Genomic DNA, 378,595 nt, shown 5'->3' with positions numbered 1-378,595 from the left:
TAAATAACCGCCTGCGCGCGCTTTACGCCCAATAATTCCGGACAACGCTTGCCCCCTACGTATTACCGCGGCTGCTGGCACGTAGTTAGCCGGGGCTTTCTTCTCAGGTACCGTCACTCCGGCAGCAGTTACTCTACCGGACGTTCTTCCCTGGCAACAGAGCTTTACGATCCGAAAACCTTCATCACTCACGCGGCATTGCTCCGTCAGGCTTGCGCCCATTGCGGAAGATTCCCTACTGCTGCCTCCCGTAGGAGTCTGGGCCGTGTCTCAGTCCCAGTGTGGCCGTTCACCCTCTCAGGTCGGCTACGCATCGTCGCCTTGGTGAGCCGTTACCCCACCAACTAGCTAATGCGCCGCAGGCCCATCCCCAAGTGGCAGATTGCTCCGCCTTTCATTCTCTCTTCAGGAGAGGAAAGAAATTATCCGGTATTAGCTACCGTTTCCGGTAGTTATCCCAGTCTTGAGGGCAGGTTGCCTACGTGTTACTCACCCGTCCGCCGCTAAGTTAATCCGGAGCAAGCTCCTTCATAACTCCGCTCGACTTGCATGTATTAGGCATGCCGCCAGCGTTCGTCCTGAGCCAGGATCAAACTCTCCAAATTGGTATTTAGAAAGAGCGATTGCTCATTTTGAAACATCTGACGAGAATTTACATTCTCTATTTTGGAATTCACTTTCGTGATTTCCGATACTCACTCGTTGTTCAGTTTTCAAAGATCAAGCTCGTTGTTGGTGTCGATTAGCTCGTCATCAGCAACTTTTATAATATATCATGTTTCTCATCCGAATGCAACACTTATTTCAATGAGACAAGGTAGTTATTCTTCAGAGCAGCATGTCCAATCTGATTCAAGGCGTCTGCCTCGCGACTGGATTTATAATATACCATGTTTTATACGTGATAAACAATCCTTAATATTTACCATTTTTGTATTTAGTTCTATAGACCTCCTTTCCACATCAAAAACGCAGCAGATCCCCTTACCATGCAGGACCTGCATACGCTCTTTACTCCTTCCCCGGTTCTATTAATTAGGAACCCAAGGACCACTATTCTTTTTGACTGTGCTTGTGTTTGAACGCCCACTAGAATTCGGACGCGGCTTGGCGGGGGCTTTTTCCTTGGTGGCAGTGGTCTGGCCTGAAGCCTTTAGTTTCGTTGCCGCTTTGGACGTTCCTGTCTTCGTATCCTTTATAGGAGCGGCATCGCCATGTGCCTTATCCGTAACTTCTTCCGGCTCCTCCACCGCAGGCTCGGGAATCTGAATCTCAGGTACGCGGTTATGGGCAAAATTCTCCATTCCCGGGTATGCCGGATAAGGCGGAATATTCGATACCATGGGCTGCTCATACATTGGCGATACCGCATTAGGCATGGAATTCATTCCCGCCGAATAAGGAGAAGCCATCCCCATCTGCGGCATGCCGTACACCGGATATCCGTTATACATCGGCTGCTCGTACGGATATGGCTGGATCGACATTCCGCCGCACCCGCAGGAAGGCCACGGAAGATTAACCTGCTGATTGTGATATTGCGGAGCAAAGGAGGCATTATCACTTACAGGGCTGACGGCAGACATATTCACATTATTGTAGTCCTGATTATAGTCCGGTGCTGCATTGGGATACCATGCGCCGGGATACTGGGCAGCTGGATAAGCATTGGCCGGATCAGCATAATTCGGAGGGCATTCCGGCATGAACGCAGCAGGCTGAGCATAGCTGGGAGCGTTATTCATATTCATCATTCCCATTGGCTCATACATGGGATAGACCGGTGCATGATTCATGAAATACGGGTTCTCATTCAAGCCGGGATATCCGCCTGTCTTTTCCATTGAGTCTGCTTTGCCTTCCCCCCATGAGGCAGGCTGAACCTCTGTTTTATGAGCTTCTTTGGACTTCTTCTCGTAAGCCGGAGCTTCCTGGGCCGGAACTGAGATTTGCACATACAAGCTTTGTTTCTCAGGCACGGCTTCCTGGACCGGCATAACCTCTGGCGCTTTATTAGGTGCAGGGTTAGGCGCAGGAACAGCGAGCGGGATGGGAACCGCTTCCGCCACAGGAGCCGGGGCTGGAGCAGGAGCTGTTTTTTCAATAACACCTGTGTAGGTTTTTCCGCCAATCGCCGTTTTGTCTACTACTGCCGGAGCGGCGGACTGGGCCTGAATGGGGGCCGTATTCGCTTTTGCAGGAGCGGTGGACTGAGCCTGGATGGGTGAAACACTGACTTTCTTAGGGATATTCACAACTTCACCAGTCATCAGAGCATTAGGGTTCTTAAGCTGCGGATTGGCGTCAATCATGTCCTTGAGCGTAACCCCCCAAGCCTTGGAGAGCTTCCATAAGGTATCGCCTTGCTTCACCGTATGCTTATAGTAAATATCATTGTTGTCCGGCACAGGGATAGGTACCGGCGCCGCCGGTATTTTGACCTTATCTCCTACGGCAAGCACATCTGGATTGGTGATTTGCGGATTGGCCTCAATTATCTTTTGCAGCGGCACTCCATACTTCTGCGATAACGCAAACAACGAATCGCCTTGCTTGACAATGTGTATTTTCACGTAGCATTTACCTCCTAAAAGTATCTATTGATCGACGTTGCACCCCGGTTCAGGGATGAGAGCATTCCAGTATCGGTATATGCGGTACAGCCGCCTCCTTCGTTACTACATCTTATGCAGCCCATGGGCGAATGACATCCCTATAAGCAAAAAAAATCCTTCCATGCTTGGCATGAAAGGATAATTGGCTCTATTACACGGTGTCAGGGCACCGTTCTACTATTACTATTCCCAAACCTTATAACCGTCTTTGTCGACCACATTGCGGAATTCTTCAAGCAGCTGCAGGGTGATCGGCCCGGCATGGCCAGAACCAATGATCCGGCCGTCGATCTCACGGGCTGCAATCACTTCCGCCGCTGTGCCGGTGAAGAAGACTTCATCGGCAATATATACGTCATGCATAGTGAACGGCTCTTCCTTAAGCGGTAAGCCCAGTTTCTCACATAGCTCAATAATCGCCAGACGGGTAATTCCTTCAAGCGCCCCCAGGTAGCAAGGCGGAGTGTAGACTACCCCTCTTTTGATAATGAAGATATTATCGCCCGAACCTTCGGTTACATAGCCTTGAGCGTTCATCATGATCGCTTCATCCGCTTCAGCCAGATTAGACTGGATCTTCACCAGAATGTTGTTGAGATAATTCAGCGATTTGATCTTCGGATTCAGCGCATCCGGGATATTGCGGCGCTGCGACACCGAAACGGCACGAAGTCCGTTCAGATAAGCCTGTTCCGGGTAGATGGCCAGCTGCTCAACAATGATGATCACACTGGCTTTGGGGCAGCGGCGCGGATCGAGCCCCAGATTACCGGGACCGCGCGAAACGATCAGCCTGATGTATCCGTTACGCATGTCGTTAAGACGGATAGTCTCAGCCATAGCTTCCAGCATCTCATCATAGGTCAGAGGAATGTCCAGCATAATCGACTTCGCCGAATCATACAGCCTGTCCAGATGCTCCTTACATTTGAAGATGTTGCCGTTATAAATACGGATACCTTCAAATATTCCGTCTCCATATAAAAAGCCGTGATCGAATACGGATACCTTTGCATTCTCTTTCGTTACATGTTGTCCATCCAGATAGATCCATTGCTCAGCCATGAACTTACTGCACCTCCGCTTTCTCTTCCTCATAGGTGTATGTGGGATAGGACCCCAGAATCCGTACCTGACAGCCCAAGGCTTTGATCTCTTCAATCGCCCCTGGAAGCAGTACCGATTCTATCGGCTCCAGCACATCAATGTAGAAATAATAAGTACCCAGTTTCTTCTTCGTGGGTCGTGATTCAATACGGGACAAGTTCAACTTGCGCCAGGAAAAAGCAGCCAGTACCTGATGCAGCGCACCAGGAAAATCCTCGGGCAGTGTGACAAGAATGCTCGTCTTATCTCCGCTGCTCTTCTGCGGAAGCTCCAGCTTCTGCGGGCCAACCAGCACAAACCGCGTGTAATTGTTGTTATGGTCTGTAATCTGGCGTTCCACAACCTCCAGCCCGTGCGTTGCGGCCCCAAGCGAGGTCCCTATGGCGGCCCAGCCCTTGCCGGGATTACTCTTCACAATCTCCACTGCTTCGGAGGTGCTGCCTACAGATTCCAGTTCAGCCCAAGGTGCAGCCTTACGGATAAACTGCGTGCACTGTGCCATCGCCACCGGATGGGACAGGATTCTGACCATCTTCGTGTAATCCTTATCCCCGTTCTCGTTCGTGAATTCCTGCGGATTGCCGATGAGGTTCTGCACCGAAGGGAAAATCCACTCCGCCTGCATCGGCAGGTTCACTTCATTAATGAGCCAGTCAATATGCAGGCTAACCGAGCCTTCAATCGTATTCTCAATCGGAATGACACTGTAATCGGTAACTCCCCCGGAAGTAGACAGAAAGACATCGGATATAAGCTTATGATGCTCAATATGAACAGGGTTACCGCCAAATAAATGCAGCAGCGCTTCATGCGAGACCGAGCCCTGAGGCAATACCGCTATTGATTTCATGACTGTAATTCTCCTTTTATCATATCCAAAAATGATCCGTTTTGCATCCCGTTTCTTTCAAGCAGCTCTGCAGTGACCCCTGTGGTGCAGGGAGACAGCCACAGGGTGCGGGAAGAGATCCCGTTCTCCCGCATTGTCTCTGTCAGAAACAGCTCCAGCTCCTGCTTCCGCAGCTCTCTGCGGTCCACCATACATAACAGAGTCGGACCTGCACCGCTAAGCGCGATGCCCAGTGCCCCATGGCCTGGAGCTTCTGCCAGCAGCTTCTCCATACCGGGCACCAGCGGAGCGCGGTATGGCTGATGCAGCCGGTCCTGCATCGCTGCACCAATGAGGTCGAGCCGCCCGGCGGCTAACGCAGCGGTTAGCAGCGAGGTGCGGCTGATGTTATGAACAGCATCGCTGACACTGACCTCGGCAGGCAGTACGCCTCTAGCTTTGACAGTCTCCAGCTCGAATTCCGGAATAACCACAAGCACTTCCAGCTCCTGCGGAGGCTCAATCCGGATATACTCCGCGTGCTCTCCATCCCACACGGCCGTAATAATCCCCCCGAACAGGGAAGCTCCGACGTTATCGGGGTGCTTCTCAATCGCTGTAGCCATATCAAACAGCTTCGCAGATTCAAGCGGTGAACCAATCATAGCATTTGCCGCAGCCAATGCGCCAATAATGGCCGACGCACTGCTCCCCAGCCCCCGGGTAAGCGGGATTTCAGAGTACATAGAGATGGACAGCTCAGGAACCGTGACCCCGGCTTCAGCAAATACCATTTGGGCAACCTTGTAGAGCAGATTGCTTTTGTCCCGGGGAACCCCAGTCATCTCATCTCCATACAGATGAAACACCGTTTCAGCCGCTTCCTCCATTTCAATCCAGGCATACAGCGACAGAGCCATACCCAGCGTATCGAAGCCCGGACCAAGATTGGCGGTACTGGCAGGGACTTTCACTCTAGACCTTCCGTAAATACTCATGGCGGGTAAATCTCCTTCATTATATTTGCGCGCAGCCGCCATATTTCAAGGGAGGCCTGCGATACTCAGCCTTCTACACGATAATGGCTTTTGATACGGTGAATGACATTCAGTTGCTCCAAATGCCGCATGACCTTGTTCATACTGGCTTTGCTGGCATTATGCGTAACAATTATAATCTCAGCATCCGGGTTATTCGCGTTGGCTTGCTGCACAACAGAGTCCAGGCTGACGTCATATTCGGCAAACACCTGGGTGATCTTCGCCAGCACACCGGCCTTGTCATCCACATGGAGCAGCAGGAAGTTCTTGTAATAAATATCTTCATCACTCTTCAGCTTCTTTTGCTTGTACGGAATGATCTGCTTGAGCCCATTGACGCCCAGCTTCAGATTCTTGATCACAGCCACAAGGTCAGCCACAATCGAGGTTGCCGTAGGCATTGCCCCTGCTCCCGCACCGTAGAACATAGTCTCCCCCACCGCTTCGCCATATACATATACCGCATTAAACACCCCGTTCACCGAGGCAATCGGGTGGCTCGTGCGGATCATTGTGGGCTGCACACTGATGCTGAATTCCTCATCCTGACGTTCGGCAATACCCAGCAGCTTCATCTCATACCCCAGGCGTTTGGCAAAAGCAATATCCTCCTTGCTGACGCCGGAGATGCCGCTCACACTGACATCGCTCAGCTCCACGTTGGTCCGGAAACCGAGGGTGCCCAGTATAGCCATCTTGCGGGCAGCATCCAGCCCCTCCACATCGGAGGTAGGATCAGACTCGGCGTACCCCAGCTCCTGTGCTTCCCGCAGTACATCGGAATAAGACGCGCCTTCCTGACTCATTTTGCTGAGTATGTAGTTGGTGGTCCCGTTGACGATTCCCATAATCTTCATGATCTTATCCGAGGAAAAGCCTTCGATCAGTGTGCGGATAATAGGAATGCCCCCAGCCACACTTGCCTCATAGAATACATCACACTGCTTCTCCTGCGCTTTGGCCAGAATCTCTGAGCCGTGCAGGGCCATGAGATCCTTATTGGCGGTTACGATATGCTTGCCGCGCTCCAGCGCTTCAAGAATGTACTCCTTCGTTCCCGCAATACCGCCCATCACTTCGACAATGACATCAATCTCCGGGTCACGGATAACTGCCCATGGATCATCGGTAATCTTCGACGGGTCCACCTCGATATCACGCGGCTTCTCCGTATTCTTCACGGCAATACGCTCAATAAGGATCGGCGAACCCACCTGGCTGCTCAAATCCTCCTGATTCCCTTCAACAATACGGACAACGCCCGTACCCACTGTACCCAGACCCAGCAAACCTACTTTGACCGGCTTCATTCGTATTCTCACCCCTGACCAATAATTAACGCTCGCTTCACACCCGGGATTGCCTTGAGACTGTCCAGCAAATCGCCCAATTCTTCATTCAGACGGGAAATCTCGACAGAGATCACTACATTGGCCCGCCCCTGAAGCGGAATGCTCTGATGGATCGTCAGCACGTTAGCCCCGTGAACAGCTACGGAACCCAGCACCTTGGAGAGCATGCCTGACTCGTGCTCCAGATCTATCGAGATCGTAACGATACGTTCGCGCTCCAGCTGATGAATCAAGTGTATCCCATCTTTGTATTTATAAAAAGCACTGCGGCTAAGACCGACCTGTTCCACGCCCTCGTGTACTGTTTTGGCATCTCCTGCTTCCAGGAGCTGCTTAACCTGCATGGTCTTCAGCACCGCGTCGGGCAATATGTCCTCCCGGACCAAATAATAGCGTTCTTTCACGAACGTCCTCACCCCAAAGACTTTTGTATGTACATAGTGGACATTATACGGGATCAAGGGCTTTTATTGCAACAACTTTTCTTGTGGCTCATAAGAGAAAAGACTGCCCTTCTATAGTTAGGAGGAACAGCCTTCATCTGTAAAATCAAACTCTCAATGCCCGAATCAGCTGTACGCAAGGGTGGTACCGCAGTAGTCACAGCTCTTGGACTGATCTGGAGCGACTGTATTCTGTGCGCCGCAGCCCGGACAACGGACAGATTTGGGAAGCTGCTGCGGCCTCGGCTGCTGATATAGCGGCTGTCCCCCAGGCGGTGAAAAGGGCGACGAAGCAGCTTGTCCCGCCGGGGCTTGAGGCTCCGGATCTGCTCCCTCATGGAAGAGGAGCCCGGAGTCCAGCACTCCATACTTTTGGAGGTACAGCAGGTCTCTGTTCACATCTCCTTCGCTCTGCCCGGTACGGCCAGCCAAATTGCCGATATAACGGACTCTGCCCGCAGTGATCAAGGCTACATATTGATTGGCGAGCTGCGAGCAACGGAATCTGGCCTTGGCTGCACTCCTAGCAAATGCTGATGCGGGCAGAAGCAGAACCAGACTAAAGAGAATTAATAATGTAATCAGGAGTGTGATGTCAATTCCCTCCTCGCTAAAGATGGAAATGACGATGAAACCCATCATTTGCAGGAAGCCTCCCACAAAAACATGAAACAACAGACTGTAATTGACGGGCTTGCGGTAATTTTTGTAATGGGTTCCGAGCATCCGCACCAGGGCAAGCACAAGTCCCAAGGGCATAAAAAGATATCCGATACCGATAATCACATAATCAAAGGTGGTCCGTTCATACTTAGGGAGACCATCAGACGGCTGTCCTTCCCTGCCCGGCAACAGTCCCCCCAGCTCATTCACTATCCCCATTGCTGTATATTCTCCTCCTATTTAAGCGCTGACAGCTCCAGATTACGCCGCTGGAGCGTGCCTGCGATACTCTCCGTCAATTCTTGTGTCTCAGTATCCCAGCGGACCGGCAGCTCCTTCAGCACAAGCAGCAGAGCCACATGGTCATGAAGCAGGGATATCTGCTGCTTGATGATATCTTCGGTTGCAAACAGTCCCGGTCTTGACACCGGATCGCTATACCGGAACTTCTCCTCCAGTCCCTCTACCAGCTCAACCAGCCTGCCTGCCTCCGGATGCTTCCAGGTCCCGGCTAGTACTCTGATCTCGTGCAGCTCCTGCCGGTGAGTGCGCAGGCTCCGCGAGGCTTCAGCCGCCTTCCGCTCCCCGGATGCGGCATTCCAGCCATATACCCCTGTTGCTGCAAGCAAGAGCGCAGCGGCAATCAGGACAAGCAGCTGCTCTCCCGCATACCAGAGCGGCTGCAGTTCCAGCAGCCAGTCAAGCACGATAGCTGAGGCAAGCACCGCAGCCACATACAGAGCCATGATCAAGGCTCCGCTTAAGAACAGCGGTGAAGTCCGGCTGGCCTCGGGAGCGCGGCGCAGCCATACCAGGCTGTACCCGTAAACTGCCGTCTCAGCAATACATACAGCAAGCAGGGTCACGACGAAGCGCATCAGCGATTCCGAGAATCCGAACATGAAGAACGAACCCAGGGTAACGGTCAGGGCAGCAATATAGATAACGGTAATAAGACCTGTATAAGACCTCTGCTTCTGCATCCCGCTCACCCGTTAGCCGCTCTGGTGCCGCACTCCGCACAGAATTTCTGTCCGGGCTTCAGTTCATGCCCGCAGCCGGCGCATTTGAGAATCAGGCTCTCCCCGCAATGCGGGCAGAATCTGGCACCCGGGATGACCGATTTACCACAGCTATGGCATTCCTTATCCTCCGCTGCGGGGGCCGGTTGCAGGTTGTGTCCGCAATCGGTACAGAAGCGCGCGTCTGCCGGATTAATCGTCCCGCAGCCCGGGCAGGACTTAGCGGGTGTACCGGACGCCGCACTGCTGCCAGCGCTGCTTCCAGTGCTGCCGTCCAGCGACACACTCCGGGTCATCCGGGACACAACTTCAGAGGCAGGTCCGGCCAGACCGAGGCCCATGCCTAGACCCAGCCCCGTGTTCATCATTGCTGCACCTATATTCCCCGGATTGCCTGCAGCCTCCTCCAGCGTATCGAAGCTGCGTTCCTGCTGGTAAGTGAAGCCGATAATGTCCATTTCCGCCTTTTTGGCCAGTGCTTCCTTCAAGCGCTGGGTCGCCGGATCCTCATCCGGAATATTGATGGAGTCAATATAGAAATTATTCAGTTCAATTCCGCTGTCCAGGAACGAGGAGGACAGGCGTCCCTGAATATGCTTTGAGATTTCAACTACGTAGGCATTGATCTCCAGAATGCTGATTTTTTTGTGCACCAGATAAGAAGAAATCAGTTCATTGATATTGGACATCAGCAGGCCGCGGAAATAACTCACCATAGTATCCTGATCAAAGACCGGCAGCGTCCCAACCAGCTTCAGCAAGAATTTGCGGGGATCTACAATCCTGACTCCGAACTGCCCGAAGGCCCGGACTGCAACCATAAGCTTGTATTTGGGGTCCTGCAGCTGCAGCGGGGCGCTTGTTCCCCACTTGACGTTCATAGAGTTCAGCTTGTTCACAAACCATATTTCTGCAGTGAAAGGAGACTTACCGCCGAACGGCAGATTCACCACATTCGACAAAATCGGTATATTGGCTGTGCTTAAGGTATGGCGTCCGGCGGTAAAGGAGTCCAGCGCCTCTCCGCCCTTGAACAGAATCGCTTCCTGGGATTCATTGACGATCAGTTGCGTCCAGGTCCCCAGCTCCTGATTGGGGTACTTCCAGGCGAAGACGCCTGCAGGCCCATCATATTTGACTACTTCAATAATTGCCATCTGTCCATTCCCTCTTTCTTGGCAGGTATGTATGATATACGCAGATTTCACCCTTTTAGATTCGCCCGGGGAGAATTTCGTCTGCGGCAGACGCTCCCTTAACCAGACCCTCCTATGATTGTAGTAAATTAATCCAAATAGATAAAGAAAACTTTATATTAATCTTCAAAAAAAACGGCCGCATCCTCCTCACGGAAGATACAGCCGGCATCATGGATCTGTTAATAGTAACTGCTGTTTTCAACAAATTCGAATTCAAAATCAGCAATCCGCACGATCGTTCCTTCTACTGCCCCGCGCTTGCGAAGCTCGGCATCCACACCCATATGACGCAGGGTACGGGCCAGCCTAAGAATGGCATCATGTGTGCTTAGCTGCATCCTCTTAATCATCCGCTCAATCCGGGGACTGTTGACTACAAAGGCCTCGTTGTCACGGGTAATCGTGAATGAGTTATCCTCTTCCTCTTCCAGCTTATACACCTTGCGCTCTTTGCCAGCCACTTCTTCAACCACCGGAGCCACAGGAATACTGTCAAGAATATCCGTAGCACGGTAGAGCAGCTCCTGAACTCCCTGACGGGTCAGCGAAGAGATCGGCATAATCTCAAGGTCCGGACGGAGCTCTGCCACACGCTCACGAAAGGCAGCCAGGTTCTCCTCGGAATCAGGCATATCCATCTTGTTCGCCGCCACGATCTGCGGACGGTCAATGAGCGCTGCATTGTACTGCTTCAGCTCATCGTTAATCAGTACCCAGTCTTCAAAAGGATCGCGGCCTTCCGAGCCGGACATATCCACGACATGAATGATGATACGCGTGCGTTCAACATGGCGCAGGAACTCATGTCCCAGGCCCACACCTTCACTCGCGCCTTCAATCAGTCCGGGTAAATCCGCCATCACAAAGCTGCGGCCGTCTCCGACATCAACTACACCCAGATTCGGGGTAATAGTTGTGAAGTGGTACGCTCCGATCTTCGGCTGGGCAGCAGATACTACCGACAGCAAGGTAGATTTACCCACACTCGGGAATCCTACCAGACCTACATCTGCCATGACCTTCAGTTCCATTACGATATAACGCTCCTGGCCTTCTTCGCCGTTCTCGGCAAGCTCCGGCGCCGTATTATTCGCCGTCGCAAACCGCGTATTCCCCCGGCCGCCACGGCCGCCACGGGCCACCACCACTTGTTGTCCATGACGGGTCATGTCGGCAAGAATTTCCTGGGTATCATCATCAATCAACACGGTTCCAGGCGGAATCCGCACGATCATATGCTCGGCGTTTGCCCCGTGCTGGCTCTTGTTGCGTCCCTTGATTCCCTTATCGGCCTTGAAGTGGCGCTGATACCGGAAATCCATCAGGGTGCGCAGGCCTTCATCGACGCGGAAGATCACATCTCCCCCGCGGCCGCCATCCCCGCCGGCAGGACCGCCATCCGGTACATACTTCTCACGGCGAAACGCTACGAGACCATCTCCGCCGTCTCCGCCTTTTACATAAATCTTAGCTTTATCTACGAACATTAAGATTCACCTTCCTTACATCTCCAGCGGTAACCGCAGTTCTATATAGCCCTTAGCCGGCTGAATCTGCTCCGCCTTCATGATTTTTCCTTGTACTATATTATAAATTTGCCCCTGAAGCAGCTCGGGATTGCCTTGCTCTCCCTCACCTTTGAAAGAGATAAGAATGTCCCTACCCTCCTGTGAAAAGCTGAGCTCAAGCTTCCGTGTGTCTCCTTGCGGTGTTACTCCGCTGTACTGGTACGCCCTTACCGTCTGCATAATTACTGAAGTCAGCTCAGCACCGGACTCGGCACTCAGCTTGTCCTCCAGCTGCAGCCCTTCTTCCACCTGTATGTCCAGCTCCAGATTACTTCTGAACGTACGGAAGGATTGCAGGTAGAATACCAGTGAAGGCACTCCCAATTTGGCAATACGGCTGTCCAGCGCGATACGCTCCTTTATTCTTTCCACACATTGTACGGATTTATCAGGCTTGCCCAGCTGGATATATCCGTAAAGCACCTGCAGATCATTCATCCAATCATGACGATGATGATTCAGTGTCCGGTTTGCCGCCTGCTGCAGAGTCTTCTCCTGTATGCGCAGTTCCTCTTCATATTGACGCCGGTTGTAAAAAAAGCTGAATGCAAGCACTGCCGCTACCCAGATTCCGAGCAGCAAACATGTGAAAAGGGAGGGTTGCCAATACACGAGACCTAAAGGAAACACTGCGGATAACATGACTGCCCAGACCATACTTTTCCAGGATTTCATTCTTTCTCCCCGTCCCTTGGTTCGCAAAATTGATTCCAATGTAACCGTTGCTTAAACTAGCTTGATATTTACCATTTCCCAGTATAACACAGGCTTTCCCTGCAATCACCAGAATCCCCCCACAAAGTGAGGGCTTAAGCTTCGACGCTTACTCAGGTACTTTGCGGGGACCCCGAAACAATTCCAAAAAAAGCCCCCGGCACTCATGCCGGAGGCTTCTCATCTAAATAGGTTCCGAAAGCTTACGCTTCCAGTGCCGCTGCTACCGGAGCGACATCAACCGGATACACGCTCACTTTTTTGCGGTCGCGTCCCCAACGTTCGAACTTCACTACGCCGTCCACGAGTGCGAACAATGTATCATCTTTACCGATGCCCACGTTAGTGCCCGGATGGATTTTTGTTCCGCGTTGACGAACCAAGATGTTGCCGCCGGTTACTGCCTGACCGTCAGCACGTTTCACGCCAAGACGTTTAGAGTGGGAATCACGTCCGTTCTTTGTGGAACCTACACCTTTTTTCGATGCGAATAATTGAAGATCCAATTTCAACATGTTGTCAACCTCCTTCTTCAAATGATGACTTCCTGTATCTGAATATATTTCCTGTAGGATTTAGCAATATCCTTGAGCATTAGCACCATGGATTCCAGCAGAAGCTGTACCTTGGCGGAGACTTCAGGATCATTCACGGGAACCAGGGTTCCGCTTAAGAATCCATCCTTCATCGAAGTATCCAGAATCACACCGGTCAGAGTTTCAATCGCATTCACGGTTCCAACCGTAACAGTCGAAACACCCGCACAGACGATATCCCTGCCATTCCTGGCGTATTCCGCATGCCCCTTGACGGCAAAACCGACAATGACACCTTGAGCAGAAGCCCGTGTAATCCGCACGTTAATCATTAACGCACCTTCTTACGCCTGAATCTTCTCGATAGTTACTTTGGTGTACGGTTGACGATGGCCTTGTTTCTTGTGGTAGTTCTTCTTAGGTTTGTATTTGTAAACTACAACCTTATGACCCTTACCATGCTTCTCGACTTTGGCTGTTACAGACGCGCCGCTTACCAGCGGAGTTCCTGCAGTCAAACCACCTTCGTTAGAAACAGCCAAGACACGGTCAAACGTTACGCTTGCGCCGTCTTCAGCTTCCAGCTTCTCAATGAACAAAACATCGCCCTCTTGGACTTTGTATTGTTTACCGCCAGTTTCGATAATTGCATACATTGTACTTGCACCTCCTCATGTCTCAGACTCGCCTAGTCAAGGTGGCAACCCCCGGAGGAATTACACTTCATCTACCCGATCGGAGCGGTTACAGCATGTGCAGGCAGAACAACCAAACACATACTTGAAGATATTATCATACTTATACGGCTAAGTCAATCCCTCCCCACAAAGTGGAGGTTTATCTTCGATGTATCGTCTCTAACCTATTCCAGCCATGCCCCCACCTTACCTGTACCGCCGCAGCACTGGCAGATCACCGGGGCAAACCCGGCAGAATCATGCCTTGCCTTTTTGCGGGTCATCTCCAGCAGACCGAGATGGGTCCAGCCGAGAATATGTGTCTTGGTCCGGTCACGGCTGATGATGCCCTCCAGCTTGTCCGTCACCAGCTTGCGGTGTTCGCCCCGTTCCATGTCAATGAAATCCACGATAATGATCCCGCCCGTATCCCGAAGCCGGATCAGCCGCCCGATCTCCTCCGCAGCCAGCAGGTTGGTTCGCGTTACTGTGTCCTCAAGATTTGTTCCGCCTGTGTACTGCGCTGTGTTGACGTCGATGACCGTAAGCGCTTCGGTCTCATCCCAGATCAGCGTAGCCCCGCCTTCCAGAATGACCTTGCGGCCAAAGCTCTTGTGAAGCTGCTCCGTCACTCCGTAAGCGGAGAAGATAGACTCCTGCCCCCTGTAGAATCCTACCGGCTTGTACCCTTCAGGCGCCATGTCCGTCAGGAACGCTTCCGCTTCCTTCACCGCCTTGGCCGAATCAATCATCAGCTCATCGCGCTGCGGATTGAAGGCATCCCGGATGAAACGCTGGACGATGCTCAGGTCACAGTGCAGCAGAGCCGGTGCGGACACTTCCTTGGAGCGCCGGGTGATTACTTCCCATTGGGCACGCAGGAAAGCCAGATCTCCCTCCACCGCATCCACCGGCTCGTCCTCGGAGACCGTGCGCATAATCAGTCCCTCTTCGCCCTGGCGCAGCCGTTCGCCGATGCCTTTGAGCCGGCTGCGTTCGGATTCACGGCTGATTTTTTTGGATACGCCGACATATTCGGCAAACGGCATGTACACCATCCAGCGTCCCGGGAGTGTATAATGCGTGGTTACCCGGGCGCCCTTGCCGCCGCGCGGCTCTTTTCTCACCTGGACCACAATCTCCTGACCGGGCTGCAGCAGCGTCTCAATGGAGGGCTTCACCTCCGGCTGCTTCTCCAGATGGGGATGCAGTACATCATCTACATAGAGGAACGCATTCTTTTTCTGTCCGATATCTACAAAAGCCGCCTGCATTCCCGGCAGCACATTCATTACCCGACCTTTATAATAACTCCCGACCAGGCCTTGCTGCTGATCGCGTTCAGCCGCATATTCCACCAGCCTCCCGTTCTCCAGAAGTGCCATCCGGGTCATATGCTGTGTACAGTGAACGATCATTTGTTTCATGGCTTCACCTCTGGTTTGAATCAATCTAGCTTCACATTCCGAAGTAAGAAGCAATCAGACGCTGCTCCGGTACAACGGCTACAATATTCCTGTCCTTGTTCATTACATAGATATAATGATAATGGTTACGTTTAAATAGACGCACTATATCGTCCAAAGGTTTCGCAGAGAAGGCAACTATTGGACGGGCAATGCTCTCTGCCAGCAGATACCGCTCATAGATCACTTCACGGTTCATCAAAAAAGCAACAAACCGGTAGGGCAGGTTGCGCTGGTCCGTGGAATTGGAATAGAGCAGAAATGCCCCGATCATCAGCAGGTTGAGCCGGAGTCCCCCGCCAGCCCCAAGCGGAAGCAGTGCGAAGACAATCACCAGCAGGCTGGCGGCAATACTGACCCGTCCGGTCCACAGCAGGGTGTAATAATACGGGAGCAGCAGACTAAGGGCTGCCTGAAGGATTTTGCCTCCGTCCAGCGGAAGTACCGGCAGCAGATTGAACAGCGCAATCATGGCATTGGCTCCAATGAAATAATCCAGATAAGCTATGCTTCCATACTCTGCCTGCTTGAGGGCCAGCGCCATCAGAATCATAATCCCGTTCTGCAGCGGCCCTGCCAGGGCAATTCCGATTTCACGCCCGGCAGTAAGCCGGCCATGGTCTTCGATCACCGCAACACCGCCGAACGGCAGCAATTGAACGGATTTGACGGTAACTCCGGTAAGCAGCGCCGCACAGACATGTCCAAGTTCATGGATGAATACGATCAGGAATAAGGTAAGCAGTTCAAGGAACTGTCCGGTGAGTACAGAGAACATGAGTATCAGCACGAAGAGCGGATGCAGCGACAGCTCAATACCCAGGATCCTAATCAAACGATACCACTTCAGCGGGATCAATATAAGTCTTGTCTTTCATAATCGCTAAAAAAAGCAAAGGGATCTGCGCATCCTCCGTCCCCTGAATCCAGCCTACCTCATCTCCGCTCTGCACCCAATCATCCACTGCCAGCCGGGTCCCGCTCAAATGACCGTATTCTGCCGTTATATCGCCCGTGTGGCGTACCGTGATGCGGATGCCGCCCCGGACTTCTTTGGAGACAGACAGTACCCGGCCCGTATCTACACTTTTCACCGTGACACTGGGGCTTGAATCGTCTGCCGGGATAATCTCAATTCCCTTGAGGGTTGTAGTGAAGGGACGCACAACGCTTCCTGCAAGCGGCGCACTAAGCTCATGAGGGGCTGATACCTTCTCGGCCGGTACCTCCTCGTCTCCGAAGATAGGAATGAAGGAAGGTGCTCCGTTGAAATGCTCCTCGTACCATACCTGCACAGCTGCGAAATCCATATCATGGCTGAGAACGTCCGTAATGAAATACTGCGACTTCACGGCCCATGGCTCCTGAACTGCAAAGATGCCCCATACCGCTCCAAAGACAAGGACACTTGCTACCGTCCGCCGCAGAAGGCCTCCGCCAAACCCCGGCCGCGGCCCTTCCCCGTCGTCATCCTCCCACCTGGCACGTTGCCGCTTCCACATGACTTCGGGATCAGGCTCAGGGGAAGAAGCAAATTCATTCCTGTCATCTGTCCCCCATTCCCTGAATGAAGGAGGGCTGTCCGGCAGCCGGAACAGCTCTGGTCCTGCTCCGGTCTCCGCCTGATCGTCCAGCAGCATCTGTATGCGTTTCTTGCGGCGGTTCTTGATCTCTCTCGGGTATTCCATATCGATCCCTCCGGCGGGCTTGTTTTACTTCCATTTTATGAACGGCGGAAGCTGCTTTAGAACAAGCCCTGACGAAGTTCCCGGGAACACAAAAAACCCGCTGGAGATTTCTCAGCAGCGGGCTTCTGACGGAAGATTGCCATATATAAGTGCCTGGCCGGGATTCAGCCCATTCCAAAAAATTTCTTAAGCTTCTTAAAAGCTCCCGGCTTCTGGTCAAGCTGCATCAGCGGCACCGCGTCGCCAAGGATACGCCGGGCGATATTACGGTAAGCAATCGCTGCAGAAGAATCGGGGTTCATAACGGTAGGCTCCCCGTTGTTCGCTGCCTTGATAACCAGTTCATCATCCGGCACAATTCCGATCAGATCGATATTGAGCACCTGCAGAATATCTTCGATATCCAGCATATCCCCGGACTTCACCAGTCCCGGGCGGATCCGGTTAACCACCAGCTTGGGAGATTCCACATGCGACTGCTCCAGCAGGCCGATAATCCGGTCCGCGTCGCGCACCGCAGCATGCTCCGGGGTTGTGACCACAATCGCCTTGTCGGCACCGGCAATCGCATTGCGGAAGCCGTGCTCAATTCCGGCCGGACAATCAATCAGAACGTATTCATACTCCTTCTTAAGCTCAAGGATAATATCCTTGACCTGCTCCGGTGTAACCGAGGTCTTGTCTTTGGTCTGTGCTGCGGGCAGCATGTACAGCTCATCAAAGCGCTTGTCCTTGACCAGCGCCTGATTCAGACGGCAGCGGCCTTCCGCCACATCGACCAGGTCATAAATAATCCGGTTCTCCAGCCCCATGACCACATCCAGATTCCGCAGTCCAATGTCCGTATCAACGAGACATACTTTTTTGCCCTGCAATGCAAGTGCGGTCCCAATGTTGGCTGTTGTGGTTGTTTTGCCAACTCCGCCTTTGCCCGAGGTTACGACAATCGCTTCTCCCATGGAGGCTACACCCCTTTAAACACATTTAAATCCTGACGTAATTTGACTATATTATGAATTTTGTCAATTTGCATAGCACCGCCAGACAGATAAGCAAACTCCATGCTGCTCTCCCGGGTCCCCCACTCATCCGGAGGCCTGCTGATAATGTCAGCAATCCGCAGCTGGGTAGGTGACAGCAGGGAAGCGGCAATAATCGCCTCTTGATTGCCGTTGATTCCGGCGTGTGCCATCCCTTTGAGCGCTCCAAGAATATAGATATCCCCTGAACAGGTGATGGTTCCTCCCGGATTCACATCGCCGAGGAACAGCAGATTGCCCTCATGATGCAGCACCTGGCCGGAGCGGAGCATTCCGCTCATCATGAACAAGGCTTCCGTATCCTTCTCTTCAGGATCTTCGATAGCTTCAACCGAACGAATCAGCAGATTGCCCTGGCTCTTGAGAATCTCCAGTACCGCTTCTTTATCTTCTTCAGTAACAGCACGGTTGCCCAGCTTAATATCCACATGCACAATCGGTCCGGTCAGAATATTTTGATGGCTGTGCTCCAGCTTATAGCGAAGCTCGCTTAAGAGATCTTCAAAGGGACACTTATCGTCTAACAGGAATACCAGGCCATCCTTGATGCCCTTGATCCTTACATGCTTGGATTTAACTGTCATATGCCTGTCCCCCTATCCTCATTCATTCGTGCCGGGCCGGGCAAAATCCTTCTTTGGAAGCGAGGAAAATCCAGCGGCGGCTTACGCAGCTTCCTCATCGCGGGTCTCTTTCCCAAGCAACTCCAGCTGGCGCCGGAGCGGAATGTAGAGGAGCAAGCCGGCAGCAAAATGAAACAGCATAGTTGGCAGCATATGATGCAAAAGCGCCCAGTTGTAAGGCTCCTGGCTCAGATTAAAAACTTTGAATATGCCAAAAAGCATACTATCCTCCAGCAGGCTGCCCAGCAGCACCACTGTCATCATCAGCGGCAGCGGAGCACGGGGAATCTGGAAGATCAGACCAATCAGGTAGGCGGACAACCCCATCGCGAAGGAATGTGCCCCCAGAATGCGGCCATAGAATACCACATCATGCAGCATCCCGAAGCATAAACCCATAATAAGTGCAGTATGCCGGTGATGATATACCGTTACGAAAAGAATAACGATGAATACGAGATTAGGAATCATCCGCATCTCCCAGACGTCAGGAATCAGCCAGGGAAGAATGGTGCCTTCCAGAATAAATAAAAGGAATAACAGCAGTATCAGGACGGGCCTGCGCATCTTCACTATTCTACACGCTCCTCCGTAAAGACAACGAAGAGTTCCTTCCAGTCCTGGAATCCAGCCGCCGGCTTGATAATTGCAGTGGAAGTCAGCCCGTACTCCCCTTTTTTCACCTCTTCAACCGTACCGATGGTCATCCCGCGCGGATACACACCACCGGTACCCTTAGAGATGATGATATCATCCTTGGCAATCGGATCTCCTACAGGAATTTTGTTCATGATCAGCCTTCCGGTCTGCTGGTCATAACGCTCGATCATCCCAAAGGTCTTGTCTTCCTTGTTAAACACCGTTCCCGCTATCGGCGGCTGGGAGTTGGGATCATAAATATCGAGCATCGTCATCAGCTTCACGGTAGAGGTGAAATTACTCACATTGCTTATGACTCCAACAAGTCCATCAATGGAAGTTACCGACATATTCAGCCTGATGCCATCCTTGGCACCAAGGTCAATGACGAGCGTATTGTTGCTTGGCTCTGTCGTCACACTGACCACGTTGGCAATATGATACTCATAGTTATAGAGATTTGCCTGTGCCTTGGTGAACTTAAGATCTTTTTTATAACCTTCATTCTCAGCCTTGATAAAATTTAACTGCGCCGCATCCCGAGCATATTGTGCAGCCAGAATCTTAAGCCGCTTGTTCTCTTCAGCCAGATCATGCAGATTCCCGATATCTTCGAACAAGCCCGCTATATATCCAGCGGGCTTGTAGAACAATTTCTGCACGAAGCCGGTCGTATCCCTGACGAAGTTCTCCGGCCAGGACAAGGTTTTCCTTTGCCCCAGACTGAAGCCCATCAGAACGATAAACGCAACCAGTGTGATCAGCAATATAAACAGACGTTTATTGTTAAACAGCTTAAACAATCTCGAGCACCCTCTAATAACCGTATTTCTCCCACATCAGGGGTAGACGTTCAAAGTCAGAATGATCCTAGCGCTTGGAGCGGAGGCCCGAACCACTGCGGCTCTTGAACAGGTGAATATTCTCCAGCGCCTTGCCTGTGCCGATTGCTACACAATCCAGCGGATTCTCGGCCACGATCACCGGCATTCCGGTCTCGCGCGCCAGCAGCTTGTCCAGGTTACGTAAAAGCGCGCCGCCGCCCGTAAGCACAATACCGCGGTCCATAATATCCGCAGCAAGCTCCGGCGGACATTTCTCCAGCGTGACCTTCACGGCTTCAACAATCGCATTCACGGTATCCGCCAGCGCTTCACAAATCTCATCAGAGGTGATGGTCAGCGTCTTCGGCAGACCGGTTACCAGGTCGCGTCCGCGGATCTCCATCGTCTCTGCTTTCTCTAGCGGCAGGGCAGAACCGACATCCATCTTCAGCTGCTCGGATGTGCGTTCCCCGATCATGAGGTTATACTGGCGCTTGATGTACTGGATGATCGATTCATCCGCATCATCGCCTGCCACACGTACGGAACGGCTGGTAACAATACCGCCGAGCGAGATTACAGCGACCTCGGTCGTTCCACCGCCGATATCCACAACCATGCTTCCCGTTGGCTCCCATACCGGAAGATCTGCCCCAATGGCAGCAGCAAAAGGCTCTTCAATAATGTAGGCTTCCCGCGCTCCGGCCTGCTTCGTTGCATCTTCAACGGCACGCTGTTCCACGGCCGTAATTCCGGATGGCACACAGACCATGACATTCGGATGGCGCTGGAACATCGAGCGCTGCTTCTGTGCCTGACGGATGAAATATTTAATCATGGTTGCCGTAGTATCGAAATCGGCAATGACCCCGTCCTTCATCGGACGGATGGCACGAATGTTGCCTGGTGTACGTCCGATCATCTTTTTGGCGGATTCCCCTACTGCTTCGATCGTCTTAGTATCAGTATTAATGGCTACCACGGAAGGCTCTCTCACAACTATTCCTTTACCGCGCACGTAGACGAGCGTATTCGCTGTCCCCAAGTCAATTCCCAAATCTTTCGTAAAACCACCTAACATCTTGTATGCTCCTTTTCCTTGTGGATCTAGACAATTGTATTACATGTATCCTTTTTGTTTCAAACTTACATAGCTGCCGTCTCCGATGACCAGATGATCCAGTACATCGATACCGACAATTTCGCCTGCCTGCATCAGCCTGGAGGTCAGGGAGATATCTTCGGGGCTGGGCGTCGGATCACCGCTCGGATGATTATGTGCGCATATAATAGCTGCGCTGCTGCATTTCATGGCTGCCCGGAACACCTCGCGGGGATGCACAATGGAGGCGTTAAGGCTGCCCATGGACAATGTTTCCTGCGCAATAACATGATTCTTCGTATTCAGGAACAGGCAAATGAAATGTTCCTTCTGCAAGTAACGTAACTGCTCGGTCAGGATCTCCGCCGCGTCCTGGGGACTGCGGATAATCACCGGTTCTGTAAGCCGGGAATTCGCCATGCGTCTTCCCAGCTCAATGCCTGCTTTCAGTTGCACGGCCTTGGCAGGGCCGATGCCTTTGATTGTTGTCAATTCTTCAATGCTCAGGTCCGCCAGTCCGCGGAGCCCGCCTGTCATTCCCAGCAGCCGCTGGGCGATATGAATAGCTGATTCACTCTGCGCACCTGTGCGCAGCAGAATAGCCAGCAGCTCCGCCTGACTTAGTGATTCCGCCCCATAGTGCATCATGCGCTCTCGTGGTCGTTCTTCATGGGGGAGGTCACGCAGCATAAATGTTTGCGACTCCATCCCTAACCCTCTTTCCTCTGCTATCCCTAACGGTTCAGCACCGAAATGCCGAACCCGGACAACATGCTGCCAAGCAGTGACAACGGCAGACCGACCACGTTAAAATAACAGCCTGCAATCTCTTCCACCAGGGTGGCACCCAGTCCTTGTATCGCATAAGAGCCGGCTTTGTCGGCAGGCTCCCCGGTCGCTATGTAGGCGGAGATTTCATCTTCGCTCATTGCTCTCATAGTTACAGAGGTCATCCTGTGATCTACCAGGGTACGTCCCTCTGCGAGACCGATGCAAGCCACCCCGGTATATACCTGATGTGTCCGGCCCTGCAGCAGGTTCAGCATCCTTGCGCTGTCCTGCTCATCGACCGGCTTGCCGAGCACCATGCCGTCAATTACAACAATCGTGTCGCTGCCGACAATAACGGCATTCCGGTCTCCGGCTGATGGGATTACTGCCTCTGCCTTGCGTAAGGCCAGATTCCGCACAATAGCTTCAGGTGTCCATTCCGGCGGCGTACTCTCATCAGCATCGCTGACCAGCACCTCAAAAGGTAAGCCAAGCGACGCAAGCAGCTCACGCCGCCGCGGTGAACCCGAGGCCAGAATAATGTGCCGCGTGTTGTGATGCTCCACTGTAATAAACGTCCCTTCCTGATGCCGGCGGCTAAGGCTACAGCCTGCGGTACAGCCATACGGCTGTAATGATCCCGGCAAGACTGAGCAGGCACAATTTCAAATGGATTGTGATGTCATAAGTTATGATGTCCAGATCGGCTTGCGGCGACCACTTAAGAACAGTCGAGGCTGTAAGAAAAGACAGAGCTTGTACAGGTTCCAGCAGCTTGGCAATCCAGGCTCCGGCCAGCCAGCCCAGAATAAGAAATAACAGCAGTGTTCCTACATTTTTCTTCTTCATTCAAGTCTTCCCTCGCCATTTTTTGACACCCTAATTATTATACGGTGAAACGGGGTTCAATACAAACGCTAAATCCATTCAGGAAATGTTTACCACGTTAACACAACAATCCCCCGCCAGCAGAATGCCGGGTGCGGGGGATATTTCTTACGATTCTATGGGGACTCTGCTCAAGCTGTCAGCTCATGGTGGACAGCAGGTTTCTTTGGCCGGTCAGGAAGCTCATCATCGCCTCCTGTACTTCCCAGAGCAGTCCCTCTGCCTTACTCTTACTGTACTCGTTCAGCGCCGCTATTCCCCGGCTCATGGATTGCTCCAGCCCGGTCGCGGCACTCCGCCCTTCCGGGGTCAGTCCCGGCTCAAGCGCCTTCACCGCCTGGGTCCACTGCATATGGAGATCGCTTACCGCTGCATTGCCGGTTCCGCCCGCAGCCCCGCTTAACAGCGAAGCAGACAAGCTGCTAAGCTCGCTTAACAACTGGCTGCTGACTGTGAAATAGCCGTCCACGGCTTCCGCCGTTCCGGTATAGCTGACCCGGTTGACAGCAGGCAGAGCCAGCTCTCTCACGTACAGCTCGATTCCCTGAGCCTTCAGGCTGTTGCTGAGCAGCTTGGCCTGTTCACGGTCAGGCGACATCCCGGCGTACACCCGGTTACCGTCTGCAGGGTCAAGACCAGCGGCAAGACCAGCGGTCAGCAGCTCCTGCCGGGCTTGCTCCGCACCTGCCGGTGTGCTGAAGACGCCGTACTGCAGCAGATAATAGCTGGCTGCCGCCACCTGAACCGGAATCTGCGCCGTCACCGCTGCCCCGGTCTCCGGGGCAGGCACGCCGGTGATGTCTGTTCCCGTATCTTCGTTCACGGCATTCTGGCCCTGAACGATTCCTGTCTTAACCGCCGCATTGCCGGTGTCCTTCCCGGTACCCGCAGTCCCACCGCCTATGAAGGACAGGGCGGCGTATCCGAGCAGGAGCCCTGTTCCAAGCGCGCCTGCAATGGACAGGGCGAACTTCCACCAATACGAGGGACGGCGGGTATGATAAGAGCCGCCATAGCGGTTCCCGTACTGTCCGTAACCGTCCACGGTTGCCTCAGGGTGATCTTCTAACAGCGGGTAGTGTTCTTCTTCCGGGTCCCATAGATTCCTTACAGGGACAGGTTGGATAATGGAATACTGCCCCGTATCATAAACTTCTTCAGGAAGCTCCACCTGCTTCAGATCCACAATATATTCATCTGTCCGCGAATACGGGGAATTCCTGGGCTCCCCGCGCTGCATCTTGACTGTATCCTTGTCCTCCCGGACACTGCCCGTTTCCCGGACGGCCCGGAGTTCTGCCGTTTCTGCCCGTCTTCCGCCCTTGTCCCCGTCAAACCGGAACGTCATTCTTCCGTTATTCAATACCCACACCTCGCTATCTTCAGTTCTATACTGAAATATATGAAAGAGGTGAGAGGGATATGCTATTTTGATATATTTACACCAGATTCAGCACCTTCGCCTTGACCCCGTCTGCGGCATAATGCTCGCTTAGCGTCCGGTAGGCCTGATCCGCAATAATGGAGCCAAGCTCAGGCATTGTCAACAGCCTTACCAGATGATCGGCGAAGGCAGCCGGTGTCCCTGCCAGCAGTATATTCCGCCCCGGCTCACAGATTAATTCTTCCGAGCCGTTCAAGCTGCTGACTACCGGCGTCCGGAGAGCCCAGGCTTCCAGAATCTTAACCTGGCTGCCGCAGCCCTCGGATAATGACACAACCACAGCCCGGGCGCGGCGGATATAGCCGGCTGACTGCTCAGCTTCACCGGTGCCGGTAATTACAATAGAAGAATCCTTCTGTGCCGCAGCCGCAACCTCAGGATGCACCTTCCCGCTGATAATATAGCAACGGAAGTCCGGCACCTCCGCTTGGATAAGCGGGTATACCTTCCTGAAGAACAGCAGGGCTGCATTCTTGCCGTGAGTGGAATCCATATCCCAGTGAAGAACGATGGAGTTATCCTTGAATATATGCCCGTTGGCACAGTAAGGCAGCTCATCCAGATCAATGTAGGGCGGAACCACATGCACCTTGCCCGCATCAGCAAAGGATACCGCCTTGAAGGACAACGCCTCTCCTTCTGTAGCAGTCAGCAGCAGACTGGTCTTAGTCATTAATCTCCGCACTTCCCGGCGGATTAGTGCGGCATTCAGCTTATAATAGCCTTTGCTGATCCCATGTCCGGCAGCCGCACGGCTCTGTGCCTGCCGGCTCCCGAAGCGTCGGACATCGGCAACGATGACCGCTTCGGGGAGCAAAGAGGATATCAGGTTCAGACTATTCCCTGGCATGCCGTGCGTAACAAACACATGGCTGTAGGAATGCAGGCGGCACATCTCGGTGATAGCCGCCCGCAGCGACTTGCCGTTGCCGGTTACCGCTACTTCGGAACGGGGTCTCTTGAGCCGGAACAGCAGGCTTCTCCGGGCAGCCGCAGGCTGCTTCACCTGATGTACCGTAAGGGCAGGATTGCGCAGAACCGGTGTCTCACGGCGGAGGTGGCTATACTCCAGCAGATCAATATCAAACCGCTCCAGCAAAATATCAAGAAAATTCTTTGTTCTTATGTATCCTTCCGTATCTTCCGGGGAATGACTCCGGGCGGAAAGGAACAGCATTCTCTCTCTCATGGCTATAGCTCCTTGGTTCTATGTAAATGTGTATTAATGTGTACGAAGTAAAGAGGCTGGATGTCATCCAGCCCCAGAATATGAAACTTTCGATGTAGATCAATAGTAACGCATTCCCGCACAGAAGGCTGTCGATTTATGGGGAAAAATAATTTTCTCGTCTTCAGCATCCCTTCAGACCAGACTCAGCAGCTTGTCTTTGACTTTTTCCGCCTCATAATTTGCCAGCAAAGTCTCATAAGCACGGTCCGCAAGCCCCACGCCCCTTGCATGATCCTGAAGCAGCAAAGTCACACTATCGGCAAAAGTAACGTGATCATTGGCAATCATAATATTCCCGGAATGCTCGTAGAGCAGACCTTCCGCCCCCTTGGAGCTGGACACCACCGGTGTCTTCAGCGCCCAGGCCTCCAGGATTTTCAGGCGTGTTCCGCTGCCCTCCTGCAGTGGAGCAATCACCACCTGCGCCTTGCGTATATAATCCGCCACACTGTCCACATACCCGGTGATGACGATGGAGGAATCCTGCAATGCCAGAGCAGCTACATCCGGATGCACATCCCGCCCGACTATATACCACTTGATGTCCGGAACTTTGGCCTTAACCAGTGGATATACATGGCGGTAGAAGTAGAGTGCTGCGTTAATGTTAGGGAAGTAGTTCATATTACCCGGAAGAATAATCCACCGTTCTTTGGGGAGAACAGTCTTTGCCCGGTATTCATTCAGGCGTATGAAGTTAGGAATGACATGGACCTTGTGTGACTGGCTTGCCGACAGTGCCTTGAATGCCATGGCATCTTCTTCCGAGGTAGCCAGCAGCAGAGTGGTCTTGTCCATCAGCTTACGCTCGTCTCTGCGCGTCCACCCTGCATTCAGGGAATACAAGACCTTGGCGATCCCCCTCTTCCTGCTTGCAAGCTGCGCTGACAAGCCGCTCTCAAAATTATGCGCATCTGTAATGATTAGAGAATCAGGCAGGGTGCGCCGTACAATGTCAATACAGCAGCCGAGCAGACTATGCGATATAAAAACATGGCTGTAGGCATGCCGGCTGCACAGCTCGGTAATCTTCTCCTTCATATCCACATCCACATGGCTCATATAAGAGCAATTCCGCCATTTGTACAAGGAGCGGAGGATCGCTCTGCGGTAATTGATGGTACGCTCCACTTCATGCACAGTAAGGGACGGCAGTGCTTCCTGCGTCTGTTCCTTCCGGGAACTGGGAAAGGTCAGCAGATCCACATCATATTTGGTGAGTACAATGTTCAGAATGTTGCCGGTTCTCAGCTTGCCTCCGCTATCCTGCGGATAGGGATTCTCTGCAGATATAAATAGCAATTTGTCCCTCATGTCTTCTTCTCCTACTCTCCATACATTGATCTATAGGCCCCGAACCGTCCAAGGCTTCTAGCCTCTATTACCCTAAATGCAGGTTGAGACCTGTCTATAGCAAAAAAACGGCTTTCATCCCTCTTCATCAAGGGATAAAAGCCGTTCTTGTCAAGCCATCTTACCGGTTCTTCAGGTTGTCTGCCAGAGCATAACCAACCTTCCAGATATCACCCGCACCCATGGTGATTACCAGATCACCAGGAGCAATGCGGTTCTGCAGGTCAGCCAGCACATCTTCCTTCGTCGGCAGATGTCTTGCTCCGGCATTGCTGTTCTGTACAATCAGCTCCACCAGCTTGGCGGAAGTGACTCCCTCAATCTGCTTCTCTCCCGCAGGAGAGTAGATATCGGTAATAATCACTTCGTCCGCTTCGCTGAACGCGCGGCTGAACGCATCCAGCAGGAAGAAGGTACGCGTGTAGCGCTGCGGCTGGAACACGGCAATAATCCGTTTGCCGGTTGCCTTGGCGGCACTGATGGTAGCCTGAATCTCTGTTGGATGATGTGCATAATCATCAATGACGAGAATCTCGTCAACCTCTCCCAGCACCTGGAAACGCCGTTTGGCACCGTGGAATTTCACGATCGCAGCAGCAATGGCCTCAAAGGCAATGCCTGATTTCAGACAGGAAATCACCGCAGCCATCGAATTGTACAGATTGTATTGACCCGGAATAGACAGCTCAATACGGCCCAGCACTTCAGTACCGTGGTTCATCGTGTAGGACACCTGGCGGTCTCCCAGCACAATATCGGTCGCCGTGTAATCTGCCGTCTCTGAATGAATCCCATAGGTAATGACCGTGCCTGTTACCTTGGGCAGCAGAGACTTCACATTCTCATCGTCTGCGCACACAATAGCGGTACCGTCCTCACGGAGCTGGTTCATGAACTGAACATAAGCATCCTTCAGCTTGCCGAAGTCGCCGCTGTAATTCTCCAGATGGTCAGCCTCAATGTTCGTTACAATCCCAAGCCAAGGATGATATTGCAGGAAGGAGCCATCACTCTCATCCGCCTCTGCAACCACGAACTCCCCTTGTCCTGCCTTGGCGTTCGTACCGACATTCATGATCTCTCCGCCGATAATATACGTAGGGTCCACTCCGCAGTCTTCCATGACCAAAGCGATCATAGAGGAGGTGGTAGTCTTGCCGTGCGCTCCGGCAACAGCAACCCCCTTCCGCTGATTCAGCAGCCGCGCGAGCATCTGCGAACGGTGCAGAATCGGAATCTTCAGCCGCTCCGCTTCCACCCACTCCACATTGTCTGCTGCAAGCGCCGTAGAATAGACGACCAGATCTGCGCCTTTTACCTGTTCCGCCGTATGCCCGATGAAGACCTTGGCACCCTTGGCAATTAATTTCTCCGTTAACTCTTGTGCAGCTACGTCAGAGCCTGTAACTGTATATCCCATCTCCAGCATCACCCGGGCAATCGCGCTCATGCCATAGCCGCCGATCCCTATAAAATGCACACGTTCAGTAGTATCCAACAGTTCGTCACCAGCCTTTTTCAGAATCGGGTTGCCGTAAAAGCGTACTGCGCACATCAGAAATCAAATACAGCGTACCGGACACAACCGCAAGGTCATCGTCCGCTGTGATCGTCTGCAGCTTCTGCAGCGCCTGGCCCCAATTACGTTCTACTATAATTTCCAAGTTGTCCTTGGCATACTTATTCCGCAGACTCTCTGCAATAGCCTGCAGATCTTCCGCGTCCATTTTCTTACGGAAATCCGGTTCGGTCAGGATGAGCGTATCCACTATAGGCAGTATATGCTTAAGATACGACTCGTGATGCTTATTTGCCAGCATCCCCATGAGCAAATTTAATTGGCCGTAAGGCTGGAACTGCGGAATACTCTTCGCCAGGCTCTCCGCTCCTTCGGGATTATGCGCTCCGTCCAGAATAATCCGGGGCGAAGTACTCACTTCCTCCAGCCTTCCGGCCCAGAAGGTGCCGCGGAATCCCTCCAGCACATCCTCGTCCTCCAGCATGAAGGCCATATACTGCCGCAGCACCTCAAGCGCCATCATCGCCCCCGCCGCATTCTCCAGCTGGTGTTCGCCTTTCATGGCAATATCCAGCTCAAGCCCGCGGAAAGGTCCTTTGAAGGTGAAATGCTGGAAGCCGTCCTTGAGCTCACCCTTACTATAGCTGAAATCTTCTCCCGCCAGATAGAGAGTGGAACGGGTAGCTGCGGCTCTGGCTTTCAGTACAGCCACAGCTTCCGGCTGGCTCACACAGCTGACTGCAGGAACACCCGGCTTAATAATTCCTGCCTTCTCCCCGGCGATCAGCTCCAGCGTATCTCCCAGCACATCGGTATGATCATGTCCGACATTAGTAATGATAGACACAATCGGAGTAACGATGTTCGTTACATCCAGCCTTCCCCCAAGCCCTGTCTCCCATACGACTACATCAGGATAACAGACTTCGCCGAAATAGAGAATCGCCAGCGCCGTAGCCACCTCGAACATGGTCGGTGAACCCAGCTCGCTGCCCGCGATCTCTTGAACCAGCGGACGCAGCTGATTGGCAAGCGCAAGCAGCGTCTCTTCGGGAATATCGGTCCCGTTGTACTGGAAGCGGTTGGTGAACTTCGTGATATAGGGAGAAGTAAAGGTACCCACCGAATAGCCGCTCTGAATCAGTACGGAGGTCAAAAAAGCGCAGGTTGATCCCTTGCCGTTCGTCCCTGCCACGTGAATGAACTTAAGCTTGCGGTGCGGATGGCCCAGCTTCTCCATCAGGAGCTGAATCCGCTCCAGACCCGGCCGGATTCCGAAAGGAATCAGACTGTTGATCCAGTCTACCGCTTCTGTATAAGAACTTAAGGGGGCGGCACTGCCGCCCCGGATGATCTCTTCCATGTCCTTTATCCCCTCAGCTCTGCAATACGGGCCAGCACTTTATCGCGTCTGTCGGAATAATCCGCCTGCTTCGCCCGTTCCTCTTCGATGACTTTAGCCGGCGCTTTGGCAACAAAGCCCTGATTGCCGAGCTTTTTCTCCACACGTTCAACTTCGCTGTTCAGTGTCTGAACTTCTTTTTCCAGACGGGCAATCTCCTGATCAATATCAATCAGTCCAGACAGCGGCAGGAGCAGTTCAGCTCCGGTAACCACGGCGGACATCACTTTATCCGGCGTCTGCGGCGCAAGTCCCGCTTCGAAGGAAGAAGTGTTGCAGAAGCGCCCGATATAATGTTCGTTGCGGGAAATAATGTCCAGCGTATCCTGGCTGCCGGCCTTGATGATCAGTTCTACCTTCTTGCTCATCGGCACGTTCACTTCCGCACGGATGTTGCGAACCGCCCGGATAATGTCCATCAGCAGGTTCATCTCTGACACCGACTGCGGATTCTCCAGCGCTGCATCATACTTCGGCCACTCGGCCAGTGTGATCGTGTCACCCTGATGCGGCAGATGCTGCCAGATCTCCTCCGTAATGAACGGCATGAACGGATGAATCAGGCGCAGTGTGCGGTCCAGCACGTAAGCCAGAACAGACTGCGTCTTGGCCTTGGCTGCCGCGTCCGTTCCATACAGCGAGAGCTTAGCGAATTCAATATACCAGTCGCACAGATCATCCCAGATGAAGTTGTAGAGCAGGCGGCCGGTCTCACCGAACTCGTACGAGTCAATTAGACGCGTAATATCGCGGGAAGTTTCGTTCAGGCGGTGCAAAATCCAGTGGTCGGCCGTACTAAGCTCCCCTGTAATGTCAATATCTTCGAAAGCTACGCCTTCCAGGTTCATCAGGGCAAAGCGTGAGGCATTCCAGATCTTGTTGGCAAAATTTCGCGCCTGCTCTACCTTTTCCATACGGAACCGCAGATCCTGGCCCGCTGTGCTGCCGGTAGTAATCATATAGCGCATGGCGTCTGCGCCATACTGCTCGATAACCTCCAGCGGATCAATGCCGTTGCCGAGGGATTTGGACATCTTGCGTCCTTCGGCATCGCGTACAAGTCCGTGCATCAGCACATCGGAGAATGGCTTCTGCCCCGTGAACTCCATGGCGGAGAAGATCATGCGGGCCACCCAGAAGTAGATAATATCGTAACCGGTAACCAGTACGTTGTTCGGATAATAACGCTGATAGTCACTGCTGTCCCCGTCAGGCCAGCCCAGTGTAGCGAACGGCCAGAGGTTGGAGCTGAACCAGGTATCTAGAACATCCTCATCCTGCTTCAGATCAGACAGCCCGCTGATTCTGCGCGCTTCCTCTTCATCATGGGCAACTACGATCTCCCCGGTAGATTCGGAGTACCAGGCCGGGATACGGTGGCCCCACCACAACTGGCGGGAAATACACCAGTCGCGGACATTCTCAACCCAGTTCAGATACGTCTTCTCGAAGCGGTCCGGCACGAAGGTAACACCGTCTCCATCCTTCTGTGCGGCGATCGCTGCTTCGGCGAGCGGCTGCATTTTGACGAACCACTGGGTAGACAGATAAGGCTCTACTACAGCGCCGGAACGCTCACTGTGTCCTACCTGATGTACGTGATCCTCAATGGAGATCAGCACGCCCTGCTCTTTGAGGTCGGCTACGATGGCCTTACGGCAGTCGCTGCGGTCCATGCCCTGGTAAGAACCAGCCTCCTCATTCATTATTCCGCCTCCATCCATCACATTGATCTGCGGAAGGTTATGGCGGACTCCCATCTCAAAGTCGTTCGGATCATGGGCCGGGGTAATCTTAACCGCACCGCTGCCGAAGTCCTTATCTACATATTCATCTGCAATCACCGGAATCTCCCGGCCGATTATGGGCAGGATCAGGGTCTTGCCGATCAGATCCTTATAACGCTCATCCGAAGGGTGAACCGCTACCGCTGTATCGCCCAGCATCGTCTCGGGGCGGGTGGTAGCTACCGTGATGTGGCCGCTGCCGTCCTTAAGCGGATAACGCAAATGGTACAGATGTCCGTTCACTTCTTTATATTCAACCTCGATGTCCGACAGAGCCGTACGGGCGGCCGGGTCCCAGTTAATAATCCGCTTGCCGCGATAGATCAGGCCCTTCTGATACAGCTCTACGAATACCTTGCTGACCGCCTTCTTCATGCCTTCGTCAAAGGTAAACCGTTCGCGGGAATAATCCAGGGACAGGCCCATCTTGGCCCATTGCTCATGGATCGTCTCGGCATACTGATCCTTCCAGGCCCATACCTGCTCCAGGAACTTCTCGCGTCCGAGATCATGGCGGGAGATTCCCTGCTGGCGCAGCTTCTGCTCAACCTTGGTCTGCGTGGCGATCCCTGCATGGTCCGTTCCGGGCAGCCACAGGGTATCATATCCCTGCATCCGTTTGGTACGGATCAGTACATCCTGAAGGGTGAAATCCAGCGCGTGTCCGATATGAAGCATTCCTGTTACATTCGGCGGCGGAATCACTATGCTGTAAGGCTCTGCATCCGGCCGCTTGCCGGCTTCGAAGAAGCCCTTCTCCATCCAATAGGCATACCATTTCTTCTCTGCCGCTCCCGGATCATATGTAGTCGGCATATCGCTCTGCTTGTGATTCGCGGCGGCGTTCTGCTGGTTCGGCAGTTCTGCTGCTGCATTGTTGTTATCAGCCATGGTGAACCCTCCATTTAGAGTTGATGAACTAACGGGTGAGACCTGTACATGCTTAAATTTGAATACAAAAAGGCCCTTCGTCTCAAAGGACGAAAGGCCATTCTTTCGCGGTACCACCTTTGTTTCGCGCCAATAAAAAATAAAACCCTGCCTGAAGTCCCCTTACAGGTCCTTAAAGCTTAGCGCGACACTTATGCAGATAACGGCTGCGTCCGGCCACATCCTAACCGGTCTTCATCATGAAGACAAGCTCAGAAGGGCAACTCCGGGGCGACTTCGGGGGCTGCATCCTGCGGAAATTCACACCAATTATAATTCCGCTCTCTGAAGGGCTGACCGCCTACTCTTCCCGTTCCCAGTCTTTATGCTAGTTATTACTTAGTTCAATAATACATTCAGTATTATTCCTAGTCAACCAGCATATACACAAACGGCTGGACTTATACCGCCCATTTCAAAAAACCGCCCTAAAGGAAGGCCATTAACAGCATTCCTTGCGCTAATGAACGATTTGGAGCCGCCGGACTATCGCCTACTCCCCGCTCCAGATCACGTGAACCACATTGTAGCCTTGGCTGCTGCCCGTTCCCGGCGCACCATCCAGCGTAACGGCAAATGTGCTTCCGGCGTCGATAATCGAGAAGGCGGACGCGGAGACTTCTTCCGATTTGGACGTAGCTCCTTTTTGCACGAAATACTCCTTGTAAGTGTTGCCAAGCGGCTCCAGACCCTGCTTCGTCAAATAGCTGAATGTCGCAGACGGCTTGCCGGTCGCCGATCCTTCGATCAGATCAAATATCTTCGCGTCGGCCGGAAGCGGGAAGTCCGCCGGCAGGCTCTTCGGACGCTTCACGGTCTCCGCTGACGTCCCGGTGGAGGGGGTGCCGGAGGAACCGCCGGAGGAAGCAGAATCGCCGATAATCACCCGGCTGGTCTTGGCATCGTAAGTAACCGAGGTGTTCAGCGCTTCACCGATGGAACGGACAGGCAGATACGTTGTGCCGTTGTAGGTAATCGGGGCAAGCGTTTTGCCGTTGCCGTCTTTGGGCGTATAGACCTGACCGTTCACGACGATTCCGAGCTTATGATTGAGCAGCGCCTTGATCTCCTGCAGATTGCTCGCGGCATAGACACCGGCCGAGGCCGTCAGTGTCAAGCCCAGTAGGGCCGCTGTGGCCGCCACTTTTTTCTTCATCTGATATCTCATCCTTCCAGAAGGGGGTATACCGGGCGCATAGCTGCCTGAATGTGTCATGTATGTAGAGCCGGTAGTGACTATTAACCCGGCAGGAGGGGTTTTCAAACGAAGAGGGGGACGGTAACTGGCGGCAGGCTTGAGGATAACGCCTATTCACACAGAAACGGCCCCCGTCTATGAAGCGGGGACCGTTCTCTATCTTAGGGAATGTATAACACCTGTCCCTCTTCTACAATCTGGCCGGACAGCCGGTTGTACATGGAGAGCTCCCTTGTACTTAGCTGGTATTTCTCCGCAATGGTATCCAGCGTCTCCTCCCGCTGGACAATGCAGAGCCGCACCTTGCGGAACAGCTCGGTACCGCCAAGTCCGCCGATGAACCGGCTTTTCCACGCTGTGTCATTGCCCGCCTCTGGAGCCGCCGCTGCCTGGGAAGCTATTTCCTCCGAGTTCAAATCCTCCTGCTCTTTGTTAGCCCGGCTGGAGCTGAGCAGCGAAGAGAAGGTTAAGGGCTCCTGCTCGGCAGCTCCAGGTTCTTTTTTGCTGCCCAGTGCAACCTTGAGGTCCTGCTTCTCCTCCGGGGACGACACGGACTCTGCGGATAGGAAGACCTCATTGTCCGTAGCCTGGATCTCTTCAGCCGCTTCCCCCTCTTCCTTGCCCGCCAGCAGCGCCGCAGCGTCGCTGGCAGCGGAGGTGAGCACGGGCTCCGGCTGCTGCACGGCATGAAGCTTCGCATTGCCCCAATGGTCCACTGTATTCAAGGCGGCAGTACCCGCCTGCAATGCAGTGTCTTCCTGGAGCGATTTATTCACAGGTGCTGCCTCTGCGGTCTTCTCTCTGGAGGTGAGGAAGTGATTGGATACAGGCTCAGCCGCCTGCTTGCTGCCGGCCGGGGCAGCCGTATCCAGATTATGTGTCCTGACTCTTGGTTCCTTGTCCTTCAGTTGCGCGGAGGCCTGGGCAGCGGGCTGGGAATATACAGCACCTTCCGGAAATAGCGGATTGCCGGAGACTTCGGCCTTGTCAGCCAGGTTCTGCTCTTCCGCAGAATTCTCTGCAGCACCTTCGCCTTCGCCATAAGTCCAGAGCGAATTCTCATACAGGGCGTCATTTTCCGGACTTCGGTACTTGTCTTCGGCCTTAACCTTGTTGTCTGCAGCCTCCGGCGAATACGCTACCGTGTATTCCTCCTGCTGCCAGGCCGACTGTGTATCTGTACTTCCGATTCCACGCAGCGAGAGCACACCGGTAATGTTAACTGTTCGCATCGTCAGCAGATCAATATCGAAATTCTCGATCTCCACCCCTATGTCATCAAGTGAGCTGACCCGGGTCAGCGGAACTGTGATTTCAACAGGAATCGCATGCTCCAGGCGCTGTGTGCGATCATCTTCCCCCCGGTAGAGCCCGGTGAGCAACAGCTGGCCGTGCAGCTCGGCCCGGTCCTCCCGCTGGATTACCTGGATGTCGGGAACCAGCTCGACTTCCTCCAGCTCAGCTATTCCCGGAAGCTCTTCCGAAAGGTGAATGCGTTCATAAATATCAAACCGCAAGCCATGGGACTGGTCAAACACGGGAAATGTCCTCCTTCTTGGCATAATCTATCCCTGAGACAAGCCCAGAGTATAAGCCCAAAATGTTTCTCCACTCATGTATATGCTTTATTCAGGAAGGCATGACAACTTTGCCGCCGCAATCGCGGACAGGAGCTTATTTCCCGGGACCAAGGGCGGTACGCGCATCCGGAATGGAGTAATTCTGCGGAAGCCTTGTGCGCATATGCTCAGCAAGTGGAGTACCGGGATCGCTTCCGTTCAGCACATCTGCCGGATGAAAAGCTGCCGGAAGCCTTGAATCTCCCGGCCCTTCTCCAAAACGGACAAAGTCCGGGATTCCCGGCCGACTCTTCTGCAAAATGATGGCCCTGTGATAGATATTCAGCGTACCCGCAGCCATCACATCCAGCGAACGGTTACGCTGCGCCCACTGCCTGGCCTGGAAGCCGGTGCGCTCTCTCAGCTCCTTATTCCCCAGGAGCTCCTCTAACTGCCGGGCGAGCTGGACGGCATCTCCGGGAGGAACAATCCAGCCCGTCTCTCCTTGCCGGACCATCTCCGGCATCCCCGAGGTTCCGGCGACAACCGGCGCTATTCCGGCAAGCTGCGCCTCGGTAACCGAGAAGGGCTGCGTATCCTGCAGAGAGGGCTGCACATAAATATCCGCTGCTCTCAGGGCAGCCGGGATGTTATCCAGCTTCCCGGTGAAATAGACCTGCTGCTGAATCCCCAGCTGACGGGTTCGCTCCATAAGCTCTTCCTGGAGGCTGCCGATCCCGGCCAGTGCACAGATCCATTTCTGGGTGCGCTCATTCAGAATTCCCAGTGCCTCGATCAGTACATGTACACCTTTGATATATTCAAGACGTCCGGCATACATGATTACAGGTATTCCCTCTGCAAATTGAAGCGGCGCAGGCTCCGCTGCCCTGGCTGCATAGTGTTTCAGATCCAGCCCGTACGGCAGGGTATGAATACGGTCCGGCCTGACCCCCAGGCTCCGCGTGAGTTGCCCGATCCACTCCGAAGAGACCAGGATCTGATCCGCCGAGCGGGCGCCCAGCGTCTCGATCCGGCGGAAATATCTCCAGATGGGCCGCTGCTCATATTCCTCACGGGTAAGCCCGGGCTCCAGTCCTTTGTATTCATAGAAGGTTTCTCTGGTCAGTGCCCCATGCACACTGGAGACCAGCGGCACCGGAGTGCGCATAATCCGCCGCAGCGCATACGAGGCTATAGGGTCCTGGGCATGGATGACATCATAGTCCTCAAGACCCAGCACAGCGGCACCGCCCTCGAACACGTAACGTCCCAGCTCAAAGCTGAAGATGCCATGCTCCAGGTGCAAAGACGGAAACCGGACTTTATCGAGTTGGGGCAGGAGAAGGGAATAGAACGATTTTTTATCAAAGGACTCTGTCCGGTTCAGCAAATACAGCGTATTGTTCTCCACATGGCTGCCCATCAGTGTAACGGAATAGCCCTGCTCGCCCAGCTTATCTGCCAGCTGTTTCATATACGTCCAAATCCCGCCCATATTGGTGAGGCCCCAGTAGGTGACCAGCAGTATCTTCATGTATTCCTCTCCCCGGCTTATAGATTCACTTCTGTGCAGGAGCAGTCTGCTCCGTCTTAGTCAGAACAGTATATGAATGTTGCAGCTAGCAGGTATGGATATTTGGTCATGCTATAAAAATTTCAAAATAATCTTTTAATCAATAAACATCTTTTCGGGTATAATCGGTATAAATCCCGAAAGGAAATTTCCGACATGTCAAAAGCAAGGGTATTTGACCTTTTTCTGTTTGTCGCTTCCCTGGCTATAGCTTTCATTCCCACCCATGCTGTAGTCCTGGACGTTACCTATATAAAAGCACTGCTGCTCTACACGGTCTTCTCCAGTATCTACTTCCAGTTGCGGATTGTGACCCGGAGCGGAAACTCCACGATCGACTATGCGATCAGCTATACTTCGTCATTCGGGATTTTTGCCGGTCCGCTGGGTACCTTTCTGTTCGAGAGTGTGTACCGGGTCATTGTCTATATTTATAAAAAGAAAACGAAAACCGCCGATCCGGGAGAATTCCTGGATACCTTCTATAACATCGGCTCCTTCACGCTGGGCGGCTCGGCCGCTTATTATCTGTACAAGATGCTCTATCCCCTGGCGGACAAGCTTCCGCTCGGATACTGGCTGCTGTTTCTCCTGGTTGTCTGCGTAACCACCCTGCTGTCCTCTACGTTCCTGGTCATAACCTTTGCCCTGTCGGGAGACATCAAGACACGCCAGGAAGCGAAGCACCTGCTGTTCAGAAGCCGGAACCTGCTTGACTTCAGCAAGGTAGCCCTGACCAATGCTCTGCTGCTGCGGCTGCTGCAAATGGAGAAATGGGAGATGCTGATCGCCCTCTTCCTGCTCAATTATGTGGTCAGCATCTCTTTTTATTCCAAATCGCAAAGCGCCCAGCACAAATACGAACGCGACAAATTCGAGCAGATGGCATACCGTGACTTCCTCACCGGAACCTATAACCGGGCGCATATGGACAAGATGATGAAGGAGCTTAACCAGAGCGGGGAGTACATCGGGATTGTGGTTGCGGATATCGACCGTTTCAAAAAAATCAATGATTCCTATAATCACGCCGTCGGCGACCGGGTCATCGTTCATTTCGCGGATACGCTGCAAAGGCATCTGCAGGAAAAGGACATCCTGTTCCGCAGCGGCGGGGAGGAGTTCACCCTGTTCCTTAGGGATAAGACCTTTGAGGAATGCAGGACGCAGATTCAGGAGATTCTGGACAGCCTTCACGGGCACAGTGTGAGTGCAGAATTCGAGGAGCAGATGATCCGCGTGCCCTATTCCGCCTCCTTCGGACTGTATTACTACAAGGCAGACCCGGGCCAGAAGACTTCGATGGAAAAAGGCTATGTCTTCGCCGATCAGCTGCTGCTGGAGTCCAAGAAGCTTGGCCGCAACCGCCTCTCATACTGGAATGATCTCCAGCCTTGAGTGCAAGGTCCTGCCGTGCACAGAAATCCTGATATTTGAACAAAGAGCCGCTCCTCCGGTTGCCGGAGAGAACGGCTCTTTCTCGTTGTTGGCATCCGGCTACAATTCAGCAGCCTTGAAGGTATCTCCGCCGGCAATCGTACCGGAGCCAAAGCCCTTATAGAACCAGCGCTTACGTTGTTCGGAGGTACCGTGAGTGAAGCTGTCCGGCACCACATAACCCTGGGAGCGCTTCTGGATGGTATCATCCCCCACCGCGCTTGCCGCAGTGAGCGCCTCCTCCAGATCCCCTTCCTCCAGCAGATTCATCCCTTGGGCATGCTTGGCCCATACCCCGGCATAATAATCGGCCTGGAGCTCAAAGCGGACCTGATAGGCATTGAATTCGGTCTGGCTAAGGCGCTGGCGCTGCGTGTTGAGCTGCTCGGAAGCGCCCAGCAGGGTCTGCACATGATGACCGACCTCATGGGCAATCACATAGGCCATGGCGAAGTCGCCCGGCGCGTTGAACTGCTGCTGCAGCTCATCGTAGAAGCTGAGATCAATATACAGATTGGCATCCCCCGGACAATAGAAGGGGCCGACCGCCGAGCTGGCTGTTCCGCAGGCAGAGTTCACACTGCCGCTGTACAGCACAAGCGTCGGGTCCTGATAAGTCATCCCTTGCTCCTGGAAGAGCTGAGACCAGACATCTTCGGTATCGGCCAGCACCACGGATACAAATTCCGATAACTCCTTCTCCTTAGCTGTCTGCTCATAAGGAGCGCCTGTGTTCGTGCTTGAACCCGTTGACAGCAGATTCCCCATAATATCGCCGATATTCCCGCCGCTCAGCAGCGTCACAATCACTATAATCACTATGCCGCTGATTCCGCCGCCGATCAGCTTGCCGCCTCCGCCCACGCCGCCGCGGCCTCTGCGGTCTTCCACATTGGAACTGCCTCTTCTGCCCTGCCATTTCATGGCCTAACCCCCAGTTATCAATTGCAATTACAGGATGTATTTTTGCTTATTACTGTTATACCCATAATTACAGGAAGACCACTCTTCCGGAGCAGATTACTGGGTCAGGCGGCTCCACGCTTCCGCAGACTACAGACAAAAAAACTCCCCCACAGCCGCAGCCATGAAGGAGTCTATCACCGGAGGATAGAAAAACTGATTATTTGGCAGCTTTAGCCGCGCTAAGAATGGCTTTCAGGTAGCCTTGGGTATCTACCAGAGTAGCTCCGCTAACCGCATCAACCACTTGCTCTTTGCTCTTGTGAGTCAGTGTGGCTTCAAGGGATTTTATCGTTTTGCCTGTTGCGAATTTCTCGATGGCAGCCAGGTTTTTGTCGTAGGCAACGGTAGATTTGGCTTCTTCCGTCATGTGCTCGCTGTAGTATTTGGCATTAGCTTTCTTGGACGCGAGTACCATGTTAGGATCTTTGTAGTTCTGGCCAAAGTCCTTATCCGAGTTCGGTACGCCAGTGGCTACGTCTGTGCCCAGGAACTGATAATCATCCAGCGATGCGGCAACGATTACGCCATTCTGCACTACAGCCACAGCTACTGTGAAGCATTTGGTGCCATGGGCAGCCGCTTCCACCCGGCCAACCTTAAGCGGTGCGCTCGCTGCAGAAGTGACGCTGTTCAGGGCTCCGCTGTTTCCTACCCCGATCAATGCCAATGAAATCCCGGCTACGAGCATAAACTTTGTTACTTTTTTCACAAATATTCCCCCAGTTAACGTTATGAGATACGCTTACATACTATATTTATCAGTATATTGGGAGGCCGTCAGTTACAAATGTTACTGGAAAAATGCAAATATCTGGATTGCACAGCCACCCTCCGTATATTAGCTGCAATTCTCTTTAACACTCACTTTGTCATTCGTGATTACTACCTTGGAATATCCGGATAATGTTTCGGTGCGTGCGGCGGCGAGGGCGCAACGTGCGGCGGCGAGGGCGCAACGTGCGGTGGCGAGGGGCAACGTGCGGTGGCGAGGGCGCAACGTGCGGCGGCGGGAGGGCAACGTGCGGTGGCGAGGGCGCAACGTGCGGCGGCGAGGGGCAACGTGCGGCGGCGAGGGGCAACGTGCGGCGGCGAGGGGCAACGTGCGGTGGCGAGGGCGCAACGTGCGGCGGCGAGGGCGCAACGTGCGGCGGCGAGGGCGCAACGTGCGGCGGCGGGAGGGCGAAACGATAGCGGGAGGGCTAGCCTGCCGCTTCCTCACCCCGCCGCTGAATTAAGTGGAAAAAGGGCAACTACTGGTCGGTAAATCTACGAATATCGAGAAACAGTTGGAAAAACAACACTTGCTCAGGCTGAAATCTGAAATATTGAACACATTGGAAGAATTAGATGTCTTAAATCCACTTAATGTTGCTGGAGATGGAATCGCACGATGATTAGATAGCATAAATCCACTTATTGTTCGGGCCGGGGCAGCTTTGCCCTGAACACAAATAGAGCCAAGCTGCAATTCTCCCAGTATCAGAGAAACGCGGCTCAGCTCCACATGGCGTGGCTAAACTCTTGGGACTGCCGCTGCTCACATGGAGTGGCATGGCTCCCAATTTACTTGTCTAGTCCGAATTAACCTGAGTTAACTTGACTTGGCTAGCTTAACTCAACTTATCTCAGCGTTACTTAACTTTACTTAACTTAACTTTACTCAACTTTACTCAACTTAACTCGACCTAACTCGACCTAACTTGGCTCAGCTTACCTCACAGAGCCTGCGGGTTAACAATTTACTCCTGGTCTCCGCCGCCTATCTGCTTGCGCAGACGGCGCATATCCTCCGGCCATGGATCAGCTACTTCGATGCGGCTCCGGGTCCAGGGATGGGCGAATACAAGCTTCTCGCCATGCAGCGCCTGGCGGTCAGAACTTCCCGGCTTCGCCTTGACTCCCGGCTTGGAGTAACCCACCGGCTTGCCGGGCACTTGCAGCCCCGGTCCGTTGCCCGTCTTCTCCTGTTCCTCGAACCAGGCTGTAATCGCCGACTTGATCTGGCCCGGTGCCGTGCGCAGCGGCTGCTTCGGGTTGCTGCCGGCGGTGGGAACAACAGCCGTGTGCCAGCCGGACCCGCCATAGAGTTCATCCCCGAACAGCGGATGTCCCGCATGACTGAGGTGGACACGAATCTGGTGTGTACGGCCCGTCTCCAGCTGCAGCTTCACTACGGTTCCGCCGGGCAGGGCTTCGCGCCCCACAATCCGTGTTACCGCCGCCTGCCCTCCCGGCGACACCCGTCTGCGTACCGCATGATGGCGGTCACGGCCAATCGGAGCCTCTATCACCGTTAGCTCAGGCGGCACAGTGCCTTCAACGATTGCAGCATACAGGCGGGACACGTTCTTCTCACGCATCTCCTCATCCAAGATGAGCTGGGCGTATTCGTTCTTCGCATACAGCACAGGTCCGGTCGTATCCTTGTCCAGCCGGTGGATATGACGGACAGCAACCCCTCCGCCGGAAGCGGCATAATGGGCGGCGACGATATGATCCAGCGTTACCCCGCTTCCGCTGCCATCCGGGTGAACCGCCATACCGGCGGGCTTGTGAACCACCAGGCAGAAGTCGTCCTCGAACAGCACCTCAGCCGCAGCTTCCTGCCACACCGGCTCTATTCCCGCTTCCCTGTGAGGGAACAGGGCAAGCCGCAGCCGGTCGCCCCTCCACTGGATGCCGCCCTCGCTGCGCAGCCGGGCGTGCAGCTTCTCCGGCATGCCGGCTACGCCCAGCAGCCAGGCGTCAATGGCTGCCGGTCTGTCGGCAGCCGCCGTAATGACCCGGCCAGGCATGGCTTCCAGCCATTCCCCGCGCCGGGTCCACTTGCCGCCGCCAGCGAAGCTCCCGGAGCTGGCGCCAGTACCCGCACCCGCCCCCTCTCTAGGGAGCGGTGCAGTATGGTCAGTGCCCGGGCCGCCCACGCGGCCCTCCGTTGCGCTGCCATGCTGGCCGGACTGATCCTCCGGTCCGGCCGTCATAGCGATTTCAGGGCCTGGTAATGGCCCTCAATCGTATCATCAATATCCTGCTCGCTGTGCACAGCGGATACGAACATTCCTTCGAACTGGGAAGGCGGAACACTGATGCCCTGATCCAGCATTTTGCCGAAATAACGCTTGAACCGCTCCAGATCACTGGTCTTGGCCGTCTCGAAGTTAATGACCGGCTCCTCGGTGAAGAACGGGCACACCATCGACCCCACGCGGTTAATCGTAAGCGGAATTCCAGTCTCCTGGGCGTTGCGCTTAAGACCGGCTTCCAGCCTCGCGCCAAGCGACTCCAGACGGGTATACACCTCAGGGGTCAGCAGCTTCAGCGTGCTGTAGCCCGCCGCCATGGCCAGCGGATTCCCGCTGAGCGTACCCGCCTGATAGATCGGACCGGACGGGGCGATCTGTTCCATAATCTCTCTTTTGCCGCCATAAGCGCCTACAGGGAGACCGCCGCCGATGACTTTGCCGAAGCAGGTCAGGTCCGGGTCCATCCCGAACAGCCCCTGCGCGCAGCCCCGGTCCACACGGAAGCCGGTCATCACCTCGTCAAAAATAAGCAGCGCCCCGTACCCCGTCGTCACCTTACGCAGCCCCTCCAGAAAGCCCGGAAGTGGTGGAACCACACCCATATTTCCGGCGATAGGCTCAACAATGACAGCAGCAATCTCGTTGCCGTAACGCTCGAAGGCGATTTTGACCCCGTCCAGATCATTATAAGGCACGGTAATCGTGTTGACCGCCACACCCTCCGGCACGCCCGGACTGTCCGGCAGCCCCAAGGTGGCGACCCCGGAACCCGCTTTGATCAGCAGGCTGTCGGCGTGGCCGTGGTAGGAGCCTTCAAATTTGAGGATTTTGCTTCGTCCGGTGAAGCCGCGGGCCAGTCGGATCGCGCTCATGGTAGCTTCCGTTCCCGAATTCACCATACGCACAATATCCACCGAGGCTACACGTTCTACCACGGTTTTGGCCATTACTGTCTCCATAAGGGTCGGAGCGCCGAAGCTTGTCCCTTTAATCGCCGTCTCCTGCAGCGCCTTCACCACTTCAGGATGGGCATGTCCCATAATCAGCGGTCCCCATGAGCAGACGTAGTCAATGAAGCTGTTGCCGTCAATATCGTAGATCCGCGAGCCTTCGCCCCTCTCGACATACACCGGGGTCAATCCTACGGATTTGAATGCCCGGACCGGGCTGTTGACCCCGCCGGGAATATATTGTTTTGCTTCTTCAAAAGCGGTGCGGGAAGCCTCTTCCCGGCGGTTCTGTGGCATATTGCCCATGCTTGTTCACTCCTGCTCTACTGAATTGGACGGACCCATCTTGCTTAGCCGCGCAGCCAGCGGGCTGCATCCTTGGCGAAATAAGTAATAATGACATCTGCTCCGGCACGCTTCATGCCGGTAAGCATCTCCAGCACAACCGCCTGCTCGTCGATCCAGCCCTGCTGTGCGGCTGCCTTGACCATCGAATATTCACCGCTGACATTGTACGCTACCAGCGGCAGGTCGAACTGGTCGCGGATCGTACGGATGACATCAAGGTAAGCGAGTGCAGGCTTAACCATCAGCATATCCGCGCCCTCCAGCACATCCGAATCCGCTTCGCGGATGGCTTCCCGCAGATTGGCCGGGTCCATCTGATACGTCTTGCGGTTGCCGAACTGCGGGGCAGAGTCCGCCGCTTCACGGAACGGGCCGTAGAAGGCAGAGGCGTATTTCACCGAATAGGACATGATCGGCACATGCTCGAAGCCATTCTCGTCGAGCCCCGCACGGATCGCCTGCACGAACCCGTCCATCATATTGGAAGGCGCGATAATATCCGCACCAGCCCGGGCTTGGGACACCGCCGTGCGGGTCAGCAGCTCAAGCGAAGCGTCATTAAGGACATCGCCGTGCACTACACCGTCTACCGTATGGGTGTGCACCATGCCGCAGTGGCCGTGGTCGGTGAATTCACACAGGCAGGTATCGGCAACGACGAGCAGCTCGGGGTACCACTTTTTGATCAGCCGTGTAGCCTCCTGGACAATACCGTCCTCTGCGAATCCGGACGAACCGACAGCATCCTTCGTCTCTGGAATTCCAAACAGCAGGACCGCCGGAATGCCCAGGGAAGCAATCTCATCTACTTCCGCCTTCAGGGTATCCAGCGAGAAATGATATACGCCGGGCATAGAGCCAATCTCATTCTTCACACCGGTTCCATAGGTTACAAAAATCGGCTGGATGAAATCCAGCACATTCAGGACGGTCTCGCGCACCATTCCGCGGATTCCGGCCGACCCGCGCAAGCGGCGGTGTCTAGTGATCGGGAAACTCATTGCTGCATCCTCCTAAAGTAAGTATTTACACATATCTATCAGCCTTAAGCAGTATGCGAAGTTAACTATCGAAGCTAATAGGCTGGACCCGATTGCAACGCTCAAAGGCAGCGCTGACAGATCTGGCAGGAACAGGCTATCTCAGCCTTGTCGATTCATTCCAGCGGCACAGCTCCTGTACCAGCCCTTCGATGGTGGCTTCTTGCGGAAGCAGTCCCGGAGTGAGTCCCGCTTCGATTGCGGTCTGCTCGGTTACCGGACCAATGCAGGCGATGGTGACCCCCTTCAGCAGTCCGAGCGGATCTTCCAGGCCCATTCGGGTCAGGATGCCGATGAAGTTGCGCACCGTGGAAGAGCTGGTGAAGGTCACCGCATGAATGCGCTTCTCTTCTAGCAGCTTAACCAGTTCAATATCATCTTCGCCGGTAATTACCGTCTCATACGTATCTACTTCTGTCACTTCCAGCCCCAGCTCCTTCAGCTTGCCGGGCAGCCACTCGCGCGCCAGATCGCCGCGCGGAAGCAGCACCTTCTGTCCCGGCAGCAGCTGTGTGCCGAAGGCTTCAATCAGCCCCTCCGCCTGGAAACGCCCAGGCAGTTCTTCAGAGATCAGCCCGCGCTCTGCGAGCGCTGCCGCTGTACCTGGCCCTACGGCGCAGAGACGCGCCCCGTGCAGGCCGCGGATATCCGTCTTCAGCTGCGCCAGATGACGCATGAAGAAGTCCACACCGTTCGGACTGGTGAAGAACACCCAGTCATACGCTGCCAGCCCGCGGAAGGCTGCAGCGATCTCCGCCTGCTTGTCCGCGTCCCGCTGCATTACCGTCTCGATGACCGGGAACTCATACGGCTCGCCGCCAAGCTCCTCGATCCGGTCTACCAGCTCACTGGCCTGTGCACGGGCCCGTGTAACCACGATCCGCTTGCCGAACAGCGGTTGTGCCTCCACCCACATCAGCTGCTCGCGCTGGAGAACGACATCGCCGACAACAATAACAGCCGGCGGCTGAAAGTCCGCCGCCTTCACCTTTGCCTCAATATCGGCAAGGGTGCCGGTCAGCGTCTCCTGATCCGCCCGGGTACCCCAGCGCACAAGCGCCACCGGTGTTTCCGGCGGGCGCCCGTGCTTCATCAGCTGGGCGCTGATGTATCCGATTTTGGCGACGCCCATCAGGAACACCAGCGTGCCCGTGGCATTCGTTACTTTATCCCAATGGATGGAATGATCCAGCTTATCCGGGCTCTCATGACCGGTAATAATCGACAGGGAAGACGCTGCATCCCGGTGGGTCACCGGAATACCGGCATACGCCGGGACGCTGATGGCCGAGGTAATACCCGGCACAATCTCATAGTAGATGCCGTTCCGGCGCAGCAGCTCCGCTTCTTCACCCACCCGGCCAAAAATCACGGGGTCCCCGCCCTTCAGACGCACCACCGTTTTGCCCTCCAAAGCGAGATCTACCAGCAGCTGGTTAATGTCCTCCTGCTTCATCGTATGGCGGTCAGGAAGCTTGCCTACGTATATTTTTTGCCCGCCGGGCTTCATCCATTTCAGCAGCCTTGGACTGGCCAGCCTGTCATAGACCAGCACATCCGCCTTCTGGATACACTCCAGCCCCTTGACTGTAATCAGCTTCGCATCCCCCGGACCTGCACCTACCAGATAAACCTTCCCCGCCATCTCCGTCATCCCCTTATCCCTTTGCATCCGCTACCCCATAATATCCTTCAAAATCTTCTCTGCGCCCCTGGCAGCCAGCTTGCGGGCGACCTCCGCACCAAGCTCCACCGGATCTGTCCCGGTGCAGGTCTCCTTCAGAATGACTGTACCGTCCGGGGTTCCCACCATCCCGGTTAAAGTGATTGCCGGATGGGCTGCCCCGCCTTCTGGCTCCAGCACCGCGTAGGCGCCGATCGGTACCTGGCAGCCTCCGTTCAGTGCGCCGAGGAATGTCCGTTCGGCCGTCACCGTAAGCGCCGTTTGCTCATCATTATATAGCGCCAGCAGCTTGCGCAGCTCCTCATCCTCCTCACGGCACTCTACGCCGAGTGCTCCCTGGCCCACTGCGGGCAGGCAAACTTCGGGCGGCAGGTATGACGTTACCCGGTCCTGCCATCCCATCCGTGACAACCCCGCCGCTGCCAGCAGAATCGCGTCATATTCGCCGCTCTCCAGCTTCTTCAGCCGCGAATCAATATTGCCGCGTACCGGCTCAATCCGCAGATCCGGCCGGAGCGCAGCGAGCTGGCTGGAGCGCCGCAGGCTGCTTGTGCCTACGCGCGCGCCTTGCGGCAGCTCTTCAAGGCTGGCTCCGCTACCGGAGATCAGAACGTCCCGCGGATCCTCGCGCCTCGGCACGGCACCATTAATCAAGCCTTCCGGCAATTCGGAAGGCATATCCTTCATGCTATGTACCGCCATATCAATTCCCTTAGCCAGCATCGCCTGCTCAATTTCCTTCACGAACAGGCCTTTGCCGCCTACTTTGGAGAGGGTAACGTCGAGAATCCGGTCACCTTTGGTAACAATTTTATGCACCTCAAAAGTAAAATCAAAACCATGCTCCCCGCACAGCCGCTCCAGATCGGCAATCACATGCCCTGTCTGCGTCAGCGCCAGAGCGCTTTGCCTGCTGCCCACAATAATCTTCCGCATGAACCATTCCCCCTGTTCAAACTTGATTCGCCCACCCGGGCCGCTTTCGCCCGGTTCAAGTGTATTTTTACACTTGTTTCGCCCACCCGGGCCGCTTTCACTCAATTCAAGTGTATTTTTACACTTGTTTCGCCCACACGGGCCGCTTTCGCCCGATTCAAGTGTATTTTTACACTTGTTTCGCCCACCCGGGCCGCTTTCGCCCGGTTCAAGTGTATTTTTACACTTGTTTCGCCCACCCGGGCCGCTTTCGCCGGATTCAAGTGTATTTTTACACTTGTTTCGCTCTCCCGGGCCACTTTCGCCCGGTTCAAGTGTATTTTTACACTTGTTTCGCCCACCCGGGCCGCTTTCACTCAATTCAAGTGTATTTTTACACTTGTTTCGCCCACCCGGGCCGCTTTCGCCCGATTCAAGTGTATTTTTACACTTGTTTCGCCCACCCGGGCCGCTTTCGCCGAATTCAAGTGTATTTTTACACTTGTTTCGCTCTCCCGGGCCGCTTTCGCCCGGTTCAAGTGTATTTTTACACTTGTTTCGTCCACCCGGGCCGCTTTTGCCCGATTCAAGTGTATTTTTACACTTGATTTACCCGCCCGGGCCGCTTTCGCCCAATTCAAGTGTATTTTTACACTTGATTCACCCGCCCGGGCCGCTTTCAATCCGCTCACACGGCCGCACTTAAACCGCTCATCCACACCACGCCGCTTAACCCGCCCCGCTCCTGCCGCCTAAGCTTCCCGGTTACACGCAACCCAGGACTCGATCTTCTCAGGTGTCCAGGGTATGAAGGTGCCCTGTCTCATCTCATCCAGCACCTCCAGCTGTCCCAGCCGCTGCAACAGCCGCGCCCGGACCTCCGCTGCCGGCTCCAGCCGCTTGATTACCGTCCGCAGCTCATGCAGGAAATCCAGGTAGGGCTCGTATTCCTCGCCCAGCAGCCCCGCAATCCGCTGCGTAATCTCCGCAGCAGCAGACGGTCCCGCTCCCGAGGTCGAGACCGCAACCGTCAAGCGACCGCGGCGAAGCACGCCGGGCGTGATGAAGGTGCCCGCCTCCGCATGGCTGGCCACATTAACGGGAAGCCCCAGCAGCCGGGCTTCCCCGGCAACGGCCTCATTCACCGCTCGATCGTCGCTCGCGGCATAGACCAGGACCGCTCCCTGGAGATCTCCGGGAGCATACGGACGGCTGATCCATTCCAGCCGTCCGTCCCCGGCCATCGCAGACAGCGTGCCGCTAAGCGACGGGCTGATGATTACAAGCTCCGCACCCGCTTCCAGCAGCGGGATTGCCTTACGTTCAGCCACCGTCCCGCCGCCAATCACCATCACCCGCCTGCCGCCCACATCCAGCATAATCGGCAAATACTTGTTCATCCGCCTCACTCCAGCATCCCAACGTCATCTATCCGCAATAGCATAATAATCCGCCCGCTCCATGTAGTACTCTCTTCCGGTAACACTAACGCGCATTACAAGCCAACTGCTTCTCATCAGCCATCCATTACAATCCAACTGCTTCTCATCAGCCATGCCGTACTTCATTATACGATCTGTCTTTTTGCAATTCAGCACGCAATCGGCCATACCAGCACCACTTGTCAGCCTTCCCTTCAACTCTTACTCTCCGCCCCAGCCATGGAACTCAGACCAGGAATTCAGCAGAAAGTTCAGGATGATGAAGCCATAACCGGCAATGGCCCAGCGGGCCATGACCGTGCCGCTTCTGCGGCCGGAGACCTTCAGCACGATATAAACAATGTAGACCCCGAGGCCCGAGAGTGTAGTCAGTACCTTCGTATCCTGAAAAAGCGGCGCCCGCCCTTCCGCCACAATCGACAGCCCGGCAAGGATCAGCGAGGCCAGCAGCAGCGGAACTCCAGCCAGGATCGCCGTGTATGAATATTTGTCCATGGTCTCCAGGCTCGGCAGCCTGCGGACACGGTCATCCCACTTCTTATTCTTAAGCTTGGTATGCAGGAATAAGTACATTATCGCAAATACCGTCCCCAGTGTCAGTGCGGCAAAGCTCAAATTGGCCAAAATAACATGCATCGCCAGCCACCCGTGCACCGCACTCCAGCTCTGCAGCGTATGGTCCTCTGCGGTCAGCCATACCCGGTTCAGCAGGAATACGCTGAATCCCGCCATACTTAGCAGCAGCACCGTGAACTCGCCGCCGCGCATATACGCTACTGCAAACGAAGTTACAACCATACTGAAGGAGAACCAGAAGAGGAAATCATAAGGCGTGAAAATCGGCAGTCCGCCCTCCTGGGAGAAGCGGATTGCAAGCCCCGCGAGCTGGAGTAAGCCCACGACAGCAAGAAGCCCTGTGCCCAGCCGCTTTCCGCCCGGATTACGCCGAAGGCAATCCGAGAAAACAAACAGCAGGCTCAGGGCATATAGCAGCAGAGCGGCATCATATATTCCGTTCAGCAGTAGCATGTTACTCACCCGCCAAGCAGAGCGGCTGGGGTAAGCACAGTCCCCGGCACCAGGATCTCTCCGCCGGAGACCCGTTCAGCAGAGCTGCGCTGAGCCGGCTCTGCACCGCTGCCGGCCGGACCGGAATCGAGCTGCTCCTGCAGGGCAAAGATTTGGGTGAAGTACTCCAATGCTTCATTCCCCTGCTTGCCGCCGGACATTTCCTTAATTACATTGATCGGATCATGCATCATCTGGTTGACAATGCTTTTGGTCAAGCGGCGGATCACCTTGCGCTGATGCTCATCCAGCTCCGGCAGCTTGTTGAACAGACTGTCCATCGTATCTTCGTAAATTCCGTTTGACTTGTCCTGCAGCGCACGGATGACTGGTCTGACCCCAAGCGTCTTCAGCCATTGCTGGAATTCCGCCATTTCTTGCTCAATCATAACTTCGATCTTGGCGGCTTCACTGCGGCGCATCTCCAGATTGCTCTCCACAATCCCCTCCAGATCATCAATATCATAGAGGAACACATCAGGCACACTTGCCGCCGCCGGATCAATATCCCGGGGCACGGCAATGTCGATCATGAACAGCGGCCGTGACGGACGGCGCTTCATTCCCTCGGCGACCTGGGCTGCCGTAAGAACATAGCCGTCCGCACCTGTGGAGCTAATTACAATATCCACCTCATCCAGAGACTTCAGCGCCTCATCAATCGTGCTGGGCTTACCCGAGAACTTCTCGGCCAGCTCCATAGCACGGGACAATGTACGGTTGGCGACGATCACCTCTGCCGCGCCGCTGCTGTACAGATGCTTCACCGTCAGCTCGCTCATTTTGCCGGCGCCGAGAATGAGCACCCGCTTGCCGGTGAACATGCCGAAGATCCGCTTGCCGAGCTCCACAGCCGCGTAGCTGACCGACACCGCGCTTTCGCCGATGGAAGTCTCGCTATGCGCCCGCTTACCAAGCGTCACTGCCTGCTTGAACAGCCGGTTGAACCAGGTCCCGGTCACACCCTCTGCCTGGGCAGTCAAAAATGCACTGCGCACCTGTCCCAGAATCTGCGTCTCGCCGATGACCATGGAATCCAGACCGCAGGTTACGCGCAGCAGGTGGGCAATTGCCTGCTCGTCTTCATATATATACATATGCTGTGCAAAACTATCGCTTTTTACACCGAACCACTGCTCCATGTAGCTGCGGATGAAATACCCGCACATATGAAGGCGGTCCACGACCACATAAATTTCCGTCCGGTTACAGGTGGCGACCAGAACCCCTTCCAGAACGCTCTTCGTCTGCAGCAATTGATGAAGCGCAGCAGGCAGATCCTTCTCGGCAAAAGCGAACTGTTCCCTCACCTCTACGGGAGCCGTACGGTAATTCAGGCCAACGACGACAATATGCATCGCTTGTTCACCATCCTAATCTCTATTCATTGGTGTAGGCTCTGTTACTGCTTAGCAGCAGATATTAGTATCAATTTCACAAGATCTCAAATCGCTGTGTTAAGTATATCACATCAAAATACGGCATTTTACATAACCTTTGAACTATTTATGAATTACAGATAATAATTATTATAAATAAAAAGTTGGAAAAGCACCATGCTTTAGCATGAGTTATTTAGAGTTTATTTATGAATCTGTCACTTAACCGCCTAATATAAATCAAACATGGTTATGTAATCTTACATAGCAATGAAATATTGACACACTTTATTACGGATGATAGCATATAACAAATGATCTGAGTAATGTTTTATAACACAAATAACCAATCAACCTCTGATTAACTCCTTCAAAAGTCACTTTAATGTCAGTTTTCTTCATTATTTCTCTTGTATAAGCCCGTTAATGTGGAATGGGCGTATCTACAGGCAACCGTAAATTGCCCCAGGCTACAAGAGGCCAGACAAGACGCTGGAATCAGCAGCAGAGAGCTTACGGCCAAGCCGGGCTTTTTCCTTCTGAGGTATTCTGTCTTGACTTAGGCCTCTTTCGTTCCTGGGGTTTTTGCCATCTATATAATAGAAGGAGTGAGGGCAATGAGTGCATCCTACACAAGATTAAATGAATCAATCCGCCAAGCGGGGAATGTGAGAATCTACAAGAACAGGGACACCGCCTATGACTTCAAGCTCTACCCTTTTGGCGAACGCGGAACGTACATCGCCCCCGAGCTGATCAGTGAGATTACCGATAGTCTGGCAGCGGCCATCACAGAGCAGTTCCCCGATTTCGATTACATCGTATCTCCTGAACCGGGAGGGCATACCTGGGGGATGCTGGCTGCTTACAAGCTGATGAAGCCGATGAATATCCTGCGCCTCAGCACGGAGCTGTACGAGAATTATGAGGTCAGCATCAGGCGCGAAACGGCGTATAATGAGAATTATATATATTTTGACGGATTCTCTGTCGGTGACCGCGTGCTGCTGCTCGATGATGTCATTAGTTCAGGGGCTACGATCCGCTGCATTGCCGGGCAGATGTCCGTTATGGGGATTGAGCTTGTGGGGGTACAGGCGATTCTGGCCAAAGGAGAGCACTATAAGCAGCTTGAAGCGGACATTGGAGTTCCCATACGGTTTCTATCCAAGGTATGAAGTGTATACATTTACAATCGCAGCATATCTGCAAAATATAGCAGGGGGAGTGACAAGCCATGGCTTATTATTACGAGCAGCCTTCAAGAACCTTCAGCGAGTTCCTGCTGGTGCCCAGTCTGACCACCAAAGAATGCATCCCGGGAAATGTGAATCTTAGCACCCCGGTCACCAAATTCCGCCAAGGGGAAGCCCCGGCGCTGACGATGAACCTCCCGGTGACTTCGGCAGTCATGCAGGCCGTATCCGACCATAACATGGCGATTTCCCTGGCCAAAAGCGGCGGTATCTCCTTCATCTATGGCTCCCAGTCGATTGAGCAGCAGGTCGAAATGGTCCGCCGGGTCAAAAAGTTCAAGGCCGGGTTCGTCCTCAGCGATTCCAATCTGCGTCCGGAGGATACGCTTCAGGATGTATTAGTGCTGAAGGCGCGAAGCGGCCACTCTACCATTGCCATCACGGACAACGGAGAACCGACAGGCAAACTGATGGGCATTGTCACCAGCCGCGATTACCGCGAGAACCGGCTGCCGCCGGAGTGCCCGATTACGGAGTTCATGACCCCGCTCGCTTCGCTGATCTATGCTGAAGAAGGAATTACGCTGACCGAAGCCAACGACATGATCTGGGATCATAAGCTGAACTGCCTGCCGATTGTGAATGCCACCGGCCATCTCGTCCATCTGGTGTTCCGCAAGGATTATGACAGCCATCAGGAGTATCCGCTGGAGCTGCATGATGACAATAAACAGCTCATCGTTGGCGCAGGGATCAATTCGCGGGATTACAAGGAACGTGTACCGGCGCTCGTGGAGGCTGGTGCAGATATCCTCTGCATCGACTCCTCCGACGGGTATTCGGAGTGGCAGGCGGAGACCATCCATTATATTAAGGATACTTTCGGGGAGCAGGTGAAGGTTGGCGCAGGCAATGTTGTCGATAAGGAGGGCTTCCTGTACCTCGTGGAAGCGGGAGCGGACTTCATCAAGGTCGGCATCGGCGGCGGCTCCATCTGTATTACCCGGGAGCAAAAAGGGATTGGACGCGGTCAGGCCTCCTCCGTCATTGAAGTCGCGGCCGCCCGCCAGGAATATTACGAGCAGACCGGCATCTACGTCCCGATCTGCTCCGACGGCGGGATTGTCCATGATTATCATATTGTGCTGGCCCTGGCGATGGGCGCTGACTTCGTGATGCTTGGCCGGTATTTTGCCAGATTCGATGAAAGCCCCGGACGCAAGCTGCTGGTCGGCGGGAACTTCGTGAAGGAATATTGGGGTGAAGGCTCAAGCCGTGCCCGCAACTGGCAGCGTTATGACTTCGGCAATGCCGATAAGGAGAGCAAGCTGGAGTTCGAGGAGGGCGTGGATTCCTTCATTCCTTATGCGGGCCGGCTGAAGGATAACCTCGATCTCAGCATCAGCAAAATCAAATCCACCATGTGTAATTGCGGCTCGCTGACTATCCCTGAATTGCAGCAGAAGGCGAAGATTACACTCGTCTCCTCCACAACAATCTTTGAAGGAGGCGCACATGATGTTATGCTTAAGGAAAAGGACAGATCATCCTCCTGATCACATCCTAATCCATAAGGAGCGTCAACCATGACCCAAATTACCAAAGTCCTGGTCAGCAAGGACCAGCTGCAGCAACGAGTAAGAGAACTGGGAGCTGAAATCTCGCGTGACTATGCGGGCAAGGAGCTTGTCCTTATCTGCATTCTTAAGGGCGGCGCCGTATTCATGTCCGACCTGATGCGCGAAATCACCTTCCCGGTCGGCATCGACTATATGTCGGTGTCCAGCTACGGAGCAAGCTCCACCTCCTCCGGTGTCATCACGATCAAGAAGGATATCGACATGGATATCCGCGGCAAGCATGTCCTGCTCGTCGAGGATCTGATCGACACCGGCCTGACGCTTCAGCATCTGAAGGAGCTGTTCGCCCTGCGTGAAGCCGCAAGCGTACGCATCTGCACCATCCTCAGCAAGCCTTCACGCCGTCTGGTCGATGTTCCCATCGACTACAGCGGGATTGATATTCCCGACGAATTCGTCGTCGGCTATGGACTGGATTACGCCGAGCAGTTCCGCAATCTGCCGGAGGTCTGGATCGTGGAGACCAGGGACTAGAACAGGGTCAGTTTTAAAAAGGTGGAGTGGGCGCGATGAGCGGGCTCTAACGGACCTGAGAGACACTATTCCCCGGAAAACACCGCTTTTTGCCGTTTAACGGACGGAGTGGACCTTATCGTCTCTCTGCGAGAGGTTTAAGCGTAGACATTCCAAGAATAAGCCCCAGGGGGTCCGTTCCATTGCCCAAGTGGTGGCTTTCATCTGGAATAAGCGCGCCTCAGTCCGTTACACCTGTTTAAATCTGATAATCTACTAGAACCAATAAGCAAGCACAAGGGAGCGCCGTACGGCGCTCCCTTGTGCTGCAATATTACCTCAGGCCCCAGAAACTCCAGCGTCGCCCGCAAAAATTAAAGCCCGCTCAGCAAATCAACATTAAGATAGTTCGTATTTCCCAGTGCACTGTTATACCCCAATTGGATGGTATTAGAGCCTGCATTCAGCGGTACCGTGACCGACACCGTTCCGTATGCGCTCCAGCTGGAGGTGGAATTGAACATCAGATTGGAGGCTACAACCGTGCCGTTCACTTTTACGAAGCGGGAAGCATTGCCTGCCCCTGCCGCGTAGCGGAAGGTAACGGTTCTGGTTCCGGCCGTATTCTGGTTGACATAGAAATCAATGGAGGTGCCACTTGTGTTCCAACCCCCGACATACCCTCTTCCTGTGAATCCGGCATTGGTGCTCTCATTAATCATGCCGCCTCCGCCCGCCAGCGTCCGCGCAGCGTTCTCCGCTTCATAAGCCCCGTTACCGGCAATGTATCCGGTGTAGCCGTCAGCGGGAACGAGCTGCAGAATGGAAGCGCCCGCAGCGGCAGCCAGGCTCTGAACATAGGAAGTACCCGTATTACGCAGCCAGTCGCTGCCGATGATTCCGTCGCTCATGCGGCGGTGATTCCAGGCCTGCGTTGCATTCTGCTGAAGAAAGCTTAAGTATTGCGGCTGTCCGCCCAGCGTACGGAGACGGTTCAGATTGCGGGCAAAGACCATTTTGAAACCTGCAGCATCATTCTCCTCTTCATACAGCAGAGTCTGGGCGGAGACCATTTTATTAACGGCATACCCGGCTGCATTGTTGGCATCCGTTAGGTAGGCGGAAGCTCCGGTAGCCTGGTACAGGGATACAGCCGCCCCCAGGAACGTTCCGTAATTGTAAGTGAAATCCCAATCCTTAATGAGACCGCTGCCCGTACCTTCAATATGATCATTGATTTTGCTGCCATTGACCAGGGCGGATTTGGTCCAATTATAGATTTGAGTAGCCTTGGTCAGATAAGCATTATCATTGTAGGCACTATACAGCTTGACTGCGGTCATGACCATCGGGGCATTCGTGGCCATATTCTTCTGGGCATTGGCTTGGCCCGGTACATGCGCATCCCTTCTCCACCAGATGCCGCCGCCGTACGCGCCGTCCCATTCGCTATAGATTTGGCCAAACAGGAAGCTGGAACGGTTCAGATACTCCGTGGTTCCAGTCAGTTCATAGGCCCTTGCGCAGGCCAGCGCCCACCAGCCCAGGTCATCGTTGAACGGATTCGTCATCATATCCGGGTATTTGGCGTTGAATCCGGTGTAAATGTCATCAATCATCGTGCGGTAGACATTGCTGCCCGTACGTTCGTAGGCATCCATTACGGTCTCCCAGAGCTGTGCCTCCCACCAGAAATCGGTGTAGAGCCCCCCATCCGGTCCGTGGGCATGTTCGGAATGAATCAGATGATCGCTGTTCGTATAGAAGTATTTGGCGGAAGAATCATAGAATACCTGCACGAATGAGTTCATTGCAGCATCAGCATTGGATACGGTAAAAGCCTCTGCCGTACCTCCAGCACCTGGAGCAGGCACAGATAGAGACAGGGACAATAGACAGACAACAGCGGCCGTTCTTATTTTCTTCCAGATGAACATTTCCGGGTACCCCCTTCATTTGTACATTTCGTCCATAACCGTCAGTCGGCAATGGGCTAATGCTTAAAGCTTGGCTGCTCCCTCAAGCAGCATCAGACCGCTGAGCTGAACACTGAGCTGTACCGGCAGCACGGGAACCTGCTCCCAGGAGGGTCCGCACAGCCCCAGCGTCCGGTCCAGCCCTTGCACCCATAGCGTACGGGCATTGGCCCATATGACTTCACGGACCCGGTCATTTCCGGGGAAATGCTGCTCCAGCTGTACCAGATAGCGGATCAGAATCCCCTTGAACAATCCGGTATCATCAATCCCTTCATCAGGCAACAGCAGAGATTCGGAATGGCATAAGCGGTCCAGGCACGCCTCAGCGGTCCGGCTGGCATCTGCGGCATAGCCGGAATCGCCGGTGACACGGCAGAGCTCGATCCCCGCTCCCATGAACACTCCCTGACAATAAGTGAATTCCCAGTCGTAATCTATCTGCCCATCCCCCTGGCGGTTGATTCCATCCCATACGAACCCGCTGTCAGGGTCAACCAGATTCGCCTGGTTCCAGCGGTAAATCCGGATCGCCCAGTTCAGATCCTCCTCCTGTCCAAGCAGCGAGTATAGGCGGGCGGCCAGAATAGCGGCCGGGGCATTCGCCGGCGTGTTCTTGTAATCGAGCTGATCCTTTTTCCAGGCCATCCCTCCCCCGCAGTGCTCATTCCAGGCCGTCTGAATATCAGCCCACAATTCAAGCACAGCACTCAGATATTCCGCTTCGCCGGTAGCCTGATAGGCCCGCAGCAGCGCAAGGGCAGTCCATTCCATATCATCATTATAATTATGCGTGAACGTCCCGCCGTTATAGGCGTGTAAGCTGCGGCTCAGACTACGGATGCGTTCGGCATATTTGGAATCCCCCGTCCGTTCATAAGCATCGGTCAGCGCATCAATGACATGAGCCTGCCACCAGTAGTAGAAATTGTCACCTGGCCGGCTGTATTCCTGCGGGTACCATTGGTCCATAATTCCGCTGTCCGCATTATAGTAGCGCCGCCAGAGGGAGTCTTGAAGCCAGTCCGCACGTGCTGCCCAGTTCTCTGCTAATGCTGTCCTGTTATAATGATCCATAAGCCAGCTCCTCCTATTTAAAATGAGGGTTGAGCATTCGGCCGCCTGGTCCCTGTAAGCACAGCCATCCGCTCCAGCAGCTTAATGCCGCTCAGCTGGGTGCTCAATTGAACAACGCCCGAAGGTGCCGTATTCCAATCGGGTCCGAAGAGAACCTGGTCTGCCGCCTTCCCTTGGCTCCACAGCATCTCTGCGTTGCTGCGCAGGAAGGACGCAGCGGCGCCGTCTTCCGGATCAGCTAATGCCAGTTCTGCCGCATAGCGGACCAGAATGCCCTTGAAGAGACCGGCATCACCGCCGCCTTCATCCGGAAGTATGCCATCATGCGGGCCCGCCAGCTCCTTGACCGCTGCGGCGAAGGTGCGCCGGGCCTCCTCAAGATAGTCACGGTTCCCGGTAATCCGGTACAGCTCGATAGCCGCACCGATATACACACCTTGATTGTAGGTATATTTCCAATCCTTATCGATCCCGCCGTCACCGGTACGGTTCATCCCATCCCAGACGAAGCCCGTGTCCGGGTCCACCAGATGGGATTGCAGCCAGTCATACAGCGCATGCGCCCACTCCAGGTCCTGCGGATCTCCAAAAGCCTGATACAGGCGGGTGGCTAGGATCGCAGCCGGGGCATTCGCCGGGGTGTTCTTGTAATCCAGCTGCGTTTTCTGCCAGGCAATGCCGCCCCCTGAATGGCTGTTCCAGCCGGTTCTGATATCCGTCCAGAGGATAAGGGCCGTCTCTTTGTATCCCTCCTCTCCCGTTGCCTGATAAGCGCGGAGCCAGGCCAAGGCCATCCACTCCATGTCGTCGTACAGCTCATTAGGCCATACCCCGTCATTGCGGCGGAGCAGCCCCGCATGGAGAGCGGATAGCCGTTCACGGTATCCGGCAGCCCCGGTCCGCAGCAGACCGTCCACCAGCACATCCACGGCATGTGCCATCCACCAGTAATGAAAGACCGTATTACATGCTCCATCTGGACAAGGAGTCTCAATATCATACATTTCGATAGCTTCGTTCCAGAAGAATACCTCCAGCGCTTCCTGGGCCGAGTCCGCCCGTTTCGCCCATTGTTCAAGCTCCATTTGCTTCATATGGTCTCTCTCCCCGTATATGATTTGCCTCCGGCAGATCACTCAGCCTTTGATGCCGCTGAAGGCAATCCCCTGTACAAAATAACGCTGCAGCGCTAGAAACAGCACCAGTATCGGCAGAATTGCCACCAGCGCCCCGGCCATCATCGGCCCGTAGTCTGTCTGGAAATTATATGAAAAAGCCTGCAGGCCCATTTGAATCGTCGCTTTGTCCGGATCATTCAGCACAATCATCGGCCACAGGAAGCTGTTCCAGCCGGCCTGGAAGGTGAAGATGCTCAAGGTAGCCAGCGCCGGACGGGTAAGCGGCAGATAAATCCGCCAAAAAATTTTAAATTCTCCGCAGCCCTCAATCCGGGCCATCTCCAGCATGTCACTGGGGAGCGTGAGAAAAAATTGCCGCATGAAGAACACCGCGAAGCTCCCGGAAGCCCCGGGAAGAATAATGCCCCAGAACGAGTTCATCAGCCCATTGCCGCCCCCGCCAAAAATATCATTGCCCCCGGCAAACGGGATATGGCGCATCACGTACACTGTCGGGATCATGGTCACAATGCCGGGAATCATCATTGCCGCCAGCAACACGCGGAACACCGGCTTGTTCAGCCTGAATCTCAGCTTCGCAAAGGCATAGCCGCTAAGTGATCCAAAAAACAGGTTGGCCAGCACACCCGACACGGCAAGCACGAGCGAATTCCAGAAGAATAACGCAAAAGGCACCGTTGAAAAGGCTTTGCGGTAATGCTCAAAGGTCAGATGCTTCGGAAACCACTGGATCGGCATCGCAAAAATCTCATCATCCGGCTTCAGCGAGGTTAGCAGACTCCAGTAGAATGGCAGAAACATAACAACTGCTATAAGGATACATACAATATAAAAAATGAGCTTGTAGAGGCCCTGCTTCAAGGCCGAACCGCCAGTAACACCCATCCTGTGAACCTCCTTTTCCTGGACAAGCTGCCCCTAAATGATCGACTCTTCCGCCTTGGAGACCCGCATATTAATCAGCGAGAAAATAAGAATGGCTACAGCAAGCACAAAGGCCTGCGCCGAGGCATAGCCCATTTGCAGCTGATTGAAGCCCTGCTGATAGATTAGATAGACCGGGGTCTTGGTCACATTAGCCGGACCGCCCTGCGTTAGCACAAAGGCCTGGTCAAACAGCTGCAGTGCACCAATAATCGCCATCGTGCTGACCAGGAAGGTCGTCGGCCGCAGCTGCGGCCAAGTGATGTAGCGGAAGCTGGCCCATTTGTTCGCCCCGTCCAGCCGTGCCGATTCATAGAGATAATCCGGGACACCCTGCAGACCGGCCAGATAAATAATCATGTTGGAGCCCACGGATTGCCAGAGGGTGAGCATCACAATGGACAGCATGGCCGTACTTGTCTCGGACAGCCAGGCCGGGCCGGTAATGCCCACATAGGACAGCAAGCCGTTCACCAGACCGAATTCAGGATGCAGCAGCCAGATCCATACGGTCGCCGCCGCTACCGCCGAGGTCAGCGTGGGCAAATAATAGAAGGTGCGGAACAGCTTAACCCCCCGCCATGCCCTGCTCAGCAGCATCGACAGCAGCAGGGAAATGATAATATTCAGCGGAACAAAAATAATGGAGTACAAGAACACATTTTTGAACGTCTTCCATAGCAGACTGTCGTCTATCAGACGGCGGTAGTTCTCCAGGCCGACCCAGTCATTTCTGCTAAGCACATCATAGTTGGTGAAGCTTAAATATAGAGCCATCACAACAGGGATGACTGTAAATACAGCGAACAGCAGCACCGTAGGCGTAATGAATACATAGGCAGTCCGGGCTTCGTGCCGTTCCACTTTTCTCATGGAAGCCATACAACTCCCCCTCTCATCATCCGGCAAGGTTCCCTGGCAGACTACTTAACAACCGCGTTATCCTCCAGCATTTTGTCTCCTTGCTCCTGAGCCTTCTTTAGGGTGTCTTCAATGCTCAGCTTGTTCTGCTGGTTGAGCTGAAGATTAGGTGCAAGCGCATCGGTCTCCATCACAGAATATCCGGGATGCGCCGGACGGATTTTGGCAAATTCCAGCGTATCCAGAAACGGCTTCCACTGCGGGTCGTCCTGGAAAAACGGATCTTCCATCGAAGGCTTGAAGCCCGGAAGATTCAGGCTGGTCTTGGCCCACAGCAAGGCATTATCCTTATTCGCTGTCCACCATTTAATGAATTCCCATGCCTCATCATGATGCTTGGAGCCCTCAGGAATAACGAGTCCGAAGCCGCCCATCACACTGCCCTTGTCGCCGTTCGGTCCGGCAGGGGGCGGTACAATGCCATATTCGAGATCTTTACCGTATTTGTTATAGGTACTGAGCATCCAGGGCCCGGAATAGAGCATGGCGACCTTGCCTGTAACGAAGGCATCCTGCCCTTCGCCAAGTCCCAGCTCAAAGCCAACCTTATACACCTTGTCTTTGTTCATCAGGCGGTCCCAGAATTCAAGCACCTGCTTGCCCTGCTCATTATTGAAATTGGTTTTACCATCCTCTGTAAGCATCTGGCCGCCAGCCTGCTGGAGATACATATTGAACAAGCCGAGGTCACCCATGGAGAAGCCTGCCACCTCCAGCTTGTCGCCGTTCCACTTGGTCAGCTTGGCAGCAGCCTGCTCCAGTTCATCCCAGGTAGCCGGAGGCTGAAGCCCCGCTTCGTCCAGCAGCTTCTTATTGTAGAATAACGCCCGGGCATCAACGGTCAGCGGAAGCCCGTATAACTTATTGTCATGGGAGAGCTCGGTCAAGGACTCGCTGTAGAAATCATCCTTGGAAATGCCGTCACGCGTTAAGTACTCATCCACCGGATGCAGCACGTTCTTGGGAGCATACAGCGAGGTCCGCCAGCGGTCCCAGAACAGCACATCGGGAGCGCCGCCATTCGTAGCCGCAGTCAGGAATTTGGTGATCATATCCTGCTGCAGCACATATTTGACATGAATCTTATCCTGGGATTTGTTGAAGGCATCCACCATGGTCTCGAACTGCTTCTGGCCTTCACCGCCCCAATCTCCCCAGAACGTGAGCTCCGTCTTCTTTCCGCTGCTTCCGCTTCCGGCTTTGCCCTCATTCGCAGCATTCTCTTGTCCCGAATTGCCACTGCAGCCCGCCGCCAAGGCAGCGACCATCATCACCGAGAGTGCCGTAACCAAACCTTTTTTCATTGCTTCATCCCCTTAATTTGTATTTGTCTGTTACAGGTTCCAGGGCTGCCAGCCTCTTTGCTCCACAAGTTAATCTTCCGCCAGACCCCTGCTCGCTTTTCAGTCGGAATGACCTCCTTTTTATTCAATGAAGCGCTTTCACAAATGAGTATATTGGCATTTAAATGATATGTCAATATGTATTTATAGATAATAATATACTAACATATGAAATGCACTGTAATTGCTAGACTGCAAGCTTCACCTCCGAACCGGAGACGGATCCATTTGAGCGCACCAAAAAAACCCATCCGGCGGAATGGGTTGGCGGATCACAGCAGCTTGTTGTGACGGACAGGGCCGGTCGAATTCCCGGGAACCAGCTCAGCTTCCAGCATCACCTTATTGGGGACGGATTGGCCGTTCATAATACTGAGCACATTCTCCAGGGCAATCCGGCCCATCTCCTCTTCATTCTGCCGCATATGGGTGAAGGCATAGCCGCTGCCCAGATGTGTCGGCGGACTGTCAAAGCATATAATGGAGATATCCTCAGGTACACGCAGCCCCAGCCGTTCCACCGCAGTCTTCGCGAGCAGCGCGATATTGTATTCAATGGCAAATAACGCCGTGATTGACGGATGGCTCTGCAGATGGGTTACAAGCCGCGAGAGGTCCCGTTCAATATTATCTGTATTAAAAGACTTTGGCAGCGTCGAGGTTAAATCACTGACCCACAGTTCCTTGTCCACCACAACTCCCCGCTGGGCATGGGCTTGAATGAAGCCCTCAATCCGGTCCTCCACGGCAGTGGTATCCACGGGAGGCGGAGACAGAAATGAAATATGACTATGCCCGAGGTCAAACAAATATTCCGTCGCATCAAGGGCTGCCTCCAGATTATTGGAGCTGATGGATGCCGCAGCCACTCCTTTGAGATGTCTGTCTACCAGCACGAGCGGAAACCGCCTGATGACCAGCTTCAGAATTTCTGCATTGAAATACTCGCCTTGGGCCGGAAAAATAATCAAACCGTCCACACCCAGTTTCAGCAGCTTCTGGATCGCCTGCTCCTCATTCTCCGGAATACCAAAGGTTCTCCGCAGCACCAGGAAGCAGTCACTGTCGCGTGAAGCCTGCTCCATCCCGTAGATCAGCCCCGTCCCGTAGCTGTTGCCAAAGTCGGTGATGATCAGGCCGACTGTTTTGTCACCGGAGTGAATCTTCATGGCAGCAGCAGGGGTTGTGATGTTCATCCCCGGGTCAGGCTGCCCAGTGGAAGCATCTGCTACGAACGAGCCGCGGCCGGGCTTGCGGACAATCAGCCGTTCGGCGGCGAGCATCTCAAGTGCTTTCTTGCTGGTTATACGGCTAACCTTATAGGTTTCAGCCAGCTCTTTCTCGGAAGGAACCCGTTCTCCGGGTTTATAAACCTCCGTAAGGATGCTCTCCTTCACTTCATCAAAAATCTTCTCATACATCGGCTTGGAAGAGGTGGATTCAGTCATAACATTCTTGGTCCCCTGACATTCATTTTTCAGTATCATACATAATAATATATCATGATATATAAAAATTGTCGATCCAGGTCGCCAGAACTTATCTACCAATAACGCTGCCACTCTCCAAGCACCCGCATCAAGGCCTCACAGTAGAAGTAATCCCCCCAGAGGGTGCATTCGTCAATCCCCCAACCCCGTGGTTTGTTATAGACACCATGCAGCAGAATTCCGTTTGAATGAGGATGCTCCTTCGTTGTGTACCGCTCAGCAAGTACAGCCAGCATCTCCAGGGCAGCTTCTCTGTATCCGGCTGCACCCGGATCGTCAGCCGGTAATTGCCGGAACAGCTCCAGCAGCCCGCAGACAGTAATAGCAGCAGCCGAGCTGTCCTTCTCCTGGCCGTCGCCGTCCGTAAATATCAGATCCCAATACACAATGCCGTCTGCCGGAAGTTTTTCCAGGAAATAGTCGGCCAGCTGCCTGGAGGCATCAAGCAGCGATGAATCGCCCGTATGCGCGTAGGCAAGCGCGAAGCCGTATATGCCCCAGGCCTGCCCTCTCGCCCAGCAGGAATCATCGGCATACCCCTGATGAGTGTTGCCGTACAGCGGCTTACCCGTTTCCGCGTCCATATAATAGGTGTGATAGGAGGTATGGTCGGGGCGGACCAGATACCGGGCCGATTGCCGGGCGTGTCGGTGGGCTATGGATGCCAGGGCGCTGTCCCCAGTCTCTTCAGCAGCCCAGTGGAGCAGCGGAAGATTCAGCAGGCAGTCAATAATCATCCGGCCGCGCTGCGCCGGGTCATTCAGATCTCCCCAGGCCTGAATAATTCCAGCCTCGGGAAAGTAACGGTCCGCCAGCAGTCCGGCCGCTTCCAGCGCCATCTCCCGCGCCGCCGGATTGCCGGTAATCCGGTAGGCAGCAACCGCCGAGAGGCTGTACAGAAAACCCAGATCATGCGTATCCACCGCGATCCGCTCCTCCACCCGCCTCCGGAAGCTGTCCAACTGCTCTTCTGCCGCTTCCCGGTACCTGCTGTCTCCGGTCCATTCATACGCCAGCCAGACCATGCCGGTCCAGAAGCTGGCCGTCCAGTCCGTATTCTCTATCGCAGGATAGACTAGACCTTGGCTGGCCGACGCCGGGAACAGCTCCGTATATACGGGCAGATTCTGCTCAATTTTACCTACCGCAAACTTCAGGGCCTGTTCGAAGAACAGCCGCTCATCCTCCTTGAGTTCACACAGTACTTTATGCATGGCCTTCCAGCCTCCTTTTTAAGCGGAGTGTAAGTCCGATTGTCTGCCGGCCGCCGGTCAGATTGAATCTGAGGAAGGCTAGCTTATCCTTAATCAGCTTAACTTCAGCACCGCCTGAACATGCGCTGACTTCATAGCCCGCCAGATCATCCCAGTACACTAACCCGAACGGAACAGCGCTGCTGCTCCCAATCTCATATTCAAGCTCAATCACCGTATCCGTCTTCAGGTACTTCGTCACGAATACCGGCGGAACAGCTTCTGTGAAATCATCGTTCATGTTCAGCTTGCCGATGTAATTGCGCAGCAGACGGGGCCTGCATTCTCCCTCCACGAAGGACAGCTGGCACTCTTTGTCATAGTAGAGAAAAGTTTCCGGCCAAGGGCCAAATCCAACTCCGCCCAGAGTCATGGTGTATTCGTTAATCTCCGGCCGTACCGGATAATCATGGGTAAGCATATAAGATGGTGCCGTGTATTCATTCTGCTCTTTATACAGGCGTACAGCATGGGGTAAAGTCGTTAAGGTAATAGGATAGCTGGTAATATAGTTGAAAAAGAGATCCAGCATCCCTGCACATTCCTCGACATGGGAAGCCGGGAATACTGTGAACCTGTCTGTGAACTCCATCTCATGGCCTTCCTGCTGCTGGAGGAAAAACACCTGCCCGTTATGATCCGTATTGAACAAATATTCATCGAACAGATGCTTCCAGTAGTCGATATTCTCTCCTGTACACAGACCGGCACGCAGCACATCGTTAGGGTCCGTGGAATAGATGACCGGGCTGCCGGTGTGGTAGGTGGCGTGCAGGTCCCGGGCCGTCCATTCACAGGCCACCACCTGGCCCCGGCCGGGATGCGGCACCTTGAAGCTCCCGCTGTCCACATACCACGAGCCCCAGGGAATGCCCTTATGGGTGATGCCATCCCACCAGAACTGCTCATAGCAGTATCCCCACATGCCTTCAAAATCCAGTTCTTCCAGCACTTCAATCACTTCATTGTAAATCTTCCCCCTTGCGGCCACCTTGGTGGTGGCCCATGGGAAGACCTCTTGCAGCAGCGACCAATCCTCTTCCAGCCGCCGCTTCAGCACCTCCTTAGAGGAGCCAGCCTCCTCTTCAAAGAAAGGGCATTGCAGGATGACATCATCGCCGTAGGCGGCATGCCATTCCCCGATCCGCTCCCGCAGGACCGGAATCGAGCCACGGTTGACGATCCAGGTTACGGGAATGCCGTATTTATGCGCAAGCTCCGCAGTCCGCTTAATGCCGTCCAAGGCGACCCCCTTACCCCAGTCTGCATCATAATGTGCAGCGTAGCTGACGAAGGTATAAATTAGCCGTTCCGGTTTCAACACAATCCCTCCAGATATTCATAGTTTGTTCCTGCCGGGCCCTGCCCGGCGCGGCTTCTCCGCCGCTGCCCTAGTTATCTTCATACTCTCCCGGAAACCGGAGGGTCACGGCGGTAAGCTTGTAAGGCTCACTCTCCAGCTCCATTGCAGCCTTGTCCCCATAGTGCAGGCGCAGCCGGGTATAGACATTCCGCAGAGCATAGCCGCCATTCTCCTGCCCGGCTGCTTCGACAAGTCCGGCTTCTACCCGCTCCTTGTCGAAGCCCTCCCCATTGTCCTCCACCTTACAGACGATGAAGGCCCCTTCCCGGTACACGCGGATGATGATCCGTCCGGTATGGCCTTCACTCCTGAATCCGTGGAGAATCGAGTTCTCCACCAGGGGCTGGAGCAGGATTTTTAGCAGCGGCTGCTCTTCCAGCCCTTCCTCCACTGTAATCTCATAGGTGAACAGCTCCTCGTAGCACTGCTGCTGCAGGCTTAAGTAACGGCTGACATGATCTACCTCCTTGGCTACGGTTGTCAGATCATGGCCGTTATTAAGCCCAAGCCGGAACAGTTGGGACAGGGAGACAATCATCTCCTTCACATCCTCCTGCTTGCGGGATTCTGATTTCCAGAGAATCGTATTCAAGGTGTTGTAGAGAAAATGAGGATCAATCTGCGCCTGCAGCGCCTTGACCTCAGATACGCGCTTCTGCTTCTCCGCCTCAGTGACGTTCTGGATGAGCTTCTCAATTTTGACCAGCATGATGTTGAAGCGTTCGCCCACCTGTGCCACCTCATCCCTGTAATCGCTGGAGAAGCGCACGGAGAGATCATTGTCACCGGCTCGGGACATCAGACGCTGCAGCCGATAGAGAGGGCGGATCAGCAGGCCGGTCATCCACTTCGACAGAATCAGTGCCAGCGGAATGAGCGCGAGAACGATAACAAGGGTGGCCCACCACATGTAACGGATATCCTTCAGCAGCACAGCCTTGGGCTGGAAGTAGAAGATCATCCAATTATCGGGAAAGGTCACCCTGGCCCAATTGACCAGATATTCCTTCCCTTCGAACCTGTATTCAAAATGATTGCGCCCCGCGTTAACCTCGCTCTGGAAGGCCGCTTCCCGCATCGGGGCTACGAAGCGGGAATGCTCATCCATCACCGGATTACCCGCTACGTCAATGACTGCAATGCTTCCGCTGTCGCCGACCACATTCGTCTCGGCATATTCCTTGATGGCAGACTCCCGCACATTGACGACCACCTGCACATCGGTTCCCCGGTAGGCCGAGATCGGCTCAATCAGCAGGCTGAGGACACGGCCGCTGTTCTCGAACAGCCCGTCACGGTGGGCCGGAACCCACAGCGGCAGCGTCTTCTCCTGCATAATCCGGCTTAGCGGAGTGTCCGCGAAATCCAGATTCGTCCGCTTCGCCCCGGTGACAGAATAGAATTCACCAATGGGCGTGGACACAAGCACCGAATCAATGGATGGCTCGATTAGCTGCATCTGGACCAGGGGCACCTGCAGCGCGTTGTTCAGCGCGAAATAAGAATAGTAGCTGGCCTCTGTTCCCGGCGAGGCGCGGAGAATATCCTCGAAGGGCGGACTCATCATAAAGGTCAGGACCGACAGCCGGACTTTGCGCAGCTTCTCCTCCAGCGCCTGGGCCGATTTGCCGATCATCATCTGGCTGAGCTCTGCCGTCTTGCGCTCCAGAAGCCGCGAAGCCAGGTATTGTGAGGAGACGCCTGTAACCCAGATCGCCAGAATCACGATGGACACTATGCCGATCCAGAGCCTGGTCTTGAAGGTGGAATTGTGCAGGAATGTCCGCAAAATCGGCTTTCTCATCCGTTGCCCTGTCTGGGCCCATAGGCCGCCCGGAATTCCGTGGGCGTCATGCCGGTCGTTTTCTTAAAGACATCGCTGAAATAGGAGCGCTCCTCATAGCCGAGGCTTTCGGCAATTTCGGCGATGGGCCGGTCACCGGCCAACAGCAGCTTGGCCTGCTCCATCTTCTCCTGGATGACGAAAGCGCCGACAGAGAGCCCGGTCACCTTCTTGAACAGGTTGGAGAAATAGCTGGTGCTCAGGTGAACATGGGCAGCATAGTCGCCGACCAGCAGATTGAGATGCAGATGCTCACGAATGTAGCGGATAGCCGCCTGAATCGCCTCTTGGGCGCTGAATTGCAGCCGGGACTGGACCTGCGCACAGCTCAGCTTGCTCAGCTGCTTCAGCGATTCGCGCAGATCGTTCAGCACCGCGCGGGGCGAGGTCAATGCCTTCATTAGCTCGGTCAGCTCCGGACTCCCGGCCAGTTCAGGCACCGCATTGCGGATCAGAGCGGCAAGCTCTACACAGAGCGCCTTCGCACTGTCCGGCGAAGGCAGGGCTTCTGTCTTCCCGGCAGTTTCCAGCAGCATCAGCAGTAACTTCTCGGCCTGCCCGGCATTACCGGAACGCAGCGCATAGACCAGTTCCTTCTCCAGATCGGCATCAGGACGCGGAAGCACCTCGGGACGCTGCGTGATATGCTCCCAGAAGAATACACTGTTGCCTCCGGTATAGAATGTGTAGGTTAGTGCCTCTACCGCCTGCTGATAGGCAACGGGAAGCTCATCCAGCTCCTGAACCGTCCGGCTTACGCCTGCCGAGACCGTGCATTTGGAGTAACGCTCGGCGTTCTCCCGGCATTCCTCAGCGATTCCCAGTGCGCTGGCCCCGTCCCCTGTGTTGATAATGAGCACGAAGCGGTGAACCGATTCGCGGAACAGCGTTCCCTTGGCCACCCGGAGCACAGTCTCCTCTACGATGTTCTGCACGGCAAACCGCAGCAGCTCCGCATCATTGACCGGAATCTCCTCGCTCTTCTGTACGAAATGGTCAATCTCCAGCACCACGACGGCGAGCGGAGAGGACTGCATATCCATCTGCAGAAATTCCCAGCGCCTGCGCAGCGTCTCCGGCTGGGCCGAGAAGCGGACCAGCAGGCTGAGGTATTCCTGGCGCAATAACGGCATGCTCTCCCGCAGCTTCTGCTGCATGTCGCTCAGCTCCTCGCTATGCTGCCGCTCTCTCTCCAGCTCCTCCGCAGCTTTCTTCACCACTTCGGCCAGCTGCCTCGGTGTGAAGGGCTTGAGGATATAATCGAAGGCGCCCAGACGAAGCGCTTCCTGCGCATGATCGAAATCGGAATAGCCGCTGATGAAGATAAATTTGGCATGCGGGAGCTGCGGCCGCAGCTCCCGCATCATCTCAATGCCGCTCAGCCTGGGCATACGGATATCCGTCACAATGATATCGGGCAGCTTCTTCTTAACGAGCGCCAGACCTCCCTCGCCACTGGATGCCGTGCCCACGATGTCTATCCCCAGTTCGCTCCAGTCCATATCCCGGGAGATCCCGTTCACGACAGCGCGGATATCATCAATTACGACCATGGTATATGTCCGCTTGATCATAGGTGCCTCCTCCTTCAAAAGCCTCCTCCGGCCGGAGGAGGCGGAACTGATTATTGTTGTTCCAGATAACGCGCGTAAGCCGTATTATAGATTTCCAGTACTTCATCCAGCTTCAGCTGCTCCAGCTGCTGAACGAATGCGTCATAGCTGCCCTCCACTGCCTCTCCGCCCATGAACCACTTCTGCGAAGTTTCCATCACATAGGTTTCGATCGGCGGGAACAGCTCCTTAATCTTCTTGTCTTCATCCAGGGTGAAGCTCAGCTGCGGCACCTGGTACTCCGGGGCGAAGTAGTTATTGTCCACATACATTTTCACGCCTTCGAGAGCGATCTTATTCGTCCATTGCTCTTCGTAGGCGAAATCCTGATGTCCGCCGATCGTCAACTGGGCACCGGTGGTCTTGATCAGATAATCGACTACAGCAGGCTCATTCAATACCTTCTCAGTGAATACCGGCTTGCCGTCCACCACCGTGTACGTTTCGCCTTCGATTCCAAAGTTATGCAGACGGCGTCCTTCTTCAGTCCACCAGAAGTCCATATAACGCAGTACAGCCGCCGGGTCCTTGGCATTCGCTGAAATCGCCCAGCCGGCATCGTTGCCCAGCGGATTACGCTTGGTTACTTCAAATACCTTGCCGGAAATGCTGGCCGGAGGTGCGATAGGACGCAGCGAGAAATTAGGCAAAGTCGGCTGGAGCTTGTTGTTGTAATTGGCGGTGCTGGCGAACCAGTCATGTACAGAACCGCCGGTATCATTCGCAAAGAGAATATCACGTGCGGTATTGCCGCGGGTGAAAATCTCCTTATCAATCAGCCCTTCCTTGTACCACTTAGCTGTCTCAGTCGCAGCCGTCTTATACTCCGGCTCGTTCGGCCCGTATACGATCTTGCCGTCCTTCAGCTTGAAGGACAGCGAGGCATCCCACAGCGGAAACAGGGAAGCGAAGCCGGAAGTAGCATTGCGGGAGAAGAAAGGCACCTCATCCTTCTTGCCGTTTCCGTTAGGGTCCTGTTCACGGAATGCCTTCAGCACCTCGTAGTACTCCTGAACCGTTGCCGGAGCCTTCAGCCCCAGTTTGTCGAGCCAATCCTGACGGATATACCAGCCCTCCTGGGCTTCCCCGTCAGACACGAACGGCACGACATAAATCTTGCCGTCTGAGGCAGTGATAGCACTCTTAACCGCCTTGTTCCCGTCCAGGAACGCCTTGAAGTTCGGAGCATTCTCGGCCAGCAGGTCATCCAGCGGCACAAGCGCGCCCTGAACAGCGATATTATTAAGTCCGGACAGCTGGTAAGCCACAATATCAGGCAGTTCACCCGAAGCGAGCAGCAGATTCCACGCCTGGGCATCGTCGCCTCCGGTCGGAGCTACATTCTTCAGTGTGACGCCGGTAGCCTTGGACGCTTCCTGAAAAATCGGCAAATCGCCGTTAATCTGAAGCGCCTGGCTATAATAATAGAAGTTAAGGTTTAGCGGTTCCACATTTGCTACCGGTGAAGCAGAGGCGGCAGGCGAAGCGCCTGAATCATTCGCTGACGGGGATGGGGCTGCCCCCTCATTGCCGCCGCAGCCTGATACCAGGACGGCCATAAGCGCTGGTGCAAGCAGCAGGCTTTTCATCTTTTTCATGTACAATAATCCTCCCTTTTAACTAGTATATCTTATCCCTTTTCTATGCAAACAAGTACGCCTTCGGTCAAGGCTTCCCTGGCGGCACCGCTACTAGCTTCAGCCCTTGATGGAACCGATCATGACTCCGTGTACGAAATACTTCTGGATAAACGGATAGAAGAGCATCATCGGAAGAACGGCAACCACAATCGTGGCGTAGATGACCGTTTCTGCAATCAGATAGGAGCTGTCTGTGACCATCATGGAATCACTCGGCTTCATCTGTACCACCAGACGGTTCAGCAGCACCTGCAGCGGCACCTTGTCCTCACTGCGCAGCAGCACCATAGCCCAGAAGTATCCGTTCCAGCGCCCTACCGCATAGAAGAGCGTAACTGTCGCCAAGGCAGCCTTGGACAAGGGCAGCATGATCTGCAGCAGAATGGTAGCCTCGCTCGCCCCGTCAATGCGGGCTGCCTCCTCCAGCTCTTCAGGAACAGACTGGAAGAAGGTGCGCAGGATAATAACATTAAAGGTCGAAATGGCGAAGCCGAAGATGATTGCACTCCGCGTATCAAGCAGGTCCAGGCTGCGGAAGTTCATATAGATAGGGATAATTCCCGCATTGAAGACAAGCGTGAAGGATATCATCAGATTGATCGCCTTCCGGCCTTTGAGCCTGCGCTTGGACAAGCTGTATGCACCGCAGATCGTAAGTACCATGCTGACCAGTGTACCTGCGACAGTGTAAAAGAGCGTATTGGCGTACCCGAGCCAAATGGTCGGCTCCCGGAAGACCGCCTTATAAGCGTCCAGTGTCGGCTCGACGGGGAACAGAATCACCCGGCCCGACACCACCGCATCCGGAGAACTGAAGGAAGCGGACAGCACATAGAGTACAGGGAACAGGACAATGATCATCAGAAGCGTCAGGAATACATAATTGAAGCGGTAAAAAAGCTTTTCGCCGCGGCTTTCTGTCATGATTTCTTCACCTACCAGAGACCGTTGCCGGTGTATTTTTTGCTGAGCCGGTTAGAGATTACAATGAGGAGCAGGCCCACAACCGAGTTGAATAATCCGACTGCTGTAGCCATGTCGTAACGGCCGTTCAAGATCCCTTCCCTGTAGACATAGCTGTTAATGACGTCTGCCGTCTCGTAGGTCGCAGGCTGATAGAGCAGAATAATCGCCTCATAGCCAACCTCCAGCAGACTGCCGATCTTCAGTATCAGCATGATCATGATCGTAGGCAGAATTCCCGGCAGGGTCACATTAAGCATGCGCTTCCATTTATTAGCTCCGTCTACCACCGCCGCCTCATAGAGATCCGTATTGATGCCTGCCAGCGCTGCAATGTAGATAATGGCAGAGAAGCCCATTTCCTGCCAGATGCCCATCGAGATGAAGATGGTGCGGAAATACTCCGGCACGGCGAGGAAATAAATTTTCTCGAAGCCCAGCTGCTCCAGCAGGAGGTTAACGATACCGTTGCCGGGTGCGAGCAGATTGGTTACGATGCCGCACACAACGACAACGGAGATAAAGTGGGGCAGGTAAGTAATGGTCTGTACCATTTTTTTGAACATGGCGTTCTTCACATCATTAAGCAGCAATGCCAGCAGGATCGGCGCCGGAAATGCGAATAACAGGCTGTACAAGCTGATCAGCAGCGTGTTCTTCAGCACCCGCAGGAAGTAATCACTCTGCAGGAATGTTTCAAAGTGGCTGAAGCCTGCCCACGGACTGCCCGCGATGCCCTGAAAAACGCTGTAATCCTTGAAGGCAATCTGCAGCCCGTACATCGGCTTAAAGGCAAACAGGATATACCATAATACAAAAGGCACCAGGATCGCATACAGGAACCAGTCCCTGCGCAGCGTTTTCCCCAGCCCCCCGGTCTTGACCGGCAGTGCCGGCAAGCCGTTCTGACTCTCCTTAATCCGAAGTTTCATCACTCTTCTCTTCCTTCCTTGGCTGCCTGCTCGGCCGCCGCTGTCGTAACTTTATTATAAGTAGCGGCACTGCAAGCCATAAGGCAAAATCCGATTGTAAGGGACGGATATTCAACTGTAACCGGGTTCACCCGGATTGCACGAGTGATCCGGAGGCCTGTGTACGCCACATTCTGCCCACAGCAAAAAACACCCGCATCAGGAGACCTATCTCCAGTCTGCAGGTGTTCGGGTAGTATCGTTTCTGCCAAGATCAGGATAAGCTAGTAGCTGCGGCTGTCCTGAACATGAATATAGTTAATGCCTTGCGCAGTCAGCTTGGAGCCGCTTGTATTCACGACCCGGACTGCTTTTTTGCCTTTGCCGCTGAGGGAGAAGCTGATATTATTAGCCAGTTTGTTCTCCACAATTTGTTCGAGCGCACTGTGGAATCCGCCAACCGTAATGCCCTCCAGGTTCTCCAGTACCGGTTCTTTGCCCTCTTCAATCGTCTTGAGAATTTGATAGATTAACGACTTGCTTCCGTCCATCCTGATTCGCCTCCTGCATCAATTGTGAGCGTTTACACAACACTAGCCTTACATGCGGACTTTTCCCTCTGTATATCTATTCTCTTATTCGACAACACAAAACTTTTACCTCTTTTTGGAATCTAATCTTCATTAAAAAGTCTCATCTATATGATTTCCGTACAAGCTGCTGACTCCAATCAGCCTGAACGCTCCATTCACTTTGGCATACGTATAATTCTGATTGGGTTCATCCTTATAGCGTACCTCCGCTTCATAATCGCCCGATTTGAAGCTGTAGACTCCCCGGATCTCCTGAATGACTTCTGCGGGGTAAGCTCTGGTATGAACCAGGTACTCCCTGACTTCGTTTGCGATTTGGCTTCTTTTATAAGGCAACCCGGTTAGCGACACATAGATTCCCCCGGCAACTATAGCGAGTACTACCCCAGCAATGGTCATAGTCCGGTTCGTAAGTCTCAAGCGATAACCCCCATTCAGTATTTAGTTTGTTAAGGCGGATGTGAAAATAACATTATTTAACATCCGACTTTCTATTTTAGCATACGGATTGTAGATCGACTACTATTGGCCCCCGTCCGGGGAATTCTGGTGCACTAATACCTTTCATTTGCTCATTTAGCCCCCGTCCGGGGAATTCTGGTGTATTAATACCTCTCATTTACTTATTTAGCCGCCGTCCGGGGATTTCTGGTGCATTAATACCTTTCATTTGCTCATTTAGCCCCCGTCCGGGGAATTCTGGTGTATTAATACCTCTCATTTGCTTATTTAGCCGCCGTCCGGGGAATTCAGGTGCACTAATGCTCTTCATTCGCTCATTTGGGCGGCGTCCGGGGAATTCAGGCGCACTAATGCTCTTCATTTGCTCATTTAGCCCGCGTCCGCTCAATTCAGGTGCACTAATGCTCTTCATTTGCTCATTTGGGCCGCGTCCGGGGAATTCAGGTGTACTATTGCTCTTCATTTGCTCATTTGGGCCGCGTCTGAGGAATTCCTTCCCGGATATTAAAAAAAGGCCCCGCCAAGGTGCCTCTTGCTCTACCGCTACTTCCCCGTTCGTTCAGCACATAGCCGATTCGTTGCCGGGTTCAACTTAGCGTCAGCCATGCCCAGCGGAACAGATAGCCCGCAATCCACAGCAGTGCTGCAATCACGATGAAGGCCACAGTGTATCCCCACCACCTTAGCGGCTTCTCCTTGTAGAATTTGAGAACCAGCAGCGAGGCAACAATCAGGGCTGCCGACGGGATGCCCAGTATTTGCAACAATATCGCATTCAGTATATCTAAGATCCATACTTGGTTAGACCACTTGCTTGACAGCAGAATGTATAACAACAATGCCGCGATATTCACCCCGATCGCGCTGATCCAGAGTATTCTCACAGGCTTAACCACGGTCCCACCCCCATACTCTATCTTATTACCCCCACACCGGAAGTTTGCAGCAGAGCAGGCACAATGACCGTAAATCGGCGCCAAGGCAATCCTTCCACACGTACAAACGGCGGACCTCCCAGAGCAAACTGCTCCGAGAGATCCGCCGCCTAAATTAAAAGCTCCGGTAATTCTCAGTCTGATGATTCTTAATAAGGTACTTTGAACATGTAACGGCGGTCTTCCAGCGGATGGTTGCGGGCCGCAGCCAGCTCAACCGCATAGACGCGAAGGATAAAGTTGAGTGCAAGCGGAGCAAGGTATCCCTTCATCTCTTCGTCCACGCCGGTCCAGTCCAGTTCTTTGGCGTCAAGCACCAGGAACTTCTCCCCATGCTCCTTCAGGAATTTCAATGCCCGCTCTTCCATCGGACGGGTCTCGTCAAGTCCCATCAACAGAATGAATGGCATTTGCTTGTCCAGAATCTCGAACGGTCCATGGAAGAATTCGCCGGCGTGAATCGCATGGGAATTGATCCATTGCATCTCCATTAAGATGCAGATTGCGAAGGAGTAGGCAATGCCGTAATTGGAGCCGCTTGCCATAGTGTAAATAACGGATTCATCTTTGTAGGCCGCAGCGAATTCTTTGCCCGGAGCCGTATAGTTGGTTTTGATGGACTTCATTATGCCATCGAGATGCGGCAGGCTCGCCAGCAGCTGCTCATACTTCTTGTTGCCTTCCTTAACGTACAGCAGGCCCATCGTCAGGCGATACAGAATCGCGTAGTTGGCGATCTCCGGATGCGGGTCAAGCTCGCCCGGAGGCGCCCAGCTGTAATTGACGATATAATCGGACTCGTCGGCCAGCGGCGCCGTCTCAACGTACATGAGGGAGACGGTCAGCGCGCCTTTGCTCTTGGCAAATTTCGCAGCTTCCGTTGTCTCCGGGGTCTTGCCTTTGTGGGAGCAGAGGATGACCAGTGAATTCTCGCCGAGTGTGCCCGGATTACGGTAGATGAATTCATTGGAGTTGAACACCTCGGCCGAGATGGATGCCGATTCACGGTCAATGAAATATTTGCTCGGATACATCAGGGCGGAAGAACCCCCGCAGGCAACCAGGAATACCCGGTTGATCGTTCTTGCCTTATAGGCCTCTAGAATTTGGTTCACTTGATCTTGCGCAGTTTGCAATACGTTCGCTACACTCACAGTTTCGTCCTCCCAGCTTTAACTTGTTATATGTTGTCTTATATATACTTATACATTCGTTGGCGCAAAATGTCAATGCCTTTTTTCTCAAAACCCTTCTGCTTCAGCCATGCCGGGGGCTGTCATCCAGAATCCTCTTCAACCCGATAGACCTGAAGCTGTAGGCACAACGCTCCTGTCTTCAGGTGTAAGACCGCGGAAATCCGGCGGCACCCGTCTTGCGGCTCCGGTCTGAATAGCCGCCCCGATAATGGCGGCTCTTACGTCGGCAACCACCCGTTCGTTGAAGATACTCGGCACAATGTACTGCTCGTCCAGCTCGGAGGAGCCGACGACTCCGGCGATCGCCCGCGCAGCCGCGAGCTTCATCGTCTCATTAATCCCGCTGGCCCGGCAGTCCAGCGCACCGCGGAATACCCCGGGGAACACCAGCACATTGTTGATCTGGTTCGGATAATCGCTTCGTCCTGTAGCGAAGATACGGGCATACGGCAGGGCCTCCTCCGGCGAGATCTCCGGCTCGGGATTGGCCATCGCGAACACGATCGGGTCCGCCGCCATGCTCCGGACGTCACTAGATACCAGTACTTTGCCGCTGGAGACACCGATAAACACATCCGCCCCTGCAATGACCTCAGAGAGTGTGCCGCCGCGCGAGCCGACCTGCGGCTGCATGCTTAACCATTGCCACATGGGCTGCTCGTAACAGCCTCCCCGCACAAGGGCACCCTCGCGGTCCACTGGCGTCAGCTGGCGCACCCCGGCAGCGAGGAGCATTTTACAGATAGAAACTCCAGCCGCACCAATTCCATTCACGACGATCCGGACGTCCTCCATCCGCTTGCCGACCACCTTCAGCGCATTAAGCAGCCCCGCCACTACGACAATAGCCGTGCCATGCTGATCATCATGGAACACCGGGATATCCAGCTCCTCCTGGAGACGGCGCTCGATCTCGAAGCAGCGCGGAGAGCTGATATCTTCGAGATTGATGCCCCCGAAGATCGGACTGATCGCCAGCACGGTGCGGATAATCTCCTCCGTGTCCTGCGAATCGAGACAGATCGGGAAGGCGTCAACATCAGCCAGCTGCTTGAACAGCATCGCCTTGCCCTCCATCACAGGCGCAGCTGCATAAGGACCGATGTTCCCGAGACCCAATACGGCTGTGCCGTCCGTAATCACAGCAACCGTGTTGCGCTTTATTGTGAGCGAGTAGGCTTTCTTCGGGTCCTCGGCAATGGCCGAACACACTCTGGCCACCCCTGGCGTATAGACGCGTGACAAGTCATCGCGGTTCTTCACCTGCATTTTGGGCTGAACCGCGATTTTGCCCCCGAGATGAGCCAGGAAGGTCCGGTCCGACAGATGGATAACCGAGATGCCATTCATTGCCCGGATCGCGCCGATCAAGGCTTCACTGCCTTCCTGCCCGGCCTGTACCGTAATATCCCTTATAGAAGAACCGGCCCCGGAACTGACCGCATCAACGGCTACGATGTCACCGCCGAACCGGCTGACCGTCTGGGCCACCTCGGCGAAGGAGGTCCGCTCATGATTGAATTCCATGCGAAGCATCAAGCTTTCATATCCCATCCGCGTCTCTCTCCTTCTGTCCTGAATTGAACTTAAGCGAACTTAGGTTGTGAAATTACGCAGCCGCTCAGCCTGCGACCGGCCCAGTAATGCGAAGCCCGCTGCCCCGATCACGCTGAGCACAGCTGCGCCGCCGAACAGAAGCCGGTAACCGCCTGCTTCGATGACATAGCCTCCGATATTGCTTGCCGTAATCCCGGCAATATTGGTGTAGACGATGATGAAGAGCGAATGCGCCGTTGTCTTCGTATGCGCCGGGCTTGTGTCGTAGGCATAATTAATGCCTGTCGCCAGGAACAGCGCATAGGTAATGCCCGACAGAACCTGATTCATCATCAGAATTCCGAATGCCGGTTCCAGCGAGAGAATGTACCATCGCAGCGCCCCGGCCAGGGACACCAGCGACAGTGTGCGCACATAACCCAGCCTGCGGATAATGACGCCCGAGAAGAGGAAGACAGGGATCTCCGCGATCGAAGAGATCGTGTACAGGATGCCGAGCTTGCCGGAAGCCTCCCCTCCGAGGTGGCTGATATATACCGAAAAGAATGCATTGTTCAGCTGCGGGCCGATCGCCGCAATGAACACCGGGATGAGAAACAGCAGAAACCGCCGTTCCTTCAGGAGCGGCAGCATTTCCCTGAACAGCCCTCCCCGCCCGGCCGGCTTCTCTTCATCGTCCCGCTTCCGGGTGTATTCGGTATCCAGCAGGAAGCTGAGCGCACACATCAGCATCATTGCCGCGACATAGCCGGGAAACATCACCCACAGGCCGTATTTGTCATACAGGAGACCGAACACTGTGACGGACAGCCCGAAGCTAACCGAGCCGACGACCCGGATCGAGCCGTAGCTGAGCGCATTCTTCTTCGCATGACGGACGGTTACAGCGTCTACAACCGGGAGTGTTGCCGAAGCGAACACCGCCAGCACGATCGAGATGCCGACATAAGCGGCATAGTGTTGACCAGCGAAGGAATACAGCAGCATCACCCAAGGAGTGATGCCCATACTGACAATGAGGACCTGCTTGGCAATGCCGTAATAATCAATCAGCATCCCCCATACGGGCTGCATGAGGAAGCCGACCAGCGGGCCGATCGAGAAGATGAATCCGATCTGCTGTGCGCTGAGTCCGTTCTCCGCGAACCAATAGCTTAAGAACGGCAGATAGGACGCATAAGCGATATAGAAAAAATAGTTATACACATGCATCGAGTATTTCCTGATGCCTCTTGCCATAGGCGCCTCCCTCTGTATCCGTAACTAGCGGTAGGACCGTTCCAGACGTTTGGCCAGCATGGATAGCGGGAAACAAATGACGAAATAGACAGCCAGCACCAGCGTATACATCTGCGATGCGACCGATAACCCCTCCATCAGCTCCACACGTTCAATGACGAGTTGAACAGACTTGAGAAAATCCTGGTTGCCGATCAGCACCGACAACGAGGTGGATTGGATCAGATTGGACATCAGCCCGATGACCGAGGGCAGCATCCGGCGAACCGCCTGAGGCAGGATGACGTAACGCATCGTCTGGACTGTGCTTAGACCAAGGGCGACGCTTGCTTCCGTCTGCGCCTTCGGAATCGACTGAATCGCACCCCGCACCGCAACGGATATATTCGCGCTGCTCCACAGGCTAAGCGCAATCATGGCGGAGATGTAGCTGTTTACATGGACTCCAAGCTCAGGCAGCAGGAAGAATACAAGGAACAGTGTAATGAGGATAGGCAATCCGCGGAACAGCTCCGCATAACCCCTCATGGTGAGCGACAGTGCCTTGTGATTCGACGTCTGCAGCACACCGGCCAGAATACCGAGAACGAGGGCGATACCCAGGCAGCTCAGGCTCAGCAAGAGGGTATTAATCAGCCCGTCGAGGAGAAAATTTAAGTTTTTGGATAATACCTCCATTGATGCCCCCGCCTTTCGTCGTCTTGGTCTTGTAATCCAGCTTGCGTTCGATGATCCGGAACAGATACGAGGTTCCCCAGATCAGGATCAGATAGATAACAGCGATTGTCGCCAGCATCTCATAGGTCTTGAAATCGTAGGCGATCCGGTCCATGGCCATGAACGTCAGCTCAGCAACTCCAATACTGGTCATATAAGCCGAGTTCTTGATCACGGAGACGGCGGTGTTGCTGAAGGCCGGGAAGCTGATACGGAAACCGAGCGGGATCATGATGAAGCGGACAATCTGCCATGTACTCATGCCAAGTGCCTGGCCGGACTCGATCATGGCGTGGGGAACGGCATCCGTGCCCCCGCGGAAATTCTCCGCCGCGAACGCGCCTCCCCAGAGAGAGAGCGCGATAATGCCGACAGCGACAGCCGATAATTTGATCCCTAATGCCGGTAGGACAAAATATAAATAGAATACATGCACAAGCAGCGGCGTATTACGGATCAGATCGACGTAGACCACTACAATCTGCGACAGCACGGGAATGCCAAGCGTCCGGATGACTGCACCGCTCATGCCGATGATGAGCGAGACGGCGATGCTTGTCACGCTGATCAGGACGGTCATTTTCAGACCCGTCAAGAGCAGCGGCAGCACATCAAGGATATAACCGAAATCGAAACTCACGACCATGCACCTCCTCCTGGTGTAGACTACATGGCGTTCCGCAGGAACTGGCGGGTACGCTCTTCCTGCGGATTGCCGAATACCTGCTCTGGCGGGCCCTGCTCTACAATCACGCCCTGATCCATGAAGATGATCCGGTCTCCGACATCGCGGCCGAAGCCCATCTCATGGGTGACAATCAGCATCGTTGTGCCGCGGGCAGCCAGATCCTTCATTACATCCAGTACGTCGCGGACACGCTCCGGATCAAGCGCGGAGGTAACTTCGTCGAACAGCAGCACCTCAGGGTTCATCACGAGCGACCTGGCGATGGCCACCCGCTGCTGCTGACCGCCTGACAGCTGTGCCGGATAGCTGTCCTCCTTATCCAGCAATCCAACCTGATCGAGGAGTATCCGGGCTTGCGGCAGCACCTCGGTCTTCGAGCGGCCCTGGACCTTCACGGGAGCGAGCAGCAGATTCTCCATCACCGTCATATGCGGGAACAGGTTGTAGCTCTGGAAGACCATGCCGATACGCTGGCGGACCTTCTGTATCGCCTGGGGCGTATGCACGATCTTCTGATCGTCGATATACACCTCACCCCCGTTGATGGTTTCGAGCCCGTTGATACAGCGCAGCAGTGTGCTTTTGCCGGAGCCGCTCGGCCCGATGATGACGATAACCTCCTTCGCATAGACATCGATATCGACACCACGCAGGATTACATTCGTTCCATATTGCTTCTGCAGATTACGGATCGACAATTTCGGTTGACTGGTACTCATGCTGTTCCCTCCTCGGTTTGCCCGTAGCCGGTTACGGCCGCGGAATCATCTGCATCGGATCGAGATCTCCTGCCTGCGGCAAATATTCCTCAATCAGTGTCTTGAAATAATCTTCCTTGCGCATCTGCTCCAGTGCGCCGTTAACGAAATTCAGCATATCCGCCTCACCCTTGCGCACCCCAAGTGCCATTGGAGCAAAAGCGACCTGGTCGCCGATAATCGTATAATCCGTCGAAGTCTTCACGAATTCGGACATCAGCACCGCATCATGGAACATCGCATCCGCCCGTCCGTCCTTCAGCGCGCGGAACGCATCGGCATTGCTCTCTATCTTGATTTGTTTGGCTGTCGGCACATGCTCATCGAGGTAAGTCGAGCCTGTGGAGCCTTTAATCACAATCACGGTCTTGCCTGCCAGATCCGGGATCGCCTGGATGCCGCTGTCCTTCTTCACGACGGTCACAACGCCGCCGTCGAAGAAGTTCGTAGAGAAGTCAAGCTGCTGCTTGCGTTCTTCGGTCACCCCGAGCGTAGCGGCGATGAAGTCGATTTTGTTCGAATCGAGATACGGGATACGGTTCGTCGCGTTGACCGGCACGAATTCAACCGCATTCGCGTCACCGAACGCATACTCGGCCATCTTCTTGACGACACCGATCTCGTAGCCGGCATTCTTCCCGTTCTCGTCCAGGTAACCGAGCGGCGGATAGTCGTTCTTCACGCCGACCACCAGCTTGCCGCGTTCCTTGACGGCTGCCGGAGGGGCAGGTACATCGGCGGAGGGTGCTGCCGCTGCTGCGTTGCCGGATGTTGCTGTTGCTGCTTCGCCTGTTTCCTTCGCCTGGTTTCCGCAGCCCGCTGCGAAGACCATCACCGCCATCGACACCATCAGCATCCATTTGCTCATTCCCGACTTGCCCATCAAGTTTCTCATTCTCCATCCTCGCTTTCATTCGCTCATAAGTTAGGTGTGCTTACTCCCCGATGACCTGGATATAGACCTTGCGGCTCTTCGGCCCGTCGAATTCCGCCAGATAGACATCCTGTGCATCGCCGGAGATCATCTGCCCGTCCTGCACGACGAACAGGCAGGAGTTGCCGGAGATCATTGATTTCAGATGTGACGGCGAGTTGCTGCCCGTTGCCCCGTACGAAGGGAGGAAGTGGGCATGGGCGTAAGGGAAATCCTTCGGCGCAAGCCGTTCGAGCAATTCTTCAATATCAGTCTCGACGCATTCCAGCCCTTCGTTGATCATAATGCCCGTTGTTGTATGGGCCGAGATGACGGCCGCGAGCCCGTTCTGCACTCCGCAGTCTGCAATGAACGAACGGATCTCCTCTGTAATCTTGATCATTTGGAATTCCGCTTCCGACCGGATGACAAGTGTCTTTAGTTTAACCATGGCCGTTCGTTCCCCCTTTCTCCAAGAAAGACCTGTGCATTGCCGCCAAGAATTTTCCCCAGCGTCTTCGGCCTGAAGTCCATCGCCTTAAGCGCCGGCAGCAGCCGTTTGGCTTTGAAGCGGGGGCTGTTCGTGCCGAACATGACCTTATCGTTCAAGTTACGCTCAATCCAGAGCGGGCCCATATTGGTCTTAAATACCTGCTTATAGAAATCCAGAGCATTATCCATGTGGAGCAGCGAAGTGTCGGTGAATACATTCGGATATTTCAGCAGCAGCATCACCGTCTCGTGCACCCACGGCCAGCCGAAGTGGGCCAGGCACATGCGCAGGTCCGGATACGCGATCGCTACTTCCTCGAAGTTCAGCGGGTGCGAATACTTCGCCGGTGCGTCCGGCTCCCAGCTCATACCGGCATGGAACAGAATCGGTCTGTTGTACTGGAGGCACAGCTCATAGATTGGCTTCAAAATGTCGTCTTGCGGATAAAATTTCTGCTTGGACGGGTTCAGCTTCAGTCCCTGTAAGCCCAGATCCCGGAAGGCATATTCCAGAATCTCCGCCGCATCGCTGCGGTGCGGATCGACGCTGGCGAAGCCGATGAACCGCTCGGGGGCAAGGTCAACGATGTGCTTGACGTCCTCATTGGTGACAATCCAGCCCCCGCTCTGCGTCGTCAGATCGAGAGGAAGCAGAATGGAGCGGTCAATTCCGTTATAGTCCATTTCCTGGAGTACAGATTCAAGAGGGCTGGGAGACTGTTTGAAGATGCCGAACTGCTCCTTGCGGTATTTCAGGATCTCTGTGTCTTCGCTGATTGCTTTGTAGAATATCGGGTGGGTATGAACATCAATGATCAACGGGTCCTTCCGCCTTTCCTCCGGCGTTGCTTCGCCGGTTAGTAGGGTTCAAACTTCGATACGACTTCAGAAGCCGTTCTTGCACCTTGCTTAAGAGATTCCTGGATGGTCCAGCCGCTTAGCTGGCCGTACATGAAGCCTGCGCAGAATGAATCTCCCGCGCCTACCGTATTGACCACTTCAGCGGGTACAATGCCTTCCCGGTAGAACGTCTCTCCGTCATACGCCACACTGCCTTGCTCGCCCAGCGTTACAACGACAATGCGCGGCCCTTGGGCATGAGCCCACCGGATAAACGCTTCCATCTCACTGTCCTCCTGAAGATAAGAGAAGAAGGCATAATCGGTATGGGGCAGGATCGGCTCTGAAATATGGCGTGCCGTGCGTGTAGAGAAGTCATAGATAATCTGGACGCCCTGGCTGCGGAGACCGGCAAGATGGTGGTTAATCCGGCCTGACAGGTTCGTATGAATGGCCTGATGCTGAAGAATGAAGGCCAGATCGGCTTCGCTTAAGCCAAAATCACCCATGACCCCTTCGACCTTCTCCTTGTGGACTCTGTCGTTACCATTCAGATCCATGCGAAAGATAGCTGTACGCCCCTCTTCCCGGGTATGCATGTGAGATACATCAATCTGTTCTCCGCGAAGCTTGTCCAGCATAAGCGCTCCATAGGAATCATTGCCGACTACACTGACCATTGATGCGTCTGCACCTAACCGGCTCATGTGAATAACGAAATCGACGCTGTTCCCTGTGGGATACAACCGGTCTAAATTCTCGTATACGTCTATACAACAAAACCCAACACCTGCAACCTGCATATCGTCCCCCCAATCCTTAATAAGACAGCATAAGAGATAAGATTGTATATGTTGTCATATTATAATATATACCATCAAGAATTAAGCAAGTCAACGAAAAAATCAAATGTAAATGCTTTCTTTGTGTTATATATATGTTACATATTGCGAATTCTCTTGAAAAAACGCGCAAAAAAAAGGTTCATGTGATTATTCATCACACAAAACCTTTGATTAAAGCCTATCTATTGGCTGATCCCCGTCTCTCTGCCTGATCCCGGCTTGGCAAGCTGCAGCAGACCCGTGACAGATTCAGACGGATGAACATGGCGGGTAGCCGGTGTTAGTCCTGGCCGCGTTTGCCCGTGTTGATGGTGAAGATGACTTTGCTCGCCACATAGATGGATTGTGAATAATGAAGCCGCCGGTCCTGGTTATCGTAGGTGATTTTGTCGAGCTGATAGAGCGGTGTTCCCCGGTCGCAATGGAATAGATTACATTCAAATTCCGTTGCCAGAATGACTTCAAGGGTCTTCTCGGAGTACGTAGGCTCGATGTCGTAACGGTTCTTCATGATCTGATAGGTCGAAGGCGATTCGCCTATGAACTTCTCGAACTCCGGCATCAGGCCGAGGTGGAAATAGGAGACCTCGATGATAAAAGGCTGATTATCAATGAAGAGCAGCCGCTGCAGCTTCAGCACCGGATCACCGGGCTTGATGCGGAACGTCTCGGCCAGCTTCTCATCCGCCGGGATTACCCTATTCGATAGAATCTGGGCGCTCGGTGTCTTCCCCGAAGCCGTTGTCATGTCCGAGAAGCTGCCAACGGAGATCAGCTCCCGCTTCTCCTTCAACTCGCGTACATAGCTGCCCTTGCCTTGCTGGCTGTGCAGTACGCCTTCCTCCACCAGATCGGTGATCGCCCGGCGTACCGTAATCCGGCTTACCCCGTAGGTACTGCCGATCTCAGCTTCAGGCGGCAGCTTCTGGCCCGGCTGGTAGACGCCCTTTTGAATGTCCTCTTTGATAATCTGCTTTAACTGCAGGTATAGCGGACTTTGACTGGATACATTTAATTTCATACCGCGACTCCTTTAACGTCCTAATCAAACCACGTTTATCATATCATATGTTGTCATATGTACTGTTCACTGTTTGTTATCATAGTACCATATTCTAAGATTCACAACAGGGCTTTATCATAATTTTGTGCACAACAACAAACAACCCGCACTTTGCAGGTTGTTTGTTGAATAATACTCTTCTATTATTGCAGGCCACTCCAGTTCTACAGGCTCCAGATCTCCCGGGCTCTGGCCTTTACATCCGCCAGCTCAGACGCCGACAGCGGGCAGTATTCACTGTTATCGTTGGAGGTATCGGCGTGCTGCACATAGGCGAGCTTGGAGTCCCGTTCAACAATCGTATAGAACCAGGTATTCTTCGGTACATTGTACACCTTGCCGATGTCCATGGGGATCAGCTCGATGCTGAACTTGCCGTCCTTGCGGTCCGCCACCAGCAGAATACTTCTGCCGTGAACCGGAATGAACTGTTCATCCGTCTCCAGATGGACCTCCAGCCGGTGAATCCCGTCGATGTCGTTATCCGGCTTCCAGTTCTTGATGCAGACGAGCCATTCCTTATTTTTATATACACATTCGATCCCTGTGCCCTCATATTCGTATATATCAGCCTTCATCTAAGTACCCCCTGCTGCTCGAACCAGGCCAGCGAATTCCGCACCGCCTGCTCAGGGTCCAGCACATATCTCCGGTCAAGCAGCTCCAGACCCAGATATCCCTTGTATCCGCAGTCGCTCAGAGCCTGCAGCGCCTCACCCATCGGCAGCTTGCCTTCGCCGGGCACCAGATGTCCGCCGGGATTGCCGTCCACAAAGTGAACATACGTCATATTGCCGCCAAGCTCGCGGATGAAGTCGTGGATGGTATCTTTTCCTGTCACCGCCATAACGTCTGTATCCGCGAGCCCCTTCAGGTTCGGACTGCCCACTTCCCGGATCATTTGGGCGATATGCCCTGCGGAGTTAAACACATGGGTAGAGTACGACGTAAATGCCTCCAGAGGTAAAATCACGCCTTCCTTCTCTGCCGTTCTGCAGATTTGTTCCAGCGATTCCCTGCACCAGTTCCACATGTCGGACTCCTCAGCGTCCAGATAAGCAAGGCCCGTAGTCACCAGCATCTGGTTGCAGTCCAACTGAACAGCCGTTTCGATATGCCGGCAAAAAAACTCCACGCTTGCCTTGCGGTACACCGGGTCGGGATGGCTGATGCTAATCGGATATACGCTCTGCTCAGGAGTGAGACAGATGACCTTGAGCCCCCGCTCTTTGATGCCATGCTTCAAGTCCCGCACATTCTGCGGCGTGTAATAGTCCAGGTGGAAATGGGGGCCGGATGCCCACAGCTCAATATTCTTGAATCCCAGCCGGGCAGACGAGTCCAGGAAATAATTCAGCGAATACCGTTTGTAGTGAAAATTCGCAGTTGCGATCTGATCCAGTTGTATCATAATAGTTGAATCCTCCTTGTATGTTCTTCGGCTTCGGTTATCGTTCTTTCCCTACGTGAGGATGCTCCCCAGAAGCGTTGCCGTGACGACAGAAATCACGATATTAATCATTCCCGGCGCCATGAAGCTGTGATTCAGCACGTATTTGCCGATTTTGGTTGTCCCCGCCGTATCGAACGAGATCGCTGCAAGGCACTGGGCCGATACAGGCAGGAAGAAGTTGGCGTTCACAGCCATCCATGCCCCTACGATAATATAAGTCGGCAGATCAAGCGCAATGGCAATCGGGATCATGATCAGGGTGGTCGCGCCCTGGCTTGTCGTAAGCGCAGCAACGATGAACATAATGACCGCAAGCATCCAGGGCTGACTGTTCACAATGGACGCTACATGCTCCTGGATAAACTCCGTCTGCCCGCCGATAAACGTACTGCTCATCCAAGCCAGACCGAACGCGCACACCATGGCAAGCGCCCCCGCCCGGAAAATAGATCCGTTCAGAATCGTCTCAATGGCCGGACGGCAGAAGATGATAATCAGGGAAGCACAGACGAGCATAACAATCTCAATCGTATGGGCCATGGACAACACGGTGGTCGTCCCGTCTGCCGTCCAGGAAGGACGCAGCTCAGGGAACAAGCCCAGAACAACAATGGACACAACTCCCAGCAGGAACAAGAGTACTGCGGTTTTCGCGCCTTTGGGCACTCCGCTGCTGTCCTTCTTCTCTTCCGGCGCAGCCTGGGCTGTCAGCCCCTCATCCATCAGCCCTTCGGCCAGCCTGCGCAGGTATTCGGGGTCCTCCGCCAGCTCTTTTCCCTTACGGATCGTTAGAATTGCACTCACAATGACTCCCAGCAGCGTGGAGGGAATGGCAATGGTCAGGATCGTCCCAAGCTCGACTCCGAACGGTGCCATCAGACCCAGCATCGCGGCAGTCGCTGCCGATACCGGCGAACAGGTGATGGCTTGCTGTGACGCAATAATGCTGTTGGAGATCGGGCGCTCAGGCCGGATGCCGCTGTCGATGGCCAGCTTGTTGATAATCGGCAGCAGACTATACACCACATGCCCTGTCCCGGACAGGAAGGTGAATAACCAGGAAATAACCGGGGCGATGATCGTAACATTCTTCGGCGATTTATGCAGCATTTTCTCCGCAACCCGGACAAGGAAGTTCAGGCCGCCCGAAGACTGAAGCGCGGAAGCCGCCAGTACCACCGCCAAAATAATAAGCATGACATCCACCGGAGGCGAGGCGGGCTGCACCCGGAACAGAAATACGAAAATCGCTACACCTACACCGCCGAGCAGACCCATAAATACATCGCCGACTCTGGCACCAAAGAATATGAGTAAAAAAATGATCAAGAGTTCAAACCAGAACATAAAAAGTCCCCTTTTATAGTTTGTACTGACTTCACCGATCATTAGCCGCGTCTTCTGACTTCACAGGCGGCTTTCTTCGAATTGAATACGCTTACAACCATGGGACAGAAGTGGACTCCCACCGGCCGGTCAGACCAGTGGTGCCCCGAATCCAAAAGCTCCGTGAACCCGGCAGATTTGCGCTGCAAACTCCGCTCCCTTGCCCATGCTTGCCTTAATATCCGCAAGGAACTTGTCCTTCGGGCCAAATTCGATGTGCCGGTCCTTGGCACTCCGGATCAGCTCCATGAGAAAAGCCGTAATATAAGAATCTCCTGCTCCCATCGTGTCTAGTGCATCCGTTGAAACGGCCTGCTGGTACACCCATTCATCATCGTACAGTGCATAGGAACCCTCTTCGCCTACCGTTCCAACTACTACCTTGACACCGAGCCGCTGCGCCTTGCGCATCTCCCGTTCCCGCTCCTCTGCGGTTAAATGGCTGCAGGACAGAAAAGCGATATCTATATCAGGGCACACCTGCTGCAGATAATCGTCGTTCCAGCGGACAGAGAAATCAAAGGAGATAGGTACGCCGCTCTCCCGCAGAACGGTTAAATCCTGCTCAATGTAACTGTTCAGACTTGTATGAATCACGGCAAACTGCTTCAGGTACTCCAGATCGCCGCCGGTGAACTCCCACGCCCGTTCCTTGGCGATCCCGCCTTTGTTGGACCCGAGGAATACGCGGTCCCCCTTCTCCAGCGTGACCCGAGCATACCCGTTCTCCCCTTCGTAGCTGCGACAGCGGCTGCGGTCAATCCCGAGCTCATCAATGACCTGCTGAATGTACCGGGCGACCTCATCGTTGCCGAATTTCCCCAGATAGGCGGACTGGACACCGCACATGGCTGCGTAAGCAGAGAAGTTCAAGGCATTCCCACCGGGATACATTGTCCCCTGATGGACATATTTATCGACTACATTGTCGCCGATGCCGATTACTTTAAAGGATTCAATAATTTGTTTCATCTCCCCTATCTTTCCTCTCTTGTATGATACATACTTTGCAAATTCACTCCATGCCGGCTTTTGTATTGGAATGTTATGAGGTTATATTAGCACAAAGCAATACATGGCGCAAGATAGGGCTTTCATTTTTATTTTTTCGCGGTCTTTCTGGCATAAAAGGTTGTGCAGTGTTAACAAATGGTCCAGATTGTTATACTATATAAATATAGTAATAAAACAATACAATACATTTCGCTCTAAGTCTGCCCTGGCTAGACAAGCAATTTCTGGATAACTTCTGTAATCGATTTCACAAGTTGGAGGTAAATACATGCTTGACCCTTCCGAGTCATCGCCTTTATACAAACAGCTTCAAGAGAAAATATTAGACTCCATTCACAGCGGCTCCCTGCAGCCTGGAGATAAGCTGCCCACTGAACTGGAACTCAGCGAGGCCAACCAGGTAAGCCGGGTGACGGTTCGCGCCGCACTGGATTCGCTTACCTCCGAAGGCTACCTGGTGCGCATACCGGGCAAAGGCACCTTCATCACCAAAGACCGGATCAAGAAGAACGTTGCCGAGACGATTGGCTTCAGCGATACCTGCAGACTGCAGAACAAGGTTCCGGGCGCCAAGGTGATCAAATGCGTGATTGAAGATGCCACCCTCTCCGATCAGGAGCATCTGGGACTGAAGTCCGGCGACAAAGTGATCAATATCGAGCGCATACGCTACGCCGACGGCGTGCCGATCTCCGTGGAGTATTCGCGGTTCCCTTCCTCTTATTCGTTTCTGCTGAATGAAGACTTGAACGATAAGTCGCTGTATGAAATCTTAAGAGCCAAATATAAGGTGTCATTCGGGCACGCCAGAAAATATATCGTGCTTGAGTACGCCACCTTCGACGTAGCCACCTACCTGAATATCGCGGAAGACCATCCGCTGCTCAGTATCAAGAGCACCGTATCCGGCACAGACGGCAACAAAATCCACCGTTCCAAACAGCTTATTCTAGGCGACAAGTTCGAGTTAATTGTGTAGTACCAACAAAAGACGGGTCCTCCCCCTACAGGGAGAAGACCCGTCTTTTTGGTTACAGCTATGTTATTTACTGCCCTGTATGCTCAAAAGAAAATCTGGCTGTCCAGGTAGCGCCTGCATCTTTGGTAACGTACAGTGTAGAGCTGTTCAGGTCTCTGCCTGCCAGCCAGCCCCGGTTATGATCGGTGAAGGAGATGACTCCCTCGAATCCGGGAACCGCCTTCTGATTACTCCAGGTCCGGCCGTTGTTCTTGGTAAGCCCAACGCCTACTTCCTCCGCTGCCGGCTGGTAACCTGCCAGGAATGCCGTCGTCTTGCCGATCAGCACCATATTGCCGGGGGTACCGGAAGCCGGTCCCTTCTTCACTGTGGCCACGCCGCTTCCCGGAGCCGGACCTCCTCCCGCTGTCTCCTGGGCAATCACCCGGGTCCAGCTTACTCCGGCATTAGAGCTGCCGTAGAGGGAATAGGAAGTCTGCGACATTCCGTAATCGCCGTACAGTACAGCGTACACCTGACTTCCGTTCGCATAGAGTCGTCCGTAATTAGGAGAAGCGTATGGCACCTTCAGCATCTGCTTCCAGTTGGCCCCGCCGTCTGCCGTCCGCATCACCTGATAGCCGCTGCCCGGCACGATAACTACCGCCCACCCGCTATTCCGGCTGGTGAAATAGGCTCCGCGGGTATTGGCAGGTGTCTTGATGAGGCTCCAGCTCTCCCCGCCATCGTTCGTATAGTAAGTAGAGGCCCGGTTGTAGCCGAATCCCTTCCTGCTGTCCAGAAACTCTACGGATTCAAAGGTCACAGCCTTGTTCGACAGTCTGGTCCAGGTGGAGCCTCCATCAGCGGTGCGGATCAGATAATTCGCCGGACCGTCATTGACCGCTGCAAGCGCCCAGCCATGAACATTATCCGGGAAGTCCATCTGCCGGAAATTCCACTGCCCTTCATAGATCTTCTGGAAGTGACAGCCTCCGTCCGAGGTTCCAATCAGGAACCCGTTCCCGGCTGCCCGGCCCGTATCTGCGCTAAGGAACTCTACATCCGAGAAGGCCAGCGGCTGCGCTTCTGCCCCCTGGTGCGCCTTCTGCAGGTCCTTAAGCAGCCCATGGTCTCCGGTGCTACAGCCCTGCTGCGGCGTAGGGGCCGGTGCTGCTAACGCCTGCGCCGGAGAAGCTGACGCCCCCCAGCCGACTACAGAGATTAGACTTGCTGTAAGGAGCGTAGCGGTGATTTTCTGCAATCTGGTTGTCCAATTCATTGGTGACACCTCCTAGAATATATATACCCTCTGAGCAGAGCGTTACTCTGACAGTACATGAACATGTTACTCCATCTGAGGCCGACTATGTAGGTGTGAAAGGGGACAAAACTGTAACCTATTTCGCTAATTAGATTCCTTCCAGAATGGTTAATAATAAGAAACGAAGCTTACATGCACACCTCATTCAAGGAGGAAGTGAAGAGTATGATCAAACAAGATGTCCAGTATGCACTTCTCTCCAATCTGTGGCAGCGCGTGCACCTGATCAGCGGAGAAACCTACACCGGAGTATGCAAAATCGACCACTCCTCCGATGCACTGCATATTGAAACGAATAAAGGGAATTTCACCGTTCCTTATTGGACCATTAAGCGTTTTGTATAGAACGCACAAAAAGACCTCATTCCCCGCATCCGTGGAGCATGAGGCCTTTTATATGTGATTATATCACCGGATTCGATACGAGATCTCCACCGCGGCAACGCTTCAGGTAATTTAGCGCATGGACCTGGCCCGTCATCTCCAGTTCGCCCTGATAGACCGGGTCATGCCAGCCTTCAATATCAATCGTGCCCTGATAGCCGCCCTGCCGGAGGATGCTGATGATATCCGTCCAGTTCGAATCCCCGAAGCCCGGCGTCCGGTCCCATACATAAGGCTTCGGTCCATGAATCCCGAATTCCTTAATAACATCCCAGGCAATAGTTGCATCCTTGCCATGCACATGGAAGATTTTATCCACCCACTTGCGCAGCTGCGGGATCGGGTCGATCAGCGCGGTCAACTGATGGGCAGGCTCCCATTCCAGCCCGAGATTGTCTGCCGTAACGGCGTTGAACATTTTCTCCCAAGCTGTAGGATTATGTGCGATATTCCAGTCGCCCTTATGCCAGTCGCCGCCCATCGCACAGTTCTCAAAAGCAATCCGCAGACCCTTGTCTGCCGCCCGCTTCGACAACTCTCCGAAGACCTCGGCGAATCTCGGGAGTGATTCGTCAATGGACGAGCCCGGCAGCCGTCCGGTGAATCCGCCTATAAGGTCCGTGCCGAACAAGTGGGCATGCTCAATCAGCTGCTCCCAGCCGGCAAGGGTATCCCCGCTCTCAGGGTTGCCGCCAAGCGGATTACCATAGATCCCGACAGCAGAGATCACGAAGTGATGTTCAGCAGCCAGCTCGCGAATCCGGGCCGCCGCCTCCACCAGATCGGTATCGCCAACCGTCTGCCAGAAATTCAACTGGAAGGATTCGAAGCCGTGGTTCACAATCTGCGGAATCACCTGGAGGGCTTCACCGCCACGGACCAAAGTGCCTATTCTCAAAGATTCTTGCATCCTTAGGTTCATCTCCAATACGTTTATAGTCAGCGCCCTGCTGTTACCGGCCCTTGATCATCTTACAAGAACCCCGTTTGAGCAATACCGCATCATAGACAATATGCTGATGGGCTGAATGTTTGGTGATCAGATCGAACAGGACCCCCACACTCGACAGCGCCATTTCAGTTCCCGGCTGGCTGATCGTATCCAGCGCAGGGTGGTAATATTCTCCCATCTCAATGCCGTCGAAGCCGATAATGGAGATATCATCAGGAATAGACAGACCTGCGGTAAGCACGGCCTTGGCCGCACCGATGGCAATCGTATCGGAGGCAGCGAATATTGCGGTCACTGTTCTGTCGCGGTTAAGCAGTCTGCGTGCAGCATTGAAGCCCGAGCTTGGACTGTATTCACAATCCTCAACAAGCCCTGCGTTGTAAGACAAATGATGTTCTTCGAGTGCCATCTTGTAGCCGCTAAGCCGCCGGCTGCCGGTAGTGTCTTCCAGTAAAGGTGATTTAGCAAGAAAGCCAATGCTTTTGTGTCCGAGCGAAATGAGATAGGAGGTCGCCTTGTAGGCTTCCTTGGCTTCATCAATAGTTACACTGGAGAAGATAGCCGGGTCTACTTCCTGTGAGGTGGTAATGGTCGTCAGTACAAACGGAACCGTCAGCTGCTTGAATTTCTCTTCGGAATGATTATAAGTACCGCCCATGAAAATAATCCCGCTCAGGTTCTTCTCCTTCACCAGCTGAATGGCCGCATTGATCTCATCGGTCCCGTCCTCTACCTGATGGATGAGAAACGGATACCCGCGAAGATTAACCTGCCGTTCAATTTCTTTGATCATAATGGCGAAGAACGGGTTGGTAATCCCTTTAACCATGAGTGCAATGTTCTTGGATTGTGTGGTTTTCAAATTCCGCGCATTGGAATTGGGAATATAGTTGTATTCCTTGACGACATTCAGGACCTTCTCCCGGGTCGCACTGCTCACCAGACCCTTATTGTTGATCACTCTGGACACTGTTGAAATGCCCACACCGGATATCCTCGCGATATCCTTAATGTTTACGTCCACACTACTCCCCCATTTATAGGTAAGGGAGCTATTCATAATAGCTCCCCTGTAACCTATGTCATTCTTTTAGTTAACAGGTGTAAATTCTGCCAATTGTTTCTCTACTTCGGCAATGACCTTGTCAACTCCTGCTTTTTTGAGCTGATCGCGGTATTCTGCTACAGCTGTCTTTGGATCTTTGTTTGTTTTACCCAGCATGAGCTGAATACCAAGCTGTGCATTCACGTTCGAGATCGAAGCAATTTCGGTAGTTACATTAGCCGGATCGAAGCTGAAACCGTTGTATGGATCGTCGATCGCTTCTTTATCCCATGCAGCGAACAGGTCTTTACGGACCGGGTTATCAGTATCACTAGGAATCACGAACTTGTCATTTCTGAGGGACCAGGCCGAGAAGCCTCCGCCGTCTGTTTTTTCATTGAAGCCCTGCGGCTGTTTCTTCACGCCATCTTCAATCACGTAGTGCTTGCCTTCGATACCATATTGCATCAGGTTGTAGTAACTTGCATCGGTCATGAATTTCTCAATTACCATCAGTGAACGCTCTGGGTTTGAGGAGTTCGCACTGATTACTGTCGAGTTGTCTACACCCATCTTACGTTTGATTTTCTTGTTGGCTTCAGCAAAAGTATAGAAGGCTGTAGGAGAATTAGGCAGCGCCTTGATATCTCCGCCATACTGGCCGATCCAGTCCTGGGCATGAGTCAGATAACCCGCAGAGTTCGCGGCTCTGAAGTTGTCTTTGCTGCCGAGGGAAGCGGACAGAACGTCTTTACCCCAGTACCCCTTGTCGCCCCACTCACGCATTTTCACAGCCCAATCCTCGAATTCCTGGGTGAAGGCTGGATGGAATACTTTTTTGTAATCTTCCGGGCTCTTGGTAACCAGATTCAGTTCATTCAGCGAGATACCAGGTGCGTTCAGCCACATGTCTGTAGTATCTACGAGCATTCTGTACATGTTCTGAGCATCCTCAGCCTTACCGTTGATTGGAGGGAAGGATTCTTTGGCAACCACATTATCCATGTATTTAACCATATCATCAATCGACTTAATTTCAGTCATGCCGTATTTCTTCAGCAGGTCGGTACGGTAGGCATAACCGGCAGGTGTGTATTCACTGAACAGACTCGGTACGCCATAGATTTTGCCATCTACCTTAGTATTCTGCCAGGAGGATTCAGGAACCTCTGCCTTCAGCTTAGGAGCCACCTTGTCAAGCATATCGGTAATGTCCGTCAGCGCACCTTCAGTAGCCAAGGTGTAGTAGGACACAGGAGCACCAGGTGATGCATGTGACAGATCGAACGATTCGCCGGAAGCGAATAGCAGCGGATACTTGGTTGCTACGTCTCCCCAGTCAATATATTTGATTTCAAGCGTAGTATTCAGATCAGCCTTAAGCTTCTTGTTAATCTCAGCCAGAATCTCTTTATTGGTAACTCCTTCACTGCCCCACAGGTAGTACGTCAACTTCGCTTCCTTAGAAGTATCTGCTCCTCCTGTGCTTGTGGATGGAGCATTCGACCCTGCCGGAGTATTGCCATTTGCATTATTGTTCGATGAACACGCGGATAGCACTCCAGTAAGCATGAGGACAGCAGCTAGAGAAGAAGCAATCTTTTTACCTTTCATTCGGTAAGCCTCCCTTTTCTTTTCTATATTATGGATTGTGCATCTATAACAAACACCCTTCGATTGAAGCAGGCGTCCATTAACCCTTAACAGCACCGATGGTAAGACCGGTTACGAAGTAACGCTGAATGAATGGATACAGGAGAATGATCGGGCCTGTGGCCAGTACCGCTGTAGCCATCTTGATGGATTGAGTCGGCAGATCGGCTGTATTAATGACCGCCCCCGAGTTGATGAGACTGCCCATATTCGCCTGATTGATCATGCGCTGCAGGAAGTACTGGAGCGGGAATTTGCTCTGAGTGTCCATGTATAGCATTCCGTTATACCACTCATTCCAGAAGCCCAGTGCCGAGAACAGTCCGATCGTTGCCAGTGACGGAACCGCCAGCGGCATGAAGATGCGCCAGTAGATGCGGAAATCGCCTGCGCCGTCAATCGTCGCTGATTCATACAGGGAATCCGGGATCGCCTTCATGAAGTTACGCATCAGGAAGATCGACCACGCCCCTACCACTGCCGGGAGAATCATGGCGAAGAGATTGTCCTTGAGGTGCAGATGCTTAACCATCAGGATGTAAGTCGGAATCAATCCTCCGCTGAACAAGGTGGTGAAATAGATCAGGAAGGAGAAGAAGTTACGGTATTTGAAATCCTTTCGGTTCAGGACAAATCCGGCCATAGACATCATGAACAGCCCGAGCACCGTACCGACGACTGTGATAAAGATCGTTACCTGATAAGCATCCACCAGCTTGGAGGAGTTACTGAGCAACAATTCATAGGCCTTGAAAGAAATCTCATTCGGTATCAGCTTGTACCCCTCGCGGATAATCTCCTGCTCATTCATGAAGGAGGAGGAGATCATCAGCGCAAACGGAAACACACAGAACAGGGCAAAGATGGAGATGCAAATGTAGCTGATCACCTTAATGAAAATGCTGCCTGAATCCTGTTTAATAGTATTACTTGCCATGTTAACACCCCTGTTTCTTAACTTGTCTTAGAAGAGCGCGCTGTCCGGTTCAACCTTGCGAACAATAAAGTTAACAACAAGCACCAGGACCAGACCGAACAAGGATTGGTAGAAGCCTACGGCAGCGCCCATCGAGAAGTTGAATTGTCCAACGAGAGAACGGAAGACATACGTATCTATAATATCCGTCTGCGGATACAGCACGGAGTTTGTTCCAATCAAATTGTAGAATAGGTCGAAGGAGCCTTTGAGAATTCCGCCCATACCGAACAGGAGGAGCAGAATGAAGGTTGGCTTCAGAATCGGCAGAGTCATATAGCGGATACGCTGCCAGGTAGTGGCACCGTCCATATAGGCTGCTTCATAGAGATCATGGTTGATCCCCGTTATAGCTGCCAGATAGACAATCATACCGTAACCGGTACTTGCCCAGATCTTGAACGCAACAATGATGTACTTCCAGATTCCAGCGTCGGAGTAGAACTCAATCTTGTCTAAGCCCGTACTGGTAAGCATCGTATTGATAAACCCGGAGTTGAAATTGAACAGGTTATACGCGAACACGCCGACGATAACCATTGAGATAAAGTTTGGAAGCAGAATAACCGACTGGGAGATCTTCTTAAACCACTTGCCCGCAATCTCCGACAGCATGATGGCAAATACAATCTGGATGATGTTACCGAGTGCAAGGAACACCAGATTGTAGAGCAAAGTATTCTTGGTGATATTCCAGAGGTCTCCGTTCTGAATCAGGAACTCAAAATTCTTGAGTCCGATAAAGTCACTGCCAAAGATCCCTTTGTTGAGCTTGTAATCGACAAATGCAACGTAAGCGCCCGGCATTACCGCATAATGAAAGACTGCGAAATACACAATGACAGGCAACAGCATAAGATACAGCACTTTGTTCTTCAATAATTCGCGGACGATATTTCCGCCCGATTGTACAAATCTTGCCAATGAGCCCACCTCCTAAATGAACAATGCATTCCACTGCAATGATTAACCATTTTCGCTGATATAGAAACGTTTCCATTATTCCTTTGTGTTTCCCCTTGCTCAGAGCATACTCCTTCCTTGTATACGCTGTCAAACATTTTTTATTTTCAAATAACAAGTAATAAATTTACATTTAACTGAACATAATATATAAAAAGCCGGTTTTTTTATAGATAATTGACTTTTTTCCGTCAAAAGTCTAAACTCGAAATGAATCGCTTATGGAAACGTTTCTATTAGATTTTCCCACGGACATGTTAACCTTTTTTTGTGACATCTGATGATGAATTCCCCCATTCTGATCCATTTCATGTCCTAATCAAGCACTCGAAAGAGAGGGTACTAATGATATTCACACAACAAATGAACATGATTACCTTAACCCGGGATGACCTGTCGTATACATTCCTGCCAACAGGAGATGTTTTGGAGTTCACACAGGCCTCCACTCTTATTAATCAGTTCCAAGGCAACCCGGCAGACGGCTCTGCCAATAATATCTATCTGCGTGTATATACGGAGCAAGGAATTAACAGCTATCCGCTGCTCGGTATCCGCTCCGGTTCCACACTGTCCCGCACAGATGACAAGCTGATTTTCACAGGTAGTATTGAAGCCATCAGCTACCGCGTCACCTTCGCACCGGCCAAGGACGGCATCTGGTTCTGGCATATTCAGCTCTCCGGCAGCGGCGAGACCGTCGATGTGGTGTACGGACAGGATGTCGGAATCGCGGACAAAGGCGGAGTACTGGCTAACGAGCTGTATATGAGCCAATATCTGGACCACAGCATCTGGGAAGGCCCGTATGGCTATGCCGTATGCTCGCGCCAGAACCAGCCGCAGGGAGCAGATTTCCCTTATCTCCAGCAGGGTGTAGTCGGTAAGCAGGCAGTAGGCTATTCAACCGACGGTATGCAGTTCTTCGGTATTTCCTATAAAGGGACTTATGTGCCTGAGGCGTTAGCGGGCAATCTCCAGAACCGCAATTACCAATACGAGCTGGCTTATACTGCACTCCAGACCGAGAAGATGGTCCTGTCGGCTCCGGCTGAGTTCGCCTTCTACGGCCTATTCCGCTCCACTCATCCGTCTGCTGTTACAGCGCTTGAATTCCAGGCTGAGCTGCAGGCCGCTTATGATGAGATCAACTGGAGCGGTAAGGAAGCTGTACCAAGCAGGGATGTGCCTGTGCTAAGCACGGAGTTCGGCACCCCTTATGTTTCTGCGCAGTGGTCGCAGGCTGCTATTGACGCCGCCTACCCTACCCGCAAGCTTGAAGAAATTGAGAATGGCCAACTGCTCTCCTTCTTCACGGACGAGCATGTCCACGTTGTCCTGCAGCCCAAGGAGCTGCTGGTTGAACGTCCGCACGGCCATATCATCACTTCGCTGCTGGGCGACAAGCAGGTAGACAACAACCTGATCTCATCCACCAACTATATGTACGGGATTTTCAACGGGCAGACGGTTGTAGGCAATACCTCTTTCCATAAAGGGCTCTCCACGCCGCGCGGCCTGCTGAACATTCAGCGGAACAGCGGTCAGCGGATCTATGTCCGTCTGGATGGAGTGTACCGGATTCTTACGCTGCCAGCGGCTTATGAGATGGGCGTTAATTTTGCCAAATGGCATTATCAGATTGAGGACGATGTGCTGACCGTTACCGCTCTGGCCGCAGCAGGCCAGCCGGATGTCGCCCTTCAGGTACAGTCGGCCTTAGGCAGATCCTATGATTATCTGATCACGAACCAGCTGGTTATGGGCGAGCATGAATTCCGGCAGCCGGTAAGAGTAGAGTCCAAGGATGGCATCCTGCAGATTCTGCCCGATGAGGCGTCTGTTCACAAGCTTCCATATCCCGGCCTCCATTTCGATATCCAGCTCCCGGGAACCGCATATACGTACAGTGATGACCGGGTGTTCTATGCGGACAAACAGCCGCGCAACGGTACACTGCTGACAATTTCTGTTACACAGTCGGCTGGCTTCCAGCTAGTCTTGCAGGGCAGACTTACAACATCGGATATGCTTCCGCTAGTGTCTCCTTACACTCAGGAGAAGGAGCAGGCTCTATTCCATGAGTTCTACTCAAAGTTCATATCCGGCTTCAAGCTGCAGATTGACGGCACAGAACAGTCGCGGATTGATATCCTGAACGAGACGGCATGGTGGTATACCCACAATGCGATGACCCACTTCATCATGCCGCATGGCCTTGAACAGCCGGGCGGAGCTGCCTGGGGCACACGCGATGTCTGCCAGGGACCGATGGAATATTTCCTGATGACCCAGCATTATGAGCTGGCCAGAAATGTACTGCTGAAGATCTATTCCCACCAGCTCTGGGAGAGCCGGGAATGGCCGCAATGGTTCATGTTCGACCAGCATCCGGTCCAGGCCCATGAATGGCATGGCGATGTTGTGCTCTGGCCGCTTAAGTGCATCAGCGATTACATCATGGCTACCGGAGATTACTCGATTCTCCAGGAAGAGATCGGCTACCATCATCTGGCGGACGCTCAGCCAAGCCAGCAGAAGGAAACCGTCCTAGCGCATGTCAAGGCTGCGGTAGAGACCATCCGTGAACGCTTCGTGCCCGGCACAGCCCTGATCAACTATGCAGGCGGCGACTGGGATGATACCCTTCAGCCTGCGAATGAAGCGCTGAAGACCAAGCTGGTAAGCGCATGGACGGTAGCGCTCGCCTTCCAGGTGATCCGCAATCTGTCACAGGTGACGTCTGCTGATCCTGAATTCTCCGCCAGCCTTGCGGCTATGGCAGAAGAGATGAAGGAATCGTTCCGTACGCTCCTGATCAAGGACGGAGTCATTGCCGGCTTCGCATACTTCCAGGAGGACGGCAGCATTGATTATATGCTTCACCCGCTGGATACAGAGACCGGCATTCATTACCGGTTATTGCCGATGACTCGCAGCATTATTGCCGAGCTGGTCACTCCGGATCAGGCGGCAGAGAACCTGCGCCTGATCGACGAGCACCTGAACTGTCCGGATGGAGTGCGCCTGATGGACCGTCCTGCCCGCTATGAGGGCGGCGTCAGCACCATCTTCCGCCGTGCCGAGCAGGCTGCCAGCGTCGGCCGCGAGATCAGCCTGCAATATGTACATGCCCATATCCGCTATATCGAAGCCTCCGCCAAGCTGGGCGAAGCGAAGCGGGCCTGGGACGGCCTGTTCCAGATCAACCCGATCAATATCCGGCAGAGCGTGCCGAATGCCCAGCTGCGCCAGAGCAACATGTACTTCAGCAGCTCGGATGGTGATTTCCCTGACCGCTACAGCTATCAGGAGAACTTCGACCAGCTGCGTGACGGCAGCGTTGAGGTTAAGGGCGGGTGGCGCCTGTATTCCAGCGGCCCCGGGATCTATCTGAACCAGCTCATCTCGGCAGTTCTCGGTATCCGCTTCAGTGAAGAAGAACTGGTTATTGACCCGGTACTTCCGGCAACACTTGACGGGCTGCGCTTCACTTATGAGTGCTTCGGCCGGATGATGACCTTCGTCTATCACATCGGCTCCGGACCGGCAAGCACGCCTGAAGTACACGCAGCAGGCGTTGCTGTTACCGGCCAGGTCCTATCCAATCCATACCGTCCAGGTGCGGTAAGTATTACCAAGAATAACCTGCTTGCGCTGCCTGGCGATGAGCTGCATATCTATTTGAGACAATAACTTTCAGTACGCTTACGAAGGAGTTAGCCATGACGAAACCGTTTATCCAAGATCTCGTGAACGATATGACACTAGACGAGAAGTTGGCCCAGCTGACCCAGCTTGGTCCATACTATTGGGGTCTGGATGATACCGTGGATCTGACGGGTCCATTCAAAGAACTTAATATCCAGCCGCAGGTGATCGAGAGCATCGGAAGCGTTCTGAACGGCATAGGTGCGCGGAATGTCATTGAGCTCCAGACCCGGCATCTGGAATCCAGCCGCTTGAAGATTCCCCTGCTCTTCATGGCAGACGTCATTCACGGCTACCGGACGATCCTGCCGATTCCCCTGGCGATGGGCTGCAGCTTCGATCTTGCGGCCATCGAGCGGTTCGCCGAAGTCGCCGCCCGGGAGAGTGCTGCCGCCGGTATCCACCTCACCTTCTCCCCCATGACCGACCTCGTGCGTGATCCGCGCTGGGGCCGGGTGATGGAGACCTCCGGTGAGGACCCTTACCTGAATGCCCGCGTGACCGAGAGCATGGTCCGCGGCTATCAGGGCACCGACCTGAAGGAGCCGGGGCGGATCGCCGCCTGTGTGAAGCACTTTGCCGGCTACGGGGCGCCTGAGGGCGGCCGCGAATACAACACGGTGGATATGTCCACCGGTGTACTCCGTGAATTCTATCTGCCTGCCTACAAGGCGGCAGTAGATGCCGGTGTCGCCATGGTCATGGCTGCGTTCAATACCATTGACCGCATTCCGGCCAGCGGCAACAGTAAGCTCCTCCGCGGCATTCTCCGCGAGGAGTGGGGCTTCAATGGCGTGACCATCGCCGACTTCAACTCGGTGAATGAGCTGGTTCCCCATGGTGCTGCGCAGGACGGCCGTGAAGCCGCCCAGAAGAGCCTGGCTGCGGGACTGGATATCGAGATGATGTCCACCCATTATCTGAACCATGGCGCCGCGCTGGTCGAGGAAGGACTGCTAGACATCAGCCTGATCAACGAAGCGGTGACCCGGGTGCTGGAGCTTAAGGATGCGCTCGGCCTGTTCGAGAATCCGTTCAAGGATGCCGATCCGGTGGCTGACGAAGCCGATAAGCCAAGCCCCGAGCATCTGCAGGCTGCACGCGAACTGGGTGCAAGCTCGGTGGTGCTGCTGAAGAATGAGGGCGGAGTTCTGCCGCTGAAGCGCGGCATGAAGATCGGTCTCGCCGGTCCCTTCGCCACCTCGATCAATGTTCTTGGCGGCTGGGCCGGTACAGAGAAAGACCCGGCGGTCTCGCTCTACACCGGCATCACCGGCAAGATTCCGGCTGCGGACCTGCTCACAGCGATGACTGGGGAGCTTGGAAGTATGCTGGAGGGCGTCTTCGACGTTCGCGACGATACGGAGGCTGCCTATGAGCAGCTGAAGGATTGCGATGTGATTCTTGCCGCAGTCGGCGAGAATCAGCAGGATACCGGGGAAGGCGGCAGCAAGGCCAGTCTACGGCTGTCCGCTAACCAGGAGAAGCTAATCCACCGTCTCAAGGAGACCGGCAAGCCGGTCATCACGATTGTGTTCAGCGGACGCCCGCTGGAGCTTGCACCGGTGCTTGATGCAAGCGATGCGCTGGTACAGGCCTGGTTCCTGGGCAGCGAGTCAGGGAATTCCATTGCAGATGTGCTGTTCGGCGACTATAACCCGTCCGCACGCCTCTCAATGAGCTTCCCATACTCTGTGGGCCAGGTTCCGGTGTACTACAACGCTTATCAGACGGGACGCCCCTATGATCCGCAGTATCCGAATGTGCGTTATGTGACCCGCTATCTGGATATTCCGAATGATCCGTTATTCTGCTTCGGCTACGGCCTCAGCTACTCCACCTTTGCCTACAGCGGGCTAACGGTAGAGACTGCGGCAGACGGCCGGGTGCTTGCCTCCATTGAGGTTGAGAATACCTCTGAGGTTACCGGCAAGGAGACCGTGCAGCTCTATATCCGCGATGTGACCGCCAGTGTGGTCCGCCCGTGCAAAGAGCTGAAGGGCTTCCGGCAGATTACGCTTGCCGCACATGAGAAGCAGACGGTATCGTTTGAAATCACCAGAGAGATGCTCATGTTCTACGGTCAGGATGACCAGCTCGTATTCGAGCCGGGAGACTTCGACATCATGCTGGGTGCAAGCTCCAGCGACCACAGCACACAGCGGATCTGGATCGGCTGATCCCGGTGTCCAGATGCATCCAATTACGCCAGCTTCATCATAGCTCTAATTGAATAACACAACAGAAAGCGCCAATCCTCTCACCTGAAGGTGAACAAGGATTGGCGCTATTTGGGTAACACGCTGAGTTATGATCCGGCCAGCAGCTCTATATCCAGCCGGGCAAAGGTATCCTTCCATTCCGCAGAGCAGCCGCTGTCAGTCAGGACCATAGAGATATGCTCGATCGGGGCAATCTGGGCAAAGGTTGTGACGCCGAACTTGGAATGGTCCGCTACCAGAATGGATTCTTCCGCCCGTTCCATCATCCTGCGGGAGATCAGGGCCTCCTCCAGATGGTAGTCGGTAATTCCCTCCGAGAGCGAAATCCCCCCGGCCGAGATGAAGGCCTTGTTCACCTTGAACTGGCCCAGCAGATCATGGGCGGTAATCCCCACTGCCGCCTGATACGCTATATTCACCTCACCTCCGGCAAAAATAACCTTCCCCTGAAACTGCTCCAGCGCACAATTCAGCACCGGAACCGAGTTCGTAATGACCGTCACCTGTGAGCGGTCCTTGAGCTGGCGCATGATCTCAAGTGTGGTCGTCCCGTTATCCAGGATAACCGTCTCGCCGTCTTGAATAAGCGACGCTGCGAGCCTCCCGATCGCCTGCTTGTCCGCCAGATGCATCTGGGAGCGCCTCATGAAGGTCGGTTCATTATTCCCGGAGCGAATCCTCACGGCTCCCCCATACACCTTACGCAGCCTTCCCTCCTTCTCCAGCCGGTCCAGATCACGCCGGATGGTCTCTGTCGTAACACCGAACCGCTCCGCCAAAAAATGCACCTGCACCTTCCCCTCCAGCTCCAGCTGGGAGAGTATCGTGTGCTTCCGTTCCTCATAGGTCAGTGACATGCACGTTTCCTCCAGTCTTAGTGGCAAGTAATAATAAGTTCCAAGTAGCAATTAATAGTACTAATGAATTCCAGTAATAGAGACTACCAGTGCTAATCCACAGTACTAATGAATTCCAGTAACAGCGCCTTCCTTTATGTTATGCACGCATGGTGCCTGCTTGAAAACAATGTGGTTTCTAGTGTGTTGATGTTGATTTCCTCAGTATATGGAGCAGAATCCCACTTGTCAATGCAGCCGATTTCGGTACAGATTTTTCTTAACACACAAGTCTGTGCTACTCTCTGCCCCCCACTAACTCTGCTCTCTAGCCCCTTCTGCCCTCGCACAACTCTAGCACTATAGCTATGGCACTCTAGCAACTCTAGCTATGGCGCCTCTAGCAACTCTAGCTATGGCACCGCTAGCAACTCTAGCTTCACAGCAACTCTAGCACCTCTAACGACCGACTCTCTAATATCTCCAGAACACACTTTATACGGAGGAAGGAGTGGCGAATAAATGTACTTGGTACAATTAAAAGTAAGGTTAACCGGTGAATTCATGGCATAACTGTATTCTGTACAGCTAAATATAGTATCCGGTCATCCTTTAGGGAAAAGTAATCAATATAGTTGTACACTCTGCAGTTATAACGCTTAGCACGTAAAATCCAGCCATTTTAGCTGTATGAAATACAACTAGAGCCTGTGGACTTCCTTATCCCACGCGAAAGTTTGGACCGGCTTGGCTTAGCTCGACTATAGTTAGTATCTCTTAAGCTCCGATTGCATTTCATACAGCAGATTACTCCAAAACCCGCCGAAAACCAGCATCTGTTGCACTTTGTACATTAGTATTCCAGGAAAAAGCTGCTGTGGAGCGTAATCAGTGAAATCAACTGTACCAAATACAGCAGAATGAGATTTTACATAGAATCGAAGCATTTCTGTTGTAGAAAGTGCAATCAGCCCAGAAGCTGTAGCCTGATGACAGCACACAATTTTATAGATTGACAGATGCCAATTATCATTCTAAAATCAACATGAAACAACACGAAGAAAGATAAATCAACAATCGAAGTTAGACACTGCTGATTAGACACCACTACTACCATATGGGCTGCGGTTTGATGTGATGTGGCCTGGTGGGCTGCGGTCTGGTGTGATGAGGTCTGGTGGGCTGTAGCCTGCTGTGATGTGGCCCGCTGTACTGCTGTTAGTGTGATTCGGCCTGGTTGTTGTGGCGTATGGTGGTGTCCTGAACTTCATTCATGATTTGAATTCACAGAGAGGGGATTTACCCGCATGAAACGTAAATTATCATTTCGGCAAGACGGCACCTTCACGATTGTACAGTTCACTGACCTGCACTGGATGGATGGACGGGCTGAGGATCAGCGTACCCGGGAGCTTATGGAGCGTGTGCTTAAGGCGGAGCAGCCGGATCTTGTGGTCTTCACAGGAGATCTTATCTATACCGGGCCTGTCTCTGAAGGAGAGACTCCCTGTACGGACCCCCGGCAGGCCTTTCGTGATGCGGTGGCTGCTGTAGAGAAAAGCGGAGTCCCCTGGGCCTTCGTATTCGGCAATCACGATACCGAGAACGGGGTGACCTATAACGAGCTGATGGAGATCGCCCTGGAGCATCCCCACTGTATCGCTGAAGCCGGTCCTGCCGAGCTTGCCGGTTCAAGCAATTACGTCCTTGAGATTGAGGGCAACGATCATGCGGGAGCTATCCTCTATATGCTGGACACCGGCGCTTACTCCGGGCTTAAGCAGATTCCCGGCTATAACTGGGTCCGGCAGAACCAGATTCGCTGGCTGACAGAACAGTCTGCACGGTTGAATCCGGGGGAAGTCAAGGGCCAGCCCAAGCGGCCTGCACTGGCATTCTTCCATATCCCGCTGCCCGAATATGCCGAGATGTGGGCCACCCAGGTCTGCTATGGACATAAGTATGAGCAGGTCTGCGCGCCGGTCCTGAACTCCGGACTATTCACTGCCCTGGTGGAGATGGGCGATGTGGCGGGTACCTTCTGCGGTCATGACCATATCAACGATTTCACCGGCACACTGCATGGCATCCGTCTCAGCTACGGCCGGGCGACCGGCTACAATACCTACGGGCGGGAAGGCTTCATGCGGGGAGCGCGCGTCATCCGGTTAGAGCAGGACAATCCGTCCTTCGACACCTGGCTCCGGCTTGAAGACGGCTCGCTGCTGTCCGAACAGCCCGTTCATCCCCCCACCCCTGCTGCCGATCCACAACATTAATCATTACTTAAGGGGTTGAATATTCAATGCTGCTGCCAATTCTTTTGGTGCTGGCTTCCGGGATGTGTCACGCGGTATGGAGCATGTTCACCAAGAGAAGCCTGAATAAAAGCATTTTCCTGTGGTCGATCATGATGATCTCCACGGTTCTGCTGCTTCCTGTTCTGCTGGTTGAGCTGTGGAATCAGCCGCTGACTGCGGGCGCCTACGCCCTGCTGCTGCTCTCTGTAGCTCTACAGGCCTTATATTCATGGCTGTTATCCAAAACCTATGAGATGGGCGATTTGTCCCAGATCTATCCGGTAATGCGGGGAACGAGTACGCTGCTTATCCCGCTTATCGGTGTGCTTTTCCTGACTGAATCCCTGTCCATCTATGGCTGGGCCGGGATCTGCTTCATGCTTGGCGGCTTCGCCGTACTCAGCGGATTAGGCACAAGAAACCGTTCCTTGGCTGGCACTGGCTCCGGCTCAGCTCCCGGCTACTACACACCAATGCTCATGGCGCTCTGTGTAGGATTATGCACCACCTGCTACGTGTTTGTCGATAAGCTGAACCTTCAGCATATGTCTCCGCTCGCGCTGCTTGAAGTGACCAATATCGGCTTCGTTGCCGGACTGACTCCGGCGGTACTGAAATCACGGAAGCTGCTGGAGGAATGGCGCCGTAACAAATTCACAATCCTGCTGGGAAGCGTGCTGAATCCGGGTTCTTATCTGCTGTTCCTCTTCGCGCTGCAGCAGGCGCCGCTCGCCCATATCAGCCCCCTGCGGGAGATCGGGACGATATTCGCCACCTTCCTGGGTGTTCTTCTGCTGAAGGAGCGGCAGGGCTTGCGGCGGATGGTGTGCTCGGTTGTAATATTTTGCGGCATTCTGCTGGTTGGCGTATGGGGTTAGAATAGAAGTCGTTGCCTGATCCGGCAGGATAACTATCATAATATGTCGAATTGAAACGGTATGAAGAAGCTAACTGGGATGACGATTAATTTGATAAAAGCAACTGTACGCCTCAATCTGAAGCATATTCTATTGCTGCTCCTATATCTGACCCTGCTGATCGGCCTGCGCTATCTGTGGGTTAACGCAAATACGGCATCTGAGCATCCTGAAGCACAGCAGGGGGTGCTTGATATGCGCGGCTGGGATTTCGGGGATTCTCCAACCATCCGGCTGGATGGGGAATGGGAGTTCTTCCCCGGTCAATTCCTGACCTCTGAGGATGCTGGCGGACAAGCCCCGGCGAGCCGGAATTACGTCCAGGTTCCCGGTGACTGGAGCGGCGGCTTCCCGGAAGGGGAACAGTCCTCTCTGGGCTATGGCACGTACAGGCTGCGTATTCTGGTAGACCCGTCACAGCCGGAGCCTTACGGCTTCTGGATTCAGCGTATTCAGGCCTCCTCCAGCATTGATATTAACGAACAGAAGGAGACCAGCTTCGGGAAGCTGGCTGTGAGCCGCGAGGACTATCTTCCCAAAGCGGTCTCCTACACAGCAGCCTATGAGAATCCAGGACAACAGGAAATCGTACTCCTTGTCCGGGCAGCCAACTATGATCATCCGCTGGAAGGCGGGATCGTCAGATCGATCCGCTTCGGCTCCCAGGCAGCGGTGGATAGCGCACGCATGTATTCGATCGGCTTCCAGCTGGTTACCTTCGTGATCATGCTGCTGCACGCGTTATATGCGGGCATCTTATTCTTTTTCAACCGCCGGCAAAAAGCGTTCCTGATCTTCTTCCTCCTGCTGCTGGCGGTAGCCGCTTCCATCGTCACCGATAATGATACGCTGCTGCTGCTCTGGCTTCCGGTTAATTATACCTGGGCGCTGAAGCTCAAAATGCTGGCTTATCCTGCGGTGTCCCTGTTCATGCTGCTGCTCACGCGCAGCTTCTCTGCCAATGAGCGTCCAGGCCGTCTGTTCAAGGGATACCTGGTCACCCTTCTGCTCTATACCGCCTACGTACTGCTCTTACCAGCACATGACGTAGTGTATGCAAGGCCGTTCTTCTCCCTGCTGTATCTGCTTCCGGTGACCGGAGTTGTCTATTACATCGGACGGATGGTCGTCCGGCAGGAGCAGGATGCGTTCTTCCTGCTGTTCGCCGCAGCGGCTATAGGCTCCAGCGTCATTGGCGGCGCCTTGGAATCGAATAGCCGGACAAGTATCCTGTATTATCCTGTGGATGTGATTGCCTCGATTATCGGCTTCTCCGCTTACTGGTTCAAGCGGTATTTCCGCAACGCCGAGGAGAACCTGCTGCTTAACCGGCAGCTCAAGGAAAGTGACCAGAAGAAGGACCAGTTCCTGGCGAATACCTCGCATGAACTGCGGACGCCGCTGCACGGCATCATCAGCATTGCCCAGACAGTAGCCACTAAGGAACGGTCGGCCATGGACGAACAGAGCCATCAGGATCTGGAGCTGCTCATTACCATCAGCCGCAGAATGTCCCTGATGCTGAACGATCTGCTCGATGTGACCCGCCTGCAGGAGAAGCGGATCATCCTTCAGCGGGAGCCGCTGGCGATTGGATCGCTGGTGTCCGGGGTGCTGGGAATGTTCGAATTCATGATCGAAGGCAAACAGCTTCAACTGCGCAACGAGCTTCCCGCTTCATTGCCGCCGGTCTGGGGCGATGAGAAGCGGATTGTGCAGATTCTCTATAATCTGCTGCACAACGCCATCAAATACACGCAAGCCGGAACCATCACCGTGTCCGCTGAAGTCGCAGGCAAGCACGCGAGGATCAGCATAGCGGATACCGGAGCGGGTATCGAGAAAGAGACACAGGCGCGGATCTTCTCACCGTATGAGCAAGGCAGCAAAGGCATTATTGACGGGGGCGGCATCGGGCTTGGACTAAGCATCAGCAAGCAGCTGACCGAGCTTCATGGCGGGGAACTCACCGTTGACTCTGAGCTTGGGAAGGGATCGGTGTTCACCTTCACCCTTCCGCTGGCGTCTTCTGCCGAGGCCCGGCAGGAACCGGATCACAACGACGCTGGAAGACAGCCGGACAGCCCGGATCTCAGAGGCCTGCTGCTCGAGGAGAGCAGACTGTTATTACAGCAGTCTGATACCCGCCAGCCTTCTGCAACGGCGGAGCTCTCCGTTCCGCCGCAGATGAAGCCTGCCTCCCTGAGCGCCAAGACTCATATCCTGGCCGTCGATGATGATCCGGTTAATCTGAAGGTGCTCACCAGCATACTCTCGGAAGAGTACCATCAGCTAGTTACCGCCACCAGCGCTCAGGAAGCGCTCGAGCTGCTCGGCACCGAGCCTTGGGATCTGCTGATTGCCGATGTGATGATGCCGTATATGTCAGGCTACGAATTAACCCGGATTGTCCGGCAGCGCTTCTCCATCTCGGAGCTGCCGATCCTGCTGCTCACGGCCCGTAATCAGCCGGCGGATATCTATACCGGCTTCTTGTCGGGGGCCAATGATTATGTCGCCAAGCCGGTGGATGCCCTGGAGCTGAAATACAGAGTCCGTTCACTGACCGGACTGAAGCAGTCCATTAATCAGAGTCTGCGGATGGAGGCGGCTTACCTGCAGGCACAGATTCAGCCGCATTTCCTGTTCAACACCCTGAACTCGCTGCTGGCACTAAGTGAATTCGACCTGCCGAAGATGCGCGATCTCGGGGAGGCCTTCTCTTCCTATCTGAGAATAAGCTTCGATTATATGAACTCGCAGCAGCTCGTAGGATTGTCCCATGAGCTGGAGCTGGTAGAGTCTTATCTGTTCATTGAGAAGGCCCGGTTCGAAGAACGCCTGCAGATCGAATGGGATGTGGATCAGGGCATCGACCTGCTCCTTCCTCCGCTCACTCTTCAGCCGCTGGTAGAGAATGCAGTCAGACACGGCCTGCTGAGCCGCAAGGCCGGAGGCAAGCTGCAGATCCGCATTCACCGCCGCCAGGGGCATACCTGCTTCGAAGTGGAGGATAACGGCAAAGGCATGGAAGAAGCGCAGGTCAGCAAGCTGCTGGATGACAGCGGACCGGGGTTGCCCTCCCGCGGCATCGGGCTGCTGAACACCAACCGGCGGCTAATACAGCTATATGGCGAAGGGCTGGTCATTCACAGCCAGCCTGAAGTGGGCACCACCGTATCCTTCGTGATCCCGGAGCGGAGGCGCGGCTGACTCTTAAGAATATACAACCCGCCACAACAAAAAGCAGCGATCCTCCAATAAACGGGAGAATCGCTGCTTTTTAAGTTTTGTTCTTTTGAGAAGAACAGAAGAACGAGGGTCAGAACCGATTGTGCAAGTGTTTATTATTTCAGCTGATACAACCGGTAGATCAAGGCAGCAGCTTCTGCTTTGCTGGCGGTTTGAGCAGGGCGGAAGCTTTGATCCTCGAAGCCTTCAAATAAATGAGTGCTCTTAGTCAACGCCACGCTTGAAGCAGCCCAACCCGATATTTTGGCTCCATCTGTGAAGGAGGCAATCACTGCTGCCGGCTGGGTAACAGCCGATTTACCATTATACGTTGTAATTGCCCGCGCAAGCATCGTTGCGATCTCTTCACGTGTGATGGTTGCCTCGGGGTCAAAGGCAACAGAAGATTTGCCGTTAATGATACCCGCAGCATAAGCAGCCGCAATCTCATCTGCATAAGGATTCGTTGGTTTAATATCCTTGAAAGGCAAGGTTTGGCCTTCCCCATTCAGACCATAAGTTCTGGCGATCATGGCCGCGAATTGCTGGCGGGTAATCTTGCTGGATGGAGCAAATACTCCGCTCTCGTCCAGAACGCCCTTGGTCAACAAATAATTGATCTCTTTAACAGCCCAGTGAGTAGCAGGAACATCCGTGAAGGCAGCAGCTCCAAGCATCACTGTGTACTTACTAAAGTGTCCTCTCGGTGCAGTTACAGTTTGAGTAACAGGATCATATTTACCACCAACCGCTTCCCAGGTAAGACTCTTCTCATTCAGGACGTACACGGTCAGATTCTCCAGATTAGTCTCTGAGTATTTGGAGGTATCAATAGAAGACACATCAAAGGTCACATCGACCGGCTTAGCGAAGCTCTTCACCGGCTGGCCGCCCACAGAAGCACTGAATTCCATCACTGGGATATTGGCCAGCGGTTCTGCCTGGCGGGGTTTGTTAATCACAGCATTCTGTACAACCTCTGCTGCCAGATTAATCTTCTGGCCTGCCTCAACCTTACCGAAGGTGTCAGGCTCAATGGTGAAAGCCGTCTGGTCCATTTGAATCTTCAATCCGGCAATATCATTCTCTTTCACCAGCGTAAGTATCTCTGATGGAAGAGTGGTGTTCAGCTTATGAATCCCTTTATCCACCGGAGGTACCTTCACCGTCAGGCTAAGCTTCAGGTTAGCAGCTGTTCCAGCTCCAAGCTTACTTGTCAAATCTCCGGCGACTGATGCTAATGCCTGCTTCGCCGTTTCAATCTGTCCGCTGATTAATCCCGAATCCAGCTGTGAAGAGACGGCGTTTCCTTCTACGGTTACATTTTCTTTGGCAATTGTGACCTCACCAGCTTTGTTAAGCGCAGCCTGGCTGGAAGTAATAACGGCATCCTTCAGCTTCTGAATCTCTTCAGCCTTGATGCCCTGCGCATTATTCAGCACTGCAGCCGCATTATGGATAAGTGCCTGGGCAACTTCTACTGCCTTGCTGGAGCTATCCAGCTTGTTCAGTAAATACGGCGCACTATCAACCAATTGAGTAATAGAACTTACAATCTTCTGTTTCTCTGCGGAATCCTGAATAGTTCCCAGCAGCTGCGCTGCTGTATCCATGGCCAGAGACAGACTCTTACTGTTCTGTTCAGCTTGTGCAGGAGTTTTAGCTGATTTGAGTGACTCGGCAATGCTGGACAGCGCATTCTGTGCTGCCGTGGCTTTCTCTGCTGCGGAGCCGGAAGTGTTCTTCAGCAAGTCTTGCAGCTTATCATTCTGCTGTTGAATCTTCTCGTTATTACCCGTTGATGCAGCAGGAGCTGGAGCAGCCGGTGTTGCTGCAGGTCCAGGTGCTCCTGGCCCGCTTCCCCCTGGTGCCGGTGCAGGATTTGGATTCGTACCAGTATTGCCGCCGCTACTTCCATTATCACTTCCCGGCGGGTTAGGGTCAGGATTAACCACAGTACCTCCTGACGACTCCAGGATTACTTTTTTGTCCAGGGTATAGGTCTGTCCATCAATGGTCATCGAAGCTTTGATCACATAAGTACCGTCAGTCAACAATTTGTTATCGGTATAATCATAAGTAATCGCTCTTAGCGGGTAGCCCAGTAAAGTCTCTTTGGATAGTACTTTTCCCGCTTCGTTCTGAAGCTCATAACTAGCCGCTTCCGGGTACAGACTCTTGCTGCCTCTGCTTGATCCGCCATTGGCAACCAGAATTTGCGGCTTCTTGATTTGTCCGATGGAGTTGCCTGCCGTATCGACCAGTCCAATCTCAAGCAAGGTCGTACCAGCAGGCCGGATCAATTTGCCATTCTGCAATCCCACAATATCCAGCCCTTTCAAGGCTGGCGGCGCAATCTGGGTGAGTGTACTTGCTTGCAGCGTTCCAGGTGCGAAATGAATATCGTACTGGTATTCTATCGCACCCATGATTTGGTCTACACTTACTATTACATCGCCAGGGGTAATTTGTACCTGGTTAGCATTATACGCATAGCCTTGGAGTGTCGATTGGCCCGCAGTCTTATATTTAACCGCATAGATGGTCCCCGATTCAGGCGCCACCAGCGTAGCCAGCGCGGACGCACTATCATCCATCGACAAGCTATTGTCTCCTGCACCGATTACCACCTGATCACGGTATACAAAAGTGTCTGACCGGGTATGTGCCAGCATACTGTAGGTTCCTTGAGTTGCGTAGAAATAATTCTCACCTGCAGGATTGTTGTCGATCACATAAGGAATATAATCCGCCCCTGCCAAAGCCTGGCGTACCACATACAGCTCATCTGCCGGCTGATCCAATGTAACCTTGCTGACTTCCTGAAGCTCTTGTCTGGCGTCCAGCACCAGCGAATATTCCTTGCCGGGTTCTGTGTTAATGGAGCCAAACATGTAGTAACCGTATTTGGCCTCCACTCCGTTATGGCTTCTGTTGTAGCGCATGAAGTCTACGTCTACGGATGAAGGAGAATCTACCACCAGGAATCCCTGTGACCCAGGCGTGCGAATATAAGAATTGACAACGTAAGAAATCCCGTCGCTTCTTTTCACTGTAGCCTGGATATTCGCATCGTCCAGCGGAACACCGCCCGCATAGTTCCCGCCTTCAGCCTTATCGAGACCCCGCACACGGATGACAGCCTGCGATTGCGGATCAATCACCGCTACGTTCACACTTTTAGATAAATAATCAGCTTTCTTAAAGTACAGCTCACCAATATAAGCAGCCTTGTCCGCAGGAATGATGAACGTTCCTTGCTCATCAGTGGTGCCAAGCACCTCTTCATAACGGCTGATCTGCACTCCGGCCACTGGTTGCCCCTGGGCACCCGTATCATGCTGGCGTACAGTAATCGTTACCTTCTGCGCCTGGTCAATGGTCAGGTATGGCTTGTCTACCAGGTCAACCAGTTGGCCATCGTTGCCTCTAATCTCAATATCCAATTCGTTCTTCGGCAGAACCTTCAGTTCGGCCTCACTCAGCAACTCTCCCATTACGTACCCGCCGCTTTGGTATACATATGGGAATAATTGAACCTTATACGTCCCTGATTTGGCAGGCTTCCAATCCCGCTTATTGATCCGCTGCAATTTCCCTTCCTGTTCCTCAGTGGACCAATACAGAGAGTCATTCGAGATCACTGCGCCGCTCTCGTCTGTGATGACCAGCTTATAATTACTGCTGAGATCAAGACGATTCTCGTACTCATCTGTCACTTTGACCAGAACATTCACACTCTCGCCCAGAACAACCTGATTGCGGAGTTCAGCCTCCTCATAGTAACTGGAGCCTGGCACCTGGAAGCTGATTCCGGCCTTGTAGGTACTGCCGCCGTGGAAGGTATACTCATCGTCAGACGGAGTAAAGTATGAATTCAGCACAAGCTCATTCGGGTTGCTGTTAGAATCCGTACCGCCAAAAGTGGTGTTTGCCGTCAGACGGTGAATTTGTTCGCCCTTAGGTACATACAGATTACCGCCTTCGGCAATAACCGTAGGACTGATCTGATTATAGTTATATCTTTCATTCAGATAAGAGATGTTTATTTTACCTTGATTCCCCCCCGTAGCAGGCACCTGAAAATGCAGCTTGCTGAAATCCCGGGAATGTCCATCATAGAATACTTCATGTTTTGCTTCAGTCGGCGTGATTTTATTGCGGAATATAATCCTGTCCTTGGTATCATACCCTCTTGCAATTGAGGTGAATTCATATTCCCTATTCTTCTCAAGATAGATACTTTGCCCGAAAAAGAGCTTAGAACCTCTCGCATTATCAATCTGTTTGTACCTGGTGTTATCAATGAGAGAATAGTTCTCTACAGATACAGGCTCACCGTCCCAGGCAGCCCGAAAGCTGATCCGGCTGTAGTCACTGGCATCCTTGATGATTTCTTTGTGTAGCCCATCTTCCGTTGCGTACAATGAAGAGGCAGGAATCTGGAACATGTAAGCTTCACGGTTCTCAGTGGCTATATAAGCTTTATAGTCTCCAGACACCTCTCCCGTTCTGAATACCAGCACCGTATATCCCGGCACAGCAAACTGGTTCACCATTCCACTGAGTCCGGAGTTGGTCAGGAACGGCTGGGTGAACAGCTTCCCCTTGGCATCCAGATAACGGACAGCCACCATATACGTACCCGCTTGCTCCAGATCAGTTACATAGATTGGCTTGGCTTCATACTGCTCGCTCCCCTGCTTAAGCAATACGAACATAACCGGACTATTCATATATAATTGATGATTATCCCTAAGCTGAATCTGTCCGTTCGCATCGGTGGTATAGTTAAAGGACTGATAATTCATCCATACCGCCACAGATCCATTCACAAGCGGAACACCATTATTCAGAATGGTAAGCCTTACATTCTTATCATCGCTGCGGATCTCCGATTGTGTAGCACTTTCATATGTATTGGAATCCTTCGTCATCCGTTCTACAGAGATATCAATCCCCGTAGCTGAAGGTACACGGATGCTCTGTGCCTGTGTCACCACCAGCCCCTGCTCGCCCGTATATTCGGCATGAAGAGAGTATTCCTCACCGGCAGCCAGCCCTTCAAAAGAAAGATAATTGTATTCCATAGAAGTATACACTGCATCCAGCACAGTCAGCTTGGCTTCACTTCTCGCCTTCACCTTGCTGGCTATCTGGGCATCTTCTTTCATAAGTACAAACTTAACCTCATTTAGAACCTTAAGATCGCTATAAGTCACATCTACTACACTATTGACCATAATCTTTTGTGTGCCGTCCGGGAGCCGGTCATTCGAGACTACCCCTGCTCTGAACGAAGCGGCTGATACCTCAAGCACACTTAATAACGATAACAATAAGACCAGAACCATGGAAACCGTCGTTCTTAATTTCTTCGAATACATACTTCATCTCCTTCTTTCTCCCTAGTTCAATCCTCACACTTTATACTTATAGTTATATTATTACTCCTCCCCCAGTTAAGTCCTGTTTAAGAAATTTCACAACATGGATGTTACATTTTTTTCGCGAAAATGTCTATTACTTCCTTAACAGGGTCGCAGAAAATCAACTTACCTCCGGTGTTTTGTCACATTTTGTCTGAAATCTGTCAAAACTTCATACAAAAAAACGACGAAGACCGCTAAGGCCCCCATCGTTTTAGCTTCATCCGCACTACTCCAACCCTACTCCTTACTCGCCTCCGGCGTATAAACTACCGTCTTCTCAACCGTTACTACTTTGCCGAAGCTGTTGGTGACCTTGAATACAAACGTGTTACTGCCCTCAGCCAGCGTCACCGATTTATAGAAGCTTCCATAGCTGCTGATCAGTTCGTCATTCAGATAGATTTTGGGACTGCTGTCGTTCGCATCCGTGGCTTTCCCGGTCAAGGTAAGCTGTTTCGTCTTGGTCGTCTCAGGAATGTAATCCAGAACCAGCACCGGCTCGCTTACATTGAACGTGATGGTCTTGGTTACAGGCTCCGAGCTTTTGCCCAAGCTGTTCACAGCCTTGAAGGTGAAGGTATTCACTCCCTCTTTGAGGGTTACTGTCTTGTTGAAGGAGCCATATTCACCTACGAGTTCGTCATTCATGTAGATCTTAGGTGAGCTGTCATTCTTGTCACTCGCCTTACCGCTTAAGGTAACCGTCTTGCCGCTGCTCGTCTCGGGGATCAGATCCAGCGTCAGCACGGGACTGTCCACAGCAAAGGTAATGGTCTTGGTGGCAATGGCCGAACTTTTACCCAGACTGTTAACAGCCTTGAAGGTGAACGTATTCACTCCTTCTTTGAGCGTTACTGTCTTGTTGAAGGAGCCGTAATCCCCTACAAGCTCGTCATTCATATAAATCTTCGGGTAGCTGTCGTTCTTGTCAGTCGCTTTACCACTGAGGGTTACCGTCTTGCTGCTGCTGGTCTCAGGGATCAGATCGAGCGTAAGCACAGGTCCGTCTACATTAAAGGTGATTACCTTGGTAATGACCACTGAGCTTTTGCCCAAGCTATTCGTAGCCTTGAAGTTAAAAGTATTCGCCCCTTCTTTCAGCGTAACCGTCTTGTTGAAGGAACCGTAACTGCCCACCAGCTCATCGTTCATATAGATCTTAGGATTGCTGTCATTCTTGTCAGTCACTTTGCCGCTTAAAGTGATCGTCTTGCTGCTGCTGGTCTCCGGAATCAGATCCAGCGTCAGCACAGGTCCGCCCAAGGTCACGATAATCTGCTTCTCGACCACTGCTTTTTTATCATATTTATTGACCGCAGTCACCACAATTTTGTTGAGGCCTTCCTTCAGCGTCACATCCGCACTGAATTCCCCGTTGTAAGCTACATAGGCGGTCTTATCATTAACCGTAACTGCCGGATTCGTATCGCCGCTGTCCTTGATTTTACCGGTGATCTTGGCTGTAAGCTGATTGGAGGTCTCTGGAGCCTGCACCGTCAGCTGCGGACCGGAGGTCTGGTAGGTCACCTGCTTCGTAACTGTATTCGATCGTCCGTTCGGCAGAACCGCCTTGAATACAAATTCGTAGACCTTCTCTCCTCCATCCAAATCATACGCCTCTGCAAAAGAGCCATTCTCATTCTCTACTTCTTCATCGTTGATATACACCTTGGCGTCAGCATTCACTTTGCCCGTTAGCTTGACCGTTCTGTCCGCCACCTGTGCCGGAACCTGTACGTCCAGCTTCACATCCTGCGTTGCCGTAGTATAGGAGGATTTCAACACACGATACAGCAAAGTAGCTACAGAAGCCCGGTTAATGGGACTGGTTGGTCCGAAGGTTCCGTCGGGGAAGCCTTGAATCAATTTATGATCTACAGCCACCGCCACTTCCTTGGCCAGTTGAGGAGTAACGTCCTCATAGTCACTGAATTTATAGTACAGAATACTGTCAGCATCCACCTTATCGGTCTCCAGACCCATGGCACGGACTAGCGCGACAGCCACATCTTCACGGGTAGCACTCGCCTGAGGATCGAAGAAGGGCTTGCCCTTCACTGGAAAATATCCCGTAAGATAATCCTTCGCCGCCTCAACATATTTGTAGGACCAGGAAGAGGAATTCACATCCGAGAACGTCTGCGTTCCATCCGACACCAGATCAAGTCCAAACGTCAGGGTAATCAGCTTGGCTAACTGTTCCCTGGTAATGGCTGCCTCAGGCTTAAAGGACCCATCCGGGTTCCCCGTTATAATGCCCTGATTCGCCATACTCTGTATAGCTTCATTGGCCCAATAGGTAGTCTTCACATCCACAAAAACATAAGATGACGTCTGCTGCACCACCGTTGCCGCACTAGCCACTCCCCCGCACAGCAGACTCAGCAGCATTACCCACGCCGCCAACACGTTCAATCTTCTTGCCTTCACACTCATCGCCCCCAACCATAGTAAGCAGCCCTGGCCGTCAACTCTTCCACTCCCATTCCAAGAGAGCAACCGCTAGACTCGCAGAATCCATTATACATCAATTGGTTCAAAGGTAATAGTTCCTAAGACATAAACATTTTCCCATGAAAAAAGAGACCCTCAGGTCTCTTCAACTCTCCGTATTCTCCGCTTCTGAGCTTCTTACCAGCTGCCGCCGCTGCTTCCCCTTCTTCATCCACAGCCGGTCCCTGTCATCCCGGTAGAACCTGATCCCGATCCAGCGCAACGGGGTCCACATTTCCCTAAAATAATAATTAGGCATAGTACATATCTCCCAGACTATAAGTAGATTTGCTCCTAATTATAGACCGGGATACCCAGTTTGTTTGTCGTATTGTGGTGAGAGGGCGAAAATATTATCCTTATATGGATGTATCAGATATAGATTATCAGAACTGTCCTATCTGCGGAACCAGTGCTTGATCTGCTCCAGCGAGTTCTTCGCTTCCGGGCCATTGTAGCCGAAGGCGGCAGACACCCAGCGTTGGAGCGCCTCGCAAGTAACAAGGGATTGTAAACTACGGGTCAAGCCGCCATATAATCAAAAAAACGCTCCCGATATACCGGGAACGTCATTTGCTCTGTGTACCTACTTGAAATCATATTATTACTGCCCGGTAAGCATCAACCACCACCTATACCGTGACCCATAGTTTGAATCAGAGATTGAGGGCTGATATTTGTTACTGGCTCAACAGTACCAATCGGTATAATAATTACAATAGCCAGACTACAGGAAGCTAGAAGCTTGATAAATTTTCTTTTCATGTGAGTCCTGCACCTCTCTAATTAGAAGTTTGTATTGCTCTTTCTCTTCTTCATCTGCCAGATGCCGATGCTGTTCGAATAGATCAACACATTTGAGGATATTGCTCTCATCATTGATTCTAGCAGACGATTCCAAACTTTGTAGGATGAATCTAATACCATCTTCACGCTTATTATGTAAATAATAGGCTGCCATTTCAGCGAGGAATTGGGTGTGTTGGTCCAACATAACCTGCCGGTTATAATCGCCAAATTCTGTAGAATACGTCCGGTAAGGAATATAGGAAGCAAACCGTTCCAGAATATAATCAACATTCCAATCGTAGCGGTTAGCCGACAAGACAATGCTGTATAACGCTGTAAATATCTCATCTGGTCGGTGGGAGATATATTCAACATATTCAGAGAGAGCCTCATATTGTCCTGCCATCACCCGATAGAGCAGTCTGTTCGCGGTACCCCACTCTTGGAACTGAGCCACAGTCCGCTTCACTTCTTCATTGTCTTCCTGTATCCAGGTTCCATCCATATAGAGGGATACCCAATCTAATGCCGATGGGTAGTCTCCTATTTGCTCACACACGTATGAACGGATAAGCTGTGCGTACAGGATATAGAAGTACAGGGGTTTCTCGGTTTTTTTCTCATTACTCTCTTTACGATCCGACTGACGCTGGAAATTCCAGCGAAGAGTCGCTAATTGCTGCATCTCCTTTGCCAGCTCATCCACCTTATGCCACTTATGCAATGAAACATATACATGTGCGAGATGCTTCAATCCTTCCAATTGATCCGCCTCATCCAGCCGGTCCAGGTAACCTTCGAAGAGATGTGTAGCCTGTAGATTCCGCGCCTGGTCATCACCAATGGCGATTCGGAACAGACGGTATTGGCATAATGCGAGTCGCTCGGAATTCTGATACTTCTCGCTGGCACTCACATTCTTATACAGCAATCCGGCAGCTTGCCACAGCCCCTCTTGAAACAGTCCTTCAGCCACTTCGAACAGCATGGGGGCGTAGACCAGATTCTCTAGGAGATTCTGAACCACCTCTTCAACGCAATCCAGACGGCCCAGCTCAGCAGAACGTACAAGAAAAGGCCGCAGACGCCGCCAGGTTGGTGACGAAAAAAAGAAACATTCATCCACGTATAAGCTGTAGAAATGATCCTCCGGCAGATCCATCGCCTTAGTGATTCGCTCCAGATGGTTCATAGCAATGGGCTGGTGACCACTAAGTATCCGGCTGAGCGTTCCTGAATTAATTCCGGATTGTCCCGAGAATTGATTAATAGGCATTCCCTTCTGCGACAAATACAACGCTAATAGATCGCGAATCATAGTTCTAGTAGTAGGGACCACGTTAACACCACCTAACTGGAATCCAAATATAATTTGTTTTATAGATGTAATAATATGTCACATTATTCCAATGGTCAATAACGTTGAGTGCCGCAGATTAGTACAATCCGTGAACTACAGGCAACCCGTTTGCCATGATGGCAAAAAAATAGAGACCCTAGTGGTCTCGTAAGGTAGGGCCACCCTTTCGATTCAAATTTCCCATCATCACCTCTATCTTGCTCATAACAGCATCCCGTAGACTTTGAGGCTCCATCGCTTCAATAATAGGGCCATAAGAGAGAAAGTAATTTGACAGCCAATCTCCTTCGGGCATGGATGCGATAACAGTAAAAGATCCATCTTCATGTTTTGTTATTTCTTTTTCACTAAAGTCATCGTATATTCTATACGCTCCCGCCGGAGAGATTTTTAACCGAATATCAATATTTTTTTGAAATTGATTATCTGTCGCTTCGGCCGCAGATTCCACTAATGTCCCTTGCTCAAAAACATCTTCAGTGATTTCGATATTAGCCATACGGGATATTTTGAATGTTCTGTATGTTCTTTTATCATAGCAATACGCTTTCAAATACCATGCCTTATCCTTAAAAATCAACTTAATCGGCTCAACCCTGCGCAAGCTTTTCACACCTGAGGTATTAAAATATTCGAATATAATAATATGTTTGCTTATAATTGCCATTTTTAGTGCATTGAAATTTTCTTTGTTTCGTTCATCACTTCCCCAGGGTGAGAAGTCCAATTCAATCCAATTAACATCACTCTTTTTGAAAAGGCTGCTTAATCGTGAAAGAATAGTCTCAATTTCGGGATATCGCGCTGCTGATAGATTCTGCAAGGCGAGCAGTATTTCGTCCTGCTCTTTTTCAGAAAGTACCGACTTATTAAGTATAAATTTGTCAAGAATGACGATTCCGCCGCCTTTGCCTTGATTCGTATAGACTGGTATGCCAGCGCTGCTTAATGTCTCAATATCGCGATATATGGTTCTAACCGATACTTCAAAACGGTCGGCAAGCTCTTTCCCCGTAGTTTCTTTTTTCTCAAGTAAGTAATAAACAATGCCGAAAAGTCTGCTGATCTGCATTAAGTCACCTCAATTCAAGTACAGTATATCGTTCTAAACACGACACCAGTGTGTCATATTGACATACAACTGGTAATGAAGAATTGGATTAATGTCATGATAAATATTTATTAACACAAAACCAGACGGACTGTTGTCAGGTTTTGTCCTTTATATTAAGAAGTGTAATTGAACTGTAGCACAACATTAATAAGGAGAATGATGATTATGATAAACAAAATTCAATTACCCCAACCGGTTGAGAAACATTTTCATGCGACAAATACAGATGATCCCGCGACCTTCCTTTCAATTTTTTCCGAGGATGCAGTTGTTTTTGACGCCGGCAAAGAATATCACGGGAAAACCGCTATCAAAGAGTGGAGTGACCACGACTATTTCGAAGTAGGCTTACGACTGGAGATCATAAATGTCGTTCAGAATGCCAAGGAGATCGTTGTTACCGCAAAATCAGACGGAAATTACGACAAAACCGGACTACCGGACCCCCTCTATCTTGATTTTCATTTTACTGTGGATGGAGATAAAATTACACGCCTGCGCAATGTTCTTTCCTCTAACAGTCGGGCAATTCCTTTGCCGCTGCCTATTGCAGCCTATTATCATGCCGCAGATATCTTTGACGGTGACCTTCTCGCTAACTGCTTTGCAGAGGATGCCATATTAGTTGACAATGGAGAAGAATTTCATGATCCCGAAGTTATCAGCAAGTTTATTATGAAGGCAAACAGGGACGCTGCGGGTAGGACTGAAATCACCAATTGTGCGGAGAAAAATGACGAAACGGTTGTCACCGCCACCATTTCAGGTAATTTCAAAGGCAGTCCAATTCCACTGGATTTCCGCTTCACGCTTAATAACGGGAAAATCAAAGCCTTAAATATCGTAGTGTCAAGTGTATAAAGATGATGATGGAGAATTTAATGAAGGCAAATCAAAATCAAGAGCAGGTTATCGAAAAGATAACCTGCTGCATATGAACGTCGTCTATGTCTTCTTTGTTAGAGTCCGGTTATTTATCCGGCAACTTCCGGACAGGCAATCCCGCCAGCTTCGCGGCGTTATGGTTCAGCAGAAACACCTAGTAGTCTCATAAGGTCTCTGTCGTCCCGGTATCACATATACGAAGCCGCCCCACTGTTCCCCCCGCTTCGCCTACTGCCGCTCCTTGTCCTCCTGTTACTGTTACCGGCGGAACCAGCGCTTAATCTGCTCCAGCGAGCTTTTCGCTTCCGGCCCATTATAGCCTAAGGCATTCCCGATCATCTTCGTATATTCGTTAAAAGTCGTCTCCCGGCTATACCGGTCACTCCACCAAGCCTTCGCGTTATAGCCTGAGTCAGCACCAACATACGTCAATTCTATTCCAGAATCCTTATAGACATGATCGAAGATAAACTTCACCCGCCGCATATGAAAATCCGAAGAGACCACAATCGCAGACTTGAAGCCCTGCTGCTTCATGATCGGAAGTGTGAACTGTGCGTTCTGATAAGTACTCTGGGCTGCATTCTCGGCCAGAATGGCACCCTCCGGGATGCCTAGAGATAGGGAGGTTTGGCGCATGTTGCCGGAGGGACCGGCATTCTCCTTCACGTTAGACAGCAAGAGCTGCGGCGCATAGCCTTCTTGAAACAGCTGAACCCCTTGCTCCACCCGTCCTCCCCCGCCGCTGAGGATGATGAGGACATCTGCTTGTCCGGGAGACTCGGATATGGGAAGGAAGCGACCAGCGCACAGAAGCAGCACTATAATTAGAAGAAGAGGCAAGTACAGAAAGAGCATTCTTTTTCTGCGCTTGCCCAGCTTGGTTTTGGATATTAAATGTGTCATAAGCTATTTCCGGTACTCGCCGCTAAGAATTTGTTCCCACCACTCGGCATTGTCTGTATACCACTTAATCGTCTGGGCGATTCCTGTCTCAAAGGTATACGTCGGCTTCCAACCCAGCTTCTCCAGCTTAGTAGGATCAATAGCATAACGTTTATCATGTCCCAGCCGGTCGGTAACGAATTCAATCAAGTCCTCAGATTTACCCAAGGTATGAATAATAGTCTTCACGACTTCAAGATTGGTACGTTCATTATGACCGCCCACATTATATACCTCACCATTAACCCCTTCATGCAGAACAAGGTCAATAGCTGCACAATGATCCCAGACATGCAGCCAATCCCGGATATTCCCGCCATCCCCATAGACAGGAACCTTCTGTTCATTCAGAACCCTAGAGATCGTAAGCGGAATTAGCTTCTCAGGGAAGTGATACGGGCCATAGTTATTAGAGCAGCGGGTGATATTCATCGGCAGGCCGAAGGTTTCATGATAAGCACGAACCAGCAGATCAGACGATGCCTTGCTGGCACTATACGGACTATTAGGCTGGAGCGGCGTCTCTTCCGTGAAGAATACCGCAGGGTCCCAGTCCAGCTCACCATACACTTCATCCGTGGAGACATGAACGAATTTGGTTACTCCAATGGTCCGTGAAGCATCCAGCAGCACCTGGGTTCCCATTACATTCGTCCGGACAAATACTGCCGGATCAGTAATCGAGCGGTCCACATGACTCTCCGCTGCGAAATGCACTACATAATCAAAGCGTTCTTGTTCAAAAAGAGCCAGAATAGCTCCACGGTCAGCAATGTCTGCCTGGATGAAGCGATAATTATCCCGCTCTGCAATCTCCTTGTGCTTAGTTAAATCACCCGCATAGGTCAACAGATCCAGGTTATAGACATCGTAATCGGAATACTTATCCATAATGTATTGCACAAAGTTCCCGCCAATGAAACCGGCACCTCCGGTGATCAGCAATTTCTTCCTACTCATGAATTACACCTCAGAATGATTCGATTGGTTTTCTATCCACTTCAGTGATTATAGGTAAAATTCAGTACGGCATCTTTCAGCAATGGAGCCATCTCGTCTTTGCCAGATAGAACGGGAGTAACATGTAATGGCCACTCTATCCCAATGGCAGGGTCATTCCAGAGAATGCCGCCATCACATTCCGGGGCATACGGCTCATCACATTTATACTGAACTTCAACGTCCTCCGTCAGAGTCATGAATCCATGGGCGAACCCCTTGGGAATTAGCAGTTGCTTCTTATTCTCGGCACTCAGCTCAATACCAAACCACTTGCCGTAAGTTGGACTGCCTGCTCTGACATCCACGGCGACATCGAAGATCACGCCACGCGTGCAACGGACAAGCTTGGTCTGAGCTTTGGGATTCAGCTGATAATGCAGGCCGCGCAAGGTTCCTTGGACAGCAGAATAGGATTGATTATCCTGTACAAAAGCAATGTCTATGCCCTGCTCTCTGAATTTCGCATCACTGAACGTCTCCATGAACCATCCCCGGTGATCCCCGAAGACCGCAGCTTCGACTATATATACGCCTGGAAGCACTGTTTCTGTTAACTTCATTTCCTCCACACCTTTACTGCTTAATATTGAATCTTCCCGGTGGCGACCTTGATCAGATATTGGCCGTAGCCCGTCTTGCTTAGCTTCTGTCCACAACTGAGTAGGTGCTCCTTCGTGATCCATCCATTAATGTATGCAATCTCTTCAAGCGCTGCAATCTTAATCCCCTGATGATCTTCAATGGTGCGGACGAAGTTCGTAGCATCCACCAGACTCTGGTGAGTCCCCGTATCCAGCCAAGTGAATCCCCGCCCCAGAAGTTCAACATCCAATTCACCCATGTGGAGATACGCTTCATTAATCGAAGTAATCTCAAGTTCGCCCCGGGAAGATGGCTGCACATTCTTAGCAATCTCCACAACACGGTTGTCATAGAAGTACAGGCCAGTAATCGCATAATTAGACTTCGGCTGTACAGGCTTCTCTTCCACGCTTAGTACCTTGCCTTCGTCGTTAAATTCCACCACACCGAATCGTTCCGGGTCTTGGACATGATAACCGAACACCGTCGCCCCCTGTGCTTTCTCAGAGGCACGCTGAAGCATCTTACGAATACCATTCCCATAGTAAATATTATCGCCAAGAATCATAGCTACAGAATCACTACCAATGAACGATTCGCCCAAAATAAAAGCCTGAGCTAAACCGTCAGGACTGGGCTGAACTATGTATTGTAAGGAGATGCCAAACTGAGACCCATTCCCGAAAAGACTCTCGAACCTCGGAGTATCCTCAGGTGTTGAGATGATAAGAATGTCATTAATTCCGGCAAGCATAAGCGTAGACAACGGATAATAGATCATCGGTTTGTCGTACACGGGTAGAAGCTGCTTACTGGTTACCATTGTTAATGGGTAAAGGCGCGTGCCGGAGCCTCCGGCTAGGATTATGCCTTTCATTGGGGTCACCTCATTAATTATTTGGCTTTATAATATTCAACATACCAGTCCGTAAATTTCTGTAGTCCCTCTTCAATAGACGTACTTGGTTTGAATCCGACTGCCGCTTGCAACAGCTCAGTAGAAGCATAGGTTGCTGGTACATCTCCAGGCTTAATAGGTTCAAATGTTTTTTTAAATACAACTTCTCTACCTAGGCTCTTTCCTAAACACTTCTCTAAGGTTTCTATAAAGAACATTAGTTTCTCAGGACTATTGTTACCTATGTTATAAACCTTATGTGGAACAGCATCAGCAGGTGCTATACTCAGAATTCTGCGAATCCCTTCTACAATATCATCAATGTATGTAAAGTCACGATACAAATCATGTGTGAAATCTCCGTTGTTGAATATCTTGATCGGTTCTTCATTAAAATATTTCTGTGTGAATCCGAAGTAAGCCATATCTGGACGACCTAATGGACCGTATACGGTAAAGAAACGTAGAGCGGTTGTTGGTATTTTATAAAGATGACTATAAGTATATGCCATCAGCTCATTAGATTTCTTAGTAGCCGCATACAGAGATTCTGGATGATCCACCACATCGGATTCTTCAAAAGGAACCTTTTCATTGGAGCCGTAGATAGAACTTGATGAGGCATATACAAGATGATTAACTGGGTTATATCTGCAAGCTTCAAGGATATTAAAAAATCCTACAATGTTACTCTGAATGTATGCATCAGGATTATCTATAGAATGCCTAACTCCGGCTTGGGCTGCCAAATTAACCACAATACTAGGTTTATGCTCTTCAAATAGGCTTAGTATCAATTCTTTATCTGAAATATCACCTTTAATAAAGCTGAATTTTTCAAATGGTGTAAGCATTTCAAGACGCGTATACTTGAGATTGATATCATAATAATCATTTATATTATCAATACCAGTGACCTGACAACCCTGTTCCAGAAGCCTTTTGGCTAAATTAGATCCTATAAATCCCGCAATTCCGGTTATTAAATATTTCTGTTCTGTATCTAAAGGAATATAGTCCAACTAACTCGTCTCCTCTATATTATATGGATTTCACAAAGGCTGATTACCTCCCAATAGAGTAATATTCAATCCCTGCTTCTTTCATTTCATCAATATTGTAAATATTCCTGCCATCATAGACCAATGGAGTTCTCATCAGCTTTTTAAACTTTCCAGGTGTAACAGCCTTAATTGATGCCCATTCGGTCATAATGAAGCAGACATTAGCACCTCTAAGTGCTTCATCAATATTCTCGACATAGTGGATCTTTCCAATTCCATGGCTACCTTCAGAATACTTTTGAGCAAAATTTTCTTTCCCCACAGGGTCATATGCATAAATATCTGCACCTTGTTCTAGCAATAAGGGGATATTCTCTAGTGAAGCTGCCTCTCTTAAATCATCTGTTCCTGGTTTAAAGGTAAGTCCCAGCACTGCCACTTTTAGGCCATTAAAGGTAATCAACCTTTTAGATGCCTTCTTGAATAGAACAGTCTTTTGACTAGTATTCACATCAATAGCAGCCTTGACTGTCTTAAGCTCATACCCATGCTGCCGGGCGAGATACTCAAGAGCCTTCGTATCCTTCGGAAAGCAGCTCCCTCCGTAACCGATGCCCGCATTCAAGAACTTGCTGCCGATACGCTCATCAAAGGACATACCTCTGGCAACATCCTGGATATCAGCACCTACTAACTCACAGAGATTGGCGATATCATTCATGTAAGATATTTTCAATGCCAAAAAGTCGTTAGACGCATACTTGATCATCTCTGCCGATCTACGTCTTACAGGAACAATAGGGATATTGAATGGCTCATAAATGCGCATTAAAATATCTTCTGCCCATTTACTTTCAGTCCCAATAATAATCCTTGCTGCTTGTAGGGTATCCTTGACCGCTGTACCTTGAGCAAGAAATTCAGGATTAGAGGCCACTTCTACTCTGATCTTCTGTCCAATTCCATTACCAATCAGTTCTTCACCATTATGTGGCAGGAAGTCATGAATGAATTGCTCTACCTTATCATTAGTTCCAACAGGAACTGTAGATTTCACTACCACCAAACAATCCTTCTCTATGGTTTCTGCAATTTGTCTGGCAACAGTTGCTATGTATGATAGATTGGCCGATCCATCCGGCTGTTCAGGCGTACCGACACCTATAAAAATAGCATCTGCATTTTTATATGCTTCAGCATAATTAGTAGTGTAATCGATTCTTCCAGCAGCGTAATTCTTCTGCATAAGTTCTTCGAGATCAGCTTCATATATGGGCGAAACTCCAGATTTCATAAGCTGAACCTTATCTTCATCAATATCTACACATGCTACTTGATGGCCTACTTCTGCGAAGCATACGCCGGCTACTAAGCCGACGTAGCCTGTTCCGGCTACTGCTATTTTCATTAAATCCCCCCCTTTGAACTTGGCAGAGTTTTGTGCATAATTACATTTAAAACTCTACTACTAATTTTCAAGATTTCAAAAGTAACTTTAACTGACTAAAACTACTTAAAATATCTTTTTTCTTTAATATTAAGTATAAAATATAAAAGAATAAATATATAAGAAATGCATACCAAGAATTAGCAAACCAACCTATAAACACGAAAACCCCAGATAGAGTTAACTCTAATAAAATGTCTTTATTAATTGATATTTTTAAAGATTTTGATAACACAAGTTCCGCAGCAACGCATCTAAACGCTAGTATTAGCACAATTGATAACACAGCTAAATTCAAATTTTTCAATAGAGTTGTTGTAAAATAAGTGATTAACACACTAAGTCCAAGTGAAATAATATTTATCTTAAGTATAACTTTCTCCTTTCTTAAAGTTTTCAAATATGTATTTATCAATAATGCGATTTTACCTTCAAATATACACATTGGAAATAATAGGGCCAAGTAAATGAAACTTTCCTCATATTTGGGCAACCACCCTAATAACACATATTTCAACGGATAGTATACTAGAAGTGCACCAAACATAATAAACATTAATATGTCCCGAGTACACTTGTATATTATAGGCAAATTAATCGCACTTGTTCTCCTTAGCATGGGAAATAATACAGTGCCTATTGCATTAATAAATAACATTAAAAGATTTGAGATACTAAATGTGAGAGATACTTTTGCAAAAGTTGAGACGTCCCAAGCACGTTCAATACCAAATCTTGTAACCCCAACAATTAACAAACTTGCAATATTCGCTAGCATTAACTTTATTCCAGCTTTAATGTTTTCTTTAGCCTCACTAACATTCAAATAGAAAAAACCAAGTTTACCAATAACAATTTCTTTACAAAAATACATTGCAATAATGAGTGAAAAAAATTTTCCAAATAGATCTGCAACAATTATTAATTTATAATTTGTAATACCTATTAACAAAAACAACCCCAATAAAAGACAATATGAAATTCTGTCCAAGACATTAATAAATGCATATTCCTTTATTTTGTTTGTAACTTGAAGTATATATGATAACATCAATCTTATGTTCGTGATTATCATGCATACAATTGTAAGGTTAAGAACATATATTCTATTAATATCACTCATAAATACGTTAATGCCAGTAAACAATATAATTGAAATTATAAATTGGAAGATTAAAAGCATGTAAAATTGCGAAAAGAATAATTTTTTGTCCAAATCACTATATTCCTTGCCACCATACCGTAAATAAATTCCATCGTTCCAGCCAAAATGCAAAAAACCTACATATGAAGAATAAAACAAATATAGTTGCCAATATCCGTATTGTTCAACTCCTACAATTTTAGGTACAATTAATATTAATAATGTGGATACAAAAAGTGTTACCAGATTTGAACTAATTGAATAAGAAAAATTACGAAATAATGATATGGATAGAAAATTCAAGCTTTTTTTTGTCATTACATTTAATATTCTCCCTAATGTTTAGATAATCATTTTAGCTTAACAAATTCGTGACACTTAATTTTATTCCTTCACCTCTATTTCAGCTATATAATTTAATATATTTACTGGCGAGTACTCATTATTGTATCCATAATCTACTACAATTCGTTTTTTGATAAATTCGATATTTATATCTTCTGGATTCTCAAATATTTCGATGTAATCTGGATTATAGAATGCAAACTTCTTAATATTTTTATTATTTGTCAATAATTTTTTATTATAACAAACTGCCTCCATTGTTCTATAAGTTATTCCCGTTTGTGAATTTTGCAGCACTTCAAAAATGCAATTTGTATCTCCAACTTTTTCTAGTATTTCACTATATTTAAGGTATGAGTTATAAAAAATCTCATTTTTATATTTCTGATGTTTATTTTTAACATTAAATATATAGAAAAGAGTCATTATATTATTTTTTTTAAAAATTTCGAAACATTTCAGTAAGATACTAAGTCTGTTTTTCTCCGCTCCAACAAAAAAAAGATCAGTATTATTCTCATTTGATAATTTCAAATCTATTGGAATTTTAGAATAAACTGTCGATATATAGGGATAATTAAAATCACTGGAATCTTGCAGATCCGTAGTCAAAATTCTATCCATTTTATCAATTTCGGTCTTTAAGTCTTTGCTTATGCTGTTAATAGGATTCAACAACACAATAATGACTTTCACCTGGTAATTTTCTCTTAACATTTTCAAATAACTTATATCACTTTTGCCAAATGCTGTGTCACCCAATACTAAATAAAATTCTTTATTGAACTCTATATTTCTTAATTCATTATATTTCCACCATCTATTTTTAAATGGTAGATTGATTATTTTGTTAATACGTGCACTGCAATGAATCTTCTGTAATATTTTTTTAAAACCAGTTAATTCATACATTTGTTCTTTATAATAAACGTCATTTCTATCAATCACATCAAACCACGTATAACGACTCAATTCGTTACCTGCACCTATAATTATATATTTCATAAATATCTCCTAAATTTTTATTTAAAAGAACTTATTATCAAAAATAATAGGGTATAATACTTCTACTTTACGCTGTACATAAAACTCTAAAATAAAAACTATAATCAAATACAATATAATTATTGCATTATATAAATAATAATTTTGCGTCTTTTTAGTAAGCCGCTCACTTGCAATATAAAATAAAACATAATTAATGATATAAAAACTTCGAGGAATTCTAAAAAACAAACCACTTAAGAGATAGAATGGGGTATATATAAATAATATTATATTAATGTAGTAGATCTTTTTTGATAATTCAGCCTTAAAATCATCTTTTAAATTAAATTCCGAACTATTATTAATAATATTAATAGACCATTTAGCTAATAATAAATTCATTATTATATAAATAAAATTCAAAATATATGTATTAGAAAAACCTCCAGTTACGTACAAACTAGCTCTTTCGGAATCTATCTTAGAAAAAATTCCACTCATGAAACTTAATGAAAAACCATTGTAAATCAAGAAAATTATAATAACAAGAGTCAAAACAGGTATATATTTTATCAAACTACGAATACGATTAAATTTTATTATTATTATAGGAAACAAGAATACTGAAAGACTATGAATGGTACAAGCCAAAGAAATACATATAATATATTTCAATACATTCCCTCGTTTATCAAACAATAAATAATTCATAGAAAAAATAACGATACTCATCGCTAAAAATGTTCTCACCTGTACAATTTCTATAATAAACGGATAAATAAGAAATAATGCCAATACGTAATTAATATTTGCTACATTTTTGATAAAAAGAATCCTCAAACTAATACCAATAATAAAAATGAATAAAAGGAAAGAATCATAACTTAATCCAAAGGCAAAACAAATTTTCATTAGAAATCTAAATCCGATTTCAAAAGTTGGAGCATACTGATTTTGATAAGCAGTATAATAGTTCAAATAATCAGCATTTGTGAATCCACCAATAAATAAAAAGGACATAAAAGAAATCATAATCACTGACAATATTAATTTAACTAATTTTCCCTTTTTCCGCAAAACATTCAATAGTATAATTGTTATATATCCGACTAATCCCATAATATCTCCAATCAATTCTTCTTTGGCATCTCATTTATGCTGGTGTCTTCTAAACATGGCACTATCACTCATTTTTTCTCCGAGACAACCAACATCATTAATTGATAATTTATTTTTCCATAAAATATATGGAAAGGATAATTGATCTCTTTTAGAAAAACTATTCATATACTCATTCCACCAAGCACTCATAATTTCTTTGCAAACTTTTGAGTTATTACGAACAATAACATTACATTCAAACATACCAAACTTTTCTGGCATTCCCTCCGATTTATATTTAGAAAGTTGATTTTCTATATCAGAGTGGTTACCTTTTTTCAATATTAAACAAGCCTTTCCTTCGCTATAAATGCAACCACGTAGCGGATGATTAAACATAGATATCCCAGTATTTTCATTCAAGTATTTAATAAGATTAGATATTTTTCCTACAACACCCAGATTCCCATCTAAATATATATTATATTTGTAATCATTAAAAAGAAGTGATGAATTAATCTTGAAAAATCTATTTCTTTCATTTGGACTTAATTTTGAGATTATCTCTCCTACTTCTTCTGTCCACTCTTTTTTTCTCCATATGCTATTTTCATTTACTATATTGTCAGTAATTATATAATAATCACATAAATCATCTATATAAACCGGCTCGTTAATTTCATCGTAATTCCCAAACACCACTGTATAAACAGCAATCTTATCTTTGACTTGGATTCTCTCTTTTTCTACAAATCGCTTTTCTTTGTTACTAAACTTACGTAATCTCAAACTTATAATAGGGTAAAGTAATATATCTTTAATATCTTTAATTTTTAATTTCACTATTGCTTCAATAATTTCGGTTATTATTTTCCCCAACTTAAATTCTTTAGAATTAACTACTTGTAAGTAATCATTATTTAAACTTTCTATTTTTTCACTAATATTGCGGTCCCAGTAAGCCTTATTATCATTCGAATCATAATCATTTATTGACTTATTCATACTAATCCCTTCCCATCTCTAACAACTTTAAAGATTTTTTTTAAAAATAGTAATTAGAAAAAAATTTAAATAGTTTGATTATTCTTCTCTAATATCAATTCGTTTATTATACTGCTGTTATAATAGGTTACAATTCTCTTAATATAGCAGCTTCAAGTAGATGAACGCTTATCCCCATAAAGTGGGGCACTAAAATTCGCCCATTCATATGGTGGTCATTGCAACAAATATCATCTAATATTTCTTTTCTCTTCTCTTGTATAGATCTTTACATTAAATTTAAAACCATCAATAAATCCTTTATACATTACTTTCACCAGCTTGAATTTATTTTTCTCCACAAAAATTTTTGGCAACGCCAATGCTATCACAAAAATAATCCTTCGGTTCTTTGATTTATATTTCTGATATTTTCTAGCAATAATCAAATGATTTCGTATCATATAATATTGCCTTATTAATGAATGATTAGTTCTATAATATCGCTTAATTGTCCATTTTCCTGAATTATCTATATGAGGTCTGTATATCCATGTAGGCTCTGCATTTCCAACCTCTTGTAACAAATATTCAGAATTTATCCTTATTTGCTTATATCCATTTATTTGAAGACGAAAGGAAAAGTCAAAATCCACTGCGTCTATAAATAATTCCTCATCAAAGAAGCCAACCTTTTTCCATGCATCAATTCTAATCATAGATCCAGAGGTAATCGCCCATTCGACAAAAGAAAAATTTGTAAGTCTTTTGCTTTTGTATTCTTCAAGATTTGTTTTATTGATATCTATAATGTAAGGTGTTAACAATGCAACTGACTGATCTGAAGTATAATTGTTATAAGTTCGAATGATTTTAGAGCTACAAATACTATCTTGATCTAGCAATAATACCCACTCATATTTAAAGGCAATAGCCAGTTGGCATATTTGGTTCAATGCAAAGGCTATACCTTTATTCTCATAGTTTTTCATTATATGAATTTGAGCATCATTATTATATTTTTGTGTTATTAAAGTTATGTTTTCAGAATTATTATCTATAAGAAAAATTAAATCAATTTGATTTCGAATGGAGTTTATATTTTGATCTAGTCTATCTAGATCAGGGTTATATAAAACTATTCCGGCACAATTTCCTTGATTTTCTGAATTCAATTAATACTCACCCAATCTATGTTTTTGTATAATAGATTTTTCATGTTTTTTGTACTGAACTCGATGATTCCAAATTTTTTTCTTCTAACTGCCACCCATTACTTTAATAACTTATAGAAATTTTCAACCTTATTTTACTTCTTTACTGCAGCATTGTATGGATACTTTAAACATATTTAATCATGAAAATAAACTGATTTTTCGCTATTTTTCTGGAAGGATAGAATTTAGCATCTCATCTAACTTCCCCTCAACTACACGGTTTTCGAAATTTTCTAAATATACTTCAAACGCTTTTTGTTTCATTAAACTTATTTTTTCTGCATTTAAGCTCGATAGCACCGTTATGCTGGCTTGACAATTATCTCTAAAGCAATTAACTCCTATACCACAATTTTCAACCAAATCCCAAGAATCTCCTTTTATGGAGTTTATTATCGGAAGACCAGCCGAGAAATAATCTATAGATTTGTATGTAAGCCCTATTACAGTGTTTTCTCTGTACAGATTAATTCCAAAATCACAAAAAGACATTATTCTATTCTTATCAATTTCATTGTAAACAATACCATAGTCAATGAATTCAATATTATTTTGCATGAGTTCTTTAAGAAAATAATTCTTATTATCTCCCGATCCAATAATGTGTAGTTTCACTTTCCTCATTACTTGTAGTCCTTTTAATATCTTAGTAATCTGTTCAATATCAATAAGAAGATTAATAGAACCTAAATAGCAAATATTTAAAGTATCATTCATACAACTCATGAAATCAGGGTTTGAGTTATCAATATAGTTTTTCGCTAAAGGTATTACGTATGAATTTTCATTTTTTACATTAGTGTTCTCTAAAAACTCTTTGTACAAGGAGCATTCGAACATTAACGCATTCGCTGATCCTAATTTATCATCTCTGTATTTCCTCCAATAATTTAGCATTGGGGAGAGTAACTTTTTCACCTTATTAGAGGTTGGAAATGATTCTGGCCATAAATCAACAATATCTATAATTATTCTTGCATTGATTTTTTTGGAAACTTTGAACGCAAAACGTGTAACTGAGTTTGGCGGAACCGCCATGTATACAATATCTGGATTTAGTTTTTTCAACAATTTTGCAGCTTTCATTCCAAAAAAAACATGTGCTAACAACCTTTTAATCGAAACATTTTTCTCATATTTCAAAGATCTTACAGGAATCCAAAATTCATCATCTTCTTTAATAAGTGTTTTACTAGTATGATGGAACTCAGAGTAAATAAGAAAAGTATCAAACTTTTTTTTCTTAAAATATTCATAAATAAAGTTTCCTCTGTTGAAACCACTTTTATCAGAAAAACAAGATATAACAACAACCTTCATAATTCTACCTCTCATATCAAATTAGAGAACTTTCTCTAGTAAATGAATTTCCTAACTCACATCATTATGTTCCATAGAATATCCTTTTGATTACTTTTACAACAGTTTGAATTTCTTCTGTAGTCATCGCACTTCCTGATGGAAGGCAAATTCCTGTATGAAATAATAATTCGGAAATAGATTCGCCGTGAGAGAAGAAAGAATATTTTTTGTAAAGAGGCTGTAAATGCATTGGTTTCCAAACAGGTCTTGATTCAATATTCTCCTCCTCAAGAGGCACTATAATATCGTCAGGAGTAAGTATTGCATTGGATGTAAATTTCACAACTGATAACCAATAGTTAGGAGAACCATTATTTTTTACTGGCATAAAAGATAATGCAAGATCACTTAAAGATTCCCTATATAATTCATTTATATTTTTACGACATTGAATAAAGGTATCTAGGGCTTCTAACTGACCTCTGCCTATACCCGCACATATATTAGACATTCTATAATTATAGCCAACTTCTTTATGTTCATAATGTCTTGATACCTCTTTTGATTGTGTCGCCCAGAAGCGCATCTTCTTAATAGCCTCTTCGTCATTAGAAACGATCATTCCACCGCCAGAGGTAGTGATAATCTTGTTCCCATTAAATGAAAAAATACCGATATGTCCAAACGATCCGCATTTCTTGCCCTTGTACGATGCTCCCAGCGCTTCAGCTGCATCCTCTATAACGGGTACGCCATAATGCTCACAAATAGGAAGTAACGAATCATAATCAGCACTTTGTCCATATAAATCAACTATAATAACTGCCTTAGGCATTTTATTTTCTTTTTTGGCCCACTCAAATGCTTTTTCTAATGCGATGGGTGACATATTCCAAGTTTCCGGTTCGGAATCAATGAATACAGGATTAGCATACTGATAAAGAATCGGGTTACAACTTCCCGCAAAGGTTAAATCTGAGCAAAACACGTAATCACCAGGACCAACATCAAAGTATTTAAGAGCCAAGTGAATCCCTGCTGTACCTGATGACAATGCAAGCCCGTGATCCATTCCAACATAGGCGCATATTTCTTCTTCAAACTTATCAACGTTAGTACCTAATGGGGCAATCCAATTGCTATCAAATGCCTCCTGTATGTATTTCATTTCGTTTCCACTCATATGTGGAGGTGATAAATAAATACGTTCATGCATTACAATTCATCTCCATAGCTCTGTTTTATTTGGGCAGGTACACCTGCTACCATTACACTATCAGGAATATCACTGATTACTACTGCGCCAGCGGCAACAATCACATGGGAGCCTATAGTGATATTGTTTACAATGCTTGCCCCTACACCTAGCCAAGAGAAGTCATTAATAGTAACTGTTCCGCTAACATTTGCGCCTGGAGAAACATGTACCCCATTCCCAATCACACAATCATGATCAATGGTACTTGAAGTATTAAGAATACATCCTTTAGCGATACTAGCATCTGCATTAATCACTGCACCAGCCAGAACTACAGTGCCAGATTCTATTTGACTGAATTTACTCACTATACTTGAAGGGTGAATTATAACAGGAATTTTGAAGCCTGCTTGTTCAAGCTTAGTCAGCCAAACAAACCTATTTTCGTTATTTCCAATTGCAACAACAGCACTAGAATATGCCTTGCTATGGTCCAGATAAGTATCAAAACTACCAATGACAGGAATCCCAATTACCCTATTAAGCGTAGTGTCATTGTCCAAAAATGCTATATCATCCCACCGACCAGTAAGCATAGCTGCTTCAGCTACGACCTTGCCATGCCCACCAGCCCCTAAGATCAACAAGTTCTCCAAATGAAATCACCTGGCCTTAGTCGAAGAATCAACGTTCTATTGTATTACTACCAGTGAACATTGGCATTGTATCAGTCTTAGAATTATTAACTCCTTCTCTAACCAACACATTCTTAATAGTTTTCAACACAATCTTCATATCAACTTTTAAAGTAATATTATCGACATACCATACATCATAATCAAACTTTTCTTCCCAGCTAATTGTATTTCTTCCGTTCACTTGAGCCCACCCAGATATGCCCGGTGTCACTTCATGTCTGCGATTTTGTTCAGGCGTATAGTACTCAAGATATTTGACTAATAGGGGGCGCGGTCCAATAAAACTCATATCCCCTTTTAGAATGTTAAACAATTGAGGTAATTCATCAATACTTGTCTTACGCAAAAAAGAACCTACCCGAGTCATTCTTTGTATGTCAGGCAGAAGTTCTCCACGGTTATCCGTTTCTAAAGACATGGTCCTAAACTTATATACCGTAAAAACCTTACAGTTCTTCCCCGGGCGTCTTTGCTTGAATAAGGCTGGCCCCTTAGAGCTAATCTTCACTGCTATAATCGCTGCTATCATAAATGGAGAACTTATTACAATAAGCAAACATGCAATGAGCCAATCAACAAACCGCTTCACTACTAGATATGGCCTCATTCACTATCAACCTCTGTTATAAGATATTGAAAATAGCGGATAGTTAGCCCGCCATTTTCTCTGCAATGTTCTTACCTAGCTGAAGCTGTGATTCAAACTCACTTCTGTACTGTTTGATGACATCTGTACTATATCCGTTACTGTTTAGTTTTTGTTCAGCGTCAGCGATTATACTGTTAAATGAAGCTGTAAAGGAGTCTAACTGCTGAATCCCTTTAGCCTTAATACTTTGTTTGGCTGCACTATCTATAGCACTCACATATTCAAAGGCAATACCCATTAACGTAGATTGGCTTTGCGACTGTAGCGCACTCAACTTCGCTTCCGTCTCACTAGTAATACTCTCATAAGACACTTTACTTGTTCCTGTCCCACCTGCTCCTGAACCGCCTGGTGCAGTCGTTGCCGCCGGTGCCGGTGTTGGTGTTGGTGCAGGACTGGCAGATGGACTCGATCCATTGTTAGTCGGTTTCACAGTAGGTGTAGATGTATTCTCTTCATAATTCTTAGAGCTCGCAGTGATGGTCATCGTCTTCGGATTCCAGATAATGGAATTTCCTACAGATTCCGATAAGAATCTTAGGGGCACATAGATGGAACCGTTCAGCAGATAACTGGATTGGCCTTTGGGCAAGGCTTTGTTGCTCCCGTTAAATACATAACTTGCATTCACATTGTTCAGAGCCAAATTCTTCGCTGCAAAGGAAGGACTGGAGGCGGCATTCATTAAGTACTCCTGAATGACTACCAGCTCAGAGCTGCTTGGCTCTGCTACAGTTACCTTCAGGTTCTTGGCATCCCAGGCTACACTCTTCTGGAGGGCATAGGACATGAACCGCAATGGGATATAGGTCGTGTTGTTGTACATGAACACATATTGTCCTGCCGGCGGCTGCAGTGCTACACCATCGAAGATCATGGTTACATCGGCATTCTGCACTTTGATAGGATTCGCTGTCTTAACAGCCGCAGTTGTTGTAGGTATTGCAGTTGTTGCAACGGCTACCGGAGTAGCTGCTGAAGCTGATATAGGGGCAGAAGCCGTTAATGGCGAGCAGCCCATTAATGTCACTGTAAGGAGTGCTGCTGCTGGAATTTTCACCTTGAACATGGGTTATTCACTTCCTTTTTCTTGAGCTTTGAGTTGTTCTTCTTCGGCGATGATCTGATCCCGTGTCTTGCCTTGACTGACGCCGTACTTCTTGGCTACTTGTGCGAGCTCGTTATATTGTTCCTCTGTGACTTTACCAAGAATGATACTGCGGGCTTCCCGCTTCTCTTCATTGGTGAGTCCGCCTGAGGCTAACTCTTGCAAACGCTTGATATCTGAGACGCTTAGTTGTCCAGCCACTATGGCTGCAACATTCGCCTTATCTTTCATCGACACATTGGCCTGAACTTCTTTTGCCTTATCCGGTGAAATATGAGCTAACCCATCCACACCTTCTGGTGTCGGAGCAGGAGTGCTTGCAGGCTTGTCTGTATGGGCAGGCTTGCCGGTGCTGGCAGTCGCTTGCGCTCCATTAGCTCCATCTGGCTTATTGGCAGGAGTACTATCCGGTGTAACTGCCGTTGCCGGATCAACTGAAGCGGCTGGCTCCGCAGACGGATCACTGTCGGCTACCACAGGATCAACTACCTGTCCCTGAGGCACGTTGGCAGTATCGTCCGCATTCACATCGAATCCGTCGGCCATGGAATTCATCAGCTTGTCGACCGCATAATTGGCAGCGAACAATCCGCCGACACCGAGTACGACAATGACGGACAGCGTCCAGATCAATACTTTTTTCCATCTTTTCAATTCAGGTACCTCCGAATCTCTAATTAGCTAATGGCTGCCTGGATGACCGGCTGCATCGGCACGATCTGATTAATGGCTTCACGGATGGATTCTGCATCTTCGGTGACTACCCGCTCTAACCGTTTGAACTCAAGCTCCATCTGGCTCTGGGTGAAGACATTGGGTCTGCCTATGAAAATCCGGTCATGCTGGGTGGAGCTAAGATTCTCTTCATCTGTCAGCAGTTCTTCATACAGCTTCTCGCCTTCCCGAATTCCTGAGAAGGTAATATTGATATCTTTATACGGTTCATAACCGGACAGTGTGATCAAGTCCTCGGCAAGCGTCAGGATCTTAACCGGCGCCCCCATATCGAGGACAAATACCTCTCCGCCGCCGGCGAAGGAACCGGACTGGATCACCAGTTGGACGGCTTCGGGAATGGTCATGAAGTAGCGGACCATCTCCGGATGTGTTACCGTAACCGGTCCACCGGCCGCAATCTGCTGCTTGAACGCTGGAATTACACTGCCCCGGCTGCCTAGTACGTTACCGAAGCGAACCGCAGAGAACTTGGTAGGACTGGTTACATTGAGGCTCTGCACATACATCTCGGCAATACGTTTGGTTGCCCCCATCACACTGGTAGGGTTAACGGCCTTGTCCGAAGAGATCATCACGAAGCGTTCTGCGCCGTATTTGTCTGCACAGTCGGCTACATTGCGTGTTCCGAAGACGTTGTTCTTGATCGCCTCGGAAGGGTTACGCTCCATCAGGGGAACGTGCTTATGTGCTGCCGCATGAAAGACTACCTGCGGTTTGTGGCTCTGGAATACATCCATCAGCCTTACCCGGTCCTGAACATCGGCAATCACAGTCACGATCTCAAGATACGGGAAGCTCTTGCGCAGCTCCATCTCTATGGTATAGATGCTGTTCTCCCCGTGTCCAAGGATCAGCAGCTTGTCCGGTGCAAAGGGAGCGATCTGGCGGCATAACTCTGATCCGATAGAACCGCCCGCTCCTGTAATGAGCACGGTCTTGTTATGGACATAACCCAGGATACTGTTCATGTCCGCTACAATCGGTTCACGGCCCAGCAGATCCTCTACGCTGACATCCCGCAGCTTCTTGACGGAGATCTTGCCTGCAATGAGATCATTCAGTGCCGGGATAATCTTCAGCTTCGCGCCTGTGGCCTTGGACAGATTAATAATCTCGGATATCTCAGTTCTGGAGACGGAAGGCATGGCAATAATGATCTCATGAATCTCTTGTTCCTTCACGATCCGCGGAATGTCGTAGCGGTTGCCCAGGACAGGAACGCCCATGATGGACATGTGATACTTATCTGCGCTGTCATCGACGAACCCGACCAGCCGGGTATGCGCGAAGGAAGGTCCCATCATCTCTCTGGCAATCAGAATTCCGCAATCTCCGGCTCCCACAATAAGGGTATGAATCTCCGTATGCTTATTGTTGCTCCGGTCATTACGGAAGACTCTCCAGAAGAATCGAGCGCCCCCGACCAGGAGCAGGATGGTCTCCATGGACCGTACTTCTATACTGAACGGCACACGCTGGGGCAGAATTACAAACGCGGCAGCATATGCTATTACGGAGCCTACTATAATCGCCTTAAGCACGGATATAATCTCGCCGATACTGGCATATTGCCACATTCTGCGGTACAGCCCGAAATATACCAGGCTTCCTCCGATAGCCACGGTTGAGATCATCCCGAAGACTATCATCTGCACTATGTATTCCGGTGGAATAGAATTATAGAACCGGAACAGGTAGGATGTTATGATACTGAACCATATGATCGCAATATCGATCATGAATAAGACTAATACTCTGGTTTTTGCTGTCATTTTCAGTGCCTCCAAAAACAACATTTTGTCAACTTACAATTCAATTGCCATAATAATAATAGTAGTAGCCTTCACTGGCTTTACGCTTCACATTATTGAGCACCACGCCCAGCATCTTCGCGCCTACCCGGTCCAGACCGGCCTTCGCCTTGGCGGCGATATCCCGCTTCACCTTGCCATAGCTGACAACCATAATTACGCCATCGCTCTTGGAGGCAACAATCTGCGCATCTGTAACTGCGAGCAGTGGCGGTGTATCAATCAGGATCACATCATATAGCTGGCGAAGCTCCTGCAGCACCGCACTCATCCGGTTGGAGGCCATCATCTCAGCCGGGTTCGGCGGAATAGGGCCGGATGTCATCAGCGACAGATTGTGCACTCCCGATTCTTGAACTACTTCGGACAGATCCGCTTGCTGGGAGAGCAGTGAGGACAATCCATACCGGTTACTGAGTGAAAACGTCTTATGCGCTGTAGGCTTGCGCAAGTCTCCGTCGATTAGCAGCACCTTCTTATCCGCTTGCGCATACGCTGCGGCCAGGTTAGCGGTAACCGTTGACTTGCCTTCCTCCGGTCCGGAAGAAGTGACCATAATGATCTGAATCTGTTCATCTACAGAGGAGAAATCAATGTTCGTGCGCAGTGCCCGAAAAGCCTCAGATACAGGCGAACGCGGGTTGGTCACGGTGATCAGATGGCGTTGTTTATTTGGCTGCTGTGACATGTTCGAGTTCTCCCGCCTTTCTGCTCTGTGTCTGTGCCTGCTGCTGCTCTGTGGTCTTCATTTCTTCCTGGCCCAGCCTGGTAATCATCGCAATGGTTGGCAGTCCAAGGTATTTTTTAATATCATCTTCGGTCTTCAGCGTATCATCCAGATACTCCAGCAAGAAGGCAATTCCCAGGCCGATCATGAGGGATACAATAAAAGCGATAGCGAGGTTCATCACCACATTAGGCTCTACCGGTCCCGGCTCGACTGGCGGATTCAGCTTGGCTTCATTGAGGATGGATACATTCTGCACATTGAACAGGGAAGGAATCTCCTGCTTGAACACAAGGGATATGGCATTCACGATCTCTGCGGCTCTCTGGTACGAATTATCTCGAACGACAAGTGTCATCACCTGCGTATTATTTACCGAACTCACGTTAACCTTCTTGAGCATCTCCTCCGCAGTAATACCAAACTGAGGGTAGTTCTTGGCCACAACGTCGAGGATAGCCGGTGTCTTGATAATTTCCTTGTACGTATTAATAAGCTGAATGTTGGTATTGATCTGATTCAGATCCAGCTGTCCTACCGAAGCTTGCGTAGGCGTCTGATTCACAATAATCTTCGTTGAAGCTTCATAGACCGGATTCTTGATATATAAGCTGTAGATCCCGGCAAGAATACAGGCCACGATAACAATGCTGACAATCATCCACAGTCTCTTCCTGACAATCTGGAAATAATCGCGCAGATCCAATTCTTGTGCTGACAAGTGAATTTCCCTCCAAGCTGTAAATTCTTATATTTCCCAAGTTATCGTGTGCAACATATAACTTCTTCTATTTCAAAAAAGTGCCCCCTCTCTAACGGACGAGAGGAGGCTCTCCATAATACTATTTACTTACTTGAAGTTGATGGTACGGTAGATAATTACTGCAGCTTCAGCACGTGTAGCTGTGTTATTAGGATTAAACTTGCCGGCGTTGCCGATAACCAGGTTATTGCTGGCAGCGAAGGCTACTCCGTCTTTCAGGGAAGCAGCGATCTTGCCTGCATCGGAGAACTGGCTCAGTGCGCTAACACTTGTAGTTGTTGCAGGATTGATCGACTTCACCGCACGGGAGATCATCGTCGCCATTTCTGCACGGGTAATCGTTGCATTAGGATCGAACTTCGCTGCACTGCGTCCGGTGATGATTCCCTTCTCAGCAGCAACCGCTACGTAAGGAGCATACCAGGCTGTGGAGCTTACATCGCCGAAGCTCTGCTTCGCGGAGTTGTTCTCCAGGTTCAGTGCGCGAATCAGCATTTTGGCGAATTCTGCACGGGTCACATTACTCTTCGGAGCAAAGTTGCCGTTGCCTACGCCTTCAATAGCACCCTTAGCTGCTACAACCGAGATCTGTCTTCCAGCCCAGGCTTGAACACTTGCAACATCCTTGAAGCTTACTTTGTTCTCCAGTACAGCATAAGAAGAGAAGGTATCACGCGGTTCTACGATATGCTCACCGTCTAGAACACCACCCTGGAATTGCAGTGCACCGTATACAACCTTCGCAACGGACAGCAGCTCTTTGTCAAGGCCTTCTGTATTCTTAAGCGGCAGCTTAATGATGATTGGCTGTTTGAAGGTTGTTGTAGCAACGCCGCCTACAGTCAGATCAAATTCATATACGCTGGATGCCAGCTTCAGGCTGGAGATCGAGCTTACTGTTGTATCCGCTACGGTGGAAGCAGTCAGTGTAATAGCTTCACTGAATTGTCCTACCGGAATGGTTACTGTCAAGCCGTTGAAGGTAATGGCAATGTTGGCAATGCCTTTAGCCTTGGCTGCTTCGATGATTGTTTTGGACAATGGTACTTCTACCGTTGCAGCATTCACCGTACCCAGGTTCAGGGTAAGTGTAAGACCTATCTTACCGGCATTGGCAGCAACCAGTGCATCGAACGCCTTCAATACATCAGCATCTACCAGCTTCAGGGTTGCTTTGTTGCCAACAATCGTTACCAGCTTGGATACATCATACAGGCCTGGTGTTGCAGTAGGGTTCGTAACCGGAGTTGTTACTGTGCCGTTACCGCCGCTAGGGTTGCTAGGGTTGCTAGGTCCAGGGTTTTCAGGGTTAGGAGTTACAGGTTCGTTAATGTAAGCTCTCACATAAGCTAGAGCAAGAGCCTTCACTGCTGGCGCGGCTGTTGGAATTGTAGCCTTCAGGTTCTTGAGACTGAGCTTAATATCTCCTGGAGTAATGTTAAGGTTGTAGACTACCTGGCTTACAGTAAGACCACCCTCAACTGTGTTGTGATTCAGAACCTTGGTAATGGCTTCATTCAGCAATGTATTCAGAGCATCATCAGTGCTAGAAGCATTAAGAATCAGGTTCAACAACTCATTTTTGGACTTATTGCTGATCATTGCACGAAGTTCAGCTTCAACGCCTTTGTCGCCGAACAGGAATTCATTGAAATCGTCAGCTGTAAGGTTAGTTACGCCAGCCTTAGCTGCAATCTTCTTCAGTAAGTCCACATTCTTCACATCATAGCGGATAGCCTTGATTGCGGTGTAATCTTTGTCATACACATCATAAACTACACTGGATACGCTCTTGAAAGCTTCATGGGCAGTTGCAAGATCATCAGCTTCTAAGGCAAGCTTGGAAAGTACTGGTTGGAAAATCTGTTCGAAAATTTCAGCGCTGATATTGCCTGCTTCCTTCTCATAAGCAAGAAGTGCTTGTCTCTCAGTCTCTGTAAGCTGAGCATAAATCTTCTCAACCTTCGCCTTCACACCTGCATTAGTTACTGCTGCTGCGGAAGCTGTACTCACTCCAAAATGTTCAGCCAGCCCCTTGCTGCTGAACGGGAATCCGGCAACGGATGCCGCTGCCATACTTACTGCTAGTGTAGATACTGCCATTTTTTTCTTCAAACTCACTTGTCATCCACCTCTTAATATGTATTTGTATTAATAATAGTGCAAGAATCCAGTAATAACCATTCTACCATTAAAGGATAGGAAGGTCACCCCTTACGAGAGAAAATTCCGAACAATCTATGACGTTTGTTGTAAGATTGAACAGGATTAGCTCGAATAACCTCCTCATTTGTAATGATTTTGCGCGAATTTTGTTGAAAAAAGTCGAATGCATCGCTGCCCAATTCCCGCTTCACCACACCATAGGCTTCGCTTAATCCAAAGGGACGGTGCAGTTGGTCATGCGCATCGGATGCAATAATATGCACGGCCTGCCGTCTGCACAGCTCGAGTGACAGCTTCTGCAGCTTGCTCCCGAAGGTACCGGCTACGCTCTGCGCTGTCAATTGTCCTAACGCGCCAAGCTCGATTAACCGCACCAGTCTGGAAGGGTCCTCGGCAACCTCCGCGTTGCGCTCCGGATGGGCGATGACCGGAACATAACCTTGAATGATCAGTTCATGGCAGGTCTCCTCCATGCTGCGGGGCACCCGCGAGGAGGGCATCTCCAGCAGAATGTACCGGGACCCGGCCAGACTCAGCAGTTGTCCCCGCTCCAGATCATCCAGCAGATCTCCGTAGATCCGGATCTCCTGTCCCGGCAGAACGAGCAGCGGATTGCCTGCCTCCTGGAGCTTCGCGTTCAGCACCCGCACCGACTCCTCAATCTCTCCCGCCGGATTCATATAGACTCCGTTCGCATGGTGGGGGGTAGCTACTACAGTTGAAATCCCATCATTAAGGGCGTCTTGCGCCATGCCGAGAGCGGCATCATAATCGGCGGCTCCGTCATCCATGAAGGGTAGAATATGGCTATGGATATCTATCATATGTTGTTTATCGGTCCTTTCGTAAAGGATATGTATAGTTTTCGCAAAAAAATACAACCATTTCACTAGGAAATGATTGCTAATTTTTAAAATAAATTTCTTCAAGCTTCCAATCGGAACAGCCGGTGAGCCGCCTCTGCAAGCCTCTCATCTACTTCCCGGATCACTGCTTCCTGCTGACAACGGTTGCGGGTATCGAGCAGACTATTAATCTCTTGGCGGATCTGCGCGATCTCGCGTTCGACCGTCTGCAGCTTAAACACAGAGGCCATCTCTGCCAAGGAATATTTATGCTGATAGATCAGCTTGATGCCGCCGGGCCTCACTTCCGAGATCCGGCGTACCGAGCCTGCCTCATAGTAATACATCATCGTTAGATCCTTATAAATGCGGTTTACGGTTCCTGTGCCTTTGTACGTGAAGAATAACTTGCGGACTGCATTAATCAGATGAGGATTCACTACCCTGCAGGACAAGGAACCAATATAGACGCCGCCTCTGCGTTCAAAAGACAGATGGACCTCCTCGCCCCCGGCCTCCTCCAGCACAATCTCCTGTTCCCCCGCGCCAAGTACCTTCACGCGGTGACTGATATAGCTGGTGTCGGCTGTAAGCAAAAACTGGTTCAGCTGAAATTCGGTCATTTGCATCGTTGCATTCACATATTCCATAGCCAGACGCTGAGCCATAAACATCCCTCAATTCTTAATGACAAACCCTTAAGTCTCAGAAGACTCTTCGTGCTGCGGTTCATCCCCGGAATCCCGATCATCCGGTTCTGCCGGAAGCTCTTCTTCGGTGGGTAGAGTATGTCTATCTATAAGTTCCCATAATTCGTCTTTGCCAAGTCCAATCTCTGATGAATAAGCAATGAAGCTATCCCCCGGCAGCACACCGAGCTCCTGCTTCATCACCTTGATATGCTTCGGCCAGCGGGTCTTCGGAATTTTATCCGCCTTGGTTGCCACTACACAGAGCGGCAGATCGTAGTGCTTCAGCCAGTCAAACATCATTTTGTCATTGGCAGTCGGCGGATGGCGCAGATCTACGACAAGCAGAACCATCTTCAGCGTCTCGCGTTCCGCCATATACTTCTCAACCATCTTGCCCCAGGAGGCGCGCTGCGTCTTCGAGACCTTGGCATAGCCATAACCCGGGAAGTCAACGAAATACATGCTCTCATTCACCCGGTAATAGTTCATATGCTGGGTCTTCCCCGGTGTAGAACTGGTACGGGCAAGGTTCTTGCGGTTAATCATCCGGTTGATCAGAGAAGACTTTCCTACGTTGGAGCGCCCTGCCAGAGCAATCTCCGGCAAGGCATCCACTGGATACTGATCAGGACCTACGGCACTGATCACAAATTCGGCGTTGTTAACTTTCATAAGACTTCCTTTCTAATGCACACTACTGGGCGCTTCAATGCTTATTTCTGTATCTGACTCTGTGTCCCTGCCCTCAACGTGATCCACCAGTGCGTGCTTCAGTACCTGATCCATATGGGATACCGGCACGAACTCCACATCATTACGCACACTCTCGGGAATATCCTTGAGGTCACGTTCGTTGTCCTTCGGCATAAGAATCTTCTTATAGCCTGCACGGTGGGCTGCCAGCGACTTCTCCTTAAGCCCCCCGATCGGCAATACGCGTCCGCGCAGCGTAATCTCGCCCGTCATCGCTACATGCTTGGAGACATAACGTTTGGTGAGCGCCGAGATCAGCGCTGTGGCAATGGTAATCCCTGCGGACGGTCCGTCCTTGGGAATCGCCCCTTCGGGAATATGAATGTGAATATCGTTCTTCTCGTGGAAGTCCGGTGCAAGCCCCAGCTCCTCCGCCTTCGAGCGGGTGTAGCTGAAGGCGGCCTGCGCCGACTCCTTCATCACATCACCCAGTTGTCCGGTCAGCGTCAGCTTGCCGGTACCCTGGACAACAGTCACTTCAATCAGCAGCGTATCGCCGCCAACCTCGGTCCAGGCCAGCCCGGTAACGGTGCCGATCTGATCCTCCAGCTCTGCCATTCCATAGCGGAACTTGGAGGCTCCGAGATAATCCTTGATCTCTTCCGGAAGGATGCTCACACGTTCCTTCTCTTCCGAGACAATCTGCTTCGCAGCCTTACGGCAGAGGGCCGCAATCTGCTGCTCCAGATTCCGCACCCCGGATTCGCGGGTGTACTCGCGGACAATCTTCAGCAGCGTGTCATCTCCAATGGAGAGCTGCTCCTCCTCCAGACCGTGGCTCTTGCGCTGCTTCGGCAGCAGATAACGGCTGGCAATCTGCAGCTTCTCAAGCTCCGTATACCCCGGAATGAACAGCATCTCCATCCGGTCCAGCAGCGGACGCGGAATGTTGTGCACGGCATTCGCCGTAGTGACGAACATGACGTTCGACAGATCGAACGGCAGCTCTACGAAGTGATCGCTGAACGTATTGTTCTGTTCAGGGTCCAGGACCTCCAGCAGGGCCGCCGACGGATCGCCGCGGAAGTCCGCCGCCATCTTGTCGATCTCATCCAGCAGGAAGACCGGATTAACGCTGCCGGCCGTCTTCATCCCCTGGATAATCCGTCCCGGCATCGCACCGACATACGTACGGCGGTGGCCCCGGATCTCGGCTTCATCCCGCACGCCGCCCAGCGAGATGCGGACGAACTTGCGGTTCAGGGAGCGGGCGATGGAGCGGGCGAGCGAGGTTTTGCCGACGCCAGGAGGACCTACCAGACACAGAATCGGTCCCTTCAGACCTTTGACCAGCTTCTGTACAGCCAGGTATTCCAGCACACGTTCCTTCGGCTTCTCCAGACCATAGTGGTCGGCATCCAGCACCTCTTCGGCCTTGCGGATGTCCAGATCATCTTCGGTGGCTTCGCTCCAGGGCAGACTCAGCAGCCAATCTACATAGTTGCGGATGACACTGCCTTCGGCCGAGCTTGCCGGCATTTTCTCCAGACGGTCGATTTCCTTCTCAATCTTCTCCTGCACCCGTTCCGGCAGGTTCTTCTCTTCCATCTGGGCGCGCAGCTCATCGGCTTCACCGGCCCGGCCTTCCTTCTCGCCAAGCTCCTTCTGGATCGCTTTCATCTGTTCACGCAGGTAATATTCCTTCTGGGTCTTCTCCATCTGCTTCTTCACGCGCTGGCTGATCTTGCGTTCCAGCTCCAGCACTTCACGCTCATTATTGAGGATATCGAGCAGCTTCTCCAGACGTTTGCTGACGTCAATGGTCTCCAGAATCTCCTGTTTGTCCTTAATCTTCAGCGCCAGATGACTGGTGATGACATCCGCCAGCCGCCCAGGCTCCTCAATATCGGAGACCGCAGCGAGCGTCTCTGGCGTTACTTTTTTGGATAAAGTGATGTAGTGTTCGAACTGGCTCAGGACGCTGCGCATCAGGGCATCGCTCTCCTGGTCCACATCCTCCTGCTCCGGCAGCTCACGCGCCATCACCTCATAATACTCCTCGTTATCCGTATAATGAATAATCTCGGCACGCTCTACGCCCTCCACCAGCACACGGATCGTGCCGTTGGGAAGCTTCAGCATCTGCCGCACATTCGCAACTGTACCCACGCGGAAAATATCCTCTTGCCCCGGCTCCTCAATATTCACTTCCGACTGGGAGCAGAGGAGAATCAGGTTATCTTCAACCATAGCTTTTTCTAATGCCCGGACGGACTTCTCACGGCCTACATCCAGATGCAGAACCATACTGGGATATACAAGAAGACCTCTAAGCGGTAATAAAGGAAAACGACGACCTTTGGATTTGCTTTGTATCATCGCTTTCGCACCTCCCATGGTTCATAAGTAGTGTCATATGCATTCATTCTAACAAAAGCGGCATCAAAACACCAACAACCCTTGAATGCTGCTGGTGTTATTGGCATAGTCGCCCATTAGTATTCGCTGAACTTCAGCGCACTATGCCGTTTCCCGGTCTCCGGGAATGAATTAACGGATAACAAGCAGAAACGACTTCGCCGTCCTCATTAAAGGACGGCGTTCGTTTCAGCGAGAAATAAGTTATCGTGTGCAACATATAAATTCTTCTATTTAAACAAAGAACGCCCCCATGGACGTTCTCCAAAATTATGGTCATTCCGGGTAATCTGCCTGGTCAGCATGTGCACTTCCTGAGACATAACACTGATCTAATAATTATATCATATCAGCAAGATCAGCAAGCAAGTGGAAAAAGGTATTCTAATTCGCCAGTTTCTGAGGGATGGACGGAAGCAAGTGGAAAAACAGCATCTAATATTGTGGGTTTTAGCAACTGGGGAGGAAACGGGTGAATTTAAGTGCTGTTTGTCCAACTGCTGTTGTGCCAAGGAGCATTCGTGCATCAGTAAGTGGAGAATATCCAACTACCTCCGGTCCTCATAACATCCGGGCTTATTCCGTTCGTCCTCACATCTCAGCGAGAAATAGAAGGATAAGTTACGGCAAAAAGAAGCCCCCGGCAGAGATTCCGGAGGCTTCCCTTCATGTAAATAATGTTCAGTCGTCCATTAGCCCGGCAGACTCTCCCCCGAAGCATCCGCCTTCAGCAGCGAAGGCGATGAAGAGAACGTCTCGCCGGACACAGCAGGCATTCTAACGTCTGCCGTGTCCGCGCCGAACAGATGGCGGAAGACTTCTTCGACGGTGTCTACCGGAATGACCCGGAGTGCTCCCAGGTCGGCGAACAGCGACTGCCAATTCTCCTTGGGGATCAGCACAGTGGTTGCTCCGGCCTGGAAGGCAGCCTCCACCTTGGCGACCACGCCGCCGACCGGCTTCACCCGGCCGTGGATACCGATCTCCCCGGTAATGGCTACCGTGTTGTCTACCGGCAGCTGCCGGATGGCAGAGACGATAGCCACCGCCATGGCAACCCCGGCGGACGGACCGTCAATCGGAGTTCCGCCGGGGAAGTTGATATGCAGATCATAGCGGTCCGGCTCCAGCTTCATGGTGCGCAGGACGGTCAGCACATTCTCAATCGAACCTCTGGCCATACTCTTGCGCCGGACCGTCCGCGAGCCTCCCCGGGTCTCTTCTTCATCGACCACGCCGGTGATATTCAGTCTGCCCGGCCCGTTAACGGCAGGTGCGGCTGAGACTTCGATCTCAAGCAGGGTACCCATACCCGGCCCATAGACCGCAAGCCCGTTCACCAGCCCGATCTGCGGCGCGGAAGGAATCTTACGCTCCGTCCGCAGCGGCAGCTGGCTGCTGCTGGCGACCCACTCCACTTCAGCAGCGCTCAGAGTATCCCTGCCTTCGGTCAACGCCAGACCGGCGGCCAGCTGAATCATATTCACCGCCTCGCGGCCGTTCGTGGCATATTGCTGCACGACCTCTACCGCTTCCGGGCTTGGCTTCAGCCCGATCTTCTGGACGGCATCCCGCCCGATGACCGCAATCTCCTCCGGCAGCAGCGGACGGAAATAAATCTCCATGCAGCGCGAACGCAGCGCAGGCGAGATCTCCTCCGGTGACCGTGTAGTGGCTCCGACCAGCCGGAAATCGGCAGGCAGGCCATTCTGAAAAATATCATGGATATACGCAGGCGTATTGTTATCCTCCGAGTTGTAATAGGCGCTCTCCAGCAGCACCTTGCGGTCCTCCAGCACCTTCAGCAGCTTATTCATCTGAATCGGATGCAGCTCGCCAATCTCATCGAGAAACAGAATGCCGCCATGTGCCTTGGTTACTGCTCCCGGTTTCGGCTGCGGAACCCCAGCCACCCCCATGGCCCCCGCACCCTGATAGATCGGATCATGCACAGAGCCGATCAGCGGATCGGCAATCCCGCGCTCATCAAAGCGCGCCGTAGTGGCATCAATCTCTGTGAACTTGGCATCGCGCTTGAACGGGGAGAGCGCGTTCTTCTTCGCCTCCTCCATGACGACACGCGCAGCGGCCGTCTTGCCCACACCGGGCGGTCCGTAGATGATGACATGCTGCGGATTCGCACTGCAGAGCGCGGCCTTCAGAGCGCGCAGCCCGTCCTTCTGTCCGACGATATCGTCGATGGAGGCCGGGCGCGTCTTCTCCGAGAGCGGCTTGGTCAGTGAGATCATCCGCATTTTGCGCAGCTTGTCCAGCTCCTTACGCGATTCCCGGTCCACCGCTGTCTTATTGGTCTTCTGTCCCCGCAGCAGATTCCAAAAATAAACGCCGATGACCAGCGCGAAAAAGAGCTGCACGACCATCAGCAATATACTTAGTTCCATAGGTCACCCTCCTGTATCCTTCCGACTATCTATCCTGTATTCAACTACTACTAGGTAGTATAGCCGTTTCACTCATTAGTAAACGCCTGCGCCAAAAAAACAGAGCCAGCGCCGGCCTCACGCCCCCTCTATTGCATACGATTCTCACAATCGGAAAGACTATACGGAACAACAGGAGGCGAATGCACATGACACCACTTGAACAGACACCATCGCCGCAAGAGAACCTGCCGGAATCTCTGTCCTCCATGATTGAGGGAATACAAGCCCGCATGGGCAAAAGTGCAGATATCATCTACCGGTTCATCTCTCTGGGCCCGTTGTCCGCTGTCATTATATTTATTGAAGGACTGTCGGAGCCGCAGGAGTTGATCAAGGCCATCCATAAGGATGCCAATCTGTTCCATGAAATAGACGAGTTCCATCCGCAGACCTGCCTTAAGCTGCTGCAGGAACGGACACTTACCCTCGGCAAGGTGGGGGAGATCTGCAACTATACAGAAGCCGAGAATGAACTTCTGTCCGGCAACACCATTGTCTTCATTGAAGGAAGCAGGGTGGCGCTGTCTGCCGGAACAGAAGCGCTGAAGCAGCGTGGGGTGGAAGATGCCGTATCTCAATCCGTGGTGCGGGGACCGCGTGAAGGCTTCACGGAATCCCTGCGGGAGAACACCGCTCTGATCCGCCGGAGAATCCATAACCCGAAGCTGCGCATTGAAGAGCGGAGGCTCGGTGAGCAGACACATACCAATATAGCTGTGATGTATATCGAAGGCAATGCTGACCCCATCGTCTTGCAGGAGCTGCGCAACCGGCTGGATAAGGCCAGACTGGACAGCGTCCTGGAGAGCAATTACATCGAAGAGGTCATTCAGGATAAGCATTACAGCCCTTTTCCTACCGTCTATAATACAGAGCGTCCCGATGTTACAGCTTCGGCACTGCTGGAAGGGCGGATCGCTATTCTCACCGAAGGCACTCCGTTCGTACTCGTAGTTCCTGCGCTGCTGGTCCAGTTCTTCCAGTCCAGCGAGGATTATTATCAGCGGAGTGACTTTGCCAGTCTGGTGCGGCTGCTCCGGTACTTCTGCTTCGCCGTTGCGCTGCTGACTCCTTCCTTCTATATCGCGATTACTACTTTTCATCAGGAGATGATTCCGACCACCCTGCTGATCAGTCTGATCGGACAGCGCGAGGGCATTCCCTTTCCGGCTTTCCTTGAAGCGTTCATCATGGAGATTACATTTGAGGTTCTCCGCGAGGCCGGTATCCGGCTGCCCAAGTCGATCGGCCAGTCCGTATCCATCGTCGGAACGCTGGTTATTGGCCAGGCTGCCGTCGATGCCGGACTGGTCTCAGCCGCCATGGTCATCGTAGTGTCCATCACAGCCATTGCCAATTTCGCACTGCCTGCCTTCAATGTCGGAATCTCTGTGCGGATGCTGCGGTTTGTGCTGATGGCGATTGCCGCTTCCTTCGGCCTATACGGGATGATTATTGCGATGATTATGCTGGGTCTGCATCTGTGCAGCCTGGACTCGGTGGGCGTTCCTTACATGACCTCCTTGGCACCTATGCGCTGGCAGAGCCAGAAGGATACCTTCATCCGCGTCTCTCGGCGCGGGATGAAGAAGTATTTCGGACGCAATTAGGGGAAAGCCGTGAATCCATAATGAAAGGAATGCTGCCTGATGCGTGGAAGACGCATACTTACGCTCCTCTTGCTTCTAAGTCTCCTGCCGCTAACCGGATGCTGGAGCCGCAAGGAACTGAATGATCTCGCCCTGGTCATGGCGCTCGGCATTGATCTGGACCCGGAGGGTTATGCAGTTACTGTTCAGGTTATGAATCCCAGCGAGGCCGGCAACCAGAAGGGCGCCTCCTCCGGGAGCCTCCCTGTCGCCACTTACAAGTCGGTAGGCAAGACTGTCCCCGATGCACTTCAGCGGATGCTTAGCTTAACCCCCCGAATGTTATACCTGTCTCATATCCGCGTGCTTGTGTTCGGGGAAGCGCTGGCCCGCAGCGGGGTCAGCAATGCGCTGGACTACATCTCACGCGACAATCAGCTTCGTACCGACTTTTATCTGCTCGTAGCCAAGAATGCCAAAGCTTCAACCGTCTTGGAGGTTATCACGCCCTTCGAGCATATTCCGGCGAACTCCCTGTATTCCTCGATCCTGGTCTCCCATAAGAAATGGGCAGCCACCGGGAAGGTCACCCTACAGCAATTCATTACCGAGCTTGAACGCGGCGGCTCTAATCCGATCATGTCAGGGGTACAGTTACAAGGAGAGGCGGCGGACGCAGAGACGACCGAGAATGTACGGAGCATCAGTCCGAAGGCGCTGATCGAGCACGCCGGAATTGCTGTATTCAAAAAAGACAAGCTGGTCGGATGGCTGGGTGAACCGCTCAGTAAAACTGTCAATTATACACTGAACAACGTGGATTCCACGGCTGGTAATGTTCCTGACCCGAATGGCGGTACTGCAGGATTCATTGTTACCCGTGCAGACACCTCCATGAAGATCAGACTGAATGAACAGGACAAACCGGAATTCACTGTGCGGCTGGATATAGAAGCCAATCTGACTACTGTGGAGGGCACACTGGATCTGAACAAGCCGTCCAGCATCGTGGGCATTGAGAAGAATCTGGAGAAGCGCTTCGATGACCGGTTCTCCAGTGATATCCGTATGATCCAGCAGCGGTACAATTCGGATATCTTCGGCTTCGGGGAAGCGCTGCACCGGCAGTACCCCCATCTGTGGAAGGAGTACCGCGAGCATTGGGAGGACAGCTTCAAGACGGTTAAAGTCCAAGTTCAGTCCCACGTGGTGATCCGGCGCATCGGCTCGGTCATCCAGCCGCTGCGAAGGGAGCTTGAGGAGAAATGAACTGGAGTCTGCTGCTGCTGTGCTTCCTGCTTTTTATCTTAATCGTGCAAGCTCCGGCTATCCGCAGGCTCCACTCGGGCCGGGATGCCGCCGCTTTCTACGGGATCTGGACTCTGACTGTCCTGGCCGTTCTTGCAGAGCAGACCAAGCTGCCACAGTTCAGGCCGCTCGACTGGGTCCGCAGCATTATGGAGCTGCTGTCCTGAATACTTTTGTGCGTACAGGAGGTGTGAATTAGAGGTGAAGAGCTATACCGGTATTGCCCCAAGGCAGTTCTACATCATGACATTCGGTTTAACTATCGGCACCTCCATCCTGGTTATTCCAAGCGGACTTGCGCATACCGCCAGAGAAGATGCCTGGATCGCCTCGCTCGCAAGCCTAATGATCAACCTGGTCATGGTGGTGCTGTATCTGTTCATTGCCCGGCTTCACCCTGGCAGACATCTCTTTGAGATCCATGAGGCTGCCTTAGGAAAGTGGCCCGGTAAAATAATCTCCCTGCTGTATCTGTTCTATTTCCTCATCCTCACCGGTACGCTGCTGGGTGACCTCGGATTCTTCATGTCCAGTGAGATTATGCCGGAGACGCCGATTGAGGCCATACAGATTGCCTTCCTGTTCGCTGCGGTTATGAGTGCCAGTATGGGGATTATCGTACTCGGCAGATTAGGGGAGCTGCTCTTTCCGTGGGTATTGTGTCTATTCCTGATCCTTGTCCTGACCCTGATCCCCCAGATCGAATGGAATCATATTAAGCCTGTTCTGGAGGGGGGCATCCGTCCTGTCATCCAGGCCGGCGGTCAGGCGGCGATGTTCCAGGAGCTTATCGTAATGATGACATTCCTGCCTCTGGTCCAAAAGCGGTCAAGCGGGGAGAAGGCTTTCTTCTGGGGTACGGTTACAGGGGGTGCCGCGCTGCTCCTGATCGTGCTGCTCAGCATCCTTATTCTCGGCATTGAACAGACGGAGAACAGTACCTTCCCTGCCTTCGCCTTGGCCAAAACCATCAATATCGGGAACATCCTGCAGCGCGTCGAGGGCATACTGATTACCATTTGGGTATTGACCTTTTTCATCAAAATCTCGCTGCTCTTCCTCTCCATTCTGAAAGGAATTCAAACCGTCTTCCAGCTCAAGGCTCCCGGACACCTAATCTATCCGCTGGCGGTACTGTTCCTTATCATCGCTTGGAGCACCTATATCAATACCGTCTATGTCAACAGCATTATCGGAACGGTATGGGGGAAGTTCTCCCTGCTGTTTCTGCTTCTGATCCCTTTCCTGGTCTATGTAATAAGCCTGCTTAAGAAGGTCCTCAGGTGAAGCCTATAACTGCTTATATGTATAAAAAAGCGCCCGGCCGCAGACCGCCTGATACTATCAGGGCCGCTGCAGCGGGCGCTACATGTATATAATATAGTTCTAGAATGAGTTCAGTTAATGGCTGCTCTCCGGGTTACCGGCAACTACTGCCGGAGCCAGTCCGGCATGCTTGCGTCCGGGAATCTCACCCGTCTCCTCAAAGTGGGCGACAATAATGTCGATCTCCTTCTTCAGCTCGGAGACCAGCTCCGCCTCAGGCACCTTGCGGATCATCTGGCCGTAACGGAACAACAGCCCTTCTCCGCGCGCACCGGCGATGCCGATATCCGCTTCTCTGGCTTCACCCGGACCATTCACCGCACAGCCGAGTACGGATACCTTAATCGGCACCTTCAGCTTGGAGATATACTCTTCTACTTCGTTGGCAATCGAGAAGAGATCAATATCCAGACGTCCGCAGGTCGGGCAAGAGATCAATGTAGCGGCGTTCGAGATCAGACCGAAGGTCTTCAGCAGCTCACGGGCCACCTTCACTTCTTCTACCGGATCAGCACTCAGCGAGATACGGACCGTGCTGCCGATGCCCATAGACAGGAGCGCGCCGATCCCGGCCGAACTCTTCACCGTTCCGGCGAACAAGGTGCCGGATTCAGTAATGCCCAGATGCAGCGGATAAGGAATGACTTCCGCTGCCTTGCGGTATGCCTCAATCGCCATCGGCACATCGGAGGCCTTCAGCGACACGATGATATCATGGAAATCCAGCTCTTCCAGAATTCCGATATGATACAAAGCACTCTCAACCATAGCGTCCGGAGTAGGATAGCCGTATTTCTCGAGCAGGTGATTCTCCAGCGAACCGGCGTTCACGCCGATACGGATAGGAATCCCCTTCTCCTTACATGCCTTAACTACAGCCTCAACCTTGTCACGGCGTCCGATATTGCCGGGATTAATCCGCACCTTGTCGATGCCGTTCTCAATCGCCAGCAGGGCCAGCTTGTAATTGAAATGAATATCCGCTACGAGCGGGATATGAATCTGTTTCTTAATTTCCTTAATCGCGGCCGCCGCTTCTTCATTGTTGACCGTGACGCGCACGAGCTGGCAGCCGGCTTCCTCCAGCCGCAGAATCTCGGCTACGGTTGCTTCCACATCGGCAGTTTTGGTCGTACACATGCTTTGGATTGCAACCTCGTTGTTTCCCCCAATAATAACCCCGCCAACATTGACGGGTCGGGTCTGGTGTCTCAAGAACATGATTGTCTCCCCCATAACGATCAAAGCTCCACCCTCTCCGCCCCCGCAGGTCATGCGGGGTGTGCGGGAGAAAGTGGAGACCCTGAGCTGTATTGTTAAGCCGTGTCAGGCCAAATAGCTGAAGCCTGGCTTACGCGCTTTCTTCTTTTTTCTTATCCTTCTTGAGACTAAGCTCCGGAAGGGACTTCTCCTGGACTACCTGCTCAGTAATGACACAATCCTTAATGTCATCACGTGAAGGAACCTCATACATCACATCGAGCATGATGCTCTCAATGATAGCACGTAGTCCACGGGCACCGGTATTGCGCTTGATCGCTTCCTTGGCAATCGCTTCAAGGGCAAGCGGTTCAAACTTCAGGGCTACATTATCCATCTCCAGCAGCTTCACATACTGCTTCACGAGCGCATTCTTAGGCTCGGAGAGAATACGTACCAGGGTACCCTCATCAAGCGGCTCCAAGGTCGAGATCACCGGCAGACGGCCGACGAACTCGGGAATGAGGCCGAACTTGAGCAGATCCTCAGGCAATACCATGGACAGGTATTCACCGGCCTTGAGATCCTTCTGTCCTTCAGCCGCAGCGTTGAAGCCGATGACTTTTTTGCCGATACGGCGTTTGATCATTTGCTCCAGGCCGTCAAAAGCACCGCCTACGATGAACAAAATGTTCGTGGTATCGATCTGGATGAATTCCTGATGAGGATGCTTGCGTCCGCCCTGCGGTGGAACCGAAGCAACCGTACCTTCCAGAATCTTCAGCAGCGCCTGCTGTACCCCTTCACCGGAAACGTCACGGGTAATCGACGGATTCTCGGATTTACGGGCTACCTTGTCAATTTCATCTATATAGATAATACCGCGTTCAGCCTTCTCCACATCGTAATCAGCCGCTTGAATCAGCTTCAGGAGAATATTCTCAACGTCTTCACCCACATAACCCGCTTCCGTAAGGGAAGTAGCATCCGCTATGGCAAAAGGTACGTTGATGATCTTCGCCATCGTCTGCGCCAGCAACGTCTTACCGGAGCCTGTAGGTCCGAGCAGCAGGATGTTACTCTTCGTCAGCTCGACATCTTCAATCTTGCTCTGGCTGTTCACACGCTTGTAGTGATTGTATACCGCTACGGAGAGCGATTTCTTCGCCTGCTCCTGGCCGATGACGTATTGATCGAGAATATCACGGATTTCCTTAGGTTTCGGAATATCCTTCATATCCAGCTCTTCTTCGTGGCCCAGCTCCTCTTCCACAATCTCCGTGCACAGCTCGATGCATTCGTCACATATATAAACGCCAGGTCCTGCTACAAGCTTACGGACCTGCTCTTGTGATTTGCCGCAAAAGGAACATTTCAATTGCCCTTTTTCATCATTAAATTTAAACATCTTACCACCCCTTTAAGATATGATCGGTGAAGAGAGTACCTGGTCAATGAGCCCGTATTCCTTCGCTTCTTCCGCGCTCATGAAGTTATCGCGGTCTGTATCCCGTTCGATTTTGTCAAGGGGCTGACCTGTGCGCTCTACATAAATCTGATTCAGCTTCTGCTTCGTCTTGAGAATCCAGTCTGTATGAATCCAGATGTCGGATGCCTGCCCCTGAACGCCGCCGAGCGGCTGATGAATCATGACTTCGCTGTTGGTCAATGCATATCTCTTGCCAGGCGCTCCAGCCGTTAGGAGCAATGATCCCATACTGGCTGCCATCCCCACACAAATCGTAGAAACATCCGGTTTGATATATTGCATCGTATCATATATACCCATGCCGGCTGTAACAGAACCACCGGGCGAGTTGAGGTACAAGTGAATGTCTTTTTCGGGGTCATCTGCTGCCAGGAACAGCAACTGCGCAATAACCAGATTGGCGACATCATCGTCAATCGCACTGCTCAGGAAGATGATGCGATCCTTGAGCAATCTGGAATAGATATCGTATGAGCGTTCTCCCCGGCTTGTCGTTTCCACAACCATTGGTACCAGACTCATGCCACCAACCTCTTTTCTCTATACAGATTAGTCTTTCCGTTTCAGAAATATTTTAACACGTTCGAAGCGGGATGTCATTTATTCACTGTGCCAGCAAACCGCATTGCTCATGTGCCTGCCATTATAACGCAATTCCACGGACAATGCCAATTCCTCGTTCGTGATATGTACTTGCAAACGACTGCCCCGATAAAAATAAGGCACGTAACAAAAACTTACGTGCCTTATCAAATCTCTATGGAGGCTACTGGATAGCCGTTCTAGGTAAAGATTAGCAGATTACTCAGCGCTTGCTTCTGCTGCTTCTTCTGCCGGTGCCGCTGGAGCTTCAACTTCCACGCTGTTGCTAACGAGGAACTCGATAGTCTTGCGCAGGGAGATCTCATCATTGAGGCTGCTCAGGGAGCCATTGGCTGCCAGAATGGTGCGGATTTCTTCAGGAGTACGCTTGTAAGCTTCAGCCATAGTAGCCAGCTCTTGCGTAACTTCTTCTTCGGAAACTTCGATCTTCTCTTCCTTGGCAATCACTTCAAGAACAAGGTTGTTACGGACGCGCTTCTCAGCATCACCCTTCATTTGTTCCTGCAGATCTTCGCGGGTCTGGCCGGAGAAGCTCAGGAACATATCCATGTTCATGCCCTGCTGGCGGAGACGGGTATCGAAATCACGAACCATGTTCTCCACTTCGCTGGCGATCATAGCCTCAGGAATTTCAACTTCAGCATTAGCAGCGGCTGCATCAACTACTGCCGTTTCGCGAACGCCTTTGAGTTCTTCCTGCTTGCGGGATTCAAGCTGTGCCTTCAGGTCTGCCTTGTATTCTTCCAGCGTGTCGAATTCACTTACATCTTTAGCGAATTCATCATCCAGAGCAGGAAGCTGTTTGCGTTTGATTTCGTGCAGCTTCACTTTGAATACGGCAACTTTACCGGCAAGCTCAGCAACATGGTAAGTCTCAGGGAAGGTCACTTCAACATCCTTAAAGTCTCCTGTGGACATGCCCACTACCTGCTCTTCAAATCCTGGAATGAAGGAATTGCTGCCCAGCTCCAGGGAATGACGCTCAGCCTGTCCGCCTTCGAATTGAACGCCGTCCACAGAACCGTCGAAGTCAATTACAGTGATGTCGCCGTTAACTGCTGCTTCATCTTCGATAACCACAAGCTCAGCATGACGCTCCTGCAGACGTTTCAGTTCAGCGTCCAGCTCTTCGTCAGTGACTTCTGCCTTCTGTACAGGAACTTCCAGACCTTTGTACTCGCCCAGCTTCACTTCCGGCTTAACCGTGATCTTCGCCTTGAAGATGAACGGCTGGCCCTTGGCGAATTGCTCGATGTCCACTTCAGGACGGTCTACAGGGAAGATATCGGTCTGTTCAACCGCTTCACCGTAAGCTTCAGGAAGAAGAATGTCGATGGCATCCTGGTACAGGCTCTCTACGCCGAAACGGGATTCAAAAATCGGCCGCGGCACTTTACCTTTACGGAATCCAGGTACGTTTGCTTTCTTAACCACTTTATTAAAAGCTTTGTCGAGTGCTGCAGCTACGCGGTCTGCTTCTACTTCGACTTCAAGAACTCCAAGGTTCTTCTCTATCTTTTCCCAAGTTGCTTTCATAATATACTTTTCCCTCCAAAAATAGGTTGCATGTTTACTTAAATAGTCCAACATTTCACGCACAGAATAACCATTATATTATATACAACATTACGTTATTTATCAAGTAGAGAACTCTTTACAAATCCCCTGAGCGAACGGTAGGCTCCTTCAAATTGGAAGCGCATGCTGTCGGTAATTCCATACAGGCCCCGTGTTTCCTCTTCATTCCGGTTCCCGTTCAGGCTCTCCGACACCATCTGGTGCAGCGCTCCCGCCCAAATATCAAGCTGCGAATCTTCCCCGTCCAGCAGCTTGCGGTAATCCGCAGTCCCGTATATCGACATGATGAACTGCCCCCATAGCTCCTGGGCAAAATAATACAGCGTCGGCTCGTGCACCTCCGCCTGCTCCGCCACACGCTCCAGCACCTGGCCGATCTGCGCCGGGAATTCATCATTCTGCAGCGGCACAGTCTCAATCTCCACCTCAGCGGCTTCGTGGCCGCGGCTCAGCCTGACCGCTCCCTGCGCACCCCGGCGGCGCAGCGTCTGCAGCGTACGGAACTGGAGCAGCGGATGCACCTCGGCCCGCTGCAGCCAGCCGGTCAGCGCTTCATCTACCCCGGCTCCCTCCAGATAGGAGAGCTGCTCCAGCGCCAGCACGGTCGCTTCGGACAGCGGTTCGTTCATTACCCGCTTCAGCAGCTTATCCGGGTAGTCCGCATCCTCCTCCAGCTTGGCTCTGGCAAGAATCCGGGCCATATCCTCTTCCCCCAGATCCATCTCCTCTGCTGCGGGAGCCTCGTTCGCGTCACCGCCTTCCGCAGCATGGGGGAAGGCGGCCACCAGCCAATCCAGCAGCGACTGCCACTCCTCGTAGTGCCGCTCTTCCTGTCCCTGGCACTGCAGCAAGAAACGCAGCAGCTCCATCGCTTCCCCGTAACGTTCACTCTCCAGCATGACCGTGAGCTGAATCTGATAATAATCCAGTGTCTTCGGAAACAGCACGATATTCTCTTTGGCCGGGGAATTGAATTGATTCATGAGGGCACCTCCTTTTCTCCATACATTTGTCGTCCGAACCTTAATCAATTGTAGATTATAGCATATCCCCGTGCGGTTTCAAAAAAACAAGTTGAAAAAGTTAACTATGTATGATAACATAATTTTTGCTTGCTTTTCAGTCAGTTCACATGTCCCGGTAGCTCAGTTGGATAGAGCATGCGCCTTCTAAGCGCACGGTCGGGGGTTCGAATCCCTTCCGGGACGTCATAGAAACAGCCTTCCTTCGGGAAGGCTGTTTTGTCGTCCGGAGGATGAGAACCCTTGGCGGCAGCCAGGGGCGTTGGAGCATATGCTTCGCTAGGAACACTTCGCAATCAGCCGTACTTTGGCTGCATCCCTTCCGGGACGTCATAGAAACAGCCTTCCCTCGGGAAGGCTGTTTTGTCGTCCGGAGGATGAGAACCCTTGGCGGCAGCCGGGGGCGTTGGAGCATAAGCTTCGATAGGATTACTTCGCAATCAGCCGTATTTTGGCTGCATCCCTTCCGCCTTAACAGTTAGAAAAACGTATCTTAAATTGGACGGTTTGCAGCATCTGGCGGAATTAATTGGATAAACGTCATTTAATTTCATGCTTTTCCTCAACTCTGATTGATTGGTAGCCGAATAAGTGCTGTTTTTCCAACTGTTCCCTGGAAGTAGCTCTTCCGCTCATAAGTAAGTGTCAAATATCCAACTAATTCCGGCTAAAGACCGCCGCAGGCCATGCCGACTCAGATGATACCGTTAAAGTAACCTCTTCCAGCCCCCGTTTACGCTCCAAAGTACAATATAACGTCTCCTGAGTCCGTAACGGACAGTACAGGCAGAGCTGGTGTCTTTTTCGCCAAGTAACGTCCTCTGTGTCCGCACAACTCTCCAGCTAACCCCGAAACCTGCCTATAATTTGTTAACACCCTAAGGATGAGGCAGCGGCGGTGCTGGTGCTGTAGAGGTGATCAGCGGTAAGGCTGGCGCGGTGGGGGTGATCACCTGCGTCTTTGCCCTGTGCCCTACTCCAAAAGATTATATTTGTTAACATCCCAAGGGATGAGGCAGCGGCGGGCTGGTGCGGTAGAGATGATCAGCGGTAGGGCTGGTGCGGTAGAGGTTATGACCTGTGCCCGTGCCTGGTCCTGTACCTGCGTCTGTCTGTACCTGTACCTGTACCTGTACCTGGGCCTGTGTCTGTGCCTGCACCTGCGTCTGCCCCCTACGCCAACAGCTCATGGTATTCAGCTTACGCACCAAACACCTTTATGCTTCTTCCTGCTTACGCACCACAGCACTTCTTATGCTTCTTCCCGCTTCCGCAAGGACAAGGATCGTTGCGGCCTACTTTGGCCGGGGCTGTGTACGTTTTGTCCGTTCCGTTCAGTCTGTTATAAGTTCCTATAGAGGCTTTGGCTCTAAACATCCGGTCCATTTCTTTCTTATGCTTGGCTATCCGAGCCTCTTCCGCATCAAGCTTCTTCTTCCACTGCGGCAGTGACGGGTGAGCCATATCAGCAATTACACAGTAAGCATAGATGGACTCTGTGAGATTCAAGTACCCATCGTCATAGCCGTCCTCTATCATCGCCTCAACTAGCGGAAAACCTTGGCTTGACCCCAATTGGCAAAGATCATCAGCCAGCTTAGTCGCATTGGTAATATCACGTTCTTCCGGCAGTAAGGCAAGCAGTGCCTCCTCGGAGTCAGGCAGCTTAATTCTTCCCAATACATCAGCGGCAAACAGCCGGAAGAATTCCTCTGTAGCAGAGATATATTGCTCGGTTAACGTCTTGATTACGCTGGCTGTGCCTATTTGAACCAGCGCGACAACAGAAGTGGACGGAAGCAAATCATCATCTGCACCCAAAAAACTGCACAGCACAGGGATAGCCGCCTCCAGCTTCATCTGCCCTGCCAGTTGGATTAGATAGTGGACTTCGTAGCTTGGAGAATCCGGGTCGTTATCGCGCAGCTTCTCCAGCACAGTATCAGCGCCCAGACACTGTCTAAGCGACAGCTCATTCACTAGCTCATCCCCGTACACATTATCGAACTTATCCCAGTATTTTCCCGCGCTTTGCTCAAGAAACAAGTTGAATTCGTCCAGTAGCTCCTGATCTGTCATCTCTGCGAGGCGAATCTTCTGATCCACCTTATTTTTCCATTCCGGAATTTCCTGAACGGACTCCATGAACGGGGACAATAGCTGAAGATCACAATTCGTCAAAATTCCCAGCACCTGAAATCTTGTATTATAGTGGGTGGAAGGAGAATGGTACCAATCCAGCAGCTCGCGGATGGTCTCCTCGGTCTGCGGGAACTTATAGGCATGGAACAGGTGAACCTCTTGGGGATCGCATTGTTTCAGTTTTTTTAAGACAAGCGGCATCAGCGTAGTATCGTGCTCATACAAGAAACTGTCGGCAAAATATTTCAAAGCGGTATTGCTCACGGCTGGCCCCGGATGGAGGATAAAGCTTTTTACTTGCTCAGTATTGAACATTGGAAGGCCCCTCTCTTATGGTGTTGCTTATTCATTCTTCGGCCAGCTCAGGCGTGACAGCCCCAAGTCTTAAGAATACATCCAATGGATTGACAAAGCCCTTTTCCCAAACAAGGGTATTGACGGTATGGTGTACCTTCTTGCGCAGCTCCTGCCTATTCATTCACGCCACTCTCCTCAAGCCTGCAACCCGGACACTGCTCGGGATAGTGAATCCCGTCCGCCCCGTAACAGCTCAGATCAAGTTCATCGAACACAAACAGACCGTCGCATTGCTGACACACGAGAATAAGGGGATCACGCGAACGTATAATCAATGATTGCGAACGTTCCCGCAGCAGCTCCTGCCACTCCCTCTCCCCCAGCCGTTCACGCTCATTCAGGCTTGCTATTACCTGCCCGATCTCAGCCTGTACCTTCTTGAACTCTATGGGCTGCCATTGCTGTAAAAAAGGGATGTACTTCCTGTCGCCGGAACCTAGAATTTTGAACAGAAACAGAAAGATCATGCCCCGGTTAAGCTCCTTCAAATAGTCCATGCTTACCGGCGTAATCCCGTTATCCAGCCACTGATCCCATTCCCGCAGAAACTCTTCCGCACGCCGTTCTCTTTCCAGAGTCCAGCCATGAGGAGTGAATTCGATCATCGGAAGCTTACCGTACAGTTCGGTCTTCAGGTAACCGGTATGGATCAGCGTATCTACTTTCTCCATAATCTGTTCCAGCGTAAGCTCCCTGTAAAAACCATAGGAGGGATTGCGGTCCAGGCCACGCTCAAGCAGCTTCTTCTCCTTGGAGCCCTTCAGGATCTTGGCTAACTGCGTACGTCCGCCTAAGGTAATGATGTCATCGGCTGCCCGCAGAATCGCCTGCAGCTCCGGAACTGGCAGTGCAATATTTACTTGCTGCTTGGGCGAACCCTTCCGTTTCGGCTCATTGCGGCTTGTCCTCCGAATGTCCAAATGGTCCTGCCTCCTTATTGATTAATAGCCGGTACCCCTGGCTTGCAATAATTTCTATGTCAGATTATAGCATATCCATGCCGGAAAATAGAGCTGGAGGAGATTGAAGTGAGCCGCACCGGCCCAGAAGCGGCTATTCAATTACGCCAAACAGGCTGCCCCGCCGTGGATCATCCACAGTAAGGCAGCCTGTTATATAAACACAGCTTCTATCAAAGCACAGTTCTATCTAAGTCTCAGCGTCCCCGGCGGCGGTTGCCCAGCCACAGCGGGAAGCGGAACATAAAGTTGATCAGCAGGACGACAAATACCAGCACCGCAGCGGATTTGTCGGCGATCTGCCGCGCATCCTCGACAATCGCCTCGGACTGCACGTACCACAGATGAACAGCCAGCGTCTCGCCCGGTGAGAACAGGTTGAAATCCCACATCTCGCCGGAGGTGCTGAGTCCGGCGGTCAGGATAATGACCGCCGACTCCCCGAAGGCGCGTCCGGCCACCAGGCAGACGCCGGTGACGATGGCCGGCAGGGCTACCGGCACGACCACCTTGCGGATGACATGGAACTTCGTCATGCCGAGGGCATAGCCGGCTTCACGGATCTCGCCGGGAACCGCGCGCACCGCTTCCTCGGTGACGCGGGCCAGCATCGGCAGGTTCAGCAGCGCCAGGCTGACTCCCCCGCCGAGAATCGTGAGGCCGACGCCGAAGTACTCGGCGAAGATCGCGAGTCCCAGGAGGCCGAACACGATGGACGGCACCGAGGACAGGGATTCCACGCAGATGCGCAGCGCACCCGTGAAGGCATTATCCGGCGCATACTCCGCCATATAGATTCCTGCACCAATCCCGACGGGAACCGAGATCAGGAGGGAGATGAACAGGATGTAGAAGGAGTTGAAGAGGACAGGACCAATTCCGCCGCCGGGATCAATCTCTTCCGGCTGCTTGATCAGGAAGTCCGGTCTGAGCGCCGGCAAGCCTTTGCTAAGGATGGTGAAGAGCAGCCAGAAAATCAGCAGCATGACCAGAGCGCCCAAGGTATAGAAGCCTATAGTCGCCAGCTTATTGCGCCGCTGGGCTCTTGCCGAATGGCGTGTGCGGGTGAATCCGTTCATCAGGCATCCCTCCGTTTGCGGCCCAGGAGCCGGATGATCAGGATCAGCACAAATGAAATGAGCAGCAGCAGGAATGCCATCATATGCAGAGCATAGTTCCAGGTAGAATCGAATTCGACGTTGGAAATCTGCATAACGATATTGCTGGTCAGTACGGAGGTTGGCGCGAACAGGCTCTTCGCCAGCTGCGGCGTATTGCCGATGACCATAACCACCGCCATGGTCTCACCGACTGCGCGGGTCATGCCCAGAATTACTGCCGAGATAATTCCCCGGCTGGCTGCCGGGAGAACGACACGCATAATGACCTGCAGACGGGTCGAGCCGAGCGCATAAGCAGCGTCCCGGTATTTGCGCGGAACAGAGACGATCGCATCATCGCTGATCCGGCATATCGTCGGCAGCACCATCAGTGCGAGCACAAGGGCAGCGGCGAGCAGCCCGTCCCCCAGACCTTCCCCGCTGACTCTGCGCAGGAAGGGAAGGAGGACGGTCAGTCCAAGATAGCCATATACTATAGAAGGAATACCGACCAGCAGATCCAGTACCGGACGGATGAAGCTCTTCAGCCATTTCGGCGCAATCTCCGCGCAGAGTACGGCCATTGCTACCGATACAGGCACAGCAATAATCAGGGTCAGCGCTGTAAGCGACAATGTATTTACAATGAAGGCCGCGGCGCCGAACGCCTCCTCTTCGGGCGTCCAGTTGAACGAGAAGAAGAAGTCCTGCGGTGAGATGCGGGCGAAGAGCAGCAGCGCCGTTTGGCCGATGAATACAATAACTAGTCCAAGCACGAGACACAGCGCAAGGATGCTGAACAAGAAATAATAACGGGATATGCTGTTGCCAAGCAAATGTCTTCGGTGTCTTTTGGTGTTACGTTTAACTTCCTCTAGCCTTGCCTGTGTCTGTGCCGTCTGTGCTGTCAGGCCATGCACCGGTGCGCCCATACTTTCCCTCCTGTAAGAGGCCAACCCCGTATAACCGGAGCTGGCCGCTGTTGCCTATCCATCTATGGTCTTGCGTGCTGCTGAAGCTTAGTTCTGCATGGCAGAGATCGGAATGAACTTCAGCTTTTTGAGCGAACCCTGCTGGAATTTCTTGCTCTGCACATATTCAATGAATTCTTTGGTCGCGCCGGTTGGCTGGCCATTCGTCATATAGTAGCCATATGCCCAAATCTTGTACGAGCCGTTGATCACATTATCTGTAGTAGCTTCGACACCGTTGAACTTCACGGCTTTGATATCACCGCCGGTTACATAGACAAGGTCGATGTATCCGATAGCATTCGGAGTAGTGCCTACCGCTGTTTTCATGTCGCCGCTGGAGCCGGTTTCCTTGTAGTTCTTCTCTTTTTTGACGATATCTCCGCCACCCAGAGCCTTGGCCTGATAGTTGACACGGGTACCGGAACCGAAGGCACGGGTGATCACTACGATATTTCCATCCGCTCCGCCGACTTCTTTCCAGTTGGTGATTTTGCCGGAATAGATTCCTTTAAGCTGCTCTGTGGTCAGGTTGTCTACGCCGACGTTCTTATTGACGATGGTTGCAAAAGGAATAACTGCGACCTTATTCGCCACCTGCCCGTCAAAAGCCTTGAAGCCCGGAACATCAATGCTGGCATCCCAGTCACAGGCTCCGATATCGGCAATCCCTTTCTTCACGGCCTGGGGCCCGGTCACGGAGCCTTTGCCGGAAGCCGCGATCTTCACTTTCGGGTGAAGCTTCTGGAATTCTTTGGCGGCCTGTAAGGTCAGCGGAAGCAGGGCCGTAGATCCGTTGACGGTGATTTTACCCTTAAGGCTGTCTGCTGCTGAAGCTACCCCTGCAAAAGATGCGGTAAGTGCGATAACTGCGGTGAGCGCTGTAACTGTTAATTTCCGAAAAACCTTCATGTCTGAATTCTCCTCCCGGCGACCTGCGCCGATATATGTTGGTATTAATTAACGGCTTCTGGTGAACTGGACAGCTCCAGAGCTTTGCCGTTCTGAATCACTAGCACTTTACCATCGCTGACAATGGCCAGCTTGCTGCCGTCGCCCGATACAGACACTTCCGATACATCATCCGCTGTACGGTATAATTCAACCGGAGCGGCGTTGCCGGCAATGGAGTAGATCACTGTGCTGCCGTCTGCTGTAGTGCCGGAAACAATCAGGCCGGTGGTGACACCCTTGGACCAGTTAGCTTCTGCACTGAGGGCGATGTCTGAGGTGGTGCCGTCTGCGGCAATCTGCTTCAAGGTATTAGCGGCATTGCCGTCTGGATCAGCACTCAGGTACACTACGCTGCCGCCTGCAAGAATCTCAGGATACAGCTTGTTGTCGAGTGCCGTAGTCAGAGCTGCCGGCTTGGCGCCTTTGGTGGTGAGATCCAGCTTGTACAGCTGTTCTCCCGCCTTGCTGTAGTCTACGGTAAGCGAAGCTTCTGTGCTGTCAGCGTCATTCTTGGCAACGCCTGTCACATTGACAATGTACACGGCACTTTTGCCGTCGGCCGATACACGAAGCTCCGATTTGTTCTCGACTTTATCTTCAAGCAGAGACTTGACCTCTCCGGTCTCCACTGAAATTTGTGCCAGCTTCTCCTGCTTGTCGCCCTGGACGAAATAGATCGTCTTGCCGTCGCCGGACCATACGAGATCCGTCTTCACGCTGGTATCTTTGCCAAGGGAGCTGATTACGCCGGTGGACAGGTTGATCAGCTTCAGCTGGCCGGTCTCATCGTTAAATGCGCCCCACTGCTGATCGGCAGACACCGCATAATCCACTGCACCTTCGCTGGTAGTAAACAGATCATAATTACCCGGGGTCTGGGTGAATTTATAGAGCAGCGCAGATTCAGCGTCGCTCTGGCTGGCGATCAGGCCACCGTCCGCACTCCAGTGAAGGGTGTCGAATGAACCTGCCGGCCGGGCGAAGCTCAGGATAGTGCGGGCATCAGCCTGCAGTTCGCCGCCAAGTGCCGTAACCAGCTTCGTTAGCTCCACGTAGATTTTACGGTCATGCATTACAGGCGCAACTGTAAATTCCAGGGTCTCTCCGTCTACCTGATAGCTTCTCACACCTGCCTGGATCTGTACGTTATGTAGTCCTTTGCTGTCATTCAGCTGGAATCCGCTGCTTCCCCGCACAAGTCCGGCGCCCAGCTCTGCGGCTACCTGGCTTAAGGAGTAGAGCTTATACCCGCCGCTGTTGATGGTGCTGAGTGCAACCTGCGTACCGTTGATGCTCCAGGTCGTGCTGCTCTCCTCAGCTGCGGCTGTCTTCACGGCTGCGGCACTCACCTGGCTGCTTGTGGCCAGAACGCTAACGGCTCCCCCTGTTACGAGAAGTGCTGAAGCCAGGGCCGCACCGATCCATTTACGATTTGTCAATTAGATTCACCCTTTTCCTATAGGTAACTGCTACTGTTATTTTCGTCTACGAGTGTCAATTCTGTTGCGCAGGAATGTTATGGAAATATTAACTGTACAAATAAAAATAAAAGACCCGCCCGGGAAAAGCATCCCGGACCGGTCTATTGTCAAACCTGTGTTAATTCTCGATCCATGTCACGATAATCTCGTTCCCGCCGCTCTGCGATTCCGAGCTGCTCCCAATAATGGAATAGGAATAGGCCCCCTTCACTTTGCCGTTAATGAGAATGTTGCGGCTGTCCACAATCTCCGTCCCGCGTTCCAGCGCCTTCTCTCTTACATACTTCTGATAGGCAGTGCCAAGCGCGGCCATACTCTCATTCGTCTGATAGATCAGCATGGACGATTTCTTGCCCTCTGCCAGATCGCCTTGTGTAAAAGTAATCCCTGCACCTTCGGGAATCGGCAGATCCTCAGGCAGATACTGCTGTGCCTCTGTGTTCTCTTCGGCCAAGGTATGAAAACGTCCGCCGCCGGCCTCCTTGCCTGAATCGGAGCAGCCGCTCAGTCCGGCCGCAGCCAGCAGCACTCCCAGAGTCAGGAGCAGCTTAGGTCCTGCCATGATTCCACCGCCTTTAGGGAATGGGGTTCCAAGATGCCGGATATCTTAAATGTCCCCTTTATTACCCGGATATAGGGTGGGGGTAAACGGACAATCTATAGAATTCAAAATAATTTTGCAGGCCAAAGAAAGAGATTTACTTTTGAACGGGAAATCATTAGTATAATGAGTGAGCGCTCACTCATTACTGTGAGAATGGAGGAATTAGGCATGAATCAGGTGAAGCCTGTGATTGAGGTTACCGGTGTGGACCGGTCTTTTGGCAATAAAAGGGTACTTAAGAATATTACGCTCCAGGTGGATGAGGCAGAGACCTTCGGGATTCTGGGACCTTCCGGCTCCGGCAAAACTACGCTGATCAAGCTGCTCACGGGCATTGACGAGGCGACCTCCGGTGAGGTCCAGCTCCTCGGTGTTCGGATGCCGAAGCTTAAGATGCTGCAGCAAATCGGGTATATGGCCCAGGCGGATGCCTTGTATACTGAACTGAGCGCCAAGGAGAATCTGGAATTCTTCGCCTCTCTCTATGGACTGAAGGGCGGCAACCGCACACGCCGGATCAGAGATGTCATGGAGCTGGTGAACCTGCAGGAGCATCTGCGCAAAAGGGTGGATCAATACTCCGGAGGCATGAAGCGCCGTCTGTCCCTGGCGATCGCCCTGCTGCATGAGCCGCCGCTGCTCCTGCTGGATGAGCCTACCGTGGGCATTGATCCGGTGCTGCGCAGGTCCATCTGGCAGGAGCTGAAGGCGCTGAACCGCAAGGGAACGACGATTGTGCTGACCACACATGTGATGGATGAGGCGGAGAAATGTGACCGGCTGGCGATGATCCGGGATGGCGTTCTGCTGGCTGTGGATACTCCGGCCGGACTGCTTCAGGCTACCGGCTCCGCCACCATCGAGGAAGCCTTCCTCTACTATGGAGGGGTGCGCCAATGAGAATCCGTGCGATTACCCAGAGAATTCTGCAGCAGTTCATCCATGATAAAAGAACCATGGCCCTGATGTTCATCGCTCCCCTGCTGGTGCTTAGCCTGATGAGCCTGGTGTTTAGCAGCCCTGCCTATGAGCCTAAGATCGGTGTGTCCGCCGATACGGCGGTGTTCCGCACAGCCCTGGAAGCCCAGCAGGCGGAGGTTACCGGATATGGCGATGTAGACTCCGGCAATGCCGCCCTGAAGGCGGGCGACATTGATGCGTTCATTACAATGAAGGGAAGCACTCCCTCCGTTGTCCTCGAAGGCAGCAACCCTGCGGCGAACCGCGCCGTAATCATGGCGCTGCAGGAAGCTGCGCAGAGTCTCCAGCCTGCGGCATCCGGCAGCGGGTCACACATGCCGCAGATCAGCTATCTCTACGGCGCCCAGGATATGAAGACGATTGACCGCTTCGGCCCGATTATGATTGGGGTATTTGTCTTCTTCTTCGTCTTCCTGATCGCAGGTGTCTCCTTCCTGCGCGAGCGGACAACGGGAACACTGGAACGTCTGCTCTCCACCCCGCTGAAGCGCTGGGAGATAGTAACCGGTTATGTCTGCGGCTTCGGCATCTTCACTATCTTCCAGGCCCTGCTGATCTCCTGGTTCTCGATCCAGGTGCTGGGGATTATGATGAACGGCAGCTTCGGCTATGTCCTCCTGATGACCCTGCTATTGTCGATGTCGGCGCTGACGCTCGGTACACTGCTCTCCGCCTTTGCCGCCAATGAGCTGCAGATGATCCAGTTCATCCCCCTGGTCATTGTGCCGCAGATCTTCCTGAGCGGGTTATTTCCGCTGGATACCCTTCCGCTCTGGCTGCAGCGCATCGGACTCGCAACTCCCATCTACTATGGCTCGGAGGCATTGATGGATATCATGCTGCGCGGCCAAGGCTGGGAAGATATCGCACGGGATGTCTTCATGCTGATCGGCTTCTCCCTGCTGTTCATGCTGCTCAATGTGCTGGCTCTGCGCAAGCACCGCAGAATGTAAAGTGTGAACGGGCTATGTTACACTAGGAGGAATTGCAAGAGTCGGGAGGTTCTATCATGGAGAAAGACCATGCTGCCGGGCAGCTGGAGGAGGAGCAGTGGGTCCAGGAGCTGCTGGCTCTCAGCGAACAGGAGCAAGTAACACCCAAGCAGCTGTCCATTCTGCGGGCGGCCATTGATGTTTTTGCAGAGAAGGGGTTCTCGGCAGCCGCCACCAGCGAGATCGCCCAGAAGGCAGGCGTGGCGGAAGGAACGATCTTCCGTTATTACAAAACCAAAAAGGATCTGCTGCTGGCCATCGTTGTCCCGACGATGAGCCGGATGATTGCTCCGTTTGTCCTGCGCAATTTCAGCGGGGTACTGGATGTCCCCTTTGAGAGCTACGAGGCTTTCCTGAGGGCCTTCATGATCAACCGGCTGGATTTCGTCCGCAGGAACCTGAAGATCGTCAAAATTCTGATCCAGGAGATCCCCTTCCAGCCCGCGCTGAAGGAGCAGCTGGTCCAGAATATTTTCGAGCAGGTATTGGCGCGTGTAACTACAATCACGGAACACTTCAAGCAGCAGGGCGAGATTATTGATGCCCCAACCCCTGCGATCATCCGCTTCACCATCTCGGCCATTATCGGCTATCTGCTGGTCCGCCTGCTGCTGATGCCGGACCATCACTGGAACGACGAGGAAGAGATTGAACAGACGCTCCGCTTCATTCTGCACGGCATTGGCGGAGCGGGATGATTCACCTGCAAGGCCTAACCCGGAGGACAGCATCTATGGCTGCTCTTTCGGGTTTTTCAGCATACCGGTATAAGCAAGATAAGAGATATGGGGACGAGGAGATCATACTGGTATTTTCTCCTTTTGAAGGCGTACGCCTGTTCTGTTATTATGGGTATTACAGCTATTACAGAACGGGGCAGCTTAGTCACAAGGAATAGAAGGAAGTGATCATACGATGGGTTATCAGGTGCCGGAACGGGTTATCAAGCTGCTGTGCGGCAGCGCTGCTTACGACCAGGGAGTGGCTTATTATCATGCCCGTAAGGTGGAGCTTGTCTATACGGAGCATAACCATGAAGAAGAGTATTCCAAATACCGCGCTGAGGTGCATGGACTGGAGAGCCATGAGGTCGCGCTGATCATAGACAGTGACGGGGATGTGCAGGGGGAATGCTCCTGCCCGGCCTATACTCACGGCGGACCCTTCTGCAAGCATATTGCGGCAGCGCTGGTTGCTGTTCTCTATGCCGGCCGTGCCGCTGAAGCTGAACCGGCTGCGGATACCGACGGCGGGGACGCGGAGGAGCCTTATACCGGGGCGACCGGCAGGCTGCTAACGCCCCGCAGCGCCGGACCTTCCGGGGATGAGCGCAGAGGACAGGACGGAGACAGGCAGCTGGTGAGCAGCATGCTCGGGATGTTCACCGGCGTCCGGCAGCGTCCAAGCGGCGCCGGTACTTATGTGGATCTGCGGACACCGCTGCAGGTAGAGTTCATCTGCAAGTCCTTCTCCTACAGCTACAGCAGCACGATGCTTGGGATCGAACTGAAGGTAGGCCCGAAGCGCCTCTACATCGTGCCGGGGATCAGAGTCTTTCTGGAGCATGTTCACCGCGGTGAGCCCTTTGAATTCACCAGGCATTTCACGTATGATCCCGCCCAGCACAGCTTCTCCAAGGAGGATAATGCGGTCCTGCAGAAGCTGATTGACATGATGCTGAACGAAAAAATCTACCATAACACCCTTAATCCCTATGCTCCCCATGGCAGCCACCCGGGAAATGAGCGGCTGCTGCCTGTTGCTCCGTTTTTCTGGGAGAGCCTGTTCCCTGCACTGGAGGCGGCGCCCGCCGTACGTCTACAGCACGGACAGCATCTGCACGACACCTTGTCTCTCTCGGATGAGCCTCTGCCCCTAAGCTTTCAGTTCGACCAGGCGCAGGAGGAAGGATACCGGCTGGACGTTCAGGGGCTTGAGCAGCTTACGGTTCTTGAGAATTACGGGCTGGTCTTATCCGAAGGCAAGCTGCTTAAGCTGCCTGCACAGGAATGCGGGCGTCTCTCCGAGCTCAAACGGATGCTGAACAACAACCGGCGGGACGCCATTACGATTGCGCCTGAGCAGATGGAGCCGTTCATGGAGGCGGTCATTCCGGGACTCAAAAAATTAGGCCGGGTGAGCATTGCCGATGCCATTGCCGGCCGCATTGTCCAGGCACAGCTTCATGCGAGACTCTACCTGGACCGGGTGCGGGACCGGCTGCTGGCCGGGCTTGAATTCCAGTATGGCGGAATCGTCATCAACCCGCTGGAAGAGAAGGCCCATGAGCGGAGCAGCGAGGTCATTCTGATGCGGGACGGGGAGGCGGAACGGCGGATTCTGGACCTGATGGCCCATGAGTCCTTCGCGCGGACGGAGAGCGGCTATATCATGCGGGATGAGGACGGGGAATTCGACTTCCTCCACCATACTATCCCGCTGCTGGAGCCGCTGCTTCAGGTCTACGCCACTACCGCGGTCAAGGGAAGAGTCCTGACTGATCATGCTGCGCCCAAGGTCAGCCTGAGCTGGAATGAGAAGACCGACTGGCTGGACTTCAAGTTCGCCATGGAGGGTATCGCGGAGAAGGACATTACACTGGTGCTGAAAGCCCTTCAGGAGAAGCGTAAATATTACCGGCTGCCGGACGGTGCCCTGCTCCCGCTGGATACTGCGGAATTCCAGGAAATCATCGCTTTGATGAACGAGCTTGGTCTCCGCGGCAGTGATATTCACAGCACAGAGCTCTCCTTGCCGCTGGTCCGCGCCCTTCATCTCCAGACGGGTAATGTCCAGGGAGAGACCATCCAGATCGGCCGCTCCTTCCGGCGGCTGCTGGCCAATATGTCGAGTCCCGAGAATCTGGACTTCCCATTGCCGGAGAGTCTGGCCCCTGTGCTTCGGGATTATCAGCAGTACGGCTTCCAGTGGATGAAGACGCTGGCCCATTACCGCTTCGGCGGGATTCTGGCAGACGATATGGGCCTGGGCAAAACGCTCCAGAGCATCGCCTTCCTGCTCTCCGAGCTGGCGGACATCCGGCAGAGCGGCATACCAGCGCTTATTGTAGCACCGGCCTCCCTGCTCTATAACTGGCAGAACGAGCTGAAGCGCTTCGCCCCGGAGATACAGGCCGTCATCGCTGACGGCAACGCCGGTGAGCGCAGCCGGACCCTGCGGAATGCGGCGGGGCACGATGTCATCATCACCTCGTATCCGCTACTGCGCAGAGATGTGGAAGAGTACGCCAAGCGTTCCTTCCATACCCTCATTCTGGATGAAGCGCAGATGATCAAGAATCATGAGACGATGACCGCCCAGGCGGTCAAGCTGCTTCAGGCCCGCTACCGGTTTGCGCTGACCGGAACACCGGTGGAGAATGCGCTGGAGGATCTGTGGTCGATCTTCGGCGTAGTCTTCCCCGGACTGTTTCCCGGCAAGAAAGCCTTCCATGACCTGCCCCGGGAGACGGTGGCCCGGCGCGCCCGCCCTTTCCTTCTCCGCCGCCTCAAAAGCGATGTGCTGAAGGAGCTGCCGGATAAGATCGAGTCCCTGCAGGCCTCGGAGCTGCTGCCCGAGCAGAAAAAGCTCTATGTGGCCTATCTGGCCAGACTGCGCAAAGAAGCGCTCAAGCATCTGGACAGCGATAGCTTCGGCAATGGGCGGATCAAGGTCCTTGCCGGACTTACCCGGCTGCGCCAGCTATGCTGCCATCCCGCCCTGTTCGTGGACGGGTACACAGGAGGCTCCGGCAAATTCGAGCAGCTGCTGGAGATTATCGACGAATGCCGCAGCTCCGGCAAACGGATGCTCATCTTCTCGCAGTTCACGCAAATGCTCGGCATGATCAGTCGTGAAATAGCTTTGCTGGGGATTCCGCATTTCTACCTGGACGGGCAAACCCCGGCCTCCCAGCGTGTAGAGCTGTGCAGCCGCTTCAATGAAGGCGAACGAGACTTGTTCCTGATCTCGCTGAAGGCAGGCGGCACCGGTCTCAATCTGACCGGTGCCGATACCGTCATTCTCTATGATCTGTGGTGGAACCCTGCCGTCGAGCAGCAGGCGGCTGACCGGGCCCACCGGATCGGGCAGAAGAAAGTCGTCCAGGTGATCCGCCTGGTGGCTCAGGGAACGGTAGAAGATAAAATGTACGAGCTGCAGCAAAAGAAGAAAAACCTGATAGACGAAGTCATTCAGCCGGGGCAGGAGGCTCTGTCCAGCCTGAGCGAGCATGACATCCGTGAGATCCTCTCGCTCTGACCTGCCAGTTTATGGCATGCTGTTACTCAAGCCAACGAAGCCTGGGGCTGGTGTATTGCTGCTTGCTGCTTGCTGCTTGCTGCTTGCTGCTATACCACTCTGCCATTCTGCTGTATTTTGTACAACAGAACACCTCCAAAATCGTTGAGAAATTGAATCTATTGTACTTCGTACACTAGAATTTCGGGTTAAGGATGTATTTGAGCAGAAATCCGGGAATCAAATGTATGAAGTGCAATAGAATGCTTTTCTGAGCGGAAAGGTACGGTTTCTATTGCACTAAGTGCAATCACCTCAAATAGCTAAGGTGTGTTGCGACAGGTTGGTAGAGGCGTGGCTCTGAGATTCTGGGAATGATGTGGCTGGGAATGTTGTGACTGGAAACGCTGAGGTAGCGAGAAGCTGACACATTGGGCGCAGCAGCACTCCCTATTATCCGCTGGAGGCAGCCTGTCCCGATTGGATGCTTCCAGCAAGTCCGGTATAATCCAAGGTCGATTTATAACTTACTCAAGAGGTGCTTGTTCATGAGCTTTATTCTGGCGCATGGAGACTCAGCCCCTGACTTGCGCCCTGGTATAACGCCAGAGCAGGGACTCTCCTAAGCGATCACGCTTGGAAGAGTCCCTGTTCTTTATATCCTATGGCATTACCAGTCTAATCTTCCGGGTTTAGTTGCTCATGCGAAACCACACGATGAGCATTCACCAGCTGGCCGGTTGATGTTTTGCCCCAGACTGAAATCTCAACGTCCTCTACATCTGCATCTCCAACCGTAAAAATAAATTCATAGCCATCCAGATCGGCAAAATAATTCCGGGTCACCACTTCATTCGGATTAACATTAATAGTCTCACTGACATACAGCGTTCTTGTCGCTCCCAGTACATAACCCTGAATAGTGACAGCGGAGCCTCCCGGCGCATTCCGTTTCAATATTCTTACCGTAACAGTCTGCGTAGGCCTGACTCCGGAAACGGCATTATTTTCAATAGGTCCTGTTGACAAAATTGCCATCCTGTCTCATCCTTCCTGTTGTAATTGGTATTGCTGCCTGTGATACTCCACTTCCGGCAATGATTAATTATTACTTGCACAATCTATTCATATTCGGGCAATGGCATAACGGTGTGGACATAGGTCTGAACCTATTCACCAATATCTGCAGAGACGCATATCTTTTACTAAGGAATACCGCCTATACTGCGCTTCCCATACGAACGCCGAACGGAAGAAGGGAGTCCCATGCCCCCTCCTGGAAAAGGAAAGAAGCCCGCCGCCAAAAAAACTGCGTCCAGCTCCAACACTCAAACGCCGAAAGGGCTTGAATTTGCCGTAGCCGCACTTCTGTTGACCGGCAAGCTGAAAGTTGACTCCATCCAGATGTACACGGACGCCTCCATGTTCGTCAGTCTGGTGGGCAAATATAAAACCTTAAGTGATCTGAGCAATGACAATGTCGATAAGCTGGTCAGCTTCCTCGATAACAACAGCAGCCTTACGCTGAACGAGATCATGACCGCTTTGAAAAAGAAAGCCGACAACTCCTGAACACCTAAACGGAAGTGAAAGTGAGGCACGGGGATATGGACAGTTTTGACGGAGAGGGGTTTGCCGGAGGACTCCTGCTGATTATTGTAATTATGCTGCTGATTTATGGCTCAACGGACATCCAGAATCTGACAGGAGCGCCCAATGATGAGTAATAATAGCCGGAGATCGGCCAGCTGCATCACAATCTGCTATTGCTTTCTGTCAGAAATTCGCTATACTGATAAAAATCCATATTGAATCGATGATCAGGAGAGTAATCGCCCTCAAATCTAGTCCCCAGCGAGCCGGGAAAGTGGAAGCCGGTACAGATTCGGACGATGAAGCGCACCTGTGAGATGGACTTCTGAACCCTGAGAGTAGGAAGCCCCGGCTGAGGACCGTTAACCTGTAAGGTGGCTGAACTGTGAGGTTTAGCAACGAGAGTGGTACCGCGAGCGCATAAGCCTCGTCTCTTTTGAGACGAAGGCTTTTTTTGTCGTCCAATTACATGAATGATCAGGAGGTCTTGTCCATGCCAATGCTAAGTGAGCTTATTCAAGAAAGTCTGAAGCAGTGTATTCACCAAATATCCGTAAGCCTGGGAACTCCCGCCGTCTCTCAGGTGACTGTTGAGCTGGAACAGCCTGCGAATGCGGAGCATGGGGACTATTCCAGTAATATAGCCATGCAATTGGCCCGTACCCTGCGCAAAGCTCCGAACGCCATAGCCGAAATGATCGTCAGTGAGCTCCAAGCCTCAGGCTCCGTAAACGGACTGCTGATGCGAATCGAGGTGGCCGCGCCGGGGTTTATTAACATGTATATGGATTGGCAGGCTTGGGCGCAAACCAGGGATACCTTTGCGCTGCCCCGGAACACTGGCGGGAAGGTGATTGTCGAGCATACGTCTGTGAACCCCAATAAAAGTATGCACATCGGGCATCTAAGAAACTCCTGTATCGGAGATGCACTGGTTCGAATGCTGAAACATACCGGCTATTCCGTCGAGGTGCATAACTACGTGGATGATCTCGGCAATCAGCTCGCTGATACGGTAGTCGGTCTGCTGAATATCCCGCTTGCGGGAGAACATGTGCGCTTCGGCGATTACTGCTGGGACATTTATGCCGAGATCAACAAGGCATACACGCAGAAGCCGGAAACCGTTCAGAAACGGACCGAGATTCTTCATGCGCTGGAAGAGGGGCACGGCAACACGGCGTGGATTGGCAATCTTGTCGCCGGGCAGATTGTGAAAGAGCATGTGGAGGAGATGCGGAATTTCGGCATAGAATACGATCTGCTTGTATGGGAGAGCCATATTCTGAAGGAAGGCTTCTGGTCTTCCGCGTTTGACCTTTTGTCGCAGACCGAGGTGTTCGTTCAGGAGCATGAAGGAAAGCTGGCCGGCTGCTGGATTCTGAAGCAACCTGCCGGAGATCACGCTATGCCGGATACGGGAGAAGAACATCAGAAGGATAAAGTACTGGTACGCTCGAACGGGATTTTGACCTATACAGCCAAGGATATCGCTTATCATCTGTGGAAATTCGGTCTCTTGGGCAAGGATTTCAGCTACAGTGAATTTAACAGCGGGTTGTGGACGACCGGCATGACCGGCCAGATTCTGCCTTTCGGACAAGCTGACAAGGTTGTGAATGTTATTGATTACAGACAGGAGTATCCGCAGGCGATGGTGAAGCAGGCGCTCAAGGCACTCGGATTCACCAGACAAGCCGACTCACTGCATCATGTAAGCTATGGTGTAGTCTCGCTTAGTCCGGCTTCTGCAGCAGGGCTAGGCATTGATACCTCCGGCGGCAAAAGCTCCTATGCCATGTCCGGCCGCCAGGGAATCGGCATCAAGGTTACCGAGCTGGTCCGGCTCATGGAGGATATGATTGAATCCACCCGTGCGGATAAAAATGGCCTGTCCAGCCGTCTGATCGCCACCGCCGCCATCCGTTACTACCTGCTGCGCTTCAATCTGGGCACAGAAATTGTGTTTGATTTCAAGCAGGCGATGGAAATCTCCGGCAACACCGGTGTCTACCTGATGTATGCCTATGCCCGTGCGCAGCGTGTGCTCAGCAAGGGCGGCGCTGCGGCGGAAGGCAATAGCACCGGTGCAGTTAGCGGCAGCGGGAATGGTGCACTTAGTAGCAGCGGGGGTGGCGCAGTTAGCGAAAAAATCAAGCTGCCGCTCTTTCCGCCGCAGCTCGAAGCCGCCGAGCTTGCCTTGCTGAGGCAGCTCAGCCTGTGGCAGGACACACTCTATACAGCCAGTCAGGAACTTACGCCGAATACGATCTGCAACTATGCCCATGGCCTGGCCTCGCTGTTCAACCATTTCTACTCCTCCTGCCCGATCCTCAAAGGCGGGGAGGCCAGTATCGCTTTCCGCCTCTGGCTGACCCGCTGCTTCACCGGCACTCTGGGCGAGGCACTGGATGTACTCGGTCTGCCCAAGCCGGACCGGATGTAAGCCTTGGGTTCTCATCCTCCGAACGCAGAAACAGCCTTCCCGAAGGAAGGCTGTTTCTTGACGTCCCGGAAGGGATACAGCCCATTCGGGCTGATTGCGAAGTAGTGCTATCGTAGCTTATGCTCCAACGTCCCCGGCTGGCGCCTTGGGTTCTCATCCCCCGAACGCAGAAACAGCCCTCCCGAAGGAAGGCTGTTTCTTGACGTCCCGGAAGGGATTCGAACCCCTGACCGTGCGCTTAGAAGGCGCATGCTCTATCCAGCTGAGCTACCGGGACATATAAAGAATATTGTACAAATTGAATCCTTTGTATTCATATGTATTAGTGCAACGTTATTCATTATACCTGATTCAGCCAAATTATCAAGACCAAACTCTTCCAAAAAAATAAAGCTCTCCATGCCTCAGCACGAAAAGCCTCTTCTTCTAGGGTTCAGCCTATAAATCAGTGTAGGAGATGGAGCTAGGACAGCTGCCGGAAATGCTCACCCAGCTGTTTTTTCAGCTCGCCGAAGATCAGCAGTTCGCGCTGGAACTTGGAACGTTCATCCTCCGGGCTCATCACCGTGCTGCCGGTGAAGCCGCTGACCGTAACATCCTCGAAGGCATCATGCATATTGTTGTCGAACCAGTCGGTGGACGTATCCGCATCATTCGTCAGAATACGGACAATTTCGTAGCCCTCCTCGCGCCGGTCCTCAACAATATACACCAACAGCGGGGAATCGCCCACAGCTCCAGGCAATACGCCAACCTCTGCGCATGGCGCACCGTCGTAGTCAGTCATTCTGCGGATTTTGGCGTCTTTAATGTAATACACTTGTCATCATCCCTCCTGGCAAATTTCCCTCTTCCTAGTGTTCGGATAAGGACATACATTTTATCCCTTCAATCGGCATATATCTGTATTACTTGGCAAAAAAGAAAGGACAGACAACAATCGCACAAAAGAGAGGATGAACCAGACATGTGCGGAATAACCGGATTTGTCCAGTGGCGCGGTGATCTTACAGGGCACTCGCAACTGCTTGTCAGAATGACGGAAACTCTAGCGAACCGCGGACCGGATGCAGCCGGAACCTGGATTTCAGGCCCCATCGCCTTTGGACACCGCAGACTCAGCGTCATTGACCCCGAGAACGGTGCCCAGCCGATGATTGCCCGCCATGACGATAAGCTGTACGCAATAGTATATAACGGCGAGCTATATAACGCCCCTGAGCTGAAAAAAGAGCTGAAGCAGCGCGGCCACCATTTTGTCACAGAATGTGATACGGAGGTTCTGCTGCATGCCTATATCGAATGGGGGCCGGACTGCACGGAGAAGCTTAATGGCATCTTCGCTTTTGCCGTCTGGGACAGCTTGCGCGATCAGATATTTCTGGCCCGTGACCGGCTGGGCGTGAAGCCTTTGTTCTACAGCCAGGTGGACGATGTCTTCGTATTCGGCTCCGAGCCCAAGGCGCTGCTGCAGCATCCCAAGGTCCAGCCGAAGGTCGGACCGGAAGGTCTTGCCGAAGTCTTCATTATCGGTCCGGCCCGGACACCGGGACAGGGTGTATACAAAGATATATTCGAGCTTCGCCCCGGTCATGCCATGATTTACAGCCGCAGCGGAATCCGCACCTATGCTTATTGGAAGCTGGAGAGCGTTCAGCACACGGATAACGTAGATGAAACGGCAGCACGGGTGCGTGAATTACTTCAGGATACGCTTGAACGCCAGCTGGTCTCCGATGTTCCGGTCTGCTCTCTGCTCTCCGGCGGGCTGGACTCCAGTGCCTTGACTGCACTTGCCGTAGATTATTACAAACGGACCGGCCAGGGCCGGGTCGATACCTTCTCTGTGGATTATGTAGACAACGATAAGCATTTCAAAAGCCATGCCTTTCAGCCCGGAGCCGACGGCCCCTGGATTCAGCGGATGATTGACGAGCTGGACACGAACCATCACTTTATCGCCTTTGACACCCCGGAATTGGTAACGGCACTCGATAACGCCCTCTACTCCCGCGATCTGCCGGGGATGACCGACGTTGATTCCTCACTGTATTTGTTCTGCCAGGAGATCAAAAAGAAAGCGACCGTAGCGATATCAGGCGAAGCCGCAGACGAAATCTTCGGCGGCTACCCCTGGTTCCACCGGGAGGAGATGTTAACATCCGGCACCTTCCCCTGGTCGGTAGCTCCCGCAATGCGTGCGAGTCTATTGTCGCCAGAAATCAGGGACTGGATACATCCGCTGGAATATTTGGGTGACCGCTACAGCGATGCTGTGGCCGAGGTACCGAAGCTTGACGGCGAGACCGGCAAACAGGCGCAGATGCGAGTGATGTCCTATCTCAACATAACCCGCTTCATGCCTACACTGCTGGACCGCAAGGACCGGATGAGCATGGGGGTGGGTCTGGAGGTTCGTGTCCCTTATTGCGACCACCGGCTGGTGCAATATGTTTTTAACATTCCCTGGGAAATTAAGACTGTAGGCAACCGTGAAAAAGGGATTCTGCGTAAAGCGCTTGAGGGTGTATTACCGGACGATGTGCTCTACCGCAAAAAAAGCCCGTACCCCAAAACGCACAACCCCGCTTATCTGAATAAGGTGCGTTCGCAGGTACTGAGCATTCTGGATGATTCTTCATCCCCTATTCTGCCGCTGATCGATCCGGCCAAAATCCGTGAAATCGCCGCATCCCCGGAATCCTCCAGCAACCTGCCTTGGTTCGGCCAGCTGATGTCCGGCCCGCAGTTATTTGCTTATCTGGCCCAGGTGGACCTGTGGCTGCGGACATACAATGTCTCTATCGGCTGATGCTGCACAAGAAGTAAATATGCCCGCCAAGAACGTATAGCTTACGTTCAGGCGGGCATGTTTTTTCACCTCCGCTCCATGACCTCCATGACAAAACGGCTTAATGCCTGCGACGACAATCCATGCTTCCCGGAAGATCTCTAGTTAATTCCACAGGTGCACCTCCCAATTGATTCTATATGTACTTATCATAAAAGCCTGGGCAGCGTATGTTGATGAGCTTTGACTTCAAGTCGTTAGGAGCTTTGTTCCCGAACACAAAGAACAGACCACCAGTAAGGGGTCTGCTTTTTGTGTTAACGGCCTATGCCTCCACCCATAGATTGGACTGAGAGAAAAACCAACAAAAAGATGAAAGTACGGAGGGGAATTTTGAAACTATAGGAGCGGTAGCGACCGCTTGAAAGCTTTCCGTAGGAAAGCTCGCTTCGGAAGCATCAGCAGTCACCGGATTTCCACCGCGAACAGCGGTATTAATCGAGAAATCTGGGGACAACAGCGGCCGGAAGTCCAAAATTCACCGCAGCTACGACCAACATCGATTTTATCCAAAAAATCTCAGTTCAATCTATCACACCTCAGAAATTAAAATTATCCGGGTCCGGGCCGAAGCGGTGGTTCTGATTCAGGTCTTCGATAGCCTTAACGTCGTCGTCGCTGAGCGTGAAGTCGAAGAAACCGGCATTCTCCACAATGCGCTCCGCATGGACAGACTTCGGAATCGTGATGACACCCTGCTGCAGATCCCAGCGCAGGACGATCTGCGCCACAGTCTTGCTGTAACGTTCCGCCAGTTCCTTCAACAGCGGCACATCCAGGTTCCCCTGCATCAGCGGGCTCCAGGCTTCCAGCTGGATATCATGCACCTGTGCATATTTGAGCAGTTCGCGCTGGGTCAGCAGCGGGTGGAATTCGACCTGGTCCACCACAGGCACAACTCCGCTATCTTCAATAATATCCTGAAGATGATGGGGCTGGAAGTTGCTTACGCCGATGGATTTGACCAGCCCTTCCTTTTGCAGATGGATCAGCGCTTTCCAGGTCTCTTTATATTTGCCGGCAACCGGCCAGTGGATCAGATACAAATCAACCTGCTCAAGGCCCAGCTTCTTCCGGCTGACTTCAAAAGCCTTCAGGGTCGATTCGTAGCCTTGATCAGGATTGCGGACCTTCGTGGTAATAAACAGCTCTTCCCGGGGTACTCCGCATTCACGGATCGCTTGTCCAACGCCCTCTTCATTGTTATAGCCGGCGGCCGTATCAATACTGCGGTAACCAGTCTCCACCGCAGCCTTGACTGCACGGATCACTTCATCGCCATCCTTGGTCTGCCATACGCCAAGACCCAGCCACGGCATGGTCACTCCGTCGTTCAAGGTAGGCCCGCCTGTAAATGGTGCGTTCAATTGACTCATATGTTTACCCTCCAAGCCTATTTAGTTTTCATCAAGCATCCTTAACCTTAAAAACGCCTTCATAATCATCCAAAATCAGAATCAGTATACCAAATCGGGAAGAACACTCCAAAAGTGACAAAAGCATGTCCTGAAAGAGTATGCCCGCTGGGCAGAAAAATAGAGCACAGCCAATTTACCCGCTGGACTCTATTCTTGTACTCCGTTATTTCTTGTCGATCAGCTTGAAATCATCGAAATGGAATTCCGGAGACACGATGCAGGAGACCAGCGCCGGCTCTTCACCGAGCGGACGGGCTGCCTGCCACACTCCGGCAGGAATAACTACCTGCGGCTGCTGGCCTGCGGCAATGTCCAGACCCAGAATCACTTCCGTCACGTTCTCTGGCTGTTCACCGCTACCGCCCAGGCTAAGCACAATCGGGCTGCCCGAATGATACAGCCAGATCTCGGAGGATAGCACGGTGTGCCAATCCGAGGTCTCGCCTTCATGGAGCAGGAAATAAATCGAGGAAGCTGAAGCACGCGGCCCCGAATAACTTCCGCCCAGCGTCTCCTGGGGAATCTCGAAGGATGAATTCCAAAGTCTCTTGTACCATCCGCCTTCAACATGAGGCTGCAGCCCCAGCGCTTCTACGAGCGGGGAAATCTTTTTTTGCGTCACAATATCTTCTCCTTACAGCTTATTTACCTTCTTTGCTCGCCTTGAACACTTCGGCTATCGCACCCAGACTGCCAAGCGTTTCAACCGCACTGGTTGGCAGGAATACTTTGTTTGCCGGTCCTTTGGAGATTTCAGTCAGTGCTTCAAAGGACTGATAAGCCAGCACACTTTCATCCAATCCTGCACTGGCGATCAGGGCAATCCGCATCTTCTCGGCTTGAGCGACCGCTTCGATCGCCTTCGCCTGGCCGAGGGCTTCCAGCTCCTGCGCCTGACCGAGACCTTCCGCCTGACGGATACGCGCTTCCTTATCCCCTTCGGCCTTCAGGATCTTACTCTGCTTATCCCCTTCAGCCCGGAGAATCATATCCTGCTTGGCTGCTTCCGCCTCCAAGACAATCGCGCGCTTGCTGCGTTCTGCCTTCATCTGTTTGTCCATGGCTTCCTGAATATCAAGCGGCGGCTTGATGTCGATAACTTCGACACGCTCGATCCGCACGCCCCACTTCTCTGTTGCCTCATCCAAGGCAAGACGGATGTCGGAGGAGATTTTTTCACGGCCGGACAAGGTTTCATCCAGCTCCAGCTTACCGATAATCTGCCGCATGGTGGCTGTGGAGATATTTCGCACACCATAGACATAATCGGAAATTCCGTAAGTTGCTTCTTCCGGTCCAACTACCTGGTAGAAAATAATCGTGTCGATCTGTACCTGTACGTTATCCTTCGTGATCACTGTCTGCGGCGGTACATTCGCCTGTTGAATCCGCAGGTCATGGTAGACCCGCACCTGATCAATAACCGGAATCAGAATATTCAGACCCGGCGTCAGCAGACGGTTGAATTTACCGAGACGCTCCACAACTCCGACTCTTTGCTGCGGGACAATTTTGATAGTCAGTGCGATAAATACTACAACAACAACAATAATAATCCCGATAATAGCCATTTCCATCAGTACATATCCCCCCATCGTTCTACTTCAATAATTGTGGTGCCTCTTCTTACGACTATAACCTGTTGCCCCTTGCCCAGCGCCATCGTAGACGTCGCACTCCAAGTATCGCCGCCTACCTTGACCTGCCCGTAACGGCCCGGCTCAATCGGTTCAACGACCAGCCCCTGCCTGCCGACAATATCGGTACCGGTATCCTTGAAGCCCCGGGAGTTGCGCAATCTTTTCGCCAGGGGTTTGGTGAAAACCGTCAGGATCAAAGCTAACAATGAACCGGCCACCACTTGCAGCAGCAATGCATCCGGGAGCAGCAACGCGACCAGACCGGCAGCCAAAGCCCCAAGACTAAGCCATAATAAATAGAATGTAAACGTAAACATCTCTACAACAAATAAGGCACCAGCGGCAATCAACCAAAATACCCAAACAACCATCGGTGAACCCACCACCTTCCGCTATATACTACTATAACGAAATAAACGGCATCACGTTTCACAAATTTTTGAATCCGGGACAGCCGCAAGTCTCTTCATTATATTTCAGCCTGTGGAAGCTTATGTACACCCCCACAAAGAGAATGAAGACAGCCAACTTGTATTAAACATAAATATGTCCAAACGAAGCACAAAAAACTCATAATGGCGCTAAGCATTATATTAGAGTCCAAAAAAAACGGTACCAGCTACAAGCTGGCACCGTCTCTTCTAATTATAGTCAGGCTGCTGCCCCTTTCGCCCTCAGTTCAGCTTCCAGAGCGCAGGAGTGACAGCAGGCTCCCAACCGGCCAGCGAGGTATGCGCCTGGAGGCAGGTGTACGATTGCCCGCTGTAAGTTACGATGTTGCCAGCACTATAAGCGGTTCCCGCTGCCCAGGCTGCGGCGCCCGGGGTAGCCGAAGGCGTTGTCGTCGCTACAGGCGTGGACGTTGGCACCAGGGTCGGCGTAGCAGACGGGCTAACTGTCGGGGATGGCGTTGCAGAAGGCTGCGGCGTAGCGTTACCGCAGGTGCCTATCACTCTCCACACCCCGAAGGCACCGCTGAGATCCGGCCGATCCCCTTGCGTCCACCACTGGGCTTGATAGATCAGTCCGCCGTAAGATACCTGCTGGCCCTGCGTGTAGACGGCAGCCGAACTCCATGCAGCCGCCGTGCATTGACCCGGAGTAGCTGTTGGCGATGGCGTTACAGTCGGCGTAGCCGATGGCTTGACGGTCGCGGTCGGCACAGGCGTTGCTGTTGGCGTAGCCGACGGCTTAACCGTTGGCGATGGCGTCGCGGTTGGCTTGACCGTTGCGGTCGGCACCGGTGTTGCTGTTGGGGTCACTACTCCGCCGCCCAGCTCTGCACTGAGCTTGGTCTGCAACGTTTTGTTGCGGTCCCCGCTGGTCTCCCAGAACATCGCCCCGGCCAGACCTTTGGATTTCAAATAAGAGGCTTTGTAACCGATGGATTCGGCATCATCATAGCTGATGAACGTCTGGTTTGAAGAGTTATAGAGATACGGAACTTTGGAGGTATTGTTCCAGTAGCGGGTATAGCCGTTTTTATTGATGTAATTGGCTTCCAGATCACTAAAATCGTAGTTCCCCTTCTCCCACGTTCCTGTTGAGGAGATCCCGGCGGACACCTGATATTGGCCGTTGCCTGCACCCGGGGCACCGCCCCAGCCCCGTCCGTAGAACGGCATGCCGAGCACCAGCTTGTTAGCCGGTACGCCTGCACTCAAATAGCTGGTAACCGCCTTGTCGATATTGTAATTCGCCGGCTCGGTCAGTCCCGAGGAAGCGGCTGCCGGGTCATAATACAGCGGCGCATTATGGCCCGTTGTGGGGTTCCAGCTGCCGTTGAAGTCATAGGTCATAATGTTGATCCAGTCCACCACAGCAGCGATTCCGCTGAGATTATTGTTCTGGATGTATGTGGGTCCTGCACCGGAAGCGATGGTCAGGAGATAGGTTTTGCCGTCAGCAGCCCCGGCCGCATTCAGCTTTTCCCGGATCTTCTGGAGCAGCAGGATATAATTCTGCTTATCCTCTGCACGGTAGCTGTTGCCCGCGAGTCCCCCGCTGACCGGATATTCCCAGTCCAGATCGACACCGTCCATCTTGTATTTGCGGATGAAATCAACGGAGGAATTAGCGAACACCTCGCGGGTTGCCGCAGTAGCGGCCACATCCGAGAAGCGGTTCGACCATGTCCAGCCCCCGACGGAGATCATCGTTTTGAGGTTAGGATTCTTCTCCTTCAGCTTCCAGAGCTGCTTCAGATTCCCCTTGATCGGGTCATCCCATTTGTCATCGCCGAAGCTTTTCTGGGCATCGATCCAAGGATCGCCCAGCACAACCGTACCGTTCGGAACGCTGATCGTCTGTCCCTGCTCATTCTGGCATGACCACGTAACCGGATTCGGCCCGCTGGGGTCAGGGTTACCATGAATCCCATTCCAGCAAATGTCGGCAAAGGCGTAGTTGATGACATTCATTTTGGCAGGATCAATATCCGTTACATTATACGCCCGCCCATAAGCGGCCCATGAAGCATAATAGCCGACAATCTTGTAGTCTGCGGCGGCATTAGCGGTTCTGCTGTTGGCACCAAGAGCCGAAAAAAGGGTAAGAATAAGGACTGCCGCCAAACCAAGCACAAAGGGTTTGCGGATCTTTTTTTTGATAAAGGCCATTTCGTGATTACCTCCCCGGTTCTATGCGTAACCTGTAAGCCTGCTTCATTGACATGCCTGCGTTCTGCCATCCAAGGACATCAAGTGACCGTTCTTCCCTAGCCGCGAATGCGAAAGCTCCAGCGCTCACCTCCCGGACCTCACTTAAACTTCACCCGGCGAAACTATTAAATTCCTGTCAGTCTGACTGATAGAGTAGAGTAACACAGCTCAAAAAGGCGCAGTTCAGCCGCATACGGAGCGCTCGCTCCGCTATAATCGTCTTGTATTTCTTCCAGGATAAGTTACTTGCGGCTGTAGTTGTTAGTGGGAGGATGCAGGATATGCGAAGGGGTGAAGTCAACCTTATTGTCATACAAAGTCTGCGGATATGCTAGGGATAAATTTCCATAATTAGGGGGGATTATTATCTAAAAAATAGAAGCAACCCCAAAGCATACGCTGCTTAAGGGTTACTTCTATATGGGATTACATTTTCTATTGACCGCCGCCCTGCGCAGCGGCAAGCTTCTCTGTCAGCAGTCGCAGCGCCATGCCCCGGTGGCTGATGGCCTGCTTCTCTTCCAACGTCAGCTCAGCCATCGTCTTCTCATTCTCCGGGAGATAGAACAGCGGGTCATAACCGAATCCCCCGCCGCCCGCAGGCTCCGAGGTAATCCAGCCTTCAACCGTGCCTTCAGCCGTCCACTCCCGGCCATCAGCCGGATCGTACAGGGACAGGGCACAGACGAACCGGGCGGGGCTAAGCAGCGGCTGACCGGTGTCCTCCCCCTGCTTCAGCCGCTCCAGCTCGCTCATCAGCTTCAGATTATTCGCCTCATCATCCGCATCCTCGCCGGCGTAACGGGCCGAATACACTCCCGGACTTCCGTCCAGCGCCTCTACACACAGACCGGAATCGTCTGCAAGCACCGGCAGTCCAAGTGCGTCCCCTACGGCGCGGGATTTCTTGAAGGCATTCTCGGCAAAAGTTGCCCCGTCCTCTACTACATCCGGCAGAGCCGGGTAATCGTACATGCTTTTGACGGTGAGTCCCAGGGGGGCAAAGGCATGCTGGAACTCCCGCACCTTGCCTTTGTTCTTCGTCGCGACAATCAGAATTCCGCTGCCGGACTTCATCCTACACCTCTTGGCCGGTCTGGCCGGAAGGGATTTTGAGCGCGATGGCGCCAAGGACTTCTTTTTGCACAGCAATTAGCTCATAGATCCCCTTCTCGCCAAGGCCCAGCAGCTGGTCCAGCTCCTGGCGGGTAAACGGCCGGTCTTCGCCCGTGCCCTGGACTTCGACAAAGGCGCCCCCGCCCGTCATGACCACGTTCATATCTACCTTAGCCTTGGAGTCCTCTTCATAGTTCAGATCGAGCAGCGTTTTGTCGCCGACCACACCCACACTGATCGCAGCCAGGTAGTCCGTAATCGGGAAGACGGTCACCTTATTCTGGAGGGCAAGCTTATTCATCGCAAAAGCCATGGCTACAAAAGCACCTGTGATCGAAGCCGTCCGTGTTCCCCCGTCAGCCTGAATGACATCGCAGTCCAGCGTGATGCTGCGTTCGCCGAGCGCCTGCAGATTCACTACTGAACGCAGAGCCCGTCCGATCAGACGCTGAATCTCCATCGTCCGCCCGGTCAGCTTGCCGCGTGCCGCTTCACGCTGGTTACGGGTCTGGGTCGCCCGGGGAAGCATGGAATATTCGGCGGTCACCCAGCCCTTGCCCTGTCCCTTCAGAAACGGAGGAACCTTCTCTTCTACGGTTGCCGTACAGATGACTTTGGTATCTCCCATCTCAATGATGACGGAGCCTTCTGCATATTTGTTGGTTTGGGTCGTTATTGTCAATGGCCGGAGCTGGTCTTCGTTGCGTCCGTTTGATCTCATCTTTTCTGCCTCCTACATCGTATAGCGCGAAGTTGTGTGCGTGTATCCATCCTCATCTTATACGCAGATTATACGCAGAAACGGGTGCCGTCCTCTATGGAAGAGAACGGCACCGCTGCTTCTGCCCGTTATGCGGATGAATAATAGTTTATTCTATCAAAGAGTAGGCACAAAAGCATCTTTTTAAAAAGCTACGGAATGATTTACAACGGCAGCTCGTTTACATATTCCGGTGCGGAAACCGGCTGGCCGTAGTCAATGTTGTTCGTTCCCGTAACGTTGTCTTTGCCGTTCAGGCGGATCTGTACCAGTGAATCGTCTGTATTCTGGGCAACCGTCAGCACAACCGACTCCAGCATTTCCTCCGGGATGCTTGTGCTGCCGTCAAACATATCATCGGTCAGCGATACGGTAACTACCCCGTTCTGTCCTGCCTCGACGGAATCGACCACCGTTCCCTCTGTCATCACCATCTCCAGGCCGTTCTCGGCCTGCGGTCCGGCAATCAGCTCACTCAGCGCGGCCTTCACCGTATCCCCGCCTGCGGGTACAAAGCGGGTAACCGGAACATAATACTGGTGACCGCCATCCGGTGAAGCTGCTGCGAAATAGACCGTCACTGCGCTGGAATTCATCATCAGTGCATTATGCTTCGGCAGGTTAATGCCCATTGTACGGGTCAGCGGCCGGTCTAGCGGTGTGCCCTGCAGCGGCATTTCGGTAAGCTTTTTGCCATCGACCCAGAGCTGTACCCCCTTGATATCCTCCTGCCCGGTCAGTGTCCAGGTGAGCGCCTCAAGGATTTTGCGTTCATCGGAAGGATTGTAGTCATTAAATGCGGAGTTGAATTCAACAATGGCTACATTGTCCTGGCCGATAGACACACTGTTCACCTTCGTCCCTGCCGGCAGTATACCCTGGAAGCCTTCAGGCAATGCAGCGGCGTAGGCGCCCTTGCTGACCAGCGCAGTAAGCGAATCCTTCAGCATGGCCGTATCTTTACCTTTGGGAAAAGACAGGGACACCGGGGCCAGCAGGCCGTTCTGATCTTCCAGATATACAGTGGTCCGCTCTCCTGCCGCAGCGGAACCTCCTGGTTCCTTAACTTCAGCTGCCGAGAGATTGCCCTCTTCCGAGGAGACAGGAGCGAATACCCCGGTATCCAGAGTGTCTTCGCCGCTTACTTGCAGCATTTGCGCTTCAACGGCGGCCGGAGGCGGGTCTACAGCAGCCGATTCCGAACCGAACAGACTGCAGCCGGAGAGCATGAGCGGAACGGCCAGCAGGCAAGCCGCGGAAGCCCCGCGGATGTGTTTCACAGGTTTCATCAATCTTCATTACCCCTTTCAACGCTAAGATCAGTTTGTACTGCTATGTATACGAGCCCAGTGTCCAAAAAATAACAACAGCTTATCCTAAATTACAGAAGTTCTGCCGGAACCCCTGCTTGGGGGCGGACACTGCTGGATTCATACAGGTTCGGCCTGCTTGCGGGATACAATACCGGACGTTTCTGGACATCGGTCTGCTGCTTGCGTACAATTTAGTACATACCTACTAATACAACCCACTCACGAATGGAGGACTTCTCATGACTGATGCCAAAATTCCTTACAGCCTCAACAGCAAGGCCGTTGCCGAAGCCACCCGGTTATGGCTGCAGAAGCGCGGGGTCACCCTGCAGGAGATTGCCGAGCTTGTCATGCTGCTGCAGAAGAAATACTATCCGAACCTGACCATGGAAGAATGTATTCATAACGTGGAGATGGTACTCAGCAAGCGTGAAGTGCAGAATGCGGTACTGACCGGCATCCAGCTGGATGTGCTCGCCGAAGAAGGCAAGCTGTTTGCGCCGTTGCAGGATATGATTGAGAATGATGAAGGGTTATACGGGGTGGATGAGATTCTCGCCTTCTCCATCGTGAATGTATATGGCAGCATCGGCTTCACCAACTACGGTTATGTGGACAAGCTGAAGCCGGGCGTGCTGGAACGGCTGAATGACAAAACCACCGGCCAGATCCACACTTATCTGGATGATATCGTCGGTGCAGTGGCTGCTGCAGCCAGCAGCCGTATTGCCCACCGCAAGCAGGCGGAACGCGAGCAGGAGCTGGGCCTGCCGCATGCCCCGGAGGATGCCGAAGAGGCCGCGCGGCGCAGTTCTTTGGAGAACACCGAGCCGGAGTAAGAGGAGCGTTAGACAAACTAATTTTGGAAAGGTGCGAGTATGCATGACTTATTCGTTCGTAGTAGAGCCTGTGGCCGTTCAGGAATTCGAGAGTGAGGATGAGCGGATTGAGCGGTGTAAGGAATGGAATCTGTTGTCTGGAACCGCCACGCGGGTCAAAACCTATATGTACAAGCGTCAGGCCCTGACGCTGCCTTGCGAAATTGTGGGGTTTGTGGATAATCAGACCGTTGTGATCCAGTTCGAGAATAAACAGCAGCACTGTATCCACCCTGCTTACCTCAAAGAAATGCAGACAGCAGGCTTCGGACAACGGTCTGCGGCAGCGGATGCAAGAGCCGAGGATCTATCCGAAGAGGTTTCAGTAGCAGATACGATGGAGGATCAGGTTATTGAAGCCGCTGGCGGGGAGGCTCCGTCTTTTGCCGAAAGTGCGGAGGGCGAGGGCTCATCTGAGAGCGTGACTTCTAACGAGAAAGCGGCTCCTAAGCCTAAGCAGCCCAAGCCAGCCGCCTCCAAAAAGAAGGCTGCGCTGCAGCTGCCTGAAGACAAGCTCAAGGTTACAGCGGTGGTAAAAGAGTTCACAACCGTCCCTAACCACTTCTCGGATAATGATGATGAAGTTATCATCTATGAAGGAGTAACCGTAGAAGGACATGATCTCGCCATTGAAGAGGTCTGGTCAAGCCATAGCGCTACGCTGAAGAAGCTGGAGCTTAAGGAGGGCGACACCGTCTCTTTTGAAGCAAAGATTGTCGCCAAGAAGCTCACCCAGCATCCGGTCAAATACAAAATCAACAATCCGTCCAAAATGAAGATCATCCAGCCGGATTCATAGAGAATCCCCGGAACACATGGATGGAGCCCCTGCCCCGGTAGGGCAGCAGGCTGCTGGACAATCCTTAGCGCGATAATCTGTCTATTGTGCACTGTCCAGCTGCCGGGGCGCCATCTGGTTGCGTTCCATCAGGACAAGGATGTCTTCGATCAGCTCCTTGGCAGGATAAGGCATCGAATGTGTGATCCACCACTCCATGACTCCAACAACAGCCGAAGCCAGAAATTGCTGCAGCATCTCCTTGTTCATCCCCCGGTTCAGGCCGGTCATATCAATTTGCTCACTCAGACCCTGCAGCAGAATTGTATGCAGACGGGTTCTGAAGGCAGAAATACCATTATTATTAAGCAGTGTGGTGAAGACAAAGGCATGCCGCTCCAGATATTCAGCCGTCCGCAGCAGCGGACCGGAGGAGACCAGGTGAGTGTTTCCCCCGATGTTCATGCAGCTGTTACACAGCTCCGTCATCTCCTGTTCAATGCACTGATTCAGCAGATCATATTTGTCCACAAAATGCAGATAAATCGTTCCCCGGCTGACATTAGCCCGCTCCGCAATTTCATTAACCGTAATCTGTTCAAAATTCTTCTCCGCCATCAGACTGATAAATGCCTTGAATATAGCATCCCGCGTCTTCCCGATTCGTCTGTCCATACGTATCTCCTTCCTCTTCCTCTTCTTTTCTATGACTTGGGTCTATTGCAATGTCAAACCATTATATTTAACAGTTGTACATAAATCAACAGATGTTCTGTTTATTAGCCCCCTTTGCCCGCTTTTGGCAGATTCAGAGGGATTTATACCTTTGGTTTCTTCATGCTGCCCGCTTTCGGCTGAATCAGGGGGATTTATACCTTTGGTTTCCTCATGCCGCCTGCTTCCGGCGGATTCAGAGAGATTTATACCTTTGGTTTCCTCATGTCGCCTGCTTCCGGCGGATTCAGAGAGATTTATACCTTTGGTTTCCTCATGTCGCCTGCTTTCGGCGGATTCAGAGGGATTTATACCTTTGGTTTCCTCATGTCGCCTGCTTTCGGCGGATTCAGAGGGATTTATACCTTTGGTTTCCTCATGCTGCCCGCTTCCGGCGGAATCAGTGGGATTTATACCTTTGATTTCCTCATGTCGCCCATTTTTGGCGGAATCAGTGGGATTTAACCTTTGGTTTCCTCATGTCGCCTGCTTTCGGCGGATTCAGGTGCATTAATGCTCTTCATTGACGTCTGCCACGCGCTTGCGGCGGATTCAGGTGCATTAATGCTCTTCATTGACGTCTGCCGCCCGCTTGCGGCGGATTCAGGTGTATTAATGCTCTTCGTTGACGCCTGACGCCCGCTTTGGCGGATTCAGGTGCATTAATGCTCTTCATTGACGCCTGACGCCCGCTTGCGGGGGATTCAGGTGCACTAATACTCTTCGTTGACGCCCGACGCCCGCTTTCGGCGGATTCAGGTGCATTAATGCTCTTCGTTGACGCCTGACGCCCGCTTTCGGCGGATTCAGGTGCATTAATGCTCTCCATTGACGTCTGCCACGCGCTTGCGGCTGATTCATGTGCATTAATGCTTCTAGTCCTGCTTGGCGGTCACCTTTAAAATGTTCAGCATAAAAAAGCGATGATACCGACAACTGGAACTCCAGTATATCAGTACCATCGCTTCATCTGCCCGAAACTCTGCCTGATGGTCTTCCCCAGTTAAGGGTTACATGCTGCACCTAACCGGTAGCGGTTAGCTGGCACTCCTCACTAACTCGTCTCACTAACTCGGCTTATTCCAATACAGCCGAGAACAACAGTCCGGAGCCCGCCTCCGTCTCGCCCGCCCGCCCCCGGCGCACCAGCTCGGCCAGATGGGCAAGCGCCTCGCTCATGGCGAACCGCATCTGATGCGCGGTCGCGATCCGGCTGCGGAACAGCCCCTCACAGACGGCGAACCCGCTCAGCGGTCCGCCTGCAAGCAGCGCCGCTGTGGCATCCAGCCGCTCCTCATGATGCCGGAGCAGGCTGTCCGCCCGCGCCGTGAACCCCGGGAACGGTTCCCGGTGGCCCGGGAACGCCAGCTCCACCCGCAGGCTTCGCAGCTCCTGCAGCCCTTGCAGGAACGTCAGCAGCGGCTGCGGATCGCTGCCCGGCTGCAGGCCGACATTGGGCGATATCTGCGGCAGCACCGCATCGCCGCAGAGAATCTGCCCGCTGCCGCCGTGGTAGAACGACACATGCCCCGGCGCATGCCCGCCGGTGATGATGGGCTGCCATTTACGGCTGCCCATCACAAACGGCTCCGCGGCATTGATGTAGGTGACCTCCGGCTGAGGGGTCACCTCAGGCAGGAAGCCCTCCAGATGCTCGCGGATGCCTGTGATCCACTCCTCCGGCATGCCATGCCGCCGGAAAAAGACCGGAAGCGCCTCATTCAGAATCGCTTCATCGCCCCAGGCGAGACCGGCTTCGGTATGAGCCCGCTCGGTCATCCATACCCGCGCTCCGCTGCGGGACTGCATCCAGCCCGCAAGGCCATAATGGTCGGGATGATGATGGGTAACCACGATATCCCGCACCTGTGTCCATGTAATATTCATGGCCTCCAGCACCTCCTGCCAGGCAAGCTCAGCAGCCAGTGTATGAGGACCGGGATCAATGACCGTTACCCTTCCGTCCTGGTCCGGCAGAAGGTAACTGTTGACCTGGCGCAACGGCAGCCCCATCGGTATGGATACCCGGAGAACTCCACCCTCCCAGGATTGAATATTCTCCATGTTCAAGCTTCCTTCCTCTCCTCTAAGCCTTCTCTCCCGCGCCATTAGGGTCTCACTCCCGTGAAGATCATCCGGGACGAGGATTCTGCGTCATAATCCCCTTCGTCATAGCTGCCATGGACAGTCTCCAGCTGCAGTCCGGCAGCGGCAATCATGCTGCGGAAATCCTCCAGCGTATAGAGCTTCACCCGTTCCCGGCACATCCGGGAAGGGCCGCCTCCGTTCTTCGGGGTCAGCTGGATATCCTTCTTCACATACCCTTCCTCGATCCGGCGGGATTCGTCGATCAGAGTATCCCCGTCCTCACGGACAGAATGGGGAACAAGATGGCGGATAACATAGGCCGGATTCAGAAAATCAATAATAAACCGGCCCCCCGGCTTCAGCATCCGGAAGATCTCCTTCAGCACCCTGATCTGTTCCTCATCCTCTTCAAAATACCCGAAGGAAGTAAACAGATTAACCACAGCGTCGAATCCGCCTGCAAGCGGAAGACAGCGCATATCCGAGCGCAGCCAGGTTACCTTCTCCGCACCGTCCTGCGAACGCGCCTCACGCAGCAGCACCTCCGACAGGTCAACACCGGTCACCTCATACCCCGCCTGGGATAGAGCCAGCGAATGGCGGCCCATGCCGCAGCAGAGATCCAGCACCTTGGCCCCCCGGGGCAGGCGAAGCCACTGAATCATACTCTCCACCTCATGGCGCGCACCGCTGAAGTCCCTGTGTCTGTATACGATCAGATAGTCCTCGCCAAAACATGTTTCATACCACTCACTCATCTCTCTATAACTCCCTCCACAGCTTATTTCACAGTACGTTCCTCGTGTCTTTTTGGTTCTAATAACGCTTATTGTACCGTCTTTCCCTATAGAAACATAGCCGAGTCACAGACATGCAACATTTTAGCTAACACAAACAGCAGTCCCGGGAGACTACACCGGGACTGCTGGACTGCTCATCGTAATAGGGCCGGGGGCCGCATTCCCCCCTTATGAACTAGTGCTTATGTGCTGGAGGTAGACGCGCGCTTCATAAGGACGAAGCTTCAGCTGGCGCAGATCCTCCTCTTTGACGGGCGGATAATTAGAGATCAGCAGCTCCAGCTTCCCGGCGGGCTGGAATTCCTCCGGCAGCTCAAATACAGGCTCATTCTCGTAGAAATTGAGGATCACCAGCAGCCGCTGATCCTCCAGCGTCCGGGTGTAGGCATAAATCTCGGGATGCTCCTCCAGCAGCAATCCGTATTCACCGTAGACGATGACCTGATGTTTTTTACGCAGCTGGATCAGTTTCTTATAATAATGGAAGATGGAGTCAGGGTCCTTAACACTGCTCGCCGCATTGATCTCCCGGGAGTTCGAGTTCACTCTGATCCAAGGGACCCCTGTCGTGAATCCGGCCTCATCACTGTCATCCCATTGCATAGGCGTACGTGCGTTGTCGCGGCTTTTGATGTGGATTGCAGCCATGATGTCGGCTTCCGGAATGCCGTTCTTTCGCTTTTCCTCGTAATAATTCAGTGTCTCCACATCCCGGTAATCATCAATCGACTCGAAGGCTACATTGGTCATTCCCAGCTCCTCACCCTGATAAATATAAGGCGTGCCTTCGAGCATGTGAATGAAGGTGGCGAGCATTTTGGCCGACGGAATGCGGTAGAACAGGTCATTGCCGAACCGCGACACCGAGCGCGGCTGGTCATGGTTGCACAGATAGTTGGCGTTCCAGCCCCGGTTATGCAGCACGGTCTGCCAATCGCTGATGATCCTCTTGAGATCCGTCAGCTTCCAGGGCACCACATCCCATTTCCCGCTGCCCGGCGAGGCTGCATCCAGATTCATATGCTCGAACTGAAAGGTCATATTGAGCTCGCGGCGTCCGTCACCGACATAATCCAGCGCCTGCTCCGGCCCGAGCCCCGAGGTCTCCCCCACCGTCATAATATCGTAGTAATAGAGCACCTTATCATGCAGGTTCTGCAGCAGGGTATGCACATGCTCCAGGTTCGAGAACATGTCATAGGCGCGGACGGTTGGCGTTCCGCCGGGATTCAGCGCATCCGGGTAGCCCTCCGCCTTCACGATATGGGCAATCGCATCAAAACGGAAGCCGTCCACTCCCTTCTTCAGCCACCACTCCACCATCTCATGCAGCTTGTCGATTACAGCAGGATTCTCCCAGTTGAGATCGGGCTGGAACCGGGAATACAGATGCAGGTAATATTCATCCGTACGGGGATCAAGCTCCCAGACCGAACCGCTGAAGTAGGATTCCCAGTTGTTGGGCGGACCACCTTTTTTACCTTGTCGCCATATATAATAGTCACGCTTGGGATTGTCCTTCGAGCTTCTGGACTCCACGAACCAAGGGTGCTCATGCGAGGTATGATTCAGCACCAGGTCCATCATCAGCTTCATCCCGCGGGAATGCATCTCGCGCAGCAGCAGGTCGAAATCATCCATCGTGCCGAATTCCTTCATAATGTCGCAATAATCGCTGATATCATAGCCATTGTCATGGTTCGGGGATTTATAAATCGGGCAGACCCATATCACATCCACCCCGAGGTCCTGCAAGTAATCAAGCTTCGATAATATTCCGCGCAAATCTCCAATTCCATCACCGTTAGCGTCCATGAAGCTGATCGGATAGATCTGGTAGACAACACTCTCTTTCCACCATTTAGGGTTCACTTCAGATACCTCCGCTTCTCTCGATTCCTGTTGCATAAGACACATTAATATATTTTAACCAGAACCACCGCCTTCAACCAACCTGCGTATTCACAAGCCTGACCGACCTTTGCCGCGCAAAAGAAAAGACGGACACCCTGATCGGGTACCCGTCTTCTGCCGGGACGTATCCGGCCCAATCAGTGGAATTATTCTGGTCAAAAGAGTCCCTAAGCCAGCTGCTTAATGACAATCGAAGCATTGACGTTGGCTTGTGTTCCTCCGGCCAGCGTCTGCAGGGTGACTGCGGCAGCCGAGCTGTGATTCCGAAGCGTCAGCACATCGCCTGACGATAATGCGATGATCGCCTGGCCGGTATTCTGCTGGGTGCCTGCACCCGACCCATAGACCGTTCCCGGAACCTGTGCCCCGTTCACGAATAAGGCAAACTGGTTGGGCTCCACACCCGAGACCGAGAAATTAACCTCATAGATCCCGGCATTGGTCACCGAAATTGTAGTTGTACCAGGGGCATGTGTAATTCCGGGAGTAAGCAGCCCATTTGTATCAAAAGACACATCTGCCTCAATCGGCACTACCTGCGCACCGAGGTTATATACGTAACCGAACTGGGCGATTCCACCAGCCGCCCCTGTGGCACCCGTCGCTCCCGTTGCCCCGGCTGGACCGGCAACCCCTGTTGCACCCGTTGCTCCCGCTGGCCCCGCCGGGCCAATGGCTCCTGCCGCTCCCGCTGGCCCCGCCGGGCCGATGGCTCCCGCCGCTCCCGCTGGCCCCGCCGGGCCGATGGCTCCTGCCGCTCCTGCTGGCCCCGCCGGGCCGATGGCTCCCGCCGCGCCCGCTGGGCCTGCCGGGCCAATGGCTCCTGCCGCTCCCGCTGGGCCTGCCGGGCCGATGGCTCCTGCCGCTCCCGCTGGGCCTGCCGGGCCCGCCGGACCGATCCCGCCGAGCGCTCCGGCTGCGCCTAATGCTCCCGCCGCGCCCGCTGCTCCCAGCGCACCTTGGGTACCGGCGGCGCCCAGCCCCCCGACGGCTCCGGCCGCACCGAGCAACCCGGCTGCTCCCGCTGCTCCACGGGCACCTGCTGCACCAGCTGCACCTGCGGCGCCAAGTGCTCCGGCCGCGCCGATGGCCCCCAGTGCCCCTGCGGTTCCCTGTTCGCCCAGCGCTCCGGCTGCTCCCGCTGCGCCGAGCGCACCTGCTGCACCTGCGGCTCCCGCCGCTCCCAGTGCTTCAACAGCGCCTGCCGCGCTTAAGGCTCCGGCCGCGCCCGCTGCCCCCAGCGCACCTAATGGAATATTGACGCGGACAATTTGCTGCTTGACGATAATTTTCTTGCAGCCGCATTGGTTGTCCTTCCGTTTTCTCACAGGACGCTTCGCTTTTGGCAGCGGGCATTCTGCGATCTCATCTTTACAGATCCGCTTCTTTCTCTTATGTTTGGTAAGACCCATGCTCAACACCTCCTACAGACTTTATGTATCCTACTCCGTTAACCCATAAAGGGCATGGACATTCACCCTGTAGGCAGGAATTTATTTTTATTAAAAGCGGGTATTTGTGCAGGAGGGACAAGCTGAATTCACCCTGAGCGCCCCAAAGTCAAACTTTTGCCCTCTCACCCCCCGTCCACATAAAACATATACTATTGCCGGGCAATCCAGTATCGCTCAAAAAAAGCCGCGCCAGTACTCCACATGGAGAACCGCCGCAGCTTAAAGATCAGCCTATAAAATTACCGTCAGCCTACAACAGGCTAACTGCCCAAGCGGAATCCATCCTTCTATACCGCATTCTGTGCGCGCTGCTGCTCTTCCATCAGCCATTGCACCAGCATATATTCCGGTACCGTGCCTTTGCGGGCATCCGCGTAATCGCGGACCTTCTCCAGCAGGCGGCCAGCCGTCTCGGCATCAACCTCAAGTCCCTGCCGCTCCAGCACATGCGTCACACCGCCGCTGCCGGAATGCTTGCCGAGCACGAAGCGGTGCGCCCGGCCCACCTCCGCCGGATCGAAGGACTGGTATGTGGACTTCTCCTTCATCAGCCCGTCCACATGAATCCCGGATTCGTGGGTGAAGGCCAGCTCCCCCACTATCGGCTTCGCATCGCCGACATGGCGGCCGGAGGCAGCGATCACCTTGTCAGCCAGGCCTTGGAGCAGCTCCAGCCTCACTGTGCATTCCCCGCCGTACAAATAGCGCCAGGCCATGGCTACCTCCTCCATGGCCGCATTGCCGGTCCGTTCGCCGATCCCGGCCACAGTCGTGCTGGCCCACACCGCTCCGGCAGCGATGCCGCTGAGCGTGTTGGCACAGGCCAGCCCAAAATCATTGTGGCAGTGCACCTCCAGCTCCACATCACCAGGCACTGCACCCAGCAGCAGGTGTACCCTGTCTGCGATCTGCCCTGGATGATGGGCCGAGACGGTATCGGCATAACGGAACCTGCGGATACCTTCCTTATACAACGTATTGACCAGTTCAATGAGGAAATCCATCTCTGCCCTGGAGGAATCCTCCAGGCCTACCGACACCGTCAGGTCTTGCTTCAGCCCGTATTCTACAGTACGCAGGAGCTTGTTCAGACCTTCCCGGGGTGTGAGCCCCAGCTTCCCCTGCAATTGAATCTCCGATACCGGAATGGAGATATGACTCCAGTTCACTCCGGTAGCCTTTGCCTTGTCAATATCCCCCGGGACCGAGCGGTTCCAGGTCATCAGCTTCATGGGTAATCCCAGTTCAGCGACAGCGGCAATATCCTCCTGCTCCCGCTTGCCCATGGCAGGGATTCCTACCTCCGCCTGCTCAACTCCGCACTCCGACAGCAACTTTGCGATTTCCAGCTTTTCCGCCCTCGTGAATGAAACTCCAGCCGCCTGTTCACCATCCCTCAGTGTCGTGTCACATAGCTTGAGACTTTTCACGGTTTACCTCCTTCTCCGCAGCAAGCGCAATTCGGATTACGGGTAATATGGACGCTGTAACAGGCGAAGTCGAGTGAGCTGAAGCGATGCATTACGCCCGCATAAGTTGTCCCTACCCCTGTAATCCATTTTACGGCCTCCAGCGCTGCCAGACAACCTGCAATCCCGGAAGCAGCACCCAGGACAGGAAATCCGAACGGCTCCCACTGCGTCTGCACATCCGCCGGGTACAGGCATTCGAGACAAGGCGTCTGTCCAGGAATCACAGTAGTAAGCGATATTTCAAACCCATACATGGCCGCCTCCACCATAGGTGTGCCCGTATCGACACACAGCCGATTCAGCGCATACCGCTCAGGGAAATCGTACCGCGCATCAATTACAAGATCGGCTGCCTCTACCCAGGGTCTGGCCGCGTGATATTCAATTGTGGAATTATAGCCTTCAATCTCCACATGCGGATTCAGCGCCTTCAGCCGGGCCATAGCCCTACTTATCCTCTCCTGGCCGAGATGCTCGCTGTCCATCAGAATCTGGCGGTTAAGATCCGGTGCAAGAACAACTCCTTCATGTGCCAAAATAAGCCTGCCGACACCTGCCGCCGCCAAATAAAGCGCAGCCGTCCCGCCAAGTCCGCCGATCCCGGCCACCAGCACCGTCGCTTCCTTCAGTGCCTGCTGTCCGTCCTCCCCGAGCAGCTTCAGCTGCCGGGTATAGCGTTCCAGCTCCAAACCTCCGGCAAGCTGCTCCATCCCTGAATCCCCCTGTGACCAGTTATATTATTCCTTTCTTCCGCCCCTGTACTCTAGCCCTCCAGGCTAAGCAGCCCGTGCTGTGAAGTGATCTCTTCATACTTCTTCAGAACATCCAGTCCCTCTTCAATGCCTTCCACCCCGTACCGGATCATCTTCTCCCCCGAAATGAACGGGAAGGGGAATCCGGCCCGCAGGCTTCGGAGCAACAGAATGATCCGGCCGCTGTACAGCAGCCCCCGGCCGAACCCTTCACCGTTAATCTCAGCGGTACTCTGGATCATGAGGCCCGTTCTTTCTTCCATCACTCCGGCCATAGCCTGGAACAGCAGTGGTACCTGCCGGCGCACCTTCGGCGACACGGCACAATTGAATTCCGATTGATTCTGATCCTCATCAGTAGCCAGGAACAGCTTCCCGATCTTCTCCAGCGGCGGTAAGCTGCTGCTCCGTCCGAAGTAATCTCCGGCATCCAGCAGATGGCACAGCCGCCGGACCAGGGCATCCGCAGTCTCCGGATTCAGTTCCCTATGTACTTTGCGGCTGCGCAGCCTTGCTGCAGAAGCTCCCGTAATCCCCGTATTCTTCATAACTCCATTATCATTAACCACGGGTTCCATCCGCTTCTCCCCCTTCGCTCCCGTTATTCTCCTCCGCCCGCAGCACCTTGGCCAGCCATATGGGCGGCTTGCCCTGAAGCATCTCCACCAGCCGTTTCAGCTGTTCCTCTATGGGACTCCCCAAAGGCACCTTCACTGGCATAATCTTGCGGCGCGTCACCCGCGCAGCCGCCGATGCGCCAATCTGCATAATGAAGATCAAGGTACAGTCGGTAATGCTATCCAGGCGGCTGTCGATTCTGCCCGCTTCATCCTGGTTCAGCACCGCTGGCAGCTTACGCAGCTCAACCAGTGAAGCACCGGACTTCGTTACATCATAGACAGCGAACATCGGACTTTGTCCGAAATGGGTATTCACACGGCTTCCATCATCTGTGGCGAACGCTACTTTCACGGTGCTCTTCCTCCCTTCGCATGAGCAGATTTCCTGCCTTGTTACTCCATTCCATAGCCCCCCGGTACCCGACAGATACGGACATATAAACCCCAAACTCATTCCAGACCGGGAACCCGGCAGACATGAAGGCTGCGCCGATCCGCTCTGCACCTGCGATCCCGTGGGAATTACTGATCCATAGATCGGCTCCCTTGCCGAGTACCTCGGCATCGTCCAGATCCCCTACCCATACCTCACGTTCCATTCCGGCAACGAGCGGGGTTTCGTATGAGGTAATCAGCGCCTTCTGCTCTACCCCCAGCTCCTCCAGCCACCCTGAGACCGAATATAGATGATCCGGTTCCAGTGCGGTCAGGACCGACATTCCGGCAAATTGAAAATGGGCATCCAGCATACTGTCGAGCAGATTCTCCCTCTGCCAGCAATATCGCAGCGGCACCGGCTCGCCGCTGATCTGGTGCAGGAAATGCAGCATTTCATCTGCGGCCCCCAGCCCCATTGCCCCGGCAAATACCTTATAAGGAGTGCCTATAGCATTATGCAGCCGTCTGGCCGGACGTTCCATACTGCCGCCGACGGCAAGGGTCAGCCCGGACTGCAGGCTCTGGAGCATAGAGTCCAGCGGAACCCCGCCGCGCGTCAGCGGCGAGAAGCCGGTGAGCAGATGTCCCGACAAGGAGGTCGAGATATCGGGCAGTGCAATGACCTCGAACCCGAAGGAGGAGATCATCTCCTTCAGCTCCATCACATCCGCCGGGGTTAGGAACGATCCAGGCAGCAAGGTGATCTGCCGGGGCTTCACACTCCTGGCCCCCCGGTGTCCGGCCTGCTGGATCATCTCGTCAATCATAGCTTCTACCGTAGAGCTGAAGCCCGATTCCAGTGATCCGCGAAAATCAGGTACCACAACAGAGAAGGCGAGTCCGCCGCGCATATTCCGCTCTCTTTTATACGTCTTAAGCATATTCTGATAATCCACACCCGCCACATCGGTCAGTTCAGTTCCAATAATGCCGATGATATCCGGACGATGCTTACTCAGCACCAGATTCAGCGCCTCCTCCAGATTGCGGTTGGCGTCGAAGATGACATCCATCTCCTGCAGCGCAGAGGTCTGCACGGCAATCGGCTCCCGGAAATGCCGGGTCAAGAGCGCCTTCGGAAAAGCAGAGCAGCCCTGGGACCCGTGAATCAGCGGCATTGCCCGGTAACACCCCTGGAGTGCCATCACAGCTCCCAGCGACTGCCCGATCTTCAGCGGGTTCACCGATACGGGCTTCTGTCTCCGGTTAACGGTCATAAGGAGGCACCTCCTTATCCCACGGAGCCGGGCTTGCGGCCAGCCTCCAGATGGGGTTCGCCAGCGAATAGGTCAGCTCCTTGGCCAGCCGCAGCAGCCCTTCATACCCGGCGTACGCTTTATGCCGCTCTTGGTTAATATCAATGAAGGGAATCTGCTCTTTCATCGCCACGTACATATTGCGTCCGCCGGCAATCATAATGTCAGCCTTGCGTTCCCTGACCGTCTTGATCATCCGGGCGGCTCCGCCTTCGGGAATGTATTCCGTATCGTCGCCCACCCGGTCCGCAATCCGCCGCACATCCTCCTCTGTACTTTTGTTCGTGCCTACCCCGACTACCTGGACGCCAAGCTCCTTCAGCGCCGAGATCACCGACCAGCTTTTGACGCCGCCGGTATAGAGTACAGCCCGTTTGCCCTTCAGCAGTTTGCGGTAAGGCCGCAGCTCCTGACTTAACCTGGCTTCCTCCCGCTCTGTAAGCCGGTCCACACGCCGCTCCATCTCGCGGTCATTCATCAGATACGCCATCTGGCGCAGGGAATAGGTTGTTTCCTTAGCGCCATAGAACGAGCCTTCGAAATACGGGATGCCGTACCTCGCTTCCATCTCCTTGGCAAGACCCAGCAGCGCCCGGCTGCAGACCACCATATTCACTCTCGCCCGGTGCGCCCATGTAATCTCCTTATAGCGGGCATCCCCCGTAATCCGCGAGGTTACAGCAATCCCGGCGCTGTTCATCAGCTTCTCGATATCCCACATCTCACCGGCGATATTATACTCCCCGATAAGATTGACACCGGGGACTGCCCCCGGCTCCGGCTCTCCCGTCCCGATAACGTACTGCAGCAGGGCATCCCCCGCCAGCCGGTTGCCGAGATTCTTGCTGCCGACGAAGCCGGGACTGTTCACCGGAATCACAGGAATTCCAGTCCGCTGCGCCGCCGATTTGCAGACCGCATCCATATCTTCGCCGATCAGCGCCGTCACACAAGTTGAATATACAAATATTGCCGGAGGCGCAAAGCGCCCGGCAATATAGTCAATACTGTCCTTCAGTTTCTTCTCGCCGCCAAAAATAAGTTCAGAATCCGTAAGATCAGTAGCAAAGCCATATTGGGACAGACAGGGTCCGCTTGATAACGCTCCCCTGCTCTCCCAGCTATTACCTGCGCAGGCAATCGGTCCATGGACAAGATGCGCAGCGTCCATAATCGGCAGCAGCGTAATCTGGGCTCCGTCGAAGGAGCAGCCTCCAGCGGCCTCACCTGGCTTGGGCCGCGGGCAGGGTTTTGCTTTGGGGGCGATGCTCCCGCAAGCTGCGGAATCAAATTCGTCTTTACGCACAGGGTCCATCGGCTCTTCCTCTCCTTCGCTTAAGCTGCTGGAATTCACGCCAGGCTTGTGCGCAGATTAACGTACCAGTTCGAAATTAAAGCCGGAATTGTTATCATCGAGCTGCTGGAGGATAGTATTCACGATTAAGCTAAGCAGATGGAGCGTCCCCTGATATCCGAGGATGGGATACCGGTGCATGTGATGGCGGTCGAAGATCGGGAAGCCGACCCGGATCAGCGGCACATCGGCATCCTTGGCGGCGAATTTCAGATGCGAGCTGCCGATGGCCAGATCAACCGTGTCATTCAGCAGCAGGGAGCGCATATGCCACAAGTCTTTACCCACATGCACAGTTGCTTCGGAACCGTAAGGACTTGCTGCCAGCAGCGACTCAGCTTCATCCTTGAACTTCACTTCGTTGTAATCCACATCGCCGTTCGAGCAGACGATATGCACCGGCTCCATCCCGGTTTCCAGACAGAACCCGATCAGACCGATCAGCAGATCCGGGTCACCTACCAGCGCAACCCGTTTGCCGTGAAGATAAGGGTGGCTGTCCATAAGCGCATCTACTACCCGGCCGCGCTCCTCCGTAAGTGAAGCCGGAACCGGCAGACCTGTCAGCCCGCTGATTGCTTCCAGCAATGTATCCGTGCCTCTGATACCAATCGGTGTCGATAATGCGGAAATCTGCTGGCTCCAGATGCCGCTGATATATTCCTGGGTTTTCTTCAGCGTATACTTCTGCAGAGACAAGGTTCCCAGTGCATTCGCCGCCTGCGGAACATCCTCCAGCTTCGTGCCGCCATAGTAATATTCGTACTCTCCGGTAGCCGGGGAGTCATAATTCCCGCTGTGATCTCCCAGAATGGTGTATCTAGTATCGAAGGCTTCCAGAATCTTGCGCATCTCCGCAAAGTTACCGGTGTATGGCTCGAATCCAAGCAGAACATTCAGCTTCTCTCCACTCTCCGCGCCGCTTCCCGGCTTACTCTCGATGCCCGAGCGGGTATAGAGGTAGCTCAGAATGCCTTTGATCATGGCGTCATAGCCTGTGATATGTGAACCTACGAAGCTTGGCGTGTTGCAATAGGCCACCGGATATTCTTCACTGATCACTCCCTTAATGCGGGCATTGCCGATGAAGGAGTTCAGGTCATCCCCGATCACCTCAGCCATACAGGTAGTACAGATCGCAACCATCTCCGGTTTGTACAGTGCGACGCTATTCTCCAGACCCTCAATCAGATTGTTCATTCCGCCGAATACAGCCGCATCCTCGGTCATTGAAGTGGAAACGGATGGTGTAGGTTCTTTGAAGTGACGGCTGAGATGACTGCGGAAGTAAGCGTTGCAGCCCTGCGAGCCGTGTACAAACGGCAGTGTTTTCTCGAAGCCGAGCGCGGCCATTACGGAACCGAGCGGCTGGCAGGCTTTGTGCGGGTTGATGACCACATTCTGGCGGCCAAAATTTTTCTCCATATATTCCGCAGATTTGGAGTACGCGAGTGCCTCGGCAGTCTCCTGCCCGCTGCAAGGCGCTTCGAATTGTTTCTTGTTCTCCCGCTGCTGAACATAACGCTCTTCCTTGAACAGGCGGGTATTATCCTTAATGTTCAGTTCGTCCCTGCTCATACGCTCGCCTCCTCCGGCTGGACTCTGGATTTCGGGGCTACAAGATCCCATACCGGGCTATTCACTGTCATATCCATGTCTTTGGCGAACACCTTAAAGCCGTCGAAGCCGTGATACGGGCCGCTGTAATCCCAGGAGTGCATCTGACGGAACGGAACACCCATTTTGTGATACACATATTTCTCCTTCACCCCCGAGCCCACCAGATCAATGTTCAGCTTCTTAGTGATCTCCTCCAGCTCATAGGCAGTAGGATCATCCATAACAATGGTTCCTTCCGCAAGCATCGGGAGCATCTTCTCATAGTCATCCTTATGGGCGAATTCATAACCGGAAGCCACGATGTCCATACCCAGATCCTCATACGCTCCAATGGTATGCCGGGAACGAAGGCCCCCGATCATCAGCATGACCGTTTTGTTCTCCAGACGGGGTCTGTACTTATGGATCACAGCATCCATGACCGGCTTGTATCCGGCAATCATCCGCTCACAGTTCTCCTGGATCGTCTCGTCAAAAAGCACTGCAATCGCCCGCAGGCTCTCATACGTCTTGGTCGGCCCGAAGAAATTATATTCCAGCCAAGGAATGCCGTAAGCTCTCTCCATATGATCCACCATATAGTTCATCGAACGGTGGCAGTGGATCAGGTTGAGCTTCGCCTTGTGGGCTACCTCCAGCTCATTCAGGGAGCCGTCGCCGGACCACTGGGCAATAACCCGCAGGCCCATCTCTTCCAGCAGAATGCGGGAGGCCCAGGCATCGCCGCCGATATTATAGTCACCGATAATATTAACATCGTAAGGCCCCGTCTCGGCCAGCTCGGCGCGGCCCATGACGAAATCGCGGATCGCATCGTTCGCAATATGATGACCCAGCGATTGGCTGACCCCCCGGAAGCCTTCGCAGCGTACGGGAACAATCGGCATCGCCAGCTCTTTGGACATCTTCTTCGACACCGCTTCAATATCATCACCGATCAGACCGACCGGGCACTCGGATTGAACCGAGATCCCTTTGGCCAGAGGGAACATCTCGGTAATCTCACGCATAATTACGGCCAGCTTCTTATCCCCGCCGAAGACAATATCCGTCTCCTGAAAATCACTGCTAATCTGCATCGCCGTGAAGTTGTCGATTCCGAGCGTCCCGTTCGCAAAGTTACGGCGCGTACCCCAGCTATACTGTCCGCAGCCGACAGGGCCATGACTGATGTGAACCATGTCCTTGATCGGACCCCAGACTACCCCCTTGGACCCTGCATATGCACAGCCGCGCGGAGTCATCACGCCCGGACGGGATTTGATGTTGGACTTGACTGCGCAGGTCCCGCAATCTATCGCATGATCCGTGGCGACCTGAAAATGCTTCTCGCGGTCCTTCCTCGCCTTTTTTGGGTAGGCTTCCAGAATTTCCGCCACCCGCTTCTGATTCTCTTCGATATTCAGCCCCATGCTTGACCCTCCTTTTCTTCATGCTGGCGTCTTATTAACCGGAAGCCTGCAGCTTCTTGATCGCTGCTTCTTCATCCTCAATGATGCCGAATTCCATCAGCAGCTCTTCCAGTTCTTCCATCGAGATCGGAGTGGGAATGGTCAGCATTTTGTTGTTGAGGATCTTGTCAGCCAGGATCTCATACTCTTTCGCCTGCTGATGGGCCGGGTTGTATTGGGCTACAGTCATTCTGCGCAGCTCGGCATGCTGAACGATGTTGTCACGGGGGACAAAGTGAATCATCTGGGTGTTCAGGCGGCGGGCAAGCTCCATGATCAGCTCATCTTCACGATCTGTGTTCCGGCTGTTGCAGATCAGGCCGCCCAGTCTCACACCGCCGCTGGTCGCATATTTCAGGATACCGCGGGCGATATTGTTCGCTGCATACATCGCCATCATCTCACCGGAGCAGACAATGTAGATCTCCTGTGCCTTGCCTTGGCGGATTGGCATAGCGAAACCGCCGCATACAACGTCACCGAGTACGTCATAGGATACAAAATCCAGATCCTGATAAGCCCCCTCCTGCTCCAGGAAGTTGATGGCAGTAATGATCCCGCGTCCTGCGCAGCCTACGCCCGGTTCCGGCCCGCCGCACTCCACGTTGATAATGTCGCCGAAGCCCCTTTGAAGTACATCCTCAAGCTCCAGGTCCTCCACTGAGCCAAGCTCAGCCGCCAGTTCCAGCACGGAGTTCTGGGCTTTCGTGTTCAGAATCAGGCGGGTGGAATCTGCCTTCGGGTCACAGCCTACGATCATTATTCTTTGCCCGAATTTCGTTGCCAGCTGAGCCAGGGTATTCTGTGAAGTTGTCGATTTACCGATACCGCCTTTACCGTAGAACGCGATTTGTCTCATTGTTCATCATCCCTTCGACATGTTTGTATTTTCAAAATAAGAGCTGTACTTCACACTTTCGAGAATCGCTACCTGAATTCCGCCTTGGCGGACTAGGGGCAGCACTCCGCTCTGGTTCAGGCTGGCCCTGGGGGCGTCCCCGATGCCCGAGCAGAGAAGAATACGGCAGTCACTTAGAATAGAGATGATTTCTTGCAGCGTGTCGGCTTTGTCACCGTTACAGTCTGCCGTGCCATGACAATACGCTTGTATCTTACGGACACCCAGGAGCTGTACATCTGCTCCGTCAGTGTCATAAATCAGAAACTCGGTGGCATGACCGAAATGCTGATTCACCTTATCGCCGCCTCTTGTAGCCACTGCAACCCGTGTTTTCGGTCCCCCTGCCTGCATACGTCTGGCCCGCTTGGCTTTGACACGTTCGCGGATTGTGGCATCCAGCTCACGCTGGAACATCGCCCGCGCCTGTTCGTTAACAACCGGCTCAGCTTCCATCGCCTCCAGCGGGAAATCGGAATTGCGGTCCTGGCCCAGCAGCCCGATTGCATCCGCCCGGCACTGCCGGCAGTGGCGCATCACCTTCATCCCCCCCTTGCCAAGCCGCTCCTGCAGATTAAGCAGCTCCTTCGGACGGGGCGCCTTGCGCCCATCTGCTTCGTACTGGCTGCCCGGTGCGATAATCAGCGGTGTTACATTATGCAGCGTGGCCCCGAGTTCTTGTACCCTTGCGGACACGGCGGGCAGATGATGATCGTTGACCCCCGGAATCAGAATGGAATTCACTTTGACCAGAATTCCCAGCTTCGCCAGCATCTCAAGCCCCAGCAATTGACGGCTGATCAACAGCTCTGCTGCCTCTCTTCCTTCATACCGGACCCCTTCATCGACCACCCACGGATAAATCGCCTGGGCCACCTCAGGATCGACCGCATTGATCGTGATCGTGACATGACGGATACCAAGCTGAATAATCTCATCCACATTCCGGTACAACGTTAGTCCATTGGTGCTGAGGCAAAGGGATACATCCGGTACAACCTTTGTGATCCGGGCAAAGGTATCGAAGGTCTGTTCCGGATTCGCCAGCGGATCTCCGGGTCCGGCTATACCCACTACAGAGAGCTGCATGAGCTGAGCGGCAACTCCTCTCACCTTGCGTTCCGCCTGCTCCGGCGTAAGCACTTCACTGACCACGCCCGGCCTGCTCTCATTCACACAATCGAACTTGCGGTTGCAGTAGTTGCACTGGATGTTACAGGCGGGAGCAACCGGAATGTGCATCCGGGCATAGAACCGGTGGGCCTCCTCGCTGTAGCAAGGGTGGCGGCTAATCTCCTCCGCTTGACTTGATAACCATGACGGCTGCTTCATTTCCCACCTCCTAAAAGTTTTACGGAGCATCACTTCTTTGAAATCACCTCGCAGTAAAACTCGCTTTGGAAGCATTTGCTTAAGTTTTTTAGCTAAGCCTCTCTATTTTCCCTATACGACGGTTCAAGTGGCCTTCGGCTTGTTTAATGTCACTTTACATAACACCGTTCTTGCTTTAGCCGCTTTAATTAGTCTCATCATATTTTCATCTCCGGATATCGTCAATTAGATCAACGCTTGTTTTGCCCTTTATTTCCTTTTGTTTGCATTTTCGCCATATCATACGTCAACTTATATGACTTGAACTTATCATGTTTCCGTTTACAGGCCAGTCATTTCTATTGATATTTCTTCTCACAAAAACATTGACAATGTCTCTTAACTCGGATATGATACTTTTAGCCAGAAGCGAAATACCTTATAATTTCATATAATCCCGTAAAGGGGAGTAGCTGTTAGATAAAATCGTCAATACGAGAATGTGAGGATGTTCTCCGGTTTTATCGGCAATAAATTATTGTTAGCGAGACCTTTACCAATCAGGTTACCTTTATTCCAAAGGCTAATCTGTTTGGTAAAGGTCTTTTTTATATAATTTTGGTTACAATATGGGTATCATGGGTATTTTTCAACAAAGCAGCTAAACCATTTGAGGAGGAAACAGCAATGGATTGGGGATTATTATTAGAATACGGATGGGTATTGCTCGTTCTCGTAGCACTGGAAGGGCTGCTTGCCGCAGATAACGCACTTGTACTGGCAATCATGGTCAAACATCTTCCTGATGAGGAACGTAAGAAGGCGCTGTTCTACGGATTGGCCGGGGCCTTTGTGTTCCGGTTCGGATCGCTGTTCGTCATCTCCTATCTGGTGGATATCTGGCAGGTACAAGCCATCGGTGCGCTTTATCTATTATTTATCGCGGGGAATCATATCTTCCGAAAAGTGTTATTCGCTAAGCCGGTCACGGAAGAAGCCGCTGAAAGCGGAAGCCCCGGAGCTGTTAATAAGAAGAAAGCCAGCTTCTGGTTCACTGTATTTAAGGTGGAAGTTGCCGATATCGCCTTTGCGGTAGACTCCATCCTCGCAGCCGTAGCCCTTGCCGTTGCCCTTCCGCCAAGCGGAATCGGCCACATCGGCGGCCTCGACGGCGGACAGTTCCTCGTGATTTTCGCGGGCGGATTCATTGGACTCGTCATTATGCGGTTCGCTGCTTCCTTCTTCGTTAAGCTGCTTCATACCCGTCCGGGCCTTGAGGTTGCCGCATTCTTCATCGTCGGCTGGGTAGGCGTTAAGCTTGCCGTCATTACTCTGGCCCACCCTTCCCTGGGAGTATTGTCCGAAGACTTCGCGCACAGCACCTGGTGGAAATTAACCTTCTATGTGGTTCTGATTATTATTGCTGCTACAGGCTGGTTCCTGAGCAGTGTCAAGACTGAAGAGAATGTCGGCGAGAACCCTGTCAAGGAAGTCGATAAGCAGCTCGGTAAATAATCTCTATTAGAAAGAAAAGCTGGTCCATAAAATAAAAAGAAATCGCCCCCTTGAGATGGATGATGAATTTTCCATCTTACCAAAAGGGCGATTTCTTTTTTGAGTTTTTGGAACTTAAGTTTATCGCATCCAGTTTAAACAGCGGAGTGAACGGAACGACCCGCGGAGAAGCGATAGCGGTCGCCTTGGTCTCCGGATTTTTACCGATTAGGGAAATAAATAAAATCTCGATCGCAGAGCGTCCACCCAAGTGCTCAAGTTGATCCTGCTTAATATGTATAGCTATCTCCGCCACTTCATAAATCTGTAATCCAGCACATCCACCAGCAGGAACAGCACAAACCCCACCAGACTGAACAGCATAATTCCGGCATACATCTCCGGGTAATCCAGCCGCAGCCAGGCATCCATGATGAAGAAGCCCATGCCGTGCTCCGTACCGTAGATCTCGGTGAAGAAGAGAACTGAAATGGCTGTACCCAGCGAAATGCGAATTGTACTGAGGATCACCGACAAAGCGCCGGGAAGCGTCACATTCCAGAATTTCTGCATCGTGCTGGCACCGATACTTGTCAGGACATCATAGGTACTCTCAGGGATGGCCTTCACGCCATCACGCACTGAGATAATGACCTGGAACAGCAGAATCAGCATAATCATCAGCACCTTGGAGGTCTCCCCCAGTCCGAAGAAGAGCATAACCACCGGCAGCAGTGCGATCTTGGGAATCGGATAAGTCAGATAGACGACCGGGTCCAGCAGCCTGTTCCAGAATGGAGAGCGGCCCATCAGCAGACCGGCAAGCAGACCAAGCAGCAGAGCCAGCAGCACCCCTTCAGTGATCCGCATCAGACTGTAGCCGACATTCAGAGCCACCTCACGGGCCCCCAGCTCAAACATCGCCTTATAGACCGCGCCGGGACTAGGCAGGATGGAATGATTCATCAGCAGGTAAGCAACATACCAGATGACATTCATCCCGGCAAAAACGAACAGCAGGCGCAGCAGGTGAAGAATATGCCGTTGTTTCACCATTTCTCCATCATTACCTTTCGGATTCTCTTGCTCTGCTCGAAGTACTCGTTGCTCTCCCGTTTATCCGTATGCTTCATTGCGAATATAGCAGAGTTGTCAAGAATCTCCGGCGGCTCCTGTTGCCCGGGCAGCATGATAATTATCTTCTGTCCCAGGAGAATGGCCTCTTCCACATCATGGGTGACGAACAGCGTGGTTGCCGGATGGGCCTGCCAATTGTCGATAAAAATCTGCTGGAGCCCTTCCCGCGTAATCGCATCAAGCGCCGAGAACGGCTCATCCAGCAGCAGGATGGTCGGCAGAATGGCGAAGGCGCGGGCAATGGCTACGCGTTGCTGCTGTCCTCCGCTCAGCGAGAGCGGAAACCGGTCAGCCAGTCCGGCTATCCCCATGGAATCAAGCCAATGCAAGATTTGCCCGTCCTGCTCCCGCTTATTGGGGCTCAAGCCGCCGGGACGGGCGATGCGCATCGCAATCCGGATGTTGTCACGGACCGTCTTCCAGGGCAGCAGACCGTAATTCTGCGGCACCAGTCCAATCAGCGTCTCCTTGTCATGGACAGAGCTGCCGTTGAAAAGAAGCTCCCCCTCATAACCCGGCAGCAATCCGGCAATCACCCGCAGCAGTGTGGATTTGCCGCTGCCCGAAGGGCCGATCACCGTATAAATCCCGTGCTCCGGCAGGGTCAGGTTCATTCTCCCCAGCGCCAGCTGCCCGTTCCGGTAGGCAACATGCAGGTTCTGAATGCGGAGTCCGCTATTTTTTGAACTGGACATCGGAGATCACTTCTTCAGCCGATAGCTCTTTGGTCAATAGTCCCTTTTCACGGGCCCAGACAAATGCAGCCTCCACTTCCTTCACATCCACCTGGTTCGCAGGGAGGTATTCCGGTACCTTAATCTCATTCTTCAGCGTGTCAGGATAACCTACTTCTTTAATAATCAGGTCGATATATTCGGACTGGTCATGCGTTTTCATATAATTCACAGCTTCATCGTAAGCGGCGTACATATCGCGGATACCTTGTCCCTTGGCATCAATCGCACTCTGCGGAAAAGCCAGCACAAACGGATTGATTCCGGCACTATGGGTAGAGCTGAGGACGCGCAGACCGGCAGAGCGGCCCATGGTTACAAAAGGCTCCGGCAAAACAGCCGCATCGGCCTTATTATTCTTCAGCAGCTCCAGCCGGGTCGGAATCTGCGGCACTTCAGTTACGGTAATATCGTCTTCCGTCAGACCTGCCTGCTTCAGCATCATCGCCACGGTATACTGGGTCGAAGTATTCTTGGACAGAATCACGGTCTTCCCCTTCAGATCCTTGACCTCTTTCACTTCGTCGTTTCCGGTCAGCAGATCAAATTCGCCTGTGGTGGTGCTGGTGATTTTGACATCGAGTCCCGCTTCATTATAGATCGAGATAGCTACCAGATCCGCACTGAGGCCATCCACTTTACCGGCTTGAAAAGCTACATCACGATCCTTGGCACTCTTGAAGGTCTGGATATCCAGATTCACATGATGCTGTTTATCGAAGCCTTGCTCATGGGCAATAATAAAAGGTATGGCATCAATGGAAGGCAGCAGCCCAAGCGATATTGTAACGGCCTCAGCAGGTGCTGCAGTATTTCCGGAATTTGCTTGTTTGGCATTGCCTGCATTATTCGGGCTGCCGCAGCCGGCAGCGACCACACTGACAGCAGCAGTCAGCACGAACAGCTTCATAAGGTGTTTCCAGTTTTTAGTCTTCATGAATCTTGATTCCCCCATCTCTTATCGGTTACGCTTCTTGGTGTCGCTTCACTTGCACTTCCAGGAACAGGATCAGAAGAACCATGCGCATTTATTCACATGCAGGCATAGAAGTAGAAACGTCGAAGCCGCCCTTTCGGGATGGCGCCCGTTCTCTGCACAACTATTCAACTCATACGCTCCGGGAAGTCTAAGTAATGCCATATTACACCCATTGTCCTATTTTGTATATTTATAAATTGAAATATCAGTGCCGGATAGTGTAGAACCCCGGATGATTTTGTCCCCTTATGTCCAATATTTTCTTGGAAATCTTTTTACAGCAGCGGCCCGTTCAAGCCCGTATATGCTATAATTACCTAAGCTAATTCCACCAGCATTCACTCTTTATTGTCAGTTCTATTCCCACCCTATTGAAGGAGCTGTGTCTATGAGCGATGTAATTCTCCAGCAGATTCTTGCGGAGCTGCAAGGAATGAAGTCGGAAATAACGGATATTAAGTCGGATGTAAAAAACCTTCATTCCGAGTTCAACACGTTTAAGTCTGAAATTGTTGCGGAGCTTGTTACAATCAAGGCCGATATTGAGAGCATAAAAGAAGATACGAGGCTTATTCCGCTTATTCAACAGGCGGTGTCCGAGGTCAATGCTGAAGTCGTTGCCAACCGGGTTACGCTGGAGCGGATTGACCGAACCTTAAGAGGACATGACGCAACGCTGGATGTGCTGGCCCGGCGTTCTATAGATCAGGAAGCAGAATTGAAACGTTTAGCCTCCTCTGCGTAATTTTTCCCCAAGCGACCGCCCTATCCGGCTGTCGCTTTTTTGTTGAACCGCTATAGTCTCCTCCACGAGGACATTGTTCTCTTCATTAAACACAAACCCTTTTATAACAACATTTTTATTTATTTATTTGTCTTTTTCAGAGAGACATCCATTGGATTCCCACTTCTTTTGTGGTATGATGAAAACGTAAACAAAGGTAATAACTGTTGAATATATCCACCGTATTTCATTGCCAAGGAGGATGAATGCAATGCTGGCAGGAATTAAGGAACTGAAGAATTGGGTAACCGGTATGTGGCAGCCTGGGATGGCTTCGGGAGAAGAGGATTACCGGAGAATGGAATACAGCGCACACCGCCATCTGCACACACCGCCAACGCCGAGCCCGCTGACTTATGAACAGGAGTCGCGCATCAAGACTGTCAAATTTCACTAACTTACAGTTAGATGTATATATAGAACACCCTTCACCTATCAGGTTAAGGCCGCTAAGGAACGGGAGTATCCCGGTTCAGGCGGCCTTTTATTTGCCGCACTATATTATCTTGCCAACCACTGCAGGATCGTCTGTGCCGCTTCCAGATAGCGCTGTCCTACGAGCAGGCCGGTATGGGTGGTGCTCCAAAGACCTGCATAGGCTGCGCGGAAATACGCTGCATTGGCTCTGCCCCGGCGTTCATCCTCATCACTGTTAACCGCATGGATCACCAGACAAGGGCAAGTAATGGACACGCTGTCTACGGATACCCCTGCTGCACCGAAGTGATAAGAAAAAGTTCGAAACGCCTTGGCGGACTCCATCGTCAGGTATTTGCGCTGAAACGCTATGTCTTCTGCCGTCTCATCCAAGCTGCTCTCCTCTTCGCGGACCGGAGCGGGCACTACATTACCTGGTATCGTTCTGACGATATCCGTATAAGGGACCTCCTCATGTACCTCTCTGCATAGACTTGAATCAATCAGTACAAGCCCGGGCAGTCCGGCCGTCTCCGCCACCTTCTGGCTAAGAATCCCGCCCATGCTGAACCCGATCAGGACAGGAGTAACTCCGCATTCAGCCTGTACCACCTGCACCACCTCATGGATATCCTCCAGATAATCTTCAAAGGTAATCTGCGTCATATCCAGCACCCGGCTCCGGTAATGACTTCTCAGATTCATCACATAACAGGTCCAGCCTTCGCGGATGAAGTGGGGAAGGTACTTGCTCCACATCCAGCTTCCGGTATACACACCGTGCACAAACAGCAGGGGTGCCTTAGCTTCCTGTTCCTGGCCTTCCCGAGCCTCCTCTCCCTTGTATATCTCTAGATACAGATCATGCTCACCGACATATCTCTCTGTATGCGGCGGTAATTCATCAGTGTAGTCTCTCATCGTAATGTCCTTTCCATAATTAGTTTGACATCAAACTATCATACAAATATTTTAGAAATTATGATTGATTTTCAGCAAAATCGTCAGCAAAATCGCTTGCTCCTCTTCCGTGATATCGCGGTAGAACTGCTTCAGCATGGCAGAAGAGACCGATTCAAATACAGGCTCCAGCTCCTTCCCCTTCCCGGTTAGAGTGACGTATACGTACCGGGTGTCCTCCTGATCCCTCTCCTTCATAACCAGTCCCAGCCGGACCAGCTTATCCACAAGTGCTGTAACCGTAGATTTGTCCTTATGAATATGTGCCGAGATCTCGGCCATGGTAAGTCTGTGCTTAGACAACAGCGCATAAAGAATATCCCCGTGTGAGGTGGCAATGCCGTCTACTCCCTGCTTCGCCATCTCTTGTACGATGAACCGGTTAACCTTCTCGCGGATCTTGGATATAAGTGAAATAGCATCTCTGGTTTCCATAAAAGGATTATAGTTTGACATCAAACTATTGTCAATAGTTTAGTATATCAGTTCTGCTCCTCTTCGGAGTCCTTATCAAGCAGCATGACTTCCTCACCCCTTTGCTGCCGGATCGCAATATTGGTTCTGCCCCAGGAGCACATTAAGTCAATGATCTCATTGGCTGTAATTCCATACTCTGTGATACAGTATTCCACTTTGGGCGGCATCTGATTGTAGACCTCCCGGCTGACGATTCCATCCCTTTCAAGCTCGCGGAGCTGCTGGATCAGAACCTTTTGCGAGATCCCCGGAATCCTGCGCTGCAATTCGCTGGTCCGTTGGGCCCCGGACATCAGTATACAAATGATTAACGACTTCCATTTCCCCCCGATAATCTCCAGCGTTGCCTCTATCCCTAAATGATATTGCTTCATACCCGGCACCCCACCCGCTTTTAAAATAAATAGAACTGATCTAATCATGCCACATCCCTGCGCAAAGTCCAATGCACACCTTGAGGTAACCTTGTTACTTCATTGTGTGTATTTACATTTTCGCTGGCTTACAAAATAATATAAGCATCTGCACCAAGCAAATATACGCAAGGATAGGTGATAAATGATGACAGCCCTCGTGATACTGGCACATCCTGATATTGAGGCTTCAAGAGTGAATAAAAGATGGAAGCAGGAGCTGCTGCAGCATCCGGAGCAGGTTACGGTCCATGAGCTGTACAAGCAGTATCCGGACTTCCGCATTGACGTTCAGCAAGAGCAGCGTTTACTGGAAGGACATGAACTTATAATTTTTCAGTTCCCCCTGTATTGGTACAGCTACCCGCCTTTATTAAAAAAGTGGATGGATGAAGTCTTCACTCACGGATGGGCTTACGGTTCAAACGGGAACAAGCTGAAGGGAAAGAAGCTGGGGTTAGCCCTGTCCATTGGCGATAAGCAAGAAAACTACCTGCCCGCCGGCTCTGTTTCTTTTACCGTAGATGAAGTTATAACCCCGTTCAAAGCCAGTGCAATCCATGTCGGCGCCACCGCCCTGCCCTATTTCGCCGTCTTCGGCGCTTCCTTCCAGGCCAGTGATGAAGCCATCAACCAGAGTGCTGCGGACTATGTTCAATATATTTGCAGCTATTCGCGCTTCTTCCCGACCGCACCAAGATAGATCACAAATTCCTCATCGCCGTCAAGTCCCAGGACCTCATCAATCAGCTTCTGATCATAGATTCCGATGGCACAAGCCCCGGCGCCGATGGATTCGCTGGCCAGATACAGGTTCTGGCAGACATGGCCGACATCAATAAGAATTTTTTTGTGCGCTGAAATATCGTATTTCCATTCGGAACGGTAGGGCGTGGTACTCCAGGCGAACAACACCGAAGCCTTCTTGGCGAAGTTAGGCACGAAGGGCTGATCCAGAGTAATCGCATCAATCTTCTGTTCCAGCTGGTCTAATTTAAACATGAACAACAGCTTGTGCTCCACAGGAAGGTATCTGTAGATGCCCTGCGGAATGCCTTCTACACGCATAATCAGCAGATAGGTTTCAAAGGTGTGCGTCGCCCCGCTACAAGGTACCGTCCGCAGGGTAAGCCCGTTCTTGCTCATGCCCGTAATTCCCTGGGTCGCCCATAACAAATAGGATAACTCCTCGAGACTTAACGCATCAGCCGAATAGAATCTTGTGCTTCTTCTTTGAGCGATACAATCATAAATACTGTTCTGGCTCACAGGGTCCCGGCTGACCTTAGGCAAATCAATAATCCGCGACCCCGCATCAAAAGGCTTGACAATCGGCGGCTGCTCAAGCCCTTTGATCTTATCGGTCTTAATTGCTTTGAATTCATGGAAATTAGATTTCAGTAATTGTCTTTGCTGCTCATATCTTGTCATCACAGATCCTCCCGGATTCCCTTAATCCCTATAATTTATCACTCCGGACAAAATAGTTTGTGATTTGAATCACTTCTGAAGGCAGTTTCTCACCACACTCACTTCCGTTATCCTAAAGCATCCTATGCTATACTAAAAATATGATAAACTAAACGAGGTGAAGCCGATGAAATGGGGAGAAATTACTAAGTTGCACCCTAGTCGCTTTGTACTGGTGGAAGCAATCAAGGCAAGTTCCAACAACCGTGTGCGGTATTTGGAGGATATGGCGGTCATTCAGGACTACAACAATTCGCAAGAAGCGTGGAGCGGCTATAAAAAGCTGCATAAGCTTCATCCAAACCGTGAGTTGTATGTATTTCATACGAGCAGAACTGATGTTGAGGTTGTTGAGGAATTGTTCTCAGGAGTGAGGCAACGGATATGAAGCTACAATTACAGCATGGCTTGCCTATCGTTTCTCTGACTGTAGCTCAATATGACAAATGGATTGTTTTGCAAAATGTTCTATTTGATACAGGTTGTGCGGCAACGGTTTTTGATTCCGATGCATTAGCTGCGATAGGTATCGACATTGATTTTATCAATGGGCGGGCCAAACGGATGTATGGAGTTGGGGGAACGAGTGAAATTTGCTATGAGCAGCAGATTCACGACTTTACCATTGAACATATTGCTTTGAATGATTTTCCGATTCAGCTCGGTTCGATTCAAGAGCCTTATGGCTTCGACGGAATTGTTGGTATTGATTTTATGATGAGAGCCAAATGCAAAGTGGATTTTGAGACAATGACTATTGAGTTTGAGAAACAGACTAAATGATGCCCTCCTCCAAGGAATGCAGTCGTTTGGTCTATTTATTTACCATGATCTCCAACAAAAAACCTCCCTCTCCCCCGAAGGGGAAAAGAAGGCTTAAACGCATCACCTCTGAAGCACGGCAGCTATATTTTCAGCTCCCCAAGCTTGATCAGCTCGACAACCGCTTGCGAACGGCCTTTTACGTTTAATTTTTGCATTACATTGGAAATGTGATTGCGGACGGTTTTTTCGCTAATGAATAACAGTCCTGCAATATCCCGTGTAGTTTTGTCTTGCACAAGAAGCTCGAATACTTCGCGTTCACGATGCGTCAACAGGAATTTACTATGATGTTCGTTCCCCTTCAATGGTGTCACCCCTCCTTGCTCTGGGTTTGTTTGGTATAACAAGGTAAAGGGATACAGTCAAACCATACTATGTGGTGGGGCAGTTAATGGTGCTGTCGCAGGATTAAATTGGGCGGAGGCAAAAAACAACAAGCGTTACCGGTCCGTCACGCCCTCGCGGTCACGCCGGTTTCTCCGGTAAGGATTGTTGCACCCCTAGTGTATTTTATGAAATGGATTCCATAGCAAGCTTTTTATAGGCCAAAATGTGAATAAGTTCTATGGTAAAATAAAACCATTCCATGTCTTACTCAGGGGGCAGCGTACGCAATGGCTAATATTAAAGAAATCGCCCGGATGGCCGGAGTTTCTGTAACGACCGTCTCCCGGGTGCTGAATAATCATCCTTACGTCAGCAAGGATAAAAGAGCCGCCGTACTGGATACGATAGAGCAATTGAACTATACCCGCAATATGAACGCCGTTCATCTGATTACCGGACGTACCGGCGCTGTGGCGGTGATTCTTCCTTATATTAGCGCCTTTTATTTCTCGATTATTATGAACGGAATTGCCCGCGAGGCACTGCTCTCGCAATGCCGGCTGATTCTGTGCCAGAGCAACTATTCGGTGGAAGAAGAAATCAAAGTGCTGGAGATGCTGCGCAATAAAGAGATTGACGGTGTCGTTATTGTATCTACTGCGCTGAAGCCGGAGATCATCGAGGAGTACACGGCCTACGGTCCGGTTGTCACCTGCCAGGACAGCGGGCAACGCCGCTATTCTTCTGTGTATATTGAGCATTATGCGGCTTTTCGGCAGGGGCTGCAGTATTTGACAGACAAGGGCTGCCGCACGATCGGTTATTGCGAGGGGCGGCAGAATGGCAGCAGCGCGGTTATCCGGCAGACGGCTTACCGCGATTTCATCGCCGAGCATAAGCTGGCATTTCAAGAGGAATGGATGATCTATGACTGTATTACGGAGGAAGACGGCGCCGCCGTGGCACAGTCACTGCTGGAGATGCCTGAACGGCCGGAAGCCATGATTATCACTGGAGACCATGTGGCAGCCGGACTAATCATTGAAGCGCGCAGAGCCGGACTCAGCATCCCTGGAGACCTCGCGGTGATGGGCTTCGATAACCAGCCGATCGGGCGGCTGCTGGAGATTACCACCATAGACAATCATCTGTATGAGATGGGGGCCGCCGCCTTCCGCATCATTCATGAACAGATCAGCTCAGGCAGCGCCGAGCCGACCTACCGCAAGCTCGATTACCGGATTATTGAGCGGTCCACGATATAGAGTGGGATGAGCCGTTCGAGCTAAGGGAAGTCAATTATGCGGTTGAACGAATCGAAGCTTTTGAGACAATGAATTATGTAAAAGCAAAGGAACATTTCAGGAGTTGCCGGGGATTGCTGTGTTGGCTTGGACACTCGCCCGGTAGTAACGTGAATTCCATAAGATCCCCTCCGCCTGGACAGGCATAATGTTGCATATATTACAATTCCGGTTCGTGGGTCCCCGGCTATCCGGGAGGAATGTTGTACGGACTACGTCTTCCGCCTGTCGGGAGGCGTTTTTGCGTTGTTCTATGGGTGCGCAATCGTAGGAGTATGATAATTATCACATTTATATTGACAGGTTAGATACGGAGAATTATGATAAGTCCATTATTGATAATGATTATCAGTTTCACAACAAAAGGAGTGTCCAGCCGAATGAAGATAGGTTATGCAGTGCCTGCGGGTTTGCTTGCAGCTTCGCTCTTGTTTGCCGGATGTGCGAGCAATGATAACAGTAATAATGGCAAGAACAGCAATAACTCCGGGAATAATGCTGCAGCACAGACTGGCGGCGGGGCAACCCCTTCCCCCGCAGTAACTGCAGCTTCAACTACGGCGGCGGATTTCACTACTGCCATTGACGAATACCGGAAATATGTCATAGAGCAATGCGACGAGTTCGTCAAGCAGACCGAAGGCTTCACGGATGCCGTCAAGGCAGGCAAGCTGGAAGAGGCCAAGGCGCTGTATGCTCCGGCCCGTATGTACTATGAACGGATCGAACCTATCGCCGAAGCGCTCGGGGATCTGGACCCGAATATTGATGCCCGTGAGAATGATGTGGAGGCAGCGCAGTGGCGCGGCTTCCATAAGATCGAGCAGGCACTCTGGCAGAACAAGACAACGGATGGTATGAAGGATGTTGCGGACCGTCTGCTGAAGGACGCGCAGCTGCTGCGCGCCAAGGTTGAAACCGCCGAGATTGATGCCAACCTGCTCGTTACGGGAGCCGTTGAGCTGCTGAACGAAGTCTCCTCCTCCAAGGTAACGGGGGAAGAGGAACGTTATTCCCACACGGATTTGTATGATTTTGTCGCTAATGTGGAGGGTGCCCAGAAGATCTATGAGCTGCTGAAGCCTGAGCTGGCCAAAAAAGATCCTGCCCTGGAGCAAACCATCGGCGAACGGTTCACGGCCTTGATGAATGAGCTGGCTCCGTTCAAATCGGGTGACGGCTATGTCTCTTACGAAACACTCCAAGCAGATGAGGTCCGCCGGTTAAGCCAGAATCTCGACGCCCTGGCAGAGCCACTATCCAACATGGGAACTATTCTGGGAGTGTGACTTATATGAATAAGAAGGACAAGAAGGCCGGGAATGACGCTGAGACAGGGAGCGGACTTCCTGAGACCGATGCTAACCTGTTGGATAAAAAATTCAGCCGCCGCGATATGCTGCGGCTTACCGGCGCCTCGGGCCTTGGCCTGCTGCTCGGCGGAAGCGGTGTGGGCGGCATATTGGCGGCACGCCAAGCGTCAGGACCGGCTGTCCCCGCCATCGCCCCTGTGCAGGCTGCGGCCGCGGATACAATTCCTTTCTACGGAATTCATCAGGCAGGCATTATTACACCTGCGCAGAATTTCCTCTGTTTCGCCTCCTTTGATCTGACAACCACTAAGATCAGCGATGTCCGAAAACTGCTGGAGGCCTGGACTACCGCCGCCGCAGCCCTTACTGCCGGCACGCTGATCGGCAGCATGAACGACAACCCCAATCTCCCGCCCACCGACACCGGTGAAGCCGATGGTCTTACCCCTTCCAAATGCACGCTTACGTTCGGGGCGGGGCCTGCATTGTTTGACGGACGGTTCGGACTGGCCGGTAAACGGCCCGTCTCCTTCACCGATCTCCCGGCATTCACGGGAGACAGCCTGGAGCCGCAGTGGTGCGGCGGCGATCTCTGTGTGCAGGCCTGCGCCGATGATCTGCAGGTGGCCTTCCATGCCATCCGCAATCTGGCCCGCATCGCCCGGGGAACGGCCGTACTGCGATGGACGCAGGAAGGCTTCCAGCGCAGCGGCAGCGCCGACCCGTCAGGCGGCACGCCCCGTAATCTGCTCGGCTTCAAGGACGGTACAGGAAATCCGGATGTCACGAGTGACGCCGAGATGCGGAAGATCGTCTGGAGCGGCAGCACCGATGGCCCGGCCTGGATGAACGGCGGCACGTATCTTGCGCTGCGCCGGGTGCGTTTTCGCATCGAGGTCTGGGACCGCTCTTCCCTGAGCGATCAGGAGGCAACCTTCGGGCGTCACCGGCAGAGCGGCGCCCCGATTGGAGCGCGGGATGAATTCGCCAAGCTGAATCTGGAAGCAGCCGATGCCAGCGGCAGGCCGGTTATCCCGCCGGATTCCCATTCAGCTCTCGCCCATGGGGACGGTTCGGTCCAAATGCTGCGCCGTTCCTACTCCTATTCCAGCGGCATGGATCTCAAGACCGGACAGCTCGATGCCGGGCTGGTCTTCATCAGCTTCCAGAAGGACCTGATGAAGCAGTTCGTGAGCATTCAGCAGCGCCTCTCCCGGAATGACCGGCTGAATGAATACATGGTTCATACCGGCAGCGCCGTATTCGCCTGCTTCCCCGGTGTCCGGGAAGGCGGATATATCGGGGAGATGCTGCTGGGTTGACGGCAGACGGAGCGCTGTGCGGAAGCTGCATGACTAATTGAACATAGAGCGTGGCCCGCAACAACAAAGACGAATGTTGTGGAATCCAAAGCTGTGTCGAGCTGGTGCTGGAGTGATGGATAACGGCAGATGTTTTCCAGCTAACCAGCTAAATAGTAGTACATTAGTGCGGCTGAGGTTGTTATGAGCAATAAGAAGCGGAGGGGAAATGGGAACGGCAGGAGCCGAAGCAACCGCCTGAGGCTCACCCGCAAGAGCTGCTGCTGATTCCTACGTTCTACCTATGCAGAGGATGGATAAGAGTATGTTTATTCTTGAAGGGAATGATCCCGATGACCACAAGGTTTAGAATCAATCCATGGCGGCAGATCAGAGCAGCACTGCTGCTGCTCTGCCTGCTTCTGCTGCTGCCCGGCGCGCCGGCTTCTGCATCAGGCGCGCCGCTGGATGAGCTGCTGCCGCCTGTAGGCAGCGCGCTGGTCGAGGCCGGCCAGAGCCGCTGGGATACGGCGGCGGCCGATGTTGAATCATTCGCGGCGCTGTGGCGCAGCGCGAATGAAGGCACGCCGGACCCGGCACTCGCCGGTCCGGCAGCAGAGGTGGACGCCGCGCTGGCAGCCGCGGCAGAGGCCCTGGCGGACGGCGGTGGCGCACCCGCCAAGTCCGCATTGTCCACGCTCGCCCGGAGCGTGGACGCCTATGTCACCGCCGCCGCAGGCGAGGGCGGCGGTGACACGGGCGCCGCCGGACGCGCAGCGGCGGCGAAGCTGCTGCCCGCGGCGCAGCGCACGCGGGATGCGGCGCGCAGCGCCGACTGGGCGGCGGCGGCGGAAGCCTACCGCGCCGTCGTGAACGGCTGGACGCCGGCGGAACGCGGCATCCGGGCGGACAATCCCGCCGTCTACGGCTTGCTGGAGACGAAGATGAGCCTGCTGCGCATTGCGCTGCAGGCGGAGCCGGTCCGCGGGGAGGCCGCGCTGGCGGAATCCGGGGCGCTGGTTACGCTGCTGTCCGACTACAGTGAAGGCCGGGCTGTCGATACCGGGGGAACGCCAGCAGAGCCGGCTTCCATTCAGGGACTGGTCAGCTACCTGAAAAAAGCCGCAGCCGCTGCCAAAGCCGGTGACAGCGCAGCAGCCGCAGCCGTGATGGAGCAGTTCATCACGGCCTGGCCTTCGGCAGAAGGAAAAGTGCAGCTTGCCTCCCCCAAGGTCTATGCCAGTATTGAGAATGAGAGCACCGCCGCTTCCGGCTATCTGCTCTCCAGCCCTCCGAAGCTGGCCGAGGCACTAAAGCTCATGGATACGATGCTCGCTGAGCTCACGCCGCTGTCGGGGGAACGGACGTATACCGCATGGGATGCGGCATTGATTCTGCTGCGTGAGGGGCTGGAGGCGATTCTTGTCCTCGCCGCTCTCCTTGCCTATTTGCGCCGGGAAGCTGAACCGGCTGCCCGCCGCTGGGTCTGGTCCGGTGCAGCCGCAGGACTGGCCGGAAGCATCGGTCTCGCTGTATTGTTAACTTATACCCTCTCGCAGGCCGCCTCCGGCGGAGCACGTGAGCTGATTGAAGGCATCACCGGACTGGTCGCCGTGGTCATGATGCTCACCGTCGGCCGCTGGCTGCACAGCAAATCCAGTGCGGCTGCATGGAATAAATATGTGGACCGCCAGATGCAGGGCGCCCTGGCCAAAGGCAATCTATGGTACCTGTTCTTCATCGCTGCGCTTGCCATCCTGCGCGAAGGAGCGGAAACCACTATTTTCTACGCAGGTATGGCACCGGCCATCGCTACCTCCCAATTGCTGCTCGGGATAGGCGGCGCGCTGGTAGTCCTGATCATTCTGGGCTATGCCATGATTGCACTCAGTGCCCGATTGCCGGTTGCCGCCTTCTTCCGCACCGCAACGGTGCTGATCTACTATCTGGTGTTCCGCTTCCTCGGCGAGAGCATCCACGCGCTGCAGATCGCCGGCAAGCTGCCGGCACATACCGGGAGCAGCCTGCCTTCCATCGGCTGGCTCGGCATGTATCCGACCTGGGAGACCACGGTTCCACAGCTGCTGATTCTCGTCTTCATCCTTTGGGAGCTGCTGCGCGGCAGACGTACAGCCAGCAGAACACGGACCGCAAGCCGGATCACCAAATAAACACATCCATTGTAACAGCTGCAACCTGTGCGGGTAAGCTCAACGCGCAGGTTGCAGCTTCTTATATTACTGGCAGCTCCATTGCCTCCTCAGCACCACATTCCCTCCCTAGCACCTACCTTCCCTGCTCTGCCTCCCACCCTTCCTCCGCTCTCTGTTATTCCTCTGCAATCCCTCTCCCCTTTGCCGTCTACATACCACCGCACCTTTCCTCGCTACTATCTCTGCAACTGTTTTTTAACTAACATGCTCTGATCAGAAGGATTAACAAGTGGATAAACGTCATCTAATAATGAAAGAAATCCGGCACGAAAGGAAGCAGTTGGAAAAACATCACTTAATTTTTGTCATACCAGCTAATATGGGGGATATAGTCAGAATTAAGTAGCACAAATCCAATTAATTTCTACAGAGCGCAGAAAATGAACTAATTAAATGACAAAAATCCAACTACTCTTCTGCAACAGCAGCTTCAACGCTGATCCGTATACACTCTTCCTCAACAGCTCTCCCGCTATGCCCACCCGCACTCTTCCGCAACAGTGCTCCAGCAGGCCCGCCACCTTGCTCCACAGCAGCCGTGGTGGATAAGGTTGTCGACAAAAGAGGAACCTGTAAGGCATTCATCCTTTCCTGCCTTCGGCGTGTGGCCGAACAGCACCTTGATGGGACCCCGCCCTGCAAGATTCAGCTTACCTGTTCTGCCTGGCTCCACAGCAGCTCCAACGCTGATCCGCATACACCCTTCCTCAACAGCGCTCCCGCTAGCCCCGTCCCCACTCCTCCACAGCGGCTTCAACGCTGCTCTCCAACCCTCCCTCTTCCGCCCCAACTCCCCTCCAAGACCCTCCATACACCCTTTAATCAAACTTCCTATTGCAACCTTCTGCAATTTGTTTTATTCTAGTTATGAAAATAATTTTCTTTTTTATTAATTATATTATGTAAAATAATTTCACAAACATCCTCTCGCCCCCAGCTATGCAGGCCCATTCAATAAATACAGAAAAATTAGAGAAAGCTACATGAATCTATAGAAAAGAAGGTGAGTGCTTGTCTCCCATTCTGCATGCCCTGGAGCATGGCAAGCCCAAGCTGTCGCAAATGGAACGCAAGCTGGCAGAACGTATCCTGGCTTCGCCTGGAGAAATTGTCCATATGGGCATCACGGAGCTGGCGGAGGAATGCGGCATCAGCACGGCAACGATTACGCGGTTCTGTAAATCGCTGCACTTCAAAGGTTATCCCGACTTCAAGGTCAAGCTGGCGGCGGAGCTTGCGCATAGCGACGGCTCACCGCAGGATGGCAGCTCCTCCTATCAGGACATTGTGGCCGGTAACCCGCTTCAATTCATCGTAGAGGCGATGCAGGCCAATCATCTCGCCTCGATACGGGACACCACCTCGCTGCTGGATCTCGGACGGCTGCAGGACGTTATTGATCTGCTGTGCCGGGCGCGGCGGGTCGATCTGTACGGGATGGCGACCTCCTCCATCGTGGCCCAGGATTTCTATCAGAAGCTGATCCGCATCGGCGTGAACTGCACCGCTTTTGCCGATTCCCATATGCAGATTACTTCCGCTTCTTCGCTCTCTTCCGGCGATGTGGCCTTCGCTGTGTCTTATTCAGGGGAGACTCCGGAGACAGTAGATGCCTTAACCTGTGCTGCCGCAAGCGGTGCTTCCACAGTGTCGTTAACCTCGTACGGAAGCAGCACACTGGCCACACTGGCCGATATTCCGCTGTTCTCCTCCTCTCTGGAGCAGGGCATGCGGCGCGGCGATATGGCTTCACGGATCGCACAGCTGCATATTATTGATATTTTGTTCACCGGCATGGTCAGTACCCGGTTTGGAGATTTCATCCCCAAGCTGGAGCAATCTTATCTGAACGTCCAACATTACCGTCATAAACGGGGAGGCCAATCTTAATGAATATTTTGAAATTTCAGCATGAACATGATTTTGCAGCCACAGGAGCTAACCTTATTGCCAGCCTGCTGCAAAGTAATCCCAGAGCGGTTCTGGGTCTGGCTACCGGAAGCTCTCCGGTAGGTGTATACGAGAAGCTTGTGGAGATGCACCGCAAGGGCATCGTCAGCTTCGCCAAAGCCTCATCCTACAATCTGGATGAATATGTCGGCCTGCCTGTGGATCATCCGCAGAGCTACCGCAGCTTCATGAATGAGCATCTGTTCAATCACATTGATATTGACCCGGCCCGTACCCATGTCCCGAACGGGAATGCCCCGGATCTGGATGCCGAATGCCTTGCGTATGATAAGCTGCTTGAAGATAACGGCCCGGTAGATCTGCAGATCCTGGGGATTGGCAGCAACGGCCATATCGGCTTCAATGAGCCGGATGCCAGCCTCAGCAGCGGGACACATGTGGTAGACCTGCTGGAAGAGACGCTGGAAGCCAACGCCCGCTTCTTCGACCGTGTCGAGGATGTTCCGCGGCAGGCGGTAACGATGGGCATCGGCGGCATTCTCAAAGCGAAGCAGATTGTGCTGCTGGTGCGCGGCGAAGAGAAGGCGGAAGCGGTCAAAAATGCGCTGGAGGGTCCAATCACGACCCAGTGCCCCGCCTCGCTGCTGCAGAGCCATCCAAATGTAGTGGTCCTGCTAGATGAAGGAGCGGCAAAATGGCTGAAATAAACCATACTGCCGGGGAACTGTTCTACGGCAAAGTGCTCACTCCTGCCGGAGTGATTGAGAAGGGCGTACTTGCCGTATCGGAAGGCTTGATCCAATACGCCGGGGAAGCGGCTTGGCTGCCCATAGCTTATGCAGGCTGGCGGACGGCCACCCAGGAGCCGGAAGGTCTGCTGATTCCCGGATTCGTTGATGTGCACGTACATGGCGGGGCCGGCCACGACTTCATGTACAGTGATGAAGCCGCTCTTGATACGATCACACAGTTCCACGCTTCACACGGGACTACCTCTATGCTGGCTACGACAATGACGGCTGCCAAGGCGGAGATTGATCAAGTACTGTCTGAGGTGAATGCTTACCGTGCCCGAGAAGGCGGTATGCCTTATGCAAGGCTGGTAGGCGTGCATCTGGAGGGACCGTTCATCAGCGTAAGATGGCCTGGCGCGCAGAATCCCGAGCATATTGTTCCGGCTAACCTGACGTGGCTGGAGGAGTGGGAAGCCCGGTATCCGGGAATGATCCGCCAGGTTACGCTGGCCCCCGAGCGTGAAGTAGCCCTTGAGGCCATCCAGTGGCTGCGCCAGCATGGCATTACGGCAGCTCTTGGTCACACGGATGCCTCATTCGAGCAGGTCATTGCTGCGGCAGATGCCGGGCTGAATCAGGCGGTTCACATGTTCAACGCCATGACGCCGCTGCATCACCGCAAGCCTGGAGCCGCCGGTGCAGTCCTGTTCGATCCCCGGATTCGCGCCGAGGTGATTGCCGACGGCATCCATGTTCATCCGGCAGCCATCAGTATTATCACCCGGCTCAAGAACAACAACAATCTGCTGCTGATCACAGACGCCATGTCAGCGACCGGACTTCGTGACGGAGAATACGCCATCGGCGATCTGCCTGTCATTGTCAAGGACGGCATAGCTACGCTGAAAGAGCATCCCGAGGCTCTGGCCGGCAGCACACTGACGATGATAAGGGGCTTCCGTTACCTGGTTCAGGAGATCGGCCTCAGCCTGCTGGAGGCCTCATTGGCGGCCAGCTATAATCCAGCGTTGTCGCTTGGTATGCAGCGTTCTATCGGGTCACTTGAGACTGGCAAACGCGGTGATATCCTGCAGCTGGACAATGACCTTAATCTGCGCGGCGTATGGATCGGCGGACGCAAGCTGGAGGATGAAATCCAGTAAGCGGCGCTATTGTCTGCTTCTGTAGTCCAGTATGTATAGTAAGCCATGAAGCCATCGTCCCCGTTTGCGGGGAAGGTGGCTTCATGGCTATTAACTGCCCTTATATTTTGTCTGTGTTGCTTCTGTGTCCATCCATATGCCCGTCATCTGAATAAGCCTCATATTCCTCTGGAATACTAGCGTTATTCAAGGCATAAGGCTGCTTATTCTCCGCTGCGCGCAGGGAAAATACGTTCGGCCATAATCCGGAACTCATTGGCGAAGCCTTTGAGCGGATGTCCGGCACGGAATTCCCGGGCATAATAATCGGCCCGTTCCACAAAATCCGGGTTCGCAGAGACATAGACATTATTAACGTAAGTGTTTCCTTTTTGTACCTCTGCGGCGATCTTGTCCTTAACTTCCCCGGTAAGCGTGTCTTTATCGGCAGCAGTCCCATTACCAGGCGTTACGCTGCGTGTTCCGATATTGCCGCCGAGGCTCTCGTCAATGTCGCGCTTCATGTGCCGTCCATCGACCATGTTGCTGCGGGACATAATGCCGTTATTGCCGTTCCCCAGATAATCTCCGGGAGTTGCCGTACCCGTACCGCCAACGGTCCCAGTGCCCGTCAGATTCTGCGGAATTCCAGCCATCGAACCGCCTGTACCCGTCATCCCGGGAACCCCTGCAGCCGTTCCTCTTCCGGTTCCCATATCGCGGGTATTCCTCGTGTGCACACCACCTGAAGCATTCTCCAGCATTACGGCTACATAAGCACTTCTGCCTACCATGATTACGTTAGCCGAACGGACTTCCGGCATGGCCGCTACACGGTCAGCCAATTCCTTGCTCATCTCCATGCTGCCGAAGTCATTGTCACGCATTCCGTTCTGTACAGAGTTCACGTGGATACGCCCGTCTGCCCCCCGTACATTTTTGGTCTGCATATTACCGTTGTTACTTGCAGAGTTATTGGCACCGCAACCGGTAATACTGATGGCACCAACCAGCAGGGCCGCAGAAACCGACAAACCGAATTTCGATCGCAACATTCATTCATCCCCCATCACAGAATAATTAAGTGCGGCGTAACAACCTTAGCATGGCTCCTGCCCTGCCAAGCTATCCTGAGCAGGATTTGGCAACCCTGCCCCAATTAGTCACGCGCAGGAGAAATCCGGCGTATCTTATAAACAGCAGACTGTGTTTCTCCGCAGGGTTAATGTCAGGAGGGGTGAACTTGAAGGTTTTATTTACGTTCTATGTGCCGAGCGGCGGGGTGGAGACTCTGAACAGGCTGCGGTGTGAGACGCTTCAGAAGAACGGCATCGAATGCCATGTGCTCTATCTCATGCCGGGGTTCGGAAGTCACAATTCGGTAAGCTTCCCGGTGTTCATAGCTCCGCAGGATGAGGATATCAAGGCTGTACTGGATACCCATCATTATGACGCCATTATTGTAACTTCTGATTATATACTGATGGAACGCCTGCGCCGGCTGGGGTATGGCGGCATCCTGATCTACGAGTCACAGGGGCTTGGAACAAGAGACGAGGCCAGGAATCTGATTATAGAATCCGTCCCTTACCTGCAGGCCTTCTGCAATGCCGTGCTGCTTCCTCCGACAGATCATTTACTCGAGCTATTCATCGAAATCTGCCCTTGGCTGCAGCGTTATGTCATTCCGAACCTAGTGGATGTACACACCTTCCGGCATATCCCCGGTGAGAAGCCTGTTGATCCGGTTATTGCCTGGGTCGGGCGGCTGGAACCCAACAAAAACTGGAGTGAATATCTGAAGATTGCCCATGTACTCCGCAAGCATAAGCCTAATCTTCATCTCTGGATGTTCCATGATCCGGCTCTGGCATCAGAGGAGCAGAAGGAGAGATTCAATGAAGAACTGTATGCACTTGGACTGGATGACCGCCTGATTGTGTTCACGAATATACCGAATCAGACTATGCCTTTATATTATTCATCCATTGCAGGTTCCGGGGGCTTCCTGCTGTCGAGTTCAGTCACAGAAGGGTTTGGATATGCGGTAGCTGAGGCCGTCTGCTGCTCCTGTCCTGTGCTCAGTACCGATTCGGACGGTGTCCGCTCCTTCATCACCCATAATATAACGGGCAAATTTTACCCCATCGGCAATGTGGAGGCCGCTGTTAACGAAGGTCTGGAGCTGATGGATAACATTCCGCTGCGTGAAGCTATATGCTATCAGGGCCGTCAGCATATGGTCACACATTTTGGATTCGATCAATACGCCCATTCCTTCCGGGAGATGATGAACTCCTTCGCAATCTTTTAACTTATGTATGCAAAAGAACCCTTAACCCGATCAGCTAACCGGGGTAGAGGGTTCTTTGTGATTGCTGTGATCCTCATCTTGCGCCTTGTTTGGATACAATATCAAACAGCTCTGTCTGGAAAATCTGCATGCTCCGCTCCCAGGTAAAGCGCTGAGAATCCAGCTCTCCCCTGGCGGCCAGACGACAGCGAAGCTCTTTGTCATCAATAAGAGTCACGATATCCGCAGCCAGACGGTTCTCATGACGGTACGACATCAGGCAGTTATGTCCATGTGCGCAGTATTCAAGGTTCCCCCCTGAATATACTGTAACCAGAGCCGCACCGCAGCGCATGGCTTCAAGCCCCGGCAAGGAGCCGGCGTCATTGGTACTGGAGCTGACAAAAATATCGCTCTCATTATAATGATAAGCCAGCTCCACATCATTCCCGGGTGTCCGAAGCTGATAGCTTCGGGTGCTTAACAGCTCCTGCAGACTCTCTGAGGCAGCGTATTCGGCAGGAGGAACAATGATGTAGATTATAACTTCAGGATGAAGACGCTTGACCCTATCCAGCTGCTCAATCAGGTATTCCTGTTCGCGGTGGCCTGAGAATCCACCCTCCGGCCGCCGCATGATTGCCGAAATGATAAGCGGTCTGTCTGCCCTGTCGCGCAAATGCGTATTATTGAAATCGGGGTTGACTCCCACCGGAACAATTCTGCCCTTAATGCCGTGATTCATTCTAATGATCTCCTGCTGCCAGCGTGACAGTACAAGCAGATTACGGGTGATGCTATAGGAGGAGAACGACAGATTATTATCCGGCAAAAAGGTTGGCTCATAACATAAGGCCAGCCGGATATGCAGCCCTTTCCCCTGCTGGCTGGCCCGCTCTGCAACCGGCACGGTTGTATAGTAATTGGAGATGATCACATCCCCATAGGGGAAATCTTCCTCCGACAGCACCGGCCTGGGGGCAGTGATGATCGGGCATTTCATCTCATATTCCACCACACCGTTGCTGGGAATAAGAACAACAACCTTATGGCCCATTATAGCCAGACGGTTAGCCAGCTCGGTCAGCATGCGCTGCGCACCGCCTCTGGATAACGTCAGCGCCGGAAAGGTCAGTCTCATGTGCTTCTCTCCTTTCTCAGCAGCCGGGTCAGATTGCCCCTATGCATGGACTGCACCTGTGCAATTTCCCGGCGCTGCGCTTCGCTGTGCAAGACAGAGCCCATCTCGTTATGAACGCGGTAATCAAGCAAAGGCTCGTCAATATAAGACCATTCAAAATGCGGCAGAATCCGCAGCCACAGGTCATAATCCTGGGTATACAAGAGACTTTCATTAAACAGTCCGATCCTGGAGAAGATCTCCATATCACACAGAACCGTACTGCCGTTAACCGGACAGCTTGACATCATGGTCTGAATGAAAGCCTGCCTGGTGAAGGCCGGCATCCGGATGATACCGGAGAACCGTTCCCCGAGCGCATTGATATAATAATAAGCCGTATGATTGAAGAAGGTTCCAGAGCTGCGGATGGTCTCCATTTGCCGTCTGATTTTATCGGGATGGAACAGGTCGTCCGCGCTTAACCAGGCAAAATAAGCCCCGCTGGACACCTGGATTCCTCTATTGAGTGCCGAGGCGGTTCCGCCGTTTGGTTTGCGGATATACACCATTTGGTTCTTATATGCTTCCAGCTTCTCCATATAGAGCGTAGAACCGTCATCGACAACAATCAGCTCAATATCCGTATAGCTCTGCGCCAGCACGCTTTCGACCGCCAAATTCACGTAGGGACAATTATAGAACGGAATCACCACCGAGACCTTGGTCTTATGCTCCATGCGCCGGCCTCCTCACTGAGTTCATTTATACTGTCTTGCAGGCAAGCAGAGCATCCAGCGGCGCATGATTCTCGCCGAATGCTTCCCGGAATGAGGGATTCTCGGCATGGTGGAAGCCCTTCAGCACAGTTACAGCATAGCCCAGCTTCAGGAAATCCTCGGGCTCCCAGCCGCTCCAGTGCTTCTGGTAATACTCCCCGTGCAGATTGAAATGGTCCTTTCCTTCCTGCGGGAAGAATCCCCGCGGTGTAAATACAACCACCCGGTTTGCAGCGATAATCTCTGCCTTGCGGAGCAGCTCCATGCCCTCACTCATCGAGAAATGCTCCAGGGAATCAATCAGTGTGACCGCAGAGAAGGTTCCCGGCAGAAACAGCTTATCAATGTGTCCGGCATCGGCATGAACCGGAATGATATGGGGGGACTTGTATTGGCGGTGTAGCAGATAGGGCCGATGGATATCCAGCCCCAGCACCACAGCGGCTTCATACCGCTCCAGCAACGCACCGGTACCGCTGCCGATATCCAGAATACTCTCGGAGAATTTCAGCTGCTCCAGCAGGACCGGCAGGAAGTCTTTCACTTCTATTTCCCGGTACATAGACTCTCCCTCCTAAGCATTAAGCGGCTTGTATATAGGCTATACCTGGCTTTCATGGGCAGCTAGCCGCCCATGGAAGCAATCAAGCCGCTTAGCGGGGCGTGATAACGGGCACTGGTGGCCGCAGCTTCCGCCATGATAACATCATAGTACTTAAGCGTGCCCATACCGTCATGCCGGCGGTAGGCAGTCAAGGACTGGTTCAGCATCACCGGTGCGTAACCGTTCAGAATGGCCCGGTACCACAGATCATAATCATGGGTATACGGAAGGGCTTCATCAAACAACCCGATGGCGCCGAATATCTCCCGCTTGAACATCACCGTACATCCGTTGATAGGGTTGCCGTGCAGGAAGCAGCGCAAATAGTCAAGCTGGTTATGAAACACAGCCGCCGCATTCAGCTCAACAACCTGCGAGTTTCCATTAATGAAGTTGAAATTAGTGTAGGTGATCAGCAAACGGTTCTGTTCCATGAACAGAACCTGGTTATTGATCTTGTCATGGTAGAACATATCATCCGAGCTGAGCCAGACAACATAATCTCCCGAAGCATGGGCAATCCCGTGATTGAGCGCGGAAGCAGTGCCACCGTTGGCTTTGCCCAGATAGTGGATATGGGGCAGGTAAGGGATTATCCGCTCTGTATGCATCGTTGAACCGTCATCCACCACGATAATCTCATAAGGCCGCCAGGATTGAGCCAGGGCGCTTTGCAGCGCCTGCTCAATATAAGGACAATTATAAAAAGGAATCACTACGGATACTCTGGGCTTCATAACAACCTTCCTTCCTCACCGGCCCTTGTATAGCCGATAATATCCGCCAGTGACCGGTCAAGCCCAATCTCCGGCTTCCAGCCGGGAATGGCAGCATAGTCTTCCGGTTCCACAGGCGGCACCTCTTTACCAGCAGATTCAAACGGAGGCTTCACCGGAACGGCAGATGCCGGGGAGTCCTTCCCCCGGCTGTGCTGCTCCTGATCCGGTCCCCAGTCCATCATAACCGGAGCTGCAGCATGAGCCAGCAGCTTCGCGGCAATATCCCCAAGCTCCCGCTGGGCTCCGGAGTCGATACGGTAGACCTTACCCGTCTCTCCCGAATCCAGAATGAAGCCATAAGCCCGAACCGCATCCCGCACATCCAGGAAGTCACGCAGCGTATGGCGCGAGGAGAGCCTGAATGCTGCAGGAGGCGCCTCTCCGGCTGACGCAGCTTCTTCACTGCGCACAATATGGCGTGCCAGGAGGGAACAGAAGCCGGTCGATGGACCGGGACCGATCAGATTCGAGGGCTCCGCCATCAGCACAGGCTGCTTGAAAAGTGTTCCCCAGGCCAGCGATACCAGCTCCTCCAGCGTCTTGCTAAGGCTGTAGGGATGAGGCGGTTCTTCCGTACCCGGTCTGTACTTAAGCCGGGAGCCGGCCACCAGGATACGGCTGGCCGGCTGGAATCGCAGCGCCTCAAGCAAGTATAGGGTAGCCATTACATTGGTCTCCATATAGAGCAGCGGGTCACGCCAGGACTCCGGGACCGAATTCTTCCCTGCCAGGTGCAATACCAGGTCCGGCTTAACTGCTTCAATCATTGCTGCCACAGCCTTGCGGTCCCCAAGATCGCAGACATACCGCCGAACCCCCGCCGGAAAAATACCCGATTCCGCTGTCTTGGAGCGTACTACAGCTGTCACCTCTGCTCCTCCGGCAGCAAAATAAGCCACGGCATGACGGCCGGTAAATCCGGCAGCTCCGGTAATCAGCAGTCTCCGCCCCTTCATATCGGCAGCTCTGAGCGGGTCGGTATCTCTGAGCGGGCCGGTATCTCTGAGCGGGCCGGTATCTCTGAGCTGGCAGGTATCTCTGAGCTGTACATAAAATCGGCCAGCTCCCTAAGCATCTGGGGATAGGAAGGCAGCTTTATAGTCACATCGCTTCTGGTACTGACCAGCGTCCGGTCCTGAACCGGATTCTGCTGCGGAAAGATCTCGACATCCTCCTTATGAAATGCAGCCTGCATCATCTGCAGCAGCTCATATTTGCTTACCGGCTGCGGATGGGCCAGATGTATCAGCCCCGAGAGATCGGAGCCAAGCAAGGAATCGACGGCTCTCGCCAGTTCCAGTGTGGTGACTCCATTCCACATCACATGTTCATACCCGGCCACCCGGCCCTTCTGGGCCAGGAACCATTCCATCAGTCCGATCCCGCCGGAGCGGATCTCGGGCCCGATGATTGAGGTGCGGATTGTCAGATGTCCGGGGTCCCGCACTTCTCCAAGACTCTTGGTAAGCGCATAGACCGATGTGCCGTCAGCAGGGTCATCCTCCGTGTAGCTTCCGCGCGTTCCTTCGAATACACAATCAGAGCTGATGTGAATGAGCCGGGCACGGATCTGGTCTGCCACCCGCCGCAGACGATGGGGCAGGAATCCGTTGACATGATACGCACCGATCCGGTCACGTTCGGCAAATTGATTGAGTACCCCCATTGCATTAATGATGCAATGGGGGGAGACGATTTCGACCAGCTTCTCTACGCCGGCAATGTCATCGGCATCTATATACAACCCTCCAAGATCGTTCTTATCCCGGGTTGTGTGGAAGATGTGATGCTTGCCCTGGCGGCGGAAGTATTCCGCCAGCATGTGACCCGCCATACCATTTCCGCCGAGGATAAGGAGTTTCACTGGAGGAACCCTCCCCGCACCAGGATATCCCTGATTTCCGACTGCTGCATCAGGTTATCCTCCGAGCTGAAGCTATTGAAGGACACATGGGGGAAATGGCGGTAATGCTCTTTCAGCTCCGGCATATCCAGGGTTGGCAGAATAACCAGATACTGTTCATCATAGACCACCGTAGTCAGACTCTCGAAGTCACTCATGAGAATCTCGTGGATTTTCTCACCCGGCCGGATGCCTGCCTCGATCATGGTGACATCTCTTCGGCCGGAAGCCTCGATCAGCACCTCGGCCAAATCCACGATCCGGCAGGTCGGCATGGTCATGACGAAGATCTCGCCGCCGAGACTGACCTCGGAAGCCTTGAACAGCAGAGTAATGGCGTCGCGCAGCGTGAAGAAGAACCGGGTCATATTCATGTCCGTGATCCGCACCTGTCCCTTGTCCTGGATCTGCTTCATGAACAGATGGACGACACTGCCGTTCGTTCCCAGCACATTGCCGCCGCGCACCGTGACAAAGCGGGTCCCCGAACCGATCAGGTTGGCGTATACGAACAGCTTCTCACCGATGGCTTTGGTCATGCCGTAGAAGTTCGACGGATTGGCAGCTTTGTCGGTGGAGATGTAGATCGCTTTTTCCACATTATTGGCAATTGCCGCTTCAATCACATTCTGCGTGCCGACTACATTGGTCTTCAGCGCCTCGTACGGCTGGTCTTCGCAGACTGGAACATGCTTGAGCGCCGCCAGGTGGAACACATAATCCACACCGCGGCATGCCGCTACCAGGGCATCCTTGTCACGGATATCGCCGATGATGAAGCTGAGGCGCTTATCTTCAAATTCACGGCTCATGGCTACCTGTGCAGACTCGCTGCGGGAGAATACGATGATTTCTTTGGGATGCTGCGGCAGCAGTTGCCGGATAAGCTCATGCCCCCAGGAACCGGTACCGCCTGTAACCAGAATCCGTTTATTATTGAACATGCAGGTTCCCTCCAAGCAGAAATTTAACTACTTTGACCGAGACACCTTGGGCAAGATACCCTTCCGGCGCCTCCCAATCGGGCTTAAGCGACGTCATCAGCACGGTACAGCGCAGAATACTGTTCTGTTCTACCCCGGACACTACATTACTTCCGCAATCAACGGTCTCCGGACGTTCTGTGGTCCGGCGGATCGTCACCGTAGGCACCCCCATCAGGCAGCACTCCTCCTGAACGGTACCGCTGTCCGTAATGGCGCATAGGGCATAACGTTCCAAATGGACGAAATCAAAAAATCCGAAAGGCTCATGAAATTCCACCAGCGGGTTCATCGTCAGCGGGAACTGCTCCGTAAGCTTGGAGCGTGTACGGGGATGAATGCTGCAGATCAGGCGGAGTCCCAAGTGTTCCGCCACCAGGTTCAGGCCAGACATAATCTGGAGCAGCGACTGCGGATCATCGACATTCTCGGCCCGGTGGGCCGTCACCAGCAGATAGCGGCCTGCTTCAAGCTTCAGCCGGGACAAAATGTTGCTGGACGCGATTTGCTCCTCATAATGTGTAATGACCTCATGGATGGGATTGCCGGTTAACACGATACGCTGGCTGGGGAACCCTTCGCTGAGCAGATGTCTTTTACTCTGCTGGGTATAGGGCATATTTATGGTCGAGACGGCATCTATGACACGGCGGTTTTTCTCCTCCGGCACTTTCAGATCGTAACAGCGGTTGCCTGCTTCCATGTGCACCACAGGAATGCCCATCCGCTCGGCAAGAATGGCACACAGCGCACTGTTGGTGTCGCCCAGCAGCAGAATACGGTCCGGCTTCTCCTGAAGCAGGATACTCTCCAGGCTTCCGAACATGGCGGCCAGCTGGCCCCCGAGTCCGGCCTGCTTATCCTGGAGCACATAGTCCGGTGCACGGAGCCCCAGCTCGGCGAAGAATACCCCGCTGAGGCTGGCTGTGAAATTCTGACCCGTATGCACCAGTACATGCCGCTCCGCATACCGGTCAAGCAGCGGAATGATAACACTGAGGCGGATGATCTCGGGCCGTGTGCCCAAAATCGTCATGATCTTCATGGGTTCACTCCCCTTTGATTATGGCCTGCCCTTATGGTAGGGCAGGCGGTTCTGTCCGAGCTGGCGGCCGGACCGGCGCGGCGGGTTCAGAGGGACTTATACCTCTGATTCGCGCGGTTCCGGCGGGGGCGGCGGGTTCAGAGGGATTTATACCTCTGATTCGCGCGGTTCCGGCGGGAGCAGCGGGTTCAGAGGGATTTATACCTCTGATTCGCGCGGTTCCGGCGGAGGCGGCGGGTTCAGAGGGATTTATACCTCTGATTAGCACGGTTCCGGCGGGGGCGGCGGGTTCAGAGGGATTTATACCTCTGATTCGCGCGGTTCCGGCGGGAGCAGCGGGTTCAGAGGGATTTATACCTCTGATTAGCACGGTTCCGGCGGGGGCTGGCGCAACGCCGGCAAAACGCCGGTCCGCGGCATCCCCCGCCGACCTCAGCCCGCCTTGCGCCGCCGCTTGCTCCGGCGGCCCGCTGCCTGGCCCGCGCGGCGCTTCTTGCCGCCGCCGCTGGCCCTCCGGCGCGCGGAGCCTGCCGCGCGCTTCTTACGGCCCGTGCGCGCACCGGCACGGGCACGGGAAGCGGCGCGGCGCAGCCTGCCGCGCCGGAGCTTCGCGGCCCGCAGCCGTGCGGCGCGGCGCCCGGGACGTTCCCGCGGCTGCTCTGCCGCGGGGGGGCCTCCGCCCGCAGGCGCGGCGGGCGGACCTCCTGGCCCGCCGATGATCTGCGGCGGGTTCAGGCAGAAGCGGAGATGCCATCTCTCCGCTAAGCCCTGCAGGCGGGCGCGGTAAGCCGCCGGGCCGTAGACGGCCTCGATGCGTTCCCGCGCCTGGCTGCCGATGCCGGCCGCCAGGGCCTGATCGGCCAGCAGAGCGTTCACCCGCTCTGCCAGCGCTCCGATGTCTCCTGCGGGTACGAGCAGATCACCGCAGCCAGCAGCGTCCAGAATCTCCCGCAGGCCGCCGGAATCATACGCGACCACCGGCTTGCTGAAGGCGTAGCCCTCCAGCGCCGTCATGCCGAAGCCTTCACGGATCAGGCTGGGCACGACCAGCAGATCCATAGCGCAATAGGCAGCCGGGAGACATTCCTCGTACCCGACAAATCGGAACCGCGAGGTCAGACCCTCCAGCTTCACCTTGCGGACACAGCGCTCATAGTAGCTTTTATCCCCGGGAGTCCCCACTACAAGGTAGCGGGCAGCCGGATGCTGCTGATGAACCAGTACGGCCATCTTAACGAAATGCTCCAGGCCTTTCTCCTTATTAATGAAGGAAGAGACGTAACCGATCAGCGGTTCGCCCGGAGCGATCTTCAGCTCACTCCGCCGTTCTCCCCTCAGCTTGCTCCAGGCTCCGAACATCATTTCTGCGTCATCCCAGGAGGGAGGAAGCTGGGCCACCTTACCCTCACGGATATCCTCCGGGAAACAAGCTGCCGCCGTCTGCGAAATGGCCAGGATCTCATCGCTGTTGCTCTGGATCAGTTCTACGCTGATCGGGGTGAACTCGTTGTCTGTAATGGTCTCTGAGATCTTCCATATTACTGGTATACCAAGTGATTTCGCGGCCAATGGCGGCAAGGCATGCACACAGGTACTGGTAATTACAAAAGACGGACAGACCTCCGCAAGCCAGGCACACAGCTCATGATACTCCCGGCCCTCCTGTAGCTTGCGGATATCTGCCGGGAGACCTGCGTACGGGGTATACACTCCATAGACCAGTGGAATAGGCATCAGCCGGACATGGAGTCCATAGCTCCGGGCCAGGCGGGTGAGCTTCCCCTCCTGCGGAGCTACAAGGATACAATTGAAGTAAGGTGACAGCTCCCGGCTGAAGAACAATAGCAGCTTCTCCGCACCCGTTATACTGCGTGTATTGGAAACATGGGAAAAGAGGACGATTGTAGCTTTGTCGGCCATGGTGTCTCGGCGCTCCCCTGCGAGGGGCTGTGGAGCAGCCATTCACCTCCCTAAAAGTTTTACGAAGCTTAGCATCAGAGCATTTACATCGCAGTAAAACTCACTTCGGAAGCATAAACTTAAGTTTTACGAAGCTTAGCATCAAGGCATTTACATCGCAGTAAAACTCACTTCGGCATTTGCGTACAGGCTAACATCACTGCCCGGTACTCCAGTATATTGAGGGGGCACAGATGCCGGCACGACACCTGTCCCCTGTGATACGCACATTTTTGGAACAGCCTAACAGGACATTCCCCGCCGCATTACCCGTAAATAACACTAAGCAGCTGATTCAGGCGTTTGGTGTACGTGTGATCCTTCAGCGTCCGTTCAAAAGCGCGCAGCGCCATGTCCCGGCGTTCCTCTTCATGAGTCAGGTAATACTGGATTTTGTCCATCAGCTCCCGGGGGCTGGAGAAGGTATCTACTTCTTCCCCGACCTTGTAGAATGAACCCAGATCACCCCGGGCATCGCTGAGCTGGAGCGTACCGCTGGCAGCAATTTCGAATGTGCGCGGATTCGGCGATAGGGCCGGAATATACAGTGTGTTATTGTTGACGACCTCGTCAATGTGCGAACGGTGGAGGTTGATGACAATCTTCGAGCCGCTGTAAGTGACGGCCGTCTCCTGCGGAGACATCCACTTGCCAATCTCAATCCGGTCGCCATAGAGCGGGGCTTCAGGCAACCGGTCCCACCAGATTCCGTTAATGACCGTGTTATAGCTCATCAGCTCCGGCATAATTTCACGGAAGAAATTAATCCGGTTCCAGTAAGCCGACCCGATGAAGCTGACATCGCGGCAGACCGGCGATCTTCCGGTTGTCGGACGGTAATGTTCACGGTGCGCGGCAAAGGGAAGATAATGAACCTCCGTGCAGCCAAGACCGCGGTAGAACTCCACGCAATTAAGCTCCAAGGTGAATACATAGTCATAGTGGGCAACGATTTTCATCGTAAAATCGGTGTAATACGGATCATCCGTGAGCCATATCGCAGTCTTGATGCCCCGGCCGCGCAGAACGGACACCTGCTCCAGCGGCAAATCCAGACCATCCAGCACCAGCACCAGATCAGGACACTGGGCGGAAGCCAGCTCCACCAGATTCTGGCGTACATCGGTAATGGTCACATGAGCCGTTAATCTTTGCAGTGCGCAGAGCACCGCATCATCCAGCGGAGAATACGGATACCCTTTACCCGAAGCCACATACATCACATGGAGATTGCGTACCGGATACGGTTCCTCCGGACGTCCGTCCAGCATCGCCAGACGGCCCCGCAGATAACCTTCATCGTATCCGCTCCTGAAGCCGGTCAGGCGGCCCCGCAGCTTCTCCTCCTCGGCAGGGGTCCTCGGCAGCGGCGGTGTTGGCATGATAAATTGATTATTCATGAGTATTCGCTCCTTTTGATTCATATTGAAATTCACCCTCTTGAAGTAAGAACACCCAGTAAGTGAGGCAGACGCGAAGTAAAGGTATGACGGCGAAGGGTAGTCTGTAATCCCCGCAGCGCATACATACGGCGCTCCTTCTCGTGCTTCAGGTAATAGTCAATTTTGCGCTTCAGCTCATCGGCAGAAGCAAAGGTCTCCAGATCACGGCCCGGCGTATAATGGCTCTCCAGATCCTCACGGACATCCGTAAGCTGCATCGTTCCGCAGGCACTGATCTCGTAGGTCCGGGGGTTAATCGAGAGGGAGGGGAGCTGGAATGTATTCCGGTTGTCCTGCCCTCCCTCCCAGGGACGGTGGATATTGATGACCAGCTTGGCGCCGCTGTAATAATTGGCTGTCTCTTCCGGAGGAATGAAGCCGTCTTTGATGAAGGGAGACAGCTCCTCGAAGTTGTTCAGCCGCTCCCAGAATCCCCCGGCAATCAGTACCTTCTTCCCCCGCAGAAACGGAGTCAGTTCATCGAACAGCTTCGTCCGGTTGCGGAAGGCATTGCCGATAAACACCACATCATAGTGATACTGCGGTCCGGTATGGCGCGGATAGAACATCTGGGGATTGACGCACAGCGGAAGATAATGCACAGACGCCGTACCCAGTGAACGGTAGAACTCCACACAGCCCAGTTCATGCGTAAACACATAATCATAGTGCCGGCAGATCACCGAAGTGTCCTCGGTAAAATACGGATCATCCACAAACCAGATCGCTGCCGGAATACCCAGCTTCCTGATTTCCGTAATTTGTTCCAGATGATTCGCCGGAAACACATGCAGCCCGTTCATCACCAGCACCGCTCCCGGCGATTCGCGCGATGCTACCTCCAGCATGGTGTCCGGAGGACAGATGATCAGTTCGCTTACCAGCAGCCGCAGCGCTGCTGCCACTCCCGCGTCGATCGCCTGAAATCCCTGGGGAACATACATCAGCTTAAACGGCTGGCATGCTCCCACTTCCGGGGTATTCAGGCGCTTCACGGCTTCGCACAAGCCGAGCTGGTATCCTTCCAGATATCCCTCCCGGTAATCCTGAGGATGCTCGCCTCTCTTTTTTGTTTTCACGGCCTTCACCCTGCCCCGTTATATTCTCAAGACAGTAGTACTATATGCGGAGTCAGCATCCGCCTCATGGACATCTGTCTGTATCGCTGCGAAATTGGCATATGCCCCGGGGCATTCGCCTGCTTGGCCCGAACCTTTGCCGAATCCATCCACTTTCTTCCCCAAAGTGAGGCTACACTCCGAAGCTCATCCAAGTACTTTGCGGGGACCCCATAAATCATTTACAATCGGAGGGACAAGCCTTTGCGGGAGAAGATTCTACTAAGGAGGAATTGAGAAATGAGTTCAATCTATGGTCCGATGCTGTATCTCCGTCATGTGGAGCTGCTGCGCGCACTGGTCCCTTCCTTCGGGAGCTATCCGTTTAATCTGCCGGTGGTGCGTGCTTTGGAACGGCTTGCTTTTCAGAAACAGGTTACTTTTCTGGTAGGGGAGAATGGTACCGGGAAGTCTACTTTGCTGGAGGGAATTGCTGCGGCCTGGGGATTCAATCCGGAAGGAGGGACGCTGAACTTCTCGTTCAATACCCGGGCCTCCCATTCCAGCCTCTATGAATACCTGCGGATTGCCAGAGGGGTTAAGCGTCCGAGGGACGGCTTCTTCCTGCGTGCGGAGAGTTACTACAATGTCGCTACTTATATCGACGAGCTGGATGAGGAACCGCTGGCGGGGAGAAAGATCAAAGACTCCTATGGGGGAAGTTCGCTGCATGAGCAGTCTCATGGAGAATCCTTCTTCTCGACGTTCGTCCACCGCTTCGGCGGACAGGGGATCTATATTCTGGACGAGCCGGAGGCCGCCTTGTCCCCCTTACGGCAAATGTCGCTGCTGGCGCGGATGTATGAGCTGGCTGAGCAGAACTCCCAGTTCATCATCGCTACCCACTCCCCGATTCTGATGTCCTATCCGGGTGCGGAGATTCTCCTGCTGGAGGGAGAACACATTACACCTGTTGCGCTGGAAGACACGGACCATTACGCGGTTACCCGCGCCTTCATGACCGACCGGCAGAAGATGCTCCGTGAGCTGCTGGGCGATGAGTTCGATCCTGTATAAAAAAAGACACCCCGCGGTGTTAACCGTCAAAGTGTCTCTTGTATTGGCATAGCTGCTCAGTAATTCTCTAATAAAGCTGGTCATCCTTCTCTGTATGACAATCACTGTATTCATTCAGAAGCGCATCCAGCTTCACCGATTGGCGGAGTACCCGGACATCCTGCATCCCGTACTCCAAGGCCAGTTTGTTCAGTTCCTGCCTTGCCTGTTCAATCTTATCCTTATATTCGTCATTACCCATAGCGGCCCCCTTATAGGATGAGGCTGTATCAAGCCATTTCCACTCTTTTACTAAAGTTCCAAACACATTGTATTCTATAATCCGCAACGGGTCAATTAACGCTTTGCCCGGGCAGCAGATTTCAGAACTACGGTCAGCTTGTGCAGGATCCAGCCAAACATGGCCACCGCCATCATATCGAAGCAGACATTGAACAGGAACAGGTGCTTGCCGATATCCGCCCGCCCGTCACCGAGGATCGGTACCAGGAACGAGAACAGCCCGATCAGCCCCAGCAGCATCATCAATTCTCCGGCAATCCGCCCGGCAATCTCTCTGCTGCGGAAGTACTGGAACAGGACTCCGGCGTAATACACCAGGTAGAACACGACCAGGAACCCGAGAGAATGAGGCAGATGCTTGTTCTTGAGCTCGCTCCATCCGCTGTACATACCCGCTACCGCGCCTGGAGGCTTGCCCTCGCTTTTCTCATAGCTTCCGAGATAATAGGGGCGGATGGACATGCTGTTCTCAGCAGCATACTGCATATTATCTATTAATCTGCCAGGATGCTTCATATAAAAGAAAAGTACGTCCTTATGCGACACACGGTCATAGAAATCCGGCGTAAGCGAAGGATCATCTTGTTTGATCACCGTATCCCCCTGGAAATAATTCGTTCCCGCCAGTACCTCCAGCCGCTCCGGCAATCCCAGATCTTGCAGATCTCCGCGCACATCCGGCGATTCATTCAGGATCCCAAAAAACACGGTCTGATACAAATTGATATGCTTAAGCTCCTTCGGCGCCGCCACATACATGATCACTGATACCAGCGCCGTGGCCACCCCAAGGCTAAGCGCAAGCTTACGCCAGCTGCCTGTCCCGTTCAGGGTCCGCAGACGCAGGAAGATCAGCGCAAAGGCAAGACCGACCGGTGCATTCTGGATTTTGGAGCAGATCAGGAACAGCACGGCAATGAAGAACAGCGTCAGCCCTTTGGGTGTTGGCCGTTCTTGCCCTGTAATTCTCAGTCCCAAGGCGAACGTAAGCAGCATGAAGACCATGGATACCGGTTCGCCATACAGTGAATTGAAATAAGCCAGATATCCGATATCGTAGAACACAAACAGCATTGCCGCACCGAGCAGCAGTCCTGTTGTATAGGAAGCTTTCGCCCCCAGCTTAACAATCATCCACGTGGCAGCCAGCAGCAGCAGCGCATATACAGCGCCGAGTATACGAATATCGAAATAACTGCCATGGACCAGCCCCGCAAGCAGTCTTGGGATCAGCACGACAAGAATCTGCGAGGACGGATAGAAGCCGCTGAACAGATTGTCATAGGAGAAGCTGGAATGACTGAAGCTGAAAAAGCGGTCGGCATAGCTCTCCGCAGCCTCATAATAGTTCAGTCCGATCGTATTCATCATCCGCAGGAAATCGCCGTTGTCGGCCACTCCGATGAAGGGCTTCATGAACAGCAGGTAGATGATCAGTACACCGCCTGCCAGGGTAATGAGATATTCTGATTTTAATAGTCTTTTCATAAGTTCTCCTAACGCTGCGGAAGCAGCTTCACATATTCATCCGAGTAGCCCATCAGCTTCAGAATATAGTCATAATCGCTCTGATACTTATTGAAATCCGCCACCGGCTCATGCGTATCCAGCGAGATGGCTTCTCCGTCCGCAAAGCTTTTGCCAGGCACGAACATGACTTCATTGTTGAAAAAGGAGCCTGTCGGCAAATAATACCGCATGCCTACCACATTCTGGTCAATATTCAGCAGATCATGCCCGAATGCCGTGAACCCTTCGTCCTTCAGCGATACTCCCAGCAGATTAGCCACAGTAGGAAGCACATCCAGCTGTCCGCCGGTCTGCTCCACAACCTGTCCCTGCTTCATGCCGGGCGCATGAATAATGAGCGGAATGTTGAACCGGCTAATCCGGTTATCATACTTAATTCCTAGCGCCCCCTCCACCTGCTCCTCCGGAACATCCTTCGGCTGCAGGCCGAAATGGTCACCGTACAGCACAAGCACCGTATCCTCCCACATGCCTTGCCGCTTCAATCCGTCAATCAGCGTACCTATCGCATAATCCGTATAATTCACCGCAGTCAGATAATCGCCCAGCATCGTATCCTGGAGCTTGTCCGGCATCCGGATTCTCCGGAAGCTGTCCGGCACCTTGAACGGATGATGGCTGGAGGCGGTCACGAGCTGCGCATAAAAAGGCGTTCCCTTCTTCTCCAGCTGGGCCAGCTTCTCCACAGCGGTAGCATACAGCTGTTCATCGGAAGCACCGAAGGAATTGAACTGGTCATTCTTAAAGTAACCCTTATCATAATAACCGTTGAAGCCAAGCGCCGGATACAGCTCGTTGCGGTTCCAGAAGCCCACCTTGTTCACATGAAAAGTGTAAGCCTCATAGCCCTTATCCCGCAACAGACGCGGCAGGCTGGGCAGCTCACGGTCTCCGAAGCCTGTTGACATCGCCAGGGTGGCAATCGGATAAACCGAGGTGTTGCTTATGAATTCCGCGTCCGAGGTATTGCCCGGGCCGACCTGCTGGAAGACATGCGGGAAATAGAAGCCCTCATCAGCCAGACCGTTCATCACCGGTGTCAGCTCTTGCCCGTCCAGCGACTGATGCAGCGGGAAATTTTGAAATGCCTCCAGTTGGATGACGATCACATTTTTACCCTTTTGCGATCCAAAATGTTCCGGCAGTCCGCCTGCAATATCCTTGTATGGATAAGTAGCCTCCAGTGCCTGCACCTTGGCTATGGTTTCAGCAATATCACCGGTCCCGATCAGGCCGCTATCCTCTTGGGCTTTGATCGCCGCGACCACCTCATAATTCAGGAATCCGGCACTTTCCGCCTGGACCAGCTCATTGGTGATACCCCGGGCAGAATCTATGGAATAAGCCGACAGCGAACCGCCGCCGATAATAGCCACTAGCAGCACCACCAGATAGACTCTCCGGGCTCTGCGTGAAGGCTGACTGCCAGGCTGCTGCTGTACAGGACCCTTCTTCCATCTGCGGAAGAGCAAATAGCTAATCATAATCATCAGATCGGCCAAAAACAGATAATCAATCATTTCAATCGTGGATTCCACGCTTTCTTTGACCTGGAATACCTGATGCAGCTCATAGAGCGCCAGATAGGTCGGCACCGAGCCGAAGTGGTTGAAGTACACACTGGCCCCGAACAGCAGTAGTGACAATAGGCCGTTGAAGCTCCAGAAGACAGCCTTTTTCATCCTCCCGGGCGTAATGACGGCCAGCACTCCCAGAATCAGCAGCACCGGCGCGATATCCGCAGCAATCCATTCCCAGGCAATCCGGTCAAAGAACAGCCCTCTCAGCAGCAACAGCTTCAGCCAGATCAGTCCCGCTACTATATAGAAATGAAACTGCACGGACGCAGGTTTCTTATCATTCATCATCATCCGATCTCCTCATGCTCTCTTTATTGAAGGTCTGTGTAAACTATATTGCATTTCTCTGTAAAAGTTCAGATTTCTCTAGTATAACAATACTTGAAATAGTTATCAAAACTGGGTCCTGCCCCAAGTGAATAAGGAGGCTTCCGCGCAGCCGCGTTATTTTGTGAATCTGCTAATTTAAAATCCTGACTATAATACAACATTCCCCTGTTTATTTCGGCTCTATTTTAGAATTGTTGCCCAAAAGTCAGCAATCCTCTCCTCCAAGAGGGTTAGCGGGGACAATTATTGCAATTTGTGCAACAAGCCTTACGAACACATGACATCTTGAGATTCAAGCTGCAAAAAGTACAATATTTCCGCTGACGTAGCGTGTATTAACAAAAAATTAATAAAAAAACAGAGGACCGGAGTCCCCTGCGTAGTATATAGCTTGACCGGATAGTCGCCCACTCCAACCGATCCTAATTCGGTGAATATTTAGATCTCCGGCCGCCAGGTTACGGATTCTCCAACAGCCTAATTTTAATAAACAGAAATGCCACCCGTTACCCCAGCGGGGTGTTCACCAGCAGTCTTTTAATGGAACGGTTGGCTTCATGAAGCACGACTTCCTTATCGACGGTCTTCAAGAGGCCCTTAAGCATGAGGAGCTCACCATCCACAATGGTCGTCTCCACATCGGCACGGGTGGCGGAGTAGACGATCCGCGAGACCGGGTCCACATCATAGGAAGGAAACGTGTGAAAATTGCAGAGATTGAGAATCGCCAGATCCGCTTTTTTGCCGACTTCGATGCTGCCGATCTGATCTTCCATGCCTACTGCCTTCGCTCCGCCGATCGTTGCCATCCGGAATACGCTCCGGGCGTCCATCGTAGTCGGGCCATGCAGCGGTTTCTGGATGACTGCCGCCAGGCGCATCTCGTTGAACATATCCAGGTTATTATTGCAGGGGGCACCATCTGCGCCAAGACTGAGGTGAATATGATCCTGCAGCATTCCCGGAGTATCAGCGATGCCGGAAGCCAGCTTGAGATTAGAACCCGGGCAGTGACTGACATGAACACCACGGTCCCGCAGAATCCGCTTCTCTTCCGCATCGAGCCATACACAATGGGCCAGAATCAGACGCTCGTTAGCCAGCCCCAGGTGATCCAGATAGACCACATTGCGCATACCGGTCATCGCCTGGACAATCTCAATCTCGCCCAGGTTCTCGGAAGCATGAGTGTGTACTTTGACCCCGTAGCGCGCCGAGAGATTACGCACCTCCTTCAGCAGCGGCTCCGTGCAGGAAATGACAAACCGCGGGGAGAACGCATACTGAATCCGCCCGTTCCCGTATCCGTTCCACTTCTCCAGCAGATCCACGCTCTCCTGAAGGGACACCGCCGTCTCCTCCTGGAGGGCCGCCGGGACGTCAGGGTTCTTCTGATCCATCATCACCTTACCCGACAAAGCGCGGATACCGCTCTTCGCAATCGCCTGAAAAGCATAATCCGTATGGTGTACCGTCTCCATATCCACGATGGTCGTTGTTCCGCTTGTAATTAATTCACCAATGCCGAGCATGGCGGAATAATACAGCGACTCTTCATCATGCGCCGCCTCCAGCGGCCAGATCCGCTTGCGCAGCCAGTCCATCAGCTCGAGGTCATCGCCTTTGCCGCGGAACAGCGTCTGGCACAGATGAATATGGGTCTGCACGAAACCGGGGATAACCGTCCGGTTCCTCGCATCCAGCACCGTCTCCTCCCCCTGCACCTCAAGGCCGCTGCCGATCTCCACAATGAGGTTATCCCGGATACGGATATCCCCGTGTATAATCTCCTCCTGCTTATTCATCGTTATGATCTCCGCTTGCTTGATCAGGATGTTCGCCATGGTCTTCTCCCCCTAGTCTGGTTGATATCCGGCTGACGGGTAACACAAAAAGGCCACAAAAATATGCCTCTGCATATTTTCGTAGCCAGAAATTTACGGTTCCCGGTAGAGACCCTTAAACCAATTATTAAGGATATACGAAAAGGACTATTCAGTTGCTTATGAATAATCCCATCATAAAGTAAAGATAACTTATCTGTCAACATAAGTTATTAAAGTTAACATAATAACTTGTTTATTATGAAAAAGGTTTAAATCGTAACTAATAGGTCTTTCACTCGCTAAATATGTAATGTTACATAACACAATCAACCTTAATTCTCGGCATTCTCCGTGAGGACCTTCTCAAATACAGGAAAAGCAGCGGTACGGCCGGGAAAATGAATCTCGCCTCTTAGGGAGTAACCCAAAGAAGGATATAGCTTAAGGACCCTGTGATTCTTCGCATAAGTGTCCAGCCGGATACTCGTGTACCCGCCGCTTCGGGCGAAATCCTCGGCAAAAGCGATGAGCTGCCGGGCGATCCCCTTCCCCTGAAACTCAGGATGAACCGCCAGCCGGTGCATGATCAGATGCGGCCCCTGTGCCTGTGTCCATTCAATGCTCTTATACTGCTCCGCCTGATTCTCATCCAGCACAAGAATGCCGGCAATAGCTTCACGGTCTAGACAGACAAATAAGGTACCCTTATCCATATCCTCACTGATGACTTCACGGTTAGGGTAGCTCTCATTCCATTGATCGCTTCCTCCGGCCTGCATAACTTGTACACATTTAGAAATCAGATTCATAATCTCCCCGATCTCCCCGCTGCGCGCTCTCCGTAACTCATTTCCAATCATATACACTCCCCGCTTTCCTGTCCGGATGGTGAACCCCGATAAAGATTCTGGTAAGAAGTCTACCATATCCGGGCGGAAATTCCGATACTCCGCTGTATGCCAAAGTGTCCCATGAGCTATAGAGGCGGCACAATAGGCGCCATCCTCTATAGCTGTTGTTCTAGGCCACCGCTGTGCCTGCGGCTCTGTCAGCCCAGCTCCAGCTTATGCCCGTCCTCGAAGCCCTTGGCGAAACCGGCGTCGAACCCCACGTTGTATGCTTCGGTGTAGCCCTGCTGAAAGGCGTCTCCCGGCGGCATTTCCGGAGGGACGCCCAGATCCGGGGGGAGCGGAACCACCTGCGGAACCAGAGGTGTCTCTACTCCCGGTATGACCTGAAGGGCACGAGTCCTGCGGAGCCGTCTGCGGAGCCTTCTTTTCTTGCGCAGCAGCAGTGAGTTTCTCCCTGTCTTGCGGAGCAGACCTCTGCGCGTTTTGCGCCCAAGGCTCTTGCGTAACCGTGCCTTCCGTGATAACAGCGGTCTGCGTTTGCGAACCTTGCTTGTGGAACGAAGCTTGCCCTGTTTCTTTCTCTTCATTCTTCTACGCCTCCTGTACTTCATCTACTCCTGGCGGTCCCCTCCCGAGCAAACCTTGCTCAGCCAGGGTGCGGCAGGTACTCCTTCTTTGGGCTCATGCAGCGAAATACCGGATATCATCCGGCACATCGAGCTCTGGTACCCACTAAGAATCCTGATGTTGTCGCTTAGCTTGCGGGCTGTCAGCTCCGATTGCCCCGTCACTTCGGCAATGCTCTCCAGGATGGCCGCGAGCGCTGCCTGGCTACGGGCGATCGAGCGGATCATCTCCAGCTTGACGGCATGCTCGGAGAGAAGCCCGCCGCTCATTTGCTGTCTTCCCCGAAGCTGAAGCCATCTCCGCCATCTCCGCCGAAGCCGCCGCCCTCATCTTCACCGCTGCCCAGCACTGCTTTCAGATTACTGTACAGCCCGTTCTCCAGCTTCGTCAGTCCCTCTACCATCTCCACGATGACCTCATGAATGGAGATGGATTCCTTCAACTGGTCTTCGTGGGAGTCGAATGCTCTAGCGTGGATATGGTGATGGGTCCACTGCTTCACTTTTTCTGCTTCCACCGCTTTGGCCTCAAGAATCATCGCGATGTTCCACTGGATGGCAGCGGTCGACTCCAGCATTTGCAGATATGCCTTTTCTCTGCTCATCCTCCGCCTCCTTGCTCAAGTTACACGACGTTACTCCTACTCTTCTTCCTGACCGTTTAGTTCCTTAATTACCCTGCCAACACCCTCAGCCATGGCCTCTTCAAGATCAGCAAGTGCATTCAAGTAAGCAATGATGTTTTTGTTGACTTGACCTGAGCTTTCCACCAGCCCACTGAATCCGCCGAAATCAGGGTCCGCATCCGGCAGATCGTGAACTATTTGCGACATACGGACGGCTACGTGGCGTTCGGCGTCGAGAATCCGTGCCATTTGTTCGTGCGTATGGGCCATGTGCTGCAGGACTTTTGTAATTTTACTCTGCACCTTCATGTCTCCTTTGCTCAAACGCCCTGCTACAGCATATGCGGCATCAGCCTTGGCGGTGCCGGAGAAGCACCGTAAGTTGTAGAGGGATATCTGCGTCAGGGCAGTTGAAGTTCACAGCTTGCCGTGCGAGATTCGCTTCGGGGATAGCGGGACAAATTTCGCTCTGGAGGATATTGACAACAGGCTGAGCCGCAGACTATGCTTGGCTGAAATAAGAGGTTTGTATCCGGAGCTATGTATGCGGATTAGAACGGGAGGTTATGGATGGCACATACAGACAACCGCCTGATGCTGCGGCCCCTGAATGCTGCCGAGCTGGCGTTAGCCTTGGAGGACTATGCGGAGCTGGAGCTTGCGCTGGGCTTGAGAGTTACCCCGGCTGTCACCCTGCTGGATGACGAAGAGATGCGTTATGCTATGCGGGTGAGGTATGCTAAGGTGCTGCAGGATGAGCAGAACTATCCATGGCTAACCCAGTGGGCCGTTATTCACCGTGAGGAGCAGCAGATTATCGGCTTCCTCATTCTCAAGGGCCTCCCGAATGAACAAGGAGAGGTTATTGTAGGCTATGTCATTGATGAGAAATATCGGGGCCAGGGCTACGCTACAGAAGCGCTGAAGCAGATCACCGCCTGGATCTTCAGCCATCCTGATACACGCTGGGTCATCGCGGATACTGAGAAGGATAACTTTGCCTCGCACCATGTCCTCCAGCATCTGGACGCCGAGCCGTACCGGGAGACAGAAGACTTATTCTGGTGGAGAATCGCCCGTCCGGACAGTAGTTGACGGCGGGAGGCAGAGTTGACGGCGAGAAGAAGAGTGGATTCAGGATACAGGTGCACTATTGCTCCTCCTTCGCGCTCCCCGGTAGCGTCCGGTGGATTCAGGTGCACTATTGCTCTTCCTTCGCGATTCCCAGCTACTTTCGGCAGAATCAGGTGCACTAGTGCTCTTCCTTCGCGCTCCCCAGCCACTTTCGGCAGATTCAGGTGCACTATTGCTCCTCCTTTGCGATTCCCAGCTACTTTCGGCAGATTCAGGTGCACTATTGCTCTTCCTTCACGCTTTCCGGCCACTTTCGGCCACATCTGTGGGATTTATCCCCTTGATTTTCCCGTTCAGCCAACTTTCACCCTCATCTGTGGGATTTATCCCTTTGATTCCTCCGTACAGCCAACTTTCAACCACATCTATAGGATTTATCCCTTTGATTCCACCATACTGCCATCTTCCAGCCTCCTCTGTGGGATTTATCCCTTTGATTTCTAGTTTCAATGTGAGAGGCGAAGCATGTCCATCCATCTTAACCAAAAAAAGCCGCCCCTCAGGGCAGCGTATCTCTCAGTTTCTCTCCGGCTTCGCGCAGAGACTGGAAGGTTCCCGCGTCACTCCACCAGCCCTTTAGCACATCATAGCTCAGCTTGCGCTCTGCGGCATAGATGTTGTTCACATCGGTGATCTCCAGCTCCCCCCTTCTCGAAGGGGATATGCGGCGGATAATATCGAACACAGCTTCATCGTACATATAGATGCCTGTAACACAGAATTTCGTCTTCGGCTGCTCCGGCTTCTCTTCGATATAAGCAATCAGGGAAGCATCTGCGCTGTCAAACACCGGAACTCCGTACCTCCGCGCATCATCGACAGGCTTCAGGAGCACCTTGGCCGTTCCCTCCGGCTGCTGCAGATAACGCTCCACATAAGGCTTCAGATTATCCATAAACAAATTATCACCCAGCAGCACAACGAACCGTTCACCTGGCAAAATAAAACCTTCCGCCAGCTCCAGCGCTTCCGCAATACCTCCTGCAGCCTCCTGGATTTTGTACGTCAGGGATACGCCAAATTCCGCGCCGCTGCCCAAAAAGTCAGTATACTGTCCTGCGGACTGCTTGCTGATAACCAGGAGAATATCGGTTATTCCCCCCTGGCGCAGCCGTTCAATACCGTAGCACACCATAGGGTATTTGCCGACCGGAAGCAAATGTTTGTTCATAAGCCGGGTCAACGGGTATAGCCTTGTTCCTGTTCCGCCCGCCAGTATGACTCCTTTCACTTACTTTCCTCCTCTTTATCTACGTCTTTAGCCTTTGGCCGGGGTGCCTCAGATGAACTGCGACGGGTCCACTTGCCATTTCTCCATAAAAAGTCTGCGGTTGCGTTCCACAAGCTCCTGCAGCGAGGCCGAATAGACCTCCTTGAAGCTGGCGCTGCCTTCATGATGAACCAGACAATCTCCGGCGATCAGCAGCCGGTATCCCTGCAGCCGTGCACGGTAGCAGTAATCATCATCCTCATAATGCCCCGGCGAAAATCGTTCATCGAGCAGGCCAATCTCGTCCATGAGTTGTCTTTTGAACAAAAAGCATAGACCTACAAGCCTTCTGGTCTCCAGCCACTTTGCCGCATCCGGAAGATTCGCCCTGACCGCCTCTGCATGAAACCCTGAAATATCCGTATAGCTGGTCTTCACCTGCTGCCGGCCGCTGGCATAATTCGTCACCGGTCCGACAATTCCAATATCGGGGGCACTGTACAAGGCATTCTTCAGATTATCCAGCCAGCCCTGCGACACAATGACGTCATTGTTCAGCAGCAGCAGCTCATCTCCCGCAGCCAGCTGCAGCCCGGCATTACAGGCCAGAGGGAAGCCGCGGTTCTCCGGAAAAGAGATGAACTTCAATCCGCTGGCGCGGCAGTAGGCTTCTGTACCGTCGTCCGAGGCATTGTCCACTACAATAATCTCATACGCAGACCCGGTGTACGCTATGATTGATTCTACACAAGTGCGGAGCAGGCCGAGCCTGTTATACGTAGGAATAATAATACTGGTCAGTGTCATAAGGCGTTCCTCCAGGCTGCGATCTGGCGGCGGTGCTCCAGCAGGCTCTCTACAGACAGCTGCCCGCGGGTCCGCTGCTGGGCAATCACCCAGACCAGGGCTTCGGCATGATCGCCGGCAATCAGCTGCTCCATGGCATTACCGGCTCCCGTGTTGCCCTGGCGCAGCCGGTTATGCTTGATCACATTAACCATCCCGGCCTTCTCCACCCGCAGCCCGCCCATAATGGAGAGTGCCAGCGCTTTGGGCGGAACCATCAGCTCACGATACCCAATCTGCTCCAGAGCCCGGCGGGACAACGCATGTGGCACAGCCGTCATCGAACTGGCTCCAAGATCACTGCGCCCGAGAACTTGATTCAGGTACAGCTTGCAGCGGGTAACCGCATCGCTTAGCCCAAAGGGAGGCAGCAGGGGGTCAAGATCATTGAGCGCCACATCCACACCCCGGCCTGCCGCCTCCACGAAGGAGAATAGCTGCCCGGCAGGAATCACCATATCGCCATCCAGAAAAAGCAGAAGGTCTCCCCGGCTAAGCTTGGCGCCAACCGAACGCCCCACATCATGTCCGGCCGATTCCGGAATGTATATGACCGTCGCCTGACGGCACAGCCGGGTACGCTGAAAGCTGCGGTCACTGCAGCCGTTCAGCACCACGATAATCTCCTGCGGCTTCAGCCGCATCACCTGCTCCAGCAGCTTCGGCAGAGTCTGCTCCTCGTTCCTTGCGGAGATAATAACCGACAACGAACCCTGACCTGCCGGAAATGGCAGAGCTGCCTGACCGGAAGCAGACTTCCGCTGCCGCTTGGACCTGGAGAGTCCCCGCGCCGCTGCAGCAGGTCTGCTGCGGCGCCGGGCTGACCGCTTAGCCGCCGGTCCCCGGACTGCACGGCGCCTTGCTGCGCGGCCTTTAGAGCTGCCGCTTCCGGCCGCAGGTCGTCCGGATGAAGTATGGCCGCTGACGGATACCTCCCGCTGTTCCATCATCTCACTATCTCCCTTCGCCGGGTGCCGTCACCGAAGCCCGCCCGGCCGCCCCTGCGTTCCAGCACCATTGCCACGGCATCGAGGTGATCCGTAAGGATGACCTGCTGCAGAGGATCATTGCCGCTCATTTTACGGCGGGCGGCGTTCATCTTGCCTACAGGCACATTATGCACCGCTGTCACAAGCAGACCGTCCAGCACCGCCTGCGCATGCGCGAGCGGCGGTCTGGACAAGAGGCCGCTGCCCAGGACGTTCAGCGTCCTGCGGTTAATGGCATGGGGGACGGCTGTCAATGAGCAGCCCTTCAGATCAGGTCTTCCGAGCAGAAGATTCAGCGCATGCTTGGATAACACTACCGGATGCGGAAATCTGCTGCGCACCGGGCCCGAATAATCATTCAGCGCTATATCTGCCCCGCTGCTGACCGCCGTCACGAAAGGACGCAGCTGCGAGGCGGGAATTACCAGATCCCCATCCGTAAACAGCAGAATCTCTCCCTTGGCTGCTGCAGCGCCTACACTTCGCCCCACATCATGCCCGAGCGGCTGCTCATACATGATTACATTCGCTCCGGAGGAGCGCGCAATGTCTGCTGTCCGATCCGCAGAACCGTTAACAATTACAATAACCTCACAGCGGGAATGAACGCCTCTGGCTCCGGCTATCACCGCGGCAATCGTCGTCGCCTCATTCATAGCCGGGATAATGACGGATACATAAGGCTCCGGATGATTCACCGCAGGCGGCGGCACAGCAGGCCGTACCGGCACGATCATCGTCCGCCGTGTTCGCGCTGCCCGCCGCCCCGGGCGGCGGGCAGATGTTCTTTTACGTTTCATGCTCATCCACCTTCCTTCAGAGGGCTGCTCCCGGGCTGAGGGTTACACCATAGTCTATGTATTCCGCCACACCCGGTAACGGCAAGTGTCTCCCTGGACTTAGATAATTGGACAAATGCCGCTATGCGCCTCCGACCGGCAATAAGCCGGCAAGTGAACGTTTGCAGGAGCAGCAGAGCCGTATTCGTCCATCAGCAAGCAAGTGGATAAATGCAGCTTAATTTCCCGATATCTAAGGAGAGTACTGAAGAAAGCGGAAAAACAGCATTTAATACTAGCGATTTTGCCGCTTTGGAGGATTTGTCATGATTTAAGTGTTGTTTGTCCACCTGTTGTTGCAGGAGCGTCTATTCGTCCATCAGCAAGTGTACAAAATCCAACTGCTGTCTTGTACTAACATCATTCGGATCTATAATTTCCAGCACATAAAAAGAGCGCAGCCACTGGCTGCGCCCCATGTACATCCTATCCTGTATCTATCAGTCAAACACGCGCTGCTCCACAGAAGGTTTGACCAGCGGAGTCCCAAGCGCGATCCAGGACAGCACTCCGTAGAAATGCTGTGTCTCGCGCAGCCGCACCACTTCAATAGTAGCTTCTCCGCCTGTTCTGTTCTTCAGCGAGGCATGAAAATACGGTTGATTGGCCATGGCAACCAGCACATAGCCGGTATGGCCGAAGCCCTCATCAAAAGAAACCGTCACCTCCACACTCTGGGCATCCCCATTGAACATGAATGCCGTCATACCGAACTGCTGCAGTACCTCCCTGTTCCCTGTACTTTGCACGGGACGGAAGGACAGATGCTCCGGATGAACCGATCCGGGAGCCAGGTGGTCTCCGTTCACCGCACCTTGAACGATATGATAGCCCTGCACACTGTCTTCTTCAAGATGCCGGGACTGGACCGCAAAGGGGGCGATTTTGGCAGCATCCACCGCTTCATTCTGCAGCTCCGAATTTCCTACGGCTCCTTCAGCCAGATGTCTGGTTCCGATGCTGTCCAGAGCCAGCTTCTCCCCGGTAATACTGCCGTCCGGCAGCAGCTTGGGGGTCAAAGTGTTATCGGCCAGATGCTCCCGGCTGATGCTGCCGCTTCGGATATGACGCCCGTCAATAGCATCCGGGGCCACATGTCCGCCATAGACGCTGCCCGGGGCCAGATGGTTAGATCCCACTGCACCTTCAGCCAGCTTGCTGCCGTCCACACTGCCTTCTCTGAGCAGTTCGGAAGTCAACACATCTCCGGCCAGATGCTCCCGGCTGATGCTGCCGCTTCGGATATGACGCCCGTCAATGGCATCCGGAGCCACATGTCCGCCATAGACGCTGCCCGGGGCCAGATGGTTAGAGCCCACTGCACCTTCAGCCAGCTTGCTGCCGTCCACACTGCCTTCTCTGAGCAGTTCGGAAGTCAACACATCTCCGGCCAGATGCTCCCGCTTGATGCTGCCTGCCCGCAGATGGCTGCTATCCACGGCTTCAGGAGCCAGATGATCTCCGTTCACTGCACCCTGAACAATGTGATAGCTCTGTACGCTGTCTTCTTCCAGATGCCGGGACTGGACCGCAAAGGGGGCGATTTTGGCAGCATCCACCGCTTCGTCCTGCAGCTCCGAATTCCCTACAGCTCCTTCAGCCAGTTGTCTGGTTCCCACCGCGCCTGGCGCCAGCCTGCTGCCGTCCACACTGCCCTCTCCGAGCAGCTCTGAGGTCAGCACATCCCCGGCCAGATGCTCCCGCTTGATGCTGCCGGTCCGCAGATGGCAGCTATCTACTGCTTCAGGAGCCAGATGGCCTCCATAGACGCTGCCGGAAGCCAGATGGACAGACCCTACAGAGCCGGCCGCCAGCTTACTTCCTTTAATACTGCCGTCCGGCAGCAGCTCGGCACTGCGGACTTCGTTCGCCAGATGCTCAAGCTTAATCGCCCCGTGTTCCACATGCCGTTCCTGAATGGCTCCGTCTGCGAGATGCCCCGCGTCTATGCTCTGCGGATGCAGATGCTGCGATTGCACAGCCCCTTCAGCCAGCTTGCTGCCTTCGATGCTGCCGTCCGGCAGCAGCTCGGCACTGCGGACCTCGTTCGCCAGATGCTCAAGCTTAATCGCACCGCGTCCCACATGCCGTTCCTCGATAGCCCGGTCTGCGAGATGCACCGCCTCTACGCTCTGCGGATGCAGATGCTGTGACTGCACTGCCCCTTCGGCCAGCTTATTGCCTTCAATACTGCCATCCGGCAGTAGTTCTGCACTAATCGTCTCGGAAGCCAGATGGCTTAACTGGATGCTGCCGGTGCGGATATGACGGCTATCCACCGCATCCGCTGCCAGATGTCCTCCATATATACTGCCCTGCGCCAGATGGAAAGAGCCCACTGCCCCCGCCCCCAGCTTGCTCCCGCCAATACTGCCGTCCGGCAACAGCTCCGCACTCCGCGTTTCCTCTGCCAGATGCGCAAGCTTGATTAACCCTGGACGCAGATGCCGTTCCTGCACGATACCGTCTACCAGATGTTCTCCATAAATACTCTCTTGCTGCAGATTCAGTGAACCCACCGCACCGGCTGCCAGCTTCCCGCTGTCTATACTGCCGTCAGGCAGCAGATCCGTGGTCAGTGTATCCTTGGCCAGATGATCAAGCTGGATGCTGCCGGTGCGGATATGACGGCTGTCTACGGCACCTTCTGCCAGGTGCCCGCTATACACACTACCCGCTGCAAGGTGGAAGGCACCTACTGCACCTGCTCCCAGCTTGCTTCCGGCGATGCTGCCATCCGGCAGAAGGTCGGCACTGCGCGTCTCCGGTGCCAGATGGGCAAGAGTGATCTCACCTGCACGGATATGGCGGCCTTCCACCGCTTCCTGCGTCAGATGAACGGACTGCACGCTGTCTTCAGCCAAATGAACCGAACCTACAGCCGCCGCTGCCAGCTTTTCTGCCCCAATACTGCCGTCCGGCAAGATCCGGGCACTGCGGGCCTCTTCCGCCAGATGCGCCAGGCCGATGCCGCCATCTACGATATGCCGCCCTTCCACGGCTGCTTCAGCCAAATGGCTTCCGTCCACGCTTCCGGGTGTGAGATGACGGGAGGCCACCGACCCTTCGGCCAGCTTGGCGCTGCCGATGCTGCCATCCTGAATCTGAATGGATGAGACAGAGCTAGGAATGATATGTCCGTTGCCGATCGACATGGGCCGGATCTGTGCACCGCCCACACTTCCAGGTGCGAGATGTCTGCCTTGTACAGACAGGTCACCGAGAGAATCCGGGCCGACAGCACCTGCTGACAGATGCTCACTCTGTACGGCAGAAGCCGCCAGCTTCGCAGCACTCACACTCCCGTCGGCCAGCTTGATTGCAGTAACGGACAGGTCGCCTAATTTATCCGTCGAGACACTCTCCGGCGATAACTTCAATGAAGTCACGGCATGGTCGGCCAAATGATGCGGCTGCACAATAGCAGCAGCGAGATGCGCCTCCCTCACTGCACCGGAAGACAGCTTATCTTCCGTAACCGCACCGGATTGCAGCGCGGACGAAGCTACGCTGTGGTCCCCCAGATGCCGGCGTTCAATCGCGCCGGATGCCAGATGTTCAGCTGCTACCGCCTCTTCCTGCAGCACCCGTCCACTGATACTGCCGTCCGCCAGATGCTTCTCCTCTACAGCGCAGACCGCGATATGCTCGCCGCTTACCGCCTCTCTTGCGATCACATTTCCGCCGACTGCGCCTGTAGCCAGCTTAGCGGATATGATACTGCCGTCGGCCAGCTTGGTTGAGGTAATGCTCTGGGGACTAAGATGCTCCCCTGTAACGGATTCATACCCCAGTTGTTCTTCGGTTACTGCCCCTTTAGCCAGGTGGCCGGTCAGCACGGAATGCTCCTGCAGCTGGACAGATCCAACGGATTCTGCAGCCAGATGGGAATGGTCTACAGCATCGCGCTGCAGATGAGCCGAAGTGATGGCCTGCAGGGCAATCTGCGGACTGCGCACAGCAGATTTCGCAATATGGCGTGTTGTTACCGCTTCATCCGCCAGTTTATGGGCCAGAATGCTCTGATCCGCAATTTTGGAAGAAGTGACCGCCTGCTCAATCAGCTGTGTAGTACCTACTGCCCCCTCCGCCAGCTTCACGAAGGAAATACTGCGGTCTGCCAGATGGCGGCTGCCAATCTCCCCTTCGGCAATATGCTCCGCCGTAATGCTCTCCGGGTTGATATGCTGGCTGCGGATGGCCTTCGCCGCGATCTGCCGTGACCCGGCAGCTCCATCCGAGAGGTGCCCGCTCTCAATGATTCCGGGCTGAAGCTGTTCCTTGCCGATGAGGCGTGTCGCCAATTGTTCCCGTCCAATGGCACCCGGTGCCAGATGTTTGGCGGTAATTACGCCTTCACCCACATGCCGGCTCTCGATCACAGCATCGCCCAGCTTGACACCGCTGATCTCACCGTCAGCGATTTTGTCGGCGGACACGGCTTCATCGGCCAGCTTAGAGCGGTCAATGCTGCCGTTGGCGAGGTGACGGCTGACAACGCTGCTGCTGAGGATTTTCTCCCCGGTAACGGCACCATCATCCAGCAGCTCCGCCGTGATGATACACCCGCTGAGATGCCGGCTGCTGATCGCAGCGTCGGCAATATGCTCTCCGCCAATAATCCGGTCTGCCAGCTTCTCCGGACCGATGCTGCCGTCCTTCAGCTTCTCGCCGCCGATGGAATGATCAAGCAGCTTCCCCCCGCTGACACTGCTTTCCGCCAGATGCTCACCGGTAACCGACTCCGGCGCGATCTTCGGGGAGGTAACCGCGCGATCCGCAAGATTGATATTCTGCACAGCGTAGTCCTGCAGCCAGGGAGTACCGATGATGCCATGCTTCAGCTTAGACCCGTCGATAGTCCGCGGGGCAATTTTGGGACCGGTGACTGCGGCATCGGACAGATCATCGGTATACACGGGCTTCAGGCGTTCTTTTTCCACGGGAACATATGCAGTCACTTCAGGCAGAGAATCAGTGTCTTCATACTGGTACTCCTCTTCCGCCGCCGCTTCCTGACTCCCCTCCCGTGCATGCAAAGTCTGCTGAAGCGGTTCCGTCACTTCCAGCGTCTCCACCGCGCTCACCTGCAGCTCCCATTCCTCTGCGTCCAATACTTCCACCTCAGCAGCTTCTCTGCTTTCCTTCATTCTGGGACTGCTGCTCAACATGCTAAGTTCAGTCTTGTTGGGATCATCTACATAGTAGAGCGGTCTTTTTGAACTGCGTTGCCGATTTCGTTTGGAGCCCTTCACAAGCAGTCTCCTCCTTCCATCTGTTGTTTCTTCTAGGCATCATATGCAGCTACATGGGCGGATGACACCATTCCTTCCGTTAGTAACCCATTCTTATCCTTCCAAAAAAGGGCATCTGCCGCCGCGCATCCGTCCAACCCTTAGGGGCACGTACATACATACAATGACAGGAGACAAGTGGAAACGGCTTTGCCGTCCTTTTATAAGGACGGTATTCGTTTCAGCGAGAAATATAAGGATAAGTTATCGTGTGCAACTAATAAATTCTTATATTTCGAAAAAACAGCCGGGAAGCTACTTCAAGATAACAGGAGGAACGAACATGGGGCAAAAGCTCGTTGGAATACTGCTAAATGCCGCTATGCACGGGGGCGTTCCCCGGTTAAAAACCGGACAGGAATCTCTGGCAAACTACGAAGAGGCCGCCGCCGCATACGGATTAACCCCTTGCTTTTTGAAGCTGTCCGACATAGATACACAGTCCGGCTTCAGCAGTGTATATATGAAGACAAATTCACAAGGATATCGCAGACATATCATCCCGACGCCAGAGGTCATCCATAACCGGGCCATTTACGATCAGCGCAGCAGCGGCGTCGAACGGCTGCTCCGGCAGGGCATTCATGTATACAACACCTGCAACCGTTACGGCAAGGATCAGATTCACGGACTGCTGGAGCAGAACCGGGAACTGCAGGCCGTGCTGCCGGTCACATCAGCCGGGATATCCGGCCTGAAGGAGATGATGGGCAGCTATACGGATCTGATCCTCAAGCCTTGCCGGGGAAGCGTTGGTAACGGCGTTATGCGTCTCACCCGGAGCGGAGGGGAGCGGTGGATCTGGAGCTACTCTCTTACCGGTTCCAAACGCTCCATCCGCACACCGGTTAACCCGGGTGCTCTTCCCCGGGCGCTCCGCGCACGGCTCTCTTCCGTGCCCTACCTGGTCCAGGAGCGGATTCCGCTGGCCGAGATCAACGGACGCCCGTTCGACCTGCGCGTCACCGTACAGCGGGGCTGGGGCGGAGCGTGGCAGGTCACCGGAATGTTCGCCAAGCTGGCCGCACCCGGCGGCTTTGTCTCTAACATTGCCAGAGGGGGCGAAGCCCTGAAGGCATCATCCGCACTGGAGAAGGCGTTCTCCGGGGAGGAGGCTGCCAGAATCCGCATGTCTGTGCTCTCCCTGAGTCTCTCCATCGCCCGTGAGCTGGAGCAGAGTCTCCCGGGTCTCGCAGATATCGGGCTGGATATCGGGGTGACGAAGCACGGGCACCTGTTCTTCATTGAATGCAACGGGCGCGACCAGCGTTACGGCTTCCGCAAAGCCGGACTTAGCGGAGTCTGGAAAGACAGCTACCGCCAGCCTATGGGCTATGCCAGATATCTGCATGAAGCGGCTATAAGAATTAACTCTTATTGATTTGTCTCCTATTCTATGTCAATATAATGCAGAGCGGGTGGAGTCCCTTGGCACGGGACCCTACTGCTGCATGATGGAAGGGAGATGGGCATGGTTAAACAATTGCTGCGGCTGATGACCGAGCTATCCTCGCACAGATGGCTTTCCAGGTTGATGGGGGCTTTTTCCCATAGCAGACTCAGCCGCCTTATGATTCCGGTATTTATACGTTCCTATCAAATTCCTGCCTCCGAGGCAGAGAAGACGGCCGGGGAATACCGCACACTGAATGAATTCTTCAGCCGCCGCCTGAAGCCCGGCATGAGGCCGGTTGCCGGCGGTGACCATGCCGTGGCCAGTCCGGTGGACGCCATGATTACGGCAATGGGCGACATTAACTGCGGAACGATAATGAATGTGAAGGGGCAGGATTATACGCTGGAGGATTTGCTTAATCACTCGCCACACCTCGAACTGTACAAAAAAGGCTACTATTTCGTCCTCTACCTAAGCCCTACCGATTATCACCGGATTCACTCCCCGTTAACCGGACAGCTGAGGGAGAGCGATTATATCCGCGGACGGGCTTACCCCGTGAATGAATTCGGCATGCGACATATGAAGAGTGTCCTGAGCCGCAACGAACGGCTGATTACTTATATAGCCGGCAGCTATGGCGAGACCGCCGTGGTCAAGGTAGGCGCAATGAATGTGAGCAGTATCCGCTACACCGATGAATCCGCCCGTGAATGGCAGCGGGGCGACGACCTGGCCTATTTCGAATTCGGCTCTACGGTAGTCCTGCTGATGGAGAGCGGCACCTTCACCCCGCGTCCAGGACTTACCGTGGACACCAAGGTGAAGATGGGCGAGCTGCTGGGTGAGATGCGGCGGGCTACTTAGCTTCCGGGCTGCATCCTGCCCGAAGAGCGCAGCGTAAGACGTAAGCGGCATGACTGTGCCGTTCTCTTACAGGACGGACCCTGCCAGCGAGAAATATATTTGAAAACAAACCCCGCCCAAGGAACACGACAACGTGTCCTTGGGCGGGGTTTGTTTGGACTTCAGGAGATCCTTCACAGAGAATTGGAGGATTTGCGTTTGCGTTTGCCTTGCCTTTTACCGGATAAAGGTGTTCCTTACCCGTCAGACGCCAAAAAGGGAGTATCCCTCAGCCATGAGATGGCTGGAATACTCCCTTCATTATTATTGTTTCAGGAGAAATCATGGATATCTCCAGCTCTACTGTCTTCAGTTACTCCGTAACCTTGCTCTGATTAGCCACCTCGCGGGCTTTCTCCTGGACCTCTTCCGGGACGCCGAGATAGAAGCGGCTGATCGGCTTCACATCGTCGTCGAGCTTATAGACCAGCGGGACGCCGGTTGGGATGTTGAGATCCAGCAGGGCGGTCTCATCAATGTCCTCCATGTATTTGATCAAGGCCCGCAGCGTATTGCCATGGGCGGAGATCAGGACCCGCTCCTTCTTGCGGATCAGCGGCACAATGCGGTTGGCCCAGAAATCGCCGACCCGGTGCACGGTATCCTCCAGGCTCTCCCCGCGCGGGATATCTCCCGGACGGACTTCCTTATAGCGGATATCATTTCTGGCATAACGCGGATCATCCGGCTCCAGCATCGGGGGACGGACCGAGAGGCTGCGCCGCCAGATATGGAGCTGCTCCTCACCGTATTTCAAGGCGGTTTCACTTTTGCTGAGGCCCTGCAGCGCCCCGTAATGGCGCTCATTCAGCTTCCAGGATTTCTGCACGGGAATCCACAGCAGGTCCATCTCATCCAGCACATAGTTCAGCGTCTTGATCGAACGCTTCAGCACCGAAGCGAAGGCAAGGTCGAACGTATACCCGGCATCCTTCAGCAGGGCCCCCGCTTTCCTGGCCTCTTCCACACCCTTCTCCGTCAGATCGGGATCACTCCAGCCCGTGAACAGATTCTGCCGGTTGTATTCACTCTCTCCATGCCGTATCAGGACGATTTCGTACATAAGTATTCTCCCTCTCCTGTCTTTTGTGTTCATACTTATATTCTGTCACAGACGGATGCCCGCTTCAACTTTTGATGGACCCCGGCTATTCCTGTAGCAAAAAGCCCTGCCGGTGGCAGGGCTGACGCGTCACCGGGCAGCCAGCAGCATTTAGACGCCCGGGTCAGCGGATTTCCGACGGGCTTTTGCCGGTGTGCTGCTTGAACTGGCGGCTGAAAAAGAAGATATCGCGGTAACCCAGCGCATCCGCCACCTCGGTTACATTCATGCCGGCATACAGCAGCAGATGCTGTGCCCGTTCAATTCTCGCACGGATCACATAGGACTGGACCGAGGAGCCGGTGATCTCTTTGAACTTGATCGAGAAGTAGCGCGGCGACAGCCCCGCCCGGGCGGCCAGATCCTCTACCCGGTGCGCAGCACCCGGATGCTGGCTGACATAGTTGGCGACCTCATGGATCACCTCAGCCAGCTGGTTGCTGACATGGCGTTCAACCGGCACTACCTGATCCTGCCGCAGCAGATGAATCATCAACTGCTTCAGAATCAGGCGGCCTTCCTCCTCCGCGGCATAGGTCTGCACCAGGAACAGGCGGACATAACGGGCCAGCAGATGCTCGAATTCCACCGTCTCCGTCAGCTCATGGTACGGTGCCGGAATCTCGGTTACCTCCTCGGTAACATCGAAATGAATATATGTAAGCACAAGCGGCTTTTGCGGATTGTGTGTCGCACTGGTATGGTCCCCCGGACGGAACAGGAAGCAGCTTCCCTTCCCCACCTGATAAGGCACCCCGCTGCGCACAACGGTTCCCTCTCCGCTCCAGACATAGAACAAATCATAATTTTGCAGCGGCTTCTCTCTTTTTTGCCACTTCCAGCCCGGTTCACAGACAATCTTCGCCAGGGCCGGGAGGATGACAAAAGAGGATGGCGATGCATGCAGCATATGGTTCCCTCCTAAACGTATAGCGTAAGCTTACTTTTCATAATACCTTGTCCGGTTCCCTTTTGTACATCTTCACGGCTTCAGGCCGTTCCCGAACCTGTCACAGAAAGTCTTGCCCGGCGCGTGATGCCAATGTCCGGCTGAAGAGGAGGCGCTTGCCTGATTCCAAAAGTATTTGTGAAAACGCAGCATTCCTCAGTGACGGCGACAATCCACGGTGTTATAATGTTAGGCAATGTTAGCGTATATATCCCAGAAGAATACCGGAAGGATGAAACTGATGAATCCACTGGCTGGACAATTGAATGACAGCATCAAGGCAGGCAATGAACATGTGTACGATATGCTCTCTAGTCTCGGTAAAGCAATCTATTTCCCCAAAGAGGGGATCCTGAGCCAATCCGCAGAAGCCACGGCTCATGCCAAGAAGTATAACGCCACCATCGGAATCGCTACCGAGAACGGGTTGCCGATGCACCTTGGTGTGATCCAGGATAAACTCTCCGCCTACAGTCCCAAAGACCTCTACGGCTACGCGCCTCCAGCAGGCAAGCCGGAGCTTCGTTCCGTATGGCGGGAGAAGATGCTGCGTGAGAATCCGTCGCTTGAAGGCAAGTCCTTCAGCAATCCTGTCGTAACGAATGCGCTGACCCACGGGCTTAGCATCGTTGCCGATCTGTTCGCTGAGCAAGGGGATGCCGTCATCTATCCGGACAAAAACTGGGAGAACTACGAGCTGACCTTCGGCATCCGCCGCCTGACCGAGACCGTTAATTATCCGCTGTTCACCGAGGATATGAACTTCAATAGTGAAGGTCTGCTCGATGCGCTGCTGTCCCAGAAGGACCGCGGCAAAGCCATCGTCCTGCTTAACTTCCCGAACAATCCGACCGGATATACACCGGGCATTAAGGAAGGCGAAGCCATCGTTGCCGCCATTCTGCGTGCCGCCGAAGAGGGCATCAATGTGGTCGTGGTCAGCGATGACGCTTATTTCGGACTCTTTTTCGAGGATTCGCTCAAGGAATCCCTGTTCGGCAAGCTGGCGAATCTGCATCCGCGCGTGCTGGCGGTCAAGATTGACGGAGCCACCAAGGAAGAATTCGTCTGGGGCTTCCGCGTCGGCTTCATCACCTACGCTTCGGAGAACAAGGAGCTGCTGGCAGCCCTGGAGCAAAAAACACTGGGCATCATCCGGGCCACCATCTCCAGCGGAGCACATCCATCGCAGACCTTTGTCCTGGACGCGCTGAAGGCGCCGGAATTCGCCGCACAAAAGGAAGAGAAGTTCCAGATCATGAAAGGCCGGGCCAACAAAGTGAAGGCGCTGCTGGACAGCGGCAAATACGGCGACGACGTATGGACGTATTATCCGTTCAACTCCGGGTACTTCATGTGCCTGAAGCTGCTCACCGTGCCGGCTGAAGCCTTACGGCTCCACCTGATCCACCATTACGGCCTGGGCACCATCGCCCTCGGTGAAACGGATCTGCGCATTGCCTTCTCCTGCATCGAAGAGGAGCAGCTTGAGGATCTGTTCGATCTGGTCTATGCGGGCATCCGTGATTTGGAGAAAGCCTGATCACCAAGCTTTGACATAGGCAAGTAAGTAGCCCCGGAAACCCGGGGCTACTTTTTTTCGCCTCCCTCTATGGCATTGGCCTATACACGTTCATCCCTCCGCACATACAATACGATGTGTACTCAAGTACAACAACAAACAATCGAAAGGGGAATGAACATGAGCGAAGAAGTTAGAGGCGGATACGGATACGGACACGGTGCATTCACAAGCACAGGCGCAATTCTGGTTCTCTTTATCCTGCTGGTTATCATCAGCCGTTCACTCTTTGTCTAAACCGGGAATCACTCCCTGGAGAGAGCCTTGCGCTCTCTCCACTCCCGTGTTACCGCATTCCCCGCTCCATAACAATGGCCTCACACTCTGCGGTAGCGGAGAATGAGGCCATTTGTCATGTGTATAGCATTAGGCACATAGGTGCATACAGTAAGTTCTATAAGTCATCCTCATCCACGCGCGCTTCCTTGCGGGTGGACGAGACTCTGAACAGATACGCCAGCAGGAACCCGCAGGCGTAGGTTCCCAGGGCCGGCAGCGGCCGGTCCCCCAATTCAAGCAGGAGGGGAAGACCGGTCAGCAGGGCCAGGACCAGATGGGCCCGGAAGACAAACTGGATCGTCCCCTTCCCCTTGCTGCCTTCCGGCAGCGGGTACACGGTCAGCCAGAACGATTCACTGTGCAGCTTGCGCAGCGCTGTCAGCTGAATGCCCATCAGAAAAAGGAAAAATACATAAATGCCGCTGCCAAGGTAGCTGCCTCGTGTCATCCAGACCAGGAACAGATCGAGCACCGCAATCCGCAGGACGATGCCGAAGATGTCGCCGCGGGCGAAGCTTTTGGTCAACAGGAAGCGGTAGGCCGAATTCCGCTGCCAGGTGATGCCGCTCCCCCACTTGCTCAGATAACGCCGGGCATAGACCCGCTGCTCGCGGCCGGGAACATCGACGAACCAGCCAAGAACCATCAGCGCCCGGGTCCCCTGATTCTTCTCCATGGTAATCAAGCGTTCCCACGGAACGGAATGCCGGCCGGGAACGGACAATGCTGCCGCGTAGGCTGCGGCCAGAATCACGATGAAGATCAGTGCGCGGATCGACGGCTGCCATACCCAGGCGGCAACCATCAGGGTGCCTACTGCCCAGCGCAGCAGATTATAGCCACTGGCAGCCGGACGCGAGAGCATAGCGGTCTCCCGCCATAACCCGTAGCTGGACAGCAGCTTCACCAGGATCAGCACCAGAAGCGTAGCCAGCAGCCCCTTAGGCGACTCATCCGTGCGTATGTACAGCGGCCATATCGTAATGAGTATAAAGGCCAGGCGCAGGATCTTCCACACATTGCCGCTGACCCAGGAAGGGGCGAAATACTCCCTCATCCGGTGACCCTGCGGCAGCAGGAAGATCGTGTCCGGGGTCTGCAGATACGTCCGGAAGCTGCTGTGCACCGCCGCAGGGATCAGCAGAAGAAGCATAATCCAGCGGATGGGTATGCCTGCCGGAATATCGCGCAGCAGCGCAGTATACCAGGCGGAGAACATAATCAGTACCAGCAGGAACACCATCGCTACACCGCTCTGAATAATATAACCCACATAAGGAATCAAGCTACCTGTGAACCGGCTGCGCCGCTGCCGGCGCAGCTCCTTCAAATCCATATCATTTCCCTCCCTGAACCAGCTCGTAGAACAGCTGCTCCAAATTCAAGCCCTGCAGTCCGGCCTTCGCGGTCATCTCGGCAAGCGTTCCCTCCGCGATCACCATTCCGCGATGCAGTACAATGAACCGGTCACAATAGTTCTCGATGGTGGAGAGAATATGCGAGCTGAGCAGAATCGACGCCCCGGACTTCTTCAGATCCAGCATGAAATCCAGCAGCGAGCGGATACCCAGCGGATCGAGGCCGAGGAAGGGTTCGTCGATGACATACAGGGCAGGGCGCGCTACGAACGCGCACATAATCATCACCTTCTGCTTCATGCCCTTGGATAGATGGGAGGACAGGGTATCCATCTTGTCCTCCATATTGAAGAGTGCCGCCAGCTGGCTGGTGCGTGATTCATAATCACTGCGTTCTACACCATAGGCCCGGGCAGTGAATTCCACATGCTCACGGACCGTCAATTCCTCATAGAGCAAAGGGGATTCCGGCACAAAGGACAGCGCGCTGTGATAGCTCTCGGGATCGCTGCCCCGCGTCTTCCCTTGTACAGTAATCTCGCCCTTATGCGGGGACATCAGCCCCAGGATATGCTTCATCGTGGTGCTTTTGCCCGCACCGTTCAGTCCGATTAACCCGACCATCTCACCTGGCTGCACCTGCAGGCCGATATCATGAAGCACCGGCTTATTCAGGCTGTAGCCTCCGCTTAAGCCCGTAATTTGCAATACGGGAGCTGTATTCATTGACCGTCACCTCTCGGGGTTTTGTTCTTGAGCCACTTCGGGGCTCCCTTATTCTTGCGGTTCTTGTCGCGCTCTGCCTGGCTGCGCGCCTTGCCCGCGGGCCCCGCCGCGCTGCGCGTGCTTGCGGCAATCCCCGGCCGGTGCTGCTCACGCCGCACCGTGCCCTCACCGCTGGCAGCCGCTGGTCCCGGCTGCCCTGCCGGCGCTGCGCCGCCGCTCCCTCCGGCTGCTGTTCCAGCAGCCTCGCTGCGCACCTGGGGCTTGCCGGTGCGCGGGGCTTCGCCGCCGCGCGGTAGAGCCCCCTCGCGGCGGGCGTTTCCGCCCCCGCCGCTGCGCAGTTCACTGCGCTCGCTGTCCGCCAGCGCCTTGCCGAAGGCCATCGCCCGCTCGTCCAGCTGGATATCCAGCTCGCGGGCGAATTTGCGCATGATGAACGTCTGCTGCTCCGTAACAATCGTTACGGACATCCCGCGTTTGCCCATGCGCCCCGTCCGTCCGGCACGGTGGACATAGTGCTCGGAGTCAAAGGCCGGATCGAAGCTGACGACCAGCGTCAGATTCTCAATGTCAAGACCTCTGGCCGCCACGTCACTGGCGACCAGCACCTTGAACTTGCCGCCCTTGAAGCGGGCCAGCACATTGCTGCGCGTCACCTTGTCGGCATCGCCATAGAGCGCGGCGGCCGGAAGTCCAAGGTGGTTCAGCTTGGCCGTCACCTCGGCGATGTCGTCGGTGGCGTTCACGAACACCAGCGCACGCTCCGGCTTGTAGTGGCGGATCACCCGGCGGAGCATGTCGAGCTTGTTCCGCTCCTCGGCGACTACATAGTGATGTTCAAGACTCGCCGCGGTCATCATACCGGGATCAATACCCACCTCGGCAGGATTCTTCATCTCCCGGTTCGCCAGCAGCCGGGTCTCCGGTCCAATCGTTGCAGACAGCATGACCAACTGCCGGGTACGCAGCGCACTGCTGACAATCTTCGTCACTTCACCGGCGCCGCTAAGCTGGAACATCTGGTCGGCCTCATCGAGTATAATCGTGGTTACCTCATGCATCTTCAGCTTGCGCAGCCCGATTAGCTCCCGCACGCGTCCCGGTGTACCTACCACCAGGTGGGGATGCTCCCGCAGCTTGTCAATCTGGCGCTTGATCGCCGCCCCGCCGATCAGCCCTATCGCCCGGATGCCCCGGTGTTCCCCGTAGCGCTCCGCTTCGCGGAGGATCTGCATCGCCAGCTCCTGGGTCGGTGCCAGCACAATTTTTTGCACCGATTTCTGGTCCGGGTTAATCCCTTGCAGCAGCGGCAGCAGATAAGCCAGCGTTTTGCCTGTTCCTGTCTGGGAAGCGGCCAGAACATCTCTTCCTTCCAGCAGAAGCGGAATCGTCTGCTCCTGTACGGGGGATGGTTCGGTAATGCCGAATTCAGACAACCGGGCAGCAAGATCTTCCTGAATGCCGATAGCTGCAAAAGAAGCTTTATTCATAATAGGTATTCATCCTTTTCACTTAAGATAATATGTTCATTATATGCCAAAAAGGCCTCTCCACCAAATGGAAGGCCATAATTCTAAGTCCAAGCCGTATTTATCAAGGGGGACATCTTCCTGTATGCAAAAGGGGACAAGCACTTTGCTTCCTGGCCGGTCATCATTTCCGGTTCATAACATTGTAGGTCAGCTTGTCCGCCAGCCGTGGAATCAGGCCATAGAGACGGATGCCGAAGCCAGCCAGACCGGGGAGGTCGATTTCCTCTTTGCCCTTCTCCATCAGCTTCACGATCTTCGCAGACACATGCTGCGGAGTCATCATGATCCGGCTTACACTTTTCTCATAATTGCCGGAAGGGTCGGCGGTCTTGAAGAATTCGGTGGCAATCGGTCCGGGGTTCACGGCCGAGACAATAATTCCGCTCTTTCTCAACTCCTGACGGAGCGCATTGGTGAAGCCGAGAACCGCATGTTTGGTGGCGGTATAAGCAACCGCGCGGGCTGTGCCGATTTTGCCGGCCATCGAAGCCACATTCACAATCTGGCCGCTGCCGCGCTCCAGCATATGAGGTACTACCGCCTTGGTGCAGCGGACAATCCCCATATAGTTCACATCCATCATGGCGTCGAATTCGCCCGGCTCCATCTCCGTAAAAGCGGCGAACTTGCCGTAACCGGCATTATTGAGCAGAATATCAATTCTGCCGAACTGGTCCAGGATCTCCCCGAAGGTGCGTTCAACGGCCGCCTCATCGGTCACATCGCAGACGAACAGTCCATGTGCGCCCGGAATTCCCGCCGCGATCTCCTGCAGCTTGTCCTTCGAACGGGCCAGCAGAACCGGGACCGCCCCGCGCTGGCTGAGCATCTGTGCCGTAAGCGCGCCAATCCCGCTGGATGCTCCTGTAATGACCACAATTTTACCTTGTAATGCCATGGAATATATTCAACTCCCGATTATCCGCCTAAGAGATCATTACCTGAATATCAAGCTCTCCGATGCCCTCCATCACAAGAGGGATACTCAGCGCTCTGCGCGGCAGTATGGACATGCTCTCCGACTTCATCAGCTTCGGCGGGGTAATGTCTACAGACACCCCTTGGTTGGAGAGAATAGTACTGGCATTGCCGCTGATCATATTGCCAAGCTCGGATATGGCACTCTGCCCCATCTCATCCATTTCCGTAATTACATAACCGCCCATCATGGCCGACACCATCTTAAGCGCTACCGGTTCGGCAATCCCGAAGATAATATTCCCGCTGAGCTGACCTGTCATTCCCACTTGAATCCATATATGATTATCGATCAGTTCAATATCCTTAATCCCCAGCATACCGGTGGACGGCGAGACTTGGATCACCTGTTCAATTACAATGCGCGCAGACTCTAAAAACGGATTAATTACTTCTGCTTTCATGAAAGTGCTGTCCCCCCTCAACCAGTCTTTAGTCATATACCAAAAGTCCTAAGCAATAAAATTTATTATACTTCATATATCGGTATTATTCACCAAAAATTAATGGTCTTGTCGAATGATTTCTGAAGATAGTTTGGGCGGCAACATTGCCCTCCCGGGAGGAATCTCCTATAATTTAAACAATAAACGTAAAACCTGCGGCGTCAAACCCTCCGAGTGCAGCACTCACAGCAACTATATTTTCCGTTCACCGTGTCAGAATTTGCAGCTAGCCGACTCTAATTCTAAGAAGCAGACATGTGCGCATACGTCCTCTGGAAAGCTAGGGCTTTCCCTGTTTGTACAAATATACGGCGGCACCATCCGGTAGCCATAAGGGGGCAAGTCCATGAATATCAGCCAGCTCGAAACACTGATTACCATCTCCAAAACGATGAGCTTCCGCAAGGCGGGTGAACTGCTCAACCTTACCCAGCCCGCCGTCTCGGCGCAGATCAAAAGCCTGGAGGAAGAATTCAAAACCCAGCTTGTTGACCGGAACCAGCCGGTAACGCTGACGGACAGAGGCAAGGTCTTCCTTGCCCACGCAGAGCAGATTGTAGGTATCGTAGATGAGCTTAAGCAGCGCCTTGCCGATCTCGATGAGAATCCCCAGGGGCATATTATTCTCGGTACGACCACCTCCATCGCTATCCAGATTCTCCCCCGGGTGCTGTCCTATTTCCAGGATCAGTTCCCGCATATCAAAACATCGATCTCATCCATGTCCTCCTCCCAAATCTACCAGCATGTCGAAAACGGGATTGTCGATGTCGGCATCGGCTATCTGATCGGCCGCAACCCGGGGATGACTACTTCAGTCCTGTATTATGATACTTTTGAACTGGTTGTCTCCCCCCGCCATCCGCTGGCCCAGGTCAAATCGGCCGGGATTGAGGCACTGGGGAGAATACCGCTTATCCTGCTCTCGCCGGACACGGTCGGACGTAAATTCGTCGATGAGGTGCTGGCGAAGCACGGCATTCAGCCGCTCGTGATCATGGAGCTGACCAGCAGCGAGGAAGTGAAGCGGATGGTTGAGCTTGACCTGGGCGCGGCGGTCATCTCCAAGCAGTCTGTCATGGCCGAGGTTAGACTTGGCACACTCCGCATCGTCCCGATCATTGAGCTGGAGGTGACCCATCCCGTAGGTGTCATTACCAAATCCGGCAAGTATGTCAATTCTGCGATGAGACAATTCCTGAGCGATCTTAAGGGGATGCCCGAGACCCAGTTCATCGGCTCAGAGTAACCTTTACCCATTCTGCCATATTGGCCTAAGGAGATGTTCCCTGTATGAATTTCGACCTGCACACCCACCATTTCCGCTGCGGTCATGCGGACGGCAATATCAGAGACTACATTGAAGCCGGAATAGCAGCAGGGCTGGATGTCATCGGTATTTCCGACCATTCGCCTTACTTCGGAAGCCCGGACGAGCAGGCTTTTCCGCGTATCGCCATGGCCAAGTCCGAGCTGGCCCGTTATGTCCAGGAAGTTCTGTCGCTGCAACAAGAGTACGAAGGCCGCATAGATGTCCTGCTTGGCATGGAGTCGGATTATTTCCCGGAGCATGCGGAGCTGTACCGCAAGACCTTCGCCGCATATCCGTTCGATTATGTAATCGGCTCAGTGCATCACGTAGAAGAAGTCAGCATCTTCAACAAAAGCCGCTGGAAGGGGCTTGGCACGGAGCAGCAGCTTGCAGCCAAAGCGGAGTACTACCGGCTCATAGCGGAATCTGCGCGCAGCGGCATGTTCCAGGTTCTCGGTCATATTGATGCCATGAAAGGGAATTATCCCCCCTTCTCCGAGATTGCCGCTCCGCAGGAGATTGACGAAGCCTTGCGCATCATCGGCGAATGCGGGCCGGCCATTGAGATCAACACCTCCGGCGGCACCAAGCTATGCGGCGGCTGGTATCCCTCCGATGAGATTCTGGAGCGGGCCCTGCATTTCGGCGTCGAGGTCACCTTCGGCTCTGATGCCCATAAGCCTTCCCGTGTGGCCGATCAGCGCAATCAGGTCGCTGCCAGGCTGAAGGAGATCGGATTTCAGTACTGGGTCTATTACAAGCAGCGCGGGAAGATCAAGGTTGCGCTGTAATCGTGTAACGCCAAAAAACCGTTCCGCAAGAAACTTGCGAAGCGGTTTTTTTGTTATTCAGCTACGCCCATCCCACCCGAATTCGAGCTATCCCGCTTCAATTGTACGCGAAGGATTATTCCTTGTTCAGATTGCTGCAGGTGAAGCCCTGCTGCTTCAGCGTATGCTGCGCATCCCCGTACTGCGGATTCAAGGCATAGAAGCGGGCAATGGTACTGCTCCAGTCCCTTTCCGTCAGCCCCTGCGCCTTCAGCGACGCACGGTGGGCCGCATTATATTCTTCAATCAGGCCCTTCTGATCGGGATTATAGACTTCTTCGTGATATACAGCCGCGATAGGCAGGCGTGGTTTCTTCGGCTGCTCTTCCGCCGGATAGCCGACGCAGAGACCGACGACCGGGAATACATATTCGGGTAATTGCAGCAGCTCAATGACTCCTGCTGTGTTGCGGCGTACGCCGCCGATGGGGATAATCCCCAGGCCCAGCGATTCGGCGGCAGCCACTGCGTTCGACAGGGCAATGCCTACATCGGTGGCGCCTACCAGCAGGGCATCGACATCCCGGGCCGTTTCGAACGGCTGATCTTCAAGCTCAGCCGCAAGCCGGGCCCGGTGAAAGTCCATACAGAACACCAGGAATACCGGCGCACCTGCCACATGCTTCTGGTTGCCGCTCAGTACAGAGAGCTGCTGCTTCCGTTCTACGCTGCGTACGGCAATAATGGATACCTGCTGGCCGTTCACCCAGGAGGGGGCGGCCTGGGCGGCCTCAATTATGGTCTTCAGCTTCCAGGGCTCCACCGCTTGCCCTGTATATTGCCGGAAAGAGCGGTGGTTCATAAGTAGTCTAATCACATCGTTCAAGAGTTCAGATCCTCCCTGCTTACATCATGTTATCTCTATCATCATAGCCTAATCCCCCTGGCGGCCGCCAGCAGAACAAACGGCTGTCCCGCGTCCAAGAGGCAAAAACGCAAAAAAATGGACCCGAATCATCGGGTCCCAACAGCAGTTATATTTTCAAAAGGGGGTCATGTACTTAGTTTAACCGCTCTCTGTTAGAGTTTGATAACGGCATTATTTCATTTGTATGACAATGTGAATACTTTCATTACATCGCCCGAGCCGTCGGCCATCGGGAGAATCCGCTCCAGCGTCAGGCCGTTCTTCAGCATGACCCGGGCCGACCGGAGATTATCCCCGCGGCAGCGCCCCTCGATCTGCTTCAGTCCGAGTTCCCGGAAGCTGTAGTCCAGCAGCAGCCCCAATGCCTCTGTCGCATAGCCGTGCCCCCACCATGACGGACCCAGCATATAACCCAGCAGCGCCTTCCCCTCATGCCGGTTCCAGTTCTGCAGAGAGACCGACCCGATCAGCTCCGGCTGTCCTTTGATATAGATTCCTGCATGCAGGGCATGGGGATCATAGCCGTGAAGCATCCGGTTCACCAGCTTATCCAGTACCCCCTGCTGTGAAGACGATCCATGGCGCAGCTGAATATGCGGCTGAACCTCAGGGTGGGAGAGCAGCGATCTCAGCCGCACTCCGTCGCCGGACGCCATATTCTTCACTTCGACCGCCGGTCCTTGCAGCGCCATCCGCATAATCATCTCATATGTGCTCATGAACTTCTCCCTCTTCTGATCTCGGGTAGACTTCCCTTCAAGACAGCCCGGCTACCCCCGGCGCAGGGTCAGAACGGTCAGCTCCGGGCGGCACAGGAAGCGGAGCGGCATCAACGTCTCACCGAAACCTCTGTTCACATACACCGGCATCGCCCTATTCCCTGTATAATACAGGCCGTCTATGTATTTCTGTGATCCGTAAGGCGTGAAGGGCGCTCCTATCAGCGGCAGACGGATCTGGCCGCCGTGGCTGTGTCCCGAGAGCTGAAGGTGAAAAGGGTACGCTTCCGCAACCTCGGCGTAATCCGGCTCATGCATCAGCAGCACCGTGAATGTCCCGTCCGGAATCCCCTTGATCGCTGCCTCCGGGTCCGGCTGGCCATGCAGCATGTCATCCAGTCCGGCTACGGCCATCACAGCTCCGCCTTGCTTGATCAGGTAGGACTCGTTACGCAATACGCGGAAGCCGGCTTCCGTCAGCAGACGGGTCAGCAGCTCCGTATTCTTGTAATCATGATTCCCGAGGATGGCATACTTCCCCAGCGGGGCTTCAAGCTCTGCGAGAACCGGGACCGAGTCGGTCAGATCCTCGGCATAGCTGTCTACGATATCTCCGGTGAAGCAGATCAGATCCGGCTTCTCTTCCTTGATGTGCTTGACCAGCCGGGCCAAATCGCGGGCATCCTTGTTGAAGCCCAGATGCACATCGCTGAACTGAACCAGCCGGGTCCCGGCAAAAGCGGAAGGCAGCTCCTTCAGAGGCAGCTCCTTGCGGGTAATCTCTAACCAGTTCGGCTCTCCCTGCCAGGCATAGCCGCCGGCAAGCAGACCGGCGCCAACCACCGCTCCCGCCCCGCGGGCCAGGAACTGCCGCCGGGTCATCTTGCGGCCTCCCCGGCCTTCCGGCTTCCGGGGGCCAGGTTCGCCGCTGCCCTTAACAGCGGGAACAGAACTGCCGGGAGAGCCCCCGAACGATTGTTTGCTCATAGGGAGATTCTCCTTTCTATCCTTGCAATCTATGCGGTTAATATCACTAATGATTTCCTTACGGACCGTGCGGGTCCATCTCCTCCTGCTTCTCCGATACCGCTTCATCCACCTTGTCATCAATATCCACTTCTATCGCTGCCTCAACCTCTTCTTCCGTACCGGGTCCAAGGATTTTGCGGAACAAGCCCAGCATGGACAGCGCATAGGCGACGGTAATGAAGCTGAAGCAGATCTGCATGACTACAACAAGCCTTGAGGTGTTGTCTATGGGAGCTATATCCCCGTAACCCACGGTTGTAAAGGTTGCTACGCTGAAGTAGAGAAAGGTAATCAACTGGCTAAGCAGATCCTGCCCCAATCCCTCCCCCTGGAAGGAGGACTGTCCAAACAGCTTATAGACGGATGTATATACGACTGTAAAAAAAAGAATGCAGGTAAACGCAGCAATGCTGATGCGGATCAGGGTCTGCTGGAGCCTGACTTCCTTGCTGTTGGAATCCTTGATCTCATGAAAAATAAACAGAATGTAGAACAGGACCGAGGCCAGAACAAACAGCAGAATCAGCCCGCGCAGTCCCCGGTCTCCAGGCACAATAGTGCCCAGTTCGATCAGGTTCAGCAGATCCTCGACCGAGATCAGCGCATAGATCAGGATGGGAGCCAGCAGGACTCCCCTGCTCATCCAGCTCAGCTTCATCCGGGTGAACCACAGTACCAGCATAACTATGACAACCAAATTGAAAGTCCATACCCACCAACCCATGGCCTTTACGCTCCTGTTCTATGGTCCCGGACCTGCCTTACCTCTGCTGTCTCTCCGATGGCTGGCTGGCTCCGGTCTTCACCTGGGAATCCTCTTCCGCTCCGCTAATGACAGTAATCCGGCATTCTTCCTCCGGAGCGTTCCGGTAGGCCTCGGCAATCCCTTTGTCCTCAATCGCCTTCCGGCTGACCCGCCGCTGCTTGAAGCTGACTTCGATCTCCTTCGTGAACGGGAACGGAGTCAGGGTCAGCGTGGTGGTGTCCTGCCACTCAGCCTCAATGGCACGGCCGGAGGTGAAGCTGAACTCCTCGCTGCCCGAGAAGCCGTCTACGAACCAAGGGTGCTTCTCGGATTCAATGCTGCCCGGCTTGCTAAGGGCCAGGAACAGCGACAGGTCATCGCAGAACTGCAGCAGTCTGGCGTCATAGTATAACTCGCCTTCTTCAAGCGGCTTGCTCTGCTCCAGCCCGCGGTGAATACGTGCCCTGCGGTCCGCCTCATCCTGCAGATATTGCGTCAGCTCCGGGCATTCCTCACCCGACACCTCAATCAGCCTTTCAAAATGCGAACTGCACAGCAGCGCCCCGTAAGGCGTCTGTGCTTCAATCTCATCAATTCCCCGTCTGTAGAAGGTCAGCTTCGGCACAACCGGGAAATCGAGGAAGCTATACGGCAATCCCTCCGCATCGTTCCAGAACGGTGTCTCATCCAGGTCGATCCAGCCCCGGTCATGATTACTTACCGCCCACAGCACCTCGGCCCGGCGGCCTTCCGCCGGCGTGTGCTCTTCCTTGAACCATTTCGCGAATTCCCCGGCCAGCAGCCCGTGCTCATGCTGCTTCGTCATTATCAAGACTCCGTCCTGTTCACGGCAAATCACAGTCATTCCTCCCCGTTGTCTAAGTCCCAGAATGCTATTCTCAGCTATGTAGATTATAACATATCCACCCATATTTATTGGAACCTGCCATACGTATGGCTATTCTATGCATTAACAGGCTCTTCATTACAGGCTGTCTAAAAATGTACCCTGTTTGATCCCCCCCAGAAACACCGGGCACGCTGCCAGTCCTTTCCTCAGTTCTTCAAGCGGTGACATCTCCTCATCCCCGGCATAGCCAAACAGGCCATTTCGGGATTCACTCCCGGATGGCCTGTTGCAGGGTTGCCTATGAATATAGTCTACGTTATCTGTCCCCGGTCCTGCGGGTTATACACCCAGCCAGCGCTTGAACATATGCTTCGTAGTCTGCTTGTTGATCTCGGCAATGGAAGTAGTGAGCGGAATGCCCTTAGGGCAGGCGCGTACACAGTTCTGCGAGTTGCCGCAGCCGTCGATACCGCCGTCATCCATCAGCGCATCCAGGCGCTCTTCGGCATTCATCTCGCCCGTTGGATGCGCGTTGAACAGCCGCACCTGCGAGATAGCCGCAGGACCGATGAAGTCGGTCTTCTCGTTGACGTTCGGACAGGCCTCCAGGCAGACGCCGCAGGTCATACATTTGGACAACTCATAAGCCCACTGGCGCTTCTTCTCCGGCATACGCGGTCCCGGACCCAGATCATAGGTGCCGTCAATCGGAATCCAGGCCTTGACCCGCTTCAGCGCATTGAACATCCGGCTGCGGTCAATCACCAGGTCGCGGACGACCGGGAAGGTCTTCATCGGCTCGATGCGAACCGGCTGCTCCAGGTTGTCAATCAGTGCGGCACACGCCTGACGGGGTTTGCCGTTGATCACCATCGAGCAGGCGCCGCATACTTCTTCCAGACAGTTGGATTCCCAGCATACGGGAACCGTATTGTCACCCTTCGCGTTCACCGGATTGCGCTGGATCTCCATAAGTGCGCTGATCACATTCATCCCCGGACGGTAGGCAAGCTCAAATTCCTCCGTATAGGGGTTCGTTTCCGGTTCGTCCTGGCGGGTAATAATAAATTTCACATTTTTGGGAGCTGCTGCAGTTTCCGCCATGTCAGTTACCTCCTAAAAGTTTGGATTGCTTCTCGGCATTTGCCGCAATTTATTCATCAGGCGCTGTTCTGCAAGCACCCTGATAGCCTACACTTTATGTTTGTACGTCCTGATTCTGCTTACGTCTCTGGTTGCGCTTCTAGCTGCACTTGGTACAACTAAAACCAGTATTTCCAGCCCAATCTACAAGATAACTGCACTTCATACATTTGTTTTTCAAGAAAACCACTCATTCTGGGTCCCCAGAAGATTATAAGTGTACCAAATACATCTATTCCTCTTTTGAAAGACGTTGGATAGTATTTAGGTGTATGAAATGCAGTTAAACAGCACGACACCCTAATAGAGCAGCTTAAAATCAATCCGCTCCCCTTATAAGCAGCCTGTCTGCACTAAGCCAATATTCCGCGCTTCAAGCACCTGCTTCTTACTCTTAGTCCTTCGAGTAATCCCGCACGCGCGGAGGAATCAGCGATACATCCACTTCCTCGTAAGAGATCTGCGGGCCATCGGCAGTCCAGGCTGCCTTAGTGGTCTTCAGGAATTCCTCATCGTTGCGCGTCGGGAACTCCGGCTTGTAATGCGCGCCCCGGCTCTCGTTGCGCAGCAGGGCTCCAAGCGTCATCGCCTCCGACAGCTCCAGCATGTTCCATAGCTGGCGGGTAAAGGCCACGCCCTGGTTGCTCCAGCGCGAAGTGTCGCTCATATTGATGTTTTTGTAGCGTTCCTTCAGCTCTTTGATTTTGCCGATGGTTGCTTCAAGCTTCTTGTTCTCACGCACCACGGTCATGTTGGCCGTCATCCATTCGCCAAGCTCCTTGTGGATTACATAAGCATTCTCCGTACCTGTCATCCCCAGCAGAGACTCATATTTATCCGTCTGTGTCTTGTGGAAGCTGTCGAATACCGTGGAGGAGATATCCTGAACCGACTTCTTGAGGCCCTTGATATATTCCACCGCCTTGGGTCCCGATACCATGCCGCCATAAATGGCCGACACCAGCGAGTTCGCGCCGAGGCGGTTCGCCCCGTGGTATTGATATTCACATTCCCCTGCGGCGAAGAGGCCGGGAATATTCGTCATCTGATTATAGTCAACCCACATGCCGCCCATGGAATAATGCACAGCAGGGAAGATTTTCATCGGAATTTTGCGGGGATCATCCCCCATGAACTTCTCATAGATCTCGATAATCCCGCCCAGCTTCACATCCAGCTCCTTGGGGTCCTTATGGGACAGATCGAGGTACACCATGTTCTCGCCGTTAATGCCCAGTCCCTGATCCACGCAGACATTGAAGATCTCACGTGTAGCAATATCACGCGGCACCAGGTTGCCGTAAGAAGGATATTTCTCTTCAAGGAAATACCATGGCTTGCCATCCTTGTAAGTCCAGATACGCCCGCCTTCGCCGCGCGCCGATTCCGACATCAGCCGCAGCTTGTCATCCCCGGGGATAGCCGTCGGGTGGATCTGGATGAATTCCCCGTTCGCATAATGCACACCCTGCTGATACACAGCGCTTGCAGCGGTTCCGGTGTTGATGACGGAATTCGTTGTTTTGCCGAAAATAATCCCCGGGCCGCCGCTGGCCAGAATGACCGCATCCGCCGGGAAGGTCTGAATCTCCATCGTCTTCAGATTCTGGGCGCTGATGCCGCGGCATACCCGCTCGTCATCCAGGATCACGGAGAGGAACTCCCAGTTCTCGCTTTTGGTGACCAAGCCTTCGGCTTCCCAGCGGCGCACCTGCTCATCCAGCGCATACAGCAATTGCTGGCCGGTGGTTGCACCGGCGAACGCGGTGCGGTGGCGCTTCGTCCCGCCGAAGCGGCGGAAGTCGAGCAGCCCCTCCGGGGTGCGGTTGAACATAACGCCCATCCGGTCCATCAGGTGAATAATGCCCGGTGCGGCTTCGCACATCGCCTTGACCGGAGGCTGATTCGCCAGGAAGTCACCGCCGTAGACGGTGTCGTCGAAATGCTCCCAGGGCGAGTCGCCCTCGCCCTTTGTATTAACAGCGCCGTTAATGCCGCCTTGCGCACAGACCGAGTGGGATCTTTTGACAGGGACCAGTGAGAATAGATGTACATGCGCGCCGGATTCAGCGGCCTTAATGGTAGCCATCAGGCCGGCCAGACCGCCGCCCACGATGATGATATCGGCTGATGCCATGATTGTTCCCTCCTAAAAGTTTTGCGGAAGATCCGCTTCTTAGAGATAGCTATGCAGCAAAACTCGCTTCGGAAGCATAGGCTTAAGTGGTGTCAGCATAAGTTAATCGCATCCACACACCTGTATGTTCTTAAATGAAACTGCGCAATGACTGCATCGCCGCAGCGGTGGCCTGGAATTCATCGTTACGGAACGTTACCAGTGACAGTACGAACATGAAGGTAACGAGAACAAAAATACCCAGGCAAAGAACGGATGATACTCTCTGGGAGCGCGGGCCAACCGTAATTCCCCAGCTGATCAGGAACGACCATAGACCGTTGGAGAAATGGAAGCAGGCCGCCACGATACCGACGATGTAAAGCGTCATCAGCAGCGGCTGGGTCACAATGTTATGCATGACACCGCCAAGCTCATCATGCTCCACTTTACCGAGCGCTACCTGGACACGGGTGTCCCACAGATGCCAGACAATGAAGATGAAGGTGACGACTCCGCTGATCCGCTGCAGCGTATATCTCCAGTTTCTCTCGAGATTGTAGCGGTTCAGGTTCGGCTTCGACTGGTAGGCGATGTACAGGCCGTACACCCCGTGGTACAGCAGCGGCAGCCAGATGCCGAACAATTCCAGGAAGAAGACCAGCGGCAGGCTGTTCAGCCATAGCACACTGTCTGTGAAACCGGAAGCGCCACCCTCTACTGCTGCGAAGTTCGTCAGCATGTGCTCAAGGAAAAAGGCCCCAAGCGGGATAACGCCGAGCAAGGAATGAATCTTTCTGGAATAAAATCCTCTCATGCAAAGTGTCCCCTTTCCATATAAAACAGCGTTTTCACAAGTAGTCTTTGTAAAGAGCATACACTGCCGGGAGTACAGTTGAAACAGGGAAGCGGCAGGCTTGATTCAGCGGCAAATAGTCTGTTTGCACCACTATCCATTTGTTTTCCCGGACTTTGCTCTATTATTCACAATATGTGAATATCTTGTGTCACTTTTCATGTTACTCTTTTTTCGCTTATAAGGGAATTGCAATCTAATTATTAATCGTTATACAATAAACGCATAAGAATATTTTTTATGTGATAATAATTCTCATTTAGATTCGACATATACGTACAATCCAGGGTTGCCATCCTGTTCGGCAGGAGAACTCCGGTTCACCGGCTATGCTTTTTATCACAGTCTGAACACAAAGGAGCGCTATCCAATGTATGATGATCTAGATGCTTTTGCTGCGGTAGTGGAGCACTCCAGCCTGAACCGGGCCTCCCGCCAGCTCAATCTCTCCCAGCCGGCCCTCTCCCGCAAAATCTCCAAGCTGGAGGAACGGCTCGGTGTCGCCCTGTTCAACCGCTTCGGCAAACGGCTGGAGCTTACAGAGGTTGGGCGCCTCACCTACACCTATGCGCTGGAGCAGCGGCAGCAGCGTTCCAAATTCCTCGAAGCCTTATCTATATTCAAGGAAGGCGAGCCGCAGCTGGTGACCCTCGGCGCCAGCCTGACCACCCTGCAGACCACACTGCCTCCGCTGGTGAAAGCCTATACGGAGCAGTATCCGGCAGCCGAGCTGAAGCTGATCACCGGGAAGACGCATGAGATGGTCACCGCAGTCAGCGAAGGCAAATGCGATGTGGCCATCATTGCCTCCCAGGTACAGGAGCCGGGCCTGCGCTGCATCCCGCTCTTCGAGGACCAGCTCCGGCTGGTTGTCTCCGAGCATCATCCGCTGACTCTGACCCAGCGGCTCACCATGGAGCATCTCTCCCGGCTGCCGATGATCCTCTTCTCCAAGGGCACCTGGTACCGCCGGACCACCGACGATCTGTTCCAGCGCTGCGGGGTTGATCCTGATGTACGGATGGAGATCGACTCCTTCGAAGCCATCGTCCGTCTGCTGCCAACGATTAAGGCTGCCGCGCTGCTGCCGAATTCCTATCTCCGCCCGGAGCTGCTGAACGGCGGGGGGCTGGTCTCCCTGCACATCAAAGAGCTGGAGCAGACGCAGCGGACCACTTGTCTGATCTATCAGGGCAGCGGCGGACTCAGTACGGCGGCGCGCTGCCTTGTCCAGGTGACGGAGGACGTATTCCTGAACGCCCGCGATTAAGCCGCGAATAAGCGATAACAGAGAAATCACCCGGCAAGCCACCGTAACGTAACGGATTGGCCTGCCGGGTAATTCTTTTGCTATACTAAGCCAGACTTACCCCGGGTTAACGGAATTTGCCTGCATCAATCGCGGCCTGCTTCTCGTCAAGGATCTCCTGGTAGCCTGCGTCCAGGTAGGTCTTCTTGGCAGCTTCATAAGTGGCATCGAATTCAGCTTCCGGAGCGAGTACCACCTTCACGTACAGCTCCTGGAACAGCGTGTTCAGGTCTGCTTTGTACTCGTTCACCTTCTCCAGCACTACATTGAACAGGGCATCCGGTGTGCGGAATTCGGCCACCTCGTCATAGTACTTCACCAGATCATCAGCCAGTGTCTCGTAGCCGGCCGGTGCCCAGTTCCGCAGGTTGGCCGTGCGGGTCTTGGCCTCATCCGGGTACTGGGCGATTTCGGTTACAAGGCCCCAATAGTCCTTGTTATTGTTCTGTGCCAGAACGGCTTCGCCTTTGTAGTCCGGATTCTTCAACGCGATGCCGTCTGCGTCCAGCGTATAGTTCTCCCCTTCGATCCCGTTCTGGAATTTGAACAGGTTCTCCGGCTGGCTGAGCCATTCAAGATACATCCAGACCGCTGCCCGTTCTTCCGGCGTAGATTCATAGTTAATCCCCATGATGAAGCCGAATGGCCAGTAAGCGCGCCCTTGAGGCTTATTGCCTTCAGGAACACCTGCATAAGGAGGCACTACAGCAAACTCGGCATCCGGGTTGTTCTGCAGCGTAGCTGCAAAGACATCCGTGTTATTGGCGAGATAGAAGGCGAAGTTGCCTGTTTTGCCTGCTACGAATTCCGCTTTGGTCTTAGGCTCATCATTGCGCAGGTAGAATTCCTTATCGAGCAGTCCGTTATTGTACTGATAGTTGAGGTTACGCAGGTAAGCCTCCGTATCCTTCGTAGTAAGATCTGCCACGCTAAGGTCGGAATACAGCGCACGGTATTTGGCGTCTACCGGCCATTCACGGAACGGATAATTGAAGTTGAAGAAGTTCTGCAGCAGGGTACCGGCGGTCACGCCAAGTCCGGCTTCTTTCCACTTGATCAGCATCTCATTGTACTTCTCAAGCGAGGTCAAATCCTCAACCTTCATGCCTACCTTCTCCACCCAGTCCTTGCGGATAATGTTGACAAAGTTGTCGGCCTCAGGGCGTGCCGCGAAGAAGAAGGTTTTCTGGTCATCGACGGAACCATACTGTTCAATCGTCTCGCCCATGTTCTTCCAGTAGGTTGGCGCATAATTTTGAATCTCAGCATAGTCTAGCGGCTGCATCACATCCTCACCATAGTAAGTAAGCGCTTGCGGCATATCGTAGTGGAAAATGATATCCGGGGCTTTGTGCGAAGCCAGCAGCTGCTCGTAATCCGTCACTTCCTTGGCGCGGGTAATCGGCACATAGTTAACCTCTATATTGTATTTGTCGCCGAATTCCGCCTGCACCCAGCGGGTGTAGTAGTTATCGGACACATTCCAGCCTTCATAGGCGCGCTCATATACCGGAATATCCAGCGAGACTTTTTGCCCGAAGCCCTTGGAATGATCAGGATAGGCGCCTTCGGCCTGGTTCGTCGCTGCGGCTGTCCCGGCCGGTGTACTGCTGGATTCCGCAGCCTTCTTGGTGTTGTTCCCCCCCGAGCATCCGGCCAGCAGGCCGGCCGTCATGACTGATGCCATCATTAATGAATATACGCTTCTTGTATTCATCTTAGGTTCCCCCCATTTATTATTGTCGGATTCCACAAGATCAACTATATATCAGAGCGCCAGATTACTCCTTAACGGCCCCGAGCATAACCCCTTGAACGAAATATTTCTGGACGAACGGATACACACAGAGAATCGGTAAGGTAGCAAATACAACCACGGATGCCTTCAGGACTTCGGGATTGCTGAGCTGCACCTGACTGGCCTCGAGCTGGAAGCTTTCACTCGCCTGAATGACCAGATAATACAGCTTGAGCTGCAGCGGCCGGAGCGAGATTTCATGCTTGATATAGAACAGTGCGTCCTGGTAGGCATTCCAGCGCCCAACGGCGTAGAAGAGCGCAAGTGTCGCCATGATCGGCTTGGACAAAGGCAGAACAATGCTGAACAGGATGCGGAAATGCCCGGCACCGTCAATCCGCGCAGACTCTTCCAGACTTACGGGAATTCCGCTGGTCAGCGAGGTCTTCATAATCAGCAGATTGAAGGCGCTGAAGGAGAGCGGCAGAACCAGTGACCAGATCGTATCCATCAGTCCCAGATTATTGATGTTCATATAGTCGGGAATGATGCCTCCGCTGAAGTACATGGTGAACAGGAAAATGAAGGTGATCACCCTCCGGCCCTTGAACTGCGCCCTGGACAGCGGATAGGCGGCACAGATCGTCAGAATCATGCCCAGAATCGTGAACAGCACGGTCACAATGATCGTGATATACAAGGAACGGAGGATGCTGGCATCCGCGAAGATTTTACGGTACGCTTCGATGGTGAAGCCCTGCGGCCACAGGAACACCTTGTTGGCAATGACAAAGGAGTCCGAGCTGAGTGATTTCGATACCACATGAATAAACGGCAGCAGGCAGATTAACGAAATAATGACGATGACGAGGCGGATCAGCGATTCCCAGATATCTATACGTGCTTTATTGGGAGCGGCAGAGCCTCCGGCTATTGCTTTCATGGTTCCTCTCCTTTCTACAAAATCCCATCCTCGCCAAGCTTCTTGGCCACGCGGTCAGCGGAGATGACCAGTATAATGCCGATCACGGACTGGAATAATCCGATGGCAGTTGCCCTGCTGAAATTGCCGCTCTCGATCCCCCAGCGGTATACCAGGACCGGTATCGTGGTGGTGAACTCCGTGGTCGCCTTATTCTGCAGCGCGTATATGCGCTCGAAGGAGCCGTCCATTACTTTTCCCAGCGCCATAATCAGCAAGGTTACAATCGTCGCCCGGATGGAGGGAAGCGTAATGTTCCATACCTTTCTCCAGCGGCCTGCCCCGTCCACCGTAGCTGCTTCATACATCTCCGGGTTAATCCCGCTCATCGCCGCCAGATAGATAATCGTGCCCCAGCCCATACTCTGCCACACCCCGATGACCAGATAGCTGATCAGCCAGTTGGTGTCCTGCTGCAGGAAGGGAATCCGGGTGCCGCCCATGAGCTCTATCAGATTGTTGACAACACCGCCGCCCTCACTGAGAAGCTGGTAAGCGATGGCCCCGATAATGACCCAGGACAGGAAATGGGGCAAATACAGCACCGTCTGATTGATGCGTTTGAACCGTATGCTTTTGATCTCATTCAGCAGCAGCGCCAGCACGATGGGCATCGTGAAGCTGAAGCAGAGGTCCAGCACATTAAGCAGCAGTGTGTTGCGGACGGCCCGGATGAAATCAGGCTTAGCGAAGAGATCCTGGAAGACCTGCATCCCGGCCCATTCACTGCCCCAGAAGCCTCTGGCGATCTTGTAGTCCTTGAAGGCGATAACAAGCCCGGTCATCGGCAAATATTTGAATACGATTACAAAAGCCAGCGGAAGCATCACGAGCAGATAGAGCTGCCAATCCCGCTGTAAGTAATAGCCGAATCCCTGTTTTCTTCTTAATAAAGGACTGTGATTTGTTGGTGAAGCGCTTGCAGCTTTCAACCTATTCACCCCCTGCCTTGAATTCTTCTTGAATTGGCTTTTGATTAGCTTGCGTTAGCTTGCGTGGGCTTACATCGGCTTGCCTTGGCTTGCCGGCCTCTTGCTTCTGGCCCGATTCCTATGCTATCCCCTTTGCCCGGGCTTGAATATCATGAGTAATGATGATCACCCGTCAAAAATGATTGAAGCCCGGCCCCCAAGGCCTCCACAGCAGCGCCATAATCAAATCTGATAGGTATTCCCAAAATTAATAAAGCGTTTTCATTTTATGGTTAGAACGTAACCTGAACTACCGGGACAACCTCCCGCTCTAATGGACGATCAATGGGTCCGCGGCGCTTCCAGTCCAATTGTGTTCGGTTTTTCTGTGAAAATATGTCTGGCACTGCGATAAACGCATGGCCTAAGTGGCGCGTCCAGTCCAATTGTGTTCGGTTTTCCGTTGAAATTTGTTAAATAAATGAACAGATGACTTTCTGTTTTTAGCCACGCTGCTCATTTTCATGCTGGAGTTGTGCCTTGCAAGACATGTTTGTTTTCGCATACAATGGGTCCGGTTCTCTTCGCGGTGGCCCATTGTATTCGGTTGGCTGAACGTTTGGGTTGTAATTCATATTTGTATTAGAGGAATTCTGTCCTTCTAGCGAACGGTGCTACATCAAACAAAGGCGCCTAAGAACTCTTGCTCTTCGCCGATTTGTAGCCGCTTGGCGGCATGCCCTCATACTTACGGAAGAAGCGGTTGAAGCTCTGAACATTATAATAACCGACCTCTGCGGCAATCTGCTTGATCGTCAGTTCGGAATCCCGCAGCAGCTCCTTGGCCTTCTCGATCCGCAGCTGATTCACGAAATCAATCATACTGCTTCCGGTTTGCTCGTAAACAATCTTGCGCATATAGGAGTAGCTGATGCCAATCTGCTTGGCCATATCCTCGAAGACAATCTCTTCCCGGTAATGCTGCTTCAGATATTCGGTAATCCGCTGCGCATAATTGGTCTCAGGGGTGCTGTGGTCCAGACTCTGTACAATCTCACAGTAAAAATCATACAGGTACTCCTCCAGCTCATCCAGAGTATCCGTGGCAGCGAGCATTGAGTATACATTGCCTCTGCCCATAATCATCCGTCCGGTCCCGAGATGGTTCTCCCGGAGATGCTTGAGGGTCGCCCCCATCAGCTGATAATAGATGAACATTATATTATCGTAGGAAATATTGTCCTCTGCGGAGATCCGGCTGCGGATATTCTGGAGTTCTTTGTAGATTCCGGCCAGCTCACCGGCATCCAGGAAGTTGAGAATCCGCCGCTCGCTGCTCTCGGAGTCCAGATACTTGCGGCTGTTCTCCTCTTCGTCATGCCAGTACATAATGGCTCCGGCCCCGTTGATCATCCGGCGCTTGATCACTTCCATCGCTTCAAACAGCCGCAGGGTCACCCTCTCGGGACCATCCGCCAGTTCGCTTACTCCAACCGTTACCGAATGCTCCAGCAGTTCGAGTGACTGGTCCCGGACTTCTTCGAGCGCCTGATGCACAAGACGGCCGTGCTCATCCCCCTCCTCCAAGGCATAATTCAGTACGATCACCATACAGCCTTCATTGTGGTAGACGCTGCGGGCGACCATTCCATCCGGGAACAGGCTCTCATACCTGGCACCCAGCAGATACCGGTGATAGCTGCGCGTCTCCACATTGGTATTGCCCACATACCTTCTGTACTGGTCGATGGCGACAACCACCACCCTATAACACGGATACGGAAAAACCTCCATGATCCGCGGCGGAAGCTCACCGCGCAGAAGACGGTGTACAGCCAGGCTGCGGGTATCCTGCTCACGCTCCTGAAGCAGTTGGAACAGGCTCTCTTCCTCCTCCTGCATCCGCTTGAACGCCAGGTTCAGGAAGGCCAGCTCATTCTTGTTCACGACGCCCAGATCGCTCTTCGAGCGTATCATCTGTACCAGCTGCCTCAGCGGCCTGGACAGCCAGGTCGCCAGGAAGACGGCAAGCAGCGTCCCGAGTACGATGATCGCTCCGGTAAGCAGAATGATATTCCCCTGCATCTCCCTTGACTTGCTCATCAGCTCATCCATGGAGCTCCAGCTGACATTCCACCATCCGGACAAGGACGAGCGGTTCCAGGCGTATACCATCCGGTTGCCGTCCAGCTCGCGGAACGTGTAGCCTTCACTGGATTCCTGATTCAGGATCTCCTGCAGGAAGGGCAGCTTGCGGCCGTCAGAGAGCAGCAGGGACCGGTCATTGAAGGAGATCACTTTGCCGTCAGCGTCCAGCAGCAGATCGTTGCTGTTGCCGGCCTCAGCGGCATGCAGATATTTGCCGATCTGGCTCTCCTTCATATTGACGACAATAGTTCCGCTTGTGGTGGTAGAGAGACGGTTGAGCGGGTACACATACGATACAACATGCTCACCCGACGCCAGCTTACGGGGAACCCACACCCCGCTGATCCCCCGGCGTCCTTCAAGCGCTTCTGTGATCCATCCGATGGATTCATAACGCGCCAGTGTCGTGATGCTGTTGTCCGTGGAGAAGACATAATCCGAATCCTTCAGGTAAAAAAAGGAGGAGTACACACCGTCTACCCGGCGGTTCAAATTCAGCAGTTCCTTGGTCACCGACAGCGCCAGGCTGACATTGTTGTAGTTGGCGTTAATCTCATCGTACGTCTCGAAGCTGCGGATGCGGTCAAAAATATTCGTCGCCGCCAGACGCGATGTATCCTGGGCCAGATTGGCAAGCGCATTCTCATTTAATCTGCGGTTGGCATTGAGCCCGGCCAGTGTGGATTCCCCGATGGCCGCTTCGGAGTTCTGTATAATCTGTGACCCGCTGTACCAGGTGAGGATCGCTGTCGGAATAGCCATAATGCAGAATAGAATTAATGCCAGCTGCAGGAACATCGGTGTTTTTTTCATCACATATCCCCCTAAGGATTTCTCAGTACCTAGCTTGGAGCTGTCTTATGTATCTCGGACCCGTCTTTTGCCGCTGTCTCCGCTGCTGGAGTTTGATGTTAGCGCTTACAATTCAGAGTTTTCAACCCTTCCGTTATTGCTATTACGCTCCCGCTTCCCATCCGGCAGCCTCAGGAATTCAATATTTTTATTTTATCATTTCAGGATACATTTTACATATGTGTGTAGGAAATTTTTTCAAAGTGGTAGTTCATCGCACTCCGCGCAGGAGCTGGTTGGCTAATCTACCGCTGCACCGATGTGCGGATGTAGAGAGATCCCGGACAATCCAAAAACGCCCGGAGGCATGCCAGCCGGACGTTTTTAGGCATTCTTTTATATTAGATAGGCAAATTGCAAGTCAGCTCTACTCCGCATTCACCGCTTCGTCCTCGAATTCCTCGATGCTGTGATTGGAGCCGATCACCACCATGATGTCCCCCTGATGCACATAATCATGCGCGGTCGGGGCAACGATGATGCCGTCCTCACGGTTCAGGGCAATGATGCTGCAGCCGTATTTGGCGCGGGTGTTCAGCTCAGAGAGGCTTTTGCCGTTCATGCAGGCGGGGACCGTCAGCTCAACGACCTTGTAATCCTTGGAGATCTCGATATAATCCAGCAGATTCGGCGTCACGAGCTGATGTGCCACACGTACACCCATATCACGCTCGGGAAAAATCACCCGGTCCACGCCAAGCTTCGACAGCGCGCGGCCATGCAGAATGGAGATCGCTTTGCCGACCACCTGCTTGACGCCTAGCTCCTTTAGCAAGATCGCGGCCAGAATACTCCGCTCCATATTATCACCGATCGCCACAATGCCGCAGTCGAAATTACGCACCCCGAGGGAACGCATAATCCCTTCATCCGTAGCATCCGCCATTACGGCGTGGGTCAGCCGCCCGCTCATTTCCTCCACCCGCTCTTCCTGGTGGTCAATGCCAAGCACCTCATAGCCCATGGACATCAGCTCCAGCGCCAGGCTTGAACCGAAGCGGCCCAGGCCGATTACAACAAACTGCTGTGGTTTCATGATTCACTTCCCCTTATCCAATTATCATTTTGCCTTCCGGATATTTATACAAAGGTTTACCCTGTTTGGGACCCAGCGCATAAGCCAGCGTCAGAAGTCCCAGCCGTCCTGCGAACATGGTCAGGCAGATCAGGATTTTGCCGACCTGCGTAAGCTCAGGGGTCAGCCCCAGGCTTAGTCCAACATTGGCAAAGGCCGAGGTCGTCTCGAACAGAATCATCAGGAAAGGGAGACCCTCCGTGGTCGAGAGCATCATGGATACCGTGACGATCAGCAGCAGAGCCAGCAGGGTAATCGTCAGCGCCTTGAACACGCGCTCCTGAGCCAGCCGGTAACGGAAGAGCACGATGTCTTCCCGGCCGCGCAGCATGGAGATTACAGCTCCAATCATCAGCGTGAAGGTCGTCGTCTTGATACCGCCGCCGGTTGAGCCCGGCGAAGCCCCGATGAACATCAGCAGCAGGATGAAGAACTGCGACGCCTGGCGCAAGCCCGTAATATCCAGCGTGTTCGCTCCTGCTGTACGCGGTGCTACAGATTGGAACAGGGATGCCCATAGCTTGCTCCCCAGATTCAGCGGTCCCAGAGTCCGCGTATTGGTGAACTCGAAGATGAAGATGACGGCCATGCCTGTAAGGATCAGTCCGGCAGTCATTGACAGCACAACCTTGCTGTGCAGAGACAACCGGCGTTTACGGCGGAACTCGGCCAGATCGGAGATCACAATGAAGCCTATTCCCCCGGAAATAATCAGCAGCATGACCACCAGGTTGATTACAGGGTCACCGACATAGCTGATTAAGCTGTTGTCATGCCCGCCGAACAGATCGAATCCGGCGTTATTAAACATGGATACCGCATGGAATATACCATAATAGATCGCCCGGCCCGGCGGCATATCTACTGCCCAGCGGATAGACAAGAGGACTGCTCCCGCCGCTTCAATCACCAGGGAATAGAGCAATACCTTACGGATCAGCCGTACAATCCCTTCCATCGAGCTCTGGTTCATGGCTTCCTGAAGAATCAGCCGGTCGCGCAGCGAGATTCTGCGCCCGAATACTAAGGCAAACAGCGTGGCCATCGTCATGAAGCCAAGCCCGCCGATCTGTATCAGTACCAGAATGACCGCTTGTCCGAATCCGGTGAGATGGGTTCCGGTATCCACTACAGCCAGCCCGGTCACACATGCGGCGGAGGTGGCGGTAAACAGCGCATCCATGAAACCAAGCGGCTGACCCGGTACGCTTGATACAGGAAGCATCAGCAGCAGCGTCCCGATGAGGATGACTGCAGCGAAGCTTAGCACCAGGATTTGCGGAGGAGCAAGCTTCAGGAACCGGAAGCCGGTGATTTTGGGAAACGGTGAAGCCAAACTCCTCATCCTTTCAGGTGTTGTTATATGGGTAATCAGATCATTGAAGAATGAATGATAATCAGGGCAAGCATACAAATTATATACGTTATTGCCTAACTTCACAAAGACTCATTTTCACAAATGGAAACTGCTGTACTGCTAAAGGGACTTCCCGGCAGCCGGCGTCGTCACGTGAATTCGCTGATTTAAAAATCCTGCCTATATTACAACATTCCCCTGTTTATTTCGGCTCAATTTCTAAATTGTTGCACAAAAGGATGCATTCTCTCTCCTCCAAGAGGGTTAGCCGGGGCCATTGTTGCAATCTGTGCAACAAGCCTCATGAACGCATGGCATCTTGGGCTTCATGTTGCACAAAGTACAATATTCCCACCGATGCAGCGTGTATTTAACCAGGTTGAACCGGCTGCAGCGTCCTTCACAAGGACGGCAGCCGGTTCAGCGGGAAATATGTATTGAGCGGAGCGTATAATTACACTTATCTTTTAAAAATAACCTGCCTTCAAGCATAAGCCTGGACTTCTTCACGTAAAAGAATAATACGGCAATTTTTTGTAACTGCCCGGCAAGTAATACTATAATGAATGAATAAGAGCATTTCATTTCAAGGAGGCGTTTCATGAATCCCGTCGGCCAGCCCCTAGAGCAGCGGCCCCTTACTACCAAACTTATCCTTGCTGGAATTCTCGGACTGATCGTATTTGTCATGTTCCAGATCGCTCCCCAGCTCCTCTCCAGCCCGGGCGGGGATACAGCCATCCTCGGCAAAAGCGAAGTCCGGGAGAAAGCTGCCGCATTCGCAGCCAAACAGCTCGGATACGAACCCGGAAGCCAGGATGAATGGGTCATCCTGTATAAGACAGACTCCTCTTTCTACGGATACATGTCCCGGGAGAAGCTGCTCACAGATTATTCCAAGAACAAGCTGGACCAGCGGTACCCGTTCGATGTTTACCATGCCGTACTCTACACATCCGGGGAACCGGCGGCCCGCCTGGCTGTCGATCTCAATATGTACACCGGTGAGGTCGCAGCTTTTGCCGTTGGCGCCGATGCCGATGCTGCAGCCGGGCTTGATTACGGAGAGAGACCGGCAGCTTCGGCAATCAAACGTCCAGGTACTATAACCTCTGCAAGCAGCGAACCGGATCTGAGTCTCGAGAGAAAAGAAAGCCTCGCCCGCCCCTGGCTGCAGTTATGGGGGGCCAACCCCGCCAAGCTGAAGATTGAGGCTAACGCTGAAGGCTACGGGCTTGTCTATTCAGACAGCTCGGTCAAAGTAGGCGAATCCCGGCTGAACTATCAATTCAATTATCTGGACGGTGAGGTCTCTTATTTCCGCGCCGGATTCTCTGCTCCCGCCTGGCATGATACCTACGTGGCCGGACAAACCTCGCTCGCCAAGAAGCTCACCTTGTTCGGGTACGGTCTGCCTACAGTGCTTCTGGGTATTCTGGCGCTGATCTACAGTATTCTGCGCAGGAAGCACACTTCCTGGAAGCGCGGCGTCTTCCTGAGCTCGGTTCATTTCCTGATCATGATGGTCAGCAGCTATAATGTGCTGTCCGAATCCGGCAGCGGCAGTGCCGAAGCCAGAATTACGGCTGTTGTTATGTTCATCATCTACGTACTGTATAGTCTGCTGATGTCATTGATGCTCTACTTCTCCCTGGTCGGAGGCGACGGCCTGTGGCGTTCCGAGGAGAAGCTTAATCCCTGGCCCCATGCCAAAGAGCCGGGCTACGGCCGATATGTACTGAACAGTATCCGTGCCGGTTATGTCTGGGCCTTCGTGCTGCTCGGTGTACAGACGGTTATGTTCATTATTCTCTCCTACACTATGGATAACTGGTCCACCACCGACGCCAGCCAGTCACCCTACAACATGAAATATGCCTGGCTGCTGCCTATCGTCGCCTGGCTTGCCGGACTCTCTGAAGAGGCAGTCTACCGGCTGTTCGGTATCCGCATGCTGAAGAAGCTTGTCAAGAACACCTTCATCGCCGCACTGATTACCACCCTGATCTGGGCGCTGGGGCATACCCTCTACCCGATCTATCCGGTAAGCTCACGGCCGATTGAGCTGACTGTGGTTGGGCTGCTGTTCAGCTATATTTTCCTGCGTTACGGGTTCATCACCGTGATGTTCAGCCATGTCGTGTTCGACAGCATCCTGATGGGGGCGACCCTGATCTTCATGCAGGATAAGGTTAATATAGGCGCCGGCATTGTCACGATTATTCTGCCGTTCATTGTCGGTTATCTTGTGTACCGCTTCAATCCTCCGCGGGGGCAGGCGCCGGCGGAACCGGTTAAGCCTATATAGCAGGAGCTGGCCTAAGGATGTACCACACTTACGGCTTAGGTTGGAACAAAAATTGCGAGTACTTTCAGCGGATTGGGAGGGATTTATCCCTCTCTTTCTCGCGTGCTGCCCACTTTCGGCGGATTGGAAGGGATTTATCCCTCTCATCCTCGCGTGCTGCCCACTTTCGGCGGATTCAGAGGGATTTATCCCTCTCATCTCCTCGAGTGCAGCCCACTTTCGACGGATTCAGAGGGATTTATCCCTCTCATCCTCGCGTGCTGCCCACTTTGGGCTTATTCAAGTGTACTTTTGCTCCTCATTCCTGCTGGAAGCAAACAGCCACGGCAACGCCTCCTTATACCAGGAAGGCGCAGCCGTGGCTGTTTGTTAACTTTTTATCCTATTATAAGGACGGCTCCTCGTCCTTGAGTGCCTCCAGAATCTGACCGGCCAGCTTCTCGCCAATGGACAGCACCTTGAAATCCTCGACGGAAGCTTCCTTGATCTTCTTCAGCGAACCGAAATGCTTGAGCAGCAGCTTCCGGCGTTTATCCCCGATCCCCGGAATCGAGTCCAGCTTCGAGGTGACCATCGACTTGCCGCGCTGCTCCCGGTGGAACGTAATAGCGAACCGGTGGACCTCATCCTGAATGCGCTGCAGGAGATAGAACTCCTGGCTGTCTCTGGCGAGCGAGACCGGCTCGGCAGCGTCGCCAACCAGCAGTTGGGCCGTTCTATGCTTGTCATCCTTGACCAGCCCACAGACCGGAATGAACAATCCCAGCTCATTCTGCAGAATATCAATCGCTGAAGAGATCTGGCCTTTGCCCCCGTCCACTACGATCAGGTCAGGCTGCGGCAGATTCTCCTTCAGCACCCGTTCATAACGCCGCCGGATCACCTCGCGCATCGTCTCATAATCATCCGGCCCCTGAACGGTGCGGACCTTATATTTGCGGTATTCCTTGCGGGCAGGCTTCCCGTCGATGAAGACCACCATAGCCGAGACCGGATTGGCCCCCTGGATATTCGAGTTATCAAAAGCTTCAATCCGGTTAAGCGACGCAAGCCCCAGGCTCTGTCCCAGACTGCTGGCCGCCCCCGAGGTGCGCTCCTCATCCCGCTCAATCAGGCGGAACTTCTCATTCAGCGCCACCCGGCTGTTCTGGCAGGCCATGCCAACCATTTGCTTCTTGAGCCCGCGCTGCGGCACCAGCACCTTGATGCCCAGCCATTCCTGCAGGGCTGCTGCCCCTCCGGCCGCATCCACGGTCCCTTCAGCAGCCGCTTCCTGCTCCAGTTCCGCCTGCTCCTGTGCCGCTTCCGCCGCTGCGCCCGGCCCTGCTGCCCCGGACAGATCAGCCGCAAGCCCCTCACCAGCGGCCGCTCCGCGGGACAGCTCTCCGGCCTCTGACTCGTCCTCTGCGCCCAAGGCTGCCATCAGCGCCTGTCCGCTCGGCATTCCCCCAGCCTCCGGTCCGCCGCTTCCCTGACCGGCGGCGCTGCTTACTTCCGGCTGGAGCATCCCGGCACTTGCCATATCCGGCAGGAGGATCTCCTGCGGCAGGGCAGGGTTGTCGCTGTAATACTGCGTCACATAGGACATGAAGTCACTGTACGCTTCCCCGTAGAACGGAAAAGCTGACGAGTGGCGCTGAATCATTTTACCCTGCCGCATGTACAGGATCTGCACACACATCCAGCCCTTATCCACCGCATATCCGAAGACGTCACGGTCCTTGGTATCGGCCGTATTGATCTTCTGCTTCTCCATCACGGCGTCAATGTGCATAATCTGGTCGCGCAGCTCCTTGGCCCGCTCGAAATACAGCTCCTCGGCAGCCTCCTGCATCTTCTTCTGCAGATCCTTCTTCACCGCGTCATGTCCCCCGCCGAGGAAGGATGAGATATTCTGGATGATCTCCTCGTACGCAGACTTCGGCACTTCCTTCTCGCACGGCGCCAGGCATTGGCCCATGTGATAGTACAGGCAGACCTCCTTCGGCATTACCCCGCATTTGCGCAGCGGATACATCCGGTCCAGCAGCTTCTTGGTCTGCTGGGCTGCGTAGCTGTTCGGATACGGGCCGAAATATTTAGCTTTATCTTTCAGCACCCGGCGGGTAACCTCCAGGCGCGGATGGGCTTCGTTGGTTATTTTGAGATAAGGAAAGGTCTTGTCATCCTTCAGCAGCACGTTGTAGCGCGGCATATGCTTCTTGATCAGATTACACTCCAGAATGAGTGCTTCCATATTGCTCGACGTCACGATATATTCGAAATCCACAATATTGGCGACAAGCCGCTGCGTCTTCCCGTTATGGCTGCCGGTAAAATAAGAACGCACGCGGTTCTTCAGCACCTTGGCCTTGCCCACATATATAATCGTACCCTCTTGATTCTTCATCAGATAGCAGCCGGGCAGATCGGGCAGCAGCGCAAGCTTGTTGCGGATATTATCCATATAATCCATAAGTTCTCCCCCACCTGTTACTACAGCGTTATAAGGTAAGTGTAGAATAGAATGTACTACAGATTCAAGCCTAAATATAGAACATCCGTTTGTATTGGACACACAAAGCGCCTTCGGTAGACCGAAGGCGCTTTGTGTGAATGGGCCGCGAGGCCCCGGTTACAGCAGGTTATATCAATTATTGATGTTTGGCAACGATATTCTTAAGGGAGTCCTTGGAGTTCAGTCCTACGACTTTGTCCACAGGCTGACCGTCTTTGAAGAAGATCAGAGTAGGAATACTCATTACTCCAAAACGGGAAGCTGTCTCAGGATTCTCATCGACATTCAATTTAGCGATCTTCACATCGTCTCCCAGCTCGGTGGACAATTCCTCGAGAATAGGGGCAAGCATTTTGCAAGGGCCGCACCAAGGTGCCCAGAAATCTACTACTACAGTACCTTGACCTTCCACTTCGTTCACGAAGGATTGGTCAGACACGTTCACGATAGCCATGATATTGTTCCTCCTCAAAAAGTTTTGTTGAGCTTAAGCTGTACGAAATAACTTCCGCTTCTCTAGCCTGAGCTAAGTCTGCAAAAATTACTCCGAGAATATAGCGGGATAAAATGCTTCATGTAATATGATAACCAGATTATCATTTACCGACACATCCCCAGTATAACATAAATACAATGCATTTGTTATATATTTCAGAAAATTATATTGTATAAAATTAATTCGTGCATCTTATTGTAGCGCGGATCTTCTCTTTACATCTTCCCGGCAAGTTCGTATACTTGAAGAAAACGCATTAATTGTCAATGACTTCTCTCACACATGTATAACTGTACCCCACTTTATGCAGTCATGCAACAGCAAGGAGGAAGAAGCGATGGACGTCAATGTCAACGCACAGGTCCGTGACCCGCGGGAGCATATTAACGAGGAGCCCCGCAATGATCTTGGTGATCTGCTGGTCGGTTTCTTCGGAATGACCGGCTTCATGACCGTGGTATTCTTCGGAATGGTGATCATCAAGTTTTTGTCCGAGTAGTCAGGTTAGAAGGAAGGCTGGAAGTCCGGCAGTTTCGCTCTGTTCCGAGCGGGATGCCGGACTTTTTTTGCGTTCCAGGAAGAAGCGCCCGAAATAACATAAATTCACAATTTTATAAAAAGAAAACACATTTTTGTTTCCAAGGAGCCATGGTACTCTTTATGCGAAAGCGCTTTTATATAATCCATTAAGGAGGCAAGAAGGATGAAAAAGCTTTTCGGTATGGCTGTAGCAGGCGTATTGGCATCTACGCTCTATTCCCCGTTATCGTTTGCCGACAACCCTGTGGTACAGACCATCTATACGGCGGACCCGGCTCCGCTGGTATACAACGACACAGTATACCTGTACACCGGACATGACGAAGACAACTCGACCTACTATACGATGAATGATTGGAGGGTCTATTCTTCCAAGGACATGGCGAACTGGACAGATCACGGGTCGCCGTTATCCTACAAGGCTTTCAGCTGGGCAAGCGGAGAAGCATGGGCAAGCCAGGTGATAGAGCGCAACGGTAAATTTTATTTCTATGTGACGGTTAAAAGCACTTCGCTCGGGCGCCCCGCCATCGGAGTCGCCGTTGCAAACAATCCCACCGGCCCGTTCGCCGACGCCATCGGCAAACCGCTGGTCTCCAGCAGCTGGGGCGACATTGACCCGTCGGTCTATATAGACAGTGACGGCCAGGCCTATCTCTATTGGGGGAATCCGGCACTGAAATATGTGAAGCTCAACCCGGATATGATCTCTTATAACCAGAGCACCGGTATTGTCCAGGTGCCTATGACCACGGCAGGCTTCGGTGTACGTAGCGGCAATGCTGACAGACCGACTCTGTATGAAGAAGGCCCGTGGTTCTACAAACGCGGCAGCTTATACTATATGGTCTATGGAGCAAGCGGGATTCCTGAGAACATCGCCTACTCCACCAGCTCTTCTCCTACAGGCCCGTGGACGTACAGAGGAATCATAATGCCTACACAGGGCGGAAGCTTCACGAATCATCCCGGCATCATAGATTTCAAAGGCCGCTCCTATTTCTTTTATCATAATGGCGCGCTGCCTGGAGGAGGGGGCTTCACCCGGTCGGTCGCTGTCGAACAATTCAACTACAACGCCGACGGCAGCTTCCCGGCCATCAACATGACAACCGCCGGGCCGCAGGCCCTAGCGAATCTTAATCCCTATGTCAGAACACAGGCCGAGACGGGCGCGTGGGCATCCGGGGTAGAGACCGAGACCACCTCTGACACGGACGGCGGGATGAATGTAGGCTTCATAGATCACGGGGATTTCATCAAAATTAAAAATGTGAACTTCGGCGCTGGAGCCGCAGCCTTCGAGGCGAGAGTGGCTTCGGCAGGCAGCGGCGGTACTATCGAGCTGCGGCTGGACAGCCCCACAGGAACGCTGATCGGCACCTGCGCGGTCCAGAATACCGGAGGCTGGCAGAGCTGGAAGACCACAACCTGCGCAGTGAGCGGCGCAACCGGGACTCACGACCTCTACCTGAAATTCACAGGCGGCAGTGGGTACCTGTTCAATATCAATTGGTGGAAATTCAGCGCCAGCTGAAATAGAAACGGAGTAGGATCAATGTGAGCACTTGTGTGGACGCTCCGCGAACGGCCCGTTGTTCCAATCGCTGTGGTCTCCAGATTTTATTTATATTCCTAAGTGGTAAAAATCCGGAGACCAAGGCGACCGCTGCCGCTTTTCCACAATCAGTCCGTCCGCTCCGCTGTTTAAATGGAAAAAGTTTCTTCAAACCTTTCTAAAATCACCTTATTCATCGTGATGCTGCCGTTAAACGGCTGGGTGACATCATTTTACGCTGCCTATCCCTGCGGTGGCTGCGACAGCCAAAAACAAAAAAACAGCGATTCTCCAATAACAGGAGTCGCTGTTTATTTAATGTTTGAAGCTTTTGAGAAATTTCTACTAACCTCTGGCTCTGCCCCGCTGATTCTCCCCATGCAGGGGAATAACCTCCACAAACGGGGCGATCCGGTCCATTAGCCGCTGGCCTTTATAAGCTTCTTCGCCATCCTTGCTGGTGATGCTGAGATGCTTCTCCAGACCATCCAGCGGATAATTCGAGGTGTAGAAGGTGGGTTTGCGGTTCATCCGGTAGTTCAGGATCGCTCCCAGCACATGGTCACGGGCCCAGGGATTCAGGTTCTCCGCTCCGATGTCGTCAAATATGAGCAGATCGCAGTTCTTCATCGTATCGACCATTTCCTTGAGCTTCTGGTTATCCATCATGATCAGCTTCAATTCCTCAATGAAATCGGGCATATACACGATCACACCGCTATAGCCTGAGATCGCAAGCTCATGGAGCAGGTAGCACATCAGGAAGGTTTTGCCCGTCCCGAAGCTGCCCTGCAGATAGATCCCGCGTGAAGTCAGACCCTCCGCCCGCACTGCTGCAATATAGTCAAATATCTTATTCACGGCTGAGGCCCGCCGGGGGTCCTTGCCCATTATATCCATCTCATCATATCCGCCGTTCAGCACCCGCTCGTCCACATAGAAGCTGCGAATCCGCTTGCGGATATTATCCTGGTTATCCTGTGCGATCTTAAGCTTGCACGGGGTTTTGCGTTCATATAGATCCGTTACACCGTTCACCGTCTCCACCGTAAGCTTGCTGTAGTGTCCCTGGAAGTCATTAGGACAATTCGCAAGGCCAGGACAGTTCTTACAGTGCCGGTCCTCCTCGACATACTGGTACAGACGGCTTAAGTGCAGCCGCAGCCGGGACTCGTCCAGCTCGGGATGCTCAGCCTGGAGCTCCTTGACCAGGGGATGATTCAGCAGGGTCTGCTCCAGGTCACGGGAGCGCTGGCGCAGAGCAGGGTTGTTCATCGAACGCAGCACTTCGCCCATGGACTCCATCGCTGCACCTCACTTTCTTCAGGGCGTTCTCAGAACGCCTTTTTTCTTACTGGCCTTAATCTCGGCCGCTTTCTTCATCATCGCCGCGAATTCCTCTTCCGATACCGTTCCGGCACTGCCGTCATCAAGCACAATCGGGATCTCCTGTTTGCCGGAACGCCCGCCGTTCTTCGAATACGAACGCTGGCGGGTTCCCGGGGCGCCTGTGCCGGACGAGGCGGAAGCCGCCCCCTTGCCCTTCACTTTGGACTGGTCGCGGATATAACGTACGGCCTTCTCGTAAGTATTCACCTGCTTCACCAGCATATTGGAGGCAATCGCCTCCACGAAGTTGCGGTTCATCCGCTGATCGCCGCCCGAAGCCACCATCGTCATCAGGTAATGGATCAGCACATTGATCACTTCACCGTTCAGCTTATAATTCAGATCAATCTTCTCGAAGATATCCATTAGCTGGCCCGGAACCGCCCCGGGGAAGAAAGTCTGCAGCAGGCGTGTATAAGGCTCGTTGCGCAGCATCATATTATATTGGTGAATGTCACATTTGGACAGAAATTGCGGAGGCACTTCTACATAAAATTCCATTTCGACCGATTGTTCCACCGGCGCGCCGGAAGGATCACTCTCGTCAACGGCAGAACGCAGCGATACCACCTTGGCCGCGGCGATCTCTCTTTTCTCCTGGCGCTTCAGATCCTGGCGGAAATGCTGGCTCGCCTTGTATTGCAGCGTATCCAGAATCACCTCTCCGTCCGGCGTGAAGACATCGTCCTCATCCAGCAGACGGCAGACATCCTGCGGGCCAAGCTCGTATTTGTGGGCCACATAATTAATCACGCCCATCTGATTATGGTCAAACCGCAGCTTCTCCACATGGGCACGGTTAACCGATTCGCGCGGAAAGCGCAGAATAATGTCGCTGTAGGCTATATCCGGCTCACCCGCCAGCGTTATGCCAGGCTGACGCACGGAGGCCACCTCGGCCAGTGCCTGCTCCAGCTCATAATCAATCACATGGGTATTCAGCTCAAAAATATCGTAGAACGGCAGTGATATATTCTCTTTACCGACTGAGCGCCGGCTCCATTCCTCCGGTTCCCGGTTCCAGAACTGCTCGCGCAGCGACAATACGGCAAATTTGCCGATCTTATCCCGGAGCAGCAGCGTCAAATGCTGGGTTGCAAAAAAATCAGCCGGTGACAACGGCGGCATTAGTTCATACTCATACATATAATCATCGTTCTCCGCGGCATAAATCCGGGAGGTCTGCAGCAGTCCCACCGCTTCCAGCCGGGAAGCCTGGTCTACCAGGTATTTCCGGCCCTTCTCGTTGGGTTCAACGCCCAGGGTCATGAAGAGCCTGCGCTGCTGCTCCACACCGGAATACCCGATCGACTCCGCCGGAATATGCTCGAACAGCAATCTGTACAAGCTGATGGCGAACGCGCCTACCATCGGCTGATAGACTGAACCAAGCATACGTCCGTCCAGATGACTTAGACCGAATTCGCGGGAAACGCAGTACCGATGATGTTCGGTGAAATGATGCAGGTTGCTCATACGCATCTGCGGATACCTCCCCCTCTTCTATACGAATTCATATAGATTTCTATTCTATCACAAAACACCCGGCCGGAAATGTAAAAAAAGACCCAAAAAAACGGCTTCTCCCCGAAATTGCAGGAAATCAGCCGTTTCTTGTCTGTCCGTCCGCGGGACGGGCCTTAGAACATTTTGTATCCGCCGAGCCGCAGCTTCTGAATGGTCCAGCCGCTCAGTACCGCCCCGGCAAGGCCGGCGATACCGGTAAGATAATCAACGATATGGAAGGTGGAGAGATGCTCCCCTAGCGACATAGCGCTCCGGTCCCAGATGGAATAGACCACCACGGGAAGAATAACAATAACGAACAGGTAGGCGGGAAACCAGGTGGTCTTCATTAGCATATTAAGAATGAAGCCAATGCCGAACATCATCACAAAGAATAAAACGGCCAGAACAAACACCGGAATAAATCCCATCGTACCGCCATCCCCTCTCTCTATAAAGAACCGCACACCAAACCTTATATAATAGTAAGTTTACTAGAAAAAATGTAGCGAAGCAATGAACATTATCGTGCAGAAGGCCGCAATGAGCGTGAATCGGGGCATCAGCGTTTGCTCTTGCCCGTTCGCATGCGCTACAATGCAAATAGCAATGGGTAACGAAAAATATGTTTATACATATTAAACGTATGCTTACGGAGCAGATTTTACGCGCAGGAATTCTGACGGAGCTTAAGCTTCGTACAACTTTTAAGGAGTGAACACTATGAACGAAGCCGCTTTGACCCTGGAAGGCTGGTACGCCCTGCATGACTTCCGCTCACTGGACTGGACAACCTGGACAGCAGCCGATGACGAAGAACGGGCAGTTGCCCTGGAAGAGCTGCATGCCTTCATGCAGGAATGGGGACCCGTGGAGGAAGCCAAGGAAGGCAGCTCTGCTGTATATTCCATCGTTGGCCAGAAGGCTGATTTCGTGATGATGTTTCTGCGGGAGAGTCTGGAAGCACTGAATGCACTGGAGACCGCTTTTAACAAAATTGCCTTTGCCCAATATACGACCAAAGCCTATTCCTATGTAAGTATTGTCGAACTCAGCAACTATGCTGCAGGAGGAAGTGCGGGAGACGGCAGCGATCCGATGCTGAATCCGCATGTGGCCGCCCGGCTGAAGCCTATTCTGCCGCAAGCGAAGCATATCTGCTTCTATCCGATGAATAAGAAACGTGAGCTTGCCGACAACTGGTATATGCTCGATATGGACAAACGCCGTGAATTAATGCATTCGCATGGCCTGATCGGCCGCGGCTACGCCGGCAAGGTGAAGCAGATCATCACCGGCTCCGTGGGATTCGATGACTGGGAATGGGGCGTGACACTGTTCGCTGAAGACGCGCTGCAATTCAAGAAGCTCGTCTACGAGATGCGCTTCGATGAAGTGAGTGCCCGCTACGGCGAGTTCGGACCCTTCTATGTCGGCAATCTGCTGACCGAGGAATCGTTCGAAGAGCTGCTGAAGCTGTAAAAAAATAGACCGCTCCCTCAGCAGAGGTGTGCGGTCTATTTCTTGACTACTTTTCCGAAAGCCGCCGCCCTTAAAAGCGGCTATTGCATAAGGGAGCCGTGTTGCAAGCACGGCTCTCTTTGCATTGTACGTCTTAACTAACTCCACTTAGACCGAAGGCTCTTTATCGTCCTCTTCGGCATCTTCTTCCTCGTCCCCATCCCGCAGGCTCTCCAGATATTCAGCCGTCGCCCGGTCACGGGCGCGGCCCTTATCCTTCAGGCGCTCTATGGCCGGGAGGATCAGCAGGTCAATCTCCTTCTGAATAGGGTAGGCCAGATCATACCGAGTCTGATCCTCAAGATAAGAACCCACCTCAATCAGAGCGTTATAGCGGTCCAGCTCCTCACGCGTCAATAGTCCGCGAACTTGTACGCTGCAGTGGCGCATCTTAGAGGAATCTTCCTTTTTTGAGTACCAGCGGGATGCCGCCGATGATTAGCAGATAGCGCATATCCACTACCTTCTTCAATTGCGCTGCGGTCCAGCCCTTATAGGTCTTGTCGCCTACTACAGCAATCCCCTGGCCCTTGCCCAGCGAAGCTACGGTCCCCTTGTTGCTGAAGGCGAACTTCTTCGGCTGCTGGCTGCGGATGGCCGCTACGAGATTATGCGCACAGCATTCTCCCTGCTGCATTGCAATCTGTGCGGTCGGCGGGTAAGGACGTCCTTCCGGATTAATCATGAGCGAGCCATCGCCAATGATGAAGATGTTCTCATGTCCCGGAGCGCGCAGATATTCATCCACCTTCACCCGTCCGCGCATAGCCTCGAATCCGGCAGCTTCGATCAGACGGTTGCCGCGGATGCCGCCGGTCCATACGATAGTGGAGGCCTTGATCTCTTCACCTGTCGCAAGAATTACTCCGCCGGGCAGACATTCCTTGATCGCTACGCCCATCTTGAAGGTGACACCCTTCTTGGTAAGCACCGTCATCGCATGCTCCACAAGCTCCGGCGCGAAGCCAGGCAGCGCCGTAGGCGCAGCTTCTATATTGTAGATATTAACCATGCTTGGATCGACATCGAATTCCTTGCACAGCGCAGGAATCCGGTCAGCCAGCTCCGCTACAAACTCAATACCGCTGAAGCCCGCGCCGCCAATCACAAAGTTGATATGCTCCTGTGCATTATTCTCATTCTTGTATTTGGCGAACTGATACTGGATATGCTCACGGATCAGCCGCACAGAGTTGATACTGCGGATGGTGAGCGCATATTTGTCTAGTCCCGGAATCCCGAATGTTTCAGGCTCGCCGCCAAGTGCAATCACGAGATAATCATACGACAGCGTTCCATCTTCCAGAATAACCTTTTTCTGCTGGGTACGGATTTCCTGTACCGAAGATTTGACCAGATCAATCTTGAACTCATCGATTAATTTGGAGATCGACACGCGCGTATGCTCGATGCTGTCCGTGCCCGCTGCAGGCATATGCAGATGGGTCGTGAAATAGTGATACTCATGGCGGTTTACCAGGGTCACATCCGCTTCATTATAGTTCAAAGCTTTCTGCAGCCGCTGGGCGGTCAAGATCCCTCCATATCCCGCGCCTAGAATAACGATTTTGGGAATACTGCTCATGTTCCGGCTCCTTCCAACAGGTAAATCTGTCTATGTGTTATTTTTTGGTAAAAAATCAGGTTTCTTTTGTGAATTTATACACTTAAATTCAGAAGAATTTCCAATAAAACTTAAAGGATTTCTAAAATAACCATATCCATTGTAAACCTTAGTATCGTTTTAATCAAATATAATCATACAAGAAAATGTCACACTTTTTCAGTGAAATCAAAGCCTTTGCAGGCAGGTGCGACTATGTTTATAATGAGTAGGTACGCAAGTATGGCATTTTGAAACTATCAACTCGGAGGTGCAGTATTTCATGACATTAGAGCAAACCGTTCCTATGAGCGATATGCTGATTATAGGCGGGGGACCAGCCGGTATGTTTGCCGCTTTTTACGGCGGTATGCGCCAGGCTTCGGTAACCCTTATTGAAAGTATGCCCCAGCTCGGAGGGCAGCTTGCTGCGCTGTATCCCGAGAAATATATTTATGATGTAGCCGGCTTCCCTAAGGTGACTGCACAAGAGCTGGTCGATAACCTTACCCGTCAGATGGAGCTGTTCCAGTCTGATATCCGTCTGGAGGAGAAGGTGGTATCTGTTGTGAAACAGGAGGAACGCCATTTCATCGTCACCACCGATAAAGCGGAATATCATACCAAAGCTATCATCATCACCGCAGGCGTAGGCGCATTTGAACCGCGGCGTCTGGAAGTCCCTGATGCACAGCGCTTCGAGAAAGCCAACCTGCATTATTTCGTCAGCGATCTGAATGCTTATAAAGATAAGAAGGTGCTGATCAGCGGCGGCGGCGATTCTGCTGTGGACTGGGCGCTTATGCTGGAGCCCATCGCCGAGCAGGTAACACTGATTCACAGACGGGATAAATTCCGCGCGCATGAGCATAGTGTAGAGAATCTGATGAACTCCAAGGTGAACGTTATTACGCCTTCCGAGATCACCGGGCTGCACGGCGAAGAATTCATTACCAAGGTGACCTTGTCCCATATCAAGACCAAAGAAACCCAGGAGATCGAAGTGGACAGCGTCATTGTCAATTTCGGCTTCGTGTCCTCCCTGGGGCCGATTGCCCAGTGGGGAATCGAGATCGAAGGCAACTCCATTGTGGTGGACTCCCGCATGGAGACCAGCATCCCGGGCATCTTCGCTGCCGGCGATATCACCACCTATCCGGGCAAGCTGAAGCTGATTGCTGTCGGCTTCGGAGAAGCCCCTACTGCCATCAATAACGCCAAGGTGTATATTGATCCGGAAGCGAAGCTGTCTCCCGGACACAGCAGCAATCTTAAGCTCTAGAATCTATCGCTGATTGATAATAAAAGGGTATCCTTTCAGGTTGATTCCACCTCAACTTGAAAAGATACCCTATTTGTTGGTGCTTGCGGTTTAATTAATTCCAATGCTGCAGAGATATGCTCTGATCTTTAATGAAGAACCGCATGGACTGGAGAGTGTAAGTTCCGTTTGCGAATTTCAGCGAGAAGCAGGGCGATGAAATCATGCTCTAAATGCAGCTCTATAGCTCTGTGATAGGAGTCCAGCAGCATCTCATCCGACAATTCAACCATAACGTTCACCTACCTTTCCTTTATTTGGATCTGAATCTATCATAGCAAACTATCATTTTTCGAACAAGCGTTCTCATTATCCACAAGCTGCTGTGGAGATCCTGTGCATAATATGTTAGTAAGGGTTATAAAGTCAGGAAGTGCACAGTGGACTATGGGGATAACAGTTATACACAGGACAGAAACCTGACATCGACACCAAAAAAATTTTTAGAATGTTCATAATTGGCTGGGATATTTCATGTTGATATTACCTCGGAAAACGCACAACTAAACGCAATATTAGCCTATTAATATATTTATCGTCAAATATAAAAATTTTATTAATCATTTGGGTCTTGTATTTACTTCCAAAATCCAGATTTTCCCCCGTTGATCTACGGCATAATCAAAGCCCAGTTCACCGATCCCCGGGAAGTGCCGCTCCAGCAGCTCCGTACAGATCAGAGTCAGCCTGCGCATTTCTGCCTTCTTGGAAGAAGTACCCACACGCGGCAGTGATCTTCTCAGCCCCTGGCGGCAGCTCAGCATCGTCCCCCCTTTACAGAGATTCGTCACGAACAGCCCCGGCCGGGCTACTCTCCCTACCATAGAGCGGAACTCCCAGTGATCGCCGTTCTTCACTACCTTGACCCGGTAATCTATCGGGCGTCCGGAGATCCGCGCCAGGGAAATTCCCTGCTGGATTAAATACTTCCGCTTCACCTTGAATCTGTCCAGCGCCTGCCGCATGGAATTGAAATCACCATATACACGCGTATTATGCATATACGTGAAGCCATAACCTCTATGATCACGGAACACCTTGATGACTCCATAGCCTCCACCGCCGACAACCGGCTTAATGACAACATTGCCGTAACTCCCAAGCATTGCGGACAATCCGGCAGCACTATACTCCCGCGTTCTCGGAATGTAACCGGCAACCCGTGAATCGCTAAGCAGCGCCGCCGTCTTCAGCAGCTTGCTTGCCAGTTCTCTCCCCGCCATTGTTTGCCCTCTCCTTTCGCATTCCCAGCCTACCCTATAGCTTACTCACCAAAGGCCTTGCCCTCCTGTATGATTGTCCGTGGTAAAGCAGGCCACAGCAAAAAAGGGCATATGGCTGCGGGGCCTTATGTCCCTGATACATTTGACCAGAAGCAGCGGCCACAACCGCTACGGATACAATAGACTGGAAAATCATTAAAATTCATTGTATTATTGCCTGAAGGGAGGGTTTCCTAATGGCAGAGTTTTTTGAAATCCTATATTGGTTTGCGATGATTGGCATGTCTGTGGTACTGGCAGGAACGACGATACTCGTCTGTGCGCTCGGCTTCAAATTCATCAAAGACCGCCGCAGAGTGCTCGGCGCCGGCTGCATCGCCTTTTCCCTGGGGGCTGCCGCCCTGATCCTGTTCATGGTTAATCTCAAGTTTATAATTCCCGCCTGAGGTACACTCCCGGCAGCCCTGGCATAACAGCTCCGCAGGACTAACCGTCCTTGTCATGGCTGCCTTGGAGTGCATTCCCGCTAATAGATTTGCTTACATACTGTATTCTATGAAACTGCGAAGAGTTGGCCTGTGTATATGGACAGCTTCATTCGCTGAACAGGTTCCGGCCCATTCCTCACTTTTTCTCTCCTTTCCCCTCCTTCAGGACACTCCAATCTTTGAAATTTCCGTTCATACAACAACTTTTTCACTTAATATCCGTAATATGTATGTACAATAATTTGGAAGTCCCAATATATTGAAAAAGGAGATTCTATTGTGTCGAAACCTGTATACGGAAAACAAGCGGCTTCTGTCAAAGCTACGGAGAAGCTTTCAGGGGCAGCTTGGGCGCTTTGCGCTGCGTTCCTCCTGTTCCTCGGCTGGTCCGCTTTTCAGGTCGGATTATTCAACGGAATGAGAGCCGAATTCGAGAAGCCTATTTATGTAGCGGCATTGCTGAGCGGGCTGCTCCTTCTGGCCTGTGCGATCCTGTATTTCAAAGCCTTCAAGCTGGAGGGACAGCGTGATCTGCTCACCGTAGCCGCCCTTCTGCTTCCCCTGACCTACGCTCTGTCGCTGCTGGGTGCTGCTTCACATTATATGGCGATGAATATGCTGTTCACCCAATTTACCTATGCCGCTATTTTCATTACCAGTATGTATCTGCTCCGGCAGAAGCGGTTGAATTACACCATCCAGTTAGGTGTACTCACCATCGCTTACCTGATCGTAGGCTTCGGTCTATTGAACTGGCTCGGGAGCTGGAAGCTTGCCGGCAGTCTGGTGGGCTGGTTCTCAGCCACTGTGGTGGGAGACAGATACGGAGACGCAGTAATGACCGACTCGAACGGGCTTCGCCTGACTTCCATTTTCCAGTATGCCAATACATACGCGGCGTTCCTGATGGCTTTTCTGTTCGTGGCCGTATTCGCGCTGATCCGCTCCAGGAAGTGGGCCGGACAGCTGACGCACGGCTTCATGCTGGTGCCCATCATCGTCTCGCTGCTGCTCACCTTATCCCGCGGCGGACTGGTCCTGCTGCCGGTGGTATTCATTCTCCTGCTGCTCTTCCTGAAGCCGGTGCAGCAGATTCTCTGGACCCTGCATCTCGCTATTGCCGGAGTATTATCCCTGCTGATTACGAATCCGGTCACCAGCCTGGGGCTGGAGCTGAACTTGGCATTCACCTCTTCGGCAGCCCTGAAGGGCTGGGGCTACCTGCTGGGGGCATCGGCCTGTGCAGGCGTGCTCTCCCTCGTTGTCCAGCGTTACTTGGCGCCTTGGCTAAGCCGTAAGCTGGGCAGCACAGAATCACGCCGCTGGAGCGGAGTGTGGCTCCCGCTGGTGTCTGTGGCTGGCGTCGCGGCGATCGCCTTCTTATTCATCGGCACCAGTGCGCGCAATGTGCTGCCGGCGAATATCGGGACACGGCTGGAGAATATCAACTTCAGGCAGCACAGTGTGCTGGAACGTTTTACCTTTTACAAAGATGCTATGAAAGTAGTCAAGGATTATCCGGTATTCGGAACGGGAGGCGGGGGCTGGGCATCGCTCTATGAGCATTATCAGAACAACCCTTACCTGAGCCGCCAGGTCCATAACTTTTTCCTGCAATATCTGATCGAAGTGGGAATCTTCGGGTTCCTTGTGTTCATGGGCTTTATCCTGTTTATTTTCAGCAAATATATCAAAGGGTACGTGAAGCGGGAGAACGACGACTACAATAACGGGTTCTTCTACCTCATTATTGCCTTGTCTATTCTCGTTCACAGCCTGCTGGACTTCAACCTCAGTTATGCGTTCATGGGTATGATGGTATTCCTGTCGCTGGGGGGCATGGCTGTTGCCATGGAGAGCAAGCCGCTCCGGCTTCAGTGGAACAAGCTCTGGGTTAGAGCGGGTTATTTCGGACTGCTGGGAATCGGCACCGGATATCTGCTGTTCCTGTCTCTCGGGTACATCAGTTCAAGCTCTGAAGCTTATGCAGCCAAGAAGCTGCTCAAAGTGAGCCAGTCCTATGAGGAGATCAAGGCTCCTTTGATAAAAGCACTCAAAACCCGTCCGAATCACCCGGAATCCGCCACTTATCTGTCTCTGCTGGATCAGAAGGTGTTCACGCAGAACCATAACGAACAGTTCCTGGACGAAGCCCATACGGTAGTCACCCGCGCACTTGAGGATGAGCCCTATAACAAAGAGCTGCTGACCCAGCTCGCAGGCTATTATGACCTGAAGGGCCAGAGTGATGAGGCCTACCATGTCTATCTGGACAACGCAGACAAGTTCATGTGGGATATTAACTGGTACGACCAATTAATCAGCCGTGCTTCCCTCCTTGGGTTACAGGCTTACGCCAAGCATGATGAAGCAGGGCAACAGAAGTATTTCGATTCGGCACTGGTAGTCTATAAGCATGTAACGGATGGTATAGCGCATCTGAAGAGTCTTCCTCCCGAGCAGCTTCAGGGCCGCGAATTCTTCGTGATCTCAACGATGGCCCTGAATGCAGGCCGGGTCCAGCACATGTCAGGAGATGAGGAAGCTGCACTGGCAACGGTCAAGCAGGGCTTCATCAACGGGTATGAGGACCTGACGGACGCCGGAAGCCTATGGACTACAGAATGGTACAGCGGCGTCATCAGCCGGTCACAGGAGCTGGGAGCCGCAGCTTTGAAGCGGGCGCAGGAGGCCTATTCCCTGGGGAATAATGATCTGGGGGACCAGGAGACACTGGGTAAGAGCCGGTATTTCAAAACCGGGCTGGACGCGTATGCCCACGCGGCTGCAGACCGGGATGCCCAGCAGCAGGGAGCCAAGGTGACGGCAGATATGCTGCTGAACACCGGCAAGATCCAGTATATATCGCAGGACATGCAAGCCGCCGGGGCCACACTGAAGCAAGCCCTCAGTGACGATTATAACAACCCGGTCAACCGCGAGACTGCCCGCTGGTATCTGGCTGTTCAGCAGCGAACGCAGAGCGCCCAGGACCAGGCAGTCTATCAGAAGCTGATTGCTGCGGATCCGGAAGAAGCGGCGAAGATTAATGAAATAGCGGGTATGCCGCTTTAGCCGCACATATCATAGATGGCACTTGTAAATTTTTCGATTTGGGAATAGCCGTGACTCCAGAGAATGTTTGGCCCTCCGGCCGCTGTTGCCCCCAGATTTCTTATATTTGAACCGCTATGAGCGGTGGAAATCCGGTGGCAAAGGCGGACGCTAACGCTCCTACAGTTCCAAAATTCTCCTCGCCACTTTTCCCTATCTTTATATTTTCAAGTTTACTATGGACTGGTGAACAGCAAAAGGGCTGTCCCTAAAGTAGATATTCTACTGACAAGTCAGATAAAAAAGCAGCGATTCCCGTTATAGGAATCGCTGCTTTTTTTTGTGTGTGTTTATTGAACAAGGGTTTTCGTATCCCGCTTAAAAAGGGAGAGGACGGAACGAATGTGGAAAAGCGGCAGCGTTCGCCTTGGTCTCCGGATTTTCTCCGCGACCCAAACATCGGTCCGTTCACGCAGCGTCCACCCAAGTGCTCACGTTGATCCTGCTCAAAAACAAAGTGCTGCCCAAGTAGCCATATCATTTTGGGACAGCCCATTTTTCCGGTATGCTGAAGCCGCTGTCAGCGGTGCAGTGCCTGATACTCCTCCTTCAGAATGGAATATTGATAAGAGTCCATCCATTTTCCTTTATGATACATATGGCCTCTAAGATGCCCTTCATAGATCATTCCAAGCTTTTGCATCACTCTGGCCGAACCGATATTCTCCGGGCGGCAGGTTGCGTAGATCCGGTGAAGCCCAAGCTCTTGGAAGCCCCATTCCAGCAGCGCCGCGGAAGCCTCACTGGCATAGCCTTGTCCCCAATAGGACGGGTTAAAGCAATAGCCAATCTCCCCCTGTCCTGCTCCGCTGATGTGTAAACCGCAGCCGCCCGCCAGCTTATTGGACTCCTTGAGAACCACCGCATATTCGAATCCTTGACGCGGCTCCTCCTGCTGTAAATCCAGCATATGGCGGATATATTCGCGGGTATCCTCCAGTGAATTGGGTCCCCAGATCATATACTTAGCTACAGCAGGGTCGGATGCATATTCATGCACCTGCCGGACATCCTCAGGCACGAATTCCCGGATCAACAGGCGTTTGGTCTCCAGTTGCATGGCTCAATCACATCCTTACATTTATATATTGAACAACCCTCTGCCAATCACATTAGCCGTAACCGGCGTTTTCCCGATCTCCCGTGACCATACAGACAACTGGCCGATATGATGTATCTCATGGGCAATCAGATGACGCATAACTTCGCCATAACTGTGGGGTTCACGTTCCCCCTCATCCGTAACATCAATCATAATGCGGTCTTCCAGACTGTCATTCCAGCCATATTCAACTGCTACAATGTGATACAGCGTTGGAAGGATGTAACCTATGCCACCCGTGCGTAATTTCATCAGTTCTTCCCCGTCCACCGTCCGGCACCAGTCGAACCAGTCCTTGCGCACCTGCCAGTTATACTCAAATAGCTTTTGCATCACACTGCCTCCTTTTAAGGTAATGGCTGCTATTTCCCTGCTATCCATGATTCGCGATATTTACCTGTACTCCTGCCTGTGAAGTTCAACTTCCTTCCCATAGACCGAACAGACCTGCCACCGCACACTGCGGCAACAGGCCTGTTCATTACTCTGACCACGCATCTATTCAAACACATATTCCCCTTCACCCACACGCAGGGTCTGTCCCTTAAGCTGGGGCGAATCGGTCCGCAGCACGACCTGGGTGAACTGGTTCTCCGTGCCCTGCACGAAGTTGAAGGTCTGGTGGTCTCCCGCCTTAAGACTGTAGCTGTCGTCCACAGGTCCTGTAACGGGCAGGCCGAACAGCTCACTCCAATGCCTGGCGGCAGCGGCAGGATCGGAGACATGGAACACCGCGCTCACGATATCAACAGTCCCCGCAGGATGGGGCTGGTTGATTCCGGCTGCATTCAGACTGTCCAGCCGCTCCTCATCGGTCTCGCTCCACTGAATAATGAACGGATAGACCAGTCCCTGGAAGTCACCGTCAATCGTCATCATCCGCCACTCGATTAATCTGCCTTTGTTATCGAGACGTTTACCGTCTATGATGGGAGATAATAACAAACCTGCTCTTGTCAGACTATCCTCAACGGCTTCGATGTCATCTGTCCGCAGGACCACTCTGCTTAACACCTCATGCTCCGGCAGGACGGTAACGGCATCCCGTACGACGACATTATGTTCGGTCGCCCGCGCAAGCTCCAGGTTCTCGATGCCGAGGAACTCCAGATAGGTTAGCCCAAAGTAACTTAAGGCGTTATAGGTCCCCCAAGCCTTATGCGATCCGCCCCGGAAGGCCGCCAACCCATGCTCAGAGAATAGCTGCACCGGCTGATCCAGATCGTTCACATAGTGCACCAGGTGATCCCATTTCAGCACTGCCATTAGTTCTTCACTCCCAGCTCCGTAGTCCGCTTCACCGCTGCCAGCACACTACGCTGGAGACCCGCCGCGAAATCACTGTTGTTCAGCTCGTATAAGCCGTGCATACCGACTCCACCAGGCGAATTGTTGATATCCAGCAGCTGTCTTGGATGCAGTCCGGTCTGCTGGAGCATCGCCACCGCTCCCAGCATATTCTCCAGCGCTACCTTCCAGGCCTGTTCCCGCGGCAGTCCGGCAAGGACTCCGGCATCCGTGAACGACTCAATGAAATAATAGATATAATTCGGTCCGGCTACACCGAAGCCGGTGAAGATATCAATATAGCTCTCCTCCAGATATTGCACCTTGCCGAAGCCGAGCAGGAAGCCCTCCACCTGCTCGCGGGAGGCCGCTGCACCCAGAGCGACACCGCTATATCCATAGCCTGTATCGGTTAATGTATTCGGAATCACGCGGACAATCGGACGCTCCGCTCCGAAATAATCTCCGAGCTGGGCAATCGTTACTCCTGCCACAATGGATATAATGGCGGCGGGAGGTGAAGCGGATTGCCGGACCCGGGCTCCAAGCGCGCTCAGATCATCCTGCGGACGAACCGCAATGACAATCAGATCAGCGGCCTGGAGGCCTTGCTCCTGTGTACTCTCCGTGTCTACACTATATTTGGCCTGTAACAGCTGAAGCCGTCCTTCGTTAATATCCGATACACTGATTTGACTGGCAGACAGTGTTCCGCCTGCGAGGCAGGCCCGGATGATCGCTTCAGCCATTTGCCCGCCGCCTATGAAATGAATCTTGCTCTGTATCACTTCCGCTCACTCCCTGATTAATTATTTGCCCAGGCTTCCGGCAGAATGAACCCGGCATATTTCTCTTGTCCCGTGATGTATTCCTCGAACTCCTTGGATTCATACGCAGACTTCAGATCTTTGGCCCAAGGGGTCTCAGCATCCTTTTGGTTCACCGATACGATGATTCTATGCTGCATAGGCGTGTTCTCAATCTTAAGGGCGTCTGTAATCTTCCGGTCTGGAGCATTGGCAATGTAGTTCCCGTTAACCACACCATAATCCACATCCTGCAGCGAGACCAGAATCTGCGCCGGGTCCAGCACCTTAAGTTCAATCTTGAACTTGTCCGGCTCGACACTGTTCACATTGAAGTCCGCTACACCGGCACCCTCTTTGATTTTGACCCAGCCCAGTTCCTCCAGGATACGCAGTGCCCGCTCCTGATTGACCGGATCATTCGGAACCGCTACAGTAGTGCCGTCCTTCACATCGTCAAGCGTGGTATGATTTACGGAATATAGACCTTGCGGCGCACCCGGAACATACGCAATCCCTACCATATCTGCTCCGATTTCTTCATTGATAGCTTCCATGTAGGCTGTACTCTGGAAGATACTCGCGTCAATCGAGCCTTCCTTCATCGCCGGGTTAACCTGCATATTCTGGGAGAAGGTTTTGATATCTACAGTATAGCCTTTTCCCTCCAGAATGGGCAGAATCGACTGGCGGAACTGCTCTTCATACGTGCCCACACCGAATCCGACTGTAATTTCTTTCTTGTCCCCGGAGCTTGCCGCTTCCTTATTGTTGCCGCAAGCCGCCAGCACCGCCATTGCACTAATCAGCATTACTATCCATATTTTTTTCATAACCATCATCTCCTATTTGAGTACTGTGTTTTTGAAATGCACTAATGCCTCGTCTGTAACTGTCAGCGGAATAGCACAATTGGGCGACAGAATAAACGGCTGATTCTTCATCCTTGCCAGTGCTTCCTTGGCCTGCTGTTCAATCTGCGGCACGTTATTTCCTGCAAACAGCCCATGGTCCACTCCGCCTACCTTCGTGGCCTTGAGCTCTGCTTCGAGTCCGGGATTTCCTTCGGCTATCGTATCCCAGCTGATCCCGTCAATACGGTAATCATTGAATCGCTCAGGCTGGGCATAGGCACCGCAGGTATGTAAAATATTCTTGCCATAGCTGGCAGCCTCCAGCACTATGGAATCATAAGGTCTCGACAGCTCATCGAACATCGCCTCATCGAATAGTCCGGGATGTGCTGTGCCTGTCACCGCATAGAACAAACCATCTGATCCCGCCTGGCGCAGCTCCTGCACATAATCCGCCAGGGTTAAGGCAATGACATGCAGCGCATGATGCGCAGCGGCCCGGTGCTCCTTGAACAGCGAGTCCAGCGTCACCGGCTGCTCAATCCCGAATACGGTCTTGGTAACATAAGCAGAACGCCCCACGAGGAACAGTAGTACCGTCAGCGGTGAGAATACCGTCTGGATCAGCGGTGTATCCGGCAAGCCCCGGCGGATCTTCCGCACGGCCTCCAGATGCTCCAGCAGCGAAGCGGTCCCGGCTGCCTTTTTCACTTCCAGATCCCAGAGATTCCTGGCTTCCGGAATAACCGTAGTCAGCTGTCTCGGAAATACCGTCTGATAATCGGCGAAGTCGTACTGATTCCCCCAGGCTTCCGCCAGATAGGTCGCTCTCGGGTTGATCTTCACCCAGTCCCAATCATATGTCTCCGTAAAAGAAATCGTTGACTGTGCCAAATCCTCTGCGTTCTGCTCCTTGTCAATAAAGTGACGCCATCCGCTGATGATCGGGCGATCCGCAAGTTCTCCGGATAATATCGCCTGAAAACGATCCTGCTTGCTCCATACACTCATCTGCCGTTCCTCTTTTCTATAGGTGATAGTCTAATAGCGGCGAATTTTACGGGCCAAGGTGTTGCCTAACGATTGAATGCCCTGCACCAGAATAATGAGAATAATGACGGTAGCAACCATGACCACCTTGTCGAAACGCTGATAGCCATACACAATGGCCAAATCACCGACCCCGCCGCCGCCTACGGTGCCTGCCATCGCTGTTGCCCCGATTAACCCGATCGTCGCAGTGGTCAGGGAGAGAATCAGCGAGCCTATCGCTTCCGGCAGCAGGAAATACCATATGACCTGTAACGGAGTAGCGCCCATGGCTTCAGCAGCCTCCAGAATGCCCGGATTCACTTCCAGCAGGGAGTTCTCTACCAGCCGTGCGATATAAGGTGCGATATAGATAATAAGCGGAACAATTGCCGCACTCGTCCCAATCGAAGTATGAACAATTGCTCTTGTTACCGGAATAATAGCAACCAGTAATATAATGAACGGAAGCGAACGGATGATGTTGATCACCGGATTAAGCACGGTATAGAGCCCTTTATTCTCCAGCACCCCGCCTGGACGGGTAATGACAAGGAGGATGCCCAGCGGAACGCCCAGCAGCGAACCTACGAATAGCGATACGCCCACCATCTGAATCGTCTCGATAATAGCCTTAAGAAATTGCTCACTTGTGATTGATGTCGAGAACATAGGACTTCACCTCCTCTATCCGTACCTCATGCTTGTTCATATAATCCAGAGCCGCTTCAATCTGGGACGGGTCACCCTGCAATTGAACGATAATCGTACCCAGGGTTGTCTCTTGAATCTCCGTCGTATTCGCAAACAGAATATTCACCTTGACTCCATAGGACCGGATAATCTCATACAGAACAGGCTCCGAGGCGCTCTCTCCGGCAAAATTCAGTTTATAGAGCTGGCTTCCATGCTCTGCCTTGAGTGTTCTGCGGACGCTTGTGGTCATGCTGTTCTGAATGACAGTCTTCACGAAATTCTGCGTAGTCTCATGCTTGGGCTGGCCGAACACATCCAGTACGCTCCCCTGCTCGATAATCCGTCCCTCTTCCATAACGGCTACCTTGTTGCAGATCTCCTGAATCACCGACATCTCATGCGTGATGATCATTACCGTAATGTTGTATTCCGCATTGATTCGTTTGAGCAGCTGCAGAATGGACCGGGTAGTCTGGGGATCGAGTGCAGATGTGGCTTCGTCGCACAATAGAATGGAGGGGTTCGAGGCAAGCGCCCTGGCAATCCCGACCCGCTGCTTCTGCCCGCCTGACAGCTCACTCGGATAACTTCCGGCCTTGTCACTTAATCCGACAAATTCAAGCAGCTCCTGAACCCGCTTGCGGATCTCAGCTTTGTTCTTCTTCAGCAGCACGAGCGGGATCGCCACATTGTCGAACACCTTTTTCGATTCCAGCAGGTTAAAATGCTGAAAAATCATGCCGATGTTTTTCTTGGCTGCCCGCAGCTCTTTGTCGCTGTACGCGCCCAGATCATGCCCTTCTACCAGCACCTGTCCCTCCGAGGGACGTTCCAGGTAATTGACCAGGCGGATTAACGTGCTTTTTCCGGCACCGCTGTAGCCGATGACACCGAAGATATCACCTTTCTCCACCTTCAGGCTGATTCCCTTCAGAGCTTCAATCTTCACCTCTTTGCGGGTGAAGGTCTTGTACACATCCCGTAATTCAATCATGGTTGTTCCCCTCAATCATCTGGTAAATTTAGGATTCAGGATTCAAGCTTGTGCCTGCAGCCTCGCAAGCGCTTGTTCTGCAAGTGCAGCGAAATACTTGGCAGCGGGCAGGATGGCCGCCTCATCCACATCAAAGCGGGGATGATGCAGCGGATGGTTCGGGCCGGCTCCAATATTCACAAAAGCCCCCGGTATCTGCTGTAAATAATATGCGAAATCCTCTCCGCCCATCTGCGGCGGAATATCATGTACCTCATAGCCTGCATGTGCAGCGACCTCTTTGGTGAAGTCAGCCCATTCCTCATGATTAATGGTTGCCGGAGGGCCGGGATACCAATGAAGCTTCGCCTCCGCCCCGGCTGCTGCGGCAATGCCTTCAATGATCCGGGTCATTTGGGCTGGAATGCTGCTGCGGATATCCTCATTGTAGGTGCGTACCGTTCCTTCAAGCTCCACCTTCTCCGGGAGCACATTCCAGGTGAAACCTCCGTTGATTCGGGTCACACTTAACACCACCGGCTCCAGCGTATTATTTTGGCGGCTGACTACGGTTTGCAGCATGGTAATGATCTGCGCGGCAGTGACTATGGTGTCCACCCCTTTTTCGGGAGTGGCTGCGTGAGCACCGACACCTTTTACCGTAATCTCAAAGCGGTCTACACCAGCCGTTAATGGCCCCGTTCTTGTGCCGAACGCTCCGGCCCGCAGCTCCGGTGAATTATGTATACCGAATATGGCTTCAACCCCGTTCAGTCCGCCGGATGCCAGCACACCCTCTGCACCGTGTCCCGTCTCTTCCGCCGGCTGGAACAATATTCTGACCTTGCCCGGTAGCTCCTCCTCGCGCTGCTTCAGCAGGATGGCAGCCCCCAGAATGACGGCGGTGTGGAAGTCATGGCCACAGGCGTGCATTTTTCCGGGAATCTCTGAGGCATACGGCAGTCCTGTCTGCTCCTCAATCGGCAGTGCATCAATATCACAGCGGATCGCTACAATGCTCCCGCTCCCTTGTCCAATCTCCGCAATAAGTCCGGTCTCCAAGGGAAGGTCCAGGATCGCTATCCCCTCTTCGGTCAGCCATCTGCGCAGCTTCTCAGTCGTTCTGAACTCTTCATAGCTAAGCTCCGGTTCGCGGTGCAGGTTCCTCCGTACTTCCGTTAGCCGTGCTGCCAAAGCCTCTTCCCTCTCCTGCTGTGGTTCCATAAGTCTGCTCCCCCTCCGTTACGTTTGTTCAATTCCCCGAATCCGCTCGAGTGCAGTAGACAGACTGCTTAGGATATGCTCCCGCATGGCTTGTTCTGCGCCGTCCTCATCTCTGGCTACAATCCTCTGCAGAATGGCCAGATGTTCTTCATCCGCCTGTGTATTCCAGTCCCCGTGCAGAGAGACATAACGGCAATACCGGAGGGAACGGTCTCTTAATTGATTCAGCACCTTCTCAAAGGTCTTCAGCGTGCTGATCTCCGATAAGTAATCATGGAATTCAAAACCATAGGATACTACATCCTGCTTGTCCCCCATCTGAAAAGAGTGCTTCAGTTGCTCCAGAATCAGCGTTAACCGCTGAATATCCCGGGCCGTAGCATTTCTGGCTGCGCTTCTGGCCGTATGGCCTTCAAGCATGCTGCGGATCAGGAAGATTTCTTCCACCTCTGTAATCGTTAGCGGAGCTACACGCAGCCTGCCGTTAGGCTGGCGCACCAGGAAATCCTCATTCTCCAGCCGCTGGATGGCCTCTCTTAACGGAGTACGGCTGACGCCGAGGAGTGCTGCCAGATTCTCTTCATTGACCGCTTGATCCGGCTCCAGCTCGCTGTCTATTATTTTTTGCTTGAGTGCATAGTAAGTATTATCCTTCGACAATCTTCTTGAGCGCATTTCCATACCGTTGATTGCTCCTCGCCATTCGTTTGCGGGTCGCCCGAATATTTGTATAATTGTATACAATTTAAATTTAAGCTGAAAGATGAAAGTTTCCTGTGGAAATCTTTCTCGTGAATCAAGCTTTTTTCATACTATAATCCTATTAATCCCACTAGTCAAGTGTGTTTTATAGGGGAATTGAATTTTGACACAAAACTGACTTTTTAAAAGGCTTTCATGCGTCCTTTCGGCAAAAAAGCGCAGGCTTCACGAATATTACTTCGTAAAGGCTGCGCTTATCTCAGTCATTCCGTATAGGGTTTTTTTTCATTTTACATAATCCCAAATACGATTTCATCCTCTGACTCCGCCTTCTTAAAAGAGTGGTTATAGGGTCCGAACCTAAATTGAAGTTCTGAAATATCGTCAGGTAAGGGCGGGGTTACTACATATTTATAAGAGGCATGATCAGAACTGCTTGCACCACTTGTCATTCTGGAATCGTATTGTTCGTTAATGAATAGTTCATAGTGGGTATGCTGATGAGAATTGGGTACATTGTCCGGTTGCTCGTCCCAATCTATATTAAGGACCAGAACACTTGCATTGCTATATTGTCTTAAGGAAGTTAGGGTATAGAAACGCTCGTCTTTCTCAACAGACCTCAGGATTTCAATATGTTTTCTAAATCCCGAGGGTTCAACCCTGGGTTTAAATTGTTTCTCATTCATCATAGTCGCAAATAACACTTTCAAGAAGTCTTCATAGAGTTCAAACGTCTCTGACCATTCAGAAATATACTCAAACGGAGGATAACCCGGATTATCATCCGAGACGTCCTTCCTCTGCTGGATCAAAGAACAAATTTCTTTATCAATCTCGACGATTCGTTCATCATAATGCTCTGTGGGGCGTTCAAAGGGTAACAGTCTCATTCTTGCCCTCCTCATAGTGTAAGCATAAACATCTCTATTGAATTTTAACATATATTGGTTTGATCAACAAAAAACCTCCTAACGCGTATAGTTTGCACCATACACCATTAGGAGGTTACGAAAGCCGCAATCCGCGTTGATTAAATCAACTATTTACATCAACGGAGACATTCCCATCATCTCAGCGTTTAGCAAGGCTCCGCCGCCGGATTGCCTGCTTCTTCCTTCGTACGGAAAGATGATCCGCAACCACAGGTTGCCGAGGCATTCGGGTTGTTGATGGTGAAGCCGCCGGTCATGCCGGATTCCTCGAAGTCGATCTCCAGGCCGTTGAGGTAACGGAGGTCGTCTTTGCTGACGACTACCTTCAGACCTTCAACGTCCATGTATACGTCCTGCTCGCTCTCGCTGTCATCGAAGCCCATCGCGTAGGAGAAGCCGCTGCAGCCCCCGGCGGTTACGCCCAGGCGGAGGAACATATTAGGCACTTCCTGCTCAGCCAGCATCGTCTTCAATTGGCCTGCTGCTGTTTCACTTATGTTAATCATAATGATAACCTCCCAAGAATGAATTAGTTTGTTTATCAATCAGCCTTCCGGCTTCAAGTTAAGAACGGAGTGGCGAAGCTTATTATGAATATGATGTAAATCATTTGCTGCGCCTCATAAATTCAGTATACTCCACTATTCTTCTGCCCTCAAGTCGCAAACTCTCCGCTGATATGCAATTTATACCGCAAGCCCTGCGGTTTCTGGCGGTTGCTCCCCCTCAAGTAGAGGTTTATAATAAGAAAAGCGATAAACGAGTGTATTTTCAAAAAAATTCGGAAATTTGTCACGGGGTTGCAGCAAACCTCTATTTGTAATGCCGGCTGCCCTGCCGGCCATTCTACGATACACAATTATGCGATGCAGCTGCTTCGCCAACCTTCAGGAGGAAATTATATGTCTACCCTTATAACACCCCACACGGATGCCCGGATGGCGAACATCATTGAGAAGGTTCGCGGCGGAGAACGATTGAATTTGGAAGACGGCGTTTATTTATATGAGAGCAACGATTTATTGACGATTGGGCAACTGGCCAATGAAGTTAATCAGCGAAAAAACGGGAATAAAGTCTATTTTATTGAGAATATGAGCCTCTATTTCACCAACGTCTGCGAATCCCGCTGTGCATTCTGCAATTTCCGCAAGGATGAAGGCGAAGAAGGGGCTTATACCCTTTCCGGTCAGGAAATGGTGCAATATGTCGAGCAGCATATTCATCCCGGCGTGCGCGAGTTCCATATTGTCGGCGGTCATAATGATAATGTGCCCTTCCAGTACTATGTTGATTCGCTTTCGGCCTTGAACGAGCGCTTCCCGGAGGTCACCCTCAAGGCTTACACTGCGGCAGAAATCGACTTCTTCACTCGCATCAGCGGACTCAGTATCCGTGAAGTGCTGGAGCAGCTGCGCGCCGCCGGATTGAAGACCCTTACCGGTGGGGGAGCAGAGATCTTGTCCGACCAGTACCGCAAAAAAATGCGCGTAGATAAGGCCAACGTCGAGGAGTATCTCGAAGTGCACCGGACGGCTCATCATCTCGGCATGAAGACACACACCACCATGCTGTACGGGTCCATTGAGTCCCGCGAGGACCGCATCCGTCATATGCTGCAAATTCGTGATCTGCAGGACGAAACCGGCGGATTCATGGTCTTCATTCCGCTGTCCATGCAGCCCAAGAACAAGAATGCCGGCATTATGCGCCGCAACTCTGCTTACGAGGACTTGAAGACCATTGCGGTCAGCCGGCTGATGCTGGATAATTTCGACCATATCAAGGCCTACTTCATTAATATCGGGGCCCAGTTGACCCAGGTAGCCCTTAGCTTCGGAGCCTCTGACGTACACGGCACGATCCTTAAGGAACGGATCAGCCATGCTGCCGGTGCACTGACACCCGAGGGTCTGACCCGGGAAGAGCTGATCTGGCTCGTGAAGGGCGCCGGACGGATTCCGGTAGAGCGGGATACCTTCTACAACGAGATCAAAGTATACGAATAAACGAATATCAGCACTGTCATTCGCAGAACTGCCTTGTCTATTTTTGTATCCGAAAGGAAGATCAGTTCGCATGAGAACGTTACTTGTCCTGGGCGGCGGCTACGGCGGTCTTGCCCTCATTCAGCAATTGCTTAATAACCATCTCCCGCATGATGTGGAGATCGTCCTGGTAGACCGGATGCCCTATCAGGGGATCAAGACCGAATATTATGCACTGGCCGCAGGTACCGTCACGGATTATCATCTGCGGATTCAATTTCCGGTTCACCCCCGCCTGACCGTACGTTACGGGGAAGTGGGCTCCATTCATTTGGACAGCCGGATGATCTTCCTCGACTCCGGGGAGCCGATATCCTATGATATTCTGGCGATTGCCCTCGGTTGTACGGATAATTTCCACAACATACCTGGCGCCCAAGAGTATGCTTGCAGTATTCAGAGCTTCGCAGGAACCCGGGAAACCTACCGCCGGCTGAACGATGTGAAGCCTTATGGAACGGTCAACATTGTGGGCGGAGGATTAAGCGGTGTAGAGATTGCTTCAGAGCTAAGGGAGAGCCGGCCCGACCTGAACATCTCCATTATGGACCGGGGAGAACGCATATTGTCTTCTTTCCCGGCCAAGCTGTCTGCCTATGTGGAGGAGTGGTTCAATGAGCATCAGGTGGAGACGATGGGCCGGGTATCCGTCTCACATGTAGAAAAGGATGCCATCTTCAATGGCACCCAGGCGATTCCTGCTGATGTAACGGTATGGACTGCCGGAATTCAGCCTGTGCAGGTCGTGCAGCAGCTTGAACTTCCCAAAGACCGCGGAGGACGGCTTATTGTCGGGAAATATTATAATATAGCCGATTATCCGGAGGTCTATGTGATCGGGGACTGTGCCAGCCTGCCCTTCGCACCCAGTGCACAGGCAGCGGGCGCCCAAGGAGAACAGGTGGGACAGATTATTCAGGCGTTATGGCGCAATGAAACGCCGAAGCTGCATAAGATCAGGCTCAAGGGAACCCTTGGGTCACTGGGTAAAAACGCAGGCTTCGGCCTGATGGGCCGCCGCTCCGTCATGGGCCGCGTTCCGCGCCTGCTGAAGAGCGGCGTCCTGTGGATGTCCAAGCGCCATTTCGGTTAGGTACCTGACGGGTCCTGGTACAATCCCGGCTTAATCAATCTCAAGGTTGTCCCAGGCCTCTGCTTCCTGAATAGCGGCTTCAATGGCCGCTTCCAGTGCGGCAGGGGAATCGGCTTCAATAATCTCCCCGTCCACCATAACGAACGGCTGCATGTAACATTCGCCACAGTTATTCAGACAGCCATATTCAACCACATCATATTCGGGGTTTTGTTCCAGCTTAAGCTTGAGGGCTTCCGTGCCATGTCCGATGTTGCTGGCACAAAATTCTATAATTGGTCTCATGATGATCTCCCTATTCTGCACTAACCATTTTATTTTTTAAGTTTTTGTACTATAATAAACATACGAAAGGAGTGATTGAGAAATGAGTGAGAACGTACAAAGCGCAACCATGTATGATGAAGTACTGGAAGTGCTCGATAAACTTCGTCCGTTCCTGCAGCGCGATGGCGGTGACGTGGAACTGATTGATGTTGAAGACGGCATCGTCAAGTTGAAACTTATGGGTGCATGCGGCAGTTGCCCAAGCTCCACGATCACGCTTAAAGCCGGGATCGAACGCGCCCTCGTTGAAGAAGTAGAAGGCGTGGAAGAAGTTATTCAAGTATTCTAATCCCGTTTCATAAACCGTCCCGGCCTTCCGATGAAGGCCGGGATTTTTTTATTATATTAAATTTTACATTTCGGATCAACCTTAATTCATAGCGGATGGAACTAATTCCAGCATATGGACTGCCTGTCTCTGCAAAAAAAACCAGAGATGCCGGCAGCCATTTCCGGCCGCCCGGACATCTCCGGTCATCAGTCTTCGTTATATTGCCTTAGTCTCAAGCTTAGAATGCCGGGATAATGGCACCTTCGTATTTCTCTTCGATGAAGGCTTTGGCTTCTGCAGAGTTCAGGGCTGCTGCCAGCTTCTTGATCGCATCGGAATCCTTATTGTCAGGACGGGCTACCAGCAGGTTGGCATACGGGGAATCCCCGCCTTCGATGAACAAAGCATCCTTTGTTGGAACCAGACCGGCATCCAGAGCAAAGTTCGTATTAATCAGCGCCAGATCTACTTCCTCCAACTGACGTGGCAGCATGGCAGCATCCAGCTCAATGATATCCAGCTTCTTAGGGTTCTCAGTGATATCTGCTTTGGTGGAAGCAATGTTAGTGTCGTCCTTCAAGGTGATCAGGCCATTCTTGGCCAGCAGAATCAGTGCGCGTCCTCCGTTAGTAGCATCATTCGGGATCGCTACCTTGGCACCTTCAGCCAATTCGTCGATGGATTTGATCTTCTTGGAATAGGCGCCGAAGGGTTCAACATGAACTGCGGTTACAGATACAAGATCCGTGCCGTTCTTGGTATTCTGATCATCCAGATAAGGCTTGTGCTGGAAGAAGTTCGCATCGAGCTGCTTCTCGGCAAGTTGTGTATTAGGAAGAATATAATCTGTGAATTCTTTGATTTCGAGCTTAATGCCTTGGGCTTCAAGCAGCGGGGCAATCGCTTTGAGGATTTCCGCATGCGGTACAGGAGAAGCTCCAATGACCAGGGTTACCGGGTCCGCAGCAGGCGCAGTAGTGGGTTCAGCCGCTGCCGCTTCTGTCGGTGCGGTTGTTGCCGGAGCATTGTTCGCAGTTTTATTGTTTCCGCAGGCTGCAATCACCAATATCAAGGTCAAGCTGAAGAATGTAAGCAGTACTTTTTTCATCTGTAAATCCCCCTCTAATCAGTATGGTTTGTATGAATAAGGCTCTATATGGATGTACCTTATTTCCGTGTAAAATGTCTAACCAGCCGGTCACCGGCCATTTGCAGCAGCTGCACCAGAATCACCATCAGAGCTACCGCGATAATCATGACTTCCTTCTCATAACGATAGTAGCCGTAGCGGATGGCCAGGTCACCCAGACCGCCGCCGCCGATCATCCCCGACATTGCGGTATAGGAGACAAGCGTAACTATGGTGATGGTAACTCCGGCAAGCAGGCCTGGACGAGCCTCGGGCAGCAGTACACGCATAACAATCTGGCCCGTGGAGGCTCCCATACCCTGCGCCGCTTCAATGATTCCCCGGTCCACCTCACGCAGCGCCGTTTCAACCAGCCTCGCGAAGAAGGGAGCCGCGCCGATCACCAGTGCCGGAATCGTTCCAAGTACACCTATAGAGGTGCCCATAATGGATTTGCTTAATGGAATCAGCGCCACCATCAGAATGATAAACGGAACAGACCGCAGGATATTTACAATGAATGACAATACCGAGTAAACAGCCCTGATAATAACGTTATTTGATTTGCCCCATAAATATAACACAATTCCGAGTGGTAAACCAAGGATTATTGTAAATATTCCTGAAATAGCGATCATTTTAAGCGTGGCAATCGTCGCATCAAGCATTTCATCCCAATTGATACCGCTAAAATCCAATCCGCCCATTACGAAATCACCTCCACATCAAGGCCCTGGGCCGTAAGCTCAGTAAGCGTGACTTGAACAGCATCGGCAGGTCCTTCGAACCTGACGATTAACTGCCCGTAAGGAACGTCCTTGATCGTCGAAATGGTTCCGTGGAGAATGGCGAAATGAACACCGGTTCCCTGAACCACTTGGGAGAGTGTGGACTCATATGTCTTATGTCCGAGAAAAGTAATCTTGACCGCCTGTGTATACCCTGTATGCACAGCGTCAATCGCTTCCCGGAGTGGTCCTTCGGACTGGGTTTCACTGCGGATGAATTCTTTCGTAACCTCATGCTTCGGTTTCAGAAATACCTGAGCCACTTCGCCCTGTTCCACAATTCCGCCGCCATGGATAACCGCAACGCGGTCGCAGATGCTCTGAATGACATGCATCTCATGGGTGATCAGTACGATGGTGAGATTGAACTTGGTATTGATATCCATAAGCAGACGCAGAATGGAGTCTGTTGTCTGCGGATCAAGCGCCGAGGTCGCTTCATCGCATAACAGAACGTCAGGATCACTTGCCAGCGCCCTTGCTATACCGACACGCTGCTTCTGGCCGCCTGATAACTCCGCCGGATACTTGTTCCAATGCTCTTCCAGCCCGACGAGGAACAGCAGTTCTTTCACCTTGCGCTCTATCTCAGCTCCCTCCGTTCCGGCCAGCCGCAGCGGAAAAGCGATATTATTATACACCGTTGCCGAGGAGAGGAGATTGAAGTGCTGAAAGATCATTCCGATCTTACGCCGCTGCACCTGCAGCTGGTGCTTGCGGAGTGCCGTCAGCTCCACACCGTCTACCCAGACCTCGCCCTGAGTCGGGCGTTCCAGCAGATTAATGCAGCGGATCAGCGTGCTTTTGCCCGCCCCGGAGTGGCCGATCACCCCGAAGATCTCCCCCTTCTTAATCGACAGGCTCAGCGCAGAGAGTGCTGTCGCTTGCTTGCTCCCTTTACCGTATACTTTGGTCAAATTCTTCAACTCTATCAATCGTCCCGTCCTCCTTCTTACTATCCTGATCTTATAACCAAAAAAGCCCCCTACGATCCATGCAGATCGCAAGAGGCCTGTGTGTATAATGACAATGCCTTCTCATCTGCCAAATACCACACATCTGGCGGCATTGTAGGAATTAGCACCATGACATTTGGATGCAGCCCTTACGCTGGATTCAAACCGGTTGCCGGGCTTCATCGGGCCTATCCCTCCGCCGCTCTCGATAAGATAAAAAGTATGAAATTTATATATTCCGTTTCATGTCAGAAGTGAATGTATGCCTAAGTATATTCAGTTTCCGGTTTTTTGTCAAAGGTAAGTTTTTACGAATCAGCTTGTCCGGATTTCAGGCTGGGAGCGGCTTTGTTCTTGTGCCATTGCTCATTACCGTACCTGAATGCGGCAGCCAGGGATTTGCATACCATCTCCAGGCTCTGCTTCAAATCCTCCAGATGACTGTCGAGATCCTCCAGGCGAATCTTGTCATGCAGCCCCTGATGACGCTGCCAGAGATCGTCGGTCATCTCCGCATTCATGTAATGGATCTCGGCATTGCGCCGTTTGCGCAGATTCTCCACCGGTTCACGGTAGGAATTCTTGATTCGCTCCAGCTCATCCGCCAGCGGGTTATGCGCCCTAAGCAGCTGAAATTGCCGCAGTACCGTGAAATAAGAGAAGTGTGTCTTAACCTTGCCCGTATCCAGATGGTACAGACTATTCAGTACCGTCCCCAGCTTGTCGAGTAGCGAGAAGACACGGATGAAGCCATTTTTATAAAAATACACATATCTGGCGTACTCCCCCTGCTCCATGGACGACATGTCATCCATATAACCGGCAACCACTGACTTCCGGTAAAAGGCAGCAGCGAACCAGCTCTGCTCCAGCTCGTCCAGGGAAGAGATCAGACCGCGTGTCCATATTTCCAGCTTGCGGAATTCATGGTCCCGGTCTTCATGGGCAATCATCTCCTTGCGCAGCATGGAGGCAGCCTTCGCCATGTGTTCCATGGCTTCAGCCAGCACCCCGCTGTTCTCGCGCGGAGGCTCTCCCAGCAATATCCGCAGCATATTCGGCCTCCTTAACGTTTTGCGGAAGATCCGCTTCTTCGATTAATACTTGTGAGCAATCCTATGCCTGAGGGAAATAACGGTGCCAGTTGCGGTCCACCCGTTCTGCAATATCCTCCCGCGGAGCCAGCTCCTCCGGGTATCCCGGCTTCATTCTGGCATCTATAATGAGCGGCAGCGAATAGCTGAAGCCACCGCGCTGCACCTGGGCCGCCGAATAGATATCGTCGGCCGGATTGAAACGGGTGAATACCGTCCATAAGAATGAGGTCTGCGTGCGGACCGCTTCTTCCGCATGATCCACCAGAACAATCAGCGGCCATGCGGTCTCCTGCTCCTTGAAGTAAGACACCAGTCTGTCCGGCAGCTCCGGGTCCTCTTCATAGGATGCACCGGAAACGGCTAAACATCCTCCGCAATAAGGCACAGCGGCGGTGATTGATGGAAGCAGGCCCTCTGTGTACGTCCTTGGGAGCTGGCGGACCGGGCTTCCGATGCCGGCCATCACAGCTTTGCTGCCATGATTCAGCTTGCGTCCGGTGTAGTCCAGCGTATCCATCGAGGTATTGGCGAAGATCGTTAAGTCTGTCTGCGGGTTGAACCGCTCCAGCACCGTCTCCAGCAGCTTGGGGAAATCGGTAAGCTCCACCGGCACATTCGTCAAAAGCAGGAATTTGGTTAAAGAGAGCTGGCCTTCCCCCAGGATGCGAAAAGCAGACACCATATACTCGCGCGGATAACTTTCCCTGACGACTGCTGCAGTCAGCGAATGCGAGCCGGATTCCGAATAAGACCACAACGCTTTTACGGAAGGGATCAGCAGAGGATAGGCCGGAGACAGCAGCCGCTGTAAATAATCCTTCAGATAATAATCCTCCTGGCGCGGCTTGCCGGTAATCGTCGCCGGATAGATGGCATCCTTGCGGTGCCACATCCGCTGGACATGCATAACCGGGAAATCATGCTGCATCGAATAATAACCAAAGGGGCTGCCGTACGGCCCTTCCGCTCTCCGCTCCAGCGGGGATACCCGTCCACGGATCGAGAATTCCGCCTCGGCTGGAATCCTGTGCCCTCCGAGTGGGTCCTGTACCATAGGGAGCTTGCCGCCCAGCATGAACGATGCCAGCAGCAGCTCGGGAATCCGTTCCGAGACCGGAGCCACGGCGGCAGCAATCAGGGCAGGCGGTCCGCCGATGAAGACCGACACGGGCAGGGTCTCCCCGAGAAGCTCTGCCTGCGAATGATGGAATCCGCCTCCCTTATGAATCTGCCAGTGGATGCCGGTGGTGCTGTCATCGTATATCTGAATCCGGTACATTCCGAGATTATGATCTTTGGGGTTGGTTATATTCTCTGTGTAGACCAGAGGAAGTGTAATGAATGACCCGCCATCCTTTGGCCAGGCTGTAATCCGGGGCAGCTCCTTCAGCGGATCATTGCTGCGGCAGACCCCGAGTACCGGGGCTTCGCCTTGCGGTATATTTTTGGTGCCTGCCCTCAGCAGTTCAAGCAGCACCGTCTTCTCCCGCCACAGGCCTGCTGCTGAAGGCGGAATCAGAATCTCCATTGCTGATGTCAGTGACTTCAGCAGTTGCTCCGGCCGGGTCCCGAAGGCCTTGTTCACTCTCCGGACCGTACCGAACAGATTCGTAGCCACCGGAAACGGCGTTCCTTGCACATTCGTGAACAGCAGGGCCGGTCCTTCCTCCTGTACCACCCGGCGGTGAATTTCGGCAAGCTCCAGATGCGGATCAACCGGAGTCTCAATCACTGCGAGATCCTTATCTCTGCGGAGCTGCTCAATCCATTGTCGTAAATTACTGTATCGCACTATAGCGTTCCTCCTCAAACAGGACCTTATGCTGACCTGTCCCCCGTTGCCGTGTGATTACCGTTTGCTGCCTCCCCCGCTTAACTGCCAGACCCGGACGCTCATGTAGCACAGCACCCCAAAGAGCCCGGAGATCAGCACGATATGGGACAACGCAGCAAATATGTACAGCCTTTCATTATATAACGTATAGACAACAGCCGCTCCGCTGAATACCTGCATCAGGCATAGCAGAACTGCCGACACCCCCAGAGCCCGCAGCTCAGGAATATCTTTATGCTTCCAGAAGGCCAGATGGCCAAGGACAGCCGTAAGGATGAACAGAAGCGCCGCCGCCATCCGGTGCACAAATACGATCCCCACTCCGCCACTCATCTCCGGAATCCATTCCCCGTTGCACAGCGGCCAGCCCGAGCACCCGCCCTGAGAGCTGGTATGGCTTACGTAGGCCCCGATATAGACAACGATATAAGAATATACTGCAGTAACCCATGTTAAGTTGCGGAAGCCCTTGCGGACTACAGGTTGTTCCGTACGGCTATCCCCGCCCAAGCCGAAAGCCAGTCTGGTCCCGAGCGCCAGCATCAGCGAACTGGCAAAAGCAATCAGCGAAAAGCCCATATGCAGGGCCATTACTGGAGCAGATTGTGATTTCACTACTGCAAGCGCTCCCATTCCACCTTGAACGATAACGAACAGGAGGGTCAGCCGGGCATAAGCAAGCAAATCCCTGCGGTGCCGGGCGTAACGCCAAAAGGCAAACATGGAAGCCAGAGACAGGAGGCCTGCCAATCCGCTGAATAAACGGTGGGTATATTCAATTAAAGAGCCTATCGTATAGGCAGGAATCAGCCTTCCGTGGCACAGCGGCCACTGATTTCCGCACTCCAGTCCCGAACCGGTCTTGGACACCACTACACCGCCAAACAATGCCATAAACATAATGAGACAGGTCATATAGCTGAGCCATTTCAATTGATGTGTCGTCAATGTTATCACCCGCATTTTATAGGAATGAGTTAGGAGTACATACAGCTAAATAAAATTAAATTATATATTTAGAAAAAAAGCACCGCTTCTGCTCGGGTAGGGCGAAAGCGGTGCAGCTTCATTACTTGTGAATACTGAGATAAACTTCCAGCGCCGTATCCAGGAATTTCTCAATTTCCTCCCGGGACTTCCGGAGCTTATTCACAAATCTGACCAGTTCCCGTCCATCGGTGTACGCGACAAAGCTTGGAATGCCCAGTATATTCTGCTCCTGGCTGACATCGCCTACGGCATCGACATCCACTTCTACCAGGGTAAGGCGGTCTGTATATTGTTTCTCCACATCCGGCATGAACGGATCAATGAATTTGCAATCCACGCACCAATCTGCCTTGAATACCGCCACTGTCAGGCGCGGAGACTGAATTGCCACCTGGAACTGGGCAGGCGAGCTGATTTTGTCCATCTATTGACCATTCCTTTCTAATAAAAAGGTTGTACTCGGCCTTTCTCCTTAAGTGAAGCAAAATGTACGGAATAAGTCAAATAAAAAAGACAAAATAAGACAATCATCACAGCATTATTCGCCGGCACGTACACGGGCAGGCTGTAATTTCATCAAAGGCCCCAGCAGCTTGCGCAGCGGACGGGGATAACCTGCAATCTCCTGGCTGCTGAGTACACCCAGAATAATCAAGAGAACCAGGTATACAATGACTACTGCCGCTCCAACCACCAGACAAGTGATCAGGAAGGCCAGACGGGCCGGCATCAGATGAGTCATTAATATTCCCGCTTCATTCAGGCCATAACCGATGCCTGCCGAAGCCAGGACAGCAATGGAGAAGCCTCCCCAGCGTTTGCCGAGAATGGCAAAAGGTACGATTTTTTTGAGCATCCGCAGGTTAAGCAGTGTAATGACAATGAAGCACAGGGCTGTGGAGCCGATAATGCCATAGATGCCGAACCACTGGCTGAACAGGAAGTTTGAGCCGAACTTTACGAGGATACCGACCAGCACGTAGTACATGGATATCCGCGATTTGCCCATTCCGAGCAGGATCGAGTTGGTGGTCATCATCGTAATCTGGAAAATAGTGCCCAGTGTCAGCATCGCCACAATCCCGCTGCCGTCCAGTGTTTTGAACAGCAGTCCATTCACAGAATAAGCAGCCACGACCAGGGAGAGTACAACCGGTGTGCCGGTCAGAATGGACACCCGCATTGCCAGTGTGACCTGACGCTGCAGGTGCTGCTCATCTTTACGTGCGTAGGCGGCAGAAATGATCGGAATCAGCGACGCACTAAGGGCAATTGACAATACCGGAGGAATACCGGCCACACTCTGTGCACGGCTGCCGAAGATCCCCAGTGTCCAGGTAGCCTCCTTCAAGCCGATTTGTCCGCTAAGCAGCGGCACAATGAAGGATGTATCAATAAAGTTCACCACAGGGACTGTAACGGAGGATAATACAATCGGTATGGACAGTTTGAAAATATCCTTGTAAATCTTCAGAAGAGGCAGACGGGCTTCACTGGATTCATAAAGCGCAATCTTCTCCTCGCTGTTGCGCAGCTTCCTTGCATAATACAGCATCACGCCGAAGGCGCCGATACTGCCGAGCACACTGCCGAAGGAGGCACCCGCTGCCATCCAGGTGTTGCTGTATCCCTGGCGCAGCAGAATGAACGCAAGCAGAATGGCCGTTGATACCCGGGCAATCTGCTCGACAATCTGTGAGATGCCCCCGGCCATCATATTGTTACGCCCCTGGAAATAACCGCGCATCATCGCGATTGCGGGGAACAACAGCAGCGCCGGAGCAATCGCCCGGATGGCCAGTGTACTCTCGGGAACCTTACTGGATTCCGCGTAATAAGGAGCGGCTATGTAGAGTATTACACTCATAAGCACACCTACCACAGCTGCAAAAATCAGGGCTGCCCGGTACACCTGCTGCGCTTCATGCGGGCGGTTCAGCGCATAACGCTCGGAGACCATTTTACTGAGTGTGCTGGGAATTCCGGCTGTTGCCAGCGGCAGCAGCAGCAGATACACGGTGTTGGCTTGTGTAAAAGCCGCATTGCCGACTTCATTAAACAGATGCTCCAGCGGCACCCGCTGGGCAAGCCCAAGGACGCGGGCTACAAGCGCGGCTGCGGCCAGAATAAGCGTGCCTTTGACAAAGGATTCTTTCTTGGTGGACAAGCTGTTTCGCCTTCTTCACAATAAATTTAATACCGTCCGATCCAGATAAAGAAGAGGACGACCATAACAATCTGCAGAATGATCTTGACTACGGTGCTGCTGAACAGCCCCAGCAGGGCGCCGAAGCTGACCTTGACAGCCTTGCCTGCCTTCTCACCTGCAATCAGTTCACCGATGAAGGCACCGAGGAACGGGCCGATCAGCAGTCCAAACGCCGGAATCACAAACGGGCCGGCAATCAAACCGATGGTACTGCCGATAACGGAGGCACGGGACCCGCCGAACTTTTTGACGCCCCAGGCCCCGACCACGTAATCAGCAATGAACAGAACTACAACAATCAGTGTCTGGGCGATCCAGAAAAATGGACCGAAGGAGTCGAAGGAAAAGAACCAGCCGTATACAAAGAAAGCCAGGTAAATCGCCAGCGCCCCCGGCAGGATTGGATATACCGCCCCAGCCAGGCCGATGGCAAACAATGCAATGATCAGAATCCAACCCAAAATCGTCAATTCCTTCAACTCCTTAAGTTTATATAGCTATATTTAAAGTACAAAAGGTGCAGGTCGTAACTGCGGTGAATTTTGGCTTCCGGCCGCTGTTGTCACCAGATTTCTTGATTTATACCGCTGTTCGCGGTGGAAATCCGGTGACAAAGGCGGTCGCTGACGCTCCTACAGCTCAAACTTCCCCTCCGTTACTCCCCACCATTTGTTGTCTTTCAGATAAAGCTATAAAAATTTGATGAAACTCATTAACACAGCTACGCCTGCTTAGAAATCCTGCCGGCTGAGGTCCCGGCTTCCGCCAGAATATACTTCTGAATCACTTCCGCGATGCCGTCTTCGTTGTTCGTAGCCACCACCGCATCCGCTTCCTGCTTGACGACTTCCTGGGCATTGCCCATCGCCACACCGAAGCCGGCCTGCTGAATGGCCGCCAGATCGTTAAGGCTGTCGCCCACGGCAACGACCTGGGACATATCAATACCAAGCAGCTTGCATACTTCAAGTATGCCTGTAGCCTTGTTGACACCCATCGGATTAATCTCCAGGTTGAAAGGTGAGGAGTTGGTAATCTCCAGTCCGCCCAGCTCCTGCAGCCGCATAAGCAGCTTATGACGGATATCGTTATCCTCTGTGGAATAACCGAATTTCAACCATTCCCTGCTGTCAATGTCCCCGTCCCAGCTATCCCGGTTGTATACCTCATCTACAGAATAAGCCCAGAACCAGATATCGAACTCCTCAGCAATCTTATGCATCTGCTTGACCAGCTCCACATCCATCAGAGACCGGCGGTACAGCTCATGAGGTGCGCGCCAGACTTCACTCCCGTTCACCATAATCATCGGAGTCTTCAAGCCTAGCTGATCCGCATAAGGCATCGCACTGCGCGAAGAACGCCCGGTAGACAGACAGACATGTACACCGGCATCCATCGCTTTTTTAATCCATTCCACCGTCAGTGGGGTAATCTTCTGTTCATCATTCAGTAGGGTTCCATCCATATCCAAAGCAAGCAGGCGGTATTTGGCAGTCATATGCCACCCCTCCATTCTTGTATTATGCTCTCCATTCACGGGAGCAATTGTTTATTGTATTATATCAGTTGTTTGTTGCTGCAGTATTATCTGCACCTGCGGCGTTTTCTGGCTTCAGGCTTTTCTTGGGCACGCCATCCAGTCCGTATTCCCAGTCATAGGCATCGAATATTTTACGGGCGACCGGTGCGGCACTGTTGGAGCCGAATCCGCCTTCCGGGATCACCACCGCAACCGCCAGCTTAGGATTATTACGCGGAGCAAAGGCAATAAATACCCCGTTATCGCGTATTTGTCCTTTACCCACCTGCTGCGAGGTCCCCGTCTTGCGGGCGAAATCATAAGGGAAATCATCAAAACTGCTAACCTTACTCTTCATTCCGCTAATAACTTCTCTCCAATAAGCCTTGTCAAAATCCACTTTATTCAATACTTCACGTTCGAAGGATTTCACAACATTATTGGAGGAATCGGTGATTTTGCTGACTAATTGCGGCTTAATCCGTTCTCCTTGATTCGCAATCGTAGATGTGTATTGTGCAAGTTGAAGGGCGGTGTAACTTCCCTGTTGTCCAAAAGATGCATAGACAAGTGCAGACTGGACACTGCCTCTTTCCGCTTCTTTAAAATAGTTCAGGAAACCTTTGTATTCATTGGGTAATCCTACTCCTGTTGCTACACCAAGGCCAAATTCCTTCATATATCTATCCCAGACATTCACACCCTCAGCCCGGTACTTTTCGTACAATTTCTTGCCCACCTTGTCAATCATAAATACGTTGGAGGATTTCTCAATCGCATCTGCGGGTGAGTTGAAATATCCGTAAGCATGCCCGCCCGAATTCTTAACCGTAGTTTCATGTCCCGCTTTCCCGAATTTCGTGCTCCCTGTGTCTGAGTAGGAAGAACGTGTGGTGATAAAACCTTCCTGAAGCCCAATCAACACAGTTAGCGGTTTGATCGTGGAGCCGAGGAAAACGGATGAACTGAACTCATGTCCCGAGATACCTGAAGAGAAGGGGGTAATCGTCCCGTTCTGGTAATTGGTCATGATCTTGTTCCAGACTTCTGCATCCAGTTTTGGTGATGTCCAGACGTTGGTGTCATAGTCAGGCATACTAGCCATAGCTACAATATTCCCGGTATCCACCTCCATCGCTACGGCATAACCCGTTACGGCATCGGGGTGAGTTCTACCCTGAACGGTATTCGAATGGAGCCAGCGGATCTGCTCCATAATAGCCTGTTCCGTCTTAAGCTGAATATTTTTATTGATTGTGGTCCAGATATCGTTCCCCTTTTCAGGAGGAACCACTTTTTCCACTTTTTCGGCCATATTTTGCGGATTCACTGAAATGACCTGATAGCCGTTCTTACCACGCAGTTCGCGTTGATACTGAAGCTCCAGACCGTCAAAACCGACGAATTCATCATCTTTATAGTTGAGGCCGGGATCTGCGTCGAGCTTCTTCATAGCATTCTGAATATTCTTATAGATGTTCAGGGTGTTTGATGATCTGAAGGGCTTGATATACCCGACCGTCTGTACGGCAACGGTATCCTTGTCATAGTGGCGCACGCCTTCTTCCACAATCTCCAGCCCCGGGAATTCGCTCTTGTGTTCCATGAAGTAGGCAATTTCCTTAGCGGTCAGACCGGTTTTGATCTTGCGAGCCATATAACCCGAGGATTTCTTGAAATATAAATCAAGTGAGCTAATCACTTCATTAACCGTCAGCTTCTCACCGTTCGGATCGCCATATTCGTCGAATTTCGCTACCAGGCGATTCGCCAGTGCATAAGCATTGGCTCTGGACTCCGGCTTCAGGGCACTGATACCTGTCTCCTTGTCCACCGCCTTCGCTGTATATTCCTGGGTGAGCGTAACATAGAGCGATTGCACAGAGCTGGAATAAGCTAATTTCTCCCCCTCCGCTGCCAGGATCGATCCCCGGATAGAGGCTAGCGGCACGCTTTTGGTATCCCGGCTGGTCTCTACCTCGGTCAGCATGGGTCCTTCAACAAATTGAATAACGGCCAGACGGATAATAATTACACAAAAAATGACAAACGTGCTGAAGAAAAACACGTTAAGCCGCAGGCCAAGCGAGCTCTTGCTGTTTTTCTCGTCCGGGGGGGAGGCCTGCTTTCGGAAAACACCCACAGTTTTTCACTCCTCTACATCATAAAATAACCTGTTAGTCCACCGTTGACTCGGGTACATTCTTCTTGGGGACTCCATCCAGTCCATATTCAAAATCATAGGCATCAAAAATCCGGCGTGCTACCGGTGCGGCACTGTTCGAACCAAAACCGCCTTCCGGAATGAGCACGGCGACCGCAAGCTTAGGATGCTCACGCGGAGCATAGGCAATGAATACCCCGTTGTCGCGGATGGCCCCGAAGGCTTCCATCTCAGAGGTTCCCGTCTTGCGGGCGAAGTCATACGGGAATCCGTCAAAGGCCGATACCTTCGTATTCATCCCCCGCTTGATCTCCTTCCAGTACGAAGGGTCGAACGAGATGCTATCCAGTACTTCCCGTCCAAATTGCTTAACGGTATGGCCTTCAGGATCGGTTATCCTGCTGACGAGCTGCGGCTTGATCCGCATGCCTTCGTTGGCAAGTGTGGCCGTGTACTGGGCCAGCTGGAGAGCCGTGTATTTCCCCTTCTGCCCGAAGGAAGCATAGACCATCGCCGCCTGGACAGTCTGCCCCTTACTCTTGTAATCGGCAACACCGTCGCTCTCTCCGGGCAGTCCACTCTGTGTGGACACCCCGAGACCGAAGGCCTTCATGTACTTATCCCACACTTCGATGGCTTCTCCCTGATACTTCTTATACAGCGCATTGCCGACCCATTCAACCATAAAAGCATTGGAGGACTCCTGGATGGCCTTCGCCGGATCAAGCGGCCCCAGCACGTGGCCGGAGGAATTCTTCACCGATGAGCTGTTATCTTTGCCGAAATATGCAATCCCTTTATCTATATAAGTATCTCCAGTTGTGAATAAACCTTCTTGCAGACCAATCAACACACTTAACGGCTTAATTGTTGAACCCAGTAAGATCAATGACTGCAGACCATGGCCGGAGACACCGGAGGTGTTCTGGGTAATCGTTCCGTTCTGGTAATTATCCTTGATCTTATCGTACACTTCCGTCGGCAGCTTATCGGCATTCCAGACATTCGTATCGTAGTCCGGCATACTGGCCATAGCCACTATGTTGCCTGTATCGACTTCCATCGCCACGGCATACCCCGTGAGGGCATCCTTATGAAGCTTTCCCTGTACCGGATTACGATGCAGCCAACTGATCTGATCCATGATCGCCTGCTCTGTCTTAAGCTGAATGTTCTTGTTGATCGTCATCCAGATATCGTTGCCCTTGACAGGAGGAACTGAAGCGATCACTTCCTCAGCCATATTCTGCGCGTTCACCGAAAGGGTCTGATATCCGTTCTTGCCCCTAAGCTCCCGCTGGTACTGCTGTTCCAGGCCATATATCCCGACAAATTCATCTTCCCTGTAACTGAGTCCGGGGTCCGCGTCCATTTGTTTCATGGCATTACGGATATTCTTGTATACATTATAATCCTCTGTAGCACGGAACGGCTTCATATAACCTACGGTCTGAACGGCCACCGTGTCCTTGTCGTAATGGCGGATGCTCTCCTCCACAACAGACATTCCGGGATAATTCTGCTTGTTCTCCATAAGACGGGCGACTTCCTTCATCGTAAGCCCGGCCTTGATCTTACGCGGGACATAACCCAGCGACTTCTTATAGTCAAGGTCCAGCAGAGCCAGGATATCCTCCCGGCCAAGCTTCTTGGCAGCAGGATCTCCATACTGTTCAAAAACAGAGACGAGCTGCGTCACCAGCGAATCTATATTCGCCTTAGCCTCAGCCGTGAGTTCATAAAGGCCGGTATTCTTATTCTTGACCTTCGCTGTGTATTCTTTGGTTAATGTAACATATAACGACTGTACCGGAGTGGAGTGGGCGATGCTCTCGCCTCCAGCCGCGCGAATGGTTCCCCGGATGGCCGCAAGCGGAACATCCTTGGTCTCACGGCTGGCCTCCACTTCGCTTAGACTGGAACCCTCAACAAACTGCAGTCCGGCAAGACGGATAAGAATCAATACAAAAATAAAAAAAGTGCCGAAGAAAAACAGATTTATGCGTAAGCTCAGGTAGTTGCGGGGTACTCCATTATCCGGGCCGGAACCCGGCTTACCGAACCATCTCACAGCCATGTCCTCTCCTTGTATGGTATGCAGAGCCGATTATTCGTGAACACGGGCAAGACCTCTTCCTGCCCGCTGTTTATTGTACCATAGATGCAAGAGCCACCGCTTCCTTCTCACAGGATGTTCTCCTTGATATGCGTAGAATCGAAATCCTTGGAATTGAACCAGTTGCCGCTGCTGGCCCAGGTAGAGTCAAGCGGTATCCAGGCCTTGCTGCTGCTGATGTAGACCTCATTCCAGGCATGGGGACCATAGCCGCCTTGACCGTCATACCCTCTGCCGGTGACGACACGCACCTGAAGCCCTTGGGAACGGGCCATCATAGCATAGAGGCGCGCGTAATCAATGCACACCCCAAGCCGGGTATCCATCGTATCCTGCGGAGTCTGCTCATGCCAGATCCGTCTCTGCTCATAATTCTCTGCCTTATCGTAGTCATAGGCAATACGTGAGCCGATCCAGTCATACAGCAGCTTGGCCTTCTCCTCATCCCCGCTGGCTTGTCCGGCAATATCTGCGGCTGCACCGGCAATATCCGCCGAGATCTCATGGTCAATCACTTCATATTTGCGCCGGAGAATATCGCTCATCTCCGCGGCTACCGCTTTGGTCAGCACCGGAAGCTTCCCTCTGACCTGTTCACCGGCCAGCGGCTCGAAGACCGCTTCCGCACTCTGGCTGTAGATCGGTGAAGACTGCACATAACGGCTGAAGCTGCTGTCCGGGTTCAGGGCCACCCCGATATACAGAACAAAGACCAGCACCATAGCACGGGTAAGCCCTGCTGCGGTACCCAGTAAGGCTCCGCTTAACCGGCTGGCACCCGTAATCTTCCCGGACGTCCGCCCAGACAAGCGCGGCAGACGGATGGGCAGCAGCAGGAACAGCAGACCCAGCAGCAGCCGAATCAGGCTGTAGCACAGCAAGAGCAGCAGCAGAAACCGTACGACCGGCGAATTCGCCAGGACAGAGGCGCCTGTGTAATACAACTGCTGCCACTGGCTTAGCTTGGCATCCGGCGGGGTAAGGCTTGATGCCCAGTTCCCGGCAGCAGGCGAGAGATACACCGCTGCCGGAATCGCCATAACCAGAGACGCTGCTGCCAGCAGTCCTGACCCCAGCAGTCCGAACAGCCCTCCGGCTGCCCTCCTGAAGCCCCGGCCCCAGCCCTGCAATGCAGAGCACAGTACAACCAGCAGCAGAACGATGGAGATGATATTAGCTTCACTAAGACTATCTACCCAGCTATTCAGCATATCACTCCTCCTTCCGGTCCTGCGGGTATCGCTTGATTCCCTGCACTGTTATTTACCTGCCTGCTTCCGGGCTTCGTCGATGAAGGTTTTGGTCGTATCCGTAACACTCCACTTCCCAAGGCTGACTCCGCGGAAGACCACCTCTACCTTGTCCTCTGCAGCGGAGCCTTTCACCTCCAGATTAGGAGTAGTGATGGTGAAGGTGCCGTCACCCCCGGAGGTATATACAGCCTCCTGCGCCTCTTTTAACATAACCTCTTGCGCTTCCTTCTTCAGAGTACTGACCGTTCCGTCCGCCACTTGGTTAACGGCATTACCAATCTGGTCCATGGTTACTCCGCTATAGATGAAGAGCCCTACAACAATAACGACAACAATTGCCCATTTCAGCATAGTCTTAACGATGTTAACAACTGCAAACAGCAGGACAAGCGCAATAACGATAACAAGCCAATTTTCTCTGATAAATTGTGACCATACTTCCGGATTCATCAATTTCACAACACCCCAATCGCAAATTTCGCCACTTCAGGACTCCGTCCCGTCAGACATTTCATTAATATTAATTATTATACATCAATGACCCTTATAATTCATGGTTGCCGGAATACAGAACCGCATACAGGGGTTGTCAAGAAATTGGTATAAGCCCCCTCAGCCGCACGTAAAGTACAAGTAGGCTGTGTCTTCTGATGGACTTATCCATAATACAGCAACTGGCCACCAATCTGGAGGTGTAATCCGTGAAAACTGCAATGTGGCTGTATCTCTTCATGTTCCTGGCCTTCTTCGATTTACATGCCCAGTATCCTATTCTGACGCCCTTTGCCATGTCCCTGGGAGCGGGACCGGCCTTCATCGGCTGGATGATGGGGATGTATTCCCTGACCCACCTCCCGGGCAATCTGCTGGCCGGTGTGCTTGTTGACCGCAACGGCAGCCGCCGCTACATCGTGTTTGCCCTTACCGTAGCGGGTGTTATTCTGCTGCTGCAGGCCCATGCGCAGCTGCCCTGGCATCTGCTCCTGCTGCGCGCGGCAAGCGGGTTCGCACTGGCGTTCCTCTCCCCTGCCTGCATGACCCTGCTGGCTTCGCTCTCATCTGACCCTGCGACCCAGGGCAAATACATGTCAGGCAACGGGATTATTCACACGCTGGCCTCTGTAGTCTCACCTGCCGCCGGAGCATTCATCGTAGCCAAAGCCGGCTACTCCGGCACCTTCAGCACCCTGGGCTGGCTCTTGATCTTCACCGGTGTTATGGCGTTCTTCAGCGTGCCGAAGCATAATCCTTCGCTGGCTCTGCAGAAGCCGGTGCTGCCGCTTCAGAAGAAGCTGCCCGGAGCGTCCGCAGCCGCCAGTCCACCTGTATCCAGGCGTTACTATCTGCTGCCCTTCTTCGTCTCCTGTTCCCAGGGAGTATTATTCTTCGAGCTTCCCCTGTCACAGGGAAAAGACGGAATCATGTCAACGGGAATTCTACTCTCCCTGCTCAGCCTGGGTGCACTTGTGACTCTCTGCCTGTTCTTCCTGAACCGCGTCTCACCAGGCATCCGTATTGCAGCCGCCCTGCTCGGAATGGCTCTCTGCTTCTTCTGCCTGGCCGCCTTCCGCAGCATTCCCGCCGGAATCGTGCTATTCCTGCTTGGATCAGCCAAAGGGGTGTTATTCCCGGCCATGGCCTCCCTCTTCATCAGCCTGGGCGGGGCAGGCCGGCTGGGCCGCACCTTCTCGATGCAATCCATCGCCATGTCGCTGGGGGCCTTCGCCGGACCTGTGGCTGCCGGACAGCTCAGGGACCATGTCTCCCCTTACTTCATCGCGTTCGTTCTGCTGATGACAGCCGTTCTGCTGCTGCCTCCGGGCAGAGCCGGCAAGCTGCCCTCCTATGCTTCCGGCTGGAACGGCCATGCTGCCTGAATTTGCCCGTATTCGCCAGCAATCACCCGCATTTGTCCTGCCGGGTGATGGTTTGCTGTATATCTATTTATAACGACATTTCCCGGGGAATGAATACATATTGCACACCAAGCTGTTAAAAAAAGCGCAGCTTAGGTACAATATCGTCATAACAACTATGATCCGGGGGCTGATTGTATATGTCCATTACCATTATTGTCGAAGGCAAGAACGACCGCAGCCGCCTAAGACGGCTGCTTGGACCGGAGGTCGACATTCTGTGCACCTTCGGGACACTGAACACCCTTAAGCTGGAGACCCTGCGGAACACGATCCGGGACGGGGAGGTCTATCTGTATATGGATAATGACAGCTCAGGCAAAAAAATCCGCGGTGTTCTGCGCGACGTTTTCCCCGATGCCGTTCATATGTATACCCGAAAGGGTTATGCCGGGGTTGAAGGAACTCCTGACGAGTACAATATTACCCAGCTGGAGAAGGCCGGACTTGAGGAATTCATTATCTATCCCCAGCCGTATCCGCAGGGAATGGAATAAACTCAAAACGAGGGTGTCCCGGGCAGAAGACTCACTGCCTGCGGACACCCTCGTTTCTTTCTTTCATCACTATTCCATGCTATTCGCGGGCCAGCTTCTTGACCGTCCGGGCCAAAAACTCCGGCGTTACATTCTCTGTATCCCCGGCATCATACAATCCCCGGAGATTGTTGTTCCTGTCGACAAGACCAATAAGGTTGGCGTGGGCGAAGTCATCCTTGCTTGTGCCATAGATCATCACCTTGAAGGATTCCGCTGCCAGCTTGCGTACCTGCTCCTGATCGCCCCGCAGGAAATACCACCCGTTGTAATCCGCATGGAACTTATCAGCGAAGGCCTTGATCGCTTCCCTTGTGTCATTCTTCGGATCGAAGGAAATCGAGACAAACTCGACGTCCTTGCCGAAGCTTCCATCCTTAACCAACAGATCCTGCGTCTGTGACAGCATGAAGGTGGTAATCGGACATACATCCGGACACACGGTGAAGAAGAAATAGACCAGCCTTGCCTTGCCTTCCGTATCCGCCAGACTAACCTGCTTCCCGTCTACATTCTCCAGAGAGAAGTCCTGCACCTGACCGATGACCGGCAGCTTCTTACCTCCGAAATCAAAAGACTGGACTGCCAGATAGACCGCCATTATCACTGCGAGCAGCAGCAACAGCCAAGTCCATTTGTAACGTTTCAAGGTCTGCACAGGACGCCCTCCCCCTCTACTAAGAATGCTTACACGTGAATGGTATTCAGCACCAGGGCAATCAGACTTAACGTCAGATAATTAATGGAGAAGAGGAAGCTTTTCTTCGCCCAGACCTCATCATCCTTGGCCTTGAACCCGATCAGGGTTAAGTAGAGCCAGCCCACTGACAATCCCAGCGATACAATCAGATAATATATACCAGCATAATCATAGGCATACATCAGCACCGGAACCGGGAGCAGCAGCGCAACATAAGGAATCATCTGGAATTTGGTACGGCGTGTCCCCTTCACAACGGGAAGGAGCGGAAATCCTGCTGCTCTGTACTCCTCTTTGCGGCGGATGCCAAGTGCCCAGAAATGGGGAGGCTGCCACAGAAACAGCATCGCGAACAATAGCCAGGCCCCGAGATCCACGGTTCCCGTAACAGCCACATAACCGATTACAGGAGGCATGGCCCCGGAGATTGCACCAACCGAGGTGCTCCAGGTGGATGTTCTTTTGAGCCAAAGGGTATACACTACAACATATACGAACATGCCGACAATGCCGAACAATCCGGCCAGCATACCGCAGAAGGCGAACAGTACGACCAGCCCGGCAATGCCGAGACCGATCCCGTAGATAAGTACGGTTCGAGGCTTCAGCCTTCCTGTAGGTAGCCCCCGTTCACGGGTCCGTTCCATCTTCATATCCAAGTCGCGGTCAAAATAATTATTGAACACACAAGCCGATGCCATTACCAGCATGGTGCCGAGCAACGTCAGAATCAGACGGCCATACTGTACATCCCAGCCTGACGCCACCCAATACCCTGCGAACGCAGCGATTAGATTGGAGCGGATAATACCCGGTTTCGTAACGGTAACAAAGTCACGCCAGCTTGCACCTTCCGGCGGAGACTTGGCAGACATTGATGCGGAATCAGAAGAAGCTTGATATCTCAATTGATTGTCCACGTATGGGGTTCCTCCTTCTAGGGAACTTCTAACATCCCGCTATTAACTTTATCATAGCAAACTGGGAAAGACTTTGACAATCATTGACCATGATGTTCATTAATTCGACAATTACGTGACAATATTTATTTTCCCGCCCTTAAATAACTGGACGCGAAAATGGGTAGTTATTAATAGAGAACTTCCGTACAAAGGAGATCTGACTAATGGATACCGCTACACATTTTGTTATGGGACTTGGACTCGCCGGTCTGTCCTTCGTCGATCCTGTCGTCGCTTCCAATGGAACCCTTGCCGGAGCGGTGATGGTAGCTACTGTACTGGCTTCTCAGGCCCCTGATGCCGATACCGCACTGCGTCTGAAGGACAATGCGGTGTATATCCGCAATCACAGGGGAATCACTCACTCCCTGCCCTTTTTACTGCTGTGGCCGGCTCTGATCACACTGGTCATTGGACCGTTGTTCGGATTAACGGATCTCCATTCACTGAGCCATGTCGCGCTCTGGAGCTTCATCGGCGTTGCCGTTCATGTATTCTCTGACCTGTTCAACACCTACGGAACCCAGGCCGCACGCCCGTTCACCGAGAAATGGATCGCCTGGAACATTATCCATATCTTCGATCCGTTTATCTTCGGCAGCCATACAGCGGCGATTATTCTGTGGATCAGCGGAATCGTACCTCCCGCTCCCCTGTTCATTACGTTGTATGCCTGCACCGTCCTATACTACATTTGGCGGACACTGGTTCATGCACGCATTACACGCAACATCAAGAATAAAGATGTTCACCATCTTGCAGGCGACCGTTATTATGTGATCCCCACCATTTCACCTACCCGGTGGAATGTGGTCAAAGCCAAGCCGGATGGCAGCTATAATATCGGGCTGCTGAACAACGGACGGCTGGAATGGTTCAAGCATGCGGTGTGCTCCACTCACCCCGCCGTTGAGCATTCCAAATCCCATCCGGACATTCAGGCCTTTCTGTACTTCACCTCGTACGCCGTTGCCGAGGTTGAGGAGCTGCCCTCTGGTTATATTGTACGCTGGGGTGATGTTCGTTATTTACACCGCAAGCAATTCCCGTTCGTTGCTGTACTTGTAATGGACCAGGAGTATAAACCGCTGAACACCTATGTCGGCTGGCTCAGCAGCGAGAAGCTTGACGAACGTTTCGCCATTGATCCGGGAACAGTCAAGCTGTAGGAAGTTTTCTTGAAGACAGATGGCATCTGCCGGAGCAGATGCCATCTTTTTAATTACGTTAACCCTAAAATACATAAACTACCTGTTCCAGCTAGGAATGGAGTTCAGCCCGCCAGTGTAGTCAGAGGTCAAGCTCAGATGTTGTAAATATTGCAACTCGAATCAGGGATACTGGGCTAGTTGTATAGAATGTTGCATGAATTGCAGGAATTTCTTCGCTCAGCTGCTTGGAGGAGGACGATTGCTGCCTTTTGTGCAATATTTTTTGATTAGCGGCGATTGATTAATGGGAATGTTGCAATTTGTGCAGGATTATCTAGCTCATCTGATATATTATAGGCTGTATTTACCGGGGAGCCATTCTCTTGACGCCCCCTTGACGCCCGGGTCGGCATAAGGCACAATCACAATAAAGCGGTTACAGCGCAAGCATGTATTTACTCACCATATTTACTTACTATATTCACTTACATTCAAACTAATAATCCCGCAGTGCAGGAAGCACTCCGGGATTTCAAGCAGAAAGGAAGGCTGGAACTTATGGGTAAAGGTCTGTCACTGTGGTTCGCCTGCTCTTCAATTCTCCTACTTACGGCGGCTTCCATCACCATCAGCTATAACATTTGGCTCGCGCTTCTGCTCGGCGCTCTGTGCGTGCTTAACATCGGCTGGGGCTTCATCGTCAAAGCCAGGCTGAGACGCAAGGCGGAGAGCAAGCTGTCCTCTCCTTAACGGGAGGGCAGGAAGCCCATCCGCTCCTTCACGCCTTCCAGCGTGCGTGCGGCGTTCATGCGTGCACTTTCGGCTCCCTGAGCCAGAATATCGCTCAGCATTCCTGAGCTGCGGATGTCCTGGTATCTTTGCTGGATCGGCTCAAGCAGGGCGACAACCACTTCGCCTAGCTCTTTTTTGAATCCGCCGTACATTTGGCCTTCATACTTGTCGGCAATCTGCTGCAGGCTCATCCCCGAGCATTCGGCATAGATGCTCATCAGGTTGCTGATCTCCGGCTTATTCGCCGGGTCGAACACAACCTCGCGTCCGGAATCCGTTGTCGCCCGGCTGATCTTCTTGCGGATGACGTCCGGCGGGTCCAAGAGGTTGATTCTGCTGCCGGCATTGGGATCACTTTTGCTCATCTTCTTGGTTCCGTCATCCAGGGACATAATCCGTGCCCCGACTTCCGGGATGTAGGGCTCAGGGATGGTGAAGAAGTCACCGAACCGGTGATTGAAGCGTCCCGCGAGATCCCGGGTCAGCTCCAGATGCTGCTTCTGATCTTCGCCCACAGGCACCAGATCAGCGTTGTAGACCAGAATATCAGCGGCCATCAGCGACGGATAGACGAACAAGCCCGCGCCTACCGATTCTTTGCCTGCCGATTTATCCTTGAACTGTGTCATCCGCTCCAGTTCACCCATAGCAGTCAGCGTAGTCAGAATCCATCCCAGCTCAGCGTGCTGAGGCACATGGGACTGCATATAGACATGGGCGATGGACGGGTCAATCCCTGCGGCAAGATACAGCGCAGCCACCGATTCAGATTGCTCACGAAGCGCTGCAGGGTCCTGGGCCACCGTAATGGCGTGCAGATCGACCACCATGAAGTAACATTCATATTCCTTTTGAAGCTTGACGAAATTCTTGATCGCCCCGATATAATTCCCGAGTGTGAGTGAGCCGCTGGGCTGAATTCCCGATAATACCTTCTTAGCCATCGTCTTATCCTCCATCATGATTAATTTCCGCTTGCGCAGAACGCAAAAAGGCCCCACATCCGCAAGGGACGTGAGACCGTGGTACCACCCTTATTCGCTGCTTGGTATATCCCTCCGGGATACAGGCAAACAGCCTTGCCTTCCGTTAACGGGGAAGAGCCGGCCGGTCTACTTAAGGCTAATGCAGCCTGTTCGATCGCGGCGCTCAAGGGTCCATTCAGTCAGAGGTGCACCGCCGGTTCACATCAGCCACCGGCTTTCTGGAGGTACAGTCTATGCTTACTTGTCCCTGTCATCACATTGCCTGTTATTCATTTATGCCTCCATCATAGAGCCAGCCGGAGAAGTTGTCAAATCCCTAACCACCGCCGGATAAATCTGGTATGATAAAGATATTCGTGTGTGCAATCTGATTACAGCTTATCAAAGGAGCATATCTCTTATGAAACAGGTTACCAAAGGGCAGTGGAACGGTTATGATACGTATATTTTGCATAGCTGCGAACTGGAAGTCACGCTTCTGCCCAGGCTGGGTAATAACGTAATTTCATTATGGGACCGCAAAGAGGAGCGGCAAATCCTCCGCCAGCCGGATGAGAGCGATCTAACTTCATATCTGCAGAAACCTTATCACTTCGGCATGCCTCTCCTGGTGCCCCCCGGACGTATACGCGGCGGGAACTTCCAGTTCGGCGGCACAAGCTACCAGTTCGACAGGAACGCGGGAGAGCATCATATTCATGGTCTTCACCGCACGCAGGCCTGGTGTGTCAGTGATATCGAAGAGGACGAAGAAGGCTGTGCGGTAACAACCGAATTCATCACCACGGATGATCCGGAATGGATCAGGCAATTCCCCGAGCCGCTGAAGTTCGAGATGACCTTCCGGCTGCAGGATGACCGGCTGGAGCAGACCCTGAAGGTCACTCATCTGGGCACCCGGCGTATTCCTTTTGGCGCAGGCTATCATACCTGGTTCATGCTTGACGGAACTCCCGGCCGCTGGAATGTGACCCTGCCTGCTGAGGCCGTATACGAGCTGAGTGAGGATCTCCTGCCCAGCGGACAGTTATTGCCGCTTGGCGGGCTGGAGAGCCTGCATACCCGCCTGAATCTTCAAGGCGCGAATCTTGATACCGTCCTGCGTATCGCTGAGCAGCAGCCTGCTGAGGCTGTACTGATGCGTGAGGATGGTTACGGGCTGCGTTATTCCGTCGACCGCAATTTCTTTCATCACTGGGTTCTGTATACCAAAGGCGAAGCAGACCAGTTCCTCTGCATCGAACCGCTCACCTGGCTTCCGGATGCGCCCAATCTTCCGCAGGACGATTCCTTCACCGGACTGATCACGCTTGAACCCGGCCAGACCCTTGTTCTTGGCAGCACGCTGCAGATGATTTATCCGGGCTGATAAATTTCATATAATTACCATCCTATAAACCTTCAAAATCCGTGCATGAATTCTTCTCCTAGCGCTCATACTATCTTCACAACGGGCGAAGGAGGTGAACATACATGGGTCAAGCAGGTCAACAAAGTCGTGGTAGCCGTTCTAACAACCTGGTGGTTCCACAAGCGAATGCAGCGCTGCAGCAGTTGAAATACGAAGCAGCACAGGAGCTTGGAGTAACTATCCCGGCTGACGGGTATTATGGGAACTATACTTCCCGCGAAACTGGTTCTTTGGGAGGATATATCACCAAACGTCTGGTGCAACTGGCAGAGCAACAACTGTCCGGTCGTTCGTAGTATTAGCTAGCCTTATCTTAAAGATCCGGCTAAGCCGTGAGGCATAGACCGAGCAGCTTCACAGCCCTCCCGCGTTTCTCGTCGAAGCGCAGGGGGGCTTTTATCTGTGTCCCGAAGTATCTATATTGAATTCAGCCAAAGGATTGGTCGGAGACATCACCTTGGCTGCTGCGCGGATAACGGATCATCAGGTTCGCCATATTGTAATTGGACTCCAGCGTTGCATCAACCACCACCATTCCCTGGCGGACAGCGAATTCGTAGCTAATCTCTCCATGAGTCCACCGTTTCTTGTACTTCAGGCTCTCCAGAGCCATGACCCGGAATGAGGACTGCTGGCCGGAAGTCAGACCTTCCTGCTCTGCGGCGAAGCTGCCGCTGCGTCCGGCAAGCGGATTATGGCGGACTCCAAACTTACCGATGATATTATTTCTGATCTGTACAAATACGGTACCTGAATTCAGTCCTGACAATTCCTCCTGCAGCTCGTGAAACACCAGATCGATCTGTCTTGCAAGCGATAATTGTTCCGTCCTCACATACATTTCCTCCTAAAAGTCTTGTGGGTGATGCAGCCTCATGGCTCTGCCTCACACAATACTTGCTTCGTAAGCAGTTGTTTGAATTTTGTGGGCCTAGCAGCGCTTATATAAGGCTTTAGGCTCATTATAGGTCACTAATCTAACACGTACAACATTATTCAACATAATTGGGTTATAATCCCTACAATTGCGCAATTTTCTTATTAGTATTGGCATATTCCCAACTTTCGTCGTCTTTTTTCGACAAATACACCACATAAAAAGACCCCGAAACCGGGGTCTTTGCGCATTCATACCATATTCAAAAATCAACATTTTACTGCAAAAAACCAATCCGCCTCATTTTCGACAAATTTCTAGCTGCGTTGTTGAGTCATTTCCAAGAATTCGTTAATATCCGCTACAATCAAATCCGCAGCCCCCTGCCAGAAATCCGGCTTGGACAGATCGACGCCCAGATGCTTCGACACCAGATTCTCCAGGGTCATCACTCCGGTATCCTGCAGTAGGCTGTCGTATTTATCCGCAAAGGAGGCCCCTTCCTGCAAAGCAAGCCGGTATAGACCGGTACTGAACATATATCCGACTGTATACGGGAAGTTATAGAACGGAACATCCGTAATATAGAAATGAAGCTTCGAAGCCCAGAAATGCGGATGGTATTCAGAGAGGACCCCGCAGAAGGCTTCCTTCTGGGCTTCCTCCATCAGGGCGGACAATTCCTCGCTGCTTACAAGACCTGCCTTGCGTTTCTCGTAGAAGCGGGTCTCAAACAGGAAGCGGGCATGGATATTCATGAAGAACGCCACACTGTTCTGGATCTTCGCTTCAAGCAGCGCCAGCTTCTCTTCACTGTCACTGGCAGACTTCACCTGCGCATCCGATACAATAACCTCAGCGAAGGTAGAGGCCGTCTCAGCCACGTTCATCGCATAATTCTGATTGAACAGCGGCTGATCCTCCAGCAGGAACGAATGATAGGCATGACCCAGCTCATGGGCTAGTGTCGATACATTGGACGGGGTGCCGCTGTAAGTCATGAATATGCGGGATTCCTTACTCTCCGGGAACGAGACGCAGAAGCCTCCCGGACGCTTCGCGGCACGGTCTTCGACCTCAATCCAATCCTTGTCGAAGGCACGCTCGGCGAAATCCGCCAGCTTGGGACTGAATTTGCGGAACTGGGTAACAATGTCGTCTGCCGCCTGTTCATACGGGATTTTGCCGGAAGACTTGCCGACAGGGGCATCCACATCGACCCAGGCGAGCGATTCCAGACCGAGAATTTCCGCTTTGCGCTTCAGGTAGGACACCAGTGCCGGTTTGCTCTTCGTAATAACCTCCCACATCACATCGAGGGTCTCACGCGACATGCGGTTGATGCCGAGCGGCTCCTTCAGCACATCCTCCCAGCCGCGGCCTTTATACAGCTTCAGACGGAAGCCGGCCAGATGGTTCAAGGTATCCGCACAATAGTCGGCAGCGCCGCCCCAGGCCTCTTCCCATTTGCGGAACATGGTGCTGCGGACCTCCGGGTTCTCATCAGCCAGCTTGTTGAAGGCTTGCCCGGCCGATAACAGCTTCAGACCCTCCTCATCCTCAAAAGGAATCTGAATCCCGCCGACGATTGTCTCATAATGTTCACTCCAGCCATGATAGCCGTCCACGGCAAGCTCAAGTGCAAGGCTCTCCAGCTCCGGGCTCATCTTCTCCCGGGCCAGATCCCGGCTCTCGCTGAGTACGAAGCTCAGCGGGGCAATCTCCGGCCGGGCCATCCACTCTGTCCATACCGCATCCGGTGTCTGACGCAGCACGTTATCGAATGCAGAGCTGATGCCCTCATATCCGGCGCGCAGGCCTGTCACCTTGGACGACAGTCTTACCGCTCCCTTGTCGAGCTGGTTCTGGGCTCCCAGACAGCCTGTGAATTCCGCAGCCTGTGTAAGGCGCCCGGCGCAGCTCTGCAGCAGCTCGATTACACTGTCCAGCGCTTTCGTTGCGGCAAGTTCAGCCGGTGCAGTTGCGGCGGCCACCTGTCCGCGCAGATTCTCAATATCGGATGCCAAGCGGTCCAGGAAGCTCTCAAACTGCGGGGAGGCGGAGCCTCCGGGAAAGATGGATTCCAGCTCCCAGGTCAGTGATAATGGTTGTTTCATATCGGGCTCACCATTCCTTTGTTGTATTGTAGTTTTCTTTGTAATTGCGATACAGCCATGGTAAAGTGGATGATGATACTCCACTAATATGAAGGAGGGCATCCTTATGAAGCCATTGCAAATATCGCCGGAAACGGCCATCACGTTATCCAAACAACTCGGCGTTCCGCTGGAACACCTGATGCATATGCCCCAACATATACTGCTGCAAAAGATTGCCGAATTATCCAAGAAGTCCGGCAGCGCATCTGACGAAGGCAGCGAACCTGCACCCTCTGACGAGAAGGACAAGCAATGATTCCCTTCAGTCATACCTGGCCTTATGATATTATCCTTGGAGACATGTACGTACAATATTGCCCGTTCTGCGACCAGGAGAATATTCTTCTGCCGATGAGGCCCAAAGAGCTGCAGAACGTGCGAGAAGGCAAAAAAAAGCTGCTGGTCTTTCCCTGCTGCAGCGCCAGTCCCACGGTCGTCGATAACGACAACGATTACCTGCTGTTTGACCGGGCGGTCCGCTAATAGCAGGTACCGGACTGAGGCTCCCTCATCATAGGGCAGAGGCGTAGGAGGAATTCTCTTCTACGCCTTTTTGTGTTTCCTTCCTTAAAGAGGCACTTGCTATAAGCACTCTCACTTCGCCGCTCTATGTACCTGACGGAAGCCCGTCCGGATCAACATCCTGCCCGCGCATCTGCTCCCGCAGAATGGCCCACTGTTCGCGTGAAGCCCGGATCATGGCTGCATCCGTAATTCTCTGGTCGTTGATTACCCGGGAGAACCACCTCACAGCAGCGGTGAAATTCCCGGTCCGGCGGTGCAATTCCCCAATCAGATACATCAGCCGCGCATCATTGCCGCCGGAGGTATCATTCTCGAACACCTTCACATACTCATCCAGCGAATAGCTAAGGAAACGCTGTTCCTGTACCGTATCCCCTTGATAACGGTATAGCCAGGCAATATGGTGAAGCAGGCTTGCTATAATACGTTCCTTGTCCTTAATGCTCTGCGCACAGATCAGGGCCAGCTTGTAGGTCTCCAGGGCTTCCTCCCAGCTGCGCTTCTCCCCGAAGTCCCGGGTCTGCCAGCGTCTGCCGACCTGTGTATCGAAGGATTTCTTCTGCCAGTCGGCCAATTTGTCCGCCGAATTCTCCGTGGAGGCGAATCCGCATTTGGGACAGACCCGCACCACATAATAATCTGGATTCTCCGCCTTGTAATAGGAGCAGAAGTCCGCGTCGCGGCGGATGGCTTTTTTGAGACTGGGACGTACTCTTGAGGTCGAGAATTCATGTTCACAGTTGGAGCAGGTAACCTTAATTGAGTACAGGGGGATTAATTCCGGCACGGGTGCCCTCATCCTTTCACAAACAACACTTATTCATGGGGCGTATTGACAAAATGATGGGCGGGACCCGCCAGCCGGCTGAGGACAAAGGAGCGCAAGGATTCTTCCACACCGGTCTCTTCAAGTGCAGCCTTCATACAGTCCAGCCAATCCTCCGCACGTTCCGGCGTGATGGGGACATGCATATGTCTGGCTCTCATCATGGGGTGGCCGTGCTGCTCGGAGTACAGGGCAGGGCCGCCAAAAAATTGGCTCAGGAACTGATATTGCTTCTCCAGCACCGGAGTAATATCTTCAGGGAATAACGGGCCGAGCTGGGGATGAAGCTGCACCTTGGCGTAGAATACAGTCACCAGACGGTGTAGACCTTCAGCGCCTCCCAGGTTGTCAAACAGACTCTCATTCGGATTCACTTAGAGGTTCACCTTCTTCCTTATTAATCTAACAGGCAGCCTGCTTATCATTATACCAAAAAATACGCAGTACAGTTATCCCTGCCTTAAGACCTGTACCCGCAAGCCTAATCATAAGAATCCGGACAAAAAAAGGCGCCAAACCTGAGTTCAGCGCTCGTAAGTTATTCAGTATGTTCTAAATTCTTCATCACCAGGCGGGACAAGGGAGACCCGGATCACATATACAAAAGCACAAACGAGCACTCCGGCAACTACACTCATCACCATCACTCCATCCCTGAAAATCCATCTCAAAACGATGTGCATTAATTAAGTTTATAATACCATAATTCCAGCGAAAAAGCACCGCTAAATGTAACCGTTTTCTACGTTTTTTTGTGCTGTTTGTCCAGCTTTTGGCATACAACTAAGCATAGAATTGGAGGCGACAACCGATGACTCTGAAGAAATTATCCGGTCCGCTGCTCGGGATCGTGCTGGCGGGCTGTATGCTGCTGATGCTCGTTCATCCATCCAGTTCCCTGGATGCAGCCCTGCGCGGGCTGGCAGTCTGGTGGGATGTGCTGTTCCCCTCGCTGTTTCCGTTCTTCGTCATCTCAGAGATCATGCTGGGCTTCGGTATTGTCCATCTCTTCGGCGCTTTGCTTGATCCGCTCATGCGTCCGCTTTTCAATATACCCGGAAGCGGCGGCTTCGTGGCAGCGATGGGATATGTATCAGGATACCCTGTCGGCGCGAAATTAACCGCCAAGCTGCGGGAGCAGGGGATGATCAGCAAGATTGAGGGCGAGCGGCTCGTGGCCTTCACGACCTCCTCTGACCCGATTTTCCTGCTGGGCGCTGTCTCTGTCGGGTTCTTTCATGACGCTTCCTTGGGGCTTGTGCTCGCCCTTTCACATTACGGGGGAGGACTCATTGTAGGCCTGCTGATGTCCTTTCATGGCCGGAGCAGGCCGGAAGAAGCCGGGTTGAACGTTGCCGTTGATGCTCCGGACAACTTACCTGCAGCTCCAGAAGGACAAGGCTCAGGAAGACTGCGGACTGCACTTAACGCGATGGCTGCGGCCCGCCGGAGTGACGGCAGAAATCTCGGAGAGCTGCTTAAGAGTGCTATCGTCTCTTCGCTTCAGCTTATTATCGTTGTCGGCGGCCTGGTGGTATTCTTCAATGTACTCATGGAGCTGCTCGCCCGCGCCGGAGTGATGTCCGCCCTGTTCAGCATGGCCGGCCGTCTGCTGTCTCTGGCCGGCTTCCCGCCAGAGCTGTCTGCCGCTCTGGTCAGCGGGGTATTCGAGGTGACTCTCGGCGCCCGGTCGGCAGGGGAAGCTGCCGGAGGCGTTCCGCTGCAGTTCAAGGCTGCGGCTGCGGCGTTCATCCTCTCCTGGGGAGGATTATCCGTTCATGCCCAGGTCGCCAGTATTCTGAACGGCACCGGACTGCGTTATCTCCCCTTCATGGCCGCCCGACTGGTCCATGCCCTGCTCTCAGCAGGTCTGCTTCTCCTGCTGTGGGAGCCTGTGGTTGGCACAGGGCTGGCCGGAGCATGGAGTACGCTTCCTGCTGCATCCGGGCTGGCCGCTCCAGAGTCCGCCCTGATCAGCAGCATCAGTCTGCTCTGCCTGCTGCTGGCTATCATGCTCGCCCTATCTCTTCTGGTCCTGCTGGCGGGTAAGCTGCGGCGTCCGCATGTCCGCCGGTAATGTCCCTGCACCAGATCTCCCGCTGTAGCCTGCTGCGGATTCCCGGCTTTTCACGGCTCTAATATTGTGTTCCGGGTCAAGATTGATTATGATCGGTGTATGACTGAATTATACAAAGGAGCCTGTACATCTTGAGATATTATGTTCTGGACCGCGGAGATGAATTGTCCATCCAACTAGCGGAGCAATTTCACAAGCTGGCGCAAGGCCGGAATCTGGAGCTGGATGCCGAGTCCCCGGAAATTGTGATCTCGATTGGCGGCGACGGCACCATGCTGCATGCTTTTCATACGTTTATTGATCAGATCCCGAATCTGGCTTTTGTGGGCGTGCATACCGGCCATTTGGGCTTCTATGCGGACTGGCAGGCCGAAGAGCTGCCATCCTTGATTGATTATATGTGCGGAGAGGAAGGACCGCATAAACCGCGTATCGTACAGTACCCGCTGCTCGAACTGGAGATTCACAAGAAATCCGGTTCAAGCTCGCATATTGCCCTGAACGAATTCACCCTGAAAGGGGTTGACGGGACAGTTGTTATCCAGGTGGATATCAACGATGTCACCTTCGAAATGTTCCGCGGCGACGGCCTGTGTGTCTCCACACCTTCCGGCAGCACCGCCTATAACAAAAGTCTGGGAGGCGCCATGGTGCACCCCTCGATCGAAGCGCTGCAGATTGCCGAGATTGCATCCATTAACAACCGGGTATTTCGGACTATGGGCTCGCCCCTGCTGCTCCCGAAGCACCATCACTGCGATATCTTCTCGCGCAAGGATCAGCGCCTGCTGCTGACCATTGACCATAATAATATTCCCGTGGATGATCTGATCTCCGTACGTGCTCAGGTATCGGACAAAAAAATCAGCTTCGCCCGCTACCGTCCCTTCCCTTTCTGGAACCGTGTCCGGGAGGCCTTCCTGGTCTGAGCGCTCAAGTTATATTTATATAAAGCCGGAGATGCCCTGCTTCTCCGGCTTTATTATGCCGACTGCCGGGAATCTGCTACTCTCCCGGAACATCCCGCAGAATGCATAGACAGAGGGAATTTTCAAATGGTATAATGAACCTATTTTACAAAGTTTTCTAATTGAAGGAGAGAATCTATTGAAGAAATTGTTATCCCTGCTGGGCATCAGCCTGCTGGCCCTTGTGCTGGCTGTTCCTGCTTTTGCCGCAGACAAACCTATTAAAGTCTATATTAACGGCAGCAATCTTACCTTCACCGCCGGAGCTCCTTATCTGAAGGATAATACTGTACTTGTGCCTTTCCGTGGTATTTTTGAGAAGCTCGGGCTGAAGGTCCTGTGGGATTCCAAGACGGGGACCGTTACCGGCACCGGGACAGACCTTAGTATCAGCCTTAAGATCGGCAGCAAACGGGCCAGCATTAATGGAACCGTCAAGCCGCTCACAGTGGCTCCAGTATCCAGCGCAGGTACCACTTACATACCTTTGCGCTTCATTGCAGAAGCCACCGGCGGCACAGCCGCCTGGGAGCCGGCCAGCCGGAGCGTGAAGATTACCGTTCCCCAGTCCTCATCCTCCAGCGAAAAGGATGTCACAGCACTCATTCAATTATCCAACAAGTATTATAATGAAGAGAAAGCGATCAGCTTCTATTCGCTTGTAGATGGAGAATCGGATAATACAGAAGCCGTAGCCAACATGACTTCCCAGTTCGAGCTGTATGATCTGAAGAATACGATCGAAAGCCTCAAAATCCTCAGTCTTTCAGGCAAGGAGGCTACAGTCTACACTGTAGAAAAATCCGTTAGAACCGGCGGCTACTATATGCCGGATGAGCGGTACGAATATTTGTATACGCTGATCCGCCAGGGCGGCTCCTGGAAAATCTCCTCCATGGAGCTTCAGGAATCCTCCGTGCTGCTTACCCGCGAACAAGGCATGAAGCCGGCTGTGGTTCCGCAGGGCGATGCTACCGGGATCAAGAACACGGTCAGCCAATATTACGAGAATATGAATGCCCATAATGTGGACGGAACTGCTGACTTAATGACCTCTTACGGCGAGGAGCAGGACGCTTCCTACAAAGAAGAGCTGCGTGATTTTTTTGAGACCTACGCTCTTGGCTATTCGATGTCTTCCGCAAATATCTATTATTATGCTACTGCTGCCGATGAAGCCGCCGTCTATACAGAAGTGACTGTTACCGACGGCGAATCAAAGGAGACCTACACCCAATCTCTGATCCTGATTCTCTCCAAATCCGAGAGCGGTGCATGGACGATTGACACTTCTTATCACATTAGCTACGATACGGAATCCTAAATTCAAATTCCATCAAAAGGATGTATGAACTCATGAAATCAGCCAAAATTATCACCTCCGTCCTGAGCGGCTGTCTGGCTCTCTCTATTGCCTGGGCCCCTGCTGCTTCAGCCGCAGACGCTGCCGCCGCTGAGACGGTACAAGCCTCCAAGACGGATGTTATCAATGAAATTATGCAATATCTGGAGTATTACAATGTGGAGGGTGTGGACCAGGATACGCTGATCCGGGGTGCGATTGACGGTATGGTGAGTACACTGGATGACCCTTACAGCCAATACTTTAATAAGGAGGAGGCTGCTGCCTTCGGCCACCAGGTCGATCTGGAATATGTCGGTATCGGCGTCCGGCTCATGTACACTGCCAAAGAGCTGTACATTGAGGAAGTCATGAGCGGTTCCCCGGCAGAGGCAGCAGGACTGAAACGCGGTGACTCCATTCTCAAAATTAATGGGGTACGTGTAGCCGAGACGGCTGGCGATGAGCTGAGCGGCAAAGCCGGCACAAAGGTCTCCCTGCTGGTCCAAAGAAACGGGGCCAACAAATCCTACGTGGTTACGCGCAGCGAAATCGCTACAACCTCCGTGAGCAGCAAAATGCTCGGCTCCAAAATCGCCTATATCTCTATTAACGGCTTCACCCAAACTGCCGATGAAGAGTTCTCCGCAGCGCTGGACAAAGTACGTGCGGCGGGAATGAAATCGCTGGTGCTGGATCTGCGTGATAATACAGGCGGCTACATGGACAGCGCACAAAATATCGTCTCCAAGTTCATGGATGCCGGTATTATGATGTACACCTCCGATCAGACCGGTACCTTGAAGCCTGTGACGATTACGGACGGCAGCAAGATCGGGGTTCCGGTTGTAGTATTGACCAATGAATATACCGCCAGCGCCTCCGAAGCCTTGACCGGTGCTCTTCGTGACAATAAGCTGGCTACGATTGTAGGCACACGCTCTTACGGAAAGGCACGGATTCAGAGCCTGATCCCTATGTCCGGCGGCGGCGAGCTGAAGCTGACCACCATGAAGTACCTGACTCCTAACAAGGAGGATTTCAACCATATCGGGCTTGCTCCGGATATTGAGGTCAAGGGCAAAACCGCCCAGTTGATTACCGCCCTGCAAATTGCCGGGATGAAAGAGATTACAGCCTCTGGAGACCACCATATTCTTGATATTAACGGCACTGCTTTTGCCGGAAATGTTGGTCTGATCAAGCAGGGAGATCAAGTGTATGCTTCTTCCCGTGTATTGGCCGCTCTTGTTGAGAATGAAGTCTCCTGGGATGCTAAGAATAAAAAGGTGCTGCTGACCAACGGCGCCGGTACTGTGTCCGGGTTCACGCTGGCTTCCAAAGAGGCACTGTTCCAGGATGGAGAGACCTTCATTGAGCTTAGTGCATTCAAGAAAAGATTCCCTGCGCTGGTATGGAGCTATAATGCTGCCCAGAAACATTTGAAGTTATCGGTGAAATAGCAGATAATTGATGTAGTGAGACTATGGATTATTATTCAAAAAAGTCCCTTCAGCCATTTGGCCGAAGGGACTTTTTGGGTTGCTGCATGTTTGCAGCACTGCCTGGGAGTGCACCGATAACACCAGAAAGCGCTGATATAGCGCTGCTTACCCCTGGTTGTTATTATTGTTATTCTTGTTCTGGTTATCCTGTTTGGCTGAAATGTTCGGATTATCCTGTTTAGCCGGGTTGTTCTGGTTGTTTGGATTCTCCTGCTTGTTCGGTCTGTTCGATTTGTTCTCTCTATGCTCCCGGTTCTGCTTAGAGCTGTTGGAATTGCCCTGGCTGCCTTGCTGGCCCCTGCCCTGGAATTCTTTATGGTTCTTCTTGCCCTGGCCGTCTTTGTTCCGGTGATTCCGGCTCTGATGCTCACGAACCGGTCTGTCTTTGGAGCCGCCTGCGGTATCACGGTCCCGGTTCCCAGCCTTTGTCTGCGGTTCCCGGTGTTCTTTCACACTCACTCCCGCTTCAGCATCCTCCTGCTCCAGATCTTCATCCGTCCCAGGCTCGGGAATCTCCTTAATCAGGATATCCTTGAAGGTTCCTTCCTGCGGAGCTTCCTTCAGCTTATGCAGCACAAAATACGCACAGCCAAAATTGCAGTATTCGTTAATATAATCCACCATGCCTGAAATAGCCGTGTCCCGGTTCACCTTGGGGTGATTATCCCGGTAAAAGCCTTTGAGGCGCAATTGGCTGTAACCCCAGTCACCGATAATATAATCGTAACGGTCCAGCACTTCGCTGTATCTTCCGCGGAATGCCTCCGGGTTCCAGCCATCCTTATGATCGAGCATCAGCTCGTAACCTTTTCCACCTATAACGATCAAGCGTGTGTCGCCTGCCTTTCAATGAGGAATGGGGGCGGGCGTTGATAAGCCGTCATTCCGCGGGATTTTGAATTTCCGGCCGCTGTTGTTGGCTGATTTCTTCCATTTAAACCGCTGAGCGGTTGAAATCAGACAACAAAGGCGGACGCTACCGCTCCTACAATTTCAAAATCCCTCTCCATGACTCCATCAACGCGGGGGTGTGAACCACCCCCAAGAGCCGCGTCGCTAATGCTCCTTGGCCCTTTCCACATTTTTAAAAACATTAAAACATTAAAAACCCTTTTAAACATTAAAACTTAAACCCTAGACCTAGAGCCTGTGACTCCGTCATGCGGGGAATTTGCAAAAGCAAATTCAACAATTACCCCTGCGATACAGAACGGGCCTCACGGGCCGCGGCAGCAGACTGAACCTGCTCATGGGCACGATAAGAGCTGCGCACCAGCGGACCGGCCTCCACATGGCTGAAGCCCCGCTTCAGTCCCTCTTCCTTCAACAGAGCGAAATCCTCCGGCGGATAGTATTTCTCCACATTCAGATGCTTCGGAGAAGGCTGAAGATATTGTCCTAATGTCAATATATCACAATCCACTGCTCTAAGGTCATCCATCGCCTGCAGAATCTCTTCCCACTGCTCACCGACGCCAAGCATGATGCTCGATTTCGTTGGAATCTCCGGCTTCATCTCCTTGGCCCGGCGCAGCAGCTCCAGGGAACGGCGGTACTTGGCTCTGGCCCGGACACGGTCTGACATCCGCTCCACCGTCTCAATATTGTGGTTCAGGATATCCGGATTACTATTCATCACGGTCTCCAGACTCTCGCGGTCTCCGAGGAAATCAGGAATCAGCACCTCGACACTGCATAGAGGAAGGCGCTTACGGATAGCGGCTACTGTTCCGGCGAAGATGGCTGCTCCCCCGTCCTTAAGATCATCGCGGGCCACACTGGTAACCACACAATGCTTCAGCTGCATGCCTTCAGCAGCCTCAGCCACCCGTTCCGGCTCCAGCAGGTCCAGCTCGGTAGGCAAGCCTGTATTGACCGCACAGAAGCGGCAGGCCCGTGTGCAAATGTCTCCCAGAATCATGAAGGTCGCCGTGCGGTTCGCCCAGCATTCATAAATATTCGGACAACGCGCTTCCTCACATACGGTATGTAACGTCTTGGATCGCATCATGCCCTTAATTTCCTGATAATCCTCACCGGTGGTTAACTTGATTTTGATCCAGTCTGGCTTGGGCTGTTTGGCTGTTCTATTAGTCAAAGTATGGAACCCCGCTTTCGATCTGAATGTCAGTTTCATCGTCAAAAGTTGCTGCCTCATATTATAGCATGTGGAATGAGCAATTGCCTGTTTTTGTGAACCTTGGGGAAGTCACGGATAAAAACAGTCCTTTTGCTTCAATCTAAAGAAAAGCACCCCAAAGGTGCCATTCCGCAAGAATAACTGTTACTAATTCGCCCAAACGCAGGAGGTTGAGATCATGCTGGCCTTATTCACCAACCATTACACCCGCAGAACCCTGTTGTGCATGTCTGCAGCCGCCTTGCTCTGGAGCGGCAGTCCTGCCGTACATGCCAATGCTGCCCGTTATCATACACTGCCTGAGCTGAAATCCGGCGGGCCTGCCGCCCCGGACAGCAAAGAGACCGCTGCCGCCGCCCGCAAAGAGCTCTTCGAACAAATGAGCGCGGCGACAGGGATTCCCTGGTTCAGGTTCGCTGCCATTGATCAGTATGAACGGTCTGTTGCCAAGAAGAAGACAAAATCGGATGCTGCGGAAACCGGTACTGCCGCCGCCAAGCCCCGGGTTACCGGAATTATCATTCCGGCGCCGGTATGGTCCGGGCCGCTGAATCCGGACCAGAATGACAAGCTCCAGGATTCAATCAGCTTCTTCGGCGGCTTGGGACGGGACGGATCGGGGGACGGCAAGGCCGATCCCGGCAATGATGCCGATGTGCTCTACAGCATGGCCAGCCACCTGCTCAAGTACGGGGATTCCGCAAGTGACTTCAATATCGCAATCTGGGAATATTATCATAACGGACGGGCCGCTCAGCGTGTATCCCAATTCGCCAAGCTGTATGAGCACTTTGGACGGCTGGATCTGTCGGGCAGCGCTTTTCCGCTGCCGATAGGAACCAACTATTCCTACCGCAGCACCTGGGGGACCGGGCGGAGCTGGGGCGGCGCCCGTATCCACGAAGGTACCGATTTGTTCGCGCCGCATGGCCTGACTGTCCGCAGCACCTGCTTCGGAATCGTAGAGACCAAGGGCTGGAACCGGTATGGGGGATGGCGGATCGGTATCCGCGATATCGAGAACCGCTACCATTATTATGCCCATCTGATGGGCTATGAGAAGACCCTGAAGCGCGGGGATATTGTAGCTCCGGGGCAGACCATCGGGTGGGTGGGCAGCTCCGGCTACGGCAGCCCGGGCACACAGGGCAAATTCCCGCCGCATCTGCATTATGGCATCTACCGCGACCGCGGAATTACGGAGTGGGCGTTCGACCCATATCCGCTGCTCAAGCAATGGGAGAACCAGGAATACCGGCAGCTCCGAAAAAACAAAAAGAAGTAGACCTAATACAGCATCATACAGCCAAAGGGCTCTATCTCGACCAGAATCCGGGTTGAACTGCGGATGTTGAGCCCGCTTAGCAGGTCGGTCAGCAGATTTTTGTCACAACGGTAATTGGGGAGCTCCAGATGGTAGCGGTTGGGGGAATTATTGATAATCAGTCCCATTCTGTCCTGTTCACTGCGCCGGATATAACCCAGAACATTGCGTGTTTCATCTGTGAACCAGGGACGGAATCCCCCTTTGCGCAATACTTCATGCTGTTGTCTCAGCGAGATCAGCCGTTTGTACCATTCCTGCAATCCGGTATCCTGTTCCGTCTCCTCCCAGAGCATCAGCCCCCGGCAATGCGGGTCTGTAGCCCCTTCCATGCCGACTTCATCCCCGTAATAGATCATGGGCAACCCCAGATAAGTCATCTGGAAAAAGACAGCCAGCCTCATCCGGCTCATGGCCGTAGCTTCCCGGTCCCAGCCCCGGCCTCCCTGCTTGCAGGCAGTCAGAAAACGCAAGGTGTCATGACTGCCCAGCAGCTGGAACATGGCCGAATTGGCCTGATCATTGTACAGGGCTTCCTGATGGAGCAGCTGCTCCATGAACCGGACCGGCCCCGCAGACTGCGCTGCAAAAAACTCCAGCACCGCATCCCGCAGCAGATAGTTCATTCCGCCGTCGAACTGGTCGCCCCGGAGCCAGGGCCCTGACGCATGCATAATCTCGCCGATCAGCAGCAGGTCGGGGAACTCCGCCTTCAGCTCCCGGCGGAACCTCGTCCAGAAGGCTGGGTTCACCTCGTTGGCCACATCCAGCCTCCAGCCGTCGATTCCGGCTTCCCGCACCCAATATTTGGCGACCTCCATCATATAATCCGCTACCTCAGGGTGATTCATATTAAGCTTCGGCATGCTCGCTTCCGCCTTGGCGAAGGTCTCATAGCCGGGAACCGGCGCCCCGCTTACCGGGTAGGAATGAATGTAGAACCAGTCCTTGTACGGCGACGCTTCTCCCCGTTCCAGTACATCCCTGAAGGCAAAAAAAGTATCGCCGGAGTGGTTAAATACAGCATCAAGCAGAACCTTCATCCCCAGCCTGTGTGCTGTCCCGACAAGCTCCTTCAGATCCTCCAGCGTACCGAAGCCGGGATCTACCTTGTAATAGTCCGAAGTATTATACTTATGTCCGGATGGCGATTCAAAGATAGGCGTCATATAAATAGCTGTAATGCCAAGCTGCTGCAGGTAGGGAAGCTTGTCTGTGATGCCTTGAAGGGTTCCCTGATGGTAGCTCTCGGGATAAATCTGATAGACCACCGCTTCTGAACTCCAGGCAGGCAGCGTGATGGCCTGAGGGCGGTGAATATAGGCATATTGAAATGCACCCGCCTGCTCCCTGTTCCCGGAGATCCCGCGCTCTCCATACCATACATACTCCCCTGCGGGATTTCCGATATAGAACAGGTATCTGCATTTTCCTGTCTCCGCCGGGATTAATGCTTCATGAATGTCATACGCTCCGGCACAGCCGATCCGCTCCATCTCTTGCGGAAGCTCGCAGCCGGGTGAATCATAACGGTCAGCGTGGATAACGGTGCAGGATAAGCCTTGTCCGCTCTGTACAAATAGTCTGAGCTTAAGCAAACGGGGGCCCACCGGGAAGGCGAAGGGGTCCTCTGCTGTGTGATACATAAATAACCGGGTAAGCATACTATAAGTCTCCTTTAATGCTGCATAGAGCAGCCTCAGCAACTGTGTTATTATGACAGGTAGAACGTACCAATACCTTTAGGACCGGGAGGGATAGCTATGAAAGTTACAATTAAGGATATTGCCCAGGCAGCGGGTGTCGCCAAATCCACCGTATCCAAGGTAATGAACGACTCTCCCAAAATATCGGAGGAAACGAAATCCCGGGTCAGAGAAATTATCAAACAGATGAACTATACCCCAAGCAGTATCGCTACCGGACTTGCCAGACAGAGCAGCAACACGATTGCGATCCTGATTGATATGTCCAAGGAAAGCGAATTCCTGAATCAGTTCTTCTATAATATTATCGGCGGGGTGGAGAGCGTCATCGGACCTCTGAAATATGAGCTGACCATTGCCAATATCCAGCATGACCATGCCGAGGGGCATTTCCTGCACAGACTGGTGCTGAATAAGCGGGTGGACGGAATTATTGCCAACACCTCGGTGCTGACTCCCGACTCCTGCGCTGAACTGAACCGGCTCCAGTTCCCCTATATATCCATCGGTGAGATCGCTGCTCCGGGGGTCTGGGTCGATTGTGACAATGAGCTGGGCGGGTTCATGCTGACAAGGCATCTGCTGGAGCAGGGATATCCGTCTGTTGCCTTTATCGGCGGGCAGAAGGATGAACCGCTCTTCCTACGCCGCGCTGCCGGGTATAAGCGCGCACTCGGACAGGCGGGAATCGCTATACGCGGTGAATGGATTATCAATGGAAGGGCTGTCGAGGAGGACGGCTACCAGGCGGCACTTCAGCTGCTGCAAAGCGCAGAACCGCCCGGCTCCATCGTCTGCATGAGTAACTTCTCCGCATACGGTGTGCTGCAGGCTGCCCGGGAATTACAAGTACCGATTCCGTCCGGGCTGGGTATTGCCACCTTCGATGAATATCCATTATCCCCTTACACCACACCTCCGCTGACTTCCCTGGATATGGATACCTTCCAGCTGGGCGTGTCCGCAGGCCGCCTGTTAATGGACAAGCTGAACAATAAGGCTGCTGCCGTGAGCGGACAATTGCTGGAGCCGGAGTTAATTCCCCGTTTATCCTCGCGGCGAAGCAGCAGGACACAATAAATTGTCTATTCAGGAAACCGGTTTCCTTAAGTTGAAAGTACCATGCCCCCCGGCTAATGTCAACGTGAAATCATAGAATTAGCCGCAGACCGAAGAACCCTTTCCACCCGTGGAAGGGTTCTTCACCTTACCCGGAAGTGCCCGAGCTGCGGATAAACCGGAGAACCTCATCCATCATAGCGGGACTCTCCCCGCTGTGACAGACCATATGTCCGCTTCTCTCCATAATCAGCACCTGCTTACGCCCGGCAGGAATCGTCTGCTCCAGATAATTCGCACTTTTGAATTTGACCAGATGATCCCGTCTGCCCTGCACAATGAGCGTAGGCAGCTCCACCTGCGGGTAGACCTCAAAGCTCTCACGAACCAGGCGTTGGAACTCCCGGGTAGCTCGCATTGGAGTGGAGCCCAGGTTGCGGATGTACTTCCGCAGCATCTCCGGGCGGACCAGCGTCCGCAGAATCTCGGCCGGATTCAGCGGGAATACCGGAGTCGACAACAGTGTCAGTGACCCGATTCGGGAAGAATATTGTACGGACAGATGGGAAGCGATCAGCGCCCCGGTGGAGAATCCGATCAGATGTACCTTCCCGGAGCCTGCAAGCAGTTGGTTCAGCTCTTCCTCGGCGCTTCGCTTCCACCCCCCGCGGCTTGAATGGAGCAGATCGCTGCGGCTGCCTCCATGTCCTTGTAAGGTAAACATTCTGGCCACATAGCCGTTCGCCTCCAGAAACCGGGCAAGCGGAGAGATCTCATGTGTGCCTCCAGTGAAACCGTGTATAAACAAACAGCTATCCATGATTGTTCCTCGTTTCCTTTCTGCTATTTCATCCATTTATAGAAAAATAAACCTTAACGGCAATGAAGTCAAGGTTTACTCTCTGGTTACAGCTATGAATACTTCTCACTACTCAATTGTAAATTCACTATTCGCTTCAGCCACACCGTTCAAGCTACTATTACTGGTCATGGCCGGAATCGCCTTGAGTCATTTCAACCTCACCGATACTTGTATACCAATATCCGTTATTTTCTGTAATCTTGATCCGGTACTCCGCATAGCTCCCGCTTTGTGAGACGTTGAACGTTTTGGCCTCTCTGATTGTCCAGTCTGTCACATTACTCTCCTGTGATAACACCACCCACTGGGTTCCATCGTACCCCTCGAAGGTCCATGATTTAGGGGAGGCGTTAATAGCTGTGTTCTCATTTCTCGGATAGATTTTATAGGAGATCACGTTCTTGGAGCTTGGGAATTTAAATGCAAGCCAGCCCTCTACAGTACCATTGGAAATCCATGCCTGTTCCAGATCCAGATGATCGAAGGCTTTGTACGGTAAATAATCGGCACCAAAGTTACTGCTGGCACTGGCGGTACTGCCATCCGGCGACTTGTCTTCTAGCATGACAGGAATAATATTCTGGTCGCCCCACATATTAAAGATTTTATTCACAATTTTTCGGGTCTGATTTCCTTCTTTGTCATAGACATATGAAATCCGATACTTCTGATCATCCTGGAATAAGGTGAACCATTGCAGCCGGTTGGTTGCATCATACTGATACTGCTTCCGGTCGAACAGGTAATCGAATTGTACCGTGCTGCTGGTTACACCGTTTTTCACGGCAGCAGCCTTAACTCTTGTATCTTTTGAAATAGCTATAGGAGTTCCCGTATACGCTTGGCCTGTTGATAGGGTTGGTTCCCGGCCATCTAACGTATAGATAATTGAATCTGCTCCTGCCGAGCTTAATTGAATCTGAATCGAGCCGCTCTTCTGCAGCCCCGGAGGAACTGAGGATTCAATAATCACAGGCTGTACCCAGCCCTTGGTCTTCACCTGCGGATAAGCCCACACGTAGACTCCTGAGAATCTCATATTGATTCCATCATTAATAGCCTGGTCAATATTCTTCCAGATCGCATTGTTATTGGTTGAATCTGCACCTGATAGATAATGAATTTGCCCGGGACCATACCCCAGCTTCCGTTGCGCCACTGTCAGCGCCTGTCTATGCTTCTCCATGTTATTGGCGATCAGATAGTCGTAGTCTTCGATCATGAAGAAATCGAGGTTTGGCGACTTCCATTGCTCTATAGGGAAATTCACAATACCCATCATTTTCGGAGCTAATTCAGGATCTACTACAGTAGGAATGAACAACAGAACCGTAAACTGACCTTGTGGATATACTGCTTTCAAGGTGTCCCTGAGGAGAAGGGAGAACTTCCCGTTCTGTTCGCTAAGCCAGCTTAGCATCTCTTCATGACCGCTGATAGAGTCGTAAGCCGATTTGAATTGATGCATTGGCTTGCCGAACTTCTGTTGGTATAAATATTTAGTAGAATCATCATAGAAAGTCGGCGGACTGCCCGGCAGGCTATCCATATACCACCACCATGGCTCACCAAGCTGAATAATCGGGGGCATACCACTGTCTGTATGTATTTTGGATAAGCCCAATATATATTTTTTGTAATAGCTTTGAACTGCTGTATTGGAGAAGCTCAATAGCTTGGGTGCAGGAGACCATAATGTTTCGGCACCTTTCCCATCCCATGTCCTCTGCCACCAGGATGCTGGCGCATCAACGTTCTCCATAGAAATTGACGAGATTACTTTGGTTTGACGGGCAGACAAAAATTTCACATAACTGGTATACCAGCTCTTGAAGGCCTCATTAAAAGGATGGTCCGTAATCAGCTCCATCCCGGTTGTTCCGTTATAGACCTTATCGTAGAAATGCGAAGCCCCCACATAGAAATCAACGGTATTCCCAAAGCCTAGTCTGGCATAATCACCCGCAATCCGTTCAGGTGTAAGGTTGTAGGTATCATCATATCCGTCACTGATTCTGACTTTCCCTTCGGGAGCATAGGGTTTCTCATTCATCAAAAATGCATTTCCGTATACATTCCAATCTGAAAAATCAATTTTGAATGGTTTGGATTCAGTGAAGTAGCGTATCTCTGCTTCGTTGTAATCATATTCCTGCGGTACAAAAGCCCATTCCAGGCGCTTGATACTAGTGACCGGGACTTTAACCCAATCCGGATTCGGAATCCAGGATACCTCTCCTGCACGATCCTTCCCCTGTATAAAAGGCACCCATCCTGCATACAGATTGTTAAAGTCAATGCGGATTGCCCCCTCTGTTCCGCTTGCTGTCCCCTCCTCCCGGCCCACTGGAAAAGAGTAGTCAATATTCAGTGAATCGCTGACCTCCTTCTCCCAGCCCTCCATAGGACGGTCGGTAACATAGTTCCATAGCCGTATATAATATGCCTTATCATCCGTTGTTACAACGGTCAGGGTTGGTGATGGCACTCCATTTAGCGGAGTGGCGTCGCCACTTATCGTATAGTTGTACTCCAATACCAAGTCTGAAAAGTCTCCATCCGTTGGATATTTCAGTGTAGGATGGCTGTGCACATCTTCAGCTTCCCAATACATTACATTAAAGTCTTTGCTTGTGCGGAAATTTCCCACTGTAGAGAAATGGTGTTCATCCTCCGTAACGGTTGCGGACATCATATCAAAGTTAAAATTATTGACCAGATACTTCGGTTTTAACTTATAAGCTCTTTCTTCTCCTTGTGCCAAAGAAGTGTGACTTCCTGCATTTATACCTATAAACAAGACTATGGTAAAAGAAAACCAGCGTATGATAGACTTCATTGAGCTCCTCCAGAGATGGTTTCTTTCTGCTTGTGCTGAACTTTTGTGGTGTACAGGTTATAGACCTTGGCAAATTGAGCTTTGGCCTCTTCCGCCTCGGGATTGCTCTGCCAAACCAGAGTGGCCAGTTCTAAGGCAAGCTCAGGTTGTTCATTACCAATCAATAATGAAATTAATTGCTGGTTATGCTCCATGTTCTTACTGGAATATTGATGTATGAAGCTGGTTAGTTCCGCTTCTTCCCTGGTACCGGAAATGGCTTCATTTAACGCCTTTATAAGCTCTGGTGAGAGTACAACGGACTCAGATATGGCAGACATGGCAACCACTTCACTTGGCGTATTCCAGGATGCCATCTGTTCCGAATAGCTTTTATTGCTGCCCCCAATATCGTCTTCTTCCACAGCATTACCGTTTGCCTCTATTCGTTCCTTGCTGTCGGAATTATTCAGTCCATAGTAACCGGTTATACTAATTGCCAGAACCAGAACGACTAGGAGTGCTGCCTTTAACCTTGCGTTCATGTACCTACCCCATTCTTTTTTGTGTCAAGTCTGTAGGAATCGATTCAAAATTTAATTAATTATCAGATGCGACATTCATTATAGTTTAAATCGAGTAGGTTTGAGAATAGGGATTAAGAGTCGTTTTTTGTCGAAAATCGTCTAATTTTGCTTTGTTATGTGAACATTCATTCTTAATTTTCTGACAACCACAAAAGAGGCCTCAGCATAAGCCAAGGCCTCCTTAATAGTGTACCGGAACAAGCTCACCACCCGTCAGTCATAACGACCGGCTGGATTCCGCCGTCGGCGAAGTCCATTCGGTCGATACATAACATGCGGTGGCCCGGCTCCGGATCTCCGATGGTTCTCCGGTGATAGACGATCAGCCATTCATCCCGCTCCGGCAGATGCAGGTATCCGTGATGGCCGGGACCTTCCGCCACGGGCTCCTGCCTCTCCAGGATCGTTCCCTTGTTCCCGAACGGACCCAGCGGATTGTCACTTACGCCGTAAGCTACCCGGTAAGTCCCGTTCGTCCACCCGCCCATCGACCACATCAGATAATATAGACCGTCCTTCTTGATCATACACGGTCCCTCCACATAACCCGGCGGGGTAACGGAACGGATCACCTGCCCGTCCGGCAAAGGGACAAAGCCCGTCATCTCCTCATTCATCCGGGCCACGTTGCAATGCCCCCAGCCCCCGTAATACAGATAGACCGCACCGTCATCATCCTTGAACAGATGAGCGTCGATGGGCTGGGCGCCGTGAATGAACCGGCTGATCAGCGGCTGGTGGAGATACCCTCTGTACGGGCCTTCAGGAGAATCCGCGACGGCAATCTCCAGCCCGCCGGCTTCGCCGTCCTTCTGGATATCGTTCGAGGCGAAGATCAGATAATGGCGGCCGTTATGCTCCATCTGGGTCGGAGCCCATACCGCCCTCCAGATCCAGGGGAAATCACCCATGGTGATAATGCTCTCATGCGTCTGCCAATGGATTAAGTCCGCGGAACTGAAGACATCCAGATTCATCTGCCGGGTATATTCCGTGAAGGACCTGGTCGCATATATATAATGCCTGCCTTGATAGGTTCGTGCTTCGGGGTCTGCATACCAGCCCGGTACAATAGGGTTCGTGATTCCTCGCAAGCGAACCCTCCTTTCTCCGTAATGACTTATTTAGAAGCGGTAGAGGCCGCTCTCTTCCCGTTCCCGGACCCAGACCTGCATGTAACCAGGCTCCCTGTTGTCCCAGGCATAATAGGGAATGAACCGTAGCCGCCTGCCTTCTTCATCCTGGCTCCATAGCACCGTCACCCCGCCCAGCAGCTCCGGCAGGGATTCCACCCGGAACTTGGCCCCGGCCGCAATGGAGAAGGCATCATAGGACCATCCGGGATGATCCGTCTGCTCCAGGCAGTACACCACGGGTCCCCGCTGAACGGCAACCCTCCCTCTGTCCGCCTCCACTTCCGGCTTGGCCCGCACAAGATCCACGGGCATATCCAGCTCAAGCACAATCGTATCTCCCGGCGACCAATGCCGGTTCAGTACCAGATACCCTTGATCCGTCAAAGCTTCGGCGCTGCTGATGCTGACGCTGCCAGCCTCCAGCCGGTAGCCCCTGCACCATTCCGGCACGCGCAGCCGGATACTGAAGCTGGCACTTACTGCTGGATTAACCTCAAGCTCAATCCTGCCATTCCAGGGATACAGAGTGCTCTGCTTCAGCCCGACACCCAGTCCGCTGGCCAGCACTAGCTTTGCCTCACTGTTCATATATTGATTGACCGCCAGGCCATCTTCAGTAATGGCATAGACGTATTGACCCAGAGAAGGCAGGAAGCGGGCCAGATTGGTCGGACAGCAGGAGGTCTCGAACCAGGGGACACGATGATGCCCGCCCTGTGAGGCAAGCGGATTCTCATAGAAATACTTATCCCCGGAGAGCGAGATTCCCGATAAGGCGCCGTTGTATATCTCACGCTCCACCACATCGGCATATTTACCGTCCCTGAACGTCAGGTTCATCCGGTGATTCCAGAACACCATGGCAATGGCAGCGCAGGTCTCGCAATAAGCGGTCTCATTGGGCAGATCATAATCGAAGGTGAAGCCTTCATTATGCCTGGACGGGCCAATGCCGCCCGTTATATACATGTTGCGCTCTACCGTATGGCTCCAGACCCGGTGCAGAGCCTCCGCATAAGCGGAATCCCCTGAAGCATGGACAATATCCGCCATGGCCGTATACAGATACATCGCACGGACGGCATGGCCGGTCACCTGCTTAATCTCGCGGACGGGAACATCATCCTGACAATAGGCTGGTCCCCATTCCGGATTGTCCCAGATCGCGCCCACACCATGCCCATGGCCGCGCTCCTCCAGCAGCCACAGCGCAAGCTTCCAGTAGCGCTCAGCCCTGGTCACGCGGTACAGCTTCACCAGCGCCAGCTCGATCTCCTGATGTCCTTCCACCCAGTGCCGCTTGCCGGGGCCGAAGACCCCGTCAACATGATCCG

The 378,595-nt window shown here is 52.6% G+C and carries 337 protein-coding genes, 2 tRNA genes, 1 rRNA gene, 1 pseudogene, 3 riboswitches and 4 other annotated features (1 of these 348 running past the window's edge); of the genes and pseudogenes, 74 read left to right on the top strand and 267 right to left on the bottom strand.

Going from position 1 to position 378,595, the window contains the following annotated elements:
- The 35 genes from HQN87_RS11605 to HQN87_RS11435 all read right to left on the bottom strand — a co-directional run.
- A 16S ribosomal RNA gene (locus tag HQN87_RS11605) occupies positions 1-605 on the bottom strand; the annotation flags it as partial.
- A gap of 426 nt (positions 606-1,031) precedes the next feature.
- Positions 1,032-2,573, bottom strand: a complete 1,542-nt coding sequence (locus HQN87_RS11600) for a LysM peptidoglycan-binding domain-containing protein (protein WP_173132517.1) — start codon at positions 2,571-2,573, stop codon at positions 1,032-1,034.
- Positions 2,574-2,798: 225 nt separating this feature from the next.
- Entirely contained in the window at positions 2,799-3,680 is an 882-nt protein-coding gene (ilvE, locus tag HQN87_RS11595) for a branched-chain-amino-acid transaminase (RefSeq protein ID WP_173132514.1), read from the bottom strand.
- A 4-nt stretch (positions 3,681-3,684) separates the two neighbouring features.
- Positions 3,685-4,572, bottom strand: a complete 888-nt coding sequence (pheA, locus tag HQN87_RS11590) for a prephenate dehydratase (protein ID WP_173132511.1) — start codon at positions 4,570-4,572, stop codon at positions 3,685-3,687.
- Complete coding sequence (gene thrB, locus HQN87_RS11585) at positions 4,569-5,549, bottom strand: homoserine kinase (protein ID WP_173132507.1); 981 nt, start codon at positions 5,547-5,549, stop codon at positions 4,569-4,571. The genes pheA and thrB overlap by 4 nt, the downstream gene beginning before the upstream one ends.
- Before the next feature lie 65 nt (positions 5,550-5,614).
- Entirely contained in the window at positions 5,615-6,901 is a 1,287-nt protein-coding gene (locus tag HQN87_RS11580) for a homoserine dehydrogenase (protein ID WP_173132504.1), read from the bottom strand.
- Positions 6,902-6,909: 8 nt separating this feature from the next.
- Positions 6,910-7,347, bottom strand: a complete 438-nt coding sequence (locus HQN87_RS11575; RefSeq protein ID WP_173132501.1) for an ACT domain-containing protein — start codon at positions 7,345-7,347, stop codon at positions 6,910-6,912.
- A 165-nt stretch (positions 7,348-7,512) separates the two neighbouring features.
- A complete protein-coding gene (locus tag HQN87_RS11570) occupies positions 7,513-8,268 on the bottom strand; it encodes a zinc ribbon domain-containing protein (protein WP_173132499.1) in 756 nt (251 codons plus the stop codon).
- Positions 8,269-8,285: 17 nt separating this feature from the next.
- Complete coding sequence (locus tag HQN87_RS11565) at positions 8,286-9,032, bottom strand: hypothetical protein (RefSeq protein ID WP_173132496.1); 747 nt, start codon at positions 9,030-9,032, stop codon at positions 8,286-8,288.
- A 5-nt stretch (positions 9,033-9,037) separates the two neighbouring features.
- On the bottom strand, positions 9,038-10,228 hold the full coding sequence (locus HQN87_RS11560) for an SPFH domain-containing protein (protein ID WP_173132493.1): 1,191 nt from the start codon (positions 10,226-10,228) through the stop codon (positions 9,038-9,040).
- A gap of 221 nt (positions 10,229-10,449) precedes the next feature.
- Positions 10,450-11,757 carry a GTPase ObgE gene (obgE, locus tag HQN87_RS11555; protein ID WP_173132489.1) on the bottom strand — a complete coding sequence of 436 codons (1,308 nt, stop codon included), beginning with the start codon at positions 11,755-11,757 and terminating at the stop codon, positions 10,450-10,452.
- A 15-nt stretch (positions 11,758-11,772) separates the two neighbouring features.
- A complete protein-coding gene (locus HQN87_RS11550) occupies positions 11,773-12,513 on the bottom strand; it encodes a Spo0B domain-containing protein (RefSeq protein WP_173132486.1) in 741 nt (246 codons plus the stop codon).
- A 242-nt stretch (positions 12,514-12,755) separates the two neighbouring features.
- A complete protein-coding gene (gene rpmA, locus HQN87_RS11545) occupies positions 12,756-13,067 on the bottom strand; it encodes a 50S ribosomal protein L27 (protein WP_020429282.1) in 312 nt (103 codons plus the stop codon).
- Positions 13,068-13,084: 17 nt separating this feature from the next.
- The gene (locus tag HQN87_RS11540; RefSeq protein ID WP_173132483.1) at positions 13,085-13,420 is read right to left on the bottom strand and encodes a ribosomal-processing cysteine protease Prp; all 336 of its coding nucleotides are present in this window, start codon (positions 13,418-13,420) and stop codon (positions 13,085-13,087) included.
- Between the two features lie 12 nt (positions 13,421-13,432).
- On the bottom strand, positions 13,433-13,744 hold the full coding sequence (gene rplU, locus HQN87_RS11535) for a 50S ribosomal protein L21 (protein ID WP_036698983.1): 312 nt from the start codon (positions 13,742-13,744) through the stop codon (positions 13,433-13,435).
- Positions 13,745-13,758: 14 nt separating this feature from the next.
- Positions 13,759-13,844 (bottom strand) — a sequence feature (ribosomal protein L21 leader region).
- A 106-nt stretch (positions 13,845-13,950) separates the two neighbouring features.
- The gene (locus HQN87_RS11530) at positions 13,951-15,192 is read right to left on the bottom strand and encodes an Rne/Rng family ribonuclease (RefSeq protein ID WP_173132480.1); all 1,242 of its coding nucleotides are present in this window, start codon (positions 15,190-15,192) and stop codon (positions 13,951-13,953) included.
- A gap of 31 nt (positions 15,193-15,223) precedes the next feature.
- Positions 15,224-16,066 carry a site-2 protease family protein gene (locus tag HQN87_RS11525; protein WP_173132476.1) on the bottom strand — a complete coding sequence of 281 codons (843 nt, stop codon included), beginning with the start codon at positions 16,064-16,066 and terminating at the stop codon, positions 15,224-15,226.
- Positions 16,059-16,919, bottom strand: a complete 861-nt coding sequence (locus HQN87_RS11520) for a M23 family metallopeptidase (RefSeq protein ID WP_173132473.1) — start codon at positions 16,917-16,919, stop codon at positions 16,059-16,061. Before HQN87_RS11520 ends, HQN87_RS11525 begins: the two co-directional genes overlap by 8 nt.
- Positions 16,920-17,083: 164 nt before the next feature.
- Entirely contained in the window at positions 17,084-17,878 is a 795-nt protein-coding gene (minD, locus tag HQN87_RS11515; protein WP_173132470.1) for a septum site-determining protein MinD, read from the bottom strand.
- Between the two features lie 5 nt (positions 17,879-17,883).
- A complete protein-coding gene (gene minC, locus HQN87_RS11510; protein WP_173132467.1) occupies positions 17,884-18,543 on the bottom strand; it encodes a septum site-determining protein MinC in 660 nt (219 codons plus the stop codon).
- 81 nt (positions 18,544-18,624) lie between these two features.
- Positions 18,625-19,155 (bottom strand): rod shape-determining protein MreD, encoded by a 531-nt coding sequence (gene mreD / locus HQN87_RS11505; RefSeq protein WP_173132464.1) that lies wholly within the window; start codon positions 19,153-19,155, stop codon positions 18,625-18,627.
- A complete protein-coding gene (gene mreC, locus HQN87_RS11500) occupies positions 19,155-20,024 on the bottom strand; it encodes a rod shape-determining protein MreC (protein WP_173132461.1) in 870 nt (289 codons plus the stop codon). The genes mreD and mreC overlap by 1 nt, the downstream gene beginning before the upstream one ends.
- A 67-nt stretch (positions 20,025-20,091) precedes the next feature.
- Entirely contained in the window at positions 20,092-21,126 is a 1,035-nt protein-coding gene (locus tag HQN87_RS11495; protein WP_173132458.1) for a rod shape-determining protein, read from the bottom strand.
- Positions 21,127-21,165: 39 nt separating this feature from the next.
- Complete coding sequence (radC, locus tag HQN87_RS11490) at positions 21,166-21,855, bottom strand: RadC family protein (RefSeq protein WP_173132454.1); 690 nt, start codon at positions 21,853-21,855, stop codon at positions 21,166-21,168.
- A 26-nt stretch (positions 21,856-21,881) separates the two neighbouring features.
- On the bottom strand, positions 21,882-22,484 hold the full coding sequence (locus HQN87_RS11485; RefSeq protein WP_173132451.1) for a Maf family protein: 603 nt from the start codon (positions 22,482-22,484) through the stop codon (positions 21,882-21,884).
- A gap of 37 nt (positions 22,485-22,521) precedes the next feature.
- Positions 22,522-22,767: a DUF4321 domain-containing protein gene (locus HQN87_RS11480; protein ID WP_036698966.1), complete on the bottom strand. Its 246-nt coding sequence runs from the start codon at positions 22,765-22,767 to the stop codon at positions 22,522-22,524.
- A gap of 178 nt (positions 22,768-22,945) precedes the next feature.
- Complete coding sequence (locus tag HQN87_RS11475) at positions 22,946-24,154, bottom strand: SPOR domain-containing protein (RefSeq protein WP_216857240.1); 1,209 nt, start codon at positions 24,152-24,154, stop codon at positions 22,946-22,948.
- 91 nt (positions 24,155-24,245) lie between these two features.
- The gene (locus HQN87_RS11470) at positions 24,246-25,439 is read right to left on the bottom strand and encodes a glycosyltransferase (RefSeq protein ID WP_173132444.1); all 1,194 of its coding nucleotides are present in this window, start codon (positions 25,437-25,439) and stop codon (positions 24,246-24,248) included.
- Positions 25,440-25,613: 174 nt separating this feature from the next.
- Positions 25,614-26,795 carry a glycosyltransferase family 4 protein gene (locus HQN87_RS11465; RefSeq protein ID WP_173132441.1) on the bottom strand — a complete coding sequence of 394 codons (1,182 nt, stop codon included), beginning with the start codon at positions 26,793-26,795 and terminating at the stop codon, positions 25,614-25,616.
- Positions 26,796-26,955: 160 nt separating this feature from the next.
- On the bottom strand, positions 26,956-28,332 hold the full coding sequence (gene murC / locus HQN87_RS11460) for a UDP-N-acetylmuramate--L-alanine ligase (protein WP_173132438.1): 1,377 nt from the start codon (positions 28,330-28,332) through the stop codon (positions 26,956-26,958).
- A 7-nt stretch (positions 28,333-28,339) separates the two neighbouring features.
- Complete coding sequence (locus tag HQN87_RS11455) at positions 28,340-29,716, bottom strand: bifunctional folylpolyglutamate synthase/dihydrofolate synthase (RefSeq protein ID WP_173132435.1); 1,377 nt, start codon at positions 29,714-29,716, stop codon at positions 28,340-28,342.
- 5 nt (positions 29,717-29,721) lie between these two features.
- Positions 29,722-32,358, bottom strand: a complete 2,637-nt coding sequence (locus tag HQN87_RS11450; protein ID WP_254075461.1) for a valine--tRNA ligase — start codon at positions 32,356-32,358, stop codon at positions 29,722-29,724.
- 157 nt (positions 32,359-32,515) lie between these two features.
- Positions 32,516-32,799 (bottom strand) — a binding site (T-box leader).
- Between the two features lie 166 nt (positions 32,800-32,965).
- Positions 32,966-33,628: a stalk domain-containing protein gene (locus tag HQN87_RS11445; protein ID WP_173132414.1), complete on the bottom strand. Its 663-nt coding sequence runs from the start codon at positions 33,626-33,628 to the stop codon at positions 32,966-32,968.
- Between the two features lie 203 nt (positions 33,629-33,831).
- Complete coding sequence (locus HQN87_RS11440; protein ID WP_173132411.1) at positions 33,832-35,208, bottom strand: LysM peptidoglycan-binding domain-containing protein; 1,377 nt, start codon at positions 35,206-35,208, stop codon at positions 33,832-33,834.
- 136 nt (positions 35,209-35,344) lie between these two features.
- Complete coding sequence (locus HQN87_RS11435; RefSeq protein ID WP_173132408.1) at positions 35,345-36,766, bottom strand: glycosyltransferase family 4 protein; 1,422 nt, start codon at positions 36,764-36,766, stop codon at positions 35,345-35,347.
- Between the two features lie 195 nt (positions 36,767-36,961).
- Between HQN87_RS11435 and HQN87_RS11430 the strand changes: the two genes are divergently transcribed.
- Positions 36,962-38,203, top strand: a complete 1,242-nt coding sequence (locus HQN87_RS11430; protein WP_173132404.1) for a GGDEF domain-containing protein — start codon at positions 36,962-36,964, stop codon at positions 38,201-38,203.
- Positions 38,204-38,302: 99 nt separating this feature from the next.
- On the opposite strand, the gene ypfJ is transcribed toward HQN87_RS11430, so the two are convergent.
- The 12 genes and pseudogenes from ypfJ to hemA all read right to left on the bottom strand — a co-directional run bounded on the left by ypfJ (position 38,303) and on the right by hemA (position 51,036).
- The gene (gene ypfJ, locus HQN87_RS11425; RefSeq protein WP_173132401.1) at positions 38,303-39,166 is read right to left on the bottom strand and encodes a KPN_02809 family neutral zinc metallopeptidase; all 864 of its coding nucleotides are present in this window, start codon (positions 39,164-39,166) and stop codon (positions 38,303-38,305) included.
- 199 nt (positions 39,167-39,365) lie between these two features.
- Complete coding sequence (locus HQN87_RS11420) at positions 39,366-39,917, bottom strand: hypothetical protein (protein WP_211720881.1); 552 nt, start codon at positions 39,915-39,917, stop codon at positions 39,366-39,368.
- A 1,366-nt stretch (positions 39,918-41,283) separates the two neighbouring features.
- A pseudogene (locus HQN87_RS11415) lies at positions 41,284-42,003 on the bottom strand (RluA family pseudouridine synthase); the annotation flags it as partial.
- 182 nt (positions 42,004-42,185) lie between these two features.
- Positions 42,186-43,487 carry a glutamate-1-semialdehyde 2,1-aminomutase gene (gene hemL, locus HQN87_RS11410; RefSeq protein ID WP_436836465.1) on the bottom strand — a complete coding sequence of 434 codons (1,302 nt, stop codon included), beginning with the start codon at positions 43,485-43,487 and terminating at the stop codon, positions 42,186-42,188.
- 44 nt (positions 43,488-43,531) lie between these two features.
- Positions 43,532-44,530, bottom strand: a complete 999-nt coding sequence (gene hemB, locus HQN87_RS11405; RefSeq protein ID WP_173132398.1) for a porphobilinogen synthase — start codon at positions 44,528-44,530, stop codon at positions 43,532-43,534.
- 136 nt (positions 44,531-44,666) lie between these two features.
- The gene (gene cobA / locus HQN87_RS11400; protein WP_173132587.1) at positions 44,667-46,214 is read right to left on the bottom strand and encodes a uroporphyrinogen-III C-methyltransferase; all 1,548 of its coding nucleotides are present in this window, start codon (positions 46,212-46,214) and stop codon (positions 44,667-44,669) included.
- 30 nt (positions 46,215-46,244) lie between these two features.
- The gene (hemC, locus tag HQN87_RS11395) at positions 46,245-47,189 is read right to left on the bottom strand and encodes a hydroxymethylbilane synthase (protein ID WP_173132395.1); all 945 of its coding nucleotides are present in this window, start codon (positions 47,187-47,189) and stop codon (positions 46,245-46,247) included.
- 356 nt (positions 47,190-47,545) lie between these two features.
- On the bottom strand, positions 47,546-47,860 hold the full coding sequence (locus HQN87_RS11390; RefSeq protein ID WP_173132380.1) for a hypothetical protein: 315 nt from the start codon (positions 47,858-47,860) through the stop codon (positions 47,546-47,548).
- A gap of 60 nt (positions 47,861-47,920) precedes the next feature.
- Positions 47,921-48,568, bottom strand: a complete 648-nt coding sequence (locus HQN87_RS11385) for a precorrin-2 dehydrogenase/sirohydrochlorin ferrochelatase family protein (RefSeq protein WP_173132377.1) — start codon at positions 48,566-48,568, stop codon at positions 47,921-47,923.
- A gap of 24 nt (positions 48,569-48,592) precedes the next feature.
- Positions 48,593-48,766, bottom strand: coding sequence for a hypothetical protein (locus HQN87_RS11380; RefSeq protein WP_173132374.1), 174 nt, complete (start codon positions 48,764-48,766; stop codon positions 48,593-48,595).
- Between the two features lie 45 nt (positions 48,767-48,811).
- Complete coding sequence (gene ccsA / locus HQN87_RS11375) at positions 48,812-49,639, bottom strand: cytochrome c biogenesis protein CcsA (RefSeq protein ID WP_173132584.1); 828 nt, start codon at positions 49,637-49,639, stop codon at positions 48,812-48,814.
- 5 nt (positions 49,640-49,644) lie between these two features.
- Positions 49,645-51,036 (bottom strand): glutamyl-tRNA reductase, encoded by a 1,392-nt coding sequence (hemA, locus tag HQN87_RS11370; protein ID WP_254075450.1) that lies wholly within the window; start codon positions 51,034-51,036, stop codon positions 49,645-49,647.
- 411 nt (positions 51,037-51,447) lie between these two features.
- Positions 51,448-51,550: riboswitch (purine riboswitch) on the top strand.
- Between the two features lie 124 nt (positions 51,551-51,674).
- Between hemA and HQN87_RS11365 the strand changes: the two genes are divergently transcribed.
- From HQN87_RS11365 to hpt, 3 genes are read left to right on the top strand one after another with little or no spacing between them, the layout of a single operon-like run.
- Positions 51,675-52,235, top strand: coding sequence for a phosphoribosyltransferase (locus HQN87_RS11365; RefSeq protein WP_173132371.1), 561 nt, complete (start codon positions 51,675-51,677; stop codon positions 52,233-52,235).
- A gap of 59 nt (positions 52,236-52,294) precedes the next feature.
- The gene (locus HQN87_RS11360; RefSeq protein WP_173132368.1) at positions 52,295-53,809 is read left to right on the top strand and encodes an IMP dehydrogenase; all 1,515 of its coding nucleotides are present in this window, start codon (positions 52,295-52,297) and stop codon (positions 53,807-53,809) included.
- A 30-nt stretch (positions 53,810-53,839) separates the two neighbouring features.
- Positions 53,840-54,367 carry a hypoxanthine phosphoribosyltransferase gene (hpt, locus tag HQN87_RS11355; RefSeq protein ID WP_173132365.1) on the top strand — a complete coding sequence of 176 codons (528 nt, stop codon included), beginning with the start codon at positions 53,840-53,842 and terminating at the stop codon, positions 54,365-54,367.
- Positions 54,368-54,720: 353 nt separating this feature from the next.
- On the opposite strand, the gene HQN87_RS11350 is transcribed toward hpt, so the two are convergent.
- The 33 genes from HQN87_RS11350 to HQN87_RS11190 form a co-directional block, all read right to left on the bottom strand.
- On the bottom strand, positions 54,721-56,283 hold the full coding sequence (locus tag HQN87_RS11350; protein WP_173132362.1) for a glycoside hydrolase family 76 protein: 1,563 nt from the start codon (positions 56,281-56,283) through the stop codon (positions 54,721-54,723).
- A gap of 63 nt (positions 56,284-56,346) precedes the next feature.
- A complete protein-coding gene (locus HQN87_RS11345; RefSeq protein ID WP_173132359.1) occupies positions 56,347-57,399 on the bottom strand; it encodes a glycoside hydrolase family 76 protein in 1,053 nt (350 codons plus the stop codon).
- Positions 57,400-57,416: 17 nt separating this feature from the next.
- Positions 57,417-58,493, bottom strand: a complete 1,077-nt coding sequence (locus tag HQN87_RS11340) for a glycoside hydrolase family 76 protein (protein WP_367272702.1) — start codon at positions 58,491-58,493, stop codon at positions 57,417-57,419.
- Between the two features lie 42 nt (positions 58,494-58,535).
- Positions 58,536-59,423 (bottom strand): carbohydrate ABC transporter permease, encoded by an 888-nt coding sequence (locus HQN87_RS11335; protein WP_173132356.1) that lies wholly within the window; start codon positions 59,421-59,423, stop codon positions 58,536-58,538.
- Positions 59,424-59,456: 33 nt separating this feature from the next.
- Entirely contained in the window at positions 59,457-60,344 is an 888-nt protein-coding gene (locus HQN87_RS11330; RefSeq protein WP_173132353.1) for a carbohydrate ABC transporter permease, read from the bottom strand.
- Positions 60,345-60,385: 41 nt separating this feature from the next.
- Positions 60,386-61,687, bottom strand: coding sequence for an ABC transporter substrate-binding protein (locus HQN87_RS11325; protein ID WP_173132350.1), 1,302 nt, complete (start codon positions 61,685-61,687; stop codon positions 60,386-60,388).
- A gap of 311 nt (positions 61,688-61,998) precedes the next feature.
- The gene (locus HQN87_RS11320; protein WP_173132347.1) at positions 61,999-63,174 is read right to left on the bottom strand and encodes a GntR family transcriptional regulator; all 1,176 of its coding nucleotides are present in this window, start codon (positions 63,172-63,174) and stop codon (positions 61,999-62,001) included.
- Between the two features lie 95 nt (positions 63,175-63,269).
- Positions 63,270-64,430, bottom strand: coding sequence for a glycoside hydrolase family 88 protein (locus tag HQN87_RS11315; protein ID WP_173132344.1), 1,161 nt, complete (start codon positions 64,428-64,430; stop codon positions 63,270-63,272).
- Positions 64,423-65,790 (bottom strand): hypothetical protein, encoded by a 1,368-nt coding sequence (locus HQN87_RS11310; RefSeq protein WP_173132341.1) that lies wholly within the window; start codon positions 65,788-65,790, stop codon positions 64,423-64,425. The genes HQN87_RS11315 and HQN87_RS11310 overlap by 8 nt, the downstream gene beginning before the upstream one ends.
- A gap of 70 nt (positions 65,791-65,860) precedes the next feature.
- Positions 65,861-67,636: a cache domain-containing sensor histidine kinase gene (locus HQN87_RS11305; RefSeq protein ID WP_173132338.1), complete on the bottom strand. Its 1,776-nt coding sequence runs from the start codon at positions 67,634-67,636 to the stop codon at positions 65,861-65,863.
- Positions 67,633-69,249 (bottom strand): response regulator, encoded by a 1,617-nt coding sequence (locus HQN87_RS11300; RefSeq protein WP_173132335.1) that lies wholly within the window; start codon positions 69,247-69,249, stop codon positions 67,633-67,635. The genes HQN87_RS11305 and HQN87_RS11300 overlap by 4 nt, the downstream gene beginning before the upstream one ends.
- Before the next feature lie 50 nt (positions 69,250-69,299).
- The gene (locus HQN87_RS11295) at positions 69,300-70,886 is read right to left on the bottom strand and encodes an extracellular solute-binding protein (protein WP_173132332.1); all 1,587 of its coding nucleotides are present in this window, start codon (positions 70,884-70,886) and stop codon (positions 69,300-69,302) included.
- Between the two features lie 99 nt (positions 70,887-70,985).
- Positions 70,986-71,852: a carbohydrate ABC transporter permease gene (locus tag HQN87_RS11290; protein ID WP_173132329.1), complete on the bottom strand. Its 867-nt coding sequence runs from the start codon at positions 71,850-71,852 to the stop codon at positions 70,986-70,988.
- A gap of 11 nt (positions 71,853-71,863) precedes the next feature.
- Positions 71,864-72,823 (bottom strand): ABC transporter permease, encoded by a 960-nt coding sequence (locus tag HQN87_RS11285; protein WP_173132326.1) that lies wholly within the window; start codon positions 72,821-72,823, stop codon positions 71,864-71,866.
- Between the two features lie 263 nt (positions 72,824-73,086).
- Complete coding sequence (locus tag HQN87_RS11280; protein WP_173132323.1) at positions 73,087-73,353, bottom strand: hypothetical protein; 267 nt, start codon at positions 73,351-73,353, stop codon at positions 73,087-73,089.
- A 132-nt stretch (positions 73,354-73,485) separates the two neighbouring features.
- Complete coding sequence (locus HQN87_RS11275; RefSeq protein WP_173132320.1) at positions 73,486-73,815, bottom strand: DUF3139 domain-containing protein; 330 nt, start codon at positions 73,813-73,815, stop codon at positions 73,486-73,488.
- Positions 73,816-74,014: 199 nt separating this feature from the next.
- Positions 74,015-74,320 (bottom strand): hypothetical protein, encoded by a 306-nt coding sequence (locus HQN87_RS11270; protein WP_173132317.1) that lies wholly within the window; start codon positions 74,318-74,320, stop codon positions 74,015-74,017.
- A gap of 124 nt (positions 74,321-74,444) precedes the next feature.
- Positions 74,445-74,753, bottom strand: a complete 309-nt coding sequence (locus tag HQN87_RS11265) for a hypothetical protein (protein ID WP_173132314.1) — start codon at positions 74,751-74,753, stop codon at positions 74,445-74,447.
- Positions 74,754-74,941: 188 nt separating this feature from the next.
- Positions 74,942-75,928 (bottom strand): SIS domain-containing protein, encoded by a 987-nt coding sequence (locus HQN87_RS11260; RefSeq protein ID WP_216857259.1) that lies wholly within the window; start codon positions 75,926-75,928, stop codon positions 74,942-74,944.
- Positions 75,929-76,084: 156 nt separating this feature from the next.
- The gene (locus HQN87_RS11255; RefSeq protein ID WP_173132308.1) at positions 76,085-77,542 is read right to left on the bottom strand and encodes an NAD-dependent malic enzyme; all 1,458 of its coding nucleotides are present in this window, start codon (positions 77,540-77,542) and stop codon (positions 76,085-76,087) included.
- Positions 77,543-77,584: 42 nt separating this feature from the next.
- Positions 77,585-78,784: an MFS transporter gene (locus HQN87_RS11250; RefSeq protein ID WP_173132305.1), complete on the bottom strand. Its 1,200-nt coding sequence runs from the start codon at positions 78,782-78,784 to the stop codon at positions 77,585-77,587.
- A gap of 24 nt (positions 78,785-78,808) precedes the next feature.
- A complete protein-coding gene (locus HQN87_RS11245; protein WP_173132302.1) occupies positions 78,809-79,462 on the bottom strand; it encodes an amino acid ABC transporter permease in 654 nt (217 codons plus the stop codon).
- The gene (locus tag HQN87_RS11240) at positions 79,413-80,147 is read right to left on the bottom strand and encodes an amino acid ABC transporter permease (RefSeq protein WP_173132299.1); all 735 of its coding nucleotides are present in this window, start codon (positions 80,145-80,147) and stop codon (positions 79,413-79,415) included. Before HQN87_RS11240 ends, HQN87_RS11245 begins: the two co-directional genes overlap by 50 nt.
- A 20-nt stretch (positions 80,148-80,167) precedes the next feature.
- On the bottom strand, positions 80,168-80,908 hold the full coding sequence (locus HQN87_RS11235; RefSeq protein WP_173132296.1) for an amino acid ABC transporter ATP-binding protein: 741 nt from the start codon (positions 80,906-80,908) through the stop codon (positions 80,168-80,170).
- 31 nt (positions 80,909-80,939) lie between these two features.
- Positions 80,940-81,842, bottom strand: a complete 903-nt coding sequence (locus tag HQN87_RS11230) for a transporter substrate-binding domain-containing protein (RefSeq protein WP_173132293.1) — start codon at positions 81,840-81,842, stop codon at positions 80,940-80,942.
- Positions 81,843-81,882: 40 nt separating this feature from the next.
- A complete protein-coding gene (locus HQN87_RS11225; RefSeq protein WP_173132290.1) occupies positions 81,883-82,311 on the bottom strand; it encodes a secondary thiamine-phosphate synthase enzyme YjbQ in 429 nt (142 codons plus the stop codon).
- Positions 82,299-83,171, bottom strand: a complete 873-nt coding sequence (locus HQN87_RS11220) for an amidohydrolase family protein (protein WP_173132287.1) — start codon at positions 83,169-83,171, stop codon at positions 82,299-82,301. Before HQN87_RS11220 ends, HQN87_RS11225 begins: the two co-directional genes overlap by 13 nt.
- Before the next feature lie 38 nt (positions 83,172-83,209).
- Positions 83,210-83,995, bottom strand: a complete 786-nt coding sequence (frlD, locus tag HQN87_RS11215) for a fructoselysine 6-kinase (RefSeq protein WP_173132283.1) — start codon at positions 83,993-83,995, stop codon at positions 83,210-83,212.
- Between the two features lie 322 nt (positions 83,996-84,317).
- The gene (locus HQN87_RS11210; protein ID WP_173132280.1) at positions 84,318-85,058 is read right to left on the bottom strand and encodes a UTRA domain-containing protein; all 741 of its coding nucleotides are present in this window, start codon (positions 85,056-85,058) and stop codon (positions 84,318-84,320) included.
- A 206-nt stretch (positions 85,059-85,264) separates the two neighbouring features.
- On the bottom strand, positions 85,265-85,678 hold the full coding sequence (locus HQN87_RS11205) for a cupin (RefSeq protein ID WP_173132277.1): 414 nt from the start codon (positions 85,676-85,678) through the stop codon (positions 85,265-85,267).
- Positions 85,675-86,511, bottom strand: a complete 837-nt coding sequence (locus HQN87_RS11200; protein ID WP_216857239.1) for a sugar phosphate isomerase/epimerase family protein — start codon at positions 86,509-86,511, stop codon at positions 85,675-85,677. Before HQN87_RS11200 ends, HQN87_RS11205 begins: the two co-directional genes overlap by 4 nt.
- Before the next feature lie 51 nt (positions 86,512-86,562).
- Positions 86,563-87,900: an anaerobic C4-dicarboxylate transporter family protein gene (locus tag HQN87_RS11195; RefSeq protein WP_173132274.1), complete on the bottom strand. Its 1,338-nt coding sequence runs from the start codon at positions 87,898-87,900 to the stop codon at positions 86,563-86,565.
- Positions 87,901-88,029: 129 nt separating this feature from the next.
- A complete protein-coding gene (locus HQN87_RS11190; protein WP_216857238.1) occupies positions 88,030-88,911 on the bottom strand; it encodes a PfkB family carbohydrate kinase in 882 nt (293 codons plus the stop codon).
- A 310-nt stretch (positions 88,912-89,221) separates the two neighbouring features.
- Here HQN87_RS11190 and HQN87_RS11185 point away from each other — a divergent pair, with 310 nt between their 5' ends.
- Positions 89,222-89,932, top strand: a complete 711-nt coding sequence (locus tag HQN87_RS11185; RefSeq protein ID WP_173132271.1) for a GntR family transcriptional regulator — start codon at positions 89,222-89,224, stop codon at positions 89,930-89,932.
- Between the two features lie 67 nt (positions 89,933-89,999).
- On the opposite strand, the gene HQN87_RS11180 is transcribed toward HQN87_RS11185, so the two are convergent.
- On the bottom strand, positions 90,000-91,193 hold the full coding sequence (locus HQN87_RS11180; protein ID WP_173132268.1) for a WD40/YVTN/BNR-like repeat-containing protein: 1,194 nt from the start codon (positions 91,191-91,193) through the stop codon (positions 90,000-90,002).
- A 207-nt stretch (positions 91,194-91,400) separates the two neighbouring features.
- Between HQN87_RS11180 and HQN87_RS11175 the strand changes: the two genes are divergently transcribed.
- On the top strand, positions 91,401-91,580 hold the full coding sequence (locus HQN87_RS11175; RefSeq protein WP_173132265.1) for a hypothetical protein: 180 nt from the start codon (positions 91,401-91,403) through the stop codon (positions 91,578-91,580).
- Positions 91,581-91,638: 58 nt separating this feature from the next.
- Here HQN87_RS11175 and HQN87_RS11170 read toward each other — a convergent pair whose 3' ends face one another.
- The 5 genes from HQN87_RS11170 to HQN87_RS11150 form a co-directional block, all read right to left on the bottom strand.
- Positions 91,639-92,517 (bottom strand): sugar phosphate isomerase/epimerase family protein, encoded by an 879-nt coding sequence (locus HQN87_RS11170; RefSeq protein WP_367272701.1) that lies wholly within the window; start codon positions 92,515-92,517, stop codon positions 91,639-91,641.
- A 55-nt stretch (positions 92,518-92,572) separates the two neighbouring features.
- Positions 92,573-93,595 carry a LacI family DNA-binding transcriptional regulator gene (locus HQN87_RS11165; RefSeq protein ID WP_246553014.1) on the bottom strand — a complete coding sequence of 341 codons (1,023 nt, stop codon included), beginning with the start codon at positions 93,593-93,595 and terminating at the stop codon, positions 92,573-92,575.
- 66 nt (positions 93,596-93,661) lie between these two features.
- Complete coding sequence (locus HQN87_RS11160; RefSeq protein WP_173132256.1) at positions 93,662-95,230, bottom strand: DUF3502 domain-containing protein; 1,569 nt, start codon at positions 95,228-95,230, stop codon at positions 93,662-93,664.
- Between the two features lie 79 nt (positions 95,231-95,309).
- On the bottom strand, positions 95,310-96,206 hold the full coding sequence (locus tag HQN87_RS11155; protein ID WP_173132242.1) for a carbohydrate ABC transporter permease: 897 nt from the start codon (positions 96,204-96,206) through the stop codon (positions 95,310-95,312).
- Positions 96,207-96,233: 27 nt separating this feature from the next.
- Positions 96,234-97,169, bottom strand: a complete 936-nt coding sequence (locus HQN87_RS11150) for an ABC transporter permease (protein WP_246553017.1) — start codon at positions 97,167-97,169, stop codon at positions 96,234-96,236.
- 408 nt (positions 97,170-97,577) lie between these two features.
- On the opposite strand from HQN87_RS11150, the gene HQN87_RS11145 reads away from it, so the two are divergent.
- Entirely contained in the window at positions 97,578-100,904 is a 3,327-nt protein-coding gene (locus HQN87_RS11145) for a GH36-type glycosyl hydrolase domain-containing protein (RefSeq protein WP_173132239.1), read from the top strand.
- Between the two features lie 29 nt (positions 100,905-100,933).
- Positions 100,934-103,099 (top strand): beta-glucosidase BglX, encoded by a 2,166-nt coding sequence (bglX, locus tag HQN87_RS11140; protein WP_173132236.1) that lies wholly within the window; start codon positions 100,934-100,936, stop codon positions 103,097-103,099.
- 128 nt (positions 103,100-103,227) lie between these two features.
- On the opposite strand, the gene HQN87_RS11135 is transcribed toward bglX, so the two are convergent.
- Positions 103,228-103,998: a DeoR/GlpR family DNA-binding transcription regulator gene (locus HQN87_RS11135; RefSeq protein WP_173132233.1), complete on the bottom strand. Its 771-nt coding sequence runs from the start codon at positions 103,996-103,998 to the stop codon at positions 103,228-103,230.
- Between the two features lie 1,286 nt (positions 103,999-105,284).
- Between HQN87_RS11135 and HQN87_RS11130 the strand changes: the two genes are divergently transcribed.
- Genes HQN87_RS11130 through HQN87_RS11120 form a run of 3 tightly spaced genes read left to right on the top strand, consistent with a single transcriptional unit; the run spans position 105,285 to position 110,407 of the window.
- Positions 105,285-106,256: a metallophosphoesterase family protein gene (locus HQN87_RS11130; protein ID WP_173132231.1), complete on the top strand. Its 972-nt coding sequence runs from the start codon at positions 105,285-105,287 to the stop codon at positions 106,254-106,256.
- A 26-nt stretch (positions 106,257-106,282) separates the two neighbouring features.
- Complete coding sequence (locus tag HQN87_RS11125) at positions 106,283-107,155, top strand: DMT family transporter (RefSeq protein ID WP_173132228.1); 873 nt, start codon at positions 106,283-106,285, stop codon at positions 107,153-107,155.
- Positions 107,156-107,215: 60 nt separating this feature from the next.
- Positions 107,216-110,407: a hybrid sensor histidine kinase/response regulator gene (locus HQN87_RS11120; RefSeq protein ID WP_254075449.1), complete on the top strand. Its 3,192-nt coding sequence runs from the start codon at positions 107,216-107,218 to the stop codon at positions 110,405-110,407.
- Positions 110,408-110,541: 134 nt separating this feature from the next.
- Here the strand turns inward: HQN87_RS11120 and HQN87_RS11115 are convergent, their stop codons facing one another.
- The 6 genes from HQN87_RS11115 to HQN87_RS11095 all read right to left on the bottom strand — a co-directional run bounded on the left by HQN87_RS11115 (position 110,542) and on the right by HQN87_RS11095 (position 121,571).
- On the bottom strand, positions 110,542-115,812 hold the full coding sequence (locus HQN87_RS11115) for an S-layer homology domain-containing protein (RefSeq protein WP_173132222.1): 5,271 nt from the start codon (positions 115,810-115,812) through the stop codon (positions 110,542-110,544).
- Positions 115,813-116,094: 282 nt separating this feature from the next.
- Complete coding sequence (locus HQN87_RS11110; RefSeq protein ID WP_173132219.1) at positions 116,095-118,287, bottom strand: S-layer homology domain-containing protein; 2,193 nt, start codon at positions 118,285-118,287, stop codon at positions 116,095-116,097.
- Between the two features lie 169 nt (positions 118,288-118,456).
- Positions 118,457-118,609 carry a hypothetical protein gene (locus HQN87_RS11105; protein WP_173132216.1) on the bottom strand — a complete coding sequence of 51 codons (153 nt, stop codon included), beginning with the start codon at positions 118,607-118,609 and terminating at the stop codon, positions 118,457-118,459.
- 138 nt (positions 118,610-118,747) lie between these two features.
- On the bottom strand, positions 118,748-118,876 hold the full coding sequence (locus HQN87_RS32710; protein ID WP_301953172.1) for a hypothetical protein: 129 nt from the start codon (positions 118,874-118,876) through the stop codon (positions 118,748-118,750).
- 201 nt (positions 118,877-119,077) lie between these two features.
- Positions 119,078-120,457: a helix-turn-helix domain-containing protein gene (locus HQN87_RS11100; protein ID WP_216857237.1), complete on the bottom strand. Its 1,380-nt coding sequence runs from the start codon at positions 120,455-120,457 to the stop codon at positions 119,078-119,080.
- A gap of 178 nt (positions 120,458-120,635) precedes the next feature.
- A complete protein-coding gene (locus HQN87_RS11095; RefSeq protein ID WP_173132210.1) occupies positions 120,636-121,571 on the bottom strand; it encodes a helix-turn-helix transcriptional regulator in 936 nt (311 codons plus the stop codon).
- A 207-nt stretch (positions 121,572-121,778) separates the two neighbouring features.
- On the opposite strand from HQN87_RS11095, the gene HQN87_RS32065 reads away from it, so the two are divergent.
- Complete coding sequence (locus HQN87_RS32065) at positions 121,779-122,474, top strand: nuclear transport factor 2 family protein (protein ID WP_216857236.1); 696 nt, start codon at positions 121,779-121,781, stop codon at positions 122,472-122,474.
- Between the two features lie 282 nt (positions 122,475-122,756).
- Here the strand turns inward: HQN87_RS32065 and HQN87_RS11085 are convergent, their stop codons facing one another.
- From HQN87_RS11085 to lonB, 26 genes are all read right to left on the bottom strand, one after another.
- Positions 122,757-123,404 (bottom strand): YdcF family protein, encoded by a 648-nt coding sequence (locus HQN87_RS11085; RefSeq protein WP_173132208.1) that lies wholly within the window; start codon positions 123,402-123,404, stop codon positions 122,757-122,759.
- Between the two features lie 3 nt (positions 123,405-123,407).
- Positions 123,408-124,403: a dTDP-glucose 4,6-dehydratase gene (rfbB, locus tag HQN87_RS11080; RefSeq protein WP_173132206.1), complete on the bottom strand. Its 996-nt coding sequence runs from the start codon at positions 124,401-124,403 to the stop codon at positions 123,408-123,410.
- 41 nt (positions 124,404-124,444) lie between these two features.
- Positions 124,445-125,005 (bottom strand): dTDP-4-dehydrorhamnose 3,5-epimerase, encoded by a 561-nt coding sequence (gene rfbC / locus HQN87_RS11075; protein ID WP_173132204.1) that lies wholly within the window; start codon positions 125,003-125,005, stop codon positions 124,445-124,447.
- A gap of 20 nt (positions 125,006-125,025) precedes the next feature.
- Complete coding sequence (gene rfbA, locus HQN87_RS11070) at positions 125,026-125,904, bottom strand: glucose-1-phosphate thymidylyltransferase RfbA (RefSeq protein WP_173132202.1); 879 nt, start codon at positions 125,902-125,904, stop codon at positions 125,026-125,028.
- A 17-nt stretch (positions 125,905-125,921) separates the two neighbouring features.
- Complete coding sequence (locus tag HQN87_RS11065) at positions 125,922-126,947, bottom strand: GDP-mannose 4,6-dehydratase (RefSeq protein ID WP_173132200.1); 1,026 nt, start codon at positions 126,945-126,947, stop codon at positions 125,922-125,924.
- A gap of 43 nt (positions 126,948-126,990) precedes the next feature.
- Positions 126,991-128,337: a UDP-glucose dehydrogenase family protein gene (locus HQN87_RS11060; protein ID WP_173132198.1), complete on the bottom strand. Its 1,347-nt coding sequence runs from the start codon at positions 128,335-128,337 to the stop codon at positions 126,991-126,993.
- 67 nt (positions 128,338-128,404) lie between these two features.
- Entirely contained in the window at positions 128,405-129,838 is a 1,434-nt protein-coding gene (locus HQN87_RS11055) for an MATE family efflux transporter (protein ID WP_173132196.1), read from the bottom strand.
- 66 nt (positions 129,839-129,904) lie between these two features.
- The gene (locus HQN87_RS11050; protein WP_173132193.1) at positions 129,905-130,870 is read right to left on the bottom strand and encodes a WaaS/CpsH family glycosyltransferase; all 966 of its coding nucleotides are present in this window, start codon (positions 130,868-130,870) and stop codon (positions 129,905-129,907) included.
- Between the two features lie 21 nt (positions 130,871-130,891).
- Positions 130,892-131,986 (bottom strand): EpsG family protein, encoded by a 1,095-nt coding sequence (locus HQN87_RS11045; protein WP_216857235.1) that lies wholly within the window; start codon positions 131,984-131,986, stop codon positions 130,892-130,894.
- A gap of 15 nt (positions 131,987-132,001) precedes the next feature.
- Entirely contained in the window at positions 132,002-132,958 is a 957-nt protein-coding gene (locus tag HQN87_RS11040) for a glycosyltransferase domain-containing protein (RefSeq protein WP_173132187.1), read from the bottom strand.
- A 230-nt stretch (positions 132,959-133,188) separates the two neighbouring features.
- Positions 133,189-134,112: a glycosyltransferase gene (locus tag HQN87_RS11035; protein WP_173132185.1), complete on the bottom strand. Its 924-nt coding sequence runs from the start codon at positions 134,110-134,112 to the stop codon at positions 133,189-133,191.
- A 204-nt stretch (positions 134,113-134,316) separates the two neighbouring features.
- A complete protein-coding gene (locus HQN87_RS11030) occupies positions 134,317-135,474 on the bottom strand; it encodes a glycosyltransferase family protein (RefSeq protein WP_173132182.1) in 1,158 nt (385 codons plus the stop codon).
- Between the two features lie 64 nt (positions 135,475-135,538).
- On the bottom strand, positions 135,539-136,672 hold the full coding sequence (locus HQN87_RS11025; RefSeq protein WP_173132177.1) for a DegT/DnrJ/EryC1/StrS family aminotransferase: 1,134 nt from the start codon (positions 136,670-136,672) through the stop codon (positions 135,539-135,541).
- Positions 136,672-137,310: an acetyltransferase gene (locus HQN87_RS11020; RefSeq protein ID WP_173132174.1), complete on the bottom strand. Its 639-nt coding sequence runs from the start codon at positions 137,308-137,310 to the stop codon at positions 136,672-136,674. The genes HQN87_RS11025 and HQN87_RS11020 overlap by 1 nt, the downstream gene beginning before the upstream one ends.
- Positions 137,311-137,338: 28 nt before the next feature.
- Positions 137,339-137,959 carry a sugar transferase gene (locus HQN87_RS11015; protein WP_173132171.1) on the bottom strand — a complete coding sequence of 207 codons (621 nt, stop codon included), beginning with the start codon at positions 137,957-137,959 and terminating at the stop codon, positions 137,339-137,341.
- Positions 137,960-138,002: 43 nt separating this feature from the next.
- A complete protein-coding gene (locus tag HQN87_RS11010) occupies positions 138,003-139,070 on the bottom strand; it encodes a copper amine oxidase N-terminal domain-containing protein (RefSeq protein WP_173132168.1) in 1,068 nt (355 codons plus the stop codon).
- A gap of 3 nt (positions 139,071-139,073) precedes the next feature.
- Positions 139,074-139,763, bottom strand: coding sequence for a hypothetical protein (locus HQN87_RS11005; protein WP_173132165.1), 690 nt, complete (start codon positions 139,761-139,763; stop codon positions 139,074-139,076).
- A 23-nt stretch (positions 139,764-139,786) separates the two neighbouring features.
- Complete coding sequence (locus HQN87_RS11000; RefSeq protein ID WP_173132162.1) at positions 139,787-141,619, bottom strand: polysaccharide biosynthesis protein; 1,833 nt, start codon at positions 141,617-141,619, stop codon at positions 139,787-139,789.
- Between the two features lie 40 nt (positions 141,620-141,659).
- Entirely contained in the window at positions 141,660-142,346 is a 687-nt protein-coding gene (locus HQN87_RS10995) for a CpsD/CapB family tyrosine-protein kinase (protein ID WP_173132159.1), read from the bottom strand.
- Positions 142,327-143,106 carry a YveK family protein gene (locus HQN87_RS10990; protein WP_173132156.1) on the bottom strand — a complete coding sequence of 260 codons (780 nt, stop codon included), beginning with the start codon at positions 143,104-143,106 and terminating at the stop codon, positions 142,327-142,329. The genes HQN87_RS10995 and HQN87_RS10990 overlap by 20 nt, the downstream gene beginning before the upstream one ends.
- A 129-nt stretch (positions 143,107-143,235) precedes the next feature.
- Positions 143,236-145,269, bottom strand: coding sequence for an S-layer homology domain-containing protein (locus HQN87_RS10985; RefSeq protein ID WP_173132153.1), 2,034 nt, complete (start codon positions 145,267-145,269; stop codon positions 143,236-143,238).
- A gap of 86 nt (positions 145,270-145,355) precedes the next feature.
- On the bottom strand, positions 145,356-146,138 hold the full coding sequence (locus tag HQN87_RS10980; protein WP_173132150.1) for a tyrosine-protein phosphatase: 783 nt from the start codon (positions 146,136-146,138) through the stop codon (positions 145,356-145,358).
- Positions 146,139-146,239: 101 nt separating this feature from the next.
- Positions 146,240-146,827 carry a non-ribosomal peptide synthetase module gene (locus HQN87_RS10975; protein ID WP_173132147.1) on the bottom strand — a complete coding sequence of 196 codons (588 nt, stop codon included), beginning with the start codon at positions 146,825-146,827 and terminating at the stop codon, positions 146,240-146,242.
- 30 nt (positions 146,828-146,857) lie between these two features.
- The gene (gene yihA, locus HQN87_RS10970) at positions 146,858-147,523 is read right to left on the bottom strand and encodes a ribosome biogenesis GTP-binding protein YihA/YsxC (protein ID WP_173132144.1); all 666 of its coding nucleotides are present in this window, start codon (positions 147,521-147,523) and stop codon (positions 146,858-146,860) included.
- A 12-nt stretch (positions 147,524-147,535) separates the two neighbouring features.
- A complete protein-coding gene (lon, locus tag HQN87_RS10965; RefSeq protein WP_173132141.1) occupies positions 147,536-149,923 on the bottom strand; it encodes an endopeptidase La in 2,388 nt (795 codons plus the stop codon).
- 731 nt (positions 149,924-150,654) lie between these two features.
- The gene (lonB, locus tag HQN87_RS10960) at positions 150,655-152,364 is read right to left on the bottom strand and encodes an ATP-dependent protease LonB (protein WP_173132138.1); all 1,710 of its coding nucleotides are present in this window, start codon (positions 152,362-152,364) and stop codon (positions 150,655-150,657) included.
- A gap of 188 nt (positions 152,365-152,552) precedes the next feature.
- On the opposite strand from lonB, the gene HQN87_RS10955 reads away from it, so the two are divergent.
- Genes HQN87_RS10955 through HQN87_RS10940 form a run of 4 tightly spaced genes read left to right on the top strand, consistent with a single transcriptional unit; the run spans position 152,553 to position 156,590 of the window.
- On the top strand, positions 152,553-154,016 hold the full coding sequence (locus tag HQN87_RS10955; protein WP_173132135.1) for a spore germination protein: 1,464 nt from the start codon (positions 152,553-152,555) through the stop codon (positions 154,014-154,016).
- A 39-nt stretch (positions 154,017-154,055) separates the two neighbouring features.
- Positions 154,056-155,264 (top strand): Ger(x)C family spore germination protein, encoded by a 1,209-nt coding sequence (locus HQN87_RS10950; protein WP_173132132.1) that lies wholly within the window; start codon positions 154,056-154,058, stop codon positions 155,262-155,264.
- Entirely contained in the window at positions 155,261-155,470 is a 210-nt protein-coding gene (locus tag HQN87_RS10945) for a hypothetical protein (RefSeq protein ID WP_173132129.1), read from the top strand. Before HQN87_RS10950 ends, HQN87_RS10945 begins: the two co-directional genes overlap by 4 nt.
- Positions 155,471-155,504: 34 nt before the next feature.
- On the top strand, positions 155,505-156,590 hold the full coding sequence (locus tag HQN87_RS10940) for a GerAB/ArcD/ProY family transporter (RefSeq protein ID WP_173132126.1): 1,086 nt from the start codon (positions 155,505-155,507) through the stop codon (positions 156,588-156,590).
- A gap of 114 nt (positions 156,591-156,704) precedes the next feature.
- Here the strand turns inward: HQN87_RS10940 and ispG are convergent, their stop codons facing one another.
- The 5 genes from ispG to HQN87_RS10915 form a co-directional block, all read right to left on the bottom strand.
- Complete coding sequence (gene ispG / locus HQN87_RS10935; RefSeq protein ID WP_173132123.1) at positions 156,705-157,850, bottom strand: flavodoxin-dependent (E)-4-hydroxy-3-methylbut-2-enyl-diphosphate synthase; 1,146 nt, start codon at positions 157,848-157,850, stop codon at positions 156,705-156,707.
- Between the two features lie 130 nt (positions 157,851-157,980).
- Entirely contained in the window at positions 157,981-159,237 is a 1,257-nt protein-coding gene (gene clpX / locus HQN87_RS10930) for an ATP-dependent protease ATP-binding subunit ClpX (RefSeq protein ID WP_173132120.1), read from the bottom strand.
- A gap of 12 nt (positions 159,238-159,249) precedes the next feature.
- The gene (gene clpP / locus HQN87_RS10925) at positions 159,250-159,840 is read right to left on the bottom strand and encodes an ATP-dependent Clp endopeptidase proteolytic subunit ClpP (protein WP_036697575.1); all 591 of its coding nucleotides are present in this window, start codon (positions 159,838-159,840) and stop codon (positions 159,250-159,252) included.
- Between the two features lie 279 nt (positions 159,841-160,119).
- The gene (tig, locus tag HQN87_RS10920; protein WP_173132117.1) at positions 160,120-161,457 is read right to left on the bottom strand and encodes a trigger factor; all 1,338 of its coding nucleotides are present in this window, start codon (positions 161,455-161,457) and stop codon (positions 160,120-160,122) included.
- Positions 161,458-161,552: 95 nt separating this feature from the next.
- Positions 161,553-162,482, bottom strand: coding sequence for a hypothetical protein (locus tag HQN87_RS10915; RefSeq protein WP_173132114.1), 930 nt, complete (start codon positions 162,480-162,482; stop codon positions 161,553-161,555).
- Positions 162,483-162,633: 151 nt separating this feature from the next.
- Here HQN87_RS10915 and HQN87_RS10910 point away from each other — a divergent pair.
- A tRNA-Arg gene (locus HQN87_RS10910) sits at positions 162,634-162,707 on the top strand.
- Between the two features lie 809 nt (positions 162,708-163,516).
- On the opposite strand, the gene HQN87_RS10905 is transcribed toward HQN87_RS10910, so the two are convergent.
- The 9 genes from HQN87_RS10905 to HQN87_RS10870 form a co-directional block, all read right to left on the bottom strand.
- On the bottom strand, positions 163,517-163,681 hold the full coding sequence (locus HQN87_RS10905; protein WP_173132111.1) for a hypothetical protein: 165 nt from the start codon (positions 163,679-163,681) through the stop codon (positions 163,517-163,519).
- 73 nt (positions 163,682-163,754) lie between these two features.
- Complete coding sequence (locus HQN87_RS32310; RefSeq protein ID WP_173132108.1) at positions 163,755-164,978, bottom strand: SEC-C metal-binding domain-containing protein; 1,224 nt, start codon at positions 164,976-164,978, stop codon at positions 163,755-163,757.
- Positions 164,979-165,009: 31 nt separating this feature from the next.
- Positions 165,010-165,141 carry a hypothetical protein gene (locus HQN87_RS32705; protein WP_281424939.1) on the bottom strand — a complete coding sequence of 44 codons (132 nt, stop codon included), beginning with the start codon at positions 165,139-165,141 and terminating at the stop codon, positions 165,010-165,012.
- Positions 165,134-165,940: an RQC domain-containing protein gene (locus tag HQN87_RS10895; RefSeq protein ID WP_216857233.1), complete on the bottom strand. Its 807-nt coding sequence runs from the start codon at positions 165,938-165,940 to the stop codon at positions 165,134-165,136. Before HQN87_RS10895 ends, HQN87_RS32705 begins: the two co-directional genes overlap by 8 nt.
- Before the next feature lie 236 nt (positions 165,941-166,176).
- Positions 166,177-167,058, bottom strand: a complete 882-nt coding sequence (pstA, locus tag HQN87_RS10890; protein WP_173132104.1) for a phosphate ABC transporter permease PstA — start codon at positions 167,056-167,058, stop codon at positions 166,177-166,179.
- On the bottom strand, positions 167,058-168,011 hold the full coding sequence (gene pstC / locus HQN87_RS10885; RefSeq protein WP_173132101.1) for a phosphate ABC transporter permease subunit PstC: 954 nt from the start codon (positions 168,009-168,011) through the stop codon (positions 167,058-167,060). The genes pstA and pstC overlap by 1 nt, the downstream gene beginning before the upstream one ends.
- Before the next feature lie 87 nt (positions 168,012-168,098).
- Complete coding sequence (locus tag HQN87_RS10880) at positions 168,099-168,962, bottom strand: phosphate ABC transporter substrate-binding protein (protein ID WP_173132097.1); 864 nt, start codon at positions 168,960-168,962, stop codon at positions 168,099-168,101.
- A 44-nt stretch (positions 168,963-169,006) separates the two neighbouring features.
- Positions 169,007-170,443: a hypothetical protein gene (locus tag HQN87_RS10875; RefSeq protein ID WP_173132094.1), complete on the bottom strand. Its 1,437-nt coding sequence runs from the start codon at positions 170,441-170,443 to the stop codon at positions 169,007-169,009.
- 160 nt (positions 170,444-170,603) lie between these two features.
- On the bottom strand, positions 170,604-171,047 hold the full coding sequence (locus tag HQN87_RS10870) for a hypothetical protein (protein ID WP_173132091.1): 444 nt from the start codon (positions 171,045-171,047) through the stop codon (positions 170,604-170,606).
- Between the two features lie 210 nt (positions 171,048-171,257).
- Here HQN87_RS10870 and HQN87_RS10865 point away from each other — a divergent pair, with 210 nt between their 5' ends.
- From HQN87_RS10865 to HQN87_RS10850, 4 genes are all read left to right on the top strand, one after another.
- Positions 171,258-171,989, top strand: coding sequence for an ABC transporter ATP-binding protein (locus tag HQN87_RS10865; RefSeq protein WP_173132088.1), 732 nt, complete (start codon positions 171,258-171,260; stop codon positions 171,987-171,989).
- Positions 171,986-173,023, top strand: coding sequence for an ABC transporter permease (locus tag HQN87_RS10860; RefSeq protein WP_173132085.1), 1,038 nt, complete (start codon positions 171,986-171,988; stop codon positions 173,021-173,023). The genes HQN87_RS10865 and HQN87_RS10860 overlap by 4 nt, the downstream gene beginning before the upstream one ends.
- Positions 173,024-173,079: 56 nt before the next feature.
- Entirely contained in the window at positions 173,080-173,760 is a 681-nt protein-coding gene (locus tag HQN87_RS10855; protein WP_173132081.1) for a TetR/AcrR family transcriptional regulator, read from the top strand.
- 217 nt (positions 173,761-173,977) lie between these two features.
- Entirely contained in the window at positions 173,978-177,322 is a 3,345-nt protein-coding gene (locus HQN87_RS10850) for a DEAD/DEAH box helicase (protein ID WP_173132078.1), read from the top strand.
- Positions 177,323-177,979: 657 nt separating this feature from the next.
- Here the strand turns inward: HQN87_RS10850 and HQN87_RS10845 are convergent.
- On the bottom strand, positions 177,980-178,339 hold the full coding sequence (locus HQN87_RS10845; RefSeq protein WP_173132075.1) for a hypothetical protein: 360 nt from the start codon (positions 178,337-178,339) through the stop codon (positions 177,980-177,982).
- A 228-nt stretch (positions 178,340-178,567) separates the two neighbouring features.
- On the opposite strand from HQN87_RS10845, the gene HQN87_RS10840 reads away from it, so the two are divergent.
- Together HQN87_RS10840 and HQN87_RS10835 are read left to right on the top strand one after the other, a co-directional pair.
- Positions 178,568-178,873, top strand: coding sequence for a hypothetical protein (locus HQN87_RS10840; RefSeq protein WP_173132072.1), 306 nt, complete (start codon positions 178,568-178,570; stop codon positions 178,871-178,873).
- Between the two features lie 235 nt (positions 178,874-179,108).
- Positions 179,109-179,332, top strand: a binding site (T-box leader).
- A 61-nt stretch (positions 179,333-179,393) separates the two neighbouring features.
- Complete coding sequence (locus HQN87_RS10835) at positions 179,394-181,340, top strand: arginine--tRNA ligase (protein ID WP_173132561.1); 1,947 nt, start codon at positions 179,394-179,396, stop codon at positions 181,338-181,340.
- 203 nt (positions 181,341-181,543) lie between these two features.
- Here HQN87_RS10835 and HQN87_RS10830 read toward each other — a convergent pair.
- Together HQN87_RS10830 and HQN87_RS10825 are read right to left on the bottom strand one after the other, a co-directional pair.
- A tRNA-Arg gene (locus tag HQN87_RS10830) sits at positions 181,544-181,617 on the bottom strand.
- Positions 181,618-181,803: 186 nt separating this feature from the next.
- Positions 181,804-182,160: a hypothetical protein gene (locus HQN87_RS10825; RefSeq protein WP_173132070.1), complete on the bottom strand. Its 357-nt coding sequence runs from the start codon at positions 182,158-182,160 to the stop codon at positions 181,804-181,806.
- Between the two features lie 147 nt (positions 182,161-182,307).
- On the opposite strand from HQN87_RS10825, the gene asnB reads away from it, so the two are divergent.
- Positions 182,308-184,152, top strand: coding sequence for an asparagine synthase (glutamine-hydrolyzing) (gene asnB, locus HQN87_RS10820; protein WP_173132067.1), 1,845 nt, complete (start codon positions 182,308-182,310; stop codon positions 184,150-184,152).
- A gap of 578 nt (positions 184,153-184,730) precedes the next feature.
- Here asnB and HQN87_RS10815 read toward each other — a convergent pair.
- From HQN87_RS10815 to HQN87_RS10780, 8 genes are all read right to left on the bottom strand, one after another.
- Entirely contained in the window at positions 184,731-185,567 is an 837-nt protein-coding gene (locus tag HQN87_RS10815) for an aldo/keto reductase (RefSeq protein WP_173132064.1), read from the bottom strand.
- Between the two features lie 205 nt (positions 185,568-185,772).
- Positions 185,773-186,231, bottom strand: coding sequence for a cupin domain-containing protein (locus tag HQN87_RS10810; protein WP_173132061.1), 459 nt, complete (start codon positions 186,229-186,231; stop codon positions 185,773-185,775).
- Positions 186,232-186,250: 19 nt separating this feature from the next.
- Entirely contained in the window at positions 186,251-187,186 is a 936-nt protein-coding gene (locus HQN87_RS10805; protein WP_173132559.1) for an SPFH domain-containing protein, read from the bottom strand.
- Entirely contained in the window at positions 187,186-187,599 is a 414-nt protein-coding gene (locus tag HQN87_RS10800) for an NfeD family protein (protein ID WP_254075448.1), read from the bottom strand. Before HQN87_RS10800 ends, HQN87_RS10805 begins: the two co-directional genes overlap by 1 nt.
- Positions 187,600-187,923: 324 nt before the next feature.
- A complete protein-coding gene (locus HQN87_RS32700; RefSeq protein WP_173132055.1) occupies positions 187,924-189,867 on the bottom strand; it encodes a glycosyl hydrolase family 18 protein in 1,944 nt (647 codons plus the stop codon).
- Between the two features lie 477 nt (positions 189,868-190,344).
- Positions 190,345-190,986: an XTP/dITP diphosphatase gene (locus tag HQN87_RS10790; RefSeq protein WP_173132052.1), complete on the bottom strand. Its 642-nt coding sequence runs from the start codon at positions 190,984-190,986 to the stop codon at positions 190,345-190,347.
- Between the two features lies 1 nt (position 190,987).
- Positions 190,988-191,746, bottom strand: a complete 759-nt coding sequence (gene rph / locus HQN87_RS10785) for a ribonuclease PH (RefSeq protein WP_173132049.1) — start codon at positions 191,744-191,746, stop codon at positions 190,988-190,990.
- Between the two features lie 203 nt (positions 191,747-191,949).
- Positions 191,950-193,074 carry a GerMN domain-containing protein gene (locus HQN87_RS10780; protein WP_173132046.1) on the bottom strand — a complete coding sequence of 375 codons (1,125 nt, stop codon included), beginning with the start codon at positions 193,072-193,074 and terminating at the stop codon, positions 191,950-191,952.
- A 263-nt stretch (positions 193,075-193,337) separates the two neighbouring features.
- On the opposite strand from HQN87_RS10780, the gene HQN87_RS10775 reads away from it, so the two are divergent.
- Both HQN87_RS10775 and HQN87_RS10770 read left to right on the top strand, forming a co-directional pair.
- Positions 193,338-193,937 (top strand): phosphatidylglycerophosphatase A family protein, encoded by a 600-nt coding sequence (locus tag HQN87_RS10775; RefSeq protein ID WP_173132044.1) that lies wholly within the window; start codon positions 193,338-193,340, stop codon positions 193,935-193,937.
- Between the two features lie 43 nt (positions 193,938-193,980).
- Positions 193,981-194,775 carry a hypothetical protein gene (locus tag HQN87_RS10770; RefSeq protein WP_173132041.1) on the top strand — a complete coding sequence of 265 codons (795 nt, stop codon included), beginning with the start codon at positions 193,981-193,983 and terminating at the stop codon, positions 194,773-194,775.
- Between the two features lie 81 nt (positions 194,776-194,856).
- Here HQN87_RS10770 and HQN87_RS10765 read toward each other — a convergent pair whose 3' ends face one another.
- Complete coding sequence (locus tag HQN87_RS10765) at positions 194,857-195,429, bottom strand: TetR/AcrR family transcriptional regulator (protein ID WP_173132039.1); 573 nt, start codon at positions 195,427-195,429, stop codon at positions 194,857-194,859.
- Between the two features lie 213 nt (positions 195,430-195,642).
- On the opposite strand from HQN87_RS10765, the gene HQN87_RS10760 reads away from it, so the two are divergent.
- Positions 195,643-195,933, top strand: a complete 291-nt coding sequence (locus tag HQN87_RS10760; RefSeq protein ID WP_173132036.1) for a hypothetical protein — start codon at positions 195,643-195,645, stop codon at positions 195,931-195,933.
- A 612-nt stretch (positions 195,934-196,545) separates the two neighbouring features.
- Here the strand turns inward: HQN87_RS10760 and HQN87_RS10755 are convergent.
- From HQN87_RS10755 to nifB, 14 genes are all read right to left on the bottom strand, one after another.
- A complete protein-coding gene (locus HQN87_RS10755; RefSeq protein ID WP_173132033.1) occupies positions 196,546-197,532 on the bottom strand; it encodes an MBL fold metallo-hydrolase in 987 nt (328 codons plus the stop codon).
- Between the two features lie 44 nt (positions 197,533-197,576).
- Positions 197,577-198,314: a class I SAM-dependent methyltransferase gene (locus tag HQN87_RS10750; protein ID WP_173132030.1), complete on the bottom strand. Its 738-nt coding sequence runs from the start codon at positions 198,312-198,314 to the stop codon at positions 197,577-197,579.
- A 210-nt stretch (positions 198,315-198,524) separates the two neighbouring features.
- On the bottom strand, positions 198,525-200,264 hold the full coding sequence (locus HQN87_RS10745) for a glycoside hydrolase family 13 protein (protein ID WP_216857232.1): 1,740 nt from the start codon (positions 200,262-200,264) through the stop codon (positions 198,525-198,527).
- Between the two features lie 173 nt (positions 200,265-200,437).
- Positions 200,438-201,682 (bottom strand): BclA C-terminal domain-containing protein, encoded by a 1,245-nt coding sequence (locus HQN87_RS10740; protein ID WP_173132027.1) that lies wholly within the window; start codon positions 201,680-201,682, stop codon positions 200,438-200,440.
- A 329-nt stretch (positions 201,683-202,011) separates the two neighbouring features.
- Complete coding sequence (locus tag HQN87_RS10735) at positions 202,012-203,154, bottom strand: hydroxymethylglutaryl-CoA lyase-like TIM-barrel protein (RefSeq protein ID WP_173132024.1); 1,143 nt, start codon at positions 203,152-203,154, stop codon at positions 202,012-202,014.
- Positions 203,151-203,906, bottom strand: coding sequence for a HesA/MoeB/ThiF family protein (locus HQN87_RS10730; protein WP_173132020.1), 756 nt, complete (start codon positions 203,904-203,906; stop codon positions 203,151-203,153). The genes HQN87_RS10735 and HQN87_RS10730 overlap by 4 nt, the downstream gene beginning before the upstream one ends.
- 53 nt (positions 203,907-203,959) lie before the next feature.
- Entirely contained in the window at positions 203,960-204,526 is a 567-nt protein-coding gene (locus tag HQN87_RS10725; protein WP_216857231.1) for a DUF269 domain-containing protein, read from the bottom strand.
- The gene (nifX, locus tag HQN87_RS10720; protein WP_173132014.1) at positions 204,510-204,920 is read right to left on the bottom strand and encodes a nitrogen fixation protein NifX; all 411 of its coding nucleotides are present in this window, start codon (positions 204,918-204,920) and stop codon (positions 204,510-204,512) included. Before nifX ends, HQN87_RS10725 begins: the two co-directional genes overlap by 17 nt.
- The gene (gene nifN, locus HQN87_RS10715) at positions 204,895-206,223 is read right to left on the bottom strand and encodes a nitrogenase iron-molybdenum cofactor biosynthesis protein NifN (RefSeq protein WP_173132011.1); all 1,329 of its coding nucleotides are present in this window, start codon (positions 206,221-206,223) and stop codon (positions 204,895-204,897) included. Before nifN ends, nifX begins: the two co-directional genes overlap by 26 nt.
- On the bottom strand, positions 206,213-207,577 hold the full coding sequence (nifE, locus tag HQN87_RS10710) for a nitrogenase iron-molybdenum cofactor biosynthesis protein NifE (protein ID WP_173132008.1): 1,365 nt from the start codon (positions 207,575-207,577) through the stop codon (positions 206,213-206,215). The genes nifN and nifE overlap by 11 nt, the downstream gene beginning before the upstream one ends.
- A gap of 57 nt (positions 207,578-207,634) precedes the next feature.
- Positions 207,635-209,194, bottom strand: a complete 1,560-nt coding sequence (gene nifK / locus HQN87_RS10705) for a nitrogenase molybdenum-iron protein subunit beta (protein ID WP_173132005.1) — start codon at positions 209,192-209,194, stop codon at positions 207,635-207,637.
- Entirely contained in the window at positions 209,191-210,648 is a 1,458-nt protein-coding gene (gene nifD / locus HQN87_RS10700; RefSeq protein ID WP_173132002.1) for a nitrogenase molybdenum-iron protein alpha chain, read from the bottom strand. The genes nifK and nifD overlap by 4 nt, the downstream gene beginning before the upstream one ends.
- 34 nt (positions 210,649-210,682) lie before the next feature.
- Positions 210,683-211,546 (bottom strand): nitrogenase iron protein, encoded by an 864-nt coding sequence (gene nifH / locus HQN87_RS10695; protein ID WP_173131999.1) that lies wholly within the window; start codon positions 211,544-211,546, stop codon positions 210,683-210,685.
- A gap of 6 nt (positions 211,547-211,552) precedes the next feature.
- Positions 211,553-212,917 carry a nitrogenase cofactor biosynthesis protein NifB gene (gene nifB, locus HQN87_RS10690; protein ID WP_173131996.1) on the bottom strand — a complete coding sequence of 455 codons (1,365 nt, stop codon included), beginning with the start codon at positions 212,915-212,917 and terminating at the stop codon, positions 211,553-211,555.
- 666 nt (positions 212,918-213,583) lie between these two features.
- Here nifB and HQN87_RS10685 point away from each other — a divergent pair.
- Entirely contained in the window at positions 213,584-214,411 is an 828-nt protein-coding gene (locus tag HQN87_RS10685) for a TerC family protein (RefSeq protein ID WP_173131993.1), read from the top strand.
- A gap of 282 nt (positions 214,412-214,693) precedes the next feature.
- Here HQN87_RS10685 and HQN87_RS10680 read toward each other — a convergent pair whose 3' ends face one another.
- Genes HQN87_RS10680 through HQN87_RS10670 form a run of 3 tightly spaced genes read right to left on the bottom strand, consistent with a single transcriptional unit; the run spans position 214,694 to position 217,198 of the window.
- Positions 214,694-215,446, bottom strand: a complete 753-nt coding sequence (locus tag HQN87_RS10680) for an ABC transporter permease (protein WP_173131990.1) — start codon at positions 215,444-215,446, stop codon at positions 214,694-214,696.
- Positions 215,440-216,222 (bottom strand): ABC transporter ATP-binding protein, encoded by a 783-nt coding sequence (locus HQN87_RS10675; protein ID WP_173131987.1) that lies wholly within the window; start codon positions 216,220-216,222, stop codon positions 215,440-215,442. Before HQN87_RS10675 ends, HQN87_RS10680 begins: the two co-directional genes overlap by 7 nt.
- On the bottom strand, positions 216,203-217,198 hold the full coding sequence (locus HQN87_RS10670; protein ID WP_173131984.1) for an ABC transporter substrate-binding protein: 996 nt from the start codon (positions 217,196-217,198) through the stop codon (positions 216,203-216,205). Before HQN87_RS10670 ends, HQN87_RS10675 begins: the two co-directional genes overlap by 20 nt.
- 430 nt (positions 217,199-217,628) lie before the next feature.
- Here HQN87_RS10670 and HQN87_RS10665 point away from each other — a divergent pair, with 430 nt between their 5' ends.
- Positions 217,629-217,985 carry a histidine kinase gene (locus HQN87_RS10665; protein WP_173131981.1) on the top strand — a complete coding sequence of 119 codons (357 nt, stop codon included), beginning with the start codon at positions 217,629-217,631 and terminating at the stop codon, positions 217,983-217,985.
- A 250-nt stretch (positions 217,986-218,235) separates the two neighbouring features.
- The gene (locus HQN87_RS10660; protein ID WP_036723496.1) at positions 218,236-218,421 is read left to right on the top strand and encodes a hypothetical protein; all 186 of its coding nucleotides are present in this window, start codon (positions 218,236-218,238) and stop codon (positions 218,419-218,421) included.
- A 104-nt stretch (positions 218,422-218,525) separates the two neighbouring features.
- Here the strand turns inward: HQN87_RS10660 and HQN87_RS10655 are convergent, their stop codons facing one another.
- The 3 genes from HQN87_RS10655 to HQN87_RS10645 are packed head-to-tail and all read right to left on the bottom strand — an operon-like array spanning position 218,526 to position 220,252.
- Positions 218,526-219,362: an alpha/beta hydrolase family protein gene (locus HQN87_RS10655; protein ID WP_173131978.1), complete on the bottom strand. Its 837-nt coding sequence runs from the start codon at positions 219,360-219,362 to the stop codon at positions 218,526-218,528.
- A gap of 51 nt (positions 219,363-219,413) precedes the next feature.
- Positions 219,414-219,836 carry a MarR family winged helix-turn-helix transcriptional regulator gene (locus tag HQN87_RS10650; RefSeq protein WP_173131975.1) on the bottom strand — a complete coding sequence of 141 codons (423 nt, stop codon included), beginning with the start codon at positions 219,834-219,836 and terminating at the stop codon, positions 219,414-219,416.
- A 47-nt stretch (positions 219,837-219,883) separates the two neighbouring features.
- Positions 219,884-220,252, bottom strand: a complete 369-nt coding sequence (locus HQN87_RS10645) for a winged helix-turn-helix transcriptional regulator (protein ID WP_173131972.1) — start codon at positions 220,250-220,252, stop codon at positions 219,884-219,886.
- A 187-nt stretch (positions 220,253-220,439) separates the two neighbouring features.
- Here HQN87_RS10645 and HQN87_RS10640 point away from each other — a divergent pair, with 187 nt between their 5' ends.
- Complete coding sequence (locus tag HQN87_RS10640; protein ID WP_173132553.1) at positions 220,440-220,994, top strand: NAD(P)H-dependent oxidoreductase; 555 nt, start codon at positions 220,440-220,442, stop codon at positions 220,992-220,994.
- Here the strand turns inward: HQN87_RS10640 and HQN87_RS10635 are convergent.
- Positions 220,961-221,722, bottom strand: a complete 762-nt coding sequence (locus HQN87_RS10635) for a SagB/ThcOx family dehydrogenase (protein WP_173131969.1) — start codon at positions 221,720-221,722, stop codon at positions 220,961-220,963. The two genes, HQN87_RS10640 and HQN87_RS10635, sit on opposite strands and share 34 nt — an antisense overlap.
- A gap of 166 nt (positions 221,723-221,888) precedes the next feature.
- Here HQN87_RS10635 and HQN87_RS10630 point away from each other — a divergent pair, with 166 nt between their 5' ends.
- Both HQN87_RS10630 and HQN87_RS10625 read left to right on the top strand, forming a co-directional pair.
- Complete coding sequence (locus HQN87_RS10630) at positions 221,889-222,149, top strand: hypothetical protein (RefSeq protein WP_173132550.1); 261 nt, start codon at positions 221,889-221,891, stop codon at positions 222,147-222,149.
- Entirely contained in the window at positions 222,146-222,544 is a 399-nt protein-coding gene (locus HQN87_RS10625) for an aspartyl protease family protein (RefSeq protein ID WP_173131964.1), read from the top strand. Before HQN87_RS10630 ends, HQN87_RS10625 begins: the two co-directional genes overlap by 4 nt.
- A 122-nt stretch (positions 222,545-222,666) precedes the next feature.
- On the opposite strand, the gene HQN87_RS10620 is transcribed toward HQN87_RS10625, so the two are convergent.
- Positions 222,667-222,891: a helix-turn-helix domain-containing protein gene (locus tag HQN87_RS10620; protein ID WP_019908812.1), complete on the bottom strand. Its 225-nt coding sequence runs from the start codon at positions 222,889-222,891 to the stop codon at positions 222,667-222,669.
- A 309-nt stretch (positions 222,892-223,200) separates the two neighbouring features.
- Here HQN87_RS10620 and HQN87_RS10615 point away from each other — a divergent pair, with 309 nt between their 5' ends.
- The 4 genes from HQN87_RS10615 to HQN87_RS10600 all read left to right on the top strand — a co-directional run bounded on the left by HQN87_RS10615 (position 223,201) and on the right by HQN87_RS10600 (position 229,002).
- The gene (locus tag HQN87_RS10615; protein WP_173131962.1) at positions 223,201-224,178 is read left to right on the top strand and encodes a LacI family DNA-binding transcriptional regulator; all 978 of its coding nucleotides are present in this window, start codon (positions 223,201-223,203) and stop codon (positions 224,176-224,178) included.
- Positions 224,179-224,597: 419 nt separating this feature from the next.
- Complete coding sequence (efeO, locus tag HQN87_RS10610; protein ID WP_173131959.1) at positions 224,598-225,506, top strand: iron uptake system protein EfeO; 909 nt, start codon at positions 224,598-224,600, stop codon at positions 225,504-225,506.
- Between the two features lie 5 nt (positions 225,507-225,511).
- Entirely contained in the window at positions 225,512-226,852 is a 1,341-nt protein-coding gene (gene efeB / locus HQN87_RS10605; protein WP_173131956.1) for an iron uptake transporter deferrochelatase/peroxidase subunit, read from the top strand.
- Between the two features lie 332 nt (positions 226,853-227,184).
- A complete protein-coding gene (locus HQN87_RS10600) occupies positions 227,185-229,002 on the top strand; it encodes an FTR1 family iron permease (RefSeq protein WP_254075447.1) in 1,818 nt (605 codons plus the stop codon).
- A gap of 450 nt (positions 229,003-229,452) precedes the next feature.
- On the opposite strand, the gene HQN87_RS10595 is transcribed toward HQN87_RS10600, so the two are convergent.
- A complete protein-coding gene (locus HQN87_RS10595) occupies positions 229,453-229,605 on the bottom strand; it encodes a hypothetical protein (protein WP_173131951.1) in 153 nt (50 codons plus the stop codon).
- A gap of 450 nt (positions 229,606-230,055) precedes the next feature.
- On the opposite strand from HQN87_RS10595, the gene HQN87_RS10590 reads away from it, so the two are divergent.
- The 3 genes from HQN87_RS10590 to nagA are packed head-to-tail and all read left to right on the top strand — an operon-like array spanning position 230,056 to position 232,852.
- Entirely contained in the window at positions 230,056-230,934 is an 879-nt protein-coding gene (locus HQN87_RS10590) for a MurR/RpiR family transcriptional regulator (protein WP_173131948.1), read from the top strand.
- Positions 230,934-231,662, top strand: a complete 729-nt coding sequence (gene nagB, locus HQN87_RS10585) for a glucosamine-6-phosphate deaminase (protein ID WP_173131944.1) — start codon at positions 230,934-230,936, stop codon at positions 231,660-231,662. The genes HQN87_RS10590 and nagB overlap by 1 nt, the downstream gene beginning before the upstream one ends.
- Positions 231,650-232,852, top strand: a complete 1,203-nt coding sequence (gene nagA, locus HQN87_RS10580) for an N-acetylglucosamine-6-phosphate deacetylase (RefSeq protein ID WP_173131941.1) — start codon at positions 231,650-231,652, stop codon at positions 232,850-232,852. Before nagB ends, nagA begins: the two co-directional genes overlap by 13 nt.
- Before the next feature lie 203 nt (positions 232,853-233,055).
- Here the strand turns inward: nagA and HQN87_RS10575 are convergent, their stop codons facing one another.
- Positions 233,056-233,886: a YhcN/YlaJ family sporulation lipoprotein gene (locus tag HQN87_RS10575; RefSeq protein ID WP_173131938.1), complete on the bottom strand. Its 831-nt coding sequence runs from the start codon at positions 233,884-233,886 to the stop codon at positions 233,056-233,058.
- Between the two features lie 182 nt (positions 233,887-234,068).
- Here HQN87_RS10575 and HQN87_RS10570 point away from each other — a divergent pair, with 182 nt between their 5' ends.
- Positions 234,069-235,145 carry a glycosyltransferase family 4 protein gene (locus HQN87_RS10570; protein ID WP_367272697.1) on the top strand — a complete coding sequence of 359 codons (1,077 nt, stop codon included), beginning with the start codon at positions 234,069-234,071 and terminating at the stop codon, positions 235,143-235,145.
- A 73-nt stretch (positions 235,146-235,218) separates the two neighbouring features.
- Here the strand turns inward: HQN87_RS10570 and HQN87_RS10565 are convergent, their stop codons facing one another.
- The 11 genes from HQN87_RS10565 to HQN87_RS10515 form a co-directional block, all read right to left on the bottom strand.
- Entirely contained in the window at positions 235,219-236,265 is a 1,047-nt protein-coding gene (locus tag HQN87_RS10565) for a glycosyltransferase family 4 protein (protein WP_173131932.1), read from the bottom strand.
- Positions 236,262-236,984: a glycosyltransferase gene (locus HQN87_RS10560; RefSeq protein ID WP_173131930.1), complete on the bottom strand. Its 723-nt coding sequence runs from the start codon at positions 236,982-236,984 to the stop codon at positions 236,262-236,264. Before HQN87_RS10560 ends, HQN87_RS10565 begins: the two co-directional genes overlap by 4 nt.
- 25 nt (positions 236,985-237,009) lie before the next feature.
- Entirely contained in the window at positions 237,010-237,585 is a 576-nt protein-coding gene (locus tag HQN87_RS10555; protein WP_173131927.1) for a class I SAM-dependent methyltransferase, read from the bottom strand.
- A 62-nt stretch (positions 237,586-237,647) separates the two neighbouring features.
- Positions 237,648-238,364: a glycosyltransferase gene (locus HQN87_RS10550; protein WP_173131924.1), complete on the bottom strand. Its 717-nt coding sequence runs from the start codon at positions 238,362-238,364 to the stop codon at positions 237,648-237,650.
- Complete coding sequence (locus HQN87_RS10545; protein WP_173131920.1) at positions 238,361-239,362, bottom strand: SDR family oxidoreductase; 1,002 nt, start codon at positions 239,360-239,362, stop codon at positions 238,361-238,363. The genes HQN87_RS10550 and HQN87_RS10545 overlap by 4 nt, the downstream gene beginning before the upstream one ends.
- Positions 239,359-240,270 (bottom strand): SDR family oxidoreductase, encoded by a 912-nt coding sequence (locus HQN87_RS10540; RefSeq protein WP_173131916.1) that lies wholly within the window; start codon positions 240,268-240,270, stop codon positions 239,359-239,361. The genes HQN87_RS10545 and HQN87_RS10540 overlap by 4 nt, the downstream gene beginning before the upstream one ends.
- Positions 240,267-241,253 carry a polysaccharide biosynthesis protein gene (locus HQN87_RS10535; protein WP_173131913.1) on the bottom strand — a complete coding sequence of 329 codons (987 nt, stop codon included), beginning with the start codon at positions 241,251-241,253 and terminating at the stop codon, positions 240,267-240,269. Before HQN87_RS10535 ends, HQN87_RS10540 begins: the two co-directional genes overlap by 4 nt.
- On the bottom strand, positions 241,243-242,337 hold the full coding sequence (gene wecB, locus HQN87_RS10530) for a non-hydrolyzing UDP-N-acetylglucosamine 2-epimerase (protein ID WP_173131910.1): 1,095 nt from the start codon (positions 242,335-242,337) through the stop codon (positions 241,243-241,245). The genes HQN87_RS10535 and wecB overlap by 11 nt, the downstream gene beginning before the upstream one ends.
- Positions 242,338-242,769: 432 nt before the next feature.
- Positions 242,770-244,257 carry a glycosyltransferase gene (locus tag HQN87_RS10525; protein ID WP_173131907.1) on the bottom strand — a complete coding sequence of 496 codons (1,488 nt, stop codon included), beginning with the start codon at positions 244,255-244,257 and terminating at the stop codon, positions 242,770-242,772.
- A gap of 305 nt (positions 244,258-244,562) precedes the next feature.
- Positions 244,563-245,696: a CgeB family protein gene (locus HQN87_RS10520; protein ID WP_173131904.1), complete on the bottom strand. Its 1,134-nt coding sequence runs from the start codon at positions 245,694-245,696 to the stop codon at positions 244,563-244,565.
- A 32-nt stretch (positions 245,697-245,728) separates the two neighbouring features.
- Positions 245,729-246,826: a CgeB family protein gene (locus HQN87_RS10515; RefSeq protein ID WP_436836464.1), complete on the bottom strand. Its 1,098-nt coding sequence runs from the start codon at positions 246,824-246,826 to the stop codon at positions 245,729-245,731.
- Between the two features lie 270 nt (positions 246,827-247,096).
- On the opposite strand from HQN87_RS10515, the gene HQN87_RS10510 reads away from it, so the two are divergent.
- Positions 247,097-247,873: an AAA family ATPase gene (locus tag HQN87_RS10510; protein WP_173131898.1), complete on the top strand. Its 777-nt coding sequence runs from the start codon at positions 247,097-247,099 to the stop codon at positions 247,871-247,873.
- A gap of 67 nt (positions 247,874-247,940) precedes the next feature.
- On the opposite strand, the gene HQN87_RS10505 is transcribed toward HQN87_RS10510, so the two are convergent.
- From HQN87_RS10505 to HQN87_RS10465, 9 genes are all read right to left on the bottom strand, one after another.
- Complete coding sequence (locus HQN87_RS10505; RefSeq protein ID WP_173131895.1) at positions 247,941-248,114, bottom strand: aspartyl-phosphate phosphatase Spo0E family protein; 174 nt, start codon at positions 248,112-248,114, stop codon at positions 247,941-247,943.
- A gap of 95 nt (positions 248,115-248,209) precedes the next feature.
- Entirely contained in the window at positions 248,210-249,643 is a 1,434-nt protein-coding gene (gene wsfD / locus HQN87_RS10500; RefSeq protein WP_173131892.1) for a glycan biosynthesis hexose transferase WsfD, read from the bottom strand.
- A gap of 8 nt (positions 249,644-249,651) precedes the next feature.
- Entirely contained in the window at positions 249,652-251,550 is a 1,899-nt protein-coding gene (locus HQN87_RS10495) for an LTA synthase family protein (RefSeq protein WP_173131888.1), read from the bottom strand.
- Positions 251,551-252,101: 551 nt separating this feature from the next.
- Positions 252,102-253,439 carry a 5'-deoxyadenosine deaminase gene (locus tag HQN87_RS10490; RefSeq protein WP_173131884.1) on the bottom strand — a complete coding sequence of 446 codons (1,338 nt, stop codon included), beginning with the start codon at positions 253,437-253,439 and terminating at the stop codon, positions 252,102-252,104.
- 62 nt (positions 253,440-253,501) lie between these two features.
- A riboswitch (purine riboswitch) is annotated at positions 253,502-253,600 on the bottom strand.
- A gap of 153 nt (positions 253,601-253,753) precedes the next feature.
- Positions 253,754-254,281 (bottom strand): GNAT family N-acetyltransferase, encoded by a 528-nt coding sequence (locus HQN87_RS10485; protein ID WP_216857230.1) that lies wholly within the window; start codon positions 254,279-254,281, stop codon positions 253,754-253,756.
- A 188-nt stretch (positions 254,282-254,469) separates the two neighbouring features.
- Positions 254,470-254,859, bottom strand: coding sequence for a FliH/SctL family protein (locus tag HQN87_RS10480; RefSeq protein WP_173131446.1), 390 nt, complete (start codon positions 254,857-254,859; stop codon positions 254,470-254,472).
- A 24-nt stretch (positions 254,860-254,883) separates the two neighbouring features.
- Positions 254,884-255,168, bottom strand: coding sequence for a hypothetical protein (locus HQN87_RS10475; RefSeq protein ID WP_173131881.1), 285 nt, complete (start codon positions 255,166-255,168; stop codon positions 254,884-254,886).
- Positions 255,165-255,503, bottom strand: coding sequence for an alpha-helical endospore appendage domain-containing protein (locus tag HQN87_RS10470; RefSeq protein WP_173131878.1), 339 nt, complete (start codon positions 255,501-255,503; stop codon positions 255,165-255,167). The genes HQN87_RS10475 and HQN87_RS10470 overlap by 4 nt, the downstream gene beginning before the upstream one ends.
- 36 nt (positions 255,504-255,539) lie before the next feature.
- On the bottom strand, positions 255,540-255,833 hold the full coding sequence (locus tag HQN87_RS10465) for a nucleoside-diphosphate sugar epimerase (RefSeq protein ID WP_081751236.1): 294 nt from the start codon (positions 255,831-255,833) through the stop codon (positions 255,540-255,542).
- 261 nt (positions 255,834-256,094) lie between these two features.
- Between HQN87_RS10465 and HQN87_RS10460 the strand changes: the two genes are divergently transcribed.
- Positions 256,095-256,619: a GNAT family N-acetyltransferase gene (locus HQN87_RS10460; protein ID WP_173131875.1), complete on the top strand. Its 525-nt coding sequence runs from the start codon at positions 256,095-256,097 to the stop codon at positions 256,617-256,619.
- Between the two features lie 273 nt (positions 256,620-256,892).
- On the opposite strand, the gene HQN87_RS10455 is transcribed toward HQN87_RS10460, so the two are convergent.
- The 6 genes from HQN87_RS10455 to HQN87_RS10430 all read right to left on the bottom strand — a co-directional run bounded on the left by HQN87_RS10455 (position 256,893) and on the right by HQN87_RS10430 (position 265,692).
- Entirely contained in the window at positions 256,893-257,144 is a 252-nt protein-coding gene (locus HQN87_RS10455; RefSeq protein ID WP_173131872.1) for a hypothetical protein, read from the bottom strand.
- Between the two features lie 13 nt (positions 257,145-257,157).
- The gene (locus HQN87_RS10450) at positions 257,158-257,889 is read right to left on the bottom strand and encodes a sugar phosphate nucleotidyltransferase (protein WP_173131869.1); all 732 of its coding nucleotides are present in this window, start codon (positions 257,887-257,889) and stop codon (positions 257,158-257,160) included.
- Between the two features lie 48 nt (positions 257,890-257,937).
- A complete protein-coding gene (locus HQN87_RS10445) occupies positions 257,938-258,675 on the bottom strand; it encodes a glycosyltransferase family 2 protein (protein ID WP_173131865.1) in 738 nt (245 codons plus the stop codon).
- On the bottom strand, positions 258,672-259,664 hold the full coding sequence (locus tag HQN87_RS10440; RefSeq protein ID WP_173131862.1) for a glycosyltransferase family 2 protein: 993 nt from the start codon (positions 259,662-259,664) through the stop codon (positions 258,672-258,674). Before HQN87_RS10440 ends, HQN87_RS10445 begins: the two co-directional genes overlap by 4 nt.
- Entirely contained in the window at positions 259,661-260,503 is an 843-nt protein-coding gene (locus HQN87_RS10435) for a glycosyltransferase family 2 protein (RefSeq protein ID WP_246553037.1), read from the bottom strand. The genes HQN87_RS10440 and HQN87_RS10435 overlap by 4 nt, the downstream gene beginning before the upstream one ends.
- A 479-nt stretch (positions 260,504-260,982) precedes the next feature.
- Positions 260,983-265,692 (bottom strand): WIAG-tail domain, encoded by a 4,710-nt coding sequence (locus tag HQN87_RS10430; protein WP_173131856.1) that lies wholly within the window; start codon positions 265,690-265,692, stop codon positions 260,983-260,985.
- A gap of 427 nt (positions 265,693-266,119) precedes the next feature.
- On the opposite strand from HQN87_RS10430, the gene HQN87_RS10425 reads away from it, so the two are divergent.
- Together HQN87_RS10425 and asd are read left to right on the top strand one after the other, a co-directional pair.
- Entirely contained in the window at positions 266,120-267,217 is a 1,098-nt protein-coding gene (locus tag HQN87_RS10425; RefSeq protein ID WP_173131852.1) for a YheC/YheD family endospore coat-associated protein, read from the top strand.
- 90 nt (positions 267,218-267,307) lie between these two features.
- The gene (asd, locus tag HQN87_RS10420) at positions 267,308-268,099 is read left to right on the top strand and encodes an archaetidylserine decarboxylase (RefSeq protein ID WP_173131849.1); all 792 of its coding nucleotides are present in this window, start codon (positions 267,308-267,310) and stop codon (positions 268,097-268,099) included.
- A 352-nt stretch (positions 268,100-268,451) separates the two neighbouring features.
- Here the strand turns inward: asd and gpmA are convergent, their stop codons facing one another.
- Positions 268,452-269,201, bottom strand: coding sequence for a 2,3-diphosphoglycerate-dependent phosphoglycerate mutase (gpmA, locus tag HQN87_RS10415; RefSeq protein WP_173131846.1), 750 nt, complete (start codon positions 269,199-269,201; stop codon positions 268,452-268,454).
- A 163-nt stretch (positions 269,202-269,364) separates the two neighbouring features.
- Positions 269,365-270,150, bottom strand: coding sequence for a helix-turn-helix domain-containing protein (locus HQN87_RS10410; protein ID WP_173131843.1), 786 nt, complete (start codon positions 270,148-270,150; stop codon positions 269,365-269,367).
- Between the two features lie 280 nt (positions 270,151-270,430).
- Here HQN87_RS10410 and HQN87_RS10405 point away from each other — a divergent pair, with 280 nt between their 5' ends.
- Positions 270,431-271,732 (top strand): aminotransferase class I/II-fold pyridoxal phosphate-dependent enzyme, encoded by a 1,302-nt coding sequence (locus HQN87_RS10405; protein WP_173131840.1) that lies wholly within the window; start codon positions 270,431-270,433, stop codon positions 271,730-271,732.
- A 159-nt stretch (positions 271,733-271,891) separates the two neighbouring features.
- The gene (locus HQN87_RS32055) at positions 271,892-272,008 is read left to right on the top strand and encodes a YjcZ family sporulation protein (protein WP_209994562.1); all 117 of its coding nucleotides are present in this window, start codon (positions 271,892-271,894) and stop codon (positions 272,006-272,008) included.
- A 157-nt stretch (positions 272,009-272,165) separates the two neighbouring features.
- On the opposite strand, the gene HQN87_RS10400 is transcribed toward HQN87_RS32055, so the two are convergent.
- The 5 genes from HQN87_RS10400 to HQN87_RS10380 all read right to left on the bottom strand — a co-directional run bounded on the left by HQN87_RS10400 (position 272,166) and on the right by HQN87_RS10380 (position 277,045).
- Positions 272,166-273,386: an ABC transporter permease gene (locus tag HQN87_RS10400; protein WP_173131837.1), complete on the bottom strand. Its 1,221-nt coding sequence runs from the start codon at positions 273,384-273,386 to the stop codon at positions 272,166-272,168.
- A gap of 1 nt (position 273,387) precedes the next feature.
- Positions 273,388-274,134, bottom strand: coding sequence for an ABC transporter ATP-binding protein (locus HQN87_RS10395; protein ID WP_173131834.1), 747 nt, complete (start codon positions 274,132-274,134; stop codon positions 273,388-273,390).
- Positions 274,131-275,621, bottom strand: coding sequence for a DEAD/DEAH box helicase (locus tag HQN87_RS10390; RefSeq protein ID WP_173131831.1), 1,491 nt, complete (start codon positions 275,619-275,621; stop codon positions 274,131-274,133). The genes HQN87_RS10395 and HQN87_RS10390 overlap by 4 nt, the downstream gene beginning before the upstream one ends.
- Before the next feature lie 163 nt (positions 275,622-275,784).
- On the bottom strand, positions 275,785-276,561 hold the full coding sequence (locus HQN87_RS10385) for an SDR family NAD(P)-dependent oxidoreductase (RefSeq protein ID WP_173131827.1): 777 nt from the start codon (positions 276,559-276,561) through the stop codon (positions 275,785-275,787).
- Between the two features lie 28 nt (positions 276,562-276,589).
- Positions 276,590-277,045 (bottom strand): chemotaxis protein CheX, encoded by a 456-nt coding sequence (locus HQN87_RS10380; RefSeq protein ID WP_173131824.1) that lies wholly within the window; start codon positions 277,043-277,045, stop codon positions 276,590-276,592.
- Positions 277,046-277,433: 388 nt separating this feature from the next.
- Here HQN87_RS10380 and HQN87_RS10375 point away from each other — a divergent pair, with 388 nt between their 5' ends.
- The gene (locus tag HQN87_RS10375; RefSeq protein WP_173131821.1) at positions 277,434-278,336 is read left to right on the top strand and encodes a LysR family transcriptional regulator; all 903 of its coding nucleotides are present in this window, start codon (positions 277,434-277,436) and stop codon (positions 278,334-278,336) included.
- Between the two features lie 44 nt (positions 278,337-278,380).
- Positions 278,381-279,190, top strand: coding sequence for a histidinol-phosphatase (locus tag HQN87_RS10370; protein ID WP_173131818.1), 810 nt, complete (start codon positions 278,381-278,383; stop codon positions 279,188-279,190).
- Between the two features lie 115 nt (positions 279,191-279,305).
- Here the strand turns inward: HQN87_RS10370 and HQN87_RS10365 are convergent, their stop codons facing one another.
- The 8 genes from HQN87_RS10365 to HQN87_RS10330 all read right to left on the bottom strand — a co-directional run bounded on the left by HQN87_RS10365 (position 279,306) and on the right by HQN87_RS10330 (position 287,516).
- Positions 279,306-280,031, bottom strand: a complete 726-nt coding sequence (locus tag HQN87_RS10365; RefSeq protein ID WP_254075445.1) for an NADPH-dependent oxidoreductase — start codon at positions 280,029-280,031, stop codon at positions 279,306-279,308.
- Between the two features lie 242 nt (positions 280,032-280,273).
- Complete coding sequence (locus HQN87_RS10360; RefSeq protein WP_173131811.1) at positions 280,274-280,816, bottom strand: GNAT family N-acetyltransferase; 543 nt, start codon at positions 280,814-280,816, stop codon at positions 280,274-280,276.
- Positions 280,817-280,867: 51 nt separating this feature from the next.
- Entirely contained in the window at positions 280,868-281,803 is a 936-nt protein-coding gene (locus HQN87_RS10355; RefSeq protein WP_173131809.1) for a metallophosphoesterase, read from the bottom strand.
- A 58-nt stretch (positions 281,804-281,861) separates the two neighbouring features.
- Complete coding sequence (locus tag HQN87_RS10350) at positions 281,862-282,527, bottom strand: potassium channel family protein (protein ID WP_246553038.1); 666 nt, start codon at positions 282,525-282,527, stop codon at positions 281,862-281,864.
- A gap of 79 nt (positions 282,528-282,606) precedes the next feature.
- Entirely contained in the window at positions 282,607-283,455 is an 849-nt protein-coding gene (locus HQN87_RS10345; protein WP_301953170.1) for a DUF3891 family protein, read from the bottom strand.
- Between the two features lie 324 nt (positions 283,456-283,779).
- Positions 283,780-284,544, bottom strand: coding sequence for a succinate dehydrogenase iron-sulfur subunit (gene sdhB / locus HQN87_RS10340; RefSeq protein ID WP_173131801.1), 765 nt, complete (start codon positions 284,542-284,544; stop codon positions 283,780-283,782).
- A gap of 433 nt (positions 284,545-284,977) precedes the next feature.
- The gene (sdhA, locus tag HQN87_RS10335; protein ID WP_036701593.1) at positions 284,978-286,720 is read right to left on the bottom strand and encodes a succinate dehydrogenase flavoprotein subunit; all 1,743 of its coding nucleotides are present in this window, start codon (positions 286,718-286,720) and stop codon (positions 284,978-284,980) included.
- Between the two features lie 130 nt (positions 286,721-286,850).
- Positions 286,851-287,516 (bottom strand): succinate dehydrogenase cytochrome b558 subunit, encoded by a 666-nt coding sequence (locus HQN87_RS10330; protein WP_173131798.1) that lies wholly within the window; start codon positions 287,514-287,516, stop codon positions 286,851-286,853.
- Between the two features lie 409 nt (positions 287,517-287,925).
- On the opposite strand from HQN87_RS10330, the gene HQN87_RS10325 reads away from it, so the two are divergent.
- Positions 287,926-288,825, top strand: coding sequence for a LysR family transcriptional regulator (locus HQN87_RS10325; protein ID WP_173131796.1), 900 nt, complete (start codon positions 287,926-287,928; stop codon positions 288,823-288,825).
- Positions 288,826-288,931: 106 nt separating this feature from the next.
- Here HQN87_RS10325 and HQN87_RS10320 read toward each other — a convergent pair whose 3' ends face one another.
- The 6 genes from HQN87_RS10320 to HQN87_RS10295 form a co-directional block, all read right to left on the bottom strand.
- Positions 288,932-290,554, bottom strand: a complete 1,623-nt coding sequence (locus tag HQN87_RS10320) for a type 2 periplasmic-binding domain-containing protein (RefSeq protein WP_367272696.1) — start codon at positions 290,552-290,554, stop codon at positions 288,932-288,934.
- A gap of 91 nt (positions 290,555-290,645) precedes the next feature.
- Positions 290,646-291,545: a carbohydrate ABC transporter permease gene (locus HQN87_RS10315; RefSeq protein ID WP_173131790.1), complete on the bottom strand. Its 900-nt coding sequence runs from the start codon at positions 291,543-291,545 to the stop codon at positions 290,646-290,648.
- Between the two features lie 14 nt (positions 291,546-291,559).
- A complete protein-coding gene (locus HQN87_RS10310; RefSeq protein ID WP_173131788.1) occupies positions 291,560-292,516 on the bottom strand; it encodes an ABC transporter permease in 957 nt (318 codons plus the stop codon).
- Positions 292,517-293,188: 672 nt separating this feature from the next.
- Complete coding sequence (locus tag HQN87_RS10305; RefSeq protein ID WP_173131785.1) at positions 293,189-295,456, bottom strand: AraC family transcriptional regulator; 2,268 nt, start codon at positions 295,454-295,456, stop codon at positions 293,189-293,191.
- Between the two features lie 406 nt (positions 295,457-295,862).
- Positions 295,863-296,531: a potassium channel family protein gene (locus HQN87_RS10300; protein ID WP_173131782.1), complete on the bottom strand. Its 669-nt coding sequence runs from the start codon at positions 296,529-296,531 to the stop codon at positions 295,863-295,865.
- A gap of 13 nt (positions 296,532-296,544) precedes the next feature.
- Positions 296,545-297,915 (bottom strand): TrkH family potassium uptake protein, encoded by a 1,371-nt coding sequence (locus tag HQN87_RS10295; RefSeq protein WP_173131779.1) that lies wholly within the window; start codon positions 297,913-297,915, stop codon positions 296,545-296,547.
- 613 nt (positions 297,916-298,528) lie between these two features.
- Here HQN87_RS10295 and HQN87_RS10290 point away from each other — a divergent pair.
- Positions 298,529-300,235, top strand: coding sequence for a CPBP family intramembrane glutamic endopeptidase (locus tag HQN87_RS10290; RefSeq protein WP_173131776.1), 1,707 nt, complete (start codon positions 298,529-298,531; stop codon positions 300,233-300,235).
- A gap of 385 nt (positions 300,236-300,620) precedes the next feature.
- Here HQN87_RS10290 and uvrC read toward each other — a convergent pair whose 3' ends face one another.
- Together uvrC and trxA are read right to left on the bottom strand one after the other, a co-directional pair.
- Positions 300,621-302,690 (bottom strand): excinuclease ABC subunit UvrC, encoded by a 2,070-nt coding sequence (gene uvrC / locus HQN87_RS10285; RefSeq protein ID WP_173131773.1) that lies wholly within the window; start codon positions 302,688-302,690, stop codon positions 300,621-300,623.
- A gap of 178 nt (positions 302,691-302,868) precedes the next feature.
- Entirely contained in the window at positions 302,869-303,186 is a 318-nt protein-coding gene (trxA, locus tag HQN87_RS10280; protein ID WP_036701616.1) for a thioredoxin, read from the bottom strand.
- Between the two features lie 379 nt (positions 303,187-303,565).
- Between trxA and HQN87_RS10275 the strand changes: the two genes are divergently transcribed.
- Entirely contained in the window at positions 303,566-303,727 is a 162-nt protein-coding gene (locus HQN87_RS10275) for a YqzM family protein (protein WP_173131770.1), read from the top strand.
- A 204-nt stretch (positions 303,728-303,931) separates the two neighbouring features.
- Positions 303,932-305,305, top strand: coding sequence for a glycoside hydrolase family 43 protein (locus HQN87_RS10270; protein ID WP_173131767.1), 1,374 nt, complete (start codon positions 303,932-303,934; stop codon positions 305,303-305,305).
- A gap of 366 nt (positions 305,306-305,671) precedes the next feature.
- On the opposite strand, the gene dnaI is transcribed toward HQN87_RS10270, so the two are convergent.
- The 3 genes from dnaI to HQN87_RS10255 form a co-directional block, all read right to left on the bottom strand.
- Positions 305,672-306,631, bottom strand: a complete 960-nt coding sequence (gene dnaI, locus HQN87_RS10265) for a primosomal protein DnaI (protein WP_173131764.1) — start codon at positions 306,629-306,631, stop codon at positions 305,672-305,674.
- 18 nt (positions 306,632-306,649) lie between these two features.
- Positions 306,650-308,197: a replication initiation and membrane attachment family protein gene (locus tag HQN87_RS10260; protein WP_173131761.1), complete on the bottom strand. Its 1,548-nt coding sequence runs from the start codon at positions 308,195-308,197 to the stop codon at positions 306,650-306,652.
- Positions 308,198-308,355: 158 nt separating this feature from the next.
- Positions 308,356-308,652, bottom strand: a complete 297-nt coding sequence (locus HQN87_RS10255) for a YuiB family protein (protein ID WP_173131758.1) — start codon at positions 308,650-308,652, stop codon at positions 308,356-308,358.
- Between the two features lie 292 nt (positions 308,653-308,944).
- Between HQN87_RS10255 and hemQ the strand changes: the two genes are divergently transcribed.
- A complete protein-coding gene (gene hemQ / locus HQN87_RS10250) occupies positions 308,945-309,703 on the top strand; it encodes a hydrogen peroxide-dependent heme synthase (RefSeq protein WP_173131756.1) in 759 nt (252 codons plus the stop codon).
- Positions 309,704-309,850: 147 nt separating this feature from the next.
- Here the strand turns inward: hemQ and HQN87_RS10245 are convergent, their stop codons facing one another.
- Entirely contained in the window at positions 309,851-310,132 is a 282-nt protein-coding gene (locus HQN87_RS10245) for a hypothetical protein (protein WP_173131753.1), read from the bottom strand.
- A gap of 1 nt (position 310,133) precedes the next feature.
- Positions 310,134-311,327, bottom strand: coding sequence for an NAD(P)/FAD-dependent oxidoreductase (locus HQN87_RS10240; RefSeq protein ID WP_173131751.1), 1,194 nt, complete (start codon positions 311,325-311,327; stop codon positions 310,134-310,136).
- 301 nt (positions 311,328-311,628) lie between these two features.
- Here HQN87_RS10240 and HQN87_RS10235 point away from each other — a divergent pair, with 301 nt between their 5' ends.
- Positions 311,629-312,627, top strand: a complete 999-nt coding sequence (locus HQN87_RS10235; protein WP_211721027.1) for an NAD(P)/FAD-dependent oxidoreductase — start codon at positions 311,629-311,631, stop codon at positions 312,625-312,627.
- A gap of 128 nt (positions 312,628-312,755) precedes the next feature.
- Here HQN87_RS10235 and HQN87_RS10230 read toward each other — a convergent pair whose 3' ends face one another.
- Together HQN87_RS10230 and HQN87_RS10225 are read right to left on the bottom strand one after the other, a co-directional pair.
- Positions 312,756-312,899, bottom strand: coding sequence for a sporulation histidine kinase inhibitor Sda (locus HQN87_RS10230; protein ID WP_173131749.1), 144 nt, complete (start codon positions 312,897-312,899; stop codon positions 312,756-312,758).
- A 327-nt stretch (positions 312,900-313,226) separates the two neighbouring features.
- On the bottom strand, positions 313,227-313,889 hold the full coding sequence (locus tag HQN87_RS10225) for a YheC/YheD family protein (protein WP_173131747.1): 663 nt from the start codon (positions 313,887-313,889) through the stop codon (positions 313,227-313,229).
- A gap of 236 nt (positions 313,890-314,125) precedes the next feature.
- On the opposite strand from HQN87_RS10225, the gene HQN87_RS10220 reads away from it, so the two are divergent.
- Both HQN87_RS10220 and HQN87_RS10215 read left to right on the top strand, forming a co-directional pair.
- Entirely contained in the window at positions 314,126-314,335 is a 210-nt protein-coding gene (locus HQN87_RS10220; protein WP_173131745.1) for a hypothetical protein, read from the top strand.
- Between the two features lie 321 nt (positions 314,336-314,656).
- Positions 314,657-317,452: an O-antigen ligase family protein gene (locus tag HQN87_RS10215; protein WP_173131743.1), complete on the top strand. Its 2,796-nt coding sequence runs from the start codon at positions 314,657-314,659 to the stop codon at positions 317,450-317,452.
- A gap of 559 nt (positions 317,453-318,011) precedes the next feature.
- Here HQN87_RS10215 and HQN87_RS10210 read toward each other — a convergent pair.
- The 12 genes from HQN87_RS10210 to HQN87_RS10155 all read right to left on the bottom strand — a co-directional run bounded on the left by HQN87_RS10210 (position 318,012) and on the right by HQN87_RS10155 (position 327,605).
- Positions 318,012-318,551 (bottom strand): GNAT family N-acetyltransferase, encoded by a 540-nt coding sequence (locus HQN87_RS10210; protein ID WP_173131741.1) that lies wholly within the window; start codon positions 318,549-318,551, stop codon positions 318,012-318,014.
- A 21-nt stretch (positions 318,552-318,572) separates the two neighbouring features.
- Positions 318,573-318,926, bottom strand: coding sequence for a DinB family protein (locus tag HQN87_RS10205; RefSeq protein WP_173131738.1), 354 nt, complete (start codon positions 318,924-318,926; stop codon positions 318,573-318,575).
- A 165-nt stretch (positions 318,927-319,091) separates the two neighbouring features.
- Positions 319,092-319,859: a VOC family protein gene (locus HQN87_RS10200; protein ID WP_173131735.1), complete on the bottom strand. Its 768-nt coding sequence runs from the start codon at positions 319,857-319,859 to the stop codon at positions 319,092-319,094.
- The gene (gene proC, locus HQN87_RS10195) at positions 319,859-320,668 is read right to left on the bottom strand and encodes a pyrroline-5-carboxylate reductase (protein WP_367272695.1); all 810 of its coding nucleotides are present in this window, start codon (positions 320,666-320,668) and stop codon (positions 319,859-319,861) included. The genes HQN87_RS10200 and proC overlap by 1 nt, the downstream gene beginning before the upstream one ends.
- A gap of 17 nt (positions 320,669-320,685) precedes the next feature.
- Positions 320,686-321,519: a MetQ/NlpA family ABC transporter substrate-binding protein gene (locus tag HQN87_RS10190; protein WP_173131732.1), complete on the bottom strand. Its 834-nt coding sequence runs from the start codon at positions 321,517-321,519 to the stop codon at positions 320,686-320,688.
- Between the two features lie 12 nt (positions 321,520-321,531).
- Positions 321,532-322,551, bottom strand: a complete 1,020-nt coding sequence (locus tag HQN87_RS10185; RefSeq protein WP_173131729.1) for a uroporphyrinogen decarboxylase family protein — start codon at positions 322,549-322,551, stop codon at positions 321,532-321,534.
- A 30-nt stretch (positions 322,552-322,581) separates the two neighbouring features.
- Positions 322,582-323,241, bottom strand: coding sequence for a methionine ABC transporter permease (locus HQN87_RS10180; RefSeq protein ID WP_173131726.1), 660 nt, complete (start codon positions 323,239-323,241; stop codon positions 322,582-322,584).
- A complete protein-coding gene (locus HQN87_RS10175) occupies positions 323,216-324,259 on the bottom strand; it encodes a methionine ABC transporter ATP-binding protein (protein ID WP_173131722.1) in 1,044 nt (347 codons plus the stop codon). Before HQN87_RS10175 ends, HQN87_RS10180 begins: the two co-directional genes overlap by 26 nt.
- A gap of 42 nt (positions 324,260-324,301) precedes the next feature.
- Positions 324,302-325,462: an amidohydrolase gene (locus tag HQN87_RS10170; RefSeq protein WP_173131719.1), complete on the bottom strand. Its 1,161-nt coding sequence runs from the start codon at positions 325,460-325,462 to the stop codon at positions 324,302-324,304.
- 18 nt (positions 325,463-325,480) lie between these two features.
- Positions 325,481-326,143, bottom strand: coding sequence for a GntR family transcriptional regulator (locus HQN87_RS10165; protein ID WP_173131716.1), 663 nt, complete (start codon positions 326,141-326,143; stop codon positions 325,481-325,483).
- 311 nt (positions 326,144-326,454) lie between these two features.
- Positions 326,455-327,057, bottom strand: coding sequence for a hypothetical protein (locus tag HQN87_RS10160; RefSeq protein WP_173131713.1), 603 nt, complete (start codon positions 327,055-327,057; stop codon positions 326,455-326,457).
- A 188-nt stretch (positions 327,058-327,245) separates the two neighbouring features.
- Positions 327,246-327,605, bottom strand: a complete 360-nt coding sequence (locus tag HQN87_RS10155; protein ID WP_173131710.1) for a HesB/IscA family protein — start codon at positions 327,603-327,605, stop codon at positions 327,246-327,248.
- A gap of 396 nt (positions 327,606-328,001) precedes the next feature.
- Here HQN87_RS10155 and mqnE point away from each other — a divergent pair, with 396 nt between their 5' ends.
- Positions 328,002-329,108: an aminofutalosine synthase MqnE gene (mqnE, locus tag HQN87_RS10150; protein WP_173131706.1), complete on the top strand. Its 1,107-nt coding sequence runs from the start codon at positions 328,002-328,004 to the stop codon at positions 329,106-329,108.
- A 70-nt stretch (positions 329,109-329,178) separates the two neighbouring features.
- A complete protein-coding gene (locus tag HQN87_RS10145; protein ID WP_173131703.1) occupies positions 329,179-330,240 on the top strand; it encodes an NAD(P)/FAD-dependent oxidoreductase in 1,062 nt (353 codons plus the stop codon).
- A 30-nt stretch (positions 330,241-330,270) separates the two neighbouring features.
- Here the strand turns inward: HQN87_RS10145 and HQN87_RS10140 are convergent, their stop codons facing one another.
- Entirely contained in the window at positions 330,271-330,525 is a 255-nt protein-coding gene (locus HQN87_RS10140) for a YuzB family protein (RefSeq protein ID WP_173131700.1), read from the bottom strand.
- Positions 330,526-330,607: 82 nt separating this feature from the next.
- On the opposite strand from HQN87_RS10140, the gene HQN87_RS10135 reads away from it, so the two are divergent.
- Positions 330,608-330,856 carry a NifU family protein gene (locus HQN87_RS10135; RefSeq protein ID WP_039307240.1) on the top strand — a complete coding sequence of 83 codons (249 nt, stop codon included), beginning with the start codon at positions 330,608-330,610 and terminating at the stop codon, positions 330,854-330,856.
- Positions 330,857-331,076: 220 nt separating this feature from the next.
- On the opposite strand, the gene HQN87_RS10130 is transcribed toward HQN87_RS10135, so the two are convergent.
- The 14 genes from HQN87_RS10130 to HQN87_RS10065 form a co-directional block, all read right to left on the bottom strand.
- Complete coding sequence (locus HQN87_RS10130; protein ID WP_173131696.1) at positions 331,077-331,946, bottom strand: MetQ/NlpA family ABC transporter substrate-binding protein; 870 nt, start codon at positions 331,944-331,946, stop codon at positions 331,077-331,079.
- Positions 331,947-332,005: 59 nt separating this feature from the next.
- Entirely contained in the window at positions 332,006-332,674 is a 669-nt protein-coding gene (locus tag HQN87_RS10125; protein ID WP_173131693.1) for a methionine ABC transporter permease, read from the bottom strand.
- Positions 332,674-333,690 (bottom strand): methionine ABC transporter ATP-binding protein, encoded by a 1,017-nt coding sequence (locus HQN87_RS10120; RefSeq protein ID WP_173131690.1) that lies wholly within the window; start codon positions 333,688-333,690, stop codon positions 332,674-332,676. The genes HQN87_RS10125 and HQN87_RS10120 overlap by 1 nt, the downstream gene beginning before the upstream one ends.
- Before the next feature lie 99 nt (positions 333,691-333,789).
- A riboswitch (SAM riboswitch) is annotated at positions 333,790-333,926 on the bottom strand.
- A 93-nt stretch (positions 333,927-334,019) separates the two neighbouring features.
- Positions 334,020-334,766: a Cthe_2314 family HEPN domain-containing protein gene (locus tag HQN87_RS10115; RefSeq protein ID WP_173131687.1), complete on the bottom strand. Its 747-nt coding sequence runs from the start codon at positions 334,764-334,766 to the stop codon at positions 334,020-334,022.
- 61 nt (positions 334,767-334,827) lie between these two features.
- Positions 334,828-336,600: a UbiD family decarboxylase gene (locus HQN87_RS10110; protein WP_173131684.1), complete on the bottom strand. Its 1,773-nt coding sequence runs from the start codon at positions 336,598-336,600 to the stop codon at positions 334,828-334,830.
- 57 nt (positions 336,601-336,657) lie between these two features.
- Positions 336,658-337,590 (bottom strand): COX15/CtaA family protein, encoded by a 933-nt coding sequence (locus HQN87_RS10105; protein WP_173131681.1) that lies wholly within the window; start codon positions 337,588-337,590, stop codon positions 336,658-336,660.
- A gap of 121 nt (positions 337,591-337,711) precedes the next feature.
- Positions 337,712-338,056, bottom strand: coding sequence for a thioredoxin family protein (locus tag HQN87_RS10100; RefSeq protein ID WP_173131677.1), 345 nt, complete (start codon positions 338,054-338,056; stop codon positions 337,712-337,714).
- 114 nt (positions 338,057-338,170) lie between these two features.
- On the bottom strand, positions 338,171-339,799 hold the full coding sequence (locus HQN87_RS10095) for a putative polysaccharide biosynthesis protein (RefSeq protein ID WP_173131674.1): 1,629 nt from the start codon (positions 339,797-339,799) through the stop codon (positions 338,171-338,173).
- A gap of 26 nt (positions 339,800-339,825) precedes the next feature.
- On the bottom strand, positions 339,826-340,311 hold the full coding sequence (locus HQN87_RS10090) for a DUF456 domain-containing protein (protein WP_173131671.1): 486 nt from the start codon (positions 340,309-340,311) through the stop codon (positions 339,826-339,828).
- A 251-nt stretch (positions 340,312-340,562) separates the two neighbouring features.
- Entirely contained in the window at positions 340,563-341,342 is a 780-nt protein-coding gene (locus HQN87_RS10085) for a Cof-type HAD-IIB family hydrolase (protein WP_173131667.1), read from the bottom strand.
- Between the two features lie 64 nt (positions 341,343-341,406).
- Entirely contained in the window at positions 341,407-343,506 is a 2,100-nt protein-coding gene (locus HQN87_RS10080; protein ID WP_173131664.1) for a peptidoglycan D,D-transpeptidase FtsI family protein, read from the bottom strand.
- A gap of 34 nt (positions 343,507-343,540) precedes the next feature.
- Complete coding sequence (locus tag HQN87_RS10075) at positions 343,541-345,604, bottom strand: peptidoglycan D,D-transpeptidase FtsI family protein (RefSeq protein WP_173131661.1); 2,064 nt, start codon at positions 345,602-345,604, stop codon at positions 343,541-343,543.
- Positions 345,605-345,711: 107 nt separating this feature from the next.
- Complete coding sequence (locus HQN87_RS10070; RefSeq protein WP_173131658.1) at positions 345,712-346,854, bottom strand: transglutaminase domain-containing protein; 1,143 nt, start codon at positions 346,852-346,854, stop codon at positions 345,712-345,714.
- A 48-nt stretch (positions 346,855-346,902) separates the two neighbouring features.
- A complete protein-coding gene (locus HQN87_RS10065; RefSeq protein WP_367272694.1) occupies positions 346,903-347,247 on the bottom strand; it encodes a hypothetical protein in 345 nt (114 codons plus the stop codon).
- Between the two features lie 350 nt (positions 347,248-347,597).
- Here HQN87_RS10065 and HQN87_RS10060 point away from each other — a divergent pair, with 350 nt between their 5' ends.
- Together HQN87_RS10060 and HQN87_RS10055 are read left to right on the top strand one after the other, a co-directional pair.
- Positions 347,598-348,773, top strand: a complete 1,176-nt coding sequence (locus tag HQN87_RS10060; protein ID WP_173131652.1) for an MFS transporter — start codon at positions 347,598-347,600, stop codon at positions 348,771-348,773.
- Positions 348,774-348,952: 179 nt separating this feature from the next.
- Positions 348,953-349,309: a toprim domain-containing protein gene (locus tag HQN87_RS10055; protein WP_173131649.1), complete on the top strand. Its 357-nt coding sequence runs from the start codon at positions 348,953-348,955 to the stop codon at positions 349,307-349,309.
- 79 nt (positions 349,310-349,388) lie between these two features.
- On the opposite strand, the gene HQN87_RS10050 is transcribed toward HQN87_RS10055, so the two are convergent.
- Positions 349,389-350,006, bottom strand: coding sequence for an SCO family protein (locus HQN87_RS10050; RefSeq protein WP_173131645.1), 618 nt, complete (start codon positions 350,004-350,006; stop codon positions 349,389-349,391).
- 29 nt (positions 350,007-350,035) lie between these two features.
- Positions 350,036-350,968, bottom strand: a complete 933-nt coding sequence (gene cyoE / locus HQN87_RS10045; RefSeq protein ID WP_173131643.1) for a heme o synthase — start codon at positions 350,966-350,968, stop codon at positions 350,036-350,038.
- Positions 350,969-351,174: 206 nt separating this feature from the next.
- On the opposite strand from cyoE, the gene HQN87_RS10040 reads away from it, so the two are divergent.
- Positions 351,175-352,179: a metal-dependent hydrolase gene (locus HQN87_RS10040; protein WP_173131640.1), complete on the top strand. Its 1,005-nt coding sequence runs from the start codon at positions 351,175-351,177 to the stop codon at positions 352,177-352,179.
- A gap of 540 nt (positions 352,180-352,719) precedes the next feature.
- Positions 352,720-352,911, top strand: coding sequence for a hypothetical protein (locus HQN87_RS10035; RefSeq protein WP_173131637.1), 192 nt, complete (start codon positions 352,720-352,722; stop codon positions 352,909-352,911).
- On the opposite strand, the gene trpS is transcribed toward HQN87_RS10035, so the two are convergent.
- A complete protein-coding gene (gene trpS / locus HQN87_RS10030) occupies positions 352,908-353,897 on the bottom strand; it encodes a tryptophan--tRNA ligase (protein ID WP_173131634.1) in 990 nt (329 codons plus the stop codon). The two genes, HQN87_RS10035 and trpS, sit on opposite strands and share 4 nt — an antisense overlap.
- Before the next feature lie 61 nt (positions 353,898-353,958).
- Positions 353,959-354,202, bottom strand: a binding site (T-box leader).
- Between the two features lie 137 nt (positions 354,203-354,339).
- On the opposite strand from trpS, the gene HQN87_RS10025 reads away from it, so the two are divergent.
- Together HQN87_RS10025 and HQN87_RS10020 are read left to right on the top strand one after the other, a co-directional pair.
- Positions 354,340-355,308 carry an aldose 1-epimerase gene (locus HQN87_RS10025; protein WP_173131631.1) on the top strand — a complete coding sequence of 323 codons (969 nt, stop codon included), beginning with the start codon at positions 354,340-354,342 and terminating at the stop codon, positions 355,306-355,308.
- Between the two features lie 104 nt (positions 355,309-355,412).
- Complete coding sequence (locus HQN87_RS10020) at positions 355,413-355,646, top strand: alpha/beta-type small acid-soluble spore protein (protein WP_036701727.1); 234 nt, start codon at positions 355,413-355,415, stop codon at positions 355,644-355,646.
- A gap of 131 nt (positions 355,647-355,777) precedes the next feature.
- Here the strand turns inward: HQN87_RS10020 and HQN87_RS10015 are convergent, their stop codons facing one another.
- Both HQN87_RS10015 and HQN87_RS10010 read right to left on the bottom strand, forming a co-directional pair.
- Positions 355,778-356,191, bottom strand: a complete 414-nt coding sequence (locus tag HQN87_RS10015; protein ID WP_173131628.1) for an O-methyltransferase — start codon at positions 356,189-356,191, stop codon at positions 355,778-355,780.
- Positions 356,192-356,544: 353 nt separating this feature from the next.
- Entirely contained in the window at positions 356,545-358,344 is a 1,800-nt protein-coding gene (locus HQN87_RS10010; RefSeq protein WP_173131625.1) for a M3 family oligoendopeptidase, read from the bottom strand.
- A gap of 106 nt (positions 358,345-358,450) precedes the next feature.
- Between HQN87_RS10010 and HQN87_RS10005 the strand changes: the two genes are divergently transcribed.
- Both HQN87_RS10005 and HQN87_RS10000 read left to right on the top strand, forming a co-directional pair.
- Positions 358,451-358,642, top strand: coding sequence for a YycC family protein (locus tag HQN87_RS10005; protein ID WP_173131622.1), 192 nt, complete (start codon positions 358,451-358,453; stop codon positions 358,640-358,642).
- Positions 358,639-358,869, top strand: coding sequence for a hypothetical protein (locus HQN87_RS10000; RefSeq protein ID WP_173131619.1), 231 nt, complete (start codon positions 358,639-358,641; stop codon positions 358,867-358,869). The genes HQN87_RS10005 and HQN87_RS10000 overlap by 4 nt, the downstream gene beginning before the upstream one ends.
- A 124-nt stretch (positions 358,870-358,993) precedes the next feature.
- On the opposite strand, the gene HQN87_RS09995 is transcribed toward HQN87_RS10000, so the two are convergent.
- Both HQN87_RS09995 and HQN87_RS09990 read right to left on the bottom strand, forming a co-directional pair.
- Positions 358,994-359,710, bottom strand: a complete 717-nt coding sequence (locus HQN87_RS09995; protein ID WP_173131616.1) for a DUF2225 domain-containing protein — start codon at positions 359,708-359,710, stop codon at positions 358,994-358,996.
- A 17-nt stretch (positions 359,711-359,727) separates the two neighbouring features.
- Positions 359,728-360,111 (bottom strand): globin domain-containing protein, encoded by a 384-nt coding sequence (locus tag HQN87_RS09990; protein ID WP_173131613.1) that lies wholly within the window; start codon positions 360,109-360,111, stop codon positions 359,728-359,730.
- Between the two features lie 437 nt (positions 360,112-360,548).
- Between HQN87_RS09990 and ylbJ the strand changes: the two genes are divergently transcribed.
- The 4 genes from ylbJ to HQN87_RS09970 all read left to right on the top strand — a co-directional run bounded on the left by ylbJ (position 360,549) and on the right by HQN87_RS09970 (position 365,587).
- On the top strand, positions 360,549-361,814 hold the full coding sequence (gene ylbJ / locus HQN87_RS09985) for a sporulation integral membrane protein YlbJ (RefSeq protein ID WP_173131610.1): 1,266 nt from the start codon (positions 360,549-360,551) through the stop codon (positions 361,812-361,814).
- Between the two features lie 131 nt (positions 361,815-361,945).
- A complete protein-coding gene (locus tag HQN87_RS09980; RefSeq protein WP_173131607.1) occupies positions 361,946-362,743 on the top strand; it encodes an NAD kinase in 798 nt (265 codons plus the stop codon).
- Between the two features lie 178 nt (positions 362,744-362,921).
- Entirely contained in the window at positions 362,922-364,106 is a 1,185-nt protein-coding gene (locus HQN87_RS09975) for a stalk domain-containing protein (RefSeq protein ID WP_173131603.1), read from the top strand.
- Positions 364,107-364,138: 32 nt separating this feature from the next.
- Complete coding sequence (locus HQN87_RS09970; RefSeq protein ID WP_173131601.1) at positions 364,139-365,587, top strand: S41 family peptidase; 1,449 nt, start codon at positions 364,139-364,141, stop codon at positions 365,585-365,587.
- 147 nt (positions 365,588-365,734) lie between these two features.
- On the opposite strand, the gene HQN87_RS09965 is transcribed toward HQN87_RS09970, so the two are convergent.
- Together HQN87_RS09965 and lipA are read right to left on the bottom strand one after the other, a co-directional pair.
- Positions 365,735-366,457, bottom strand: coding sequence for a YutD family protein (locus HQN87_RS09965; RefSeq protein ID WP_173131598.1), 723 nt, complete (start codon positions 366,455-366,457; stop codon positions 365,735-365,737).
- Positions 366,458-366,821: 364 nt separating this feature from the next.
- Entirely contained in the window at positions 366,822-367,727 is a 906-nt protein-coding gene (gene lipA, locus HQN87_RS09960) for a lipoyl synthase (protein WP_246553048.1), read from the bottom strand.
- A gap of 220 nt (positions 367,728-367,947) precedes the next feature.
- Here lipA and HQN87_RS09955 point away from each other — a divergent pair, with 220 nt between their 5' ends.
- Positions 367,948-369,054, top strand: coding sequence for a M23 family metallopeptidase (locus HQN87_RS09955; RefSeq protein ID WP_173131595.1), 1,107 nt, complete (start codon positions 367,948-367,950; stop codon positions 369,052-369,054).
- A gap of 2 nt (positions 369,055-369,056) precedes the next feature.
- On the opposite strand, the gene HQN87_RS09950 is transcribed toward HQN87_RS09955, so the two are convergent.
- Positions 369,057-370,757, bottom strand: a complete 1,701-nt coding sequence (locus HQN87_RS09950; protein ID WP_173131592.1) for an alpha amylase N-terminal ig-like domain-containing protein — start codon at positions 370,755-370,757, stop codon at positions 369,057-369,059.
- A 99-nt stretch (positions 370,758-370,856) separates the two neighbouring features.
- On the opposite strand from HQN87_RS09950, the gene HQN87_RS09945 reads away from it, so the two are divergent.
- On the top strand, positions 370,857-371,879 hold the full coding sequence (locus tag HQN87_RS09945) for a LacI family DNA-binding transcriptional regulator (protein WP_173131590.1): 1,023 nt from the start codon (positions 370,857-370,859) through the stop codon (positions 371,877-371,879).
- Between the two features lie 127 nt (positions 371,880-372,006).
- Here the strand turns inward: HQN87_RS09945 and HQN87_RS09940 are convergent, their stop codons facing one another.
- From HQN87_RS09940 to HQN87_RS09920, 5 genes are all read right to left on the bottom strand, one after another.
- Entirely contained in the window at positions 372,007-372,666 is a 660-nt protein-coding gene (locus HQN87_RS09940) for an alpha/beta hydrolase (RefSeq protein ID WP_173131587.1), read from the bottom strand.
- A 172-nt stretch (positions 372,667-372,838) separates the two neighbouring features.
- Positions 372,839-375,559 (bottom strand): non-contractile tail sheath protein, encoded by a 2,721-nt coding sequence (locus HQN87_RS09935; protein WP_436836463.1) that lies wholly within the window; start codon positions 375,557-375,559, stop codon positions 372,839-372,841.
- Positions 375,556-376,083, bottom strand: coding sequence for a hypothetical protein (locus HQN87_RS09930; protein WP_173131580.1), 528 nt, complete (start codon positions 376,081-376,083; stop codon positions 375,556-375,558). The genes HQN87_RS09935 and HQN87_RS09930 overlap by 4 nt, the downstream gene beginning before the upstream one ends.
- A 245-nt stretch (positions 376,084-376,328) precedes the next feature.
- On the bottom strand, positions 376,329-377,219 hold the full coding sequence (locus tag HQN87_RS09925; RefSeq protein ID WP_216857228.1) for a glycoside hydrolase family 43 protein: 891 nt from the start codon (positions 377,217-377,219) through the stop codon (positions 376,329-376,331).
- A gap of 30 nt (positions 377,220-377,249) precedes the next feature.
- Positions 377,250-378,595, bottom strand: the 3' portion of a protein-coding gene (locus HQN87_RS09920; RefSeq protein WP_173131577.1) for a glycoside hydrolase family 127 protein. It continues 496 nt past the right edge of the window; 1,346 of the gene's 1,842 nt are visible here — the last part of the coding sequence; its start codon lies beyond the right edge, outside the window — the gene reads right to left on this strand; the stop codon is at positions 377,250-377,252.

It is taken from the genome of Paenibacillus tritici (genome assembly GCF_013204885.1).
In the GTDB taxonomy this organism is placed as follows: domain Bacteria; phylum Bacillota; class Bacilli; order Paenibacillales; family Paenibacillaceae; genus Paenibacillus_AQ; species Paenibacillus_AQ tritici.
The sequence above is the reverse complement of the archived record's forward strand: the minus strand, read 5'-3'. Positions and strand labels throughout refer to the sequence as shown.

Excerpts from the sequence above, each read along its gene's own strand:
- ilvE (WP_173132514.1), bottom strand. The coding sequence starts at position 3,680 with ATGGCTGAGCAATGGATCTATCTGGATGGACAACATGTAACGAAAGAG.
- pheA (WP_173132511.1), bottom strand. The coding sequence starts at position 4,572 with ATGAAATCAATAGCGGTATTGCCTCAGGGCTCGGTCTCGCATGAAGCG.
- thrB (WP_173132507.1), bottom strand. The coding sequence starts at position 5,549 with ATGAGTATTTACGGAAGGTCTAGAGTGAAAGTCCCTGCCAGTACCGCC.
- HQN87_RS11580 (WP_173132504.1), bottom strand. The coding sequence starts at position 6,901 with ATGAAGCCGGTCAAAGTAGGTTTGCTGGGTCTGGGTACAGTGGGTACG.
- HQN87_RS11570 (WP_173132499.1), bottom strand. The coding sequence starts at position 8,268 with ATGGGGATAGTGAATGAGCTGGGGGGACTGTTGCCGGGCAGGGAAGGA.
- HQN87_RS11565 (WP_173132496.1), bottom strand. The coding sequence starts at position 9,032 with ATGCAGAAGCAGAGGTCTTATACAGGTCTTATTACCGTTATCTATATT.
- HQN87_RS11560 (WP_173132493.1), bottom strand. The coding sequence starts at position 10,228 with ATGGCAATTATTGAAGTAGTCAAATATGATGGGCCTGCAGGCGTCTTC.
- obgE (WP_173132489.1), bottom strand. The coding sequence starts at position 11,757 with ATGTTCGTAGATAAAGCTAAGATTTATGTAAAAGGCGGAGACGGCGGA.
- HQN87_RS11550 (WP_173132486.1), bottom strand. The coding sequence starts at position 12,513 with ATGAAATCCTGGAAAAGTATGGTCTGGGCAGTCATGTTATCCGCAGTG.
- rpmA (WP_020429282.1), bottom strand. The coding sequence starts at position 13,067 with ATGTTGAAATTGGATCTTCAATTATTCGCATCGAAAAAAGGTGTAGGT.
- HQN87_RS11540 (WP_173132483.1), bottom strand. The coding sequence starts at position 13,420 with ATGATTAACGTGCGGATTACACGGGCTTCTGCTCAAGGTGTCATTGTC.
- rplU (WP_036698983.1), bottom strand. The coding sequence starts at position 13,744 with ATGTATGCAATTATCGAAACTGGCGGTAAACAATACAAAGTCCAAGAG.
- HQN87_RS11530 (WP_173132480.1), bottom strand. The coding sequence starts at position 15,192 with ATGAAACAAATGATCGTTCACTGTACACAGCATATGACCCGGATGGCA.
- HQN87_RS11520 (WP_173132473.1), bottom strand. The coding sequence starts at position 16,919 with ATGGAATACCCGAGAGAGATCAAGAACCGCCGCAAGAAACGCATACAG.
- minD (WP_173132470.1), bottom strand. The coding sequence starts at position 17,878 with ATGGGAGAAGCGATTGTCGTAACCTCGGGCAAAGGCGGAGTTGGCAAA.
- minC (WP_173132467.1), bottom strand. The coding sequence starts at position 18,543 with ATGACAGTTAAATCCAAGCATGTAAGGATCAAGGGCATCAAGGATGGC.
- HQN87_RS11495 (WP_173132458.1), bottom strand. The coding sequence starts at position 21,126 with ATGTTAGGTGGTTTTACGAAAGATTTGGGAATTGACTTGGGGACAGCG.
- radC (WP_173132454.1), bottom strand. The coding sequence starts at position 21,855 with ATGGAGTCGCAAACATTTATGCTGCGTGACCTCCCCCATGAAGAACGA.
- HQN87_RS11480 (WP_036698966.1), bottom strand. The coding sequence starts at position 22,767 with ATGAAGAAGAAAAATGTAGGAACACTGCTGTTATTTCTTATTCTGGGC.
- HQN87_RS11475 (WP_216857240.1), bottom strand. The coding sequence starts at position 24,154 with ATGACGTTCCGGTTTGACGGGGACAAGGGCGGAAGACGGGCAGAAACG.
- HQN87_RS11470 (WP_173132444.1), bottom strand. The coding sequence starts at position 25,439 with ATGAGAGAGAGAATGCTGTTCCTTTCCGCCCGGAGTCATTCCCCGGAA.
- HQN87_RS11465 (WP_173132441.1), bottom strand. The coding sequence starts at position 26,795 with ATGAGGGACAAATTGCTATTTATATCTGCAGAGAATCCCTATCCGCAG.
- HQN87_RS11455 (WP_173132435.1), bottom strand. The coding sequence starts at position 29,716 with ATGGAAGAGATCATCCGGGGCGGCAGTGCCGCCCCCTTAAGTTCTTAT.
- HQN87_RS11450 (WP_254075461.1), bottom strand. The coding sequence starts at position 32,358 with ATGCCGACTACATATGATCCGGGAGCGGCAGAGAAGAAATGGTATGCC.
- HQN87_RS11445 (WP_173132414.1), bottom strand. The coding sequence starts at position 33,628 with ATGAAGAAAAAAGTGGCGGCCACAGCGGCCCTACTGGGCTTGACACTG.
- HQN87_RS11435 (WP_173132408.1), bottom strand. The coding sequence starts at position 36,766 with ATGAAGATACTGCTGGTCACCTACTGGGGCCTCACCAATATGGGCGGG.
- HQN87_RS11430 (WP_173132404.1), top strand. The coding sequence starts at position 36,962 with ATGTCAAAAGCAAGGGTATTTGACCTTTTTCTGTTTGTCGCTTCCCTG.
- ypfJ (WP_173132401.1), bottom strand. The coding sequence starts at position 39,166 with ATGAAATGGCAGGGCAGAAGAGGCAGTTCCAATGTGGAAGACCGCAGA.
- hemL (WP_436836465.1), bottom strand. The coding sequence starts at position 43,487 with ATGGGCAATATGCCACAGAACCGCCGGGAAGAGGCTTCCCGCACCGCT.
- hemB (WP_173132398.1), bottom strand. The coding sequence starts at position 44,530 with ATGAGTTTCCCGATCACTAGACACCGCCGCTTGCGCGGGTCGGCCGGA.
- cobA (WP_173132587.1), bottom strand. The coding sequence starts at position 46,214 with ATGGCGGGGAAGGTTTATCTGGTAGGTGCAGGTCCGGGGGATGCGAAG.
- hemC (WP_173132395.1), bottom strand. The coding sequence starts at position 47,189 with ATGCGGAAGATTATTGTGGGCAGCAGGCAAAGCGCTCTGGCGCTGACG.
- HQN87_RS11385 (WP_173132377.1), bottom strand. The coding sequence starts at position 48,568 with ATGAACAAGTATTTGCCGATTATGCTGGATGTGGGCGGCAGGCGGGTG.
- ccsA (WP_173132584.1), bottom strand. The coding sequence starts at position 49,639 with ATGCTACTGCTGAACGGAATATATGATGCCGCTCTGCTGCTATATGCC.
- hemA (WP_254075450.1), bottom strand. The coding sequence starts at position 51,036 with ATGCATATTGTCGTCGTTGGCCTGAATTACCGTACGGCTCCCGTAGAG.
- HQN87_RS11365 (WP_173132371.1), top strand. The coding sequence starts at position 51,675 with ATGAGTGCATCCTACACAAGATTAAATGAATCAATCCGCCAAGCGGGG.
- HQN87_RS11360 (WP_173132368.1), top strand. The coding sequence starts at position 52,295 with ATGGCTTATTATTACGAGCAGCCTTCAAGAACCTTCAGCGAGTTCCTG.
- hpt (WP_173132365.1), top strand. The coding sequence starts at position 53,840 with ATGACCCAAATTACCAAAGTCCTGGTCAGCAAGGACCAGCTGCAGCAA.
- HQN87_RS11350 (WP_173132362.1), bottom strand. The coding sequence starts at position 56,283 with ATGTTCATCTGGAAGAAAATAAGAACGGCCGCTGTTGTCTGTCTATTG.
- HQN87_RS11345 (WP_173132359.1), bottom strand. The coding sequence starts at position 57,399 with ATGGATCATTATAACAGGACAGCATTAGCAGAGAACTGGGCAGCACGT.
- HQN87_RS11340 (WP_367272702.1), bottom strand. The coding sequence starts at position 58,493 with ATGAAGCAAATGGAGCTTGAACAATGGGCGAAACGGGCGGACTCGGCC.
- HQN87_RS11335 (WP_173132356.1), bottom strand. The coding sequence starts at position 59,423 with ATGGGTGTTACTGGCGGTTCGGCCTTGAAGCAGGGCCTCTACAAGCTC.
- HQN87_RS11330 (WP_173132353.1), bottom strand. The coding sequence starts at position 60,344 with ATGGCTTCCATGAGAAAAGTGGAACGGCACGAAGCCCGGACTGCCTAT.
- HQN87_RS11325 (WP_173132350.1), bottom strand. The coding sequence starts at position 61,687 with ATGAAAAAAGGTTTGGTTACGGCACTCTCGGTGATGATGGTCGCTGCC.
- HQN87_RS11320 (WP_173132347.1), bottom strand. The coding sequence starts at position 63,174 with ATGACTGAATCCACCTCTTCCAAGCCGATGTATGAGAAGATTTTTGAT.
- HQN87_RS11315 (WP_173132344.1), bottom strand. The coding sequence starts at position 64,430 with ATGCATAAAGTACTGTGTGAACTCAAGGAGGATGAGCGGCTGTTCTTC.
- HQN87_RS11305 (WP_173132338.1), bottom strand. The coding sequence starts at position 67,636 with ATGAGAAAGCCGATTTTGCGGACATTCCTGCACAATTCCACCTTCAAG.
- HQN87_RS11300 (WP_173132335.1), bottom strand. The coding sequence starts at position 69,249 with ATGATCAAGCGGACATATACCATGGTCGTAATTGATGATATCCGCGCT.
- HQN87_RS11295 (WP_173132332.1), bottom strand. The coding sequence starts at position 70,886 with ATGAAAAAGATGAAAAGCCTGCTGCTTGCACCAGCGCTTATGGCCGTC.
- HQN87_RS11290 (WP_173132329.1), bottom strand. The coding sequence starts at position 71,852 with ATGACAGAAAGCCGCGGCGAAAAGCTTTTTTACCGCTTCAATTATGTA.
- HQN87_RS11285 (WP_173132326.1), bottom strand. The coding sequence starts at position 72,823 with ATGAAACTTCGGATTAAGGAGAGTCAGAACGGCTTGCCGGCACTGCCG.
- HQN87_RS11280 (WP_173132323.1), bottom strand. The coding sequence starts at position 73,353 with ATGGACGGAAGCAAGTCGTTAATCTATCAAATTCTCAAGACGATTGAA.
- HQN87_RS11270 (WP_173132317.1), bottom strand. The coding sequence starts at position 74,320 with ATGAAGAGCAATAGTACACCTGAATTCCCCGGACGCGGCCCAAATGAG.
- HQN87_RS11255 (WP_173132308.1), bottom strand. The coding sequence starts at position 77,542 with ATGGGATATGAAAGCTTGATGCTTCGCATGGAATTCAATCATGAGCGG.
- HQN87_RS11250 (WP_173132305.1), bottom strand. The coding sequence starts at position 78,784 with ATGGCAAGAGGCATCAGGAAATACTCGATGCATGTGTATAACTATTTT.
- HQN87_RS11245 (WP_173132302.1), bottom strand. The coding sequence starts at position 79,462 with ATGGAGGTATTATCCAAAAACTTAAATTTTCTCCTCGACGGGCTGATT.
- HQN87_RS11240 (WP_173132299.1), bottom strand. The coding sequence starts at position 80,147 with ATGGTCGTGAGTTTCGATTTCGGTTATATCCTTGATGTGCTGCCGCTG.
- HQN87_RS11235 (WP_173132296.1), bottom strand. The coding sequence starts at position 80,908 with ATGAGTACCAGTCAACCGAAATTGTCGATCCGTAATCTGCAGAAGCAA.
- HQN87_RS11230 (WP_173132293.1), bottom strand. The coding sequence starts at position 81,842 with ATGAGAAACTTGATGGGCAAGTCGGGAATGAGCAAATGGATGCTGATG.
- HQN87_RS11225 (WP_173132290.1), bottom strand. The coding sequence starts at position 82,311 with ATGGTTAAACTAAAGACACTTGTCATCCGGTCGGAAGCGGAATTCCAA.
- frlD (WP_173132283.1), bottom strand. The coding sequence starts at position 83,995 with ATGCAGGTTGCAGGTGTTGGGTTTTGTTGTATAGACGTATACGAGAAT.
- HQN87_RS11210 (WP_173132280.1), bottom strand. The coding sequence starts at position 85,058 with ATGAAATTAAATGTATCCAGTCAAAGTCCGCTATACCTGCAGTTAAAG.
- HQN87_RS11205 (WP_173132277.1), bottom strand. The coding sequence starts at position 85,678 with ATGAAGGCTGATATATACGAATATGAGGGCACAGGGATCGAATGTGTA.
- HQN87_RS11200 (WP_216857239.1), bottom strand. The coding sequence starts at position 86,511 with ATGATACAACTGGATCAGATCGCAACTGCGAATTTTCACTACAAACGG.
- HQN87_RS11195 (WP_173132274.1), bottom strand. The coding sequence starts at position 87,900 with ATGTTCTGGTTTGAACTCTTGATCATTTTTTTACTCATATTCTTTGGT.
- HQN87_RS11190 (WP_216857238.1), bottom strand. The coding sequence starts at position 88,911 with ATGAAACAAATTATTGAATCCTTTAAAGTAATCGGCATCGGCGACAAT.
- HQN87_RS11185 (WP_173132271.1), top strand. The coding sequence starts at position 89,222 with ATGCTTGACCCTTCCGAGTCATCGCCTTTATACAAACAGCTTCAAGAG.
- HQN87_RS11180 (WP_173132268.1), bottom strand. The coding sequence starts at position 91,193 with ATGAATTGGACAACCAGATTGCAGAAAATCACCGCTACGCTCCTTACA.
- HQN87_RS11175 (WP_173132265.1), top strand. The coding sequence starts at position 91,401 with ATGATCAAACAAGATGTCCAGTATGCACTTCTCTCCAATCTGTGGCAG.
- HQN87_RS11160 (WP_173132256.1), bottom strand. The coding sequence starts at position 95,230 with ATGAAAGGTAAAAAGATTGCTTCTTCTCTAGCTGCTGTCCTCATGCTT.
- HQN87_RS11155 (WP_173132242.1), bottom strand. The coding sequence starts at position 96,206 with ATGGCAAGTAATACTATTAAACAGGATTCAGGCAGCATTTTCATTAAG.
- HQN87_RS11145 (WP_173132239.1), top strand. The coding sequence starts at position 97,578 with ATGATTACCTTAACCCGGGATGACCTGTCGTATACATTCCTGCCAACA.
- bglX (WP_173132236.1), top strand. The coding sequence starts at position 100,934 with ATGACGAAACCGTTTATCCAAGATCTCGTGAACGATATGACACTAGAC.
- HQN87_RS11135 (WP_173132233.1), bottom strand. The coding sequence starts at position 103,998 with ATGTCACTGACCTATGAGGAACGGAAGCACACGATACTCTCCCAGCTG.
- HQN87_RS11130 (WP_173132231.1), top strand. The coding sequence starts at position 105,285 with ATGAAACGTAAATTATCATTTCGGCAAGACGGCACCTTCACGATTGTA.
- HQN87_RS11125 (WP_173132228.1), top strand. The coding sequence starts at position 106,283 with ATGCTGCTGCCAATTCTTTTGGTGCTGGCTTCCGGGATGTGTCACGCG.
- HQN87_RS11120 (WP_254075449.1), top strand. The coding sequence starts at position 107,216 with ATGAAGAAGCTAACTGGGATGACGATTAATTTGATAAAAGCAACTGTA.
- HQN87_RS11115 (WP_173132222.1), bottom strand. The coding sequence starts at position 115,812 with ATGTATTCGAAGAAATTAAGAACGACGGTTTCCATGGTTCTGGTCTTA.
- HQN87_RS11105 (WP_173132216.1), bottom strand. The coding sequence starts at position 118,609 with ATGCCTAATTATTATTTTAGGGAAATGTGGACCCCGTTGCGCTGGATC.
- HQN87_RS11100 (WP_216857237.1), bottom strand. The coding sequence starts at position 120,457 with ATGATTCGCGATCTATTAGCGTTGTATTTGTCGCAGAAGGGAATGCCT.
- HQN87_RS11095 (WP_173132210.1), bottom strand. The coding sequence starts at position 121,571 with ATGCAGATCAGCAGACTTTTCGGCATTGTTTATTACTTACTTGAGAAA.
- HQN87_RS32065 (WP_216857236.1), top strand. The coding sequence starts at position 121,779 with ATGATAAACAAAATTCAATTACCCCAACCGGTTGAGAAACATTTTCAT.
- HQN87_RS11085 (WP_173132208.1), bottom strand. The coding sequence starts at position 123,404 with ATGACACATTTAATATCCAAAACCAAGCTGGGCAAGCGCAGAAAAAGA.
- rfbB (WP_173132206.1), bottom strand. The coding sequence starts at position 124,403 with ATGAGTAGGAAGAAATTGCTGATCACCGGAGGTGCCGGTTTCATTGGC.
- rfbC (WP_173132204.1), bottom strand. The coding sequence starts at position 125,005 with ATGAAGTTAACAGAAACAGTGCTTCCAGGCGTATATATAGTCGAAGCT.
- rfbA (WP_173132202.1), bottom strand. The coding sequence starts at position 125,904 with ATGAAAGGCATAATCCTAGCCGGAGGCTCCGGCACGCGCCTTTACCCA.
- HQN87_RS11060 (WP_173132198.1), bottom strand. The coding sequence starts at position 128,337 with ATGAAAATAGCAGTAGCCGGAACAGGCTACGTCGGCTTAGTAGCCGGC.
- HQN87_RS11055 (WP_173132196.1), bottom strand. The coding sequence starts at position 129,838 with ATGACAAAAAAAAGCTTGAATTTTCTATCCATATCATTATTTCGTAAT.
- HQN87_RS11050 (WP_173132193.1), bottom strand. The coding sequence starts at position 130,870 with ATGAAATATATAATTATAGGTGCAGGTAACGAATTGAGTCGTTATACG.
- HQN87_RS11040 (WP_173132187.1), bottom strand. The coding sequence starts at position 132,958 with ATGAATAAGTCAATAAATGATTATGATTCGAATGATAATAAGGCTTAC.
- HQN87_RS11030 (WP_173132182.1), bottom strand. The coding sequence starts at position 135,474 with ATGAAGGTTGTTGTTATATCTTGTTTTTCTGATAAAAGTGGTTTCAAC.
- HQN87_RS11025 (WP_173132177.1), bottom strand. The coding sequence starts at position 136,672 with ATGCATGAACGTATTTATTTATCACCTCCACATATGAGTGGAAACGAA.
- HQN87_RS11015 (WP_173132171.1), bottom strand. The coding sequence starts at position 137,959 with ATGAGGCCATATCTAGTAGTGAAGCGGTTTGTTGATTGGCTCATTGCA.
- HQN87_RS11010 (WP_173132168.1), bottom strand. The coding sequence starts at position 139,070 with ATGTTCAAGGTGAAAATTCCAGCAGCAGCACTCCTTACAGTGACATTA.
- HQN87_RS11000 (WP_173132162.1), bottom strand. The coding sequence starts at position 141,619 with ATGACAGCAAAAACCAGAGTATTAGTCTTATTCATGATCGATATTGCG.
- HQN87_RS10995 (WP_173132159.1), bottom strand. The coding sequence starts at position 142,346 with ATGTCACAGCAGCCAAATAAACAACGCCATCTGATCACCGTGACCAAC.
- HQN87_RS10980 (WP_173132150.1), bottom strand. The coding sequence starts at position 146,138 with ATGATAGATATCCATAGCCATATTCTACCCTTCATGGATGACGGAGCC.
- HQN87_RS10975 (WP_173132147.1), bottom strand. The coding sequence starts at position 146,827 with ATGGCTCAGCGTCTGGCTATGGAATATGTGAATGCAACGATGCAAATG.
- yihA (WP_173132144.1), bottom strand. The coding sequence starts at position 147,523 with ATGAAAGTTAACAACGCCGAATTTGTGATCAGTGCCGTAGGTCCTGAT.
- lon (WP_173132141.1), bottom strand. The coding sequence starts at position 149,923 with ATGATACAAAGCAAATCCAAAGGTCGTCGTTTTCCTTTATTACCGCTT.
- lonB (WP_173132138.1), bottom strand. The coding sequence starts at position 152,364 with ATGGAACTAAGTATATTGCTGATGGTCGTGCAGCTCTTTTTCGCGCTG.
- HQN87_RS10955 (WP_173132135.1), top strand. The coding sequence starts at position 152,553 with ATGACACCACTTGAACAGACACCATCGCCGCAAGAGAACCTGCCGGAA.
- HQN87_RS10950 (WP_173132132.1), top strand. The coding sequence starts at position 154,056 with ATGCGTGGAAGACGCATACTTACGCTCCTCTTGCTTCTAAGTCTCCTG.
- HQN87_RS10945 (WP_173132129.1), top strand. The coding sequence starts at position 155,261 with ATGAACTGGAGTCTGCTGCTGCTGTGCTTCCTGCTTTTTATCTTAATC.
- ispG (WP_173132123.1), bottom strand. The coding sequence starts at position 157,850 with ATGTTCTTGAGACACCAGACCCGACCCGTCAATGTTGGCGGGGTTATT.
- clpX (WP_173132120.1), bottom strand. The coding sequence starts at position 159,237 with ATGTTTAAATTTAATGATGAAAAAGGGCAATTGAAATGTTCCTTTTGC.
- clpP (WP_036697575.1), bottom strand. The coding sequence starts at position 159,840 with ATGAGTCTGGTACCAATGGTTGTGGAAACGACAAGCCGGGGAGAACGC.
- tig (WP_173132117.1), bottom strand. The coding sequence starts at position 161,457 with ATGAAAGCAACTTGGGAAAAGATAGAGAAGAACCTTGGAGTTCTTGAA.
- HQN87_RS10915 (WP_173132114.1), bottom strand. The coding sequence starts at position 162,482 with ATGAATCAATTCAATTCCCCGGCCAAAGAGAATATCGTGCTGTTTCCG.
- HQN87_RS32310 (WP_173132108.1), bottom strand. The coding sequence starts at position 164,978 with ATGTTCAATACTGAGCAAGTAAAAAGCTTTATCCTCCATCCGGGGCCA.
- HQN87_RS32705 (WP_281424939.1), bottom strand. The coding sequence starts at position 165,141 with ATGAATAGGCAGGAGCTGCGCAAGAAGGTACACCATACCGTCAATACC.
- pstA (WP_173132104.1), bottom strand. The coding sequence starts at position 167,058 with ATGAACGGATTCACCCGCACACGCCATTCGGCAAGAGCCCAGCGGCGC.
- pstC (WP_173132101.1), bottom strand. The coding sequence starts at position 168,011 with ATGGGCGCACCGGTGCATGGCCTGACAGCACAGACGGCACAGACACAG.
- HQN87_RS10880 (WP_173132097.1), bottom strand. The coding sequence starts at position 168,962 with ATGAAGGTTTTTCGGAAATTAACAGTTACAGCGCTCACCGCAGTTATC.
- HQN87_RS10870 (WP_173132091.1), bottom strand. The coding sequence starts at position 171,047 with ATGGCAGGACCTAAGCTGCTCCTGACTCTGGGAGTGCTGCTGGCTGCG.
- HQN87_RS10865 (WP_173132088.1), top strand. The coding sequence starts at position 171,258 with ATGAATCAGGTGAAGCCTGTGATTGAGGTTACCGGTGTGGACCGGTCT.
- HQN87_RS10860 (WP_173132085.1), top strand. The coding sequence starts at position 171,986 with ATGAGAATCCGTGCGATTACCCAGAGAATTCTGCAGCAGTTCATCCAT.
- HQN87_RS10855 (WP_173132081.1), top strand. The coding sequence starts at position 173,080 with ATGGAGAAAGACCATGCTGCCGGGCAGCTGGAGGAGGAGCAGTGGGTC.
- HQN87_RS10850 (WP_173132078.1), top strand. The coding sequence starts at position 173,978 with ATGGGTTATCAGGTGCCGGAACGGGTTATCAAGCTGCTGTGCGGCAGC.
- HQN87_RS10845 (WP_173132075.1), bottom strand. The coding sequence starts at position 178,339 with ATGGCAATTTTGTCAACAGGACCTATTGAAAATAATGCCGTTTCCGGA.
- HQN87_RS10840 (WP_173132072.1), top strand. The coding sequence starts at position 178,568 with ATGCCCCCTCCTGGAAAAGGAAAGAAGCCCGCCGCCAAAAAAACTGCG.
- HQN87_RS10835 (WP_173132561.1), top strand. The coding sequence starts at position 179,394 with ATGCTAAGTGAGCTTATTCAAGAAAGTCTGAAGCAGTGTATTCACCAA.
- asnB (WP_173132067.1), top strand. The coding sequence starts at position 182,308 with ATGTGCGGAATAACCGGATTTGTCCAGTGGCGCGGTGATCTTACAGGG.
- HQN87_RS10815 (WP_173132064.1), bottom strand. The coding sequence starts at position 185,567 with ATGAGTCAATTGAACGCACCATTTACAGGCGGGCCTACCTTGAACGAC.
- HQN87_RS10805 (WP_173132559.1), bottom strand. The coding sequence starts at position 187,186 with ATGGAAATGGCTATTATCGGGATTATTATTGTTGTTGTTGTAGTATTT.
- HQN87_RS32700 (WP_173132055.1), bottom strand. The coding sequence starts at position 189,867 with ATGGCCTTTATCAAAAAAAAGATCCGCAAACCCTTTGTGCTTGGTTTG.
- HQN87_RS10790 (WP_173132052.1), bottom strand. The coding sequence starts at position 190,986 with ATGAAGTCCGGCAGCGGAATTCTGATTGTCGCGACGAAGAACAAAGGC.
- rph (WP_173132049.1), bottom strand. The coding sequence starts at position 191,746 with ATGAGATCAAACGGACGCAACGAAGACCAGCTCCGGCCATTGACAATA.
- HQN87_RS10780 (WP_173132046.1), bottom strand. The coding sequence starts at position 193,074 with ATGAAACCTGTGAAACACATCCGCGGGGCTTCCGCGGCTTGCCTGCTG.
- HQN87_RS10775 (WP_173132044.1), top strand. The coding sequence starts at position 193,338 with ATGACTGATGCCAAAATTCCTTACAGCCTCAACAGCAAGGCCGTTGCC.
- HQN87_RS10770 (WP_173132041.1), top strand. The coding sequence starts at position 193,981 with ATGACTTATTCGTTCGTAGTAGAGCCTGTGGCCGTTCAGGAATTCGAG.
- HQN87_RS10765 (WP_173132039.1), bottom strand. The coding sequence starts at position 195,429 with ATGGACAGACGAATCGGGAAGACGCGGGATGCTATATTCAAGGCATTT.
- HQN87_RS10760 (WP_173132036.1), top strand. The coding sequence starts at position 195,643 with ATGCCGCCTGCTTCCGGCGGATTCAGAGAGATTTATACCTTTGGTTTC.
- HQN87_RS10755 (WP_173132033.1), bottom strand. The coding sequence starts at position 197,532 with ATGGAGAATATTCAATCCTGGGAGGGTGGAGTTCTCCGGGTATCCATA.
- HQN87_RS10750 (WP_173132030.1), bottom strand. The coding sequence starts at position 198,314 with ATGAGTGAGTGGTATGAAACATGTTTTGGCGAGGACTATCTGATCGTA.
- HQN87_RS10745 (WP_216857232.1), bottom strand. The coding sequence starts at position 200,264 with ATGCAACAGGAATCGAGAGAAGCGGAGGTATCTGAAGTGAACCCTAAA.
- HQN87_RS10740 (WP_173132027.1), bottom strand. The coding sequence starts at position 201,682 with ATGGGTCTTACCAAACATAAGAGAAAGAAGCGGATCTGTAAAGATGAG.
- HQN87_RS10730 (WP_173132020.1), bottom strand. The coding sequence starts at position 203,906 with ATGGAGCAGCTTGCCGGAGGTTTGGAGCTGGAACGCTATACCCGGCAG.
- HQN87_RS10725 (WP_216857231.1), bottom strand. The coding sequence starts at position 204,526 with ATGGAACCCGTGGTTAATGATAATGGAGTTATGAAGAATACGGGGATT.
- nifN (WP_173132011.1), bottom strand. The coding sequence starts at position 206,223 with ATGACCGTTAACCGGAGACAGAAGCCCGTATCGGTGAACCCGCTGAAG.
- nifE (WP_173132008.1), bottom strand. The coding sequence starts at position 207,577 with ATGGACCCTGTGCGTAAAGACGAATTTGATTCCGCAGCTTGCGGGAGC.
- nifK (WP_173132005.1), bottom strand. The coding sequence starts at position 209,194 with ATGAGCAGGGACGAACTGAACATTAAGGATAATACCCGCCTGTTCAAG.
- nifD (WP_173132002.1), bottom strand. The coding sequence starts at position 210,648 with ATGGGGCTGAATATCGAAGAGAATCAGAAGCGGGTGGCGGAAATTCTG.
- nifH (WP_173131999.1), bottom strand. The coding sequence starts at position 211,546 with ATGAGACAAATCGCGTTCTACGGTAAAGGCGGTATCGGTAAATCGACA.
- nifB (WP_173131996.1), bottom strand. The coding sequence starts at position 212,917 with ATGAAGCAGCCGTCATGGTTATCAAGTCAAGCGGAGGAGATTAGCCGC.
- HQN87_RS10685 (WP_173131993.1), top strand. The coding sequence starts at position 213,584 with ATGGATTGGGGATTATTATTAGAATACGGATGGGTATTGCTCGTTCTC.
- HQN87_RS10680 (WP_173131990.1), bottom strand. The coding sequence starts at position 215,446 with ATGGTGAAACAACGGCATATTCTTCACCTGCTGCGCCTGCTGTTCGTT.
- HQN87_RS10675 (WP_173131987.1), bottom strand. The coding sequence starts at position 216,222 with ATGTCCAGTTCAAAAAATAGCGGACTCCGCATTCAGAACCTGCATGTT.
- HQN87_RS10670 (WP_173131984.1), bottom strand. The coding sequence starts at position 217,198 with ATGAAGACTAAAAACTGGAAACACCTTATGAAGCTGTTCGTGCTGACT.
- HQN87_RS10665 (WP_173131981.1), top strand. The coding sequence starts at position 217,629 with ATGAGCGATGTAATTCTCCAGCAGATTCTTGCGGAGCTGCAAGGAATG.
- HQN87_RS10660 (WP_036723496.1), top strand. The coding sequence starts at position 218,236 with ATGCTGGCAGGAATTAAGGAACTGAAGAATTGGGTAACCGGTATGTGG.
- HQN87_RS10655 (WP_173131978.1), bottom strand. The coding sequence starts at position 219,362 with ATGAGAGACTACACTGATGAATTACCGCCGCATACAGAGAGATATGTC.
- HQN87_RS10650 (WP_173131975.1), bottom strand. The coding sequence starts at position 219,836 with ATGGAAACCAGAGATGCTATTTCACTTATATCCAAGATCCGCGAGAAG.
- HQN87_RS10645 (WP_173131972.1), bottom strand. The coding sequence starts at position 220,252 with ATGAAGCAATATCATTTAGGGATAGAGGCAACGCTGGAGATTATCGGG.
- HQN87_RS10640 (WP_173132553.1), top strand. The coding sequence starts at position 220,440 with ATGACAGCCCTCGTGATACTGGCACATCCTGATATTGAGGCTTCAAGA.
- HQN87_RS10635 (WP_173131969.1), bottom strand. The coding sequence starts at position 221,722 with ATGACAAGATATGAGCAGCAAAGACAATTACTGAAATCTAATTTCCAT.
- HQN87_RS10630 (WP_173132550.1), top strand. The coding sequence starts at position 221,889 with ATGAAATGGGGAGAAATTACTAAGTTGCACCCTAGTCGCTTTGTACTG.
- HQN87_RS10625 (WP_173131964.1), top strand. The coding sequence starts at position 222,146 with ATGAAGCTACAATTACAGCATGGCTTGCCTATCGTTTCTCTGACTGTA.
- HQN87_RS10615 (WP_173131962.1), top strand. The coding sequence starts at position 223,201 with ATGGCTAATATTAAAGAAATCGCCCGGATGGCCGGAGTTTCTGTAACG.
- efeO (WP_173131959.1), top strand. The coding sequence starts at position 224,598 with ATGAAGATAGGTTATGCAGTGCCTGCGGGTTTGCTTGCAGCTTCGCTC.
- efeB (WP_173131956.1), top strand. The coding sequence starts at position 225,512 with ATGAATAAGAAGGACAAGAAGGCCGGGAATGACGCTGAGACAGGGAGC.
- HQN87_RS10600 (WP_254075447.1), top strand. The coding sequence starts at position 227,185 with ATGACCACAAGGTTTAGAATCAATCCATGGCGGCAGATCAGAGCAGCA.
- nagB (WP_173131944.1), top strand. The coding sequence starts at position 230,934 with ATGAATATTTTGAAATTTCAGCATGAACATGATTTTGCAGCCACAGGA.
- nagA (WP_173131941.1), top strand. The coding sequence starts at position 231,650 with ATGGCTGAAATAAACCATACTGCCGGGGAACTGTTCTACGGCAAAGTG.
- HQN87_RS10575 (WP_173131938.1), bottom strand. The coding sequence starts at position 233,886 with ATGTTGCGATCGAAATTCGGTTTGTCGGTTTCTGCGGCCCTGCTGGTT.
- HQN87_RS10565 (WP_173131932.1), bottom strand. The coding sequence starts at position 236,265 with ATGAGACTGACCTTTCCGGCGCTGACGTTATCCAGAGGCGGTGCGCAG.
- HQN87_RS10560 (WP_173131930.1), bottom strand. The coding sequence starts at position 236,984 with ATGGAGCATAAGACCAAGGTCTCGGTGGTGATTCCGTTCTATAATTGT.
- HQN87_RS10555 (WP_173131927.1), bottom strand. The coding sequence starts at position 237,585 with ATGTACCGGGAAATAGAAGTGAAAGACTTCCTGCCGGTCCTGCTGGAG.
- HQN87_RS10550 (WP_173131924.1), bottom strand. The coding sequence starts at position 238,364 with ATGAAGCCCAGAGTATCCGTAGTGATTCCTTTTTATAATTGTCCTTAT.
- HQN87_RS10545 (WP_173131920.1), bottom strand. The coding sequence starts at position 239,362 with ATGAAGGGGCGGAGACTGCTGATTACCGGAGCTGCCGGATTTACCGGC.
- HQN87_RS10535 (WP_173131913.1), bottom strand. The coding sequence starts at position 241,253 with ATGTTCAATAATAAACGGATTCTGGTTACAGGCGGTACCGGTTCCTGG.
- wecB (WP_173131910.1), bottom strand. The coding sequence starts at position 242,337 with ATGAAGATCATGACGATTTTGGGCACACGGCCCGAGATCATCCGCCTC.
- HQN87_RS10525 (WP_173131907.1), bottom strand. The coding sequence starts at position 244,257 with ATGGCCGACAAAGCTACAATCGTCCTCTTTTCCCATGTTTCCAATACA.
- HQN87_RS10520 (WP_173131904.1), bottom strand. The coding sequence starts at position 245,696 with ATGAATAATCAATTTATCATGCCAACACCGCCGCTGCCGAGGACCCCT.
- HQN87_RS10510 (WP_173131898.1), top strand. The coding sequence starts at position 247,097 with ATGAGTTCAATCTATGGTCCGATGCTGTATCTCCGTCATGTGGAGCTG.
- HQN87_RS10505 (WP_173131895.1), bottom strand. The coding sequence starts at position 248,114 with ATGGGTAATGACGAATATAAGGATAAGATTGAACAGGCAAGGCAGGAA.
- wsfD (WP_173131892.1), bottom strand. The coding sequence starts at position 249,643 with ATGAAAAGACTATTAAAATCAGAATATCTCATTACCCTGGCAGGCGGT.
- HQN87_RS10495 (WP_173131888.1), bottom strand. The coding sequence starts at position 251,550 with ATGAATGATAAGAAACCTGCGTCCGTGCAGTTTCATTTCTATATAGTA.
- HQN87_RS10490 (WP_173131884.1), bottom strand. The coding sequence starts at position 253,439 with ATGGCGAACATCCTGATCAAGCAAGCGGAGATCATAACGATGAATAAG.
- HQN87_RS10485 (WP_216857230.1), bottom strand. The coding sequence starts at position 254,281 with ATGATTGGAAATGAGTTACGGAGAGCGCGCAGCGGGGAGATCGGGGAG.
- HQN87_RS10480 (WP_173131446.1), bottom strand. The coding sequence starts at position 254,859 with ATGAAGAGAAAGAAACAGGGCAAGCTTCGTTCCACAAGCAAGGTTCGC.
- HQN87_RS10475 (WP_173131881.1), bottom strand. The coding sequence starts at position 255,168 with ATGAGCGGCGGGCTTCTCTCCGAGCATGCCGTCAAGCTGGAGATGATC.
- HQN87_RS10470 (WP_173131878.1), bottom strand. The coding sequence starts at position 255,503 with ATGAGCAGAGAAAAGGCATATCTGCAAATGCTGGAGTCGACCGCTGCC.
- HQN87_RS10465 (WP_081751236.1), bottom strand. The coding sequence starts at position 255,833 with ATGAAGGTGCAGAGTAAAATTACAAAAGTCCTGCAGCACATGGCCCAT.
- HQN87_RS10460 (WP_173131875.1), top strand. The coding sequence starts at position 256,095 with ATGGCACATACAGACAACCGCCTGATGCTGCGGCCCCTGAATGCTGCC.
- HQN87_RS10445 (WP_173131865.1), bottom strand. The coding sequence starts at position 258,675 with ATGACACTGACCAGTATTATTATTCCTACGTATAACAGGCTCGGCCTG.
- HQN87_RS10440 (WP_173131862.1), bottom strand. The coding sequence starts at position 259,664 with ATGATGGAACAGCGGGAGGTATCCGTCAGCGGCCATACTTCATCCGGA.
- HQN87_RS10435 (WP_246553037.1), bottom strand. The coding sequence starts at position 260,503 with ATGAAACGTAAAAGAACATCTGCCCGCCGCCCGGGGCGGCGGGCAGCG.
- HQN87_RS10430 (WP_173131856.1), bottom strand. The coding sequence starts at position 265,692 with ATGAAGGAAAGCAGAGAAGCTGCTGAGGTGGAAGTATTGGACGCAGAG.
- HQN87_RS10425 (WP_173131852.1), top strand. The coding sequence starts at position 266,120 with ATGGGGCAAAAGCTCGTTGGAATACTGCTAAATGCCGCTATGCACGGG.
- asd (WP_173131849.1), top strand. The coding sequence starts at position 267,308 with ATGGTTAAACAATTGCTGCGGCTGATGACCGAGCTATCCTCGCACAGA.
- gpmA (WP_173131846.1), bottom strand. The coding sequence starts at position 269,201 with ATGTACGAAATCGTCCTGATACGGCATGGAGAGAGTGAATACAACCGG.
- HQN87_RS10410 (WP_173131843.1), bottom strand. The coding sequence starts at position 270,150 with ATGCTGCATGCATCGCCATCCTCTTTTGTCATCCTCCCGGCCCTGGCG.
- HQN87_RS10405 (WP_173131840.1), top strand. The coding sequence starts at position 270,431 with ATGAATCCACTGGCTGGACAATTGAATGACAGCATCAAGGCAGGCAAT.
- HQN87_RS32055 (WP_209994562.1), top strand. The coding sequence starts at position 271,892 with ATGAGCGAAGAAGTTAGAGGCGGATACGGATACGGACACGGTGCATTC.
- HQN87_RS10400 (WP_173131837.1), bottom strand. The coding sequence starts at position 273,386 with ATGGATTTGAAGGAGCTGCGCCGGCAGCGGCGCAGCCGGTTCACAGGT.
- HQN87_RS10395 (WP_173131834.1), bottom strand. The coding sequence starts at position 274,134 with ATGAATACAGCTCCCGTATTGCAAATTACGGGCTTAAGCGGAGGCTAC.
- HQN87_RS10390 (WP_173131831.1), bottom strand. The coding sequence starts at position 275,621 with ATGAATAAAGCTTCTTTTGCAGCTATCGGCATTCAGGAAGATCTTGCT.
- HQN87_RS10385 (WP_173131827.1), bottom strand. The coding sequence starts at position 276,561 with ATGGCATTACAAGGTAAAATTGTGGTCATTACAGGAGCATCCAGCGGG.
- HQN87_RS10380 (WP_173131824.1), bottom strand. The coding sequence starts at position 277,045 with ATGAAAGCAGAAGTAATTAATCCGTTTTTAGAGTCTGCGCGCATTGTA.
- HQN87_RS10375 (WP_173131821.1), top strand. The coding sequence starts at position 277,434 with ATGAATATCAGCCAGCTCGAAACACTGATTACCATCTCCAAAACGATG.
- HQN87_RS10370 (WP_173131818.1), top strand. The coding sequence starts at position 278,381 with ATGAATTTCGACCTGCACACCCACCATTTCCGCTGCGGTCATGCGGAC.
- HQN87_RS10365 (WP_254075445.1), bottom strand. The coding sequence starts at position 280,031 with ATGAACCACCGCTCTTTCCGGCAATATACAGGGCAAGCGGTGGAGCCC.
- HQN87_RS10360 (WP_173131811.1), bottom strand. The coding sequence starts at position 280,816 with ATGAGCACATATGAGATGATTATGCGGATGGCGCTGCAAGGACCGGCG.
- HQN87_RS10355 (WP_173131809.1), bottom strand. The coding sequence starts at position 281,803 with ATGAGCAAACAATCGTTCGGGGGCTCTCCCGGCAGTTCTGTTCCCGCT.
- HQN87_RS10350 (WP_246553038.1), bottom strand. The coding sequence starts at position 282,527 with ATGCTGGTACTGTGGTTCACCCGGATGAAGCTGAGCTGGATGAGCAGG.
- HQN87_RS10345 (WP_301953170.1), bottom strand. The coding sequence starts at position 283,455 with ATGACTGTGATTTGCCGTGAACAGGACGGAGTCTTGATAATGACGAAG.
- sdhB (WP_173131801.1), bottom strand. The coding sequence starts at position 284,544 with ATGGCGGAAACTGCAGCAGCTCCCAAAAATGTGAAATTTATTATTACC.
- sdhA (WP_036701593.1), bottom strand. The coding sequence starts at position 286,720 with ATGGCATCAGCCGATATCATCATCGTGGGCGGCGGTCTGGCCGGCCTG.
- HQN87_RS10330 (WP_173131798.1), bottom strand. The coding sequence starts at position 287,516 with ATGAGAGGATTTTATTCCAGAAAGATTCATTCCTTGCTCGGCGTTATC.
- HQN87_RS10325 (WP_173131796.1), top strand. The coding sequence starts at position 287,926 with ATGTATGATGATCTAGATGCTTTTGCTGCGGTAGTGGAGCACTCCAGC.
- HQN87_RS10320 (WP_367272696.1), bottom strand. The coding sequence starts at position 290,554 with ATGATGGCATCAGTCATGACGGCCGGCCTGCTGGCCGGATGCTCGGGG.
- HQN87_RS10315 (WP_173131790.1), bottom strand. The coding sequence starts at position 291,545 with ATGAAAGCAATAGCCGGAGGCTCTGCCGCTCCCAATAAAGCACGTATA.
- HQN87_RS10305 (WP_173131785.1), bottom strand. The coding sequence starts at position 295,456 with ATGAAAAAAACACCGATGTTCCTGCAGCTGGCATTAATTCTATTCTGC.
- HQN87_RS10300 (WP_173131782.1), bottom strand. The coding sequence starts at position 296,531 with ATGAAACCACAGCAGTTTGTTGTAATCGGCCTGGGCCGCTTCGGTTCA.
- HQN87_RS10295 (WP_173131779.1), bottom strand. The coding sequence starts at position 297,915 with ATGAGGAGTTTGGCTTCACCGTTTCCCAAAATCACCGGCTTCCGGTTC.
- HQN87_RS10290 (WP_173131776.1), top strand. The coding sequence starts at position 298,529 with ATGAATCCCGTCGGCCAGCCCCTAGAGCAGCGGCCCCTTACTACCAAA.
- uvrC (WP_173131773.1), bottom strand. The coding sequence starts at position 302,690 with ATGGATTATATGGATAATATCCGCAACAAGCTTGCGCTGCTGCCCGAT.
- trxA (WP_036701616.1), bottom strand. The coding sequence starts at position 303,186 with ATGGCTATCGTGAACGTGTCTGACCAATCCTTCGTGAACGAAGTGGAA.
- HQN87_RS10275 (WP_173131770.1), top strand. The coding sequence starts at position 303,566 with ATGGACGTCAATGTCAACGCACAGGTCCGTGACCCGCGGGAGCATATT.
- HQN87_RS10270 (WP_173131767.1), top strand. The coding sequence starts at position 303,932 with ATGAAAAAGCTTTTCGGTATGGCTGTAGCAGGCGTATTGGCATCTACG.
- dnaI (WP_173131764.1), bottom strand. The coding sequence starts at position 306,631 with ATGGAGTCCATGGGCGAAGTGCTGCGTTCGATGAACAACCCTGCTCTG.
- HQN87_RS10260 (WP_173131761.1), bottom strand. The coding sequence starts at position 308,197 with ATGCGTATGAGCAACCTGCATCATTTCACCGAACATCATCGGTACTGC.
- HQN87_RS10255 (WP_173131758.1), bottom strand. The coding sequence starts at position 308,652 with ATGGGATTTATTCCGGTGTTTGTTCTGGCCGTTTTATTCTTTGTGATG.
- hemQ (WP_173131756.1), top strand. The coding sequence starts at position 308,945 with ATGAACGAAGCCGCTTTGACCCTGGAAGGCTGGTACGCCCTGCATGAC.
- HQN87_RS10245 (WP_173131753.1), bottom strand. The coding sequence starts at position 310,132 with ATGCGCCACTGCAGCGTACAAGTTCGCGGACTATTGACGCGTGAGGAG.
- HQN87_RS10240 (WP_173131751.1), bottom strand. The coding sequence starts at position 311,327 with ATGAGCAGTATTCCCAAAATCGTTATTCTAGGCGCGGGATATGGAGGG.
- HQN87_RS10235 (WP_211721027.1), top strand. The coding sequence starts at position 311,629 with ATGACATTAGAGCAAACCGTTCCTATGAGCGATATGCTGATTATAGGC.
- HQN87_RS10230 (WP_173131749.1), bottom strand. The coding sequence starts at position 312,899 with ATGGTTGAATTGTCGGATGAGATGCTGCTGGACTCCTATCACAGAGCT.
- HQN87_RS10225 (WP_173131747.1), bottom strand. The coding sequence starts at position 313,889 with ATGGCGGGGAGAGAACTGGCAAGCAAGCTGCTGAAGACGGCGGCGCTG.
- HQN87_RS10220 (WP_173131745.1), top strand. The coding sequence starts at position 314,126 with ATGGCAGAGTTTTTTGAAATCCTATATTGGTTTGCGATGATTGGCATG.
- HQN87_RS10210 (WP_173131741.1), bottom strand. The coding sequence starts at position 318,551 with ATGCAACTGGAGACCAAACGCCTGTTGATCCGGGAATTCGTGCCTGAG.
- HQN87_RS10205 (WP_173131738.1), bottom strand. The coding sequence starts at position 318,926 with ATGCAAAAGCTATTTGAGTATAACTGGCAGGTGCGCAAGGACTGGTTC.
- HQN87_RS10200 (WP_173131735.1), bottom strand. The coding sequence starts at position 319,859 with ATGGCAGTGCTGAAATGGGATCACCTGGTGCACTATGTGAACGATCTG.
- HQN87_RS10190 (WP_173131732.1), bottom strand. The coding sequence starts at position 321,519 with ATGAAAAAAATATGGATAGTAATGCTGATTAGTGCAATGGCGGTGCTG.
- HQN87_RS10185 (WP_173131729.1), bottom strand. The coding sequence starts at position 322,551 with ATGAGTGTATGGAGCAAGCAGGATCGTTTTCAGGCGATATTATCCGGA.
- HQN87_RS10180 (WP_173131726.1), bottom strand. The coding sequence starts at position 323,241 with ATGTTCTCGACATCAATCACAAGTGAGCAATTTCTTAAGGCTATTATC.
- HQN87_RS10175 (WP_173131722.1), bottom strand. The coding sequence starts at position 324,259 with ATGATTGAATTACGGGATGTGTACAAGACCTTCACCCGCAAAGAGGTG.
- HQN87_RS10170 (WP_173131719.1), bottom strand. The coding sequence starts at position 325,462 with ATGGAACCACAGCAGGAGAGGGAAGAGGCTTTGGCAGCACGGCTAACG.
- HQN87_RS10165 (WP_173131716.1), bottom strand. The coding sequence starts at position 326,143 with ATGGAAATGCGCTCAAGAAGATTGTCGAAGGATAATACTTACTATGCA.
- HQN87_RS10160 (WP_173131713.1), bottom strand. The coding sequence starts at position 327,057 with ATGAGACTGTTACCCTTTGAACGCCCCACAGAGCATTATGATGAACGA.
- HQN87_RS10155 (WP_173131710.1), bottom strand. The coding sequence starts at position 327,605 with ATGATTAACATAAGTGAAACAGCAGCAGGCCAATTGAAGACGATGCTG.
- mqnE (WP_173131706.1), top strand. The coding sequence starts at position 328,002 with ATGTCTACCCTTATAACACCCCACACGGATGCCCGGATGGCGAACATC.
- HQN87_RS10145 (WP_173131703.1), top strand. The coding sequence starts at position 329,179 with ATGAGAACGTTACTTGTCCTGGGCGGCGGCTACGGCGGTCTTGCCCTC.
- HQN87_RS10140 (WP_173131700.1), bottom strand. The coding sequence starts at position 330,525 with ATGAGACCAATTATAGAATTTTGTGCCAGCAACATCGGACATGGCACG.
- HQN87_RS10135 (WP_039307240.1), top strand. The coding sequence starts at position 330,608 with ATGAGTGAGAACGTACAAAGCGCAACCATGTATGATGAAGTACTGGAA.
- HQN87_RS10130 (WP_173131696.1), bottom strand. The coding sequence starts at position 331,946 with ATGAAAAAAGTACTGCTTACATTCTTCAGCTTGACCTTGATATTGGTG.
- HQN87_RS10125 (WP_173131693.1), bottom strand. The coding sequence starts at position 332,674 with ATGGGCGGATTGGATTTTAGCGGTATCAATTGGGATGAAATGCTTGAT.
- HQN87_RS10115 (WP_173131687.1), bottom strand. The coding sequence starts at position 334,766 with ATGCTGCGGATATTGCTGGGAGAGCCTCCGCGCGAGAACAGCGGGGTG.
- HQN87_RS10100 (WP_173131677.1), bottom strand. The coding sequence starts at position 338,056 with ATGGACAAAATCAGCTCGCCTGCCCAGTTCCAGGTGGCAATTCAGTCT.
- HQN87_RS10085 (WP_173131667.1), bottom strand. The coding sequence starts at position 341,342 with ATGACTGCCAAATACCGCCTGCTTGCTTTGGATATGGATGGAACCCTA.
- HQN87_RS10075 (WP_173131661.1), bottom strand. The coding sequence starts at position 345,604 with ATGGCTGTGAGATGGTTCGGTAAGCCGGGTTCCGGCCCGGATAATGGA.
- HQN87_RS10070 (WP_173131658.1), bottom strand. The coding sequence starts at position 346,854 with ATGCTGAATAGCTGGGTAGATAGTCTTAGTGAAGCTAATATCATCTCC.
- HQN87_RS10065 (WP_367272694.1), bottom strand. The coding sequence starts at position 347,247 with ATGCTGAAATGGGCAATTGTTGTCGTTATTGTTGTAGGGCTCTTCATC.
- HQN87_RS10055 (WP_173131649.1), top strand. The coding sequence starts at position 348,953 with ATGTCCATTACCATTATTGTCGAAGGCAAGAACGACCGCAGCCGCCTA.
- HQN87_RS10040 (WP_173131640.1), top strand. The coding sequence starts at position 351,175 with ATGGATACCGCTACACATTTTGTTATGGGACTTGGACTCGCCGGTCTG.
- HQN87_RS10035 (WP_173131637.1), top strand. The coding sequence starts at position 352,720 with ATGGGTAAAGGTCTGTCACTGTGGTTCGCCTGCTCTTCAATTCTCCTA.
- trpS (WP_173131634.1), bottom strand. The coding sequence starts at position 353,897 with ATGGCTAAGAAGGTATTATCGGGAATTCAGCCCAGCGGCTCACTCACA.
- HQN87_RS10025 (WP_173131631.1), top strand. The coding sequence starts at position 354,340 with ATGAAACAGGTTACCAAAGGGCAGTGGAACGGTTATGATACGTATATT.
- HQN87_RS10020 (WP_036701727.1), top strand. The coding sequence starts at position 355,413 with ATGGGTCAAGCAGGTCAACAAAGTCGTGGTAGCCGTTCTAACAACCTG.
- HQN87_RS10015 (WP_173131628.1), bottom strand. The coding sequence starts at position 356,191 with ATGTATGTGAGGACGGAACAATTATCGCTTGCAAGACAGATCGATCTG.
- HQN87_RS10010 (WP_173131625.1), bottom strand. The coding sequence starts at position 358,344 with ATGAAACAACCATTATCACTGACCTGGGAGCTGGAATCCATCTTTCCC.
- HQN87_RS10005 (WP_173131622.1), top strand. The coding sequence starts at position 358,451 with ATGAAGCCATTGCAAATATCGCCGGAAACGGCCATCACGTTATCCAAA.
- HQN87_RS10000 (WP_173131619.1), top strand. The coding sequence starts at position 358,639 with ATGATTCCCTTCAGTCATACCTGGCCTTATGATATTATCCTTGGAGAC.
- HQN87_RS09995 (WP_173131616.1), bottom strand. The coding sequence starts at position 359,710 with ATGAGGGCACCCGTGCCGGAATTAATCCCCCTGTACTCAATTAAGGTT.
- ylbJ (WP_173131610.1), top strand. The coding sequence starts at position 360,549 with ATGACTCTGAAGAAATTATCCGGTCCGCTGCTCGGGATCGTGCTGGCG.
- HQN87_RS09970 (WP_173131601.1), top strand. The coding sequence starts at position 364,139 with ATGAAATCAGCCAAAATTATCACCTCCGTCCTGAGCGGCTGTCTGGCT.
- HQN87_RS09955 (WP_173131595.1), top strand. The coding sequence starts at position 367,948 with ATGCTGGCCTTATTCACCAACCATTACACCCGCAGAACCCTGTTGTGC.
- HQN87_RS09950 (WP_173131592.1), bottom strand. The coding sequence starts at position 370,757 with ATGCTTACCCGGTTATTTATGTATCACACAGCAGAGGACCCCTTCGCC.
- HQN87_RS09945 (WP_173131590.1), top strand. The coding sequence starts at position 370,857 with ATGAAAGTTACAATTAAGGATATTGCCCAGGCAGCGGGTGTCGCCAAA.
- HQN87_RS09935 (WP_436836463.1), bottom strand. The coding sequence starts at position 375,559 with ATGAAGTCTATCATACGCTGGTTTTCTTTTACCATAGTCTTGTTTATA.
- HQN87_RS09930 (WP_173131580.1), bottom strand. The coding sequence starts at position 376,083 with ATGAACGCAAGGTTAAAGGCAGCACTCCTAGTCGTTCTGGTTCTGGCA.